This window comes from Nonomuraea sp. NPDC049028, from assembly GCF_043197735.1.
In the GTDB taxonomy this organism is placed as follows: Bacteria; Actinomycetota; Actinomycetes; order Streptosporangiales; family Streptosporangiaceae; genus Nonomuraea.
On record NZ_JBICTR010000012.1, the window covers coordinates 56,086 to 459,662 of the forward strand.

Consider the following 403,577-nt stretch of genomic DNA (forward strand, 5'->3'; position numbering starts at 1 on the left):
CCGGGCCTCGGCACTGAACAACCTCAGGGTCGCGCTGTTGCTGCGGTTCGGGGACACGCTGGAACTGGCGGATCTGGAGGAGGCGGTCGCCGCCGGAAGGCAGGCGGTGCAGGCCGCCACCGCCGACGACCCCGACCGGGTCACGTACCTGATCTACCTCAGTGACACGCTGCAGATGTGGTCCCGGCAGGCCGGGGAACCCGCGCACGCGGAGGAAGCGATCGCCGTCAGGGAGCAGGCGGCGCAGGCCGCCGAGGATGCGGGAGAAAGCGAGTGACGGGCCGCTAAATGGCCAGGGCGGTGCGGACCAGCAGGTCGCGTACCGTCTCCTCGGGCAGGTCCATCGTCTGCACGACGCCCCACTGCAGGGCGCCGATCACGGCCCAGCCACGGATCCTGGCACCGGCGTCGGGGTCAGGACCGGCGAGCCTGGCGAAGATCTCGTCCCTGAACGGCCTGATGGCCTCGCCCCGCGAGCCCGGCAGCGCGTCGTCGGCGCCGACGATGTCCTCCATCAGCAGGCGGATCACCGTGCGGTGCCGTACCACGAAGGTCGCCAGTGCCTCGACGAACGCCTGCCTGTCGCCCGCGAAGTCGGTGTCCAGCAGGACCAGGACGTCGTCGCCGGCGGGCGCGGTGAGCTCGGCGGCCAGCCGGTCCTTGGGATGGAAGTGGTAGGCCACGGCCGTCTTGGTCAGGCCCACGGCGGCGGCGATGTCGGCCAGCGAGGTGGCCGCGTAGCCATGGGTCGCGAACAGCTCCCTGGCGGCGGCCAGAATCCGGGAACGCGTGTCGTCGGGTGTGTTCATCATCTCATTTCCCCGTGATCTACAGCCTTCCGGATATTTCGTGTTTAACGTAGCTCTGTACGACCGTACAGGACGGCCGTCGAGTTGGGGGATCTGGCGATGACGCGCTTTCTTGGACGACTGGGTGGCTGGTGCGCACGGCACGGGCGGATCGTGCTGGCGTTATGGGTGATCGCGGCGGTCGGACTGATGGGCGGCAGCCTGGCGCTCGGCCGCCCGGTGAGCAGCGACGTGACGATCCCCGGCACCGACGCGCAGCGGGCACACGACCTGATGCTCACGGGCTTCGGCCCCGGCTTCGCGCCGGGCGGGACCGTGCAGCTCGTCCTCTACTCGGACAAGGGCACGCTCATCGACCAGCCCAGGAAGCGGGCCGTGGAGCAGGCCGCGGACCGCATCCGCACGATGCCGCACGTGGTGGCGGTCGACACGCCGGGCCGGAGCGGCGGCCTCGCCCCGAACCTGCGCATCGGCCTCATCACCGTACGCATGGAGGGGCACGACAACACCAAGCTCGCCGAGACCACACAGGCGCTGTCGAAGGCCGCGGACCCGGCTCGGGCCGCCGGGCTGGAGGTCGTACCCGCCGACGCCTCGACCCCGGCCGACAAGGAGATCAAGACCGGGCCCAGCGAGATCATCGGCGTGGTGTGCGCGCTGCTGGTGCTGGTGTTCGCGTTCGGGACGCTGACGGCGGCGCTGGTGCCGATCTTCACCGCGCTGGTCAGCGTCACCGCGGGACTGGGCGTGATCGGCCTGCTCGGGTACGTCGTGGACGTGCCGAAGCAGGCGGGCATCATGGCCACGATGATCGGGCTGGGCGTGGGCATCGACTACGCGCTGTTCCTGCTGTCGCGGCATCGCCGGCTGCTGGAGACCGGCGTGGGCGTGGCGGAGTCGGTCCGGCGTACCGTGGCGAGCTCGGGCGGCGCGGTCGTGTTCGCGGGCGGCACGGTGATCATCGCGCTGAGCGCGCTGATGTTCGGCGGCTTCCCGCTGCTCAGCACGCTCGGGTGGATCACCGGTGTCTCCGTGGTGAGCGCCGTGCTCACCTCCGTCACGCTGGTGCCCGCCCTGCTGGGACTGCTCGGGCATCGCGTCAACTCGCTGCGGATCCCGTTCCTCGGCAGGAAGCGGGCCGAAGGGGCCGGGTGGGCCGGTCTGGGGTCGTGGGTGGCGCGGCGGCCGTGGCGGGCGCTGCTGTCGAGCGTGCTCGTGCTGGGCGCCCTCGCCGCGCCCGCCCTGGCGCTCAAGCTCGGACCTCTCGACGCGGGGTACGGCGCGCAGGGGTCGGACTCGCGGCGCGCGTACGAGCTCATGGCCACCGGGTTCGGCCCCGGCGGCAACGGCCCGCTGATCGTCATCGCCACGCTGCCCGGCAAGGTCGCGCAGGCCACCGATCCCGTCGTGGACCGGATCTCACGGGAGATCGACGCGGTGGACGGCATCGCGCACGTGGCCCCCGCCAAGGTGAACACCTCCGGCCGCTCGGTGATGATCCAGGCCATCCCCGACTACTCGCCGAGCGACACCCGCTCCGCCCAGGTGGTGCGGGACGTCCGGGCCATCTCCGTGCCCGGCGTCGGGCTGCACGTGGGTGGGAAGGTGGCCGCCATGGTGGACGCGGGCGACCTCATGGCCGAGCGGACGCCGCTGGTCATCGGTGTGGTCGTGCTGTTCAGCGCGCTGTTGCTGCTGCTGGCCTTCCGCGCGCCGGTGGTCGCGATCAAGGCGGCGCTGATGAACCTGGTCTCCCTGGGGGCCGCCTTCGGCGCGCTGGCGCTGGTCTTCTCCTTCGGCCTGGGGAGCGGGCTGGTCGGCATGGACGCGCCGTCTAACGCTTCGTACCTCCAGACGATCTTCTTCAGTGTGCCGATCGAGAGCTATGTGCCGTTGATGCTGTTCGCGGTGTTGTTCGGGCTCTCGATGGACTATGAGGTCTTTCTGCTGACGTCTGTACGGCAGGCGTACCTCAAGCATGGTGACAACAGTCGCGCGGTCGCCGAGGGGCTGGGTGCGACGGGACGGGTGATCACGTCGGCGGCGCTCATCATGGTGGCGGTGTTCGTCGCGTTCATCGCCTATCCGGATCCGATGGTCAAGACGTTCGGCGTGGGGCTGGCGGTGGCCGTCGCGGTGGACGCCACGATCATCCGGGGCTTTCTCGTCCCGGCCACCATGGTGCTGCTCGGGCGGCTGAACTGGTGGTGTCCGCGGTGGCTGGACCGTCTTCTGCCGAACCTGTCGGTCGAGGGGCATGAGGAAGAGGCTGCCGCCGAGGCGCCGACCAAGGATCTCGTCACCGCTGGTTAACGGATCCACAGGCAGAAGGGGTGGCCGGCTGGGTCGAGGTAGACGCGGACGTCCTCCTGTGGCTGGTAGTCGGCCAAGGTCGCGCCTGCCGCCACCGCGTGGGCGCCGGCCTCGTCGAGGTCGTCCACCTCGAGGTCGAGGTGCATCATCATCTGCTGGTCGCCGGGGCCGGCCGGCCAGACGGGTGGCACGTGCGCCTCGTCGGTGCTGAACGACAGCCCGGCGCCGCCGCCATGCGGGGGGCGAAGGGTCACCCAGCCGGGTTCCTCCTCTCCGATGCGCCAGCCGAGGAGGCGCTGGTAGAAGAGCGCCAGGGCCTTGGCGTCCCTGGACTCCAGGACGGTGGCCGAGAGCGTGAAGTGCGGCGTCACGGGACCATGTACTGGTCGTGGCGCAGGTACAGGTCCGTCCACTCCTCGTCGGTGAGCTGCTTGCCGGTGCTGACGATGTCGGCCAGCTCCTCGAAGTACGCCTCGCGCGGCGCCCCCGGCGTGAACAGGATCAGCATCGAGACGGGCGCGCCGGACTCGTTGCGGAAGCCGTGCACGCCGCCCTCCGGCACATGCAGGAAGTCGCCGGTGTTGCCCTCCGCCCACTCCTTGCCGTTGTAGAGCTTGACGGTGCCGGACAGGACGTAGAACGACTCGGTGATCGTCCGGTGGAAGTGCGGACTGGCGCCACCGGGGCGCGGGCCCATCTCCCAGCGGTACAGGCCGAAGGCGCCGTTGGTCGTCGCGCCGGTGCCCAGGTAGTGGACGTCGGTGCCCCGGGGGTCGGCACCGGGGGCGTACATGCGGAGGTCCGGTGGCGTGTCGGCCGAGCGCAGGACTCCGCTCGCCTCACCGGTGTCGGCCAGGTATCGCGCGTCAGGGTATGACATGTCGTGACTCCTCGCTGTTCCTTATGGAATGCGAGGTTAGAAGACGACCACCGTTCTGGCCACCGCGCCCCGCCGTACCTGCTCGACGGCCTCGTTGATCTGCTCCAACGCCACCCGCTCGGTGATCAGCCCGTTGAGGTCGAGCCGGCCGCGCAGGAACTGACCGGCCAGCATCGGCAGGTCCCGGTGCGGGGCGGCGTCGCCGCCCTGGGTGCCCATCAGGCGGCGCGAGGAGAACAGCAGAGCCGGGTCGATCTCGACGGGCTGACCGGCGGGCGGGCTGCCGACCATGACCGTGGTGCCGCCCGGCGCGGTCGCCGCGAACGCGCTCGCCAGCACGCCGGGGACTCCGGTGACGTCGAAGGCGTAGTCGACGCCGCCTCTGACCAGCTCGCCGACCTGTGCCGGGAGGTCGCCGGGCACCAGGGTGTGGGTGGCGCCGAACCGCTCGGCCAGCTTGAGCTTCTGGTCGGCCACGTCGGCGGCGACGATCGTGGTCGCGCCGGCCAGCACCGCGCCCTGGATGACGTTGAGCCCGACGCCGCCGCAGCCCACCACGAGGACGCTGGAGCCGGGCGCGACCTGGGCGACGTTCATGACGGCGCCGACGCCCGTGACCACGCCGCAGGCCAGCAGGCACATGGCGTCGAAGGGCGCGTCCTTGGGGATCTTCACGCAGGTGGCCTCGCGGACCACGGCGTACTCGGCGAACGAGCCGATGCCGATGAACCGCCGGGTCTCCTGGCCGTCGAGGGTGATCCGCGGCTCGCCACCCATGATCGCGGTCATCCTGGCCGGGCCGGAGCACAGGGGGAAGCGGCCGGCGCCGCAGTTGCGGCACTTGCCGCAGGGCCCGCTCATGGAGATGATCACGTGGTCGCCCGGCTTGACGGCCGTTACGCCGGTGCCGACGCTCTCGACGACGCCGGCGCTCTCGTGACCGAGGACGAACGGCAGCTTGTGGACGACCGGGCTCTTGCCGTCGATGGCCTTGAGGTCGGAGCCGCAGACGCCGGACGCCTTGATCTGTACGCGTACCTCTCCGGGGCCGGGGTCGGCGATCTCCACCTCGTGGATCTCCATGGGCTGGTGGAAATCGGTCAGTACGGCCGCGCGCATCAGCATGTGCCTCACGCTAGCCGGGCGGTTGATTGTGAGCAAGCGATTGCTCGGCACCGTTGACACCCCTCGCGGGCAAATTTACGCTGACCAAAAACCAAGCGAGCGCTAGGCCAAAGCGGCTGCGCGCCTTGCCGTACAAAGGTGAGAACGATGGTGCGACGACATCAACGGCGGGCCGCGGCGGTGATGCTGGCGGTAGCGCTGCTGGCAGGGTGCGCGGCCCAGCAGAAGAGCGCCGGCGGTGGCACGGCGGGCGTGACCGACACGAGCGTGAAGGTCGGCGGGGTGCTCACCAAGACCAGCGCCAGCGGCTACTCCACCAAGGACGCCGAGATCGGGGCGAAGGCCAGGTTCGAACGGGCCAACGCCGAAGGCGGCGTCAACGGGCGGAAGATCGAGTTCGTCGGCGCGGAGGACGACGGGCAGGACGCGGCCAAGGGCGACGCCGCGGCCAAGAAGCTCGTGCAGAAGGACCAGGTGTTCGCGCTGGTGCCGGTGCACGCGCCCAACTTCGGCGGGGCCGCCTTCCTGGAGCAGCAGGGCGTGCCGTGGTTCGGCTGGGCGACCGGGCCGCAGTGGTGCGGCACGAAGACCGGGTTCGGCTACAGCGGCTGCCTGGCGCCCAAGAAGGGCGCGGGCTCGCAGACCTGGTGGGGCAGCCAGATGGCCGACCTGCTCGGCGGTGCGAGCGGCAAGACCGTGTACGTGCAGACCACCGACTCCAGCGGCAGCAAGTACGGCGGCACCACGATCTCGCAGTCGTTCCAGGCGGCGGGGTTCAAGCAGGTCGGGCTCAACTCCGGGCTGCCCGCCGCAGCGCCGCCGCCCGACTGGCTGCCGTACGTCAACAAGATCATGACGTCCAACGGCGGCAAGGCGCCCGACGTCCTGGTGTCGATCATCGCCGGCACCAAGTTCAACGTGGGCCTCTACTCGGCGCTGAAACGGGCCGGCTACAAGGGCGTGCTGACCGACGCCACCAGCTACGACCCGGCCATCCTGAAGGACCCGGCCAGCGCGCAGGCGCTGGAGGGCGTGGTGGCCGCGCCGATGTTCGAGCCGTTCGAGTCGACCGCGCCGGAGATCGCCGCGTTCAAGGCCGACGTCGAGAAGGTGTCGCCCGGCGCCACGCTGACCCAGCACATGGCCATCGGCTACTGGGCGGCCGACATCTTCCTCGACATGCTGAAAAAGACCGGCAAGGACCTGACCAGGGAGAAGTTCTTGGCCATCGGCAACGGCTCGTACACCTACGAGAACGCCGGCTTCGGCCGGGTCCAGTACCCCAAGGACCACAATGAGCCGAACGGCTGTGGCGCCCTGGTCAAGCTGGAGGGCGGCGCCTTCCAGGTGGCCAAGAGCATGAAGTGCTTCGACAACGTGCCGCTCAAATGATCCTTGGCTACCTGCTCAGCGGCCTGGTCACCGGGGCGATCTTCGCCGTCATGGGGTCCGGCCTGACGCTGTCGTACGCGGCGACCGGGGTGTTCAACTTCGCCCACGGCGCCGTCGGGTTTCTGGCCGCGCTGGTGTTCTACCAGCTCAACCTGGCCGCGGGGCTGCCCGCCTGGCTCGCCGGACTGCTGGCCGCCGGGGTGTTCGCGCCCGCGCTGGGCTACCTGCTGCACCTGGCCATGTTCAGGGGGCTGGCCCAGGCGGGGGAGACCGCGCAGATCGTCGGCACGATCGGCCTGACGATCGCGCTGCCCGCGCTCGGCCTGCTCGTCGTGGACCTGCTCGGGCTGCCGAGCGTCGACGGCACGACGCTGCCGCGCGGACTCGGGCCGCATCCGGCGCTCGGCTTCGAGGTGCTCGGCGCGCGACTCGACACCGACCAGCTCATCACGTTCTGCTTCTCGGCGGTGGCGGCTCTCGGGCTGTGGGCGTTCATGCGGCACACGCCGTACGGGCTGCGCATGCGGGCCTCCGTCGACCGGCGGCGGCTGGCCACGCTACGCGGCATCGACGTGGACGCCACCTCGGCCCTGGCCTGGATGCTCGGGTCGGGGCTGGCGGGACTCGCCGGGGTGCTGGCCGTACCGGTGCTCGGGCTGGACGCCACCGCCTACACCGTGCTGCTGTTCGCCTCGGCGACGGCCGCGGTGTTCGGGCGGCTGCGGTCCATCCCGTGGACGTTCGCCGCCGGGCTGGCGCTCGGCGTGGTGCAGAACCTGGTCGCCGGATACACCGACTTCCTCCAGGAGATCACCGGGCTGCGGACGGCGGTGCCGGTCATCCTGCTGTTCGCCGGGCTGGTGCTGCTGAACCGGTCGCGCGAACGGGTGGCCGGGAGCGCGGCCGAGGACGCGCCGCCGCCCGACCACCTGGCGGGCGTGCCGCTGTGGCGACGGCGGCTGCCGTGGGTGGCCGGGCTGGCGGCGCTGCTCGGCTTCACCTTCGCCGGTTCCGAGTATTACGTGGGCCTGGCCGCCCAGGGCCTCGTGCTGGCGCTGATCTTCTGCTCGTTCGTGGTGGTGACCGGAATCGGCGGCATGGTGAACCTGGCCCAGGCCGCCTTCGCCTCCATGGCGGCACTGACCTGCGGGTGGGCGTTCTCGGCCGGGTGGCCGCTGTTCGCGGCGATCGTGGTCGGGGTACTGGCGGCCGGCGCGGTGGGCATGCTGGTGGCGCTGCCCGCGCTCCGGCTCGGCGGGCGGGTCCTCACGCTGGCCACGCTGGCGCTGGCCCTGCTGGCCGACCAGGTGCTGTTCCAGGTGGACGCCTTCAGCAACGGGACGATCGGCTGGGCACTGCCGGCGCTCGGCTTCGGGTTCGCCGACACCTCGGATCCACGCGTGCGGGTGGTGCTGCTGCTCGCGCTGATCGGGCTGGTCGGGCTGCTGGTGCGCAACCTCGAACGATCGGCGTCCGGGCGGGCGATCCTGGCGGTCCGCTCGGCTCCGGCCGCGGCGACCACCTCGGGGCTGTCGGGGCCGCGGGCCAAGATCGTGCTGTTCGCGCTGGCCTCGGCCATCGCGGGGCTGGGCGGCGTGCTGTTCGCCGTGTCCAAGGGGTCCATCACCGCCACCGACCTGCCGGCCTTCTCCGGGTTCGTCTGGCTGGCCGTGGTGGTGCTTCAGGGGGTACGGCGGATCGGCGGGGCCGTGCTGGGCGGGCTCGTGGCCGTGGCGGTGCCTGAGCTGCTGGCCACGTGGGGGGTGTCGGCGCAGGTGGGGGCCATTCTGTTCGGGGCCGGGGGGATGATCCTGGCCAAGCATCCGGACGGGGTGCTGGCCCAGCTCGCCGAGTCCCGTCACCGGCGGCGTCAGGCGCGGGCCACATCCGCCACCGCACTACCCGTGTCCGTCTCTCCGCGCGTGTCTGCCGCGCCGGTCTCTCCGGCCGCGTCCGTCGCCCCGAGCGCGTCCGCCGTGTCCGCCGCGACCGGCGCCCCGAACGCGTCCGCCGCGCCCGTCCCGGAGGCGCTGTTCCGGCTCGACGGGGTGGTGGCGGGGTACGCCGACTGCACGGTCCTGCGGGGCGTGGATCTCGACGTGCGGCCCGGTGAGGTGGTGGCGCTGCTGGGCGCCAACGGCGCGGGCAAGTCGACCACCTGCGCCGTCGCGGCCGGCGATCGGCCGGTGTCCGCCGGACGGGTGCTGCTCGACGGCGTCGACGTCACCGCCTGGCCGGCCCACCGCCGGGCCCGGGCGGGCGTGCTGCTGGCTCCCGAGGGGCGAGGGGTGTTCCCCGGACTCACCGTGGAGGAGAACCTGCGTACCTGGCTGGCCGAGCCCGACGCCGTCTACGAGCGGATGCCCCAGCTCGCGGCCCGTCGTACGGTGCTCGCCGGCGCGCTGTCCGGCGGCGAGCAGCAGCTTCTCACCCTCGCCCCCGCGCTGGCCCGGCCGCCCAGGGTGCTGATCGCCGACGAGCCGTCACTGGGCCTGGCGCCGCTGATCGTACGGCAGGTGTTCGAGGTGTTCGCCGAGCTGCGGGAGCGCGGGGTGGCGCTGCTGCTGGTCGAGGAGAAGGCCACCGAGGCGCTGGCGATCGCCGATCGGGTCGCCTTCATGCGGCTCGGCCACGTCGTGTGGGCCGGGCCGCGCGCCGAGGTGGACGGCGACCGCCTGACCGCCGCCTACCTGGGAGTGACGTGATGTCCGTTTACTTGGGGGTGACGTGATGTCGCCCGCGCGTACCGATTACCTGGGGGTGAGGTGATGTCCGTCGTGCGGGACGCCGAGCGTGCCGACGTGATGCTGGCCGTGCGGGACGTGTCGGTGGCGTTCGGCGGGGTCACGGCGCTGGACGCGGTGACGTTCGAGGTGCCCGCGGGGCAGGTCTGCGGGGTGATCGGGCCGAACGGGGCGGGCAAGACGACGCTGTTCGACGTGGTCTCGGGGCTGCGCCGGCCGAGCGGCGGCCGGGTGCGCGTGGCGGGCGCCGACGTGACCATGATGCCGTCGGTCAGGAGGGCTCGCGCGGGCGTTCGCCGTACCTTCCAGCGGACGCAGGTCTTCGGGCGGCTCACCGTGGCCGACAACGTGCTGGCGGCGCTCGAGTGGCACGGCGGCGGGGGCGGCCTGATGGCCGACCTGACCGGCCTGCCCGCGCGGCGGCGGCTCGAACGCGAGCGGCGGGCGCGCGTGGCCGAGGTGCTGGAGCTGTGCGGGCTGGCCGCGCAGCGCGACGCCTACGCCGCCGCGCTGCCCGTCGGCCAGCGCAGGCTCGTCGAGCTGGCCCGCGCCATCGCCGACCGGCCGCGCCTGCTGCTGCTCGACGAGCCCACCTCGGGACTGGACGCGGACCAGACGGTACGGCTGCGCGCGGTCGTCGCCGCGCTGGACACCACGGTGCTGCTGGTCGAGCACGACATGGGCTTCGTCATGGACACCTGTGACCGGCTCGTCGTCCTGGACCTCGGCCGGGTCATCGCCACCGGCACCCCGGCGCAAGTACGCGACGACCCCGTGGTGCGGGCCGCCTACCTGGGCTGAAATGATTCTCCTCATTGAGAATGAGGACAGCTAAACCGTGCAGGACTGTCGTTCGGCTAGTGTCCTGCGCCTGAAATTCGTCGGCAATATCGGGCGAGGGATTCGAGGATCTCGTCCGCGGTCTTTTTCCACACGAACAGGCGTGGGTTGTCGTTAGAACTGGGCCTCTCTTCGTTCCCCTGACGCCGACTCTCGAACAAGCCTGTCGCGGCTGAAGACCGCTCCTCGGAAGGAGTAGCGGACGCCAACGGACTGAGCCTCGAAGTGGCCGCCTGCAACTTATGCGTTCGCGGGCTGTCGGTGATGCACCGTTAGAGGCTCGATTTCAGTGGTGTCGTCGTCGTCGACGACGAGCTCGACGCGGAACCGAACCCCCATTGCTGCACCGAGGCGCAGCAGTGTCGCTATATCCGGAATGCCGCCACCGCCCTCGATGCGAGACAGGGCGGGCTGGGACATCCCAGAGCGCTCCGCTACGATCTTCTGAGACAAGCCTCGGCGCTTACGGATCTCACGCAGCTGGTCGCCGAGCTCCAGGTCACGGCCCGCCTGCTCGTATTCGGAGTGGGACTGCGCATCCGCTTCCATCTCGCGCAGACGCTTCGCCTTGTAGGTTTCCCAACGGCTGTGACCCATCATGCGCTCCTCTCGAACACGTGCGTGGTGGTTAGGTCGTGCTCTGCCTCACACCGCTTCTTGGCAGCGATCGCTCGGTCGATGTCGGCGGTCTGCGTCCCATCCTGTGTCTTGCGGAAGACCGTCAGGATCACGATCACCTTGCTGGATGGCTTCCAGAAGGTCAACCGCCAGGTCGTGCGGTCAAGAGCAACACGCAACTCGTGCACACCTTCCGCATCCTTCAGCTTCTTTACGTGATCCCCATCAGGGATGCCACCAGTGGCGAGGTAGTCGTCCACGTTTCGCATAACCCGCTGGTAGAGCGGAAAAGAAAGTCCGTCCAGCCAAGACTCCACCTCCGGCTCTAGGTCGATCTCCCACTGAGGCATACCATCAATAGTATATGCACTCGATGGTAACTCGTGGCGTTGATGAGTGCCAGGCCTGGCTCCGCGTCTGCTCTTCGATCTTGGTTGTTATCCTAGGTCGGCCGCTAGGCGCTCAGCTGCGCCCTTGGCCTAGCTGAGGCGATAGTTGGCCCTGCCGATCGTTTGCTAGTGTTCTGCGCCTGAAATTCGTCGGCAATATCGGGCTTCCCGGCTGGCCCCATCATCGGCCGCGGGGGCGTACGGTCCCTGCCCAGGGCGCTCACGCAGAGCGTACGGTGGGCAGTGCTGATGGAACTTCTCCCGAGGTCAGGCCATGTCCCGCTCCAGTGACGACGGAGCGCGGCGCATTGGCGCGAACGTGCGCGCCGCCCGCCGTGCCCGAGGTTCATCGATAGACGCGATCGCCGGTCTCGTCGGCCACTCCAAGGGATGGCTGAGCAAGATCGAGAACGGCAAGATCCGGCTCGAAAAGCGCTCCGACATCGCCGCCCTCGCCGAAGCCCTGGAGGTGTCAGCGGATCACCTGATGGGGGCCCCGGCGCCCGGAGTCCGGCCCGAGGGGCGTGGGTACAACCTCATGCCATTGCAGCGCCTGCTCATGGACTCGGCGCCAGACGATCCACCCGACGTGCCCGCCCGGCCGGTCGAGGACCTGCGCACCATGTTGGAGGAGGTGGATGCCGCCTTCCGGCGAGCCGAGTACGCGACGATGACGAGGCTCCTGCCCGACCTGATCGGGGAGCTGTACGTTCATGTCGCGACCGGTTCCGAACCAGCGAGAAGCGAGGCCCTCAAGCTGCTGATCCTCGCGTGCGGGTCCGAAGCGTCGTGCATGCTGCGGCACTTGGGAGAGGTGAACCTGGCGTATCTGAGCGGTGAGCGCGGCCAGCAGGCGGCCGACCTGCTCGGCGATCCGGTATGGCGGGGAGCCGCCGCCTACGGTCGGGCGCACGCCCGCAGCTCGGCCAGCAAGCCCAAGCCGCTGATGATGGTGTCGCGCATCGCCGATGACGTAGAGCCGCACATCGGCGACGACCCGTTCGCGCACCAGGTACACGGCATGCTCCGGCTCAGCTCCGCCCTTGCCTGCGAAGTGCGGGGAGACCACGACGGCGCGGCCGATCAGGCGGCCGAAGCCGCGCGGCTCGCCGAACCGCTCGGGGACGCGCCTGACGCGTTCGAGCTGTTCGGCGTGGCCAATGTCGGAGTATGGCGGACCACGCTCGCGGTCGAGGCCGGCCGCCCCGGCGAGGCGCTGACTCATGCGGGGAACGTCAACCCGCGCGCCCTGGCGTCCGACAACCGTCGTGCCGCGCTGCTCATGGAGAAGGCTCGCGCGCACGTCATGCTCGACCGCAACATCGACGCCGTGCGCGAGCTGCGAAAGGCGGAACGGCTATCCCCGGCGCAGGTTCACAGTCATCCGCTGCTCAGAGAGCTTGTTCTCGACTTGCTGGAGCGGGATGGGGGGCGTGACCTGCGCGGCCTGGCATGGCGTATGAACCTCATCTGACGTCGGTTTCCGCGAGGAAACACCAGGGCGTGAACGCACCTTAACGTTCCGTGACATGGCCTCCAGTGCTGACTCCCCGTACGTCCCGGGCTGCGACATTGTCGAGCAGGACCGTGGCTGTTTCCCGGTGACGCACCTCGACTCCGGCCGCGTCCTGCCCGACCAGGCGCCGCGCCCCATGTCGAGCGGCGGACTGCTCAACCTGGTCATGGCGTACGTGGACGGCGGCGATGCGGCATGACCACGACCGCCATCCGGGTGCCGTACGTTGTCGCCTACGAGGTCGAAACCGTCGCGCTCAACCTTGCCGTCATCCACGATGTCTGGGCGCTGAACGGGCGTCGGCTGTCATACGCCGACCCGGCGGCGAGCGACTGGGTTATGGGCGTGCTGTGGGCCCGGCAGAAGTGCGCTCGACGCGGGAAGGTCAACTACAAGGAGATGCACACTCTCCGGCAGCGGGAATGCATGCTGCACCGGCTCTGCCAGGTGTGCGAAGGCCCTGCGATGGATCCGGGCACAGGGCGCCTGTCCTGGGTGTTCCACGAGGAGCTACCGGCCACGTCCGGTTGCCTCAGCAAGCCTCCGACATGCCTGCGGTGCATCCCAGAGGCGCGGACCACCTGCCCGTATCTCCAGCGCGAAGCCCATGTCTATACCTCGCCCGACTACGAGCCGTGGGGTGTGAAGGGGCTCGTCTTCTCCGCCTCCGGCTGGCCGACGTTCAAGGACGTCCCACTGACCGATCTCTCCGCGCTGGAGTTCACGTTTGCCAGGGCCCTGATCGTGCACGTATCGAACCTGCTGCCCGAACGGACCTCATAGACAGCCCGGCCCTTGCCCCTTTGCCCCCTCGACAGCAAGGGCCGGGTCTTCATGCCCCTGCGGCCCGCCGTACGTCACTGCGACGGTCTCGCCGGGGTCGCGGGGTCTCCGTCCGGATCTGCAGGGACGGTGGCGGAGGCCCCCTCTGACAACCCCTCTTAGGACCTTCGAATGGACCTGCCGATGCTGTCCGCCCTCGGTCTATCCGTAGGCGTCGGCGCCGTGATCATCGTGTGCGGCCTGCTCGGCTGGGACTGGCTGAGCTGGGTGTGGGGGCGCGCCACCAGACGCTGATCACGAGCGTGCTTCTCGCCCAGGGCGAGAGCCCCGAGGCCGTCGCGGTCGGCCGGTCCTCTTCGCCGAGGTCAGGGCTCCAGGGTGATCCCCTCACGCCGGAGGTCCTCGATGATTCCGTCCACCAGTCGGGTGCTGACCGTGTGGTCCAGCCGCCCGTTCTCGCGCAGCTCCCGTACGGCCGGCACCGGGTCAGGGTCGGCGAACAGGCGCTCGTCCGCGTAGTCGACCGGCCGGCCGGTGGGGTCGATCGTCCACCAGGAGGCTTCCAGCGCGATGCCGTTGGGGTCGCTGAAGTAGATCGACCGCAGGAAGCCGTGGTCGATCACGTCGGTGACCTCGCAGGCGTGCGCCTTGAGCCGGTCACGCAGCCTGACCAGGGCGTCCTCATCGGGCAGGTGCAGCGACAGGTGGTCGAACTGGGCGGCCTTGGCGTAGGGGACGCCGGCGGGCTTGGCGAAGCTGTCGAGCTCCTGCCCGGTGTATTCGAAGAAGGCGACGGTGTTACCCGGCGCCACCTCGAAGAAGTAGTGCTTGAACGCGGGGATCGCCAGCGTGGTGACGAGACGGGCGTCGAGCACGCCGTGCCAGAAGCGCACAGTGGCGTCCATGTCCGCAGTCACCAGGGCGAGGTGGTGCACACCCCGCCAATGCACTGTTTCGGGGTTTTCAGCCATACGTTGACCGTACGCCTTTCAACTATCGCTGGCTATGAGGCCTCGTGTCAGTAAGCGGGGGCTGATTTGAGTGCCGCCAGCAGATGCGCGTGCACCCTGGCGACGGCGGCCCTGGCCAGCCCGCCCGAGCGGACCGCGAGATAACCGGTGTTGATCGGCGCCAGCTCCGGCTGCGCGAGCGTGACCAGCCGGCCCGCCGCCACATCGGCCCGGCACAGGTACGCGGGCAGGACGGAGACGCCCATCCCGGCCCGCACCGCGTTCAGCACTCCCCGCAGGTCTGGGATCACCACCTGCGCGGCCATCGACGGCCGCTTGCCGAAGACCGTCCGCCAGTAGCGGCGCACGATGGGCAGGTCCTCGGCGTAGGCGATCAGCGGCCTGGTCCCGCAAGCCTCCTGCGCGGCCAGTTCGGGACTGGCCACCAGCAGGAACTCCTCGTCGTACGCGGGCTCCGCCTGGACGCCCCGGACGCGCGGCCGGATCGTGGACACCACCAGGTCGAGCCGTCCGGCCGCCAGATCGGCGAGCAGGCCGTCGGACAGCCCGAACGTGGTGCGCAGCCGCAACCCGTCGCGCACCAGCGGCGCGAGTAGCGGGATCACCACCTCCGAGAGGAACTCGGCAGGGCCTCCCAGATGGACCGCCCCGCTGGACGGCAGCTCGCTGTCCACGACCGAGTCCAGCGCGTCCAGCGAGGCGGCCACCCGGCGGGCCAGCTCGTCGGCGGCGGCCGTGGGCGCGACGCCGCGCGGCAGCCGGTCGAACAGCGGCCGGTCCAGCGCCACCTCCAGCGCTTTGACCTGCGCGGTCACCGCGGGCTGCGACAGCCCGAGCGTCTGCGCGGCGGCCGTGATGGAGCCGGTCCTGTGGACCGTGAGAAAGGTCCTGAGCAGGTCGAGCGAGAGGGACATATCAGTATTCTGATGGATTGGGGCGGGTAAAGCTATTTGTGGCTGATGGCGCTTCGAGGAGCGGGTGGTCGTGGACGGCCGCCTGGCCGCCGGGCAGAACCCGGCCAGCGCGGCTCCGCCGGCCGAACGGGTCGTGGAGCTGCTGGGCTGACCGGTTGGCGGGCAGAGGAGGGGGAAACGCCGCCGCTTGGCGGTTGTCCCCCTGTCGCCGCCCTTCCATCATCGAGACGTACGGTGAGATCTCGTGGAGGGAAGCTACATGGCACTTCATCCCAATCTCGACCCGGAGCTGAGGGCGGCGCTCGACCAGTTGGTCATGCCGTCGACGGATCTCAGCGACCCGGCGCTCGATCTCAGCGGGCACCGGGCGCAGATCAACGCCATGCTCGCGGCCGCCCCCAGACCGGACACCGAGGTCGTCATCGAGGACCGGTACGTGCCGGGGCCCGAAGGCGCGCCCGACATACGGCTGCGGATCTACCGGAAGCCGGGGACGGACACCGGCCGGCCCGGCCTGTACTGGATCCACGGCGGCGGCATGATCGTCGGCACGCCGGACATGGACGACCTCATGATGATCGGGTTCGCCGAGCAGCTCGGCGTCGTGATCGTCTCCGTGGACTACCGGCTCGCGCCCGACAACCCGCATCCGGCGCCGGTCGAGGACTGCTACGCCGGACTGGTGTGGACCGCCAAGAACACCGGCGACCTCGGCATCGACCCGGCCCGGCTGGCTGTGGGCGGGGCGAGCGCGGGTGGCGGGCTCGCCGGGGCCACCGTGTTGCTGGCCCGCGACCGGGGCGGCCCTGACATCTCGTTCCAGCTGCTGGTCTGCCCGATGCTCGACGACCGCAACATCACGCCGTCCAGCCACGAGTTCGCGGAGGCGGTGGTCTGGAACCGGGCCGCGAACCTGTTCGGATGGAAGGCCCTGCTCGGTGACAAGGCGGGGACCGAGGATGTCTCTCCCTATGCCGCGCCGGCACGGGCCACGGACCTGTCCGGGCTGCCGCCGACGTTCGTGGACGTGGGCGAGCTGGAGGTGTTCAGGGACGAGTGCATCGACTATGTGCAGCGGTTGGTCCAGGCCGGGGTTTCGACGGAGTTCCACCTCTACCCGGGTGCCTTCCATGGGTCTGACGGACTGATCCCGGACACGGAGTTGAGCAGGCGGGCGCGGGCGGCTCGGCTGGCGGCGCTCCAGCGGGCGTACCGGCAGGACGGCTCGCAGGGTGGCTGATCGCGGCGTGGCGTTCCGTTAGGACGGTTCGCGGCTGGGCGGTGGGCGGTTACGGAGTCGAGGTCGGGCGTCGGTGGAGTTTCAGGTCGGAGGGCAGGCCGTGGCGGGCACGGTAGTCCGCCGCGCCGATCTGGTGCTTGGCCACGGCGTGCGCGGCCAGGCCGCGGGTCCACGTACCGCACTCCAGGCACACGAGCTGGCCGTCTCGTTCGGGTTGCCGGCCGTACGGCACCGCGGCCAGCTCGGCCGCCGACAGCGGTGGATGGGGGCGCGGCGTCCGGGGCACGAAGCCGACCGGCCGCGCCCCCCTCGGTGGGGTGAAGCCGTGCCGGTGGCGCAGCTCACGGGTCTTGCGCTGGGTGACGCCCAGCAGTTCGGCCAGGTCGGTGCCGTTCCAGTCGGCGGTGGCGGTGAGCAGGTCGGTGAGCGAGGCGTACCCGAGCTCACGGGCCCGTGTCTCATGCGGGTCGATTCCGTGCCGGGCCAGGTAGTCGGCCATCTTGACGCCGTGCATCACCGACACGTGCTGGACCAGGGTCTTGAACCAGCGCCCGCACTCCAGGCACAGCAGGTGACCGTTGCGGGTGGGCTGCGTGCCGTGCGGCACGGCCGCGAGCTCGTCGGCCGGGATCGCCGGGAGCAGCGCCGGATTTTTCACGACATAGTCCTTGGCCCAGCGGCCGGGCGCCTCGAATCCCAGCCGCCGTCGCAGCTTGTAGACCCGGCCCTTCGAGATGCCCAGCATGGAGGCGATCTCCTGGTTGGTCAGCTCCGGGTGGCGGGTGAAGAGCTGCTCGATGCTGACGTACCCCGCTGCCCGGCACCGCTCGGCGACCTCGGCCGCGAGCTTGGCCTTGCGCGCCGCGGTCCCCAGATGGCCGTACTTGACCACGGTTCCGCCGGTGCGCCGCGCGGCCCGTACGCCCGCGCGGCTCAAAGAGTCCCGCCCGGCCGCCTTCGACAGCTCGGCCAGCTCTTCCCGGGAGCGTTTGGGGCGCAGCTGGGCCCGGAACTCCGGGTCGGTGTCCCACTTGGCGCGCTGCGCCTGCCTGCGGACCGCCTTGACCGGGGTGGAGTGCAGGCCGAAGCCGCGCGGCAGCTCATGGACGCGCCGGTAGTCATCGGCTGACATGTCGTGTTTCGCCACGACATGCTGGCCGAGCTGCTTGAACCACAGGCCGCATTCCAGGCAGAGGAGCTTGCCTTCGGACTCCGGTTGCACGCCCGGTGGGACGTCGGTGGGCTTGCCGGGCGGGATCCAGTGTCCTGGCCGGCCGTTCTGGTTCTTGGTCACCCGGTCCCACTCCTGAAGATCATCCTGTTTCGCCGTTGGCGCGCAGCCGTACAAGAGCCAGGGCCAGGTGGGCGCGGAGGCGCCCGGCGGAGTCGGCGAGGGAGAAGCCCAGGGCCGACTCCGCCCGTGCGATCCGTACGGCCATCGAGCTGTGGTGCAGGTGCAGGACGGTGGCGGCCCGGCGTACCGAGCCCTCGGCGCAGAGCGCCCGCACGGCCGTGCGGCCCTCGTCGCCGAGCCGCTCCATCGACCGCACGTCGGCCAGCTCGGCGATCGCCGCGTCCGGCACGTCGGCGTAGAGGGCCAGCGCGCCCAGCTCGGTCCAGCGCACCACGCGGTCCTGCGGGCCGGTGAAGCGCAGCGCTGTACGCGCGCCCGCCCATGACTCGGCCACCCGCGAACCGGGCAGTTCGGGACCGATGCCGACCCGGGCCGAGTCGGGCAGGCGTGGCAGCGCGGAGGCCACCAGCACCGCCTCCGTGTCGCCGATCCGGGCCGCGCGTACGTGGCGCCCCATCGTGCGCAGGCCGGGCACCAGGGCGAAGCCCTCGTCCGCGGGGACCGCGATGGCCAGCGCCTGCAGCGGCGTCGCGGGATCGAACCCCAGCAGCCGCAGCGCCCGCGCCCGCTCGGCCTCGCCGGTCTCCGCCGACAGCGCCAGCTCCACCAGCGCCGGGTCCCTGCCCTCCCGGGCCAGCGCGACGGCACGCTCCAGCGTGACCTCCGCCGCGGCCGCGAACCGTTCGAGGACGATCTCGTCCAGCCCGTGCGGGGTGCCCTCGCGCTCCATCCAGACCGTGCCGAGACCGGCGGCCAGTTCCCTGACCGTGCCGGGCTGGTCGATGTGGTCGATGTGGTCGACCTGACCGCCGGGGTGCCTGCGGGTGGCCCTGCCGGTGGCGGCGTCGAGCAGGCCCACGGGGCACTGGGTCAGGTGGGCGGTCGCCGAGAGCAGCACCGGGACGCTCACGTGGTCGCGTACCAGCGAGTCGAAATAGGCGATGACGCGCACGGCGCTCTCCGCGTCGGTGTCCAGAGTCGACAGGCGGAGCAGCAGTCCTTGCACCGCTTCAGCGTATGTCCGAACACCGCTATCTGGCGACGTGACCAAGCGTGCGCTAGGTTGGTCTTTGTGGATCTCGACGTCTCCGCGGCCGAGCAGGAATTCCGTGCCGAGGTTCGCGACTGGCTGGCCCGGCACGTACCCGATGGGCTGCCGTCGATGGACACTCCCGAGGGTTTCGAGGCGCATCGCGCGTGGGAGGCGCTGCTCGCCTCCGCCCGGCTGTCCGCTGTCTCCTGGCCGGAGGAGTACGGCGGGCGGAACGCCTCGCTGATCGAGTGGCTGATCTTCGAGGAGGAGTACTGGGCCGCGGGCGCCCCCGGCCGGGTCACCCAGAACGGGATCTTCCTGCTGGCCCCGACCCTGATGGCGTACGGCACGGAGGAACAGCGACGGCGCTGGCTCCCTGGGATGGCCAGGGCCGACGAGGTCTGGGCGCAGGCGTGGTCCGAGCCGGAGGCGGGCAGCGACCTGGCCGCGCTGAAATCCCGCGCGACTCGGGTGGACGGTGGCTGGCGGCTGTACGGGCAGAAGACGTGGAGCTCCCGCGCCGCCTACGCCTCGCATGGGTTCGGCCTCTTTCGTACCTCGGAGGAGGGTCGGCATCGGGGGCTGACGTACTTCCTGTTCCCGCTCGATGCCGAAGAGGTGACGGTCCGGCCGATCGCGCAGCTCGACGGGCTGCCGGGGTTCGCCGAGCTGTTCTTCGACGGGGTCTTCGTACCTGACTCGATGGTGCTCGGCGCGCCAGGCGAGGGCTGGCGGATCGCGATGGCCACCACGTCGTCCGAACGCGGTCTGGCCCTGCGCAGCCCCGGCCGCTTCCTGGCCACCGCCGACCGGCTCGTCCACCTGGCCCGTGACGCGGGTCCCGAACTCGCCGACCGGGCAGTTCGGTGCTGGACCGATGCCGAGGCGTACCGCCTGCACACCTTCGCCACCGCCCGCAGGCTCATGTCGGGCGCCGAGATCGGGTCCGCGTCCAGCATGGGCAAGGTCTTCTGGTCCGAGCTGGACCTGCGGATGCACACCCTGGCCATGGAGCTGCTCGGCGAGCGGGCGGGGGAGACGCCGTGGCTCGACGGGTTCCTGTTCGCGCTGGCGGGGCCCATCTACGCGGGCACGAACGAGATCCAGCGCAACATCATCGCCGAACGAGTCCTGGGGCTGCCCCGATGAACTCCAGCCCGACGCACTCTGGCTCCACGAACTCTGATCGACGAACGGCGGCTCCATGAACTTCGCCTTCACCGACGAGCAACTGGCCCTGGGAGCGACCGTACGGGATGTGCTGCGCGCCCACTGCCCACCCGCCGCGCTGCGCTCCGAACGCCGCCCGGCCTGGGAGCAGTTGGCCGAAATCGGGTTCTTCGGGCTGCTCCTGCCACCGGACGCCGACGGGCTCGGGCTCAGGCTGGTGGACGCGCTCCCCGCGCTGGAGGAGACCGGTCGGGCCTGCCTGCCGGGACCGGCCGTGGAGACCGCCGTGGCGGCGCCGTACCTGCTGGACGACGTCGCGAAGCTCGCCTCCGGGTCGGTCTGCGTGAGTGTGCTGCTGCCCGGCCAGACGTACGCCCCTGATGCCGACCTGGCCGACCTGCTCGTGGTCGCGCTCGCGGACGGCCTGCACCTGGTCTCCAGGGAGTCCGTACGGCTGGCGCCCCGGCCCGGTGCCGACCCGTGCCGGAGGCTGTTCCACGTCGCCTTCGACGACTCCGTACCGCTGGACCGCTCGTACGTCCCCGCCCTGCGCCGGGCCACCGTGGCGACGGCGGCGCAGCTCATCGGGGTGGGCAGGCAACTGCTGGCCACCGCCGTGGCGCATGCCCAGGTCAGGACCCAGTTCGGGGCGGCCATCGGGTCGTTCCAGGCGGTCAAGCACCAGTTGGCCGACGTGGCCATCGCGCTGGACTTCGCCGCCCCCCTCGTGCACCGCGCGGCGCTGTCGGTGGACGAGCCGGTGGTGCCGAGCGTGGACCGGGACGTCAGTGCCGCCAAGGCCGCGGCGGGTGAGGCGGCCGCGCTGGCGGCCCGGGTGGCGCTGCAGGTGCACGGCGCGATCGGCTACACCGACGAGCTGGACCTGCGGTTCTGGCTGGCGCGGGCCTGGTCGCTGTCGGCCGCGTACGGCGGCTCCGCCGTACACCGAGCTCGTGTGCGAGAATCGGTGATCGGCGGCGGCGATCTGAGGCGGTACCCGTGAGGTACGGCGTCCCGCTCGGCCTCATCCACCCGGCCGCCTGGAAGGACGTGGCGGTGGCCGCCGACGAGCTGGGCTTCGAGTCCGTGTGGCTGCCCGAGCACCTCGTCTTCAGCACCGACCTGTCACTGGCCCTCTACCCGGGCACCTCGGAACCGGGCATCAAGCCGGAAACGCCGCTGTTCGACGCGCCCGCGTACCTGTGCTGGCTGGCCGCGCTGACCTCCCGGATCAGGCTCGGCACGGCCGTACACCTCTTCGCGCTGCGCCACCCGTTCGTCTCGGCCCGCGCCTTCGCCACGCTCGACGTGGTGTCGTCGGGCCGGGCGATCTGCGGGGTAGGGGCGGGCTGGTACCGGGGGGAGTGGGACGCGGCCGGCGTCCCCTTCGCCTCGCGCGGGGCCCGGCTGGACGAGGCGATCGAGGTGGCCAGACGGCTGTGGAGCGAGCCGGTGGTCACGCATTCGGGGCGGTTCTACTCCTTCCCTGAGGTGGCGTTCGAGCCCAAGCCCGTACAGCACCGGCTGCCGATCCTGTGCGGCGGCGAATCACCCGCCGCCCTGCGCCGGGCCGCGTCGCTGTGTGACGGCTGGATCAGCATGCCGCACACCCTGGAGTCGATCAGGCCGCAACTGTCCCGGCTGGCGGCGCTGCGGGGGGAGCGGCGTTGCTCGGTGACGGCGCACGCGTACTCGCTGGCGTCGCCGGAGGAGGTGGCGGACTGGGCGGAGCTGGGGGTGGACCGGCTGATCGTCCGTCCGTGGAAACGCAGCCGCGACGCCGTCTCCAGCCTGGCCACGTTCGCGAGCGAGTACGGCGTCACGTCGCGTTAGCCGTGCTCGTCTCAGGGCGTAAGGAACCGATCATGTCGCGTGGCGTCTAACCGAACATGATCGCCATGAATCCACGAGTGCGGGCGGCCACGGCGCTGATGTGGTCGATACTCCCGTTCGGAGCCATCGTCACGGCCCTGAACATCGCCGTCTGCGCCAGCGTGGAAGCGGTCGCCAGAAAGGCCCTGGCCCAGAGCCGGGACTACCTCGACTACGGCATGACCCACTTCGACACCGTCGCGTGGGGCAGAACGCAAGGGATCGCGGTCTTCTTTGTCCTGGCCGCGCTCGCCATCGGGGCTATCGCCTGGCTGATTCGGCGACAGCGGCGATTCAACCTCGTTGCTCTGCTCGTGGGGCCGTTGAGCCTGACCTATGTGTTCTGGGTGTGGAACATCCACATGAGCAACCCCGTTGCCGACGACGTCCTGTGGAAGATCCAGGAACTCGACCCCGCCCTTCCCCTCACCAGCGACACGTTGCTCCCCGGCTGGTATCAGCCCACCCTGACCGTGACACTCCTGGCGGCGGCCGCCGCCCAGCTGTCGGCTCTGGCGCTGCTGATCTGGTCGCGGGCGCTGAGACGGATTCCGGCGGAGGGCGGTCTGTGGCGCGGCAAGGTTCTGGCGCTCACCGGGCCCGCGTGCGCGGCGGCGTATGCGGCGATCAACTTCACCGGCATTTGGCTGGCCGACCTGTCAGTAGGGCCAGGTGATGGCACCGACTCGACGATCGCGGCCGCGTGGATATGGACCTCGGGGATAGCGCTCGTGTTCGGTGTCCTCGGCACGGTCCTGGCCGCCATCGACCTCTCGCTCCTGCGCGGCCGGGTCAAGGCATACAAAACGCTGCTTTCGCTATCCGTCGCGCTGACTTTGCTCTACTGCCTGATCCTCCTGCTGGCCTGGCAGTACGACCTGTCGGAACCGATGGACGAAACAACCGGCTTCACTGACTACCGGCCCTGGTGGCGTACCCCAGGGGTGATCACGGTCGCGGTGGTGGCCGCGATGGCCCAGCTCGACGTCCTACGGCTCATCGTCAGATCACGGATCACCGGAAAGAGCCTTCACTGACGCCAGGCAACGCGCGGATTTAGGATCACGCCGTATGGCACCGCAGCGTGAACGCGCCGTACCAGGCGACGCACTATGACAAGGTCGGTCGAAGGTTGCCGCGCCTGATCGTGGCGACGGAGCTGGGCAGCCGTTACTCACCCGCAGGTGCGTAACGGGCCTATCAGAAGCATTTCTGCTGTTGTAGCCAAGCACGCCAACGCACCCGATTGGATGAGACAACCATGACCGGCGAGATCCACAACGCAGGTGATGAAACCCAGGCATACGGCAACGCCACTCCTCAGGGCGAAGGAGGCCTGACAGTCTCAAATGAGGCGATGCTCGCCTACGGCTACGACCTAGGCGGCACTGGTGAATGGAAGGTTCGTGAGGCTTTCGAGGACGAAGACGGCTGGCTGATCCTCGATTGGTTCGGTCCCGAAGACGAGGAGAATGGCCACTTTGCCGAAGCCGCCATGGAGCAAATGCTGACCATGGTCGGGTTCACCGAGACGTGGGATACAGAAGCATATTGGGATCGCGCGCATGAGGCGCCAAAGCGTCTCAGTGTGGAAATCGTGCCCCACGGATCTAACGATGAACCGATGTACGTCCTCGCGACCCAGGTAATCCCAGCCCACCAAGACGGCCTCAAGGACGTTGCTGGTCTGCTGGCGGTTGAGCCATGGTGGGATGAAAGGTTGCGAACGGTGCTGTCTGGGCTCGGGCTGACGCCTACACAGCGGGAGGCGCGCTGGTTGCGTGTTCAACGTAGACACGATTCGTAACTACTCCGCTTTCACTTCCTGGCCAACGCTGCCGTCAGTTGGCTCGCCACTTCCGGATGGGGGTCCTGGGGCTTCGGCTCGTGCTGCGTCCCCACAGTTAGCTCAGCCAGTCCCAGCCGAGCATGCCGCTCACGATGATCACGACATGCGGGCACGCGTCCAGCGCCTCGGGGATGCACCGCATGCATGTCGGTGGCTTGCTGAGGCGGCCGGTCGTGGCGTGCGTCTTCTCGTGGAAAACCCAGGACAGGCGCCCTGTGCCGGGGTCCAGCGCGGGACCTTCGCACACCTGGCACAGTCGGTGCAGCATGCATGCCCGCTGCCGGAGTGTGTGCATCTCCTGGTAGTTGACCTTTCCACGCCGATCGCACTTCTGCCGGGCCCACAGCACGGACAGGTTCCAATCGTCTGCCCTGGGGTCGCTGTAGGCCAGCCGCCGCCCGCTCAGCGCCCACACGTCGTGGATGACGACCAGGTCGAGCGCGACGGTCTCGACCTCGTAGGCGACGACGTACGGCACCCGGGCGGCAACCGTGGTCATACCGCCTCCCACGCGTCGGCCGGCGTTGCCCGTCGGCAGACCTGCTCGTGTTGTCAACGCCGGATCTGCCGGGCGGTCGCGTGGGGGTGCGGACCCGTGACTGTCCATGCCCAGGACGCTACGACTTCGGGGTACGCACTCTGAAGCATTGTGCTCCAAGATGCTTCGCTATTCAGAAGGTGGGGCGCGGCGCGCAGCTTGGTGCATCAGCCTTCACTGGTGAGGCTCCAGCCCGTCGGCAACGTTCTCGATCAGGGCGCGGGCTTCCCGGCCGTAGATCGCCACGTCGGCCAGGCGGGCGAAGGTGCGCAGATACGTGCCGACTTCGGGGGCCTGGGTGATAGTGAGCGCCGCGGTGATGGTCTCGACCGACACCCACCGATCATCGAAGATCCAAAACCCGTGCACGGGGGCGACCGGGAAGGCCGCTGTGAAGGGAATGACGCCGAATCGCACAGTGCGCAGCGTGGAGGCGACGGCCAGTTTGTCGAGTTGGCCGGCCAAGACCTCGGGTGGGCACAGCTGCAGCCGAAGCACGGATTCGGTGATGACGAAGTGGAAGCGGCGGCCTGGCGCGTAGAGGATCTGCTGGCGCGCCATCCTGGCGGCGACCGACTCATCAAGGTCATCGTGGGCACCGTCGGAGGTGATCGCCTCCTGGAGGCGGTAACGGGCGTACTCGGGTGTCTGGAGCAGGCCAGGTACGAAGCAGGACTCGAAATTGCGGACGATGGCGGCTTCTGCCTCGGCTTCGGCGAATGTCTGCTGTTGGGCTGCCATGCCACGCCGGAACATGCGGCGGAACTCGACGTACTGGCCTTCAAGGGAGCGCAGCGCGGCGATCAGCTCGGGAGTCTGCTCGGGGACGTGGCAGGTCGCCGCCCACGCCTCCAGGTCGGCGTCCGAGGGCGTCTGCTTTCCCCCCTCGATCTTGTAGATCTTCGTGCGGTGCCAGCCGTGAGCCTCGGCGAGCTGCCGGCCGGTCAGGCGAGCGTCTCGCCGCAGCTCACGTAGGCGGATGCCGAGAGCTTCACGGGCCCTCTCGTAGGTGGACATTCTGCTTGGTGTACTCCTGCCACGGGATGGCGTACTGCTGGGCCACGTCCCGGTAGTAGCAGTGCTTCACGACTACAGCGGGATCGGTGACAAGGTCGGCGCCCAGGAGAACGTCATCGTTCCCGAATCTCAGGATGAGCAGCGTAGTGGAGTCGATCAACCAGAAGTCGTGGTCCGGCAAGTCGAGCCGAGCCGCCCGCGGACGAGACAGATATCGGATGTCCTCGCCCGCTTGGATGTTGAAGCGGGCGAGGGCCAGGCCGAAGCGGGTGTAGTCCGAGTGCGGCTCCGATACGACGCGAACCCGCTCCATGCGCTCGCCGGCCGAGAGCCGGGGTGCCAGTTCGGCGATCCAGTCGTCCATGTAGGACTCATCGATCTCTCCGCTGTCGAGGAAGCGATGGATGATGGGTTCCTCTTCGGGCTCGCTGTAGTTCTCGCGGGTTTCGAGCCGGAACGCGGTGTGCTGGAAGGCGTGCAGGGTCTCGACCCACTCGGATCGCGTCAGGAACCTTCCGCTCACTCCCGCGGTCCTCGCGCGAGCTTCAGGACCTCCGGCGGGACCTCGACATAGAATTCGTCGTCGCGTACGTCGACGAGGTCAGCTATCGCTTCTGGATCATTCAGGAGCTTGCCCTGGACGACGTAGGTGCCACGGTCGGTCTCGTAGAGAGCCGGGCAGCCGGTCTTACCGCTGGACGTGCCGAGGAGTCTGAGACTCACGATCGCGCCTCTCGGGAGAATCGAATCCGAATGCACTTGATGCTCAATGATGCGGAGAAGCGCGTCAAGGTGCGCGTGAGGTAGGTGGGTATAACCCCCTGGTTCCCATCCGGGCACACCGGGTTCATCGACATCAGGAGCGTCCGCGCGGTGGCGGCCTCTTCGGGAGTCTGGCTTGCGGGGCCAATTGCGGGCGGCGGCGGCAGGAGTTCCGCCGCCGCTCGCTCGGTCAGTCGCAGCGGACCGTCGACACGGAATATGTTCCGTTCGCACCGGTCACCGTGACGGTCGTGGTGTAGCAGACAACCTCGCTGGCGAGGCTCTTGAGCTTCATCCAGAAGTCGGAATCACTGTTCCCGCCCCACGGAATGGCTTCGACGCCTCCGGGATATGAGGTCCAGCCGCCGCCACCCCCGTTGGGGACAGGGACATAGCGCGGCATGTCCCTTGGGTCGCACACCGCGCCCTGAGACATCAGCCTCATGCCCTTCTTGGCGCGGTTGCCGACCTGCTTCGCCCATTTCGAGTTCTGCATTTGTATCGAGGCGGCGAGGAAGTTGCCGGACTTCACGGCATTGATCACTCCCGTGAACTGCCCGAAGCGTGTGGGGCCGAGGTTGTACATCATGTCGATCAGTACGACCTGCCTGGCCGACGACAGTGCGTTGAAGTTGTCGATCACCCGGCCGACGTTCGCGACGGCGGCCCGGTAGTCGCCCTTGAACAGGGTGATGATCTGCAGCGGGGTCAGGTCCTGGGTTCCGGCACGCACCGCGGCGTAGTTGGCGCCGACGGCCGTCAGCAGGGCTTGCGCGTCGGAGCGGTCGAGGTTGAAGCCCACACCCACCGTGGGGTGCGGGGGGACGGCGCTGTCCATGTAGACATGCGTGTCTCCGTACAGTCCGTTTCGGCTCTCGTTCTCCGCTACGTACGCCTCCATCTGCTCGGGCGTCAGCTGCGGCTCCTGGCTCGGATCCTGGTCGGGATCGTCCGGGATACCGCCGGGGCCGCTGCCGCCGGGGCCGCCACCGGTGCTGGTGGAGCAGGGACCGTCGGCGAAGGCGGGGGCCGCGGCGACCGTGATCGTGGTGAGGGTGGAGAGGAGGAGGGAGGTGGTGGCGAGTACGGTCGCGAGGAGTTTTCGGCGCGGAACTCTGCGAGGGGTCATGAGACCTCCTGGTCCGGGCGGGGGGTGACCAGCTCATGATCACAGCGCGGTGGAGTTCGTGAATATCCCAGAAGTCTGGGATATTCCGGGCGTCCGGTTAGGCTGCCGCCGTGATCTCGCGCAGGGCAGTGGAGCGCCAGGTGATCTCCGATCTACGGGACCTGGCCGGGGCGGAATTGACCGCGGCGCAGGTGTTCCGGCAGGCCGATCCGGTGCTGCGGGACGCGCTCGGATTCGACGCCGTGTGCTGGCATACGACCGATCCCGCGACGGGCCTGGTCAACTCGGTGCTCACCGAGGACCTGAGGCTGGACGATTTCCACCAGGCGGTACAGCTGGAGATCTGGGGCGATGACACCGCGCGGTTTCCCGAGATCCGGCTCAGCGGCCGTGGCGCCGACACCCTCAGCCGCGCCACCGGCGGGGTCCTGCGGCGCAGCCTGCGCTTCCGGGAGCAGATCGGGCCGGCGGGCTTCGGCGACGAGCTCCGCGCCGTGTTCGACGCCGGAGGCGGGATGTGGGGCTGCGCGGCGTTCATGCGCGCTCCTGACCGGGGTCCGTACCGGCCCGGTGAGCTGGCGCTGGCCCAGCGTGCGGCCCGGTACCTGGGTGTCGCCCTGCAGCGCGGCCAGCTGTTGCGGTCGCCTGCTCCGCCGGCGCCGATGCCGCCCGCCGTGGTGCTGTTGGGGCCGGACAATCACCTGGTCAGCGCCGATGAGCGGGCCGAGCGGTTGCTGGGTGAGTTCACCGATGACTCGGCCTCGATCTTCACCGTGCCGACGTCGTTCGTCATGGTGGCCGAGCAGGCCAGGGGAGCGGTGGCCGGCGGCCGTACTCCTCCTCCGCTTCGGGTACGTGGCCGCGACGGCACCTGGTTCGTGCTGCACGCCTCACTGATGGGCGGCAAGGCGGATGGTGCCTCGGCGGTGGTGATCGCCCCGGCCTCGGCCGCCGACATCATGCCGGTGGTGTTCGCCTCGTACGGACTCACCCCCCGTGAGCGTGAGGTCGCCGTGCGCGTCGTCCAGGGCCGAGCTACCGAGGACATCGCGCAGGCCCTGTGCACCACGGCCCTGACCGTGCAGGACCATCTCAAATCGATCTTCACCAAGGCGGGTGTCCGTAGCCGGCGCGAGTTCGTCGCTCAGCTTCTCACGGCCCATCCCCCGGAAGTGTGGACCTGACGGGCATTTCCGGGGGCCGTCAGGCGCGGTGGCGGCCCCTGCGGGAGCCCGGCTTGCGGGGTGCCGGCGCCTCGACGACGGTGCCGCCTTGCGTGTGTGCGGCCGTCTGCAGCCGGTCGTCCCCGGTACGCCTGGCCGCCCATAGGAGGTCGTTCGCCGCGCGCTCGTCGTCGCCTCCCACAGCCAGGGAGGTGGGTGCCAAGCTCTCGTGGCTTCGGTGGCGGCGGCCATGGAGGGTGGGGTCGAAAGGCTCGGTGCCGAACAGCTCGAGATGGGATGGGGCGGCCAGCGGAGAGCGGTGGCGGCGGCCGTGGGGTGAGGAGTCCTGGGTGAACCCCTCGGTGGGATGAGGGGCGGGGGAGCGGTGGCGTCGGCCGCGCAGCGGGCCCTCGGACGTGAAGGGAGCCGGTTCCTCGATCGGGTGCCCGCTGCGGCGGCGACGGCCGTAGTAGCCGCCCGTCTGAGAGCCGTGCGTCTCGCCCGGGGCGGGCCAGGGCTCGGTCGCCCTTGTGTACGGCGTGCGCCCGCCGGGGTGCTGTGACGCGGCACTGACGCGTCGTGCGGTGGCACTGGAACGAGCCCCGGAGCGGGTCCCGAGATGGTGTGGGGTGGCGGCACGGCGGGTGGAAGGGGTGAAAGCGTCGAACGCCGGCGTCGTCTCCCGAACAGGGGAGAAGGCGTCGAATGCCGTCGTCGCCTCTGGGATGGGGACCGAGGCGAGGGACAACAACGCGGCGATCGGCTCGGTCGGCTCCAGGTGGACCGCTGCCGGCACCGAAAGCTCGGCCGGGACGGTCGATCCCACCAGCTCCAGGCGGGTCGTCGCTGGGATGGTGACGTCGGTGGACGGCGTGGTGAGGTCAATGGACGTGCTGGCGCCCACCAGCGCGTCCGTGGACGGACCGGCGCCTACCAGCACAGGGGCCGCGTCGGTGCGGGGCTTGCGGCGGTGGCGGTGGCGGGTGGCCGGGCCCGTGGAGCGTGCGGCCGGGGCGGCGACAGCGGCCGCGCGGACCGGGCGTACGCGCAGCTGCCGGGTCTTGGCGACGGCGAGGACCGCGAGGGCGGCCACCAGCGCGGAGCCGATCAGCGCGGGAGACGAGAGAGTGGGCACCGGTGCGCTGGACGACGCGTCGACGATGGTGGGAAGGGGCGCGGGGTTGCTGGTGACCGCGTTGGTGTCGGCGGTGGCCGGCTTGGCGTGCTTGCCCTTCTTGGGCGCCTGCTCGGCGGCCTTCGTGGTGGCCGCGGGCGATGACTTGCGGGTGGCCGTGGGGGCTGGGGCGGCGGCCTGCTGGGGAGTGGCCTGCTTGGGGCGGGCGGCCAGCGGGGCCCCTCCCTGGCCGATGCGGGGGATCATGTCGACGAGCGGGGTGCCGTCCGGGAGCTGGAGCTTGCCCACCTCGGTCGTGGAGGTCTCGGAGGTGGACGTCTGCTCGGTCGCCCGGTGCTGCGCGTCCCACTCGCCCTCGACCTGGTTCTTGGCGGCCTCGTTCTCCAGGCGGGTCTTGATCTTCTCCGGGTAGCCGTAGCCGACGACCTTGCTGGTGTCACGTTCCTTGCGCTTGGCGACGCCGCCGTCGATGTTGCCCTCGATCGTGAAGATCTTGTCGCCCTCGACCTTGGTCACCAGGCCGACGTGGTCGATGGCGTCGATGTCGTTCGAGCCGCTCCAGTCGTAGAAGACCAAGGCACCGGGCTTGGGCTTGTGGCCCCAGGCACCCTGCTCCTTGAACCACTCAGCGTGCTGCACGGTCCACGCGAACTGGCCGATCCAGTCCTGGTAACCGAGCTTGTGAGCGGCCCACGACAGGTACATGTCACACCAAGGGGCGGAGGTGTAATCGGCGTCGAACTCGACGTTCTTGCCGTACCAGTGGCCGAACTTGGTGTACTCGTCGGCCTTCTCGGAGTAGCCGAGCTGGCTCTCGAGCAGGTCGATGTACTTCTTCATCTCAGGCGTCATTGACGTGCGAGGGAACCTTCCGGGCAAGACCGGGTTTACCCACACAGCCCTGGTTAGAGGGACAGATGTGGCAAAACCGGCGGCCTGTCGTCTTCCGTGCTGAAGGAGGCTACCGTGACGTAAGGGCAGGTCAGGTACGGGTCAACGGAGCTCCAAGAGGTCATGCGACCCTAAACCGCAGGTCAAAAGCTTGCCAGAAATGTCCCAAAGAAGACTGGTTGATAGTAAAAGATCTACCTTTGGGTGTCTAGAACGTGTTTTGGTAGAACCTGTTCTAAGATGCGGCCATGACGATCGACGTCGCCGCCGGCGAGTCCCGCACCGCCGCCCTGTGCGCCCTGGCGCAGCAGACCAGAGAACTGATGGACGCGGTGATAGGCACTGGCGTTGAGGAGGACGAGCTGGTGGCCGTGGCCGCCGAGCTCACCGCCCTGACCGAACGGCTCGAAGCGACCGTCCGCGTGTCACCGCGGCCCTACGACATCGCGCCCGACGGCACCGTACGCCACCTGGGCAACGCCGCCATCGGCGCCGCGAACCCGTTCGCCGTGCCGCTGGTCGTGGAGAGGCTGGCGAGTGGCGGGGTACGGGCGGAGGTGTCGTTCCGGCCGCTGCACGAGGGGCCGCCCGGCGCCGTGCACGGCGGGATCACCGCGATGGCCCTCGACCACCTGCTGGGGCAGGCGGTGGCCGTCGCCGGGCTGGCGGGCATGACGGGCACGCTGACCATCCGCTACCGGGCGCCCGTGCCGTACGACCGGCCGGTGGTCGTGACGGCGGAGCACACGCGTACGGAGGGGCGCAAGGCGTGGGCGGACGCCCGCGTGGCGCTGCCGGACGGCACGCTGCTGGCCGAGGCGACAGGCATCTTCATCACCCCGACCGCCTGGCTGAACGGCCCCCCGATACCGACGGCCCCCGACAGCGCTGGTCAGTAGCCCGCGCCGGTCAGCAGTCCGCCGTCCACCGTGAACTCGCTGCCCGTGCAGTAGCTGGACCGGTCCGAGGCCAGGAACGCCACCACGTGCGACACCTCCACCGGCTTGGCGAAGCGCTTGATGACCATGCTGCGGAGGAACGCGTCCGCGTCCACCTCGCTCATGATCTCGGGATCCATGGCCATCGAGGTGTTGATCGCCCCGGGGTGTACCGAGTTGACGCGGATCTTGTAGCGGGCCAGCTCGCGGGCGGCCGACTTGGTGACGCCCCGGATGGCGAACTTCGAGGCCGCGTACGCCGACAACCCCTCGGCGCCGACGAAGCCCTCGATCGAGGAGATGTTCACGATCGAGCCGCGCCCGGCGGCCCGCATCGGCGTGATGGCGGACTTGACGCCGAGCCAGGTGCCCCTGAGGTTCACGTTGATCACGCGATCGAACTCTTCGATCGTCATATCGCTGATACGCCGAAATTTCAGGATCCCGGCGTTGTTGACCAGGATGTCTAACCTGTCGTGCAGATCCGTCACGGTCGCGATCGCGCGGTCCCAGTCCTCTGGGGCGGTGACGTCGTGATGGACGAAGGTCGCGCCCGTCTCCTCAGCCAGCGCCTTGCCCTCTTCATCCAGTACGTCACCGAACACCACGCGCGCCCCCTCCGCCAGGAACAGCCGCACATGCGCCTCGCCCATGCCGCGCGCCCCGCCGGTGATCAGTGCCACCTTGCCGTCAAGCAGTCCCATTGCGACCTCCCGCCGCGACGGCCACCGCGGCCGCCTCCATAGTTCGGTAGACGGGGATCCCGGCCGCCGCCACGATCGCCCTGACCTCGTCCTCGACACCGGCAGGCGCGCACTCGCCGTTCCTGGTGACCAGGGTGACCCTGGTCCCCGGGAGGGCGTCCTGCGCGGCCGCCAGCGCCCGCGCGTACTCGAACAGCGGCTCGGCCCGCGTCCCATAGGTGAAGAAGCTCTGTACGTTCACGTGCGCCACCACATCCGGGTACGACCGGTGCCGCACGATCGCCTCGACGGCCCGCTGGACCAGGTCCGGCCCGCTCCGAGGGCCGACGGGCACCTCCAGCGGGTTGGCCAGCGAGGACCCGGCCCCCAGCCCCAGCCCGCGCAACTCCCCGAGCGCCGAGTCCGGCAGCGGCCCGAGCGACACCCCGGCCCGGTCGAAGGCGTCGGCGGCCAGCACACTCGCCCCACCACTCGGCCCGATCACCAGCGCTCCACCACGCGACTCCCCGCTCCGAGAGTCCGGATCTGCCATCCGGGCGCCGTGTGCCTGGAAGAAGGCGAGGACGCCGATCAGGTCGTCCTGGGAGGTCACCAGCGTCGCCCCGGTCTGGTCGGCGAGCGCCTGCCAGATCCGCCCATCGCTCACCAGCCCGCCGGTGTGCGAGGCCGCGGCCCGTTGCCCTTGCACGCTGCGCCCACCGACCAGCAGCACCACGGGCACCGGAGCGGCCGCCAGCGTCTCGTACAGCGCCCGCCCGTCACGCGGGTCCTCCAGATAGAGCCCGACGGCCCGCGTCTCGGCGTCGGCCGACAGCCAGCGGAGCAGCTCGGCCGGGGTGACGTCGGCCGCGTTCCCCACGGTGACCACCCGGCTGAAGGCCAGCCCACGACGCTCGCCGACCTTGATCACCTCTCCGGCCAGCCCGCCGCTCTGCGAGATCAGCGCGACCGTCCCCGCCGGGCCCATCCCCCCGCCGACGAACGTCTGCCGCCCGCGCGGGCAGTACACGCCCATGCAGTTGGGGCCGAGCAGCCGCGTGCCCGCCGCCCGCGCCGCGGCGACGAGCTCCCGCTCCAGTTCCGGCCGTCCCGCCTCGCCGAAGCCGCCGCTCATGACCTGCACGTACGGCACGCCGGACGCCTCACGTACGACCTGGGCACACCGCTCCGCGGGCACCGCCACCAGCGCGTAGTCCACGTCCGCCGCGGCCAGGGACGGCACGGCGGGCACGCCGCCCACCTCCCGCGCCTCGGGGTGCACCGCGACCAGGGGGATGCCGGCGGCCTTGTAGAACTCGAGGAACATGTTCCCGAAGTTCGGCCGCGTGGTGGAGGCCCCGACCACGGCCACCGCCCTGGGCTCGAAGAGCGGCCCGAAGTCCGCGGGCTCGGAGCGCGGTCCGACGTCCGTGGGTTCGGAGTGCGCCCCAAGGCCCGCGGGCTCGCCGAGCACGTCGTCCTGATCGCCGTTCGAGGCGTGACCCGCCGGGAGATACCGAGCGTCCACCGCCACGACGCCCGATTCGGTAGCGATCACCGGATTGATCTCGAACTCGCCCAGTTCCAGCTGCTCCCACAGCCCGCCAGACCCGCCGACCGTCATGAGCAGCTTCACCACCGCGTCCACGTCCACCCCTGGACGCCCGCGCAGCCCGTACAGCACCGGAGACCCGCGCAGCGAGCCCAGCATCCGCCGCGCGTCCCCCTCCGAGATCGGGCAGAGGCCCAGCGCCGTGTCCCGCAGCGTCTCGGTCCACACCCCGCCCAGCCCGGCGAGCAGCACGGGCCCGAAGCCCGGATCGTGGACCAGCCCGACGATCAGCTCAACCCCGCCGGCCGCCTGCTCTTCGACCAGAAACCCCTCGGCCGCCACACCCGAGGCCAGCATCCTGGCGGCTTCGATCGGGACGTCGGCCCGGCTCAGCCCGAGCACCACGGCCCCGGCGTCGGACTTGTGCACGATCTCGGGCCCGTACGCCTTCAGCACCAGCGGCTCGCGCAACTCCGCGACCGGGGCGAAGTCCATGTCGCGCACCACCACGCCTCGCGGCACCGACACCCCGGCCGCGCGCAGCAGTTCCTTGGCCTCGTGTTCCGCGACCACCGCTCAGCTCTCCAGCAGGTGGCCGTGCCGCTCTCTGATCTCTCTGCGTAAGAGCTTGCCGGGCCCGCCGGAGGCGTCCTCGAAGTGCGGCAGCGCGTCGGCCACCAGGATGTGGTCCGGCCGCTGGTGCGGCGCCAGGATGTCGTCCAGGGCCCGCGCGAGCTTGGCCGCGTCGAGCGAGTGCCCGGAACGCGCCACCACGGCCAGCAGGATCCGCTGCTCGGCCGCGTCCTGCCCGTCGACGTGCGCGGGCACCCCGACCGCCCCGGCCTCCGCCACGCCGTCGAGCGCGGCGGCGGCCTCCTCGACCGCGACCGGCTGGGTCCAGACGCCGCCCTTGAGAATCGCGTCCTCGCGCCGCCCGAGCACGCGCAGCACCCCGTCGGGGGAGACGGAGCCGAGGTCGCCGCCGACGTACCACTCGCCTCGCAGCACCTCCGCCGTCTTGTCCGGCAGACCGTCGTAGCCGGACATCCGGTGCGGCCCGGACAGGTTGATCTCGCCGACCTCGTCCACCACGCGGCGGCCCGACGGATCGGTCACCCGGACGGCGTTGCCGGTGCGCGCCCGGCCGGACGAGCCGAGCGGCGTGGAGCCGTCGTCCACCCGGCCCATGCAGGTGTAGGGGGCCTCGGTCTGGCCGTAGTAGGAGTAGACGCCCGCGTCGGGCAGCCGGTCCTTGATCCGGCCGAGCATGGTGGCCGTCAGCGGCTCACCGCCCAGCATGATCACCCGGATGGACGACAGGTCCACCGCCTCGTGCTCCGACGAGCCCAGCAGCGCCGCGTAGAACGACGGGATCTGCGACACGTGCGTGACCCGCTCGCGCGGCACGACGCGCAGGAAGTTCGCCGGGCCCCAGTCCTGCTCCAGCACCAGCCGCATCCCGGCGTACAGGGCGGGCCCGACGATGGCCGGGAAGCCGATGCCCCAGATGATCGCGCCCGTGCCGAACACCGCGTCGGGCCCGCGCGGCACGTCGAGCCAGATCTGCGCGGTCGCCAGTGACGAGGCGTGCGTGTGGACGACGGGCTTGGGCAGCCCGGTCGTCCCCGAGGTGTAGTAGAGCGCGAGCGGATCGTCGTGGAAGCCGCCGAGCGGCGGCTCCTCCTCCGAGCCGTCCGAGAGATCGGACGCGTTGATCCAGGTGGTGATGGCGGGCAGCGACGACCTGATCTCCGCGACCACCCCCTCCACGGTCGAGTCGTACACGAACGCCGTGCACCCCGACTGCTCCACCACCGCGCGCAGCGTGTCGACCGGCCAGTACGGATTCAGCGCCGCCGTCACCGCGCCGATCTTGGCCTGCGCCAGGTACACCTCAGCCACGTGCAGCGTCTCGTTCAGCAGCGCGGCCACCCGCCGGCCCGGGGTAATGCCCGCCGCGAGCAGCGCGTGCGCGCGCCGGTTGACGGTCCTGTTCAGCTCGTCATAGGTGAAGCTCCGCTCGCCGCAGTAGGTGAGCGCCACCTGGTCGGGGGTGCTCATCGCCGCGGCGGTCAGGATCGCGTGGCCATAGTTGCCGTACGGTGATCGCGCCATCAGGGGTGCCTCCGTCGTCAGAGAGGTTTCAGAGAGGTGAGTAGAGGACGAAGACGTTTCCTGAGGGATCGCGCAGCACGGCCCGCGTCTCGTGCGGCCCGTCCTCGGGCTCACGCACCACTTCGGCGCCGCGCGCCACCAGATCGGGTACGGCCTGCCGTACGCTGTCCACCTTGAACGACGGCGCGGCCGAGGCGGTGACATGCTCGGCGGGTCCGGCCAGCGCCACGGTGACGCCACCGCCGTTCAGCGCGGCGAACCTGTCACCGTCACGGAACTTCACCGGCAGCCCGTAGAAGGCGATCGCCTCGTCCAGGTCGGCCACGGGTATGAGCACGTTGCCAACGATCACGCCGGCCTCCAATGCGGTAGGTCGTCCACGAACGTCACCCGCACCGGCATCCCGATGCGGACCTCCTCCGGTGCGCACTCCACGACCTGACCGAACACGCGCGCGCCTTCGGGCAGGTCGACCCAGGCCAGCACGTACGGCTCGCGGCCCCGGTAGCCGGGCGCGAACGAGCGGTGCACCACGGTGTACGTGTGCACCACGCCCGCGCCGGAGACCGGCTCGAAGACGAGGTCGCCACCGCACCGGGGACAGTCGGCCTCGGGGAGGTGGACCCGCCGATCGCAGGCCGTACAGCGCTGAACGACCAGCTCGCCGCGCCTGCAGGCGGCCCAGTAGGCGGAGGTGTCACAGGTCATCGCTAGCCAAGCTAGCGCACGCTTGGTTGCTCGACAACCCTAGTCGGCGGGTTCCTCGGCGAGCGAGGCCATGGGCTCCTCCGAGGTCAGCGAAGCCGAGTCGGGGGCCACCGAATCAGCGCTCGGCCCGGCGAAGGCCGGTACGTCAGAGGTGCGTGGCCGGCCGGAGCTGTGCGGCGGGTCGGAGGGCAGCGCGAAGGGCGGCTGGGACGGCGTCGGAGTGGCGTGCTCCTGGGTCGGAGTGGCCGACGTCGAGGGCGAGGGGCTGGGCGCCGGGCAGGGCGGCCCGTCCACGGTCACCTCACTGACCTGCGGGCCGTTGGCCGCCGCCGGCTCGGTCGATAACAGGAGGCCGAAGTGCGCCTGCTTGCCGCACCCGACGGCGCCCAGGTCACGGGCCACGGGGTCGGTGTAGGTGGTCCGGCCGGTGAGCGTGCGGGTCTCCTGATGTACCGTGCGGGCCTGGCCGTCGCCGTCGCGCCGCGTGTACGTGATGCGCAGCCGCACCGGTCCCCGCCCGTCGGCGGCCACGCGCACCGCGCCCGCCGAGCCGGTCCACTGGACGATGTCGGCCGACCGCACGGCCGGACCGGGCAGCGCCCGGGAAGGCCGGCGGGACACGGTGGGAGGCGGCGGCGTGGGGGCGGTGGCCGACGGTACGGGAACGGCCGTCGACGTCCTGGCCGTGGGACGGCTGGTCTCCGAGGTCCGGCGGACCGGGGTCTTGTCGTCGACGGGGGTGGGATCCAGCTGCTCGGACGTCTTCGGCTGCGGCATGAGTACGGTCCCCGCCGGGCCGGGGGCCAGCCGCCCGTCCGAGAGCACCACCGCGATCAGCACGGCGACGGCCGTCGCGCCCGCGATCCACAGGTGCGGCGGCAGCTTGGGCACGGTGATCCGCCGCCCGCGGACCGCCCCCAGGGTGGCGGTCGGTGTGTCGGTCTTGGCCAGGGGGAAGCGGAGCGCGAGCAGCGTGGCCAGCTCGCCGAGGTGGCGGCGCCCGCGTTTCTCCCAGTCGGGGCCGTAGCCGGCGACCGCGTCCTCCTCCAGCTCCGCCGCGAACTGCCGGGCCGAGGCGTACCTGACCGCCGGGTCCTTGGCCAGCCCGCGCCGGAGCAGGTCGCGCAGCGAGTCGGGGGCGACCTCCAGCGGCACCGGCTCGACCAGGTGCTTGTCCCGCAGCGACGCGACGTCCTCAGCCTTGTACGGCGGGCGTCCCCTGACGGCCTCGAACAGCAGGCACGCCGCCGCGTAGAGGTCAGCGGGCGGCCCCGCGTCCCCCTGCGTCCACAGCTCGGGCGACATGTACGGGGGGCTGCCCGCCGGCACGCCTGGCTCCTCGGCGTGCACCACCACCCCGAAGTCGCTCAGCTTGCTCGTGCCGTCGGCCTGGACCAGTACGTTCTCCGGTTTGACGTCCCGGTGGGCCACGCCCTTGTCGTGGGCGGCGGCCAGGGCCAGGAGCGTGCTCTTCAGCACCGCCAGCGCCGCCTCCGGGCTGGTCCTGCCGTGCTCGGCCAGGATCGTCCGCAGCGACACCCCGTCGACCAGCTCCATGACCACCGCGGCCCTGGTCGGGGTCTCCACGAACTCGTAGAGCTGGACCACGTTCGGGTCGTCGAGCTCGACGAGTGAGGGGGCGTCCACCCGGAAGCGGTCCATGAACTCGGTGTCCCGGCGCAGGGTCGCGTTCAGGTATTTGATCGCGACGTAGGCTCCGGTGGCCTGGTAGGTGGCGAGGAACACGCGGCCCGTGTGCCCCGCGCCGAGCTGGCGTACTTCTCGGTAACCAGGGACCAAGGCGAACCCCCATAGCGCAGCCGTCTCTCGTTCGACGGTCTCATCCGGGGTTCCGGTTGTCACGACTCCAGATATTTCGCCAGATGTCAGGGGATTATGGCCCCGAGGCCCGGGTGATATGTTCGAAGCCAAGCAAGCGCTCGGCTAAATGGAGGCTTCGCATGGATCGTACGGCCGTGCTGGTCATGGAGATGCAGCGGGGCGTCGTCGGCGATCTAACGAAATTTCCGGACCTGGTGGTCGCGTGTCAGCAGCGTGGCGTCGTGCGCAACGCCGTCTCCGTGCTCCAGGCGGCCAGGGCGGCCGGCCTCCCGGTGATCCACTGCACCGCGGCCTTCCGCGCCGACCGGGCCGGCTCCCACACCCACAACAGCCCGTTCATCACCGCCCTGCTCAAGGACCCCGGCCACATGCTGGAGGGCACGCCCGCCGTGGAGGTGCTGCCCGAACTGCTGGCCGACACGGACCTGGAGAGCCGGCGCCACCACGGGTTCTCCCCGTTCACCGGGACCTCGCTCGACATGACGCTGCGCTCGCTGGACGTCGCGCACGTGGTGGCCGTCGGGCTCTCGCTCAACCTGGGCATCCCCGGCCTGGCCCTGGAGGCGGTGAACCTCGGCTACCGGGTCACCGTGGTGACCGACGCCGTCGCGGGCGTACCGGACGGCTACGCGCTGGCCGTACTGAAACACACGATCCCCCTCCTGGCCGCCCGCACCACCGCGGCCGAGCTGGTCGAAGAGTGGGAAGAGTGGAAGGCGGACGGCGAGCGGTGATGGAGGGGATGCGGCTCGACGGGCGCGCGGCCGTCGTGACCGGGGGAGCGGGCGCGATCGGCGCGGCAATCGCCGCGGATCTCGCCGCACTGGGCGCCCGGGTGGTGGTCGCGGACGTGGACCTGCCGGGGGCCGAGAAAGTGGCCGCGGGGCTGCCGGGGGCCACTGCCCTGGCAGTTGATCTCGCCTCACCCCCCTCCATCGAGCGGTTCTGTGGCGCGGCCGGGCCGGTCGACATCCTCGTGCACAACGCCGGGGTGTCGATCGTCGAGTCGTTCACCGCCAGTGACCCGGCGAACTGGGATCTCATGTGGCAGGTCAACCTGCGCGGCCCGATGCTGCTGACCAAGCTGATGCTGCCCGGCATGATCGAGCGGGGGTGGGGGCGGCTGGTGTTCATCTCGTCGGACGGCGCCAGGGCGGGCTCCGGCGGCGAGGGCGCCTACGCGGCCACCAAAGCGGGGCTGTTCGGCCTGGCCAAGACGCTCGCCCGCGAGGCGGCCAGGGCGCACGTCACCGCCAACGTGGTCTGCCCGGGACCCACCGACACCCCGATGCTCCGGCGCGTCTCGGCGGCAGAGCCCGGGCTGGTCGACAAGATCGTCAGGACCGTCCCGCTGCGCCGCCTCGGCACGCCCGCCGACGTGGCGGGCCTGGTCGCCTATCTGTGTACGGAACGCGCCGCCTACATCACCGGCCAGACGCTGTCGGTCAGCGGCGGCGTGACGATGCAGTGACGACGCGACGCATGACGCGAAGCACGACCCCGATGAGGCCGACGCGATCACAGGGATCGGTAGACGGCCTCCATGAGGCGGATCGCCCGCTGGTTGCCGGCGAAGACGTCGGCCATCTTGTTCATGACATATCCGGCGGCCACTCCGTACTTGGGGTCGGCCAGGCCGATGGACCCGCCCACGCCGGTGTGCCCGAACGCGGTCACCGACGGCACGAAGAACGACATGGCGGGCCGCATGAAGCCGAGCCCGAACGCGCTCTCCAACAGCAGGACCTGGTCGGGCCCCGACGCCCGGGGCCGGATGGCGTCCGCCAGCGTCTCCGGCCGCAGCAGGTCGCCGGCGAGCAGCGAGCGGTAGAACGCCGCCAGGGACCTGGCCGTCGTGACGAGGCCCACGGCGGGCCACCCGGCGCGCAGCATCACGGGGTTGTTGGCCCCGCCCTGAAGGTCCTGGATGCGCGGGTTGCCCATGGTGCGGTTCATCAGGCTGTTCGGGTCCCCGGCGGCCAGGGCGATCGCGGCGATCGGATCCTTCGGCGGCCCGATGGGCGCGCGGGGCAGGACACCGGGGGCGCGGCGGGCCGGCCCGCTTCCGGCCCCGGCCGAGGGCATGCTCCCGCTCCCGGTTCCGCTCCCGCTCTCACCCCCGGCCGTGGGCAGGCTCCGGCCGCTCTCGCTGCCGGGTGGCGGCTCCGCGGTCAGCCGGGCGGCCCTGGCGATCACGTCGTCGGGCGCCCCCACCCACAGGTCGAGACCGAGCGGTCCGGAGATCTCCGCCGCCACCAGCTCGCCCACCGACTTGCCCGTCACCCGGCGTACGACCTCGCCCACGAGGAACCCGTACGTCAGAGCGTGATACCCGTGCGCCGACCCGGGCCGCCAGATCGGCCGCTGCCCGGCCAGGCGCGCCGCGATGGCGGGCTGGTCCTCGAACTCCGCCACCGGCACTCGCTCGTCCAGCGCGGGCAGCCCCGCCTGGTGACTGAGCAGGTGCTCGACGGTGACGCGCTGCTTGGCCCGCACCCCGAACTCCGGCCAGACCTCCGCCACCGGCGCGGTCACGTCCACCAGCCCCCGCTCGGCCAGCTGGAGCAGCACGGTCGCGGCGATCGCCTTGGTGCACGAGTAGGCGAAGACGGGGGTGTCCGCCTCCCACGGCCGTTCCGTGCGGCGGTCGGCCACGCCGTCCCACAGGTCCACGACCAGTTCGCCGTCGAGGTAGACGGCGAACGCGGCCCCCAGTTCGAGGCCGTCGGCGAAATGGCGTTCGAAGACCTCGCGCACGCTGGAGAACCGGGGATCGCAGTGCATCAAGACCTCCGACAGGAAGGGAGCACGTACTTGGCTGCCGAGCCTAACAATTGGGGACGTTTCGGCCCAGAGGATCAGCGGGGCACACTCAATCTGCTCACTGGCAACTTGGTACTGGCCGGATTGGCCACCGCGCGGACCGGCCAAGTTCTCAGCCTGTCCATGCCGATCAGGGGCGCCACCTCCTCGCCCGCGCCCGGCACCGTGCCCCATCTGAAGGGGCGCCCGCTGCCGCAGCACTTCATGTCGGTCGACGGCGGTGACTACGCGGCCGGCGCCCGGCCGGTGGGCGCGGGGCTGCGGATGGCCGATGACGCGCTGATCGTCACCCACCACGGCACGACCACGCACATGGACGCGCTCTGCCACATGTGGTCGGGCGACGAGCTCTACAACGGCCACCCCGCCGCGCGCGTACGCTCCTACGGCGCCACCCGGTGCGGCATCGAGCAGGTGGGCGGGGTCGTCGCGAGGGGAGTCATGTTCGACGTACCCCGCCATCTCGGGCTCGACCACCTGCCCGCCGACTTCCGTATCCCGCCGGAACTGCTGGCGGAGATCGCCGTGCCGCGCGCGGGTGACGTCGCGGTGATCCGTACCGGCTGGCCCGCCGTGTGGGAGCGCTCGCGCGAGGAGTACTGGTCGGGACAGCCGGGACTGTCGGCCGAGGCGGGGCGCTGGCTGGCCGAGCGGGACGTCTCGGTGGTGGCCGCCGACAACGCCGCGATCGGCGGCCTGAACGCCCACCAGCTCGCCGACGAGCCGCTCGACGACGATCTCCACCTCATCCTGCTCCACCGCCACGGCATCCACCTGATCGAGCTGCTCTGGCTGGAGGAGCTGAGCGCGGCCGGCCGTACGGAGTTCGTGTTCGTCGCGGCCCCGCTCAGAATCGAGGGCGGGACCGGGAGCCCGCTCAACCCACTGGCGATCCTCTGAGCCCGCTCAGTCCGCAAGCCATCCTCTGAGCCCGGTCACCACGTGACAGGCAGGGACTCCACGCCGTAGACCGCCGCGCGCTCCTTCAGCGGCACCTCGGAGGCGGGCACGGCCAGCCGCAGGCCGGGGAAGCGTTCGAAGAGCCTGCGGTAGCCGATCCGCATCTCGATCCTGGCCAGCTGCTGCCCCAGGCACTGGTGCACGCCGTGCCCGAAGGCCAGGTGCCGCCGCGCCTCGGCCCGGTCGAGCCGCAGCTCGGCCGGATCGGTGAACAGGCTCGGGTCCCGGTTTATCGCCGGCAGCGACAGCGCGACCGTCTCGCCCTTCCTGACCAGCTCGCCCGCCACCTCCACGTCCTCCAGCGCGACCCGGCTCGGCGCGCCCACGTGCAGGATCGACAGCCAGCGCATCAGCTCCTCGACCGCACCCTCGACCGCGCCCCCGCCTCCGACCGTGTCCGTGCTCTCGCCGCTGAACAGGGCCCGCTGCTCCGGGTGCTCCAGCAGCGCGAAGACGCCCAAGGCCAGCATGTTCGCGGTGGTCTCGTGGCCGGCGACGAGCAGGAGGAGCGCGAGGTTCGCCAGCTCCTCGTCGCCGAGGTCGCCGATCAGGCCGCTGATCAGGTCGTCGCCGGGCTCGGCGCGCTTGCGTCGTACCAGCTCGCCCAGATAGCCGGCGAGCTCCGCCAGATCCACCGCGCCCTCCTCGTCAAGGGCGACGAACCGCGCGGTGTGCTCCTGGAAGAAGTCGTGATCCTCGTACGGCACGCCGAGCAGCTCGCAGATGACCAGCGACGGGATCGGCAGCGCGTACGCCCGCACCAGGTCCACGGGCGGCCCCGCGGCGGCCATCGCGTCGAGGTGCTCGGCGGCGACCTGCTCGATCCGCGGTTCGAGCAGCCGCATCCTGCGGACCGTGAACTGGCCGGTGAGCAGGCGGCGGTAGTGGGTGTGCTCAGGCGGGTCGGTCGCCGCGAACATGCCGGGCGCGGCGGGGCGGCCCTGGCCGAACTGTGGCGTCGCGCGTACGGGGCTGTGCTTGAGCTCCTGGCGGGCGCTGAATCGAGGGTCGCTCAGCACGGTCCGCCCGGCCTCGTAGCCCGTCGCGAGCCAGCCCGCGTGCCCATCCGGATAGTCCAGACGCGACATCGGCGGCAGCTTCTCCAGCGCGGGAGGTGGGTCGAAGGGGCAGCCGGGCGTTCTCTCCATGGGGATTCGCATATTTTGAGAGTAGACTCCGATTTGAGAGTTGTATAGCAGATTTTGGGATCTTGTGAGTGGACGGGCCTGTGCCGCAACCCCGACAATCGGAGACATGAGCGATCGACCGGCCCAGGGACTGCGCGAGCGGAAGAAGGCCAAGACGCGGGCGCTGATCCAGAAGGAGGCGCTGCGGCTGTTCCGCGAGCAGGGTTACACCGAGACCACGGTCGAGCAGATCGCCGAGGCGGCGGAGGTCGCGCCCAGCACGGTGTTCCGCTATTTCGCCTCGAAGGAGGAGCTGGTATTCGTCGACCACTTCCCGGCCTTCGCCGAGGCCCTGAACGCCGCTCCGGCCGGTCTGCACCCGATACGCGCGGTCCGCGTCGCCCTGCGGGAGGTGACGGCGGGCCAGACGCCCGAGGAGCTCGCCGAAGGGGTGGAGCGGGAGAAGCTCATGTTCACGGTGCCCGAGCTGTGGGCGGCGAGTCTGACCAACGTCTCCGGGACGCTCAGGTCCATGCAGGAGATCCTGGCCAGGCGGGCGGGGCGGGACGTGTCCGATCCGGAGATCCGCAACATCACGGGGGCGATCACCGGTGTGATGTTCGCGGTCTGGTTCGACTGGGTGAAGGACCCCGAGGTGGACGGGCCCGCCGAGATCGACAAGGCCCTCGCCCATCTGGAGGAGGGCCTGCGCCTGTGAACCGTCTGGTGCGAGCCTTCCTAGACCGGTGAACCGTCAGGCGCCCGGATAGTTGCCGCCGCCGTGAGCGGCGTCCAGGGCGTCGTAGTCCGGGGTGAAGCCGCGCTTGGGGATCGCGTCGACGAACGCCACCTCGCGCGGCTTCTTGTAGGAGGCGAGAGCGCTCTTGACGTGCTCGATGAGGTCGTCGGCCGTGGCCGCCGCACCCTCCTTGAGCGCCACCACCGCCTTGACCGCCTGGTGCCAGGTGGCGTCGGGCACGCCGATCACGGCGGCGTCGGCGACGGCCGGGTGGGCTTTGAGCGCGCGTTCGACCTCGGCCGGGTAGACGTTCTCGGCGCCGGACTTGATCATGCGCAGCCGGGGGCCGATGAAGGTGATCGTGCCGTCGGGCTCGCGACGGCCGAGGTCGCCGGTGTGATGCCAGCCGTACGCCGACTTTGCCGCATTTAAGTCGGGCCGGGCGAAATATCCGGAAAAGAGGGTCTTGCCGCGGGCGCAGATCTCGCCCACCTCGCCCGCCGGCAGTTCGGCACCGTCGGGGGCCAAGATACGGACCTGGACCAGCGGCGACGGCCGACCGGCGAAGCCGGCGGCGCCCGGCGCCAGGCCCAAGAAGGTGAGCATGCCGCCGACCTCCGTCTGCCCGTACCCGCCCATCTTGGACCGGCACCAGGGGGAGTCGTCCACGGTGATCATCGCGTCCCACTCCGCGGAGTGCGAGACGAACCTCAGGGACGACAGGTCGTACTTGCCGCCGGTGTTCGCCTTCGTCACGGCGTCGATCATCGGGCCGAACAGGAACGCCTGCGTGACCCGCTCGGCGTCGATCAGGCGGCACACCTCCTCGGCGTCGAAGGCGGGGGTGAAGACGTTCGTGCCGCCGATCTGGAGGGTGGCCAGGCAGAACATCATCGTGCCGACGTGGAAGAGCGGCCCGTTGTTGAGGAAGGTGAAGCCGGGCTCCATCTGGCGCACCACGAGCAGGGACGCGCCGTGGGCCAGCAGGGCCGCGCTGCTGAGGAGCGCCGCGTTGGGACGGCCGTCGAAGGCGGCGGTATAGAGCGCCAGCACCGGCTCGCTGTCCTCGACGGGCGGGAAGTCCCTGGCGGTGCCGCTCTCGACCAGCCGCTCGTAGCCGGCCCCGGCCTCCACCCAGAGCGCGGTGCCCTCGCTCAGGGCCATGGTGGCGTCGGACGGCTCCCGTACGACCACCCGCGGCGTCAGGTCCTCGACCACGAAGCGCAGCTCGTCCGCCGATTGCCGCCAGTTGGCCGGGCAGAAGATCGCCCCCAGCCGTGAGCACGCCAGCAGCAGCTCCAGCACCGCGTGCGAGTTCTGGCCGAGCCAGAGCACGCGTTCGCCGGCCGTCACGCCCGCCCCGGCGAGGGCGTCGGCGAGGCGGCCGACCCGGTCGTCCAGCTCGGGGTAGGTGAGCCGCACCTCCCCGTCCACCACCGCCGTCACCTGGGGGCGGCTGCGCGCGTGCTCGGCGAGTACGTCGGACAGCGACAGGCTGTGGATCATCGCAGCTCCTGGGAACGTCAGTGGAACGCGGGCATGACCTCGGCGGCGAAGAACCGCATGACCTTCTTCATCTCCTCCAGCGGCATCGGCCGGGTGCTGCCGAAGTCGCACAGGAGGTTGGCGAACCCGGCGTCGCGCAGCAGCGAGATCTGGTCGATGACCCGCGCCGGATCGCCGATCACCTCCAGCTGCTCCCAGCGGAAGTCGGCCGACACGGAGCCGCCCTTGAGGTAGCGGTCCTGGTAGTACTCGAAGCCCTGCGCGGCCTTGCCCGTCTTCGGGTCGATCGGCGCGCTGCGCTCGTTGAAGATCCGCGACCGGTCGAACGACGCCTCGAACCTGGCCTGGTCCTCGCGGGCCTGTTCGACCGTCGGCGCCACGTAGACGCTGCGCGCCACCACAAGCTCGCTCCCGTTCGCGTGCCCCGCCTGGGCGGCCGTCTCCTGCCAGGTCTCGGCCGCCTTGACGACCTTGCGGAACGTCGCCGCCGGGTCGGCCAGGATGGGCAGCCCGCGCTCGCCGTACATGGTGACGGTCTCGGGGGAGACGGCGGCCACGTGGATCGGCGGGTGCGGCGCCTGGAGGGGACGCGGCGTCAGGGACACCTCGGCGCCGGTCTTGTAGAACTTGCCCTCGTGCTGGAACGTCTCCTGGGTCCACAGTCCCAGGATCACCTCCAGCGCCTCGTTGAACCGGTCACGGGCCTCGGCCAGGTCGATCCCGAAGCCCTCGAACTCGAAGCTCTGGTAGCCGCGCCCGATCCCGAGATCCAGCCGGCCGCCCGACAGCACGTCCACCAGCGCGGCCTCCTCGGCCACGTGGATCGGGTTGTGCAGGGGCAGCACCACGATGCCCGTGCCCAGGCGGATGCGCGAGGTGCGGGCTGCCGCGTGGGCGAGCATGGTGAACAGATTCGGCGCGACCCCGTAGTCGCGGAAGTGGTGCTCGGCCAGCCGTACCCCGTCGAACCCCAGTTCCTCGGCCAGCTCGATGAGCTCCAGGTGGTAGTCGTAGACATCCCTGAAGCTCTGCCCGTCGAACCGGTGGAAGAGGTGGAAGGTCGAGAACTTCATGCGGCGGCCCCTCAGTGGTAAACCAAGCGCTCGCTTGGGAGCGTACCACGGGCCCCGTTTCCTAGGCGAGGGCGGTGAGCAGCCCCATCGTCAGGGCGGTGCGCTCGGGAATGTGCTCGATCAGCACGTGCTCGTGCCGCGCGTGCGCGCCGGCGCCGACCGCGCCCATGCCGTCGAGCACCGGGCGGCCCAGCGCGGAGACGAAGTTGCCGTCACTGGCCCCGCCCACCGCCGCCTCCTCCAGCTCCCAGCCGAACCCGGCCGCGACCGCCCGCGCCTCCTTGAACAGCCGTCGCGACGGCGGGTTGGGTGTCATGGGCGGCCGGTTCCAGTCACCGGTGACCGTGACCGTCACGCGCGGGTCGGAGGCGCGCAGGCCGGCGAACACCTCGTTCATGCGCTCCATCTCCGACGCCCGCGCGACCCGGACGTCGATGCCGCAGGTGGCGCGGCCCGCCGCGACGTTGCACCCGGTGCCGCCGCTGATCAGCCCGACGTTCAGGGTGGTCCCGAGCTCCCGCGCGTCGGATCCGGCGAGGCGGGTGACGAGCTCGGCCAGCGCGTGGATGGCGCTCGCGCCCGAGTCGGGGTCGAGCCCGGCATGCGCCTCGACGCCCTTGACCGCCACCTCGAACTTCCCGACGCCCTTGCGGGCCGTCTTGAGCAGGCCGTCCAGCGACGCCTCGAAGACCAGGCTGGCCAGCGCGTCCGCACTGGCGGCCTCGATGTGCCGCCGGGAGAACAGGCTGCCGATCTCCTCGTCGCCGTTGAACAGGTAGGTCAGGCTCGGGTGCGGCAGACCGAGCTCGCGCAGGCCCCTGAGCGCCCAGACCGACTGCACGAGCCCGGTCTTCATGTCGAACACGCCCGGCCCGGTGATCCTTCCGTCCGCCATGGTGAACGGCCAATCCGCGAGCGTCCCCGTGGGCCAGACGGTGTCGTAGTGGGCGAGCATGAGCACGGTGCCGGGGGCGGTGCCCCGATAGGTCAGCTCCAGGACGTCGCCGTACTGGCCGCCGTCGTGGACGACCGCCTGGTCCGGCACGCCGAGCCGCTCCTCCACCAGGGCGCGGACGGTGCTCAGCCCTCGGGTGAGCATGGCCTTGTCGTAGCTGTGGGTCTCCAGCTCGACGACCGTCCTGAGGTCGTCGAGCATCGCGGGCAGGACTTGGCTGGTCCAGCGTGTGATGGGCACATGAATCCCTTTTCCAGGAGACATGACCCTGACACGAGACGCGAATGTGACAGTTCCCACGCCTTTGGTGCCAAGCCTGTGGCACCTTGTGCGGTTTCCTTACGCGGCCGGAGACGCGGCGGCCGAGGCCTCGCGCAGCGGCAGCCGTACCTCGAACCACGTGTCGCCGGGCGTCGACCGCGCCTTGAGCTCGCCGCCGTGCCGGCCGGCCACGATCCGGTACGAGATGTCCAGCCCGAGACCGGTGCCCTGGCCGACGGTCTTCGTGGTGAAGAACGGCTCGAAGATCCGGTCCTTGATCGCGTCCGGTACACCGGGGCCGGTGTCGCCGATCTCGATGATCGCCTCGTCCTCGTCGTGCGCGGTACGGATGGTCAGCGTGCCCTCCTCGCCCATGGCGTCGAGCGCGTTGTGGATGAGGTTCGTCCACACCTGGTTGAGCTCGCCGGCGTAGGCCGGGATCGCCGGCAGCGTCCGGTCGTAGTCGGTGACCACGCTGATGCCGGGCGGGATCTTGCCGCGGAAGATGGCGATCGTACTGTCGAGCAGGTCGTGCACGTCGCAGACCTGGAACGGCGCGCGGTCCATCTGGGAGTACTGCTTGGCCGAGGCGATCAGCGAGGTGATCCGCTCGGTCGCCTCGGTCACCTCACCGAGCATCTGCGAGATCTCGACCGCCTCGGCCAGCCAGTGCACCGCGGCGCCCGCGTGCTCCTGGCCCACCTTCTTGTGCACCTTCTCCAGGTGCGCGCGGCTGAATCCGGCGTTGACCAGCGCCGGGGCCAGCTCCCACGCGTCCTCCACGCCGAGCTCCTCCAGCGCCTCGCCCAGGTCGTCCTCCGCGTCGGAGATCTCCATCGGCGAGCGCGGCGGCAGGTTGCCGACGGCGGCGGTGCACTGCTCCTGCATGTCGATCAGGGCCCGCAGCCGCTCCGGCGGGATGCCGTCCTCGGCGAGCTGGGCCAGCTGCACGCGGGAGGTCCTGATGAGCGTGCGCAGCTCGCTCACCGCCCGTACGGCCGCCGCCGCCGGGTTGTTCAGCTCGTGGGTGAGCCCGGCGGTGATCGTGCCGAGCGCGGTCAGCCGCTGGCGCCGGTCGATGACCTCCCGCTGCATGCGACCGCCCGACATCATGCCGTCGAGCAGGTGCATCGCCATCGGGAACCACTCGGCCACGATGTGCGCGAACTTCCTGGCCGGCAGCAGGAACATCCGGGAGGGCGCCGTGGCCCGCAGGCTGTGCTGGTAGCGCTCCGGGGCCCGGGCGCCGAGGTAGGCGCTGGTGGCCCCGCCGTAGACACCCGGCTGGGAGCTGCGCGGCATGGCGACCGTCCCGGCCGTGACGGTCTCCTGGATCATCTGGATCTCGCCCTCGACCAGCACGGCGAAGCACTCCGCCGGGTCGCCCTGCTGGATGATGATCTCGTCCTGGGCGTAGTTGCGCATCTGGCCGCTGAGAGCCAGCTTGGTGAGCTGGTGGTCCGTCAGGCGCTCGAACAGGAAGAGCTTGCGGAGTTCGTCGATGTCGATCGTCATTGCTTCTCCAGGTAACGATGCACGAGCGCGACTGCCATCGCGCCTTCACCGACGGCGGAGGCCACCCGCTTGATCGACTCGGCCCGCACGTCACCCGCCGCGAGCACTCCCGGCACGTTCGTCTCCAGGAAGTACGGCTCGCGTCTGAGCGTCCAGTTGCGTGGCCGCTTGCCGCCCTGCACCAGGTCCGGCCCGGTCAGCACGAACCCCTTGTCGTCGCGTTCGATCGTCTCGCCGAGCCAGGAGGTGAAGGGCTCGGCGCCGATGAACGCGAACAGCCACTGCGTCTCGGCCACCCACTCCTCGCCCTTGGTCGAGAGCGTGAGGCGCTCCAGGTGCCCGTCACCGGCGGCGCTGGTGATCTGCGTCTGGAAGTGCACCTCGATGTTCGGGAGCGCGTTGATCTGCTCGATGAGGTAGTGCGACATGGACTTCTCCAAACCGTCACCTCTCACCAACAAATGAACCTTGCTCGCAAATCCCGCCAGGTAGACCGCCGCCTGACCGGCCGAGTTGGCCGCGCCGACGATGTAGACCTCGCTGTCCTTGCAGGAGGGCGCCTCGGTCAGTGCCGCGCCGTAGAAGACGCCCCGGCCGACGAAGTCGTCCAGGCCGGGCGCCTCCAGACGGCGATAGGTGACGCCGGTCGCCAGGATCACCGCGTGCGCGGCGATCTCACCGCCCCCCTTGAACCCGACCACCCTGGCCTGGCCGCGCGGCTCCAGATGGCTGACCTTCTGCGCGCTCAGCAGCTCGGCCCCGAACTTCAGCGCCTGCCTGCGCGCCCGGTCGGTCAGCTGCTGGCCGGAGACACCGTCGGGGAAGCCCAGGTAGTTCTCGATCCTGGAGCTCTGACCCGCCTGCCCGCCGGAGGCGTGCGCCTCGATGAGCACGGTGTTGAGCCCCTCGGAGGCGCCGTAGACCGCCGCGCCCAGCCCGGCCGGGCCGCCGCCGATCACGATCAGGTCGTAGAAGTCGGTCGCCGGCGTGGTCGATAGGCCCACCGCCGAGGCGAGCGACGCCTGGTCGGGCGACTGCATCGACACGCCGTCGGCGGTGACCACCAGCGGCAGCCGGCAGTCCGCGCCGACCGCCGCGACGAGCTCCGCGCCCTCCGGGTCCTCGGCCAGCAGCCACTGGTACGGCACGTGGCTGCGGGCCAGGAACTCCCGCACCTTGTACGACGGCGCCGACCACCGGTCGCCCACCACGCGCAGCTCGGCCACCTCAATGCGCTCGGTACGGTGCCAGGCGTCCAGCTGGCCGTCGATCACCGGATAGAACTTCTCCTCCGGCGGATCCCACGGCTTGAGCAGATAGTGGTCGAGGTCGACCACGTTGATCGCCTGGATCGCGGCGTCGGTGTCGGCGTAGGCGGTCAGCAGCACCCGGCGCGCGTACGGATACATGTCCATCGCCGCCTCAAGGAACTGCACCCCGTTCATCTGCGGCATCCGGTAGTCCGCCAAGATCGCGGCCACGTCGTCGCCGCGCAGCCGCATCTCCTTCACCGCCTCCATGCCCTGGTCGGCGGCCTCCGCCCGGACGATTCTGTACTGCTGGCCGTAGCGGCGCCTCAGGTCGCGCGCGACCGCCCGTGATACGCCCGGGTCGTCGTCCACCGTCACGATGACCGGCTTGTCCATGGCCCTACCTTCCCCACGTATGTCCCTTAAGGAAGGATGTCATGTTCTGCCAAGTCAGTGAGCGCTCACTACTAAGATGCGCCCATGAACACGCGCGATCGCATCATCGATGCCGCCGAGCAGGCCATTCACGAATTCGGCATGGCCGGGGCGACCACGAAACGCATCGCGTCGCAGGCGGGCTGCTCCGAGGCGCTGCTCTACAAGCACTTTCCGGGCAAGGAGGCGCTGATCCTGGCGGTGCTGCTCGAACGGCTGCCCGCGCTCGCCCCCGCGCTGGCCACGCTGCGCGAGCGCGTCGGGCAGGGCGACCTGGCGGCCCACCTCACCGAGTTCGCGCTGGCGGCCCTCGACTTCTACGGCCGGGCGGCGGCCATCGGCTCAGGGATGATGTCCGATCCGTCGCTGCTGGATGGGTTCAGGCGCATGCTCGCCACGACGGGCACCGGCCCGCACATGCCGATCGAGGTGCTCGCCGAGATTCTGCGGGCCGAGCAGGAGCTCGGCAGGCTGGACGGCGCGATCGACGCCGGGGCCGCCGCCTCGCTGCTGATGGGCGCCTGCTTCCACCGCGCCCACCTGGCCTTCTTCGCCGACCCGCGGCAGCCGGCCGACGCGTGGGCCGCCGCGATCGTCGCGACGCTCGTCAGGCGATGACGCGGCTCTCCCCGCCGTCGACCAGCATCGAGATCCCGTTCACGAACGAGGCCCGCTCGCTGGCCAGGAACGCCACCACGTCCCCCACCTCCTCGGGGCGCCCGACGCGCCCCACCGGCACCCCGCCGCCCCGCGCGGCCAGGCCCTCGTCGCCGCCCGCCAGCTCCCGCAGCCGCTCGGTGTCGATCGGGCCGGGCAGCACGTTGTTGACCAGGACCCCGTCGCCGCCGACCTCGCGGGCCAGCGTGCGCACGATCCCGGCCACGGCGGAGCGGGTCGCGTTCGACAGGGCCAGGCCGTCGATCGCCTGGCGCACCGACCCGCTGGTGATCGTGATGATGCGGCCCCAGCCGCGGACGCGCATCTCCGGCAGCACGGCGTACATCAGGCGTACCGTGCCGAGCAGGTTGCGCTGCACCGCGACGTCCCAGTCGCCCAGGCCGGCGTCGACGAACCGGCCCGGGGGCGGTCCGCCCGCGTTGGCCACCAGGATGTCCACGGGGCCGAGCACGTCACGCGTCTCGGCGACCACCCGCACCGCGGCGTCGTGGTCCTCCACGTCCGCGAGCACGGCGTGCACCACGCCGCCGAACTCCTGCAGCTCGACCACCGCGTCGGCCAGCCGTTCCGGATTGCGCGCGCTGACGCAGACGGCACAGCCCTCTCGCGCCAGGCTCTTGGCCGCGGCGAGACCGATGCCCGCGCTGCCTCCGGTGACCAACGCGACCTTGCCCTTGATGCCCAGATCCATGAAGGTGACTATAGGTCGTCAGGCACTCCGTATCCGTGAGAGCTTGTCCGGGTTGAGCAGACCGCACAGGCAGGATCGCGCGGGGCTTCCTGATCTCGGCGTGCTCCGTGGCCTGCCAGCCGGGCCGCGGGTAGAAATGCCGGGGCAAGCATGATGAGGTTGGGACGTGGCGAGAAATCTGATTCTTTCGGGAGGCCTGTTCCATGACTTCGAGGCCACGTCGGTGGCACTCGCCGAAGTACTCGCCGGGGTGGGAATCGAATCCGACATCACCGAGGACATCGCGGGCGCGCTGAGCGAGCCGTCGGAGGTCCAGCTCATCACCGTCAACGCGCTGCGCTGGCAGATGGGCCTCGACCGCTTCGCCGACCTGCGTGACGAGTGGCGCTTCGAACTGCCCGCCGAGGCCCGCACCACCCTGCTCGACCACCTCGACCGGGGTGGCGGCCTGCTGTGCATGCACTCGGCGTCCATCTGCTTCGACGACTGGCAGGGGTGGCCGCGCGTGCTGGGCGGCTGCTGGACCTGGCCCAAGTCCCACCACCCGCCGCTGGGCTGGACCGGGGTACGCGTGCACGGCGGCCACCCGATCGTCGAGGGGCTGCGCGACTTCGACCTGGTGGACGAGGTCTACAGCGACCTTGACGTGCTGCCGGACGTAGAGCCGCTCGCGTCGTCGGCCGGCGGGCAGCCCCTGGTGTGGGCGCGGCCGGTGCGGCGGGGACGGGTCGTGTACGACGCGCTGGGGCACGACGTCAGGTCCTACGAGAACGAGATCCACCGCACGCTGCTGCAACGGGCCGCCCTGTGGCTGCTGAAACGCCCGGTGGCCGTGACCGACTGAGGAGCGCTTACGCGCCGGCCACGAAGCAGCGGATGGCCTTGGCCAGTTCGTCCGGGACGTCCTCGGCCAGGTGGTGGCCGCTGTCCAGGGCGTGCCCGCGCACGTCGGACGCCCACTCGCGCCAGACCGCCAGCGGGTCGCCGTACAGATCCTCCATGTCATCCCTTGTCGCCCAGAGGAAGAGCATCGGGCACGCGACGCGCCGCCCGGCGGCCCGGTCCGCGTCGTCGGCCGCCCGGTCGACGCCCAGGCCCGCCCGGTAGTCCTCGCACATCGCGTGTACGGTCTCGGGGTCGTGGATCGCCCGGCGGAAGTCCTCGTACGCCTCCGCGCCCATCTGCTCGGGCCCCGTGCCGTACCAGGCATCCGGGTCGGCGTTGATCACGCGTTCCGCCGGTTTGGCGGTCTGGCCGAGGAAGAACCAGTGCCACCACCTGGCGGCGAAGCCGGCGTCGCAACGGGCGAGGGCCGCACCGATGGGCACGCTGTCGAGCACGACGAGATGCGTGACCGCGTCGGCATGGTCGAACGCCAGCCGCTGGGCCACGTACGCCCCGCGGTCGTGACCGACGACGGCGAACCGCTCGTGGCCGAGCGAGCGCATCAGCGCGACCATGTCCCCGGCCATCGCGCGCTTGGAGTACGGCTCGTGATCGGCGGTCGTCGGCGGCTTGGACGAGCGCCCGTACCCCCTGAGATCGGGGCAGACCACGGTGTGGTCGGGGGCGAGCAGCGGGGCCACCCGGTGCCAGGTGGCGTGGGTACGTGGATGGCCGTGCAGCAGCAGGACGGGCGGGCCGGAGCCGCCGTGCCGGACGAACAGCTCGGCCTGGCCCACGTCGATCCGGTCGGTCACGAAGTCGTCGAACATTCGCCCGCGCCTACCCCGGCTGACCGCTTCCATCCACGCGCCCGCTCAGGTCTTCCGGAACGCTCAGGTCTTCCGGAACGCTCAGGTCTTCCGGAAGATCGTCGCGCCCGCTCGGGCTTTCCTGAATGCCGCCGACCCGGCGCGCCGACTCCGACTCGTGGGCCAGGCGGCGCAGGGCGTCGAAGGCCCTCCCGTACAGGACCGTGCCCAGCACCAGCGCCTCGACGGCGGCCTCGCGCGGCCCGTCGAACGGCACCGTGTCCATCTCCACCTCGGCCACGAGTCGCTGAGCCGTCTGGGCATAAACCGTCAGGTCGGTCGACAGGCCCAGCTGGCCCAGCCTGACGACGGTCTGGGTGAGTTCGTCCCGCGTCGGGGCGGTGGGGGCGACGTCCCAGCCCAGCTCCCTGATGAGCAGGTCGACCTGGCCGCGCGCCGCGTCCCACTCCTCGCCGGGCTCCGGCTCGATGGTGGGGCCCAGGGCGTACTGGGCGGTGCCGAGCATGTGGTGCACCGAGAGCGACTCGTCGTCCACCGCCTCGATGACCTGTTTGATGGCGGCGACGGGCAGCCGGCCCACTTCGAGCAGCGCCCTGATCAGGCGGAGTCTGCGCAGGTGGGAGTCGTCGTAGTCGGCTCTGGTGGCCGCGAGTTGCCGGCCCTGGTGCAGCAGGCCCTCGCGGAGGTAGTACTTGATCGTCGCGATCGCCACACCGGACTCGACACTCAGCTCCGAAACGCGCATCGCTAGATAATAGCGCTATCCAGAGCGCGCGAGATGCCGGGCCGCGTGCACGAGATCGTCCACGTCGGCTTGCCGGTTCCAGAGGAACACCACCTCGAGCGGCGGAATCTCCTCGGCGACGGGGATGAAGGTGAGGCGTTCCGGCACCGGCAGGCCGCCGCGTACGCAGAGCGTGTAGCCGGCGCCGGACTCGACCATGGCGACGGCGGCGTCATGGGTGGGCGCCCCGGGGCCGAGCCGGGGATGCAGGCCGAGCCGGACGAACCCTTCGAGGAACCGGCGCGCACCCGCCACCGCGTCGGACTCCGGCATGACGAGCGGCTCCGTCGCCAGATCGGCCAGCCGCAGCCGCTCGACCGAGGCCAGCCGGTGATCGCGGGGGAGCAGGGCGAGCACCTGAGCCCGCTGGACGAGCATCCGGGCCACGCCTCGGGGCAGCGAGCCGGGGGCGTAGCCGAGCCCGGCCTGAAGGGTTCCGTCCATGAGGGAGATGATCTGCTCGGCCGTGCACATGGGCGCGACCCGCAACCGCGACTCCTGAACCTGCGACAGGAGCCGGGCCACCACATCCCCCAGCCCGTCGGCGACCCCCAGGCGGACCGTCTGCCCCTTGCCCCGAGCGGCCGCCACGGCCCGTTCGAAGGCGTCGACCGCCACCGTGGCCTGGGCCAGGAACACCTCACCCGCCTCGGTGAGCCGCACCCCGCTGGACGAGCGCGTGAACAGCTCGACGCCGATCTCTTTCTCCAGCGCCCTGAGCTGCTCGGAAAGGGTGGGCTGGGCGATGTGGAGCACGGTGGAGGCACGGCGCAGGCTGCCCGCACGGGCGATGGTGATCGCGTAGCGTACGTGGCGTAGATCCATCGCTCACCTCGAGGTGATGGGGATGGGCTATCGTCGCACCTCCGTATTACAGAACGGACTACCCGCTGTGAAGGTTGCCGTGGGGTGACTGTTTCCGCCGCCGGCCGGTGAGTGCCTCTCGCGGCCGACTCGGGGGAGAGACATGCCGAGCAAGCGCTTGTGCGGAAACCGCAGCCGCGTTAGCGTGACGGGCGAGCACCACATGCGTCACCCGCCGGGGTGGATCGCGCCCCGCCCCGGCGAGTGACCCGACGCCCGTCAGCCGGGCAGCCTTCAGCGAGGCAGCCTTCAGCGGGGCAGGAGGTGGGCATGCAGCCCTTCGCCGGCCGGGCGGCCGTGGCCGGTGTCGGCATGACCGCGCTGACGCGCGAGTCCGGCCGCACCGAGCTGGACCTGGCGGTCGAGGCCTGCCGTACGGCGTGCGCCGACGCGGGCATCGCGCCCACGGAGGTGGACGCGGTCCTGAGCTATCACATGAACGACTCGGCCCCCGTCACCCAGGTCGCCCGCGCCCTGCGCATCGACCGGCTGGGCTGGCACAACGACATAGCCGGAGGCGGCACCCAGGCCGCCTCGATCCTGGGCGACGCGGCCATGCTCATACACGCCGGCTTAGCGCGAAATATCCTGATCTATCGGGCGCTTAACGGGCGCTCCGGCAAGCGCATGAACACCGTCTCCACCGGTCCCCAGGAGCGGTTCACCTACGGCATGGCCGGCCCGATCCCGCTCTTCGCCCTGGCCGCGACCCGCTACCTGCACGACACCGGCCTCGGCCCCGAGCACCTGCACGCCGTCGTCGCCCAGTCCAGGGACAACGCCAAGACCAACCCCCGTGCCCTGCGCCGGGAGCCGCTGTCGTTCGAGGAGTACCTGGCCAGACCGTACGTCTGCACGCCACTCCGTACCGTCGACTGCTGCCAGGAGACCGACGGCGCGTGCGCGCTGCTGGTCAGCGGCGTGCTCGGCGGCCCGCGCATCCAGGCCGTCGTGCGCGGCGGCGGCCCCGGCTGCTCATCGATGGACCGCGCGCCGGACGTGAGCGCCGTCTTCTCCGAGTACGTGGCCCCCATGCTGTGGGAGGCGTCGGGCATGCGGCCGTCGGACGTGGACGCGGCACTCCCGTACGACGCCTACTCCTGGCTGGTCCCGCGGCAACTGGCGGACTTCGGCCTGGTCCGTCGCGAAGACCTGGGCCCGTACCTGCTGGAGCGACGCCACGCCTGGATCAACCCGCACGGCGGCCTGCTGTCGGAGGGCTATGTGCACGGCCTGAACAACGTGGCCCAGGCGGTCCGGGAAGTGCGTGGCGGTCGTGAGGTGGCGCTGGCGACGGGCTTCGGCGGCAGTTACGGAAGCGCGGCGCTGCTGGTGGGGTAGCAGGTCAAGAACCGGCCGTGAACGCCGCGTGCGAGGCCCGCCGGTCGGCCTCCGGCAGCAGGTCGCGCGCCGCCAGCCAGGCCGCCGCCCCCGCCGCGTCCCGCGCCGTGGTCACGGTCTCACCGGCCAGCAGCTCGCGTACGGCCTGCCGTACCGGACCGTCGCTCGTCAGCACGCTCCCGGCCAGGACCACCGGCCCCGACCGGTGCACCCGCCGCACCGTGGCGGCCAGGTGCGCGGCGGCCTGGCGGGCGATGCCGAGCGCGAGCGGGTCGCCCGCTTCGGCGGCCTGGCTGACCAGCGCCGACAGGGCGGCCAGGCGCATGTGGTCGGCCTGCGCCAGCCGGACGATCCGATCGGCCACCTTGCGCGGCGTGGGGCCGCGCTCGGCCCCGAGGAAGTGCTCGACGACCAGCTCGACCAGCGGGCCCGCCGAGGAGCCGCGATCCAGCTCGGCGACGACGGCCTTGGCGCCCGCGCGCCCGATCCAGAAGCCCGACCCCGCGTCGCCCAGCAGCCAGCCCAGCCCGTCGGCGATCACGTCCAGCTCGTAGCCGGTGATCCGGGCCGCCACCGCCCCCGTCCCCGAGAGCAGCAGCGAGCCGTCCGGCTCGGGCGACCCCGCGACGTACGCGATCACCGTGTCGCCCATGAGCCGCGGCCCCGAGGCGATGCCGTGCCCCGCCCACACCTTGGCCAGCGCCGGCTCCATCTCGTCGACGAACCCCGAGATCCCGGCCAGCGAGGCGACGACCGACGAGGCGTCCAGCCCGGCCAGAGCCCCGCTGAGCGCGGTCTCGATCGCCGCCACCGCGTTCGCCAGGCCGTGGGCGCTCGGATTGCCCGCGCCCGCCCTGGCGTATCCGACACGGGTGCCGTCGAGCGAGTGCACGGCGACACGGGTGGAGGTGGCGCCGGCATCCACGCCGATGGCGAGTCCGATGGTGAGCGAATTGGTCACGGTCCGATTGTGGGACTTGACTCCGCGGAGAAGCAAGAATAATTTTCGGCGGAAGACCGGGTATCCGGAAGGAATATTCGTGACTTCAGGGGCCCTCGGGCGTGTGGAAACAGAACTCCCCGGTTTGCCGGAGGCGTTGCGCAGAGTCGGCGAGGTGATCCTCGGTGATCCGGCCGAGGCGGCCCGGTCGACCATCATCGCGCTGGCCGAGCGCGCGGGCAGCTCGCCCGCGACCGTGACCAGGTTCTGCCGGGCCTTCGGCTTCTCCGGTTACGCCGAGCTGCGCGTGGCGCTGGCCACCGAGACCGGCCGGGCCGCGCAGGCGGGCTGGGGCGCGGGCGTGGGGCACGAGATCGGGCCTGACGACCCGCTCGACTCGGCGATCGAGGTGATGGCCGCGGCCGACGCCCGGCTCATCCAGGACACCGCCGCCCAGCTCGACTCGGAGATCGTCGCCCAGGTGGCCGACGCCATCGTCGCCGCGCGGCGGGTCCTGCTCGTCGGCGTCTCCACCAGCGGGAACGTCGCCACCATGTTCGAGGGCCGGCTGCGCCGCATCGGCATCCCGGGCTGGAGCGCGGGCGACGCGCACGTCGCGCTGTCGGACGCCGCGCTGCTCGGCGCGGGCGACGTCGCGATCGGCATCAGCCATCGGGGCCGGACCCGCGAGGTCATGGAGGCCCTGGCCGAGGCCGGCAGTCACGAGGCCACCACGGTCGCGGTCACCTCGTTCGCCCGCTCGCCGCTCGCCGAGCTGGCCGACCTGGTGCTCACCACCGCCAGCAGGGAGACCACCTTCCGGCTCGGCGGGCTGGCGGCCGTCCACTCGCAGCTGTTCGTGCTCGACGCCGTCTACGTGGCGGTGGCCCAGCGCACTTACGAGCGCACCAACCAGGCGTTCGGGCTCACGATCAGCGCCGTGGAGAGCCATCGGGTGGAGAGAGGCTGAATGACGTTCGCAACGAAGGCCCTGGAGCTGGCACACCAGGTCGTGGAGACACAGGCGGAGCCGGTACGCCGCGCCGCCGCGCTGCTCGTCGCGTCGCTGCGGGCGGGCGGCGTGGTCAACGCGTTCGGATCCGGACATTCCGAGTCGATCGCGATGGAGATCGCCGGACGGGCCGGGGGACTGGTCCCCAGCAACCGGCTCACCCCGCGTGACCTCGTCCTGTACGGCGGCCAGCCGCCGAGCGTGCTCACTCCCGAGCTCGAACGCGATCCGGAGATCGCCCACCGGATCTACGAACTGGCGCCCGTCGCGCCGCAGGACGTGTTCGTGCTGATCTCCAGCTCGGGCATCAACGGAGCCGTGGTCGAGCTGGCCACGATCGTCAAGGACCGCGGCCATCCCCTGATCGCGCTGACCTCGGTCCAGCACAGCAGCCAGATGACCTCGCGCCACCCGTCGGGCCGCAAGCTGCTCGACCTGGCCGACGTCGTGCTGGACAACGGCGCGCCGTACGGGGACGCGATCCTCGAACTGCCGGGCGGCGGCGGTTACGGCGCGATCTCGACCGTCACCTCGGCGTTGCTCGCGCAGATGGTGGTCACCGAGGCGGTGGCCGAGCTCGTGGCGCTCGGCGAGACGCCGCCCATCTACCTGTCGGTCAACGTGGCCGGTGGCGACGAGCACAACAAGGCCCTGGAGAGCCGCTACGCAGGGCGGATCCGACGTGGAGCATGACTAGTCAGGAGTAGAAATATGCCGGACACCCCCCGTTTCACCAGGCGCGAGCTTCTCCGGAGCGCCGCGCTGGTCCCCGTGGCGGGCGCGCTCGCCGCGTGCGCGACCCCGGCCGCGAAGCCGTCGGCCTCGTCGTCGGCCGCCCCGGTCGCGACCAGCGCGGCCAACCCCTTCGGGGTCTCGGACAGCAAGCCGCTTGAGGTGTGGATCTTCGACGGCGGTTTCGGCCAGGACTACGCCAAGAACATCCACCAGCCGCTGTTCAAGTCGAAGTATCCGAAGGTGGAGATCAAGCACAACGCCACCAAGGAGATCACCAAGGTCCTCCAGCCGAGGTTCGCCGGCGGCAACCCGCCCGACGTGATCGACAACTCGGGTGCCAACGCCATGGACTTCGGCGCGCTCGCCCAGGACGGCCAGCTCCAGGACCTCACCCCGCTGCTCGACGCGCCTTCGTGGGACGACCCGAGCATTAAGGTCAGGGACACCATCGACCCGGCCGTCATCGACATCGGCACCATGGACGGCACGTTCAGCGTGCTCGGCTACGTCAACTACATCTTCGGCATCTGGTATTCGCAGAAGGCGTTCAAGGACAACGGCTGGGCGCCCCCCAAGACGTGGGACGAGTTCCTCAAGCTCAACGAGACGATCAAAAAGTCCGGCAAGATGGCCCCCTTCACCTACGCCGGAAAATTCCCGCAATATCTGTACGAAGTGCTGCTCACCATGGCCGCGAAGATCGGCGGCCCCGAGGTCCTCGTCAACATCGACAACCTCGAGGACGGCGCCTGGACCACGGAGGCCATGAAGACCTCCGCCACGGCCTGGGCCGAGATCGGCGCTAAGTACCTCCTGGAGGGCACCGCCGGCCTCGACCACGTGCAGACCCAGACCGCCCAGAACAAGTACAAGGTGGCCATGCTGCCCTCCGGCTCCTGGCTGGAGAACGAGCAGAAGACCACCACTCCGGCCGACTTCGAGTACGGCATGTTCCCCGTCCCCGACTTCACCAGCTCCGACAAGATGCCCTACGGCACGCTGCACAGCCAGCCGAGCGAGAACTTCATCGTCCCCGCCAAGGGCGCCAACCCGCAGGGCGGCATGGAGTACCTGCGGGCCATGCTGTCGAAGAAGGCGGCCGGCGAGTTCAGCGAGATGGTCAAGACCGTCTCGACGGTCAAGGGCGCGGGTGAGGGCCGCCAGCTGTCCCCGGGCGCCGCGAGCGCGACCAAGGCCTACACCGAGGCCGGCGCGAACATCGTCTACTACCGCTGGCAGACGTGGTACCTCCAGCTCAAGGACGAGGCCGTCGCCGCCACCGGGGAGCTCATGACCGGCGGCCTCACGCCGGACAAGTATCTGGAGCGCATCCAGAAGAAGTCCGACGAGATCAAGAAGGACTCCTCGATCAAGAAGTACAAGCGCTGATGTTGTTCAACAGGTATCGCCGAGGGCTGTTCATCACCGCGTTCCTGGCAGCCCCGGTGACCCTTTACCTGATCTATGTGATCTCTCCATACATCCAGGCGTTCTACATCTCGATGACGGACTGGCGCGGCGTCTCGGCCACGCCGGCCTTCATCGGGCTGGAGAACTTCCGCCGGCTCCTCGAAGACGGGACGTTCTGGAAAGCGGTCACGCACAACGCCGGGCTGCTCGTCCTGCTGCCCCTGATCACGATCATCATCGCCCTGTTCTTCTCCTTCCTCCTCAACGTGGGCGGCGGCGGGCGGGCCGTGGGCGGGATCAGGGGCTCCAAGTTCTACCGCGTGGTGTTCTTCTTCCCGCAGGTGCTGGCCGTCGCGGTGGTGGCGGTGCTGTTCCAGCAGGTGTTCCGGCCGGACGGCAGCGGGATGCTGAACGCGCCGCTGATGGCGCTGGGCGGCAAGCCGATCGGCTTCCTGTCGGACCCGGGTGTCGCGTTCTGGTCGGTGCTCGGCGTCATGGTCTGGCAGGCGGTCGGGTTCTACGTGGTGCTCTTCTCCGCCGGACTCGCCTCCATCCCGAAGGACATGTTCGAGGCGGCGCAGATCGACGGCGCCGGGCGGCTGAGCCTGTTCTTCCGCATCACCCTGCCGCTGCTCTGGGACACCATCCAGGTGGCCTGGGTCTACCTCGGCATCATCGCCCTCGACGTGTTCGCGATCGTGTGGGTGATGACCGACCAGCACGGCGGCCCCGACTGGTCGACCACGGTCATGGCGGCCGAGGTCTACCGCAACGCCTTCCAATACTTCCGCTTCGGATACGCCTCGGCCCTGGGCGTCGTGATGTTCTTCTTCACCGTCGGGTTCGCGATCCTTTCGCTGCGTCTGACGCGGCGCGAACGAATCGAGTACTGATGACGACGACCTCGTGGACGGTGGCGAACTCCCGCAAGCTGGCCCGCCAGGAGAGCCGGAAACGGCTCGGGCCGATGGCGATCCTGTCGCACGTCGCGCTGCTGCTGTGGACCGTGCTCACGGTGGTGCCGATCCTGTGGACGTTCCTGGCGTCGGTCAAGAGCGAGGACGAGATCTTCGGCGACGCCTGGTCCCTGCCGGCCAGCCTGCGCTGGGACAACTTCGCCAGGGCCTGGGAGCAGGCGCACATCGGCCAGTACATGCTCAACAGCGTCATCGTGGTCGCCTTCAGCGTGTTCGGCACGATGCTGGTCGGCTCGATGGCCGCGTACGTGCTGTCGCGCTACCCCTTCCGCGGTAACCGGGCCGTCTACCTGCTGTTCGTGTCGGGCCTGGCCTTCCCGGTCTACCTGGCGCTGTCGCCGCTGTTCTTCGTCGTGCAGAACATGGGCAACGTCCCGCTGATCGGCCCGTTCATCGGCCTGAACACCCACGCCGGCCTCGTGTTGGTCTACATCGCCTACTCGATGCCGTTCACGGTGTTCTTCCTGTCGGCCTTCTTCCGTACGCTGCCCACGGCCGTGGCGGAGGCGGCCATGGTCGACGGCGCCTCGCACACCCGGGTGTTCTTCCAGATCATGCTGCCCATGGCCAGACCGGGCCTGGTCAGCATCACGATCTTCAACATCCTCGGCCAGTGGAACCAGTACCAGCTGCCGCTGGTGCTGCTGCAGGAGCGCGACAAGTGGGTGCTCACGCAGGGCATCGCCGACATCTCGACGGCCGCGGGCTATGACCAGGACTGGTCGGCCCTGTTCGCCGCCCTGACGCTGGCCATCCTGCCCATGCTGGTCGTCTACACGGTCTTCCAGCGCCAGATCCAGTCGGGGCTGACCGCGGGGGCGCTCAAGTAATTATCCTCTCGCGCACCCGACCCGCCGGGCCTAGGCTGCTGGTGTGATCGGCGACATCCGCGCGTTGCTGGCCCGCCACCTCCCCGACGTCGAGGTGCGCTCTCTGACCGAGTCCGGGCAGGGCCTGGACCACGAGGTCTACGAGGTCAACGGTGAGTTGATCGTCCGGGGCGGCAAGGCCACCGATCCGGTGGCCACCCGCCGCGAGGTCGAGCTGCTGGCCGCGGTCCGCGAGCTGGCCACCGTGGCGGTGCCCGAGGTGGTCTTCGCCGACTACGAGCAGGGCGTGATCGCCTACCGGAAGCTGCCGGGCGAGCCGCTCAACCAGCACCCGGTGCCGGACCCCGCGGCGCTGGCCGCCCCGCTCGGCCGCCTGCTGAGCGCCCTGCACAGTGCCCCTGCCGATGACCTGCGCGCGCTGGCGCCGCCCGACCTCTACCCGGCGCCCACCCTGCTGGTGGACGCCGGGCTCGACTATCGCGACGTCGAGGGGCACGTGCCGGCGGAGCGGCGCCCGCTGGTGGAGCGGTTCTTACGCGACACACCGCCCGACGAGCCGCGTGACCTGCGCTTCTGCCACAACGACCTGGGCAGCGAGCACCTCCTGGCCGACGCCGCGACCAGCACGCTGACGGGCGTCATCGACTGGACCGACGCCGCCCTCACCGACCCGGCGCACGACTTCGCGCTCATCTACCGCGACCTGGGCCCCGAGGTCTTCGAGCGGACCCTGGCGCACTACGACCGCGACTTCGACGAGCGCGACCGGGCCAGGGTCGTCTTCTACGCCAGGTGCGCGCTCATCGAGGACCTCGCCTACGGCCTGAGCACCGGCCCACGCCACTACGCCGACGCCGCCCTGGCCCACCTTGAGTGGACCTTCAGCTGATCACCTAGCGCTGAGCTCGTCGCGCAGCCGCTCGGTCGCGCCGACCACGTTCGCCAGCGCCGCCTCTACCTGCTCGTACGTACGCGTCTTCAGCCCGCAGTCCGGATTCACCCAGACCCGCTCGGCGGGCAGCACCTTCAGCGTCTCCCGCAACAACTCCTCAACCTCGGCCTGGCTCGGCACCCTAGGCGAGTGGATGTCGTAGACGCCCGGCCCGAGCCCCCGCCCGAAGGAGCCCACGGCCCCCAGGATCCGGGCCCCGGAGCGGGCCGACTCGATCGTGGTGACGTCGGCGTCCAGGCCGTCGATCGCCGCGAGGATCTGGTCGGCGTCCGAATAACACAGGTGCGTGTGGATCTGAATGCGGTCGCTGGCCCCCGAGGTGGCCCGCCGGTACGCGGCCACGGCCCACTCCAGGTAGTCGGCCTGCGAGGCTCGCCTGAGGGGCAGCAGCTCGCGCAGCGCCGGCTCGTCCACCTGGATGATCGATACACCCGCCGCCTCCAGGTCGCGTACCTCGTCCCGGACCGCGTCGGCCACCTGGAACACCACGTCGCGCAGCGGCAGGTCGTCGCGGACGAACGACCAGGCGACGATCGTGACGGGCCCGGTGAGCATGCCCTTGACCGGCTTGTCCGTCAGCGACTGCGCATGGCGCGCCCACCGTACGGTGATCGGCGCGGCCCGCCCGACGTCGCCGTGCAGGATCGGCGGCCTGGTGCACCGGGAGCCGTAGGACTGGACCCAGCCGTTGGCGGTCACCGCGAAGCCGTCGAGGTGCTCGGCGAAGTACTGGACCATGTCGTTGCGCTCCGGCTCGCCGTGCACGAGGACGTCGAGGCCGAGCCGTTCCTGCAGCCGGATGACCCGCTCGATCTCCGCCTCGACCCGCCGCTCGTAGTCGGCCTCCGGCAGCGTGCCCGCCGCCACGGCCGCGCGGGCCGCGCGCAGCTCGCCGGTCTGCGGGAACGACCCGATCGTGGTGCTCGGCAGCACCGGCAGCCGCAGGTGCGCGGCCTGGGCCGCGGCGCGCTCCGCGTACGGTCCGCGCCCCTCGAACACGATCGGGTCCGCCAGCGCCACCGACGCGGCCGGCGCCTCGGCGCCCCGGAAGTCGGTGCGCGCCAGTTCGACCACCTCCGCCACCTTCTGCTCGGCGAAGGCCAGCCGCGCCCGCAGCGCCGGGTCGAGCCCTTCTTCCCCCGCCACGTCGTAGGGCACGTGCAGGAGCGAGCACGAGGTGCTGACCACCACGTCCGCCGCGTGCTCCCGCACCGCCCGCAGCAGGCTCAGGGCCCGCCCGGGAGCGGTACGCCACACGTCCCGCCCGGACACCACACCCGCCACCACGGTCTTGCCCGCCAGCGCCGGCAGCCGGTCCAGGCCGCCGCGCACCAGGTCCACCCCGATCGCCTCCACCGGCGTCGCGGCCAGGACGGGCAGCGCCTCGCCCAGATCACCGAAGTAGGAGGCGACGAACAGCCCGGGACGCGAAGGCGCGGCCCCCAGCCGCTCGTAGGCGGCCGTGACGGCGGCCAGTTCCTCGGACGTCCGGTCGGCAACCAGCGCGGGCTCGTCGAGCTGCACCCACTCCACGCCCTCGGCCGCCAGGATCGCCAGCAGCTCCTCGTAGCAGCCCAGCACCTCGTCCAGCCGCTCCAGCGCCCCGGCCAGCAGCAGGAACGTCACCGGCCCCACCACCACGGGCCGCGTCTCGAAGCCCAGCTCCCGTGCCTGCCGCAGCTCGGCGAGCGGCTTGGCCGGGTCGAGCTTGAACACGGTCTCGGCGTCGATCTCCGGGACGATGTAGTGGTAGTTCGTGTCGAACCACTTCGTCATCCGCAGCGGCGCCAGCCCGGCGGTGCCTCTGGCCATCGCGAAGTAGGGGTCCTCCGCTTCGAGGTAGCGCCGTGGCACCGCGCCGAGCAGCACGGCCGTGTCGAGCACCTGGTCATAGAGGGAGAAGGTGTTGGACGGCAGTCCGGCCAGGCCCAGCTCGTCGAGCCGCCGCCAGGTCCGTTCCCGGATCTCGGCGCCCGTCTCCTCCAGCTCCGCCCGGGTCGAGCGGCCGTCCCAGTAGGACTCCAGGGCCCGCTTCAGCTCCCTTCGCGGGCCGATCCTCGGATATCCGAGCACGGTGGACCGGGGAAATGACGACATTGACTTGCTCCCTGCGTTGACTTGATCGAACGCGGAGAATTCACCACAGCGGCCCCGTCTGATGCATCCTGTATTCGTGCTGCTTATGCTCAAGGAGGTCCAGTGCTTCGCCCGCGTGGCGGCCCGGCTCAGCTTCTCGATCGCCGCCGCCGACCTGGGAATGTCCCAGCCCGCCATGAGCCAGGCCATCACCAGGCTGGAGCGCGCGGCCGGGACCAGGTTGTTCGACCGGTCCGCCCGCGCGGTGCGGCTGACCGCCGAGGGCAGGGCGCTGCTTCCGCACGCCGACGAGCTGCTGACCGCCGCTGCCGCGTTCGCGGCCGAAGCCGCCCGGCTGGCCCGGCCGACCATTCATCTTGCTTATCCACCGCTTGTCGGCGCGCTGGCCGCCCGGGTAGCCCGCCGGTTGGCGGCCCGCACCCCGGCCATCGGCGTGGAGCTCACGGTCGCCGGTCGTGGGGCGGCCGCCGACGCGCTGGAGCGGGGTGAGGTGTCGGCGGCGATCCTGGCCACCCCCGCGCCCGCGCGGTTCGTCACCGCCGCCAGGTTCCACGTCTCGGTGGACCAGCTCGCGGTGCCGCTGGGGCACGCGCTGGCGCCGAGGGCCAAGGTCGGCGCCGGGGACCTGGCCGGGCAGGTGCTGCTGACCCCCGGCAGCCGGGCGTGGGCCGGGCTGCCGGGGCGTTCGCGCATGGTGGCCGACGACGACTTCGCCGCCGCGCTCGACCTGGTCGCGGCGGGTGCCGGGGTGCTGCCGATCCCGCAGCTGCTGGCCAGGACCATCCGCCGCGACGACCTGAGGTTCGTCCCGCTCGACGCGGGCGAGCTGCGCATCACGTACGCGCTGGCCTGGGCCAGGGAGCGGGTCACGCCCGAGCTGATGGCCCTGGTGCAGGCCGTACAGGATGCCTTGTGGACTAGGTAGTCGGTAAGTTGCGCAGGGCCTCGCGGCGGCTCAGACCGGAGATGCCCTTGGCGCGTACATAGCGGACGACCTCGGCCGGGTTGGTCTTGGCGTACTCGCGCAGCGCCCAGCCGATCGCCTTGCGGGCGAAGAAGTCGTTGTCCGACAGGCTCGGCTCGATGCAGGCGTAGAGCAGGGCCGTGTCGGTGCGGGCCTTGAACCGGTTCTGGCTCAGGATCGCGGTGCGGCGCTTCCACAGATCGCCGTCGCGCGCCCAGTCCAGCATGAGCGGGCGCATCGAGTCGGGGAAGGCGGTCAGCAGGCCGCCGATCCGGTGCGTGGCCAGCTCGTCGACCAGGTCCCACCAGGCCCCGCTGACGATCATCTCCTCGTACATCGGCACCGTGTAGAGGGTCTGGAACTCCCGGTAGTGGTGATAGCCGGTCAGGTCGATCGCCGCGTAGCGCTCCTCGCGGTATTCGGCCTCGCGCCACAGGCCGAGCACCGCCCGGCGCCACTCCGGCGCAGTGCCGATGCGGTGGGCCGAGAAGACCCGCCGCAGCACGGCCCGCCTCCGCACCGCCTGGACACCGAGGAACGGCATGTCGGACTTCATGTACGCGCGCATCGTGGCGGCCTTCTCGGGCTCCGCCGCCTCCCGCAGTGCCTGACGCACCGCCGTACCAAGCGTCATGCCTGCTGGCTGGTCCGCTCACCCGTGGCCAGGCCGTCGAAGAGCACGGTGATGTAGTGCTCGGCCAGACCCGTCGTGTTGAGCCGCCCGCCGGGACGGAACCAGCGCACCGCCACCCAGATCGTGTCGCGGATCATCCGGTAGGTGAGCTTCGGGTCCACGTCGGCGCGGAACTGCCCGGCCGCCTGGCCCGCCTTGATCTGCGCGACCCAGATCTGCTCGACCTCGTCCTCGGCCTTGACCAGGTAGTTGAACCGCTCGAACTGCCGCAGATAGTTCCAGTCGTTCTGCATCACGGTGATCGCGGCCCGGTGCGGCTCCAGCGTGCCGAAGCCGATGCGCACCATCTCCGACAGGATCGTGCGCGGGTCGGAGCCCGAGGCGATCGCCGTGCGGTAGCGGGCGACCAGGTCGTCGAGGAAGGTGGAGAGCACCTCGTCGACGATGGTCTCCTTGGAATCGAAATGGTGATAGAGACTTCCCGAGAGGATGCCCGCCTCGTCGGCGATCTCGCGTACGGTCGTGGCCTGGAAGCCCTTGCGGGCGAAGAGCTCCGCGGCGAGCTTGACGAGGTGGTCACGGCGCTCCGACGCCGGCCCGGACGAGGTCGCGCGCTGGCGCTTCGCCGGGGCGGCCGCGCTCTGCCCGGAGTTCTTTCGCGTTGTCACGCCTCCCATTATGAGCCCTCAGACAATCGCTTGTTCACCGAACCCGCCCAGCTCACCCGGCATTCCGCACGCGACCAAGCGCTTGCTACGATGCGGGAGTGAACGAGGCATACATCGTCGGCGCGGTCAGGACCCCGGTCGGGCGCAGGAACGGCGGCCTCGCCGGCGCCCACCCCGCCGACCTCGGCGCGCACGTGCTCCAAGAGCTGATGACCCGCACGGGCGCCGATCCGGCGGCCGTGGAGGACGTGGTGTTCGGCTGCGTGGACACCATCGGACCGCAGGCCGGCGACATCGCCCGCACCTGCTGGCTCGCCGCGGGGCTGCCGGAGGAGGTGCCCGGCGTCACGGTCGACCGCCAGTGCGGCTCCTCGCAGCAGGCACTGCACTTCGCCGCCCAGGCCGTGCTCTCGGGCACCAGCGACCTCGTGGTGGCCGGCGGCGTACAGAACATGAGCATGATCCCCATCTCCTCGGCGATGCTCGCCGGCCGGCCTCTCGGGCACGACACCCCCTTCGGCGGCTCCAAGGGCTGGCTCTCCCGGTACGGCACGCAGGAGGTCTCCCAGTTCACCGGAGCCGAACAGATCGCCGTCAAGTGGGACATCTCCCGAGAGGACATGGAGGCGTTCGCCTACGAGTCGCACCGCCGGGCCATCGCCGCCATCGACACCGGCCGCTTCGCGGGCCAGATCACCCCCTACGAGGGCGTCACCGCCGACGAGGGTCCGCGCCGCGACACCACTCCCGCCAAGATGGCCGGGCTCCAGCCCCTGGTCGAGGACGGGCGCCTCACCGCCGCCCTGGCCTCGCAGATCTCCGACGGCGCCGCCGCCCTGCTCATCGCGTCGCCGCGGGCCGTACGGGAGCACGGACTGCGCCCGCGCGCCCGCGTGCACCACCTGTCGGTGCGCGGCGGCGACCCCATCATGATGCTCGCGGCGCCGATCCAGGCCACGGAGCACGCGCTGCGCAAGGCCGGGATGACGATCGGCGACATCGACGCCGTGGAGATCAATGAGGCGTTCGCCTCGGTCGTGCTCGCCTGGCTGAAGGAGAGCGGCGCCGACCCCGCCAGGGTCAACCCGAACGGCGGCGCGATCGCGCTCGGCCACCCGCTCGGCGCGACCGGCGCGGTCCTGGCCGTGAAGCTGCTGCACGAGCTGGAGCGGACCGGCGGCCGGTACGGCCTGCAGACGATGTGCGAAGGAGGTGGCCAGGCGAACGTCACCATCATCGAACGCCTATGACGTCCGGCGATGCCACTAGCAAATAGGAAACTTTCCTATTAGATTGCGGGTCATGCTCAAGAGCGGTGACCTGCTGTGCCTTGCCGATGCCGTAATCCTGCCCGGGTTCGGGGGAACGACCCCGCCCGACTGGCTCCGCCGCCGCCTGGGGGAGGGGCTGGCCGGGGTGGTGCTGTTCACCCGCAACATCACGGGAGCGGCCCAGGTGGCCGAACTGACCGCCGCCCTGCGCGCGGAGAACCCCGCCGTCATGATCGGCATCGACGAGGAGTCGGGCGAGGTGACCCGGCTGGAGGTCGCCACCGGCAGCAGCCGTCCCGGCGGCTTCGCGCTCGGCGTCGTGGACGACGTGACGCTGACCGAGGCCGTGGCCAGGAACCTCGGGGCGGACCTGGCGGCCGCGGGCATCACGATCGACTTCGCCCCCTCGGCCGACGTCAACTCCAACCCCGACAACCCGGTCATCGGCCTGCGCTCCTTCGGCGCCGACGCCGCGCTGGTCTCCCGGCACACCAGGGCGTTCGTCCGCGGCCTGCAGTCCGCCGGGGTGGCCGCCTGCGCCAAGCACTTCCCCGGCCACGGTGACACCTCGATCGACTCCCACCACGGCGTGCCCGTGGTCGCCACCGACGGGATCGAGGACGCGCTCGGCCCCTTCCGCGCCGCGATCCAGGAAGGCGTCAAGGCCGTCATGACCGGTCACCTGCTGGTGCCCGCGTACGACGCCGTCCTGCCCGCCACGCTCAGCCCCAAGGTGCTCACCGGGCTGCTCCGCGAGGAGCTGGGCTTCGACGGCCTGATCATCACCGACGGCATCGAGATGGCCGCCGTCTCCGGGCCGTACGGGATCGGCGGCGCCGCCGCCCGCGCCATCGCCGCCGGGGCCGACGCCATCTGCGTCGGCGGCGAGCACTCAGGCGAGGCGACCGCCGTCGAGGTGCGCGACGCGATAGCCGAAGCCGTGCGCGACGGCCTGCTGCCGGAGGAGCGCCTGGCCGACGCCGCGCGCCGGGTCGGCGAGCTGGCCGCCTGGACCGCCGCCTCGGGCATCCCGGATCCCGAGGACGGCTACCTCGGCCTGGTCGCGGCCCGCCGCGCGCTCCGGATCACCCGCCGCACGAGCGACCCCGTCCTGCCGCTCACCTCCGCGGCGCACGTGGTGGAGCTGGCCCCCGAGATGAACCTGGCCATCGACAAGAACACGCCGTGGGGCGTCGGTGAACCCCTGGGCAGACTGCTGCCCGGCACCACCGTGACCCGGCTCGCGGCCGGCGAGGCGACCGGGGCCGTGCTGGAACGGCTCATCGCCGCCGCGGCCGGGCACCCCCTCGTCGTCGTGGTTCGCGACGCGCACCGCCACCCCTGGCAGAGCGAGGCACTGCGGCACCTGCTCAGCGCCCGCCCCGACGCCGTGGTGGTCGAGATGGGCCTGCCCGCCAGGTCCGACCTGGGTGCCGTGCACATCGCCACGTACGGCTCGGCCAGGGTCTGCGGCCAGGCCGCCGCCGAACTGATCACCGGTACCCTTTGACACCGTGAACTTCGACGGCGAGGACCTCTCCCAGACCACGCTCACCGACCGGCTCGCGCCGGACGAGACCCACGTCTTCCGCGACTGCGACCTGACCGAGGCCGACCTCCGGCGGGCCCCGCTGGCCGGCGCCCGCTTCGAGTCGTGTGTGCTCGAACAGACCGACTTCCGGCGGGCCGACCTCGACGGCGCGGTGTTCACGGGCGGCGGCGGGATGCGGATCAGGTTCAACGACGCCGAGCTCATCGACGTTACGTTCACCGACGTGGACCTGTCCTCCGCCCAGTTCGGCGGGGCGCTGGTGACGGACGTGACCTTCACCGGGTGCCGCATGATCGGCGCGTCGCTCACCGCGGCGCGCGGCACCGGCTTCAAGGTCTCCCGGTCCAACCTGACCATGGCCAACCTCGGCGGCTGCTCGCTGCGCGGGGAGCTCATCGAGGGCGTCCGCTTCGACGACGCCGACCTGTCGGGCTGCGACTTCACCGAGGCGACGTTCAGCGACTGCCGGTTGCGCGGCACCAAGCTGCTCAAGACCGTTTTCACCAAGGCCGACCTGCGCGGCGCCGACCTGGGCGAGCCCGACGACACCAAGCTGCGGGCCTTCCAGGGGGCGACGATCAACCCCACCCAGGCGGCGGCCATCCTGGCCGCCCGCGGCATCACGGTGCTCTGAACCGCTCCATCACTGTCTCCGCCTCGGACATGACTCGCTCGATCAGCTCCCGGCAGGACGGCAGGTCGTCGAGCACCCCGACCACCTGCCCGGAGGCCATCACCCCCAGGTCGGCCCGCCCCTCGACCATCGCGGCCCGCAGCAGCACCGGCGTGTTGGCCGCCTGCAGCACCTGCGCCCAGGTCAGCTCGCGGCCGTGCCGCATCCGGCGCCCCTCACGGATCATCTGGGCCCACGTCAGCCCCGACAGCCGCTTGAACCTGGCACCGTTGACCACGGCCCTGAGCAGCCGGGAGCGCTCCAGCGACTCCACGAACGGCGTCCTGAGCACCCGATGCGGCACACCGTCGACCCGGGTGGTGACCAGCGTGTCGGCCGCCGCCAGGTAGACCTTCTTCACCTCGTCCGGCACCGACGAGTCGCTCGTCAGCAGGAACCGGGTGCCCATCGCGATGCCGCACGCCCCGTACGCCAGCGCCGCCACCAGCCCGCGCCCGTCGAAGAACCCGCCCGCCGCGATCACCGGGATGTCCACCGCGTCCACCACCTGGGGGAGCAGCAGCGTCGTCGCGACCGGCCCGGTGTGGCCGCCGCCCTCGCCGCCCTGCACGATCACCGCGTCCACGCCCCAGGCGGCCACCTTCTCGGCGTGCCGCCGCGCGCCCACGGACGGGATCGTCACCACGCCCGCGCCCTTCAGCCGCTCGATCAGCTCCCGCCGCGGGGCCAGCGCGAACGACGCCACGCGCACGCCCTCCCGGATCATCACCTCCACCCGTTCGGCCGCGTCGTCGGCGTCGGAGCGGATGTTCACCCCGAACGGGGCGTCCGTCCGCTCCCGCACACCGTTGATCGCCTCGGTCATCTCGCCGACGGACATCGTGGCGGCCGCGATGATCCCGAGCCCGCCCGCCTCCGAGGTGGCCGCGGCGAGCCGCGCGCCCGCGACGTACCCCATCCCGGTCTGCACGATCGGATACCGGCACCCCACGAGGTCGGTCAGCGCGGTTCTCACGCCGCCCCCTCCAGGCGGTCGCACGCTTTCCTCATGCGGCCACCTCGCGCTCGCGGGACCCGCGCGGGTCGAGCACCTCCTTCAGCAGCCTGCTCTCCTCGGCGGTCGGTTCCCGGGTCTCGGGTACGTCCTCAGGGACCGTCAACTCGAACCCCGTCGCCGCGACCACCTCCGCGACACTCACCCCCGGATGCACCGAGGCCAGCCGCATCGACCCGTCCGGCGTGCGGAAGTCGAGCACGGCCAGGTTCGTCACCACCCGCCGCAGGTCGAAGGCACCCTTGTCGGTCCCGAGACCGCTGACCACGTCCACTCGCGGCACGAACACCTTGGGGGAGTGCCGGGGGATCCAGTAGCTCGTCGGGCCGCAGCGCGTGTTGCCCGGCGCGCCGCGTACGCCGAGGAGCTGCGCCTTGGGCCGCGCCCAGTCGCCGATGCAGGAGATGTTCGTGTTGCCGAAGCGGTCGATCTGGCTCGCGCCGAGCATCACGTGCCGCCGGCCGTTCAGCACCAGCCACAGGTGATCGCGGAACGGCAGCCAGCCCTCCACCACCTCGGGCCGCTCACCCAGCGCCGGTACGTCGCCCGTCAGCAGGCAGACACCGTCATGCGTGAGCAGGTCGGGCTCGAACGTCAGCCTGGCCAGCCGGGCCGCCAGCACGGTGATCGCCCCGCCGATCCCGGCCGCGAGGATCTCCCCATCGCCTCTGAACGCCTCCGCGCAGGCGACCACGCACACATCAGCCCTGCTCACGGAACTCCTCCCATGGCGTGTCCACGTAGCGCCGCTGCTCCTGCTCGTCGCGGCCGTAGTCGGGCTCGCACGCGGTGAACCCCGCGCCGCCCGGCGTCTCGACCACGCCGCTCACCATCGACCGGCTGATCAGCAGCGACTGCACCGGCCCCTCCTTCAGCAGGTCGGCGGTGTCCACCAGCCGCTCGCACGACACGAAGCACCGGGCCGCCGCTTTGGCGTAGAGGTCGTCGAAGTACGGATCCGGGCCCAGGTACTGCGCGTTGCCGCGCCGGTCCGCCCGGTTGAGGTGCACCAGCGCGACGTCCATGGTCAGCGCGGGCACGGCGACCAGCTCCTCCCCGTCCTCGTACGGCGAGCGGACGGTGCGCAGATCGGGGTTGACCCGCATGACGTCGGAGCCGAGACCGGCCCGCGTGGGCAGGAACGGCAGCCGGTGCGCCGCCGCCAGCAACCCGAACATGAACATGCCCTCGTCATACTCGGTGAACTCGACCGTGCCGCCCTGCCTGGCCCGCCTGAAGTGCGGTTCGAGCGGGATGGAGTCCAGCGTCACGAACGGGGCCACCACCCTGCGCACCTTCCCGGCGGCGCAGAGCATGCCGACGTCCGGGCCGCCGTAGGAGATGAGGGTGAGATCCCGGACGTCCGACCGCAGCAGGCCGGCGACCAGCGCCATCGGCTTGCGGCGCGATCCCCAGCCGCCGATGCCGACCGTCATGCCGCTCTCGACCTGGGCCGCGACCTCCTCGACGGACATGACCTTGCTCACGAGCCCTCCACGAAGCGGTCCCGGTGCCTGTCGCCCGCGCCCATCAGGTTCAGCTCGAACGTGAAGCCCTGCTCGAAGCGGTAGGAGCGCTTCACGTCCACCGGGTCGATGCCGTTGAGCGACTCCTTGGCGCGGCGGATCACGTACGGGTCCTTGTCCGCGATCTGGCCCGCCACCTCCAGCGCCGCGTCCCGCAGCTTGTCCCGCGGCACCACCTCCAGCACCGAGCCGAACGCGTGCAGCTCGGCCGCCGTCACGTTCCGGCACGTGTAGACCATGGCGCGCATGAGGTGCTGCGGCACCAGCCGGGACAGGTGGGTGGCGGCGCCGAGCGCGCCCCTGTCCACCTCGGGCAGGCCGAAGTAGGCGTCCTCGCTGGCCAGCACGATGTCCGCGTTGCCCACCAGGCCCACGCCGCCGCCGACGCAGAAGCCGTGCACGGCGACGATCACGGGCACCGGGCAGTCGTACACGGCCGCGAACGCCGCGAAGCACCCCCTGTTCGCGTTTATCAGGGCGGTGTGGCCCTCAGAGGCCTGCATCTCCTTGATGTCCACGCCGGCGTTGAAGCCCCGGCCCTCGGCTCGTAGTACGACGACCCTGGTCTCTTCGTCCTGCCCGGCGGCCGTCACGGCGCCGGCCAGCTCGTGCCAGGCTCGCGCCGGCAGCGCGTTCACCGGTGGGACGTCGACGACGACCTCGGCGATCGGGCCGTCCCGCAGCGTGATTCCCATCCCGCTCCCTGGTTGCACCTAACGCTTGCTTGGTACGGTAGCACCCGTGACGGTGACTTACGACTACATGGGCAAGGTCGTCCTGGTGACCGGTGGGACGCGGGGGATCGGCGCGGGCATCGCCACCGCCTTCGCGACGGCCGGCGCCGAAGTGATCGTCTGCGCCCGCCACGACCCACCACCTGCGCCCCTGGGCACGCCTTCGCTGGGGCCTTCGGCCGTGGATGCGGCGCCGGTCGAAGGGGTGCGGTTCGTGCGGGCCGATGTGCGGGACGCCGACGACCTCGAGCGGCTGTTCTCCGGGCTCGACCGCCTGGACGTGGTGGTCAACAACGCGGGCGGCTCGCCGTACGCACCGCTGGAGGGCACCTCACCGCGCCTGCACGCGCGTGTCGTCGAACTCAATCTGATCGCCCCGATGCTCGTCGCGCAGCGCGCCTACCCGCTGCTCGCCGCCTCGGGCGGCTCCGTCGTGATGATCGGCAGCTCCAGTGGCGTGCGGCCCTCGCCGGGCACCTCGGCGTACGGCGCGGCCAAGGCGGGGCTGCATCACCTGGCGAGCTGCCTGGCCGCCGAATGGGCTCCTGACGTACGCGTCAACACGGTCGTCGTCGGACTGGCCGCCACGGAGGACTCCGCCGACCACTACGGCGGTAAGGACGTGGGGACCGCCATCCCGGCCGGGCGGATGGCGACGCCCGCCGACGTGGCCTCGGTCTGCCTGTGGCTGGCCGCGCCCGGTTATGTGACAGGGGCGCAGGTACACGTGCACGGAGGCGGCGAGATTCCCGCCTGGCAAAACCTGGCTTCAAAAGACATTTCCTGATATCTCTGCCTGATCTTCCTGGGAGGTCCGTGTGGGAATCTGTGACGGCCGCGTCGTGATCGTGACCGGAGCCGGGCGGGGCATCGGGAGGGAGCACGCGCTGGAGTTCGCCAGGCAGGGCGCCCGCGTCGTGGTCAACGACCTGGGCACCGGCCTCGGCGGCGACGGCAGCTCCGGCGGGCCCGCGCTGACCGTGGCCGAGGAGATCCGCGCGCTCGGCGGTCAGGCGGTGGCCAGCAGCGACGACGTGGCCGACTGGAACGGCGCGGCCCGGCTGGTGAAGACCGCCGTCACCGCGTACGACGGGCTCGACGTGCTGGTGAACAACGCCGGATTCGTCCGCGACCGCATGCTGGTCTCCATGGGCGAAGACGACTGGGACGAGGTCATCCGGGTCCACCTCAAGGGCCACTTCCTGATGATGCGGCACGCCGCCGCCTACTGGCGCGAACGAGCCAAGTCCGGCGCACCCGCGGCCGCCCGCGTGATCAACACCTCGTCGGGCGCGGGCCTGCTCGGCAGCGTCGGCCAGTCCAACTACTCCGCCGCCAAGGCCGGGATCGTCGCACTGACCCAGGTGGCCGCCGCCGAACTGGGCCGGTACGGCGTGACGGTGAACGCCATCGCCCCCGCCGCCCGCACCCGCATGACCGAGGAGGTCTTCGCCGAGACCATGGCCGCGCCCGATTCCGGCTTCGACACCATGCACCCGGCGAACGTGTCACCGCTCGTCGTCTGGCTCGGCTCGGCGGCATCGGAGGCGGTGACGGGCCGGGTGTTCGAGGTGGAGGGCGGCGTGATCTCCCTGGCCACGGGCTGGACCCACGGCCCACGCGCGGACCGCGGCGCCCGCTGGTCCCCCGGGGAGGTAGGCGACGCAGTCGCGAAACTCCTCAAAGACGCCCCCGACCCACTGCCCGCCTACGGCGCAGGCCCGCCTCCGTCGTGAGGCCCGTCCATGGTCCGAGGCGGGCTCTGGAAGCGGCTACGGCGTCTTGAGCAGGTAGGCGCCCTCGGACAGTCGGGTGCGGATCTCGGCGGCCGTCTGCTCGGCGGTCAGGCCGCTGGAGTCGAAGGCGTGCGGCTCCAGCTCACCCAGGTCGACGAACTGCTGGTACATCTGCAGCACCGGCTCCGGATCCGTGAGCGCGTCAAGCCCTCGCCCCGTCGCCCTGACCAGGGTCGTCTCCCGGTCGGGCCGGAGCACCACATAGTGCAGCGGAGCGCGCCGTACCTTGGCGAAGGCGCCGACGAACCACGGCCCGACGACGCCATCCACCATCACGTGATAGCCGCCGTCGGCGTACCCGAACGCCGCGTTCGCCAGCACGCTCATGACGGTCTCGTTCTGATGGCGAGATTCCGCCAGGTACGGCGCGATGGCCCCTCGCCGGATGAACGCCCAGAAGTCATCCGTATGCAGATGCACGCTAGGCGTGACGGCATCGGCCAGCAGCCGGGCCACGGTCGACTTCCCCGCCCCCGGCGGCCCGGACACTATCACTACCTCCATGCCCACCATTGTCCGCGCGTTGACCCAACACCCGGACCAACCCGTGGGGCCCGGAGCCTCAGCGAAGCGCTGATCGAGCCGTGGGAACCAGGCGGAGACGCTGCGGGGGAGAGGTCAACCGGGACTCCAGTCCGGGCAGCGCCACCTCACGCTCGTCCGAGGGCCGATCGAACCGGGCGAACCACACGAACACCTGCTCGCCTGTACGTACGGGCAGGGCGGGAAAGGTGTTCTCGGCGGCCTCGGTCTCGAAGCACGCCACCGGCGGCACCCCGGCTTCCCTGAGCACGGGTACGGCCTCCCGAGCGAAGAACTCGGCGAACCCGTCGTCGACGTGGTAGATCATCGCGACGTACAGCGACTCGGGCAGAACGGTGGCGCCGACAGGCGGCCGGGCCGTACCGGAAAAGGGATCGAAAGAGGAACTGGAAGAGGACTGGAGAGTGGGGCCAGGACCGGACTCGGAGGAGAGGTCGGGAGCGGATCCGCTCGGGAGGTCGGGAGCGGACCCGGTCGGGAGGTCGGGAGTGGATCCGCGCGGGAGGCCGGGAGTGGACCCGCTCAGGAGACCGGAAGTAGTAGTCCCGCGCGAGAGGTCGGAGTGGCGGGGAGCGGACCCGTGCGGCACGTCGGCGGAGGGAACGGGCACTGGGCGCAGCAGCAGTACGTTGTCGGAGTCGATCATCGTCGCGTTGGCCGCGTCCCGGTTGGCCTTCCAGATCGGGCCGCCGTAGAAGGCCGTGAGAGCCGCCCGCCGAGCCTCCATATCCGGAAATTTCCGCATCCACGGGTACATATTTGGCTCGTCCAGGTCCCGGAAGTGGCCGACCACCCCGATCCCGGCCGCCTCCTGCCCTTCGATGAACTCACGCTCGAATAACTCGATCAGTGTGTCCCGCTGGCCGGGATGCAGCGTGTAGTTTCGCAACTCGTAAATCATGCGCGGATGCTACGAGCCGACCACTGACACCGCCTGTCAGCGATGCGGTCCTAGAAGAATGTTCTGATTGCTAAGAGTAACACGATCACTACGCTTGGTTATATGATCGCTTTGGCTTTGATCCTCAAAGGTCAAAGAAGGTCAACGGGGATGGCGGTGTGCTCTTGGGCCGGTGCTGTCTCATGCGAGACGCCCACCGGCGAAGGAGCTGAAGTGATCGAGAAGCTGTGTGTCACCGGTGCCGTCGTGGCAGCGTCCGCCGGCGCCATCCTGCTGGCCACACCCGCTCACGCTGACACCTGGACCGACGCCTGGAGCGGCAACACCTACTCCTCCCAGTCCGGAAACAGTCTCGCCGACATCGCAGCGGTCAACGAGGGTGCCGGTCGGTCGACCAACGTCAACAACATCAACGGCATAGCCGCCACCGCTACCAACGGCAGCACCACGGTGACCTACATCTTCTACTGACCCCGATCCCCCTTCCTCGCACCCCGGGCCGCCGTCCGGCGGGGTCCGAAGTCCATGAGAAATCCTCTGGAAGGACATCGACATGATCAAGAAGCTTGGCATCACGGCCATCGTCGCCATCGCCGCGGGCACGGCCCTGCTGGCCGCTCCGGCCCATGCCGACACCGACACCAGTAACAGCAGCTCCAGCACCAACTCCGCGTCCGCGCAGTCGGGCAACACCTTCGGCAACGTCCAGGCCAGCAACAGAGGCGCCGGCTCCAGCACCAACGTCAACAACATCAATGGCAACGCCGCCACGGCCACGCACCGTAGTGGCGTGGGTGTGAGCACCACTTCCAACTAGTGCGGTGACCACCATGGTTCCTCGGATGGTCCGTCACGCGACCGTCTCGATCCATGTGACGGTCTGTCGTGGCTGGGGCCCTGGCGGAGGAATCCCGCTTCGGGGGAAGGCGAAGAAGATGGTCCATCGTGGCAGCGGTCGCACTCCCCATGGTCCAGCCCGACCTCGACGTGGTCGAGTCGGAGGGCGAGACCTGGTTGCTGCACTTCAATCGCCGGTTCAGCCATGCCGTCCGGCGCACCCCCATGCTGTCTCCGGGAAAGACGGGCGCGGACCAGGCTCGGGCCGAACCGCGCACACCGGCCCCGGACCAGGTCGAACTCGCTGAGAAGGTGCTTGCCGCCATCCCCCAGGCCCTTCTGTACGCCAGGATCGACCTGGTCCGGCTCCCCGACGGCACCCCGGTGGTGATCGAGATCGAGCTCACCGAGCCGTACCTGTGCCTGCGCTACGAGCCCCGCGCGGCGGCGAATCTCGCCACCGCGCTCCGCAAGCGCCTCTGAGATCCGCCCGCCCGGCAGGATTCGCGCCCGGCAGGATTCGCGCCGGGCAGGATCGGGATTAGCAGGAGATGCCGCCGTCGACCGGAATGACCGTGCCCGTGAGGTAGGCCCCGGCACGTGAGGACAGGTAGATCGCCGCCCCGGCCATGTCGTCGGGGTGGCCGATCCGGCCCATCGGCACACTCGCCGCGATGCTCTCCCGAATGGCCGGATCATCCAGGGCGAACGCCATCATCTTCGAGTCGAACGGCCCCGGCGCGATGGCGTTCACGGTGATGTGCTCAGGCGCCAGCTGCCTGGCCAGGTGCCGGGTCAGCATGTGCACACCGGACTTCGACGCGGAGTAGGCGAAGTTCTCCACGGACGGCACCCGGATCCCGTCGATGGACCCGATGTTGATCACCCGTGCCGGATCCTCCGCGCTGGCCGCCGCCCGCAGCTGCGGCAGGAAGCGCTGGGTCAGGAAGAAGACCCCTTTGACGTTGATGTTCCAGAGTTTGTCGAAGGCGTGCTCCGGATAGTCCTCCAGCGGCGCGCCCCACGCCGCGCCCGCGTTGTTCACCAGCACGTCCAGCGGCCCGTCCACCGCTTCCACCAGCGCGCCCACCCCCTCGGGTGTGGACAGATCGGCCGGCACGGCCACGCAGCCCAGCTCCTTGGCGGTCTGCTCCACTTCGGCGACCTTGCGCGCGGAGATGTACACGGTCGCCCCGGCCTCGACGAACCCGGTCGCGATCATGCGTCCGATGCCACGGGATCCGCCAGTGACGACGACGGTCTTGCCTTCCACCGAGAACAGCGTCATGTTCCGGAAGCATGCCATACCGACTGGTCGGTAGCCAGCCGGCTGGCCTTGCTGGTCCGCCCTGAAGGCGCGGGCCAGCTGGCATCGCAAGCCAGCCTCCGAAGGCGCGGCGCTCAGCCGGAGTCCTTCACCCACATCCCCAGCAGGCCGCGGAAGTGCTCCACGAAGCGGTCCCGCTCATGCGCGGGATACGTGGCCGTCACCGTGTTGACCAGCAGCCGGTCGAAGTCCGGCCCGGCCACCCAGTCCAGGACGATCTCGTCGAGGTGGCGCAGCCGACTGTCGCAGAAGTCCTGGTAACGGTCGGTCTCGAAGTAGGCGTCGGCCAGCTGCCGATAGGCCGCCAGCCGCTCCTCGTACGACCCGGTCACCGCGAAGTACTCCCGCGTGTCCAGATCGAGCCGCGGCCGCCGCCCGGTGCCCACGCAGAACACGCTCCACCGGACCAGCGCCTTGATCGCCCAGGGGAAGTAGTAGTGCAGGCTCGTCAGCGCCACGTCCGGGCAGGCGTTGGCGTAGTCGATCGGGTGCACATCCGCACCCTTGACCAGGGTTTCGCAGGAGTTGAACTCCCACCGGAAAAACGCGTTCACCAGCCGACCGATCGTGACCACCTCGTCGCCCACGCTCGGGGCAAGGAACTCGTGGTCCACGACGTACCGGGCGTGCATCGGCTCCTCGGGCCGGAACCGCATCACCATCGTCTCCGCCCCGATCGACAGCGAACGGGCGAACGCGTCGTAGCCCTCGACCGCCTTCTGCAGATGCATGAGCATCTCGCCGCTCTGGTCGTAGGCCCGATGGAGCTCGTCGGGGTCCCGTACCAGCGACACCCCGCGCCACGCGCCGCCGTCGTACGGCTTCATGAACAGCGGATACCCGATCCCCTCCGCGACCGCGTCAAGGTCGAACGGCTGGTTGTAGCGGGAGGCCGTGTAGGCGTATTTGGTGTTGTCGGGCGGGTTCTTGTATGGCACGAGCACGGTCTTCGGGACCTTCAGCCCGAGGCGCATCATGGCGCAGTAGGCGGCGTGTTTCTCCATCGACTGGAAGGTGAACGGGCTGTTCAGCAGATAGACGTCGTCCATCATGGCGACCTTCTTGAGCCACTCGCGTGGGTGGTAGTACCAGTACGCCAGCCGGTCGATCACCAGATCGTGCCGGGGCCGGTCGCGCAGGTCGAACGGCTCGATCGTGATGCGCTCCACGTCGAACTCGCCGACCCCCTTGACCGGCCCCAACCGCCTCAGCACCGTCTCGAACGCCGACGGCCAGTCCTCTTCCGTCCCCAGCAGCAACCCCACCAGACGCCTCACGATGCTCCCTCCATGTCCCTGCCCACGTCTCAGCCCACGTCTGCTCGAACCACGTCCGAACGACCGGGCCATGCGCTCAGGACCGTGCCGGGAGAGTCGGCGGCCACACCCACGGGGCGAGGCGGATACACCCGCCCGGGCGAGGCGCCCACACCCGCACCAGGGCGAGGTGGCCACACCCGAACGGGCCGGGGCGGTCACACCCCCGGAAGGCGGCCGTTGCGGAAGAGGTCGACGAACCGTTGGTGGTCTTCCCGGGCCTGTGCCCCATAACGGTGCGCAAAATCCACCAACATCCCGATAAATCCGGGCCTGTCGCCGTTGACCACGGCCATGATGGACTCCTCCGTCGAGAAGTTCACCAGGTCGTGGCTGGACTCGTCGTCCGCCACCGAGTGCATGCGCGCCACCGCCCGCCCCAGATCCCGCATGATCGACCGCAGCTCCGCCGGCTCATTGACGTCGTCCCAGTCCAGGTCGGCGGAGTAGGGCGAGACCTCCGCCACCAACTGCCCCACGCCGTTCAGCGTCGTGTAGCCCAGCCACGGATCGGCGTACGCCTGCAGTGCCCGCTGCGACTCCGCGGTCCGATGGCCCTGGTGGCGGAAGTAACGGGCGACCTTCTCGTCGGGGACGTGCCGGGCCACCGCTGGCACCTGCGCCTGCTTCATGTAGAGGATGACGTCGTTCTCCAGCGCCTGCGACCGCCCCTCCAGCAGCAGGTTGTACGACGGCAGCCCCGCCGACCCGATCCCCACGCCCTTGCGCAGCGCCACGTCCTTGATCACGTGCTCGACCGGGTTCGACTGCGTGGGCAGCGTCGTCAGGTAGTCCGCGAAGGCGGCCGTCACGGAGTCACGGGTCGCCGCGTCGACGGGTTCGCGCCCGTCCATGATCGCGAACCGCCGGTCGTAGTCGTCGATCAAGGTCTCGACGTCCAGCATCGCCACGCGCGTGCTCAGCCTGGCCGTCTGGAGCACCCGGTGCAGCACGCCGGTGGTGGTGTCGAGGGTGAGTGACCCGATCGCGTCGTCCCCGCCGCGCGCGATGCCGCCCAGCTCGGCCAGGTACGCGCCGGCGAAGTCGCTCACGAGCCCGCTGATCGCCTCGTCCGACAGGGCCTTGGCGTACCCGATCAGCGCCACGCTGGCGGCGAACCGCTTGAGGTCCCAGACGTACGGTCCCACGTACGCCTCGTCGAAGTCGTTGACGTTGAAGACCAGCACGCCCGAGGCGTTCATGTAGGTGCCGAAGTTCTCGGCGTGCAGGTCGCCGTGGATCCACACCCGGCTGGTCGGTTCGTCAAGGTATGAGGAGTCCGCGAACCCTTCGGTGAGGTCCGCGTAGAACAGGCAGGCGCTGCCCCGGTAGAACGCAAAAGGGGAGGCCGCCATTTTCCGAAATTTCCGCCTGAATGCCGCAGGGTCTCGCTTGATCGACTCGCCGAACTCCGTCATGAGGACATCTAGCAGGTGGGAAGCGCGTGTGCCCATGTCTCGGACCTTAAGTCGTCCCAGCTCGCGCGCCTACCCTGGTCTTTCCCTGTCAGGGTGGCCGGCCGATGATCGATAGGCTGCGGCCGGTGGGAGACATCTACGAGCTCGTGCTGACCATGGACCTTCGCGCCGACCTCGGCGACGACGAGCTCGCCGAGCTGCGGTGGCATGTGGGGCAAGGGCCGCGACCTGAGCGGCTGCCGATCGGCACCGGCGACTACCTGGAGACCTATCCACTCGGTGACCCCGACGACCCCGACTGCGAGTGGGAGACCGTCGATCCGGAGCCCGTGTTCGCGCGGCGCTTCCCCGCCATGCGCGTGGGCGGGGCACTCGTCGCGGAGCTGCTCGAGCGGAAGCAGGCGGAGGGCTGGGCGCTGACGGTACGCCAAGAACTCCACCCCGACGAGTTCTACCAGGTCCGGGCGCTGCTGGAGTGGCTCGGCCCGCGCTCGGTCAACGCGCAGGCCGCCGGGATCGAGTTCTTCGTCGGCTACATCCGCTTCAGCACCAGCGTTCAGATCACCCCGCTCATTCTGCTGAACGGACGCATCGGCCTGCCGGAGGACATCGAATCGCACACCCCCCACTGGGAGGAGACCTGACCCTAGACCACAGCCCGCCCCTGTCGTACGGACGGCAAACCGCGGAAGCCCGCGACCGCGAGGACCGTCACCATGACGACCAGCGCCACGCACTGGCTCACGCTGGACACCCACAGCGCTCCCGGTCCTAAGCTCAGGTAGCTGTTGTCCATCACCGACAGTCGCGACGGCAGCAGCAATGCCCCGAGGATCGCCAGGGCGAGCGGCACGTACGCGGGCAGGTCGCGCGCGAGGCAGACGATCCCGGCCACCAAGAGCACCGCCGTGGCCAGACCCATCAGGTCCACCCACGGCCACAACAGCGGCACCTTCCCCAACGGCGTCAGCAGAGCAAGGACGACGGCCCGCAACAGCAGCCCGGCGGCCAGCGGTAGGACCGTCAGCCGCCACGCTCGCCGCACCGGCGCGACGCCGTCGTGGAAGCCGATGAGCAGGGCCGCCAGCGGGACCACGACGTTCAGTGCCGGTGGCACCGCGTCCAGAGGCACGAACTGGCTGGCCAAGTTCTGCCAGACGGCGAGCTCGGCCAGGGCTGCCGCGCCGGCCGCGAGCGCCACCGGCTTGGCCGTCCGGACGTGACCGCGCATCAGCAGGACGAACGCCGGCACCCAGAGGGCCGCCGCGAGTACACCGAGTGGCCGCGTCATCGAGTCGGGCGTCATGAAAGCGAGGGAGGCGAGGGTGAAGATGCCGGCCGCCGCGTGGAAGGCGAGCCCCAGTGTCGCCACCAGCCTGACAGCCGCGCCCCAGGCGACGAACCGGGGTGTCGCGCCCGCTCCGCCGACCCGTACGCGCATCGAGAGGGCGAGCACGCTGGCGATCTCGCCCCAGCGCGGCCGAGGGTTCTCCTCATCCGGCACCTCGCCGGAGACCTCCATGAACGCGGCCACCATCTCCTCCTCCCGCTCGGCCCGGTAGGAGCGGGGGAGCAGTCGCAGGACGGTGCGGTAGCGCCGTTCGAGTAATTCGTTCACCAGGCACCTCCGGCGAGCGCGGTGGCCGTTCCGGGGAGCAGGCGGGCGTTCCGGTCCCGGAGACGGGCGGTCGCCGCGCGGGCGTTGGCCGCCAGCCGGGCCGCCTCCTCCTCCAGGGCCCCCGCCCCCGAGTCGGTCAGCCGGTAGTAGCGGCGCAGCCGCCCCTGTGCCACTTCCTCCCGGTCGAGCGCCACCAGCCCCTCCCCGGCCAGCCGGTCCAGCACGCCGTAGAGGGAGCCGATCTTGAGCTGCACCCGCCCCCCGGACAGCCGATCGACCTCCTGGACGATGCCGTAGCCGTGCCGCGGCTCGTCCACCAGCGCGGTGAGCGCCAGGAACATGGGCTCCGTTATATTCACTCACCCACCATATCCTGTTGCTCAGGATATGGTCACGGGTGTTGAGAGGAGACGGAGACGACCTCGCCCGTCATGTACGAGGAGTAGTCGCTGGCCAGGAAGACGATCACGTTCGCCACCTCCCAGGGCTCCGCCGAACGCCCGAACGCCTCGGCGGCCGCCAGCTCCGCCAGCAGCTCCTCGCTGGTCACCTTCGCCAGGAACGGGTGGACGGCCAGCGAAGGCGCCACCGCGTTCACCCGGACGCCGTGCTCGGCGGCCTCCAGGGCGACGCACCTGGTCAGCGCCATCACCCCGGCCTTGGCCGCCGCATAGTGCGACTGCCCCCGCTGCGCCCGCCAGCCGATCACCGAGGCGTTGTTCACGATCACCCCGGAGCCCTGGGCGATCATCTGCTTCAGCGCGGCCCTGGTGCAGCGCATGGTGCCGTTCAGGGTGACGTCGATGACGGTGTGCCACTGCTCGTCGGTCATCTCGGCCAGTGACGCCGTACCACCGAGCCCGGCGTTGTTGACCACCACGTCCAGCCGCCCGTGCGCCTCCACCACCGCGTCGAACAGCGCCAGCACCTGGGCCTCCGACGTCACGTCGCACGGCACCGCCAGCGGTTTGACGCCGGTGAGCTCGGTCAGCGAGTCGGCGGCGGCGGACAGACGGCGCTCGTGCCGGTCGGAGACGACGATCGTGGCCCCCTCCTCGGCGCAGCGCTTGGCCGTCGCGTAGCCGATCCCGGCCCCCGCCGCGGCTGTGACCAGCGTGACCTTGCCGTCGAGCAGCCCGTGCGCTCTGGGGTACGGCGGTGCCATAGTGCTCCGATCAGAGAGGTCCGTCAGCGGGGGAGTCCCAGGGTGCGCTCGGCGATGATGTTCCGCTGGATTTCGCTGGAACCGGCATAGATCGTGTCCGCCCGGCTGAAGAGATACAGCCGCTGGAGGTCGTTGAGCTCGCCGTCGCGGGCGACAAGTCCGGACTTGAGCTGTACGGCCTGGGCCAGCTCGCCCAGCCGGCGATGCCACTCCGACCAGTACAGTTTGGCGATCGACGCCACCGGCCCCGGATCGGCCCGCAGCGCGTTGAGCCGCATGATCTCCAGCTCCAGCCACGACCGCACCAGCCGGTCACGCAGCACCGGGTCGTCGGCCGCGCCGGTGCGCTCGGCGACCTCGATCACCCGGGCCAGCTCCCGCCGGAACCCGATCTGCTGCCCCAGCGTGGAGACGCCGCGCTCGTAGCCGAGCGTGGCCATCGCGACGCGCCATCCGTCGCCGGGCGCGCCGAGCACGTTTTCGGCCGCGGTCCTGGCCCCGTCGAAGAACACCTCGTTGAACTCGGACGTCCCGGTCAGCTGCACGATCGGCCGTACCTCGACGCCGGGCTGGTCCATGGGCACGAGCAGGTACGACAGCCCACGGTGGCGCTGGGAGCCCGCTTCCGTACGGCAGAGCACGAAGCACCAGTCGGACACGTGGGCCAGTGACGTCCACACCTTCTGCCCGGTGATGACCCATTCGTCGCCCGCCAGGTGCGCCTTTGTCTGGACGTTGGCCAGATCGGAGCCCGCCTCCGGCTCGGAGTAGCCCTGGCACCACAGCTCGTCGCCCCGCTGGATCGGGGGAAGGAAACGGGCCTTCTGCGCCTCGGTGCCGAACTCCAGGATCGTCGGCCCGATCAGTCCCTCGCCGATGTGGCCCACGCGGGCGGGGGCGTCCGCGAGGGCGTACTCCTCGTGGAAGGCGACCTGGTCGGCGAGCGAGGCGTCGCGTCCGCCGTACTCGACGGGCCAGCCCAGGCAGGTCCAGCCCGCCTTGCCGAGATGGCGCTCCCAGGCCAGCCGGACCTCGTGACCTTCGTGCTCGCGCCCGGGGCCGCCCAGGCCGCGGGCGTGCGCGAAGTCTCCGGTGAGGTTCGCGGCCAGCCAGGCGCGCGCCTCCTCACGCAGGCTCAACGCGAGCTCCGTCACTGGGGCTCAACGAAGCCGCCGTAACCGCCGCGGAAGAACAGCAGCGGGCCACCGTCCGCGTGCGTGTCGAGCTGGAGCACCCGGGCCACCACGATCACGTGGTCGCCCGCCATGTGCTCGGCCTCGACCGCGCAGTCGATCCAGGCCAGGGTCCCTTCGAGCACCGGGTTGCCGCCGGGCGAGCCGGTCCACCGCAGCCCGGCGAACTTGTCGCCGCCCCGGCTCGCGAGCTGGACGCAGACGTGCTGCTGGTGCTCGGCGAGCACGTTCACGGTGATGACCTTGGCGCCGCGCACCTTGGGCCAGCTCGTGCTCGTGTGCGCCACGCAGAACGCCACCAGCGGCGGGTCCAGCGACACCGAGGTGAAGGAGTTGGCCGCCAGGCCGCATGGCTCGCTGCTGGCCGGGTCGAGGGCGGTGATCGCCACCACGCCGGTGGCGAACCTGCCCAGCACCGACCTGAACCTCCGGCTGTCGAGCTGGCCGTTGCCGCTCGCGTGGGACTGGCCGTTCGGCATCGAGGCTCCGTTGAGAGTCCTGCGCTGGTACGGCACCGGGGGGCCGCCACAGCCGTCCGGCGTGATCAGCCGGGCAGCGTGTGTGCTCATGGTCTCCTCCTCCTCGCCGTCTGCATCGTATCTTACCAAGCGCTTGCTTGGACGGTAGGCGTGCGACGGAAAAGGTGTCAAGCGAAATGCCGGGGCGTACCCCCCGGTTGACATATGTGGACGGTCCGATCTAGCGTTTCAGGATGGCCAAGCGCTTGCTTGAGTTCCGGGACCGTACGGCTGTGGTGGGCGTCGGGTACACGCCCTTCACCAAGGACTCGGGGGTCAGCACACTCACCTTGGCCTGTCGCGCCATCCTGGCCGCCCTCGACGACGCCGGCCTCGGCCCCGGCGACGTCGAGGGCATAGCGACTCATCGCGTGGGCGACTCGGCGGCCCCGTCCCTGGTGGGCCCCGCGCTCGGTCTGGCAGACCCGACCTGGTACCTCGACCAGTTCGGCGGCGGCAGTGTCTCGCACGCGGTCGTGGCCCAGGCGGCGCTGGCCGTGGCGGCCGGCGTGGCGGAGACCGTCGTCTGCTACCGCGCGATCAACGCCCGGTCGGAGTTCCGCATGGGCGGCACCGGCCGTGGCCTTCCGGTGAGTCCCGAGGTGCAGTATCAAGCGCCCTATGGCTATTTCGCGCCGCCCCAGCAGTACGCGATGTACGCCCGCGCCCACATGCAGAAATATGGCACGAAGGCGGAGCATTTCGGGCAGCTGGCCGTCACCCAGCGGGCGAACGCCGTCAAGAACCCCCGCGCCCTCATGCGTACGCCCATCACTCTCGACGACTACCTGGACAGCAGGTGGATCGCCGAGCCGTTCCGCCTGCTCGACTGCTGCCTGGAGACCGACGGCGCCTGCGCCCTGGTCATCACGACCGCCGAGCGCGCCCGCTCCCTGCGCCGCCCGCCGGTGCTGATCTCCGGCGCGGCCTGGGGCGGTGGCGACTCGCACCTGTCCGGCGGCCGGGCCGACCCCACCACCACGGCCGCCGCCGCGCTGGCCCCGCGCCTGTACGCCCAGGCCGGAATCGGCCCGGCCGACATCGACGTGGCGCAGCTGTACGACTGCTTCACCTACTCGGTGATCGTCCAGCTGGAGGACTACGGCTTCTGCGCCAAGGGCGAGGGCGGCCCGTACGTCGCCTCGGGCGCCACGGCCCTCGACGGAGCCCTCCCGGTCAACACGCACGGCGGCTTCCTGTCGGAGGGCTACGTCCACGGCGTCAACCACATAGCGGAGGCCGTCTCCCAGCTACGCGGGGACGCCGGTGACCGGCAGGTCGCGGGCGCCGAAGTGGCCCTGTCCACCGCCCAGCCCGGCTACATCCTCCCCGCCACTTCGGCTCTCCTGCTCAGAAGGGGCTGACCACCCATGCGTGACCTCAGAAAGGGGCTGATCCATGCCCGACCGGTACGGCAGGCCGCCCCAAGGCGTGCGGCCGACGCCTGATCGCGACTCCAAGGACTGGTGGGCCCGGCTGGGCGGCCACGAGTTCGCGGTCCAGCGCTGTGACACCTGCCACACGGCCCGCTTCCCGCCCAGGGCCTTCTGCCCGGCCTGCCGTACCGAGGACTGGCACTGGGAGGCCGTCGAGCCGGCCGGCACGGTGGAGAGCTGGATCGTCAACCGCCGGCCGTTCATGCCCGGAGCGAGCGAGCCGTACGTCGTGGTGCTGGTCCGGCTCGCCGCCGTGCCCGGCTGCCTGATCCACGGCGGGTGGGACGGCGAGCGCGAGCCCGAGTACGGTCAGGCGGTCGAAGGCGTGTACGAGGACATGGGCGATGACCTGGCACTGCTCAATTGGCGGCCGACTGAGTGGCACGCATCCCCGTGAAATCCTTCGCGGCGGCACCAAGTCGGGAACGATAGGTACCAATGGGCCTGAAGGCCAATCCCGGTCCGGCCGCCTCATCCCTGCGGCCGGCCACGCCCGCCGGACGCCTGTCCCTTGGGCGGGGTTCGACCGGGGACGGTCTACGGCGCGGGTATGACTTGGCACGAAAAATGGTGGTAAAAGGCGCGAAGTGCCGTAAATCATGAGAAAAAGGAGGAACGCGCGCCCTGGCGGGCGTGGGGGACCCGCCAGGACGCGCTTCCTGCCCCGTGTGCGGCGACGCCAGGACTCCGGCGAGGGATGGAGTCCTAGGTCGAGTGTTCGCACACGGAGTTCATGGGGGAGCGACCCTCTTGCGAGGACTCCGGATGTCGGTAGTGGTCTGCGATGCGTTGGGCCGCACCGAGGGGGTCATCGATGGGATGTGAGACGGTGGCACCCTCCTCATTCCAGATGAAGGAACCGTCTTTGCTCCACACAGTTACCTCGGTCAACACGGATAAAACGGACATGCCACTGCCGTTGCTCTGGTAGGTGTTGCTGAGTCCCTGGCGAGGCAACGCGTAACGCAGTAAACGTGTTGCTTCACAAGGGTCTTGCCAGGGCAGGTATGGCGTACCCGCGTGGACCGGTAACACCGGGCCCTCACCCCCTCACCGGCCTTTCGATGGATTTGTACCAACGATTGGATGATGCGGCTGTCAATGGCCATCGGTCAAGGGGTTGTGGCCTGTTAGAACCAGATCGTCTAAATTGTTGGAACAAAAGGGGTGAAAGTGGCAAGGTCGGTCCTGTACCAGCTGGTGGCCTCAGAGCTGAGGAGAGCCATCTACTCCGGTGTACTCGGCCCCGGGGCGCAGCTGCCGACCGAGGCGCAGCTCATGGAAGACCATGGGGTGAGCCGCAACACCGTCCGACTCGCCCTAGGGGAGCTGGTCAACGAAGGGTTGGTCACGCGAACCCCACGGCGTGGCACGGTCGTCCGGGACCGCCGGCCGCTGCTGATCTACCCGCAGCGAGAGCTGGAGCCACAACCATCCGGCGAGCTGCGAGAGGCGTTCGCCTTCGCCGTGACGCAGGAAGGTCGTGCCCCCAGCCAGTACATAGAGGTCTTGACCGTCTCACCGGTCGAGGAGATCGCCAGCCGACTCGAGCTGGCCGAAGGCGAACTGGCCGTCGTACGACGGCGTCTGCGGTTCGTCGACGGGCAGCCGTACAACACCAACGATTCCTATTTTCCACGTGACCTGGTGGCCAGCACGGAGATCGCCCGGCCGGGCGACATTCCGCGGGGGGCGAACCGGGTCCTGGAAGAGCTCGGTCACGAGCAGGTGCGGGTGGTGGATGACATCTGGGCGCGGATGCCCAACCAGGAAGAGGTCGAGCGTCTCCAGTTGGAGCTCGGCACCCCGGTCGTGGTCTACGTCCGCGTTGGTTACGACAACGGCGACATGCCAGTGCGTGTCGCGGTGTCGGTGCTCCCCGCCGACAAGCACTTGATCAGATACGAGCTCGATCGCCGCTGAGCGAGCTCGGTTGGGGGTGATCCCACCGGCCGCCTAAGACGAGCCTCCCGCCTCGCTGGGCAGAGGGAGTCCTGCGCACTCCCTTCATGCGCGATTTATCGATAGATGTCGCCTCAAACCCCCCATGCGACCCAGCGCGCGCTCCAACCATTACGTTCTGTGGCTGCATGGACACCCGATGTAATGAAGGGCTGAACCGTGCTTTCCAACACCCTGCTCCACCCGCTCGCTCTCCGCCGGGCCGACGCCTCCGATCTCCCGGGCGTTCTGACCCTGCTCGCCGACACGGCCGAATGGCTGTACTCCCAGGGCGTGCGGCAGTGGCCGCGCGGCGGCTTCGGGCCCGAGCGGATCGAGCCTCTCATCGCCGAGCGGGTGCTCTACCTCGTGGACGACGAGCTCCGGTACCTCGAACTGGATGACGAGGCCCCGCCCGTCGCCACGATCGCTCTCGACGATCACGCCGACCCGGAGTTCTGGCGCCGGTCCGACGACCCGGGCGCCGCCATGTACGTGCACAAGCTCGCCGTCGCTCGGCCCTGGGCGGGCTTCGGCCTCGGAGACGCCCTGCTGGACTGGGCGGGCTCCGCGGCGCACGCCTCCGGGCTGAGCAAGCTCCGGCTCGACTGCGCCAAGAACAACCCGCGGCTGCAGGAGTACTACCGGCGCCGCGGCTTCCGGCACGTGCGGACGGTCGATCTGCCGCACCGCTCCTCGGGCGCCCTGTTCGAGCGGCCCGCGGAGGAGGCCGCCACGACGGCCTTCCGCGACCTCACCGTCGCCGAGCTGATCGGCGTCTGACGCCCTGACCGGCCCCGGCCGGTACGGCCGTGCCCTGCTCCCCGGCGGGGCACGGCCCGCAGTCGCGTTCCCGCCCAGGTGACCTGGCGCTTTCCGGCACAAAGGGACACAGCACCATATAACCTCTCCAGCATGACCGGATCCCTCCTTGAGGTGATCGCGCTGAACGTGCGCGACGCCGTCGCCGCGGAGCAGGGCGGAGCCGACCGTCTGGAGGTCGTCGCCGACATGGGTGCCGACGGGCTCACCCCCGCTCCGGAGACGGTCGCCGCGATCGCCGCGGAGTGCCCGCTGCCCCAGATGGTGATGCTGCGCTGCGCCGCGAACTTCACCGCCGACCCCGAGGTGCTCGACCGGCTCCGTCTCGACGTCAAGGCGCTGGCCCAGGCGGGCGCCGCGGGGTTCGTGTTCGGCTTCCTCGACGAGGCGGGCGTCGTGGACCTGGCGGCCACCGAGGCGCTGATCCACGCCGTGTCACCGCTGCCGTGGACCTTCCACCGGGCCGTCGACCACGCGGCGGACGTACAGGCGTCGTGGCGGGCGGTGCGGCTGCTGCCCAACCTGGCCACGGTGCTCACGGCGGGCTCGCCCGCCGGCGTGCGGTACGGGCTGCCGATGCTCAAGAGCCGGGCCGACGCGGGCGACGGCTCGATCATCCTGGCGGGCGGCGGGCTCAAACCGGCCTATGTGCCGTCGCTGCTGGACTATGGCATCCGGGCGTTCCACGTGGGCTCGGCCGTACGGGAGAGCTGGTCGCTGCCGGTTGACCAGCGGCGCGTCCGTCAGTGGCGCAGCCTGGTCGACCGCGACTGACCCAAGGGCCACCAAGCGGCCTGAGTCCGAGCGGCTTCAGTCCGGGAGGGCGAGCGCCGCGTCGGCGCGGCGGAGTGCGGCTACCAGGGTCTTGATCGTCGCGGGCTCGTCCATGACGCCGCCCCCGGCCGCGCGCCGCTCCTCCCAGGACCGCACCCGATCCCGGTAGGAGTCGTAGCGCGCCAGATGGAAGGCATAGACCGTGGCGAACCGGCTCACCAGGTGTGAGGGGTGCATGTCCCAGCCCTGGTAGAAGCCGTGTCCCAGCGAGTGCCGGACGAGCTCGGCGTGCCGCCGCCACAGCGCGTGCACGTCCGCGGCCGACCCGGAGGCGGGAGAGGCGGCCAGCGAGCCGTCGGAGAGCTCGACCCCCGTGCCCGCGAACGCCGTCTGCATCACGTGCCGGGCGTGGTCACAGGCCGGATGGTCGAGCCGCTGCTCGTGCGGCGGCAGCCCGAGAGCGGCCGTGTAGTCGAACACCCCGAAGTGCGCGGCCGCCAGCCGCCCCCCGAACGACTCGGCCAGTTCGCCGCGCAGGAACAGCACGGTCTGCGGCGCCTCGACCTGGATCTCGAACCTCAGCCGGACGTCCAGCTCCCGTTCGAGCCGCTCCAGAAAGGCGCAGAACTGGCCCAAATACGACTCCATCAGCACCTTCGGAAAGGTGACCACGAACCCCGGCGGCAACTCGCCCACCCGTTCGACGACTCCGGTGACGAACCCGTCGAGCGTCCGCACCGACCGCCCGGGATCCCCGTCGGCGAACGACTTGACCCGCAGCCCCCACCGGCGCGGCAGCGCTCCGGCCGCGTGCATCACGGCCACGGCCACGACGGCCTGCTCGACGTGGCCGTCCTCGTCGCCGGGCCGCCCGCCGTAGCCGTCCTCGAAGTCGATCCGCAGGTCCTCGACCGGCTCGCGGGCGAGCTTGCGCAGCACCCTTTCGTGTACGTCCCGCGCCGGCGCGTCCGGCAGCCCGAACACGTCGGCCAGTTCGGCCGGGCCGCTCAGATGCTCCTTGACCAGGTCGAGCGCCTGCGCGCCCCACCCCGCGACCGTGCTCGGCGACACCCGGTCGGCCGGGACATAGACGGTGTGCACGGGCTGCCAACCGGGCTCGGCGGCCGGATAGCGGGCCCGCTGGATCCGGTGGGCCTCCGCGAAGCCTGGCAGGGACTGGTCCGTCACGGTGACACGCATGCCGTCAGGGCCGGCAGGCCCGCAGCATGGCCTCCAGGCCGGCGAGCTTGACCCGTTCGCCGCGGCCCAGCGACTTGGCCAGAGCGCCTTCGGCCGCCTCGATGGCCAGCCACTCGTCGTACGTCACCGGCCTTACGCCTCTTTCGTGCAGCAGCGCGTCGATGGGCGCCGACCGTAGCCGATCGTGGCCGGTCAGGTCGGACAGGTCGGACAGCAGGGTGCGGACGGTCTCCGCCGCGTCCGACTTGTTGGTGCCGATCACGCCGGTGGGACCGCGCTTGAGCCAGCCCGCCACGTACTCGCGCTCGCGGATCCGGCCGGCCTCGTTGGGCACGGTCATCGACCGCTCGTCGAACGGCACCCCGGGAAGGGGGACGCTCTGGTATCCGACCGAGCGCAGCACCATGCCGACCGGGATCGTCTCGAACTCGCCCGTCCCGACCACCCGGCCCTCCTCGGACAGCCGGGTGCGCTCGAGCCTGAGCCCCTCCACCCGGTCGGTGCCGAGGATCTCCACCGGGCGCAGCCAGAAGCGCACATCGAGGCGGCGCGGGCGGCCGACGGGATCGCGGCCCGCCCACGACTGAAGGACATCGATGTTGCCGCGGATCTGCCGGGGGAAGTCGCCGCCCAGCACCACGGCCTCGTCCTCGCGTACGCAGACGTCGGCGTTCGCCAGCTCGCCGAGCTCCCGCAGCTCCTTCAGCGTGAACTTGGCGTGCTCGGGACCCCGGCGGCCGATCATGTGGATCGCCTTGACCTGGCTTTCCCCGAGTCGTTCGAGCACGTCGTGCGGTACGTCCGTGGAGCTGAGCTCCTCGGCGGTCTTGGCCAGGACGCGGACCACGTCGACGGCCACGTTCCCGACACCGATGACCGCGACCTCGGGGCTGTCGAGGGTGAACATGGAGGCGGAGACGTCGGGGTGGCCGCAGTACCAGTTGACGAAGTCGGTGGCGGCCACGCTGCCCGGCAGGTCCTCGCCCGGGATGCCGAGCTTCCTGTCGACCATCGCGCCCGTGGCGTAGACGACCGCGTTATAGCTGGCCAGCAGGTCCTCGACCGACAGATGCTCGCCGAGCGTGACGCCGCCGAGGAAGCGGACCTCGGGGAGTTCGAGCACCCGGCGCAGGTAGTTGGCGATCGACTTGATCGACGTGTGGTCGGGCGCGACGCCGTATCGGACGAGCCCGTAGGGCGTGGGCAACCGCTCGATGACGTCGACCTGGACGTCCTCCTGCGCCTGTTTGACCAGGGCCTCGGCCGTGTAGATACCGGCAGGGCCCGACCCGATGACCGCCACGCGCAACGTCACGCTGCCTCCTCTATGTGGGCGATTCTGTTACACGGGGCATGCGTCCCACCAGTGCAACCCGGCACTGTGATCGATGTATCCCCGATCGCCGGTACGAATGAACCCATCTTTCGCGAATGGGGCGGCAGCGCCTTCAGGAGGCGGACGCGCGGGCGCGGAGGGCCATCTTGTCGATCTTGCCGTTGGCGTTGGCCGGCAGAGCTTCGACCACGATGACCCGCTTCGGCACCTTGTAGTTGGACATATTGTCCTTCGCCCAGGTGAGCAGCGTGCCCGGATCGACCGTCATCCCCGCTCTGGGCACCACGTACGCCCAGCCGGCCTCGCCGGAGACCGGATCGGGCACGCCGATCACGGCCGCCTGCGCCAGCGAGCCCTCACGTAACAGCAGCGACTCCACCTCGGCGGGCGAGACGTTGAAGCCGTTGACGATGTAGAGCTCCTTCTTGCGATCGACGATGGCCAGATTGCCCGCCGGGTCGAGCACGCCGATGTCGCCCGTGTGCAGCCAGCCGTCTCGATCGACCACCTCGGCGGTCTTGCCGGGTTCGTCCCAGTAGCCGCGCATGACCCCGTACCCGCGCTGCAGAATCTCCCCGCGTTCCCCGGCGGCCACCTCCTTGCCGTCGTCGTCGACGATCCGCACCTCGATGCCCGGCACCGCCCGCCCGGTCGTCGCGGCGATGACCTCGATCGGGTCGCCGGCCCTGGTCATGGAGACGACCGTGCCCTCCATCAGGCCGTACGCGTTGATCATCCGCTCCAGCCCCACCCGTTCGACCAGGCGGGTGATCAGCGCGGCGGGCACGGCGGCGGCCCCGCAGATGGCCACGCGCAGCGACGAGACGTCCCAGTCGGCGCGGTCCAGCTCGTCCAGCAGCCGGTGGAACAGCGTGGGCGGGCCCGCCAGGATGCTCACCCGGCCGGCCGAGATCAGGGACATCAGGGCGTCGGGGGTGAAGACCCTGATCGGCATCATGGTCGCCCGGCGGAGCACACAGGCGATCATCCCGGCGTTGAGGCCGAAGCCGTGGCTGAACGGGGCGATCACCGGGTAGCGGTCGTGCTCGTCCAGGGTGACGATCTCGGACCAGTCCCAGTAGCCGCGCAGGACCTGGGCGTGGTCCAGCATCACGCCCTTGGGGGTGCCGGTGGTGCCGGAGGTGGACATGATCTCGCACAGATCGCCGGGCCGTACGGCCAGCGCCCGCTCCTCGACGTCCGACGGCTCCAGGGGGAGACTTCGCCCGGGGCTCAGGACGTGGCGCGGGGCGGCGCCGGGCGGCAGGAGATCGGCGAGCACCACACCGGGCGGGCCCTCGCCCGTGACCAGCACCTCGGCGCCGGTCTTCTCGATCATCGCCGCCGCCTCCAGGCCCTTGGCGCGCGAGGAGAGCGGCACGATCACCGCACCGGCGTCCCAGACGCCGAAGGCGTGCGTGACCCAGTACGGGTCGTTCACGCCCCACAGGGCCACCCGGTCGCCCGGCCGGACGCCGAGCTCGATCAGCTCGTGCGCCACGCGAGCGGCTCCGGCGCGGAGCTCCGCCATGGTGACGCGCGTGTCGCCGTCGACGATCACCACCGCGTCCGGATGGCGGTCCGCCTGGTCACGGAGCATGCGGGGGAGCGTTCCCCAGTCCGGCATCGGTCCCATCGGTTCGCGCCTCCTGCTCCACAGGCCGAGCGCCCGGCTGTTGTACAGACCTCGGCTACACGATGAGCGCCCGGTCGCGGCCCAGGTGGTGGCCGCGCAGGTCGGTCAGCACGCCGGGGCTCGGCGTCTCGGCGATCTCCGGCGCGATCTCCACGCCGAGCGAGATCGGGGTGAGCCCCTGGATCGCCTGCTGGATCCGGTTGCGCCACATCGGGTTGCGCACAAGGCTCTCCCTCCCGAACGTGACGGTGAGCACCGCCGCGTCGAGCGTGCCCTGCCTGCTGATCGCCAGCTCCCACCTGGACACGCCGTCGATCTTGGCCAGGGCCTTGTCGATCCGCGGCAGCGACAGCCACACGCCCCGCACCAGCACGTGCTCGCCGACCGTGTGGACGGGAGCGGGCAGTCCGGGATCGGCCGCGGCCGAGTCGGTACGCACCACCTGGCCCGTACGCAGGACGGCGTCGCCGAGCGACGAGTGGCTGTGGGGCGTGATCACCAGCTCGGCCACCCCTGACGGCTCCGACGGCCGCAGCACGTCCTTGGTCAGCGAGGCCAGATGCAGCAGGCCGTCCGTCAGCGGGGTGAGCGGGGCGCCCTCCGCCGCCCGCCAGGCCAGGGCGCCACCGCCGAACGGGTCGGCGTACACCTCGGTCACGTGGGCGTCGAACTCGCCCGCCAGGTGGCTGAGTGTCCGCTTCGAGGCGATCTCCCCGGTCAGGACGATGTGCCGCAGCCCCAGGTCAAGGGGGTCCAGCAGGAACTCCAGGTGCAGCCTGGCCAGCAGATCCATCGCGCCCGTGGGGGTGGCGACCAGCGTGGTGGCGCCCAGGGTGGACAGCGTGTGGATCAACCGCATGCGGCCTCGCGGGCCCACCGAGGCGGCCGCCGACGCCACGTCCGCCGCGGCGGCGGCCCAGAGCGCGCCCGCCGGTTCGGCCAGCGCGACCACGACCCGGTCGCGGTCGCCCACTCCGGCCGCCCGCAGCGCCGCCCCGGTCAGCTCCTGCGCCGCCGCGCGGTCGCCGGGCGCCAGCGGGAAGGCGCTGGAGGCGTCGGGGGCGACCTGCAGCAGCCCTGTGGCGGACCGCGCGCCCGTACGGAGGTCGTCCCGCGTCAGCCACCGCGCGCCGACGGCCTCCGCCGACGCGTCCCGGTCGCTCGCGGAGCCGGAGCCGCTCAAGGGGCCAGGGTCCGGGCTGGTCACTTGGTCACCTCGGTCATGAACAGCTTCATCGCCTCGCAGACCCGTTCGTGCGCCAGCCCGCCCACCTGCGCCTGGATGATCAGATCCGTCGCCCCGGCCTCCGCGATCCTGGCCAGCGCCTTGCGCGAACCCGCCACGTCGTCCACCACGACCATCAGGTGCTCCCGCAGCGTCGCCATCGCCTCCTCCGGCGGCATCCCGGCCGCGAGCTGGCCGAGGACGCGATGGGTGGCGTGCCGGGCGTCGTAGTAGTCCGGCGGGGTGACGAGGTTGACCTGCCGGCGGATGTACCAGAGGACGGCGTCGGCGGCCGCCTCGTTGGCCTGGTCGCGGGTGGGCGCGACGAACCAGGGGATCATCAGCGCGACCCGGCGGGAGTCGGGGTCGAACCCGGCGGCGGCCAGACGCTCGCGGTATTGGGCGATGTCGTCCGCCACGTCGTCGATGCCCTTGACCATGGTCATGCCGAGCAGGTTGTAGCCGTGGTCGGCCGCCGCCAGATAGCCCTCCAGCGACGTCGAGGCCACCCAGACCGGCGGATGCGGCTGTTGCACGGGACGCGGGTAGACCGCCACGTCCGGGATCTCGAAGAACTCGTTCGATCGGCTGACCGGCTCCCCGTCGGCCCGCCAGATGGCCAGTGTCGCGTCCAGCGAGTCCTCCCAGATCTGCCGGGACTTCTCGAAGGGCCGCTGGAAGGCCTGGTACTCCAGGGGCGAGGCCCCCCGCCCGGTGCCGAACTCCACCCGGCCGCCGCTCAGCACGTCGAGGGTGGCCACGCGCTCCGCGGTGCGGATCGGCGACTGGAACGGCAGCAGCACCACGCCCAGCCCGAGATGGATCCGCTCGGTCCGCTGGGAGATCGCGGCCAGCACGAGATCGGGCGCGGAGGAGTGGGAGAACCCCCGCGTGAAGTGGTGCTCGACGAACCAGGCGGTGTCGAAACCGAGCCGATCACCGAGCACGACCTGGTCGATCACGTTCTGGAACGCCTGTTGCTCGACCTCGCGGGAGCGCCCGCGCACCTCCAGCTCGTAGCCCAGGCTGATCCGTAGGGACGTCATCGCGCCTCCGGCGAAAGTAGTAAACCAAGCGCTCGCTTGGTAGAGACTATCAGCACCAAAGACTTGCGGGAAGGGCGCGTTCGCGATCAGAGTGATGCACGTGAGGCGAAAGCACGCGCTAAGGCGGCCGAAAGATGGCACGCTCCCCGATATGGGGGCCGATGATTTCTCCCTCACGAGCGGGCGCGGTTACGAGGCGTTCGGCCGGGTGATGGCCGCTCTCGCCACGGAGGCCGAGTTCATCGAGTCCTGCCGGGATCTGACCTGGTGGCGGGGCGCCGACCACAGCTGGCACATCGAGTGGCGCGACGGCCCGTACGCCTCAGAGGTGGCGGCGCTGCTGGCCGAGCAGGTGCGCGCTCCCGCGTACGAGGACGAGCTCGGCGCGCCCGCCGGGCCGGGTGACAGCCGGTCGGCGGTGCTCGACGTGATGGGCGTCCGCTTCGAGTTGCGGGCCATCGATCCGCTGGGCCGCGAGCGCGTACGCGACAAGCCGGGCTTCTGGCGGCTGGCCGAAGCGCTCGACACCACCCGCGCCACGAACGCCCCGCGCCCCTGGGAAACGCTACTGGGCGGCTAGCCCGGCCTGAAAGACGTGCGCGCCCAGGCGCTCGCGGTGCGCCTGCGGCGGGCCGAAGAGCTGGGCGTCGGAGGTGGCCCGCTTGAGGTAGCGATGGGCCGGATGCTCCCAGGTCACGCCGATCCCGCCGTGGACCTGGATGTTCTCGCCCGCCGCCGTGAGATACGCCTCAGTGCAGTAGGACCCGGCGATCGCCGCGAGGGACTCCGACCCGGCCGCCGCCAGCGCCGCCGATCTGGCCGACTCCACGAGCAGCAGCAGGTCGGCCAGCTTGTGCTTGATCGCCTGGAAGGAGCCGATCGGCCTGCCGAACTGATGGCGCAGTTTGGCGTGCTCCGTGGCCATCTCCAGGCAGCGCTCGGCCCCGCCCACCTGCTCGGCCGCCAGCGCCGCGATGCCGAGGTCGCGCACCCGGCTCCACGTCGCGCCGTCGCCGGCCGGCCGCGCCGGGGCGTGGTCGAAGGACAACTCGGCCAGGGGCCGGCTCTCGTCCATGGTCGGGTACGCCACGCGCCGCGTCGGCACTGCCTCGACCAGGAGCCCGTCGGCGTAGGCGAGCACCACGTCGCCCTCCAGCGCGTACGGGACGACGCCCGTGAGCAGGCCGTCCCGGAGGGTCAGGTCGCCGTCGCCGGGTAGGACGACGGTCGCCGTCACCGAGCCGTCGGCCAGCGCGGGCAGCAGCCGGCCCATCGCCGCCTCGTCGCCGCCCGCCTTGAGCGCCTCGACGGCCAGGACGGCGCTCTGCAGGAAGGGGTACGGGGACAGGGTCCGGCCCAGCTCTACCGCCACCACCGCGATCTCGGCCGGGCCGCAGCCCGCTCCGCCGTACTCCTCCGGGACGGCGAGTCCTGCGGTGTCCAGCTCGCGGGCGAACGCCGCCCAGGGCGCGGCGGGGCGGTCGGCGAGATAGGCGCGGACGACGGAGCGCAGCTCGTCTGTGACGGTCACCGAGCCAGTTTAACCAAGCGATTGCTTCGTTGCATTCGGTTGGCCGAAATTTGCCTTTTCTGGACGGCCACATAATCTGGTTGTGGTATTGCGACAAGTTGCGAAGGGAGGGTTGACCAGGCAATGGACGTAAAAGAGAGCACGATCGACTACGCGGAGTTCGCCGCGTACGACCGTGACCAGCGCTGCATCGAACGCCATGTGCTGGGGGCCTTCCTCGGCGGGCTGGTCGTCGGGCTCGTGGGCATACTCGCCGACGGTCGCGGTCCCCAATGGCTCGGCCAGGTCTATGACCCGTACATGTATCTGGGTCTGGCTCTGCTCGTCGGGGCGAGCGCGGCGGGCTTCGGGTGGGCGTTGCTCACCACGTTTCTGGCCTCCCTGTCCATGATCGTCGTGACCCTGGGCGGCAGCATGGTGCGCGGCGGGCCCGACATCGGCGGCGTGGGTGTCGGCGGCTCCGCGGCCGGGCTGAACTGGACGCTCTGCCTGCTGGTCGGGCTGGGCCTGCTCGCCTACGTGACGAGGCGGCCGGATGTCTGGGGCGACCTGGCCGCGGGCCTCATCGGCGCCCTGCTGCTCGCCGACGTGATCGACCGCGCGACGCCCGGCTTCATCCACAGCGACCCCGCGTTCTGGCCCGGCCCCGCGCCCGTGCTCGGCGCCCTGTCCGTCGTGCTGGTGATGGCGCTGCGCCGCGGCAAGGCGGGCCGGGTGCGCGCGCTGGCGCTGACGGCGGTCCTTGTCGGCCTGTTCGCGGTCGCGGTGGCCGGTTCGCTGGGCGGCTGGGTTCCCATCGCGGGATAAGGCCGCGCGGCGAGTCGCTCCTAGTCGATAGCCTGTAGTCCTCATATCCAGGCCGAACAAGGAGTAGCCGTGTCGCTGCGCATGTCGTCGTTGTTTCTTCGCACCCTGCGGGACGACCCGGCAGACGCGGAAGTGCCGAGCCACAAGCTCCTGGTCCGCGCCGGTTATGTCCGGCGGGTGGCGCCCGGCATCTACTCGTGGCTGCCCCTCGGCAAGATGGTGCTGGAAAACGTCGCCAAGGTCGTCCGCGAGGAGATGAACCGGATGGGCGGCCAGGAGGTGCTCTTCCCCGCCCTGCTGCCGCGCGAATACTACGAGGCCACCGGTCGCTGGACCGAATACGGTGACACGCTTTTCCGGCTCAAGGACCGCAAGGGCGTCGACTACCTGCTCGGCCCCACGCACGAGGAGCTCTTCGCCGACATGGTCAAGGGCGAATACTCCTCGTACAAGGACTATCCGGTCACGCTCTACCAGATCCAGACGAAGTACCGCGACGAGGCCAGGCCCCGCGCGGGCATCCTGCGCGGTCGCGAGTTCCTGATGAAGGACGCCTACTCCTTCGACCTCGACGACGAAGGACTCAAGCACTCCTACGAGCAGCACCGCGAGACCTACATCCGGACGTTCGACCGGCTCGGCATCGATTACAAGATCGTGTTCGCCACGTCGGGCGCGATGGGCGGCTCGGCCTCCGAGGAGTTCCTGGCGCCCACGCCCACCGGCGAGGACACCTTCGTGGCCTGCCGCTCCTGCGGCTACGCGGCCAACGCCGAGGCCGTCACCACGACCGCGCCCCCGGCCCGCGCCCTCGACGGGCTGGAGCCGCAGCGCGTCCTCGACACCCCCGACACCCCGACCATCGAGTCGCTGGTGTCCTACGTCAACGAGCGCCACGGCCTGTCGATCACCGCCGCCGAGACCCTGAAGAACGTCGTCGTCAAGGTCACCACGCCCGGCTCCGACAAGGTCGAGACGCTGATCGTCGGCGTGCCCGGCGACCGCGAGGTCGACTTCAAGCGCCTGGAGGCCGCGCTGGCCCCCGGCGAGCCCGCCATCTTCGAGGCCGAGGACTTCGCCAAGCACCCCGGCCTGATCCGCGGCTACATCGGCCCGCAGGTCCTGCGCGACCTCGGCATCCGCTACCTCGTCGACCCCCGCGTGGTCACCGGCACCTCCTGGGTGACCGGCGCCAACGAGCGCGGCAAGCACGCCGCCCACGTGGTCGCGGGCCGTGACTTCGTCCCCGACGGCACGATCGAGGCCGCCGAGGTGCGCGCCGGAGACCCGTGCCCCCGCTGCGGCTCGCCGCTGTCCATCGACCGCGGCATCGAGATCGGGCACATCTTCCAGCTCGGCCGCAAATACGCCGACGCGGCCGGGCTCGACGCCCTGGGCCCCGACGGCAAGCCGATCCGCATCACGATGGGCTCCTACGGCATCGGCGTCTCGCGCGCCGTGGCGGTCATCGCCGAGCAGGCCCACGACGAGCTCGGGCTGGTGTGGCCGCGCGAGATCGCGCCCGCCGACGTGCACATCGTGGGCACGGGCAAGGACAACCAGATCGAGGTGGCCCTCCAGCTGGCCGCCGAGCTGGAGTCCCGCGGGCTGCGGGTGCTCGTCGACGACCGGTCCGGGGTCTCGCCCGGCGTCAAGTTCAAGGACGCCGAGCTGCTCGGCCTGCCCACGATCGTGGTCGTGGGCCGCGGGCTGGCTCAGGGCGTGGTCGAGCTCCGCGACCGGGTCACCGGCGTCAAGGAGGAGATCCCGCTCGACACGGCCGCCGACCGCGTGCTGGCCGCCTGCTCGTAACGCGAAGCACGGCTCTCCCTTCGGTCAAGGGGGAGCCGTGCTGCTCTGCCAGGGGGAGTCGTCAGTCCATGGCCGCGGGCATGGAGATCTTGCCGCGGCGGCGGAGCACCACGGGCCCGATCAGGCAGGCGGCGGCGATCACCAGGATGGCCAGCGACACGGGCCGGGTGAAGAACACCGCCGGGTCCCCCTCACTGAACGCCAGGGCCCGCCTGAACTGCACCTCCATCAGCGGCCCGAGCACCGCCCCGAGGATCAGCGGCGCCACCGGATAGCCGGCCCGCCGCAGGACGAACCCCACCAGCCCGAACCCGTACGCCACCAGGATCTCGAACACGCTCTGCGAGGTGGCGTAGACACCCAGCGTCGCGAACGTCAGGATCGCCGCCGTCAGCAGCGCGGCCGGCACGCTCAGCAGCTTCACCCACAGCCGGATCAGCGGCAGGTTCAGCACCAGCAGCATCACGTTGCCGATGTAGAGGCTGGCGATCAGCGTCCACACGAGCACCGGTTGCTGATCGAACAGCTGCGGTCCCGGCTGCACGTTGTAGATCTGGAAGGCGATCAGCAGCATGCTGGCCGTGGCCGAGGTGGGGATGCCGAGCGTGAGCAGCGGCACCAGCACGCCGGAGAAGGCCGCGTTGTTGGCCGCCTCGGGCCCCGCCACGCCCTCGATGGCGCCGTGGCCGAACTCCTCGGGGTCCTTGGCCAGCCGCTTCTCGACGTTGTAGCTGAGGAAGGTGGGCAACTCGGCGCCGCCCGCCGGCAGCGAGCCGATCGGCAGGCCGAACGCGGTGCCCCGCAGCCACGGCCGCCAGGACCTGCGCCAGTCGTCGCGGGTCATGCCGATGCGCCCGGTCACCTTCACCGGCGGCTGCTCCTGCCGGTTCCGCTGGGCCGCGGTGGCGACCGCCTCGGCCACGGCGAACAGGCCGACGGCCAGCGCCACGACCGGCAGCCCCTCGTACAGGTCGGGTACGCCGAAGGCCAGGCGCGGCTGACCGGTCATCTGGTCGATGCCCACCATGCCGATCGCCAGCCCGAGGAAGAGGCTGGACAGGCCGCGCACGATCGAGTCGCCCATGAGCGAGGTGACGGTGACGAAGGCGAGCACCATGATCGAGAAGTACTCGGCGGGCTGGATCGACTTGGCGATGGCCGACATTCCGGGCGCCAGGAACGTGATCACGACGGTGGAGATCGTGCCCGCCACGAACGAGCCGATGGCCGCCGTGGCCAGCGCGGCCCCGGCCCGGCCCTTCCGCGCCATCGGGTAGCCCTCGAGCGTGGTGGGGATCGACGCCGTCTCGCCGGGGATGTTGAGCAGGATCGCGGTGGTGCTGCCGCCGTACATGCCGCCGTAGTAGATCCCGGCGAACATCACGAACGCGCCCACCGGGTCGAACACCATCGTCAGGGGCAGCAGCAGCGCGATCGTCGTGGCCGGGCCGAGGCCCGGCAGCACGCCGACGAGCGTGCCGACGGTGACGCCGAGCAGGCCGAGCAGCAGGTTCTGCAGGGTGAGCGCGTGCGCGAAGCCGTCGAGCAGGTGGCCCAGTACGCTCATCTCAGATCGCCAATCTGATCAGGCCCGGAGGCAGCGTGATGCCCAGCACCCGGTCGAACAGCACATACGTGGCCAGCGCCAGCAGCAGGCCCACGACCAGGTCGCGCACCAGCTTGCGGCTGCCGAGCACGCGGGCCACCGCGACGAAGAACAGCGTGGTCGCCTGCCAGTAGCCCACGGGCGCGAGCAGGACCGCGTACAGAGCGAGCGCGCCGATGAGGAGCAGCACGGGACGCCAGTGCACGCCCTCGTCCTCGCCGCCCTCGCGGGTCACCGGAGCGCGAAACGCCTGCACCACCCCGATCACGGCCACCACCGCCATGCCGATGCCGACCAGGAGCGGGAAGGCCCGTGGCCCGACGGCCTGGTAACCGCCGCCGTCAGGGATCATGAACGCCTGCGCCAGTACGACCAGCGCGACCGCCAGGAACCCCGCCGAGACGAGCCGGGTGCTCACTTGCCCAGTCCCAACTCGCCGAGGATTGTGGTGATCTGCCCGCGCTGCTCGGTGAGCACCTGCTTGAACGAGTCGCCCGGGGTCCAGGCGTCGACCCAGTTGTTCTGCTTGAGGACCTGCTGCCAGCATGACGTCTGCCGCATCTTGTCGATCATCTTGACGACGTCCTGCTGCTGCTCGGCCGACAGCCCCGCCGGGGCGAGCACGCCGGCCATCGTGGAGATGGCCTGGTCCGACAGCCCCAGTTCCTTCAGCGTCGGGGCGTCGATGCCCTCGATCCGCTTGTCGCCGTCCACCGCGAGCGCCTTGAGCTCTCCGGCCTGGAGTTGCGCGCGAAGCTCGGCGACGGTGTCGATGCCCGCGGTGGCGGCACCGCTGAGCAGCAGGTTCATCGACTCGCCGCCGCCCGCCGTGGGCACGTAGTTGACCTGCTTGGCGTCGATGCCCTGGCCCTTGGCCAGTCCCGCGACCGTCATCTGCCCGGGGCCGCCGAGCGAGCCGCCGGTCCACTTGATGCCGTGCGGGTTCTTCTTCATCGCGGCCAGCAGCGACTTCAGGTCCGCGTACGGCGCGTTCTTCGGCACCACGATCGCGCTAGGACCCCTACTCAGCCCGGCGATCGGGGTGAGCGTGGTCAGGTCGACGGGCGAGTGGTTGTTGACGATGCCACCGAGCATGGTCGCGCTGTCCATGACCATGAGCTGGTAGGGGTCGCCCTTGCTCTTGGCGAACTGGGCCAGCCCGATCGTGCCGCCCGCGCCGGGGACGTTGATGACCGTGGCCTTCGCGGTGGTGATCTTGCACTGGCTGAGCGCGCCGGCGATGCCGCGGGCACGAGTGTCCCAGCCGCCGCCGGGGCTGCCCGGCGCCATGATCGTCAGAGGCTTGCTCGGGTATTCGGCGCCTGCCTCGGCGCTCTCGCCGACCGCGCAACCGGTGGCCAGAACCGTCAGGACGGCGGCGGCAACAATGATCTTCATGAGGTCTCCCGGGGGGTGAGAATCGAGGTGAAGAAGTCCTTGACCGGCTCCAGCACGCTCATCGGCTGGTGCGCCACGCCGGGCACGACGTCGAACCTGACGTTGATGCCGTGCGCGGCGAAGTTGTCACGCAGCGCCGCCAGCCGTTCGACACGGGTGGTTCCGTAGGCGTCGGCGCCGTCCATCCAGTTGGCGTCGCCCTGGTTGTTGATCTCCCAGGTCTCGACGTCCTCGGCACCCACGACCATCTGTACCGGCACCGCCCCGAGCTCCTCGATCCTGGGCGGCTGGCCGAACTCCTCCTCGAACCCCTTGAGCCCGATCCACCACGGGCTGTCCCAATCGATGTACGATATCCGCCCTGGTGCACCAATTGACACTCCGGCCAACCGGTCCGGATGCAGGTAGGCGAACCGATGGGCGAACTGGCCGCCGCCGGAGAAGCCGTGCAGGAGGAACCGCTCGGTGTCGACGTTGAAACGCTCGCCGACCTCCTCGACCATCGCCAGCAGCACGTGGTCGAAGCGGATGCCGCGGTAGTTGATGAACTTGAAGCCGTGCAGGTCGTCCGCGTCCTCGATGCCCGCGGGGAACAGCGGCGCCAGGACCAGGCAGCCCTGCTGCTCACCCCATTCGGCGAGGTTGTCGCGGTACTGCGGCCCGCGCCGTCCCGTCCCGTGCTGCATGACGGCGATCGGGACCGGCGGGCCGTCGGGCGAGTGGGCCGTCGGCACGTAGAGGCAGTAGGAGAAGCGCTGGTCGTATCGGGAGGCGAAGATGGTGGTGGACCCGCTGAAGTAATACTCCCGGGGGTGCTTAACCGCGCCGCCGTTTTCGTGTAGTGGTGCCTTGGCCATGGCGCCACAGCCTGGACATATATCCAGTTTCGGACAAGGAGATTGCCGCCAACGCGGTAATGTGCAACGTGCCCGTCACGCTCCTCCTGTCCTCCACCGACCCGGCCTCGATCACCATGGGCGTCTCCCCGCTGGCCGAGCTCTGCGCCTGCCTGCACGCGCTCGACGAGCCCGGACACCACCCCGCGGCGGCCCGCTGGGTGGCCAGGGTCCACACGGAGGCCGACGAGGACCTGCTGGCCAGGGCGACGGCGTGGGCGCCTCTGTGGAGTGCCTTCCGGGCCCGCTACCTGCTGCCGCTGTCCGCCGGCCGGTCCAGGACGCTCGAAGACGAGCTGGCCGAGATCGAGGCGCTGCCGATCGGCGACTTCACCGCCATGACCCTCCAGGCGCTCATCGGCAAGAACAGCGCCGGCGTCGGCGGCGACGTGCTCCAGCGCCTCAGACTGATCTCCTCCAGCAGGGTGGAGCTGGGCACCCGAGTGCAGAACGACCCCTGGGGCTTCAGGCGCGAACTGACCGGCTTCCTGGCCGACTTCGCCGCCGCGGCCTTCGAGGCGGACTGGCCGGGCCTGCGTACGGCGCTGGCCGCCGAGGCCGCGGTGCGCGAGCGGACGATCGCGGTGCACGGCCCCATGGCGCTGGCCGACTTCCCCACCGCCACGGCCGTCGAGGGCGGGCGTCGAATCGTCCTGGACAAGCTCTACAACGCCACCGCCCGCATCGGCGCCGACCGGCCCTGCCTGCTCGTCCCCAGCCTGTACGGCCGCCCGCACTTCGTGGTCAAGCACTATCCGGGCTACCCCGTGGTCATCCAGTACGGCGTGGGCACCTCCGCCGGGGTCTCCCTGGAGACCGCCCGGCAACGGCTGGCCGTCCTCCAGCACCCGACCCGTCTCAAGCTCTGCTACGCCATCCTGCGCAACCCGGTGGCCACCTCGGAGCTCGCCAACCAACTGGGCATGACCGCCCCCCAGGTCTCAAGACACCTACGCCACCTGAGGGAGGCAGCGCTGGTGCACGTGCACCGGCGCGGCTCGGTGGTCTACTACCAACTCGACGCCGAGGCAATCGAACGCCTGGGCAGCGACCTACTGACGGTGCTCTACCGCTGAACCGCCCGCATCCGATCACTCCCGCTCCCCGGAGGGGACTCCCCTCCTTGGAGGCCTCTGCCACGACGGACGGTCTTCTTCCTCGCCCCCGGAGGGGATGCCCTTCCCAGGGACCCCAGCCACGACGGACGGCCTTCTTTCGCTCCCCCGAAGGGGGTATCTCCACAAGGACCCCAGCCACAACAGACCGTCACAGAGACTGAGACGGTCGTGTGGACGGTGAGCCGCTCTCAGCCGGTAGGCCCCGACATGCCGGGAAAGGCCGTGGTGATCGCGGGACGGAAGGAGTAGGAGCGGGCCACCGACTCCTGCATGGCCAGCGCGGCGTACCGGCGCAGCGACGCGTCGTCCGACGCCACCAGCTCCAGGTAGGCGGCCGTGATGCCGCCCTCCACGTGGACCGCGAGCTGAACCGCCTGCGCCGCCGTGGACGGCACGATCGGCAGGGCGTAGCCCCCCTCGGGCTCGGTCGGCGTGCCGCCCCGGGTGGTGATGGCGGTGCGCAACTGGTCGCGTCTGGCTCGATGGGCGTCGAACGCGGTCGTGACCCGCGACCGCAGCGAGCCCGTGGTGCGCGCGCCGATCAGCCCGTACGCGAAGACGGCGGCATGCTCGGCCGACAGCGCCTTGCGCAGCTTCTCCACATCGGCCGGTGTCACGTCGACCTCGGCAGGGCCAGGGCGTGGGCGGCCTCGCAGGCGCCGATGGCGGCGATGAGCTGGGCCAGCTGCGGCGAGACGCCGGCGAGCTGGCGGACGCGGAGCGCCGCCGCCCGGCGCTCGGCCTCACGCAGCCGCGACACCGACGTCTTCGGCACGGGAGCGGGCGTCTGAGGCGCGGGGGAGGAAGGGGATGGCGTGGGCCCGCCGGGCAGGCGTTTGCGCAACTCGTCGAGGTGAGCCTGATGGCGGTCGCGGAACGGGGTCAGCTTGGTCGCGCCGCCCGCGATCAGCGCGGAGTAGAGGGCGATCGTGTGTTCCTTGTCGGCGATCAGCTGCCGCAGCAGCACCCGCTCAGGATCTTCCGACGGAGTGGGCGACGGCTGGGGGGTGTCGGACGCGTCGCATCCCGACAGGGCCGCGGCGGCCGCTCCGCCCGCCAGCACGGCTCGCCGTGACAGAGAACGCGGGCGCACGGGCAGGGACCTCCTGTAAACGGAACGCAGATAGCATCGTACGGTCTTGCGCTCGCTCCCCGTGTCAGGCGACGCTCGCCATTCGCACGTGCCGAGTGGCGCTCTCTTCGTGCCCTCGTACAGATAGGGTGTCAACTGTCGTAGCTGGCTGAGCGGCCAGGCGACTTGAGAGCCAGAGGCGAGGTCCGCCCGGCTGAGACATGACAATAGGGAGGTCGATATGGGCAGCGCATCACCCCGCGACCACCTGATGAAGCTCCTTGAGCCCGTCGTCGGCGCGGAGGGCCTCGATCTGGAGGACGTCACGGTCACCCAGGCCGGCAAGCGCCGGCTGCTGCGTGTGATCGTCGACCGCGACGGCGGCGTGAGCCTCGACGACGTGGCCGACGTCAGCCAGGCCGTCTCCGCGGCGCTCGACGACGCCGACGCGATGGGCCAGTCGGCCTACACGCTGGAGGTCTCCTCGCCGGGCGTCGACCGCCCGCTGACCGAGCCGCGTCACTGGCGGCGCGCGGCCAAGCGGCTGGTGAAGGCCGAGATGAGAGATGGTTCCGTGGTGGAGGGCCGCGTGCGCTCCGCGGACGAGAGCGGCGTCGAGCTCGACGTCGACGGCGCCGGGCGCCGATTCGACTATCAGGACCTGGCCCGCGGACGGGTGCAGGTGGAGTTCCGCCGGTTCGACGACGAAGACGTCGACGGCGACGAAGGCTAAGGGGAAAGCCTCGTGGACATCGACATGAGCGTCCTGCGCAGCCTGGAGCGGGAGAAGGACATCTCCTTCGACCTGGTCGTCAAGGCGATCGAAGACGCGCTGCTGATCGCCTACTTCCGCACCGAGGGTGCCGCGCCCAAGGCGCGCGCGGAGCTCGACAGGACGAGCGGGCACGTGACCATCTTCGCCGCCGAGATCGACGACGAGGGCGAGATCGTCAGGGAGTTCGACGATACGCCGGGCAACTTCAGCAGAATCGCGGCGACCACCGCCAAGCAGGTCATCCTGCAGCAGCTGCGCGACGCCGAGGACGAGATCAACTTCGGCGAGTTCGCCAGCCGCGAGGGTGAGCTGGTCTCCGGTGTGATCCAGCAGGGCAAGGACCCGCGCGTGGTGCTGGTCGACCTCGGCAAGATCGAGGCCGTCCTGCCGCACAACGAGCAGGTGCCCGGCGAGGACTACGTGCACGGCGAGCGCATCCGCGCCTATGTGGTGCAGGTGAAGAAGGGCCACAAGGGCCCTTCGGTCACGCTGTCGCGTACCCATCCGGGCCTGGTCAAGAAGCTGTTCGCGCTGGAGGTGCCGGAGATCGCCGACGGCACGGTGGAGATCGCCGCCGTGGCCCGCGAGGCCGGTCACCGCACGAAGATCGCGGTCAGGTCGCGCAGGCAGGGCGTCAACGCCAAGGGCGCGTGCATCGGCCCGATGGGCTCGCGCGTGCGCAACGTGATGACCGAGCTGCACGGCGAGAAGATCGACATCATCGACTGGTCCGAGGACCCCGGCGAGTTCGTGGGGAATGCCCTGTCGCCGGCCCGCGTTTCCCACGTTGAGGTCCTCGATCTCGAAGGCCGGGTCGCGCGGGTGACCGTGCCCGACTACCAGCTCTCCCTGGCCATCGGCAAAGAGGGACAGAACGCCCGGCTTGCCGCGAGGCTCACTGGATGGCGGATTGACATCAGGCCTGACACCCAGGCCGAGGATGCTGCCGGTTCCGTAGATGCGTCAACACGGTAAGCTGGAATATGGTGGCCACGCGGCTCCACAGCGCACCTGTGTGGGCTGCAGGGTCCGTACGGCTAAGTCCGACCTGCTCCGCTTGGTGCGGGTCGAGGATCACGTGATCCCTGACCTGCGAGGACGGCTTCCTGGTCGAGGTGCGTCACTGCATCCGTCCGAGAAGTGTCTGGAGCTTGCCGAGCGTCGCCGAGCGTTTCCGCGCGCGTTCCGCGTGCCGGGGCCGCTTGACGTCTCGCGCGTGCGGGTGCACCTGGAGAAGGGGAACCAAGAAATGTCATGTAGGACGCCGAGTTGATGGGCGGAGTCAGATTGCTATGAGCGCCTGATGAGCACGCGGCGATGAAGATGTCAAGGTAGCGACGGTCCGGACGGCACAGCCAGCCTCCCGGGCCGAGTAAGGGAGTGCAGTGGCGAAGGTCCGGGTATACGAGCTCGCTAAGGAGTTCGGCGTAGAGAGCAAGGTCGTCATGGCCAAGCTCCAGGAGATGGGGGAGTTCGTCCGTTCGGCGTCCTCCACCATCGAGGCGCCGGTGGTCCGCAGGCTCACCGAAGCATTGGGCGCATCCAAGGGTGGGTCCTCGAGGGGCGGCGGTTCGTCGTCCAAGCCGCAGCCGCCAAGGGCTGCTCCCCGGCCGGCGGACAGCCTGGCCGGTAACGGCGCCGCGGAGGCGCCGACCCCAACATCAGCTCCGCGTCCTGGTCCGGGCCCCAGGCCCGGTCCGCGTCCGGGTCCGGCAGGTCCCGCGGGCGGCGGTCAGCCGCGCCCGCCGGTGCCGATGCCGCACCAGCCGCAGCCTGAGCCCGAGCGTGCCGACACCTCCGGCGCTCCGCAGGCGCGTTTCGACAGCGGCACCCGTCCCGCGCCCGCTGCGGGCGCCCCCACTCCGGGCCCGCGTCCCGGTCCCGCCGCCCGTCCGGGTCCCAAGCCCGGCCCCGCGGCGCGTCCCGGCGCGCCCTCCGGTGGCGGCGGCCCGGCGGCTCCGCGTCCCGACCGTGGTCCGTCCGATCGTGGCCCGTCCGACCGTTCCCCCTCCGGTGGCGGTCCTCGTCCGGGTCCCGGTCCCAAGCCGGGTCCGCGCGGCCCGCGTCCGGGCAACAACCCGTTCTCGTCCAACGCCAGCGGCATGGGCCAGTCCCGGCCGCCGCGTCCCGGTGCCAACCGCGATGGTGGCGGCACCGGTCCCGGCCAGCGCGAGCGTCGTGACGGTCCGCCGCGCGACGGCGCGGCCCCGCGTCCCCCGCAGGGTCGTGGCGGCGACGGCAGGCCCGGTGCGGCCGGTCCGCGTCCTGGTCCGCCCGGTGCGGCCGGCCCGCGTCCCGGTCCCGGTGCGGGCGGTCCCCGTCCCGGCGGTCCGCGTCCCAACCCGATGATGATGCCCCAGGGTCGTCCCGCCGGTCCCGGCGGTGGCGGCGGCGGTGGCCGTCCCGGTGGTGGCGGCGGTCGTCCCGGCGGCGGTGGCGGCGGTGGCCGTCCCGGTGGCGGTGGCGGCGGCGGTCGTCCCGGTGGTGGCGGCGGTTTCGCCGGTCGCCCCGGTGGCGGCGGTGGCGCCGGTCGTCCGGGCACGAGCACCGGTGGTCCCGGTGGCGGCGGCGGTTTCGCCGGTCGTCCCGGTGGCGGCGGCCGTGGCCGCGGTGGCGGCACGGCGGGCGCGTTCGGGCGTCCCGGTGGCCGTCCCACGCGTGGCCGCAAGTCCAAGCGCCAGAGGCGCCAGGAGTTCGACAACATGTCGGCCCCGGCGATCGGCGGCGTGCAGGTCGCGCGCGGCAACGGTGCGACGATCCGCCTTCCGCGCGGCGCTTCGCTGTCCGACTTCGCCGACCGGATCGGTGCCAATCCCGCCTCGCTGGTGCAGATCATGCTGCACCTCGGCGAGATGGTGACCGCCACCCAGTCGGTCAACGAGGAGACGCTGCAGCTGCTCGGCTCCGAGCTCGACTACAACATCCAGGTCGTCAGCCCGGAGGAGGAGGACCGCGAGCTTCTCGAGGCCTTCGACATCGAGTTCGGCGAGGACGAGGGCGACGAGGCCGACCTGGCCGCGCGTCCGCCGGTCGTGACCGTCATGGGTCACGTCGACCACGGTAAGACCAAGCTGCTCGACGCCATCCGCAAGACCAACGTGGTGGCGCGCGAGGCGGGTGGCATCACCCAGCACATCGGCGCTTACCAGGTCGCCACCGAGCACGAGGGCGAAGAGCGCAAGGTCACCTTCATCGACACCCCGGGTCACGAGGCGTTCACCGCCATGCGTGCCCGTGGTGCCAAGGCGACCGACATCGCGGTGCTGGTGGTCGCGGCCGACGACGGCGTGAAGCCGCAGACGATCGAGGCGCTCAACCACGCCCAGGCGGCCGACGTGCCGATCGTGGTCGCGGTCAACAAGGTCGACAAGGAGGGCGCCGACCCCAACAAGGTCCGTGCCCAGCTCACCGAGTACGGCCTGGTGGCGGAGGAGTTCGGTGGCTCGACGCTGTTCGTCGACATCTCCGCCAAGAACGGGACCGGCATCGAGCAGCTGCTCGAGGCCATCCTGCTCACCGCGGACGCCGAGCTCGACCTGCGCGCCAACCCGGCGATGGACGCTCAGGGCATCGCGATCGAGGCGCACCTCGACAAGGGCCGTGGCCCGACCGCGACCGTCCTGGTCCAGCGCGGCACGCTGCGTGTCGGCGACTCCATCGTCTGTGGCGAGGCCTACGGCCGCGTCCGGGCGATGCTCGACGACAACGGCGACCTGGTCGAAGAGGCCACGCCGTCCCGTCCGGTCCTGGTCATGGGTCTGACGGCGGTGCCGGGCGCGGGTGACAACTTCATCGTCGTCACCGACGACCGGATGGCCCGTCAGATCGCCCAGCAGCGCGCGGCGCGCAAGCGCAGCGCCGATATGGCGAGGTCGAGCCGTCGCCTGACCCTCGAGGAGCTGTTCAGCAACCTCGAGAAGGGTCGCGTCGACGAGCTCAAGCTCATCATCAAGGGTGACGTGTCCGGTTCGGTGGAGGCCCTGGAAGACGCCCTGCTCAAGATCGATGTCGGCGACGAGGTCAGGCTCCGTGTCCTGCACCGCGCCGTCGGTGCGATCACCGAGTACGACGTCAACCTGGCCGTCGCCGACGACAACGCGGTCATCATCGGCTTCAACGTCCGGCCTGAGCCCCGGGCGCGCGACCTGGCCGAGCGCGAGGGCGTCGACATCCGCTACTACTCGGTCATCTACCAGGCGATCGAGGAGATCGAAGCGGCGCTCAAGGGCATGCTCAAGCCCGAGTTCGAAGAGGTCCAGATGGGCACCGCCGAAGTCCGCGAGGTCTTCAAGGTGCCGAGGATCGGCAACGTCGCCGGTTCGCTGGTCCGCTCCGGCACGATCGTGCGCAACAGCAAGGCCCGGATCATCCGCGATGGCGTCGTCATCGCCGACAACCTGACCGTCTCGTCGCTGCGTCGCTTCAAGGACGACGCGACCGAGGTCCGCGAGGGCTTCGAGTGCGGTATCGGGGTCGGCTACAACGACATCCGGATCGACGACGTCATCGAGACGTTCGAGATGCGGGAGAAGCCGCGCGCGTAACACGCGGCCGGGCGCCCGGCGGACCATCCGCCGGGCGCCTCTCGCACGCCTGGGCCCGCTTTCCACCGCAGCGGGGCCGGGGTGCCTTCACACACCAGGACAAGCGGTGGTTGCCAACGATGTATGTGGGTGCTCTGACCCTGGACATCCTGCTCGGCGACGTACATTCGCTGAAGCAGAAGCGTTCCGTCGTGCGACCGCTGGTCGCCGAGCTGCACAGGCGTTTTCCCGGTGTCGCGGTGGCCGAGACCGGTCACCTCGACCTGCACCGCCGGGCGGAGGTCGGCATCGCCGTAGTCTCGGGCTCGGCGGGCAACTGCCAAGAGGTATTGGACGCCTGCGAGCGCATGGTGGCCTTCCGCCCTGAGATCGAGCTGCTGTCGGCGAGACATCGGCTCTACAACGACGAAGACTGAACGACTGCACGGCCTCCGGGCCGTGCGTGAGGGGGAGCGAACATGGTGGATGCAGCACGAGCGCGCAAGCTCGCCGACCGCATCCAGCAGATCGTCGCCGAGATGCTGGAGCGCCGGATCAAGGACCCGCGCCTGGGCTTCGTCACCGTGACCGACACGCGCATCACCGCCGACCTGCGTGAGGCCACGGTCTTCTACACGGTGTTCGGCTCCGATGCCGAGCGGGCCGACACTGCGGCCGCCCTCGACAGCGCGAGAGGCATCATCCGCTCCGAGGTGGGCCGCCAGACCGGTGTCCGCTTCACTCCGACGCTGGAGTTCAAGCACGACCCGCTGCCCGACAGCGCGCGCCAGCTCGACGATCTGATCAACGCCGCCAAGGCGAGGGACGCCGAGGTGGCGCGCAAGGCCGAGGGCGCGACCTATGCCGGCGACCCCGATCCCTACCGCAAGCCGGAGGAGGACGACGAGCCGGACCTCCTCGGCAAGCCTGACGAGGACGGGCAGCCGGCGACGTGACGCCCGACGTGCGCGACAGAACCGATCGCCCGCCCCACCCGGGTCCGGGCACATCGGCTGAGGGCACGTCGGGGCAGGGTCGTGTTCAGGCTCTGCCGCTCACCGGCGCGGACGGCGCGCTGCCGCCGTCCGGCTCGGTGATCCCCGAGCCCGCCTGGCGGCGCGCGCTCGACCTGATCGGCAAGGCCGACGAGATCGCGCTGGCCTGCCACGTGTCACCCGACGGCGACGCGCTCGGCTCGATGCTGGCCACCGGCTCCGTCCTGCGGGCCCAGGGCAAGCGGGTCGTCGCCTCCTTCGGTGACCGGCAGTTCGACGTGCCGCGCCTGCTGCGCTTCCTGCCCGGCCAGGACCTGCTCGTGCCGCCGGCGGACTTTCCGGCGGAGCCGGAGCTGATGATCACCTTCGACTCCTCGACGCCCGACCGGCTGGGCCTGCTGGGCCCCAACACGGCCAAGGCCCATGAGGTCATCGTGGTCGATCATCACCTGTCCAACACCGGGTTCGGCACGCTCAGCCTCATCGACCCGCACGTGGCCGCGACGGCCGTGCTGGCCGAGCAGCTGATCTACCGGCTCGGCGGCAGCCTGGACCGTGACATCGCCACCTGCCTGTACGCCGGGCTGGTGACCGACACCGGTTCGTTCCGCCACGCCTCGACCACGCCAGAGGTGCACCAGATGGCCGCCCGGCTGGTCGCCACCGGGCTGCGTACCGACGAGATCGCCCGCGAGCTGTGGGACCGGTCTCCGTTCGGCTACCTCAAGGTGCTGGCCGCCGCGCTCGAGCGGGTGTCGCTGGAGGACGGCCTGGTCTGGACATACGTGCCCCGGGTCGACCGGGTTGCGTACGGCCTGCCGTACACCGAGCTGGAGGGCCTCATCGACATCGTGCGGCGCACGGACGAGGCCGAGGTGGCGGTGGTGCTCAAGGAGGACGACCAGGGAGCCTGGCAGGTGTCGAGCCGGTCCAAGGGCACGGTCGACGTCGGCGCGATCTGCGCCGTGCTGGGCGGCGGCGGTCATCACAACGCGGCCGGATTCACCTCGCACCTCAGCGTCGAGGACACCATTGCGGCGTTCCGGGCGCTGCTGCCGAGTCGAGACGGAGAGACTTGATGGCCGAGAGCGGCTTGATCATCGTGGACAAGCCGGCCGAGTGGACGTCCCACGACGTGGTGGCCAAGATGCGGCGGCTGGCCGGCACCCGGCGGGTGGGCCACGCGGGCACCCTCGACCCCATGGCGACGGGCGTGCTCGTGGTCGGCGTGGAGAAGGCGACCCGGCTGCTCGGGCACCTGGCGCTGACGGAGAAGGTCTACGAGGCCACGATCCGGCTCGGAGTGACCACCAACACCGACGACGCCGAGGGCGAGGTCATCTCGACGGCCCCGGCGGCCGAGGTGCGCCCCGCCGAGGTCGAGAAGGGCATCGCGGCGCTCACCGGCGAGATCATGCAGATCCCGCCGCAGGTCAGCGCGATCAAGGTCGGGGGGCAGCGGGCGTACAAGCTGGCCAGGGCGGGCGAGGACGTCGAGCTGGCCGCGCGGCCGGTCACCGTGAGCGAGTTCTCCGTGCTGGACATCAGGGCGCACGACGACGTGATGGACATCGACGCGGTGGTGACCTGCTCCAGCGGCACCTACATCCGGGCCCTGGCCCGTGACCTGGGAGCCGGGCTCGGCGTCGGCGGGCACCTGACGGCGCTGCGCCGCACCCGGGTCGGCCCGTACGACCTGTCGCGGGCCAGGACCATCGACCGGCTGGCCGAGGAGTGCGTGGTTCTGCCCATCGGGGAGGCGGTGTCGGCGGCGTTCCCGCGCTGGGACCTCACCGCCGAGGAGGCCAGGGTCGTCAGCCACGGCGGACGGCTGCCCGCCGCGGGGCACGGCAAGGGCCCGATCGGCGTGTTCGGGCCGGAGGGCGAGCTGCTCGCGCTGGTGGAGGAGCAGGGCCGCATCGCCAAGCCCCTGGCCGTGTTCATTTCCTAGACGTCATTTCCTAGACGTCATTTCCTAGACGTCATTTCCTAGACGTCATTTCCTAGACGTCATTTCCTAAGAACCGCCGGTCGTCTGGTGGGCGACGTTCGACGGCGGCCCGTAGCGGAAGGCGCGTACCCGGTAGGACGCGCGGCTCTCCTCGGGCAGCGTGACCAGGCCGAAGGCGTTGACGTCCGGATCGAGGGCGGCGACGACCCGGAAGTCCGGCCGGCCCGACGGGCGGTCCTCCAGCAGGAAGCCCTCCTCGTCGGAGGTCCGGTCGGTCCACCGGAACGCCACGCCGTCGGCCTGCGTCACGATGGCCCGCAGATCCGACGGCGCCGCCCCCTCGCTCCTGACCGGCCGCGCCCCTTTCGGGCCGCCGGGGATCGTCCGCGGCTCCGACCAGCCGGGCTGCGGCTTGGCGTACGGGCCGCCGCCCAGTGCCACGTCCACCGGCGCGGAGGCCTGGCCGTAGTAGGGCCGCAACCGGTAGTAGAACGGCGTGCGCGGGATCAGATCGGGATGCGTGTACGTGCTCTGCTCCGGCGGCAGGAACCCCAGGATCGTGTACGGCCCCTGTGGCTCGGTGGCGAACTCCAGGACGTGCCCGGAGGCGTCCGGCTCGCGGCCCTCCCAGCGCAGCGTGATGTCGGTCGGTGACACGAGGGTGGCCGTCAGGTGGATCGGCGTCTGCGGCGGCGTCGAGCAGGCGGCCGTCAGCAGGAGTAAAGCCACCAGAGCTGCTCTCATCGCGCTACTTGCGCCAGAACTGGATGCCGCTCCACTCGACCGTGGCGGGACCCTTGCCGCTGCCCGTCCGGTAGGCGCCGAACTTGTCGTAGAAGCTGCCGCTCTCACTCGACACGGTGTGCTTCAGCGACCCGTTGATGTAGGTCCGATGGGTGCTGCCGACCACGTGAACGGTGTTGACGCGGACCGTCGTGCCGATCGTGGCGCCGGTGGCGATCGTGTCGCCGCCGTGCACGGAGTAGAGCCGGCCGCCGCGTTCGACGGCGAGCATGAAGAACGGGCCGGTCGTCTTGAAGGTCTGCTTCAGGCTGATGCGGGTGCCTTCCAGACTGGTGATCTTGAAGTAGCCCTCGAACTGGCGGGTGCCGCTGGAGTAGGTGGCGTAGCGCCGCTCGGCCCGCTGGTCGCCGCTACCGGTGGAGCAGCTCAGCTTGAAGGTCAGGTCGTTGACGTCACCGCAACCCCGCTCCTGGACGGTGAACGTCGGCTCGTACGAGGTCCAAGGTCCCGACTCCACAGGGTCGGCCGCGGCGGGCAGGGCTGGGACGAGTAATCCGATCGCTAACGCGCCCGTGGTGACTAATCGCATCGTTCCTCCCGATTAGGAAAGTTTCCTATCAGGATTCATAGGATCACTCGTCACACTCCTCGTCAAGAGTTGTGATGCGAGCTGTCGGAAGCGGGAGAGAGATCCGACCTCTTATGGCTTGCGGGCCACCATGATGTCGCGGACGATCGCCTGATCGACCCAGTGCTCGAAGTCCGGCAGATCGACCACGTCGAGCCCCGCCTTGGCGAGAATCTCGGCCAGGTCGTCGCGGGTGCCGCCATAGGTGTTCCACGAGATGCCGAGGGCGCCGCCGGGCCGCAGCAGCTCCGCCCAGACGGGCGCGGCCTTCCTGATGAGCTCCAGGGGGCTGCGCGACAGCCCACCGCCGCCGCCCCTGCTGCCGTGCTGCACGCCATAGGGGGCGTCGGTCACCACGACGTCGAAGGACCGCGGCTTGAAGAACTCGCGGCTGCGCAGGGTGTCCGCGTTGACCACGGAGACGCGCTGCGTGTCGCCGGACTTGAACTCCTCCTTCGACCGGCTGAAGGAGATGTTCAGTCGCCGGCCGACCAGCGCCCGCTCACGGCGTACGGGCACGGTCTCGGCGGTGTGCTTGAACCGCTTGTTCTTCAGCCAGGTCTTGAGGAAACCGGTGTACGCCTCGAAGTCCTTGCTGTCGACATCAGCCCCATAGGCGTCATATCCGTACATAAGGGCCTGGTTGAGCGTGGTGCCACGCCCGCACAGCGGATCGAACACCGACAACCGCTCGTCCAGCCGCCGGTCGCTGGCCAGCACCGTGACGTTCAGCAGCAGCTTGGTGAAGTGCTCGTTCGTCTTGCCGGCGTATTTCTGGATCGTGATCAGATCGCTGCTGAGCCGGTCGAGCGGCGACACGGTGAGCGGCCGCAGCAGCTCGCCCTCGATCCCGTAGAGCGCGTAGACCGAGGAGAGGTTGGACAGCAGCGCGACGTCACCGGCGCCGAGCGGCGCGGCCGTCTCGAAGGTCACGTACGGCAGGCCGCCGATCACGCTCTCCCCGAGGTCCGACACCTCGGTCTCCAGGGCCCGCCGGCCGAAGAAGGCCAGCTCGGCGAGGGTCAGGCGGACCGCGCTCTCACCGTAGACACGGTTGAAGGCAGGCAGGATCAGAAGTGCGTATCGAGGCATGGTGCGGCCGATGCTACCCCCTCGATTGGAGCTGACGCGGCGCCGCATGGCAGGCTGGTGGGGGATTGATCCGCGACAAGCGAATGGGGCCGGGCGTGCAGGGTTCGGAAAGGTCCGCCGTCACGATCGGCGTATTCGACGGCGTGCACCGCGGGCACCAACAGGTGGTCGAGCGGGCCGTGGCCGCCGCCCGGGAGCGTGGTCTGCGCGGCGTCGCGGTCGTCTTCGAGCCGCACCCCGCCGAGGTCGTCCGGCCCGGGTCCCACCCGGCCCGCCTGACCACGCCGAGGCGCAGGTCGGAGCTGCTGACCGGGCTCGGCGTGGGCGAGGTGTGCGTCGAGGAGTTCACGCTGGAGCTGTCCAGGATGAGCCCCGGCGAGTTCGCCCAGTCGATCCTCGCCGACCGGCTGCGGGCCGCCGTGGTCGTGGTGGGGGCGAACTTCACCTTCGGCCACCGCGCGGCCGGCACCACCGAGACCCTGGTCGCGCTCGGCGAGAAGTACGACTTCGCCGTCGAGGTGGTCCCGCTGCTCGACGGGGTCTCCTCAACCGAGATCCGCGGCCGGCTGACGGCCGGTGACGTCGAGGGCGCCACGGCCGGCCTGGGCCGCCCGCACCGGGTGGAGGGCGTCGTCGTGCGCGGCTACCAGCGCGGCCGCCAGCTCGGCTTCCCCACCGCCAACGTCGAGACGCCGCCCCACACGGCCATCCCCGCCGACGGGGTCTACGCGGGCTGGCTGGAGTGCGTGCCCGTCGCCAACCTGCCCGCCCTCTACGCGGGTGAGCGCTGGCCCGCCGCCATCTCCGTCGGTACCAACCCCACCTTCGAGGGGGTCCCGCGCACGGTCGAGGCGTACGCGCTGGACCGCGACGACCTGGAGCTGTACGGCGTGCACGTGGCGGTAGACTTCGCGGCGAGACTGCGGGGAAACACCCGGTTCGACTCGATCGAAGAGCTCATCGCCCAGATCCACACCGACGTCGACCAGGCCAGGCGGCTGACCTCGGGCTGAGGATAGATGACGCGGCGCTTGACCGCGATGGTAACCTTGCATGTCGGTCCAGTGACGGCGGCGCTGCGCGCTGCTCTGACGGCCTTCGCCGCGGCGACTGTAGGCACGCACGGTCGCTCGCATCATTTATCTATTCGCGCGTGCCTGTAGCTCAAAGGAGAGCCGTGTCCCTCGACACCGCTGCCAAGAAGACCATCATCGCTGAATACGCGACGGCCGACGGCGACACCGGGTCGCCCGAGGTGCAGATCGCGCTGCTCAGCAAGCGCATCAGCGAGCTGACCGAGCACCTGAAGACGCACAAGCACGACCACCACAGCCGTCGTGGCCTGCTCCTGCTCGTCGGGCGTCGGCGCCGCCTGCTGAAGTACCTGCAGAAGGTCGACATCGCGCGTTACCGTGCGCTCATCGAGCGCCTCGGCCTGCGCCGATAGAGTGAGAGGGAGCGGCGTCCGCGTCGCTCCCTTCTCATTGCACCACCGGCGCGTCGAGCGCCGTACAACTGAATATCCGAGACACACTTAAGAGCCCCCGCGTCCGCACAAGCACCAAGCGACCCGCGACGCATGCGGGCCGGTCCTCGGTAGTGGCTTCCGGTAACAGTGACAGTTCTGACCGGGCGCTTCGATCGAAGACCGGCGCTGCACCTAACGAGGGTGCCGGTGAGAAAGAGGGCGCGGGAGACTGACTGACCAAGGAGGTCCCCCGTGGAGGGTGTCCACACCGCTGAAGCCGTCATAGACAACGGCTCATTCGGCACACGCACGATCCGGTTCGAGACCGGTCGTCTGGCGCGCCAGGCGGCGGGTTCCGCCGTCGCCTATCTCGACAACGACACGATGGTCCTGTCCGCGACCACCGCCTCGAAGTCGCCCAAGGAAAACCTCGACTTCTTCCCGCTGACGGTGGACGTCGAGGAGCGCATGTACGCCGCGGGACGCATCCCCGGCTCGTTCTTCCGCCGTGAGGGCCGTCCCTCCGAGGACGCCATCCTCACCTGCCGCCTGATCGACCGGCCGCTGCGCCCGTCGTTCGTCAAGGGGCTGCGCAACGAGGTCCAGGTCGTCGCCACGGTCATGTCCCTCAACCCCGACCACCTCTACGACGTGGTCGCCATCAACGCGGCCTCGCTGTCGACGCAGCTCGCCGGGCTGCCGTTCTCCGGCCCGATCGGCGGCGTCCGCGTCGCGCTGATCGACGGCCAGTGGGTCGCCTTCCCGACGCACCACGAGCTCGAGCGCGCCACGTTCGACATGGTCGTGGCCGGGCGGGTGCTCGCCGACGGCGACGTCGCGATCATGATGGTCGAGGCCGAGTCCACCAAGGACACGCTGAAGCTGATCGCCGAGGGCGCCGTCGCGCCCAACGAGGAGACGATCGCGCAGGGCCTTGAGGCCGCCAAGCCGTTCATCAAGGTGCTGTGCGAGGCGCAGTCGCGGGTCGCGCAGGTCGCGGCGAAGGAGACCGCCGAATACGCCGTCTTCCTCGACTACCAGGAGGACGTCTACGCCGCCCTGGAGAGCGCGGTCAAGACCGAGCTCGCCGCCGCGCTGACCATCGCCGGCAAGAAGGAGCGCGAGACCGAGCTCGACAAGGTCAAGGCGCTGGCCGTCGAGAAGCTGCTCCCCGAGTTCGAGGGCCGCGAGAAGGAGATCTCCGCCGCCTTCCGCTCGGTGATGAAGAAGCTCATGCGCGAGCGGGTCATCAAGGAGGGCCTGCGCATCGACGGCCGCGGCACCAAGGACATCCGCGCGCTGTCCGCCGAGGTCCACGTGGTGCCGCGGGTGCACGGCTCGGCGCTGTTCGAGCGTGGTGAGACCCAGATCCTGGGCATCACGACCCTCAACATGCTGCGCATGGAGCAGGTCATCGACACGCTCAACCCCGAGCGGACCAAGCGCTACATGCACAACTACAACTTCCCGCCTTACTCCACCGGTGAGACCGGCCGCGTGGGCTCGCCCAAGCGCCGGGAGATCGGTCACGGCGCGCTGGCCGAGCGGGCGCTGATCCCCGTCCTGCCGTCGCGCGAGGAGTTCCCCTACGCCATCCGCCAGGTCTCCGAGGCGCTGAGCTCCAACGGCTCCACCTCGATGGGCTCGGTCTGCGCCTCCACGATGGCGCTGCTCGACGCCGGTGTGCCGCTGCGCGAGATGGTCGCGGGCATCGCGATGGGCCTGATCGGCGAGGGCGACCAGTACGTCACGCTGACCGACATCCTCGGCGCCGAGGACGCCATGGGCGACATGGACTTCAAGGTCGCCGGCACCAAGGACGTCATCACCGCGCTCCAGCTCGACACCAAGCTCGACGGCATCCCCGCCTCCGTGCTGGCCGCCGCGCTGAAGCAGGCCAAGGGCGCCCGCCTGGCCATCCTCGACGTGATGCAGGAGGCGATCGACTCTCCGGCGGAGATGAACCCGACCGCGCCGCGCATCATCACCATCAAGGTCCCCGTGGACAAGATCGGCGAAGTCATCGGCCCGAAGGGCAAGATGATCAACCAGATCCAGGACGACACGGGCGCCGAGATCACCATCGAGGACGACGGCACCATCTACATCGGTGCCACCGACGGCCCGTCGGCCGAGGCCGCGCGTACGGTGATCAACGGCATCGCCAACCCGCACATGCCGGAGGTCGGCGAGCGCTACCTGGGCACGGTCGTGAAGATCGCCGCCTTCGGCGCGTTCGTCTCGCTGATGCCCGGCAAGGACGGCCTGCTCCACGTCTCCCAGATCCGCAAGCTGCACGGCGGCAAGCGCATCGAGAACGTGGAAGACGTCATGAGCGTCGGCGAGAAGGTCCAGGTCGAGATCGCCGAGATCGACGGCCGGGGCAAGCTGTCCCTGGTCCCGGTCGAGGTGATCGAGAAGGAGGCCGCCGAGAAGGAGGCCAAGGGCGAGGCCGAGTCCGCCGATGGTGCCGAGGCGCCGGCCGCCGCGTCGGACGACAAGCCGCGCGACGACCGTCCCCGCCGTACCCGCACCCGGGTGCGCGCGCCTCGCGCCGACGGTTCCGATGGAGACGACCGCAACTCGTGAGAACCACCACGCTGCACCCCGGCCGTGACGGGGCCGGGGTGGTAAGGCGCACCGTCCTTCCCGGTGGGCTGCGCGTGGTGACCGAGACCATGCCGACCGTGCGTAGTGTCGCGGTCGGCATGTGGGTCGGCATCGGCTCGCGTGATGAGGACTCCCAGCACATGGGGGCCACCCACTTCCTCGAACACCTGCTCTTCAAGGGCACGCCCACGCGCGACACCATGGAGATCTCGGCGTCCATCGAGGGCATCGGCGGGGAGATCAACGCCTTCACCGCCAAGGAATACACCTGCTACTACGCCCGGGTGCTCGACGAGGACCTGCCGGTCGCGGTTGACGTGCTCGCCGACGTGGTGACCAGCTCGCTGATCACCCCCGACGACGTCGAGTCCGAACGCGGGGTGATCCTCGAAGAGATCGCCATGCACGACGACGACCCGTCCGATGTCGTGCACGAGCAGTTCGCGGCGGCGCTCTACGGAGACTCGCCGATCGGGCGGCCCATCCTCGGCACGGTCGAGTCGATCAACGAGCTCCCCCGCGACCGGATCGCCGACTACTACCAGCACCACTACGAGCCGCGCCGCACGGTCGTCTCCGTCGCCGGCAACATCCGGCACGAGGACGTCGTCGAGCTGGTCGTGCGCGCCTACGAGCGGGCGGGCGCGCTCGGCGGACCGCTGGAGGCCGACCCGCCCCGCACGAGCGGGCCGGGCGCCCGGACGCGGTCGGGAGTCAAGGTGCTCGACCGTCCTACCGAACAGGCCAACCTGGTGCTCGGTACGACCGGCATGTCCCGTACGGACGACCGGCGCTTCGCCCTCGGCGTGCTCAACGCGGCGCTCGGTGGCGGCATGTCGTCCAGGCTCTTCCAGGAGATCAGGGAGAAGCGCGGGCTGGCCTACTCCGCCTACAGCTACACCTCGGCCTACGCTGACACCGGCCAGTTCGGTATCTACGTGGGCTGCCTGCCGTCGAAGATCGACGACGTGCTCAAGATCTGCCGAGACGAGGTCGTCAGGGTGGTCGATGACGGCCTCGACGCCGACGAGATCATGCGCGGCAAGGGGCAGATGCGGGGCGGGCTGGTCCTCGGCCTGGAGGACACCGGCTCACGCATGTCGCGGATCGGGAAGAACGAGCTGGTCTACGACGAGTTGCTGTCCGTGGACGAGGTGCTGGCCAGGATCGAGGCCGTCACTCCGGACGAGATCGCCGAGGTCGCGGCCGACGTTCTCAACCGGCCGCTCACCCTCGCCGTGATCGGTCCGTACGGCGACAAGGACTTCTCCAGCGCCATCGCCTGATGTCTTGCCGAGGCGCGTGCGACCCTCCTCCCTGGAGGGTCCGCGCAGCTCGGCAGGTATAGGGTTGACCTGTGATTAAGGTAGGTGTGCTGGGCGCGCGCGGTCGGGTGGGCGTCGAGGTGTGCAAGGCGGTAGAGGCGGCCCCCGACCTGGAGCTGGTGGCGGCGCTCGACAAGGACGACGCCATCGAAGGGCTCCAAGGCGCCGAAGTGGTCGTCGACTTCACCCATCCCGACGTCGTCATGGGCAACCTCGAATGGGCGATTGCCCACGGGATCCACCCGGTGGTCGGCACCACCGGCTTCGGCGCCGAGCGGCTCGACACCGTGCGCGGGTGGCTGGCCAAGTTCCCCGGCACCAACTGCCTGATCGCCCCCAACTTCGGCATCGCCGCCGTGCTCATGATGCACTTCGCCCAGATGGCGGCCAAGCACTTCGACTCCGTCGAGATCGTCGAGCTGCACCACCCCAACAAGGCCGACGCGCCGTCCGGCACCGCCCGCCGCACGGCCGAGCTGGTCGCGGAAGCGCGCGCCAAGGCCGGGATGAGCCCGATGCCCGACGCCACCTCCGCCGAGCTCGACGGAGCGCGCGGGGCCGACGTCGGCGGCGTCCACGTCCACGCCGTACGCCTGAGCGGGCTCATCGCCCACCAGGAGGTGCTGCTGGGTGGCGACGGGGAGATCCTCACGATCAGGCACGACACCATGAGCCGCTCGTCGTTCACCCCGGGCGTGCTGCTCGGTGTGCGCCGGGTGCGCGAGCTGCCCGGTCTGACCGTCGGCCTGGAGCCGCTGCTCGACCTCTGAACACACGTCATGCCCACGACCTGACCCGGGTCATGGGCACGACGTGAGGAGGGGATCCCGGCTCCGCACAGCCGAGCCTGTGCCCACCACATTAATATCCAGGGGCGCGAGCAGGCCGAACATGAGACCGTGTCGGCATGGCGCGATGGGTCGAGCCGGGGGAACTGCCCGGACTGGTCGAGGTGGAGCTGGCCGCCGACGGGCTGTTCGAGCAGGTGGGGATCGTCTTCCCGCCGGGGACGACCATGATCGAAGAGGTCACGGATCCGTCCGCCGTGCTGGTCGAAGGAGAGCCGCCCGCCGGGTTCGCGCTGATCGGCTGGGTCGACGGCAACCTGCACCTGGACCAGCTGGCCGTACACCCGTCGCGGATGCGGCAGGGGATCGGCGGGCGGCTCGTCGCGGCGGTGCGCGACCACGCGACCGCGAGCGGCGCGCCCGCGGTGACGCTGACGACCTATCGGGACGTGTCGTGGAACGCGCCCTGGTACGCGCGGCACGGCTTCTCCGTGCTGCCCGAGGCGGGGTGGGGGCCGGAGCTGTGGGCGCTGGTCGAGCACGAACGCGAGCTGGGCATCGAGGTGGCGCCGCGCGTGGTCATGCGGATGGTCGTGGCAGGTCGAATGATGGCGGATTAGACGCCGAGCTCGTCGGCCAGTCGCTTCAAGTATGAGGCGAACTGCCGGCGGTCGTAGTCGTCCCACCCCACGGTGAGCTCGTCGAAGGCGCGGCGCTGCCACTGGCGCGAGCCCGCCAGGAGATTCTCGCCATGCGCGGTGAGCTGCAGTGACGCGCGCCGGCGGTCGTATTCCGACGACGCGCGGGCCAGGTAGCCCGCCTTGGTGGCGTCCTTGACGATGCGGCTGGCCCCGGAGTGGTCGAGACCGAGCTGATGGGCCACGGTGCCGACGGTGGCCTCCTCGGTGGCGTCATTGCCGGTGTCGACGGCCTCCACGGCCAGGATGTGCTGCACGTGGCGGGTCTCCCCGGTCTGCTCCTCCGAGGCGCTGTTGATCCACCGGCGCGACCAGAAGCGCACCAGCCGGAAGAGCGCGGGACCGCCGTCGCCGTCAGCGGGGGTAACGCCGTGCGCGTTCATGTTCACACTGTACCCCCAGATGGATGCGATATGCACATATAGTGTGTGCGAATCGCATATATTGTCTCTCGTGAGGGAAGGCGACATGTCCATCGTCCTGAACCACCTGATCGTCCCGGCGGCCGACAAGGCGGCCGCCGCCATGTTCCTCGCCGACCTGCTCGGGCTGCCGGTCTCCGAGCCGTCCGGTCCGTTTGTGCCCGTCAGGGTCAACGACGACCTGGCGTTCGACTTCGACGACCGGCACCAGGTCCAGCCGGGCCACTACGCGTTCCTGATCGACGACGACACCTTCGACGCGGTGCTGCGCCGCCTCCAGGAGTCCCCGTCGATCGCGTACGGCTCCGGCCCGGGCCACGGCTGGGACAGCAGGATCAACCACCTCGGCGGCGGCCGTGGCGTCTACGTGCGCGATCCGAACGGTCATAGCTACGAGCTGTTCACGGCCGTCCCCTAGCGGAGTAGGGTGGGGACCGTGACTGCCGGGTCGGCCAAGTGCCATGACGAGACGGGGCGCCCGGTCACGCCTTGATCACCGAGCGGGCCCGTGGCCCGCCGCCTCTCGCGTTCCCCAAGCGGAGATCGCAGAGGAAGGAGGTGATCGCATGTCCAGTGCTTGGGAAGGCTTCACTACGCGGCACACCGTCGGTGACGTGCTCGACGGGCGCGTGGCCAGTGTCTTTCCGTTCGGCGCCTTCATAGAGGTCGCCGACGGCATCCACGGGCTGCTCGTCGGGCCGGAGCAGCGACAGGTCGGGTCGAGCGTCTCGGTACGGATCGCCGAGGTCGACCATGACAACCGGCGGCTGAGACTCACCGCGAGCTGAGGCTGATGGCGCGTGCGGGGGCCCTCGCTGGCCCCCGCACGTCGGGTAACCGCCTACAGGGTGACCGCTTACCGCGGTGACCGACTACAGGGCTACAGGGTGATCGCGAGGCCGAGGGTGAACAGCAGCCCGTACGCCAGCTGCAGCTTGCCGGTCTGCTGCAGGACGCCGATCAGCGCCGGGCCCACGGCGCCGTTCAGGACCGTCTTGACCGGCGCGATGGCCAGCGGCGCGGCGAGTACGGCCGCCGCGGCCAGCGGGGCGACCACGATCATGGCCAGGGCGATCACGAACGGCACGATCAAACACGTCGCGTACAGCGTACGAGTGCGCGCCGCGCCCAGGACGACCGCCAGCGTCCGCTTGCCGGACTCGCCGTCGGTCGCCACGTCGCGCAGGTTGTTCACGACGAGCATGGAGCACGACAGGAGCCCGACGGGGATCGAGGCCACCAGAGCGGCCCAGGACAGGTGCTCGGTCTGCACGTACGCGGTGCCGACCACGGGCACGATGCCGAAGAAGACGAACACCGCCACCTCGCCGAGCGCGCGGTAGCCGTACGGAGACTTGCCGCCGGTGTAGAACCAGGCGGCGGCGATGGCGGCGGCGCCCACGAGCAGGACCCACCACGCCCGGGTGGCCAGGACCAGGATCAGCCCGAGCACCGCGGCGACGCCGAAGCAGCCGAGCGCGGCCGCGAGCACCTGCGGCGGTGTGGCCACCCGCGAGCCGACCAGGCGCATCGGGCCGACCCGCTGGTCATCGGTGCCGCGGATGCCGTCGCTGTAGTCGTTGGCGTAGTTGACGCCGATCTGCAGCGACAGGGCCACGAGCAGCGCGACGATCGCGCGCCACCAGACGAAGCCGTCCTCGCCGATCGCCACGCCCGTGCCGACCATGACGGGCACGATGGCGTTGGGCAGCGTGCGGGGACGTGCGCCGGCGATCCACTGGCCGGGGGTTGCCATATCGACGAATCCTCTAGCTGATGTCGGTGGTGAGCCTGACCATGCGGATGGGACGCCCCATGTCGAGCACGCGCTCGGCCATGTCCTCGCCCCAGCCGGCCGACTCCAGGAAGCCCAGCACCGCGTAGTTGTCGGCGAACACCCAGGTGACGATCTGCCGGAAACCGTCCTCCCGCAGGTGGTCGACGGTGGCGTTGAGCAGTCGGCTGCCATGCCCGCGCCGGACGAAGTCGGGATCGACCAGCAGGGTCAGCATCTCGGCGACGATGGTCGGGTCGAGGTCGGGGTCTTCGGCGGGGGCGTGTGAGGCCAGGCCGACCACCCGCTCACCGCCGCGCGGCGTGGCCAGGGCGGCGCTGCCGCCCACGCCTAGAGCCGGGAAGCCCTCGGTGTCGAGGATGGTCTCCACCGCCACCAGCACCCGGTGCATGGGTGTGGGCGGGGCGACGATCGCCTCGTCCCACTGCCGCAGCCACATCTTCTCCGCCGCGGCCCCCGTCATCTGCTCGAGCGGCCCCTCGGGGAGGAACTCCCGATAGCCGTAGCGCCAGGCGCGGATCTGAGTATTCGCAACCTGGAGCACATCCTCGCGCCGGGCCGCCCGGACGCCTACGTCTGCCATCTCGGCCCGCTCCTTCGCCTGCCGTCCATGCCACAAGGCACGAGTTACACCGTATCGGTGTTTGAGCCTTGGAGATGACGCGAACCCTGCTTCCTCGCCCGGTAGGCGCGCGTTTTGGTGCGGTTGCCGCATACCCGCATGGAACACCACGAGCGTGATCGGTTCTTCGAGGAGTCGATGAACGCCCACTGGCACATGCTCTCGGCGCAGACCTTCAGCCGGTGCCACGACTGATCTGTCACGGCGGCGGCGATCCTGGCTAGACCGCCCCGGACGCCGTCCTCGACGGGGATCAGATCCGGGGTGGCGCCGACGCGTACCAGCAGCGGAAAGGCCAGCAGTCCGGGCATCTCCGGAGTTTCGCGTCTTAACCCCATCCGCAGGACTTCCCGCAGGGTGAGCGCGGCGGTGAGGTCCTCGTCGGTCGCGCGGTCACGCGGGCCGATCAGACCCCGCTCCCGGAGCCAGATGGCCAGCTCGGCGGGTGAGGCCAGCTCGTCGGCATCGGAATCGAGAGCGTAGGTGTTCACGAAGTCGCGCACGAGCTCCGCGGGCGCCAGCATGTCACCACTGTACGGCAATAGCAGGTTGCGCCATCATGGGTCGCATGATCGTTCGCACCTGGCGGGGCTGGACCCGGGAGTCCGATGCCGCAGCCTATGAGGACTACCTCCTGCGTACCGGATTTCCCGGCTACACCGAGACGCCGGGCAACCGCGGTGCCTACTTCACCAGGCGCGCCAGCGGGGACATGACCGAGTTCTTCCTGATCTCGCTGTGGGAGTCGTGGGAGGCGATCAGGGCGTTCGCCGGCGAGGATCTGGGCGCGGCGGTCTTCTACCCGGAGGACGACGCGTTCCTGGTCGACAGAGAGCGGACCGTGGAGCATTACGAGGTGTTCGCCAGCGCCTGAGCCAGCCGCCGTACCCCCTCGGCCAGCTCCGCCGGATGGGCGGCCGCGATGTGCGTGACGCGCAGGCGGGGTCCCGGCGGCTCCGACGGGTAGTGGATCCTGCCGGGGCTCACCAGCACGCCGTTGCGTTTCGCGGCCTCGACCAGGGCGTTCTCGTCGGTTTCCGGTGGCAGGCGTACCCACAGGTGCATGCCGCCCCTCGGCAGCAGGTGCAGCTCGGCGATGGGCAGCCGCATGGCCAGCTCGGTGGCGAGCGCGTCGCGGCGGACCAGGATCTCGCTCCGTATGTTCGCCAGATGCCGGCGCCAGCCGGGCGACTCGACGAACTCCAGCACGGTCTCCTGCAGCGGACGCGCCACGAAGAACGACTCCACCAGCTGGCTGGCCCGCAGCCTGTGGGAGGCCGGGCCGCGCGCGATGACGGCCGCGATCCGCGCGCTCGGTGACAGGATCTTGGTGAGCGAGCAGATGTAGACGACCGTGCCGTGCGCGTCCATCGACACCATCGGCGGCGGAGTCCGGTCACTGAGATAACGGGCGTAGTCGTCCTCGATCACGAACGCGCCCGCCGCCCTGGCCACCTGGAGCACCTGTTCGCGGCGTTCGTGGGTGAGGGTCGCGCCGGTCGGGTTCTGCAGGGTGGGCTGGCAGAGGAACACCCGCGCGCCGGTGACGGCGAACGCCTCGGCCAGCAGATCGGGCCGTACACCGTCCCGGTCCATCGGTACGGCCGTCGCCCGCAGGCCCGCCGCCCTGGCCGCGGCCAGGGCGCCCGGGTAGGTCGGCGTCTCGACCAGGACTGGCGTCCCCGGGGCGGCCAGTGCCCTGAAGGCGTGCGTGAGCGCGGCCTGGCCGCCGCTGACGATCAGCGCGTCGGCCGCGGTCACGTCGCCCCCGGCCTGCGTCGCGAACCACCTGCGCAGCTCCGCCAGCCCGCTCAGCGGCGGCATCGCCCACGCCCCCGGCCTGCGCACCGCCCGCCCCGCCGCGGCGGCCAGCTGCTTGTCGGGCCTGAGGCCGGGGTTGAGGTAGCCGCCGGTGAGCGGGATGACGCCCTCGGGCGGCGGGGTCAGCAGCCCGGTCACCGGGCTCTCGTCGACCACCCGATCGCCCAGGGCGACGGTCTGCCAGGAGAAGTCCGGCGGCTCGTTGGGTTTTGCGGGCAACTGGGCGATGAACGCCCCGATGCCCGGCTTGGTGACCACCCGGCCTTCGGCCGCCAGCTGCCCGATGGCCCGCGAGACCGTCACGGGGCTGACGTTGTGGCGGCGCATGAGCTCTCTGGAGGAGGGGAGACGGTCTCCCGGCCGCAGCCGGCTGAGCTCTTGGCGCAGGATCGCGGTGATTTGGGCGATACTGCTATCCTGTTCCATGACGGATAAGAATAGCGCTATCGTTGGCGACAGAGTAGCGGTGGTCGCTTCCCCGGGGTCTCCACGAGGTCAGGGGACTCTCCTCGCCTTTCTCGGCGTACTCGCCTTTTCCGGCTCCTTTCCCGCCACCGCCTACGCGATGCGCGGCTTCGACCCGTGGCTGGTCGCCATCGGCCGCGCCGTGATCGCCGGCGTCATAGCGCTCATCTGCCTCAAGGCCGCCCGTCTTCCCCTGCTCCCGCCCCGCCATCAGTGGCGCTCCTACGGGGCGATCTCGCTCGGTGTGGTCTTCGGGTTCCCCGTCTTCAGCGGTCTGGCGCTGGACCTCGGTGCCACCACCGCCCACTCCGCCGTGGTCATCGGCCTGCTCCCGGCCGCCACCGCCGTCTGCGCGGTCGTGCGCGCCGGCGAGCGCCCGCGCCCCCTCTTCTGGCTGGCCTGTGCGGCAGGCGCCATCGCCATCACCGCCTTCACCCTCACCCGTGGGCAGGGCACGGCCGCCTGGCCCGACGTCCTCCTGCTGGGCGCCCTGGTCTCGGCGGCCGTCGGCTACACCGAAGGCGCCCGGCTCTCCCGCGAGACTCCCGGCTGGCAGGTCATCTCCTACGCCCTCGTCCTCTCTCTGCCGCTGACGGTCCCGGTGACGGCCGTGCTCTCCCTCACCACCCCCGTCCACCCGTCGGCCCAGGCGCTCGCCGGGTTCGCGTATGTGGGGGTGATCTCGATGTTCCTCGGGTTCGTCCCTTGGTACGCGGGTTTGGCCAGGGGAGGCATCGCCAGGGCGGGGCAGACGCAGCTCACGCAGCCGCTGTTGACGCTCACCTGGGCTTGGGTGCTGCTGGGGGAGAGGTACGGTCCGGCGACTGTGGCGGCCGCGGTGGCCGTACTCGTGTGTGTGGCTGTCACGCAACGCACGCGTACTTGAGGGCGGTGCGGTGTGTCTGGCCGTCGCCATGACGCGCCAATAGGTGACGGCGGGTGACGTGCGTATGGCCGGGCGCGCGCCTCTGCACCGTCGGCGCGATGCGCCCGTACTTGAGAGGCATGGCGCCACCCGCGGGGCAGGAGGCGGGAGGCTGGAAAGACATGATGTTGCCCCGCAGGACAGGAGGCGGGGGACGTACTTGAAAGCCGTGACGCCGCCCCGCAGGATAGGAGGCGGAGGTGTCACACATGGCAGACCTCACCATTCCCGAAGGCGGCTTCTGGCCGGCCCCGGAGATCCCGCAGCCGAATATCTACCCGATGGAGTGGCGGATCGAGACGGCCAAGCTCGCGGCGATCTACGAGAAATCCAAAAGGACGGTCTGGAACCCGGCCGACCTGCCCTGGGGCGGGCTGAACCCGGACGACTTCACCCGTGAGCAGCGTCTCGGGATCATGTACTGGTTCGCCGTGCTGGCCAACTTCGACGCCTCGGGGCCGGCGGTGTTCGCCCGCGCCACCATCCAGGCGTTCGAGAAGCACGAGGAGGATCCGGTCCGGAAGTGCTTCTTCTCGATCACCCGCGACGAGATGAACCACGAGGAATGCTGCCAGCGGACCATCGCCAAGCTCTGGCCCGGCGGCCCCCTCGACTGGACCCCGTCCGACGACCTGGAGAAGGCCGCCCACAACAACATCGGCTGGCTCTATCACAACGGCGGTCGCTACTGGACCGGCTACAACGTGGCCGTGGGCAAGTACACGCTGCCCGTGCTCTTCACCAGCTTCATGATGGGCGAGATGGCCGCCTCGACCCTGTTCAGGGGTATGGCCTCGGGCACCGAGCATCCCGTCTTCGGTGAGATGTTCCAGCGCATCGGCCGCGACGAGTCCCGACATCTCCAGATTTGCATGGTCATTCTGGAGAACGAGTGGCCCGGCCTGACCGACGAGACCCGCGCCCTCATCACCCGCCAGCTCCGAGCCGGCTTCGTCTTCCTGTCCATGATCCTCTGGGAGCCGCCGGAGGGCTTCTGGGAGCTGCCGCCGTACTTCCTGGCCAATCACCGCGTCCTGATGGACCACGCCAGGCAGGCCGGGCTGGGCGTCCTCTCCTTCGAGGAGCAGGCGGAGAACTGGCGGCTCGCCATGGCCCGCATCCGCGCCATCGTCGAACGCTGGGGCATCGCCTTCCCCGCCATCCCCGAACTCGACCTGGAGGGCGTACAGGTCGACTTCATCGATCCCGAGGAGATCATCCCGGTCTTCTGAGGAGACGGCGCCACCGCAGCGGACGTCGACCGGATCATCGGCGCGGGTTGCGGCGACCGTTACGATCCGTTGCATGTGGGGACGCATCGATGGGCTCCGCGTGCTCGAACTCGGCATGGCCGGCGAGCAACGCACCAGGCTGACCGACCTTGTCCTGTCCGGTGCCAAGACGGCCACGGCGGGCCTGCTGGAGCTCGACTACGAGGCCGAGGACGAGCCACTGGAACACGTGGGGGAGCGCCTCGTGCTCGTGGACGACGAGGGCTCACAGGCGGCTCTGCTTGAGGTGGTGGGGGTGGAGCAGGTGCCGTTCGGGGCGGTGAGCTGGGAGTTCGCACAGGCGGAGGGGGAGGGGTTCCGCTCTGTCGAGCACTGGCGTGAGGTTCACGCACGGTACTGGGCCGGGCTTGGGCGTGAGGTGACCGACTCCTCGACGATCGTCTGCCTGACTTTCCGCCTTGTTACCCCTTAGAGGTCCTAACAGAAAGATCAGCGGACGAGGCGTCGCCAGCAAATGATCGCTGCGGCAAGCTTCATGAACGCTTCGTGGATGTCGTCGCGGACCTCCCAGCGGATGCGCAGGCGGCGGAACCAGTGCAGGAGCGCGATCGTTCGCTCAACCACCCACCGGTGAATGCCCAGGCCGGAGCCGTGGGGTGCCGCGTCGAGCGATGATGGGTTTGATGCCGGTGCGCCAGACCAGGCGGCGGTACATGTCGTGGTCATAGCCACGGTCGGCGTACAGGCAGTCCGGTCGCTTACGCGGTCGGCCGACGCGGCCGCGTACCGGCGGGATGGCCTTGATCAGGGGCATCAGCTGAGTGACGTCGTTGCGATTGCCGCCGGTCAGGCAGACGGCCAGGGGGATGCCTCTTGCCTCGGTGATGACGTGGTGTTTCGAGCCCGGCTTGGCGCGGTCGACCGGGCTCGGACCGGTTTTGGGCCGCCCTTGAGCGCCCGGACGTGCGAGCCGTCGATCACCGCCTTGGACCAGTCGAGCTGGCCGCGGCGTGCAACTCGGCGAGCAGCAACTGGTGCAGCCGGTCCCAGACACCGGCCTCATGCCAGTCGCGCAGCCGCCGCCAGCACGTCATTCCCGAGCCAAAGCCCAGTTCCTGAGGCAGGAACTCCCACGGGATCGCGGTGTGGAGCACGAACAAAATGCCCTGCAACGCCAGTCGGTCATCCAGCCGTTTCCGCTCCGGATGGCGTCGGCGCCGCTCCACCTTCGGCAGCAGCGGCTCGATCCGCTCCCACAAACTGTCCTGCACGATCCACGGCAGCTACTCGCCCTTCTTCACACGAAGATCAACGATCAGCAGCGGCATGAGACACGGCTCTAGATCATTTTGTTAGGACCTCTTAGGCCAGAGCTCTTCTGGTGCGACATAGCTCCCGCGTTGAGGGACCGTGTAGATCCACCCTTGTTCGCGCAGCAATGCCATGGCTCGCCGTATAGTCTCGCGTGCCACATCATGCTGCTGCAGCAGAGCCGTCTCCCCGGGGATCGGCCGTCTCGGGCGTAGCTCTCCGGCCATGATGCGCTGCGCAAGATCAGCAGCTATGTGCTGATATAGCGGGATTTTGCGGGAAACGCGGGGGGCCTCGTTGAGCGCGCCGACGAACGTTCCCCCGCCTTGAACGGTATGAATGAGTCCTTCGTCGCGAAGCACGCGGATCGCCCTGCGCGCGGTAGTGCGCGCCACACCAAACTCGCGCTGAATTTCCGCCTCGCTTGCCACGGGGTCGCCAGGCGAAAGCGTGGCGACGCGCGAGCGGATGATCGCGCTGATCTGCTGATAAGGGTGAGTGTCACCCTCGCGGTCGAGCATGTCGCCAAGGCTATACATCGCCTGGACGAGAGGTGGCGAGTTATTAACCCTCGCTCGGCCATTCCTTCGGATCAGAAACGAAAGTGCCTCGATAAGGAACGGTGAAAACCCAGCCCTGCTCCCTGAGATGCGCCACAGCCTGGCGCGCCGTGACCTTGGCCACGCTGTACTGCTGCATCATGGCCTTCTCGCCGGGAATCGCTTTGTTGGGCGCTATTTCGCCCTGTCGGATTCGTTCGGCGATCTCTTCGGCGATCTTTTGATAAATCGGCATGGTTCGTGATGCGCGTGGGGTGCCAGGCGGCCCAACAAATGTGCCTTCGCCTTGAATTGTGTACGCCATGCCCTGCTCGCGGAGCTCGCGCGCCACGCGCCTGGCCGTGGTCCTCGCTATCGCGTAGTCCTTCTCGAGCTCGGCCTCGCTCGGCACGGGGTCGCCTGCCGCGAGCTCGCCACGCTCGATCTGATCGCAGATAAGGTCCGCGACCTGCTTGTAGATGGGGACGGGCCCGTCGCGATCTAGCATCTTCGGATTATAGACGAAACCATACGTGCTCGCCCAAAATGGACACGCACATTGAGTATTTGGATACGTGCTAGACCAGTAGATACGGCTGGGTTATAGTGGCGTCATGGCGTGGGAAGAGGGTGACCTTCACGGCCGCCATGTGGCAGCGGCCAGTCGCACGTCGGTGTCGATCGAGTGGGGGCAAGAAGGGTTCCGCACTCAACGGACGCGCGTGCGGGATCACACCTGCAACTGCCAGTCGGTGTTTTACGAGCTGTGTCAGGCAGGCGGTCAGCGTTACATCCGCAGAACGACGAGAAAGGGTGGGCGAGTGGTGGTGGAGGAGAGCGTCCGAATGAACGCCTCTCAAATGGACGCTCTGTGGTGTCTGCTCCTGCAAGGAGACGCTCGATGATCGCGAGACGCCGTCGGGGCATCCTCGGCCGTCTTGCCGCCCGGCTACATGGCATCCGCGGCCGGGTGCGCTCAGCCCGTCCGGTCTCCCGGCAGACGTCATCCCAGGAACTCCGCGTTCTGCCGGGGACCCACCCGTTCGCGCAGGTCCCCTTTCCGCGCCTGGGACCTGCGACGACCTTCTGGTGGGCCATTTCGCTGGAGTTGCGGAAGGCGGCGTGTTCGAGGAGCCGCTCGCGGAACGCCGCGGTTTCGGCGTCCAGGCCGGCGCAGCTCCGCGAGACCTTGCATGCGGGAACCCTGCATGTGCAGATACCGCTGTCCGCACTCAGATCGCCGACGGTGCTGGTCGGCAGTCGCTTGCGATGCCCGTAGCGCTGCCGGCTGCACTTCGCTGTGCGCTGATAGGGTGCGGCCGACCGCCGTAGTCGCCCCCGCCTCGATCGGCTCCCGCGGCATTCGCGTCAGCCCCCGGCGGGAGTTCTTCACGCTGCCGGTCGTCCGTAGCGACTCGAGCAGGTCGGTTAGGTCCGACTGGGAAAGAGCCATCATGAACGTGTCCTTCCGGGAGGCTTCAGGCATTTCCCTTTGACCGTCACACGATGGCTCACCCCAGTGACTGATCGTTGCTGCCACTCGGCGGGGCTTCATCGACTAGGAGTGTCCTGAAGATCTTGGTGGGGTGGGTCGGTATGAGCTGGCCCGTCCGCTGACTATGGGGTGGTCGGGGTGAGGGTCCAGGTGTCGTTGAGGTAGGTGAGACCTAGGTTGACCAGGCGGCGGAGGTTGAGGGCGGCGGCGCGGTGGTGGAGCCAGCGGTCGTTGGCGTGGGTGCCGCGGTAGGGCAGGCGGCGGTTGCCGCGGGCCACGAGCCAGGCCACGGCGCGTTCGACCATGGGTCGCCAGCGTGGGTAGTCGTCTTGCCAGGCGGGGTTGGTGGCGGCTTGGTGGCGGGCGGCGGCTTGGAGGTCGTGGTGCGGGCGGATGGTGACCATGCGGCCGGTCTTGGCGGTGGTGCAGCGGTCGTGGAGGGGGCAGGCGGCGCACAGGCCGGTGAAGGTGGCGCGGCGTTGCTGGTAGCGGCCCGAGGGTGCGGCGAGGGGGACGGTGTGGCCGGCGGGGCAGGTGACTGTGCCGGCGCCGGTGTCGATGGCGAAGTCGTCGAGGGTGAATCCGCCGGGGATGGCGGGTTTGAGTGCGGGGGGCTTGATCAGTAGCCGGTGTCCGGCGGTGGTCAGGTCGGCTCGCAGTTCGGCGGAGGCGTAGGCGGCGTCGGCCAGGATCTGCAGCGGGCCGTCTTCGTCGGCGAGCAGGTCCGGGGCGAGGACGGCTTCGTGGTGGGCAGCCCCGGCGCCGGGACGCAAGGCGACGGCGGTGAACAGGCCGGTTTCGGGTTCGACGGCCAGGTGGCCCTTGTAGCCGTCGTCGCGCTGGTGCGCGCTCTTGTGGATGTGGTGGGCCTCGGGATCGACGGTGGAGATGATCCGGTCCGGTGCGGTGCGGAGGGCGATCCGCCACCGGCCGTCGGTGCCGTCGGTGCCGTCGGCGGGTTCGACGTCTTGCCCGGCGATGAGCGCGAGCAGGCCGACCGCACCGGCGGCCGGCTCGTCCAGGTCCTGGCCGGCCAGGTGCTCCAGCAGGGTCAGCGCGTCGGTGACCAGGCCGCTGATCAGGGCGGTCTTGGCCTCCTCATCGTCCCAGGCGATCCTGGGCTTGCCCGGATCGGCGTAATCGCAGGCGTGGCAGTGCGCTGCCACCAGCGCGGCGGCGCCGGGCACCTGGCGGGCCACCCGGCGGATCGCGGCGATCAACTGGGTGATGGTGTCCTGAGTGGCGACCGCATCCAGCAGCACCGTCGAGTCCAGCGCCCGCCGAGTCCGGCCGGTCAGCACCCCGGTCTGTTCGATCACCCGGACGATCTCGAAGATCCGGTCCGGACGCGACGAGCGGGCCAGGCGCCGCCGGAAATACGTCAGCAGTGACGGACCGAACCCCTGGTCGTATAACCCCAGCCCGCAGGCGGCCTTCCACCGCAGATCGAACCGTAGCGCCGCCACCGCCTCCTCATCCGACAGCCCATACAGCGCCTGCAGCACCACCACTGTCGCCAGCAGGCCGGGCGGCACCGACGGACGCCCATTGACCGGCGCGTACATGTCCGCGAACGCCTGCGGCGGGAACAACACCCGCCGCTGTTCGGCCAGAAACGCGAACACGCTCCCGGCCGGGATCATCTCCCGGCACACGACCCACACCTCAGGCCCGGCCGGAACCCTCCGACGACCCATCATGACCCGAGTCTGAATCCCCGATCCCGGTCTGAAAAGGGCACCTAGATCTTCAGGACGCTCCTAGGTCGCGCTGGCCCCGCATCCCGCGTCTGATACGGGGCCAGCGACGAGGCAACCGCCCTCTACAGTCGAGCGGCTGCGATTTCAGAGAGTCTTCGTGCACTACGGGTTCCCTGATCGCCGGTGATCGCAGTTCGCCGACGCTCCGAGAACCCGCGTGGGGGATGCTGAGCCTTTCCCACACGCCCGCTACTGGGTAGACCGCGCAGGGAGTCCGACCGTCCACGGTGTTACTGCGCTGGCGCGCGTCGTGGACGGACCCAGTAGCGGGTAGACGTGGTCCCATGCCCTCCGGGAGGCACGGGACCACGCTGGTACGAGCGGTTGGCCGACTCACGTCAAGTCGACCTGCTCGCAGAGGTAGCGTCTCACGCTCTGCTGAGGGAAGCCTTGCCTTCAGAGCTATCAACGCAAACATGCCTTTCGCTGGGCTTGCGGTGGATCAGCACTCTTAGTGGTGCTCAGAACGCCGCATAAAGGCTCGGCGAGACGCGAGAGCGCGTCGAGCGAATGCGCAGGCGGGGGCGGTCGCCAGAGATGACGCTCCCCAGAGCGGTGTAGTTTCTCGGCCGCTCGATCCTGTTCATCCCTGGTAGAAGCCAGACAGCGAGATCGTGGATCCACCACCCGGTCGGCCGGTCTTGATAACAGTGAGAGGCAGTGGAGTCTTTCAGCGGTGTCGAGGCCCGCGTCGGGCTGGGCCCCTGGCGGGCTGGCCTTGACGATCTGGTGCTTGGCAAGGGGCGGGCGGTTAGGGTTCGGCGGTCTGGAGCGCACCTGGGGTTCGACGGCCGGGCCGCGTTTGAGATCCGGTAGCGCAGGTTTGGCTGTGATTCGGTGGTTGGGTCGCGCTTGAGATCCGGTGGTACGGGTTCGGTGGTCGGCTCGGGGTCGGTGCCCAGCAGGGTGGGCGGAGAGTGGCCCGGTCCCGGACCACTCTCCGTGGCGGTCAGAAGGGCACCCGACGCCACGCCGTTTCCGTGATGATCAAATGATCGAGGAATTGCAGCCCGACCGTCTTAGCAGCCTCGGCGAGACGCGCCGTGGCCAGCAGGTCCGCTTCGCTTGGATCGAGAGAGCCGCTCGGATGGTTGTGCGCGACCCCGAATGCCGCTCCACCAGCCGTCAGCACCGCAGTGATGATGTCCCGAACCGGCACCGTCGTGTGGTCGGAGCCACCCTCGGTCAACACCATACGCCGCAACACGGCCCCCCGAACGTCGCACGCCATCACGACCAGCCGCTCCCGGGAGTGGCCGCGGAGCAGCGGAGCGACGACTGTCGCCAAGTCGGAAGTACTGCTGATCTTGGTCCGCTCAGGATCTGTCTGCGCTCGCCGTACGAGATGGAAAGCCGCCGCCACCCGCGCCGCCTTGGCGGGGCCGACGCCAGGCACGGCGAGCAGGCGGTGCGGCTCGGATCGGGCCAGCCCGTCAAGATCGCCGCAGTGCTCGATCACCTGGGCCGCCAGATCCATCGCGCTCGCCCCTCGAAAACCGGAACCGAGGAGCACGGCCAGCAGCTCCCGGTCGGCCAGCGCCGTAGCCCCGCTCGCCATCAGCCGCTCGCGTGGCCGTTCACGCAAGGGCAGGTCTTTGACTCGCATCCGCAACCTCCAGAACGGTTGTATCAACGAGCACTGACAACCTTGGCCTGGCCAGGAGGGATCGCCTGGAATGTCGCGGGGAACGTCTTTCGAGCTTCGATCGGGCTGACTTAGCGATCTCGCCTGGAGTCTCTCGGGAGTCGACTTTCGGATGCGATGCGATCAGTCCGTGAGGGTGATCGCGACCGCGTACGCCAGCCCCGTCACAAGCCAGGTCGTGACCTGTACGCCGGCCCTTTCACAAGCCAGATCGCGCCCGCGTGCGGACGGTGAGCCAGGCGCGGATTTCGTCCATGAGTGGGACGGGAGCGTCATGGTGGACCAGGTGACCGGCGGCGTCGATCAGCGAAAGCTCGGCCGTGGGGATCAGGCCGTGCAGTCGTCGGGCGATATCGGTGGGGATCCACGCGTCGCTGGTGCCCCACAGGATCCGTACGGGGATATTGATGCGGCCCAACTGTTCCTCGTTCTCTTCGAGGAAGCGTTCGTCATAGTGGGCGATTTGCCGATAGAAGGCGGGCTGGCCTTCCTCCCCCGTCCACGGTTGCGCCAGGGCGTCGAGATCGTCGTCGCGCAGGCCGCGGTGGCTCGCGCCCTGAATATAGGCGCGCACGATGGCGGTATGGATGTAGGCCGGTAGCTGCGGCAGGACGTCGGGATGATCTTGTACGAACTTGAAGAAAGGCGAGCCGCTGGGCGGGATGGCCACGACGTCGACGAGCATGAGGGAGGCGTAATCGACGCCCAGGATCAGGTGCGTGCGCAGGGATACGGCGCCGCCGAAGTCGTGGGCGATCACATGTGGCCGGTCCAGCCCCCAGTGCGCGAGCAGCGCCGCGAACGCATCGGCCTGCGCGCCGAAATCCACGGGATGATCGGCGTGCTTGGAGGACTGGCCATATCCGGGCATGTCCCACAAGTAGACGGTGAAGTTGCGGCTCAAGGCCTCCGCGAACGGCTGCCACAACACTGACGAGAACGGCGTGCCATGACAGAACACCACAGCCGGACCGGCACCCGCGCGTCCCCAGGCGATCTTCCTCCCATGCCACTCGAATCGCTCCGTAAGCTCCATGCCCACTCATGGTAGTAAGCCGTCCTCAGTGGGTCGGTGCATCACATCCGAAAGTCAACCCCCGAGAGACTTCCAGGCGAGGCCACTTAGCTTGATGTTGTTTCGAGCCGAAGCCCATGTGGCGGCGCTGGACAAAGGCGCTCGCCGGTTCGGGTGGTGGTCCGTGAGTGGTTGAGCCTCGATCTAGTGGCAGGCCGCTGACCAGGCCGTATAGGGCCGAGCAGGGGAGGGGGAACGCCGCTGACCAGGCCGTATGCGGCCGATCAGGCGAGGAGGAACGCCGTCCGGGATGACGTCCCAGCGGGTGGACGTCCCAGCGGGTGGACGTCCCAGCGCGTCGTGGAATTGCGTCCCTGGGTGGAAGATCTATGGCGTCGTCCAGATCACGTTCCGTTGGTCTCGATGATCGCCTTATGGGGTTCATCGCCTACTCCGGGGATGGCCAACGTCTCACAGACGCACGACCGGTGGGGCGTCATCGGGTTGCCGGTGCTGGAGCTGATCATCGAGCTGCAGCAGGTGATCATCGCTCGAAGCCCTCGCTGTTCGCGAGGTCATCGGAATTCCACCGCTTTGGGGGCGCGATCAGCCGCGCCGCGCGCCAGGAGCGCGGGCCCCCGGTGGTGAGCCGTCGATGCTGTGTGGACGGGTCGGCCGCTGCCGCCACGAAGGGTGAGCCCCGGTGGTCATCCGGCTGAGCTCCAGGCCGAAGAGGCGGGTATCGGCCCGGAGCTCTCAGATTCGGTCAAACAGGCATGCTGTACATGATCCGGAAGCGGTCTCCCGGAATAACGATGTCGCTGGTCTCCACTGGGCGGTCGCCTGCCCAATGGGTGCGTTCCACGTGCAGGACGTGGATGCCAGCCGGCAGATCGAGGGCGTCGCTCTCCGTGGGGCGGGGTACGCGGGTGTGCACACTTTCGACGATCTCCGTGATCTTTATCCCGTGCGCGTACACCCTGGCGACCAAGCTGCGCCGTTCCTCCTCCGTGTGGGCGGCGAACTCCAGAGGCTCGTACGAGGTGGCGAGCTGGAGCGGCCGGCCATCGCCGCGGAAGACATAGTGCGTCCTCGTCAGGGTGGTCGATTCGTCGAGCCGCAGCCGTCTGGCGATGTCGGGTCCGGCTTCGGCGGGTTCGCTGTGCCAGTCCCAGGTCACACGCCGACCCTGGGACTGCAGGTCGGCGGCGAACGGCGCAGGATGATCGAGGAAGCGCCATCGGTGCAATGGGGAAAGGTCTGGGCGTTCTCTGACGTAATGACCCGATCCCACGCGGCCGATGATGAGACCTTCGCTCGCCAGCACGCGCAGGGCGTGGCGGGCTGCGGTTTCGCCGACCTGGTACTTGCGGGTCAGTTGCGCCCGTGAGGGAATGGGTGCACCGGGGGGAAGGGTGCCGTCGGTGATCTGTCGCCGAATGTCTTCGACGACACGCAGGTAGACCGGATCTGAGGTGGCCACTAGTCCATCCCTGGGGGTTCGTGTGAGGCGTTGCCCTATGTTGCCGTATTCGACAGGTAACCGACCGTCATCGAGGTCACTTGGAGCCCCAACTTTGCGGCGGCAGAAAATTATCAAAGAAACCCTGTAACGCCGATGTAAGAGTGACCGATTCTTCGGTAGAGGTCGTCGATGTGTGTACCCCCGAGCACATATCGGCGGCCTCTTCCCATGCGCGGCGCGAAGTCGCTCGCGCGGGCGGTGCTCCTCGTCGGTGGTGGTTGCCGGATATGTACGACATGTCGGCAGAGGTCATGGTGTCTGTGTGCGGCATGTCGAGCTGCGGTCGTACGGCAGGCACGTGGCTCCGCACGGAATCCAGTGATCGCTGTGAGCGGCGGGTCGGTGATCCGGTGCCGGACCCGCGAACCGGCTCAGAGAGCCATTCGGTGGCCGGGAGGGGCACGCTAGGGACGTGTCGAGTGCGGCCGGACATGCCCTGAGATGCCGGGGAACGGCATGACAATACGCGGCCCCAGGCAGGCAAAGCGGGGTGGCGGCGTCCACCGCTTTTGCGAATCCAGGTAGCGTTCGCACTATGGCTTCGCCAACTGGAACCACCGACGCGCCCTTCGGCCGTATGTTGACCGCCATGGTCACGCCGTTCACACCTGACGGTGCGGTCGATTACGACGCCGTGCGGCGCCTGGCCACCTATTTGGTGGACGAGCAGCGCAACGACGGCCTGATCGTCAGCGGGACGACCGGCGAGTCGCCCACCACCTCTGATGAGGAGAAGGAGCGCATTCTGCGCACCGTTCTCGAGACGGTGGGTGATCGGGCAACGGTGGTGGCCGGGGCGGGCACCAACGACACTCACCACAGCATCTTGCTCGCGAAGGCCGCGGCCCGCGCGGGTGCTCACGGGCTGCTCGTAGTGACGCCGTACTACAGCAAGCCCCCACAAGAGGGCCTGTATCAGCACTTTGCCGCTGTGGCCGACGCAACCGACCTTCCGGTGATGCTCTATGACATCCCCGGGCGCAGCGGCGTGCCGATCAAGATCGAAACCCTGATCCGGCTCGCACAGCACGAACGCATCGTGGCCGTGAAGGACGCCAAGGGCGATCTGTTCCTCGGCAGCCAGATCATGGCGATGACCGATCTCGCCTTCTATTCGGGCGATGATCTGCTCAATCTGCCCTGGCTCTCGGTTGGCGCGGCCGGGTTCGTCAGCGTTGTCGGCCATGTGGTCGGCGCCGACCTGGCGCGCATGATCGACTTGTACAGGAACGGCGACGTCGTTCAAGCACTTGCGGTGCACCGCCAACTGGCGCCCGTGGTCGAAGGGATCATGATGAGCGCTGGCGGCGCGATCATGGCCAAGGCGGCACTGGGCATGGTAGGAGTGCCGGTCGGACCAGTGCGGCTGCCGTTGGTGGCCGCGACAGAGAAGCAGATCGCCGAGCTGCGTGCTTGCCTGGTAGCCGGCGGGGTGAAGTTGACAGACGCATAGGAACGGGGAGGAACCGGGAGTTTTGAGAACACGATTTGACCATGGGGGCCGGCTATGAGCCATCCACATCCGGAGCTTGGCCCCCCGCCGGCGCTGCCGGAGGGCGGCCTGCGCATTGTCGCGCTGGGCGGGCTGGGTGAAATCGGCAGGAACATGGCCGTCTTCGAATACGACGGCCGATTGCTGATCGTCGACTGCGGGGTGCTTTTCCCCGAGCCGGACCAGCCGGGCATCGACCTGATCCTGCCTGACTTCGAATACATCAGGGACCGGCTCGACGATGTCGAGGCCGTGGTCCTGACCCACGCGCACGAAGACCACATCGGGGCCGTGCCATATCTGCTTCGTGAGCGGCGCAACATCCCGCTCATCGGATCCAAGCTGACGCTGGCCTTCATCGAGGCCAAGCTCACCGAGCATCGGATCCAGCCCACCAAGATCGAGGTGGTCGAGGGCGAACGGCACAGGTTCGGGCCGTTCGACTGCGAGTTCTTGGCGGTCAACCACTCGATCCCGGACGCGCTGGCGGTGGCCATCAGGACACCCGCCGGCATCGTGCTGCATACCGGCGACTTCCGCATGGACCAGTTGCCGAGCGACGGCCGCCTCACCGACCTCGGTGGGTTCGCCCGTCTTGGTACCGAGGGCGTCGACCTGCTGATGTCCGACTCGACCAACGCTGAAGTGCCCGGGTTCGTCACCAGCGAACGGGAGATCGGCCCGGTCATCGACGAGGTGATCCGTACCTCGGAGCAGCGGGTCATCGTGGCCAGCTTCGCGTCGCACGTACACCGCATCCAGCAGGTCATGGATGCGGCGGCCAGACACAATCGCAAGGTCGCCATGGTCGGACGCTCGATGCTGCGCAACATGGGCGTGGCCCGCGATCTCGGCTATCTCAAGGTGCCGCCGGGGCTGATCGTCGACTCGCGCGACATCGAGGAATGGCCGCCGGAAGACGTGGTGCTCGTCTGCACGGGTTCGCAGGGCGAGCCGATGGCGGCGCTGTCGAGGATGGCCAACCGGGATCACCCGATTCGCATCGCCGAGGGTGACACCGTCTTGCTGGCGTCGTCGCTGGTGCCGGGCAACGAGACCGCCGTCAACAAGGTGATCAACGGCCTCACCCGCTGGGGTGCCCGGGTCGTGCACAAGGGCAACGCCAAGGTGCACGTCTCCGGACATGCGGCCGCCGGCGAACTGCTCTACGTGCTGAACCTGACCCGCCCGTCGAACTTCATGCCCGTCCACGGCGAATGGCGGCACCTGCGCGCGCACGCCAAGCTCGCCGCGCTCACCGGCGTGCCCGACGATCACATCGTGATCGCGGAGGACGGCGTCGTGGTCGACCTGGTCGACGGCAGAGCCAAGATCGTCGGTGCGGTCCATGCCGGGTACGTCTACGTCGATGGCTCATCCGTCGGCGAGATCACCGACACCTCCTTGAAGGACCGCAGGATTCTCGGCGACGAGGGCTTCATCTCCGTCGTCGTGGTGGTCGACTCCAGCACCGGCAAGCTCACCGGTGGGCCGGAGATCCACGCGCGTGGCTCCGGCATCGACCCGGCGCAGTTCGAGGAGTTCATTCCGCAGATCGAGAAGGCACTCGAGGAGAAGGCCGCAGACGGGGTCGTCGACATGCAGGAGATCCGCCGGGTGGTCCGCCGCACGGTCGGGCGCTGGGTGAGCGACACCTACCGCCGGCGTCCGATGATCATCCCCGTGGTGCTCGAGGTCTGACCTCCGTATGGGTACGGCAGGCATGAGCGCCTGCCGTACCTCCGGGAGTCGCATCGGAGCCTCTCGTGTCGCTGATTCTGCGGCCCCTGCTGACATCCGGCGTCCCGAATCTCGGTTGCACCGACTCTCGGCGGTCCCATGGACTTCCGCCGATTCTCGGTGCCTCGGACATCCGGCAGTCCTGCGACTTCCGCCTACTGTTGGGAGTCGCATCGGAGCCTCTCGTTGTCGCTGATTCTGCGGCCCCTGCCGACATCCGGTGCCCCGAATCCCGGTTGCACCGACTCTCAGCGGTCCCGTGGCCTCTGCCGGTTCTCGGTGCCTCGGACATCCGGCGGTCCCGTGGCCTCTGCCGGTTCTCGGTGCCCCGGACACTCGGCGGTCCAGTTGACTTGCGCCGACTGCTGGGGAGGTTCCCGGCGACACTCGTGTCCTCGCCGACATTTCTCGGCGCCATTAAGACGGTTCGTCCTGCCGACACTTCGCGCCCTTTGCACACTGAGGTGGTGTCCCGCTCAGCGGTGGATCAACGATCTCCTTGTGCGTTTCCTACTTGGGCGAACAGGGCTGAGCGGATGAGAAACCACGCCGCTCTGAGGGACGTCATCCACGCTGAGTGTGTCGGCGGCTCAGGCATCTTTCCGGCGCATTAGCCATGTACCGACGAGCAACGGCAGCACGGCGTAGGCGATCAGCACCATGGCCGCGGCGACAGGAGAAAGCAGCGAGCCGTACACCGAGTGCGTGAGATCGTCGCTGGCAATCTCGCGCGGGAGCGCTCCGATCATCACCGAGCCGAGGCGTTCGCTCCAGGGCTCGGGCAGATTGCCCACGATTATTGGGATCACGTACACGAGACCCACGAGGATCGTGATCGCTCCCGCCGTGGAGCGTAAGGTAGCGCCCAGTCCTAGCCCGAGCAGCGCGAATACCGCCACCGTAAGGCTCGACGTAATGAGCGTTGGCAGTCTGTCGAGGAAGGGAATCGTGTAGGAACCGCCGAAGCGGTCGCCAATCATCCAACGGGCGGCGACGTATGTCCCGAACACCACCATCGGACCGGTGACCAGACCGAGTAGACCGACAATCACTGACTTTCCCGCTAGGACCGGCCAGCGTCTCGGCACTATGGCGAGGCTTGTTCTGATCAGTCCTGTTGTGTATTCGGACGTGATCGTGAGGACGCCGAGGACGCCCATGCAGAGTTGTGGCACCATCAGCACCACTTCCTCCAGATCCGCGATGGCGGCATGAGCCTGCTGCGCAGGGGTGGCGTTGTCGTACGTCCCGACCGCCGCCCAGGCGACCGCAGCGCCCAGCAGAATGCCGCCCAAGCTCAGCCCCAGCATTAGATAGCTGGAGCGAACGGTGCGGACCTTCAGCCACTCCGATGCCAGCACACTCACGCGTCTCTCCTTTTGAACAGGTAGAACCCCGCCGCGAGTGCGATGATCGCGTAGGTGGTGAGCACCACGAGCGCGGCCCAGGGAGGTAGGAAACCGTCGCCCAGCCGCCTGGAAAGCCGCTGGTCGGCGATCTGAGGCACGAGGTTGGGCAACATGAGGGCGGCCACGCGAGTGTTCCACGGGGCTGGCAGGTAATTGGCGATGCCGGGCAGGACGAACAGTAGCGACACGACCGAAACGATCGCCGCCGCGGTGGATCGAGTGGCTACGCCCAAGCCGAGGCCCACCAATGCGAGCACGGTCACCGACAGCCCGGAGGCGAGCAGCATCGGCAGGTCGTTGGCCAGAGAGGACTCGTTGAACTGCAAGTGGCGCTCGCCCGCTATGAGGCGACTCGTCACGTACGTGAGGATAATGATCGAGTTGGCGGCGACGAAGGTAACGGCGGCGACCACCCCGGCCTTGGCCAGCAGTAAGGTCCCTCTCTTGGGAACGACTGTGAGACTTGTGCGGATCATGCCGCTGGCCTGCTCCGCAGTGATGGCCAGCACGCCGAGGACAGCCAGGCTGATTTGGATCAGTGGCAGGAAGCCCTGTTCAGGGGCCGCCGCTCGCAGTGATCCGCGTTCATCCGCCAAGCCGCTGACGTAGAAAGTCCAGATCATGCCGAGGAGCACCGTGAGCGCAGCCACTCCGAGCGCATGATAGGTCGAGGTGACCGAGCGCAGCTTCAACCATTCGGAAGACAGGATTGTCCTCATCGTGCGGCTCCGTATTCCACGCTGCTCGCCGTCAGGGCAAGGTAGGCGTCTTCGAGCGACGGGTAGCGCTCAGTGAGCTCCGCCACGGTGGCTTCCATGATCAGCTTGCCTCGGCCGAGGATGATGATGCGCTCGGCCGTCAGCGCCATCTCGCTCATCAGGTGGCTGGAGAGCAGGATGGTCCTGCCCTCCTTGGCCAAGGAGCGCATTAAGTCGCGAATCCAGCGCACCCCGTCGGGATCGAGTCCATTGACCGGTTCGTCGAACATCAGCGTGCCCGGGTCGCCGAGCAGGGCGGCCGCGATGCCGAGGCGCTGCTTCATGCCGAGTGAGAAGCCGCCCACCCTCTTGCGTGCCACCCCGGCCAGGCCCACCTGTTCGAGAACCTCGGCCACGCGCGTCGGGCCGATGTCATTGGTGAGCGCCAGGCACAACAGATGGTCGTAGGCCCTGCGCCCGCCGTGTACGGCGCTTGCGTCCAGCAGCGCGCCCACCTCACGCATGGGCCTGCTCAGCGAGGTGTATCGTCGCCCGTTGATGAGTGCCTGGCCCGAGGTGGCGGAGTCGAGGCCGAGGATCAGGCGCATCGTGGTGGATTTGCCGGCACCGTTGGGGCCCAGGAATCCGGTCACGTGGCCGGGCTCTATCTTGAAGGACAGATTGTCGACGGCGAGCGTGTCGCCGTAGCGTTTGGTCAGGCGGTTGAGTTCGATCACGCGGTAAAGAATGAGGTACGGCGGGCGTTCGCCACATCGGACCACGGTCCGAACCTCAAGGTCAGACCCCAGTCTGACGTGCAGGCCCACCCTCAACCACTACGGTCAACGCGTGAACGAATCCCCCTCCCTCTTCACCGCTCGCTTGAGCCGACGCCAGCTGATCGGGCTGGACCTGCTGGCAGGGTTGGGCTTCTGTCTCATGTTCCTCACGGCCGCGACGAGTGGGTGGGCGCTGCCGCCGTGGGCGAGGCTGACTCTTATCCTGGGGCTGGGTTTGCCGCTGGCGATGCGCAGAGTGTGGCCGTTGCCCGTCTTCTGCTTCGTGCTGACAGTCTCCATCGTGGTCGCCGCGGTGTTAGGGGTCTCATCCGCTTATATCTCGCCTGCCTACGCGCTCTATGTCGTCGCCCTGGCCGATGCCCGGGGTGCGTGGGTTCCGACCTCGGCGATCGGTGTGCTCACACTGGTCACGCTGGTCGGAATGGTGGTCGCCGGCGGTGCGCCGCAGCCGGCGGGCCCCGCGTGGCTGACGAATCTCGACCAGCCGCTCATCGGCATCGCCGCACTGGGCGGCGCGTGGACGGTCGGGCGAGCCGTACGAGAACGAAGACACTATGCGGCGCGCGATGCCGAGCGCCTGGCTGGACAGGCCGTGGCGGAGGAGCGGTTGCGCATCGCCCGTGAGCTGCACGATGTAGTCGCGCACAGCGTGGGGTTGATCGCGGTCAAGGCGGGCGTGGCCAATCATGTGATGGCCACCAGACCGGAGGAAGCACACGATGCGTTGCGGGTGATCGAGACCGCCAGCCGGAGCGCGCTCGTCGAGATGCGCCACTTGCTCGGCGTCCTCCGCTCAGACGAGACGCCCGACCGTGGCCCCGCACCGGACCTCAGCGGCCTCCCACGGCTGGCCGAGCAGGCCAGATTGGCGGGCGTGGAGGTAGAGCTGGACCTCCGGTTGGCGGCCGAGGGAGGCCGGAACCGTGGAGATGATGTCGCACCGCATTCGCGGGCTGATCACAAGGACGACAAGGGCAATCGCGCGGCTGGGTCTAGTACCAATCGTGCAAACCGGGACAGTGCGCCTATGGAGGGTGCCGACGTTGCGACCAGGGACGGTGGGGGAGGCCAGGAGTGGGTTGGTGGCCGGACTGATGCCCGGGCCGGTACCGGCCAGAGGGCCCGGGGTGGGGCCGGTCAGGGCTTCCAGGATGTGACCGGTCAAACGGCCCAGGACGGCACCGACCAGTGGGTCCATGGTGGTACCGACCAGAGGGACCTGGGTGAGGCTGGCCAGTGGAGTCAGGACGGGGCCGCTCAACGGGCCCAAGAGGGGACAAGTCAACAGGCCCAGGACAGGGCACGCCAACGGGTCCATGACAGAGCCAGCCAGAGAGCTCGGGACGGAGGCGAGGGCGGCCTAGGCATGCGCGAGGGAGAAGATGGCTTACGGCTCGGGGTTGGGCTGCCTGAGGGTGTGGAGTTGTCGGTCTATCGGATCGTCCAGGAGGCGCTCACCAACGTGGTGAAGCATGCGGCACCGGCCCGGTGCCGGATATCGGTGGTGGCCGACGTGATGGAGGTGCGGATCGAGGTGATTGACGACGGTCCGGGCCGTCGCACACTGCCGGTGGAGGGAACGGGACACGGACTGATCGGAATGCGGGAGCGGGTCATGATGTACGACGGAGTGTTCGAGGCCGGGCGTCTACCTGGGCGAGGGTTTCGGGTGTCAGCCCGGTTGCCTTATGGGGGCACTTCGTGATCCGTGTTCTTGTCGCCGATGACCAGGCGCTGCTCAGGGGGAGCTTCAAGGTATTGGTCGACTCGGAGCCCGATCTGACCGTTGTAGGTGAGGCCGCGACGGGAGCCGAGGCGGTGGCCGTTGCTCTGGAGGAGCGGCCTGATGTGGTTCTCATGGACGTGCGCATGCCGGAAATGGATGGCATCGAGGCCACTAGGCGGATAGGAGATGTGGCTCGGGTCCTGATCGTGACCATGTTCGACCTCGACGCCTACGTTTACGACGCACTCCGTGCTGGAGCCAGTGGGTTCCTGCTCAAGGACACCCCGCCGGCCGATCTGGTCGCCGCCATTCGCGTGGTCGCGGCTGGTGAGGCGTTGCTGGCTCCGAGGGTGACGCGCAGGCTGATCGAGGAGTTCACCCGCACGCCTGCGTCGTTACAGGTCAAGGGGCTGCATGGCGTTACGGAGCGGGAGCGGGAGGTTCTCATCCTGATCGCTCGGGGTCTCTCCAACACCGAGATCGCCGCCCATCTTCATCTCAGTCTCGCCACGGTCAAGACCCACATCGGGCGGCTCCTGGCCAAGCTCGATGCTCGGGACCGGGCACAGCTTGTCATCGTGGCGTACGAGAGTGGGCTCGTATCTGCGGTTCGTTGATCAGAGAGTTGGTTCGTTGGTCGGCGGGTTAGGGGCGCCGACGGGGCCGGGGGTGTTGGTTGGCGGGCTAGGGAGTACAGGTGGCATCGGGCTGTTGGGGCCTCGATGAGTGGACGGCGCAGAAGGGTTCGCCGGGTGCTGGATGTTGTCGGTGAGCTAGGGAGTGCGTGGGGTGGGGCTATCGCTGGGTGAGCTGTGGCGGAAGGCTCGGGAGTATTGCTCGGCGGGCTATGGAGTCCGGGTGAGGTCGCGGAGGGGCGCTGGGGTGCGGTCCGGTGAAGGCTGTTGCTTGGGGGTTCGGGAGTGTGGGTGAGGTTGGGGATGGAGGGCTGTGCTGTGGTGCGGTGAAGGCTGTGGTTGGGGGGTTTGGGAGTGCGGGTGAAGTGGTGAGCTGTGATCGGAGCCTTAAGGAAGGGCAGGAGCGTTGGTGGGTGGGAGCACGCGGGCGAGATCGGCATGTCGACGACGCGTGAAGAATTCGGCCGTCGTTGAGGGGATGGAGCGCTGGGATGCGGAGCGGTCGGGGGTCTGTTGGCCGGTGGGGTCGGTGCGGTGAAGGCTGTTGGTTGGTGGGCTAGGGAATGGGGTGCGGGTGGGGGCTGTAGTCAGGGTGCGAGGAAAGAGCGGGATGTTGGTCGGTGAGTTAGGGAACGTGATGCGTCGGGGGATGTTGGTCGGAGGTTTGGGGAGCGCAGGATCTGAGTGATGGTCCGGTAGCGTCCCTGGAGTGACCGATGTGAGGGTTGTCTTCCGGAAGTACGGCGGGGCGTTGCACTGGAACCATTCCGCGAAGGTGCTCGGCGAGGATGAGCACGGCGTGTGGGTCGCGGTGCCGGGCGGGACGGTTGCTCGTAAAGGGGAAGGGCAGCCGATTGTGTGGGAGACCGCGGCCATCATGTTGTTCCCGCGGGACGGGTGGTGGACGGCGTCCTTCAACTCGCCGCCGCATCGGGCTGAGGTGTATGTGGATGTCACTACCGTTCCCGAGTGGCGTGATGGTGAGGTGACCATGCTCGACCTCGACCTCGACGTGATCAGGATGCGTGACGGGCGGTTGATTCTGGACGATGAGGACGAGTTCGCCGATCACCAGGTGCTGCTGGGATATCCGCAACAGATGATCGACCAGGCCGAGGAGACGGCCAGGTGGTTGATGGGCGCAGTGGGCGGACGGCAGGGGCCGTTCGGGGGTGCGCATTCGAGGTGGCTTGATCAAGTGGGTGGCAGTGACACGGCTTGATCAAGGGTGGCAGCCACGCGACTTGACCAAGGGGCGGCGGCCACGCGACTTGACCAAGGGGCGGCGGCCACGCGACTTGACCAAGGGGCGGCGGCCACGCGACTTGACCAAGTGAGTGGCGGCCACTCACTTGATCAAGAGGGTTGCGGCAGGACGAGCGGAGCGGTGGGCGGTCAGCGGATGAGGCGTAGGGCTTCGGCCATGGCGGCCAGACGGCGGGGGGAGGCGAGACCGGCGTGGTAGAGGTGGAAGTCCGTGGCGCCTGCCTTGGCGTACGTTCTGAGTTGCTCGGCGAGTGCCTGGCCGTCGGCGGGGCGTGGAGGAAGAGCCAGGACATATGCGCCCACTCGCTGGCCGGGGCCGCAGAGTTCGCCCAGTCTGGCCAGGCGGGCGGCGTCCGAGGCCGGGTCGCCCCAGCAGTTGCCCACCAGCACCTCCGCTCCGGGCTCGCCGGTGGGGAGGGCGGCGAACGAGCTGGCGGCCCAAGGGTCGGGGTTGGCGTGCAGGGTGATGGGTACGTTCGGCGCGGTCTCGCGGGCCACGGTGATGAGACGAGTGCGCAATGATGCCGACAGTTCTACGCGTACGTTTCGGACATCGTCGGCGAATGGACCGAGGGCGGCTTCCACGGTCTCGGGAGATGATGGCGAGCCAGAAGCCGGCGACGCGGTCGCTGGTGAGGCAGCAGTTGGCGATGCGGCTGCTGATGAGCGAGAAGTCCGTGACGCAGCTGCTTGCGCGGCGGCAGACGGCGATGCAGATTCTGATGAGGAAGCAGACGGTGCGGAAGAGGTCGGCGCCGGAGATGCCTGGTCGTTCCTGCTCGTCGCGGGAGAGGTTACGGCCCTAGCGGGAGGGCCGTCGATGGCCGCGCGTACGTGTTCTCTGGTGCCCTCTGGGTAACGGGGAGCGCAGGCCGTACAGAAGCAGAGCGTCAGCAGGTCACTGTGTACGGACGTCCAGTCGGCGCCGGCCGTCTTCTCGTGCACGCTCTGGTGCCCGAAGCCCATGGGGCCGCACGCCTCGAGGATGAGGCCATCCGGTTCGCCGACGGTCAGGATCTCGCTGACCAGACGCTCGCAGTACTCGATCACGTCCTCGAAAGCCGGACACAGCGCATATGGATAGGGATCACCGAATGCGTTACGTACTACCAGGTCAGGGTGCAGACCGCCCAGGAAGGAGTTGTGTGTCAACACCGTCCATGCGTGTACCTGAAGTCCGACGGCCTTCAGGGCGTCCCGGGCTTGCAGGTAGGCGTCCGTGGGTGTCCAGGTTGGGGAGGCCGGTGTCAGGCGCCCCCAGGAGGAGGGCCGAACTGGCAGGTAGAAAGCCGATTGTGGGACATCCAGCACTCGGTGGGCGGGGTGATACGGCGTTGCCGCGCGGGTGGAGTGATAGCTGGCCGCCAACGCGACGGCCTCGACGCCCAGCTCCGCGAGGCGCGAAGGGGCCGACGGGTCACCGACGATGTCCCAGGGGTAGGCGTAGGCCACGTTCACCAGCGCGGTCTCCTCGCAGAGAAAGCAGGCTCGAAGCGCTGCATATAGGTGGTGTCGTCGCGCTCGGTGATTCCGCACGCGAGATATTGCTCATGCATCATGGCCAGGGCGTCACGGTCCAGTTCGATGCCGAGACCGGGCCCGTCCGGCACGGGTACGGCGCCGTCCACGAACCGCAATGCGCCCGGCGCGACTACGTCCTGCCCGTTCTGCCATGGCGTGTGGGTGTCGCAGGCGTGGGTGAGGTTCGGCGTGGCGGCGGCCAGGTGGGTCATCGCGGCCAGGCTGATCCCAAGGTGCGAGTTGGAGTGCATGGACAGCTCCAGCCCGAACGTGTCACACAGTGCGGCGATATGCGAGGAACGTACGAGTCCGCCCCAGTAATGGTGGTCGAGCAGCAGCACTCCGATTGCCTGGGTGGCGATGGCGGGCGGAAGGTGCTCGGGCGTCACCACGCACATGTTCGTGGCCAGCGGCATCGGGACTTCGCCGGCGACCTTCGACATTCCGGGGATTCCGGGCGTGGGGTCCTCCAGATACTGCAGGCTGCCTTCGAGCGCCTGGCCTACCTGGATCGAGGTCTCGACGGTCCAAGCAGCGTTCGGGTCCAGACGGAGAGGCACGCCCGGGAAGGCCTCCCGCAGGGCTATGATCGCCTCGACTTCTTCCTGAGGTGCGAACACGCCGCCTTTGAGCTTGATCGATGCGAAACCGTACTCCTTGATCAGCATCGATGCCTGCTCGACCAGCCCCGCCGGGTCGAGCGCCGCGCCGAACCTGTCGGGCTCGCCGCCCGGATGCCCCGCCCACTTGTAGAAGAGATAGGCGCTGTACGGCACAGCGTCGCGTACCCGGCCGCCCAGCAGATCGACGACCGGCACGCCGGCTGCCTTGCCGCGAATGTCCAGACAAGCCACCTCGAAGGCCGCGAACACCCGATCGATGCTCTTCTCCTGGGTCGCGACCCCGGTCAAGCCGTGCATATCGGTCACTACATCGCCGACGAGCGCGCTGATCCTGACATACATCTCATTCGTGGCATGCACATCCACGCCGACCAGTGCCTCGGCGCATTCGCGTACCTTGGTGAGGTGCCCCAGGTCACCGTACGTCTCGCCGAGGCCGCTCAGCCCCTCGTCGGTGACCACCTCGACGATCGTCCGCAGCGCCCAGGGTTCGTGTACGCCGGCGGCGTTCAACAGTGGCGGATCCTTGAAAGCTACGGGGGTGACGTGGATCTGCCTGATGATCATATGACCGCCGTCCATATATGTGAACAAGTGCCAGGTTTGTGGACAGGTTGTCGCAACTGTAAGAATCAATATGAAGAAGTGTCAAGACTCCGAAGGGCCATTCGATGATCTACGGACACAACCCCAGGACCGGCGAGACCGTGGGCAGCGCCCTGCCTGAAACCGACCGCGCCGGGGTCGACATGGTTGTTTCCGCCGCGGCCGCCGCAGGTGCGGCCTGGCGGGCGACTCCCGCCGCCGAGCGGGCCGAAGCACTGGAGGCCGTCGCCGACGCTCTCACCGCGAAGGTGGACGAGCTGTGGCAGATCGCTGACAGTGAGACCGCGCTGGGAGAGGTACGACTGCGCGGCGAGGTCGCTCGTACGGCCGGCCAGTTCCGGCTGTTCGCCCAGGTGATCAGAGATGGTGGCTACCTCGACGCCATCGTCGACCACGCCGACCCCTCGGCAACCCCGCCCAGGCCCGACGTACGCCGGATGAAGCAGCCGCTGGCCGGCGTGGTCGCGGTGTTCGCGGCGAGCAACTTCCCGTTCGCGTTCTCCGTGGCGGGTGGCGACACCGCATCGGCGCTGGCCGCCGGTTGCGCGGTCGTGGTGAAGGCGCATCCGGGCCACCCCAACACCTCCGAGCAGGTCGCTCGCATCGTCCGCAAGGCGCTGCCGTACCCCGACCTGCTGGGACTGGTGCAGGGCATGCAGGCGGGCGCCGACCTGGTGCAGCACCCGGGCGTGGTCGCGGCCGGGTTCACCGGGTCGGTCCCGGGTGGCAAGGCTATCCAGGGGCTGATCGACCAGCGAGAGGTGCCGATCCCGTTCTTCGGGGAGCTGGGCAGCGTCAACCCGGTCGTCGTACTGCCGTCCGCGCCCATGGCGGAGGTGGCCACCGGGTTCGCTACATCGTTGACTATGGGGGTCGGGCAGTTCTGTACGAATCCCGGGCTGATGTTCGTGCCCGAGGACGATGAGCTGCGCAAGGCGCTGGCCGCGGCCGTGGAGGGGACCACCGGCGGGCCGATGCTGGGTGAGCGGATCAGGGACGGCTACCTGGGCGGGCTGCAGCGGCTCGGCGAGCTGCCGGTGCTGGCCGAGGGCAAGGCGGGAGAGGGTAGCTTGGCCGTCACGCCCACGGTGTTCACCACGGATCTCGACTCGTTCGCGGCGAAGTTGCCGGGCATCAACGAGGAGTGCTTCGGTCCGGCGTCGATCGTCGTGACTTATCGCGAAATTTCGGACCTGCGGGCCGTGCTGGAGCGGCTGGAAGGGTCGCTGACGGCCACCGTGCACGCCACCGACCCCAGCGAGGCCGGTGAGGTCGCCGAGGTGCTCGGGCGTAAGGCCGGGCGGCTGATCTGGAACGGGTGGCCCACCGGGGTGGCGGTGTGCTGGGCGATGCATCACGGCGGTCCGTGGCCGGCTTCGACGTCGGCAGCGCACACGTCGGTCGGCGCGACGGCCATCGACCGGTGGCTGGTGCCGACGGCGTACCAGGACTGGCCCGGTGAGCTGCTTCCGGAGGAGCTCAGGGACGACAACCCGCTGGGTGTCCCGCGACGGGTGGATGGCGCGCTGGGGCGTTAGTTAGGGATGGGATGCGGCAGAGACGCGCCCTGGTGTTGGGGTGGGAGGGCGCGTCTTGCTGTCTCGTGATGTGGGGAAGACGGGCTTTGGCGTTGGTAGAGGGGCGCGGCTTGTTGCTGCTTGGTGGCGTGGCGGGGGTGTGGGTTGATGGCGGGGTAAGCGGCGTGTGTTGCTGTCTGGTGATGTGAGGGCTTGAGCAGCACGCGAACGGCCAGTGGCGTTAGGGAGCCCGGGCGGGCGAAATTGCCGTCGTCAGTGGTCCGAGGCGGGTGGGGGCGTGGCCGTAGCCGAGGTGGGCGAGGGCGCGGTCGTAGCCGAGGTGGGCCCGGCCGGTGTGCGGGCCAGGCTGGCATTCCCTGCTCCGGTAAGGGTCTATGTGCGCTGGGTGGCGTCTACCAGAGCCTGGAACAGGCGGGCCGGGTTCTCGGCGATGCGGTTGCAGACGTACAGCCACCACTGGGTGCCGAACACGATGTACTCCCTGACCGGATGCCCGCGATCCCGCATCGTCCGCAGCTGATCGATGCCGAGTCCCAGCAGCATCTCGACCTCATAGGCGCCGGAGTCCTGCCGCATGTGCGGCTGCAGTTCGTCGAGGAGGTCGAGGTCGTGGGTGGCGATCGAGCAGAGGTGGCCGCTGTCCAGCAGGCGGGTCGCGTACGCGAGGTAGACCGCCCGCAGCTCGCGGCTGTCACGGTGGTGGGCGATGGACTCGGGTTCGAGGTAGGCGCCCTTCACCAAGCGGATGCGGCCGGGTCGCGTCAGCAGGCGGGGCAGGTCCTCGTCAGTGCGGTGCAGGCGGGCCTGGATGGTGACGCCGACATGGTCGAAACGCCCGCAGAGGCGTTCGTGAGTCCACAGGATGAGGTCCGTACGATCGGTTCCCTCCATCGAGATCATCATCTCCTGGCCCGCGGCGGCGGTGGCCTCGGCCAGCCGGGTGGCGTTGGCCAGCCCCAGCTCGCGGTCCACCACGGAGCCGATGTGGGACAGGTCGAGGGACACCGAGCAGTTCACCCCGCGCGCTGCGGCCTGCCGTGACAGGTCCAGGAACACCTCGGTCTCGGCCATGGCCAGGTCGGCGTCGCGGCAGCTCTCGCCCATGTAGTCAAGGGTGACGGCGCTGCCCTCCGCGTTGAGCAGGGCGGCCCGGGCGAGCGCCTCGCCGACTGTCTGGCCGCCGACGTACCGTTCGGCCACCCGCCAGGCCAGCTCGCGCAGTGCGGGATCTGCAGCGACCCGGTCCTTGAGGTCCTCATCAAGGGCCAGTGCCCGCATTGTCTGGGCCGCCTGCTCCATCACGATCATCGTCTTCCTTTCATCCGGAAGCCAGGACACTATCACCAATCTATATTTTTTTAGAAGGTGTCTGCCTTGCCGGTTGAGCGACCTCTCGATGCATCCGGCAGGAGGTGCGCGAACGCGCTTTGCGGGGTAGCGGCCGCGCCGGAGACACGCGGTGCAGGTGGACGAGCACGTCGAACGCCTCAGGCAGGGAGGGAATGGCGAGGTGCTCGCCGGCGTCGCGAGAGGGTCGTAGCCGCTGCTGATGACGTGTGCTTTCGCGGGTCCGTCGCTGTCCCGCTGTCCGTCGTCCCATCATCCCGCCGGCCAGTCAACGCGTCCGTCCCATCGGTGGTGCAGGTCGTCGGCGCGCACGTTCGCTCGGTGGGTGCAGGTCGCTGGCGCGCACGTCCGTCAGTGGGCGGGACGGTCGGGGGCGGCTGGCCCGCGTCGAGCCAGTCGGGGGACGGCTTCGAGACGGCGGCGACGCCGAGGTCACCGTGGGGGAAGCCGATCGCCGATGGAGGCGTAGCCCGCCCCCTGGTGGTGGCGTAGCACGCTGCCGACGGTCTGGTTGGTCGCGGGGCGGGTGAAGGCAGGGGGGTGGGAGGGGCGGATCGGTTGGAGGGTGAGGCGAAGGCTTGGATCGGTTGTGGGGTGGGTGAGGCAGCTGAGGTAGGGCGGCCTGGCTGCGGTTGGGGGTGAGACGGCCTGGATCGCTCGTGGGATGGCCGAAGGCAGCAGGGGATGGGAAGGGCGGATCGATTGGAGGGTGGGGCGAAGGCCTGGATCGGTTGTGGGGTGGGTGAAGGCAGCCGGTGGAGGTGGAGGTCAGGACCGGTCGCGGGGCTGGGGGAAGCGCCGCGACTCTTGAAAAGCCTTCATAAAGACCGGTCAGGCCCCGGCGATCTCCAAGCCGATGGCCAGGATGCGCTCCAGCTCCCGCAAATCCTCCGCAGAGGGGTCGACCAGGGGAGCCCGTACGCCACCGACCGCCAACCCACGCAACCGGACCCCTGCCTTGACCAGCGAGACCGCGTATCCCGGCACCCGGTCCCGTAGCTCCACCAGCGGCAGGTAGAAGTCGGTGAGCAGTCGTTGCACCAGTACCTCGTCGTCCCCGCTCACCGCCTTGTGGAAGGCCAGTGCGATCTCCGGTGCGAAGGCGAAGACGGCGCTGGAGTACAGCGTCACGCCCAGCCCTCGGTAGGCGGGGACGGTCAGTTCGGCGGTGGGCAGGCCGTTGAAGAAAGTGAACTCCCGGTCCGTAGACCGCCGTACGGTCAGGATGATGCGCTGGAGCAGGTCGAAGTCGCCGAGTCCGTCCTTGAAGCCGATGATCTCGGGCAGTTGGGCCAGCTCGGCCACCGCTGAGGGGGAGAAGCGGGCGGTGGCGCGGTGATAGATGATGACGGGCAGCCCGCCGGCTGAAGCCACCTCACGCACGTAGCGGACCAGGCCGTCCGGGGGAGCGGTCACCAGGTAGGGGGGCATCAGCAGCAGGCCGTCGGCTCCGTTGTCCGCCGCCGCGCGGGCGAACGCCTTGGCGGTGGGCAGCGGGCCGCCCGCGCCCGAGAAGACCGGGACCCGGCCGCCTGTGGCCCGCACCGACGTGGCCACGACCTTGGTGTAGTCGGCGACGTCGAGCGCGTTGAACTCGCCTGTGCCGCACGCGGTGAACACTCCTCCGGCTCCGGCGGCGACCCCATTGGCGACGTGCTCGGCCATCGTCTGCTCGGCTATGTCGCCGTCAGCGCCATAAGGGGTCACGGGAAAGAAGAGAACACCATCTAGCCGCATCAACAATCCTTCCTAGCGGATGAGCGGATAAGCGGAAGCCGATGAGCCCGAAGCGGATTTGCGGGCGAGCCCGAAGCGGATGCGCGTGTGAGCCCGAAGCGGATGTGCGGGCGAGCAGATGTGCGGGTGGGTGGATGCGGATCAGTGAATCCGGCTGGGGGCCAAGCAGATGCGGATGCGCAGGGGCGTGGACGTGGGTCAGCGGATCCAGGTGGGCCCGAAACTGAAGCGGACACGCGGGGAAGGGGATGCGGATCAGCGCATGCGGGTGAGCGCGAAGCTGAAGTGGCTGAGCTCGGAGCGGCAGTGGACGAGCGGGGGAGCGGATACGGATCAGCGGAAGCGGATGACCCGCAGCCGATCAGCGGATGCCCTCCCGGCGAAGCGTGGCAGCCAGCTTCCGCGTGTGTCTGGTCACCGCGTCCGTGACCTTCTCGATCTCGGCCGGTTCCAGGCCCGCCGGCATCGAGCAGCTGATCGCGTCCGTGGCCGGGATCCGATAGTCGACAGCCACCGCCACGCAGGCCACGCCCGGGGTGCCCTGTTCGCGTTCGTAGGCCCAGCCCCGGGTGCGTACCTGGTCGAGCTCCCCGATCAGCTTGGCCGGATCGGTGAAGGTGTGCTCGGTGATCGCCGTCAGCGGGTCCGGCAGCAGGGCCGCCACCTCGTCGTCGGTGAGCTGGGCGAGCAGCACCTGGCCGAGCGCCGTGACGTGGGCGGGCAGTCGCCGGCCCACCCTGGGGATCACGTGGTGTGCCTCCCGCGACTCCCTGGTCGCCAGGTAGAGGACGTGTGCCTCGTCGCGGCGGGCGAAATGTGCGGTCTGGCCGGTCTCCGCGCGCAGGTCCTCCAGCGTCTCCTGGGCCAGGGGCAGGGCGGGGTCCTTGTCGAGGTACGCGGTGCCGGTCAGCAGGGCGTGCGGCCCGATGCCGAAGGCCGATCTGGCGGAGTCGGTCTCGACCCAGTTCAGCTCGACCAGGGTGCGCATCAGGGCGTGCAGGGAGCTGCGTGGAAAGCCCGTGTGCTGCTGGAGCTCCGACAGTGTCAGGGTCTCGTGGGAGGCGGCCAGAGTCTCGAGGATGCGGACCGTCCGCTCGGCGGACTTGACTAGCTGGGGCTCCATACTCATCCCATCTTGACAGAGGCTTCAGAGTGTCAGCATATGGGATTCCATCCAGATACATGGACAGGTACATGGACGCCTAACCCTTGATGGCGCCGCTGGTCAGGCCGCGCATGAACTGCCGTTGGAAAGCCAAGAAAGCGATGATCGACGGCAGCAGCGCGAGCAGTGATGCCGCGAGCAGTACGCCGATGCCGACCTCCTCGTCGGAGCGGAGGGAGCGCAGCGCGATGGGCAGGGTCCACATGCTGGACTCGGGTGCCACGATCAGCGGGAGCAGATACTGATCCCAGATCATGGTGAAGCCGAAGACGCCGATGACGCCGAGCGCGGGCCGGCACAGCGGCAGGATGATGCCGAAGAAGATGCGCAGTTCGCCCGCGCCGTCGATGCGCGCGGCCTCCTCCAGTTCGACCGGCACTTCTTTCATGAACTCGGTCATGACCAGGATGGAGAAGCCCCAGGCGCCCACTGGAAGGATCATGCCCGCGTACGTGCCGATGAGATCGGCGTGGATGATGGGCATGTCGGCGAGCACCAGCGAGAGCGGGATCGCGATGATCTCCTCGGGCAGCATCATCGTCGCCAGCATGATCAGCATCACGAACGCCATGCCCCTGAACCTCTTGCGGGCGAGCGCGTAGGCGGCGAAGACGCTGACGAGCATCTGGAGCAGCAGCCCGAACCCGACCACCACGAACGAGTTGAACAGGTAGTGGTAGACGTTCTTGTTGCCGGCCTGGACGAAGTTCTCCAGGGTGAAGTCGTCGGGCCAGAGCGAGAATCTGGTCGGGTCGAGCGTCTTGCTGAAGGCGCTGACCAGCAGTCCGACCAGCGGCCCGGTGAAGATGATCACCATGAAGGCGTAGACCAGCACCTTGAGGGTCGTGGCAAGAGGGCCCCGCCTGGACTCCAGGCCGAGAGCGCTGTCGAATCTCATCATGCGTTCTGCCTCCTGCGCATGACCTGGGTCAGCACCGTGAGCAGCAGGGTCACCGCGAACAGCACGATCCCGCCGGCCGACGCGGTGCCCAGGTCACCCTTCTGGAACCCGAGCTTGTAGATCAACGTCATCAGTACTTCGGTCGATCCGTTCGGCCCGCCGTTCGTCAGCACGTACACCTCGACGAAGACGCGTATGCCGCGGATGGCGGCGAGGGTGAACAGGATCCAGAACACCGGGCGCAGCGCGGGCAGCGTGATGTGCCGCAGCCGGTGCCAGGTGGTGGCGCCGTCGACGGCGGCGGCCTCGTACAGCGTGCGGTCCACGCCGACCAGCCCGGCCAGGAAGATCATCATGTCGTACGGCGTGCCGCGCCAGATGCTCATGCCCATGATCGACAGCAGCGAGGAGTGCTCGCTGGCCAGGAAGGGCTGCGGATCCAGCGAGATCCAGCCGAGAATGGTGTTGATCATGCCACTGTCGGCGGGGTGGTACATGATCCGCCAGACTTCGGCCACCGCCGCCATCGTGGTCACCACCGGCAGGAACGCCGCGGTCCTGATGAACCACAGGTAGCGTGCCGGACCCTCGATGAGCAGTGCGAACAGCAGGCCGAGGACGAGCGAGCCCGCGGTCGTGCCCAGGGCCAGCACGATGCTGTGCCAGATGGCCGAGACGAAGGCGTCGTCGGTCATGATCGTGGCGTAGTTGGCGAAACCCACCCATCGATCACCGACGTAGCGGACCTCGAAGAAGCTCATCCGCAGGCCCTCGAACATGGGGATGAACTTGAAGAACAGGAACAGCAGCAAGGCCGGCGACAGGAACGCCCACGCGAGGAGGGTCCCCCGCCGCCGCATCCGCTTGGGACGGCGGCGGGGGGTCTCCGTGCGGCTCCGCGCCTGGGTGAGCGTGGGGGTCATGATGCTTTCTGGGTCTGCAGTTCCTGGGTGAGCTTGGTGCTCAGGGTGTCCATCGCCGTCTTGACGTTGGCTGAGCAGTCGGCCCACACCGTGTTGATGGAGTCGGCGGAGTCCTGGCGGATCGGCGCCCAGTTCGGCACCGGCGGTGCGTAGACCGCGTTGGCGTAGGCCTCCTGGAACACCTTCCAGCGCGGATCCTGGCGTTCGGCGGCCATGTCGACCTGGGAGTTGACCGGCAGGCGGACGATGGCGCCGTTGGCGTCCTTGTTCATGCCGATGCGCTGGCCGTCGGGGGAGACCGCGAACTCGGCGAACTTCTTCTGGCCCTCGACGTTGTCGGAGCCGGCCATCATGTAGACGTTCTCGCCCTCACCGAGGGTGCCGGGGCCGCCCGACGGGCCCTTGGGCACCGGTACGACCTCGATCTTGTCGGTCCCGATGCTCTTGACGAACCTGGCGAGCACGTACGGGCCGACCAGGTAGATGCCGCCCTGCCCCTTCTCGAACACCTCGTGGGTGACGGTCGTGTCGTTGCTGACCGCGCCCGGGTTGACGGTCTTGGCCTTGCAGAACTGGTCCTGCAGGTACTGGACCGCCTCCACGGTCTTGGGGTCGCTCACGACGGGGCTGAACTTGCCGCCGCCGTTGGCCTTCACGAAGTCGCCGCCGTTGGCGTAGATCAGCGAGGAGGCGTACCAGGAGGCGTAGCCGCGCTTGGTGCCCGCGGGGATCACGAAACCGGCCGTGTCCTTCTGACCGTTGCCGTCCGGGTCCTTGTCGGTGAAGGCCGCGGCCAGCTTGGCCAGGTCGTCCCAGGTCTTGGGCGGCTCCATGCCGACCTTCTCGCGCCAGTCCTTGCGGATGATCAGGGCGAATGCCTGGGCGGAGAACGGCGTGCCGTAGTACTTGCCGTCGGAGCCCTGAGCGGCCTTCCATGCCTGCTCCGACACCTTGTCGCCGCCGGCCAGCTTGGCCTTGTCGACCTCCTGCAGCCAGCCCTGTGTGTGCATGTTGCCGAGTTGGGCCGTGTCGTTGATGACGATGTCAGGTAGCTTCTTCTGAGCTGCCTGCTGTTGAAGCTTCGTCTCGAAGTCGTCGAAGAGCGCGACGACTTTCGTTTTGATACCGCTGGCCTTCGTGAACGCGTCGGCCAGTTTCACAGCCGTTTTCGCGGAGTCGGAATCGGGCGCCTGCCTGATCCAGATCTCCAACGCGTCGTCCGAACTTGATCCCCCGGAGCCGCAGCCTGTCAGCGTTACGGCCAGGGCCGTCGCAATCGCGGCCCCGAGCAGCTGGCGTGACATCAGACCGCCTCCCGTTCACATATATGGACACCTGTCGCAGACGTGGAGCCTGTCCGTGTGAACGTAACGAGTGACGTAGGTCACGGTCAATATTCAGGAATGTGAATTTGGACCAGAGTTGTGTACAACAATGAGCCATATGCGCATTCTCATGACCGGCGCCGCCGGCAAGGTCGGTACGTTGCTCCGCCCCCGCCTCGCCCGCGACGGGCGTACGCTGCGCCTGTCCGACCTCCACCCGTTGGAGACCGCGCCTGGCGAGGAGATGGTGACGGCCGATCTCGCCGACGAGGCGGCCATGGCCGAGGCGATGAAGGGCGTCGACGCGGTGATCCATCTGGGCGGTCAGAGCCGGGAGCATCCGTGGGCCGACATCGTGCGGGCCAACATGGACGGCATGCACGTCCTGCTCGAGGCCGCCCGGCGGGAGGGCGTCGAGCACCTCGTGCTGATGGGCAGCCACCACGCGGCCGGCTTCCACACCCGCCCGGCCGATGGCGCGGAGCTGCCCGACTACGCCTTCCCCCGGCCCGACACCTTCTACGGTGTGAGCAAGGTCGTCATGGAGGCCCTCGGCAGCCTCTACCACGACAGGTTCGGCATGAACGTGACCGTGATCCGGCTGGGCACCTGCAACGAGGCTTCGGGTGACACGCGCGGCCTGGCCACCTGGATCTCCCCTGACGACCTCGCCCGCCTGGTGGAGGCCGCGCTGACCGCGCCCGGCTACCACGTCGTCTGGGGCGTCTCCGACAACGCGCGCCGCTGGTGGTCGCTGGAGGAGGCCCGGTCGATCGGGTACGTCTCGCGGGACGACTCGGAGGGCCAGGCCGCCGCGCTGATCGCCGAGCAGGGCGAGCCCGATCTGAGCGAGCCGCTGCATGACCGCGCGGGCGGCGTCTTCACGCTGAAGGACCTCGGAGGCAAGTGGTAGGACGTTTCGCCAGCGTGACGTGCCTATAGGGCGCTGTGCAACCGGTTGTATTCAACCACCCAACATTCATCCGACCCTTTGCTCTCGACCATTGATTGAACTGGCAGAACATAGATCACGATATGTCGATAACAGCTATGTAACGTCTGCAAAGGGTTGACGAAACTTTTGGCACACCTATAGGAAGGCGCTATCCCATCCCGCCGAGCCGGGCAAGCCCTGATACGAGGGGTGCATGAATGTCTGTAACCCCGGACAGCGCGGTTGCGACCGTGCCACCACGCGCGCAACCGCCCGGTGGGCGTCGCCGCATCTCACCCGTTAACGCTCACAAACGGCGTGAGGCCCGCACGGCTTACGTCTTCCTCGCCCCATGGTTCATCGGCCTGTTCGTCATCACCATAGGCCCGATCCTGGCGTCGCTCTACCTGTCGTTCACCGACTACAACCTGCTCGAAGCGGCCAAGTGGGTCGGGTGGGACAACTACAGCAAGCTCTTCACCGTCGACACGCGGTTCCTCACCTCGCTGAAGGTGACCACGATCTACGTGGTCGTGTCGGTGCCCTTGCAGCTGGCCTTCGCGCTGGCCCTGGCCTTGGCGCTCGACCGCGGGCTGCGTGGTCTGTCGTTCTACCGTTCGATCTACTACCTGCCGTCCCTGCTCGGTGGCAGCGTGGCGATCGCGATCCTCTGGCGCAAGCTCTTCGGTAGTGACGGCCTGGTCAACGCCGTGCTGGACGTCTTCGGCATCCAGGGCGCCGGTTGGGTATCCGATCCCGACACCGCGCTGGGGACGCTGATCCTCCTGCACGTGTGGACGTTCGGCGCGCCTATGGTGATCTTCCTGGCGGGGCTGCGGCAGATCCCGCAGAGCTACTACGAGGCGGCGGCGGTCGACGGGGCGAGCAAATTGCGGCAGTTCCGCTCGATCACGCTGCCCCTGCTCACGCCGATCATCTTCTTCAACCTCGTACTCGAAGTGATCAAGTCGTTCCAGTCCTTCACCCAGTCGTTCATCGTCAGCAGCGGTACGGGCGGACCGGTCGACTCCACGCTCTTCTACACGCTCTACCTGTATCTGAAGGGCTTCAAGAGCTACGAGATGGGCTACGCGGCCGCCATGGCCTGGGTCCTCCTGCTCATCATCGCCGGCCTGACCGGCGTGAATTTCCTCGCGTCGAAGTATTGGGTCTTCTATGGCGACACGAAGTAAGCCGCTGCCGCTGCTGTTCCGCCCGCTTCCGCGGGGCAGCCGCGTCCTCAAGCACATCCTGCTGATCGGCTTCGGCCTGGTCATGCTCTATCCGCTGCTCTGGATGGTGTCCAGCTCGCTGAAGCCGGAGGACCTGATCTTCCGCGAGCCTGGCCTGTGGCCGAGCAGCTTCACGCTGGAGAATTACAGCGAGGGCTGGACCGCGCTCAAGCACTCCTTCGGCTACTACCTGTGGAACTCGGCCGTCCTTACGGGCTTGACCGTGGTGGCGAATCTGGTCGCCTGCTCGCTGGCCGCCTACGCCTTCGCCCGGCTGGACTTCCCGCTGAAGAAGCTCTGGTTCGCGGTCATGCTCGGCTCGATCATGCTGCCGTACCACGTGACGGTCGTGCCGCAGTACATCGTGTTCTCCAAGCTGGACTGGATCAACACGATCTGGCCGCTGATCGTGCCCAAGTTCCTGGCCACGGACGCGTTCTTCATCTTCCTCATGGTCCAGTTCATCCGGACCCTGCCGAGGGAGCTGGACGAGGCCGCGGCCATCGACGGCGCGGGCTACTGGAGGGTCTTCCTCCAGGTGATTCTCCCGCTCTGCACCCCGGCGCTCGCGACGACCGGCATCTTCACTTTTATCTGGACGTGGAATGACTTCTTCAGTCAGAACCTTTACCTGACAAACTCGGACAATCTCACAGTGGCCGTTGCACTCCGCTCCTTCCTAGACTCCAGTGGCGAGTCGTCGTGGGGCCCCATGTTCGCGATGTCGATCGTGTCATTGGGGCCGATCTTCGGCTTCTTCCTTGCCGGTCAGAAATATCTGATTCGTGGTGTAGCTACCACCGGACTGAAGTAACACCCCCCGCAACTCTTCACCAGGAGGTAGAGCTGTGAAGCCTAGGATGATGTGGACCGTCGCCCTGCTGTCGGCGGCCGTCATGACGGCCGCCGCCGGCTGTGGCGGCGGTAGTGGCGACAAGGCGAGCGGCGACAAGATCCATCTCCGCTTCTCCTACTGGGGCAGCGACGCGCGGCAGAAGCTCACCGAACAGGTGATCAAGAAGTTCGAGGAGAAGAACCCGACCATCGACGTCGAAGGCGACTTCTCCAACTGGGAGAGCTACTACGAGAAGCTGGCCACCAAGGTGGCGGCCAACGACTCGCCCGACGTCATCAGCATCGAGATCCGCGGCCTGAGCGAGTACGCCGGCCGCAACGCCCTGGCCGACCTGGCGGGCAAGGTCAACACCGCCGACCTCGACCAGCAGGTGCTCACCAGCGGCCAGGTCGACGGCAAGCAGTACGCCATCCCGAGCGGTGTCAACACCTTCTCGATGCTCGTCAACAAGTCGGCGCTGGAGAAGGCCAAGCAGAAGCTGCCCGACGACAAGTCCTGGACCTGGGACGACTGGATCAACCTGGCCAAGCAGATCTCCGCGGCCGGTAACGGGGTCAACGGCGCCGAGTACAACTACAACCCCGCCTGGCTGCAGATCTTCGCGGCCCAGCGCGGCGAGAAGTTCTACGACGGCAACAAGATCGGGGTTACGCCCGAAACGCTCAAGGCGTGGTGGGGCATCCACCAGCAGCTCATTCAGACCAAGGGCTCCGCAGACGCCGCCAAGAGCGCCGAACTGATCTCCGTGGGCCCCGAGCAGTCGCTGCTGGCCACCAACGCGGGCGCGATGGGCATGTGGTGGAGCAACCAGCTCAACGCCCTGTCCAAGGCGTCGGGCCAGGAGCTGACCCTGATGCGGATGCCCAAGACCGCGGGCGCGACCACCGGCGGCATGTTCCTGCAGCCGTCGATGTTCTACACGGCCTCCGCCAAGTCCGACCACCCCGCGGAAGCCGGCAAGTTCATCGACTTCCTGGTCAATGACCCGGACGCGGCCTCGATCCTGCTGAGTGACCGTGGCCTGCCGACCAACGCCAAGGTGCTCGCCGCCGTGAAGGGCAAGCTGCCGGCCGTCGACCAGAAGACGCTGACCTTCATCGACGCCGTCAAGGGCGAGCTGAGCCCGATCGTCGCCCCGCCGAAGGGCGCGCTGCAGATGGAGGACATCCTCAAGCGCAACAGCGAAGAGGTCCTCTTCGGCAAGACGACACCGGACGCCGGCGCGCAGAAGTTCCTGACCGAAGCCAACGCGGCCATCGCCGGCTGAGGTCTGATCCAGGCTGGGGGCGCGACGGCCCCCAGCCTCCACTCCACGACTCGGGGAGAGAAGTTGAGCACCAGGTACGCCTTCGTCGGACTCGGCCATCGCGCCCAGATGTACGTCGACGCCCTGCTGGGCGAGTGGCGGGACACCGGTACGATCGTCGGCCTCTGCGACGTCAACCAGACGCGCATGAACTACTACGTCGAGCGCATCGGCCAGCAGGTGCCGTGCTTCGCTCCCGACGAGTTCGGCAAGCTGCTGGAGCTGGCCGACGCGGTCGTGGTGACCACGGTGGACGTGACGCACGCCCGCTATGTCGTCGCCGCCCTCGACGCGGGGCTCGACGTCATCGTGGAGAAGCCGCTCACCATCGACGCCGAAGGCTGCGAGGCCATCGCCGCCGCCGCCGAGCGCAACCCGGGCAAACTGGTGGTCACCTTCAACTACCGCTACTCACCGCGCAACTCGGCGGTCAAGAAGCTGATCAGCGAAGGCGCGATCGGCGACGTCACCTCCGTCCACTTCGACTGGGCACTGGACACCATCCACGGCGCCGACTACTTCCGCCGCTGGCACCGCGACAAGGCCAACTCCGGCAGCCTGCTGGTGCACAAGTCCACCCACCACTTCGACCTGGTCAACTGGTGGCTCGCGGCGGCGCCCGAGCTCGTCTTCGCCCAGACCGACCTGCGCTTCTACGGCCAGGCCCTGCCCCGGGGTCCGCGTCCCGCCCGCGGCCAGGGCGCGCCCGGCCTCGGCACCGACCCGTTCATCCTGGACATCTCCACCGACGAGCGGCTCAAGCGCCTCTACCTGGACGCCGAGCACGAGGACGGCTACATCCGCGACCAGGACGTCTTCGGGCCGGGCGTGACGATCGACGACAACATGTCGGTCCTGGTCCGCTACGCCAACCGGGCCATGCTCACGTACTCCCTCACCGCGCACGCCCCGTACGAGGGCTACCGCGTCGTCTTCAACGGCACGGAGGGCCGGATCGAGCTGGACGTCCTTGAGCGGCCCTGGACCCCGGAGCACGCCGCGATCGACCCGAGCGCCGCGGGCAAGGAGCACATGGCCGGCGCCGGGGAGAAGCTCATCCTGCACCGGCACTGGCAGGAGCCGGAGGAGATCACCATCGAGCAGGGAGAGGGCGGTCACGGCGGCGGCGACCGGCTGCTGCTCGACGACGTCTTCCGCGGCCCGGGTGACGACCCGCTCGGGCGCCCGGCGGGTTACCGCGACGGCATCCGCAGCGTACTGGTCGGCGTGGCCGCCACTCGCTCGGCCAGCACCGGCACGCCCGTCCGCCTGACGGCCGACGGCACCCGCCTCCTCGGCGCCTGACCGATGCGTGAGCTGCGCCATCTCGGGCCGTTCTCCGGTCTGGCCGAGCTCGCGGAGCGCCGGCACGGCCTGTTTCCCGAGGCCGCGCCCGGCCCCGCGCTCAGGAAGGCCGCCCGCGAGGCCATCGGGACGCTCGACCTCGCCGTGCAAGACGTGCGGGTCGAGCGCTCCTGGACGACGAGGGACCTCAGCGGTGAGGAGCTCTCCTGGTCGGTGGGGTTCGGCCCGCGCACCCACGCCTACCTGCTCAAGCCCCGCGACGCGGTAGGACCGCTGCCCGGCGTGCTCGCGCTGCACTGCCACGCGGGCATGAAGTGGGCGGGCAAGGAGAAGATCGCGGACGGCCCCGAGCCGGCCACGCCCGAGGTGCTGCGGCTGCGCGAGCAGATCTACGGCGGCCGGGCCTACGCGAGCGAGCTGGCCAGGCGGGGCTTCGCCGTACTCGTCCCCGACGTGATCGGCTGGGGCAGCCGCCGCTTCGACCCGGCGGACATGCCCGAGCGCGTGCTCGCCCACGCGAACGATCCCGTCATGTCCGAAGCCGACCGCTACGACGTCGCGGCCGGGCACCACGAGCACGTGCTGGAGAAGTACTGCACCCTGCTCGGCACCTCGCTGGCCGGCGTGGTGGCGGGCGAGGACCTGGCCGCCGCGGCCTACCTGCGCTCGCGCCCCGACGTCGGGCGGATGGGCTGCGTGGGGCTGTCAGGGGGCGGCCTGCGGGCGGCGCTGCTCGGCGCGTTCGACCCCGGCGTCGACGCGGTCGCCGTCGCCGCGATGGTCTCCACCTACCGCGAGCTCCTGGACGGCTACGTCGCCGGGCACACCTGGATGTTCTACCCGCCCGGACTGTCACGCGTCTGCGACTGGCCGGCGCTGGTCGCCGCCCGCGCGCCAGAACCGCTCCTGGTCATGTACGGCGAGCGGGACCAGCTGTTCCCGCCGGCCGGGATGCGCGCGGCGCACGAGGCCATCGCGCGCCGCCACCCGGACGGCGGCTACGAGGGGGTCTTCTTCGACGCCCCGCACGCCTTCGACGTCCCCATGCAGGAGCACGCCTTCACCTGGCTAGAGCGCCACCTCGGCGGCTAGCCCGGCCGCCTCGGCGGCGGACAGGCGCCCGTCGGCCACGACCACGGACACGCCCCTGGTCAGCTCGTCGTCGAAGACCAGCGGCGTGTCCCAGGCCAGCGCGGTGCCCACACCGGGATACTGCGCCACCCTGACGAACCACGGATCGTCCCCCGCCCGGACGAACACCAGCGTCCAGTCCTCGCCCGCCAGCGCCAGCCAGGGCGCCCGGGAGCCGTGGACCCGCTCCTCGCCGGCCTCTGACGAGGTGAACGCCCGCAACCCCGGCGACCCCGCCGGCGCCCGCCAGAAGAAGCCGCCATAGCCCGCCCCGGTCCGGCCCTTGGTGGCCGAGCTCTGGATAGTCAGCGGCGCTCCCGTGAGGTTGCGCAGCGTGAAGCCGAAGTCCAGCGCCCAGCCCCGCGACAGCGGGACGGCCCGCACGGTCCGCTCCTCACGCACCACCGGCTCCTCGCCCGGCCGCTGCCACAGCAGGGTCTCGGCGAAGCCCGAGGAGTCGCGCCCGGTGAAGGACACATGCCGCTGGATCCCGTGGTCGTCCAGCCACTGAGGCCCCTGGTCCCTGACGAACGTCCGGCCGCCCCAGAAGTTGCGCCCGCCGACATCGGTCACGGCCACCCCGGCGCCGAGGTGGTGCGGATGGTCGGCCGGCTGCAGCTCGGTCACCACCGTGCCGCCCAGCGTGCGGACCGGGTGGAGATAGGGCCGCGGGGCCGCGGTGATCGGCAGGTCGGGCCGCGTGACGTACTCGGCCACCACCTGGTCGGCCACCATCAGCGGCACGGCCCAGCTCACGCCCAGCTCGGAGAAGAGCTCCAGCCGCTCGGCGCAGGACTCGACCACCTGGGCGATGCCGGGCAGCACCGGCCCCTCACCGGACAGGTCCTGGTGGTCCCGGGAGATCGGCAGCGGATCGGGCGCGACCCTGATGGCCTCCAGAACCTCCATGAACGCCCCGGTCCGGTGGATCGGCACGATCAGCTCGGCTCCGGAGCGTACGTGCTCGGCGAGGTTTTCCAGCAGGTCGGCCCGGGGGAAGCGGCGCACGGGGCCGTCGCCGACGCGGACCTCGTCCACCGTGTACGTGAACGTGATCGTGCCCCGTTCGCCATGAACGACCACGTACGGCTCGTCGCGCCCGGTGGCGCAGAGCGTCACGGCGGCCACGATCGGCGGCCCGTCCGCCAGGTGGACGCGGATGGCGGAAGTGTCGTCCGACTCGATGGCGTTGGCGTGGAACAGCTCCGCCTCGACCGACGTGACCGCGCCGCGCTCCTCGGCGCCCGCCACGGCGAGGGCGGTGGCGACGGCGTGCGCGAACGGGTTGGTCAGCGCGCCGTCCACGATGTCCACGCCGTCGAGCCGGCGCCGCCCCGACCAGGAGCTGCGGGTGAAGTAGGAGGCGGGCCGCGGCCACGCCCCCGCCACCCCGATGCCGGTCACGCGGCCGATCGTGTCCTCGGCGATCAGCCGGCGCACCTCCGGCAGGGCCGCGGACGCGAGGCTCTGGAAGCCCACCTGGCAGGCGAGACCGGCCTCGGCGGCGGCCTGCTCCATGCGCTCGAAGTCGGCGAGCGTGGCCGCCGTCGGCTTCTCCACCAGCACGTGCGCGCCGGCCGCCAGAGCCGCCAGCGTCAGGTCCGCGTGCGTCGGGATCGGGGTCGCCAGGATGGCGATCTGCGCGCCGGTCCGCTTGATCAGCTCGGGCAGGTCGGTGGAGAACTCCGGCGTGCCGAGCCCGTCGAGGTCTTCGGGGGAGACCGGCCGCACGTCGCAGACGCCGGCCAGCTCGATCTGGCCGGCCAGCTTCCGCAGCCGGTTGAGGTAGTGGGCGCCGAACCCGTGTGCTCCGGCGAGTACGACCCGCATGCTCATCTCCAGTGGAGGCCGAGCCCCCGGTGCTCACCGACGCGCACCTTCGCGTCGCTCACGTGGACGGGATACGGCTCGGCCAGCAGCCCCAGCGCGGCGAACGAGGCGTCCTCGACCTCCTCGGCCATGCACGGCAGCGGCAGAGCCAGCGCGAGCTGCGCCGACAGGTCGGGCAGCAGGTGCGGGTAGACGGGTACGTCGAACGTCCGGGCCAGCTCGGTGATGCGCAAGAACGGGGTGATTCCCCCCACCCTGACCACATTGGGCTGCACGATGTCGCAGGCCCCCGCCGTCAGCAGGTCGCGGAAGCCGTAGACGGTGTAGACGTTCTCGCCGACCGCGATGGGCACGTCCACGGACCGCCGCAGCTCCACGTGCGCGGCGACGTCGTCGGCGGGCAGCGGCTCCTCCAGCCAGTGCAGGTCGTACGGGGCCAGCGCCTCGACGGCGCGACGGGCCCGGTGCAGGTCCCAGCGCTGGTTGGCGTCGATCATCAGCAGCGTGCCGGGGCCGACGACCTCGCGGACCGCGGCCACCCGCTCGACGTCCTCGGCGAGGTCGGGCCGGCCCACCTTCATCTTGATCCCGGGATAGCCCGCGGCCTTCCACCGCCCGGCCTGGGCGACCAGCTCCTCCAGCGAGTAGTGCAGGTTCACCCCGCTGCCGTACACCGGCACCGTGTCCCTGCGCCGCCCCAGCACGTCGGCCAGGCCGCGCTCGCCGCAGCGCAGATCCCACAGCGCCAGGTCCACCCCGGCCAGCGCGACGGTGGTGATCCCGCCGGGCCCGGCCTCGCGCAGGTGCCGCCAGAGCCGGTCCCACACCACCTCGGGGTGCGGGTCCAGGCCGATGACGGCCTCGCGGATGTCGTTCTCCAGCAGCGCCTGTACGGCCCGCGCCCCGATCTGCGGCGTCCAGGAGAAACCGGTGCCCGTCCGGCCGTCGTCGAGCGTGAGCTCCACGACCATGACGTGGTTGACGGGCACGTCCGGCCCCCACGGCCTGGACAACTCGGCGGTGTGAGCGCTCACTTTCAGGTCACGGATCATGAGACGCCTGCCAGCGACCGCCCGTGTTCGATCAGGGCCTTCAGCTCGGCCACGTGCTCGGGCGAGGCGTCGACCAGGGGCGGGCGTACCGGGCCCGCGTCCAGGCCGCCGAGTCGTACGCCGGCCTTGACCAGGGAGACGGCGTAGCCGGGAACCTTGGAGCGCAGCCGTACGAGCGGCTCGTAGAACTCCGTGAGCAGGTGGTCGGCGCCGTTCAGGAACGCGGTGGCGATCTCCGGCGCGAAGGCGAAGACGGCGGAGGAGTAGAGCTCCACGCCGATGCCCCGGTAGGCGCCCATCGTCAGCTCGGCCGTCGGCAGCCCGTTGAAGAACCTGAACTCCTCGCCGATCTCCCTGCGCACCGCCAGCACCGTGCGCTGGATGAGGTCGATGTCGCCCAGCCCGTCCTTGAGACCGATCACGCCCGGGATCCTGGCCAGCGCCACGACCTGCTCGGGGGTGGGCGCCACCGCGTCGCGCTGGTAGATGATGACCGGCAGGATGGCGGCGACCGCGCGTACGTAGGCGGTGAAGCCCTCGTTGGGGCCCTTGGCCAGGTAAGGGGGCATGAGCAGCAGGCCGTCGGCGCCCGCCTCGCGGGCCGCGCGGGCCTGGCCCAGCGCCGCGCCGAGCGGGCCGCCGGCGCCCGCGAACACCGGCACCTGGCCGGCCGTGGTCTCGACGGCCACCCGGACGGCGGCGGCGTGCTCCGCCTCCGACAGCGCGGGGAACTCACCCGTGCCGCAGGCCGCGAACACCGCGCCAGGGCGGTGTTGGAGCCCGCGCCTGATGTGCTCGGCCAGCACCTCCTCGGCCAGCCCGTGGTCGGGGTCGAAGGGGGTCACGGGGAAGAAGAGGACTCCGCTGAGGTTCATCCGGTCTCCAGTTCGGTGTGCCACGATCTCTTGGGCGTCCAGCCCAGCATCCGCCCGGCCTTGGCGGAGGTGAAGGCGGGAGAGGTCCCGGTGAGGTTCGCGGCCGCGGCTGCGGTCGAGGGGATGACGGCGGGGAGCAGCTCCGCCAGGGGCTCGCGGGCCAGCGCGTCGGCCGCCCCCGCGAAGAACACCTCGCCGTTGGGCAGGTCGGGCAGGCGTTCGAGGAGCACCGAGATCAGGTCGGAGGCGTCCCTGGCGTCGAGGTAGTTGAACAGCGAGGCCCCGGCGATGTCCGGCCGGTCCAGCCGTTCGACGATCGTGTGGCCCGACTGGGTGGGCGCGCCCGCCCACTCCTCGGGAGCCACCACGAAGCACGGCCGCACCGCCGCGAACCGTGTCTGCGAGCTGCGCGCGAACGACGCCATCGTCTGCTCGGCCACGACCTTGGACAGGTTGTAGGCGTTCCACGGCGCGACGGGGTGCTCCTCGTCGATGGGCAGATAGCTGGGCGTCCAGCCGCCGGGCGCGCCGTAGCCGATGACGGTCGGGCTGCTGGCCACGACCACCTTGCCGACCCCGGTGCTGCTCGCGGCCGCGCACACGTTGAAGGCGAGCTGGGTGTTGGTACGGAAGGTCAGCCCGTCGGTACGGCTGAACGGGGTCGCGATGGCGGCCAGGTGGATCACGGCGTCGGGCCGGAAGCGGGCCATGACGTCATACGCCTCGCCCAGGTTCGTCAGGTCGGCGGGCAGGGTGACCGCGGCCTCGGGGGGAGTGCCCGGTGTGACGTCGATGCCGATCACCTCATGACCGGCCTGCGCCAATGAGGCGACCACGCTGCGCCCTAGCCGGCCGGCGCTGCCGGTCACCAGTGTTCGTGTCATCGGTCGTTCACCACTCCTGCTTGGGATACGGCAACCGGTTGCAGAAAGTATCGATGCGGGGCTGGGAGAACGTCAAGCGGCATGGCCTTCTCTCCCCAGGCGGTCTGGCCATATGAAGAGATATGGTGGGGATTTAGGTGAAAAATCCGGCGGGGATGGCTGATTGACAGTGATACAAACGATTGCACTAAAGTACTAGGTACGGTCGGAGGAGGCCAAGCGTGGCGGTGACGATTCGTGACGTGGCTGAAGCGTCGGGCGTGCATGTTTCCACGGTGTCCCGGGCGTTCTCCGCGCCCCACCTGGTCAACCCCGAGACGCGCACCCGCGTGCTCGCCATCGCCGAGGATCTCGGCTACCGGCCCAACCGCGCCGCGCGGGCGCTGACCACTGGCCGCACCCACAACATCGGCCTCATCGTGGCCGACATCGCCAATCCCTTCTTCCCGCCGCTGATCAAGGCCGCCCAGGCGCAGGCCAGGCTCCGCGACTACCACGTGTTCGTGGCCGACACCGACGAGGACCCGCAGGTCGAGGAGGATCTGATCCAGACCCTCACCAAGCAGGTCGACGGCGTGCTGCTGTGCAGCCCGCGCCTGACGAACCGGACGATAGAGCGGCTGCGCGAGGAGGTGCCGTTCGTCGTGGTCAACCGCCGGGCCAAGGGCATGCCGACCGTGCTCATGGACGTGGGCCGCGGGGCCAGGCAGGCCGTCGAGCACCTCACCGCGCTCGGGCACCGGCGCATCGCGCTGGTCACCGGGCCCAGCGGGTCGTGGACCAGCAAGGAGATGCAGGAGGCGGCCGCCGCGATGAACGACGTGGACGTCGTCTTCCTCGGCCCCAACCCGCCGACGGAGCTGGGCGGCCTGGCGGCGGCCACCGACGTCATCGCCTCGGGCGCGACGGGCGTGCTGGCCTACAACGACCTGGTGGCCATCGGCCTCATCGAGGGGCTCGCCGAGCGGGGCAAGAGCGTCCCCGGAGACGTCAGCGTGATCGGTGTGGACGACATCGTGCCGGGCCGGCTGAGCCGCCCGAAGCTGACCACGATCGCCATGCCCACCGCCGCCGCCGGCCGCATCGCCGTAGACCTGCTGCTCCAGTCGGTCGACTCGGCGGCCACCGCCGCCGCCACGATGCTGGAGACGGCCCTGATCGTCCGCGAGTCCACGGGAAAGGCACACAGATGATGTTCGGAACGCTGCCGTCGGGTGAACAGGTCGAGCGCGTCGAGCTGTCCTCGGGACGGCTGCGCGCGAGCGTGCTCACGTACGGCGCCATCCTGCAGTCGCTGGAGGTGTCCGGCGTCAACGTGGTGCTCGGACTGCCCACGCTGGAGGACTACCTCACCCGCAGCCGCTACTTCGGCGCCGTCGTCGGCAGATACGGCAACCGCATAGCGGGCGGCCGCTTCACCCTCGACGGGGTCGAACACCGCCTGCCGCTCAACAACGGGCCCAACAGCCTGCACGGCGGCAACCGTGGCTTCGACCGCAAGGTGTGGACGGTCTCCGAAGCCACCGACTCCTCCGTGACGCTCACGCTGACCAGCCCCGACGGTGACCAGGGCTATCCCGGCACGCTGACCGCCTCGGTCACCTACACGCTCGAAGACGACGCCCTGCGTCTGGACTACACGGCCGAGACCGACGCGCCGACCGTTGTCAACCTCACCAACCACTCCTACTTCAACCTGGCCGGCAGTGGCGACGTGCTCGGGCACGTGATCCAAATGGACGCCGAGCACTACCTGCCCGTCGACGAGGACAAGATCCCCACGGGCGAGCCGGCGCCGGTCAAGGGCACGGAGTTCGACTTCACCACGCCGCACGCGGTGGGCGAGCGCTACGACGGCGGCTACGACCACTGCTTCGTGCTCGCCGGCGGCATCCGGGTGACCGAGCCGGTCGGCGGCCTGACCATGGAGGTCACGACCACCGAGCCGGGGGTCCAGTTCTACGCGGGCGGCATGCTGGACGGCGTCGCCACGCCGTACGGACCGCACGCGGGTCTGTGCCTGGAGACGCAGCACTTCCCCGACTCGCCCAACCAGCCGCAGTTCCCCTCTACCGTGCTGCGGCCGGGCGAGACCCGCACCTCCACGACCTCCTACCGGTTCACCACCTGACCGCCTGCCCGCAGCGCGGTCGTGGCGCGGAGCACCAGGAGCGCCACGTCGTCGTTCGACGGCTCGGTGGCGAACGACTCGACCGCCTGCCGGATCCGCTCGGCCACGGCGTGCGCGCTCAGCCCCGAGCAGCCCGACAGGATCGCGGTCAGCCCGTCGTCGTCATCGAGCAGCCGGTTGCCGTCACGCCGCTCGGTGACGCCGTCGGTGACGCACAGCAGCAGCTCCTCGGGCAGCAGCTCGAACGTCTCGGTGTAGAACCGCGCGTCGCCGTCGATGCCCAGCAGTAGCTGCGAGGTGGCGACGGGCTGGACCTCGCCGTTCGCGCGCAGCAGCAGGGGCGGGGGATGGCCCGCCGAGGCGAGCGTGCACAGCGCGCCGCCCTGGGGCAGCGGCGTCAGCTCGCCGCAGAGCAGGCTGAGGAAGCGGCCGTCCTCGCCCTCGTCGAGCAGCGTCTGGTTGAGCCGGTCGAGGATGTCGGACACGGTGTAGTTCTCCTTGGCCAGCAGCCGTACGGCGTGGCGGGCCAGCCCGGTCACCGCGGCGGCCTCCGGACCGCTGCCGCAGACGTCGCCGAGGGCGAAGCACCAGTGGTCGCCGACGGTGAACAGGTCGTAGAAGTCGCCGCCGACGTGCGCGCCCTCTCCGGCGGGCTCGTAGACGACCGCCGACTCCAGCCCCGGCATCGGCGCCACCCGCATGGGCAGCAGGCTGCGCTGCAGCACTCGTGACGTGGTCGCCTGCCGCGAGTAGAGCATGGCCGTGTGGAGGTTGAGCGCCACCAGGCGGCACAGGTCGGCGAGCAGGTCGGCCAGCTCCAGCGGAAGCGTCGGCTCGACGCGCCCGATCACCAGCGCGCCGTGCGAGCGGCCCTGGGTGAGCAGCGGGAACGACAGCACGCTCTCCGGCCCGACCGGCCAGGTCACCTCGCCCAGCGCCGAACGCGGGATGACGGGCAGGGCCTGGCGTAGGTCGGCGTTGTGGCGTTCCTCGCTGTGCCACACGTGCGCGAGCCTGGTCATGCCCGCCAGGTCGGTCAGGTAGACCGCCGCCCAGGTGGCGATCTTGGGTACGACCAGCTGGGCCGTCAGAGCCGCGATCAGCTCCTCGTCGTGCACGCCCGCCAGCAGCTCGCCGGCCTCCGCGAGGAACGACAGCCGGCCCCGGTGCGCCCGGTCGCGCTCGGCCAGTCGCTCGCGCTGTACGGTCACCGCCACCTGGTCCGCGATGTGCTGCAGGCTCGCGGTGAGCGCCTGGTCGAACCGGCCGGGCTCGGCGGCGGTCGCCACGAGGTAGCCGGTCACCTCGCCCGCCACCATGAGCGGCGCGCACGCCAGCGACCTGGCCTGGAGCCGCTGGGCCAGCTCGACGTCGGTGGCCAGCAGGTCGTCGAACATCGCCGGCGCCTGCTGCTCCACGCCGAACACGCCCGCGCCCACCACCCCCACCAGCCCCGCCGTCGCCCCGGTGCCCGCCGCGACGCCGAACCGGTTGCCGCCCTCGGCCCGTACCAGCACATAGGCGGCGTCGGCCGCGCTGGACAGCTGCACGATCTGCGCGATGGTGTCGAGCAACTCGTCCAGCGGCATGTCGTGGTCGAGCAGGTCCTTGATGCGGCCGCCCTGCTCCCGCTTGAGCGGGGCGGGCGGGGAGGCCAGGACGTAGCGGTGGTCGCTGGACACCACGATCCAGATCGACCGGCGGTCCTGCGCGCGGCCGTCGGTGCGCAGGTGGGAGATGTAGACCGGGAGCAGGTCCCCGTCGCGGTGCCGCATCCTGGACTCGCCGCGCCAGCGGCCCAGGCCGAGCGTGTCCGACAGCGACAGCGCGCACGGGCCGTGCCTGCGCCAGGCGACCAGATCCGCCAGCGGCTCGCCGGCGACCTGGGCGGCGGACCAGCCGAGCAGTGCCTCCGCCTCGGCGTTCCAGGAGACGATCCGGCCGTCGAGGTCGCTCACGATGACGGCGACGTGCAGGGTCTCCGTGGAGGCCGCGACCGAGGCGGCCTTCGCGGCGGGGATGCCGGAGGCGCTCTCGTGGCCGCACCCCTTGTCGAGCTCCATGCGGACCCAGACCCGCTTGGCCGCACCCGTGTACGTGACGCCCCAGGCGTCGGCGAGCATGCCCGCCAGCGCCAGACCGCGCCCGCTCGTGGCCATGCCCTCAGGCGGCGACTCGGCGGCCGGCACGATCAGGGTCGGGTGATGATCGTCGACCTCGATCTCCAGCCTGGTCGGGACGGCGTTCGGGTCGAGCCGGCAGGTCAGCTCCAGCCCCGTGCCCGCGTGCACCACGGCATTGGTGACGAGTTCGCTGGTCAGCAGCACGGCGTCTTCGGTGAGGTGGCTCAGCTGCCATTCGCCGAGCACCTGACGTACGAAGCGCCGCGCGGCCGCGGGGGCCTGCGGGGTGCCGTCGAAGGCCGTGCTCGACACGCGGGTCGTGTCCACTATGCGTCCTAGAACATCACTCGATGTGGCAGTTCGGTCACTCTCAGAGTGGCAGACTGGACGGCTCCAATACCCCCCAGTTGCAAAGAAGGCCTCCATGGTCGTGCTGTTGGACCCGCTGGAGGTGAGGTATGGACGGGTCTCGGGGGACTCGGGCGGCCTCAGGTGGTCTGGGGGGAGAAGGAAGGATTGTGATGAATCGCCAGGTGAAGATCTTGCTGGTCGACCACAAGGACGAGAGCCTGGTCGCGCTCGAGGCGGTCTTACGCCCGCTTCAGCAGCAGCTGTTCAAGGCCAGATCGGGGCAGGAGGCCATGAAGCTGATGCTCCGCCACGACTTCGCGGTGGTGCTGCTCGACGTGCTCATGCCCGGCATGGACGGTGCGGACGGCGTGGACGGCACGCAAGGCATGGACGGTTTCGAGACGGCGACGCACATCAAGCGGTTCGACCAAGCGGGTGACGTGCCCATCATCTTCCTGACCGGCACCGAGCCGGGATCCGGCGCCGCGTTCCGGGGTTACGCCGTGGGGGCGGTCGACTACATCGCCAAGCCGTTCGATCCGTGGGTGGTGCGGTCCAAGGTCGCGGTCTTCGCCGAGTTGTTCCGCAAGAACGCGGTGCTGCGCGAGCAGACGGCCCTGCTGGGCGACCTCGTGCGGAACGACGTGGCGCAGTCGAGGAACGCGCGGGTGCTGTGCGGATTCTCCGAGCGGCTCGGCGCCGTCGAGGCGCGGCTCGGCGAACTGGCCGGCTCCTGCGCCGGCGACGAGGCAATGAGGGAAGCGATCAGGGACATGGCCGAGCTGGTGGCCGGCATGCAGGCGGCCTTCGACACGGTTCGATTGTGACGGGTCCGGGGTAAGAGAGCTCTCGCACACCGCCTTCTCGCGTGTTCGGCGAGCCTGTGTGCGTTCCGCGGTGTCTCCGTCGTACCTTTGGCATCATGGCCACCCGTACGCCGAAAAGCGCATCGAAGGGGCCGGCGAAGCGGTCGACCTCCGCCCGCTCGACCCCCGCCAAGCGCGCAACCAGCTCGACCGGGCGGCCGAGGGCGAAGGGGGCCGGGTCGGCCCGCAAGCCGGGCATGACCCACCATGACCCGATCACGTGGGTCTTCACGATGATCGGCAAGCTGATCGTCGGGCTCTGGATGCTGCTCGCCAACGGCATCGGCAGCACCGCCCGGGCGCTCGGCAAGAACGCGCGCGACCTCGATCCGGCGCACCGGCGCGACGGGGTGGGCCTGTCCGTGCTCGCCGGCGCCATCGTGCTGGCCGCGATGACCTGGCGCCAGGCCGACAGCACGGTCTCCGGCGTGGTCAACGTCACCGTGCACAGTGTGTTCGGGTCGCTGGCGTGGGCGCTGCCGCTGCTGCTCGGCCTGCTCGCCTGGCGCTACCTGCGCCACCCCGACCAGAACGCCGACACCGGCCGCATGGTGATCGGGTGGAGCGCGCTGCTGGTCGGCGTGCTCGGCGTCATCCACGTCGCCAACGACACGCCCTACCCCGCAGGCACCGCCAACGACGGCATGGAGCGGGTGTCGCAGGCGGGCGGCATCATCGGGTTCATCGTGTCGGCGCCGCCGATGAGCATCCTGCCCGCCTGGATCACGATTCCGCTGCTGCTGATCCTGTCGGGCTTCGGCGTGCTGGTCATCACGGCCACTCCCGTCCACCGCGTTCCGGAGCGGCTGGCCGAGCTCACGCACCTGCTGTTCGAACGGCACGCGCTCGCCGAGCAGGCCGCGCCCGTCAAGAAGCGGCCCAGGGCCAAGAAGGGCGAGACGGGCGAGAAGGCCGATCTGGTCAAGCCGTACGACACGCCGGTGCTCTCCGAGCAGGACAAGCGCGCCGAGCACTCGCCGGAGATCGTGCCGGGGCTGACGGACGAGGAGGAGCCGCCCCCCACGCCGGTCAAGAAGACCGAGCCGCCGGAGCCCACTCCCGCGCCCCGCAAGGTCGAGCAGCTGGTGCTCTCGCCCCAGGCCGGGCCGTACAGTCTGCCTGATCTGCAGTTCCTCAAGCCGGGCAGCGCGCCCAAGCCGCAGACCAAGGCCAACACCGTCGTCGTCAACGCGCTGACCAGCGTCCTTGAGCAGTTCGTCATCGACGCGCAGGTGATCGGGTTCACCCGCGGCCCGACCGTGACCCGCTACGAGATCGAGCTGGGCCCCGCGGTCAAGGTGGAGAAGGTCACGGCGCTCACCAAGAACATCGCGTACGCCGTTAAATCGGCGGATGTCCGGATCTTGTCGCCGATTCCGGGTAAGTCGGCGATCGGGGTGGAGATCCCGAACGCGGACAAGGACCTGGTCTCCCTGGGTGACGTGCTGAAGTCCCAGGTGGCGCAGAGCGACCACCACCCGATGATCGTGGGACTGGGCAAGGACGTCGAGGGCCGCACGATCGTGGCGAACCTCGCCAAGATGCCCCACCTGCTCATCGCGGGCGCCACCGGCGCCGGCAAGTCGGTCTGCGTCAACGGCCTGATCACCTCCATCCTGATGCGTGCCACGCCCGACGAGGTACGCATGGTGCTCGTCGACCCCAAACGGGTGGAGCTGTCGGTCTACGAGGGCATCCCTCACCTGATCACGCCCATCATCACCAACCCGAAGAAGGCCGCGGAGGCCCTCGAATGGGTGGTGGGGGAGATGGACCGTCGCTACGACGACCTGGCCGCCAGCGGGTTCCGGCACGTCGACGAGTTCAACAAGGCCGTGCGGGCCGGCAAGCTGCAGCCGCCGCCGGGCAGTGAGCGGGTCTACCAGCCCTACCCGTACCTCCTGGTGATCGTCGACGAGCTGGCCGACCTGATGATGGTCGCCCCGCGTGACGTCGAGGACTCCATCGTGCGCATCACGCAGCTCGCCCGCGCGGCCGGCATCCACCTGGTCATCGCCACGCAGCGGCCCTCCGTCGACGTGGTCACCGGCCTGATCAAGGCGAACGTGCCCTCGCGGCTGGCCTTCGCCGTGTCGAGCCTCACCGACTCGCGGGTCATCCTCGACCAGCCGGGCGCCGACAAGCTGGTCGGCCAGGGTGACGCGCTGTTCCTGCCGATGGGCGCCAGCAAGCCCATCCGCATCCAGAACGCGTTCGTCTCGGAGAAGGAGATCGCCGAGATCGTCACGCACTGCAAGACGCAGATGCAGGCCGAATACCGCGACGACGTCGCCGCGGCGCCGGTCAAACGGGAGATCGACGGCGACATCGGCGACGACCTCGACCTGCTCGTCCAGGCGGCCGAGCTGATCGTGACCACGCAGTTCGGCTCGACCTCGATGCTGCAGCGCAAGCTCCGCGTCGGCTTCGCCAAGGCGGGCCGGCTCATGGACCTGCTGGAGAGCCGCAACGTGGTCGGCCCCAGCGAGGGTTCCAAGGCTCGCGAAGTGATCGTGAAGCCCGATGATCTGCCCGGTTTGCTAGCTGACTTGCGTGGCGAATGACCCCAATGCACGTTCGCCCCACGACTACTGATTGAATGTGAATCATTACAGAACGTCGTGGGACGGAAGGCGCTAGCCATGCCGGAACAGAGCACAGGGGCCATGCTGGCCGCGGCCCGGCGGTCAGCCGGGCTGACGGTCGCGCAACTGAGCGAGACCACCCGCATTCGTGAGGCGATCATCTACGCGATCGAGCGCGACGACTTCTCGCAGTGCGGTGGTGATTTCTATGCGAGGGGACATGTCAGGGCCGTAGCCAAGGCCGTCGGGCTCGATCCCGTGGCGACCGTCCACCTCTATGACGAAGAACACAGCGGGGCGGTCACACCCATCCGGGCCGCCGCCGTCTTCCAGGCCGAACGCAAGATCAGGATCAACGAGCGGCGCGGTCTCAACTGGACGATGGCGCTGGGCGTGGCCCTGGCCATCACCATGGTCTTCGGGGCGGTCAGGGTGCTCGGCGGCGGCACGTCGGACGAGATGCGCACCGCCGACTCCCACCTCATCCCGCCGAACGTCCCGATCAACGAGCACGCGCCCAAACCGTCGCACGCCAAGGGGAAGGCGTCCAACGCGGCCGCCAAGGACGTCGTCGTCGTCAAGGTCAAGGCCAAGAGCCCGTCCTACCTGAACGTCAGCGACGCCAAGGGACGCAAGCTGTTCTCGGGGACGTTGAAGGCGGGCAAGAGCAAGACCTACCGGTCCGACATCGAGGTCCATCTTCTGATCGGTGACGCGGGCGCCGTGTCGCTGCAGGTCGACGGCAAGGATCTGGGTCATCCGGGGGCCAGCGGGGAGATGGTGACGCGCTCGTTCAAGCCTTCCAAAGCACAACCTAGGTAGCCCGTGCGCCCGGTGGTGGCCAACTGCCGATACCGTAGTGTTCACCATGTCATCCCGCCGAACCGCATCGCTGATCACTCTGGGCTGCGCGCGCAACGAGGTCGACTCCGAGGAGCTGGCCGCGCGACTTGAGGCTGCCGGCTGGCAGCTGGGCGACGACGACCCCGATGTCGTCGTCGTCAACACGTGTGGCTTCATCGACTCGGCGAAGAAGGACTCCATCGACACGCTGCTGGCCGCGGCCGACTCCGGGGCCAAGGTGGTCGCCGCGGGCTGCATGGCCGAGCGCTACGGCAACGAGCTCGCCGACGCTCTGCCCGAGGCCAGCGCGGTCATCTCCTTCGACGACTACACCGAGATCGGCGGCCGACTCGACGACGTGCTCGCCGGTAGGCCGCTCAAGCCGCACACGCCAAGAGACCGCCGCACCCTGCTACCCATCTCGCCCGTGGACCGTGCCAGCGCGGGCAAGACCGCCATCCCCGGCCACGGCGACCTGCCCGACGGGCTGGCGCCCGCCAGCGGGCCGCGCGTGCTGCGCAAACGGCTCGACGAGAGCCCCGTGGCCTCGCTCAAGCTGGCCTCCGGCTGCGACCGGCGCTGCACGTTCTGCGCCATCCCGGCCTTCCGCGGCGCCTACGTCTCCCGCGACCCCGAGGAGCTCCTGGCCGAGGCCGACTGGCTGGGCCACCGGGGCGTCCGTGAGCTCGTCCTCGTCAGTGAGAACTCGACGTCCTACGGCAAGGACCTGGGCGACCTGAGGGCGCTGGAGAAGCTGCTGCCGCGCCTGGCGGCGGTCGAGGGCATCCAGCGGGTGCGGGCCAGCTACCTGCAACCGGCCGAGCTGCGGCCGGGGCTCATCGACGTGCTCGCCGGCACCGAGGGCATCGCCCCCTACTTCGACCTGTCCTTCCAGCACGCCAGTGGCACCGTCCTGCGCCGGATGCGCCGTTTCGGCGACCCTGAGCGCTTCCTGGGACTGCTGGACAGCATCCGTGAGGGCGCGCCCGAGGCGGGTGTGCGCTCCAACTTCATCGTCGGCTTCCCCGGTGAGACCGAGGAGGAGTTCGGCGAGCTGGTCGGGTTTCTGGAGCAGGCCAGGCTCGACGTGATCGGCGTGTTCGGCTACTCCGACGAGGACGGCACAGAGGCGGCCGGCTTCGCCGGCAAGCTCGACCAGGACGTCATCGACGAGCGTGTGCGCGTCCTGACCGAGCTCGCCGAGGAGCTGACCGCGCAGCGCGCGGAGGAGCGCATCGGTACGGAGGTCGACGTGCTCATCGACGACGACCTGGGCGACGGCGGCTATGAGGGACGGGCCGCCCACCAAGGTCCCGAGGTCGACGGGTCCGTCACGGTCCAGGGCATCGGCCTGGTCCGCGGTCAGATCGTGCGCGCGGTGGTGGTCGACGCCGAGGGGGTTGACCTGATCGCGCGCATCAAGGCCGGTCCATGACCAAGGACGAGCGCCGCGTGGTGAGCCCGTGGAACATCGCCAACGTCCTCACGGTCCTCCGGTTGGTGCTCGTCCCCTTCTTCGTCGTCTGTCTCTTCCTGCCGGGCATGGGCTGGCGCCTGGGTGCGCTGGCGGTGTTCGGCGTGGCCTCGTTCACCGACCATCTGGACGGCGAGCTGGCCAGGCGCTACGGGCTGATCACCGATTTCGGGAAGATCGCCGATCCGATCGCCGACAAGGCGCTGACCGGCGCGGCCCTGGTGTCCCTGTCGATCCTCGGCGAGCTGCCGTGGTGGGTGACGGTCACCGTCCTGGGCCGCGAGCTGGGCATCACCGCCCTGCGGTTCGTGTTGCTCAGGCACGCGGTCATCCCGGCCAGCTATGGCGGCAAGGTCAAGACCGTGCTGCAGATCACGGCCATCGTCCTCTACATCCTGCCCCACGTGCCCGACACGATCCGCTGGGTGGTGATGGGCGCGGCCGTGGTCGTCACGGTGGCCACGGGCGTCGACTACGTGGTGCGCGCGATCAAGCTACGGCAGGTGGCCAGACGGGCCCGCGGGGAGTGATCATGGTTGGTGCCGCGGAGGTTCTCACCCTGCTCGTACGCCGGGCCGCCACGCTAGCCGTGGCCGAATCGCTGACCGGCGGGCTCATCGGGGCGACGTTCACCTCGGTCTCGGGGTCCTCCAAGTCGTTCAGGGGCGGGGTCATCTCCTACGCCACCGATCTGAAGCACCGGCTCCTGGAGGTGCCGGACGAGCTGTTGCGGCGGGAAGGGGCCGTGCACCCGGAGGTGGCGGCGGCGATGGCGACGGGGGTCGCCCGGCTGTGCGAGGCGACATACGGCCTCGCGGTGACCGGTGTGGCGGGGCCGGAGCCACAGGACGGAAAGCCCGTCGGCACCGTGCATGTGGCCGTCAGCGGACCCGGCGATCAGATTTGGCAGAGACAGTTGAGGCTTGAGGGGTCTCGCGAACGTATCAGGGTAGAGACGGTGGACGAGGCTATCGATCTACTGGCAAGTGTGCTGAAGGGGAACAATGGGGAACATACCGGGTGATTACCGTGTTACGTCCCCAGCGAACATCCGAGGCACGGTCTCACACGGTGTCGGTCGATACGGGTACGGTGGAGCTGTGAGTGAGGTCCGTGAGCCATCTGCAAGCACCGAGCGCCCGGCAGGCGGGCCTAACGAGTCACGTAACGAACCTTCACGTAATGAGCTGTCACGCACTGAGCCATTGCGCAATGAAGGAAGCGCGGCGGGGCAGGGACGGAGACGTCCGATGATGACGGCGAGGAGCATGTACGAGCCGAAGAAAAAGACCGGACGCCACGATCCGACCGCGCGGGGCGTGGTGGTGAAGCCATCCACGCCGGGGAGGGAGCGACAGATGATTCTGCTGCGTCAGCTGCTCGGCGACGTGCTGAGGCGATTGAGGGTGCGCCAGGGCCGCACTCTTCGTGAGGTGTCCACGCTGGCGCGTGTCTCGCTTGGCTACCTGTCCGAGGTTGAGCGCGGTCAGAAGGAGGCGTCATCGGAGCTGCTGGCGTCGATCTGTGGCGCCCTCGGGGTGCCGCTGTCGCAGGTGTTGCGTGAGGTGTCCGACCAGTTCGCGCTGGCGGAGCTCCAGGCCACCCCTGTGCTCGCCGACGCGCCGGAGCACGAGCGCATCCCCCTTCCCGAGACGGTGCCCGGGTCGATCACCGACTCCGTGTTTCCCGAAGTCAAGGACATGGTGGCCGCCTAACGCGGTTGGCAGTCACCACACCACAGGATGAGACGTTCCTGTGGCTGTGCGCCCATCTCGCCGCGACTGATGCGCGTTCCGCATCGGCGGCAGGGTCGGCCTGCCCTGCCGTAAACCCACGTCTGGCCGGCCGGTCTGCGGTCGCCCGTGGTCACTGTGGCGGCGTGTGTCCTGTTCGCCGCCAGGAGCCGCTGGGCGAGCGTCACGAGCGCGTCCAGGTCCTCGATGTCGCCGACCTTCCGCCACGGCCAGACGCCGCGCAGGAAGAGTGTCTCGGCGCGATAGATGGTGCCGATTCCCGCGAGATTGCGCTGATCGAGCAGCGCCTCCCCGATCGTCCGTTCCGGCGCCTCGCGCAGACGGCGCACGGCCTCGGCCGGATCCCAGTCGTCGCCGAGCAGATCGGGCCCCAGGTGCCCGACGACGCGGTGCTCGTCGGCGGTCTTCAGCAGGTCCACCACCCCCAGCCGCACGCCCACGGCCTGCCACTGCTCGTTGGCCAGCACCAGCCGGACCTGATCGCCGGGGGCCGTGCGACGGCCCGCGGGCAGCACGCGCCAGCTGCCGTCCATGCGCAGGTGCGTGTGTACGGTCAGGCCGCCCTCGACGCGGGTCAGCAGGTGCTTGCCGCGTGAGAGGTTCTCCAGGACCGTCCGGCCGCTGAGATCGGCCGTGGCGTGCCGGGGGACGCGGAAGTCCGAGCGGGTCAGGACCCGGCCGTCGAGCGCGCCGCGCAGCCGCGCGGCCGTACGGTAGACGGCATCTCCTTCGGGCATGCCCCCAGTCTAGAAACCCGGCCGGACCGGCAGGCGCCCCCTTCTGAAGGCGGCGTCCCGGCTGAGCCGCCGGGTAGGGTAACTCCCCGGGCGGCGAGCTGGCCGAGTTGTGTGGAGTCATTCCCAGGGCGGCGAATCGGCCCGGCGGGTGGGGCCGTAGTGGACGGCGAGTCCGCCGCGTCGTGCGGAGAGACTCCCAGGGCACCGGGCGGGTCCGGCGAGTGGGTCAGAGCGGACAGCGAGTTGACCGCGTCGTGGGGAGAAAGCCCAGGGCGGTCGCGGGGAGTGACTCCGAGGGTGCCGGTCGGGCCCGGTGGGTGGGTCAGTCGCAGGCGGCGAGCTGGCCGCGTCGTGCGAGATCAGTCCCAGGCGGCGGGGTCGGCGGCGAGTTGGCGGACGCGGTCGGGGAGGGCGCCGCTGGCCACCTGGTCCAGCGTGACCTCCTCCAGGATGGCGCGTTCGGTCGCCCGCAGTGCGATCCAGACCTGCTGCAGCGACTCCGCCGGCCCTCGGTAGCCCACGTGCTCGGGACGCTCACCTCGTACGTTGGCCAGTGGCCCGTCGACCGCCCTGATGACGTCGGCGAGAGAGATGTCCGCGGCGGCCCGGGCCAGGACGTAGCCGCCTTCCGGACCCCGCTGGCCACGGACCAGTCCGGCACGCCGCATCTGCAGCAGGATGTTTTCCAGGTATTTGGGGGGCATGTCCTGTTCTTTGGCGAGCTCGCCCACGGTGGTCGGCCCGGCGCCGGCCGCGGCGAGTTCGGCGGCAGCACGGAGGGCGTAGTCGACACGAGCGGAAAGGCGCATGTTGTCGATTATCCCTCCTGGTCAACACTGGTTATGCGCAACGTCGCCAGAATGGGCGGCCGATCCGGACGTGGCAGGCGTGGTGCCTGCACGGACACCGCGATCAGTGGGCTGCCGAGGCGGCGCAGGACGGAGGGGATGATCGTGAGACATCCTCGTGTTCACCTGCGGTGATAAGCAAGGTCCAGGGCGCTAAACTTCCAACAACCTTTTCGATTTGACGGTGGGATTCAGCGTGGAGCGACGCCCTGGTGTGCCCAGACTGCTCAGGGAGATCAACGACCGGGCCGCACTGGAGTTGTTGCTGGCCACGGGCCCGATGACGCGGGGGCAGATCGGCGATCGGACCGGGTTGTCCAAGGTCACCGCCTCGCAGACGCTGTCCCGGCTGGAGGAGCGCGGGCTGGTCGAGGTCGTCGGCACGCAGGCCGGCGGGCGCGGCCCCAACGCGGCGCTCTACTCCGTCATCCCCTCCAGCGCCTACGTGGCCGGGCTCGAGGTGGGGCCCGAGCTGATCTCCGCGGCCGTCGCCGACATCCACGGCCGGACGATCGCCGAGGTCTCCGTCGATCCCGCCGACCTCGACGACCCGGTCTCGGTGGTGCACGGCGCGATCATGAAGGCCTGCCGCAGCGCCAAGATCAGCATCGGCCGGCTGCGCGGCGTGGTCATCGGCACTCCCGGCGTGGTCGATCCGCGCAGCGGCGACGTGCGCTTCTCCTTCGACCTGCCCGGCTGGCACGAGGGCATCCACGAGGCGCTCGCCGGTGACCTCAAACGCGAGGTGACGATCGAGAACGACGTCAACCTGGCCGCGATCGCCGAGCGCGCCGACGGCGCCGCCCAGGGGCTCGACGACTTCGTGCTGCTCTGGTCCGCCCGTGGCCTCGGTCTCGCGGTGATGCTCGGCGGCAAGCTGCACCGGGGGCGTTCGGGCAGCGCGGGCGAGATCGGCTACCTGCCGGTGCCCGGCGTACCCCTGCCCGAGGACATCCGCACCGAGCCGGGCCGCCTGCCCTCGCTAGCGGGCGGCCTGCAGTCGCTCGTCAGCGCCGAGGCCGTGGGCGAGCTCGCGGAGGGCTACGGGTTCACGGCCGAGAGCGCCGGGGAGTGCGTGAAGGTCGCCATGGCGGCCGGAGCCGGGGGCGAGCCCTTTCTCGATGAGATCGCGCACCGGCTCGCGCTCGGCGTGGCCTCGGTCTGCGTGATCCTCGATCCGGGCCTGGTCGTGCTGGCGGGCGAGGTGGGCCAGGCCGGTGGCAGCGCGCTCACCGCCCGGGTGGAGGAGGCCGTGGCGCGCATCTGCCCCGTACGCCCCCAGGTCGTCACCACCGCGGTCACCGACAAGAACCCGGTGCTGCGTGGCGCCGTCCTCGCGGCCCTGGACCAGGCCCGCGAGGCACTCCTCAAACCGTGAGCAGTTCCACGGCGGCCTGGGCGTTCGCGCGGGCCGCGCCGTACGTCGCGATGTAGGCCGCGCTGTCCGGCCGCCAGATCGGCAGTCCCATCTCGATCACCGTCGCGTCGGGCCGGGCCGCCACCAGGGCGGAGACCAGCTCGCGGCTGGCCTCGTTGCGGTGCGCGTCCTTGATCACCAGGACCAGCGACCGGTGCGTGGCCTTCGCCAGCAGCACCGGCACGTCCGCGTCGGCCGGCTTCACCCGGATGATCTCGGCCTGGGGCAGCCATGGCCCCACGCCCCAGGGCACGTCGCCGACGGCGATCGTCGGCGGCGTGTCCACCTCGATGACCAGCGGCTCGACCAGCGGCCCCGTCACGCCCGTGAGCCGCACCGCGCGCCTGGCGGCGTGCAGGCCGACCCCGTTCTGCTCGACCGAGGGCGAACCGGGCGAGCCGAACCACTCGCGCAGCGCCGCCAGCCTGGCCGCGGCCTCCTCCAGCCGGGCCGTGGGTAGCCGCCCCTCCCGTACGGCCGTGACGATCTCGTCGACGATGTGTCGCACGTCTTCGTAAGTGGGCAGCGGGCCCAGACAGAGCAGATCGGCGCCCGCGGTCAGCGACAGCACGGCGCCGCCGGCCAGGCCGACGCTCTTGGTGATGGCGTGCATGTCCATCGCGTCGCTGATGACCGCGCCGTCGTACCCGAGCTCGCCCCTGAGCAGTTCGGTCAGTGCGGCGGGCGACAGCGTGGCCGGGGTCGGGCCGGTCAGCGCGGGCACCGCCACGTGCGCGGTCATGATCGACTTGGTCCCCGCGCCGATCGCCGCCCGGAACGGCACCAGTTCGCGCTCGCGCAGTACGTCGAGCGTGACGTCCACGACGGGCACGGACACGTGCGAGTCGACCCGGGTGGCGCCGTGGCCGGGGAAGTGTTTGACGCAGGCGGCCACGTTCACCGATTGCAGGCCCTGGACGGCGGCCACCGTGTGCCTGGCCACCAGCTCGGGGTCGTCGCCGAACGACCTGGTGCCGATCACCGGGTTGTCGGCCTCGGTGTTGACGTCGGCGTCGGGCGCCATGTCCAGGTTGATGCCGCAGGCGGCCAGCTCCGAGCCGATCGCCCGGTAGACCCGGTGGGTGAGCTCGGCGTCGTCCACCGCGCCCAGCGCCGCGTTGCCCGGGTACGGGCTGCCGACGTGGTAGGCCAGGCGGGTGACGTCGCCGCCCTCCTCATCCAGGGAGATGACGGGTTCGCCGGCCGCGCGCAGGGACGCGGTCAGCGCCCGCAACCGGTCCGGGGCGGCGACGTTGAAGCCGAAGAGGGTGACACCACCCAGGCCGTTCTCGAGCTCGCGCAGCACCCAGTCGGGCGCCGTGGTGCCCTGGAAGGCGACGAGCAGCGTGCCGGCCGCGAGGCGGCGCAGCCCCCGATCACTCTGACTCATAGCTCCTCATCAATGGAGTTTCAGGCACGGTCGGGGCACGGCTAAGCCGCACGAAGATCCGTGGATCGGTCAGCCCTTGACGGCCCCGGCCACCAGACCGGAGACCATGCGGCGCTGAACCAGCAGGAAGAAGACGACGACCGGGATGGTCATCATCGTGGAGCTGGCCATGATGGCGCCCCAGTCGGTGCCCTTCTGCCCGAAGAAGTACTGCATGGCGACCGGCATCGTGTAGCCCTCCGAGCCGCTCATCAGGACCAGCGCGAAGATCAGCTCGTTCCACGCGGTGATGAACGAGAAGATGCTGGTGGCCACCAGGCCCGGCGCGACCAGGGGGAAGAGCACCTTCCAGAACGTGGCCATCCGCCCCGCGCCGTCGATCCAGGCCGCCTCCTCCAGCGACTTGGGCACGGCGGCGACGAACGTGCGCAGCATCCAGATGCCGAAGGGCAGCGTGAGCCCCACGTTGACGAGGATCAGGCCGGCCAGCTGGTCGTACAGGCCGAGCCGCTTGACGCTCAGGAACAGCGGGATGAGCAGCGCCTCGGAGGGGATCATCTGCACGATCAGCAGCAGGATCAGGAACGTGTTGCGCCCCTTGAACCTGAAGCGGGCCACCGCGGTCGCCGCCAGCAGCGAGAAGACCGCCCCGATGAGCACGGTGCCCCCCGCCACGATGGCGCTGTTGCGCATGTAGAGCCAGATCGAGTGCCCGGCCACGCCCTCGCTCAGCACCCGGTCGACGTGCTCGAAGGTGAAATGGGTGGGGAACGGGATGAAGTCGGTGGTGAAGATCTGGTCGTTGGCCTTGAACGAGGTCGAGGCCATCCAGTACACGGGGAAGATCGCGATCAGGAACACCAGCAGCCCGGCCGCGTTCAGCGCGATCTTGCCGAGTTGTTTGCGCGCGAGCGGGCTCACATCTCCTCCTGCTTGACGAGCTGCCTGACGTACACCGCGGTGACGACCAGCAGGATCGCGGTCAGCACCAGGGCGATCGCCGCGCCGGAGCCCATCTTGGGCGGCGGCCGGAAAGCCTCGGCGTAGGAGTAGATCGACAGGTTGAACGCCTCACGGTTCGATGGACCGCCCATGAGCACGTACAGCTGGGAGAAGACCTTGAAGTCCCAGATGATCGACAGTACGGTCAGCACCGCGAAGACCGGCTTGAGCAGCGGAAAGGTAATCTTCCTGAACGTCCGCCAGGCCGACGCCCCGTCCACTCGCGCGGCCTCGTACAGCTCGGCCGGGATGCCCTTGAGCCCTGCCAGCACCGACACGGCCACGAACGGGAAGCTCGCCCAGACGACGCAGATGATCAGCACCATGTAGATGGACCACGCGTCGTTGAGCCAGGGCTGGCCGGTCCAGTCGGTCCGGCCGAAGAGCAGGCTCGACAGCCAGTCGGGCAGCAGGTTGAGTGCCCAGTTGATGACCCCCGCCTCCGCGTCGAACAGCCACTTCCAGATGACGCCCTGCGCCACCGGCGGCACGGCCCACGCGAACATGATGCCGACCACCACGAACGTGGACATCTTTCTGCCGAGCTTGTTGAGCAGGACGCCCACCGCCGTGCCGACGATCAGCGTCAGCGACACCGCGACGACGGCGAAGACGAGCGTGTTGCGCAGCGAGGACCAGAAGATCTCGTTGTCGAAGATGCGGGTGAAGTTGTCCCAGCCGACCCAGGTGGCGGGCTTCCTGCCGCTGATCTGGACCAGGCCCACCTTCTGGAAGGCGATGATCCCGACCTGGAACAGCGGGTAGAGCAGCAGCGCCCCGATCACCAGCAGGCCGGGGATCAGCAGCACGTACGGCACCGACCAGGTGGGCAGGCCGCTGGCCCGGGCCGGGCGGTGGGAGTTGGGCCGCCGCGGGGTGGAGGACTGGCCGCCACCCCTGGCGAGCGTCGAGGTGTTCGTCATAAGGCTAGGAGGCGGCGTTGAGGATGTCTTCGAGCTCCTTGTTGGCCTTGGCCAGCGCGTCGTCGGCCGACGACTTGCCCTCGATCACCGTGCGGGCCGCGTTCTGCAGCACCGCCTTGGTCTCGTTGGCCTCGGTCCAGTGCGGGCTGGCCGGGAAGGCCTTGGCCTTGGCGAAGGCGGCGGCGAACGGCGCCTGAGCCGGGTCGCTGGCCAGCGCGGCCAGGGCGTCCGGGTAGACGGGGAGCAGGCCGCCGTCCTTGGCGTACTTGTCGCCCCACTCCTTGCCGGAGGCCAGCTTCACGAACTCCTTGGCCGCGTCCTTCTCCTTGGCGCCACCCCACACGGCGATGTCGTTGCCGCCGAGGAAGGACTGCGCCTCGCCGCCGTCCTTGGACGGGAGCGGGAAGAAGGCCAGCTTGTCGCCCTTGAGCTTGCCCTTGCTGTCCTCGTCGATGCCCGGCAGGTCCCACGACGCGGTGAGGTACATGCCGACCTTGTTGTTGGCGAAGCGGGTGCGGATGTCGGTGGTGTTCTGGGTGAGCCGCGACTTGCTGGACAGGCCGTCGGTGACCAGGCCGGTGTACTGGGCGAAGCCGGACTTGAAGGCGGGGTCGGTCAGCTTGCCGACCCACTTGTCGCCCTCCTTGACGGCGTAGTCGCCGCCGGCGGTCCAGGCGAGGGCGCCCAGCAGGTGGTTGGCGTCGGAGCCGCCGTTGAAGGCGAACCCGTCGACGTCCTTGCCCTTCTTGGACTGGATCTTCTTGGCCGCGGCGACCAGGTCGTCCCAGGTCTTCGGGACCTCGATCTTGAGCTCCTTGAACCAGTCGGCCCGGTACAGGACCGCCCGGCTGCCGCCGCCCCACGGCACGGCGTACGTCTCGCCGTCGATAGTCTCCAGGCCCATCAGGTTCTTCGGGATCTGCGCCTGGTCGCCCGAGGCGACGATGTCGGTGACGGGCTCCAGGGCCTCCTGGCTCTGCCACAGCGGCACCTGGTCGTTGCCGATCTCGGTGACGTCGGGACCGGTGCCACCGGCCGCCGCGGCGGTGAACTTGTCGTTCACCTGCGGCCACGGGATCCACTCGACCTTCACCTTGGCGCCGGTCTGCTGCTCGAAGGCGGCGACCAGCTCGTCGGTGTACTTCTGCGCGGCGGGGTTGCTGTCGCCCAGGCGCCAGAAGGTCAGCTCCTTGCCCGCGTACTTGGGGCCGGACGCGGGGGCGGAGGCCGCCGCGCTCGGCGAAGCCGCGGGCGTCCCGCCGGAACCACAGGCGGCCAGGCCCAGGGCCAGAGCGGCCGTGGTGACCGTAGTGGCGGTGATCTGCGCGATCCTCACAGGGTTCTCCCTTCCCGGGTGCTCGCTTGCGGTCCGCACCAGGCTGATCTGCATGTCCGAACGACTGCTGCTAAACTAACAAGAAACTTTCTTAAAAAAAACGCCCGTTAGCCATTCGTGACGAGAGGGAGCGCGTCGATGAGCCGAAGTCCGGGGATCCCTCGGCTGCTCCGCCGGTTGAACGACCGCACGGCACTCGAACTCCTCCTGGAGGACGGGCCGCTGACCCGTGCGGAGCTCGGTGAGCGGACCGGCTTGTCCAAGGTGACCGCAGGTCAGCTGCTTGCCCGGCTGGAGGAGCGGGGGCTCGTCCGGGTGGCGGGGGAGCGGGCGGGAGGCAGGGGTCCGCACGCGGCCCTGTACGCGGTGAACCCGTCCAGCGCGTACGTCGCCGGGCTCGAAGTGCTGCCCGACAGCCTCACCGTTGGTGTGGCGGACATCACAGGGCAGATCGTGGTCGAGGTCACCGTCAACCCGGCGGACGGGGATCCGGTCAAGGCCGTGCACTCCGCCGTCCAGCGGGCCTGCGCCTCGGCCCGCGTCAGCCTGTCACAGCTGCGCGCCTTCGTGATCGGCACCAGGGGCGTGGTCGATCCGGGCAGCGGCGACGTGCGCTTCTCCTGCGACCTGCCGGCCTGGCACGTCGGCGTGCTGGCCAGCCTGCGCCAGACGCTGGGCGTTCCGGTGATCATCGAGAACGACGTGAACCTGGTCGCGCTGGCCGAGCACCGCTACGGCGCCGCCGCCGGACACGACGACTTCGTGGTCATCTGGGCGGGCGTCGGCCAAGGGCTGGGCGTCATGCTCGGCGGGCGGCTGCACCGGGGCATCACCGGGACGGCGGGTGAGATCGGCTGGCTGCCCGTGCCGGGCGAACCGCTGCCCCTCGATGTGACGCAGCCGACCTCGGGCTCCTTCCAGCGGCTGGTCGGGCACGACGCGCTGAGCGGGCTCGCCACCACGCACGGCGTGCTCGGCGCCACGGTCCCCGACCAGGTACGCAACGGCTGCGACGGGTACCTGGACGAGGTGGCGGCGCGCCTGGCGGTGGGGGCCGCGGCCGTGACGGTCGTCCTCGACCCCGGCCTGATCGTGCTCAGCGGCGACGTCGGCCGGGCGGGCGGCGAACGTCTGGCCGCCAAGGTCGAGGAGGCCGTCGCCCGGTTCTGCCCGACCCGGCCCAAGGTCGTCACGACCGGGGTGGCGGGCAATCCGGTGCTGCGCGGCGCCCTGGTCGCGGCCTTGGCGCAGGCCCGAGATCAGGTTTTCTCCGACACTGTGTGAGAATTTCTGCCTATGTGGCAGCCCACGAGCGACATCGTGCTGATCTCTGATCCCCGCGTCGCCGCGATCCCGGTGCGCGACAACGGCGAGGAACTGGCGGACGTACGCGGCCGCCTGTGTGTGGACGAGCGGATGGCCGACCGCGCGGGTGCCTACGCGCACCTGCGGTCCGGGCTGCTGGCGCGGCTGGAGCGGGCCGAACGGCGACTGCCCGACGGCTTCCACCTGCTGGTCGTCGAGGGCTACCGGCCGATCGACACGCAGCGCCGGATCTTCGATGAGTACCGCGACGGGCTGCGCGCTGCTTTCCCCGAAATGTCGCCTGACGAGGCATATATCGCGGCGAGTCGGTATGTGTCGCCGGTCGAAGTCGCCCCGCACACCGCCGGAGCCGCCGTCGACCTGACGCTCACCGCGCCCGACGGCACGGAGTACGACATGGGCACCCAGGTCAACGACAACCCGGAGGAGAGCGACGGCGCCTGCTACATGGACGCCACGAACATCTCGGCCGACGCCCGCGCCCATCGCAAGATCCTCGCTGACGCCCTGGAGCCTGTCGGCCTGGTCAACTACCCGACGGAGTGGTGGCACTGGTCCTTCGGCGACCGGTATTGGGCGCTCGCCGAGGGAAGGCCGTACGCACTCTATGGCCCACATCGCTTTGCCTAGCGGAAAAGGGGCATAAAAGGGATGTGACTCCTCTTATCGGGATCGAGGAGGAGTACCTCATCGTCGATCCCTGGTCGCGCCACGTGGCTCCCCGGGCGGCAGAGGTGTTGGCCGCCGCGACGGACGTCCTAGACGTCGTTCACGAGATCACCCGTTTCCAGGTCGAGGCCCGTACCGCCCCTTCGGCCGACCTCGGTGAGTTAGGCACGCGGCTGAGGGCCGCGCGCAAGGAGGTGGCCGCGGCGGCCCGCTCGTGCGGGCTGGCCGTGGTCGCCAGCGGCATTCCCGTCCTCGGTGACGTGGTGCCGATTCCGCTCACCGACGACGTCCGCTACGAGCAGGGCCGGATCCTCTACCGCGCGCTGCAGGACGAGCTCACCATCTGCGCCCTGCACGTGCACGTGGACGTCCCCGACGAGGAACAGGCCGTCTACGTCGGCAATCACCTACGCCCATGGCTGCCCACGCTGATCGCGCTGGCCGCGAACTCGCCCTTCTTCGTGGGGCGCGACACCGGCTACGCGTCCTGGCGGGTGATCAGCTGGGGCCGGTGGCCGGTCTCGGGCGCGCCGCCGTACTTCCCGTCGTACGCCGACTACGAGCTGGCGCTGCGCGCGCTGTCGCAGTCGGGCGCGCTGATGGACCCCAAGACGGTGTACTGGGACGCGCGCCCGTCACCCTCGCTGCCGACCATCGAGGTGCGCGTCGCCGACGTACCGCTGGATGTCAGCGACAGCCTTACCATCATCGGGCTGATCCGCAGCCTGGTCGTGACCGCGCTGGCCGCCGTGGCGCACGGTGACCGCGGGCCGCCGATCCCGTCGGAGGTCATACGGGCCGCCTACTGGCGCGCCGCCCGTGACGGCCTGGGCGGCGACAGTCTCGACGTGCGTGAGGGTGCGCTGGTGCCGGCGCGGGTGATGGCGGGCCGTCTTCTGGAGCACGTACGGGACGCCGCGGCCGAGGCCGGTGATCTGCCGGTGGTCGAAGAAGGGCTGGACCGGCTGCTCGGCCGGGGTTCCGGAGCGGAGCGGCAGCGCAGGGCGCACGCCCGCACCGGGCACCTGGCGGCGGTCGTGGACGACCTGATCGAGGCCACGGTCGCCTGACCGGTCAGCGCAGGGCCAGCGTTCAGCGAAGGGCCAGCACGGTCGCTACGCCCAGCCCGAAGACGACCACCACGCCGCGCAGCACCGCGGGCGGCATGAGCCGGGCCAGACGGGTGCCGAGGAAGCCACCCGCCAGGCTCGCCGGCGCGACCACCGCCACCGCCTCCCACCGCACGGGCCCGAACAGCGAGAACGCCACCACCGACACCGTGCTGATCACCAGCGACAGGGTCGCCCGCACGGCGTTGACCCGATGCAGGTCGTCATGCAGGAACAGCCCGAGCACCGCCAGCAGCAGCACCCCCATGCCGCCGTTGAAGTAGGCGCCGTAGCAGCCACCGAGGAACACCCCGACGTGGACCAGCCCGCTGGTGCCCTGCCGCCCGTCACCCTCGAAGCGCTTGCGCAGCCAGGGCTGGGCCAGCAGCGCCAGACTGGCGAAGGCCACCAGCCACGGCACCAGCGAGTCGAACAGCCGCCCCGGTGTGAGCAGCAGCAGCGAGCTGCCCGCGATCGCGCCGAGCACGGTGGTGGCCGCGAGCACCGTCGCCCGGCGCCGCTGCCCGCGCAGCTCGGCCCGGTACCCCAGGACGCCGCCCAGGTAGCCGGGCCACAGCGCCACCGCGTTCGTCACCGAGGCGGTGATGCTCGGATAGCCGAGCGCCAGCAGCGCCGGAAAGGAGATCAGGGTGCCCCCGCCGGCCAGGGCGTTGACCGCCCCGGCCAGCAGGCCCGCCCCGGCCAGGAAGGCCAGCTCGGACAGCTCGATCATCGGCCGGCCGCGTAGCCCTGGGCGCCGCGCGGGTTGGCGGCGGCCTTCAGGAAGCCGCCGTCACGGGCGACCGCGCTGAGCCGGCCGAGCGACCACGGCCCCTGCACCTCCACCTGGTGGCCACGCCGCCGGAGCTCGGCGATCACCGCCGGGTCCAGCCGGTTCTCCACGTGCATGACGCCCGGCCGGGAGCCGCGCGGGAAGAACGAGCTGGGGAAGTGCTCGGAGTGGAACATGGGGGCGTCGACGGCCTGCTGCAGGTTGAGCCGCCCGTGGGCGAGGGAACCGTGGACGAGGGAGAGGAAGAAGTTCAGGCTCCACTGGTCCTGCTGGTCGCCGCCGGGCGTACCGAAGGCGAGCCACGGCTTGCCCTCGCGCAGCGCGAACGACGGCGACAGCGTGGTGCGCGGGCGCGTGCCCGGCCGCAGCGAGGCGGGCAGTCCTTCCTGCAGCCAGAACATCTGCGCCCGCGTGCCGAGACAGAAGCCCAGCTCCGGAATCGTGGGCGAGCTCTGCAGCCAGCCGCCACTCGGCGTGGCGGAGACCATGTTGCCGTGCCGGTCCACGACGTCCACGTGACAGGTGTCGCCACGGGTGGAGCCGTCGGAGCCGACCGTGGGCTCGCCCACAGCGCTGACCGTGGGCTCGCCCACACCGGACCGTACGCCCGAGATGCCCGGCGCGGTGCTGACCGTGCCGGCACCGGGGAACACCGGCAGCCGAGGCGGGCGCCCGCCTGGTGCGCCCGGCCGCAGCTCCATGCTGGCCTCGACGCCGATGATCGCGCGCCGCTTCGCGCTGTACTCGTCGTCGAGCAGGTCGGCCATCGGCACCTCGGCGTCGCCGTACCAGGCTTCGCGATCGGCGAAGGCGAGCTTGGCGCTCTCGATCACCGTGTGCACGTAGTCGGCGCTGAGCTGCCCCATCGCGTCCAGGTCGAACCCCGACAGCAGGGCGAGCTGCTGCAGGAAGACCGGTCCCTGCCCCCACGGGCCCGTCTTGCAGACCGTGTGCCCGTGGTAGTCGAAGGTGACCGGCTCCTCGACCGACGCCGACCAGCCCGCCAGGTCGTCGCCGGTGAGCAGACCGCCGTGGACCTCGCCCGAGCTGTCGCGCCAAGCGGTCTCGGTGCTGAACCGGGCGATGGTCTCGGCGACGAACCCCTGGTACCAGGCGTCGCGGGCGGCCGCGATCTGCCCCTCACGGCTGGGCGACGCGGCCCGCGCCTCGGAGACGAGCCTGCGGTAGGTGGCGGCCAGCACGGGATTGGTCAGCTTGGCTCCCGGCACCTTCCCCTGCGGCAGCCAGGTCGCGGCCGACGTCGGCCAGTCCTCGAGGAAGAGCCGCTCGACCGACGTGACCGTGGCGGCGATCCGGTCGAGCACCGGGACGCCGTGGGTGGCGTAGTGGATGGCGGGTTCGAGCACGTCGGCCAGCGTCCAGGTGCCCCAGCGCTCCAGCATGAGCATCCAGCCGCCGAACGCCCCGGGTACGGTGGCCGCCAGCAGCCCGGTGCCGGGCACCACGTCGAGCCCCAGGCCGGTGAACCGGTCGATCGTGGCGGCGGCGGGGGCGACGCCCTGCCCGCACACGACCGACACCCGCTCCTCGTCCTGGCTCCACAGCAGGATGGGCACCTCGCCGGCGGGCCCGTTCAGGTGCGGCTCCGCCACCTGAAGGACGAATCCGGCGGCGACGGCCGCGTCGAAGGCGTTGCCGCCGCGTTCGAGCACGCTCATGCCGGTAGCGGAGGCCAGCCAGTGCGTGCTGGCCACCATGCCGAAGTCTCCGGTCAGCTCGGGCCTGGTGGTGAACAAAGCGCGTCCCTTCATCGGGTGGCGGCCGCGTCGGGCACGTGGTCCGCCGTGACCAGGTGACAGGCGACCGGGTGGCCGCTCGTACGGGGGTCCGTCAGTGCCGGCTCGCTCGTCCGGCAGGCGTCGTACGCCAGCGGGCACCGGGTGTGGAAGCGGCAGCCGGCGGGCGGGTCGACCGGGCTCGGCACGTCGCCGCCCAGCACGATCCGGCGCCGTTCGCGCTGCCTGACCGGATCGGCCACCGGCGCCGCCGACAGCAGTGCCTGCGTGTAGGGGTGGCGGGGTTCGGCGAAGATCTGCGCCGTCGGCCCCGACTCCACGATCTTGCCCAGGTACATGACCGCGATCCGGTCGGCCAGGAACTCCACCACCGACAGGTCATGGGTGATGAACAGGCAGGAGAAGCCCATCTCCCGCTGCAGGTCGGTGATCAGGTTGAGCACCGACGCCTGCACCGACACGTCCAGCGCGGACACCGGCTCGTCGGCCACCACCAGCTTGGGCTCCAGGATCAGCGCGCGGGCCAGCCCCACCCGCTGCCGCTGCCCGCCGGACAGCTCGTGCGGGAAGCGCGTCCTCATCTCCGGCCGCAGCCCGACCTGCTCCAGCATGGCGGCGACCCGCCCGCCGGCCTCGCGTCGGCTCGCGATCCCGTGGTGCAGCAGCGGCTCGCCGACGATCTGCTCGATCGTGAAGCGCGGGTTGAGCGAGGAGTAGGGGTCCTGGAAGACCATGTGGACGTCCCTGCGCAGCGGGCGCATGGCCCGGCGCGACAGGTGGGTGATGTCGCGGCCGTCGAGCCGGATGCCGCCCGAGGTGGGCTCGGTCAGCCGCAGTACGCACTTGCCGACGGTCGACTTGCCGCTGCCCGATTCGCCGACGAGGCCGAGCACCTCGCCCTGGCCGATGTTCAGCGACAGGCCGTCCACGGCGCGTACCTGGCCGTAGTGCTTGACCAGGTTGTCGATCTCCAGGATCACGACCGCCCTCCCGGGTGGAAGCAGGCCGCCAGATGATCGTCCGGCAGTTGGGGTTCTAGTTGGGGTCTTTTGCTTCGGCAGTCGTCCTGCGCGCGGGTGCAGCGCGCCTGGAAGGCGCACTCGTCCGGGTCCGTCAGCGGCGAGGGCACCATGCCGGGGATCTCGGCGAGCCGGCCGTTCACGGCGGCCGACGGCAGGGCGTTCATCAGGCCGAGCGTGTACGGATGGCGCGGTCGCGCGAACAGCTCGGTGACGGGCGCCTGCTCCACGGCCCGGCCCGCGTACATGACCACGGCCCGGTCGGCGATGTCGGCGACCACGCCCAGGTCATGGGTGATCAGGATGACCGCGGTGCCGAGCCGGTCGCGCAGGTCGCGGAACACGTCGAGCACGCCCGCCTGGATCGTCACGTCCAGCGCGGTCGTGGGCTCGTCGGCGATCAGCACGCGCGGCGAGCAGGCCACCGCGATCGCGATCATCACCCGCTGGCGCATGCCGCCCGAGAGCTGGTGCGGGTACTCCTTGATCCGGCGGGCGGGCAGCGGGATGCCGACCAGTTCGAGCAGCTCCACCGCGCGGTCCCGCGCGGCCCTGCGGGAGAGACCTTCGTGCCTGCGCAGCACCTCGGTGATCTGGTAGCCGACCGTGAACGACGGGTTGAGCGAGGTCATCGGCTCCTGGAAGACGACCGACACGTCCTTGCCCCTGATCTGCCGCATCCGCGACTCGGGCAGCGTGGTCAGCTCGCGGCCGTCGAGCTTGACCGAGCCCGACAGCCTGGTCGTGTTCGGCGGCAGCAGCCTCGGCACGGACATCGCGGTGACCGACTTGCCGCAGCCCGACTCGCCGCAGAGCGCCAGGATCTCGCCCTCGCCCAGTTCGAGCGAGATGCCCCTGACCGCCTGTACCAGGCCGTCCTCGGTGTCGAAGTCGACGGTCAGATCGGTGATCTCGAGTAGGCTCATCGGCCGCTCCTCGGGTCGAGAACGTCACGCAGCCCGTCGCCCAGCAGGTTGAAGCCGAGCGTGGCCAGCGCGATCATCAGTCCCGGCCAGATCGCCAGCCACGGCGCGACGTCCAGGTACTGCTGGGCGGTGGTGAGCATCACGCCCCACGACGGCGTCGGCGGCTGGACCCCCAGGCCCAGGAACGACAGGGTCGACTCACCGATGATCGCCGCCGGGATCGCCACCGTGGCCTGCACAATGAGCGGGCTGGAGCAGTTCGGCAGCACGTAGCGGAGCAGGATGTGGCGGTCGGTCGCGCCGTCGGCGATGGCCGCGGCCACGTAGTCCATCTCCCTGATCGCCAGCACCTCGCCACGGGTGATCCGGATGACCGCCGGCAACTGGGAGAAGCCGAGCGCCAGCACCACACCCTTCAGCGAGGGGCCGATGATCGCCGCCAGCCCCACCGCGAAAACCAGGAACGGGAAGGCCAGCGTCACGTCGACCAGCCGCATCACGACCGGGTCCAGCCAGCGCCGGTAGAACCCGGCCACCAGCCCGATCGGGATGCCGATCACCATGGCCAGCAGTGTGGACAGCACGCCGGCCTGCAGCGAGACCTGCGCCCCGTGCGCGATCCTGGCCAGGGCGTCGCGGCCCAGGTCGTCGGTGCCGAGCGGGTGCGCACCCGACGGCGGCGCCAGCGTGGCGGTGTAGTCCTGCGCCGACGGATCGCCGGTGAGCAGGGGTCCGAGCAGCGCCAGCAGCAGGAACCCGGCAACGAGCACCAGCCCTGCCATCGGCATCGGACGCCGCCTGAAGCGCCGCCACAGCCTGCGGCGGCGATCGGCCCGGCCCGTCGTCACCGGTACGGCCAGTGCCTCAGCCATGCCCGCCTCCCGACAGCCGGATGCGGGGGTTGAGGAAGGCGTAGGCGATGTCGACCAGGAGGTTGACCAGCACGTACCCGATGACCGTGATCAGCACCACGGCCTGGATGACCGGATAGTTGCGGGTGAGCACGGCGTCCACGGTCAGCTTGCCGAAACCGGGGATGACGAAGATCTGCTCCGTCACCACCGCGCCGCTGATCAGCGCGCCCAGTTGCAGGCCCAGGACGGTCACCACGGTCGTGAGGCTGTTGCGCAGCGCGTGCGCGCCCACCACCTTGGCCTCCGACAGGCCCTTGGACCGGGCGGTCCGCACATAGTCGGCCGACAGCGCGCCCAGCATGGCCGAGCGCGTCTGCCGCATCAGGATCGCCGCGAACCCGGTGCCGAGCACCAGGGCGGGCAGGATCATGCGCTGCAGGTTCTGGCCGGCGTCCTGGGTGAACGGGACGTACCCGGAGGCGGGCAGCCAGCGCAGCGTCACCGCGAACAGCAGGATGCCGAGCAGGCCCAGCCAGAAGTGCGGCACGGACAGCCCCGCCAGGCCGAAGCCGGTGGCCACGTAGTCGGGCAGCCGGCCCCGCTTCATCGCGGCCACGATGCCCGCGCCCAGGCCCACGACGATCGCCACCAGCAGGGCCAGCGCCGACAGCTCCAGCGTGACCGGCAGCCGCTCGGCCAGGATGTCGGCCACCGGCAGCTGATCCTGGGTGGAGCGGCCGAGGTTGCCGGACAGGGTCTGGCCCACGTAGTCGAGGTATTGGGCCGGCAGGGGCTTGTCCAGGCCGAACTCGTGGCGGATCGCCTCGACCATCGCGGGCGAGGCCTCCTCACCGGCCATCACCACGGCCGGGTCCCCGGGCAGCGCCCTGATCCCGAGGAAGATCAGGATGCTGGCCAGGAACAGCACGATCACCGCCGAGCCCGCTCTGCGGAGGATGAACCAGACCATCAGGCGGCGAACCCAGCGGTGACGAAGCGGGGCAGGCCATCCTTGAAGTACTGGACACCGGCGACGGTCTTGTTCATGCCCAGGTAGTACTTGTTGTGATACAGGTACACGACGCCGCGCACCTCGGCCGCCCGCTGCAACGCCTTGGCGTACAGCTCGGCGCGCTGGGCCGGCTCCGTGACCGCCGCGGCCTCCTTGATCGGGTCGTCGATGCCGGGGTCGGACATGCCGCTGTAGTTGTTGCTGCCGCGGCTGGTGATCAGGTTCGACAGGTTGCCGTCCGGGTCCACGCGGCCCGACCAGCCGTTGAGCACGGTGTCGAACTTGCCGGCCTTGCCCTGCTCCAGCGTGCTGACGAACTCGGCCGTCTGGACCGTGACGTTGAAGCCCGCCTCCTTGGTCATCTGCTGGATGACCTGGGCCAGACGCTGGTTGGTGGCGTCGTTGGGCGTGGTCAGCGTGACCGGGATGGGCGTCGGCACGCCGGAGGCCTGCACCAGCTGCTTGGCCTTGGCCAGGTCGCGCTTGGCGCACTGGAGCGAGGGCGAGCGGTAAGGGCTGTCGGCGGGCAGCGGGAAGCAGTCGGCCTCGTACAGGCCGTTGTAGACGGTCTTGTTGATCTGGTCGCGGTCCAGCGCCAGCTCGAACGCCTCCCGCAGCTGCGGGCTCTTGGCCAGCGGGGTGCTGACCGTGCCCGGCTTCTCGGTGGAGCCGTTGGCGTTGCCGGTGTTGATCGTCAGGCCGTAGTAGCCGAGCCCGCCGCCGGACACGACGGTGAGGTTCGGGTCGGCCTGCACGCCCTTGACCGTGGTCGTGGCCAGCTGGTCGGCCACCTGGACGTCGCCGGACTTCAGGTTCGCGGCCCGTACGTTCGGGTCGACGATGATTTTGTATACGAGCTTGTCGAGCTTCACCTTGGCGGCGTCGTAGTAGTCGGGCGCCTTGTCCAGCACGATCTGGCTGCCGGAGGTGCGCGCGGCGAACTTGAACGGCCCGACGCACACCGGGCTCGCGCCGAAGTTGTCGCCCGCCGCCTCCAGCGCCTTGGGCGACATGATCATCCCGGCGCGGTCGGCGAGCTGCGCCGTCAGCGGCGTGAACGCGCGCGCCAGCGTGAGCTTGACGGTGGCCGGATCGACCACGCTCACCTTCGACACGGCGGCCAGGTCGGCCTGGCGGGCCGACTTCTCCCACGTACGGTGGCGATCGAGCGACTTCTTGACCGCCTCCGCGTCGAAGGCGGTGCCGTCGTTGAACTTCACGCCCTCGCGCAGCTTGATCGTCACTTCCTTGCCGTCGCCCGAGACCTCGGGCAGGGCGGTGGCGAGCTGCGGGACCAGCGTGGCCTTCGCGTCGATGTCGAAGAGCTTCTCGCACATGCTCGCGAACACCTCGCGGCCCACCAGCGTGGTGGACACGCTCGGGTCGAGCGCGTCGGGGTCGGCGTTGAGCGCGATGTTCAGGGTGCCGCCGCTCTTGACGGCGCGGCTGTCGGACGTGGCGTCGGCCACTGACGGGGCGACGGGGGTGCCGCTCGAACCGCCTCCACCGCAAGCCGTCAGGGCTATGGGAAGTACGGCGAGCGTCAAGACCAGCCTGGGTCTCATGATGCCTCCGGGGGACGAGCTTTAGGAGACTGTATACAAGAACCTGGATTTCAACGGTGTTTCGTCACCACATGTTGTTATCCGACCGTTTTCTCATCTTGCTGGGGCTTCGCCACGGCAGCCAGGAACGACCGCCTGGCCGCGGCGACGTGCGCGACCGCCCTGGCCTGGGCCTCGTCCTCGTCGCCCGCCGCGATGGCCTCGCACAGGCTCAGGTGCTCCGACCAGGAGTGCGGTCCGCGCGCGGCCGCGGTCTGCCGGAACACCCACTGAGCCCGCAGCAGCATCGGCGCCATCATCAGATTGAGGTACGAGTTGCCCGCCACCTCACCCACGGCCAGGTGGAAGGCGGTGTTGAGGTCGGCCACCCGTTCGAGCCGACCCTCCTCGACCGCCTCCTTGGCCGAGTCGAGCACCAGCCGCAACCGCGCGGCCGTCTCCGGGGTCCGCTTGCGCGCCGCCAGCCGGGCCGCCAGCCCCTCGATCGCCATCCGCACGTCGAAGAGCTCCTCGGCCTCGGCCGGCGACAGCCGCGCCACGGTGGCGCCGATCCTGGGGATGACCTGCACGAACCCCTCGGCGGCGAGCACCCGGATCGACTCGCGCACCGGGTTGCGCGACACGCCCAGCCTTGCGGCCAGCCGGTCCTCGACCAGGCGCTCACCTTGGGGGAGCTCGCCGGAGATGATGAGTCGGCGGATCTCCGCGGTCACTTGGTCGCGAAGGGGGAGATGGGCGCCGCCCAGTGTCAGCTCAGTCATTTGAGGGAATCGTATACAAAGTTACGGCCGTTTCCGGTGTTGTCGGGGAATCCGGAGGGTGAGGCCGTACACGTCGTCAGGCCGGGCAGCCCTATCGGTCGGTCAGGCGCGCGGTCTTTGGGTCGGTCAGGGGTGCGGGCCTTTCAGTTGGGCGGGCGCGTGGGCCTTTGGGTCGGTCAGGGGTGCGGCCTTTCGGTCGGAGGGGTCTTTCGGTTGGTCAGGCGCGCAGGCGCAGACCTCGCGGTGTCGGGTGGAAGCCGGCCTCCTCCAGCGCCGCCGCCAGCGGTGACTCGCCGATCGAGGCGCCGTCGGCCCGCTCGACGGTCAGCTTCCCGAGCGCCCCATCCCGTACGGCCAGCGCCAGCGCGTCCACGGCCGGCCGCAGACGCTCGTCGTCGGCGAACGACAGCAGCGTCTTGCCGCCCCGCTCCACGTACAGCACGAGGAACCCGTCCACCAGCACCACCAGCGCGCCCGCCTTCCTGCCGGGCTTGTGCCCCACCTCGCCGGGATGCGCCGGCCACGACAGCGCCGCCCCGTAGGGGTTGGCCGGATCAGCCGCGGCCAGGACGACCGCCCTCCGATCGGTGGCCCGCCCGGATGGGCCCAAGTCGTGGGCGCCGGATGCCGGGGCGACGCTCGGAGCCATGGCGCGCATCCGGTCCACCGCCCCCGGCAGCGCGAACTGCGCACCCCCGAGCCCTTCGACGAAGTAGCCCCGGCGGCACCGCCCGCTCTCCTCGTAGGCCCGTAGCACCTGGTAGACCGGTGTGAACCCGCCCGGCAGCCGCTCCGACGTCACCGCCCCGCGCGTCACCACCCCATGCCGTTCGAGCAGCACCTCGGCCTGGGCCTGCGCCCGCTGGGTGGCGTCCTCGGCGGGCGAGGGAAGCAGCCACCAGCGCCCGCCCACCGTGGGCGGCCCGCTCCTGCTCGGCAGCACGGCCCGCCGCCGGCGCGTGGTGGCCGGCCGGTGTGCGGGCCGGCCCGACCCGAGTGTGGCCCGCAGCGGCGCCAGCGTGTCACCGGACACGCGTCCCGACCACACCAGATCCCACAGCGCCGACACCAACGCCGCGTCGTCGAGCGAGCCGAGCTGGTCGGAGATCCCCCGGAAGAACAGTGCCCCGCCGCCGCCCAGCACGTCGAGCACCTGCTCGTGCACCGGGGTCATGGTGATCTGGCCGGGTTCGGGCAGCAGCAGGGGAGCGGTGTCGGCGAAGTAGAGCGACACCCAGCCGTCGCCGCCGGGCAGCGATCCCTGGCCCACCCACATCACCTCGCCCGACGAGGTCAGCTCGTCGAGCAGCGCCGGGTGGTAGCCGGGCACGCGCGACGGCAGGACCAGCGTCTCCAGCGCCGATGCGGGCACGGCGGCTCCCTGGAGCTGCTCGACGCTGTGGATCAGCGCGTCCATCGCCCGCGCCGCACCGGCCGCGACGCTGCCGCGTGGCGCCGCTCCGCTCCCGTCGGTGCCGCGTGGCGCCGAGCCGGTGATGCCGTGCCAGGCGGGCATGAACAGCGCGAGCGTCTCGGGCGGGACCGGTTCGACCTCTTTGCGCAGCCGCGCCAAGGACCTGCGCCGCAGCATCCGCAGCACACCGGCGTCGCACCACTCCTCGCCCCGGCCGCCCGGCCGGAACTCGCCGTTGACCACCCGCCCGGCCGCCGCCAGCCGCCGCAGGGCGTCGGTCACCACGGCCACGCCCAGGCCGAACCGGGCGGCGGGTGTGCCGGCATGGAAGGGCCCGCGCGTACGGGCATGGCGGGCCACGAGGTCGGCCAGCGGGTCGGCGACCGGCTCCAGGAACGCGTGCGGGATCCCGACCGGCAGCGGCGCGCCCAGCGCGTCACGCAGCCGGGCCGCGTCCTCGATCGCCGCCCACTGCTCCTCGCCCGCGATCCGCACCTTGATCGCCCGGCGGGCTCGTTCGAGCTCCGCCAGCCAGGCCGGATCGCCGCCGCGCAGGCTCACGTCGGGTACGAGCAGCGGCCCGTGCGAGCGCAGCAGGTCGGCCAGGTCCTCGGCGTCGCGCAACGGCCGGTCGAGCCTGGCCAGCTCGCGTTCGGTGTCGGAGATGACGTCGGGGTCGAGCAACTCCCGCAGGTCGGCCTCGCCGAGCAGCTCGGCCAGCAGGGTCATGTCCAGCGCCAGCGCCTGGGCCCGGCGCTCGGCCAGCGGCGCGTCGCCCTCGTACATGAACGCGCCTATGTAGTGGAACAGCAGCGACGTGGCGAACGGCGACGCCTGTGACGTCTCCACCTCCACCACCCGCACCCGGCGCGCGGCGATGTCGCGCATCAGCGTCACCAGGCCGGGCACGTCGAACACGTCCTGGAGGCACTCGCGCATCGTCTCCAGCACGATCGGGAACGACGCGTATTGAGAGGCCACCCCCAGCAGGTGGGCGGCCCGCTGCCGCTGCTGCCAGAGCGGGCTGCGCCGGCCGGGCGTGCGGCGCGGCAGCAGCAGGGCCCGGCCCGCGCACTCCCTGAACCGGGAGGCGAACATCGCCGAGCCGCCCAGCTCCTCGGTGACGATCCGCTCGATCTCCTCGGCGTCGAACGCCGCCACGTCGGTGGGCGGCTCGACCAGCGTGTCGGGGATTCGCAGCACGATGCCGTCGTCGGAGTGCACGGCCTGTACGTCGAGGCCGTAGCGCTCGCGCAGCCGCCGGTTGATCGCCAGGGCCCACGGAGCGTGGATCCGCGCGCCATAGGGGGAGTGGATGACGACGCGCCAGTCGCCGAGTTCGTCGTGGAAGCGTTCGACCAGGAGGGTGCGGTCGTCGGGGACGTAACCGGTGGCGTCACGCTGCTCGTCGAGGTAGGCGCGCAGGTTGCCGGCGGCGTATTCGTCGAGGCCGGCCGCTCGCATGCGGTCGTTGGAGGTGTTCGCCGCGTGTTCGCGGAGGAAGGCGCCGATCGCCTTGCCCAGCTCGGCCGGCCTGCCCGGCGCGTCGCCGTGCCAGAACGGCAACTTGCCCGGCTGGCCGGGCGCGGGGGAGACGAGCACCCGGTCGGCCGTGATGTCCTCGATCCGCCACGAGGTCGCACCCAGGACGAACACATCGCCCACCCGCGACTCGTAGACCATCTCCTCGTCGAGCTCGCCCACCCGGGACGCCTTCTCGCCCACCAGGAAGACGCCGAACAGCCCGCGATCGGGGATCGTGCCACCGTTGGTCACCGCCAGCCGTTGCGCGCCCGGACGGCCCTGCAACGTGCCCGTCACCCGGTCCCAGACGACCCGCGGCCGCAGCTCGGCGAACTCCTCGCTCGGGTAGCGTCCGGCCAGCATGTCGAGCGTGGCCTCCAGCGCGGTGCGCGGCAGCGTCGCGTAGGGAGCGGCCCGCTTGACCACGGCCTCCAGCTCGTCGACCGTCCACTCCTCCAGCGCGGTCATCGCCACGATCTGCTGGGCCAGCACGTCGAGTGGATTGCGCGGGTAGCGCAGTTCCTCGATCTGGCCGCTCATCATGCGTTCGGCCACTACGGCGGTCTGGATCAGGTCGCCGCGGTATTTCGGGAAGATCACTCCCTTGGACACCGCGCCCACCTGGTGACCCGCCCGGCCGATGCGCTGGAGCCCGCTCGCCACGCTCGGCGGCGCCTCCACGCACGCGACCAGGTCGACGGCGCCCATGTCGATGCCCAGCTCCAGGCTGGACGTCGCGACGACGGCGGGCAACCGGCCCGACTTGAGCGCCTCCTCGATCTGCGCCCGCTCCTCCTTCGACACGGAGCCGTGGTGCGCGCGGACGATCTCGGTGACCACGCCCTTGCTCGCCCCGGCCTGCGCCATCATCTCGGCGGGCGCCCGCCGAGGCGGATCTTCCGGCGGCGGCGGCGTGCGCCTGGGCGGATCTCCCGGCAACGGCGTTTCCCAGATCGACAGATCGACGGCCTCGGGCCCTTGCACGCGCTCGTAGGCGAGCTCGTTGAGCCTGGTGCAGAGACGTTCGGCCAGCCGCCTGGAATTGGCGAACACGATCGTCGACGAATGCGCCTCGATCAGCTCGAACAGGTGGTTTTCGACATGCGGCCAGATCGACCGGCTGGACGGCTCGGGCTCCTCGCCGTCGGCGAACCCTACCCCGCTGTCGGCGGACCCCGGCCCGCCGTTCGTGGATCCCGGCCGGCCCTCCATCTCCGTCATGTCCTCGACCGGGACGACCACCTCGACCTCGATGACCTTGTCGGAGGGCGGCTGCACGACCGTCGCGGGGCGAGACCCACCGAGGAACGCCGCGACCTCGCTCACCGGTCGTACGGTCGCCGACAGCCCGATCCGCTGCGCGGGCCGTTGGAGCAGGGCGTCGAGCCGCTCGAGGCTGAGCGCCAGGTGGGCACCGCGCTTGGTGGCGGCCACCGCGTGCACCTCGTCGACGATCACCGTCTCGACGCCCCGCAACGCCTCGCGCGCCTGGCTGGTGAGCAGCAGGAACAGCGACTCCGGCGTGGTGATGAGGATGTCGGACGGGTGGGCGGCGAACCGCCTGCGGTCCTCGGCCGGGGTGTCGCCGGAGCGGATGGCCACCGAGATCTCCGGCACCGGCAGGCCGAGCCGGCGCGCGGTCTGCTTGAGCCCGGCCAACGGGGCACGCAGGTTGCGCTCCACGTCGACGGCCAGTGCCTTGAGCGGCGACACGTACAGGACCTTGGTCTGCTTCTTGACCTGCTTGGAACCGGCGTCGCCCTGCTTCGGCCCCGGCTTCGGACCCGCTTCGCCTTGCTTCGGCCCCGCGTTGACCTGCTTCGGCCCCGCGTTGACCTGCTTGGAACCCGCGTCGACCTGCGTCGGATCCGCCGGAGTGGTGGTGGGGTGGTCGGCGGCGGCCAAGCGGTCGAGGGACCAAAGGAACGCCGCCAGCGTCTTACCCGACCCGGTGGGCGCCACCACGAGCGTGTTGTCGCCGCGCGCGATGGACTCCCATGCGCCTTCCTGCGCACTCGTGGGCGCCTCGAACGCTCCGGCGAACCACTGCCTGGTCGTGTGGGAGAAATGTTCTAGCGAGCTCACCAGCACATACTGCCTCGTCGCACCGACAGAAAACTCATTGTGGCGGCGGTGCGAGATTGAGGCGGGGGCGCTGCGGACATAGAGCGAGCGTGGGCATCGACTACGCAGCCATTGAGACCCGCCGCGAGGACATCAGGGAGCGCTACCTGTTAGCGCATCGGCCGTCCAGCAGCGCGCGCGGCCTGCACCATTTCGCCCTGCTGTCGTCGGACGTGGAGCGGACGGTCAAGTTCTACCAGGAGCTTCTTGAGTTCCCCTTGACGGAGATTTTCGAGAACCGTGACTTCAAGGGCTCCAACCACTTCTTCTTCGACATCGGCAACGGCAACCTCCTCGCCTTCTTCGACTTCCCGGGGCTCGACCTCGGCCCCTACCAGGAGGTGCTCGGCGGGCTGCACCACATCGCGATCTCCGTCGACCCCGCCACCTGGGAGCGGCTGCGCGGCAAGCTCGAGGTGGCCGGCGTGCCGCACCAGATCGAGAGCGGCGCCTCCATCTACTTCAAGGACCCCGACGGCGCCCGGCTGGAGCTGCTCGCCGACCAACTGGGTGAGATGTACGGCTCGCGCGTGATGTGATCTACCGTCGCGACGCTCTACGCCTACGCGGTGTGCCCGCCCGAGGTTCCTGCCTGATGCCTGCGTGCCTTTCGGCTCTTTCCGATTTCTCCTGCTGTACGGCTAAGCGCTGGGCTAACCGGAGCTGGCGGCGCTTCTTTCGGTTGGCTTTGCACTCGGCGGACTTGGGCGGGGAGGACTTGGGGGTCTTTGCCATGGGGGTGTCCTACCCACCCTTCCGGCGGTTCCATACTTGTGTGATGCGGCTGACCGAGTTCTGGAGACGGATGCGCGCCCACTTCGGGGAGTCGTACGCCGACTCGTGGGCCCGCGACTACGTGCTCGCCCCACTCGAAGGGCGGACGGTCGACCAGGCGCTGGCGGACGGCGAGAGCGCCAAGACCGTCTGGCGCGCGGTCTGCCAGGTCGAGAACGTCTCCTCCCGCCTCCGCTGACCTCCCGCCTCCGCTGACCTCACGGCCCCGGCCGACCTCCCTGCCCCGCTAACCTCCCTGCCCCGCTAACCTCCCTGCTCGTCATCCTCCATGCTCGCTTTCAGCGAGCGGGCCGTCAGATGCAGGTCGTCGGCGGTGCCCTGACCGCCGGGTGACCACAGGAACTGCCACCCACGACCGGCGGGAGTGGCGAAAACGAGCGTCTGCTTGCCGGTGCGGGGATGCCACGCCCACAGCACCGGCTCCTCACCGCCGATCATGCGGCTCGCCAGCCCGTGACCGGGCAACAACTTGGCGAGTGCTTCCAGATGGGTGCGCCGTTCCCCGGTATACGTGCTGCTCGTCACGTCGCCGCCTCCAACCCTCTGGTTCAGAGTCTCCCCTGCTCACGGTGCGTGACAACACGTACGGCGTATTGCTGATGAATGTCGGGTGCGTGGAAACGCTGTGGAACCAGAGCGGGGCGTTGTGTGGCGTTCCATGCTGGGTCGTCCCTTTCGACGGCCGGTGTCGTGCGGCAAGCGTCGACCGGTGTCATCTGGTGATGGCTAGACGATGACGTCCCGCAGAGCGGTGTAGTTTCTCACCCGCTTGCCCCAGCTCGCCCACGCAGGAAATGCGGGCTGCCCAGTCATAGGTCGGTTGCAGTTGTGGCCGCTGGTGTCCGGTTGCCCTAACGCTGATGATGGTTGGCATGCGGCGGCGGCTGATCCGGGTATTCGGCGGGGTGACCTTCGTCGTCTCGATGGCCGGGTTAGGCGTTTATCTGGCCGCGACCGGCCTCGATCGTGCGGACAAGCTGGCGAGCGTCGTGAGCTTGTTCGTCAGCCTGGTCGGTCTGGCGCTGGCGATCAATGGGCATGGCACGACGCGAAGGTTGCACGTCCCGGATGATCAGGAGCAACCGACCGAGCGGTCTCGCGTACCCGGGGACGAGGAGACGATCCTGACCGCGAAGTTTCCCCTGGCCGGCCTGCCGGCCAGAACGGAAAGCTTCACGGGCCGGGAGACCGAACTTGAGAGCCTGTTGCGGCTCTTGGACCCCTCGGCCGTCGAACCGGCACGGGTCACGGTGATCGCCGGGCTGGCAGGTGTGGGAAAGACCGAGCTCGTGCTTCAAGCCGCGCATGAGTCACTCGCCCGTGGCTGGTTTCCCGGCGGCGTGCTGATGACCGATCTCCACGGGTACGACGAGGCGCGCCGTGTGGCGGCCCCGCACGCCGCTGATGATTTCCTGCGTTCTCTCGGTCTCGCGCCCGCCTCGATACCGGCCACGGATGAGGCTCGCCTGCGGCTCTACCGCGAGCAGTTGGGCAAACTTGCCGACGACGGCAAGCAGATCCTGCTGATCATCGACAATGCCGTCAGCGCCGGCCAGGTAGAACCGCTCCTGCCAGGAGTGGGCCGAACCGTCGTCACCTCGAGGCACACACTGAACCTGGCTGCCAGGCACCTCACTCTGAACGTGCTGGACGACGAGGCCGGTGTCGACATGCTCGACTTGCGACTCCGGCTGGCCACAGGAAGTCGAGACCTACGGGCGCGGGAGGACCCGCAGGCCGCCGGCGACCTCGTCCGGCTCTGCGGCGGACTGCCGCTGGCCCTGCACATTCTCACCGGTCTGCTGATGGCCGCTCCGGCCAAACCATTGCGCGTGCTGGCTGATGAATTGGCCGCCGAGCTGGGCAGATTGGATCGCCTTCGGTTCGAAGAACGGTCCGTACGAGCGGCCTTCGAACTGTCCTACCGAGGCCTGCAGGCCGAGCAGGCCCGGCTTTTCCGGCTGCTGACCGTCGACCCCAGTCCCGAGTTCTCCAATGAGACTGCCACGCTGATCAGCCGCCTGCCGGCTGAAGCCGCACGTCAGGCGGTAGAGGAACTCCATCGTGCCCATCTGATCGAAAGTGCCGCCAGCTACGGACGCTGGCACATGCACGACCTCGTCCGGCTGTACTCAGAAGAACTGGGCCGAACCCATGCCAAGGGCGACCGCCGCGCCGTGGTACGGCAGCGCCTGCTGCGCCACTACCTCGTGACCATGGAGACGGCTTTCTCACTGATCGACGAGAACAGGGCCACGGCGAACAGCCGCTTCCGCGACGCCGACGAGGCCAGGAATTGGCTGCGTGCAGAACATCAGAACATCACCGCGGCCGTTCTGACCATCGCCAGGGACCGTCCTGGCGAACTGCTGCGGCACGCGCGTCTGCTGGCCCCGCTTCTCCATGATGAGCGGCGGCTCGACAGCTGTATCGCGTTGCTCGTCCCCGCTGAGCGGGCGGCGCGCCTGTTGAACGACACCGGAGCCCAGGCTTGGTCGTCGCGTCTGCTCGGTACTGCGCTGAGCGAGTCCGGCCGCGTCGCGGAAGGCGTCGAATTCCTTGAGACGGCCGTGCGGCTCTATCGCCAGAATGGCGAGCGCGAGCACGAAGCAGCCGGCCTCGTGGCATTGGCCCGTGCGCTGCACGCGGCCGGGCAGCAGGACCGGGTGGCTGAGACCTACAGAAGCGCTGTCGACCTCGCCAAGACACTCGGCGACCGCCGATTTCTGTCCGATGTGCTGGAACGGTTCGGCTCCTGGTTAGTGGTTGAGGGTCGCACGGCGGAAGCCGTCGTCGCTTTCCGCGACCGTCTCCGCCTGGTCCTGGATCTCGGCGAAGATTCCCGTGTGCCAACAAGAGACCTCATCATGGCGCTCTCTGCCAGCGGCGACGACGACGATCCGCATCAACTCGCGACAGTCACCGACGAACTTCTCCAGCTCGCACAGCACGTCGGCGACGACATGAGCCGGCTCGAGACCGTGTACTTCCTGCTACGACTTGCCGAGTCCCTGCGCGAACACGGCTTCATCATGCAAGCCGCCGACGCCTACCATCGGGCCAGTTCGACCTATCAGGAGCTGGACGCCCAACGGTCATGGGTCCAAGAAGACCCGGGGGACTTCATCAGACTGGCGGCCTTTCAGTTGATGATCTGTGCCACCATGCTGGCGAAGGCTCGGGAATTCCAGCAGGCTGCTGATGACGCACGCGAGGCGATCCACCTCCTGAAAGGCGCTTCCTATCAAGACTTCCAGGACAAGCTGCTGCGTCGTTCGGCGCGTATCGTCATCATCCGTGCCTGGGCTCATCTCCGCATAAAGGCAATACGACCACGTAACCTGCTGAGGTGAATCCCCCACGGCTTTCCGCGTGTGTTCAGGGCTGTTGTGCTCGGATGCCAACAGGGTGAGCACGTCGTCGCCTCCGGCGCTCCGAGCTCAGCATCTTCTCGATGTGACCCTTCTCGAACGGCGGGTGCTCGCGCGGGCTGGACGTCGATCCCCAGGAACCGGCGCTCGCCGGCCTCGAACGCCTGCTGCGCCGCTTCGCCGATCTGGTCATCAGCGCGCACGTCGATGACTCGGCCGCGACCGTCTGCCAGTCGGACGAAGTAGTCGGGGTCACCGTACGCCGTTGTGATAGAGGTCCAGCTCAAACACACTAAGAGTCGGATCCTCAAGCTCAACCATGATCGTGCCAGGCAAGGCGAAGGCGACGTGCTCGTTCGTGGGCCGCCTCAGGCTGTCGAAGCTCACCAGATCAGATCGCCCAGGAAACTGCCAAGTGCTGCGTTGACCTCCAGGGGCCGCTCCAGCGGCGGAAGATGTCCTGTTGCCGGCAGATCAAGCCGCCGGGCGCCCTTGATCTGTTCGGTCAGCAGATCCGACACCGCCTGGATGCCGGGCACATCCGACAACCCGTTGATCACCAGAGTAGGTGCGGTGATCTCGTGGAGTCGAGCTTTGGCCGACAGGTGCCGCTCGGTCACTGGCCGACGGCTCCAGGAGCGCTCAAACACCCGGCGCATCATGGCGAAAGACAGCTCCCACACCTCCGGATCGAGGTCGTCCAATCCGCGGTCCGGCCCGGCCACCTGCCACAGAGCATGTGCCCGGGCGAAGGCGTCGAGATCGCCGGCAAGCACCTTCTCCGCCGTCCCGCTCCGATAGCGGGCCAGCCGATCGGCAGGGACAGTGCTGTGCACCCGCTCCCGCGCCTGCGCGATCATGTCCTCGGGCCATGAGTGGCCCGACAGCCCAGAGGAGATCAGCACGAGCCCCGCCACTCGGTGCGGAGCCACCAACGCCGCCTCCACCGCGTAGGAGCCCCCCATCGAATCGCCCACCAGCGCCGCCCGTTCCACGCCGAGTCCGTCCATCACACGCAGCAGGTCTTCGTGGTGAACGAGTTCGCCAGCCGGATCGGCCGACTCACCGTACCCGCGCCAGTCGTAACTGATCACCCGGTAACGATCGGACAGCGAGTCGCGCTGGTGTCGCCACATACGCCGATCGGCGATGCCCGCGTGGATGAGCACCACCGCAGGACCCTCGCCCATATCGTCATAGGCCAGATCATCGATCAACATCACGCCCCAGATCGTATGAGTCGAGTCGGAGCTTCTGGACCGGGTTCGCAGCCGGCGTACCCAGGCCCATGTCCACGGTCTCAACGTCCTGAGTCCGCTCAAGCCTCGATGCCATAGGACAACCGCGTGTACTTAGTGGTGTTCCGCGTGTTCCGGATGTGATCGAACAGCCGTTCGGCTACCATGGAACCTGCCAGGCCAACGCCCTCCCCCCGACGATTTCCAAAACTGTCGGTGGCAGGCCGTAGCTTTCACTCGACTGATCGGACCACAACCCTCCAGGGGGAGTTCCCATGGCTATCAACGACCGCGAGAAGGCCCTCGAGACCGCCCTCGCTCAGATCGAGAGGCAGTTCGGCAAGGGCTCCGTCATGCGCCTCGGCGACGACGCCCGAGCCCCCATCGAGGTGATTCCCACGGGTTCGATCTCCCTGGACGTCGCGCTGGGCATCGGAGGGTTGCCGCGTGGCAGGATCGTCGAGGTCTACGGCCCGGAGTCCTCGGGTAAGACCACGATCGCCCTGCACGCGGTGGCCAACGCCCAGCGGGCGGGCGGCATCGCGGCGTTCATCGACGCCGAGCACGCCCTCGACCCCGAATACGCCAAGAAGCTCGGCGTCGACACCGACGCCCTGCTCGTCTCCCAGCCCGACACGGGTGAGCAGGCGCTCGAGATCGCCGACATGCTGATCAGGTCGGGCGCCGTCGACATCATCGTCATCGACTCGGTGGCCGCCCTGGTCCCCAAGGCCGAAATCGAGGGCGAGATGGGCGACAGCCACGTCGGCCTCCAGGCCCGCCTGATGTCCCAGGCCCTGCGCAAGGTCGCCGGCGCGCTCAGCAACACCGGCACCACCGCCATCTTCATCAACCAGCTCCGCGAGAAGATCGGCGTCATGTTCGGCTCGCCCGAGACCACGACCGGCGGTAAGGCGCTCAAGTTCTACGCCTCGGTCCGCCTCGACATCCGCCGCATCGAGACGCTCAAGGACGGCACGGAGGCGGTCGGCAACCGCACGCGTGTCAAGGTCGTCAAGAACAAGATGGCCCCGCCCTTCCGGGTCGCCGACTTCGACATCCTCTACGGCGTGGGCGTCTCCCGCGAGGGTGGCCTCATCGACATGGGCGTCGAGCACGGCTTCGTCCGCAAGTCCGGCGCCTGGTACACCTACGAGGGCGACCAGCTCGGCCAGGGCAAGGAGAATGCCCGCAACTTCCTGAAGAACCACCCCGACATGTCCAACGAGATCGAGAAGAAGATCAAGGACAAGCTCGGCGTCGGCCCCCGCCTGGACGCCCCCGCCGAGGCACCCGCGGCCCCGGCCGCTCCAGCCGCCGCTCCCTCGGGCCGCGGCGCCAAGGCCGCCGCCACGCCGAAGCCCGGTGACGTCTGATCGGTCGCCGCATGAGTGACTCTGATCGGTCATCGGATGAGTGAAACGGACCCGTCGCAGGCGCCCCACCCCCAAGACTGGGGCGCCTGGCCCGACCTCCCCACCCCATCTCCGGGCCGCCGCCGCAACTCCAGCGCCAACCTCTTTCCGCGGTCATCAACCCCGGAGGACACCTGGCCCTCCGGGCCCTCCTCGGACGACTCGCCCCGAGGCCGGAAACCATCCCGGAGGAAACGGTCCAGCGGGAGGCTGCCCGGCGGCGCCCCGTCCGATGGGAGGCCGCCTGGCGGCGAGCCGTCTAGCGGGAAGCTGCCCGGCACCGAGCCGTCGGGTAGGAAGCTGTCCGGTGAGAGGCAGTCTGGGGGTGAACCGTCGGGTGGGCTACCCCGTAGCGGACCGTCAGGTGGCACGATGACCGGTAGCGAACTGTCCGGTGGGAAGATGTCTGGCGCTGCACTATCCAGTGGGAAGCCGTCCGGCGGGGAGCCGTCGGCAGGGTGGCCGTCGCTCAGCGAATGGCGCCAACGGTCCCGCCCCCCGGCCGGCCCACCCTCGGCCGACCTAGCATCGGCTGACCCACCCCCGGCCCAGCCCGCTCACGCACCTGCCGAGCCGAGCTCTGAGCTAGGCGCAGCGTCGACCGCTGAGTCGTCCGGTGATTCGGGCAGCGAGTCGGGCGGCGGACAGAACGACGAGCGGCTCTCAACCACGCCCCAAGAAGCCGTCTGGCGGCCTGCCCAGGACAACTCACTGTCCACCGCAGGCAGGGCGTCCTCCCGGGGCGACGATGTGCATTCGCCTGCCCAGGACAACTCACTGTCCACCGCAGGCAATGCGTCTCCCCGAGGTCAGGACGTGCCTTCGCCTGCCCAAGGCACTTCATCGTCCACCGCGGACAACCCCTCTCTCCGAGGCGATATGCCGTTCTCCCAGGACGGGTTGTCGTCCGGTACGGGCACCGACAGCGGTCAGTTCGAGGGCGCTTCCTATACCGGTGGCCAGGCCGAGGATGATCCGTACCAGGATGATCCGTACCAGGGTGGCCGACGTGGGGAGAGGCGCTCCGGTAGAGGACGGCGATCAGGTGGGCGGGGTGGGAAGGGGGCACGTTCGGCGGGCTCTCGGGGGCGTGGCGGGTGGCTTCCCGACGGGCCCGATGAGGGGTCGGCCGCCGGGGCCGCTCCCAACGCCGACCCTGAGTCGGTGGCTCGGGCCATCTGCCTCCGTCTGCTCACGATGGCTCCCAAGACGCGAGCCCAACTGGCCGAGGCACTCCGTAAGCGTGACGTGCCGGATGAAGCCGCGGAGGCGGTCCTCGATCGCTTCTCCGAGCTGGGCCTGATCAACGACGAGGCATTCGCCGAAGCCTGGGTCGACTCCCGCCACCACGGTCGTGGGCTCGCCAAACGCGCTCTGGCCGCGGAGCTTCGCCACCGCGGCGTCGACTCCGAGACCGTCAACGAGGCCGTGGACCGCCTCGAGCCCGACCAGGAGCTCGAGACGGCACGCCGCCTCGTCGAACGCAAGCTGTCCTCCACTCGCGGCCTGGACCCTCAGGTCCGTACTCGCCGCCTCGCCGGGATGCTGGCCAGAAAGGGGTACGCCCCGGGACTGGCCTTCCGCGTCATCCGCGAGGCACTGGAGACAGAGGGCGTCGAAATCGAGGACGACTTCTCCTGACCTCCACACGGCCCCCGCCCCCACCGGATCACCTCCCTCACACACACGTTCCACACCGGGGTGCGGACTGTCCGAGGGGTGCCCAGCTCTTCGGGTGAGGTGTTTGGGTCCTGCCGGCAGCGGAGGCGGGCCTCTTTGGTCGGGCTCGAGGTTTGGGGGTAGGGCGTGCGTAGTTGCGTGTGGAGCGGCATTTCGGGGCAGAAGCGGGAAATCTGCCTCAATGAAGAGATGCAAGCCCTTAAGACACGCTTGATGACTCGTTTGCTTGCTCGTGACTTGTTCGACGCATAACCTCGACGGCAGTGAGGAGTTACTCCGCGCAGTGCGGATTGCCATACCGGTGATTGACGGACGAACGAGCTCGGTGGATCGAGGCAGGCGAGGTGTCGGCTATCCCAGTCGACGCCCGGTCAGTCTTGGTTGGATATCGGTCGTGGTGAAGATGCCGATTGGGCGATCAGCGCCGCGCATGTGACCCCTCCCGTTTTGAGGGCGCGTTACGAGTCTTGACGACGCGAGGAGGGCGGGGAGCACATGGGGCCGCTTGTCGTGGTGCTGTCGGTGGCGGTGCTCCTGCTGGCGTTCGGGATGATCGCCGCGTTGCTCATCGTCGTCCGCCGCACATCGGGCAGCGGTTCGCGAGTGCTCAAGCCGAGCCCCGAGCAGTTGCAGGCCGTACACGAGGAGCTTGAGCTGGCTCGTGAAGAGGCCGGGGCGATCCGGGGCAAGGCCGAGTCCGATGCCGAGGAGATCCTGCGCAGGTCGGCGGCCGCCGCCGAGAGCGCGGCGCAGTTGCGGCGCGAGGTCGAGGAGGAGGGGCGGATACTCAAGGCCGAGCTCAAGGAGCTCCGGGCCGACCTCGAACGCAGGGAAGGGCGGCTGGCCGAGCGCGAGCAGCGGCTCGATGAGGAGGCCAGGCGGCAGGCCGAACGTGATCGCAAGCTGGGCGAGACCGAGGTCGAGCTGGCCGACAGGCGCGCGGAGCTGCTGCAGGTCGAGGACGAGCGGCGGGCGATCCTCGAGCGCGTCGCCGGGCTCACCGGAGAGCAGGCCAAGAGCGAGCTGGTACGCGAGATCGAGAACCAGGCCAAACGCGAGGCCGCGCTGATCGTCAGGGAGATCGAGGGCGATGCGCGCAAGGAGGGCGAGAAGCGCGCTACCAAGATCGTGACGCTGGCCGTGCAGCGGATGGCGGCCGAGCAGACGGCCGAGTCCGTGGTGAGCGTGCTGCACCTGCCCGGCGACGAGATGAAGGGCCGGATCATCGGGCGTGAGGGGCGTAACATCCGGGCGTTCGAGTCGACGACCGGCGTGAACCTGATCATCGACGACACACCGGAAGCGGTGTTGCTGTCGTGTTTTGACCCGGTACGCCGGGAAACTGCCCGGCTCACACTGGAGAAACTGGTACTCGACGGCCGCATTCACCCCCAGCGCATCGAGGAGGCGCACGAGCGCAGTCGTGCGGAGGTGCAGGACCTCTGCGCACGGGCGGGAGAGGACGCGCTGGTCGAACTGGGCATCACGGACATGCACCCCGAGCTGACGCTGCTCCTCGGCCAGCTCCGATACCGCACCTCCTACGGGCAGAACGTCCTCAAACACCTCATCGAGTCCGCGCACATCGCCGGAATCATGGCCGCCGAGCTCAAGATGGACCAGTCGCTGATGAAGCGCTGCGCCCTCCTGCACGACATCGGCAAGGCGCTGACGCACGAGGTCGAGGGCAGCCACGCGCTGATCGGGGCGGAGATCGCCCGCCGATACGGCGAGCAGGAGGACGTGGTGCACGCCATCGAGGCGCACCACAACGAGGTCGAGGTCCGCACGGTCGAGGCCGTGCTCACGCAGGCGGCCGACGCGATCAGCGGCAGCCGTCCGGGCGCGCGACGGGAATCGTTGGAGGCGTACGTCAAGCGGCTGGAGCGGCTGGAGGAGATCGCGCAGTCGTACGACGGGGTGGAGAAGGTGTTCGCCATGCAGGCGGGCCGGGAGATCCGGGTGATGGTGAAGCCGGACGCGATCGACGACATCCAGGCGCAGGTGATCGCGCGGGATGTGGCCAAGCAGGTCGAGGAGGAACTGACCTATCCGGGGCAGATCCGCATCACCGTCGTCCGAGAGTCGCGAGCGACCGAGTTCGCGCGCTGAGTGAGGTTCGCGATCCGTGTTTCCCTGCTGAAAGTCATAATCAGTTTTGTACGGCGTGGGGTGAGGGACGAGCTGTCTGCCCGACCTGGCGGTTAGAGGCTCTTTTGGGAACCCCCTCGGGCTGGTCGCCGCACTGCGTGCCGTTGGCCCGCTGGGCTCGCCGTAGGCCGATGCAGGCCAGTGCGGATATGACCCGCCTCCGGCAGGGGCCCAGACTCCGAGATGGCCGTGATCACCTTGTGCGGGTGGCTGGTGGGTGCCGAGCGGCCCGCCTTCCCGTCCGCCGTCCCCAAGGCGAGCGGCGGGCGCCGACGCGCGCCGTGGCGGTCGAGGACGCCCACGGGCTTCTGGGACTCTCGGCCCTCATCGAGGGTGGACCTGAGTTCTGGGGCTGGTCGCGCGATCCGAGCGGGGTCGTGGAGGCCGCCGTGATTGACCATACTTCATTGAACAGAGTATTGTTGCCGGGCATGTCAGAGAGATCCACATTGGCGCTGATCGTGATAGTCGCGTCCACGGCCTCCGACCGGGGCACAGGGGGCGGGCCGCAGCACGTGCAGGCGGGCGACTGTTGCGGCAGTGCTCGGCGCTAGCCGCAAGGGTCGCTTGCGCCCGATCCGCATGACCTGCCAGATCGGACGGTAGCCGGCTCGTACGCGAGCCACGGAAGAAGCAGATCACGCGCGCCGGCGGGAGCGCCGGACGCCATCACGAGCCGTACAGATGCCTTGGCGGTCGCGTGCGCGCGTGACGTTGACATACGGGGAGACCGACCATGAACACCATCAGAAAGACCGTCTTAGCCCTGGCCGTGACGGCCGTGCTCGGCGGCTGCGGGGGCAACGCCGAGCCGGCTGGGAAGAGCGCTTCACCTCCCTCGAAATCGGCCGCGACGGCACAGGAGAAGAGGCGCCAGTTCGAATCCGCCAAGGCGGACTGCATGAAGCAGAGGGGCTTCAAATACATCGCCTACGTGCCGCAGGAAGATCCCGACACCGACGAGGCGCGCAAGCGCAAAGCTGGTGACTATGAGGCGTTGAGGGCTCAGCGGGCGAAGTACGGCTTCGGGGTCTTCTCGTTATACGTCCACCCGACGGGCCCAGACGCTCCCGACGGCATGCCCGACCTCTCAGGGGCCGACCCCAACGGCAAAATCTGGACGAAGCTCTCCCCGGCTCAGAACAAGAGCTACTGGAAGACCGTGGGCGACTGCGTCGTCGTCGCGGCCAAGCAGGCCCTCGGCAAGAAGGTGAGTTCCGAGATGGATCTGTACGAACAGGCCGAAGCCGTCTCGAACAGGGCGGTTGAGCGCGAGATCGACGGCGACGCCGAACTGGTCAAGCTGGCATCGAGCATGGCCACGTGCCTGACGGGCAAGGGATACAAGGTCTCCGACACCAGGCCGTCGCAACTGTCGCAGCGCGGCCGCCTCGCCTTCCTCGATCAGGAGGACGAGGTCGGCCGCAAGCAGCGCGAGGACGTTCCCGACGTGCCGTCGCCTCCCAAGAAGGGCGAGGTCAAGCGGAGCTTCGGAGCCACGCTCACGCCCGCCCAGGCCCAGCCGTACCTGGCCAAGGAGGTCAAGGCCGCGCTGGACGATCTGGAGTGCGGCAAGGACTTCTATCGGGTCTACACCCCCAAGTCGGAGGCCATCTATCAGAAGGTCGACCAGGAATTCGGCAGCTGACGCGGCCACGCGTCGGGTTCAGGCCAGGCGGATGCGGGGGTCCAGGAGGCCATAGGTGATGTCCACCAGGAGGTTGGCCACGACGACGGCCGTGGTGGCGAGGACGACGACGCCCATGATGACCGGGAGGTCGCCGCTGACGAACGCCTGTACCACCGCCTGCCCGATGCCGCCGAGGCCGAAGACCGATTCCGTCACCACCACCCCGCCGATCAGCGTGCCCACGTCGACGCCGAGTTGCGTCACCACCGGCGTCAGGGCGGCGCGTAAGCCGTGCCGGTAGATGACCCGGCCCTCGGGGACGCCCTTGGCGCGGGCCGTGCGGATGTAGTCCTCGCCGAGGATGTCCAGCATCGAACCGCGCGTCAGCCGTACGTAGGAGGCCGCCTGGACCATGGCGAGCGTGATCCAGGGCAGGATCAGGTGGCGGGCCCATTCACCGGGGCTGTCGGTGAGCGGCACGTACGAGTCCGGCGGCAGCAGCGGCGCCCCGGCCATGGAGAGCTGGAAGAACAGGAAGTACAACAGCAGCAGGCCGACCACGAAGGTGGGCATGGACACGGCGGCCAGGGCCAGGAACGTCACGACGCGGTCCAGCAGGGAGCGTGCCCGGGTGGCGCTGATGACTCCGGCGCCCACGCCGATGACCACCCAGAGGATCGCGCCGCCGATCACGAGCGAGGCCGTGGGCGGGAAGTCCTGGGAGAGGAGCTTGCCGATGGATTCGCCGGAGAAGTACGACTGGCCGAGGTCGCCGTGGATGAGGCGGTTCAGGTAGTCGAGGTACTGGACGAGGATCGGGCGGTCCAGGCCGAGGTTGTGGCGGATGAGCTCCACCTGCTCGGGGGTGGCCTGGCGACCGGCCAGCGTCCTGGCGGGGTCGCTGGGGGCGACGAAGAACAGCAGGAACGTGCCCAGCGTGACGAGCCATAGGACGAGCACGCCCAGCAGCGCCCGACGGAGGAGGAAACGACGGAGCATCAGGCCCCCTTGCGGCGAGAGCGACGGCGACGGCGGCTGAACAGGCGTTCCATGCGCGGGTCGATGGCGTCCCTGATGCCGTCGCCGACCAGGTTGAAGGCGAGCGTGGTGAGCAGCAGGGTGGCCGCGGGGAAGCCCAGGTACCAGTAGGCGACCCGGTAGAAGCCCTGCGCCTCGCTGAGCAGGTTGCCCCAGGAGGGGGTGGGCGGCACGATGCCGAGTCCGAGGAACGACAGCGTGGACTCGAAGACGATGGCCGCCGGCACGAGCAGCGTGGTCAGGACGATGACCGGGGCGAGCAGGTTCGGCAGGATGTCGACGAACATGATCCGGAGATCGCCGCAGCCGATGGACCGGGCGGCCTCGACGTACTCGCGCTCCTTGAGCGAGAGCGTCTGGCCGCGTACGACTCGCGCGATGGCCGCCCACGAGTAGAAGGCGATCACCCCGATCGTCGCGGTCAGCGACGGCCCGGCGATCGAGACGACCGCGATGGCGAAGATCAGGTACGGGAACGACAGCACCACGTCCATGAGCCGCGACAGCACGGTGTCGATGACGCCGCCGTAGTAGCCGGCCAGCAGGCCGACGACGACGCCGACCAGCGCCGCCAGCCCGGTGGCGACCACGCCGACCAGCAGCGAGACCCGCGCCCCGTACAGAACCCTGATGAACAGGTCGCGGCCGAGCCGGTCGGTGCCGAACCAGAACGTGCCGTTCGGCGCGATCGGCAGCCCCTGCGCGGTGATGCCGGTGTCGCGGAACTGCTCGTCCGGGTCGTGGCCGTTCCAGGCGGCGATGAGCGGGGCCGCCAGCGCCAGCAGGCAGAGCAGGACCACGATCAGACCGGAGACCAGCGCGACCTTGTCGGTCCTGATCCTGGCCCAGGCGAGCTGCCACGGGCTGCGGCCGGCGATCGTCCGGTCGCTGACCGCGTCCGGTCTGATCTCGGTGAGCGTCATGCGGGCCGCCCCCCAAAACGGGAATCGGAAGTGGTCAGGTCCTCGCCCGTCTCGACGGGGAAGTGGCAGGCCACCAGGTGGTCCCGGAGCGCCGGCGGCGGTTCCTCCGCGGAGCAGCGGTCCCGCGCCTTCGGGCACCGGGGATGGAAGCGGCAGCCCGGCGGCGGGTCGATCGGCGAGGGGACGTCGCCCGTGAGGATGATGCGCCGCCGCCGTTCTGCCTCGTCCGGGTCGGCCACCGCCGTGGCGGAAAGGAGGGCGTTCGTGTAGGGATGCCGGGGATGTTCGTGCAGCTCGTCGGCCCCCGCGAGTTCGACGATCTTGCCCAGGTACATGACCGCGATCCGGTCGCTGATGTGCCGCACCACCGACAGGTCGTGCGCGATGAACAGGTACGTCAGCCCGAAGTCGTCCTGCAGATCCTTCAGCAGGTTGAGGATCTGCGCCTGGATGGAGACGTCCAGCGCGGACACCGGCTCGTCGCAGATGATCAGCCGGGGCCGCAGCGCGAGCGCCCTGGCCACCCCGATCCGCTGCCGCTGCCCGCCGGAGAACTCCGCGGGGAACCGGTTGTAGTGCTCGGGATTGAGCCCCACCCGTTCCATCAGCTCCTGGACGGTACGGCGCAGCTCGGCGCCGCGGCTCACCCGGTGGACCACGAGCGGGTCGGCGATGATCGAGCCGACGCGGCGGCGCGGGTTCAGCGAGCCGTAGGGGTCCTGGAAGATGACCTGGATGTCGCGCCGGTAGGCCCGCATCCTGGCCCTGGGCAGGTTCGTGATGTCGTCGCCGTCGAAGCGGACCCGGCCCGAGGTGATGGGATGCAGGCCCGCGACGCAGCGGGCGAGCGTCGACTTGCCGCAGCCGGTCTCGCCGACCAGCCCGAGCGTCTCGCCCGGCGACAGGTCGAAGCTCACCCCGTCGACCGCCCGCACCTGCCCGATCGTGTGCTTGACCAGCAGGCCGGTGGTGATGGGGAAGTGCTTGACGACGTTCTCGACTTCGAGGAGCATCAGACCTCCTTCGCGTGCCGGCGCAGCGCGTCGGCCTCCGGGCCGAGCCCGACCGCCTCGTGGGGCAGCCAGCAGGCCGAGGCGTGCCCGCCGCCGCCCGTGACCCTGGCCAGCGGCGGCCGCTCGGCCGCGCAGACCGGCATGGCGTACGGGCAGCGCGGGTGGAAGGCGCAGCCCGAGGGGAGGTCGATCAGCGACGGCGGGGAGCCGGGGATGGGCCGCAGCCGGTCGCCCCGGGTCCCGGTGCTGCCCGGGATCGACTCCAGCAGGCCCTTGGTGTAGGGGTGGTGCGGGCGGTAGTAGAGGGTACGCCGGTCGGCTCGCTCGGCCACCAGGCCCGCGTACATGACCAGAACCTCGTCGGCGATGCCCGCCACGACGCCGAGATCATGGGTGATGAGGATGAGCGCGATGTCGAACTCGGCCTGGACCCGGCCGATGAGCTCGAGGATCTGCGCCTGGACGGTCGCGTCGAGCGCGGTGGTCGGCTCGTCCGCGACGATGAGCTTCGGGTTCAGCGCCAGTGACATGGCGATCATCGCCCGCTGTCGCATGCCGCCGGAGAACTGGTGCGGGTAGTCGTCCACCCGCCGGTCCGGCCGGGGGATGCCGACCAGGCCGAGCAGCTCGATCGCGCGCTTGCGGGCCTCGGCGCGACTGGTGCCGGGCCGGTGGACGTGGAAGAGCTCCTCGATCTGCCGGCCGACCTTGTAGAGCGGGTGCAGGCTGGTCAGTGGGTCCTGGAAGACGACGCTGATCTCCGCCCCGCGGATGCGGCGTAGCTGCTCGCGGTCCAGTTCGAGCAGGTCCACCCCTTCGAACAGGGCGGTGCCGGATATGTCGGCTCCGGGGGAGAGGCCGAGGATGGCCTGGGTGCTCACGGTCTTGCCGCTTCCTGACTCGCCGACGATCGCCAGCGTCCGGCCGCGGTCGACGGTGAACGACAGTCCCCGCACCGCCTGGACCAGGCCGTCGGAGGTGGGGAAGGCCACCTTCAGGTCCGTCACCTCTAACAGGCTCATGTTCCTCCCTCACAGCGCCCCGCGGGAGTGCCGCGGGGCGCCGCACCGTCATGGCGAGTTGGGGTCAAGCCAGAGGTTGGTGATGTCGTAGAGCTGGAACGCGGGAAGGTACAGCGCGTTGCGCACCCGCTTGCTCTTGTAGATCGGCGTGTTCTGGTTGTTGAACGGCACGATCACCGCGTCGGCCATCACCGTCTGGTCGACCTGGTGCCAGAGCCCGGCCGCCTTGGTCGCGTCGGGCTCGGCCAGCGCCTGCTTGATGAGGGCGTCCACCTTGGGGTTGCTGTAGCAGCCGTAGTTGCTCGTGCCCGGGGTGCAGTTGGTCTGGAACAGCGGCTGGGAGACGGCGCGGCCGTTGTTGCCGTACCAGTCGGGCACCCAGCCGGGCGCCGAGATGTCCCACTTGCTGTCCTTGGCGATGGTCGGGTTCTGCAGGAACGCGCCGTAGTAGTCGCCCTGTCGTACGGGCAGGCCCTTGACGGCGATCCCGCACTTCTGCAGGTCGGCCGAGTAGGACTGGAAGTTGGCCGGGTGGTTGCCCGCGTTGCGGAAGGCGCCGATGAGGGTCATCCCGTTCGGGTAGCCCGCCTCGGCGAGCAGCTGCTTGCACTTGGCCGGGTCGCCCTGGTCGCCGGGCGTCGGGTACGGGTTGTACTCCTGGTAGCCGATGTTGCCCGGTGGGATGGCCGTGTGCAGCGGGGTCGCCACGTCGGCACCGCCGTAGATCTTGGCGATGGCCACCTTGTTGATCGCGTACTCGATGGCCTGGCGGACCTTGACCTTGCCCATGGCGCCGTTCTCGTTCTTGCTCTGCTGGTTGAAGACGAGATACGGGTTCGTCACGGCGCCAGGGAAGATCTTGAAGTCGGGGTCGCCGCTCTTCAGCCGCGGGATCTGGGCGGTCGGCACCGGCAGGTCCCAGGACAGGTCCGCGCTGCCCGCCTCGATCTGCTGCTGCACCGCGTCGGGCTCGGTGACGCCCATCTTGACATCGACGGCGTTGACGTACTGGTGCCTGATCGGGTCGGCCGCCTGCGTCCAGGCGGGGTTCCGCTCCAGCCTGATCGACTTGGTCGCCACGTACTGGGTGATCTTGTACGGGCCGTCGGAGATCACGTGCTGGCGGAAGGTGGCGTCGTCCGGGACGTACTGGTCGTACTCCTGGGGCGCGGCCGAGGAGAAGTTCAGCGACAGGATGTTGAGGAAGTCGCCCGCCGGCTGGACCAGTGTGAACACGATCGTCTTGTCATCCTTGGCCTGAACGCCGGCGATGTCGTGCGAGTTCTGGAAGGCGGCCAGCGCCGCCGCCGTGGGCTTGGCCTTCTCGAACGCCTTGCCGTAGGCCGCGCAGTAGGCGGCCATGCCCTTGATCGTGCTGGTGTAGTAGCCGGGCGCGCCCGCTCCGGCCACCGGGTTGCAGAGCCGCTTGAAGCCCCGGACGAAGTCGACCGCGGTCACCGCCCGCGGCGGCTGGGTGTCCCACTGGACGCCGTCCCGCAGCTTGATCGTGTACGTGAGGTGGTCGGCGCTGAGGCCGCCGTTGGCGGTCGTCGGCAGCTCGGTGGCGACGTCGGGGACGACGGCGAAGCCCTTGGTGGTGTCGGCCTCCTTGGCCACGCCGTTCAGGTTGAACAGCTGGCGCGCGTAACCGCGCATGATGCCGTTGGTGACCGTGTAGTAGGCGCTGGTGGGATCGAGGTGGTCGACGTCGCCACCGCCCACCAGCCTGATCGTGCCGCCCGACAAGGGCTTGCCGGTGTCCTGGGCCGCTGTCGGCGGTGCCGAGCCGTTCGTGCCGGTGTCTGTGGCGCAGGCGGCGGCGAGCAGACTTGCCGCGGCCACCACGGCGATGCTGAGATGGCGCAAGCTGGCCATCTGGCCCTCCCTCGTGCCGAGATGGGGATGTGTGGCTGGCCAGTGGGGCGCGCTTCGTGGCCGCGAGGCGCGCCCCACGTGCTGCTCCTTCGAGCAATCCACTTGGGGAGGGCGGTGTCGAGGACGGTTATTCAACCGTTGGCGAGTAGCGACCGCCGAGTGATACCGGTTCTGTCCAAGAACCGTGATTGATGGCGACGAAAGCGAGAATCAGCTGAAAATCTGCTGGTAGAACGCCAGCTCCGCGGCCAGGGCGGTGGCCCGGGTCTCGGTGCGGCGGAAACCGTGCGATTCGCCCTCGAACGCCAGATAGGTGCACGGGACGCCGCGCTCGGCCAGCGCGTCGGCGAAGGCCGCCGACTGCTCGGGCGGCACCACGGGATCGTCGAGCCCCTGAAGCAGCAGCATCGGGCAGGAGACGCCGTCGACCAGCGCCAGCGGCTCGCGCTCGGCGTAGAGCCGCGGGTCCTCCGGGCCGACCAGCCACTCCACGTAACGCGACTCGAAATCATGGGTGTGGGCATGGAGCGGGGCCAGCGCGCTGACGCCGTAGTAGGACACGCCCCCCGCGAACACCTCCGAACGGCAGCAGGCCGCCATCACGGTCCAGCCGCCCGCGCTGCCGCCGCGCACCGCTATGCGCCCGGGATCGGCCAGCCCCTCGGCCACCAGCCATTCGGCGGCCGCGATCGTGTCCTCGACGTCGACGACGCCCCACTGCCCCTTCAGCCGATCGCGGTAGGCCCGGCCGTAGCCGCTGGACCCGCCGTAGTTGACGTCGAGCACGCCGATGCCGCGTGAGGTGAGGTACGCCTTCTCCAGGTCGAGCGCCGTGCCCTCGTGCGCCGTCGGACCACCGTGCACGAACAGCACGTACGGGGGAGCGTCCGCCGAGTCCTCGGCGGCCGGGTTGGACGGCGGATAGAGGAAGCCGTGCACCCGGTGCCCCATCTCCACCGGCCGGGGTGTGGGCAGGCAGGCGAGGTCGGGCAGCTCGTCGAGGTCGCGCCTGAGGGTCTCGGCCTGGCCGGAGACGGTGTCGACGCGGATGAGCGACTTCGGGAGCGCGGCACCGTACGCGATGCCGGTCACGTGGGTGCCGTCGGTGGCCAGCGCCGGATCCCACCCGTCGCCCGGCAGATCGAGGTCGGTGAGCCGGCCCGTCTCGGGGTCGAGGATGCCGAGCCGCAGGTCACCGCGCCCGTGCAGCACCACGAGCCGTCCGTCGCCGAGCACGGCGTAGGGCAGGCCGCCCAGCGTCCACGGCGGCCAGGCGAACTCCTCCTCCAGGGGATGGAGCGGCTGCGGCGAGAGGTCGTGGAGGCCGGTCTGGTAGAGGTTCCACCAGCCGGAGCGGTCGGAGATCAGGTAGAGGTGGCCGTCGTCCTTCCAGCTGGGCGCGAGCACGGACTCGGACGGGCCGCCGCCCACGGTCCACGATGTGCCGTCGGACAGGCGGGTGACGCGGAGCTCGGTGCCGGTCCATGGCATGCGCGGATGGTTCCAGGTGATGTAGGCGAGATGCCGTCCATCGGGGGAGATGGCGGGGGAGGCGTAGAAGTCGCCGCCGGTGACCCATTCGCGCGTCTCACCGCCGCCGACCGGGATCGAGACGACGGCCCTAGTCGTCTTTCCGTCGTCGGTGTGCCGCTCGCGTACGCACCAGACCTGGTCGTCACGGACCAGCAGGTCGGCGTAGCGGTCACCGTCAGGGGTGAGCGGGACGGGCTCGGCCGCGCGGTCGGTGCGGTCAGCCTGGTTGGTGAGCAGGTAGAGGCGCTGGTCGGCGAGGCAGGCGAAGATCACATCGCCCTCGGGGGTGACCGCGTAGGGCCGCCCGCCGTACTCGTGCACGCGGGTGCGGGCGCTCCACGGCTCGGGCAGCAGCTCGCGGCAGGTGCCGTCGGCGGCGCGGTGCATGATCGTGGTGCGTCCGCCCTCGTCAGGGCGGTCCTCCGTCCACCACACCTGGCCGTCGAGCGCGGTCGGCCAGCCGAGCCGCCGGCCGGACCGGGCGACGTCGGTGGTCGAGATGGGGGAGCGCCAGAAGGGCATAGACGCATCCTGCCGGAAGATCGGCAAGAGTGCGGGGTGATCACCTCACTCCGGTGACCACCCCGCTTCGATCACCGTAGCCCGGTGACCACCCCACTCCTGTCATCGGCAATGCGCGATGATCGCTTGATGACGTGGGCTACTGCGTCATGACGCTGCCGCCCATATCCGGCTGCCCCGGGGGCAGCGGCACCGCGCTCGGCGGCTCGAGCGGCCCGGCCGTGGTCTTGCGGCTGCGGCGGCTGCGCTTCTCCAGCCACGTGGCGAACGCGCTGAGCGCCATGGCCATGATGATGTAGATGACGCCGATGACGATCGCTGACACCAGCTTCGTGCCGGGGTAGACCGACGGAAGGGTCTTGAAGCCCATGTTCAGGAGGTCGACATAGACGATGAAGTAGCCCAGCGCGGTGTCCTTGAGCAGGACCACGAGCTGGCTGACCACCGCGGGCATCATCACCGTGAGGCCCTGCGGCAGCAGGATCAACCGCATCACGCCGCCCTTGCGCAGCCCGATCGCGTACGCCGCCTCCGACTGGCCCTTCGGGATCGAGTTGATGCCCGCCCTGACCACCTCGGCCAGCACCGAGCCGTTGTAGAGGGTGAGCCCGAGCACGATCGCGAACAGCGCGTAGTCCCCGCCGCCGAACAGGTCGGGCGACAGGAACCAGATGAAGAAGATCAGCAGGAGCAGCGGGATCGCCCGGAAGAGCTCCACGATCCAGGCGGCGGGAATCCTGATCCACCGGTGGTCGGAGAGCCTGGCGATGCCGAAGACCGCACCGAACAGCAGCGCGAAGACCGCGCCCAGCGCAGCGGCCGTGAGCGTGCCCACCAGCCCGGGCAGGATGAAGTCCACCCAGACGGTCTCGGTGGTGAACGGCTCCCAGAGCTTGCCGTCGAACTGGCCCTTCTCATTGAACTTCAGCACCACCCAGCCGAGCACCGCCAGCAGGGCAAGCCCGGAGATCCCGGTGATCAGGTGGTTGCGCACCCGGCCGCGCGGGCCGGGAGTGTCGAAGAGGACGGACGTGCTCATCGGGCCACCGCCAATCTCCTGGCCAGCCAGCCGGTGTACCAGCCGATCGGCAGGATGAGTATCAGGAACGACAGCACGATGCCGATGAAGATGGGGATCGAGACGCCGGTGGTGTCGAACGTCTCCCTCATCGTGGCGGCGACGTCCACGGTGTAGCCCGCGGCCGCCACCACAGTCGTGTTCTTGATCATGGCGATCAGGACGCTTCCGAGCGGGGCGATGACCGCCCGGAAGGCCTGCGGGAAGATGACGAGCGTGATCGACTGGCTGAAGGTGAGCCCGATCGCGCGGGCCGCCTCGGCCTGTCCCATCGGCACCGTGTTGATGCCGGACCGCAGCGCCTCGCAGACGAACGCCGCGGTGTAGGCCGACATGCCCAGTACGGCCAGCCAGAACGAGTTCGTCAGCGGCACCTCGGTGGAGAAGATCAGGCCGAGGGTGTCGCTGAGCCCGAGGTAGCAGAAAGCCAGCACCAGCGTCAGCGGGGTGTTGCGCACCACGTTGACGTACGCCGTGCCCGCGGCCCGCAGGACCGGGGTGGGCGAGACCCGCATGGCGGCCAGGATCGTGCCGACGATCAGCGAGAACACCGCGATGATCAGCGAGAGCTTAATGTTGTTCAGGAATCCTACGCCCAGGTCGGGCGCGTACTGAATCAGTTCGTCCATCGTGCTCCACCAGAGAGAATGGCGGCGGCGGCCGGGTCACCGGCCGCCGCGGGCTTGAGGATCAGGCGCAACCCTCGGCCGGTGGGGCCTCCTTGGGCAGGTCCAGGCCGGTCTTGCCGAACCACTTCGTGAGCAGCTGGGTGGCCGTGCCGTCCTGCCACATCTTGGCGACGGCCTTGTTGACGGCCTCGCAGGTCGTCTTGTCGCCCTTCTTCAGGCCGATGCCGTACTTCTCATCCGTGAACGGGTCGTTCAGCAGCTTGTACTTGCCCGGGTCCTGGCTGGCGAAGCCGGCGAGGATCAGGTTGTCGGTGGTGACCGCGTCCAGGTTGCCACCACTGAGCTTCTGCACGCACTCGGAGTAGTTGCTGGCGCCGACGAGCTTGGCGGGCAGGTTGAGCTTGCCGTCCGGCGGCGGGTCGGTGATCCGCTTGTAGGAGTTGGAGCCCTGCGCCTGGCAGATCCGCTTGTCCTTGAGGTCCGTCGCCTTGGTGATGTCCGCGGCGTCGGCACGGACCATGGTGTCCTGGTGGACGACGACGTACGGGCCGCCGAAGGTGACCTTCGGCTTGCGCGCGTCGGTGATGGAGTAAGTGGCGAAGATGATGTCCACGGTGCCGTTGGCGAGCAGCGCCTCGCGGTTGGACGAGGGCGACTCCTTCCACGTGATCTTCACATCCTGGCCGCCGGCCAGTTCCTTCACGATGTACTTGGCGACGTCCACGTCGAAGCCCTCAGGGTCACCGCCACCCTTTTTCAGGCCCAGGCTCGGCTGGTCCCATTTGGTGCCAACGGTGATCTCCTTGGCTCCCTTGAGCTTGTCCACGACGTTGGTGTAGCTGCCGCCACCGCCACACGCGGCAAGACCGACCGCCATGGCCGTGACGGCGAACACGGCCCCAGTTCGACGCATCTGCATAGTGGTTACCTCAATCTTCCTGCTGCGGACTGGGATCAATGCGTGAGGATCTTCGAAAGGAAGTCCTTGGCCCGGTCTGTCTGGGCGTTGGTGAAGAACTCGTCGGGGGTGTTCTCTTCGACGATCTGGCCCTCGGCCATGAACACCACCCGGTTCGCGGCTCTTCTCGCGAACCCCATCTCATGCGTGACGACCATCATCGTCATCCCGTCGCGAGCCAGCCCGATCATGACGTCGAGCACCTCCTGGACCATCTCCGGGTCCAGCGCCGACGTCGGCTCGTCGAACAGGATCATCTTCGGGTCCATGGCCAGCGCCCTGGCGATGGCGACGCGCTGCTGCTGCCCGCCGGAGAGCTGCGCCGGGTATTTGTCCGCCTGCGCGGCGATGCCCACCCGTTCGAGCAGCTCCATGGCGCGCGTCTCGGCGGCGTCGCGGGCCTTCTTGCGCACCTTGATCGGCCCCAGCGTGACGTTCTCGCGAATCGTCTTGTGGGCGAACAGGTTGAACGACTGGAAGACCATGCCCACTTCGGAGCGGAGCTTGGCCAGTGCCTTGCCCTCTTCCGGCAGCGGCTGACCGTCGAAGATGATCTGCCCGCCGTCGATGGTCTCCAGCCGGTTGACGGCCCGGCACAGGGTGGACTTGCCGCCACCCGAAGGGCCGATCACGACCAGGACCTCGCCACGGGAAACGGTCAGGTTGATGTCCTTCAGGACGTGCAGAGCCCCGAAGTGCTTGTTGACGTGCTCCAACTTTACAAGTGGAGTGACGTCCCCGTTCTCCGTCATGTGCAAAACCTAGGGGCCATTAGGACGCTGGTCACTAACCGAGCGGTACCGATCCGATCACATCATGCCATCAAGCTGGTGTTTTAGATCCTACGACCGCCGCAAGCCGGACAAGGACTACCCTTGGACGTGCGATGACTGTGACCCAGGAGAGCCCCCGCACCTATGAAGTGCGCACATACGGGTGCCAGATGAACGTGCACGACTCCGAACGCCTTTCCGGCCTGCTGGAGGACGCCGGCTACGTGGCCGCGGCCGAGGGCGATACCGCCGACGTCGTGGTGTTCAACACGTGCGCCGTACGCGAGAACGCCGACAACCGCCTCTACGGCAACCTCGGCCACCTGCGACCGGCCAAGGTGAGCAACCCCCGGATGCAGATCGCCGTGGGCGGCTGCCTGGCCCAGAAGGACCAGGGCGAGATCGTCCGTAAGGCGCCGTGGGTCGACGTGGTGTTCGGCACCCACAACATCGGGGCGCTGCCGGTGCTGCTGGAGCGGGCCCGCATCCAGGGTGAGGCGCAGGTCGAGCTCAAGGAGTCGCTCGAGGTCTTCCCCTCGACGCTGCCCACCAAGCGGGAGTCCGCCTACGCCGCCTGGGTCGCGATCTCGGTCGGGTGCAACAACACCTGCACGTTCTGCATCGTGCCGTCGCTGCGGGGCAAGGAGAAGGACCGGCGTCCCGGCGACGTTCTCGCCGAAGTCCAGACATTGGTGGATCAGGGCGTTCTCGAGGTCACGCTGCTCGGCCAGAACGTCAACACCTACGGCGTCGAGTTCGGCGACCGGCTGGCGTTCGGCAAGCTCCTGCGCGCCTGCGGTGGCATCGACGGGCTGGAGCGGGTCCGCTTCACCTCGCCGCACCCGGCCGCCTTCACCGACGACGTGATCGCCGCCATGGCCGAGACGCCCAACGTCATGCACCAGCTCCACATGCCGCTGCAGTCGGGCTCCTCGCGCCTGCTGAAGGCGATGCGCCGCTCCTACCGGGCCGAGCGCTACCTCGGCATCATCGAGCGGGTCCGCGCGGCCATGCCCGACGCGGCCATCTCCACCGACATCATCGTCGGCTTCCCCGGCGAGACGGAGGAGGACTTCCAGGCCACCCTCGACGTCGTACGCGAGAGCCGCTTCGCCAACGCCTTCACCTTCCAGTACTCCATCCGCCCCGGCACGCCCGCGGCCACCATGGACGACCAGATCCCCAAGGCGGTCGTCCAGGAGCGTTACGAGCGCCTGGTCGCCCTGCAGGAGGAGATCTCCTGGGCGGAGAACCGCAAGCAGGTGGGACGGACGCTGGAGGTCCTGGTCGCCGAGGGCGAGGGCCGCAAGGACGACGCCACGCGGCGGCTGTCCGGCCGCGCCGCCGACAACCGCCTGGTGCACTTCGCGGTCGGCGACCACACGCCGCGGCCGGGTGACATGGTCACGGTCGAGGTCACGTACGCGGCTCCGCACCACCTGGTGGCCGACGGGCCGGTTTCCGTCCGCCGTACCCGGGCGGGCGACGCCTGGGAGGCGCGGCAGGGCGCCCCGGCCCCGGCCAAGGGCGTCTCGCTCGGCATGCCCACCATCGGCCGCCCACCGTCGGTGCCCGCTGCTGGGGCGTGCTCGGCTTCCTAGGGCATCGGCTTCCCGGCACTGCGTCCCTGGGCGGTCCTCATCCGCCCCCCGAAGGGGGTGTCCCTCCAAAGGCCCCCAGCCACGACGGACCGTCACAGGGATCGAGACGGTCGTGTGCCGGACCGGTCCGTTGTGGCGAGGATATCTGTGAGGCCCTTCGGGGGAGAGTCATCGGCCAAGGAGTCGGTAGCAGTAGTCGCGGCGGAAGTCGAGGAAGGTCGCGCACGGGTCGGTTCCCAGGGGTACGGAAGGCGCCGGTCTTTGCGTGGACGCGCTTGTCCGGGGGGTCTGCGCGGTGGCCAGGGTCGGCTGGGTGGTGGTCACGGTCGCCGGTGCGGCCGGTTCGGGGCCCGTGGTCTTCGGCGGGGGCGGCACGGACCTGGGCGCCCGCGTCCTGCCCGCCGGGCCGCTCGGCGTGGCGCTGTCCCTTCGCGCGGGCGGTGGCAGCGCTTCACCTATTCCCGGGCTTGGCGAGGGCACGGGCCGCGGGCGCGCCTTGATCTGCTTGGGCGCCAGGTCCTTCTCGGGCGCGAGGTCTTTCTCGGGCGTCAGGCCATCCTCGGGCGTCAGACCCTCCTCTGGTGCCAGGCCGTTCTCAGGTGTCAGGCCCTTCTCCGGAGTCGGGCCGTTCTCCGGCGGCGGGCCGCCGTCCGCCGCCAGGCTGTCGGCCGGGGTCGCGTACGAGGGCCATGACGTCGGGAGCGGTGGACGACTCGCCGGCGTAATGCTTGATCCATGGGAAAGCCCGTTTTCCTGATCATTTTCCGGCGCCTTTTCCCGCTCGGGACTTTGCGATCCCATGAACGCCAGGAAAATACCGAGCGCGGCGATGACGATCACCCCGGCCACACCTGCCGCGGCTGCCAGGCGGTCACGACGACCTGGCCGAATGGCATGAAGTGGTGACAAGTCGTGATTCCTTTGTGATTGGTGCGCGAGCATTCCACTCCTGCGGCTAGTGTGGTCCATCACCCGCGGAAGCCGGCGAGCTTTCCCGATACGACCGCAGGGAGTCGCACCACCATGCAAGATCCGATGGAGCCGGATCGCCAGGAGATCCTCACCGGGCCGGGCGATATGCCGAGACCTGCCAGAAAAGCCAGGTCCACCGACAACAAGAAGACCGTCGTCATCGCCGCGTCGGCCCTCGTGGCCGTGCTCGCGGCGGGTGGCATCGGCTTCGCGCTGGCGGGCGGCCCCGCCCAGCCGACGACGCCGGCCGGTCAGGCGGGTCAGTCGAGCCAGGCCGCCACCGCCGACGAACTGCAGCAGGACGAAGAGGCGTCCATGGGCGACGCCAAGACGGACGCCCCCGACGCCGGCACCCCGTCCGACGTGGCCGACGAACCCTTGACCGACACGGGCGCCACCGACACGGGTAACACCGACAACACGGGTAAGGCGGGCAAGGGCCTCGACAAGGGGTCGGCGGGCACCGACTCGCGCACCACGCCTCCGACCCAGAACGGCAAGAAGCCCACGTCAGCGCCGACCAAACCGGCGCAGGAGTCCGCGGGCGAGAGCCCGGCGGACGGCCCGGCGGGCCAGGTCATCGGACAGTGCTCTAAGAGCGGCTGCTGACCGCGCCAAGTGGCTCGGCGGTTCCCCGGGGCATTGGCCCTTTGGTGGGAGGCGCTTCCTTCCTAGGCTGCCCGCATGACCACTGACAAGGCGGCTCTGCTGCGCGCTCTCCACGTGCCCGGCAACCCGCTGGTGCTGCCCAACGTCTGGGACGCGGCGTCCGCGCGAGCCGTACAGGAGGCCGGCTTCCCGGTGATCGCCACGGGAAGCGCGGCCGTCTCCCAGGTGCTGGGTTACGAGGACGGCGAGGGCACCCCCGTCGACGAGATGATGGCCGCCGTGGCCCGCATCACGCGCGTGGTGGACGTGCCCGTGACGGCGGACGTCGAGCGCGGCTACGGCCTGAAGCCGGCCGAGCTGGTCGAACGCCTGGTCGCGGCCGGTGCGGTGGGCTGCAACCTGGAGGACTCCGACCCCCGCACCGACGTGCTCGTCGACGTGGAGGCACAGGCCGAGTTCCTGGCCGGTGTGCGGGCCGCGGCCGGTCCGGCGCTGGTGATCAACGCCAGGGTCGACACCTATCTGCACGGCGACGGGACGCGGGCGGCGGCGGTGGCGCGGGCGCGGCGCTACCTGGAGGCCGGCGCCGACTGCGTCTACCCGATCGTCCTCGGCGACGCGGAGGAGATCCGGGCCGTGGTGAGCGAGGTCGGCGGCCCGGTGAACGTGCTGTTCCGGCCGGGCGTCCCGGATCTCGCCGAGCTGGCCGAGCTGGGGGTGGCCAGGGTCAGCTACGGGGGCGGGCTGCACCGGGCGACGTACGACTACGCTCGCGGGCTGATCCAGGCGATCGACGAGGGCCGCAGCCCGTACGAGTGACCGCGTCCCTGCTCAGTAGGACTGGAACTCCACCAGGTTGCCTTCCGGGTCACGGACGTGAGCGGCTCGCACGCCCCAGCCGGGCCGATCCGCGGGCTCGGTGACGGACCGGCCGCCATGGGCCAGGCAGACGGCGTAGGCCCGGTCGACGTCGGCCACCCGGCTGACGAGCATGACGCGATCCTGGGCGGCGGCGTCCACCGGCAGGGCACCCGCGACCTCGGGCATGAAGCCACGGTCGAGCATCGACAGCACCCCCTCAGAGCCCACGTCCCAGTGCGCGTAGGGACCGTCCGGGCCGCCCTTCATGAGGCTCGCCCCGAGCACCTCTGGCAGGACCGCGTCGTAGAAGGCGAAGCACTCCGCGAACGCCGAGACCAGCAGCCGAGGATGCAGCACGTCCATCCGGAAATCTCCTTAAATAGTGGGTGTAGACCTATTATTGGGGTTGACCCTACAATATTCAGGATGGAAGCGCTGCCGCCGAGCCTGCTCGGACTCACCATGTACCTGCTGTCGAAGACCGGGAAGGCGGCCAGAGGCCGGTTGGCCGCGCGGCTGGCGGCAGATGGGCTGCGCATGTGGCACATGGCCGTGCTGGCGGCGCTGGCGGATTTCGGGCCGCACGCCCAGCGCGACCTGTCGGCCAGGCTCGGCATCGACCCCAGCGACGTGGTCAAGGTCCTGGACGAGCTCTCGGCGCCCGGCTTCGTCGAGCGCGCTCGCGACCCCGGCGACCGCCGCAGGGTCACCGCCACCATCACCGCCCGGGGACGGCGCGAACTCACCCGCCTGACGCGGGAGGCGCGAGCCATCCAGGACGAGCTCCTCGCCCCTCTCGACGCCGCCGAGCGCGACCAGCTGCACGACCTGCTCACTCGGATCCTGGTCTAGCGGCTGTTGTCCGGTCCGGGTGCGGGCGGGTAGGAAAGATCTCATGACTGCTCTCGGTGCCGTGTTCCGGCCTCAGCTACCTCCCGAACGAATGCGCGGCGTGGCCCGTGCCGCGGAGGAGGCGGGGCTGGATGAGCTGTGGCTCTGGGAGGACTGCTTCTCCCAGAGCGGCATCGCCAGCGCGGCCGCGGCCCTGGCCTGGACCGAGCGGCTGCGCGTCGGCGTCGGACTGCTCCCGGTGCCCCTGCGGAACGTCGCCCTGACCGCCATGGAGGTGGCCACGCTCCACCGGCTGTTCCCGGGGCGGGTGGTTCTGGGTGTCGGGCACGGCGTACAGGAGTGGATGGCGCAGGCCGGCGCGCGGGTGGACTCGCCCGTGACCCTGCTGCGCGAGCACCTCGCGGCTCTGCGGGCGCTGCTGCGCGGTGAGCGGGTCACCGTGGAGGGCCGTTACGTGCGGCTCGACGACGTCGGCCTCGACTGGCCGCCGGAGACGGCGCCCCCGGTGCTCGCCGGGGCGATCGGGCCGCGCTCGCTGCGCCTGTCCGGCGAGGCCGCCGACGGGACCATTCTCGTCGCCGGGACTCCGCCCGACGAGGTACGGCGGGCCCGCGGGCTCATCGACGAGGGGCGGGCGGCGGCCGGGCGTAGCGACCGCCATGAGGTGATCGTCCACCTGCACGCGGCGACCGGGCCGGACGGAGCCGGACGGCTCAAGGCCGAACTCGAGCGCTGGGGCGACGCCGGCAAACCGGACTTCGGAGTCGCCGGGGACGCGGGCACGGTGGCCGAGGCCGTACAACGGCTGGCGGACGCCGGGGGTGACACCGTGGTGCTCCAGCCGACGGCGGACGAGCCCGACCTTGAGGGTTTCGTCCGGTTCGTGGCCGAAGAGGTGCGCCCGCTGGTCCCGTGACCTACGGGTGCCGTCGTCGGGGTACGGGGATCTTCATCAGGTCGCGGGCCAGGATGACCTCGCCGTCATAGCTACGCCGTACGTCGCTGAGGAAGGCGGGCTCGTCGGCGAAGCCGTAGCGTTCGGAGAAGTGGGTCAGCACCAGGCGGCGCACACCGGCGTCGGCGGCCACGAGACCGGCCTCGAACGCGGTGAGATGGCCATACTCCTTGGCCAGGGCGCTCTCGGCGGACAGGAACGTCGACTCGATCACCAGCAGGTCGGTGCCGGAGGCGAGTTCGAAGACGGCGTCGCACAGGCGGGTGTCCATGATGAAGGCGGCGCTCTGGCCCGGCTTGGGCACGCTGCACTGGTCGAGGGTGATGCCGCGTACGGACCCGGTGCGCTGGAGCTCGCTGATTTCCGGCCCGCGAATGCCGAAAGATGCCAGCTTGTCGGGCAGCATGCGGCGGCTGGCCGCCTCCTGGAGGCGGTAGCCGTAGGACTCGACGGGGTGGGACAGACGGCGGGCGGTCAGCGGGCCGATGGTGGCCTGCTCGCCGCTGACCGGCCGCTCCTCGATGACTGTGGTGTCGGCGAAGACGGCGGCATGCCGGAGCCGCTGCCAGTAGCCGGCGCCGGAGGCGGGGTAGACCGCTCGCACGGGATGCCGGACCTTGTCACGCGCGATGCGCTGCACCACACCGGGCACGCCCAGGCAGTGATCGCCGTGGAAGTGGGTCAGGCACAGCCAGTGGACGTCGTTGGCGCTGACCCCCGCGTGCACCATCTGCCGCTGCGTGCCCTCACCCGGGTCGAACAGGAACCCCTGGCCGTCCCAGCGCAGCAGGTAACCGTTGTGGTTGCGGTGGCGCGTGGGCACCGCGCTGGAGGTTCCCAGGATGACGAGTTCACGGGAGGACACGAGCGCGATGGTAGACCGTCAGCGCCGGGTGAGGCGTCTGCGGGTCCAGCGGACCGCGCGGTGGACGACGGGACCGACCAGGCTGATCTCCTTGGTGGCCGTCTTCAGCGCCTGGACAGTGGTGCGGGACTCGGCCGCGGTCTTCTTCAGGTCCGCCGCCGTACGCCGGAGCTCGGCGCTGAGCCGGCCCAGCTCGCTCAGCTCACCATCCGGTGCGGGCGGCTTCTTGCGCTGGTTGATGCGGACGAGTTCGCGTTCGCCGAGTATGTCCGTGGTGTGCCAGAGCTCGGGGGTGGCCGCCAGCCATGCGAGCAGGCGCCGCTGGACGGGGACGGGATCGCCCCATGTGGCGTACAACTTCTGTGAGCTGACGCAGATCGGCGACAGTCCGAGCCCGGCGACCGCCTCCCAGACCGCCAGCGCGACGCCCGGCGTGTGCTCGCTGCGGTAGTCGTCGAAGGCGGCGATCCCGTCACCCCGCAGCACCGTCCGCGCCGCCAGGACGTCCTCTTTGACGTGCGCGTAGAGGTGTGAGGCGTCGACGTGGACGAACCGGCAGGAGTCCGCCTTGACGTGGTTCAGGATCACCGAGGTCGGGCCGTGCACGATCTCCGGCAGGCTGTCGTGGACGCTCAGGTAGTTCTGCTCGAAGCGTTGCCGGGTGAGGGTGGAGTAGGAGCCGGTGGTCTCGGCCTCGTTCGCGGCGTCCGGCGCTTCCGACTCGAACAGATCGCAGACCGTGAACGTCTCGCCCGGCCGCAGGTGGTCGCCGATCAGAACCGCGCTCTTCCCGAGGTACGCTCCGAGCTCCAGAAGGTCGCCCGGCGCGTCGGCCGACAGAAACCAGCCGAAAAGGCGCTGGTCGGCGGGCCAGAACCAGCCGGGGATCCGATCGAGTGCGGTGGCGCTCGGTGCTGACATGCTGTGACGGTATCAACACGGATTCCCAGCCCTGAAGAGCCTTTGCCACATGGCCATCCCGGAGTCGCCTAGTGTTTATGCCGGGAGCAATTCCCCCAGGGGAGGACATGATGGGTACGGTCGCGTTCGCCGAGGTGCCGACGCCGGTAGGGCCGTTCGTGCTGGCGGTGACCGAGGTCGGCCTGGCCGCCACGGGATGGGGCTCCCGGACGCATCCGGGGGAGCGGCTCGCGGATCTGACCGAGGTGGACGACCCCGAGCGCACGGCCTTCGCCGTCGCCGAGCTGAACGCCTACTTCGCCGGTGACCTGCGTACGTTCGAGACTCCGATCGACTGGCGCCTGACCTCCGGGTCGCGGCGCCAGGTGCTCAAAACCCTGCACGGCATCCCGTACGGCACCGCCGTCACCTACGGCGAGCTGGCCGAGCGGAGCGGTTCGCGGGTGCCGGCCCGCGGCATCGGCTCGATCATGGGCTCGAACCCGATCCCGATCGTGGTGCCCTGCCACCGCGTCGTCGCGGGCAACGGGCTGGGCGGCTTCAGCGGCGGCGAGGGCGTGGAGACCAAGCGCTGGCTGCTGACCCACGAGGGATACCTGCAGCCGACGCTTCTCGATCTCTAGACGCTCGATCTCTAGTCGGTCTGTCCATACCTGCACAGTTGACACACTTGTCGGTGTGCGTCAGCAACCAGTCATCGCCGTCGTGGGCCCCACGGCCGCCGGAAAGTCCGATCTCGCCGTGGACCTCGCGCTCCGGCTCGGGGGCGAGTGCATCAACGCCGACTCGATGCAGCTCTATCGAGGGATGGACATAGGCACGGCGAAGCTTTCCCCGGCCGAACAGCGGGGGGTGCCGCACCACCTGCTCGACATCTGGGACGTCACCGAGACCGCCAGCGTGGCCGAGTACCAGAAGCTGGTCAGGCCGCTCATCGAGTCACTGGCCGCGCCCGTGCTGGTCGGCGGCAGCGGGCTCTACGTGCGCGCGGCCATCGACGACCTGGACTTCCCCGGCACCGACCCGGAGATCAGGGCCCGGCTGGAGGCCGAGCTGGCCGAACGCGGCCCGGCACCGCTGTACGAGCGGTTGCGCGAGGCCGATCCGGCCGCCGCGTCGGCGATCCTGCCGAGCAACGGCCGCCGCATCGTGCGCGCGCTGGAGGTGATCGAGCATTCGGGCCGCCCGTTCTCGGCCACCATGCCGTCGTTCGAGGCGCTCTACCCGAGCGTGCAGATCGGGCTGGAGGTGCCCAGGCCGGAGCTCGACGAGCGGATCGAGGTCCGGGTCGGGCGCATGTGGGCGGCGGGCCTGGTCGACGAGGTGCGGGCGCTGCTCGGGCAGGGCCTGACCGAGGGGCGTACGGCGAGCCGCGCGCTGGGATACGCCCAGGTGGCGCGCTTCCTCGACGGCGAGTGGACCGAGGAGCAGGCGTTCGCCGAGACAGTCCGGGCGACCAGGCGCTTCGCCCGCCGCCAGGAGTCGTGGTTCCGCCGCGACCCGCGGGTCCACTGGCTGCCCTACGACGCCCCTGACCTGCTGGAGCGGTCCCTGGCGCGGATCGCCGGCCAAGGCTCCGCATAAAATGGTCAAATGCGCTTCCTTAAGGGTCACGGCACCGAGAACGATTTCGTCATCCTCCCTGACCCCGAGGGCGAGCTCGACTTGTCCGCCGTGCTGGTCGCCAAGATCTGCGAACGGCGCGCCGGGATCGGCGCCGACGGCGTCCTGCGCGTGGTCCGCACCAAGCTGAGCCCCGAGGTGGCCGACCAGGCCGCCACGGCCGAATGGTTCATGGACTACCGCAACGCCGACGGCAGCATGGCCGAGATGTGCGGCAACGGCGCGCGCGTCTTCGCCCGCTACCTCGTCGAGACGGGGCTGGTCGGGGAGAGCGACTTCAGCGTGGCGACCAGGGGCGGCGTCAGGAAGATCCGCATCGAGGACAACGGCGACGTCACCGTCGACATGGGCAAGCCCGTCGTCCGCGGCCACAGCGTCACCACCGTCGCCGGTCACGAGTACGAAGGCGTCCACGTCGACATCGGCAACCCGCACCTGGCCTGCCCCATCGGCGACCCCGTCGTCCAGCTCGACCTGACCCACCAGCCCGGCTTCGACCCGGGGGTCTTCCCCAGCGGCGTCAACATCGAGCTGTTCAACGCGGTGGGCCCCAGCCGCGCGGTCATGCGCGTCTACGAGCGCGGCTCGGGCGAGACCCGCTCCTGCGGCACCGGCACGGTCGCCACCGCCGTCGCGGCGGCGCGCCTGAGCGGGGAGACCACCGGTAAGTGGACGATCGAGGTGCCCGGCGGCACCGTCGTCGTCACGCTCACCGAGGAGACCAGCTACCTGACCGGCCCCGCCGTGATCGTCGCGGGCGGGAACCTGATGCTTGCAGAATGATGTTCTCCTGAGGGATGCTGAGTCCACTTGCCGAACTGAGCTTTTGCGAGCGGAGGGAAGGTGGACATGGCGGACCCCAGAACCACGGCGGCGCGCGTCAAGGGCCCCATCGGCCAATACGGCGGCGGCTTCATGGTCTCCAGGGAGGCCAAGGCCCGCTGCGAGGAGTACGGCCTCGGCCCGCGTGAGTTCTACTTCCGCGGGCGCTGCGGGGTCCTCGGCGAGTGCGCGGCCGACGTCGTCACCTCCGTCGCGGTCTTCTTCCCCGCCGCCCACGTCGAGGAGAGCTGGTACGGCGGGCGCAAGCTGAGCGTCGAGCGGGCCGTCGAGGTCTACACCGACGTCTGCCACGAGTGGGGGCGGCGCAGGCTCGGCGACTACGACGGCTGCGCCAGGCTCGCCGAGCTGCTCGAACCGGTCGTCGCCCAGGCCCCGGCCGCCGGGGCGCCGCTGTTCGCCGGGTGGCGGGCCGTACCCCTGCCCGACGACGCGCCCGCGCGGGCCACGCAGCTCATGCACGTCGTACGGGAGTTGCGAGGGGGGCTGCACGCCAACGCGGTGATCGCGGCGGGCCTCGACCCGCTGGAGGCGATGCTGGCGGCCGACCACGACGGCACTCCTTTCGGACACTCCACGGGTGAGGTGATGGCGAGGTTCTTCACGTGGCCGGAGCCGTACCAGAAGCCGAGTCCCGCTGTCGTCGCGAAAAGGGTCGCGGTCGAAGAGGCGACCGATGATCTGCTGGCATCTGTATTTTCGGTACTCAACAATGACGAATCGGACGAGCTCATCGAGCTTCTGCGTTTTGGGCACGGTGATTGACCTGGCAGACTGACTGCTCATGGACGTGGACATCTGGGCCTGGGTCGGTGAAACCCAGCAGCAGCTTTCTGAGGCGGGCAACGTGGGGCTCGCCATGGCGCTGGGAGACCTGCCCGCACAGGCCTACGAGGGGCGATACCCCCAGCTAGACGTGATGGCTCCGGCCATCGCCCAGCAGGCGGAGGCCCTGGAGCTCCCGTGGCTCGAGTTCTACGCCCGCTACTGGCACCTGCTCGGCCGCGTGGGCGACCGTGCGCAGGGTGCCGTCGCGATCGGTGACGCCGAGCACCTGCTGTCGTTCGCTCAGCGCGAAGAGGTGCGTGACTGCCCGGCCACCCCGGCCGCGGTCGAGGCGCTCGCCCTGGCGTGGGCCAACGCCGACGGTCCGGGCTACGCCGGCGAGCGCCTGGAGACGCTCGACGCGGTCATCCAGGACCTGGAGCCGGCCAACCCCGCCTACACCGGGCTGGTGACGCAATACGTCGCCGCGCTCATCGACGCGGGCCGGGCCGGAGAGGCCGTCACCTACGCCGAGACCGCCGTCGAGCGGCTGCGCGCCGCCGACCGCGAGGCCAGCTGGGAGCTCGGCGCCGAGAGCGCCCGCGCGCTGCTGGCCGCCGGGCGCGGTGAGGACGCGCTGGCCGCGCTCCAGGCCGCGGCCGACTTCCAGGCCGACGACCCGGTGTCCAAGGAGCGCAACGACGGCGTACGCCGCGCGCTGATCCTGGCCACGCTGGGCCGCATCGCCGAGGCCGTCGACGCGCTGCCCGACCTCGACGTGGTCGGCGAGCACCCGCGCTCGTGGGTCGAGTGGACGCACGCCGTCGCCAAGCTGGCCGGCTCCTCGCAGATCACCAACACCTGGCAGCTGGGCCGCGTGCTGCGCCAGTGGATCGACTACTACGGCATGATGGGCGGCTACCGCGCCCGCTTCGAGCTCTCGCTGGTCGCGGGCGAGCTGGCCATCGGCAGGCAGAGCGTCTGGCAGGCGAAGTTGCTGGCCGACCTGGCCCAGTCGGCCGCCGCCGAGCTGCGCGACAGCACGGGCGTGGCCGAGCGGATCGCCGCCCTGCGCGCCGCCGCCGACGCGACGACCGAGCCGCCCGCGCCCTGCCCGGTCGAGGAGCGGGTCGCCTACTTCGACGCCGCCGACGGCCACAACGCCGACCCCGAGCGGTGGACCGGCTGGCTGGCCCCGAGGTCCGGCGAGGACCTGGAGACCACCCGCCGCCACACCACCACGCTCGGCTTCCTCGGCTACCCGGCGACGGGCGCCGACATCTACTGGAAGCTGCTGGTCGACTCCGGCGACATCGCCACCGCCGACGCCGACGACGTCTCCACGCTGACCACGCTGCTCATCGAGGCCCGCCAGGACGAGCGGCTGGAGCAGATGGCGGCGCTGCTGCCGCACGACACCCAATACCTCGCGATGGCCCGTCTCCACAGCGCCCGCGAGCGCTGGCCGGAGGCGCTGGAGGCGGCCGAGCACGCCGTGGCCGCCGGGGGCGGCATCGAGGCGCGCCGCCTGGTCGCCACCGCGGCCCAGCAGCTCGACGACAACGCCAAGGGCGCCAGGGCGCTGCTCGAAGTGATCGACGAGATCACCGAAGAGGACACCTGGCGCATGATCGTCATGGCCACCTCGAGCGAGGACTGGGACATCGTCCGCAAGGGCACGGCCAAGATCGGCATGCCGGTCAAGTCGACCGAAGGGCCGATCGAGGAGGAGATGGGCCTGATCCGGGTCATCCTCCCCGCGCCCGACGGCGGCCAGCGCCAGATCCTGTCCATCCGCACCGGCCCGGCCACCGCCCGGCTCGCCCTGCCGCAGCCGCGCGGCATGGACTACAACGCCGGCGACCTGGTCGTGTTCGACCCGCAGCTGCTGGAGCCGGTCCCCGACGACCCCGAAGAGCAGCAGAACTTCGTGCCGCCCTTCGCCGCGGTGCGCATCCTCCGCCCCGGCGGCTACACCAGCTACTTCTTCGACGGCGCCGCGCCGAGCGAGGAGGACTGGGCGGAGTTCACCGAGGTCATGGCCGAGCGCGGCTGGCCGATGTGGGTCTACAGCGACGAGAACTACATGGTCACCCACCCGACCGGTGGCGAGCCGCTGCCCGGCGTGTTCGGCTGGGTCGCGGTGCCGCCGGACGTGTCGGCGACCGAGGTCGACGCCCTGCTCGACGACGCCACCGAGCGCTGGTCGCACCCGCTGGCCTGGCTCGACCTGGCCAAGGAGGTCGACGTGGAGGTCGAGCGTCACGAGCGGATCGTCAAGGAATACGGTCTCTAGGATTCAGCACCGCGTCAACCTCGACAAGGATTACGGTCTCCAGGATGCTGCAACGCTTCAGCCTTGACGGGAAGGTCGCCATCGTCACCGGCGCGTCGTCGGGGCTGGGCGTGGCCTTCGCCCGCGGGCTGGCCGAGGCCGGGGCCGACATCGTGATCGGGGCCCGGCGGCAGGATCGGCTGGACGAGACGCGGCGGCTGGTCGAGGAGACCGGCCGCCGGTGCCTGGCCGTGCGGACCGACGTGGCCAAGGTCGAGGACTGCCAGGCGCTGGTCGACGCGGCCGTGGAGACCATGGGCGCGGTCGACGTGCTGATCAACAACGCCGGGGTCGGCACCGCCGTGCCGGCGCTGCGGGAGACGCCGGAGGAGTTCCGGCAGGTGGTCGACATCAACCTGCACGGCACGTACTGGATGGCGCAGGCGTGCGCACGGGTGATGCGGCCCGGCTCGTCGATCGTCAACATCGGCAGCATCCTGGCGGAGACGACGGCCGGGCTGCCGCAGGCCGCCTACAGCGCGTCGAAGGCGGCGGTGATCGGGCTGACCCGCGACCTGGCGCAGCAATGGACGGGGCGGCGGGGGATCCGGGTCAACTGCCTGGAGCCCGGGTTCTTCGCCTCGGAGATGACGGTGCAGTTCAAGCCCGAGTACATGGAGCGGATGGTCGCGCAGCGGGTGGTCATGGGCCGGGTGGGGGAGGCGGCGGAGCTGGTGGCCGCGGCGGTCTTCCTGGCGAGTGACGCGTCGTCGTACATCACGGGCGTCGTCCTGCCCGTCGACGGCGGCATCCTCATCACCTGACCAACTCGTCTGGCCGCGAGCCGGCCGGTTGCGTATCGCCGGGCTTGTGCGTCGTCTGGCTGCGAGTAGGTCGGTCGTGCGTCTCTGGGCTGTGCGTCGTCTGGCTGCGGCGCCGGACCGCGTACCGCCTGATCAGGGGATGCCTGGTAGTTTGAGCGCGGGTTTATGGCGTGATTTTTCCATGGAGGGGCGATGCAGGACATCGACAGGCTGGCGGCTGTTATCCGTGATGAGCGGCCGTGGGGTGGGTTCGAGCGGTTCACCCTCAACGAGGTGTCCACCGTTAAGATCATCGAGGTCTCGCCGGGGCAGCGGCTGAGCCTGCAGCGTCATGAGCACCGCTCCGAGCTGTGGGTGGCGCTCGACCCGGGGTGCGTGTTCGAGGTGGACGGGAAGCGCATCGAGCCCGCCGTGGGGGATCGGGTGCTGATCCAGCAGGGCCAGACGCACCGGCTCAGCTCGTCCGGGCCCGCGACGCGGATCCTCGAGATCGCCTTCGGTCACTTCGACGAGGACGACATCGAGCGCCTTGAGGACTCGTACGGGCGTTCGTAGCCGCCCGGCTCTCCCATCGTGAGGGGTCCCGCCTTTTCAGGCGGGATCCTCTTTTTTTTACGGCAGAGCACGGTGGGCCCCACCCCCGCACAGGGCCGGGGCCTGTCCAGGGACACGCTCCTCCGGTGGAGCGCGCTGGGCGCCGTGACGTGCGCGTTCTGGGCCTCGTCCGTGGTCCGGCTGAGAGCCGGTGGCGATTCGGTATGCCCCTCCCCGGGCGACATGTGACCTTGCCGGGGCCTTGTCCGAGGCTGCGGCGGGCTCTATGTTCGTTGCGTAGTCCGGTGCTTGTTGCGTATTAGGGAACAACCGGAGGGCGCATGGTGAGCCGGCCTCGTTTGGTGATCATTGGAGCCGGCATCGTGGGCTGTGCCCTGGCCGACGAGCTCACCGGGCGGGGGTGGACCGATGTCACCGTCGTCGATCAGGGGCCCTTGTTCGCCGCCGGTGGGTCGAGCTCGCATGCTCCCGGACTCGTGTTCCAGACGAACCCATCCAAGACCATGACCGAGTTCGCCTCCTATACCGTGCGCAAGTACAGCGAACTGGCCCTCGCCGGGCGGGCCTGCTTCGACCAGGTCGGCGGCCTGGAAGTGGCCACCACCGAGGAGCGGTGGACGGACCTGCACCGCAAGCAGGGATGGGCCGAGTCCTGGGGCGTCGAGGGGCGGCTGGTCGACGCCGACCAGTGCGTGGAGCTCTGGCCGCTGCTCGACAGGGGCAAGGTGCTGGGCGGCTTCCACGTCCCCACCGATGGGCTGGCCGCGGCCGTGAGCTGCGGTGAGGCGCAGGCGCGGCGGGCGGTCGAGCGGGGCGCCAGGTTCCTTCCGCACCACACGGTCGTGGGCGTCGAGCAGGGGGGCGGCCGGGTGACCGGCGTCGCCGTCGAGGTCCGGCGGCCGGAGTCGCGCGAGGTCGAGTATCGGGTGCTGGCCGCCGAGGTGGTCGTGTGCGCCGCCGGGTTCTGGGGGCCGGCGATCGGGCGGCTGGCGGGGCTGACCGTGCCGCTGCTGCCGCTGGCCCACCAGTACGCCAAGGCGCGGACGCCGGGCGTGCCGGACGGGCCCATCCTGCGGCACCAGGATCGCGACCTGTACTTCCGCGGCCACGGCGACCGTATCGGGATCGGCTCCTACGCGCACCGGCCGATGCCGGTCCGGCAGGACGAGATCGGGCCCAAGGGCACGGTGATGCCCTCGGTGCAGGCGTTCACCGAGGAGGACTTCGATCCCGCGTGGCGGGACGCGGTCGAGTTGCTGCCGGCGCTCAAGGAGTCCACGTACGAGGACGGCATCAACGGGATCTTCTCCTTCACCCCCGACGGGTTCCCGCTGATCGGCGAGGCGCCGCACCTGGACGGGTTCTGGCTGGCCGAGGCCGTCTGGGTCACCCACTCGGCGGGCGTGGCCAGGGCGGTGGCAGAGCTGCTCGTCGACGGGCGGTCCAGCTTCGACCTGCATGAATGCGAGCTGAGCCGGTTCGAGCCGGTGCAGCTGTCGCCCGCGTTCGTCGAAGAGCGCGGTAAGCAGAACTTCGTCGAGGTCTACGACGTCATCCACCCGCTCCAGCCGATGGAGTCGCCGCGGCCGATGCGGACCAGCCCGTTCTATGTCAGGCAGCTCGAGCTGGGCGGCTACTTCCTGGAGGCGGCCGGTTGGGAGCGTCCGCACTGGTTCGAGGCGAATCTGCCGCTGCTGGAGGACCTGGTGCTGAGGCACCACAGCCAGGCGGCCGAGCAGCCAGAAGCCGAGCAGCCAGAAGCCGAGCAGCCAGAAGCCGAGTTGCCCGAAGAGGCGCGCGGCATGGCGGTCGAGCGACTGCTCGGCGTGGCCCAGCGGGACCAGTGGGCCAGCCGCTACTGGTCGCCGGTCGCCGCCGCGGAGTCGTACGCGACCCGGGAGAACGTGGCGCTGTACGACATGACCTCGCTCAAGCGGATCGAGGTCGGCGGCCCTGGCTCGGTGGCGTTCCTGCAGTACCTGACCACGAACAACGTCGACAAGAAGCCCGGCTCGGTCACCTACTCGCTGCTCCTGGACGCGAGCGGCGGTGTGCGCTCCGATCTCACGGTGGCGCGGCTGGCGGAGGACCGGTTCCAGATCGGCGCCAACGGCAACCTCGACCTCGACTGGCTGACCCGCCACGCCCCCGGCGGCGTGTACGTCCGGGACATCACGCCCGGCACCTGCTGCGTCGGCGTGTGGGGGCCGCAGACCAGGGAGCTCCTTCAGCCCCTCACGGACATGGACCTGTCCCATGAGGGCTTCCGCTACTTCAGCCTCAAGACCGGATACGTCGGGCACGTCCCGGTGACCGCGATGCGCGTCTCCTACGTCGGCGAGCTCGGCTGGGAGCTCTACACCAGCGCCGACCTGGGCCTCAAGCTCTGGGACACACTCTGGGCGACGGGCCTGCCGATCGCCGGGGGCCGGGCCGCGTTCAACAGCCTCCGGCTGGAGAAGGGCTATCGGCTCTGGGGCGTCGACATGACCCCGGAGCACAGCCCGTACGAGGCGGGGCTGGCCTTCGCCGTCAAGGACGGCAAGGACTTCCTCGGCCGGGACGCGCTGTCCACCGAGCTCACCCGCAAGCTGGTCCCGCTGCTCAGCGCGGAGGTCGTGATGGGCAAGGAGCCGGTACGGCACGCGGGCCGCACGGTCGGTTACGTGACGAGCGCCGCCTACGGGCACACGATCCAGCGGCCGATCGCGTACGCCTGGCTGCCGATCGAGCTGACCACCCCCGGGACGCATGTCGAGATTTCGTATTTCGGGCGGCGAGTCCCGGCCGAAGTCGCCACCGAGCCCCTGTTCGACCCCAAGATGGAGAAGATCAGAAGGTGACCCACCCGGACTTTCTCTGGCGCAACCCCGACCCCGGGCCCGCCTATGACGTGGTCATCGTCGGCGGCGGCGGGCACGGCCTGGCCACCGCCTACTACCTGGCCAAGAACCACGGGATCACGAACGTCGCCGTACTGGAGAAGGGCTGGCTGGCCGGCGGCAACATGGCGCGCAACACCACGATCATCCGCTCCAACTACCTGTGGGACGAGAGCGCCGCCATCTACGAGCACTCGCTCAAGCTGTGGGAGGGCCTCAGCCAGGAGCTGGACTACGACCTGCAGTTCAGCCAGCGCGGCGTGCTCAACCTGGCGCACAACCTGGGCGACGTGCGTGAGGGCAGGCGGCGGGTCAACGCCAACCGGCTCAACGGCGTCGACGCCGAGTGGCTGGACGCCGACGAGGTCAAGAAATTCTGCCCGGTCATCAACGTCTCCGAGCGCGCCCGCTACCCCGTCATGGGCGCCACGCTGCAACGGCGGGGCGGCATCGCCAAGCACGACCACGTCGCCTGGGCCCTGGCCCGCAAGGCCGACGCCTATGGCATCGACCTGATCCAGGGCTGTGAGGTCACCGGCTTCGAGATCACCGGGAACCGGGCGGTGGCCGTACAGACCTCCCGGGGGCGGATCGCGGCCGGGAAGATCGCGCTCGCGTCCGCCGGGCACACCTCGGTGCTCGCGGCCGAGGCCGGGATCCGGCTGCCGCTCCAGTCGCATCCCCTGCAGGCGCTGGTGTCGGAGCTGCTGGAACCGGTGCTCGACTGCGTGGTGATGTCGAACGCCGTGCACGTCTACGTGAGCCAGGCGCACAAAGGCGAGCTGGTCATGGGCGCGGGCATCGACTCCTACAACTCCTACGGTCAGCGGGGCGCCTTCCACGTCATCGAGGCGCAGATGGCGGCGGCCTTGGAGCTGTTCCCGATCTTCAGCCGGGTGCGGGTGCTGCGAACCTGGGCCGGCATCGTGGACGTCTCGCCCGACGCCTCGCCGATCATCGGGCGTACCCCGGTGGACGGGCTGTTCGTCAACGCGGGCTGGGGCACCGGCGGCTTCAAGGCCACGCCGGGCTCCGGGTGGGTGTACGCGCACACGATCGCGCACGGTGAGCCGCATCCGCTCGCCGAGCCGTTCGCGCTGGAGCGGTTCACCACCGGGGCGCTCATCGACGAGCACGGCGCGGCGGCGGTGGCGCACTGATGCTGCTCATCGACTGCCCCCACTGCGGGCCCCGCGACGAGAACGAGTTCCGCTACGGCGGGCAGGCCGGCATCGCCTACCCCGAGACGCCCGCCACCGTCACGGACGCGGAGTGGGCCGAGTACGTGTTCCGGCGGGACAACCCCAAGGGCTGGTTCGACGAGCGCTGGTTCCACGTGCATGGCTGCCGGACCTGGTTCACGCTCCGGCGGCACACCGTCACCCACGAATTCTGGAAGGCCCCATGAACCGTCTGGACAGGGGCGGTCTGGTGGACCGCTCCGTCGTGCTGTCGTTCAGCTTCGACGGTCGCCGCATGGAGGGGCATCCCGGCGACACGCTCGCCTCCGCGCTGCTGGCCAACGGCGTGCGCGTGGTCGGCCACAGCGTCGAGCTGGGCCGCCCGCGCGGCGTCTTCTCCGCCGGCCCCGAGGAGCCGAACGCCCTGGTCCGCGTGGGTGCCGACCCGATGCTGGCGGCCACTACCGTGGAGTTGTACGAGGGACTGGCGGCGTGGAGCCTGCGCGGCAAGGGCCGGGTGAACCCGCACGCGACCGATGATCGCCGCCGCGACAAGGGCTACCTGCACTGTGACGTCCTGGTGGTCGGCGGCGGCCCCGCCGGGCTGGCCGCCGCGCTCAGCGCCGGGGTGGCGGGCGCCCGGGTGATCCTCGTCGACGACCAGCCCCGGCTTGGCGGCGACCTGCTCAACAGCCGGGTCCGCCTGGACGGCGCCCGCGCGCTCGACTGGGTGGCCCTGGTACGGGCCCGGCTGGCGTCCATGCCCGACGTCCGGGTGCTCACCAGGACCACGGCGATCGGCTACTACGACCACAACTACGTGGTGGCCGTCGAGCGCCGCCCCCGGGGTGAGCGGCTGTGGCATCTGCGCGCTGCCCAGGTCGTCCTGGCGACCGGCGCGCAGGAGCGCTCGATCGCCTTCCCCGGCAACGACCGGCCCGGCGTGATGCTCGCCTCGGCCGCCCGTACCTACGTCAACCGGTATGGCGTACGGCCCGGCCGCCGGGCGGTCGTCTTCGCCTGTACGGACTCGGGTTACGAGGCGGCCCGCGACCTGCGGGCGGCCGGGGTCGAGATCGCCGCCATCATCGACCCGCGCCCACAAGCCGGTGCCGAAGCGCTCGCCGGGCAGGTCGTCACGGGGACCGTGGCGGATGCCGACGGGTTGCTCACCGAGGTCCTGGTCGGCGACCGGCGCTTCGAGGCCGACCTGCTGGCCGTCGCCGGCGGCTGGAACCCGGTCGTCCACTTGTTCAGCCAGTCGCAGGGCCGGACCGTGTTCGACGAGGAGGCGCAGGCGTTCGTGCCCGGCGTCTCCGCTCAGGCCGAACGCTCCGCCGGTGCCTGCCGGGGCCGTTACGGCACCGCTGAGGCCATCCAGGACGGCTACGCGGCGGGCTGCCAGGCGGCCCGGCCGACGGGCAAGAGGCAGGGAGGCGGCTTCCGCGTACCGGAGACCGACGAGCTCCCCCTGCGGCCCCCGGCGGCGCTCTGGGCGGTGGACCCGCAGTCGACCGACGCATTCGCCGATCTGCAGCGAGATGTCACCGTGGCCGATCTCGCCAGGGCCGCGGGGACCGGCATGCGGTCCGTGGAGCACGTCAAGCGCTACACCACCGCCGGAACCGGCGCCGACCAGGGCAAGACGTCGGGCGCCGTGGTGGCGGGGGTGATGTCCGCGCTGCTCGGTGCCGCTCCCGGACAGGTGGGTACGACCACGTTCCGCCCGCCGTACACACCTGTGTCCTTCGCCACGCTCGCCGGACGTGACCGGGGCGCGCTCTCCGACCCGATCAGGACGACCGCGCCACACGCCTCGCACGTCGCGTGGGGCGCCGTGTTCGAGGACGTCGGGCAGTGGAAGCGGCCCCGCTACTTCCCGCTCGACGGCGAGACGATGGAGCAGGCGGTGCTGCGCGAGTGCCGGGCGGCCCGTACGGCTGTCGCCGCCATGGACGCCTCCACACTCGGGAAGATCGACGTCAGGGGCGCCGACGCGGGGGAGTTCCTCGACCGGATCTACACGAACATGTACTCCACGCTGCGCGTTGGCTCGTGCCGCTATGGGGTGATGTGCACCGCCGACGGGATGGTGTTCGACGACGGTACGACCACGCGGCTGGCCGATGACCACTATCTGATGACCACGACCACCGGCAACGCGGCGGCCGTGCTCGACTGGCTGGAGGAGTGGCGGCAGACCGAGTGGCCGGGGCTCGAGGTGTCGTTCACGTCCGTGACGGACCACTGGGCAACGGTCGCGGTGGTGGGACCCAAGGCGCGGGAGATCATCGGACTGATCGCGCCGGGGGCCGAGGAGCTGGCGTTCATGACGTACGCGGCCACGAGCGTGCTGGGCGTCGACGGGCGGGTGTTCAGGATCAGCTTCTCCGGCGAACTGGCCTACGAGGTCAACGTGCCCTGGTGGTACGGCAGGTCGCTCTGGGAGAGCGTGCTGGACCTGGGCGCGGTGCCGTACGGGACCGAGACCATGCACGTGCTGCGGGCCGAGAAGGGGTTCGCCATCGTCGGCCAGGAGACCGACGGCACGGTCACCCCGCAGGACCTCGGCATGTCGTGGCTGGTGTCGAAGCGCAAGCCCGACTTCGTGGGCAAGCGCTCGCACGCGCGGCCCGACACCGCCCGCGACGGGCGCAAGCGGCTGGTGGGGCTGCTCAGCGATGATCCGGCCGCGTTCGTGGCGGAGGGCGCCCAGCTCGTGGGCCAGACTGGGCCGATGCTGGGGCATGTGACGTCCAGCTACCTGAGCGCGGCGCTCGGGCGGAGCTTCAGCCTCGCCATGGTCCGTGACGTGGCCGTCGGCGACCGGCTGTCGGCGGTGTCGGGAGAGGCGGCCGTGCCCGTGACGGTGGTCGAGCCGGTCTTCTACGATCCCGGCAACACCCGGCGCGACGGTGATCCGGCTGCGCGGGCGGTCGCCGGGCGAGTGGCGGACTGCCGCAAGGAGAGCCCGGCGGCGGCCTTCACCGACCGCTTCGAGGCCGCCGGTTCCGAGCGGGTACGCCTGCGCGAGGTGCCCTTCGTGCGGATGTGGGAGGTTCGCGGGGCTGATCCGGGAGTGGGGCTGCGGCTGGGACCCGACTGGTGGCTCGTGACAGAGGACGCCGAAGAGCAGCCCGGGAGGGTGGACGCGTCGGGGGGTGCGGAGGAGCGGCCCGGGTGGGTGGATGTGTCGGGGCAGCGGACCGTGCTGGAGCTCACGGGGCCGGGCGCGCTGGACGTCCTGATCACCGGCTGCCCGATCGACCTGCACCCGGCGGTGTTCCCGGGGCACGCCCAGACGCTGCTGGGCAAGGCGGCCGTCCTGCTCGAACGGTTCTCCGATCCGGAAGGTCCGGAAGGGGAGGGCGGCTACCGGATCTACGTGCGTTCGTCCTACGCCTCTTACCTCGCCGAATGGTTGCTTGACGCACTTGAGGGATAAATAGGCGCTTAGGGGTAATTGCTCTACCTAGACTTTACGAAAACTTGAGTCTGGGGGTGGAGCGTGCGGCTTCGGGTGGGTTTGGCCGGTTTGGCCACAGTGGGATTGCTCGCGGGATGCGGGCAACTGGATGCGCAGACACCTAAAGCCGACACGGGCAAGGCTTCGTCGGCCGACGTCGGGGACGCCCGCAAGAAGCTGGCCAAGCTCGCCGTCAAAGGACGCGCGCCGCGTACCGGCTTCGAGCGCGAGAAGTTCGGCCCGGCCTGGGCGGACGTCGACCACAACGGCTGCGACACGCGTAACGACATTCTGAAGCGCGACCTGAAGGACGAGACGTTCAAGTCGGGCACGCACGACTGCATCGTCCTCACCGGCGTGCTGGACGACCCCTACAGCGGCAAGACCATCACGTTCAAGCGCGGCCAGGACACCAGCACCGCCGTGCAGATCGACCACCTGATCCCGCTGTCGGACGCCTGGCAGAAGGGCGCGCAGCAGTGGACGGCGGACAAGCGCAAGGAGTTCGCCAACGACCCGATGAACCTGATGGCCGTGGACGGGCCGCTCAACGGCCAGAAGAGCGACTCCGACGCCGCGACCTGGCTGCCGCCGCGCAAGGCCTACCGCTGCACCTACATCGCCAAGCAGATCGACGTGAAAGCGAAGTACGACCTGTGGCTTACCACCGGTGAGAAGGACGCGATGACCGGCATTCTCGACTCTTGCTGAGTCAGGTCTCCGCGCTGAGCGCAGCCTTAGTGAGCTCGGCCTGCCGTCTGATCTGTCCCATGACGATGGGGTTGACGCCCTTGGCCTGGAACAGCGCGACCATCTTGTCCATCACCGCGTTCGCCCGATCGAGGTCGCCCTGCCGGGCTTCGGCCCTGGCCAGGCGGCGCAGCACCATGTTCAGGGTGATGTTGTCGACGCTGGCGTCACGGGCCACCGCGGTGAGCTGCTCGATGCCCTGCTTGAGGTCCGGCGGCCGGACCCGTACCTGCTTGGCGGCGGTGATCGCCTTGAACTCCCGCTCGGCGTTGAGCCCCTTGACCATCCGGGCGTAGACGGCCAGCGGGTGGCCGCCGTACCTGTCGATCACCTCGTCCAGCGCCCGGTTGCCCGAGCTCAGCGTCGGCGAGTCGGAGCCGAGCAGCGAGAACAGCTTGCCCTGCTCGTCGCCGAGCATCAGCTCGGCCACCCGGTGGTCGTCCGCGCCGACCGGGTAGCGCACCTTGATCAGGCAGGCGGGGGAGACGATGCGGGATCCGTCGGCGGCGATGTACTGGCCGCGCACCTGGTACTCGCCGGGCTGCTGGAAGTAGTGCCCGTCGCGGCCGTGCCCGATGTAGGCGCTCCGGTACATGGCCGGGTTGCCCGAGTCGAGCCGGATGTCGGGTGAGGTGTCGACGCAGTGCCGCATCATCGGCCGGTAGAGCACGGTCCTGCCGGTCGGCTGGGTGATGGTGACCTGGGTGAACTCGGTGTCGGGGTGGAGGTGGCCGTGCGTGGTGCGCGGCTCCCCGGCCGTGGACAGCTTCAGCTCCACCACGACGGGCTCGCCGAAGCCGAACGACTCCTTGGCCCGCAGTTCGAGCCGCAGCCCTGACTGGTCCACGACCGGCTGCTCGAAGGGCGCGATGTCGGCGGCGCCGGTGCCGAAGGCGTTCGCGCCCATGGCCACATCCCGGTAGAAACCATGGCGAAGGTGGACGAGCTCGGGGTCGGTGAACTGGAAGGGGAAGGCGGCCCAGTAGCCCTGCTCGCCGCCGGGTTGGTAGTTCTGGACATAGTTCATCCAGGACAGGTCGCCGAAGCCGCCGTTCGGGCCGAGCGGCTGGGGTGGGTTGCCCAGGTTCTTCTGCCACGAGTGCAGCAGGTTGAAGGCGTGGCCGAGCTCGTGCACGTACGTGCGCAGCTGCGCGCGCTGCGCCTGCGGGGTCCGGCCTTTGATCGCGTCGTAGAAGACCGCGGACCCCTGCCGCTGATGCGCGTCGTCGTAGTCGAACATGATGCCCCGGTAGCCGCCCACGTGCTTGCTGGCCACCAGCAGCCACACCCGCCAGGCCGGTACGTCCCCGAACGCGCTGAACTGCTGCGTCATCGCGTGATGCAGCTCGGCGTCGTCCCACGCCAGGTCCGCGCCCGACCCGTCGACCGGGATCACCCCGGGCGGGTTGACGGTCAGGCGGATCCCCGCCTCGTCGTAGGCGGCGGCCACGCTCAGCTCCCTCGCCGGCGAGCCGGTCGGGCCGGGCAGGGTCCCGGTGTGGTACTTCTCGAACGGTTCGGTGCCCGCCACCGAGTCCTGCTCCAGAAGCACGGTCCGGAAGTGGCGGCCGGAGAACGTCAGCTGATAGGTCTGACCGGCGACCTGGGCGGTGCCCACGGTGCCGCTGATCGCGACCGTCACGTCCTTGGCCGGGGTGTCGAACGAGAAGGTCCCGCGCCCGGCGATCTTCGTCCCCGCGCCCTCGGCCACCGCCGCCGCCGTGTTCACCACGAACGAGCCGGCGTAGGACGTGGTCGCGCCGGCCGTGGTGAACAGGTCCCCGCTCACCCGCCCGGTGGGCCGCGCCCCGTCCACGTCCACCCGGAGTTCGAGGCGCGAGTCTCCGTCCGTACCCTGATACAGCCCACTGATCACGGGGTGCCCCCTGGCGAGATGGATGCGGTTACAGGGGAGACTTCTCCCACCAGGGGATCGTGTCAACGCCCTCCGCGCACCTGTAGCGCCGCGAGCAACTCCTCCGACGCCTTGGTGATCGTCTCGACCGCCCGGTCGAACGCCTCCGCGTTGTGCGCGGCGGGTGCGCGGAACCCGGAGATCTTGCGTACGTACTGGAGCGCCGCCGCCCGTACGTCGTCTTCCGTCACGTCCTCGGTGTACGGCGGGCGCAGGGTCTTGATGCTTCTACACATGCCGTCAACGGTAATAGCCGATGCGCTGGCTTATCTCCCTCGCGCCCTCGGCCAGGAGCGCCCCGACTTCGGGCAGCCGCTCGGGCGTGAGCCGGTAGGACGGCCCCGAGACGCTCACCGCGGCCACGACCGAGCCGTCGCTGCCCCTGATCGGCGCGGCCACCGCGTTCAGGCCCACCTCCAGCTCCTCCACCGTGGTGGCCCAGCCGCGCTCCCTGATCTCGGCCAGCCCCAGCCGCCCGGCCTCGGTGAGCGTCGAGGGCGTGTAACGGGCCGGCTCGGCGGGCAGCCGCAGCGCCCCGAACGCCAGCAGCACCTTGCCGCTGGAGGTGGCGTGCGAGGGGGTGCGCTGGCCCACCCAGTTGTGCCCGCTGATCGCGGCGGGGCCGCGGACCTGGCTGATGTTCACCGCGTCGCCGTCCTGGGGCACCGCGATGTTGACGGTCTCGCCGACGGCCTCGGCCAGGCGCAGGCACACCGGGCGGCTCTCCTTCGACAGGTCCAGCTGCGCGGTGGCCGCGCCCGCCAGCCGTACGACGCCGAATCCCAGGCGGTAGCGGCCGCGGTCACCGCTCTGCTCCACCAGCCCGCCCTGCTCCAGCGCGGCCAGCAGCCGGAAGGCCGTGGACTTGTGCACATCGAGCTGGACGGCGAGGTCCGTCACCCGCGTCGCGCCCTCGCGCGCCAGGATCTCCAGGATGGCGATGGCCCGATCGACCGACTGAACGGACGTGTTGCTCATAGCGCAACAGACTAATGCTTCAGCTCCCGCCGGCCATCGGGCTGAGCTCGGCGCCGAAGTCGAGCGCGAGCTTCCGCATGGCCCCGGCCAGCTCCTCCCGGTCGAGGGCGTCGATCCGCTCCGCCGGGCCCGAGACCGACATGGCCGCCACCACCCGGTTGCCGTCGTGCACGGGCACGGCCAGGCAGTGCACGCCGAGCTCCTCCTCGCCCAGGTCCATGGCGTAACCGCGGTCCCGGACCAGGCCGAGTTCGGTGAGCATGCCCTCGGTGTCGGTGATCGTGTTGGGGGTGCGGCGCGGCATGCCGGTCCGTACGAACACCGCGACCGCCTCCTCCGCCGGCCGCCCGGCCAGCAGCACCTTGCCCACGGCCGTGCTGTGCGGCAGCACCCGCCGCCCGACCTCCGCGAACATCCGCAGCCTGCGCGGCGACGGCACCTGCGCCACATAGACGATGAAGTCGCCCTCCAGCACCGCCAGGTTCGCCGTCTCACCCGACAGCGACACCAGCTTCGACAGGTACGGCCGCGCCCACACCCCGACCATGCTCTCGGCGATGCCGCCCAGCCGCACCAGCCCGCCGCCCAGCGCGTAGCGCCGGTCCGACTCCTGGCGTACGTAGCCGCGGGCCAGGAGCGTCTGCAGCAGCCGGTGGATCGTCCCGAACGGCAGCCCGGTCTTGGCCGCGATCTCCGACAGCCCCGCCTCGCCACCGTGTTCGGCCAGCGCCTCCAGCACGTCGAGCGCCCGCTCGACAGACTGCACGCTCACCCGCCCAACCCCCGTCCGGTCAAAGGGACACCCCGCGCAGCGACGCGTCCAGCACCTCGGCCGTGTGCGCCACCCTGATCCGCGCGCCACCGCGCCGCATCGCGGCGGCGATCTGCATCGTGCAGCCCGGATTCGCCGACACCAGCAGCTCCGCGCCCGTCGAGGCCACCGACTTGGCCTTCCGGTCGCCCAGGTCGCGGGCCGCCTCGGGCTGGAAGATGTTGTACGTCCCCGCCGAGCCGCAGCAGATGGCCGACTCCGGCACCTCTCGCAGGTCCAGCCCCGGGATCGCCTTCAGCAGCTCGCGCGGCTGGGCCCGGATCCCCTGCGCGTGGGCCAGGTGGCAGGCGTCGTGATAGGCCACCGTGACGGGCAGGGGATGCCGGTCCGCCACCGGTCCCAGCTCGACGAGGAATTCCGACAGGTCCAGCACGCGGAACCCCGGCTCGCTGCCCAGCAGCTGGCCGTACTCCTTCATGGACGACCCGCACCCGGCCGCGTTGACCACGACCGTGTCCACACCGGCCCTGGTGAAGGTCCTTACCGTGCGCCGCGCGAGCCGCCTGGCCTGCTCCTCGCGCCCCGAGTGCACGCTGAGCGCCCCGCAGCAGCCCTGGCCGGGCGGGATGATCACGTCGCAGCCCTCCAGCGCGAGCACCCGCGCGGTGGCCGCGTTGACCTGGGGGAAGAACTCGCCCTGCACGCACCCGGTCAGCATGCCGACCACGGCCCGGCGCGGCCCTCTGGCCCGGACCAGCCGCGGGATCCGCTGCCTGCGCCCGACCCGGGGTGCCAGCCCCGCCATCGCCCCGAGGCTGGGATGCACCCGCTCCAGGAACGGCGCCATCCGCTCGGCCAGCGCCATCCCGGGGCGCAGCAGCCGCAGCCGGCGCGGGTAGGGGAACAGGCTGAACACGATCTCCCTGACCGCCCGTTCGCGCGGCTCGCGCACGTGAACCCGCTCGACCTCGGCCCGCGTCTGCTCGATCAGCCGGTCGTACTGGACGCCCGACGGGCAGGCGGTGACGCACGCCATGCAGCCGAGGCAGGCGTCGAAGTGCCCGGCCATCTCCGGCGTCACCGGGGTGCCCTCGACGTGCTGTTTCATCAGGTGGATCCGGCCGCGCGGCGAGTCCATCTCCTCGCCCCACAGCGTGTACGTCGGACAGGTCGGCAGGCAGAACCCGCAGTGCACGCAGTCGTTGATCAGCTTGGGGTCGATACCGCCGGACGTCATGCCAGATGCCTCCTGGTTACCGCTCACTCAGATGCCGCCGATGAACCGGCCGGGAGACATCCGGCGCTCCGGATCGAACCGCTCCTTGACCCGCCGCATCAGCGGCAGCGCGCTCACCGGCCCCCAGCGGTCCACGCCCTCGTACGGCGCGGCCAGCACGGTCACCCGGCCGCCCAGCGGCGTCAAGCGCTCCCGCAGGCCGGACACGACCTCCGCGAAGTCCGCAGGCGGTTCGGCCGTGGGCTGGAGCCAGACCCGGCCTGCGACGGGCGAGCCGCGGAGCGAGAGCCCGGTATCGCGTACCTCCGCCAGGACGTCGCTCGTCCGCGCGGGCGGGAACCGCAGCTCGATCAGGAGCTCGTCGTCGCTGATCAGCCCCCACCAGGCGGGTGCCTCGTCCGTGACGGCGCCCGCGCCGATCGCCTTGCGCAGCGCCTCGGCCCGTTGCCCGGCGGCCGAGCCCTCGACCAGCACGGCCAGCGTGATCGGCGCGTCCCCGCCGGGCCAGTCGAGCTCGACCGCGCTCGGCTCGGCCTGGGAGGCGGCCAGCATCGCGGTCACCTCCTGAACGTGCCGCTGGGCGAGCTCGGTCACGACATAGCGGTGGTCGGCGGGCAGCGGGTGCAGCCGGAACGTGGCCTCGGCGATGACGCCCAGGGTGCCGTACGAGCCGGTGAACAGCTTGCCCAGGTCGTAGCCCGCGACGTTCTTGACCACCCGGCCGCCCGACTTGGCCACGGTCCCGTCCGGCAGCACGACGGTGATGCCGATGAGCAGGTCGCGGGCCGTACCGTAGCGGAAGGCGCGCGGCCCGGCCGTCGCGGCGGCCAGCGTGCCGCCGACCGTGGCGCCCTCGGCGAACGGCACGTCCAGCGCCAGCTCCTGCCCCTGCTCGGCGAGCGCTTCCGCCAGCGCGTCCATCGTCACCCCGGCCTGGGTCTTCACCACCAGGTCGCCCGCGGCGTGCTCGACGACCTCGTTCAGGCAGCACAGGTCGAGCAGGACGTCACACCGCTCGGGCGGGTGGCCCCAGTGCAGCTTGGTGCCGCCGCCCACGGGCACGACCGCCAGGCCGGCCTCGGCGCAGGCGCGCAGCACGGCCGAGATCTCCTCGACCGACTCGGGCAGGGCCACCACCCCCGCTCGCACGCCGCCCACGACGTCGTCCGGCCCGGCCTCCCTGACCGTCACGCCGGTCCGCTCCAACTCGTCCATCAGAACTGCTCCGCCTGCCCCGAGGCGACCAGCGGATGGACGCCCTTGCGCACCCCCGGCACCTCCCCGCACAGCCGCGGCGTGGGGAACACCTTGCCCGGGTTCGACAGGCCCTTCGGGTCGAAGGCGCAGCGGACGAGCTGCATGGTGTCGAGATCGTCCGCGGAGAACATCCTCGGCATGTACTTCGCCTTGTCCACGCCCACCCCGTGCTCACCGGTGATCGACCCGCCGTGCTCGATGCACAGGTCGAGGATGGCGCCCGAGACCGTCTCGGCCCGTTCGCCCGCCCCCGGCTCCGCGTCGTCGAACAGCACCAGCGGGTGCAGGTTACCGTCGCCCGCGTGGAAGACGTTGGCCACCCTGATCCCGTACTCCTCCGACAGCCGGTCGATGGCGGCCAGCACCTTCGGCAGCGAGGTGCGGGGCACCACGCCGTCCTGCACGATGTAGGCGGGGCTGATGCGGCCGACGGCCGCGAACGCCGACTTGCGGCCCTTCCAGATCGCCGCCCGCTCGGCCGGGTCGTCGGCCGTGCGCAGCTCGAACGCCCCCGAGCAGATCTCCTGCAGCCGGGCGAACTGCCGGGCGACCTCCCGCTCCGGCCCGTCGAGCTCCACGATCAGCACCGCGCCCGCGCCCTCGGGATAGGAGCAGGACACCGCCGCCTCGGCCGCCTCGATGGCCAGCGCGTCCATCATCTCGATCGCCGCCGGCACGATGCCGGCGCCGACGATGGCCGACACCGCCCGCCCGCCCTGCTCGATGCTCTCGAACGCGGCCAGCACTGTGGTGACGGCCTCGGGGGCGCGGCTCAGTCGTACCGTGATCTTGGTGGCGATGCCCAGCGTGCCCTCCGAGCCGATGAACGCCCCGAGCAGGTCGTAGCCGGGATCCATCCGGTCGAGCGTCACCAGGTCGCCGTCGGGGGTGACGATCTCGCAGGCTTCGATGTGGTTGACCGTGAAGCCGTATTTGAGGCAGTGGGCGCCGCCGGAGTTCTCCGCCACGTTGCCGCCGATCGAGCAGACCTGCTGGCTGGAGGGGTCGGGGGCGTAGTAATAGCCCTGGTCGCGGACCGCCTCGGTGATCGCCAGGTTGGTGACGCCCGGCTCGACGACGGCCCGGCGGTTGGGCAGGTCGATCTCCAGGACGCGGCGCATCTTGGAGGTGACGATCAGCACGCCGTCCTGGCGGGGGAGCGCCCCGCCGGACAGGCCGGTGCCGGAGCCGCGGGCCACGAACGGGACTCCGAAGTCGTTGCAGGCGCGGACCACCCCGGCGATCTGCTCGGCCGTCTCGGGCAGTACGACGACGCCCGGGGTGGCTCGGTGGTAGGTCAGGCCGTCGCACTCGTAGGTGCGCAGGCGTACCGGGTCCGTGATCACCGAGTCGGCGGGCAGCAGCGCGCGCAGCGCGGCCGTCAGCTCGTCGAGCGGCTTGTCGACCATGGCGCCCCCCTTCTGTCGGCCATCCTTGGTCCTACCGGGCTCTCGGTCACCCTCGGTCATACCCGGCTCTCCGCCATCCTTGGTCATACCCGGTCAATCGCACTACCTTTCCGGATATATCCGGCGCTGGCCCGCCGGATATATCCGGAAATTTCGTGATTACGGCATGCGGGCATATGCGGGAAGCGTCAGGAACTCGGCGAAGTCGTCGTCCAGCGCGACCTCCTTGAACAGCGCCGTGGCCTGCGCGTACAGCAGTTCGTCGTAGCCCGGCTCGGCCGCGATCTTCGCCAGCTCCTCCGCGATGATCCGTTCGACCAGCTCCTTCGTCACCGTCGCGCCCGTGTCGGCGAGCGTGATGTCGTTGTGGATCCACTGCCAGATCTGCGAGCGGGAGATCTCCGCCGTGGCCGCGTCCTCCATGAGGTTGTGGATCGCCACCGCGCCGAGCCCGCCCATCCAGGCGGCCAGGTAGCGCAGCGCCACGTCCACGTTGGCGCGCAGCCCGGCCTCGGTGATGTCACCCGGCGTCTCGGAGACCGCCAGCAGATCGGCGGCCGAGACCGAGACCTCCTCGCGCGTCCTGTCGAGCTGGTTGGGCCGCGACCCCAGCACGCCGTCGAACACCTCGCGGCAGATCGGCACCAGGTCGGGGTGCGCGACCCAGGAGCCGTCGAAGCCGTCGCCCGACTCGCGCGTCTTGTCGGCCCGCACCTTCTCCAGAGCCGTCGCGTTGACCTCGGCGTCGCGCCGCGAGGGGATGAACGCCGCCATCCCCCCGATCGCGTGCGCGCCCCGCTTGTGGCAGGTCCGGACGAGCAGCTCGGTGTACGCGCGCATGAACGGCGCGGTCATGGTGACCGCGTTGCGCTCGGGCAGCAGGAACTCCCGGCCCCGGGTGCGGAACTTCTTGATCACGCTGAACAGGTAGTCCCAGCGGCCCGCGTTGAGCCCGGCCGAGTGGTCGCGCAGCTCGTAGAGGATCTCCTCCATCTCGAACGCGGCCGGGTACGTCTCGATCAGCACGGTCGCCCTGATCGTCCCCTGGGGGATGCCCAGCAGGTCCTGGGCGCGGACGAACACCTGGTTCCAGAGCCGCGCCTCCAGGTGCGACTCCATCTTCGGCAGGTAGAAGTACGGGCCGCGCCCCTTGTCCAGCTGCCGCTGGGCGCAGTGGAAGAAGTAGAGCCCGAAGTCGAACAGCGAGGCCGACACCGGCCGCCCGTCCACCAGGGCGTGCTTCTCGTCCAGGTGCCAGCCGCGCGGCCGGACCACGATGGTGGCCAGCTCGGCGTCGGGTTTGAGCGCGTACGTCTTGCCGCCGGTCTCGAAGTCGATCGTCCGGTCGAGCGCGGCGCGCAGGTTGAGGTGGCCGCTGACGCAGTTGGCCCAGAGCGGGGAGTTGGCGTCCTCGAAGTCGGCGAGCCAGACCTTGGCCCCTGAGTTGAGCGCGTTGATCGTCATCTTGCGGTCGACCGGGCCGGTGATCTCGACCCGGCGGTCCTCCAGCCCCGGGGCCGGCGGCGCGACGCTCCAGTCGCTCTCCCTGACCTCCTTGGTCTCCGGCAGGAAGTCGAGCCGGCCGCCCGCCGACAGCTCCGCCTGCCGTACGCGCCGGGCTTCCAGCAGCTCCTGGCGGGTCGCGTCGAACTCCCGCTGCAGGCTCTCCACGAAGGCGAGCGCCTCCGGCGTGAGGACCTCGTCGAAGCGGTCGAGCATCGGGCCGGTGATCTCCATACGCCCCTTCTTCCATGATGTGGAAAATTGGTTCTGGATTATGGAAGTGAAGCTACTTCATGGGCGGTCCCCGGTTCAAGGTGGGGGTCCCCTGGGGGAGGGTCAGGGGGAAACCCCGATGTACGGCATCCCCTGTGCACGCGAGGATCTGTCTCATGAAGACGATCGTGATCGCGGGTGGCCTTCTCGCCTCGGCATTACTGCTGACGGGCTGCGGGCTGAAGGACCTGGCCGGCCCGACCAACCAGGACACCGTCACGTACCAGGTCACGGACAAGGTCGCCAAGCTGCAGCTCAAGAGCGGCTCCGGCGACACCGTGCTCACCGAGTACGACGGCACCGCCGTGCGGGTCACCGAGACCCTCCAGTGGCGCAACGAGAAGCCGAAGGCCGAGCACAAGGTCGACGGGGACACGCTCTCCGTGTTCTACAGCTGCCCCAAGGGGTGGGACAGTTGCACCGTCAACTACAAGATCGAGGTCCCCAAGGGCCTTCAGATCGACGCCGACACGGGTTCGGGCGACATCACCATGAGGCAGCTGACCGGGCAGATCGAGGCCAACGCCGGCTCGGGGGACGTGGACGCCAGTGGTCTCGGGAGCAAGAAGATCTACGCCGAGGCCGGCTCCGGCAGCATCGACCTGAAGTTCGCCGTCGTGCCCGACAGCGTCGAGCTGGAGTGCGGCTCCGGTGACGCCACCCTGCGGGTTCCGGCCGGTGCCTATGATGTGAAGACCCAGGTCGGATCGGGCGACGTGCAGGTGTCGGTCGACAAGGACGCGGCCTCTCCGCACAAGGTGTCGCTGACCACGGGCTCGGGAGACATCAGCGTGTTGCCGGGATAACCAGGTGATGGCATGAGGGATGTCATGTCACCATCGGGGAAGACACTCCGGTGTTCAGACGTTGCCTATTAGAGATGACACGAATGCACGAATACTCCGCGCTTGACGAGTTCGAGACCGGCGAGATGGACCTTGAGGAGCGCCAGGCACTGCGCCGCGTGGCGGGCCTCTCCACCGAACTCCAGGATGTCTCCGAGGTCGAATACCGGCAGCTGCGGCTCGAGCGGGTCGTCCTGGTCGGCGTCTGGACCTCAGGCACGGCGGAGGACGCCGAGAACTCCCTTCTTGAGCTGAAGCTCCTGGCCGAAACGGCCGGTTCGGAGGTCCTCGAGGGCCTCATCCAGCGCCGTCAGAAGCCCGACCCCGCCACGTACATCGGATCGGGCAAGGCGCTCGAGCTTCGCGACGTGGTCGAGTCGACCGGCGCCGACACCGTGATCTGCGACGGCGAACTGGCCCCTGGCCAGCTCCGCCAGCTGGAGGAGACGGTCAAGGTGAAGGTCATCGACCGCACCGCGCTGATCCTCGACATCTTCGCGCAGCACGCCAAGAGCCGTGAGGGCAAGGCTCAGGTCGAACTGGCCCAGCTCAGCTACCTGCTGCCCCGCCTGCGTGGCTGGGGTGGCAACCTGTCCCGGCAGGTCGGCGGACGCGCCGCGGGCGGCGTCGGCATCGGCGGCCGTGGCCCCGGTGAGACCAAGATCGAGCTCGACCGGCGCCGCATCCGCGAGCGCATGGCCAAGCTGCGTCGCCAGATCAGCGGCATGTCCACCTCGCGCGACACCATGCGCCACCGGCGCAGTCGCAGGGAGGTCCCGGCCGTCGCGATCGCGGGTTACACCAACGCCGGCAAGTCCTCGCTGCTCAACCGCGTCACCGGCGCGGGTGTGCTGGTGGAGGACGCCCTGTTCGCCACCTTGGACCCGACCGTACGCCGGGCGCACACGCCCGACGGCAGGCTGTTCACGATCGCCGACACGGTCGGCTTCGTCCGCCACCTGCCGCACCAGCTGGTCGAGGCGTTCCGCTCCACGCTGGAGGAGGTGGCCGACGCCGACCTCATCCTGCACGTGGTCGACGGCGCTCACCCCGACCCCGAAGGCCAGCTCGCCGCCGTACGCGAGGTCTTCGCGGACATCGAGGGCGCCTTGGACATCCCCGAGATCGTAGTGATCAACAAGGCCGACGCCGCCGACCAGGAGGTGCTGGACCGCATCGCCAGGCGCGAGCGCGACAGCATCGTGGTCTCGGCGCGCACCGGTGCCGGCATCGCCGAGCTGATGGCACTCATCGAGCGTGAGCTGCCCAGGCTCGACCACGAGGTCGTGCTGCTCGTGCCGTACGACAGGGGTGACCTGATCTCGCGGGCCCACAAGGAGGGCGAGGTGCTCTCGGTGGACCACGTCGCGGAGGGCACGGTCCTGCACGCGCGCGTGCTCCCGAGCCTGTTCCAGGAGCTGGAGCGGGCCGGCAAGCCGGTCGAACGCGTCTCCTAGAGGTCGCATCGGGCAGCTCTTGGTGGTTGTGAGGGGCCGGAACCCCCAAAATCACTGCGGAGCTGCCCAAAGGCGGCAGTGGTCCCTGAACGCTGGGATTGCTAGGATAAGCCGAGTCTTACGACACTAATGGCACGGGTTTCAGATGATCGCTGCTGCGAGTCAGGTCGCGTGCGGGGGCCACAGGGGATCGATGGGGCTGAGTGGCGGTTGGGATGAGTGGGCTTCTTTCCGAATAACCCTGTACAGCAAGCCCAGCTGTGAAATAACGTAACTGAACTGAAATCGCCGGATCATGAGTCTGGCGATACGGTCACCGCACAGCCATAAGCGGATGAGATCAGGAGACCCCCCATGTCGTCCGGACCCGGAGCCGACTCAGTGGGCGCGGCGGCAGCCGTGCGCTGCTGTGCACTGTGCTCAGCTGGGGGATCCCGCGGGGCGGTGATGCGGTGACCGTTCGGCTCCTGACCAACATCGGCCGCCTCTGGACCGGCAACGAGGTCCTCAGCAACGCGGCCATCCTTGTGCACAACGACCGGATCGCGTGGGTCGGGCGAGCGCCCGACCTGCCGCAGAGCGTGCCCGGCGTTGTCGACGACATCGTCGACGTGGACCACGTCGAAAACCTGGGCGGGGCGCTCGTCACGCCCGGCCTCATCGACGCGCACACCCACCCCGTCTACGCGGGCAACCGCTACGCCGAGCTGGAGATCCGCACCGGCGGCTCCACCTCCTCGGCGATCACCGCGGCGGGTGGCGGCGTGGGCTCGACCGTCACCGTGACCCGCGGCACCGACCCGTGGACCCTGTGCAACGGCGTCCGCGAGCGGCTGCGCGGCTGGCTGCTCAGCGGCACCACGACCGTCGAGGCCAAGACCGGCTACCACCTCACCCGCGACGGCGAGCTCGCCGACGTGCGGCTCCTGCGCGAGCTGGAGAAGGAGCCGATGATGCCGCGGGTGCACGTCACCTTCCTCGCGGCGCAGGTGGTGCCGCCGGAATACTTCGGCCGGCAGCGCGAATACGTCGAGGCCGTGGGCGCCTGGTGCGCCGACGCGGCCGCCGCCGGCGCTGACAGCGTGGACGTCTACTGCGACGAGGGCCACTTCACCACCGAGGAGTCCCGCTGGGTGCTCGCCTCGGGCCGCAACGTCGGCCTGCTGCCGCGTATCCACGCCGGTCTCTACAGCCGCCGCGGCGCCGTTCAGCTGGCCGCCGAGCTCGGCTGCGCCTCCGCCGACGGGCTGCACCACATGTCCGAAGAGGACATCGCGATCATGTCCCGCTACGGCGTGCCCGCCGTGGTCTGCCCCGCGACGGCGCTTCAGCGCGGCCACCTGCCGCCGGTCCGCCAGATGATCAAGCACGGTGTGCAGATCGCGCTCGGCAGCGACCACAACCCCGGCTACTGCGGCATCACCTCGATGTCCCTGGTCATCGCGATGGCGGTGTCGGCGTTCGGGATGAGCGTCAACGACGCGCTGCGGGCGGCCACGCTCGGCGGCGCCACCGTGCTGGGCGCGCCCGACCGCGGCGTGCTGGCTCCCGGTCGCCTCGCCGACATCGTCCAGTGGGACGCCGACCACGAGGGCGCCTTCGCCTGGTCCTTCGGTCTCAAGCCGCGCCGGGTCTGGCGGGGTGGCACTCCGGTCCAGTAGTTGATCTCGGACTATGCCGTCATCGGTGTTCGTGGTCACGGATTCAACCGCTTACCTGCCTCCGGTGCCTGGTGTCGCTGTCGTACCCGTACAGGTGACTTCCGGCGGTCTTTCGTACGACGAGGACTCCTTCACCGGTGACCTGTCGTCGGCGACCACGTCCAGACCCGCACCCGCGCGCTTCGCCGCGTGCTACTCATCGCTGGCGGCGGGCGGCGCTTCGGCCGTGGTCTCAATACACCTTTCCGGCGATTTTTCCGGCACAGCCTCCGCCGCCCTGCTGGCCGCCAAGGAGTCCCCGGTACCGGTGGAGGTCATCGACAGCCGCTCGATCGCCATGGGCCTCGGCTACCCGGTGCTCGCCGCCGCCCGTACGGCCGCGGACGGGGGATCGCCGGCGGACGTGGCGACGGCGGCCCGGCGGTGCGCCTTACGGACCCGGACGTACTTCTACGCCGACACGCTGGAGTACCTGTGGCGAGGCGGCCGAGTCGGGACGGCGGCCTCGCTGGTGGGCTCGGCACTGCTGATCAAGCCGTTGCTGCACCTGGTGGATGGGCGGGTCTCGCTGCTGGAGAAGGTACGGACCGCGACCAGGGCCATCGCCCGGCTGGAGGACCTGGCGGTGGCGGCCGCGGCGGGCAAGGCGGAGGTACGGGTCGCCGTACAGCACCTTGGGGCGCTGGGACGGGCGGAAGGGCTGGCCGAACGACTGGTTAAGCGCCTGCCTGGGGCGGTGGAGATGCGGGTGGTGGAGGTGGGAGCGGTTATCGGGGTTCATGTGGGTCCCGGGATGCTGGGACTGACGGTCACCTCGGCCGACTAACGCGCTGCGGCCTCGCCTCCTGCCGCACACACCGCCTGGCAGTGGCGTATCACGAGCGGGCCGGCCGGCCGCGCCTCCCACGGTCGCGGGCCCTTCCCTTCCGCGCTCGCGGCACGGCACGCGGCCGAGTGCGCGATCACGGCACTCGCCGCCGGGAGATGCAGCCTGTAAGAGACGTCGGGCACGCGGAGCCATGCCGACACCCACGCCTCACTCCCGTCACTGTGGCACCTCCTGCTGGGCGAGACCAGCTTCAGGTATGGCAAGCCGGGCAGGATCGGGCCTGCCACCGTTTCCGCCGTGGACAACCTGTCTCGTCCACAGGGCAGGCTGATCGTGGCTCGGTTGTCCCCAGAACCTCGTTCACCGGCCTGCGGGCCCCTGCCGCTCTCGTACGTTCGCTGGCGTGCGCAACCACGATGCGACAGCCGAGCGGACCATCGCCGAGTCCCGCCTACGGTCGCTCACCAATCCCAGTCTGCCCGGCGGCGCACTCCAACACCCGCACGACCCGACTCCGCAGCCCGGCCGAGCCCTGCACGAAGGGCCCGTCCGGCCAGGCCCAGCCCTGCGCGAAGCGGCCGTGAGACCAGGCCCAGCCCGGCAGGAGACGCCCGTGAGGCCGGACCGAGCCTCACCTGGGACGCCCGTGCGGTCAGGCCGCGCTTCCACCCCGCACGAGCCGACTCAAAGGTCTGGCCGAGCGGCGGTCTCTCACGAGCCGACTCAGAGGTCTGGCCGAGCGGCGGTCTCTCACGAGCCGACTCAGAGGCCGAGCCGAATGACGGCCCCGATCCCGCCCTCGTTCGAGGCCTTTCGCCAGGCCGTCACCACCAAGCCGCCCGCCTCGCTCGACCCCGGCAGGCCGGGCCTGCGCATCCTGATAGCCCTGGCCGTCCTGACCGCGGTGGTGGCGGGCGTGATCGCGTGGCGCTCCCAACCCACCCCAGAACCCTTCCCCGCCCCACCCCCCAGCCCGCCGGGACCCGCCGCCCCATCTCCCACGGCCAAGGTGACCGTCCACATCACCGGCAAGGTCCGCAAGCCGGGCCTCTACACCCTCGCCATGGGCGCCAGGGTGGCCGACGCGGTGACGGCCGCAGGAGGTCCCGTCCGCAGCACCGCCATGTCCTCGGTCAACCTGGCCCGACGCCTGGTGGACGGCGAACAGATCGTCGTAGGTGCCCCACCAGGCTTCGCACCCGGCCTCGCCTCAGCCGACCCCGCCACCACGACCCTCGACCTCAATTCGGCCACTCCCGACCAACTCGAACAACTCCCCGGCGTGGGCGAGGTCCTGGCGGCCCGCATCGCCGACTTCCGTACCGCACACGGCGGCTTCACCAGCGTCGACCAGTTGCGCGAGGTCAGCGGCATCGGCGCGAAGAAATACGAGGAGATCAAGGGAAAGGTCCGCGTCTGACATGTCCCACAGCCTCCCCTCCCCATCTCACTCCTGGTCCCTGGCCCTGCCCGCCCTCGCCACCTGGGCCGCCACCCTCACCCTCCTGAACTTCTCCCCGACCACAAGCTTGATCGTCTCCGCTGCGGCCATCGCGGCCGTGCTCCTGACCGTCCTGAACTTCTCGCCGACCACGAGCCTGATGGTCTCCGCCGTAGCCACCGTGTCCGCACTCGTGACCCTCCCCAGGCGTTCCCGTGTTCTCCAAGCGGGCTCAGTCACTGGGATCGTGTCCGGTCGCACTTCCTCGAGAGCGGTTGTTCAGGGGGCTGTCCGGCGGTTGTGGCGCAACGTGGCCATCGCGACTCTTATCTGCGTCGCCGCGACCTCAGCCTCAGTGGCCCTGCGCGTCCACGCCGTGAACACAGGCCCGGTGGCTGACCTGGCAACCCGCGGAGCGCAGGTCACCGCCCAGATCACCCTCACCGACGATCCGAAGATCAGACGCCACCGAGGCGGCCGCTTCACCCAGGACCGCATCGTCGTCCCCGCCACCCTGACCGTCCTCCAAACCCCAGCCAGCCTTGGATCGCCGCTTCGGCGGGGTGCGGCCGGCAGAGCGATCGCGGTGAACACCCCTGTCGTCGTCTTCGCCCAGGGCCCCGAGTGGAGCAGCCTCCTCCCGAGCCAGAGCCTGGAAGTAACCGCTCGCCTGGCACCGGCAACCCCGGGTGACCTGATCGGCGCCGTCCTCCTCGTACGAGGGTCACCACGCGTCCTCACGTCCCCGTCGTGGATCCAGGCCGCGGCAGGCACCCTCAGGGCGGGTCTACGGACGGCCGCAGACGTACTCCCGGCAGACCAGCGCGGCCTCCTCCCAGGCTTGGTCGTGGGCGACGTCTCCCGCATGGACCCACAACTCACCGCCGACCTCAACGAAGCAGGCCTGAGCCACCTGAACGCGGTTAGTGGCGCGAACCTCGCGATCGTGGCCAGCGCCGTCCTGGCCCTCTCCCGCCTGGCCGGTTTCCCGCTCGCCCTGAGAGCCGTCCTCGCCGCCATCGCGATGATCGCCTTCGCCGTGGTGGCCAGACCCTCGCCCAGCGTCCTCCGAGCCCTGCTCATGGGTATGACCGCCGCCATAGCCCTGGGCACCGGCCGGACCAAGGACGGCGTGGCGGCCCTGTCCGCGTCGATCCTGCTGCTCATCCTGTTCGACCCCGAACTGGCTCGTTCGTACGGCTTCGCCCTGTCCGTCTTCGCGACCGCCGGCATCCTCCTCCTGGCTCCCCGCTGGCGAGCCCACCTCACTGGCCCCGACCCGGAAGAAACCCCCGCCCACGCTGACACCCACGACCACTCCGCTGCCGAGAACCCCACTCCCACCTGGGCCGACGCTGCCAGCCGGCTCCGCGACTCGGCACCATACGGCGCCGTCGCGTCCGATCCAGCGGGCCGTGGTGCCGGCGGGTCGGGTTCGGCGGGTCGTGGTGTGGTCGGGTCCGATTGGGTCGTTGGTGGTGCGGCCACGTCCGATTCAGCGGGCCGTGGGGCCATCGGGTCCGATTCGGTGCTTCGCGATGGCGTCGCGTCTAATTCAGCCGCTGACTCGGCAGCGTTTGGTGCCTTCACCTCCGACTCGGCACCTCACAGCGACGACGCCGACACACCTGATGTCGTCCTCGAGTCCCAGGAGCCGCCCTCTGCCCCGATTCGCTCATCGCCAGGACGAGGTCGGCGCCGTCTGCGGCTGCCTCGGTGGGCGGCGGAGGCGGTGGCCGTGTCCGCTGCGGCGCAGGCCGCTGTGACACCGGTTCTCGTGCTGATGTCCGGCCAACTGACCCTGGTGGCCATACCCGCCAACCTCCTGGCGGGCCCGGCAGTGGCGCCGGCGACCATCCTCGGGTTCGTCGCCGCGTTGGTGGCTCCCCTCTGGCCGCAGGCAGCTCAGTGGCTGGTCATCCCGGCAGGGTACGCCGTGGGCTGGATCATCCTGGTCGCCCAGTGGGCCGTGAGCATGCCACTCGCCACGCTCCCATGGCCGGGCGGTCTTCCGGGACTCGGGCTTCTGATGGTCGCCGTGGCTGTGATGATCCCCGTGCTCAGACGCCGTACCTGGAGAACGGCGGCCCTCACGATGGCCGCCGCGGCTCTCGTGGTCGGGCTCGTGGTCCGCCCCATGGCCAAGCCCTGGCCGCCCCCGAACTGGCTCATGGTCGTCTGCGACGTCGGTCAGGGCGACGGCATGGTGCTGGCGGCCGGTCCCGGTCGTGGCATCGTCGTCGACACCGGCCCGGACCCCGTCGTCATGGACCGCTGCCTGCGCAGGCTGGACGTACGCGACGTACCCCTGCTACTCCTCACCCACCCGCACGCAGACCACGTGGACGGCCTCCCCGGCGTACTCAGGAACAGGCGTGTCGGCGCGGTCATCGTCAGCCCGCAACGCGTCGCCCCGCAGGAGAGCAACCGCATCGCGACCATCCTCGCCCGCCACCGGATTCCCGAATGGACACCTTCCTCGGGCAGTCGCTGGCAACTGGGCCCGTCCGAGATGACCATCCTCGCCCCCGACCCGGCCCAGGGTGACGCCGAGGGGCAGGGGGAAGGCAGCTTGATCAACAACTCCAGCGTCGTGGCGCGCGTACGCTGGCGAGCGGGCTCGGCCCTCCTGAGCGGCGACATCGAAACCGAGGCTCAAGACGCGCTGCTGCGGCGCCTCGCCCCGCGAGCGGACGTACTCAAGGTCCCGCACCACGGCTCGCGGCGACTGGACCCGGCCTTCTTCGCGTCCGTAGGCGCTCGCGCGGCGCTGATCAGCGTAGGAGCCGACAACGACTACGGCCATCCCGCTCCGTCCACGATCGCGCTCCTGCACCGCCTCGGCGCCCGCGTCTACCGCACCGACCGCGCGGGCGACCTGGCGGTCATCGACCAGGACGGACAACTGGCGGTGGTCGCCCGCGGCCCGTAGCCGGCACCGGCCGTGGATCAGTTACCGGTTACCGGTCCGGCTACCGGCTACCGGTTACCGGTCCGACTACTGGCTACGGCCGGTAGTCGGCACCGGTCCGTTCCAGCATGCCGTTCTGCGGGGCGCCGGACAGGAAGGAGACGAAGGAGGGGTGAGAGCTGACTGCGATCCGATCAATGGCTGTGTCGACGGAGGCCTTTTGATGGATGCGGCAGTGAAAGGCATCGGAATGAAGTTAGGCATCGGATCTCGCGGACGAGTACCGAGCGTGAAGGCGGCGGCCGTCGCGTCCACGAAGGCGGTGCGTCTATGAAGGCGGTCGTCTGCGGAAGTGGTGCGTCTGCGGAAGTGGTGCGTCCACGAAGGCAGTGCGTCTGCGGGGGCGGTGCGTCTGCGGAGGCCGCGACAGCAATGACGCCTGCTAAAGCAAGGCGCCCGCCCAGGCGAAGGGCGCTCGCCCCCCTCCCGGCGAGCGCCCCTTGTCTGGGCGGGCGCCTCCGGCGCGGGCTCAGGCGGGAAATTGGCTCAGCACGTAAAACGGCTTAGCAGGTACCCGGAGCATTTGCAGCTCACCGCATACAGGGCTCGGCACGTCGGTGCCTCGGCAGGTGAATGGCTCGGCGTGTCAGTGACTCACGAGCTCAGCGGCTTGGCAAGTGAACGGCTCAACACGCAGTGGATCACTACGTCGGTCGCCCGGCAGGTCAGTGGATCGGCGCGTCACAGTGATTGCCGGTACGCGAGCCACGTCCTCCCCGCGCCCGCCATCCTGGCCCGGAACTCGCGCCTCTCCTCCGGCCCGTACCGAGCCTTGTAGGTGCGAAAGCGCGTCCACAGTGCGGCCAGCCCGATCACCGCGTCCGGGGGTGCGGACGACCACGACGGTACGCGGGACAGCAGTTCGTCCACCTCCGCTGGGGTGTGTCCGGCTTCGACGAGGTGGGGGGCGAGCATGGCCGCGTCGATCCAGGCCGCGCCCCGAGCGGAGAATGACCAGTCGATCGCGTACACACGGCCCTGTGAGATGAGCATGTTGTTCGAGCCGAGGTCGTAGTGGAGCAGCGTGTTGCCGCGGAGGTCGCGCGGTTCGAAGCGTTCGATCGCGGTGTCGTACAGGTCACGGTCCGCCGGGATGCCCTTGTCGCGCAGGTGGGAGTGCTTGGCCAGGAGCGGCAGGATGTTGTCGATGACCGGCGCCGCTCCCCGGGGACAGGGTGTGAGCAGGGCGCCGAGCAGGGACACCGTGTCCAGGACGGCGGGCAGGTCGGGGGAGCCGGGTGTCAGGTCGACGTGGCGGCTGTTGTCGTTGATGTACTCGAACACGGCCACCAGCCACCCATCCTGCTGCCCTCGCCACAGCAGGTGCGGTGCGGGAGCCTCGTCGGGCAGCACGTTCGCCGTCCAGGACTCCGTACGGTGTGCCTTGGCAGCGGGCCCGGATGCCTCGACGGCCTTGATGAACACGCTGTGATTCTCGGTCTGTAACCGGGCCGAGATGCCGGGCATGGTGCCTTCGCCGGCGGGCTCCGCCTTGATGACCGGGCCGCCGCATTCGAGTTCTACCGTTTCGCGCACGCTCGCCGGGAGGTCTTCCCATTGCTGCCGGGTCATCGTAATCCTCCATTTCCGGAGACGTCGGCGCAGCCCGAGTACCACTGGCCGCGTCTGCCGTCTGAGATCCGCAGTTCGGCGTCGAGCGGGAGAGCGGGGGTGCGCATGGTTTGTGCGGCGGCGGCGGCTCGCTCGGTCGCGGGGCGGAGCGCTGCCCCGGCCAGGTCGTCGGTGCCGTCGTCGCGTACGACTCGCCCGATCGGCTGATCGAGCGGGCCCTGGTTGATGAGGTCGCACGGGCGGGTCAGGGCCGGCGGGTCCAGCAGGGGGATCATTGCCGTGCTCCAGCTATGGGGGGACACGCGGAGATTGTCCGCGGGTAGCGCGGATGGGTGTGCGGTGGCGTCCGCGGGTACCGCGATCGGATATGTGGAGGTGCCTGCGGGTAATGCGGATGGGTGCGTGGTGATGTCCGCAGATAGCGCGATCGGACGTGCGGTGGTGTCCGCGGGTGACGCGATCGGACGTGCGGAGATGTTCACCGGTAATGCGGGCCGGTGTGCGGAGGTGTCCGCAGGTGAGGCGGTGGGGGACACAGCGACTTCCTCACGGAGGTGGTGCTTGCTTGCGGCGGCCGGGGTTTGGAAGTCCGGAGCCTTCCGGCCGCCGCGAAGTGGTCCGCCTCGAAGGTACGAATCAGCGTTGTGGCCGCTCAAGTAAGTTTCGAAAAGTTTCTTAAAGATCTGGGCGAGCCGCGTCGATACAAGACAGCGCGAGCGGCCCGTAGACGGCCACTTCTGCCAGTGCGGTGAACGCCTTTTCGTAGACGGCGACGTCGTCCGGTTTCTTGATCCGGAACTGCGCGGCGACACCGTCGACCCGGACCTCGGTGGCGTCGTACAGCCAGAAGTTCTCCGGCGGCATGACGGGCGGTTTGCGGCTGTACGGGAGGATGCCGAGGCTGACGTAGGGATTGTCCCGGGTGTAGGTGGCCAGCCGGTCGAGCTGGGCGTTCATCCCGGCGGGGTTCACCATGGGGGTGCGCAGCGTCTGCTCGCCGAGTACGAACACGAAGCGCCGTACACCCCCGAGCGACTGCTGCTGCGCCATGCGCGCCGCCACGGCTCGGTCCAGGTCATCGGTTATGCCGCGGAAGGAGATGATCGTGGACAGGTGGGCGCGGGCGTACGCCTCGGTCTGCAGCAGGCCGGGCACGGTGGAGTGCTGCCACACGCGTAATCGGGTGGTGCGCTCGTACAGCGGGATGAACGCCTCCTGGACCTGGCCCAGTCCATTCCGCTCCAGGCGCCGCCATTCGGTGTAGAGCGTGTCGATATGGCGGGCGGCGGCGAGCAGGTCGGGTATTTCGTGTTCGGCTCCGCAGGCGGTGGCCCAGGCGCGGATATCGTCGTCGCTCGGGACCTGCTGGCCGTTCTCGATTTTGGAGATGCGGGACTTGCGTCCGCGCCACCCCATGGCCTCGGCCAGGCGGTCGCCGGTCATTCGCCGACCGTCCGCGGTGTGGGCGGTGCGTAAATCCTTGAGCCGGATAGCGAGCGACATTCGCGCTTCCATGATTGTGCTGTGACTTGTCACGGGCCACCTCGGCTTGGGTGATGGAGTTTGCTTCGAAGCTACGCCCGGGTTCGGCCCTCCGTCTGTAGGGTTTCTTGAAAATCATGAAGAAACCATTGAGCACGGTTCGGCCGGATGTGACCGCTGCTTTCGGCGAAACAGCAGCGACTCAGGCCAATTCGGCGGCCCGCGAGTCTCACCGCGCGCGGAGCAGGTCGAGGAAGGCGGTGAAGGCCGCATCGGTGCGGGCGGTGTCGCCGGTGGCGTCGGTGTCCATGAGGAGCCCGCGGACAACGGCGAGCGCGACGGTGGCCAGTGCGGGTGCCGCCGCGCCATGGTGGGCGCGCAGCCCTTGTTCCAGGACCGCGAGCCAGTCGGTGGTTGCGGCTCTGCGGAAGTCGGGCCACAGGGCCTGCCCGTCGGGCGTGTTGTGGACGGCGCCGAACAGGCGCAGGTAGGGCGCGCCCTCAGGGCCGGTCAGCACCCGCCAGGCTCGGGCGAGGGTCTCCTCGTACGGTTCGTCCCTTGGTGCGAGCGCTTTTCCGAAGAAGCCGAGCTGCCGTCGCCGGGCCTCGTCGAGCACTTCACGTAGGAGCCGTTCGCGAGTGCCGAAGTGGTAGATCAGCATGCGCGCCGTGGTGCCGGCGGCTTCGGCGAGCGGGGTCAGGCTGGTGGGCAAGCCGCGAGCCAGCACGTGGTCGGTGCAGGCGTCGAGGAGCGACCTTCTGATGTCGGGCTGTGGCTTGCGTCCCATGACCTTCCTTTGACGTAATGCGCGTTACGCATATTATCGTGCCCAACCGACAGGGAAGATCCGGGAGGTCATGGTGCGGGTGGTGTTCGTCCACGGGGCGTGTGTACGCGACGGGACATGGTGGTGGCACCGGGCCGCCGGCGAGCTGGGGGCGCGCGGCGTTCCGAGTTCCGCTCCGCCGCTGCCGAGTTGCGGGGAGACGGGGCGCGCGCCCAGCGGGAAAGGGCCGACCCTGGAGGACGACGTGGCGGCCGTGCGCGAATGGCTGGCGGCGGACAAGCAGCCGACGATCGTGGTCAGCCACAGTTATGGCGGTGTTGTGGCGAGCGCCGCGGCGATAGGGCTGCCCCAGGTGCGCCATCTGGTGTACATCGCAAGTTTCCTCCCGGAGGTGGGCGAGAGCCTGGCATCGTTCGGCGACGGGACGCCCGCGCCGTACCTGGACTTCGGCCCTGACGGCACCTTCGGCGTGCGCGCCGAGCTCGCCACGCAGACTTTCCTGCAAGACTGCGACCAGGAGACGGTGGAGCAGGCGCACGCGCGCTTGGTACGGCAGAGCGCTGCCGTCATCACCGCCCCGGTCCAGGCCGCGGCTTGGAAACAGATCCCGTCCACCTACGTCGTGTGCGCGCAGGACAACGGCACTCCTCCGGCGTCGCAGCGCGCCCAGGCCAAGCGGGCCACGCGCGTGGTCGAGGTGGCCACGGGGCATCACCCCTTCCTGGCCCAGCCGGATGTCGTCGCCGGGCTCGTCCTCGATCTGACCTGAGCCGGGCTCGCTGTCACGGCGTAGGGTGGGTGGTGCGCGCTCAGGGCGCCACCGGTCCGCGGACAGGGCTAAGCCCACCTGATGCTCATCGAACGACCCGGCCCGACCTCTTTTCCGGCCTGATCATGCGGACGCCAGGCCAGACGGAAAGGAGGCCCTCGTGCCCATCCATCGCCTGCCCGACAACCCCAGCCTCGAACGGCTCCGCAAGCAGGCCAAGACGCTCCTCCAGGATGCGAAGGCGGGAGTTCCTGAGGCGCTCGGGCTCGTCGCCGAGTTCCATCCCCGAACGCCGGAGGCGCTCAAGCTGGCCGACGCGCAACTCGTCACCGCCCGCATGTACGGCTTCGCGAGCTGGCCCAAGCTCAAAGAACACCTCGGCACCGTCGAGCGCTACTCCCGCTCGCCGCACCGGGTCGCGCCGAGCCAGGAGTTGCCGGAGGAGTTCCTGCGGCTCGCCTGCCTCACCTATGGCACGGACTACCCGGGCCGGACCGCCGACGCCGACCTGCTGCTGGCCCGGCATCCGCAGTTGTCCACCGCGAACGTCTTCACCATGGCGGCCACCGGCTCGGCCGATGCGCTGGCCGACGTGCTGGCCGAAAATCCGGGGCTCGCGCGCGAGCAGGGCGGCCCCTTCGGGTGGGAGCCGCTGCTGTACCTGGCCTACGCGCGGCTCGACGCTCCCGGCCGGTACGTGCCCGCCGCCCGGCTCCTCCTCGACCATGGCGCCGATCCGAACGCCGGATTCCTGTGGGACGGGCTGACCTCGCCGTTCACCGTACTCACCGGCGCATTCGGTGGGGGAGAGGGCCACCAGCCACCGCATCCGCAGGGCCTGGCGCTGGCCAGGCTGCTGCTGGAGGCCGGGGCGGACCCCAACGACAGCCAGACCCTCTACAACCTCGGGCTCGGCGGCGCCCGCTCCGATGACACCGCCCACCTTCAGCTGCTGCTGGAGTTCGGCCTGGGCCGGGGCGCGGGCGGTCCGTGGCATGCCCGGTTGGGGCCCACGCTGCAGTCTCCACAGCAGATGCTGCGCGACGAACTGGCCACTGCCGCGCTGCGCGGCTGCCCGCGGCGGGCCCGGCTGCTCCTGGCACACGGCGCGGAGGTGGACGGCCTGGGCGGGCATCCGGCGTACGGCGGGCGCACCCCCTACGAGCTCGCCCTGCTGAACGGGCACACCGAGATCGCGGAGTTGCTCGCCGGGGCAGGCGCCTCGGCGGTACTGGACGAGATGGAGACCTTCACCGCCGCCTGCATGCGCGCCGACGCCGACGCGGTGGCCGGATTCGGCCCGGAACCGCTGGCGCGGGCGCTCGAACGATTCCCCGGGCTGATCATCAGGGCCGCCGAGCAGCGCAAGCCCGCGGCGGTACGGCTGCTGGCCGGTCTCGGCTTCGGCGTGAACCACCTGCATCGATCCACCCCGCTGCACGCGGCGGCCTGGAACGACGACGTCGAGACGGCCGAGACACTGATCGAGCTCGGCGCCGACCCGGCGATCAAGGACACGGCGTACGACTCGACCCCGCTCGGCTGGGCCGAACACGGCGGCATGCACCGCGCGGCGGCGTACTTGCGAAGTCTGGAGTGAAGGTCCGGTAACCGTCGTCGTCGAGTACCGGCTTGTCGGTGCCGCATGGCATGCTGCACGACATGGCGGCAACAGATCCAGCACTCGTGACCTTGGTCGTCGGCGACGAGGAGCTGCTGGCCGAGCGGGCGGTCAGCGAGGTGATCGCGGCGGCGCGGGCGGCCGCCGGCGGCGCGGAGGTGCACGATCTCATCGGCGGGAAGGTGGCGCTGGGGGAGCTGACCCAGCTGACCTCGCCGTCGCTCTTCGGTGATCGTTCCGTGGTGGTGATCCGGTCCGCGCAGGATCTCGTCAAGGACGTCATCGCCGAGGTCGTGAAGTACGTGGCGCAGCCCTCCGACGACACCGTGCTCATCCTGGTCCACCCGGGCGGGGTGAAGGGCAAGGCGCTGGTCGACGGGGTCAAGAAGGCGGGGGCGCGAGTCGTCACCGTCAACAAGGTCACCAAGGCCGGGGAGCGGCTCGACTTCGTCAAGGGCGAGATCAAGCGGGCTGGGCGCGGCATTTCGAGCGATGCCGCGCAGGCGCTGCTCGAGGCGGTGGGCAACGATCTGCGGGAGCTGGCTGCGGCCTGCAACCAGCTGGTGTTCGACACGGAAGACAAGACGATCAACGCGGCGGCCGTGGCCCGCTATCACAAGGGGCGGGCCGAGGTCACCGGATTCAACGTGGCCGACTCGGCGCTCGAGGGGCGGCTGGCCGAGGCGCTGGAGCAGCTCCGCTGGGCGCTCGGCACCGGGGTGGCCCCTGTGCTGCTGGTGAGCGCGCTGGCGGGCGGGCTGAGGGGCCTGGCCAAGGTCGGCGGAGCGCCGCGCAACCTCAGGGGTGGGCAGTTGGCGAGCCATCTGGGCATGCCGCCTTGGAAGATCGACCGCGTCAAGCGGCAGCTGAACGGCTGGGGTCCGGAGGGCCTGTCACGTGCCATCCAGGCGGTGGCCGACGCCGACGAGCAGGTCAAGGGCGGCGGCGCCGACCCGGCGTACGCGCTCGAACACACGGTGCAAGTGATCGTCGCCAACCGTACGGGCCGGTAGCCGCCCGTGCGGGAGAGTGAGTGCCACCCGCCCCGATAACCGATAGTCCGGTAGCCGGCGCCCCGGTAAGGTCGCGAAGCGTCGGAGGGCGATGCGCGCCTTCTGTCGGTTGCTGGAGGTTATGTGAGCTGGTCGCCGTTTCGTATTGAGGTGCCGGAGGACGTGCTGGACGACCTGCGGAGTCGGCTGCGTAACACGCGGTTCGGCGACCCCACGCGGCCAGGGGAGCAGGCGTGGCAGGGCGGCGCGGACCCCGGCTACCTACGTGACCTGGTCGGCTACTGGGCCGAGGGATTCGACTTCCGGGCACGTGAGGCCGAGCTGAACGCTCTGCCGCACGGCATCGCGCACATCGACGGCGCGCGTACGCACTTCCTGAAGATCCCCGGCAACGGGCCCGCGCCCATGCCGTTGCTGCTGAGCCACGGGTGGCCGAGCAGCTTCATGGAGATGCTGCCGCTGGCGGCCCGGCTGGCCGATCCGGGACGGTTCGGGGGTGATCCGGATGACGCGTTCGACGTGGTGATCCCGTCCATGCCCGGCTTCCTCTATTCGGAGCTGCCCGCTGAGCCGCTGACCAGGGCGGCGATGGCGCGGATCCTGCACGCGCTGATGACCGAGATGCTGGGCTACGAGCGTTACGGCGCGTTCGGTGGTGACATCGGCGGGGCGGCGACCGGGTGGCTGGGGGCGCTCTATCCGGAGCAGGTGATCGGGATCCACCTGATCCATCCGCCGTTCCCGGCGTCGCTGGAGGTTCCGCCGCTGTCGGCGGAGGAGCAGGCGTTCCTCGACGCGGAAGCCGTCTATGACGAGGGTGACGCCGGCTACAGCGCCATCATGGGCACGCGGCCCGACACCATCGCCGCCGCGCTGCTGGACTCGCCGGTCGGGCTGGCCGCGTGGATCGTGGACAAATACCGGGACTGGAGCGACTGTCACGGCGAGGTGGAGACGCGGTTCGACCGGGACACCCTGCTGACGATCCTCACCCTCTACTGGGCCACGGGCTCGATCGGCACCTCGTTCAGGCAATACTTCGACTTCGAGCACAACTACGCCCGGCCGCCCATCACTGTGCCGGCGGCGGTCACGCTGAGCCACGAGCCGTTGATGGCCGACTTTCCGCGGGCGCTCGCCGAGCGGGCCCTCACGGACATCCGGCACTGGAGCGAGCCCGGCAGGGGCGGCCACTTCCTGCCCCTGGAGGAGCCCGCTCTCCTCCAGGACGAGCTGACGAGCTTCTTCCGCGAGCTCCGCCGTACCTGACCGGCACCTGACCAGGGTCAGCGGGTGGATTCCACGTTCACCAGGAGACGTTTGAGCAGGCCGTCCAGGGTCGCCCGCTCCGCCGGATCCAGTGCGTAGACCATCGCGGCCTCCACCTCCCCCCGGATCCGCATGGCCTCCATCCACAGCTCATGCCCCCGGTCCGTGAGCTCCACGTCGACCCGGCGGCGGTCGTCCGTGCTGCGCAGGCGGCGTACCAGGCCTGACTTCTCCAGCGTGTCGAGGCGGCCGGTCATGCCGGCGGGCGACAGCATCAGCTCCGCGGCCAGCTCCGAAGGCGTCGCGGAGCCCGCCCTGGCCACCAGCCGATGCAGCGTCTCGAACTCGAAGTCCTGCATCCCCACCTCCGCCAGCGCCGCCTCCTTCGTCTGATGCAGGTGCTTGACGAGGAACTGCATCCGCGTCACGACCGCCTCCACCCGCTCGTCGTACGGCGCCTTGCCCCGCCACCGCGCCAGATGCCGATCGACAGAGTCACTGGAGCCGGAGCCTGCGTTCATCGAGTCCACCCACCAATCTTAAGCCAGCAAGTATTTAGTTGACGAATCATTAGCCAGCGAATTAATGTCGAACCCCATGAGACTTCTGCTCGGGCGAGCCATCTCCGCCTTGGCCACCGCCTTGATCCCCACCACCCTCACCCTCGCCGTCCTCCGCACCACAGGCTCGGCCGAGGCCCTTGGTCTCGTCCTGGCCTGCGAATTGATCCCCCTCCTCCTGCTCCTCCCGGTCGGCGGGGTGCTGGCCGACCGGTTCCGGCCCGAGCGGGTGGCGCTGGTGGCCGACCTGGTCCGCGGCCTCTCCCAGGCCGCCATCGGGATCGAGCTGCTGATGGGCGTCGGCCGCGTGCTCGACCTGGCCGTGTTGTCCGCGGTGGCGGGGGTGGCGATCGCGTTCGGCATGCCTGCTGTGCCGAGGCTGGTCGCGGCCGTGGTGCCGGGCCCGGATCGGTTGCGTGTGAACGCGCGCATCGGCGTGGCCACCAGCACCTCCAGCGTGCTCGCGCCCGCCCTGTCGGGCGGCGTGGTGCTGGTGGCGGGCCCGGGGTGGGCGGCGCTGCTCACCGCCGCGCTGTTCGCCTGCTCGGCGCTCACCCTTGGCGGAGTCCGTACGGCCAAGCAGCCCGAGAGAGCCCGGAACACCTTCGCCAAGGACCTGGCCGAGGGATGGCGCGAGGTCAGGACGCGGCCGTGGTTCCTCAAGTCAGTGCTCGGCCACGGCGTATGGCACTTCATGGCCGGGTTGTTCCTCACCCTCGGCCCGCTGACCGCCGTCAAGCAGCTCGGCGGCGAGGCCAGCTGGGTGCTCATCGTGCAGTGCGGTACGGTCGGCCTGGTCGCGGGGGTGTTCCTGGTGCCGAGGCTGCCCGTCCGCCGGCCGCTGGTCGTCGTCCAGGTGGCCGCCGCGCTGTACCTGCTGCCGTTGGTGGCGCTGGCGGTGACCGCGAACGTGGTGCTGATCGCGGCGGCGTACTTCGTGGCGATGTTCGGGCTCGGGCTGCTCAGCCCACTGTGGGAGACCGTCGTCGCCGAGGAGATCCCCGAGGGCGCGCTGGGGCGGGTGCGGGCCTTCGATCAGCTCATCTCGTTCGCGTCGCGGCCGTTTGGGCTGGCCGTGGCGGCGCCGCTCGCGGGCTTCGTGGGCATGACCGGGCTGCTGCTGGCGGGAGCGGTCGCCGTGGCCGTGGCGAATCTGGCCGCGATCACGTCCGTCAAGCCTCCGAAGACCGGCTCTCTAGAGGCGCAGCCTCCCGCAGGACTCCGTCGCTGATCTCCAGCACCCGGTCGGCCAGCGTGATGAGGCTCGGATCGTGGGTGGCGACGAGCGCGGTGACGCCCTCGCTGCGGACCAGGGCGCGCAGCAACTCCATGATCTGCCGCCCGGTCTGTGAATCGAGTTGTCCGGTGGGCTCGTCGGCGACGAGCAGCCGGGGCCGGTTGGCCAGCGACCTGGCGATCGCCACCCGCTGCCGCTGACCGCCCGACAGCTCGTACGGCCGCTGGTTGACGTGCTGTTCCAGCCCGACGAGGGAGAGCAGCACGCGCACGCGCGCCTCCCGTTCCGTGACCGGCGTGCGGGCCAGCCGCATCGGCACGCCGACGTTCTCGGCCGCCGACAGCACCGGGATCAGCCCGAACGACTGGAACACGAACCCCACCACGTCGCGGCGCAGCGCCAGCAGGTCGTCCTCGGACATCGAGGTCACCTCGGTCCCCGCCACGACGACGCGCCCGGCGTCGGGCCGGTCGAGTCCGCCGATCTGGTTCAGCAGGGTCGTCTTGCCGGACCCCGACCGGCCGCGGATGGCGATCAGCTCGCCGGGATAGGCCGAGAACGACACCTCCCGCAGCGCCACGACCTCCTTCGGCCCGGTGCGATAGGTCTTGCGCACCCCCTCTACGACAACCAGGGGCTCGCCGGCGACCAGGGGCTCACTGCTCATTGGAGGGCTCCTCTCGGGCCGGCCACACGCCGATGTGGTCGGATTCGAGTTCGAGGCGCACCCGGCGTTCCATGTCCAGGGCGTTCATGAAGTCGCGGGGCAGCTGCAGCCGCCCCACGCGGTCGAGCACGGCGTACTCCTCGGCGACGCCCTCGCGGCGGAGCGTCTCGCTGCTGGTACGCCCGTCGCGGATGCCGATCGTACGATCGACGCGCTCTGACACCAGCGGGTCGTGGGTCACGATGACCACGGTCACGCCCAGCTCGCCGTTGGCCTTGCGCAGCGCCCCGAACACCTCCTCCGAGGTCTCGCTGTCCAGCTCGCCGGTGGGTTCGTCGGCCAGGACGAGCTGCGGGGAGTTGGCCAGGGCGACGGCGATGGCGACCCGCTGCTGCTCGCCGCCGGACATCTCGGGCACCTTGCGGTCCGCGCAGGAGGCGACGCCCATCAGGTCCAGCAGTTCGGCGGCGCGTCCCCTGCGTGCCCTACCGGCCAGCTTCATCGGCAGCTCGACGTTCTCGCGGGCGGTCAGGTACGGGAGCAGGTTGCGCGCGGTCTGCTGCCAGACGAACCCGACGATGTCGCGCCGGTACCGCAGCCGGTCCTTCGCGGTCATCGACAGCAGGTCTGTGCCCGCCACCCTGGCCACGCCCGCCGTGGGCACGTCCAGGCCGGACAGTACGTTCAGGAGCGTCGACTTGCCCGACCCGGAGGCGCCGACGACGGCGACCAGTTCGCCCTCCTGGATGAGCAGGTCGAGGCCCTGCAGGGCGACCACCTCGACGCCCTCGGTCTTGTAGATGCGCACCAGGTTGTCGCAGACGATGTGCGCGTCCCCGCCGAACGCGGCCTTCTTCTCGGCGGCCTTGGCTTCCAGCTCGGACAACGTTGGACTCATATGAGGTCACCCACTCGGAGTACGGCGCCGAGGCTGCGGCGGCGGCTGATGGCGGTGTGCGCGTACGTTCCGAGCACGGCGACGGCGGCCAGCCCGGCCGCCAGGACGACCGGCATGACCGGGTCGGCGGCGTAGTCGCCGACGGCCAGATCCCCGGCGTAGGCGGACAGGTCGATGCCGGGCCCGAGCGCCGCGGGCAGGCCGAGGCCGAGCGCGAGCCCGGTGAGCGAGGTGATGAGGATGAGCGGGAGGATCTCCAGCACGGTCAGGCCCCGCGCCTGCCGGTCCGACAGTCCCAGCGTGCGCAGGAACGACAGCGCCCTGGCCCGGTCGGCCGCGCCGATCACCAGCGTCACCAGCACGGCGATGAACGCGTAGACCGCGAGCGCGATGGTGGTGATGCGCAGGATGTTCTGGACGGTTCCGGTCATCGGGTCGTCCTCGATCGTGGCGAGGGCCTGTTCCTGCGAGGTCAGCTCGGCCTTGGGCTGTCCGGTGGCCGCCAGCAGCGCCGCGTGATCCGCCTCGCCCTTGATCAGCAGGGTGTTGACGCCGGGCCGCTTGTTCGTCGCGAAGGGCAGCACGATGAACTTGCCGCGCGGGTAGAAGCCGGGCAGCGAGGCGATCTCGCCGGCCGTGGTGACCTTCATCCGCTCGTACCAGGCGATCTCGAAGGTGCCGCGTCCGCGCAGCTCGCTGGAGACCAGCACCGGGATCCCTGAGGCTCCCGAGGCGGTGAGGGGCACGCTGATCGGCGCGCCGTCCAGCAGCCGCTGCCATGGGGCCAGGTCGACGGCGATGATCTCGGCCCGTTCGCCGCCGTAGCCGATCTGCGCGGTGGCGGTCTGCGCGGGCACGAGCAGCCGCACACCGGGCACCTTGCGCACCCGCTCGATGGCGTCAGGAGGCAACTCCACGGGGGAGGTCAGCTTGATCGGCGCGCCGACGCTCTGCCAGGACGCCAGGCGCTGCGTGGTGGACAGCCCGCCGGAGATCACCGTCCCGAACACCGACACGGCCAGCGCGGGCAGCAGGATCAGCACCGGCAGCACGCTGGCGGATCGGGCCCGGGCCGCCCTGGTCAGGCCCAGGAAGGGCACGGCGAGGCGGCCGCGCGCGGCCAGCCGTACGAGCAGCTTGAGGGGGAGGGGATAGCAGCGGATGGTGATCAGCGCGGCGGCGACCGTCAGCGCGACCGGCACGAGCAGCAGGAACGGGTCCTGGCCGCCGGTCGTCAGGCCGCGGGCACGCAGCAGGTACGCGCCGGCCAGCGCCAGACCGACGACCAGCACCTCCAGGGTGATCCGCCGGGCCGACGGGCGGGCGGCGGCCACGTCGTCGCGGCGCTCGTGCAGGGGCGTCCGGTGCGTCACGGCCAGCCGCGCGGCCGCGTAGCCGACGGCGGTGAGGGGCACGAGGGCGGGCCCCGCGTGGGCGAGCCACGGCACCGGCCCCGGCACCAGGAAGGCCAGCCCCCACCCGGCCAGCGCCGCGGGCACCACCGCGATCGCCACGAGCGCCGTGCCGGCACCCGCCACCTGCCGCAGCGACCCGCCGCGCGCCCGCGCCAGCGCGAGCGGGTGATCGATCCGCTCGGCCAGCAGTTGCACGGCCAGCACGAGCACCCCCAGCGCCACGACCAGCAGGCCGCCGAGCACCAGGAACATCACGGTCTGCGCGGTGCCCAGCGCGGTCCCGAACTTGTCCAGCAGGCCCGGCAGCTCCGTCTCCAGCCGGTACTGGCTGTCGGCGCCCGCCGGTTGCAGGGTGACCACGTGCCCGTAGTCCTCGATGGCGGCACGCAACTCGGGCAGGTCGAGAGAGGCGGCCGCGGTGGGATCGACCGGCAGGATCCAGCTGTAGAGCAGGTTGCGGTCGGCGCCGCTCAGGGCGGCCAGGCCGGCGGCCGGGATCAGCGCGGTCGTGCGCCGCTCCAGCTCCAGCTTGCCGGGCGGCTGGACCTGCGTGACGTGCAGGACGTCGGTGTCGTGGCTCCAGTAGCGGGCGCCGGGGTCCTTCGCCCGGAACACGCCCACGATCTTGACGGCGGCGTAGTCGCTCTCACCGAGGATCCGCACGTCGCCGATCTTCAGCGGCATCGTGGTGCGGGCCTCCTCCACGATGCCCACCTCGAACAGCGGGATCTCCGTCCCGCTCCAGCGCATGGTCGTCGGCTTGCCCGGCGCCCGGCCGTCGACCCACTCGACCCGCCGCTCACTGTCCGACAGCCAGGCGAGGTTGATGTAGGTCTGCCCGCCCGACAGGTGGACCGGCGTGTCGTACGTCTTCGCGCTCATCTGGCCGGTGGCCGAGACGAGCGGCCGCAGCTGCGGCGGCACGAGCGAGCGCAGCCGGGCGTCCCTGGAGGCGAACTGGCCGGGCTCGTGCAGGTCGTCCGGCCCGCCGCGCGTCCTGGTCTGTACGGTCAGGTCGGCCTGCTGCGCGGGCGCGTCCTGAAGGGCCTGGTGGAGGGCTTCGTCGTACGAGCCCTGCAGCACCCGCGGCAGCCCCGCCACGAGCAGGCAGGCGCTCAACGTCAGCAGGGACAGCATGGCCATCGCGCCCAGATACGCCTGGGCCAGCCGCAGGATCCTCACAAGTCCTCCTGACGCTGCCCACGCAGGTTACGGGCCAATACGGCGACGATGCCGAGCAGCACCGCGGCCACCAGCGCCAGCATGGCCGCGGTCGCCGCCCACGGGATGTCGAGCAGCACGTCCGGCGTGACGGCGGCGGCCTGCCCGGTGAGCACGATGTGCGGCACGACCAGGACGCCCACGACGACCGCCAGTGCCGTCCCCGCAACCAGCGACAGCCCGATGACGAACGCCTGCTCGACCGCCAGCAGCCCGAACACCTGCCGGTGGCTCACCCCGAGCGCCCGCAGGATCGTGAACTCGGCCATCCGCTCCCGCGCCGCGACGGTGGCGTTCACCACGAAGCCGAGCGCGGCGAACGCCAGCGCCGCCGCGAAGCCCAGGATCAACGCCCCCTGCAGCCCGCTGGCCAGCGGGTCGTCCCGCAGCCGCTCGGCGAGCTCGCGCTGGTCGACCGCGGTGACGTCCCACTCCGGCCGCTTCTTCAGCGCCGCGAGCGCGGGCCCGGCGTCGCCGTCGTGGGCGGCGAGCCACCATTCGGTGGCCGGTCTGGGGATCTCTCCCGCCGCCAGGCCGTACGCCTGCAGGGTGGCCCAGTCGGCCAGTACGGCGGGCTGGTCAGCGGCGGTCGTCGGCATCCGGTCGACCAGGCCCGCGACCTTGACCTCGACGATCCGCCGATCCAGGTTGACCCGGCCCACCTGGCCCGCCGAGAGCTTGAGCGAGGCGGCCAGATCGGTGGTGAGCACCACGGGCAGCGGGCCCGACAACTCGCCGAAGGCGACCGCGACCGGCTGTGATCCGGTCGCCTTGAGCGAGATCGGGCGATCCGCGCTCAGACCGGTCACCGTGACCTGCGCACTGCCGCTCTCGGGCGGATTGGCGACCAGGCCGCGGACCGACAGCGGATAGGTGATCTTCCCGGTCCGTCCCACGATCTCCGAAAGGTCGAGGTCGATCCGGTTGTCGCCCGGATGGAGCAGGCCCAGGGGCAGCTCGCGCCAGACGCCGAGCGCGTCCGAGACCATGATCCGCAGTGACACCGCGGCGTCGGCGCGGGCGTGCAACGTGAGCGTCGTGGGCCGGCCCGGCAGCTCCAGCGGGGCACCTCGCGGCCGGCCCGAGCCGAGCACCCGTGCCATCTCCGCGACCGATCGCGCCGACAGGTCGGGCCGCAACTGGAAGAGCCGGTCGAGCTTGCCGGCGTCGAGGCCGAGCAGGACCGCGCCCTCGCCGCTGAGCTGGACCGGGCCGCGGAAGGCGGGCGAGGCCGCCGTGACGCCCGGCAGCGCGGCGAACGCGGTGCCGCGCCCGAACGTGCCCAGCTCGGGACCGTCCGGCGGCCCGGAGATCCGCAGGTCGGCCCCGGCCTGATGGCGGGCCTGGTCCTGCTGCGAACCACGCCAGGTGGCGGCCGTGGCCATGGACACGATGCCGATCGCGATGGCCATGGTCAGCAGCAGCGCGGGCCCGGCGTACTTGAGCGGCCGCCGGCTGACCTGCCAGACGCCGAGCGCCGGGGCGAGCGTGGGCCGCCTGGCGGTGATCCGCTCGGCCAGCTTCGAGACGCGGGGGACCAGGCGCAGGCCCAGCATGCCGCCGGTGAGCAGCGCCAGGGCCGGTCCCGAGACGATGAGCGGGTCGATGCCGAGGTCACCGGCGGCGGTCGCGGTCACGGGCGCGCCGTAGCGCCGCAGCTGCCAGATGGCCAGCCCCGCGACCACCAGCAGCGCCAGGTCCGCCCCGGCCCGCTCGATGAGCCCGCGCCCGCCGCCGCGGCCGCGCGCCGACTGCTCCTCCACGTAGGTACGCCGGGCGCCGGCGAGGGCCGGGAGCATGAGGAGTACGGCCGAGGCCAGGGCCACGCCGATCGAGACCGCGAACGTGCCCAGGTCGGGCGAGGGCGCCAGCCGTACACCGGAGGCCCTGATCCAGGGCAGCGCGTTGACCAGGGCCAGCAGCGGCGGGCCGAGGAAGGGCGCGACGATCGCGCATGGCAGGGCCACCAGCAGCGCCTCGCCGCCCGCCAGCGCGGCCAGCCGCAGCGTGCCCGCGCCGCGCGAGCGCAGCAGCGCCACCTCCATGCGGCGGTGGTCGGCGAGCAGGCGGGCGGTGAGCATGAGCGCGTACGCGGCCAGCAGCAGCAACTGCAGGACCGGGATCAGCATGGTGGAGCGGGCGACCAGGGCGGCGGTGCCGAGCTGAGCGAGCATCTCCGGCAGGCGGCTGGTGGCGGTGCAGCTCGCGCAGCCGTTCGCGTAAAGTCGGTCGCGCAGCTCGGTCACCCGGGCGGCGAACGGCCGCAGCTGCTCCGGTGACAGAGCGCGCAGGTCGGGGACGGCGGTCCAGGTGGCGTTGACGTTCGTGGCGAAGCGGCTCAGGAACGTCTCGCGGGAGACCATCAGCGGGCCGTAGGTGGTGAACTCGCCCGTCTCGACGCCCCTGGTGAGCAGCTGCTCGCCGGTCCAGCGGTCGCCGAACGGGTCGTTGAGCTGGAAGACGCCGGTGATGCGGACGTTGACCGCCTTGTGGTCGAGGCGGCCTTCTGTGGTGATCTCCTGACCCGCCTTGACGCCGAGCGCCGTGGCCGCCGACAGGGAGATCGCGGCCTCGACCGTCTTGCGTTCGGTGGCGTTCGGCCAGGTGCCGGAGACCAGCTTGGCGTGGGCGTCGAGGCCGTCATAGCTGCCGAACCTGAGCAGTTCGGGGGTCTTGCGGCTCTCCTGGCCCGGCCGGACGTACGAGTCGGAGCGGAAGGCGGTCGTGATGGCGGCGGGCGCGCCCGCGTAGGCCCTGGCGAGCTCGGCGCGGATCGCCCGGTCGAGCGCCGGGAACGTCTCGCCGGTGACGGGCGCGGCGATGGTCGCGGCCACCTGGCCCAGCGGCGCGGTCTCCATCGTGCGGCGCACGCCCACCTCGGCGATGGTGGAGGCGTACATGGTCAGCGCGACCAGAGTCGTGGTGGCCAGCAGGATCGACCCGAACGCGGCCAGCAACAGCAACGGCTCGCTGAACGCCCGTTTGACGACCAACGGCCCCCGCATGTGCCCCCCTTGCCCCGTTTAGTGAACCTTTGAGCATTCCGCCGGGGGAGGGCAAGGCGATCTTCGCAACGGTGACAGACCCGAGATGGCGGTGTGATATCGAAATCGTGACACAAAAAACGCCGCACCCCTTGACGGAGGTGCGGCGCTCTGGCGCCCTGCTCTTTGATCGAGCCTGGCTGGGCCTTACTTGGCTGCCAGGGAGGCGGCCTGCTTGGCGATCGCCGACTTGCGGTTGGCGGCCTGGTTCTTGTGGATGACGCCCTTGCTGACGGCCTTGTCGAGCTGACGGGCGGCGGCCCGCTGCAGCTCGGCGGCCTGCTGGGCGTCGCCCTGCTCGGCGGCCTCGCGGAACTTGCGCACGGCCGTCTTCAGCGAGGACTTGACCGCCTTGTTGCGCAGGCGAGCCTTCTCGTTCTGCTTGTTGCGCTTGATCTGGGACTTGATGTTCGCCACGAAGAAGCCTCGGTAAAGTCTGAGTGATGGATGGGGCGCGCGGGCTCGTGAGAGGGGCGCGCCACACGCAGTTGAACAGGTTACCAATAACCCAGAGGACAGCTCAAATCAACACTCTGGGAATTGGAGTCTCGGTCCAGTGTACGGCCTCAGGAGAACCACTCGGTGGTGTATTCGCGCCAATCCTCCTCCGTGGCGGCGAAATCGACGTACAGGGCCAGGCCGAACCGCTCCCGCCTGCCGTGCTCCGTCAGGGCCAGCTTGGCGCCCTGGGCGGCCATGGCCACGCTCTCGGCGGCGTCGCTCCATCCGACGCCGTGGTCGTGGTAGGCGGGGGCGCCCACGAGGATCTGCTTCGTCTCCGGGACCAGGTCCAGGGCGAGCGTGGCCTGCCGTACGACATAGCCCCCGTAAAGGGACTGCAGAGGGGTGAAGGAGTCGTACGTCATGATGGCCACCTGGTCGACGCGCTCGGCGGCCTCCCTGAAGTAGCCGCTCGACCAGTATTTGTCGTGGCCGAGGATCGCCCGGGCGGGCAGGCGTATCAGGGGGTACGGCTCGATCTGGGGTGTCGAGATCGACAGCAGCTTGGTGTACTGGCGGGTTCTGTCGAGGAGGTCGAGGAACTCGCGGTCGCCGTCGCCGATCGGCTCGAAGTTGTAGTGGATGCCGTCGAAGCCGGTCTTCATGATGGCGGCGACTCCGGCCAGGACGTTCTCACGGGACTTGGCGTCGTCGAGGTCGAGGAAGCCGTCGACCTTCTGGCCGAGCCAGGCGGAGACACGGAGGCCGGGGAGGTACTGTCGTGCCCATCGAACGAAATTTCCGGCGCTGGGGTATTTATCGGGTTTTAGCTGGCCGTCCTTCTCGAACGGGCCCGCGTGGACGTACAGGTCCTTGATGCCCGTGGCGCGCAGGCGTACCGCGAGCCGCTCCACGTCCTGCTCCGTACGGCGGCCGTCGACCCACGCGTGGCCGAGCCAGAGGGCGTCGTTGCCCGTGCTCTTCGCCCAGGCCGCCGGGTCACCGGTAAACTGAACGCGGAGCGCGCCGGCGAGGAGGCCGAGCAGCGCGACGACGACGGCCAGGGCCAGCGCGACAAGGCGCAGGCCACGGCGAATGGCGGTTCGGGCAATCACCCGGGCATGTCACCATGAAAGACGCTTGACCTCAACCCTGTCGAAACGGACTTCGGTGCGCACTCAGCCTGGCCAGACCGACCCCGCGTTGATCCGCAACTTCTGCATCATCGCGCATATCGACCATGGCAAGTCGACCCTTGCCGATCGGATGCTGCAGATCACCGGCGTGGTAGACGACCGGTCCATGCGCGCCCAATACCTCGACAGGATGGACATCGAGCGGGAGCGCGGCATCACGATCAAGTCGCAGGCCGTGCGGCTGCCCTGGGACGGCCACGTCCTCAACATGATCGACACGCCGGGCCACGTCGACTTCACCTACGAGGTGTCCCGGTCGCTGCAGGCGTGCGAGGGCGCGGTCCTGCTGGTCGACGCCGCCCAGGGCATCGAGGCGCAGACGCTGGCCAACCTCTACCTGGCCATGAACGCCGACCTGCACATCATCCCGGTGCTCAACAAGATCGACCTGCCCGCCGCGCAGCCGGAGAAGTTCGCCGAGGAGCTCGCGGGCCTGATCGGCTGCGACCCGTCCGACGTGCTCAGGGTCTCGGGGAAGACCGGCGTGGGCGTACGCGAGCTGCTCGACCACGTGGTGCAGACCATCCCCGCGCCGGTGGGCGAGGCCGACGCGGCCGCCCGCGCGCTGATCTTCGACTCGGTCTATGACACCTACCGGGGCGTCGTCACCTATGTCCGGGTCTTCGACGGCCACCTGGGAAAGCGCGAGCGCATCCTGATGATGTCGACCCAGGCCGCCCACGAGACGCTGGAGATCGGCGTCATCTCGCCCGAGCCCAAGGTGTCGGATCTGGGGCTGGGCGTCGGCGAGGTGGGCTACCTGATCACCGGCGTCAAGGATGTGCGCCAGTCGCGCGTCGGTGACACCGTCACCTCGGTAACCAAGGGCGCCACCGAGATGCTGGCGGGCTACGAGCACCCCAAGCCGATGGTGTTCTCCGGCCTCTATCCCATCGACGGCGACCAATATCCCGAGCTGCGCGAGGCCCTCGACAAGCTCCAGCTCAACGACGCCGCGCTGATCTACGAGCCGGAGACCTCGGCCGCGCTCGGCTTCGGCTTCCGGGTCGGCTTCCTCGGCCTGCTCCACATGGAGATCGTCCGCGAACGGCTGGAGCGCGAGTTCGGCCTGTCGCTGATCTCCACCGCGCCCAACGTCGTCTACCGGGTGGTCATGGAGGACGGCTCCGAGCTGACCGTCACCAACCCGTCGGAGTTCCCCACCGGCGGCAAGATCTCGCAGGTCTTCGAGCCGGTGACCAAGTCGACCATCCTGGCCCCGGCCGAGTTCATCGGCGTGATCATGGAGATCTGCCAGGGGCGGCGCGGTCAGCTCCGCGGCATGGACTACCTGTCGGAAGACCGGGTCGAGATCCGCTACACGCTGCCGCTCGGCGAGATCATCTTCGACTTCTTCGACCAGCTCAAGTCGCGCACCCGTGGCTACGCCTCGCTCGACTACGAGCCCGACGGGGAGCAGGAGTCGGAGCTGGTCAAGGTCGACATCCTGCTCCAGGGCGAGGCCGTCGACGCCTTCAGCGCCATCGTCCACAAGGACAAGGCCTACGCCTATGGCGTCGACATGGCCAAGAAGCTGCGCGAGCTGATCCCCAGGCAGCAGTTCGAGGTGCCGATCCAGGCGGCCATCGGCGCCCGCGTCATCGCCCGCGAGAACATCCGCGCCATCCGCAAGGACGTCCTCGCCAAGTGCTACGGCGGCGACATCACGCGTAAGCGCAAGCTGCTGGAGAAGCAGAAGGAAGGCAAGAAGCGGATGAAGATGGTCGGGCGGGTCGAGGTGCCGCAGGAGGCGTTCGTCGCGGCGCTGTCGACGGACTCGAGCGCCGACAAGGCCAAGAAGTAGCCCTTTCGGCGGCGTTTGCCAGCTTTTCGGAAGCCCCGCACCCGTTGGTAGGTGCGGGGCTTCCTCATGTCCGCTTGCCCAGCGACTGAACGGCTGTTTATAGTACTAAACATGTGTTCAGCCTCTTCGGATCTGACCGCCCAGGCGAAGATCCGCAATGCGGCCATCGCCCACTTCGCCCGCGACGGCTTCCAGAAGACCAACCTGCGGGCCGTCGCCGCCACGGCGGGGGTGAGCGCCGGCCTGGTCATCCACCACTTCGGCAGCAAGGACAAGCTGCGTGCCGTCTGCGACGAGCATGTCCTGCGGACGCTGGCCCGCAAGGGACGCGCCGGCCTGCCGAATCTGGCGAACGAATACCTGGCGGACCCGGCGGAGTACCACCTGTACGTGCAGTACATGGGCCGCGCCGTGGAGGATGACTCGCCCGCGGGCGCCACGTTCGTGACCACGATGGTGGAGGAGACGGAGGCGACTCTGCGGGCCGGGATCGCCGACGGCTCCATGCGCCCATCGTCGGACGTGCGGGCGCTGGCCGTGTTGAGCGTGCTGACCAGCCTCGCCACGCTCACCATGGCGCCGTCGCTGGCGCGCGCCCTCGGCTACGAGGCCTTCGGCCCGGAGGCCCTGCGGCGGCTCGCGCTGCCGACGCTCGAGGTCTACACGCACGGCCTGTACGCCGATGACTCCCTGCTCAAGGCGGCCAGTGACGCACTGACCGACCCCCGCTGGGCAGGCGCACCGAGCGACACCTTGAAAGACCGTCCGGCCGACAACCGATCAGAAGAAGCACCGACCAATACCCGATGGGAAGAGGACTGACGACCCATGCCCCCAGATACCCTTCCGGCTCTCACGCCGCTGCAGGAGACCCTGTGGCTGACGCTGTGCGGCCGGGCCCTCGACAACCGCTTGCTCCGCCCCATCCTCGGTGACGAGATGGCCGACGAGATCGTGCGCGAGGCCGGCTACGACTACAAGAAGTTCGGCCTCATCCCGAGCGCCGCGATCAACATCGCGCACCGGGCCAAGAAGCTGGACGAGGTGGCCCAGCGGTTCTTCGCCCGCCACCCCGACGGGGTCGGCCTCGACCTCGGAGCCGGTCTGGACAGCCGGGTGCTGCGCATCTCCCCACCGCCCACGGCCGACTGGTACGACATCGACTTCCTCGAGGTCATGGCTGCCCGGCGGCAACTGCTGCCCGCCCGCGCCACCCCACATGGCATCGCCGCCGACCTGACCGACCCCGCGTGGCTGGACACCCTGCCCACCGACCGGCCCGCAGTGATCGTCGCCGACGGGCTGATCGCGTTCCTCTCCATGGAGGAGATGATCGCCTTGGTGGACCGCCTCATCGGTCACTTCCCAAGCGGGGAGATAGCCTTCAACGGGTACGGAAGCTTCCACGTCTGGGCCCAGCAGCACCTTCCCATGGCCGCCACCCAAGCCGTCAGGGACATCACCAAGTTCCCCGGCCTCGACGATCCCCGGGACGCCGAACGCTGGCACCCCAAGCTGAAGCTGGTCAGGGAGATCCTGTGCACCCGGGAGCCTGAGGTCGCCCTGTTCCCGCCGGTCCTTCGCTGGTGGACCCGCCTAGGCGCGCTGAGCGCGGCCCTATCCCGCCGGGGCAACGTCGTACTCCACTACCGTTTTTAGCGAACTCGAACGTCAACAGCCCCGAGCACGTCCTCGACCCGCGCCTTCTGCGGCCCGAGCACGTCCTCTGCGACCTGTGCGCGTCCTCTACAGCGAGCGTGTCCTACTCGCGCCGAGCACATCCTCTACAGTCCGAGCAGATCCGGGGAGTCGGCCAGGACGCGCCAGCGGGCCGCCGGGTCGTCCACCAGGCGGCGGGCCGCCAGATCGAGCAGCCCGCCCACGCTGGTCATCTCAGCAGCCAGCCGCCCGTCAGCGTGCCTGAATTCCTGCGCGATCCTGAACGTCTTCCCCTCGCCCCACAGGAACGCGCACGTCACCTCCACCTCGTCGCCGCCGCGCAGCTCGCCGAGGTAGCGGATGGTGTTCTCCAGGGTCACGGGGCCGATGCCCGAGCCCAGCATGTCGTCGACCGAGATGCCCGCCGCACGCAGGCACTCCCAGCGAGCGTGGTCGCCGTACTGGTGATAGACGGCGCTGTTGACATGCCCTTGCGAGTCAAGCTCATAGCCGCGTACGGCGATGCGCACGGAAAAGGTCACCTGGACACCATCCTTCTGGTGGGCATCGTTACGGTGCCCGCTGTCATGCCCGACCTTCCAGCCAGGTGTGCGACTTCGCGGTGAGGTAACGCAGGCCGTCGTCGCGGATCTCGACCCAGTCGCCCCGAGCCCACCCGCCGGTCGTCTGCGGGGCGAACCCATGCCGCTGAAACAGCACCGACGCCTCCTTCTGCGTCAGCCCCCGCCGCCCCCACTCCTCGATGACCCGAGCCGTCCGCTCGTCCTCCCCTGCCTCCTCCGCCTCACCGAGGGCGGCGGCGAGCTCCTCGAACCCGCGAGCGATCAGCCGGAGCGCGGCCTGCGTACGTGCGAGATCCATCTCACATCGCCTACCAATCGATTGCGATTGCTAACCGATCCTACCCATGCCGAGCGCCCCTCGCCAAAGGGCCTTCGCTTCGCTCCGGGTGTTCTTTCTTCCCGCCCGTCACCCAATTCGGTGGTTGGCCGTTTGATCCCCGCCCGCCTACAACGGGCCTCCGCTTCGCTCCGGGCGTCCTCCCAGGCGGGCTGACGCCCGCCCCCTGAAGGACCTCGCTGCGCGAGGACCGCCTTCCCAAGAACGCTTCGCCTGGTCGGCTGATTAAACTGACCTAGGCGGCAACATCATCGAGAGACCTTCAACGGTAAGCGCGTGGCTGTGCGAGACAGCAAGGACCCTATTGGGGCGGTATTGATCTTCACGCAGTGGTTGGCTGGGGTGGGCCTGATCATTTCGTCTGCCTCGCTCCGCGTGAGGCGAGTAAGCCGCGCCCAGCCTGCGGTTCAGAGCAGGTCCCCGATGCGGCTGCCCGGATGCTGCTTGGGTGCACGGTCCTTTCGGCAGTCTTCAGCCGATCTGCTCCGCCAGTCCGACGATGATGCCCTCGGGGCCGCGGACGTAACAGAGCTGATAGGTGTCCTCGTACTGCTCCAGCGTGCCGACGAGTTCGGCGCCGTGGGTGCGCAGGCGGGCAATGACGTCGTTGATGTCGTCGACGGCGAACATGATGCGGCGAATGCCCAGCGTGTTCGCCGGCGCGTCTTTCGGCTCGGGGGTGATGGCCTTCGGCCGGTGGAACTTCGCCAGCTCTACTCGGCCATGGCCGTCCGGAACCCGCAACATGGCGATGTCCTGCCGGACGTCGTCGAGCCCGATGACGCGCTCCGCCTGCTCCGCCCAACGTCCCTCAAGGGGCCCCTTGCCCTCCAGTTCCATGCCAAGTTCGACGAAGAACGCAATAACGGCGTCCAGGTCGTCGACAACGATGAGGACATTGTCCATCCGCTGAATCGCCATGTTGGGTCTCCCTTGGTGTGCTGTGGCCACGGTGGCCGCATGTGCCCCTGAGACGGAGCCGAGAAGCCATTATCGACATCCTTTGCTCCATCCCCTTCGAGGGCTGCGGGGTCTGTCAGGACCATGGACTCTCAGCGAGGGGCCTGCACCACTCGAAATTCGATGGCCGCACTCAAGGTTCGGCGGCGCAGGACGCGCAGCCCTGGATCCCCGTGCATGCCGAGGTTTCTGTCGGTGACGACCGCTACCTTCTTGTCCGAACACCTGTGCGATAGGAGGGTGACATGATTGCCGCTGAGCAATTCGAGCGTGCTGCTGTGCTGGGGGTCGCCGTGGCGGAAGAAATGCGGCGGTTGCTGAGACTTCACGCGGTCCCGGCCGAGGGAGCGGGTGACGGCACCGTCCTGGTCGACGTGCCCTACCCTGACGCGGCCGTGGTGGTGGCCGTGCTCGACGTGGCCGCCGACTGTTTCGGCGAACGTGGCGATTCGGTCGAGGAAACCCGCCAGGCCGCCCTGGAGACGGTCTTACAGCTGGCGGGCTTCGATGATGATTCCCAGCTCAACCACGTGGAGGTCACGGGTTCGGGCGGACGAGACCGTGGCGGTACGCGTATGTGACGGCTTGCGCGCGGTCTCTCAGGCGGGCCTTGGCGAAGAGGTTGTTGATGTGGGTCTTGACGGTGGCCTCACTGATGAAGAGCCGGGCGGCGATCTCGGTGTTCGACAGGCCGTCGGCGATGAGCCGCAGCACCTCGACCTCGCGCCGCGTCAGGCCGTCACGCGCGCCGGCGAGCGCTTCGTCGTCGGTGCTTGTCGCGGCGTCTCCGCTGCCGGGAGTGCGCCGTTCGATTGTCGCATCCGGCCTGCCAAGGACCGGCTCCGGCTGCTGCCGGGGAGCGGTCTGGCCGACGGAGAGATCGTCGCCGAACACGCTCCGGCCGGTGGAGGCGGCACCCTCGTCGAGAGTCGTCGGACCGGTTTGGTCAGGTTGTGTGCGCGTGTCGCGGTCGGGCTGCTCGGGTGGGTTGCGGTCATGCTGCTCGCGCGGATCGCGCGGATCGCGGTCAGGTCGCGCGCCCTGGGGCCGACCGCCGTCGGGAGCCGTCATGGTGTCGAGGAGACGGCGCTGGACGGAGGGATCGAGCTGGGCGTTACCGCTGACGACGACGGCGATGGCCTTGGCGATCTCGTCCGAGTCCGCGCTCTTGGTCAGGAAGCCTCGCGCTCCCGCCCTGAGCGCGGCGAACACCGATTCGTCGTCCGAATACGTGGTGAGCACCACGACCTGGGTGTCCGGGTGCTCGGCGCGGATGCGGCGGGTCGCCTCGACGCCGTCCATGCGCGGCATCCGGAGGTCCATCAGTGCCACGTCTGGCCGCCGCTCCGCGACCAGGCGGAGCGCCGCCTCACCGTCCCCTGCCGAGCCGACCACCTCGATCCCCGGCAGGAGTCCGAGCAGCAGGACCAGCCCTTCCCGAACGACCGCCTGGTCATCGACGACCACGACCGTGACGCTCATGATCCGGCCACCGTGACCCACCGGGCGAGAGTGGCGGGGCCGCCGGACGTGAGGGGGAGTAAACGGGAATCTCGCGACTCCGTGCTGGAGGCGGCCGGCTGGGTCTCGGTGGGGCCGGCGGAGATGGGGGAGGTAATGCGGGGACTCCTCGACTCCATGCTGGAACCGGCCGCCCGGATCCCGGCGGGGCTGCCGGACGTGAGGGAGGTCATGCGGGACTCCCCAGGTGGACGCGGAAGCCCAGGAGACTGGCGGATTGGCGGAAGCCGCCGTTCGTCTCACCCGTGCACTGGTTCACGCCGGGACCCGCAAATGGACGCGGAAACCGTCCGTCGTCTCGCCCGCTGACAGGGTGCCGCCGAGAAGTTCGGCTCGTTCGCGCATACCCATGAGGCCATATCCTCCCCCAGGTGTGCCTCGCTCGGCTCCGGCGGGGTTGGTGATGTGGAGGTCGCATGAGCCGGGCTCGTACACCAGTCTGATCGTGGCCGGAGAGCCGGGAGCGTGCCGCCGTACGTTCGTCAGCGCCTCCTGGGCGGTACGCAGCAGGGCGAGCTCCGTCTCCGGGGGCAGGCGGTGCTCCGTGCCCGAGACGTGCAGCGTGCACGCCCGGTCGGTGGCCGCCTGAAAATCCTCCGCCAGCGTCCGAAGTGCCTGCGGAAGGGCGGGCGTGTTCTCGCGCAGGGCCGACACCGCGCGCCGGGCTTCCTCGAGCCCGGATTTGGCCAGGTCGCGCGCGCGGACGACGCGGTCGAGCGCTTCCTCGGTCTTGTCCGCGCGGAGCAGGAGCTTGGCGCCCTCCAGATGCACGAGCTGCGCCGACAGCGAGTGGGCGAGGATGTCGTGGATCTCTCTGGCGATCCGTGCCCTCTCGGCGAGTACGGCCTCGCGGGCCTCGGCGGCTCTGGCCGCCCGGCGTTCCTTGACCGAGTAGGCCACCAGGAACACCAGGCAGAGGCTGAGGATGAGGCTGAGATCGCGACTCAGCCGACCGGCGATGGCCCCCTCCACGAGCAGCGCGCAAATCGCCAGCGCCCCGATCGGCACCGACTGGCGCAACGGCAGCCGGATGGCCGCCATGCCGAGGCTGTAGAACAGCACGGCGAACGCGGGGCCGCCGTCGGCCACCGCGTCGAGAGCGATCGCGAAGGCGGTCGATGCGCCGAGCGCGATCGCCAGGAGAGGCACCCGGGATGTGATCGCCAGCGCGGACAGCCGGGAGGTGGCCGCTGTGGCAGACACTTGGGAGGTGCTCGCTGTGGCAGGCGCTTGGGACTTGGTCGCTCTGGTGGATCGGCGGAACACGGTCGTCACGCGGGATGTGTGGGACATGATCGTCCTGGCCAGTGCGCTGATTGTGACCCCCTTGCGCGCCACACTGACGGGCTCGGACAGGCGCGACGTCATTTGATCTGGCCGGGGCAGCGGGGACCGGGAGGGCGCGCGATCTGGCAGTGCCGGGGACGCCGCTCGGGCCAGCCGGGGCGAGGTCGGTGGCTGGTCCGGCTGGGGTTCGGGTGTCCTGCTGGGCTGGGGGAGTCCTGACGTCCTTCGAGTGAAGGGGAGTTGGGCGACGACCAGCAGGAGCACTATGGCTGTGGTCAATCCGGTGATCGCCAGGCCGGAGCCGGTCAGACCGAGTGCCGGCTTGGACCGTACCTGCGCCCATACGAACACGACGATCACCCCCAGTCGCAGGACGAAGGGGGCGATCTTTGACGGGTCCGGCGTCACTCCACGAAGTTATCCGCCCGCACGGTCGTATCGGAAAGGGCGCGGCCGCGACGGGCGACGAGCAGGGCCTGGGTGCCGATGGTCAGGCCGACGAAGAACAGGACGCCGGAGGTTGAGAGGGTCAGGCCCAGGGCTGTGCCGGCGAAGTACAGGCCCACGCGGCTCGCGATCGAGGCCAGCCAGGCCAGAAGGGTTAAGGGGGTGGCTTTCGACCAGGTCACCCCGGCCTCGTCCATCCAGACGCGTACGGTCGCGGCGCGGACGGCGCCGAAGACCACGGCGGCGATGGCCTCCACGATCCCCAGGGCCAGGCTGAGGGCCAGATGGCCACTGTCGATGAGGCCACCGGTGAACAGGCCCAGGGCGACCAGAGCGGCCGAGACATAGACGATGCCGTTTCTTGCCGTGGGGCGGGTCATCATCTGCCGGTAGACGACGAAGATGACGACGGCGGGGATGAGCAGTGCGCTCAGCAGGGGATCCATGGGTCTGACGGTAAGGAAGAGCGGGGTTGTCGCGGATCGGACTGGGGGTTGAGTCCTGGATCTCCACCCTGGGGTGGAGAGCTCGGCAGTGGTTCAGTCCCGGGGCTTCGTTCACCGTCAGAGGTGAAGGCGGTGTGCGGGCGCGGCAGGAAGCACGCCCGCACACCACGATTGTCCGCACCTCACGAGTGGCGCCGCGATCGTCCGCTTCTCATGAGTGGCGCCACGATCGTCCGCACGTCACGAGCAGCGTCGTGATCACCGCAGCACCGAGTACAGCGCCGAAGTCAGCGAGGCGCGCGAGTCGTCCTGGTCGATTGACCACATCATCGACCCGCCCAGCCCCTTGAGCCGGATGTACGCCGCCTTCTGCAGCATGACCGCCGGATCGTCGTACGACCAGAACTCGTTCCCGTCATACAGCCACAACGTCCCCGTCCGCACGTCCCGGTACCGCTTGCCGGGCTTGGTCGCCAGGTCCTTGTAGTCCTCCGTCCCCGGCCCCCACTTGCCGGGCGCCGGGCCGGTGGCGGGCTTGTACAGGCCGTCGCCGCTGGCGGTCACCCCGGTCCAGCCCTGGCCGTACGCGGGGACGCCGACCACGATCTTGCTCGCAGGAGCGCCGCGTGACAGGTAGTCGCGTACGGTCTGGTCGACGCTGTACCGGATCGGGTTCGGGTCGCGGCGGTCCGTCAGCAGGTTGCCGTTGTGGCCTGTCTGAGGCTCCCAGTTGCCCCGCAGGTCGTACCCCTGGACGGTGGCGAAGTCGAGCTGCCTGAACACCTGCCGCACCTCGTACCCGGCGTCGATCTTGGCCGTCGCGGCCGGCAGGAAGGCCGTCAGCTGCGACGACGCGGAGAACGCCCGCAGCCGCGACCGTAGTTCCGCCGCGAAGAGGGTGAAGTTGCGCTTGTCCTCGGGCCTGATGACGTTGCCGTCGGCGCCGGACGAACCCGGCCACTCCCAGTCGAGGTCGATGCCGTCGAACACCCCGGCTCCCGCGCCCGCCGCCAGTCCCGGCAGATCGCCGCGCAGCCACAGGTCGACGCACGACTGTGCCAGCTTCGCCCGGGACTCGGGGGTGAGGACGGCGTCGGAGAAGTAGCGGGACCCGGTCCAGCCGCCGAGCGAGATCAACACCTTCAGTCCCGGGTGCTTGGCTTTGAGCTTGCGCAGCTGGTTGAGGTTGCCGTTCAGGGCCTGTCCGGGCGCGTCGGCCACGCCGTCCACGCTCTGCTCGGCGGGTACGGGGCGCTGCCAGTCCGCCCAGGGATCGGCCGAGTAGCAGGTCCCCTCCGCGTTGACGAAGCCGAAGGCGTAGTTGAGGTGGGTCAGCTTGGCGGCGGCGCCGCTGGCCTCGACGTCCTTGACGTGGTAGTTGCGGCCGTAGACGCCCCACTGGATGAAGTAGGCGACGCGTTTGAAGCCGGTATGGGCCTCGGCGGGCACCGCGACCGCTGAGAGACCGAGGAGGAGCGAGAGCGCGATCAGGATCTTCGTCTTCACCAGGCGATCCCCAATTAGGAAACTTTCCTATAAGTTTCACGGATCGTAGAGCCGCTGGATCAGGCAGTCAATGGCAACGGGCACACTGGAGTCGTGCCATCCACCTTGCCTGACGGCGACCCTGCGCCCCCGTCCGGCGACCTGCCCGAGAGCGCGCTGCGCGGCCTCGGCGAGCGTCCGTTCGGCTTCTACGTGCACGTCCCGTTCTGCGTGACGCGCTGCGGCTACTGCGACTTCAACACCTACACCGCCGCCGAGCTGGGCCCCGGTGCCTCGCACCGCGACTACGCCGACACGGCCATCGAGGAGGTACGGCTGGCCCGACGCGTCCTCGGTGACGTGGAGCTCCCGGTCGAGACCGTGTTCTTCGGCGGCGGCACGCCCACCCTGCTGCCCGCCGAAGACCTGGGCCGGATCCTCGGCGCGATCGACGCGGAGTTCGGGCTCAAGGCGGGCGCCGAGGTGACCACGGAGGCCAACCCCGAGTCGGTCGACCCGGCCTACCTCGGCCGCCTGCTGGACGGCGGCTTCAACCGGGTCAGCTTCGGCATGCAGAGCGCCAGGGAGCACGTGCTCAAGGTGCTCGACCGGCAGCACACGCCCGGCCGGGCGGCGCAGGCCGTACACGAAGCCAAGAAGGCCGGGTTCGAGCACGTCAACCTGGACCTGATCTACAGCACGCCCGGCGAGTCCGACGACGACTGGCGGGCGTCGCTGGAGGCGGCGATCGCCGCCGAGCCCGACCACGTCTCCGCCTACTCGCTGATCGTGGAGGAGGGCACGCGGCTGGCCGCCAGGATCAGGCGCGGCGAGCTGCCGATGCCCGACGACGACGTGGCCGCCGACCGCTACCAGATCGCCGACACGCTGCTGGCGGAGGCGGGCTTGCGCTGGTACGAGGTGTCCAACTGGGCCACGGACGACGACGCGCGGTGCCGGCACAACCTGCTCTACTGGACCGGTGGCGACTGGTGGGCCGTCGGCCCCGGCGCGCACAGCCACGTGGGCGGCACCCGCTGGTGGAACGTCAAGCATCCGGCCGCCTACGCGCAGCGCCTGGCCGCGGGCACTTCGCCCGCGCACGCGCGCGAAGTGCTCGCCGACGACGACCGCGAGGCCGAGCGCCTGATGCTGGAGCTCCGGCTGGCCTCCGGCTACCCGGTCGCCGACGTGGCTCCGGGCGCGCGTACGGCCGTCGCGGTGGCGCTGGGCGACGGTCTGCTGGAGCCGGAGCCGTTCAAGGCGGGGCTGCTGGTCCTCACCCTGCGCGGCCGGCTCCTGGCCGATGCCCTGGTGCGGGATCTGCTCGGCTGAGCATTGCCCTGGTACGGGCTCAGCTCAGCCGACTATTGGCCTGGTATGCGGTCTGCTCAGCTGACCATGCGGATGGCGATCGGGTAGCGGTAGTTCTCGCCCTTGTTGGCGGCGATGGCGGCCTGGATGTGGAAGATCAGCGACACGATCCAGATGATGGGGAACAGGATGATCCCGATCAGGACGACCGTCAGCAGGCCCGCGACGACGTAGCCGATGAACATCGTGATCTGGAAGTTCAGCGCCTCGGCCGACTGGTCGCGGACATAGGGTGACTCGTCCCGCTTCATCAGGTAGATGATCAGCGGGCCGATCCAGGAGACGAGCAGGCCGAGCAGGTGGGCCAGCATGGCCATCGTGGTGTCGTCGCTGCCCGGCCGCGGACCGTAGACGCCGGGGACGTGCGGCGGACGCTGCTGCGGGGCCGCGTAGCCGTAGCCGGGCTGCTCGTAGCCGGGCGGCGGCGTGGGCGGCTGCCCGTAACCGTAACCGGGCGACTGCCCGTAGCCGCCAGAACCAGGCTGCCCGTAGCCGCCGGAACCAGGCTGCCCGTAGCCGCCGGAACCAGGCTGCCCGTAACCGTAACCAGGCTGTGGCCCCGACCCAGGACCGCTCTGAGGCCCGGAACCGTAAGCGGGCTGGCCACCATACCCAGGCGCGGGCCCCGAGCCGGGCTGACCGCCATACTCGGGCGCGGGACCGGACCCTGGCTGGGCGCCGTATCCGGGCGCGGGACCCGACCCAGGCTGGGCTCCGTATCCGGGCGTCGGTCCGGAGCCAGGCTGGGCGCCGTACTCCGGTTGCCGAGGGGTTTCGGGGTTGATGTCCGACTGCGAGATGCGTCGCGTCGCATCATCGTCCGGCGGCGGCTGCGGGGGATCCTGGCTCATGGTGCCTCCGTAACGAAGTCGATCAGTTCCTCGACCCGGCCGAGCAGCTCGGGCTCCAGGTCCGTGAATGCCGAGACGGCGCCGAGGATCCGCCGCCACGCGTCGGCCGGTTCCATCCGCCAGCCCAGGGCGGCGATCACGCCCTCCTTCCACGGCACCCCGCGCGGCACGTCCGGCCAGGCCGGGATCCGCAGCACGGAGGGCTTGACCGCCTGCCAGATGTCCACGTAGGGATGGCCCACGACGAGCACGTGGGGTGAGGTCACCTGAGCGGCGATCCGGCTCTCCTTGGAGCCCGGCACGAGATGGTCGACCAGCACGCCCAGCCTACGCTCCGGCGACGGGCCGAACTCGGCGACGATCGCGGGCAGGTCGTCCACGCCCTCCAGGTACTCGACCACGACGCCCTCCACCCGGAGGTCGTGGCCCCAGATCTTCTCCACGAGGGCGGCGTCGTGCACGCCTTCCACGTAGATGCGGCTCTCCTTTGCCACCCTGGCCCGCAGGCCCTCGACGGCTATCGAGCCGGACGCGCTCCGCCTGGGGCTCGACACCCCCGGTGCGGCCGGCCGTACGAGCGTCACGACCTTGCCGTCCAGCAGGAACGCGGCGGGCGCGAACGGGAACAGGCGGCGCTTGCCGAAGCGGTCCTCCAGCGTGACGGCCTCCTTGTCGCAGGCCACCACGGCGCCGCAGAAGCCGCTCTCGGCGTCCTCCACGACCAGATCGAGTTCGGCGGGCACCTGGGGGATCTTGCCCTTGCCCGGCCGCCGCCAATTTCCCGCTAGAACATCGCCGTCGTACACACGGGGACCGTAGCAAATCACCCGCCCGCCGCAAGGCGCTTGCGATGAGAGCTGCGCCGGGTTACCACCATGATCGTCGTGATGACGGCGGCCAGCACGCCCAGACCCGGGATCACCAGCAGCGCCGCCACACCGCCCACCAGCCCGCCCGCGGCGGCGGCGAAGTCGCGGCCGACGCCGAAGCGCACGTTGGTCGGCTCCTGGGTCGTGCAGGTGAACTGGTAGTCGCCCTTGGCAGGCGCGTTGACCACGAGGATGAGCTGCCACTGCGTGCCGTTGACGGTGACCCGCTCGGTGCCGGACGTCTTGGCGAGCCTGGCCTGGCCGGGACCGCCGTCGATCCGGCACATGTAATGGACCTGGCTCTCACTGGCGAGGTACACCACCGGCTTCTCCGCCGGGTCCAGCGGCACGGTGACGCTCTGGCCCGCCGTGAACGTCTTGGCCGGGGCCACCGCGCCCACCGTGTTCAGGATGCCGCTCACGAACACTCCCACCCCGACCAGCCCGGCGAGCAGCGCCAGGCCCCAGGCGACCGCGATCCACCGCAACCGCGGTCTGATCAACTTCGGGTCAACCTGAGGGCCGAACCGCTGCGGCGTGCCGTAAGGTCCGGGCTGGTACGGCTGCTGCTGCCCGTAGGGGCCGGGCTGGTAGTGCTGCTGGCCGTATTGCGGCGGACCATATTGGGGCGGCGGCGGGCCGTACTGGGGAGGTTGCCCCTGGTACGGACCCTGTCCCGGCGGTGGACCGTAGGAGGGGGGCTGGGAGTCGTCGGTCATATCGGCCAGTGTGCGCCCTATTGGCGGCCACTCGCTAGCTCCGGTGTTATCGCACCTTGTGGGCGGGAGCCGTACACTTGGCACTCGGGAACACAGAGTGCTAGACCTGTCGTTTCCTGAAAGGCAGAGGTAGGAGGTGAGCGCGTGCTCGACGATCGGAAGCTGGCGGTGCTCCGCGCCATTGTCGAAGACTACGTGTCCACCAATGAGCCGGTGGGCTCCAGGGCGCTCGCCGAACGCCACAACCTGAAGGTCTCCCCAGCGACGGTCAGGAACGACATGGCCGCCCTGGAGGAGGAGGGCTACATCACCCAGCCGCACACCAGCGCGGGCCGCGTGCCGACGGACAAGGGCTATCGCCTGTTCGTCGACCGGCTCTCGCAGGTCAAGCCGCTCTCCGGGGCGGAGCGCCGGGCGATCGAGACGTTCCTCGCCGGCGCGGTCGACCTCGACGACGTGGTCACCCGCACGGTGCGGCTGCTCGCGCAGCTCACCCGGCAGGTCGCGGTCGTGCAATACCCGACGCTGACCCGCTCGACGGTCAGGCACGTCGAGCTCGTGCCCCTGCACGACCGGCGGATCATGCTCGTGCTGATCACCAACACGGGCCGCGTCGAGCAGCGGGTGGTCGAGCTGCCCGAAGTGGTGGAGGACACCCGCATCGCGCACCTGCGCGCGGTGCTCAACGCCTCCCTCGACGGCTGCGGCCTGCTCAACGTCCCCGATCAGGTCGCCGACCTGCCGGAGCGGCTGCCCGTCGAAGACCGTCCCGTGGTGGCCACTATCCTGTCGGTGCTCCTCGAGACGCTGGTCGAGCGCCATGATGAGAAGATCGTGTTCGCCGGTGCGGCCAACCTCGCCGGGGCCGACTTCTCGACCGGGCTGCGCGATGTGCTCGAAGCACTGGAGGAGCAGGTCGTGCTCATGCGGCTGCTCGGCGAGACTTCCACAGACACCCCGTCCACGCTCACCGTGCGCATCGGCTCGGAGAACCCGTTCCTCCGTGGCACGTCGATCGTCGCAACCGGGTACGGTTCTGGCGACAACGAACTGGCCCGGCTAGGCGTGCTAGGCCCCACGAGGATGGACTATCCCGTGACGATGGGCGCCGTGCGCGCGGTGGCACGCTACGTCAGCCAAATCCTGGCTGCATCATAAGAGGTCGATAAGTGGCAAACAGCGACTACTACGCCACCCTCGGGGTGCGCCGTGACGCCAGTCAGGAAGAGATCAAGAAGGCCTACCGCAGGCTTGCCCGCGAACTCCATCCCGACGTCAATCCGGACCCCGCGACCCAGGAGCGGTTCAAGGAGATCACGCAGGCCTACGAGGTGCTGTCCGACGCCAACAAGCGTCAGATGTACGACCTGGGCGGCGACCCCTTCGGCGGCGCCGGCGCGGGCCAGGGAGCGGCCGGCTTCGGCGCGGGCTTCCCGTTCAGCGACATCATGGACGCCTTCTTCGGCACGGCCGGGGGCGCGCGCGGGCCCCGTTCGCGGGCCAGGAGAGGTCGCAACGCGACCATCCGCGTCGAGCTCGACCTGCGCGAGACCGCCTTCGGCACCACCCGCGAGCTGGTCGTCGACACGGCCGTGCTCTGTGAGATCTGCCAGGGCGCGGGCGCCGCGTCCGGCACCCACCCCGACACCTGTGACATGTGCAACGGGCGCGGCGAGATCTCCCAGGTCACCCGGTCGTTCCTGGGCCAGGTCATGACCTCCAGGCCGTGCCCCCAGTGCGGCGGCTTCGGGACGATCATCCGCCACCCGTGCCAGGAGTGCTCGGGTGACGGCCGCGTGCGCACCCGCCGTACGATCAAGGTCCGTATCCCCGCGGGCGTCGAGGACGGCACGCACATCCAGCTCGCCGGCGAGGGCGAGGTCGGCCCCGGCGGCGGCCCGCCCGGAGACCTCTTCCTGGAGATCGTCGAGCGCCCGCACGAGATCTTCGAGCGGCGCGGCGACGACCTGCACTGCACGGTCCAGATCCCGATGACGGCCGCCGCGCTCGGCACCAACCTCGCCGTGGAGACGCTCGACGGCTCCGAGGAGGTCGACGTGCGGCCGGGCACGCAGTCGGGCCAGGTCATCACGATGTACGGCAGGGGCGTGCAGCGGCTCAACGAGACGGGCCGCGGCGACCTGCTCATCCACGTCAACGTGGAGACCCCGCTGCGCCTCGACCCGGCGCAGGAGGAGCTGCTGCGCGAGCTGGCCAAGCAGCGTGGCGAGGAGCGGCCGCCCGGGAAGTTCGCCCCCGGGCAGCAGGGGTTCTTCTCGCGGCTGCGGGACGCGTTCAACGGCCGCTGAACAGGACACATTCAACGGCCGGTGACCCGTAAGGGCACCAGGAGTTCGCCCGGGAGGGCCACCCGGGCGGTGATGCCGTGTGGCGGCGACTCGTCCAGCCACACGCGCACACCGAGCCGCTCGGCCAGCCTGCCCACCACGTAGTGGCCGAGGTAGCGGGTGGGGGCGGCGAAGAAGCGCCGTTCGCCACGGAGCCGGGCGTTCGCGGCGGCGCGCTCTCCCTCGGTCATCCCCACGCCCTGGTCGACGATCGCGATATGGCACTCGCCCTCGCGGGTGCTGGCCCGGATCTCCACCTCGGTGTCGGGCGCCGAGCAGGTCAGCGCGTTGTCGACCAGCTCGGTCACCAGGTGCGCGATCTCGGCGACGGCCGTGCCCCTGAGCAGGGCGTCGTCCACTTCGCCCAGCACCGCGCGGCCGGACCCGGCCGCGCTCAGGGCCGAGCGGAGCACGTCGCGTACGGCCACGGGATCGGGCGGGCGGCGCGGGCGGCCGGTGGCGGGCCGGTGGGGCTCCTCGGCCGCGGGCCCCGTCGTGTCCGGGGCCTTTCCGGCGAGTCGGCGCGGTGCCGCGCGGGCGATCCTGGCAGGGACGGTGAGCAGGACGGTCAGCCGGGTCTTCAGCGCGCACGGCCAGCGCCGCGCGCGACGGGTGTTCCTGGACGGAACGGTCATCGCTATGGACCCCTCGTAGAGTGACCTCAGGAAGGTGCGATCGCGGCCAACCTTAATCGTTTCGTGATCCTATGGCTACTGAACGTGAAAATCTTTGGGGTGATCGCCGGTGACCGTGCCGGTATTCCTGGCCGACGGCCTCGCCGACCGCACCGGGCCGGAGCTGGTCCTCGACGGTCCTGAAGGGCGCCACGCGGCCTCGGTCCGGCGCCTGCGCGCCGGAGAGCGGATCGACCTGACGGACGGCGCCGGTACGGTCGCCGAGTGCGTGGTACGTGAGGCGTTGAAGGACACGCTCAGACTCGACGTGCTGGGCCGCTACGAGGTGCCGCCGCCCGAGCCCAGGCTGGTCGTCGTCCAGGGGCTGCCCAAGGGCGACAGGGGCGAGCTGGCCGTCGAGATGATGACCGAGGCGGGCGTCGACGTGATCGTGCCCTGGGCGGCGGCTCGCAGCGTCACCCAGTGGAAGGGCGACAGGGCGGCCAAGTCGCTGGCCAAATGGCGTTCGACGGCCCGGGAGGCGGGCAAGCAGGCGCGCAGGTTCCACCTGCCCGAGGTGGCCGCGCCGGCGTCCACGGCCGGGGTCGAGGCGCTGCTCGGCGGCGCGGCGCTCGGTCTGGTGCTGCACGAGGAGGCCGCCGAGCCGCTGTCGGGCGTGACGCTGCCCGCGGGGGGCGACATCGTCGTCGTGGTGGGGCCCGAGGGGGGCGTCTCGGACGCGGAGCTGGCCGGGTTCAGGGCGGCGAAGGCGGTGCCGGTGCTGCTCGGCCCTACGGTGCTGCGTACCTCGACGGCGGGGGTGGCGGCGGCGGCCGTACTCCTGGCGCGTACCGGACGCTGGTGAGCTCTCAGCCGCTCATGGTGTGGTGGCGAGAGGGGTGCCGCCGAGCGGGCTGGCGAAGGTGCCGGACGTCGTGTCGATGTCGGTCGGTGGGCACTCCTCGAGCGGACAGGGCCCGCCGGGCATGCTCGTGTCCGACGGCGTGGGAGTCGGCGTAGGCGTCGGTGTGGGCGTCGCCTCGTCCGTGGGGCAGTCCTCCGGCGGCTGCTCCTCGGTGGGCGTCGTGGGAGTCGGGCACTTGGGGGTCGGTGTCGCCTTGGGCGTCGGCTTGCTGGTGGACTTGGCGGTCTCCGAGGCGGGCAACGGCGCGGAGGTGATCGGGGCGGGCACCACGGCGGGCGGATCGTCCGGTGGCGGGGTCGGCTTGGGCGAGGCGGGCCGACTGGTCGAGGAGTTGGATGGCGGCTTGGACCTGGTGTCTCTCACCTGCTCCACGGTCTCCTGCTGGATGACCTTGTGGCGCAGCTCGGGGACGACCATCACGATCGTGCCCGCCACCAGCAGCGCGCTGGCGGCGGCGGCGCCCGCTCGCCACCAGAACAGGTTGCGCACTCCGCGCCGCTCGATGCGGGCGCGGATGATCTCCAGTCCTTCCGGCGAGGGCACGACCGTGTCCGCCTCCGCACGGAGCACACGGCGCAGGACGTCGCCATACTCGTCGGGGGACTGGGTCATGACATTTTCTCCAGGACGGATCGCAAGGCGGCCATGCCACGAGCTGTGTGGCTCTTGACCGCACCCTTGCTGATGCCCATGGCGTGGGCGATCTCAGCCTCGGACAGATCACCGTAGTAGCGAAGGACGAGTGCCTCTCTCTGACGTGTTGGCAGGGACCTTAGCGCTTCGATGACGGCGGTGCGTTCGAGCTCGCCGATCGCGCCGTTCTCGGCGCTCGGAGCATCGGGCAGGCCCTTGGGCGCGTACTTCTCGACGACCGCGCGGTGACGCAGCACGGAACGGGACCGGTTGACGACGGATTGCCGCAGGTAGGCAAGTGCTTTGTCGGGATCGCGCAGTCTACGCCAGGCGCCATGGATGGCGACGAACGTGTCCTGCACGACTTCTTCCGCGGTTGCCATGTCTCGCACCAGCAACACAGCGAGACGCACTAATGACCGAAAGTGCGCACTGTAAAGCGCGGTCACGGCCATGTCGGCGTCCCACCCGACCGGCACCGCCCCCAGCGACCTGTCGGCCAAGAGGGTTTCGGTGGTCACATCATTGGGACGCGCGGCCTTCCCGGAGGGTTTACGCTCTTGCGGTTCCTTAGAGGGCATTAGCCAGTCGTGTCCTCGCCAGGTGGCTTCGCCCGACCCTGAATCGTCTTATTTTTCGGCAGTCTCGCACACTAACCCTAACCGCGAGGATCTTCGGACGCACGGCACGGCGGATTACCGATTCGCAACGGAGACAGCGGATTCCGTCCGATCTAGGATCGAGGGAGAATGCGGCGCCCCCAGTCACCCCGCAGAGCCGCCCCGGCCGCTCGGAGTGAGCGGTTGAAGGACGTGGCTGCCATCGTGACGCCACTATGGGCCTTCCTGGGGGCGGTGGCGGCGCCACTGCTGGGCGGCGGCGCGGGCGGGCGCGTGGTGTTCACCGTGGCCTCCCTGGTGATCCTGGTCCTGACCGTCCTCGTGGTGGTGGTCATGCTCGGCGCCCGGCTCGGCCCCGTCGGGACGGCCGTCGCGTGGCTCGGCACCCTGCTGCGGGCGTTCTTCGGCGGGGTGTGGCGGCTGATCGTGTTCGTCGCCCTGCTGGTCAGGGCCGCCGTCGAGTGGGTGAGCCGGCGCACCGGGCCGCTGACGGCCGGGGCGCTCGGGTTCGTCGCCGGGATGCTCGCGGTGGTGCTCGTCCTGCAGGGCGGGCCGCTCGTACGGATCGGACTGGGCTGGGCGCTCTCCACCCCCTGTGACCAGCCGCTGGAGCTGCGGGTGCTCACCTCCGCCGAGAACGTGGCCGCCCTCCAGGCGGCCGGCCGCCGTTACGCCGACGAGAGCGCCGACCTGCGCGGCTGCCCGCGCGTCCGGTTCTCCGTGACCCCCCAGCCGCCGCTCGCCACCATGTCCCAGGCCGCCAACAAGGAGTGGAACGACCCCGCCTCCTGGAACAGCAGCACCTACCGCGCGCTGATCGCGGTCCACCCCGACATCTGGATCCCCTCCAGCACCGCCACCGAGGAATATCTCCGCCAGGCGTTCGCCAACCTGGGCCAGGTCACCTTCGATCGGATGACCCCGGTGGCCACCTCCGCGCTGCTGGTGGCGTTCACGCCCGCGCTGGAGGCGCGGCTGGGCACGCAGTCCCCGCCAACGGACCTGCCCGGGATGCGGGCCTGGCTGGAGAGCGTCGGGGCACCCCTGGCCAGGCCGCGCGCCGACCTGTCGGAGATCGGGCTCATCGCCAGCGCCGGGCTCTACAGCTCCGACACCTCCAAGGACATCTCCGACGAGATGGCCTACACCCCGCCGAACCTCCCGCTCTCCGACGCCGCCAGCCTCCTCTGCTACGCCCGCGACCGCTTCGACACCGTCAAGGAATCGCTTGCCATGATCGTGCCGGAGCACCTCGTCTACGCGGTCAACAACCACCAGGACCTGGGTGCCTGCGCTCCGGGGCGGCAGACGGCCGGCCTGTCCTGGCACCGGCTCGATGGACTGCCCACCCTCAGTTACCGCTACGTCCGGCTGAAGTGGGCCGATCAGTGGAACGACGCGCGCGAGCGGGCGGTGATCGACTTTCACGACTGGCTCGCCCAGGACAAGCTCGCCCCCTACGGCTACCGCGACTCGGCGGGCGTGTCCGACCGCAAGGAACCCATGCCGCTCGGCAAAGAGCTCGACTCGGGACAGGCCGACAGCGCCGAACCGGCCATCGTCGAACCGGCCCGACTGATCGACCGCCTCGGCAAGGCGCATCCGGAGACGTCGTTCCTGCTGCTGGTCGACGCGTCGGGCTCGATGGGCAATCCGATCACGGGCGGCACCGCGCTGCAGCGGGCCAGCTCAGGGGCCAGCACCTTGCTCAGGCGGCTGCGCGAGGGCCGCGACACGGTCCGGCTGGCCACCTTCTCCGATTCCGGCGGGATCGGCGAGACCCTGGTGACAGGCTCGGCTCAGGTGGCCGGACGGCTGGGGACGCTGGCCGTACACGGGCGCGACGCCCCGCTCGGGGACGTGCTGGCGCAGGCGGCGCCCCTGCTCGCGGACACCCCCAACCCGGTCGTGGTCATGCTGACCGACGGCGGTCACCAAGCGGGCGACCTCGGCCGTACGGTGGCCGCCCTGCGGAAGGTGAAGGGGCTCAGGGTACGGCTGCTGCTCACCGGGGAGCAGCGGTGCGACGCCGACCACATCGCGCGGTTGGTCAAGGCCGCCGGCGAGGTCGTCAAGTGCGCGCCCATCAGCCGGGCCGAGGCCGCGACGCCGTACCAGGACCAGGTCGACGAGGTCGACAAGGAGTTGACGGAGCTGTGGCGGGAGAGCCCGTGACCGTGCGGCGATGGCGGGCCGCGGCCGTGGGCGCGGCGGCGGGGGTGCTGCTCACGCTCGGCGTGGTCGGCGTCAAGGAGCGGCCGGCGCCCGCGGAGCAGTGCGTGGACGACGACGTGATCAGGGTCGCCACCGGCGATGACGTGAGCGTCGGCGGCGCGCGCAGGGAGCTGATCCGCCGCTGGAAGGGCCCGCTCGTCCAGATGATCGAGATCTCCAGGGTGGCCGACCTCAAGCGCGACGAGATGCTGGCCGCCGCCCAGGCCGACCCGTGCCAGGCGTACGACCTGCTGATCATCGACATGGCCTCGACGGCCGAGTTCGCCGCCGCCGGCCTGCTCAGCGAGATCCGGCCCGAGGACGTCCCCTCGGGTCTGGTACGCCAGGCGCGCGAGAGCGGCCAGTGGGACGGCAAGCAGTACGCGCTGCCGTTCGCGGTGGACGTGGGGCTGCTGTACCGCAGGGCCGACCTGCCCGAGCCGACGAGCTGGGACCAGCTCTGGCCCGCCGCCCGCCAGGCCGGGGCCAGCTTCCCACACGGCGGGTACCTGGCGCAGCTCGCCGACTTCGAAGGCAGGACCGTGGGGCTGCTCGAACTGCTCCGCGCCTATGGCGCCACCGTGGTGGACGACGACGGCGAGATCGTGCTCGACCAGGCGCCCAACGACCGGCGGGCGCTCGCCGCGCTGCGGTGGATGCGGCAGTGGCAGAGCGACCAGACGCTGGGGGACTCCTGGAAGGACAAGGAAGCCGAGAGCCTGGCCGCCTTCGCCGACGGGGGTGCCGGATACCTTCGGCACTGGCCGTACGCGGATCTGCAGCTGATCACCGACGGCAGGACGCCGGTCAAGCTGTCGAAGCTCCCCGGCCCGGCGACCCTCGGCGGCTCGAACCTCGCCATCACCGCCAGATCCACCAAATACGACAGCGTCCTCAAGTTCGTGAAATACCTCCTCCAGCCGGACAACCAGCGGCAGCTGTTCGCCTGCGGCGGCTACGCCCCGGTCGTCGAGGTCGCCTACGAGGACGTGGCCGTCTGCCCCGAGGCCGACGCGCGCGAGACGGGCACCCCGCCGACGCGCGAGGACCTCCGGCGACTGGCCTCCGCGATCAAGGACTCGCTGCCGACGGCCACGCGGCCCAAGCTGGAGCACTACACCCGGTTCAGCGAGGTGTTCAGGGCCTGCGTGACGAAGTACGTCTTCGCCGCGGAGGAGCCGACCCTTGACGACATCGGGATCATCGCCGACGAACTGGAGGCGGCCAAGCTGGGCAGGACCGAGGAGGGCGAGCCCTGTGGGTAGGGTGCTGCCTGTGACCGACTGCCTCTTCTGCAAGATCGTGGCCAAGGAGATCCCGGCCGAGATCGTTCTCGAGAACGACCGGGCGCTGGCCTTCCGCGACATCAACCCGCAGGCGCCCACGCACGTGCTGGTCATCCCCAAGGAGCACCACGCCGACGCGGCCGCCCTGGCCCAGGCCGACGATGGTCTGGCCGACGACGTGCTCAAGACCGCGCATGCCGTGGCCGTGCAGGAGGGCGTGGCCGAGCGCGGCTACCGGGTGGTCTTCAACACCGGGCCGGGCGCCGGGCAGACGGTCTTCCACGTGCACGCCCACGTGCTCGGCGGGCGTGATCTGCGGTGGCCGCCCGGCTGATCTGGCGCGGTGATATTGGCGCGAGCAATCAGCCTGGTCCCGGCTACGATGGGCGGAGAAGTACATCCGAACAGACCGGGAGGCATCAGGCCGCTGGCCTGCCCATGTCCGAACTACATGAATCCCGAAGAACGGCACCTCCCTCGCGCACTCAAGCCAAGGTGCTGATACCGGACGAATACCCAATGGTCAGCCTCCTGGGCTCCCGTGACGAGCTGCTGCGCGTCATCGAGGGTGCGTTCAGGGCCGACATCCACGTGCGTGGCAACGAGATCACCGTCACCGGCAGCCCTGACGAGAGCGGCGCCGTGGTGCGCCTGTTCGAGGAGCTGGTCGAGGTGCTGCGCAATGGCGGCGAGCTGACCGCCGACGCGGTCGAGCGGAGCATCGCCATGCTGCGCATGACGTCCGACCGCCCGGCCGAGGTGTTGTCGCTCGACATTCTGTCCTCACGCGGCCGGACGATCCGGCCCAAGACCGTCAACCAGAAGCGCTACGTCGACGCCATCGACCAGTACACGGTCGTGTTCGGCATCGGTCCCGCGGGCACCGGAAAGACCTATCTCGCGATGGCCAAGGCCGTACGCGCGCTGCAGGAGAAGCGGGTCAACCGCATCATCCTGACGCGGCCCGCCGTCGAGGCGGGGGAGCGGCTCGGCTTCCTGCCGGGCACGCTCTACGAGAAGATCGACCCCTACCTGCGCCCCCTGTACGACGCGCTGCACGACATGCTGGACCCCGAGTCGATCCCCAAGCTGATGGCGGCGGGCACGATCGAGGTGGCACCGCTCGCCTATATGCGCGGCCGCACCCTCAACGACGCCTTCATCATCCTCGACGAGGCACAAAACTCCTCGGCCGAGCAGATGAAGATGTTCCTGACCAGGCTCGGCTTCAATTCCAAGATCGTGGTGACCGGTGACGTCACGCAGGTCGACCTGCCCTCGGGCACGGTCAGCGGCCTGCGGGTGGTCCAGGAGATCCTCGATGGCATCAACGACATCCACTTCTCCCGGCTGACCAGCGCCGACGTGGTCCGCCACAAGCTGGTGAGCGAGATCGTCGACGCCTACGGTCGCTACGACGCGCTTCAGGAGCCGAAGCAGATCCAGCATCGGGGGAAGAGACGTTGAGGAATCGACGATGAGTATCGAGATCAATAACGAGTCGGGCGCTGAGGTCGGCGAGCAGGGCCTGGTCGAGCTGGCCACGCACGTGCTCGGCGAGATGGGCATCAACCCGCTCGCCGAGCTGTCGATCGTGGTGATCGACGAGCGCACGATGGCCGAGCTGCACGAGAAGTGGATGGGCGAGCCGGGGCCGACCGATGTGCTCGCCTTCCCCATGGACGAGTTGCGACCGGGAGGCGGGGCGCGCGGCGACGCCGACACCGCCGCCGACCCGGCGCTGCTCGGCGACGTGGTGCTCTGCCCGCCGGTGGCCGCCCGGCAGGCGGAGGAGGCCGGTCACAGCGCGCAGGAGGAGCTGGAGCTGCTGTGCACGCACGGCATCCTCCACCTGCTCGGCTACGACCACGCCGAGCCTGAGGAGCACAAGGAGATGTTCGGCCTGCAGGCCCGGCTCCTCGAGTCGTGGCGGGAGGTGCGCAGCCCGCGGTGAACGCCTGGTTGCCTCTGGCCATCGCCCTCGTGGTGATCGGTGGCCTGATCGCCAGTGCGGAAACGGCACTGACGCGCATCTCCAGGGTGCGCGCGGAGGAGTTCGTGCGCGAGGGGCGGCGTGGCGCCCCGCGGCTGCGGGCCATCGTCAACGACCCGCCGCGCTATCTCAACCTGCTGCTCCTGCTCCGGCTGAGCTGCGAGCTGGTCGCCACGGTGATCGCGACGCTGCTGTTCATCGACCTGATGCACGACCAGGGCTGGGCGTACGTGTGCGCGGCCGCCGTCATGATCGTGGTCAGCTACGTGATCGTCGGCGTCTCGCCCCGCACCCTCGGCCGCCAGCACGCCGAGCCGATCGCGCTGGCCAGCGCCCCCATCGTCTACGGCCTGACCCGGATCTTCGGCCCGCTGCCCAAGCTGCTCATCCTGCTCGGCAACGCGCTGACCCCCGGCAAGGGGTTCCGCGACGGCCCGTTCACCTCCGAGGCGGAGCTGCGCGACCTGGTCGACCTGGCCGAGGAACGACGGATGATCGAGCCCGACGAGCGGGAGATGATCCACTCGGTCTTCGAGCTGGGTGACACGCTCGTACGCGAGGTCATGGTGCCGCGCACCGACATGGTCTTCATCGAGCGGGGCAAGACGCTCAGCCAGGCGCTCTCGCTGGCGCTGCGCAGCGGCTTCTCCCGCATCCCCGTCGTGGGCGAGAACGAGGACGACGTCATCGGCATCGCCTACCTCAAGGACGTCACCCGCAGGGTGCACGAGTCGGACTCGGGGGAGGACGGCGGCGAGGAGAAGGTCGAGTCGATCATGCGCCCGGCCACTTACGTCCCAGAGAGCAAGCCGATCGACCAGCTCCTGCGCGAGATGCAGGCCAGGCAGATCCACCTGGCCATCGTCATCGACGAATACGGCGGGACGGCCGGCCTGGTCACGATCGAGGACGTGCTCGAGGAGATCGTGGGCGAGATCGCCGACGAATACGATCGGGAGGCGCCCCGCGTCGAGACCATGCCCGACGGCGGGCTCCGGGTGACGGCCCGGATGCCGGTCGACGAGCTCGCCGAGCTGTTCCACACCGAGATCGAGGTCGACGACGTCGAGACCGTCGGCGGGCTGCTCGCCCACGCGCTGGGCCGGGTGCCGATCGCGGGCTCCGAGGCGGAGATGGCCGGGCTGCGGCTGACGGCCGAGAGCCTCGCCGGGCGCCGTAACCGGATCAGCACCGTGGTCGTCCGCAGGGTGGCTCCGCATGAGGGTGATGTCGTACCCGCCGCCGCCGAGCACGACTGACAGCGCGCTGACCCTTTTGCGATGGATGTGGCAAGTGTTCTACAAGTCTGTTGCAAGCGGCGTACGACAGCCTTAATCCCGACACCCCAGTGCGGTGGGTGTCACTGGGGAAGCATCCGAACGCCGGGTGGGGTTCGCGGCGGGAGGATGTCCCTGGGGGGGACGACAACGTCTCGGTCTGCTAGCCGATCGTGACGTTGCTCGGCGTAAAGGGGGTTCACGTCCGGTAAGCCGGACGAGAACCCCCTTTTAGCGTTTGGGGCTTTGTTGGTGACTCTGGTGGATTGCCGTATTCGTCGCCCGGGGACGTTGCGAACCGGGGGGAATCATGGAACGCGGGATCATCATCCTGGCCATCATGAGCGGGCTGCTCGCCGGCTGCGGCGGCGGGCCGGCCGAGAGTTACGTCGACGTCCAGGCCATGGCCCGGCTGCGCGAGGTGCTGAACAAGGATCCGCAGCTGCCTGACGGCTTCTCCGCCCGGTCCGAGGAGCCGTGGCGGGTGCCGTTCGCGGCGGCGGACCACAACTGCCGGGCCGCGCTGGATCCGGCCGCGGGGCGGGCGCCCGCGCTGGCGCTGACGGCGCAGGCGGCGGCCAGCTTCGAGGGGGACGAGCTGGGCGAGGTGGCCGGGGTGGGCCTGGCGCGCTACGCGGGCTCGGAGGCGGAGGGGCGCATCGAGGAGCTGACCGAGGCACTGGAGGCGTGCCGGGCGGTGCGGGCGGGTGGGGGCACCCGGTTGCGGCTGACGATGCTGCCGGTCGAGGACGTGGGCGACGAGGTGGTGGGCGCGGAGCTGCGCGGGCGGCTGAACGGCTACCCGTACGCGCTGGACGTGATGCTCGCCCGCTCGGGGGACACGCTGGTGTCCGTCGTGCACACGGGCATCGCCAAGGTGGACCCGGAGCGTACCCGGCAGGTGCTCAGCGCCGCTGTGGGGATGGTCAGTGCTTAACCTGTGGGGATGGTCAGCGCCTAACCTAGAGTTCGTGACTCTCGATCCAGAAGACAGCAAGATCATTACGCTCGCGCGGGCGGCAAGGGCGCGCAACGGCTCGGCCGAAGGCGCCGCCGTACGCGATGAGACCGGGCGCACCTACTCCGCCACGAACGTCGCGCTCTCCTCCCTCACGCTGTCCGCGGTGCAGGTGGCGGTCGCCACGGCCGTCTCCAGCGGCGCGCAGACGCTGGAGGCGGCGGCGCTGGTCACGGCGGGCGACGGGCCGAGCGCCGAGGACGAGGCGGTGGCCGCCGAGCTGGGCGTCAAGGCGCTGCTGGTGGCCGGGCCCGACGGCACGCTGAAGGGCTCCGGGCCCGACGGCACAGTGAGAGGCTGACGTGGCGATTTCGCCGTATTTGGCCGGGGTACGGGCCAAGGTCGGCTCCGATCTGCTGATGCTTCCGTCGGTCTGCGGCTTCGTGTTCGACTCCGCGGGAAGGGCGCTCATGGCGCGTCACGGAGACGTGGGCCTCTGGGCCGCGCCCGGCGGCGGCGTCGACCCCGACGAACGCCCCGAGGACGCCCTGGTCAGAGAGCTCCAGGAAGAACTCCGCATTGACGTCGCGCCGCGCGGCCTGATCGGTGTGTACGGCGGGCCCGAATTCCGTACTGTCTACCCCAACGGGCACCTGTGCGCGTACGTCATCGCCGTGTACGGCTGCGTCATCGAGTCGGGCACGCCCACCCCCGACGGCGACGAGATCACCGACGCCCGATGGGCGACCGAGCCGGAGATCGCCGGCCTGACCACGACCACCTGGATGCCGTTGGTGCTGCCCGACGCGTTTGCCTGGTGGCGTCGACAGGGCGTTTGATAGGCCACAATGCACTATGTGACTTCGCCAGACAGCCATCGCGCCGGATTCGCCTGCTTCGTTGGGAGGCCGAACGTCGGCAAGTCCACGCTGATGAACGCCCTGGTCGGCACGAAGGTGGCGATCACCTCGTCCAAGCCGCAGACCACCCGCCGCGTCATCAGGGGCATCGTGCACCGGCCCGAGGCCCAGATCGTCATCGTCGACACTCCCGGCCTGCACCGCCCCCGCACCCTGCTCGGCGAGCGGCTCGACAGCCTCGTGCTGTCCACGCTGACCGAGGTCGACGTGATCGGCTTCTGCGTACCCGCCAACGAGCCCATCGGCAAGGGCGACCGCTTCATCGCCGACAAGCTCTCGGCCGTGAAGAAGACGCCGGTCGTCGCCGTACTCACCAAGTGCGACCTGGCCTCCAAGGAGCAGATCGCGCAGCAGCTCCTGGCGTTGTCGCAGGTGGCGGAGTTCGCGGCGATCGTCCCGGTGTCGGCGCAGTCGGGTGACCAGCTCGACGTGCTGGCCGAGGTGCTGATCGAGCACCTGCCGGAGTCGCCGCCGCTCTACCCGGGCGGGCAGCTCACCGATGAGCCCGAGCAGGTGCTGGTGGGGGAGCTGATCAGGGAGGCGGCGCTGGAAGGGGTACGCGACGAGCTGCCGCACTCGATCGCCGTGGTGGTCGACGAGATGATGCCACGCGAAGGGCGGGATGATCTGCTCGACATCTACGCGCACATGTTCGTCGAACGGCCGTCGCAGAAGGCGATCGTGATCGGCCACAAGGGCGAACGCCTGCGCGACGTCGGGACGCGGGCACGCGCCCAGATCGAGGGGCTGCTGGGCACTCGGGTCTATCTCGACCTGCGGATCAGCGTGGCCAAGGACTGGCAGCGCGACCCCAAGCAGCTGCGCCGCCTGGGCTTCTACGACTGACGGCTTTCGCACGGGACACCCGCCTGCAAGCCGGTGGGGATTCCCCATCATCGCGCTGCGATACCTTTCACGATTCGCCCTAGATCATGTGCGGGGGCGGTGACCACGATGGCCAGGCCGAACTCTGGAGTCCAGGCGAACTTCCGGCTGGCTCTGGAGGCCCCCATACCGAGCAGCATCCCATGCACCCCGGCGATGGTCGTCGGCTTCGGCTCGCCTCGGGAGACGCTGCTCCACCAAGTGGCGCTCGGCACCGCCGCGCCACGCTGGACGGAGACGGTGACGCTGCCTTCGCCGTCCGGGCCGATCCATCGCCGGATGGTGGAACGCCAGCGTGGTGTGATGACGGTCCCCACAGGACCCGGCCGCAGAGCTGGGCCGGCGAGGTAGGTGGCGATGCCGTCGACGGACTCGCCCTGGCCTTCGGAGGGCGACTGGATGCCCTCGGCGATCCGTACCAGGTCTGCCTCCGGCAGGTGGTCCCCCCTGATCCGTACGCCGATTCCTGGCTCGACCAGCCACAGCAGCACCCGGCCTGCCTGTCCGGTGGCGCCGGCGTAGGCCGGCCGGCCGTATACCGAGGCCGGACGCACATCGGTCAGCACCTCCTGCGGCGGTCCGGCGGCACGCAACTCCTCCAGCGTCGTCCCAGCCTGGCCGTATACGACCTCGATGGAGACCTGCCGGCCGGACTCACCCTGCCAGAGCCGGGTCAGCGCGTCGAGATTCGCGCCGACCGTTCCCGAGACCCACATGCCCGCCGGCATGTACGTGACGCGGAGCCCGGCGAAGGCGGGATTCCAGCCGGTCACGCGCAGACCGCCGACGATTCGGTCGCGCTCTCCCTTCAGAGCCGCCGAGACCGTGACTTCCAGCACAAGGCGGTGGTCAGCGACCCACATCGCGCTGGTGCCGTCACCGGACAGCACCGGATCATCGATGGATCGCGGCTCGACCGGTGCGTCGACAACGTTCATGGCCATGATGTCCATCGCGTCGCGCATGACGCCGTCCACCCGGTAAACCGAGACCTGGACGAAATCGCCGCCGGCCTGCCATCTCAGCGCCTTACCGCGCAGCCGGATCTGCCCTCCGACGTTTTTCTCCTCCTCCCGCAGGCGTTGCGGGGCACCCAGGCCCTCCGGGATGTAGCCGATCCGCACACCTTCCAGTTCCGGGGGAGCGGCGACCGGGTCCGGCCGGGTGACGATGTACGGCGACACGATGCCGATCGCCACCAGCACGACAGCGGCAGCCGCGGCGACACTCGCCGCCAGCCTGCGCCGCCTCCTGCGCAGCGCCACCCGGGCCATCACCCGTACGGCCAGCTCCGGCGCCCCCCGCACCGGCCGGGTCGCGTCGGTCATTCCCTGGCGTAGTCGTTCCTCAATACCGCGCACTGTTCGCCACCTCCTCACCCAGCAGCGCCCGCAGGCGTTTCAGCGCCTTGGACGTCTGGCTCTTGACCGTGCCGATGGAGCAGCCGAGCATCTTCGCGGTCTGGGCCTCAGTCAGGTCATCCCAGAACCTGAGCACCACCACAGCCCGCTGACGGGGCGGCAACGCCCGCAACCCGTCCATGACGACGTGCCGTAACTCGATGTCCTCCCGCGCGGCGGGCAGTTCGGGAGGGGTGTGCGTCGGAATCAATCGCACGATCGCCAGACGCCGCGCCCGGCTGATCGCCAGATTGACGATGATCCGCCGAATGTAGGGCTCAGGGTCGCCGCCACGGCACAGCCTGTCCCAATGCAGGCACGCCCGCTCCAGCGCGGTCTGCAGTAAGTCTTCGGCTTCCCCGAGCGAACCGCAGGTCAGGTACGCCGTGCGTAACAGGCTGGTACTGCGGGCGGCCACGAACTCCGTGAACCCGCCCGCATGTGGCGTCACTGAACGCCCTTTGAAATCATGACCCCATACACGCACAGCACGCCGCGAAGGTTGCCTTGGTCTCCCCGCCGGGGGGCACGTTCGGGAGCGGACCCCCGCTGGGCGGCTATGCCCGGCGGCCGCGTACTAGCGACAGGACGGCGAGGGCGATCACGGCCAGCGCGCAGGCCAGTGCGGCGAACCACCCGTAGCGGATCCCCGGCTCGATCGACAGGAACCCGAGATCGACGGAGACCCCGTTGCCGACACCGGGCGGATCGACCACGAACATCACCAGCCAGATCGTCGCCAGCGCCCCCGGGATGACCGCCAACGCGGCCGTCCGCGGCCGGGCGAACAGACCCGCGACCCCGAGCGCCAGCGTGGCGAGCCCGGCGATGAGCGCGTAGACGCCAAGACTGTCGTCAATGCCCCGTAGGTCGTTGGACACGCCGCCGATGGCACCGATCCTGGCCTCGACCCCCGTCCACGGCAGGAACGCGCAGAACACCAGCAGCGCCCCCGCCACCGCGATGACGAACGCGTAGCCGCGCCGCGCCTTGGGCTTCGCGGGGCTCGGTGAGAGAGAGTCGGCCACCCGATCACCTTAGGTCGGGCGCGCGGCTCCTGCCAGGTTACCGAGGGCCACACCCTCACCCCACTCCAGACGCCGGCGCAACGCGACGGCGTCGGCGGCCAGCGCGGACACCAGCACACCCGGTCCGGCCAGCGGTAACACGGCTACACCTTCCGCGACCACAGCCCCTGAGGCGGCTTGCGACGAGATGGCGCGGGGCGGGGCGGAGGCCAGGGAGGGGGTGATCAGGGTGGTGCCGATGCAGCGGGCGTCGCCGTAGACGGCAGGCGAGGCGTCGATGGCGGGGTCGCCGACCGTGTACTCCTGCCTGAGCAGCGGGCGGCCGTCGTACGTGGCGTCGAAGCGGGCGTGGCAGCGGCCCGGCGTCTCGCCGTACCGGCCGAAGACGATCTCCTCGCGCCAGAACACCCGCGCGCCCGCCGAAAGCGTCAGCCGTACCACCAGGCGATGAGCGCAGCCGGCGGCGAGCACTGTCGGCTGGGGCGCGAAGCGGAGTGCGGCGCCCGCCCCGACGCGTGCGGAGATCACCATGACGGACTCACCGTCGCCCGGCAGTACCAGCGTGCCGGCCACCGAGCCGACCTCGAGGCTGGTGCCGGGTGCGACGTCGAGGTCGAGTTCGAGCCGGTCGCCACCGAGCGGCCCGGCCGCCGTGGAGACCAGGTGCACGGTCCGCGGACCCGTCTGCCGCAAGGTCAGGGGCGGCATCGAGCTCAGCCTGCTGATGACCGTCCGGCCATCGGCCAGGGAGGTCGCGACAGCCGCCCGAGCCCGCATCGCCCGCCGCCCGACGGCGCTGATGGCGCTCGCCGACGTGTCCTCCTGGGCGTCTGACGACGTCTCTGCCGCTGTCTGCGGCAAGCCCGTGTCAGTCATAGGGCGACGCCCGTCAAGCCGCTGAGACGGGCTCGTGGGGCCAGGAAAGGGCCTGTTCGGAGACCCAGGCCGCCACATCCGCCGCCGAGGGGTCCTGGCGGATCGAGGTGAACAGTACGGGTTTGTCGCCGCGTACCGCCGCCGCGTCGCGGGCCATCACGGTCAGGTCGGCGTCCACCAGCGGCGCCAGGTCGGTTTTGTTGATCACCAGCAGGTCGGCGGAGGTCACTCCCGGGCCGCCCTTGCGGGGCACCTTATCGCCGCCGGACACGTCGAGGACGAAGATCTGCCGGTCGGCCAGCCCACGGCTGAACGTCGCCGTCAGGTTGTCTCCGCCGCTCTCCACGATCACCAGGTCCAGCGGGCCGAACCGGTCCTCCAGGGTCTCCACGGCGTCGAGGTTGGCGGCGATGTCGTCGCGGATGGCCGTGTGGGGGCAGCAGCCGGTCTCGACGGCGAGGATGCGTTCCTGGTCGAGTACCCCGGCCCGGCGCAGGAAGTCGGCGTCCTCGGTCGTGTAGATGTCGTTGGTGACCACACCCAGCCGCAGGGAGCCGCCGAGCGTGCGGCACAGGGCGGCGACCAGGGCCGTCTTGCCGCTGCCCACCGGCCCGCCCACCCCGAGGCGAAGTGCTCTGCCGTGGTGGGCGGGCGCGTGGTGATGGTCGTCGTGGTTGGCGCCCATGGTGTGTCCTTCCTAGGAGACGAACAGTCTGACCGTGGCCTCCGCATGCCGCTCGGCCAGCAGGTCCAGCGCGGGGGCGGACCGGGCGGGCAGTTCGGCCCAGCTCCCGCCGTACGGCGAGGTGTCGCAAGCCGAGGTGGCGAGGTCGGATGACGTGGCGTCGGAAGCCGTGGTGGCGAGGTCCGGGGTCAGGTCGGCGAGCAGGCCGTGAACCGCTACCGGGTCCAGGCCGAGCAGGCGGACCGCCGCCGTGGCCGGGCCGGTGATCGCGTGGTAGGCCGCCGCCAGAGCGGCGTCCTCGGGCGACGCTCCCGCCGCGTGCGCCGCCGCGCCGAGCGCGATGGGGTGATGGGGATTCGGTACGGCCTGCGCCAGGCCGTCGAGCGCGACGGAGCGTCGGGGACTCGGTACGCCCGGCGCCAGGTCGTCGAGCGTGGGCGGCGGCCACAGGCGGCGGGCCACCCGCAAGAGCAGTCTGCCCTGAGTCCTGGAGGCGGCCCGCTGGGCTGGGGAGGCGGTCCGGGCGTCGGCCTCCGCGTCCAGCAGATCCCATGAGGTGTCGGAGGAGCGGTCGGCGCCCAACGCGCAGGCGGCGGCGGCGAGGGCGGCGGCGACATGCCCGGAGGTGTGCAGGCGGCCCCTCAGGAAGGCGGCCAGGGACGTCAGGTCGTGGACCGCGCCCGTGGCGATCGCCTGTTCGGTGCCGCCCGAGTGGGCGTGGCCCCCGGCCGGGAGGCGGGAGTCCGTGAGGAGCAGGAGTGCGGGGTTCATGGTCATCAGAACAGGAAGTAGCGCTGGGTCATCGGGAGTGTCTCGGCGGGCGCGGGTTCGATCAGGTCGCCGTCCACGCGTACCTCGAACGTGTCCGGAGCCACGTCGATCCGGGGCAGCGCGTCGTTGAGCGGCATCGCGTCCTTGCCCCGCCCCCGTACGTCCGCCACGGGGACCAGGCGGCGGCGGACCGCGAGGCGGTCGGCGAGGCCCGCGTCGAGGGCGAGGGGTGAGACGAAGTGCAGTGACGTCGCGGCGGCCGTGGCCGGGGCGGCGCCGAACATCGGGCGGGGCAGCACCGGCTGCGGCGTGGGGATGGAGGCGTTCGCGTCGCCCATCTGGGCCCAGGCCACCACGCCGCCCTTGAGCACCAGCGTGGGCTTGACGCCGAAGAACGCCGGGTCCCAGAGGACGAGGTCGGCGAGCTTGCCGCGTTCGACGGAGCCGAGTTCGGCGTCGAGGCCGTGGGCGATGGCCGGGCAGATCGTATATTTCGCGATGTAGCGGCGGGCGCGGAGGTTGTCCGCGGGGCCGCCCAGAGCGCCGCGGCGGCGTTTCATGACGTGCGCCGTCTGCCACGTACGGATGATCGTCTCGCCGACGCGGCCCATCGCCTGCGAGTCGGAGCCGATCATCGAGATCGCCCCCAGGTCGTGCAGGACGTCCTCGGCGGCCATCGTGGTGGGCCGGATCCGGGACTCGGCGAAGGCCAGGTCCTCGGGGATCGACGGGTTCAGGTGGTGGCAGACCATCAGCATGTCGAGGTGTTCGTCGAGGGTGTTGATGGTGTGGGGCCGGGTGGGGTTCGTGGAGGAGGGCAGGACGTTGGCGAACGACGCCATCCTGATGATGTCGGGCGCGTGCCCGCCCCCCGCCCCTTCTGTGTGGTAGGCGTGGATCGTCCGGTCGCCGATGGCGGCCAGCGTCGACTCGACGAACCCGGCCTCGTTGAGCGTGTCGGTGTGGATCGTCACCTGTACGCCGTGCGCGTCGGCCACGGTCAGGCAGGCGTCGATCGCGGCCGGCGTGGAGCCCCAGTCCTCGTGCAGCTTGAACCCCGAGGCGCCCGCTTCGAGCTGTTCGACCAGGCCCTCGGCGCTCACCGTGTTGCCCTTGCCGAGCAGCGCGAAGTTGAGCGGGTAGGAGTCGAGCGACTCCAGCATCCTGGAGAGGTACCAGGTGCCGGTGACCGTGGTGGCCTTGGTGCCCTCGACCGGCCCGGTGCCGCCGCCGACGATCGTGGTGACGCCCGCGCCGATCGCCTCCTCGAGGATCTGGGGGCAGATGAGGTGTACGTGGGAGTCGACGGCGCCCGCGGTGAGGATCTTGCCGTTGCCGCTGAGGATCTCGGTGGACGGCCCGATGACGATGTCGACCCCGTCCATGGTGTCCGGATTGCCGGCCTTGCCGATGGCGGAGATCCGGCCGTCGGTGACGCCGACGTCGGCCTTGACCACGCCCCAGTGGTCGAGGATCACCGCACCTGTGATGACCAGGTCGGGCGCGCCCTCGGCCCGGGTCGTCCTGGCCTGGCCCATCGACTCGCGGATCACCTTGCCGCCGCCGAACACCGCCTCGTCCCCGGCCCCCGCCGGCCCCACGGACAGGTCCTCGGTGACCTCGACGAACAGGTCGGTGTCGGCCAGCCTGATGCGGTCGCCCGTGGTGGGGCCGTACAGGGCGGCGTATCGAGCACGGGAGATCTCAGCCATCGAGGGGGCCCGCCCATTCCGGTCGCAGGCCGGGCACCACGCGGCGCCCGGCGATCGGTACCAGGGTCACGTCGCGCTCGACACCCGGCTCGAACCTGATCGCGGTGCCCGCGGGCACGTCGAGCCGCATCCCCCAGGCGGCGTCGCGGTCGAAGGCCAGCCCGGGGTTGGCGGCGGCGAAGTGGTAGTGCGAGCCGACCTGGACCGGCCGGTCGGCGGTGTTGACGACCCGGACCGTGACCCTCGGCCGTCCCGGATTGAGTGAAATGTCGTCGGTGGGGTGCCGATATTCGCCCGGGACCATCGGCTGGCCCTGCACGCGGCGATCGGCCTCGACTTCGGCCTCGACGTCAGCCTCGGCAGCGGTCTCGGGACCGGCCTCGTCAGTGGCCACGGGGTCGGCTTCGTCAGTGGTCATGGGATCGGCCGATGCACGGTGACCAGCTTGGTGCCGTCGGGGAAGGTCGCCTCGATCTGGACGGAGTCCAGCATCTCGGGCACCCCCTCCATGACGTCGTCCCGCCCGAGCACCGAGCGTCCGGCGTCCATCAGATCGGCCACGGTCCGCCCGTCCCTGGCCCCCTCCATCAGGAACGACGCGATGATCGCGGTAGCCTCTGGGTGGTTGAGGCGCAGGCCCCTGGACTGACGCTGCCGGGCCACCCCGGCGGCGACGTGGATGAGCAGGCGCTCTTGCTCGTGTGGGGTAAGCCGCATGGCCCGGACCTTAAGAACCGGCCGTTTCCGCGATGTTGCCGGAGGATGTCGAGTCGGTTTCCGGTCGGCCCACCAGTTTCACCCCACCACGTTTCACCCCACCATGGGCAGCGCTTGGGAGCGGCCCAGATCGTCCTCCAGCGCCTCGAAGACCGCCAGCGCCGACCCCGCCAGCTCCCTGGCCCGCTCCGCCGCGCCCTCCGCCTGGTTCACCCGGGCCAGGGCCAGCAGGGCGTACGCGTCGAGCAGCTGGTCGCCGAGTCGTATGGCGATCCCTCTGGCCGTCTCGGCGGCCGTTCTGGCGTCGGGGACCGCGTGCTGCGCCAGCCGTACCGAGCACAGATCCAGGAGCGTGTCGGCCTGCCGGTAGCGGTCGCCGAGCGCGGCGAGGTGGGCGGCGGCGGTCTGGAGGCGGTCCGCGGCCTCGTCGAGCCGGCCCGCGCGGTGCAGGACCACGCCAAGCACGCGCAGCGCTTCGGCGGCGTCGCGATCGTTCTCCGCCGCCTTCAGGCAGCCGAGCAGGGCGCGCTCGGCCTCGGGCAGCCGGTCGCGTTCGAGGTGGACGCGGCCGAGGCGCCGCCTGGTCTGGTTGACGTCGCGGGTGCGTCCCTCGCGCAGGAACATGCCGAGCGCCAGCCTGAGCCGGTCGTGCGCCAGGTCCCACTCCCGTTCGGCCAGGTGCAGGTCGCCCAGGTCACGCAGGATCAGCGCCTCGCCTATGGCGTCGCCCGCGCGCCGCGCCGACTCCAGCGCCGCCGCCGTGACGTGGCGCCAGTCGTCGAGGAAGCGGTGGCGTTCGAGGTACGGTCCGAGCAGGTGGGCGAGCCGCCGGCAGCCGTCGTCGAGGCCGGCCTGATGGAGGTCGGAGACCAGGCTGACCAGGAAGGCCCGCTCGGCGGCGAGCCACTCGACCGACTCCCTGATGTCCCTGGTCGCCACGAGGGTGCCCGGATCGCCGGAGACCAGCGAGAAGCGCGAGGACCGTACCCTGGCCAGGACCACGTCCATCAGCCGTACGAGCGCGTCCGGCGCGCCCTGGCTCGTTTGCTCGCGGGCGAACAGGCGGGTCAGGTCGTGCAGCCGGTAGCGCACCTGCCCGGCCACGTCGACCACGTGCGTCTCCAGCAGCCCGGCGTCGACGAGCGCCTCGGCCTGCCCGCCGAACAGCTCCGCCACCCAGTCCGCGAAGTCCGGCGCCGACAGCGCGCCGAGCCCGCGCAGTGTGGCCTTGGCGGGATCGGGCAGGCCGTCGTAGCCGATGGCGAGGACGCTGCGTACGGCCTGGTCGCCGGAGCGCAGCCCGTCGAGCCGCTCGTGCTCGTCCTCCAGCAGGCCGACCAGGTAGTCGACGGTCCAGCCCGGCCGGGCGGCCAGCCGGGACCCGGCGATGCGCAGCGCGATCGGCAGCCCGCCGCAGAACCTGGCCAGCCTGCCCAGCGCCTCGTCGGCCACCCGGCCGGAGGTGCGGACGAGCAGGTCGAGCGCGTCGTCCTCGCCGAGCACGCTCACGGACACGCGGGTCGCGCCGGACAGGCCGCCGAGGGAGGAGCGGCTGGTGACGACCGTGGGGCAGGACGTCAGCAGCGGCCGCACCTGGTTCTCGGCCGACGCGTTGTCCAGCAGCACCAGCAGCCGGCGGTTGGCCGCGTACGTACGGAAAAGTCGCTCTCGTCCGTCGAGCGAGGCGGGGACGGCCTGAGCCGGGCAGCCCAGCCAGCGCAGGAAGTCCTCGAGCACCGCCGCGGGCGCCGTCGTCTCGCGCAGGTCGGTGTAGAGGATCCCGTCGGGAAAGCGCTCGCGCTCGCGCCAGGCTGCGTGCACGGCCAGCGCCGACTTGCCGGCGCCCGCCTGCCCGTGCACCACGACCTGCCCGCCTACCACCAGATCGAGGAGGTCGGCGCGGCCGGTGAACCCGGGCACGTCGTGCGGCAGCAGCACCGGCGGCCCCGCCGAGACGTGCAGCGACACGTCGTCGTGCAGCATGCGGTGATAGAGCAGCTGCAGGTCGGAGTCGGGCTCGATCGCGTGGCCGTCGTCGAGCGCCTCACGTAACGCCGCGTACGCGTCGAGGGCCTCCGCCCGCCGCCCGCTCCGGTAGAGCGCGAGCATGTACTGGCCGCGGAAGCGCTGCCAGAGCGGATGCTGCCCGGCCAGCCGCCGCAGCTCCGACAGCAGCTCGCGGTGACGGCCGGCGTCGAGGTCGAGCTGCACCCGGCGTTCCAGGGCGAACAGCCGCAGCTCCTCCAGCTCCTCGCGCAGCCGCCGCGTCTCCACCCAGCGCTCCCCGTCGGGGTCGAGGTCCTCGAGCGCCGGTCCGCGCCACAGGGCCAGCGCCTCCTGGTACGAGCCCCGCTCCACCAGCGACCTGAAGCGGTCGACGTCGAGTTGTTCCTCATCGATGGCCAGCGTGTACGTGCCGGACACCGTGGTGATCACGTCCTTGCCGATGAGCTGGCGCAGCTGCCCGACATAGCCCCGGACCAGGGAGTCGGACCGGTCGCCGCCCTCGCGCGGCCACAGCAGCCCGCGCAGCCGTCCGACGGTGAGCGGGCGGCGCGCGTTGAGCACGAACATCGCCAGCAGGTCGCGGTGCTTGGGCGCGGTCGGTGTGCGGTCGTCGTCGCCGTCGAGCACTTCCAGCGGACCCATGATGCGAAATTCCACGCGGCCTTCCTCAGCAGAGCGAACTCGACCACAATTACACACTTGATGATCCCTCTGACTCCCTCAGACCCGCACCGGTTGGGCCGCTACTGGCTCGCCGGGCGGCTGGGCGCCGGGGGCCAGGGTGTCGTCTATGAGGCGTACGGCGAGGAGGGGGAGCGCGTCGCCGTCAAGGTGCCCAGGTTCGATGATCCAGAGTCGCGGGCCAGATTGGCCAGGGAGGCGGCGGCGGCCGCGCGGGTGGCCTCGTTCTGCACGGCCAGAATCATCGAGGTGGCCGAGCCGTACATCGTCAGCGAGTTCGTGCCCGGCCCCAACCTGCGGCAGGTGATCGCCGAGCACGGCCCCTACGAGGGTGACACGCTGCGGCGCCTGGCGATCGGCGTGGCCACCGCGCTGACGGCCATCCACCAGGCCGGCGTCGTGCACCGCGACCTCAAGCCCGACAACATCATCCTCGGCCCCGACGGTCCCCGGGTGATCGACTTCGGCGTGGCACGCGAGGCCGGGCCGACGACCACGGGTCCGGTCATGGGCACGCCCAACTACATGGCGCCGGAGGTCCTGGCCGGGCGGGGCGCGACGGCCGCGGCGGACCTGTGGGCGTGGGGGCTGGTGGTGCTGTTCGCCGCGCGGGGCGAGGACGCGATCGAGGTACGCGAGCCGGTCGCGGTCATCGGCGAGGTCATGGACTTCCGGCCCGACACGGCCGACCTGGCCGACCCGCTCGGACGACTCGTGGCGAGCGCGCTCACGAAGGACCCGGCCGCGCGGCCCTCGGCGCGCGCGGCCCTGCTGGACCTGATCGGCGCCGACGGCGACCCGCTTTCTCGTGGCGGGGCGCTGGCCGGCCCGCTCAGGAGCCCGGCCGAGCCCGACCTGGGCGCGATCGCCGAGGAGCTGTACGACGAGCTGTCCGAGGCCGAGCGGGCGGCCGTCCCCGAGGTGCTGCTGCGCATGCTCGACGGCGACGGCTCGCTCAGGCCGGTGACCCGCGACGAGCTGCCCGAGACCGAGGCCGTGTCCGCCCTGCTCGCCCTCTTCGAGGCGGCGGGCCTGGTGACGAGCACCGGCACCACGTACGAGCTGGCCAAGCCCGCCCTGATCCAGGCATGGCCCCGGCTGCGGACCTGGGTGGCCGACAACCGCGAGGGGCTGCCGGTCCACCGGCGCCTGGTCGAGGCGGCCGGCCTCTGGGACGGCCACGGCCGGAAACCCGGCGACCTGCTGCACGGCTCCAGCCTCGACCGGACACTCCAGTGGGCCGCCGCCGAACGCAAGGACCTCACGCTGGCCAGGAGGGAACGCGAGTTCCTCGACGCCGCGGCCAAGCAGACCAGAAGCCAGTCCAGGAGGCGCGGCCTGTTGGCGACGGCGCTGGCCGTACTGCTGGTGGCGGCCCTGGGCGGCCTGGGGACGGCCGAGTACCTGCGCAGGGAGTCCGGCAGACAGCGTGACGACGCGCTGGCCAAGTCGCTCGCGTTGCAGGCCGCTGATCTGCGGGAGAGCGACCCGCAACTGGCGAGGCTGTTGACCGTCGCGGGCTGGCGGCTGAGCCCTGACCTGGTCGAGACGCGGGGCGCGCTGTACGAGTCGCTGTCCAGGCCGGCGAGCGACGTCTTCACCGACCCGTACGCCAGTCCGAGCAGTGTCTACGGACTGGACGACACCGGACGCACGCTGGCGGCCGTCCAGGAGGGCCGGGTGCGGCTCTGGGACGTACGCGCGCACCGCCTGCTCCGCGAGTTCTCCGGCGTGGGCTCGGCCGTGCGCCAGGTCGCGCTCAGTCCCGACGGGCGGACGCTCGCCGTGCTGGAGGACAAGGATGTGCGCCTCTGGGACGTTATGGCGGGCACGGCGATCGGCGCCACGTTCGGCGGTGGGTTCGTGGTGCCGGAGGGAGGGGGGAGGCTCGCCTTCGACCGCGCTGGTCGCACCCTCCTTGTACCCGAGGGGACCGGCGGCGCCGAGCGCGCCTGGGACGTGGCCACCCGGAAGCGGCTGACCGCCGGATCGGGAGCGGGGCTCGACATGGTGGACCCGGCACGCCACGTCGGCGTGGTGTCCACAGGTGGGCACGGCAAGGTCGAGCTCTGGAACCTGCGCACCGGCAAGCGGCTGCCCGCGCCCTGGCTGCCCGCCAAGACTGACGTCACGTACGTGCGTCTCAGCGACGACGGGCGCGCGCTCACGGTCAGCGAGAATCCGCCACCGCCGGGCGAGCGACGGATGCGTGTCTGGACCGTCCCGGGCGGAGGCGTGATCGGGGGACGTTACGGTGGCGAATCGGACCGAGATACCGCCTTCGGCTTCGGCGACCGCTACGTCGCGGGCTGGACCTACCTGGGGGAGCTCATAGTGTGGCGGCGCGCCGGATGGTCGGTCGTTCTGGAGCGCGACATGCGCGGGGGCATCAACGACGTTCACTTCGACGAAGCCGACCGTGTGCTGCGCTACCAGGCCGATAATGGCGAGATCGACACCGTGGACATATCCATGTTGTTCGACCAACCGCTGACCACGGGAACCTCCGAAGGGCACGCGCTGCTGGGGCCGGGTGGGCACACAGTGGCCATCACGAGGCCCGGGGAGACCCGGCTGTGGGACGTGGCGACCAAGCGCCCACTCGGGCCGCCGATCGGCGTCATCGGCCGCGAGCCCGCGCTGGCCTTCAGCCGGGACGGCGGGCGGCTGGCCGTCGGCGACGAGTCGGGCACCCGGATCGTGGATGCGCACACGGGCCGCGTGCTCGACGCGATAAAGGTCGCGGACGTGGACGACATAGCCTTCAGCCCCGATGGTCGAACGCTGGCCGTCTCCCCCACCAGGCCCGACCGCACCGGCGCTCCGCTCGAGCTGTGGAACCTGGCGAAGGGCACCGTCACTCGCGCCGCCGTGCCCGGCCCCGGCACGCTCGCCTTCCGTCCTGACGGCAGGCTGCTGGTGGCCGGAACGGAGCCCCAACCCATCGACCCGGTGACCGGCGCCCGGTTACCGCTCGCCGAGGGGCTTGGCCGGTTGAACGGTACTCACGCCTTCAGCCCCGACGGCCGGCTCATCGCCTTCTCGGGGCCCGACCGGATGGCGTTGTGGGACGCGGACCTGAAGGCGCCCGTCGGAGCGTTCCCCGCCGTGCCGGACAGCCCGATCCAGGGGATCGCCTGGTCGCCTGACGGCCGTACCATCGCCACGTACGAGAACGGCGACCGGGTCAGGCTTTGGGACGTGCCCAGCAGGCAGCCGCTCGGTCTGATCTTCGACGGCCAGAAGAAGATCCCGCTGGGCGACGGGTCACTGGCCTTCAGCGCCGACGGCGGCACCCTCTACAGCGCCATGCCAGACGGCGTGGTGCGGACGTTCCCACTCGACGGTGGCAAGGTGGCGGCCGCCGTCTGCCGCCGCGCCGGTCGGTCGCTGACCGAGCGGGAGTGGCAGCGCTACCTGCCCGAGGCCGACAGGTTCGACCCCTGCGTCAGCCCGTAGCCGCCCACTGCCGTGCCGTCGCCACGATCTCCTCCAGGTGGCCGCTGTGGGCGCCGTGCCAGTACACGTGCCCGCACTCCTGGCACCGCCCGTACGCGTCGTAAGCGTGCCGGGTGCCCGCTTCAAGGACCGGCAGCACCTCGCGCTTCTCCACCGGGGTCAGCTCGCCGTTGCAGGCCGTGCATCTCGTCCACGGGCGCAGCGGCGGGGTGAAGCGTTCGAGCAGGTCGCGGAGTTGGTCGTGGGGGCGGGAGCCGCGCACGTACGCGCCGAGCCACAGCGCGCGGCGGCGCAGCAGGCCGCGGTCCTGGGTGAGCAGCACCCGGCGCTCCTCGTTGGCCTGCACGACCAGCGCCGGGTCGTCCATGTCGTTGTGGTAGGCCGTGTCGAGGCCGAGCAGGCGCAGCCGCCGGGCGAGCGTGCCCAGGTGCACGTCCAGCAGGAAGCGGGGCTCGCGGGGCAGCGGCTGGGGTCTGGGTATCGGCCGTACCTCGATGAGGTCGCCGGCCGCGGGCTGGTAGGAGGGGCCGACGCCGCGGCCGTCGACGGTCATCGGCCCGACCTCCGTCAGCGGGATGCCGGCCGACTCCACGTGGTGGCCCAGGGTCGAGCTGCCGCCGATGGCGATCCGGTGGCGTTCGCGGCGCCGGCTCACGGGCAGGAACATCATCAGGTCTGCGGAGATTCGAAGGTGCGCGTCCCGTTCGGTCACATTGTCCATTCTGCTTGATTCGATAACGTGAGCCTGTGCCGATGTCCCGCCGTGTCTTTCTCGCGCTCGCCGCGCTGAACGCTGCGGGCTGCTCGGTCACCGCCTCGGAGCAACGCTCGCTGCGGCTGGCGACCGGGTTGGCCGGTGGGCCGTACGGGGCGCTCGGTGATCGGTTCGCGGCCGAGTTGCGGCGCGACGGGTTCACCGTTGAGGTGATCGAGACCGCGGCCAGCGTCCAGAATCTCACCATGCTCACCGACGGCCGGGCGGACCTCGGGTTCTCGCTCGCCGACAGCGCCGACGACGCCGTACGCGTGCGCCACCAGCCCGTCGCCGCGCTGGCCAGGATGTACATGAACTACGTCCATCTGGTGGTACGCGCCAACTCGGACATCTTCGCCCCCAAGGACCTGGCCTGGCGGCAGGTCTCCATCGGCGCCGACGGATCGGGCACCGCCGTGACCGCCGAACGGGTGCTCGACGCCGCCGGGGTACGTAATCACATCACCGCCAGGCTTGGCCTCGACGGGTCGATCAAGGCGCTCGTCGACGGCGTGATCGACGCGTTCTTCTGGTCGGGCGGTGTGCCCACCCCCGCGCTCGCCTCACTCGGCGGCATCAGGATCGTCTCGTTGGAGCCGTTCGTGCCGATGCTGCGCCGCATCTATGGCCCGGTCTACGAGCACGCCACCATCCCCGCGGGCGTGTACGGCAGCTCGAAACCGGTCCCCACCGTCGGCACACCCAGCTACCTGGTCTGCCGTCAGGCCCTGTCCGACGACGTGGCCTACACCGTCACCGGGACGCTCTTCAGCGCCCGCGACCGCCTGCGGGCCCCCTCGGCGCCGGGCGGCCTCCTCGACAAGCGCTACGCCATCGGCACCGGCATCGTCCCCCTGCACCCCGGCGCCGCCCGCTACTACAGGTCTGTGTACGGGTAAACAAGCGCTAGAGCTCCGTGTACGGCTCAGCCAGCCGCAACTCCACGACCAGCCCATGGGGTACGGCGGGCAGCAGGCTCAACGTCGCCCCGCACGACTTGGCCAGCTCGGTGGCGATGGCCAGCCCCAGCCCGCTGCCCGGCACGTTCGCGTGCGCGCCCGACCGCCAGAACCGGCCCAGCGCGTCACCCCGCTCCTCCTCGGCCAGCCCCGGACCGTCGTCGGCGACCCGCAGGACGCCGTCGGAGAGCGTGACCGTCACCGTGCCGCCCGCGGGCACGAACTTCTGGGCGTTGTCGAGCGCGATGTCCGCCACCCTGGCCGCCGCCTCCGGCACCAGCGACATCTCCGGCACATCCACCCGCAGGGTGAGGTCCTTGGCCGGGTAGACCTCCCGCCACACCGCCAGCCGGGGCCGCAGCTCGATCTCCTTGGCCTCGGTGCCCGCGCCCGCCTCGACCCTGGCCAGCGCCAGCAGGTCCTCCACCAGCAGGGCCAGCCGGTCGAGCTCGGCCATCGCCTCCTCGAACTCGGTGGTGCCGTCGGAGCGCAGGTGCGGCTCCAGGTTCTCCAGCCGCAGCCCGAGCACGGTCAGCGGGGTGCGCAGCTCGTGCGAGGCGTCGGCCACGAACGCCCGCTGCCGCTCCATCGCCCCCGACACCGCGTCGGCCATCGCGTTGAACCGCTCCTCCAGCCGTTGCAGCTCCGAGGGCCCTCCGCCGGGATTGGCCCGGGCGTCGAGATGGCCTTCCGCGATGGCCCGGGTGGTGCGGTCGAGCTCGGTCACCGGGCGCAGGATCCAGCGGGCCAGCTGTCTGGCCGCCAGGACCGAGTAGCCCAGCGCGATCAGCGCGCCCAGCGCCAGCGCGCCCCAGACGAGCGAGACGTCGAGCCGCGACTGGTCGGTGCGGGCCTGGAGCAGCACCACGCCGGACAGCTGCGCGTCCCGGCCGGCCGGCTCGGCCAGCAGGACCTTCGCGGGGCCGAAGGGGCTGATCGTGGGCAGGTCCTCGGTCGTGCGGCCGCTCAGCGCCAGCCGGGTCTCCGCCTGGTCGTCGCCCTCGAAGCGGCCAGCCGTGACCACGATCATGCCGTCCCTGTCGCGGACGCGGATGGCCGCGCCGTACAGGTCGGCGTAACGGACGACCTCGGCCGTCAGCGCCGTACGGTCGTCGTCGCGCGCGGCCTGGTCGGCCAGTTCCGCGAAGCGGGTGGCGTCGGCGCGGCGGTCGAGCAGCAGCCGGTTCGTCCGGTGCGAGGCGTAGGCGAAGCCGAGCGGCACCGCCAGCGCCGCGATGAGGAACACGATCAGCGTGGTGAACGTGACCACCAGGCGGGAGTTCACGCCGTGGACCCCAGGCGGTAGCCGGTGCCGCGCAGCGTCTCGACCAGGTGCGGGCGGCCGGTCTTCGACCGCAGCCCGGCCACGTGCACGTCGAGCGAGCGGGAGGCGGACAGCAGCGGGTCGCCCCAGACCTCGTCCAGGATCTCCTCGCGGCTGCGCACCACGCCAGGCTCGCGGGCCAGCAGGGCCAGCACGTCGAACTCGCGCCTGGTCAGCGTCACCTGCTCACCCGACACGGTGACCTGCCTGGCCTCCAGGTCGATGCGCACATCGCCGACGCTCACCACGTGGTCCCGCGTCGGCATCGGGCGGGTGCCCCTGCGCATCACGGCCTCCATGCGCGCCATCAACTCGACCGTACGGAACGGCTTGACCAGGTAGTCGTCGGCCCCGGACCGCAGGCCGCGGAGCACCTCGCGCTCCTCCGTGCGGGCGGTCACCACGATGACCGGCACGGCCGACACCCGGCGCAGGCGGCGCAGCACCTCAAGGCCATCCATGTCGGGCAGGCCCAGGTCCAGCAGGACGAAGTCGACGCCCCCCGCCAGACGGAGGGCGTCGACTGCCAGCCCGGCGCGCGCGACCTGGTGGCCATGGCGCGCGAGGGCCGTGGTGAGCGCGGAGGCGAGTCGATCGTCGTCTTCGACCAGGAGAACTCGCATCAGGCCAGATTAGGCCCGGACGGAGACCGACTCCGCCGCTCCCTCTCGCTCCGAGCGGGAGAGCGCCACGTCGCGCGTCTCGCGCATGGTCAGGTAGACCACCAGCGACACGGCGGCGCAGCCCGAGACGTACCAGTAGAAGCCGGACTCGATGCCCGCCGACTTGAACCACAGCGCGACGTACTCCGCCGTGCCGCCGAACAGGGCGTTCGCGATGGCGTACGGCAGGGCCACGCCGAGCGCCCGGACGTGCGTCGGGAACAGCTCCGCCTTGACCACCGCGTTGATCGAGGTGTAGCCGGTGATGATGATCAGGCCGACCAGCGACAGGATGAACGCGCCGACGAAGCCGGAGACGCTGGACAGCGCGGTCATGAGCGGTACGGTGCCGAGCATCGACCCGATGCCGAACGTGATCAGCAGCGGCCGCCGGCCGATCCGGTCGGACAGCCCGCCGGCGAGCGGCTGGATCAACATGAAGATGAACAGCGCCGAGAAGCTGACCAGCGACGCGGTCTCCTTCGGCAGGTTCGCGGTGTTGACCAGGTACTTGGTGAGGTAGGTCGTGTAGGTGTAGTACGCGACCGTGCCGCCCATGGTCAGGGCGATGACGAGCAGCGCTTCCTTCTTGTGGGCCATCAGCGCCTTGATGGTGCCGCGCTCGCTCTTCTCGCCGTCCTTGACCTGCTCCTCCTCGTCGTAAGCCTCGGTCTCCAGGAGGTTGCGCCGCAGGTAGAACACGACCGCCGCGCCGAGGGCGCCGATGATGAACGGGATGCGCCAGCCGTAGGAGTTGAGCGCTTCCTTGGTCATCGTGTTCTGCAGGATGATCTGCAGGCCCAGGCCGACGAGCTGACCGGCGGTCATCGACACGTACTGGAAGCTTGAGGCGAAGCCGCGCTTGCCCGCCGGAGTGGCCTCGGTCAGGTATGTGGCGCTGGCCGCGTACTCACCGCCCACGGAGATGCCCTGCAGGAGGCGGGCGATCAGCAGGACCACGGCGCCGAAGTAGCCGACCGACGCGTACGTCGGGGCGATGGCGATCAGCAGCGCGCTCAGCGACATCAGCGTGACCGTCATGGTCAGCGCCGCCTTGCGGCCCTTCGTGTCGGCGTAGCGGCCGAGCAGCCAGCCGCCGATCGGGCGCATGAAGAAGCCCACGGCGAAGATGCCCGCGGTGTTGAGCAATTGTGCGGTGGAGTTGCCATTGGGGAAGAAGGAGGCGGCGAAATAAACGGCGAAACTGCTGTAGACAAACCAGTCGTACCACTCGACCAGATTGCCGACGGAACCGCCGATCACTGCCTTCCACGGCACGCGGGGTTGGCTCACTGGAATACCTCCTGTGCGGGGCCTGGGGGGAGTAGGTGCAGGCCAGAGCCTCTCCGCAGAAGGTTGTTCCGACAAGGGGAGACGGGCTAGATCTAACGTCCGCTTAACATCAAGGAAACGGAGTGGTGAGATCAGGCCCGTTTTCCCGTCATTGCCGGTAGTTCTCCACCTCGCCGGCCGGCCGGGCCTTGGCGCCGTCCGGGTTCTCGCCCGCGTCCCTCCTCGCCCTGCGCTGCCTGAGCAGGTCCCAGCACTGGTCGAGAGCCGTCTCCAGCTCCTTGACCCGCGCGTGCTCCTCGTCCGAGCTGACCTCGCCCGCCGACAGCCTGCTCCGCAGCTCGTGCTCTTCGGTGACCAGATCGCTGATCTTGCTGAGAATCTCGTTGTCACGCATGTCCAAGACTTTAGTTACTACGTGATAGAACACGGCCTATGCCTGGTATCGCGCTGGTAAGAAAGCCCGGCCCACGGATCTCCGAGGGCATCGTCACGCATGTGGAGCGCGAGCCGGTCGACCCCGGACGGGCCCTTGACCAGCACGAACGCTACGTCGCCGCGCTGGAGGGGGCCGGGTGGCAGGTACGCCACGTGGAGGCGGCCGACGACCTGCCCGACGGGCCCTTCGTCGAGGACATGGTCGTCGTCTGCGACCGGCTGGCCGTACTGACCAGACCGGGGGCGATCGAGCGACGGCCTGAGGTGGACACCGTGGCGGCCCTCGTACGGGAGCTCGGGGTCAAGTCCGTCAGGATCGCGCGGCCCGGCACGCTCGACGGCGGTGACGTCCTTCAGGTCGGCAGGACCGTGTACGTCGGCAGGTCGGGCAGGACCAACGACGAGGGGATCACCCAGCTCTCCGCGTTGCTGCCGGAGCGGCAGGTGGTGCCCGTGGACCTGACCGGCGTCCTGCACCTGAAGTCGGCCGTCACGGCGCTGCCGGACGGCACGCTCATCGGCGACCCCGACCGCGCGGACCTGCCGGGCCTGCTCGTGCCCGCCGAGGAGTCGGGGGCGCACGTGGTGCCGCTGGGCGGCGACCGGGTGCTGATGGCCGCCTCCGCGCCGCGGACCTGCAAGATGCTGCAGGAACGCGGGCTGGAGGTGACGCTGGTGGACATCTCGGAGTTCGAGAAGCTGGAAGGCTGCGTCACCTGCCTGTCGGTTCTCATCATGTGAGATCAAGGACGGTTTACCGCGAGACGTCTGGTAGCGTGCAAGGCATGCTGCGTGGCCTCCTTCTTAGCTGCCGCGGCGGGGGCCACTGAGGCCGGCTCCCTCGCCGCGGAGCGAGCCATGCGCGTCGGCCGCTTTTCTTTCGACCGACGAGGAGCTCCCGACATGACCGCTCAGCAGCCCAGCCCGATGCCTTTCCAGCGTTATCAGCCGTTCGAGCCGATCCGGCTGACCGATCGCACCTGGCCTGATCGGGTCATCACCGAAGCGCCGCGATGGTGCGCGGTGGACCTGCGTGACGGCAACCAGGCATTGATCGACCCGATGGACGCCCATCGCAAGCTGCAGATGTTCGAGCTGCTGGTGAAGATGGGCTACAAGGAGATCGAGGTCGGCTTCCCCGCGGCCAGCCAGACCGACTTCGACTTCATCCGGCAGATCATCGAAGAGGACCGGATCCCCGGCGACGTGGTGATCCAGGTGCTGACCCAGGCCCGGCCCGAGCTGATCGAGCGCACCTTCGAGTCGATCGAGGGCGCCAAGCAGGCCATCGTGCACCTGTACAATTCCACCTCCACGCTGCAGCGCCGGGTGGTGTTCGGACAGGACCGCGACGGCATCACCGCCATCGCCGTCGAGGGCGCCAAGCTGGTCAAGAAGCTCGCCGACGCGACCGACGTGGACGTACGTTTCCAATACTCGCCCGAGTCCTTCACCGGCACCGAGCTGGACTACGCCGTCGAGGTCTGCGACGCGGTCAACGACGTGTGGCAGCCGACGCCCGACCGCAAGGTCATCGTCAACCTGCCGGCCACGGTCGAGATGGCCACGCCCAACATCTACGCCGACCAGATCGAGTGGATGCACCGCCACCTGAAGTACCGCGACTCGATCGTCCTGTCCCTGCACCCGCACAACGACCGCGGCAGCGCCGTGGCCGCCGCCGAGCTGGGCTACATGGCCGGGGCCGACCGCATCGAGGGCTGCCTGTTCGGCAACGGCGAGCGCACCGGCAACGTCTGCCTGGTCACCCTGGGCATGAACCTGTTCTCCCAGGGCATCGACCCGCAGATCGACTTCGGCGACATCGACGAGATCCGCCGCGTCGTCGAATACTGCAACCAGCTGCCGGTGCACCCGCGCCACCCGTGGGGCGGCGAGCTGGTCTACACCGCCTTCTCCGGCTCCCACCAGGACGCCATCAAGAAGGGCTTCGACCACCTGGAGGCCGACGCGGCCGCGGCCGGGGTGCCGGTCGACCAGTTCACCTGGGCCGTCCCCTACCTGCCGATCGACCCCAAGGACATCGGCCGCACCTACGAGGCGGTCATCCGGGTCAACAGCCAGTCGGGCAAGGGCGGCGTCTCCTACATCATGAAGGCCGACCACCAGCTGGACCTGCCGCGACGGCTGCAGATCGAGTTCTCCAAGGTCGTCCAGGCACGCACCGACGCCGAGGGCGGCGAGATCGGCTCGGCCGAGATGTACTCCATCTTCCGCGACGAATACCTGCCCAACCCGGCCAACCGCTGGGGCCGCCTCAGCCTGATGGCCCACCGCCACGAGTCGGCCGGGGACGACAAGGACCGCATCGGCGCCGACGTACGGCTCGACGGCGAGATCCGCGAGATCGAAGGCGTCGGCAACGGCCCGATCTCGGCCTTCATCGACGCGATCGCCAAGGTCGGCATCCGGGTGCGGGTGCTCGACTACGTGGAGCACGCGATGAGCGCGGGCAGCGACGCGAAGGCGGCCTCCTACCTGGAGTGCGACGTCGACGGCCGGGTGCTGTGGGGGGTGGGCGTCGACGCCAACACCACGACGGCCTCGCTCAAGGCGATCATCTCGGCGGTCAACCGCGCGTCGCGCTGACCGTTGTCAGTCGACCGCGCCCCCTGAGCATGGTGCGGCGCGGTCGACTTACTGGTCCATTTCCCGAAGGATCTGGTCGATTCGGCTCTCTCGATTGTTCATGGCGTGGTTGAAGGAGTGCATGACCTCCTCGAACTGTTCCATGGCCGCGTCAGGGGACGGTGGCGTCCGGCCGACGGCGTCGCGTAGCAGTTCCTCGTGGTTCCTCTCGCAGTCGTCCTGTGCGCGCCGCACCGCGAGGGTGATCTCCTCGCCGAGGTCCTGGCTGCTCAGTTTCATGGCGCGGGGGTCGAGGCGCACCTCGGTGATGCGGCCGCCGGAGTCGGTGCGGGCCCTGATCTTGCCGTCGGCGCTCTCGCCGGTGCCGTAGACGTCGTTGAAGCCGCCACCGGCTTTCTTCAGGCGGCTGTGTGCCCGTTCGGCTTGTTCTGAGATTCGGTGGAGTTCGTCCTGGTAGATATTTTTGGAGTCGTCGGAACTCATGTTCTCCCTTTGACGGCTTATCCGGTCGGGTTGGTCCGGTCGTAGTTCTTTCCGGTCTGGTTCAGAGTCAGGCCCGCGTTGTTCAGGTTCCACATCAGGGAGTCCACCCAGTCGATGGTGTTGGTGTAGAACTTCAGATAGTCGTCGGCCAGCTCCTGGGATCCCTCGGGGAGCAGGCCGAAGCAGGTGGACGTCGGCCTGGCCGCCTCGGCGAAAGCGTTTCGGGGAGCGGACAGCAGGCTCATCGATTCGTCGGTGGCCTTTCCTCCCTTCTTCAGGTCGTCCGTGGAATATCCGACTTCCTTGCTCTTTCCGGTCATCGCACTCTCCAGTCGGTCACTTCAGTTTCGGGAGTTTCAGCGGCGTGCCCGGTTTCAGGACCCCGGGGTCAGGGCCGATGACGTCGCGGTTGGCCTCGTAGAGTTGGGGCCAGTACCTTTCGCTGCCGTAGACCCGTTTGGCGATGCCTGCCAGCGTCTCCTCCCCTCCGACCTGGTGCGACGATGCCTGGGGGGCGGTCGTGGTGGGGTCCTGCGGCCGGTAGTCCATCAATGGGGGAGTATCAGGCTCCGGGTACTTCTTATGGTCGATGTGCGCCGGCGGCTCCGTCTGTTTGAAGGGGACGCCGATGGGTGGGGGAAGGTTGCGCAGGGCGGTGCCGGGGATGATCGCGCCGGTGGAGTTGAAGAGCTGGACCTGGAAGTCGCCGGTGATGCCGATCTTTTTGAGTGCGGCACCGTTCAGGGCGCCCCAGCCGCCGTTCAGCACCGCCACCTTCCCGATGTCCTTGACCATTTGCCCCAGCGTCTTGCCTTCGAGCCTGTCGTTGATGATCGTGTAGCCCGTTCCGGTCATGGCTCCTGCCGCGAAGAGGGCCTTGGCGCCGTACGCCTTTTTCGCCTTGTCCCAGCCGACGCGGCCCCAGGGGAAGGCCGACGATATCGCCGCGGAATTCACCATCTGCGCGTATTGGAGGCCGAAGGGCGCGAAGAACGACTGGCCCTTGAGCTCCCGGCCCAGGCCCACGAACATGAACTGGCCGGCGCCCAGCTGGAGGCCGAACATCTTGGCGTAGCTCTTGAAGGACGTCAGGGCCGTCTTGCCGAAACTCATGCCCTGCGTGCCGTTCAGCACCCAGTTCTGCGACTTGAAGACCGTCAGGCCCCTCCTGAGCGCCTTGCTCCTCTTCATCAGCTCGGCCAGCTTGCGCAGGGGTACGGCGACCTTTTTGAGAAACCAGATCAGCCGCGCCAGGATGGTGGCCGCGAGGCCGGCGCCCTGGGCGGCGATCTTGGCTCTGGCGACCCACGCGGCGTACCTGCCCATCACGCCCGTGAACATGGAGAGGGCCACGCTGATCGCCAACGCCTGGAGGATGGATTTCAGCAGCTCCCGGAACGCCCGTTTGGTCTCGTGGGTGGCCTCCTTGGCCATGAGGAGCACTTCCGACACGTGGCCGAGGCTCTTGACCAGCGCCTTCCGTTCGGCCGGGTCGAAGTAGGTGTCGACCATCTCCTGGTAGTGCGTGGCCGCGTCGCCGGTCCACTGCTTGCGGCCCTTCTGCACGGCCGGGTCGATGTTCTTGTCGCCCACGGAATCCAGACTGGCGGCCAGCTGCTTGCACGCCTCGGACATCTGCGCCAGCTGGCGTTCGTCGTTGTCGTTGCCCGCGGCCCTCATGGCGTTCATGATCGTCGTGATGAGCTGCGACAGCGCGTCGCCCTCAGCGGCTAGGTCCATGTACTCCCCTTCATGCGTCGCGCTGTCCTCAATTCGCCAAAGCTGCGATCCGCAGACGCAGGGAAGCGCTCGAGGTCCCCCTCCCATGCGGCTCCCGGTAGGGCAGGCGGCATCAGGTCATGTGGTCATGATCGCTGCGGTGCCCCGCATTGTGGCATGCGGGCGGATGTTCGGCCAGAGATCCGGAGATCAAGGACGTCCGGCGTCGAGTATGGCCCCGCGCATCACATCCGAACCTTAAGTGTTTGTTAGATCGGAGATGTGGATCTTGACGGTGTCGATCAAGGATACATACGTTCGGTGACGTTTCGCGACTGTTCGCAGCGCCGTGACCCATCGACGCCGTGACAGGCGAGGCGACCCCCCACAGCCGAGACACCGTCTACAGACGGGAGAACGGATCATGGAACCCACCTACCTCATCTGCCTGCCCTTCGCCGGGGCCGGCGCCTCCTTCTTCAAGGGCTGGCAGCGCTACCTGGCCGAGGGCCTGAGCATCCTGCCGGTGCAACTGCCCGGCCGTGAGGAGCGCTTCGTCGAGCCTCCGCACACCGATGCCGCCCGCGCCGCGGACGAGGCGTGCTCGCAGGTGCTGCAGCGAATCGGCCCCGGTTCCCGGGTGGCCGTCTTCGGTCACAGCCTCGGGGCGGTGCTGGCGTACGAGCTGGCGCACCGGCTCAGCGGCGTGACCGGATTGCGGCTCGCCCGCCTGTACGTCAGCGGTTCCCCCGGGCCGTGGAGCGGGCGGGAGAGCCGCGCCACCGGCCTGGATGACGAGGCGTTCCTGGCACGGATCCGTTCCTTCGCCGGATACTCGCACCCGGCCCTGGAGGACCCCGAGATGCGGGCGCTGCTCTTACCCATGCTGCGCGCCGACGTCGAACTGCACGAGAGCTACCGTCCCCAGTCCGACAAGCCGCTGTCCACACCGATCACCGCCGTGCACGGCCTCGACGACGAGCTGGTGGACATGGCGATGATCGCCCAGTGGGAGCGGGCCACCAGCGCCGGGTTCAACACCGTGGAGCTCGACGGGGGCCACATGTACCTGGCCGATGATCCCGCTCCCCTGCTGCGCGTGATCGGCGCCGAGCTCGCGACGCCGGATGAGCGGTGACGATGCGCCTGTCCGGGAAGACGGCCGTCATCACCGGTGCGGCCCGCGGGCTGGGCCGGGCCAGTGCCCGGATGTTCGCGCGGGAGGGCGCCGACCTGGTGCTGCTCGACGTCGCGCGCGATCTGCCGGGTGTGCCGTACGCGCTCGGCTCGGCCAGTCAGCTCGAATACACGGCCGAACTCTGCCGGGAGTTCGGCGTCTCCGTCCTGACCAGGCAGGCCGACGTACGGGAGACGCACGAAGTCGAGGCCGCGGTGTCCATGGCAATCGGGCGCTTCGGCCGCATCGACGTCCTCGTCAACAACGCCGGCATCGCCGCGCCTTCCGGCAAGGTGGCGCACGAGATCGACGAGCACGAGTGGCAGTTGATGATCGACGTCGATCTCTCCGGTGCGTGGCGCGCCATCCGCGCGGTCGGCAAACTGATGGTCGAGCAGCGATCCGGCAGCATCGTCAACATCGCCTCGACCGCCGGGCTGGTGGGATATCGGCACTTCGCCGGATACGTGGCCGCCAAGCACGGTCTCATCGGCCTGACCAAGGCCGTCGCCCTCGACTACGCCCCCCGCAAGGTGCGGGTCAACGCCCTGTGCCCTGGTTCCGTCCGCGATGACTCGCAGGTCGAGGGCCGGATGCTGGCGGAGATCGCGCGTTCGCTCGACGTGCCGGCGGACGAGCACGAGGAGGCCTTCGTGCAGGCCCAGCCCATGAACGCCCTCATCGAGCCGGACGACGTCGCCTCGGCCGCCGTATGGCTGGCCTCCGACGAATCCCGGCAGGTCACCGGCAGCGTACTCACCGTCGACGGCGGCTTCACCGCACGCTGACGCCCGCTCTTTCACCACGACCACGCTCTGGAGATCACCGCGTGCCCCGAACCGATCTCATCCCCCCAGACCGCTCGCCCTCCGCACACTGCCATGCCCGGCGCGTCAGGCTGCCCGATGGCGTTGGTGCCACCTGGCTGGCCGGACTCTTCGAACGCGCGGTCCGCACCTGGTGGGGGGACACACCTGATCGGCTGCCCCGGCTCTGGGACGAGCGGGTTCCGGCCGCCTGCGACTCCGCGGTGGCTGGCCGCCGCGTCGAGGCCGAACTGCACCGTCCTTTGGACGCGGAGGGCGCCTTGCTGCGCGCGGTGCTGCTGCGGTACGCGGACGGACCCGCCGACCTCGTGCTCGTCGCCCATCGCGCCAATCTCGACGCGCTGTCGCTGCGCGCCGTGGCCGACGTGCTCACCGGGCGGGCTCGGTATGAGGGATTCACCGACAAGACGGCGAGTCAAACCATCGCCGCCGCGGACGCCGAGACGCTCAAAAGATGGCGGGAAGCGGATTTTTCCGGACGTATTGCGTGGGCCAGCGGCGACGACGCGGCGGGTGACCGTACCGGCCTGGTCACCGTGGCGATCCGGGAGGCCGGGGCAGACGTGCCGGCCACGATGGCGGCGGCGGTCGGGCTGGTGCTCGGACGGTATGAGAACCAGGAGAACCCGGTCGTCGGCGTGCTCGGCCCCGTGCCCGAGCGGCCGGAAGGAGCGCTGGGCGCGTTCGACGCCGGGCTCCTGCTGGCACTGGACCTTTCGGGCGCGCGCACCGCGGGGGAGCTGGTGGCCGAGACCGCCCAAGCCCTGGCCGACGGCGGGCGGTGCGACGGGCGGCAGTACGCCGAACTCCTCGCGGAGACCGGCGGCCGGGTCGTGGCCGGTCTGCTCGCCGACGAGCCGGCGGAGAGCGGGTCCGGTACGCACGTTCCCTGCCAGACAGCTCCGTTCCCGCTCACGATCGTGCCCGGTCACACCCCGGACGGCGGCCTTCAGCTGGTGGTACACCACCGGCTGGAAGACGTGGACGCCGACTCGGCCAGGCGCTTCGCCCGCCATGTCGCCCGCGCCTATGAGCAGTTGGCCAACGCGCCCGCCGGTCTGGTCCCCGCCGACGTCGAGCTGCTGGACGAGGCGGAGACACGGCAGGTGGTCGCCCTCGGCCGTCCGTTACGGCGGCTGGACTGGCGGCCGGAGCGGATCGACGACGTGTTCGCCGCCCGCGTGGCGGAGTGTCCCGACGCGGTGGCGCTCACCTGCGAGGGCCGCTCCCTGACGTACGCGGAACTGGACGCGCGCGCCGGCCGCTTCGCCGCCGCCCTCCTCGACCGGGGCGTGCGTCCGGGGGAGCGCGTCGGCGTCTGCCTCGGACGCACGCCCGATCTCGTGGTCGCCATGCTGGCCGTGCTCAAGGCGGACGCGGTGTACGTGCCCATGGATCCGGCCTATCCGGCCGATCGGCTGGCGTTCACGGCTCAGGACGCGGCCTTGCGCGTCGTCATCGCGGACCAGGACTTTCCCGGCGGCGGGTCGGCGAGCGTGGTCAGGCCCGAGGAGCTGGAGACCCACGGCGGCGAGGCAGGTCGTGCCCGTCCAGAGCGGCGGGGGCCGGGTGAGGCCGCGTACGTCATCTACACCTCGGGCTCGACCGGGCGCCCGAAAGGCGTCGTGGTGCCGCATCGCAACGTCGTCGCCCTGCTGTCGGCCACCCGTGACGATTTCGGGCTCGGTCCCGGTGACACCTGGACGCTCTTCCACTCCAGCGCGTTCGACTTCTCCGTCTGGGAGATCTGGGGAGCGCTGCTCACCGGCGCCCGGCTGGTCGTGGTGCCGTACTGGGTCTCTCGCTCGCCCGAGGAGTTCCGCGAGCTGCTGGCGCGCGAGCGCGTCACCGTGCTGAACCAGACGCCGTCGGCGTTCGCCCAGCTCATGGAGGCCGACCGGCGGCAGGACGAGCGGCTGGCGGTCCGGCTGGTGATCTTCGGCGGTGAGCCGCTGGACGCCCGGCCCTTGCGGGCCTGGTTCGACCGGTATCCGGAGGATCGGTGCCGGCTGGTCAACATGTACGGCATCACGGAGACGACGGTGCACGTGACGGCGCAGAACGTGACCCGTCGTGAGGCGATGACCGGGTCGCGGTCCGTGGGGCACGCCCTGCCCGGCTGGCATCTGTACGTCCTCGACGAGCGCGGCCGTCCCGTGCCGTGCGGTGTCCCCGGAGAGATCCACGTCGGGGGAGACGGGGTCGCCCTGGAGTACCTGGACCGTCCCGAGCTGACCGCGCAGCGCTTCCTGCCCGATCCCTTCACCATGGGCCGCGTCTACCGCAGCGGCGACCGGGGCAGGCTGCTGCCCGATGGCCGGCTGGAGCACCTCGGCCGTCTCGACACCCAGGTCAAGCTGCGCGGATTCCGCGTCGAGCTGGACGAGATCCGCAACGTCCTGCTGGACGACCCCGCCGTCACGGCGGCCGCCGTGGTGCTGAACGGCGAGCGGGACGCCGCGGGAGCGCGCATCGACGCGTATGTGGTGCCGGCCGGCGGCGATCCGGCGGCGATCCGGCAACGGGCCGCCAAGGTGCTGCCGGAGCACATGCTGCCCGCCACCATCACGCCCCTCGACACGCTGCCACTCACCGCCAACGGCAAGCTCGACGTTCGCGGGCTGCCTGTGCCGGTCGTCGCGCCCGCCGCGCCGATCCGGGCTCCGTCAGGTGAGCTGGCGGGCGCGCTCGCCGCGGTGTGGGAGGCGGTGCTGGGCGTGCCCGTCGGTCCCGACGACAACTTCTTCGAGCTCGGCGGCAACTCCCTGTACGCCATGCGGGTGGCGGCGGCCATGCGTGACCGTGGCCTGCCCGCCTTTCCGATGCGCGAGCTGTACCTGCACCCGACGGTGAACGGCCTCGCGGGGGTGATCTCCCATGGGTGATCGGCTGCTGGACGGCTGCGACGGCACGGCCACGGACTATCCCCGAGACAGCCGCGTCGAGCGGCTCTTCGCCGAGCAGGTCGAGGCGGCGCCCGGCCACCCGGCCGTGGTGTACGGAGATACCACGCTCACCTATGCCGAACTGCACCACCGCAGCACTCTGCTGGCCCAGAGGTTACGCCGCGATGGGCTGCGTCCCGCGGAACCGGTGGCGCTGCTGCTGCCGCGTACCCCCGACCTGATCGTCGCGGCGCTCGCCGTGCTGAAGGCCGGCGGGTTCTACGTGCCGATGGACCCCGCCCATCCGGCGGATCGGATCTCCCAGCTGATCGAGGACAGCGGCGCCGGCCTCCTGCTGACCACACGAGAGCTGACCACACGAGAGCTGACCACACGAGAGCTGACCACGCGAGAGCCGGCCCGCGGGCCGGCCATCGCGGTGGACGCCCAGGACTGGTCGGCCGAACCCGAGGCCGACCTCCCCGCGCTGAGCGACGCGTCGGACGTCGCGTACCTGATGTTCACCTCGGGGACCACCGGACGGCCCAAGGGCGTCCTGGTCCCGCATCGCGGCATCGTCCGGCTGGTGCGGGGCGTCGGCTATGTACGGCTCGACTCCACGGCCAGGGTGGCGCAGATCGGGGCGACCGGTTTCGACGCTTCCGTCTGGGAGACCTGGGCCGCCCTGCTCTGCGGTGGGACCGTGCACATCCTCGACCGGGAGACGTTCCTCGACGGCGCGCAGCTGAGGCGGGCGCTGGCGGACGGGGGTATCACCACGGCGCTCTTCACCTCCGCGCTGTTCAGCCAGCTCGCGGGCGAGGACCCGACCGTGTTCGGGCCGCTGCGGGACCTGCTGGTCGGAGGTGACGTGCTCTCGGCCAAGCACGCCAGGTCCGTGCTGCGGGCCAATCCGGGTCTGCGGCTGGTCAACGCGTACGGGCCGACCGAGAACGCGGTCATCTCCACCTGCCACGAGGTTCGCGAGCCGATCGGCGAACGCGTGCCCATCGGCCGCCCGGTGCCCAATACCACCGCGTACGTGCTCGACCAGGACCGGCAACAGCTTCCAGCGGGCGTCGCCGGAGAGCTGTACGTCGGCGGCGACGGGCTGGCGCTCGGCTACCACGGGCGCCCCGACCTGACCGCGCGCGCCTTCGTCCCCCACCCTTTCCGGCCAGGAGAGCTTCTCTACCGGACCGGCGACCGGGCGCGCAGGCTGCCCGACGGGTCGATCGACTTCCTCGGCAGGACGGATCACCAGGTCAAGGTGCGCGGTCTGCGCGTCGAGCCGGGCGAGGTCGAGGCCGCGCTGCTGGCCCGCCCCGGAGTGCGCGAAGCGGTGGTCGTGGAGCGGCGCGCTCCGGATTCGTCCGACGGTCACCTACGCGCGTACGTCTCGGGTGAGCGGTCCCTGGAACCGGAGCGGCTGCGGACGGAGATCGAGCGCGTGCTGCCCGCTCACATGGTGCCCGCCCAGATCGTGGTGCTGCCCGCGCTGCCGCTCAACGTCAACGGGAAGGTGGACCGGGCCGCGCTGCCCGAGCCGATCCTCGCCGGCGGCGGCAGGGCTGGGGACGAGCTCGAGCGAGAGCTCGTCGAGCTGTGGGAGGACGTCCTCGGCGTGCGCGGGATCGGCGTCGACGACCCGCTCGACCGGCTGGGCGGCAGCTCACTCACCGCGACCCGGCTGGCCGCCAGGGTGCGGAAGAGGTTCGGGGTGGCCTGCCCGGTCTCGGCCGTGCTGGCGGTCCGTACGGTGTCGGCGCTGGCCGACCTGGTCCGTGCCGCGGACAGCGCCGACGTGGTGGGGCCGCGTCCGTGCCAGGCCGGCGAGCGGACCCCGCTGTCACCCCAGCAGAAGGGCGTCTATGTCGAGCAGATCAAGGACCCGTCCAGCACCCAGTACAACCTGCCGATCGTCGTCGACCTCCCCGGCCGGATCGACGCCGGACGGGTGCGCGCCGCTCTCGCGACCCTCGTCGAGCGGCACGAGATCCTGCGCACCGACGTGGCCGTGGGCGACGACGGGCAGCCGTACCAGCGCGTTCACGAGGTGCTATGTACGGCGCTGGACGAGGTCGGCCTGTTTCGCGGTGCGAATCTCGACGGCTGGACCGAGAGGTGGATCCGCGCCTTCGACGTCCATCAGGCCCCCCTGTGGCGGGCGGCCCTGGCGCGGCATGACCATGGGACCCGGCTGGTGCTGGACATTCACCACCTCCTCACCGACGGCCGCTCGCTCGCCCTCCTGATGGCCGAGTGGGCGGCGCTGCTCAGGGGCGAACCGCTCCCTGAGGTGGAGCTGCGTTACCGGGACTTCGCGCAGTGGGCGAACGGGCCGGAGCGGCGCGCGCTGTCCGAGACCCAGCGTGGCTTCTGGGCCGAGACGTTCGCGCGGCCGGTCAAACCTCTCGATCTACCCATCGACCTGCCCCGGCCGGCGGTCCGCCGGACGGAGGGGGACCACCTGCCGTTCGCGTTCGGCGCGGAGCGCAGCCACGCGGTCAGGGAGCTGGCCCGCGCCCAAGGGGTGACGGCGTTCCAGGTGATCCTGGCCGTGTACACCGTCTTCCTCGGACAGGTGAGCGGGGGCGACGACGTGACGGTCGGGACGCCCTTTTCCGGACGGCACCTGCCGGGCGTGGACCGGGTTCAGGGGATGTTCGTCAACACCCTGTGCCTGCGGGCCTACCCGGCCCCCGAGCTGCCGTTCCGCGCGTATCTGCGAGCCGTGGCCCGGCACGCGGTGGCCGCCGGCGACCACCAGGATCACGCGTTCGACGCTCTGGTGGCGATGCGGGGCGAGCATGACTTCAGCCGCCACCCGCTCTTCGACGCGTTCTTCGCGATGCAGGACACGGGGCTGCACCAGGTGGACTTCCTCGGCGGCCGGCCCCGGTGGCTGCCGGAGGCCACCCGGCGCACGATCTTCGACCTGGACCTGCAGGTCGAGGACTCACCCGAAGGGTACGAGGCCCGGCTGGCGTACGCCACGAACCTCTTCCTGCGCCCCACCGTGGAGACGTTCCGGGACGAGTTCCTGTCCTTGCTCGACGCGGCACTCGCCGAGCCGGACACGCCGCTCGGCGAGCTCGGCCGGGCGCCTTCGGCCCGGCCCGGCCCGCCCGCGCTCGCGTTCGACTTCGACTTCTGAACTGGAGGGGCCATGCAGTCCATCGAGACCCTGGGCAGGCTCAAGGTCGCGGCCGCGAAGCGTCGCCGCGAGGGGGTGTTCTGGCGCGCCCAGCTCGCGGCGCTGCCCGAGCGCACCGGCTTCCCGTCCGACACGCACGGTGGCCCGGCAGGGGAGGCGGCGCGCGCGGTGACCGCGCTCGACCTCGGCGCCGAGCTGACCGCCAGACTCGGCAAGCTGGCCCGAGGCCAGGACATCGCCCTGCGTTCCGTGCTGATCGCCGTGACAGGCGCGTTGCTCCAGCGTTACGGCGGCGGCGCGGAATCCGTGCTGGCCACACCTCCCGCCCCCGTGCCCGCCGGACCCACGCCGCTGGCCTCCTCACTGGTGCTGCGGCTGCCGGTCACGCGCGACACCACGCTGCGCGGGCTGCTGGGCGAGGTCGGGGACCGGCTGCGGGCCGCGATCGAACACCAGGACTACCCGATCGAGCTGCTCGCCGACGAGTTCGGGACCGCAGCGCGGGAGGGGGACGATCCGTTCGCCGACGTGCTCGTGGACGCGGTACGCGACGAGGCGGATCCCGCCGGACGGCCCGGCTTCCCACTCGCCTTCGCCTTCGTACGCGGGCCGGCCGGGCTGGCTCTGGAACTGCGGCACCGGACCGGCACGCACGGCCCCGACACCGCCCGGCGGCTTCTCACGCACTGCGTGATGCTGCTCGACCAGGCCACCGCCTCGCCCGACACGGCGATGGCCGCCTTCGACCTGCGATCCGACGACGATCTGGCGCTGATCGACAAGGCGAACGACACGGACGCCGCCTTCGAGGACACGGTGCGGCTCGACGAGCTCTTCAGCCGCCAGGTCACCGCGACCCCTGACGCCGTGGCCGTGGTGGGCGACGGCTTCCTGCTCACGTACGCCGAGCTGAACGCCCGTGCCAATCGCCTGGCGCACACGCTGCGCGCCCGCGGCGTGGGCCGCGACGACCTCGTGGCCGTGCTGGCGGACCGCTCGCCGGAGATGCTCGTCGCCGTCTACGCCGTGCTGAAGGCGGGGGGCGCGTACCTGCCGATCGACCCGGGCAACCCGCGCGACCGCATCGCGTACATCCTCCATGACAGCGCCGCCCGCCTCGTCCTCACCCAGCCCCGCCACCGGGAGCTGGTCGGCGACGGCGTCGCCGTCCTGGACCTCATGGACGAGGGGTCCTACGCGCAGGAGGTGAGCACGCCGCCGGTCGAGGGCGGCGCCCGCGACCTCGCGTATGTCATCTACACCTCGGGTTCGACCGGTGCTCCCAAGGGCGTGCGGATCGAGCACCGGTCGGTCGTCAACCGCATCGGCTGGATGCAGAAGGCGTACCCGATCAACTCCACGGACGTCATCATGCAGAAGACGCCCACGTCGTTCGACGTCTCGGTGTGGGAGCTGTTCTGGTGGACGTTCGCGGGGGCGTCGGTGTGCCTGCCCGAGCCCGGCGCGGAGCGGGAGCCGGAGGCGCTGACCGCCGCGGTCGAGCGGCACCGCGTCACCACGATGCACTTCGTGCCGTCCATGCTCGGGGCCTTCCTCGACTTCGTCTCGGGAACGGGCGAGCAATGGAGGCTGGGCACCTTGCGGCAGGTGTTCGCCAGCGGCGAGGCGCTGCCGGCGCACCACGTGCGACGCTTCCACGAGGTGGTCACGGGTTGCCGGCTGATCAACCTGTACGGGCCCACCGAGGCGGCCGTCGACGTCACCCACTACGCCTGCCACGGCGGCGAGACCATGGTGCCGATCGGGCGGCCGGTCGACAACACGCGTATCCACGTGCTCGACGCGGACCTGCGACCCCAGCCCGTCGGCGTCCCGGGGGAGCTGTGCGTCGCGGGGGTCCAGCTGGCTCGCGGGTACCTGGGTCGCCCCGAACTGACGGCCGAACGCTTCGTCGCCGCGCCCCAAGCGGGCGAGGAGCGCGTCTACCGTACTGGGGATCTGGCCCGCAGGCTGGCCGACGGCGGCATCGAGTACCTGGGCCGCATCGACCACCAGGTCAAGCTGCGGGGATACCGCATCGAACCGGGTGAGATCGAGGAGCGGCTGCGGCAGCACGCCGCCGTGAGGGACGCCGTCGTCATCCCTCGCGGACAGGATCATCTGTGCGGTTACGTCGTGGCCGCCGAGCCCCTGCCCGAAGATGAGCTCAAGGAGCACCTGAGGCGCACGCTACCGGAGTACATGGTCCCCGCGCGCCTCGTCACGCTCGCCTCGTTCCCGCTCAGTCCGAGTGGCAAGCTGGACCGCCGCGCGCTGCCCGACCCCGGCGAACCGGCCCGCGCGGTGGACCACGTCGCCCCGAGCACGCCGCAGGAGGCGGACCTGGCCCGGGTCTGGGCCGAGGTGCTCGGCGTCGAATCGGTCGGGGTGCACGACAACTTCTTCGCGCTCGGCGGCAACTCGATCCACTTCGTCACCGTGCTGGCCAGGGCGCGCGCGTGCGGCCTCGACTTCACCTTCCAGCAGCTCTTCGAGAATCCGACCATCGCGAGTCTGGTCGCTCTCGCGCGGGACGCGGATCCGGCGACGCGCCCGCTCCGGCCGTTCGAGCTGCTGACGCCTGAGGACCGGGCGAAGATCCCGGCCGGGGTGGCCGACGCCTACCCGATGACGCAGCTCCAGGCGGGACTGGTCTTTCAGAGCGAACTGTCACACAACACAGTCGAATATCACGACATAATCAGCTACACGATCCAGAGTTCGTTCGACGCCGGATGCTTCGAGCGGGCGGTCCGGCACATCGTCGCCGCGAACCCGATCTTCCGTACCAGCTACCACCTCACCGGCTACAGCGAGTACCTGCAACTCGTCCACGAGGACGCGCCGTCACCGCTGTACATCGCCGACCTGCGCGGTATGCACGAGGACGAACAGGACGCCTGGTACCACGTATGGGCGGAGCGGGAGAAGGCTCATCGCTTCACCTGGACCGAGCCCGGCCTCGTCCGGTTGCACGTGCACGTGCTCGGCGACGACCTGTTCCGCTACACGCTCAGCCAGCACAACTCCGCACTGGACGGCTGGAGCATCACCCTGGTGCACACCACGCTGTTCGACACCTACTACCGGCTGCTCGACGGACGGCCGCTGCCGGACGTGGAGCCGGACGGGTACGCGCGCGACTACGTCTCACTGGAGCGCCGGTCCCTCGCCGACGAGGGCCACCGTTCCTACTGGGCGGGCGTGCTCGAAGGCAGCACCTTCGCCGAGGTGCCCCGCACGAGGGAATCGGCGTCGCCGGACGTCTTCCCCGTCGTGTTCCACGAGGTGGAGTTCCCGCGCGGCCTGTCCGACCGGATCGTGGCGCTGGCCGGGGCGCTGTCCGTGCCGGTCAAGAACGTCGCGATGGCCGCGCACGTCAAGGTCCTCTCCCTGATCACCGGCGAGCGCGACGTCATGACCGGGTACGAGCACAGCGGCCGGCCCGAGGCGGAGGGCGCCACCCGTTCGATCGGCCTGTTCCTCAACACGGTGCCCTTCCGGGTGCGTACGGGCGAGGGCTCCTGGGAGAGCCTCGTGCGCGACGTCTACCGGGCCGAGGTCGAACTGCTCCCCGCGCGGCGATACCCGATGGCGCGGATGAAGCACGACCTGGGGACGCAACAGGCGCTGTTCGAGACGGCCTTCAACTTCACGCACTTCTATCTGCTCAGGCAACTGGAGGCGCTCGACGGCTTCTCCCTGCTCGACGTGCGGGCCAACTCGGAGACGGAGTTCGTGCTGCGCGCCGAGTTCTCCCGGCACTTCATCACCGACGAGGTACGGCTCAGCCTGCACTACCACGCCCACCTCTTCGAGCCCTGGCAGGTGGCGCGGATGGGGGCGTACTACATCGCCGCGTTCGAGCAGATGACAGCCGATCCGGCCGCCCTCCATCACCTCGCCGATCTGCTGCCCGGCGAGGAGAGCGCGGCGCTGATCACGATGGAACAGAGCGAGAGCGTCCTGCCGAAGCTGGCAGACCATTATCGGGCGCGGGTCGTCGACGAACACGGCCTGCGGGTGCCCTTCGCCACGCCGGGGCGGATCGTGCTGATCGCCAACGGGGTCACGATCCCCACCACAGGTGTGTACGGACGCCGCATGCCCGGCGGCCTTGAGCTGTTCCAGGCACCCCGACGCCTGACGTTTCACCGTTCCGAAGAGCGGAGTGCCGCCGGAGAGACGGGCCGTCGTCCCACTGGAGCGGTGGGACCGCGCATCGCGGAGGCGTGGTCCAGGGTGCTCGACGTGCCGCTGGAGCAGATCACCCTCGACGGCAACTTCTTCGAGCTCGGCGGCAGCTCGCTGTCGGCCATGCGGGTGGTCATGGAGTTGGAGGGGCTCGTGTCGCTCACCGACCTGATGCGCAACTCCACCCTGGGACCGCTGTGTGAGGTGGCCGAGGCTCGTCTGAACGATGGCGCGTCCACGTCCCGCTCGCCGCTGCTTCGCTCGCTGTCGGCCGACCCCGGCCGGGCCCGGGCCGCCCTCGTGTGCTTTCCCTACGCGGCCGGCAACGCCGTCAACTTCGAGCCGCTGGCCACCGCCCTCGACAAGGCGGGCGCCGACGTGGCCGTCTATGGCGTGGAGCTGCCGGGCCACGACCCCGGCCATCCGGACGAACCCTTCCTGCCCATCGAGGAGGCGGCGCGGCGGGTGGTGGAGGAGATCCGCGGCCTCGCCGATCGGCCCGTGGTGCTCTGGGGCCACTGCGTCGGCTCGGCTCTGGCCATCGAGACCGCACGCCTGATGGAGGCGGGCGGAAACGCGCCGCTCCACGTCTTCGTGGCCGGAAAGCTGCTGCACGACGCCCGGACCACCCGCGAGTCCATGGAGCGGGTGGACGCGATGACGGATGAGGACATCGTGCGCTGGCTCGTCGAGGCGACCGGGTACTCCGGGCTCGACGTGCTCTCACCCGAGCAGGCGGCCTTCGTCACCAGGACGTTCCGGCACGACTCCGGCTCGGCCAACGGCTATCTGCTGGCGGCGGCCGAGCGGGGGCCCGTGGCCAGGCTGCGCGCGCCGCTCACGGTCGTCCATGCCTCGGACGATCCGCTGACCCCTGACCATCGGCGGAGGTACGAGGACTGGTCGCTGTTCGCCGATCGGCCGCGGCTCGCGGAGCTCGGGCCGTTCGGCCACTACTTCTGCCGGACGGCCCCGGACGCCGTGGCCACACTGCTGCACGGGTTGGTGCCGTGTTCGGAGGATCAGCCGGGACCACGTACGGAAGACCAGCCGGCACCCCCTACGGAAGACCCGCCGGTTTCACTTACGCAAGATCAACGGAGCGAAGCGCACTGACATGACCACCACGAACACCCCCCAGGCGGTCACACCGCTGACCCCCGGCCAGCAGTACCTCGCCGGAGCGAGGAGCATGGTGCCGTTCCTCGCCTCGGCCATTCCCATGGGCATCGCCGGAGGCGTACTCGGACTGTCGAGCGGGCTCTCCGGCTGGGCGACCCTGGGCCTGGCGATGGCCGTGAACTCCGGCACCGCCCAGTTCGTCGGCTTCGCCCTCATCGCCAGCGGCACGGGCTGGGCCGCGATCATCCTCACCACGCTCATCCTGGGGCTCCGGATGCTCCTCTACTCCACCATCCTGATCCCGTACATCAAGGAAGTGCCCCAGCGGTGGCGGGTGCTGCTCGGGTTCGGGCTGATCGACGAAGTCTTCTTCGTGGCGATCGAACGGCTGAGGAAGGGCGAACTCACCCACAACAAGCACATGTTCTTCCTCGGGGCGTCCTCGCTGCTGTACGTCACCTGGATGCTGTGCACGGCGGTCGGCATGTCCCTCGGCTCGGCCGTCCCGGACGTGCGGGGGCTCGGATTGGACTTCCCGGTGACCGCCATGTTCATCGCCATGCTCGCGATCGGGCTGGCGAACTGGCGCGTGACCGCGGCCATCTGCGCCGCGGGAGTGACCGTGATGCTGGCGCGGGGCCTGCCGTACAACCTCGGCGTCGTGCTGGCCGCGGTGGTGGGAGCGGTGGTGGGGGCCGCGTGCGAGTACGCGGCGAAGTCGAGGACGAAGGAGATCGCCCGATGAGCATGGCGCTGCTGATCCTCGGCATGGGGTTGTGCAGTTTCCTGCCGCGCTACCTGCCGCTGGCCCTCTTCGCCGACAGGGAGATGCCGCCGCTGGCGGAGACGCTGCTCAGGTACACGCCGCCGGCCGTGCTGGCCGCACTGGTGTTCCCGGCCGTTCTCGCGCCCTCGGGTAACGGCGTCGAGCTGACCCTGACGAACCCTTACCTGATAGGCGGCGCGGTCACCTTCGCCGTGGGTCTGGTGTCGAAAAGGTTCCTGCTTGTGACAGCAGTCGGAATTGTCGCTTTCTATCTCAGTCGCTGGCTTGTCGGCTGAATGTTATAGGCGTCTTAAGTTTGTCGAAATTCATTTGACACCCGACATTGCGCGGGCGATTTCGCATGCCCGCATAGCGGCTCTCAACTGGTGAGACATCCTTGACAAATAGCTATTGCGAGATGATCCGGTCGCCCGTTAAAGTATGGCCCGCAGGTGCGGACTCGCAATAAAGAGACGGGGCATCTTTCGCGTTCGGTCTGTGCCTCAGGCGAAACGACCAAGAAAGGATGACCGGGTCTCCATGACGACCGTGTCCGCTGAGAAAGAATCACGTGCCTTAAACGTGACCATGCGCGTGCTGAACAGCGTCGAACGCGCCGGTAATAAACTGCCTCATCCGTTCTGGCTCTTCATCATCCTGAGCGTCGTGCTCATGGCGCTGAGCTGGATCCTGTCGGCGGCCGGAGTGTCGGCGGTCAACCCCGCCGACAAGACGACCGTCGCGGTGAAGAACCTGTTGTCGAGCGAGGGCGTCACGCTGATGCTCGGCGACGCCATCAAGAGCTTCACCACCTTCCCCCCGCTGGGCACGATCCTGGTGGTCATGCTCGGCGTCGCGGTGGCCGACAGGGCGGGGCTGCTCTCGGCGGTCCTGCGCCGGGGCGTCTCCCGCGTGCCGGCCCGGTGGGTCACGTTCGCGCTCGCCTTCACCGGCATGGTATCCCACGTGGCCGCCGACTCGGCGTACATCGTGCTGATCCCGCTGGGCGGGCTGGCCTTCTACGCGGTCGGCCGCAGCCCGATCGTCGGCGTCGTGGTCGCGTTCGTCTCGGTCGCGGCCGGCTTCGACGCCAGCCCGGTGGTCACCCCGCTCGACGTCATCCTGGGCGGCATCACCACCGACGCCGCGCACACCATCGACCCGAGCTACACCGTCACCCCGCTCGCCAACTACTTCTTCTCCATCGGCTCGTCGGTCGTGCTGTCCATCGTCATCACCGTGGTGACGGAGACGATCCTCACCAAGCGGGCGGCGAGCATGCCGATCGACGAGGACGCCGAAGTGGGCGACCTCGGCGCGCTGGAGCTGACCGACAAGGAGCGGCGCGGGCTGCGCTGGTCCGGCGTCGCGCTGCTGGTGATCGCCGCGCTGATCGCGCTGTCCATCATCCCGGCCGACTCACCGCTACGCGGCGAGGGCGGCAGCCTGGTCACCGGCCCGCTGCTGAACGCGATCTCCGTCATGCTCGGCGTCGCCTTCTGCCTCGTCGGCATCGTGTACGGCCGCGTCGCCGGCACCATCAAGAGCGGCAACGACGTGCCCACGTTCATGGCCGAGGGCATGCGCGAGATGGCGCCGGTCCTCGTGCTGTTCTTCGCCATCTCCCAGTTCCTGGCCTACTTCAAGTGGACCGGCATCGGCACGATCGTCGCCATCAACGGCGCGGACCTGCTGAAGTCCGCCGGGATCAACGGCCCGATGATCTTTGTCGGCATCCTGATCATCGTCACCTTCATCAACCTGCTGATCACCAGCGGCTCCGCCCAGTGGGCGCTGGTCGGCCCGGTCTTCGTACCGATGCTGATGCTGCTGAAGATCTCGCCGGAAGCCACCCAGGCGGTGTACCGCATCGCCGACTCCTGCACCAACGCCCTGAGCCCGATGAGCCCCTACTTCGTGCTGGTCCTCGGCTTCATCCAGCGCTACCGCAAATCCGCCGGCATCGGCACGCTGATCGCCCTCACCATGCCGTTGTGCCTGATCATGCTCGTGGTCTGGACACTGTTCTTCCTGGCATGGTGGGCGCTCGGCATCCCGCTGGGCCCCGGCGTCCCCTCCTAACTCTCCTCACTCTTAGCGAAAGGATCCTTTAGTGACACCGGCTCCCACGTGGACCCGCCAGGCGCTCCCCTCCATGCTCGACGACCTGCGTATGCTCGTCGAGCTGGAAAGCCCGAGCAACGACAAACAGCTCCTGGACGGGGCACTCGACGCGATCTTCCGCTGGGCGGTGGACCGCGCCGGGGAGCCGGACGAGTTCACCCGGCACGACGGCGGCCAGTACGGCGACGTGCTGGAACTGACCTACCAGGGCACCGCCCCCGGCTTCGTCCTGCTGGTCGGCCACTACGACACCGTGTGGCCGGTCGGCACCCTCGCCGACTGGCCGTGGCAGGTCACCGACGGCGTCATCAGCGCACCTGGCGTCTTCGACATGAAGACCGGCCTCGTCCAGGCGGTCTGGGCGGTACGCGGGCTGCGTGAGCTGGGCCTGCCGCATCCCACGGTCCGCCTGCTGTTCAACGGCGACGAGGAGATCGGCAGCCCGGCCTCCCGCGCCCGCATCGAGGCGGCCAGCGCCGGGGCGCTGGCCAGCCTGGTCTTCGAGGGCGCCATAGACGGCGCGGTCAAAACCTCCCGCAAGGGCGTCGGCATCTTCCAGGTGTCCGTCACCGGGATCGAGGCCCATGCCGGCCTCGACCCCACCGCCGGTGCCAGCGCCATCCACGCCATGGCCGACCTGATCACCCAGATCGCCGCCCTGGGCGCCCCCGCGCTCGGCACGACGGTCAACGTCGGCCTGGTCAGCGGCGGCACCGGCACCAACGTCACCGCAGGCCAGGCAACCTGCGGCATCGACGTACGCGTGTCCGACCCAGCCGAGATGGCCCGGGTGGACGCCGCACTCACCTCGCTGCGCGCCCCCGACCCTCGGGTCTCCGTGGCGCTCTCCGGCGAATGGAACCGGCCGCCCATGACGCCCAACCCCGCCTCCCAGGACCTGTACGCCAGGACGTACAAGGTGGCGATCGAGCACGGCTGGGACCTCCGCGAGGCGGGCGTCGGCGGTGCCAGCGACGCCAACTTCATCTCAGCCCTGGGCCGGCCTGTCCTCGACGGACTCGGTCCAGTCGGAGCGGGATCCCACTCGCGGGGGGAGCATGCCATCATCGAATACATCCCCGAGCGCACCGCCCTGACCATCGGGCTCATCGCGGGCTTCGCCAGCTAGTCGGCCCGTCACGCGACCTTGGCCGGGTAGCTGGGGCGGCTTGCGCTGTGGGACGCCGTCACCACGACGGCCTCGCTCATGGCCTCCGCGCTTCGCGCTGACCCGCGGGTCCTGGGGCCGGTGACTCGGTCTCGCGCACTTGTGGCGCTGGTCCGATCCACGGTGAATGGCCGAGCCAGTCGTCGATTGTCCTGTGCAGGTCAGTGATCAGGGTGTTGAGGTCTATCTGATTCTCAACACCCTTTGTCATTCCCGCGCTCCGGACCTATTCGTCGCTAGGCGCCGTCCTTGTCCAGCAGCCGATCGAGTGTGCGTCCCACGTCGGCCATTGTGCGCTGCAGGTAGTCGAGTCTGTCCAGCATCTCGTGCTGAGCGGATGTGAGCTGCTCGTGGGTGTGCCGGCGAAGGCCGCCTATCTCGTCTCCGAGAGCTGCGAAGTCCTGGGACGTCTCCGCCTTGATGCTGGCGATTTCAACTCTTATCTGGGCAACGGCGACCGCTGTTGAGGCAATGGCGGTGTGTATGCCTTCCAGGCATGGGCAGCCGTTTGTCGGGAGGCTCGCATGTTGACGCCGCGCGCGAGGGCCGCGATAGGCCCCATTACGGGAACGCGCTGTCGCTTCGACGGCTGCCGCGCGAAGTTTCGCGTCGCGAGTCTCCGCCTCTTCGTTCATGTACCCCTACCTTTTCGGTAGCTGGAAGGATCTCGGCCTTGGCGGCTGGGATCACTGTGTGTGAGTACATCGTCGCAAGAAGTTGTTGTCGATGACGCAGGGTCATCGGAATTCGGGTGTGGTTTTATTCGTCGCGGTGTGGCAGAGATGCATCTGAGTTCGATTTTGGGCTGGAGCGAATGTGTTGCGAGGGGGACAATCTGGGGCGCTACGGGCTGGTTAGGTTTTGATGGCGGGAGGGTGACGTTTGCTAGGTGCCGGGAGTGCAGTTGTACAGGTGGCCGTAGCGGGTTTGGGCGATGCGCATGAGTTCGGTCAGGTCTTTGATCGCGTCCCTGCCTTTGGCGATCTGGGGCAGGAAGATGTCGATCATTCGTTCTATGCCGCTGCAGCGGAACTTGGCGCTCACTCGGTACGGTTGGTTGGCGAACGGGGCACTCCGCACGTATGCGGCCATGCCATCACCGAGGTCGGGAGAAAGGGTGACTCCGCCGTATCTGCTGTAAAGCGGGCGTCTGTCCTGATCCATAAGAAAGTCCATGTGCTCTCGAGGCATTCCGGAGCCCTCCCGTGACCACCACACCTCCATGGGCCGAGCCGTATCAGGAGCTCGGCAATCACCATTGCCTCCTGTTCCGTTGGTTCTCTCGACGAGAGGCCCGCTCACGCCAGTGACGAGGCGAAACGCCTGCTGGGGGATGAGCTTGCAGACGTATGGCGAGGAATCCACGACAGACTGCGGAGCCGGGGCCGGTGTGGAGACGATCTGCTCCTCCGGGGTGCAGGCTGCGGCGAGCAATGCGAGAGCAGTCAGAGCGACGGAAAAGCGAGAATGCTTCATTTCCCCCCTCCGGAGGAGGGGGAATCAAGGTCGAGATAGTCGTCCACTTCGCTAGTGCTGCGAAAGGTGGTGCTAAAGTCATTAATTAGTTCGCTACTGCCTCCCCTTGCGCGAGTCCACTCTAGGAACTGGCTGTATTCCTGCGAAGTCATCTCGGCGAAAGGCTTGATCGTACGCGAATTTCCGGCCGCGAATGGCTGCTTTCTTAGCTCTAGGCCGTCGAGCAAGCCCTTGTTCAGCATGGTTGTGGCGATCATCTGCTCCGCCAGTCTCTCCACGGCCAGTCGGTTATCCGCCAGCGTGTGGTAGGTCTCGTCCAGGCCCCGCCCAGGTTTGGACATCAGCTGAGCGACCTGTGTGGCGATCTCGTCATACCCGGCTCCAGCAAGCTTGTCGTATTCCGTGCTGACCAGCTTGCCGAAGACTCCGGTTGCCAGCTCGCCGACCTGTCTGGCTCCCGGTACTGGGAGCAGCCCGATTGCGTCCCCTACCATCGTCTTCAGCGACTCGTCCGTCTTCTTGTCGTCCAGCCCTTGAGCAATCAGCACTTGGCGGCGGGTCTCTACGATGTGGGTGAAAGGACGCGCCTCCTCCACGGTCCGGTTAACCAGGAAGTGCTTGATGTCGGCCGTGTCGACCCGTCCATCCTTGTCGAAGTCGAACTGCCTGACGTCGGCCGTCGTGAAACCGAGCCGCTCGGCGTTGGAAGCGTTGAGACCGACCGGAGGCACGGTGTTCAGCGCCGCACGCATATGTTCGGTTTGCGCTCTCACCAGTGCCTCAAACCCAGCATCGTGGGAGGTGGCCAGTGTCAGCGCGTAGTCCATGTCCGTGGCCGCGACCTGGTGGAAGACTGCACGGTTCAGGAGGAGCTTGGAGACCTGGTCGATATTGGCCGCGATCGCGCGGGCCAGAGGATAGCTCAGGGGAGCGAAACGATCGAACGTCCCTCTGTTCTTTATCTCCAGATTGCCGCTCTCCCCTTTGCCAAAGGCAGGGCGGACCTCGTCGGCGACGGTCTTCATCATCTCGGCCGCCAGCTTCTGGGAGGTCTCATCCCGGCCGGTCGTCGCCGTCACCAGCAGGTCATTGAACGGCGCGTAGTCGCCCAGATAGCGAGAGGCACCCCACCGTGTCGTCAGCAGATAGTGCAGCACGGATTCCTTCCACCCGGCCGGGGTCTGGTCCAGCAGAGCATGGGACGCCTCCCGGCTAGACTTTGCTGCATGGAAAAGATCGTCCACCAACGATGAGGCCCTCGCGCCTGGATTGCCCACATGCGTTCCCGGTCTCAGCATGGTGCCAAGGCCGAGCGCGCCCGCCAGGTCGACTATGGGAATCTGGGCTCCCGCGAACATCCGGCCCAGCAGGTCCTTACTCGCTGCCCATTCATCCTTACGCTGCTCGTATTCGTAGACGATCACGTCACGCCCGACGATTTCCATGAACTCCTTCGAGTACGGCGGCTTCCCGTCGTGGGCACGCCAGATGAGCGCCTGAGCCTGGTAGCCCGTGTACTTCGTGTCGCCGGCCTTCTGCTGGGCCCGGCCCTCCCTCACCAAGTCTTTGAGGAATTCGGCGCCCATGTACGCGGGATTCTTCGGATCGGTTCCCCTGGCCAGAGCCGCGCTCAGCATGCGCAGAGCGTCCTTGCCCTGGCTGGAGACCTGGGCCAGGCGATCGGAGTCCCCGTGAGTCCCGGCGTCGCGCAGTCGCGCGGCCAGCGAGCCAGGCAGCCGCGTCACGCCCTGGGTGCCCAGCGTGCCCAGGAATGCCTTCACGAACTCCGCGTCCCCCGTCCGCGCCGCGTATTTCTTCAGCTCGGCAAGCGCCTTGGCATCCCCATCTGCGGCGTTCAGCGCGGCGCGACCGGCCAGCGTTCCGTCTAGTAGCCCCTTGGCGGCCTCCAGGCCGTCGGGCATCTCGAGGAAGCTCCCGGCTGCCGTGCTCATGCCGAAGGTGACCTTCTGCCGCTGCAACTCGTGGACCAGTTTCTGCCGCCGCCGCAGGTCCTCAGCCTGCGTGGTAACACGTCCGGCCAACTGCCGCAGCCGAGCCGCCGGAGAAGTGTCGAGCCCGGCGCCCTGCAATTCGCTGTGCAGGGCCTGCGCCAGCTCTTCCAGTCGCCTGGCGGCCTCGGTGTGCTTGCCCGCCATCGCGTCGAATTCGGACGGCTTCACTCCGGTGAACTCCGTCATGGCTTGTCCGGAAGGGAAGCCAATTTCTGGTTCGCGCTGTGTACGGCCTGCGTGAGCATGTCCTGCAACTCCCTCCGGTCCGCGTGGACCTGGGAGTCGAACCGGGCGCCCGTGGGACCCACCCACGCGTCGTTCTCCATCAGGCGGCAGGAGGGATCGAGCGCCCACCAGTGCTCGTCCGAGAGTCGCTGGATCCGCTCCGCCACGGCCCGCATCGCCTCGCGATCGAGGTTGGCCAAGATGATCCCCTTGTACGGCTCGCTGCACCAGAACAGATCAGGAGGCGGCGTCCCTCACGTGGTCTCACGGTAATCAACATCACATCAACAAAACAAGTTTAAGCGCAGTGAAAGGTATGGCGCGTTGGAATTTTGTTATGCAATGAGCTTCTTTGTCCGACCTCGATCTTGTCAGGTGGGAACTGGCTGTGACCTGCGGGGCTTTCCGCCGGTGAGAGTGAAACTCATTGAGGATTCGCTGAAACGGTCGAGATGAGGCCAGCGCGAGATGGTTGACGAGTGCACCGTCACGGGTGGGAAGATCGTGGCCACCGGGGCAGGCCAGGGCGGGGAACGCAGCTACGCGCCGATTACGCGCTCAAACTCCCGTCGGGGACTGCCTATCGTGGTGGTGGAGTTAAGACAGACGCCCACCAGCGAGGACGAGGGCATTGAGCAGGCCAAGCGATACGCCAGCAAGCTCCAGGCACCCTTCGCCAACGCGACGAACGGGCTCAGGCTCATGAGATCGGCCTCGACGCGGGGCTCAGCACAGAGACCGACGGCCACTCTTCGGCGGACGAATTGTGGGCGATGCCACCAGTCAAAGGGAGCTCGGCGCGCGGCTCACCATCGCGGAATGCTTGCGAGCATCGCTGCTAACCGCTGCGCCCAGCAGGATGCTCTAAAATCCTCGTGGCGGAGTCTGGTCGCTTTACAGATCAAGGGAAGACTCTCCGCATGAGCGGAGAGTCCTCCCTTTCTGCGAACATATTTACAAGTCGAACTCGCCGTCCTTCACGCCGCTGATGAAGGCGCTCCATTCGCCAGGAGTGAAGATGAGGGCCGGACCGCTGGGGTTTTTGCTGTCGCGGACACCTCGGCGTCCTCCGGACAGTTCAGCAACCTCAACGCAGTTGCCGCCGTCGGGCCCCGACCGGGTGGACTTGCGCCAGGTAGCTGTGTCGAGTTCGCGGGTCAGCTCGTCCATCGCTGCAGCGTCTCCTTGATCAGCTCTAGGGATTCGCGTTGGGACAGCGCTTCTGAGCGAATCCCCTCATATCTATATATTAGGACGCGGACGTCCTCTGGTCGCTCGGTTACTCGACTCATGACGCCAGCGGATTCGACATACGCTGTGTCGAAGACGCCATGTGCCTGCGCGATGGCGAACCCGCCGGCAAGACCGGTCGTGGAGTAGGCCTTGAGGGGAAGAACCTGGATGGTAATCCGGGGAGCTTCGCCCTCTTCGAGAAGGCGAGTGAGCTGCGCCGACATCACGGCGGGGCTGCCGATCGGGCGGTGCAGAACTGCCTCGTCGATCACAATCCACAACAATGGCGGTTTGGGACGCCTAAGGATGCTTTGGCGTTCCATTCGAGCGATCACATGTTCCTCGACCTGTTCGGACGTCACGCCGACATCACCGCTCAGGACCGCCCTGGCGTAGTCCTCGGTCTGCAGCAGGCCGGGCACGACCAGCGGTTCCCAGGTCCGGATCGCCTCCGCCGTGGCCTCCACCTCGAGCCAGGGCCGAAACCAAGGAGGAGCCTGCGCGTGACTGACCATCGGCCAGAGCCGCATCAGCGCCCCTTCCGCCTCCAGCGCCTCGTCGCAGTGGCGGGCGAACTCCTCCGTTGGTGACCGTCTGGCTGTCTCGATCATGCTGATCGTGCCGACGGAGTAGGAAACCGCTTTCGACAGACGGATCTGGGACCAGCCTCGGGCTTTGCGGTGTCGCCGCAACTCAAAGCCGAACAGTGCGGTCGGTGAATCAGTAGGGCATAGCTCGCTTTCCCTAGGCATCTGACCTCCAGGGGGATGGCCACCGTTTCAACACGACTTTCAGCGAAACGGTTGATGGCTTATCGAAGTCAATTGACTACTCAATGTAGCCGAGTCTTGGGATGGTTGGAAGGCCGATCGAGGCCGACTTCTTCGGGTGGGTGAAGTAATGAAAGCAGCGAGTGCGGAGCCGAGGGTCATCGGCTCGATCCAGCTCGTGGGCATTCGCGAGTCCGTCTCGCACGCCCGCTCCGAAGTGCGCAGATGGCTCGGAGGCGATCATCCTGCTGTCGACGACGCGGTGCTGGTGGCGTCCGAGCTCGTGACGAACGCGCTCCGCCACTCCGACGCCAAACCGTACGACTTCATCGGCCTCACCGTCACCGCGACGGACGAGATGGTCTATGTGGAGGTGCGTGACCCCGGTTCCGCCTTCTCCGGCCCGCACATCCGGCAGGAGCCGGAGGCGGAGGACGGTCGTGGGCTGCTGATAGTCCGTGAGATCTCCCAAGACTGGGGAACCCGAGAGCACGGTCGTGGGCTTGGCCGCACCGTCTGGTGCGCCATCCGGGCCGTCCCATCTTCCCCTGACCCGTCCGCTCCCGAATCGGTCTCCGAATCCGTCTCCGGATCGGTTGGCGGGTTGGCCCTGGCTGAACGCGCAGCCAGCCCAGGTCAGGCGGCTCCTCTTTCTCGAGGAGGGGGAGTGGGGGAGCCGCCGCAGAACGTCCGGCAGGGATCTTCCCCCCGTGGCTCCAGGCCGGGCGGGCCCCCGATGAGTGCACCCGCTTCGGCCCTCATCGGGGGCCATCCACAGAATGCAAGGAAGGTCTGTGAGCGGGCGCGGCAAGTGGCAGACAACCCGGCATCGACGCCTCGCCGGCGAGATGAACGACCCCGAGTACGCCAGGCTTTACGAAGAGGCGGAAGCCGAGCAGCGACTCGGCCAGCTTGTCTACGACCGGCGCGTTGCTCTTGGCCTGTCGCAGGCGGAGCTGGCTGAGCTGGCTGAGCGTGCGGGGATGACTCAACCGCAGGTGTCCTGTTTGGAGACGGGTGGTGGCAACATCACCGTGGCGTCCCTGAGGCGGCTGGCCGCCGCGCTGGACGCGGACCTGGCCATCGGCTTCCTTCCTCGCCAAGCTGCATGAGTCGGGCCCGCCTGACGCGCACGCGGCCGGGCCGCCCGCATAGCAGCCGCTCTTGGCGGGCAACGCAGGGCGAGGAAGACCACCCAATGGCTGCCGTGCCGGGACATCGTCAGGCGGGTCCGTCCTGGCCGGTTGCGTGGCGCAGGAGATGGGCGACCGCCTCGGTGATGGGTGTGTCGCCGGTGGTGAGTTCGACGATGGCGCGGTTCAAGGCCGGTTCGTGCAGGGCCGCGTCGATGAAGGCGGCCACGTCGTCGCGGGGCACCTTGCCGTACTCGATCGCCGGTCCAGCCGTGACCCGGCCGGTGCCGGGCTCGTCGAGGAGGGTGCCGGGGCGGATGATGAGCCAGTCGAGGCCGGTACGGGCGAGATAGACGTCGGCTGTCTTCTTGACCTTGATGTAGTGCTCGAAGCCCTCGTTGGGCTCGCCGCCACGCAGCGCGTCGGGAAACACCGACACGAGGACGAAGCGCGACACACCGGCGCGGGCGGCTGCGTCCGCTGCCTTCTCCAGGCCCTTGCCGTCGATCGCGGTAGTGAGGTCCCTCCCGGTGCCGTGTGCGCCGGCCGAGAACACGATCGCGTCATGTGCGCTCATCCTGGTCGCCAGGTCGTCCACGGTGTCGGCGATGAGGTCGCCGGTCAGCGGGGTGGCGCCCGAAGCGCGCACGGTATCGGCCTGGGCAGGGTCGCGGAACATCCCCGTCACCGTGTCGCCGCGGGCGGTCAGCAGGCGGGCCAGCCGGTTCCCCACGCCGCCGGCGGCGCCGATCAGGAACACCTTCATGATCATCCTTTCGAGAGGTGCTTTCTTTCGGGTGGATGGCAGTGCGGTGAAACACCCGCCGAGGGGCGTGCTGGCGGCAGGCGGGCAGTACGTACGGTCAGGCAGCGAAGACCTGGGCGTCGTCGGCGAACGCCTTGAACTCCAGGGCGTTGCCGGCCGGGTCGAGCAAGAACATCGTCCACTGCTCGCCGGCCTGCCCGGCGAAGCGCACATAGGGCTCGATGACGAACGGGACGCCTGCCGTACGGAGCCGGTCGGCCAGCGTGTGGAAGTCCTCGATCGTGAGGATCAGGCCGAAGTGCGGCACCGGGACGTCGTGGCCGTCGACCGGGTTGTGGATCTGCTGGGTCCGGGCCGGCGTCAGGTGGGTGACGAACTGGTGGCCGTACATGTTCCAGTCGATCCAGGTTTCGGCGCTGCGGCCGTGCCGCAGGCCGAGTACCTCGCCGTAGAAGCGGCGGGCGGCCGTCAGGTCGTCGACCGGCATGGCCAGGTGGAAGCGCGGGATCGGGGAGTTCAACACGCTCATGACGGGTGGGCCTTTCTGTCAAAGGAGGAGATGTCCTAATGTTGACATTACGCCACTGCGCGAAAGTTGTTAACATTGAGACAATCAGCGGAGGGCAAAGGGTCATGGGGGAACAGGGCACAGTGGCTCCCGCTCGTCGTCGAGGGCTGGCCGACGAGGTCGCCGATCGCGTACGGGAGGCCATCTTCGGTGGCGTGTACGCCCCTGGAGCCCAGTTGCGCGAGGTCGAACTGTCCCAGGCGCTGGACGTGAGCCGTGGCCCGGTCCGCGAGGCGCTGCTCCTGCTGGAGCGCGAGGGTCTGGTCCGCAGCCAGTGGCATCGCGGCGCCACAGTGATCACCCTGTCCCCGCAGGACATCGCCGAACTGGACAGCCTGCGCGGCGCGCTTGAGCACCTGGCCGTGCGGCGGGTGGTCGGCCACGCTTCCGAAGAGGACCTTGCCAAGATCGACAAGGTGGTCGACGGCATGAGGCGCGCAGCGGACGCGCACGCGATGGTCCGCTGCGACCTCGCCTTCCACGACGCCGTCTACGACGCCGCCCACCACCGGCGCCTGAGTGAAGCCTGGCAGGCGATCCGCTCACAGATCCACCTGTTCCTGCTGACCCGGATCGGCCGCAGCTCCGACGGGTACCTCGAGCACATCGCGGACGAACACCGCCTGCTCGCGGACGCCCTGCGTGCCGGCGACGCCGACGCCGCCTTGGAGTTGTTCGCCGCCCACCGTCACCATGCGGCCCAAGTGCTCACCGCTCACGACCTCCCGCCGGGGCAGGAGGATCAGGGCGTCGTGGGGTCCACGGCGAAGCGGTAGCGCACATCGCTCTTCAGTACGCGCTCGCGGTTGTTAGTGAACGTTGCGTTTCTATGAGGTGAATCGTATTCTCCTTAGAGAACGTTTCGTTCTCTAAGGAGCTTGCCATGGGCCTCGTGCTGCCGGGTCTGCTGCTGGCGATGCTGCTGGGCGCGCTCGACCAGACGATCATGGCGCCCGCTCTGCCCGCTGTGGCGGGGAGTCTCGGCGGGCTGGATCAGATGCCGGCGGTGATCAGCGCCTACCTGGTCGCCGCGACCGTCGTGATGCCCCTGTACGGCAAGCTCGGCGACCGGTACGGGCGCAAGCCGATGATGCAGGCGGCGATCGTCATCTTCGTCACCGGTGCCGTGCTGTGTTCGGTGGCCGCATCGATGCCGCAGTTCATCGCGTTCCGTGCGGTGCAGGGCATCGGTGGTGGCGGGCTGATGATCGGGGCACAGGCGATCATCGGCGAGGTCGTCAGTCCGCGTGAGCGCGGTCGCTATCTGGGTCTGATCGGTGCCGCGTACGTGGTCGCCGCGGTCGGTGGACCGCTGCTGGGCGGGTTCTTCATCGACCGGCTCAGCTGGCGGTGGATCTTCGCGATCTACCCGCCGCTCGGGCTGCTCGCCCTTGTCGTGCTGACGGCGACCTTGCGGCTTCCCAAGCCCGAGCTCACGGTCGAGAATCGCGCGCCGATCGACTTCGCCGGTGCGGTCACGTTGGCGGTCGCCGTGGTCGGCGTGGTCATGCTGGGACAGACCAGGAACCTGGCCTTCCTCGCCCTGGCCGTCACGGGCGGGGCGGCGTGGCTGGTGAGCGCCCGGTACGCCGCCGATCCGATCCTGCCGCTGCGTCTGTTCCGCGACCGCGCCTTCGCCGTGCCCGTGGCGATCAGCCTGCTCATCGGATTCACCCTGTTCGGGACCATCGCGTACATGCCCGCCTACCTGCAGATCGCCCTGCGCTCCACCGCCACCCAGGCGGGCCTGCTGGTGACCGCGCTCATGGGGGGCGTGCTGACCACCACCATCGTCTCCGGCAGGCTCATCACCAGGACGGGGCGCTACAAGCCGTACCCGGTGGCGGGCACGGCGCTGACGGCGGCCGGGCTGGCGCTGCTCGGGATCGTGGGCGACCGCGGGGGAGCGGTGGCGATCGCCGCCGTGATGCTGCTGATGGGGCTCGGCGTCGGGCTGGTCATGCAGGTCATGGTGCTGGCCACGCAGAACGCCGTCGACTATGCCGACCTCGGCACCGCGACCTCGGCGGTGACGTTCACGCGGCAGATCGGCGCCTCGGCCGGGGTCGCGCTGGTAGGGGCGCTGATCACCTGGAGGTCCGGCATCACCGCCACGGAGGCGGCCGACCTGCCCGGCAGCGTGCGGGACGCCTTCGCCACGGCCGTGCCACCGGTGTTCGCGGCCATGGCGCCGCTGCTCGCGGTGGCGTTCGTCCTCGCGTTTGCGCTGCCGGCGCGACCGCTCCGCACCACCGCCTACGCCGAGGAGAACCAGTGACAGTCGAGGAGAGCCGGTGAACAGCCGAGGCGGACCGAGCGACGGTCGAGGAGAGCCGGTGAACAGCCGAAGAGAACCAAGTGAAAGACGGCCAGGAGCAAGTGAAAGGCGGCGAGTACCGAGTGAAAGCCGGGGAGGGCCAGTGAAACTCGTAGCACCCCTGAACGCCTTCGGCCGCGGCGACCTGGCTCTGGCCGGCGGCAAAGGCGCCAACCTGGGCGAGCTCGTCAAGAACGGTTTTCCCGTCCCGGGCGGCTTCGTCGTGACCACCGCCGCCTACGACCTGGTCGCCGACGGGCACGACACCCGTACGTACTTCGAGAACGTGGAGATCCCCCCAGACCTGCGCGAGGCGATCACCGGCGCCTACGCCGAGCTCGGCGGCGGGCCCGTGGCGGTACGGTCCAGCGCCACCGCGGAGGACCTGCCGGGGGCGGCGTTCGCCGGGCAGCAGGACACCTACCTCAACATCGTGGGCGCGGAGGCGGTGGTCGACGCGGTCCGCCGGTGCTGGGGCTCGCTCTGGACCGAGCGGGCCGTCGCCTACCGCGAGAAGCGGGGTGTCGACGCGGCCGAGGTGCGCATCGCGGTCGTCGTGCAGCGCATGGTCCAGTCGGAGGCGGCCGGCGTGCTGTTCACCGCGAACCCGGTCACCGGCGACCGTACGCAGATCGTCGTGGACGCGAGCAGCGGGCTCGGCGAGGCCGTCGTCTCGGGACTCGTCACGCCCGACCACTACGTGCTCGACGCCTCGGGGCGAGTCGCCTCCTTCACACCGGGCCGTCGCGAGGTGGTCATCCGCGGTACGGCCGGCGGCGGCGTCGTACACGAGACCGGAGACCCCGCCACCGGCGAGGCGCTGCCCCGCGCGGCGCTCGCTGAGCTGGCCCGGCTGGCGAGCGAGGTCGCGGCTCGGTTCGGCCGCCCGCAGGACATCGAGTGGGCGTACGCGGGCGGCCGGGTGAGCCTGGTCCAGGCCCGTCCCATGACCGCGCTCCCGCCGGCGCCGGTGGGGCCGCTCAACCCTGTCCAGCGCAAGGTCGGCAGCGTTCTGCTGGAGTATCTGCCCGTACGCCCCTATCCGATCGATATGACGACCTGGCTGCCGTACGGTCCGGCGGGCATGATGGCCGAGGTCGCGGCGGCCTTTGGCATCAAGGGGGTGTTCGAGGACTTCCTGCAGGAGGAGGACGGTGTCGTCTACCGGTTGGTGCCCCGCTCTCCGCGTGTGACAGCCGGTCTGCTGGCAATCCCGTTCCGGCTCGTTCGGCGGGCCAGGCGCTACGATCCCGCCCGGTGGACGGAGGATCCGCGCTTCCAGACCTTCCTTGCCGCGAACCGCGAGCTGGCGGCCCGTGACCTGGCCTCGATGTCTTGGCCGGAGCTGATTCGGGTGCCCAGACAGGCACTGGACCTGGTCCGGCCGGTGACGGACCTGCGCACCGACTACCTGCCTGGCACGGGGCTCGCCCTGTTGCGGCTGCTGGTGGCGGTCAAGTTGTTGCGGCGTGGCGCGCTGTTCGGCGAGCTGATGACCGGCGCGCGTACTCGTACCTCCGATGCCAACCAGGCGCTGGAGGAGCTGGCCGAGGAGGCCTGGGCGACCGGAGCGCTCGACGCGGATCCGATGCCCTCCGGCTTCGCCGCGAAGCTACGCGACTTCCTCGCCGAATACGGGCACCGGGAGACGGTGTCTCCGATTCTGGTCACCCCGCCGACCTGGGGCGAGGCCCCGGAAATCGTCCTCGGAACGATCAGGGTGCTCGCGGCCAAGCCGCCCACTCCCGTGACCGCCGCGACCACCGCAGACGGGGCGGCCACGGACAGGGCGGCGGCGGAAGCGAGCGGGGCGTTCGAGCGGCTGCTCCGGCATCCCCTGCTGGGGGCCGGGCGCCGGAGGGCCCGGGTCGTGCGCTGGGTCGAGGCGGCTCGCGCGGGTCACGCGTTCCGCGAGGACAGCCACTTCTACTTCACGCTGCCGCTGCCCATTCTGCGCCGGTCGCTGTTGGAGATCGGGGCCCGGCTGCGCGACGCGGCCGTGCTCCAGCGGCCCGAGGACGTCTTCCACCTACGGCTGGAGGAGCTGGAGTCGATCAAGGACCTGGCCAGATCCGACGAGTGCCTCGATGGTCTGCGGGCGGCCGTGCGGCAGCGGGCGGCCAAGCGGGAGGAGCTCTCGGGTGTGCGGCTCATCGACCCGCGGGCGATCTTCCCCGTCCGCGACGCGGGCGACGCGATCGTGACCGGGACGCCCGCGGGCGGCGGCAGTGCCACCGGGCCGGTCAAGGTCATCCGGGATCCGGCCGAGTTCGGCAGCCTGACGAGCGGGGACGTGCTCGTCTGCCCCTACACCAACCCGTCGTGGACCCCGCTGTTCCAGCGTGCGGCGGCCGTCGTCGTCGACACCGGGAGCGCCGCCTCGCACGCCGCGATCGTCGCCAGGGAGTACGGCATCCCGGCCGTCATGGGTACGGCCGGAGGCACGTCCACGCTGGTCGACGGGCAGGTGGTGACCGTCGACGGGGACGCGGGCACCGTCGTCATCGCCCACTTGAGCGGGGACGCGGACCCCGCGGGCTCGGGCGGGGATGCGGTCGCCCCGGTCTCAGATGACGGCGTGGGCACGGTCACCGCGGCCTCATAGGATGCCTGTCATGGTCACCGACCACCGTAAGCTGCCCCGTCGGCGCGGCGAGGCGCTCAACGTCGCCATCTATCAGGCGACCCTCGCCGAACTCGCCGAGGTCGGCTACGCCCGGCTGACCATGGAGCGCGTCGCCGAGCGGGCCAAGGCCAGTAAGGCCTCGCTCTACCGGCGCTGGCCCACCCGCATCGAGCTGGTCATGGACGCCGTCTATCACGTACTGCCCGACGCGCTGTCCGTCCCCGACACGGGCAGCCTGCGCGGCGACATACTGGCGGCGTTGCGGCGGACGGCCGAGGCGCTGGCCGGTCCCGCGGGTGAGGCGATGCGCGGGCTGCTCAGCGAGGCGCTGGGCGACGAGTCGCGGGCCGCGACGTTCCGGGAGCACTCGCAGGGCACCGGCAGACGGCTGATGCGGGAGATCGTCCGCCGGGCGGTCGAGCGCGGCGAGGTCGCCCCCGAGGACGTGACCCCGCGCCGGCTCGACGCCGGTCAGGCGCTGCTCCGGCAGCATTTCCTCTTCCAGGGCCTGCCCATCCCGGACGAGCTTCTCGTGCAGATCGCTGACGAGGTCATGGTCCCGCTCTTCACCCGAGCCTGAACCCGGCGGGTGGGCGGGCGGACAGGCGGGCAGGCAAAGCGTTCACGCGGGCTTGAGGCCCAGCAGCGCGCCCAACGTCCGCACCGATTGCTCGAAGCTCCCACGCCTGTCGTCGATCGTGTTCTCGAACTGGCCGAACACCTCGAAGTTGACCCAGCCGTACAGGCCGGTCCACGCGGTGAGGCCACGGAAGATCAGGTCGTCGGGGACCCCGGGCATGATCTGGCGCAGGTTCGCCGCGTCCGCCGACAGCGCGGCGGGGGCGGGCCGGGCGAGGTCGGGTGGGGTCAGCGCGCCCGCGTCGTACGCCTGCGCGGTGATCCGGCCGAACACCGCCACATCGCGCAGCCTGGCCGTGATCGTCTCCTCCGGCGCCTGGTAGCCGGGCACGGGGGAGCCGTACAACAGCGTGTACTCGTGCGGATGGGCCAGCGCCCAGTCACGTACGGCATGGCAGACGGCCAGCCAGCGCCCCGCGAAGTCGCCGGGCGGGCTGTCCTCGTCGGCGCGCTCCACCGCCGCGCCGAGCGCGTTGTAGCCGTCGATGATCAGGGCGGTCAGCAGGTCATCGCGGCTGGGGAAATAGCGGTAGATGGCCGACGAGACCATGCCCATCTCGCGGGCCACCGCGCGCAGCGAGAGGCCGCCCGCGCCCTCGGTGGCCAGCTGGCGACGGGCGATGTCGGTGATCTCCTTGGTCAGCTCGGCCCTGACACGTTCTCTCGCGGTACGGCTCGCAGTCATGTCCCGACCATATCAGAGCACTGAGAAAAAACGAGAGCACCGCTCTTGACGACTGTCGCTCTCATGAGAGAGCATTGCTCTCGTAAGCGAACGGTAGTCACGCGGAGGTTGAGATGCTGAGCATCGCCAAGGGAGCCAACCTGGCTCTGATGTTCTTCCTGGAGCTGGGTGTCCTGGTCTCCGTGGGGTACTGGGGCTTCACGGTGAGCCCCAACTGGGCGATCAAGCTCCTCGCCGGGCTCGGCGGGATGGCGCTGTTCATCGGCGCCTGGGCCCTGTTCGGTGCGGGCGGCGGCGCCAACGCCACGTTCCCGCTGACCGGCCTGGCCAGGGTCGCCCTGGAGATCCTCTGGTTCGGCGGCGGCGCCCTGGCGCTCTACGCCGCGGGCCGGGTCGCGCCGGCCGCCGTCTTCGCGGCGCTCTTCGTCCTCAACGCCGTCCTCCGCATCGTCTGGAAGCAGGTCTGATCATGGGTAAGCACGTCGTCGTGGGTTCCGGCCAGGTCGGTACGCATCTGGCCACCAAGCTCCTGGCTCAGGGGCACGAGGTCACTGTGGTGACCCGTTCGGGCAGCGGTCCCGCCGGGGTTCACAAGGTGGCGGCCGACGTCGCCGACGTGGCCCGGCTGACGGAGGTCGCCAAGGGCGCCGATGTCCTCTACAACTGCGTCAACCCGCAATACCACCGCTGGCTGACAGACTGGCCGCCGATGGCCGAGTCGTTCCTCGGCGCCGCGGAGGCCACGGGCGCGGTGCTGGTCATCCTGGGCAATCTCTACCCCTACGGCCCGGTCAAGGGCCCGATGACCGAGGACCTGCCGCTCGCCTCGGCCACCCCGAAGGCTCAGGTGCGGGCGAAGATCTGGAACGACGCGCTGGCCGCGCACAAGGCGGGCCGGATCCGGACGACCGAGGTGCGCGGCTCCGACTACTTCGGCCCCGGCGCCACCGACCAGTCGCATCTGGGCGGGCGGTTCCTCGTGCCGTTCAGGGCGGGCAAGACCATCCAGCTGGTGTTCCCGGCCGACGTTCCGCACAGCTGGACGTACCTGCCCGATGTGGCCGACGCGCTGATCGTCGCGGGCACCGACGAGCGGGCCTGGGGGCGGCCGTGGCACGTGCCCACCAGCGACCCGCTCAGCTTCCGCCAGGTCGGTGAGCGGATGGCGGCCATCGAGGGGCGGCCCGCGCCCAAGCTGGCCACGCTGCCGTGGCCGCTGGTCCAGGCGATGGGTCTGTTCTCGCCGATGGTCAGGGAGTTGAAGCACGTCCGCTACCAGTTCACCGCGCCGTACGTGCTCGACTCCTCGGCCTTCCAGCGGACGTTCGGTGTCGCGCCCACGCCGATCGACGAGGCGCTCGCGGCTACGCTCGAGGCGTGAAAACAGCCATGATCGGCCTGGGCGACATCGCGGAGAAGGCGTACCTGCCCGTACTCGCCGCCCAGCCGGGCCTCGACCTGCACCTCTGCACGCGCAACAGCAAGACCCTGGACCGGCTCGGCGATACCTACCGGATCGCCGCCCGGTCCACGTCGGTGGACGACGTGATCAAGAGCGGGGTCGAGGTCGCGTTCGTGCACGCCGCCACCGGGGCTCACCGCGAGATCGTCGAGCCGCTGCTCGACGCCGGGGCGCACGTCTACGTGGACAAGCCGATCGCCGACAACCTGGCCGACTGCGAGGCTCTCGTACGGCTGGCGAAGGCGAAGAGACGCTCGCTGATGGTCGGCTTCAACCGCCGGTACGCCCCCGGATACACCGGACTTCTCGCCCTCCCTCGGCACCTCATTGTGCTGGCGAAGAACCGCGAAACATACCCCGACGTGCCCCGGCGGGCGATATTTGATGACTTCATTCATGTGGTCGACACGCTCCGCTTCCTCGCGCCCGGCGAGGTCACCGGCACCCGGATCAGGACCCGCGTCCAGGACGGACTGATCGAGCACATCGTGCTGGAGCTGTCCGGCGACGGCTTCACCGCCATCGGCCTGATGAACCGGGTCAGCGGGGCCACGGAGGAGACCTGCGAGGTCATGGGCGACGGCGTCAAGCGCCGGGTGGTCAACCTGGGTGACGTGATCGACTACGCGGGCGGCGAGACGCTCACCAGGCGGCCCGACTGGGTTCCGGTCGCCCGGCAGCGCGGCATCGAGCGCATCTGCCTGGAGTTCCTCGCCGCAGTCCGCGACGGCCGCACGATCAGCGCGGACGACGCGCTGATCAGCCACGCGATCTGCGAGGACATCGTCGCGAACGCCTCATGAACGGTCCCCGCCGTCACGAGCTCTGCCTGTGGCGCATCCAGGTGTCGGCGCCGGCCAGCAGCCGGCTGAACGGCCGGCCGCCGAGCCGGGCCAGCACGGTGAACCCGCCCGCGTCGCTCATCGGGCTGGAGGACGACACGACCCCCGCCACCTCCTCCCCGTACACGGCCGGACCGCCGCTGCCGCCCGACGGGGCGTGACAGTTCTGGGTCACCAGCACACCCGGCCCCTGTGCGGTGGCCTCTTTGGCGTCCCCCACGCAGTGGTACATCCGGGTGCCGGGATACCGCCGCCCCGCCGGGTAACCGAGCAGGTCGAGCCCGCGCAGCGACGTACCCCTGCGGGTGGCCAGTGTGCGCAGCCCGGGCCCGGTCGTGTCCTCCAGCGTGCCGCCGCGCCGCATCACCCCGACCAGCCCGACGTCGTACGGCAGCAGCTCGGCGGAGTACGGCCGGCCCCGCCACTGATCGGGCACCCAGGTCCGCACGGCCGGCCAGACGCCGAACGGCGGCCGCCCCTGGTCGAAGCCCGGCAGGAAGACCACCTGCCGCAGCGGCCGGCCATCGTGGTAGAGGCAGTGCGCGGCCGTCAGCACCAGGCTGCGGCTGCGGGACCTGATCACGGTGCCCCCGCACAGCACGGTCGTACGAGTGGCCGGATCACGCCCGAGCAGCACCCCGATGAGCCGTTGGACGCCGGTGTAGGGGCGGGGGACCAGTGCGTACCCCAGGCGGTCGCCGTCCGGTGTCAGCACCCTGCGCGGGGGCACCGATCGCTGGGGCACCTCCGCGAGGCCGGTTGGATCGAGCAGGGCCAGAGAGAGCACCATCCTGAGCACCCGTACACTCTAGGCCGATGATCATCAGTGCTCTGACCTGCGACATGAAGGTTTACCTAACCGTGTACTGGGCGCCTAGGGCGCGCAGCCGCGAGTGCGCCGAATCGTAGGCGGCCGGGGTGCCGAGGTAGGACTTGGGAAGTTTGGCGACCATCGTGTAGTTGGTGTCGCACACGTTTCCCACCGGTGCCTGCCCGCCCTGGCTGACCAGCTGGTAGGCGTCGAGCGTGTCGAGCCCGGTCAGCGCCGACGTCCAGGTGACCAGGTCGTGCTGGCTGATGCGGTAGGCGTCCTCCAGCGGCCGGGCCGATCCGGTGGACATCAGATGCAGATCATCCTCCAGCCGCGGCCAGGGCGTCGCCACCCCCTTGATCAGCTCGACCGCCACGACCGTGTTCATGGCGGCCTCGACCGCGGTGCCGCACACCTCGCCGTGGCCCTGCCGGCCGTGGCCGTCGCCGATGGAGAACAGGCCGCCCGCCACGTTGACGCCCAGGTAGACGGTGACGCCGGCGCGCAGCTCGGGGGTGTCCATGTTGCCGCCGTGCGCGTCGGGTGTGATCGTCATCCGCGACTCGTTCGCGGCGGGCGCGACGCCGACCGTGCCGTGCATCGGGTCGAGCGGCAGCTCCACGCTGTAGTCGCTGTTGCGGGCGTGGTAGACGGCGACGCCCTTGGCGGTGTCGAGGTCGTAGCGCCAGACCCGCTCCTCCAGCGGCGGCTGCAGCATGGCGGTGGTGTGTGTGCCGGTCAGCGCGCCGAAGTGCGGGAACGTGGTGGAGACCGCCCAGTCCCTCGCCGGAGTGATCGAGACGAAGTGCAACGCCAGCGTGTCGCCGGGTTCGGCGCCCGTCACGTGGAAGGGGCCGGTGACGGGGTTCAGGTAGGGGAACTCGCACACTCGCGACGGCAGGTCGTCGACCGTGCGGACCCGGCCGCCGAAGCAGTCCTCGGTGAACAGTTCGAGGATCGTGCCCGGCGTCACCTTGCCCACTGGGGCGCGCCCGCCGAAGGTGTAACCGAACTCCTCCGGAGAGGGACGATAGGAGACGACGTTCACGAGACCTCCGAGGGCAGGACGGGCTTGCGGCCCAGGACATAGAGCGCGATCGTGGCGAGCAGCCCGATGCCGAGCCAGATGAAGCCGAGCCGCTGGGCCGCGACGTTGGCATTGATGACGACGAGGACCAGCACGGCGAAGCCGGCCACCGGCACGACGAGGTGCGCCAGCCAGCGGCGGCTGCGCCGCCGCACCACGTAGTGCACCACGACGGCCACGTGCAGCAGCAGGAACGCGGTCATCGCGCCGAAGTTGACCATGGTGCTGAGCAGGTCGATGCCCTTGTCGTAGAGGCTCATGCCGACACCGAGCAGCAGCGAGACGACCGCGACCGCGAGCGTGGCGTTCACCGGCACCTTGTGCTTGGGGTCGATACGGGCCAGGAACGACGGTAACTGGCGGTCCCGCGCCATCGCGAACAGCAGCCGCGAGGTGGCCGCCTGCGCGACCAGCGAGTTGGCGAAACCCCAGGCGATGGCCGTCGCGACCGCGCACACCACACCCAGCCAGGCGCCACCGGCGTACGAGGCCAGGTCGTAGAAGGCATTGCCCAGCTGGGCCCCCGGGGCCAGGAGGGCGGCCCGGTCGGGCACGAGCAGGGCCGCGACCCAGGTCTGCACCACGAACAGCACCGCGGCCAGCGCCAGCGCGGCCACCATGGACCGGCCCAGCCGCCGCGCGTCCTCGCGGTTCTCCTCGGCCAGCGTCGAGATGCCGTCGAAGCCGAGGAACGACAGCACCGCCACCGAGGCCGCCCCGAACACCAGCGTCCAGGAGAAGCTCGAGGAGTCGTAAAGAGGAGTCAGTGCGCCCGTCGTGGCCTTGCCCTGCGCCAGCGCGATGCCGCCGACGACCAGGAAGATCGCCAGCACGAGCAGCTCGGCCACCAGCATGATCCGGGTGATGCGCGCCGTCATCTGGATGCCGAAATAGTTCACCACGGTGTTGAGCAGCACGAAGGCGACGAGCCACAGCCACACCGGCACCGCCGGCACGAACGAGTTCATGGCCGTGCTCGCCACCAGGTAGAGCAGTGCCGGGACCAGCAGGTAGTCGAGCAGGATCGCCCACCCGGCCATGAACCCGACGGGCGGCGCGATGCCGCGGCCCGCATAGGTGTAGACCGAGCCGGCCATCGGGAAGGCCCTGGCCATCTGCGCGTACGACAGCCCGCTGAACGCCATCGCGACCAGCCCGATCATGTAGGCGAGAGCCACCATCCCACCGGACAGGGCGAAGACGTTGCCGAAGATGCCGAACGGCGCGATCGGCACCATGAAGATCAAGCCGTAGATCATCAGATCCGCGAAGCCCAGGGAACGCTGAAGCTCCTGGCGGTAGCCGAACTGCTCGACGCTGCTCATGGACGGCTCCTTGACGCAGGGGGCAATTCGCACGGTAGATCCAAAACCTCCTGCTGAACAGGCTTCGCCGCGGGCGGCCCGGTCAGGGTGTGATCGCGCGGGCGAACAGGGCGGCGTGCGCCGTCATCCGCCGCCGGGCCAGCTCGCGCTGCTCCGGCGTGGCCCCGTCGTGCAGCCACAGCACGCGGGCGTGCGCTATCGGGCCCAGCAGCGAGTACGCGAGATCGTCCGGCGACCCCAGATCGTCGCGCACCCGCCCCTCGGCCAGCCACCGGGCGAACACCTCCGCCAGCCCGGCCAGCGCCCGCTCGATGCCCAGGCCGAGCATCTCGTCGTGGATCAGCCCGTCGCGGGAGACCAGGCTGATGCTCTGCCTGGCCTGAGGTGTGTCCCAGGCGGCCAGCACGCGGTCGGCGAACGCGCGGACGAACTCCGCCGGGTCGTCGCCAGGGCCCTCGTCGCCCAGGGCGACCAGTGCCACCTGCGGCCCGGCCAGGGACATCGCCGCCTCGTAGATCGCCTGCTTGCCGGGGAAGTGCGCGTACAGGACGCTCTCGCTGAGCCCCACCTCGCGGGCGATCGCCCTGATCGAGGTGCCCGCGTAGCCGTGCCGCGCGAACAGCCGCAACGCGGCGTCGAGCAGGGCGGCCTTGGTGTCTCCGGCCTCGGCCTTGGGCGGGCGGCCCGGACCGCGCCGGCCTGTCGTCGTCTCCACAAGGGCCATCCAATCACTTGCAAAATAATCGAGTGTTCTATTATTTTAGCAGCAGCCGAGAGGAGCAGAAGATGTCCAAGTCCAGAATTCCGGAACGCGAGATCGCCGAGCGGCCCGAGGGATACGGCGGGCCCAACCTGTCACCGGTCGGCCTGGAACTGGTCCCGCACGCCTTCGCCGACGGGGTGTACGCGCTGATGGCCGGCATCCCGCCCAAGGACAACAACGGCCTCATCGCCGGCCGCGACGCCGCGCTGGTGGTCGACGCGGGCATCACACCCGCGATCTCCCACCAGATCCAGCGGCTCGCCGCCGAGCTGACGGCCAAGCCCGTGCGCTACCTGGTCAACACCACGTATCACGGCGACCACACGTTCGGGAACGCGGCGTTCCCCGCCGAGGTGGTCATCCTCTCGTCGCGGCGGAACAAGAGCGAGATGTCCGACCTCGAGTACGAGAAGGAGATCAGGTCCGCCAACATGTACGGCGACGGCGGGCTGCTCGACGAGGTGAGCCGGTGGCGCACCCCGGACGTGGTGTTCGACTCCTACGCCGAGATCGATCTGGGCGGACGGCTGGTCCAGCTCCACCACTTCGGCCCGGGCAACGGCCCCGGCGACACCGTCGTGTACGTCCCCGACACCCGCACCGCGTGGACCGGCAACTTCCTCTGCCACGCGGGCACCGCTCACATGCTGTTGCAGGGCGGACCCGAGCCCTACCTGGCCTCACTGCGCCGGATGCGCGAGGCGCTGCCCGACCTGGACACGATCGTGCCGGGTCACGGGCCGATGGGTGACGGGCACGCGGCCATCGACGCGCTCGTCGGCTACCTGGAGGTGCTCCACGACGAGGTCGCCGCGAGCGTGGCGGCCGGGCGGAGCCTGGAGGAGACGTTCGCCGCCTGCTCGAACCCGTGGGCGGAGCGGCTGGACCCGGCGCTGTCGGCGGCGCTCACGGCCTACGCGGTGCCACGGGAACTGGCCCAGGCCGGCATGCTTCAGCTCTGCCGTGACCTGCACCGGCTGAACATCCTGGCCACCTACCGCCTCTATGAGGGTCGGTGACCGCCCTGGTATCGATCTCTGTGATGGTCTGTGGTGGCTGATGTCCTTATGGGAGGTACCCCGTTATGGCTGGGGTTCCTTCGGGGGTGAGGGAGAAGGTCCGTTGTCGCTGGTGTCCCTCTGAGGGGTTTGGTCCTGATCGCTCCAGATGAGCAGGGCGACGCCGGCTGCCGCGACCGCGAGGTACACGGGGGTCGGGATGTCGAACAACCTGTGCAGCAGGCCCCATTCGGTGTCGAAGAAGACTCGCGCCACGAATCCGCCCAACCCCTGAATGACCGCGATCACGCCCAGAAATCCCCTCATGCCTCCACCATGGCGAGTCGGTGGAGGCACGGGCATCGAACCTAGGGCTACGGCAGGGGGCTACTAAAGTTCAGGCCGTCACGGGTAGAGGCCGCGCATCTGGTGTGCCTCCGCCACCCGGCCGACGCCGATGACGTGCGCCGCCTGCCGCAGGGTGAGGTCGCGGGCCGTGGCCAGCGAACGCACCTCGGCGTAGGCGCCCTCCATCAGGTCGCGCAGCTTCAGCTCCACCTCGCCGCCGCTCCAGGAGTAGGCCTGCATGTTCTGCACCCACTCCAGGTACGACACGATCACCCCGCCCGCGTTGGCCAGGATGTCGGGCACCACGATCGTGCCGTTGGCGGCCAGGATCTCGTCCGCCTCCGGCGTGGTGGGCCCGTTGGCGCCCTCCACGATCAGGCGGGCGCGGATCCGCGGTGCGTTCTCGGCGGTGATCGCCCCCTCCAGGGCCGCGGGCACCAGCACGTCCACGTCCAGCTCGAACAGCTCGGCGTGGTCCAGGGCGTCCGCGTGGCGGTAGCCGGACACGCCGCCCGACTCGGCGGCCCAGGCGCGCAGGTCGGCGATGTCGAGCCCGCCGGGGGCGTACACCGCGCCCGTCGCGTCGGACACGGCGACCACCGTGCAGCCGGCGTCGGCGAGGTATTGCGCGGCCGGGGCGCCCACCTTGCCGAACCCCTGTACGGCCACCGTCACGCCCTCGGGCGAGCGGCCGAGCGCGCACATGGCGGCGATCTGGACGCCGCGCGAGGTCGACCCGGTCCGGCCGAGCGAGCCGCCCAGCGTCAGCGGCTTACCGGTGACCACGCCGGGCACCGAGTAGCCGGTGTTGACGCTGTAGGTGTCCATGATCCAGGCCATGGTCTGCTCGTCGGTGCCGACGTCAGGGGCCGGGATGTCCTTCTCCGGGCCGATCATCGGCAGGATCTCGTTGACGTAGCGGCGGGTCACGCGCTCCAGCTCGCGCTGGGTGAGCTCGGTCGGGTCCACGGCCACGCCGCCCTTGGCGCCGCCGTACGGGATGCCGACCAGCGCGCACTTCCACGTCATCCACATCGCCAGCGCGGTGACCTCATGGATGTCGGTGCTCGGGTGGAAGCGGAGGCCGCCCTTGGCGGGCCCGCGTGAGACGTTGTGCTGGACCCGGAAGCCCTGGACGACGTCCATGTGCCCGTCCTCGCGGCGCACGGGGACCGAGACGGTCAGCGAGCGGCGCGGTGTGGCGAGCATCGTGCGGAGCCCGGCGTCGAGCCGGAGATGTTCGGCGGCTTGGTCCAGCTGGTGGAGAGCCGAATCGAGGGCCTGGCGGCCAGGTGTGATCAGGGCCGGCGTCCTTGACGGCACCATGACGGTCATGGAAGGGAGTCCTCCTGTTGTCTACGCCCGGTACGTAAGACAGGCGCCATTGCCTGCCTTGTTTGGGCGTTCGTGTCACGATCATCCTAGAGCGCGGCGTTTATCGCCGCCTACGGTTTTCGGATTGCCGTATCCAAGGCGATCTGCTGTCATCAATTACATGCGCTGAGCGGGATGCTGCAAACGCGCCACTCTGGCAGGCTTGCCCCGGCAAGTGTGCCGAACTGTCGAATCTGGGGGACTGATGCCCGCACTGGTCGTCGGGCCCATGCTGCGTTACGTCGATTCAGCCAGCGCCTCGATCTGGGTGGAGGTCGGCGAACCCGGCGTGGTCACCGTGGAGGCCGCGGGCCGGGTCTTCACCTCGTCCACGTTCACCGTCCACGGACACCACTACGCGATCGTCGATCTGCTCGGCCTGACCGAGGACGTCGACTCGTACGTGGTCAAGATAGGGGAAGAGCGGGTCTGGCCGCTGGAAGGCTGGCCACCCAGCCGGATCAGGTTGTTCCCCGCGGAGGGGCCGAGCCGGCTGGCGTTCGGTTCCTGCCGCACGAGCGTGCCTCACGACGGCACGTACGTCCTGACCCACGGCGAGGACGTGCTGCGCACCTATGGCTCGCACCTCAAGGACGCCGGCCCCGAGGAGTGGCCGGACCTGCTGCTGCTCCTCGGCGACCAGGTCTACGCCGACAACCCGTCGCCGGAGATGCTGGAGTTCATCGCCGCGCGCAGGAACAGCGAGCCGCAGAAGGAGATCGCCGACTTCGAGGAGTACGCCGAGCTCTACCGCCAGGCGTGGACCGAGCCGGAGATCCGGTGGGCGCTGTCCACCGTGCCCACTGCGATGATCTTCGATGACCACGACCTGCGCGACGACTGGAACACCTCACAGACGTGGCGCGAGCAGATGGCCGCGACCTCCTGGTGGAAGCGCCGGGTGATCGCCGGGCTCGGCGCCTACTGGGTCTACCAGCACCTCGGCAACCTGTCGCCGGCCGAGCGGGCGGACGACGCGCTGCTGGCGAGCCTGCTGAAGGGCGAGGGCGGCGACGCGCTCGACGCCTTCGCCGAGCGGGCCGACGCCGATCCGAGCAGCAACCGGTGGAGCTACTCCCGCGAACTCGGCGACACCCGCCTGATCATGGTCGACACCCGGTGCGCCAGGCAGCTGACTCCGGGCGACCGGCGGATGCTCGACCCGGTCGAGTGGGCCTGGCTGCGGGAGGAGGTCGCCAAGCCCGCCGAGCGGCTGGTCATCGGCTCGTCGATCCCGTTCCTGCTGCCCGAGGGCGTCCACTTCGTCCAGAACTGGAATGAGGCGCTCTGCGACGGCAAGTGGGGCCGGTTAGTCGCGCGGCTCTCGGAGCGGTTCCGGCAGGCGATCGACCTGGAGCACTGGGCGGCCTTCCGCCGCTCGTTCGAGGACCTGGCCCGGCTGCTGGTCGAGGTCGGCAAGCCGGTGCTGCTCCTGTCCGGCGACGTGCACTACTCCTACCTGGCCAAGGTCAACGGCCGGCCGATCTACCAGGTCGTCTGCTCGCCGATCCGCAACCCGCTCAGCCCGGTGCTGCGCTGGGCCAACGTGTTCAGCCAGTTCGGCCTGGCCACGCTGGTCGGCGGGCTGCTGGCGCGGCTGGCCCGCATTCCGCGCCCGCCGTTCCGCTGGGAGGTCATCGCCGGGCCGTGGTTCCAGAACGCCGTGGCCACGCTGACGCTGCCCGGCGAACTGGACTGGTACGAATCATCCGGTGACGCGGTCAAGCACATCGATTCTGTACGGATTCCGTGAAAACGGTTATCGTTGGCTTTTGTGTACCATGACCAGTACTCCGTCGCCGTGCCCTTCTACGACCTGTGGCACGAGGACGGGCACGTCCCGGAAGTACGCCGGCTCCTCCCGCCGCTGCTCAGCGGCATCGGTCGGAGCATCATGGAGATCGGGGCCGGCACCGGCCTGATCACCGAGCTGATCGCGTGGGAGACGCCGGCGGAGATCTACGCCGTCGAACCGTCGCTCGGCATGCGCTCGGTCCTGGTCTCCCGCCTGGCCGAGCGCGCCGACCTGCTGTCCCGCGTGACCGTCCTGCCGTGCGGCGCGCTCGACGTGGAGGTCGACGAGCCGGTCGAGGCCATCGTGATGATCTCGGTCCTGCACGGGTTCGACGCCGCCGAGCGGGAGCGGCTCTGGGAGGTCCTGGCCAGGCAGCTCGAACCCGGCGGGCTGCTGGTGTTCAACCACCGCGAACCGCCTCCCGCCGTCCCGGGCGAGCTCGAGCGCATGGGGTCGTACCAGGTCGGCAGGCACACGTACGAGATCTGGGGACAGGTGCTGGAGGCGGCCGGGGAGACCGTCAGGTGGCGCTTCCTGTACCAGATCAGGCAGCGCGGGGTGCTGATCAGCGAGGACGAGGTGGTGAGCGTCAGCCATCGGCCCGGCAGGGAGCGGCTCGACGCCGAGCTCGACGCGGCCGGCTTCACGGCCCAGCGGGCTTCGGAGGGCCTCCTGGCGTGGCGCCTCAATGGCGGATCAGCGTGGAAATAGCGTGAAATAGGTGGAACCGAGGTCCCGCGTGCGGTCAACAACAGGGTGACCGCATGAGAGAGGACCGGCACGTGGTGGGTGTTCAGGAGAAACCTGAAACGCTGGACGACTCGGCGCTGATCGCGCAGTCGGTGATTGATCCGGAACGTTTCGCGGTGCTGTTCGACCGGCATGCCGACGAGATCCACCGGTACGCGGCCAGGCGCCTCGGTCCCGAAGCGGCCGAGGACGTGACGGGCGAGGTGTTCCTGGTCGCCTTCCGCGTCCGGGCGCGCTATGACCGTACGTGGCCGGACGCCAGGCCCTGGCTGTACGGCATCGCCACCAAGGTCGTCGCCCAGCATCGCAGGGCGGAGCGACGGCGCATTCACGCGATGTCGAAGGTGAGCGCGGAGCGGCCGGGCTCGTTCGACGACCGCAGCGCGGACCGGGTCACCGCCGAGCAGCTCCAGCCCAGGCTGGCGCGGGCGCTGACCAGGCTCAGCGCGGCGGAGCGCGACCTGCTGCTGCTGGTGGCGTGGGCGGACCTGACGTACGAGGACGCGGCGCTCGCGCTCGGCGTGCCGGTGGGCACGGTCCGGTCCAGGCTGCACCGGCTCCGCGTCAAGGTACGCAGAGCTCTCGGCGGCATCGACCCCTTCGCAGAGGAGCCCCAGCATGGATGACGAGATCCGGATGTTCGCGGACGGGAGGCCGGCCGCTCCGTCGTACCCGGAGGAGGCCCGCGCGAAGGCGCGTGAACGGTTGCTACGAGAGGCCCGCGAGGGGCGCGGGTTTCGCTTGCCGAAGCTGGGCTGGCAGGCCGCGGCCGCGTTCGGGGTGACGGTCGCTCTTGTCGGGGGCGTGGCCGTGGCTCTGTCGGCGCAGCAGCCGAAGATCGGGGTGGCCACGTCGGCCGCCACCCAGTCGGCGGCCGTGTCGGACGGTGAGCTGCAGCCCAAGCCGGGGCAGTTCATCATGGTCGCGTCCAACACGATGTACAGCTCGTTCACGCAGGCCAACGGCAAGATGATCCGCTATCTCTACCGGACGCACCGCGAGATCTGGCAGTCGGCCGATGCCAGCGCGGACGGCGTGCTGCTCATCGCGGGGCTCTCGCCCAAGCCGTGGCCGGGCGAGCCGCTGCCCAAGGAGGCACAGAAGTGGAAGGGGGAGAGTTGGATGCAACTCGCTTCCTGCCCGGACCGGCTCGCGGCCTTCCGGACCGACTACGCCTACCTCAGCACGCTGCCGAACGACCCGGCGGCGATGCGGGACTTCCTCTACAAGCGGCAGCCCGCGCAGTCCGGCGGCAAGGAGGCCGCCGGCAAGGGGGAGGCCGACCGGGAGGCGTTCGTCGCGGCGGGGGACCTGCTCAGGGAGACGTACATGCCCAAGGCGCAGCGTGACGCGCTGTTCGAGGCGGCCAAGGAGATCCCGGGGGTGCAGGTGGCCGAGGGGGTCGAGGACTCCGACGGGCGCCAGGGGGTGGCCCTGGGCAGGGAATCGCACGGGATCCTGGAGCAGCTGATCTTCGATCGGGACACGCACATGCTGCTGGGGGAGCGGCACACGGTCGTGGACGCCAAGGCCGCCGGCGCGCCGGTGGGCAGCGTGCTCGCCCTGACGGCCCAGCTGAAGGTGAGTGTCGCGGACCGGCTGCCGGAGCAGGCGAGTAAGGCGGAGAAGGACTCCTCCTGCCTGCCCCAACCCGGCGCGACGGCGGACTCCACCGGACAGCCGACCGCTCCGCCCACTGTCGAGGTGACCGTCACGGCCACCGCTCCGGCTCCTGTCGAGACGACCGTCCCGCCCACCGCTGAGCCGACGACCGACTCGGCCACAGCCGAGGCCACCGTTGAGCCGACGGCCCCTGTCCCTACGAAGACCGGCTGAACCAGTACGGCCCGCGCCCCGGAGTAGATGCGCGGGCCGTACCTGTTTCCGGATGTGGTCTCTAGCTCTGGCGGAAGGAGGCCAGGGCGTCGGCGAGCTGGTCGACCGCCCAGACGAGGTCCTCCTCCGAGATCACGATCGGCGGCGCCAGCCGGATCGTGGAGCCGTGCGTGTCCTTGGCCAGCACGCCGCGCGCCATCAGTGCCTTGGAGAGCTCGCGCCCGCTGGCCAGCGACGGGTCGATGTCGACGCCCGCCCACAGCCCGCGCCCGCGTACCGTCACCACGCCGTGGCCGATCAGCTCGCGCAGCCGCGCGTGCAGCACCTCGCCGAGCTCGCTCGCCCTGGCCTGGAACTCGCCGGTGTTGAGGATCTCGATCACCGCGTTGCCGACCGCGCAGGCCAGCGGGTTGCCGCCGAAGGTGGAGCCGTGCTGGCCCGGCTTGATCACGCCGAGGATGTCCGCGTTCGCGGCGATCGCCGAGACCGGTACGACGCCGCCGCCGAGAGCCTTGCCCAGGACGTACATGTCGGGCACGACGCCCTCGTGGTCACAGGCGAACGTCTTGCCGGTGCGCCCGAGACCCGACTGGATCTCGTCGGCGATCATCAGGATCCCCTCGGCGGTGCACAGCTCCCGCACCTGCGTGAGGTAGCCGTCCGGCGGCACCAGCACCCCGGCCTCGCCCTGGATGGGCTCCAGCAGCACCGCCACCGTGTCGGCGTCGATCGCCTCCCTGATCGCCTCGACCGAGCCGTACTTCACGATCCGGAAACCCGGGGTGTAGGGGCCGAAATTGTCGCGGGCGTCGGGGTCGGTGGAGAAGCTGACGATCGTGGTCGTCCGGCCGTGGAAGTTGTCCTCCATCACGATGATGTTGGCCTGCTCCGGCCGGACGCCCTTGACCTCGTAGCCCCACTTGCGGGCGACCTTGACGGCGGTCTCGACGGCCTCGGCGCCGGTGTTCATCGGCAGGATCATGTCCTTGCCGGTGAGGTCACCGAGCCCGGCACAGAACGTGGCGAACTGGTCGTGATAGAACGCCCGGCTGGTCAGCGTCAGGTTCTTCAGCTGCTCCTGAGCCGCCTGGATGATCTTCGGGTTGCCGTGCCCGAAGTTGAGCGAGGAGTAGCCGGACAGGCAGTCCAGGTACCGCTTGCCCTCGACGTCGGTCACCCACGCGCCGTGTGCCTCGTGGATGACCACGGGCAGCGGGTGGTAATTGTGCGCGCTACGGCGCTCGCTTACGTCGATCAGCTCTTGGGTGGTGCTCATCTCAGTTCTCCCCCCGGATCTCCAGCGTGCAGCACTTGGGGCCGCCGCCTGCCTTGCGCAGCTCTGACAGGTCGACGGGGATCGGCTCGTAGCCGCGCCGCTTGAGCTCCAGCTGGAGGTCGCCCGCCTCGGCGTTGATCACTACGTGGGTGCCGTCGCTGACCGCGTTCAGCCCGAGGACCTCGGCGTCGGTGTCGGTCGCGAGCACCGCGTCCGGGAACAGCCGGGCCAGCACCGCGCGGCTGCCCTCGGAGAAGGCGGCGGGGTAGTAGGCGACGTTGCGGCCGTCGATCGGGAACAGCGCCGTGTCGAGGTGGTAGAAGCGCGGGTCCACCAGCGTCAGCGAGATCACCGGACGGCCGGTGAACTCCTGAGCCTCCTGGTGCGCCGCCAGGTTCGTACGGAAGCCGGTGCCGGCCAGGATGACGTCGTCGAGCGTGAGGAAGTCGCCCTCGCCCTCGTTGACGTGCACCGGCTCCTTGACCGGGAAGCCGTTCTCGGCGAACCAGCGCAGGTAGGCCGGACCCTCGGCGGCCCGCTCCGGGAAGGCGAACCTGGCGCCGTAGACGCGCCCGCCGACGACCAGGGCGCCGTTCGCGGCGAACACCATGTCGGGCAGTCCTTCGACGGGATCGATGAGGCTGACCTGGTGCCCGAGGCTCTCGTAAGCCGACTTGAGGCCCTCCCACTGCCGGATCGCGAGATCGCGGTCGGTGTCGGCCTCGGGATGCATCCACGGGTTGATCGCGTACTCGACCGTGAAGTATTCCGGGCGGCACATGAGGAAGTGCTTGGGCATGCAGGTCTCCGTCGGGGTCGTCGGGAAATGTCCCCTGCGGGGACGAAGACAGCCTAGAAATTTATGTTTGCGCAGGCCAAGGGGTTGACATTGCGTGTACGCGCGGGTCTGTTGCGAGTCTCAACCACCGACCTGCGTTCTGTTGCGCTCATCCGGTACGGAACCCCCGAACGGGTCCGACTCCGGCAGGGCACCGCCGGTGGGCGGCACCTCGGGGATGGCTCCCGGCGGCAGGTCGACGAGCCGCGACAGCACGATCGAGCTCTTGGTCCGCACCACGAACGCCTCGGCGGCCAGCCGCTCGATCACCCGCTCGACGTGCCGCACGTCCGTGGCCCGGATGTGCACCAGCGCGTCGGCCTCCCCCGTGATCGTGGCCGCCGCGACGACCTCCGGGCACTTGGCCACGGCCAGCGCGATGTCGGACGGCTTGGTCTTGCCCTGGCAGAACAGCTCGACGTACGCCTCGGTGGTCCAGCCGAGCGCCTGCGGCGCCACCCTGGCGCTGAACCCGGTGATCGCCCCGGCATCGCGCAGCCGGTCGACCCGGCGCTTCACGGCCGACGCGCTCAGGGCGACCCGCTGCCCGATCTCCGCATAGGTCTGGCGGGCGTCGTCGACGAGCGCCGCGATGATGTCACGATCCAGCCGGTCCAGTTCCACGCGCCCTGTATACAGCCTGTCCCGGCTGGCGCGCGACGAGCGCGCCGGGGGAGACTGGGCGCTCGATCTTTCACCGGAGGATACTGGGCAAGTGAGCAGCGCAGCCTTTCCCGAGAATTTCGTCTGGGGCGTCTCGACGTCCGCCTATCAAATTGAGGGCGCCAATGTGGCCGACGGCCGGGGACCGTCCATCTGGGACACCTTTTCCGATTCGCAGGCCGCCTGCGACCATTACCACAGATATGTCGAGGACATCGGCCTGCTGAAAGACCTGGACGTGACCGCCTATCGTTTCTCGGTGAGCTGGCCGCGGGTGGTCCCCGATGGCTCGGGGCGGATCAACGCCGCCGGGCTGGATTTCTACGAGAAGCTGGTCGACGAATTACTCGGCGCGGGCATAAAGCCGTACGCGACGCTTTACCACTGGGATCTGCCGCAGGCGCTGGAGGACAAGGGCGGCTGGGCGGTCCGCGACACGGCCGCTCATTTCGCCGACTACGCGCGGGTCGTGCGTGATCGGCTGGGCGACCGCGTCGACACCTGGTTCACGGTCAACGAGCCGTGGGTGGCGGCCTTTCTCGGTTACGGCTCCGGCATTCACGCGCCGGGCCGCACCTCGGCGGGCGACGCCTTCAGGAGCGCGCACCACCTGCTGCTGGCGCACGGGCTCGCGACCCAGGCGCTGCGCCCGTCCAAGGTGGGGCTGGTGCTCAACTTCGGCCCCGTCATGACGCCGGGCCAGGTCGGCGACCTGTCGATGGAGCTGCCGGAGGAGGACGCGGAGGCGGTGGCCAGGATCGACACGCTGCTGCACCGGCAGTTCCTGGAGCCGGTGCTGCGCGGCGCCTATCCCGCCGAGCTGCTTCCGGTCATCGAGCGGGCCGCGGGCCTCGACCACATCCAGGACGGCGACCTGGCCACCATTTCCCAGCCGATCGACCTGCTCGGCGTCAATTACTATGCGCCGACCGTCGTACAGGCCCAGCCGAGTCAGCCCGCCGACCCGGCCTATCCGGGAAGCGCGGGAATTCTCTTCTGCACCGTGCCGACAGCGGTGACCGCGATGGGCTGGCCGATCGTCCCGGACGCACTCCCGCTGCTGCTCCGCCGCCTTTCCCGGGAATATCCAGAAACCCAGTTGATGCTCACCGAGAACGGCGCCGATTTCGTCGACGTGATATCGGGCGACGGCATTCACGACGTCGACAGGATCAATTTCATCGAGGAGCACCTGCGGGCACTCCGGGTGTCGATCGAGGAGGGTGCGCGGGTCGGCGGATATCTGCTCTGGTCATTGCTGGACTGCTTGGAATGGGCCGACGGGTACCAGCGCAAGTTCGGCGTCTACCACGTCGACTTCGCCACTCAGCGGCGGCGGCCGAAGGACAGCGCCCACTGGTACCGCGACGTCATCAAGCGCAACGGCCTGGGCGAGAGCCGTCCGAAACGGCCCACGCTGGAGACCGTCGCCGCCCGCGCCTCGGTCTCCAGGGCCACGGCGTCCCGCGTGATGAACGGCGAGGCGTCGGTCAGCTCCGAGGCCCGCGCCAGCGTGCTGCGCGCCGTACAGGAGTTGGGCTACGTCCCCAACGCGGCGGCCCGCAGCCTGGTCACGCGCCGCACGGAGTCGATCGCGCTGGTCCTGTCCGCGCCCAGACCCGGCGGCGAGGCGCTGACCGCGGCCGTCGTCCAGTACGTCACGAGCGTCCTGGAAGGGGCGGGCAAGCGGATCACGCTCATGCTCGCCGACACGGCGGAGAGCCACCGGCGCATCGTCCAGCACGTCGAGGCCCGGCTGGTGGACGGTGTCATCCTCGCCATGCCGGACCGGACCGGCCCGCTGACCGAGAGCCTGGCCCGCACGGGCCTGCCGCTGGTCCTGCTCGGCAAGCCGCCGGTCGCCTCTCTGGTCCCTTACGTGGACGTGGACAACATCGGCGGCGCGGCGGCGGCGACGAACCACCTCCTGGCCGCCGGCCGCCGCCAGCTGGGCATCATCTGCGGCCCCCTGGACCTGGTCTCGGTCCAGGACCGCCTGACCGGCCACCGGAACGCGCTCGAACGGGCGGGTATGCACCCCTTGATCGCCACCGCCGACCCCACCCTGGAATCGGGCGCGGCGGCGGCGCGGCGCCTGCTCGCGGACAACCCCCGGCTGGACGCCGTCTTCGCCACCTCCGACCACCTGGCGATCGGCGCGCTGCGCGCGGCCCGTCAGGCGGGCCGCCGGGTGCCCGACGACCTGGCGATCGCGGGCTTCGACGACATAGACGCGGCCGCCTGCACCACGCCGTCCCTCACCACGGTTCAGGCGCCGGTCGCGGAGCAGGCCATGGCGCTGGCCAGGCTGCTGCTGTCGAGGCTGGAAGGCAGACACACCACGTCGGTCATCGTCCCGACCCGCCTCGTGGCGCGGGAGTCCACTTAGCTCAGGCTTTCGCCTGGGCAGCGAGGGATTTGCTCGTTTATATGGGAAAAGCGCCCTCTGACCTGCGAGGGTAGGGCTTGTCGAAGGTCCTGCCCGCGCCAGTTCTGGAGCACTTTGAGTGAGGACTATCGGTTCCGGACGGGCCGGGGGCGTCTGTCAGGCCGGCGGCCTGCTGCTGGTGGAGACCCTGCGGGTCAGCGGCCTGGGACGAGAACAGTCCCAGGCCCTGTCGGGGTGGCGGCGACCTCGAGCGACACACGATCCCGGGAAGATCGTCACCGATCCGGTGGTGACGCTCGCGCTGGGCGGCGACTGTCTGGCGGACGTGGCCGGTGCTGCGGCTGTCACCAGAGTTGTTCGGGCCAGTAGCTCCTGATCCGACGGTGTCGCGGCTGATCGACACGCTGGCGCAGGCCGGTCCGCCGGCGCTGCGGCTGATCCGCAAGTCCTGGGCGGCAGCGCGTGAGCAGGTGTGGCAGCTGGCGGCCGAGCGTGCTCCAGGCGCGGGCCCGGCGCTGCTCCTCGTGGATCCGGGCGCACCATCGTGCTCACCCACTCGAAGAAGGAACCGGCGGCGCCGACCTGGAAGAAGACCTTAGGGTTCCGCTCGATGACCGCGATCATCGGCCACGGCGGCCAGGGCAGCGGTGAGGTAGCCGCGCTGCTGCTGCGGCCAGGCAACGCCAGCTTCAACACCGCGGCCGATCACGTCACCACCGGGCGGCTGCCCTGGCCCAGATCCCCGCCCACCTGCACAAGCAGGTGCTGATCCGCAACGATGTCGGTGGCGGCACGCACGAGTTCCTCACCTGGCCGCCCGCAGGCTGAAGTACCCCATCGGGTTCAACCTGGCCGATGACATCCGCCAGACAATCTTGGCATTGCCCAACGATGTGTGAGAGGTCGCCTACGACGCTGACGGCCAGTTCAGGGACTGGGCATGGGAAGCTGGCGTTCCCCCCGGGGCGTGGACACCCGGTTTCATGCAGCCAGTGCGGTCATTCTAGCAAGCTGATCTTCATAGACGGCTGGGGGTAGGTTGCCGATCGCCGAGTGCCGTCGGCGGTGGTTGTAGCGGGCGATCCAGCGGAAGATCTCCGTGCGAGCCTCGGTCTCGTCGTTCCAGCGGCGTTTGCCCTTGCCGTGCAGCAGTTCGCGCTTGAGGGTGGCGTTGAACGCTTCGGCGAGCGCGTTGTCCAGGCACGTCCCCGTCCGTCCGCTCGATCGGCGGATGCCGTTGGCGGCGCACAGCGCGGCGAACTCGGCCGAGGTGTACTGACTCGGATTCAATCGGTCGTCGCAACACGGCTGCTCAGCAGCAAGTTTAGATGCTCGCTGAAGGCTTCTGCCGGTGTCTTCCATCCGAGGGTCTTTCGGGGCCTGGTGTTGAGCGCAAACGCAACAGCCGCCAACTCCTCGGCATCCCAGCGTGACAGGTCGGTGCCCTTGGGAAAGTACTGCCGCAGCAGGCCGTTAGTGTTTTCGTTGGTGCCACGCTGCCAAGGGCTATGAGGATCGGCGAAATAGACCAGCAAGCCGGTGTCGATGCGCAGTTGAGCATGCTGCGCCAGCTCCGTTCCCCGGTCCCAGGTCAGCGAGCGACGTAGCTGATCGGGCAACCCGGTGATCTCTTTGGTGATCGCGTCCCGCACGGCTTCAGCGCCACGGCCGGCCAGCGCCGGGCCGTTCTTCACACGTTCCTGCGTGCCGAAGCCCTCCATCCGGGGCAGGTGCAACAGCAGGGTGAACCGCGTCGTGCGCTCCACGAGGGTGCCGATCGCCGACCGGCCGGTGCCGATAATGTTCGAGGTCACCCTCCCAGTGGCCCGGAACCGCGCGATCGTCGGCCTCGGCGGGCCGTTCGCTGATCAGCACCTCGGGGGTCACATGACCGCCGGCCTTCTTCCGGGCGCGGGCTCGTGGCACCCGCAGCGCACGCCCGGTGCGCAGGCAGGCGACCAACTCTCGCTTGAGCGCTCCACGCCCCTGGATGAACAGGGCCTGGTAGATCGCCTCGTGTGAGATCCGCATGGTGTCGTCCTCGGGGAAATCGACCTTCAGCCGGTGGGAGATCTGCTCTGGGCTCCACGATGTCGTCCAGCGGCGGTCCTGACGGTGGGGTTTGTTCCGCCCCTTCCAGGGCGCTGTCTGAGGCCCCGCCACCGGCGTGCCGTCCGGGTGGCGGACCTGTCCGGCCAGCCGCTGCTGCACATACTCGCGCAGTTGCTGGTTAGCCGCCAGTTTGGCGGTCTTCGGCCGACGGGCTCGGCGCTCGGCGTGCCATTGCGCGACCGTCGCTCGATAATCCACGTCATACGTCCGCGTCGAGGCGTTGCGCCGGATCTCGCGTGAAATCGTCGACGGCGAGCGCCCCAGGCGCCGGGCGATCTCGCGCACGCCGAGCTTCCGGGCACGGCATAACGCGATCTCTTCTCGCTCTGCGAACGACAGGTAACGGCCCGACACCGTCGGGGCAAGGCATGGTCCCACCCCGCCAGCCTGGCGAAACCAGCGCGTCCCGACCACCGGTGACACGCCGATCTCCGCTGCGGCGTTCTCCGAGCTCACCCCTCGAGCGATCGCTTGCCAGAACCGGACACGATCCTGTCGCCAGGCGACAGTCGGCCGTCCCGGCGAGGGGATCTGACCGCGATACAACCGGACAGCCTGCTGTTTCTTGCCCACGCCCATGCACCAACACCTCCAACGACGAAGTGTTGCGAGCACCGATTGAATCCGCCCTGACAGCCGCGGTCGGTGTGGAAGATCACGCCGGCGACGTGCCCGCCGCGGGCCCGCATCGCCGCCGTCAGTGCGTCGCTGATCAGCTCGGTACGCAGATGGCCGGCGATCGACCAGCCGATCAGCCGGCGTGATCCGATGTCGATGACCGTAGCCAGGTACAGCCAGGAGTCATCAACCGGCAAATAGGGGATATCGCCGCACCACCGCTCGTCGGTCGCGCCCGGGCTGACGTCGCGCTGGAGCAGGTCGGGGACGGACGCAGCCGCCTGATCAGGGATGGTGGTCCGCCTGCCCTTGCGCAGGTGCAGGCCGACGATGCCCGCGGCGCGCATCAGCCGGGCGACCCGCTTGACATTGACGATCTCCCCATCGTCGCGCAGGTCAGCGGTGATCCGAGGCGAGCCGTTGGTCCCACCCGAGTCGGCGTGAAACGACCGGATCTTCGCCACGATCCGCGCCTCCTCGACCGCCCTGGCCTGACGGACCGGCTCGCGCTTGCGCCAGGCATAGAAGGCGCTGCGGCCAACGTTCAACACCCTGCACAGCCGCGCGATGCCGTAGGTGGTGTGGGCGGAGATGAACCTGAAGCGGCTGGTCAACACGGCCCGCACCCAACGATGGAATCCCGAGGAGTTCCTGCGCACCCTGCTGGAGGCCGAACTGGCCGCCCGTGATGCGTCCAACGCCCGCGCCC

Annotated in this window: 369 protein-coding genes and 5 pseudogenes (1 of these 374 running past the window's edge); 177 read left to right on the forward strand and 197 right to left on the reverse strand. The window is 69.8% G+C overall.

The annotated features are described in order from the left end of the window. A protein-coding gene (locus ACGFJ2_RS41675) for a hypothetical protein (protein WP_357946501.1) crosses the window boundary here: on the forward strand, nt 1-277 show its 3' portion. The gene continues 428 nt to the left of window position 1, outside the view; 277 of the gene's 705 nt are visible here — the last part of the coding sequence; its start codon lies beyond the left edge, outside the window; its stop codon occupies nt 275-277. Nucleotides 278-284: 7 nt separating this feature from the next. Here ACGFJ2_RS41675 and ACGFJ2_RS41680 read toward each other — a convergent pair whose 3' ends face one another. Continuing rightward, nucleotides 285-812 (reverse strand): helix-turn-helix domain-containing protein, encoded by a 528-nt coding sequence (locus tag ACGFJ2_RS41680; protein ID WP_357654574.1) that lies wholly within the window; start codon nt 810-812, stop codon nt 285-287. Between the two features lie 96 nt (nt 813-908). Here ACGFJ2_RS41680 and ACGFJ2_RS41685 point away from each other — a divergent pair, with 96 nt between their 5' ends. After that, complete coding sequence (locus ACGFJ2_RS41685) at nt 909-3,122, forward strand: MMPL family transporter (RefSeq protein WP_393477960.1); 2,214 nt, start codon at nt 909-911, stop codon at nt 3,120-3,122. Here the strand turns inward: ACGFJ2_RS41685 and ACGFJ2_RS41690 are convergent. From ACGFJ2_RS41690 to ACGFJ2_RS41700, 3 genes are read right to left on the reverse strand one after another with little or no spacing between them, the layout of a single operon-like run. Further along, entirely contained in the window at nt 3,119-3,493 is a 375-nt protein-coding gene (locus ACGFJ2_RS41690; protein ID WP_393477963.1) for a VOC family protein, read from the reverse strand. The genes ACGFJ2_RS41685 and ACGFJ2_RS41690 overlap by 4 nt on opposite strands. Continuing rightward, nucleotides 3,490-4,002, reverse strand: coding sequence for a cupin domain-containing protein (locus ACGFJ2_RS41695; protein WP_357946511.1), 513 nt, complete (start codon nt 4,000-4,002; stop codon nt 3,490-3,492). Before ACGFJ2_RS41695 ends, ACGFJ2_RS41690 begins: the two co-directional genes overlap by 4 nt. Before the next feature lie 36 nt (nt 4,003-4,038). Then, nucleotides 4,039-5,127: an alcohol dehydrogenase catalytic domain-containing protein gene (locus tag ACGFJ2_RS41700; protein ID WP_357946513.1), complete on the reverse strand. Its 1,089-nt coding sequence runs from the start codon at nt 5,125-5,127 to the stop codon at nt 4,039-4,041. A gap of 147 nt (nt 5,128-5,274) precedes the next feature. On the opposite strand from ACGFJ2_RS41700, the gene ACGFJ2_RS41705 reads away from it, so the two are divergent. The 3 genes from ACGFJ2_RS41705 (at nt 5,275) to ACGFJ2_RS41715 (ending at nt 10,064) form a co-directional block, all read left to right on the forward strand. Then, a complete protein-coding gene (locus tag ACGFJ2_RS41705) occupies nt 5,275-6,519 on the forward strand; it encodes an ABC transporter substrate-binding protein (protein WP_393477967.1) in 1,245 nt (414 codons plus the stop codon). After that, nucleotides 6,516-9,224, forward strand: a complete 2,709-nt coding sequence (locus ACGFJ2_RS41710) for an ATP-binding cassette domain-containing protein (RefSeq protein WP_393477969.1) — start codon at nt 6,516-6,518, stop codon at nt 9,222-9,224. Before ACGFJ2_RS41705 ends, ACGFJ2_RS41710 begins: the two co-directional genes overlap by 4 nt. Nucleotides 9,225-9,287: 63 nt before the next feature. Further along, nucleotides 9,288-10,064 (forward strand): ABC transporter ATP-binding protein, encoded by a 777-nt coding sequence (locus tag ACGFJ2_RS41715; RefSeq protein ID WP_393477971.1) that lies wholly within the window; start codon nt 9,288-9,290, stop codon nt 10,062-10,064. 279 nt (nt 10,065-10,343) lie between these two features. On the opposite strand, the gene ACGFJ2_RS41720 is transcribed toward ACGFJ2_RS41715, so the two are convergent. Both ACGFJ2_RS41720 and ACGFJ2_RS41725 read right to left on the reverse strand, forming a co-directional pair. Then, on the reverse strand, nt 10,344-10,703 hold the full coding sequence (locus tag ACGFJ2_RS41720; RefSeq protein WP_393477974.1) for a helix-turn-helix domain-containing protein: 360 nt from the start codon (nt 10,701-10,703) through the stop codon (nt 10,344-10,346). After that, nucleotides 10,700-11,071: a type II toxin-antitoxin system RelE/ParE family toxin gene (locus ACGFJ2_RS41725; protein ID WP_393477976.1), complete on the reverse strand. Its 372-nt coding sequence runs from the start codon at nt 11,069-11,071 to the stop codon at nt 10,700-10,702. The genes ACGFJ2_RS41720 and ACGFJ2_RS41725 overlap by 4 nt, the downstream gene beginning before the upstream one ends. A gap of 313 nt (nt 11,072-11,384) precedes the next feature. Here ACGFJ2_RS41725 and ACGFJ2_RS41730 point away from each other — a divergent pair, with 313 nt between their 5' ends. The 4 genes from ACGFJ2_RS41730 (at nt 11,385) to ACGFJ2_RS41745 (ending at nt 13,703) form a co-directional block, all read left to right on the forward strand. After that, the gene (locus tag ACGFJ2_RS41730; RefSeq protein ID WP_393477979.1) at nt 11,385-12,584 is read left to right on the forward strand and encodes a helix-turn-helix transcriptional regulator; all 1,200 of its coding nucleotides are present in this window, start codon (nt 11,385-11,387) and stop codon (nt 12,582-12,584) included. Nucleotides 12,585-12,639: 55 nt separating this feature from the next. Further along, on the forward strand, nt 12,640-12,825 hold the full coding sequence (locus tag ACGFJ2_RS41735) for a hypothetical protein (protein ID WP_393477981.1): 186 nt from the start codon (nt 12,640-12,642) through the stop codon (nt 12,823-12,825). Further along, nucleotides 12,822-13,409, forward strand: coding sequence for a hypothetical protein (locus ACGFJ2_RS41740; RefSeq protein WP_393477984.1), 588 nt, complete (start codon nt 12,822-12,824; stop codon nt 13,407-13,409). The genes ACGFJ2_RS41735 and ACGFJ2_RS41740 overlap by 4 nt, the downstream gene beginning before the upstream one ends. Nucleotides 13,410-13,580: 171 nt before the next feature. Further along, nucleotides 13,581-13,703, forward strand: a complete 123-nt coding sequence (locus ACGFJ2_RS41745) for a hypothetical protein (protein WP_393477986.1) — start codon at nt 13,581-13,583, stop codon at nt 13,701-13,703. A gap of 71 nt (nt 13,704-13,774) precedes the next feature. On the opposite strand, the gene ACGFJ2_RS41750 is transcribed toward ACGFJ2_RS41745, so the two are convergent. Together ACGFJ2_RS41750 and ACGFJ2_RS41755 are read right to left on the reverse strand one after the other, a co-directional pair. After that, nucleotides 13,775-14,380 carry a VOC family protein gene (locus ACGFJ2_RS41750; protein ID WP_357946531.1) on the reverse strand — a complete coding sequence of 202 codons (606 nt, stop codon included), beginning with the start codon at nt 14,378-14,380 and terminating at the stop codon, nt 13,775-13,777. A 47-nt stretch (nt 14,381-14,427) separates the two neighbouring features. Then, nucleotides 14,428-15,294: a LysR family transcriptional regulator gene (locus ACGFJ2_RS41755; RefSeq protein WP_393477989.1), complete on the reverse strand. Its 867-nt coding sequence runs from the start codon at nt 15,292-15,294 to the stop codon at nt 14,428-14,430. A gap of 259 nt (nt 15,295-15,553) precedes the next feature. Between ACGFJ2_RS41755 and ACGFJ2_RS41760 the strand changes: the two genes are divergently transcribed. Beyond that, entirely contained in the window at nt 15,554-16,534 is a 981-nt protein-coding gene (locus ACGFJ2_RS41760) for an alpha/beta hydrolase (RefSeq protein ID WP_358174669.1), read from the forward strand. Nucleotides 16,535-16,583: 49 nt separating this feature from the next. On the opposite strand, the gene ACGFJ2_RS41765 is transcribed toward ACGFJ2_RS41760, so the two are convergent. Together ACGFJ2_RS41765 and ACGFJ2_RS41770 are read right to left on the reverse strand one after the other, a co-directional pair. After that, nucleotides 16,584-17,828, reverse strand: a complete 1,245-nt coding sequence (locus tag ACGFJ2_RS41765; RefSeq protein WP_393477993.1) for a MucR family transcriptional regulator — start codon at nt 17,826-17,828, stop codon at nt 16,584-16,586. A 19-nt stretch (nt 17,829-17,847) separates the two neighbouring features. Beyond that, nucleotides 17,848-18,894: a helix-turn-helix domain-containing protein gene (locus ACGFJ2_RS41770; RefSeq protein ID WP_393477995.1), complete on the reverse strand. Its 1,047-nt coding sequence runs from the start codon at nt 18,892-18,894 to the stop codon at nt 17,848-17,850. A 66-nt stretch (nt 18,895-18,960) separates the two neighbouring features. Between ACGFJ2_RS41770 and ACGFJ2_RS41775 the strand changes: the two genes are divergently transcribed. From ACGFJ2_RS41775 to ACGFJ2_RS41795, 5 genes are all read left to right on the forward strand, one after another. Then, entirely contained in the window at nt 18,961-20,070 is a 1,110-nt protein-coding gene (locus ACGFJ2_RS41775; protein ID WP_393477998.1) for an acyl-CoA dehydrogenase family protein, read from the forward strand. Between the two features lie 55 nt (nt 20,071-20,125). Further along, nucleotides 20,126-21,094, forward strand: a complete 969-nt coding sequence (locus ACGFJ2_RS41780) for an acyl-CoA dehydrogenase family protein (protein WP_393478000.1) — start codon at nt 20,126-20,128, stop codon at nt 21,092-21,094. Continuing rightward, nucleotides 21,091-21,924, forward strand: a complete 834-nt coding sequence (locus tag ACGFJ2_RS41785) for a TIGR03619 family F420-dependent LLM class oxidoreductase (RefSeq protein WP_393478003.1) — start codon at nt 21,091-21,093, stop codon at nt 21,922-21,924. The genes ACGFJ2_RS41780 and ACGFJ2_RS41785 overlap by 4 nt, the downstream gene beginning before the upstream one ends. A 65-nt stretch (nt 21,925-21,989) precedes the next feature. Beyond that, nucleotides 21,990-23,000, forward strand: a complete 1,011-nt coding sequence (locus ACGFJ2_RS41790) for a hypothetical protein (RefSeq protein ID WP_393478006.1) — start codon at nt 21,990-21,992, stop codon at nt 22,998-23,000. A gap of 224 nt (nt 23,001-23,224) precedes the next feature. Beyond that, nucleotides 23,225-23,770 (forward strand): hypothetical protein, encoded by a 546-nt coding sequence (locus tag ACGFJ2_RS41795; protein WP_393478008.1) that lies wholly within the window; start codon nt 23,225-23,227, stop codon nt 23,768-23,770. Nucleotides 23,771-23,867: 97 nt separating this feature from the next. Here ACGFJ2_RS41795 and ACGFJ2_RS41800 read toward each other — a convergent pair whose 3' ends face one another. The 5 genes from ACGFJ2_RS41800 to ACGFJ2_RS41820 all read right to left on the reverse strand — a co-directional run bounded on the left by ACGFJ2_RS41800 (nt 23,868) and on the right by ACGFJ2_RS41820 (nt 27,258). Next, a complete protein-coding gene (locus tag ACGFJ2_RS41800) occupies nt 23,868-24,311 on the reverse strand; it encodes a hypothetical protein (protein WP_393478011.1) in 444 nt (147 codons plus the stop codon). 213 nt (nt 24,312-24,524) lie between these two features. Further along, nucleotides 24,525-25,367: a helix-turn-helix transcriptional regulator gene (locus ACGFJ2_RS41805; protein ID WP_357946556.1), complete on the reverse strand. Its 843-nt coding sequence runs from the start codon at nt 25,365-25,367 to the stop codon at nt 24,525-24,527. Further along, nucleotides 25,342-25,890 carry a DUF6879 family protein gene (locus tag ACGFJ2_RS41810; RefSeq protein ID WP_357946559.1) on the reverse strand — a complete coding sequence of 183 codons (549 nt, stop codon included), beginning with the start codon at nt 25,888-25,890 and terminating at the stop codon, nt 25,342-25,344. Before ACGFJ2_RS41810 ends, ACGFJ2_RS41805 begins: the two co-directional genes overlap by 26 nt. Then, entirely contained in the window at nt 25,887-26,090 is a 204-nt protein-coding gene (locus tag ACGFJ2_RS41815; protein WP_393478014.1) for a hypothetical protein, read from the reverse strand. Before ACGFJ2_RS41815 ends, ACGFJ2_RS41810 begins: the two co-directional genes overlap by 4 nt. Nucleotides 26,091-26,319: 229 nt before the next feature. Continuing rightward, nucleotides 26,320-27,258, reverse strand: a complete 939-nt coding sequence (locus ACGFJ2_RS41820) for a hypothetical protein (protein WP_357946565.1) — start codon at nt 27,256-27,258, stop codon at nt 26,320-26,322. Nucleotides 27,259-27,368: 110 nt separating this feature from the next. Here ACGFJ2_RS41820 and ACGFJ2_RS41825 point away from each other — a divergent pair, with 110 nt between their 5' ends. Continuing rightward, nucleotides 27,369-28,442, forward strand: a complete 1,074-nt coding sequence (locus ACGFJ2_RS41825) for a helix-turn-helix transcriptional regulator (protein WP_357946568.1) — start codon at nt 27,369-27,371, stop codon at nt 28,440-28,442. Nucleotides 28,443-28,461: 19 nt separating this feature from the next. On the opposite strand, the gene ACGFJ2_RS41830 is transcribed toward ACGFJ2_RS41825, so the two are convergent. Beyond that, on the reverse strand, nt 28,462-30,408 hold the full coding sequence (locus ACGFJ2_RS41830; RefSeq protein WP_393478017.1) for a CHAP domain-containing protein: 1,947 nt from the start codon (nt 30,406-30,408) through the stop codon (nt 28,462-28,464). Nucleotides 30,409-30,695: 287 nt separating this feature from the next. Between ACGFJ2_RS41830 and ACGFJ2_RS41835 the strand changes: the two genes are divergently transcribed. Continuing rightward, nucleotides 30,696-31,346, forward strand: coding sequence for a PaaI family thioesterase (locus ACGFJ2_RS41835; protein WP_393478020.1), 651 nt, complete (start codon nt 30,696-30,698; stop codon nt 31,344-31,346). Here the strand turns inward: ACGFJ2_RS41835 and ACGFJ2_RS41840 are convergent. From ACGFJ2_RS41840 to ACGFJ2_RS41865, 6 genes are read right to left on the reverse strand one after another with little or no spacing between them, the layout of a single operon-like run. Beyond that, the gene (locus ACGFJ2_RS41840; protein WP_358174639.1) at nt 31,340-32,089 is read right to left on the reverse strand and encodes a glucose 1-dehydrogenase; all 750 of its coding nucleotides are present in this window, start codon (nt 32,087-32,089) and stop codon (nt 31,340-31,342) included. The genes ACGFJ2_RS41835 and ACGFJ2_RS41840 overlap by 7 nt on opposite strands. Beyond that, entirely contained in the window at nt 32,076-34,193 is a 2,118-nt protein-coding gene (locus ACGFJ2_RS41845; RefSeq protein ID WP_393478022.1) for an acetate--CoA ligase family protein, read from the reverse strand. Before ACGFJ2_RS41845 ends, ACGFJ2_RS41840 begins: the two co-directional genes overlap by 14 nt. A gap of 3 nt (nt 34,194-34,196) precedes the next feature. Then, a complete protein-coding gene (locus ACGFJ2_RS41850) occupies nt 34,197-35,735 on the reverse strand; it encodes a class I adenylate-forming enzyme family protein (protein WP_393478025.1) in 1,539 nt (512 codons plus the stop codon). Nucleotides 35,736-35,763: 28 nt separating this feature from the next. Further along, nucleotides 35,764-36,087 (reverse strand): VOC family protein, encoded by a 324-nt coding sequence (locus ACGFJ2_RS41855; protein ID WP_225299260.1) that lies wholly within the window; start codon nt 36,085-36,087, stop codon nt 35,764-35,766. Next, nucleotides 36,084-36,443 (reverse strand): Zn-ribbon domain-containing OB-fold protein, encoded by a 360-nt coding sequence (locus ACGFJ2_RS41860; RefSeq protein WP_225299262.1) that lies wholly within the window; start codon nt 36,441-36,443, stop codon nt 36,084-36,086. Before ACGFJ2_RS41860 ends, ACGFJ2_RS41855 begins: the two co-directional genes overlap by 4 nt. A 39-nt stretch (nt 36,444-36,482) precedes the next feature. Then, nucleotides 36,483-38,306, reverse strand: coding sequence for a serine/threonine-protein kinase (locus ACGFJ2_RS41865; RefSeq protein WP_393478029.1), 1,824 nt, complete (start codon nt 38,304-38,306; stop codon nt 36,483-36,485). Between the two features lie 98 nt (nt 38,307-38,404). On the opposite strand from ACGFJ2_RS41865, the gene ACGFJ2_RS41870 reads away from it, so the two are divergent. Together ACGFJ2_RS41870 and ACGFJ2_RS41875 are read left to right on the forward strand one after the other, a co-directional pair. Beyond that, complete coding sequence (locus ACGFJ2_RS41870) at nt 38,405-39,019, forward strand: isochorismatase family cysteine hydrolase (protein ID WP_393478031.1); 615 nt, start codon at nt 38,405-38,407, stop codon at nt 39,017-39,019. Beyond that, complete coding sequence (locus ACGFJ2_RS41875) at nt 39,019-39,756, forward strand: SDR family NAD(P)-dependent oxidoreductase (protein ID WP_393478516.1); 738 nt, start codon at nt 39,019-39,021, stop codon at nt 39,754-39,756. Before ACGFJ2_RS41870 ends, ACGFJ2_RS41875 begins: the two co-directional genes overlap by 1 nt. Before the next feature lie 47 nt (nt 39,757-39,803). On the opposite strand, the gene ACGFJ2_RS41880 is transcribed toward ACGFJ2_RS41875, so the two are convergent. Then, nucleotides 39,804-41,069, reverse strand: a complete 1,266-nt coding sequence (locus tag ACGFJ2_RS41880; RefSeq protein ID WP_393478034.1) for a serine hydrolase domain-containing protein — start codon at nt 41,067-41,069, stop codon at nt 39,804-39,806. A 30-nt stretch (nt 41,070-41,099) separates the two neighbouring features. On the opposite strand from ACGFJ2_RS41880, the gene ACGFJ2_RS41885 reads away from it, so the two are divergent. Then, entirely contained in the window at nt 41,100-42,008 is a 909-nt protein-coding gene (locus ACGFJ2_RS41885; protein WP_393478036.1) for a cyclase family protein, read from the forward strand. A gap of 35 nt (nt 42,009-42,043) precedes the next feature. On the opposite strand, the gene ACGFJ2_RS41890 is transcribed toward ACGFJ2_RS41885, so the two are convergent. Beyond that, the gene (locus ACGFJ2_RS41890; RefSeq protein WP_393478039.1) at nt 42,044-43,228 is read right to left on the reverse strand and encodes a cytochrome P450; all 1,185 of its coding nucleotides are present in this window, start codon (nt 43,226-43,228) and stop codon (nt 42,044-42,046) included. A 94-nt stretch (nt 43,229-43,322) separates the two neighbouring features. On the opposite strand from ACGFJ2_RS41890, the gene ACGFJ2_RS41895 reads away from it, so the two are divergent. Next, nucleotides 43,323-43,913, forward strand: coding sequence for a TetR/AcrR family transcriptional regulator (locus ACGFJ2_RS41895; protein ID WP_393478041.1), 591 nt, complete (start codon nt 43,323-43,325; stop codon nt 43,911-43,913). Between the two features lie 36 nt (nt 43,914-43,949). On the opposite strand, the gene ACGFJ2_RS41900 is transcribed toward ACGFJ2_RS41895, so the two are convergent. The 5 genes from ACGFJ2_RS41900 to ACGFJ2_RS41920 all read right to left on the reverse strand — a co-directional run bounded on the left by ACGFJ2_RS41900 (nt 43,950) and on the right by ACGFJ2_RS41920 (nt 50,890). Further along, nucleotides 43,950-45,440 (reverse strand): AMP-binding protein, encoded by a 1,491-nt coding sequence (locus ACGFJ2_RS41900; RefSeq protein ID WP_393478044.1) that lies wholly within the window; start codon nt 45,438-45,440, stop codon nt 43,950-43,952. A 17-nt stretch (nt 45,441-45,457) separates the two neighbouring features. Continuing rightward, on the reverse strand, nt 45,458-46,513 hold the full coding sequence (locus tag ACGFJ2_RS41905) for an LLM class flavin-dependent oxidoreductase (RefSeq protein ID WP_393478046.1): 1,056 nt from the start codon (nt 46,511-46,513) through the stop codon (nt 45,458-45,460). 61 nt (nt 46,514-46,574) lie between these two features. Next, nucleotides 46,575-47,708 carry a M20 family metallopeptidase gene (locus ACGFJ2_RS41910; protein WP_393478049.1) on the reverse strand — a complete coding sequence of 378 codons (1,134 nt, stop codon included), beginning with the start codon at nt 47,706-47,708 and terminating at the stop codon, nt 46,575-46,577. 99 nt (nt 47,709-47,807) lie between these two features. Next, nucleotides 47,808-49,244: an ATP-binding protein gene (locus tag ACGFJ2_RS41915; protein WP_393478051.1), complete on the reverse strand. Its 1,437-nt coding sequence runs from the start codon at nt 49,242-49,244 to the stop codon at nt 47,808-47,810. Then, the gene (locus ACGFJ2_RS41920) at nt 49,241-50,890 is read right to left on the reverse strand and encodes an FAD-dependent oxidoreductase (RefSeq protein WP_357946615.1); all 1,650 of its coding nucleotides are present in this window, start codon (nt 50,888-50,890) and stop codon (nt 49,241-49,243) included. The genes ACGFJ2_RS41915 and ACGFJ2_RS41920 overlap by 4 nt, the downstream gene beginning before the upstream one ends. An 84-nt stretch (nt 50,891-50,974) precedes the next feature. On the opposite strand from ACGFJ2_RS41920, the gene ACGFJ2_RS41925 reads away from it, so the two are divergent. Further along, nucleotides 50,975-51,547, forward strand: a complete 573-nt coding sequence (locus tag ACGFJ2_RS41925; protein ID WP_357946618.1) for a helix-turn-helix domain-containing protein — start codon at nt 50,975-50,977, stop codon at nt 51,545-51,547. Here ACGFJ2_RS41925 and ACGFJ2_RS41930 read toward each other — a convergent pair. Continuing rightward, nucleotides 51,537-52,298, reverse strand: coding sequence for an SDR family oxidoreductase (locus ACGFJ2_RS41930; RefSeq protein WP_393478054.1), 762 nt, complete (start codon nt 52,296-52,298; stop codon nt 51,537-51,539). The genes ACGFJ2_RS41925 and ACGFJ2_RS41930 overlap by 11 nt on opposite strands. A gap of 166 nt (nt 52,299-52,464) precedes the next feature. Between ACGFJ2_RS41930 and ACGFJ2_RS41935 the strand changes: the two genes are divergently transcribed. Beyond that, nucleotides 52,465-53,142, forward strand: a complete 678-nt coding sequence (locus tag ACGFJ2_RS41935; RefSeq protein WP_357946624.1) for a ThuA domain-containing protein — start codon at nt 52,465-52,467, stop codon at nt 53,140-53,142. Between the two features lie 7 nt (nt 53,143-53,149). On the opposite strand, the gene ACGFJ2_RS41940 is transcribed toward ACGFJ2_RS41935, so the two are convergent. The 3 genes from ACGFJ2_RS41940 to ACGFJ2_RS41950 are packed head-to-tail and all read right to left on the reverse strand — an operon-like array spanning nt 53,150 to nt 55,622. Beyond that, nucleotides 53,150-54,013 carry an alpha/beta hydrolase gene (locus ACGFJ2_RS41940; RefSeq protein ID WP_358174602.1) on the reverse strand — a complete coding sequence of 288 codons (864 nt, stop codon included), beginning with the start codon at nt 54,011-54,013 and terminating at the stop codon, nt 53,150-53,152. 10 nt (nt 54,014-54,023) lie between these two features. Next, nucleotides 54,024-54,758: a MerR family transcriptional regulator gene (locus ACGFJ2_RS41945; RefSeq protein WP_357946629.1), complete on the reverse strand. Its 735-nt coding sequence runs from the start codon at nt 54,756-54,758 to the stop codon at nt 54,024-54,026. A 15-nt stretch (nt 54,759-54,773) separates the two neighbouring features. Beyond that, nucleotides 54,774-55,622 (reverse strand): LysR family transcriptional regulator, encoded by an 849-nt coding sequence (locus tag ACGFJ2_RS41950; protein ID WP_357946632.1) that lies wholly within the window; start codon nt 55,620-55,622, stop codon nt 54,774-54,776. A 303-nt stretch (nt 55,623-55,925) separates the two neighbouring features. Here ACGFJ2_RS41950 and ACGFJ2_RS41955 point away from each other — a divergent pair, with 303 nt between their 5' ends. Further along, nucleotides 55,926-57,002: an acetyl-CoA acetyltransferase gene (locus tag ACGFJ2_RS41955; RefSeq protein ID WP_393478058.1), complete on the forward strand. Its 1,077-nt coding sequence runs from the start codon at nt 55,926-55,928 to the stop codon at nt 57,000-57,002. Nucleotides 57,003-57,006: 4 nt separating this feature from the next. On the opposite strand, the gene ACGFJ2_RS41960 is transcribed toward ACGFJ2_RS41955, so the two are convergent. Continuing rightward, nucleotides 57,007-57,963, reverse strand: coding sequence for an N-acetylglucosamine kinase (locus ACGFJ2_RS41960; RefSeq protein WP_393478060.1), 957 nt, complete (start codon nt 57,961-57,963; stop codon nt 57,007-57,009). Nucleotides 57,964-58,042: 79 nt separating this feature from the next. Here ACGFJ2_RS41960 and ACGFJ2_RS41965 point away from each other — a divergent pair, with 79 nt between their 5' ends. Genes ACGFJ2_RS41965 through ACGFJ2_RS41990 form a run of 6 tightly spaced genes read left to right on the forward strand, consistent with a single transcriptional unit; the run spans nt 58,043 to nt 63,795 of the window. Further along, nucleotides 58,043-58,912, forward strand: a complete 870-nt coding sequence (locus ACGFJ2_RS41965; RefSeq protein WP_357946641.1) for a MurR/RpiR family transcriptional regulator — start codon at nt 58,043-58,045, stop codon at nt 58,910-58,912. Continuing rightward, nucleotides 58,913-59,647 carry an SIS domain-containing protein gene (locus ACGFJ2_RS41970; protein WP_357946644.1) on the forward strand — a complete coding sequence of 245 codons (735 nt, stop codon included), beginning with the start codon at nt 58,913-58,915 and terminating at the stop codon, nt 59,645-59,647. An 18-nt stretch (nt 59,648-59,665) separates the two neighbouring features. Continuing rightward, a complete protein-coding gene (gene ngcE, locus ACGFJ2_RS41975) occupies nt 59,666-61,078 on the forward strand; it encodes an N-acetylglucosamine/diacetylchitobiose ABC transporter substrate-binding protein (protein WP_357946646.1) in 1,413 nt (470 codons plus the stop codon). Then, nucleotides 61,078-61,992: a sugar ABC transporter permease gene (locus ACGFJ2_RS41980; protein ID WP_357946649.1), complete on the forward strand. Its 915-nt coding sequence runs from the start codon at nt 61,078-61,080 to the stop codon at nt 61,990-61,992. The genes ngcE and ACGFJ2_RS41980 overlap by 1 nt, the downstream gene beginning before the upstream one ends. Further along, complete coding sequence (locus ACGFJ2_RS41985; RefSeq protein ID WP_358174593.1) at nt 61,992-62,906, forward strand: carbohydrate ABC transporter permease; 915 nt, start codon at nt 61,992-61,994, stop codon at nt 62,904-62,906. The genes ACGFJ2_RS41980 and ACGFJ2_RS41985 overlap by 1 nt, the downstream gene beginning before the upstream one ends. A gap of 43 nt (nt 62,907-62,949) precedes the next feature. Further along, nucleotides 62,950-63,795, forward strand: a complete 846-nt coding sequence (locus tag ACGFJ2_RS41990) for a phosphotransferase (protein WP_358174590.1) — start codon at nt 62,950-62,952, stop codon at nt 63,793-63,795. Here the strand turns inward: ACGFJ2_RS41990 and metE are convergent, their stop codons facing one another. Beyond that, nucleotides 63,796-65,955, reverse strand: coding sequence for a 5-methyltetrahydropteroyltriglutamate--homocysteine S-methyltransferase (metE, locus tag ACGFJ2_RS41995; protein ID WP_393478065.1), 2,160 nt, complete (start codon nt 65,953-65,955; stop codon nt 63,796-63,798). It lies immediately after the preceding gene. An 85-nt stretch (nt 65,956-66,040) separates the two neighbouring features. Here metE and ACGFJ2_RS42000 point away from each other — a divergent pair, with 85 nt between their 5' ends. Next, the gene (locus tag ACGFJ2_RS42000; protein ID WP_357948108.1) at nt 66,041-66,880 is read left to right on the forward strand and encodes a LysR family transcriptional regulator; all 840 of its coding nucleotides are present in this window, start codon (nt 66,041-66,043) and stop codon (nt 66,878-66,880) included. Here ACGFJ2_RS42000 and ACGFJ2_RS42005 read toward each other — a convergent pair. After that, nucleotides 66,873-67,553, reverse strand: a complete 681-nt coding sequence (locus ACGFJ2_RS42005) for a DNA alkylation repair protein (protein WP_393478067.1) — start codon at nt 67,551-67,553, stop codon at nt 66,873-66,875. The genes ACGFJ2_RS42000 and ACGFJ2_RS42005 overlap by 8 nt on opposite strands. After that, nucleotides 67,550-68,230, reverse strand: a complete 681-nt coding sequence (locus tag ACGFJ2_RS42010; RefSeq protein ID WP_393478070.1) for a TetR/AcrR family transcriptional regulator — start codon at nt 68,228-68,230, stop codon at nt 67,550-67,552. Before ACGFJ2_RS42010 ends, ACGFJ2_RS42005 begins: the two co-directional genes overlap by 4 nt. An 89-nt stretch (nt 68,231-68,319) precedes the next feature. On the opposite strand from ACGFJ2_RS42010, the gene ACGFJ2_RS42015 reads away from it, so the two are divergent. From ACGFJ2_RS42015 to ACGFJ2_RS42025, 3 genes are read left to right on the forward strand one after another with little or no spacing between them, the layout of a single operon-like run. Beyond that, complete coding sequence (locus ACGFJ2_RS42015; RefSeq protein ID WP_393478072.1) at nt 68,320-69,471, forward strand: acetyl-CoA C-acetyltransferase; 1,152 nt, start codon at nt 68,320-68,322, stop codon at nt 69,469-69,471. A 52-nt stretch (nt 69,472-69,523) separates the two neighbouring features. Next, on the forward strand, nt 69,524-71,002 hold the full coding sequence (locus ACGFJ2_RS42020) for a glycoside hydrolase family 3 N-terminal domain-containing protein (RefSeq protein ID WP_358174579.1): 1,479 nt from the start codon (nt 69,524-69,526) through the stop codon (nt 71,000-71,002). Nucleotides 71,003-71,006: 4 nt separating this feature from the next. Continuing rightward, entirely contained in the window at nt 71,007-71,678 is a 672-nt protein-coding gene (locus ACGFJ2_RS42025; RefSeq protein WP_357946668.1) for a pentapeptide repeat-containing protein, read from the forward strand. Here ACGFJ2_RS42025 and ACGFJ2_RS42030 read toward each other — a convergent pair. The 4 genes from ACGFJ2_RS42030 to ACGFJ2_RS42045 are packed head-to-tail and all read right to left on the reverse strand — an operon-like array spanning nt 71,665 to nt 74,953. Further along, nucleotides 71,665-72,693: a nitronate monooxygenase gene (locus ACGFJ2_RS42030; RefSeq protein WP_357946671.1), complete on the reverse strand. Its 1,029-nt coding sequence runs from the start codon at nt 72,691-72,693 to the stop codon at nt 71,665-71,667. The two genes, ACGFJ2_RS42025 and ACGFJ2_RS42030, sit on opposite strands and share 14 nt — an antisense overlap. A 31-nt stretch (nt 72,694-72,724) precedes the next feature. Continuing rightward, the gene (locus ACGFJ2_RS42035; RefSeq protein WP_357946674.1) at nt 72,725-73,447 is read right to left on the reverse strand and encodes a CoA-transferase; all 723 of its coding nucleotides are present in this window, start codon (nt 73,445-73,447) and stop codon (nt 72,725-72,727) included. Continuing rightward, a complete protein-coding gene (locus ACGFJ2_RS42040; RefSeq protein ID WP_357948111.1) occupies nt 73,434-74,207 on the reverse strand; it encodes a CoA-transferase in 774 nt (257 codons plus the stop codon). Before ACGFJ2_RS42040 ends, ACGFJ2_RS42035 begins: the two co-directional genes overlap by 14 nt. Before the next feature lie 8 nt (nt 74,208-74,215). Next, a complete protein-coding gene (locus tag ACGFJ2_RS42045; protein WP_393478076.1) occupies nt 74,216-74,953 on the reverse strand; it encodes an enoyl-CoA hydratase family protein in 738 nt (245 codons plus the stop codon). Nucleotides 74,954-74,999: 46 nt separating this feature from the next. Between ACGFJ2_RS42045 and ACGFJ2_RS42050 the strand changes: the two genes are divergently transcribed. Next, the gene (locus ACGFJ2_RS42050; protein WP_393478079.1) at nt 75,000-75,779 is read left to right on the forward strand and encodes an SDR family oxidoreductase; all 780 of its coding nucleotides are present in this window, start codon (nt 75,000-75,002) and stop codon (nt 75,777-75,779) included. A gap of 31 nt (nt 75,780-75,810) precedes the next feature. Next, a complete protein-coding gene (locus ACGFJ2_RS42055; RefSeq protein ID WP_393478081.1) occupies nt 75,811-76,728 on the forward strand; it encodes an SDR family oxidoreductase in 918 nt (305 codons plus the stop codon). A 36-nt stretch (nt 76,729-76,764) separates the two neighbouring features. Here ACGFJ2_RS42055 and ACGFJ2_RS42060 read toward each other — a convergent pair whose 3' ends face one another. Both ACGFJ2_RS42060 and ACGFJ2_RS42065 read right to left on the reverse strand, forming a co-directional pair. After that, complete coding sequence (locus tag ACGFJ2_RS42060) at nt 76,765-77,292, reverse strand: AAA family ATPase (protein WP_357946684.1); 528 nt, start codon at nt 77,290-77,292, stop codon at nt 76,765-76,767. A 58-nt stretch (nt 77,293-77,350) separates the two neighbouring features. Then, the gene (locus tag ACGFJ2_RS42065; protein WP_358174561.1) at nt 77,351-78,232 is read right to left on the reverse strand and encodes an NIPSNAP family protein; all 882 of its coding nucleotides are present in this window, start codon (nt 78,230-78,232) and stop codon (nt 77,351-77,353) included. 213 nt (nt 78,233-78,445) lie between these two features. Here ACGFJ2_RS42065 and ACGFJ2_RS42070 point away from each other — a divergent pair, with 213 nt between their 5' ends. The 3 genes from ACGFJ2_RS42070 (at nt 78,446) to ACGFJ2_RS42080 (ending at nt 79,552) form a co-directional block, all read left to right on the forward strand. Then, entirely contained in the window at nt 78,446-78,703 is a 258-nt protein-coding gene (locus tag ACGFJ2_RS42070) for a hypothetical protein (protein ID WP_357946688.1), read from the forward strand. Nucleotides 78,704-78,785: 82 nt separating this feature from the next. Next, a complete protein-coding gene (locus ACGFJ2_RS42075; protein WP_358174558.1) occupies nt 78,786-79,049 on the forward strand; it encodes a hypothetical protein in 264 nt (87 codons plus the stop codon). Nucleotides 79,050-79,177: 128 nt separating this feature from the next. Further along, complete coding sequence (locus tag ACGFJ2_RS42080) at nt 79,178-79,552, forward strand: hypothetical protein (protein ID WP_393478085.1); 375 nt, start codon at nt 79,178-79,180, stop codon at nt 79,550-79,552. Between the two features lie 58 nt (nt 79,553-79,610). Here ACGFJ2_RS42080 and ACGFJ2_RS42085 read toward each other — a convergent pair whose 3' ends face one another. The 3 genes from ACGFJ2_RS42085 to ACGFJ2_RS42095 all read right to left on the reverse strand — a co-directional run bounded on the left by ACGFJ2_RS42085 (nt 79,611) and on the right by ACGFJ2_RS42095 (nt 83,166). After that, entirely contained in the window at nt 79,611-80,357 is a 747-nt protein-coding gene (locus ACGFJ2_RS42085; protein ID WP_357946696.1) for an SDR family oxidoreductase, read from the reverse strand. A 113-nt stretch (nt 80,358-80,470) separates the two neighbouring features. Then, nucleotides 80,471-81,673 carry a hypothetical protein gene (locus tag ACGFJ2_RS42090; RefSeq protein ID WP_393478088.1) on the reverse strand — a complete coding sequence of 401 codons (1,203 nt, stop codon included), beginning with the start codon at nt 81,671-81,673 and terminating at the stop codon, nt 80,471-80,473. Nucleotides 81,674-81,870: 197 nt separating this feature from the next. After that, nucleotides 81,871-83,166, reverse strand: coding sequence for a DUF2252 domain-containing protein (locus tag ACGFJ2_RS42095; RefSeq protein WP_357946702.1), 1,296 nt, complete (start codon nt 83,164-83,166; stop codon nt 81,871-81,873). A gap of 68 nt (nt 83,167-83,234) precedes the next feature. Here ACGFJ2_RS42095 and ACGFJ2_RS42100 point away from each other — a divergent pair, with 68 nt between their 5' ends. Then, complete coding sequence (locus ACGFJ2_RS42100) at nt 83,235-83,774, forward strand: hypothetical protein (RefSeq protein ID WP_357946705.1); 540 nt, start codon at nt 83,235-83,237, stop codon at nt 83,772-83,774. Between the two features lie 2 nt (nt 83,775-83,776). Here ACGFJ2_RS42100 and ACGFJ2_RS42105 read toward each other — a convergent pair whose 3' ends face one another. The 5 genes from ACGFJ2_RS42105 to ACGFJ2_RS42125 are packed head-to-tail and all read right to left on the reverse strand — an operon-like array spanning nt 83,777 to nt 87,585. Beyond that, a complete protein-coding gene (locus tag ACGFJ2_RS42105) occupies nt 83,777-84,748 on the reverse strand; it encodes a hypothetical protein (protein ID WP_393478092.1) in 972 nt (323 codons plus the stop codon). After that, the gene (locus ACGFJ2_RS42110) at nt 84,745-85,107 is read right to left on the reverse strand and encodes a PadR family transcriptional regulator (protein WP_393478094.1); all 363 of its coding nucleotides are present in this window, start codon (nt 85,105-85,107) and stop codon (nt 84,745-84,747) included. The genes ACGFJ2_RS42105 and ACGFJ2_RS42110 overlap by 4 nt, the downstream gene beginning before the upstream one ends. Nucleotides 85,108-85,139: 32 nt before the next feature. Continuing rightward, entirely contained in the window at nt 85,140-85,913 is a 774-nt protein-coding gene (locus ACGFJ2_RS42115; RefSeq protein ID WP_225299357.1) for an SDR family oxidoreductase, read from the reverse strand. A gap of 23 nt (nt 85,914-85,936) precedes the next feature. Beyond that, the gene (locus ACGFJ2_RS42120; protein WP_393478097.1) at nt 85,937-87,052 is read right to left on the reverse strand and encodes an acyl-CoA dehydrogenase family protein; all 1,116 of its coding nucleotides are present in this window, start codon (nt 87,050-87,052) and stop codon (nt 85,937-85,939) included. Between the two features lie 11 nt (nt 87,053-87,063). Continuing rightward, entirely contained in the window at nt 87,064-87,585 is a 522-nt protein-coding gene (locus tag ACGFJ2_RS42125; RefSeq protein ID WP_358174792.1) for a flavin reductase family protein, read from the reverse strand. Between the two features lie 233 nt (nt 87,586-87,818). Here ACGFJ2_RS42125 and ACGFJ2_RS42130 point away from each other — a divergent pair, with 233 nt between their 5' ends. The 5 genes from ACGFJ2_RS42130 to ACGFJ2_RS42150 all read left to right on the forward strand — a co-directional run bounded on the left by ACGFJ2_RS42130 (nt 87,819) and on the right by ACGFJ2_RS42150 (nt 92,597). Beyond that, on the forward strand, nt 87,819-88,988 hold the full coding sequence (locus tag ACGFJ2_RS42130; RefSeq protein WP_393478099.1) for an acetyl-CoA acetyltransferase: 1,170 nt from the start codon (nt 87,819-87,821) through the stop codon (nt 88,986-88,988). Between the two features lie 34 nt (nt 88,989-89,022). Continuing rightward, nucleotides 89,023-89,457 (forward strand): OB-fold domain-containing protein, encoded by a 435-nt coding sequence (locus tag ACGFJ2_RS42135; protein ID WP_357946719.1) that lies wholly within the window; start codon nt 89,023-89,025, stop codon nt 89,455-89,457. A gap of 776 nt (nt 89,458-90,233) precedes the next feature. Next, the gene (locus tag ACGFJ2_RS42140; RefSeq protein WP_225299366.1) at nt 90,234-90,983 is read left to right on the forward strand and encodes a GntR family transcriptional regulator; all 750 of its coding nucleotides are present in this window, start codon (nt 90,234-90,236) and stop codon (nt 90,981-90,983) included. 198 nt (nt 90,984-91,181) lie between these two features. Beyond that, nucleotides 91,182-91,784 carry a GNAT family N-acetyltransferase gene (locus tag ACGFJ2_RS42145; RefSeq protein WP_357946722.1) on the forward strand — a complete coding sequence of 201 codons (603 nt, stop codon included), beginning with the start codon at nt 91,182-91,184 and terminating at the stop codon, nt 91,782-91,784. Nucleotides 91,785-91,916: 132 nt separating this feature from the next. Then, nucleotides 91,917-92,597, forward strand: coding sequence for a copper homeostasis protein CutC (locus ACGFJ2_RS42150; RefSeq protein WP_357946725.1), 681 nt, complete (start codon nt 91,917-91,919; stop codon nt 92,595-92,597). Nucleotides 92,598-92,633: 36 nt separating this feature from the next. On the opposite strand, the gene ACGFJ2_RS42155 is transcribed toward ACGFJ2_RS42150, so the two are convergent. The 5 genes from ACGFJ2_RS42155 to ACGFJ2_RS42175 form a co-directional block, all read right to left on the reverse strand. After that, a complete protein-coding gene (locus tag ACGFJ2_RS42155) occupies nt 92,634-93,797 on the reverse strand; it encodes a DUF6986 family protein (protein WP_393478104.1) in 1,164 nt (387 codons plus the stop codon). A 4-nt stretch (nt 93,798-93,801) separates the two neighbouring features. Further along, a complete protein-coding gene (locus ACGFJ2_RS42160) occupies nt 93,802-95,112 on the reverse strand; it encodes an FAD-dependent oxidoreductase (RefSeq protein ID WP_393478106.1) in 1,311 nt (436 codons plus the stop codon). 133 nt (nt 95,113-95,245) lie between these two features. Further along, entirely contained in the window at nt 95,246-96,733 is a 1,488-nt protein-coding gene (locus tag ACGFJ2_RS42165; RefSeq protein WP_393478109.1) for an AMP-binding protein, read from the reverse strand. A 91-nt stretch (nt 96,734-96,824) separates the two neighbouring features. Next, the gene (locus tag ACGFJ2_RS42170; protein ID WP_393478111.1) at nt 96,825-97,976 is read right to left on the reverse strand and encodes a hypothetical protein; all 1,152 of its coding nucleotides are present in this window, start codon (nt 97,974-97,976) and stop codon (nt 96,825-96,827) included. After that, a complete protein-coding gene (locus ACGFJ2_RS42175; protein WP_393478114.1) occupies nt 97,973-99,040 on the reverse strand; it encodes an LLM class flavin-dependent oxidoreductase in 1,068 nt (355 codons plus the stop codon). Before ACGFJ2_RS42175 ends, ACGFJ2_RS42170 begins: the two co-directional genes overlap by 4 nt. A gap of 151 nt (nt 99,041-99,191) precedes the next feature. On the opposite strand from ACGFJ2_RS42175, the gene ACGFJ2_RS42180 reads away from it, so the two are divergent. Next, nucleotides 99,192-99,620 (forward strand): hypothetical protein, encoded by a 429-nt coding sequence (locus tag ACGFJ2_RS42180; RefSeq protein ID WP_357946738.1) that lies wholly within the window; start codon nt 99,192-99,194, stop codon nt 99,618-99,620. Here ACGFJ2_RS42180 and ACGFJ2_RS42185 read toward each other — a convergent pair. Continuing rightward, nucleotides 99,606-100,571, reverse strand: coding sequence for an acyl-CoA dehydrogenase family protein (locus ACGFJ2_RS42185; protein WP_393478116.1), 966 nt, complete (start codon nt 100,569-100,571; stop codon nt 99,606-99,608). The two genes, ACGFJ2_RS42180 and ACGFJ2_RS42185, sit on opposite strands and share 15 nt — an antisense overlap. A gap of 123 nt (nt 100,572-100,694) precedes the next feature. Here ACGFJ2_RS42185 and ACGFJ2_RS42190 point away from each other — a divergent pair, with 123 nt between their 5' ends. Together ACGFJ2_RS42190 and ACGFJ2_RS42195 are read left to right on the forward strand one after the other, a co-directional pair. Then, nucleotides 100,695-101,378, forward strand: a complete 684-nt coding sequence (locus ACGFJ2_RS42190) for a hypothetical protein (protein ID WP_357946744.1) — start codon at nt 100,695-100,697, stop codon at nt 101,376-101,378. Nucleotides 101,379-101,447: 69 nt separating this feature from the next. Next, a complete protein-coding gene (locus ACGFJ2_RS42195; protein WP_393478120.1) occupies nt 101,448-103,190 on the forward strand; it encodes a proline--tRNA ligase in 1,743 nt (580 codons plus the stop codon). Nucleotides 103,191-103,251: 61 nt separating this feature from the next. Here ACGFJ2_RS42195 and ACGFJ2_RS42200 read toward each other — a convergent pair whose 3' ends face one another. The 4 genes from ACGFJ2_RS42200 to ACGFJ2_RS42215 are packed head-to-tail and all read right to left on the reverse strand — an operon-like array spanning nt 103,252 to nt 107,051. Further along, entirely contained in the window at nt 103,252-104,757 is a 1,506-nt protein-coding gene (locus ACGFJ2_RS42200) for a tripartite tricarboxylate transporter permease (RefSeq protein ID WP_357946748.1), read from the reverse strand. 1 nt (nt 104,758) lies between these two features. Then, the gene (locus ACGFJ2_RS42205; RefSeq protein ID WP_358174517.1) at nt 104,759-105,214 is read right to left on the reverse strand and encodes a tripartite tricarboxylate transporter TctB family protein; all 456 of its coding nucleotides are present in this window, start codon (nt 105,212-105,214) and stop codon (nt 104,759-104,761) included. Further along, nucleotides 105,211-106,194: a tripartite tricarboxylate transporter substrate binding protein gene (locus ACGFJ2_RS42210; RefSeq protein ID WP_357946753.1), complete on the reverse strand. Its 984-nt coding sequence runs from the start codon at nt 106,192-106,194 to the stop codon at nt 105,211-105,213. The genes ACGFJ2_RS42205 and ACGFJ2_RS42210 overlap by 4 nt, the downstream gene beginning before the upstream one ends. Next, nucleotides 106,191-107,051 (reverse strand): PHB depolymerase family esterase, encoded by an 861-nt coding sequence (locus tag ACGFJ2_RS42215; protein ID WP_357946755.1) that lies wholly within the window; start codon nt 107,049-107,051, stop codon nt 106,191-106,193. Before ACGFJ2_RS42215 ends, ACGFJ2_RS42210 begins: the two co-directional genes overlap by 4 nt. 68 nt (nt 107,052-107,119) lie before the next feature. Between ACGFJ2_RS42215 and ACGFJ2_RS42220 the strand changes: the two genes are divergently transcribed. Beyond that, complete coding sequence (locus ACGFJ2_RS42220) at nt 107,120-108,166, forward strand: DUF5937 family protein (RefSeq protein ID WP_358174511.1); 1,047 nt, start codon at nt 107,120-107,122, stop codon at nt 108,164-108,166. A gap of 230 nt (nt 108,167-108,396) precedes the next feature. Here ACGFJ2_RS42220 and ACGFJ2_RS42225 read toward each other — a convergent pair whose 3' ends face one another. Beyond that, nucleotides 108,397-108,825 (reverse strand): ferritin-like domain-containing protein, encoded by a 429-nt coding sequence (locus tag ACGFJ2_RS42225; RefSeq protein ID WP_358174508.1) that lies wholly within the window; start codon nt 108,823-108,825, stop codon nt 108,397-108,399. After that, nucleotides 108,822-109,301 carry a hypothetical protein gene (locus ACGFJ2_RS42230; protein WP_393478126.1) on the reverse strand — a complete coding sequence of 160 codons (480 nt, stop codon included), beginning with the start codon at nt 109,299-109,301 and terminating at the stop codon, nt 108,822-108,824. Before ACGFJ2_RS42230 ends, ACGFJ2_RS42225 begins: the two co-directional genes overlap by 4 nt. Before the next feature lie 220 nt (nt 109,302-109,521). Here ACGFJ2_RS42230 and rimP point away from each other — a divergent pair, with 220 nt between their 5' ends. The 8 genes from rimP to truB all read left to right on the forward strand — a co-directional run bounded on the left by rimP (nt 109,522) and on the right by truB (nt 117,524). Then, nucleotides 109,522-110,013 carry a ribosome maturation factor RimP gene (gene rimP, locus ACGFJ2_RS42235; RefSeq protein ID WP_225299403.1) on the forward strand — a complete coding sequence of 164 codons (492 nt, stop codon included), beginning with the start codon at nt 109,522-109,524 and terminating at the stop codon, nt 110,011-110,013. 12 nt (nt 110,014-110,025) lie between these two features. Next, nucleotides 110,026-111,030 carry a transcription termination factor NusA gene (nusA, locus tag ACGFJ2_RS42240; protein ID WP_357654416.1) on the forward strand — a complete coding sequence of 335 codons (1,005 nt, stop codon included), beginning with the start codon at nt 110,026-110,028 and terminating at the stop codon, nt 111,028-111,030. Then, nucleotides 111,014-111,328 carry a YlxR family protein gene (locus ACGFJ2_RS42245; protein WP_357946766.1) on the forward strand — a complete coding sequence of 105 codons (315 nt, stop codon included), beginning with the start codon at nt 111,014-111,016 and terminating at the stop codon, nt 111,326-111,328. The genes nusA and ACGFJ2_RS42245 overlap by 17 nt, the downstream gene beginning before the upstream one ends. A 112-nt stretch (nt 111,329-111,440) precedes the next feature. Next, nucleotides 111,441-114,599 carry a translation initiation factor IF-2 gene (gene infB, locus ACGFJ2_RS42250; RefSeq protein ID WP_393478131.1) on the forward strand — a complete coding sequence of 1,053 codons (3,159 nt, stop codon included), beginning with the start codon at nt 111,441-111,443 and terminating at the stop codon, nt 114,597-114,599. 119 nt (nt 114,600-114,718) lie between these two features. After that, entirely contained in the window at nt 114,719-115,015 is a 297-nt protein-coding gene (locus ACGFJ2_RS42255; RefSeq protein WP_225299410.1) for a DUF503 domain-containing protein, read from the forward strand. A 42-nt stretch (nt 115,016-115,057) separates the two neighbouring features. Next, nucleotides 115,058-115,534, forward strand: a complete 477-nt coding sequence (gene rbfA / locus ACGFJ2_RS42260) for a 30S ribosome-binding factor RbfA (protein ID WP_357946772.1) — start codon at nt 115,058-115,060, stop codon at nt 115,532-115,534. A gap of 8 nt (nt 115,535-115,542) precedes the next feature. After that, nucleotides 115,543-116,652 (forward strand): bifunctional oligoribonuclease/PAP phosphatase NrnA, encoded by a 1,110-nt coding sequence (locus tag ACGFJ2_RS42265; RefSeq protein ID WP_357946774.1) that lies wholly within the window; start codon nt 115,543-115,545, stop codon nt 116,650-116,652. Then, complete coding sequence (gene truB, locus ACGFJ2_RS42270; protein ID WP_357946776.1) at nt 116,652-117,524, forward strand: tRNA pseudouridine(55) synthase TruB; 873 nt, start codon at nt 116,652-116,654, stop codon at nt 117,522-117,524. The genes ACGFJ2_RS42265 and truB overlap by 1 nt, the downstream gene beginning before the upstream one ends. A 66-nt stretch (nt 117,525-117,590) precedes the next feature. On the opposite strand, the gene ACGFJ2_RS42275 is transcribed toward truB, so the two are convergent. From ACGFJ2_RS42275 to ACGFJ2_RS42285, 3 genes are all read right to left on the reverse strand, one after another. Next, on the reverse strand, nt 117,591-118,253 hold the full coding sequence (locus tag ACGFJ2_RS42275; protein ID WP_393478137.1) for a fibronectin type III domain-containing protein: 663 nt from the start codon (nt 118,251-118,253) through the stop codon (nt 117,591-117,593). A gap of 19 nt (nt 118,254-118,272) precedes the next feature. Next, nucleotides 118,273-118,857, reverse strand: coding sequence for a hypothetical protein (locus tag ACGFJ2_RS42280; protein WP_357946781.1), 585 nt, complete (start codon nt 118,855-118,857; stop codon nt 118,273-118,275). Between the two features lie 111 nt (nt 118,858-118,968). Continuing rightward, on the reverse strand, nt 118,969-119,988 hold the full coding sequence (locus tag ACGFJ2_RS42285; protein WP_358174493.1) for an SAM-dependent methyltransferase: 1,020 nt from the start codon (nt 119,986-119,988) through the stop codon (nt 118,969-118,971). 83 nt (nt 119,989-120,071) lie between these two features. Here ACGFJ2_RS42285 and ACGFJ2_RS42290 point away from each other — a divergent pair, with 83 nt between their 5' ends. From ACGFJ2_RS42290 to ACGFJ2_RS42315, 6 genes are all read left to right on the forward strand, one after another. After that, the gene (locus ACGFJ2_RS42290; protein WP_357948116.1) at nt 120,072-121,001 is read left to right on the forward strand and encodes a bifunctional riboflavin kinase/FAD synthetase; all 930 of its coding nucleotides are present in this window, start codon (nt 120,072-120,074) and stop codon (nt 120,999-121,001) included. Nucleotides 121,002-121,165: 164 nt separating this feature from the next. Beyond that, nucleotides 121,166-121,435: a 30S ribosomal protein S15 gene (gene rpsO, locus ACGFJ2_RS42295; RefSeq protein ID WP_214642971.1), complete on the forward strand. Its 270-nt coding sequence runs from the start codon at nt 121,166-121,168 to the stop codon at nt 121,433-121,435. 273 nt (nt 121,436-121,708) lie between these two features. Then, nucleotides 121,709-124,045: a polyribonucleotide nucleotidyltransferase gene (locus tag ACGFJ2_RS42300; RefSeq protein ID WP_357946786.1), complete on the forward strand. Its 2,337-nt coding sequence runs from the start codon at nt 121,709-121,711 to the stop codon at nt 124,043-124,045. Continuing rightward, nucleotides 124,042-125,352 (forward strand): pitrilysin family protein, encoded by a 1,311-nt coding sequence (locus ACGFJ2_RS42305; protein WP_357946789.1) that lies wholly within the window; start codon nt 124,042-124,044, stop codon nt 125,350-125,352. Before ACGFJ2_RS42300 ends, ACGFJ2_RS42305 begins: the two co-directional genes overlap by 4 nt. 71 nt (nt 125,353-125,423) lie before the next feature. Then, complete coding sequence (gene dapB, locus ACGFJ2_RS42310) at nt 125,424-126,161, forward strand: 4-hydroxy-tetrahydrodipicolinate reductase (protein WP_357946791.1); 738 nt, start codon at nt 125,424-125,426, stop codon at nt 126,159-126,161. A 137-nt stretch (nt 126,162-126,298) separates the two neighbouring features. After that, nucleotides 126,299-126,799 carry a GNAT family N-acetyltransferase gene (locus ACGFJ2_RS42315; protein ID WP_393478142.1) on the forward strand — a complete coding sequence of 167 codons (501 nt, stop codon included), beginning with the start codon at nt 126,299-126,301 and terminating at the stop codon, nt 126,797-126,799. On the opposite strand, the gene ACGFJ2_RS42320 is transcribed toward ACGFJ2_RS42315, so the two are convergent. Continuing rightward, a complete protein-coding gene (locus ACGFJ2_RS42320; protein ID WP_357946797.1) occupies nt 126,796-127,260 on the reverse strand; it encodes a MarR family winged helix-turn-helix transcriptional regulator in 465 nt (154 codons plus the stop codon). The two genes, ACGFJ2_RS42315 and ACGFJ2_RS42320, sit on opposite strands and share 4 nt — an antisense overlap. An 85-nt stretch (nt 127,261-127,345) precedes the next feature. Here ACGFJ2_RS42320 and ACGFJ2_RS42325 point away from each other — a divergent pair, with 85 nt between their 5' ends. Both ACGFJ2_RS42325 and ACGFJ2_RS42330 read left to right on the forward strand, forming a co-directional pair. Further along, nucleotides 127,346-127,717, forward strand: a complete 372-nt coding sequence (locus ACGFJ2_RS42325; protein WP_393478146.1) for a VOC family protein — start codon at nt 127,346-127,348, stop codon at nt 127,715-127,717. A 148-nt stretch (nt 127,718-127,865) separates the two neighbouring features. After that, nucleotides 127,866-128,087, forward strand: coding sequence for a S1 RNA-binding domain-containing protein (locus ACGFJ2_RS42330; protein WP_357946801.1), 222 nt, complete (start codon nt 127,866-127,868; stop codon nt 128,085-128,087). A gap of 92 nt (nt 128,088-128,179) precedes the next feature. Here ACGFJ2_RS42330 and ACGFJ2_RS42335 read toward each other — a convergent pair whose 3' ends face one another. The 3 genes from ACGFJ2_RS42335 to ACGFJ2_RS42345 are packed head-to-tail and all read right to left on the reverse strand — an operon-like array spanning nt 128,180 to nt 130,240. After that, nucleotides 128,180-129,055, reverse strand: coding sequence for a 1,4-dihydroxy-2-naphthoate polyprenyltransferase (locus ACGFJ2_RS42335; protein WP_357946804.1), 876 nt, complete (start codon nt 129,053-129,055; stop codon nt 128,180-128,182). 13 nt (nt 129,056-129,068) lie between these two features. Continuing rightward, on the reverse strand, nt 129,069-129,677 hold the full coding sequence (locus ACGFJ2_RS42340) for a GNAT family N-acetyltransferase (RefSeq protein WP_357946807.1): 609 nt from the start codon (nt 129,675-129,677) through the stop codon (nt 129,069-129,071). 44 nt (nt 129,678-129,721) lie between these two features. Further along, complete coding sequence (locus ACGFJ2_RS42345; protein WP_357946810.1) at nt 129,722-130,240, reverse strand: CGNR zinc finger domain-containing protein; 519 nt, start codon at nt 130,238-130,240, stop codon at nt 129,722-129,724. Between the two features lie 44 nt (nt 130,241-130,284). Between ACGFJ2_RS42345 and ACGFJ2_RS42350 the strand changes: the two genes are divergently transcribed. Then, nucleotides 130,285-130,590, forward strand: a complete 306-nt coding sequence (locus tag ACGFJ2_RS42350; protein WP_357946813.1) for a hypothetical protein — start codon at nt 130,285-130,287, stop codon at nt 130,588-130,590. Here ACGFJ2_RS42350 and ACGFJ2_RS42355 read toward each other — a convergent pair. Continuing rightward, nucleotides 130,566-131,963 carry a PLP-dependent aminotransferase family protein gene (locus ACGFJ2_RS42355; protein ID WP_393478152.1) on the reverse strand — a complete coding sequence of 466 codons (1,398 nt, stop codon included), beginning with the start codon at nt 131,961-131,963 and terminating at the stop codon, nt 130,566-130,568. The two genes, ACGFJ2_RS42350 and ACGFJ2_RS42355, sit on opposite strands and share 25 nt — an antisense overlap. A 40-nt stretch (nt 131,964-132,003) precedes the next feature. On the opposite strand from ACGFJ2_RS42355, the gene ACGFJ2_RS42360 reads away from it, so the two are divergent. The 3 genes from ACGFJ2_RS42360 (at nt 132,004) to ACGFJ2_RS42370 (ending at nt 134,631) form a co-directional block, all read left to right on the forward strand. Then, nucleotides 132,004-132,888, forward strand: a complete 885-nt coding sequence (locus ACGFJ2_RS42360; protein WP_393478155.1) for a DMT family transporter — start codon at nt 132,004-132,006, stop codon at nt 132,886-132,888. A 248-nt stretch (nt 132,889-133,136) separates the two neighbouring features. Beyond that, entirely contained in the window at nt 133,137-134,159 is a 1,023-nt protein-coding gene (locus ACGFJ2_RS42365; protein WP_393478158.1) for a hypothetical protein, read from the forward strand. 73 nt (nt 134,160-134,232) lie between these two features. Then, a complete protein-coding gene (locus ACGFJ2_RS42370) occupies nt 134,233-134,631 on the forward strand; it encodes an ASCH domain-containing protein (RefSeq protein WP_357946821.1) in 399 nt (132 codons plus the stop codon). Nucleotides 134,632-134,648: 17 nt separating this feature from the next. Here the strand turns inward: ACGFJ2_RS42370 and ACGFJ2_RS42375 are convergent. The 7 genes and pseudogenes from ACGFJ2_RS42375 to ACGFJ2_RS42405 all read right to left on the reverse strand — a co-directional run bounded on the left by ACGFJ2_RS42375 (nt 134,649) and on the right by ACGFJ2_RS42405 (nt 143,407). Continuing rightward, nucleotides 134,649-135,442 (reverse strand): annotated as a pseudogene (locus tag ACGFJ2_RS42375) (IS5 family transposase). A 69-nt stretch (nt 135,443-135,511) separates the two neighbouring features. After that, entirely contained in the window at nt 135,512-135,991 is a 480-nt protein-coding gene (locus ACGFJ2_RS42380) for a GntR family transcriptional regulator (protein ID WP_393478161.1), read from the reverse strand. 43 nt (nt 135,992-136,034) lie between these two features. Then, a complete protein-coding gene (locus ACGFJ2_RS42385; RefSeq protein ID WP_393478164.1) occupies nt 136,035-136,517 on the reverse strand; it encodes a GntR family transcriptional regulator in 483 nt (160 codons plus the stop codon). A 1,109-nt stretch (nt 136,518-137,626) separates the two neighbouring features. Further along, entirely contained in the window at nt 137,627-139,204 is a 1,578-nt protein-coding gene (locus ACGFJ2_RS42390; protein ID WP_393478166.1) for an IS1182 family transposase, read from the reverse strand. Nucleotides 139,205-140,213: 1,009 nt separating this feature from the next. After that, on the reverse strand, nt 140,214-140,870 hold the full coding sequence (locus ACGFJ2_RS42395; protein ID WP_393478169.1) for a RadC family protein: 657 nt from the start codon (nt 140,868-140,870) through the stop codon (nt 140,214-140,216). 238 nt (nt 140,871-141,108) lie between these two features. After that, a complete protein-coding gene (locus ACGFJ2_RS42400) occupies nt 141,109-141,945 on the reverse strand; it encodes an alpha/beta fold hydrolase (protein ID WP_393478172.1) in 837 nt (278 codons plus the stop codon). A gap of 745 nt (nt 141,946-142,690) precedes the next feature. Beyond that, nucleotides 142,691-143,407, reverse strand: coding sequence for a GntR family transcriptional regulator (locus tag ACGFJ2_RS42405; protein WP_358174477.1), 717 nt, complete (start codon nt 143,405-143,407; stop codon nt 142,691-142,693). Between the two features lie 577 nt (nt 143,408-143,984). Here ACGFJ2_RS42405 and dapA point away from each other — a divergent pair. Both dapA and ACGFJ2_RS42415 read left to right on the forward strand, forming a co-directional pair. Beyond that, nucleotides 143,985-144,902, forward strand: coding sequence for a 4-hydroxy-tetrahydrodipicolinate synthase (gene dapA, locus ACGFJ2_RS42410; RefSeq protein ID WP_358174474.1), 918 nt, complete (start codon nt 143,985-143,987; stop codon nt 144,900-144,902). Between the two features lie 54 nt (nt 144,903-144,956). Beyond that, nucleotides 144,957-146,642 carry a ribonuclease J gene (locus ACGFJ2_RS42415; RefSeq protein WP_357946854.1) on the forward strand — a complete coding sequence of 562 codons (1,686 nt, stop codon included), beginning with the start codon at nt 144,957-144,959 and terminating at the stop codon, nt 146,640-146,642. A 629-nt stretch (nt 146,643-147,271) separates the two neighbouring features. Here ACGFJ2_RS42415 and ACGFJ2_RS42420 read toward each other — a convergent pair. From ACGFJ2_RS42420 to ACGFJ2_RS42430, 3 genes and pseudogenes are all read right to left on the reverse strand, one after another. Then, nucleotides 147,272-148,048, reverse strand: coding sequence for an ABC transporter permease subunit (locus ACGFJ2_RS42420; protein WP_393478176.1), 777 nt, complete (start codon nt 148,046-148,048; stop codon nt 147,272-147,274). Beyond that, nucleotides 148,045-148,809 carry an ABC transporter permease subunit gene (locus ACGFJ2_RS42425; protein ID WP_393478178.1) on the reverse strand — a complete coding sequence of 255 codons (765 nt, stop codon included), beginning with the start codon at nt 148,807-148,809 and terminating at the stop codon, nt 148,045-148,047. The genes ACGFJ2_RS42420 and ACGFJ2_RS42425 overlap by 4 nt, the downstream gene beginning before the upstream one ends. 62 nt (nt 148,810-148,871) lie before the next feature. Beyond that, nucleotides 148,872-149,525: pseudogene (locus tag ACGFJ2_RS42430) on the reverse strand (ABC transporter ATP-binding protein); the annotation flags it as partial. 112 nt (nt 149,526-149,637) lie between these two features. On the opposite strand from ACGFJ2_RS42430, the gene ACGFJ2_RS42435 reads away from it, so the two are divergent. The 3 genes from ACGFJ2_RS42435 to ACGFJ2_RS42445 all read left to right on the forward strand — a co-directional run bounded on the left by ACGFJ2_RS42435 (nt 149,638) and on the right by ACGFJ2_RS42445 (nt 153,171). After that, a complete protein-coding gene (locus tag ACGFJ2_RS42435) occupies nt 149,638-151,293 on the forward strand; it encodes a histidine kinase (RefSeq protein WP_393478181.1) in 1,656 nt (551 codons plus the stop codon). Next, the gene (locus ACGFJ2_RS42440; RefSeq protein WP_357946867.1) at nt 151,290-151,931 is read left to right on the forward strand and encodes a response regulator transcription factor; all 642 of its coding nucleotides are present in this window, start codon (nt 151,290-151,292) and stop codon (nt 151,929-151,931) included. The genes ACGFJ2_RS42435 and ACGFJ2_RS42440 overlap by 4 nt, the downstream gene beginning before the upstream one ends. 727 nt (nt 151,932-152,658) lie before the next feature. Continuing rightward, on the forward strand, nt 152,659-153,171 hold the full coding sequence (locus tag ACGFJ2_RS42445) for a DUF402 domain-containing protein (protein ID WP_357946869.1): 513 nt from the start codon (nt 152,659-152,661) through the stop codon (nt 153,169-153,171). Between the two features lie 173 nt (nt 153,172-153,344). Here ACGFJ2_RS42445 and ACGFJ2_RS42450 read toward each other — a convergent pair whose 3' ends face one another. Beyond that, complete coding sequence (locus ACGFJ2_RS42450) at nt 153,345-153,734, reverse strand: hypothetical protein (RefSeq protein WP_358174466.1); 390 nt, start codon at nt 153,732-153,734, stop codon at nt 153,345-153,347. A 935-nt stretch (nt 153,735-154,669) separates the two neighbouring features. Further along, nucleotides 154,670-155,821, reverse strand: coding sequence for an enolase C-terminal domain-like protein (locus ACGFJ2_RS42455; RefSeq protein WP_393478185.1), 1,152 nt, complete (start codon nt 155,819-155,821; stop codon nt 154,670-154,672). Between the two features lie 209 nt (nt 155,822-156,030). On the opposite strand from ACGFJ2_RS42455, the gene ACGFJ2_RS42460 reads away from it, so the two are divergent. Next, entirely contained in the window at nt 156,031-157,503 is a 1,473-nt protein-coding gene (locus tag ACGFJ2_RS42460) for an aldehyde dehydrogenase (NADP(+)) (protein WP_357946876.1), read from the forward strand. A gap of 372 nt (nt 157,504-157,875) precedes the next feature. On the opposite strand, the gene ACGFJ2_RS42465 is transcribed toward ACGFJ2_RS42460, so the two are convergent. The 6 genes from ACGFJ2_RS42465 to ACGFJ2_RS42490 all read right to left on the reverse strand — a co-directional run bounded on the left by ACGFJ2_RS42465 (nt 157,876) and on the right by ACGFJ2_RS42490 (nt 164,880). Beyond that, the gene (locus ACGFJ2_RS42465) at nt 157,876-158,811 is read right to left on the reverse strand and encodes a proline dehydrogenase family protein (protein ID WP_393478187.1); all 936 of its coding nucleotides are present in this window, start codon (nt 158,809-158,811) and stop codon (nt 157,876-157,878) included. Nucleotides 158,812-159,681: 870 nt separating this feature from the next. Beyond that, on the reverse strand, nt 159,682-160,587 hold the full coding sequence (locus tag ACGFJ2_RS42470; protein WP_357946882.1) for a 5-dehydro-4-deoxyglucarate dehydratase: 906 nt from the start codon (nt 160,585-160,587) through the stop codon (nt 159,682-159,684). Nucleotides 160,588-160,948: 361 nt separating this feature from the next. Then, nucleotides 160,949-161,710 carry an IclR family transcriptional regulator gene (locus ACGFJ2_RS42475; protein WP_357946885.1) on the reverse strand — a complete coding sequence of 254 codons (762 nt, stop codon included), beginning with the start codon at nt 161,708-161,710 and terminating at the stop codon, nt 160,949-160,951. Nucleotides 161,711-161,789: 79 nt separating this feature from the next. Continuing rightward, nucleotides 161,790-162,653, reverse strand: a complete 864-nt coding sequence (locus tag ACGFJ2_RS42480) for a carbohydrate ABC transporter permease (RefSeq protein WP_358174463.1) — start codon at nt 162,651-162,653, stop codon at nt 161,790-161,792. Further along, nucleotides 162,650-163,576, reverse strand: a complete 927-nt coding sequence (locus ACGFJ2_RS42485; RefSeq protein WP_358174460.1) for a sugar ABC transporter permease — start codon at nt 163,574-163,576, stop codon at nt 162,650-162,652. The genes ACGFJ2_RS42480 and ACGFJ2_RS42485 overlap by 4 nt, the downstream gene beginning before the upstream one ends. After that, nucleotides 163,573-164,880, reverse strand: a complete 1,308-nt coding sequence (locus ACGFJ2_RS42490) for a sugar ABC transporter substrate-binding protein (RefSeq protein ID WP_357946893.1) — start codon at nt 164,878-164,880, stop codon at nt 163,573-163,575. Before ACGFJ2_RS42490 ends, ACGFJ2_RS42485 begins: the two co-directional genes overlap by 4 nt. A gap of 139 nt (nt 164,881-165,019) precedes the next feature. Between ACGFJ2_RS42490 and ACGFJ2_RS42495 the strand changes: the two genes are divergently transcribed. The 6 genes from ACGFJ2_RS42495 (at nt 165,020) to ACGFJ2_RS42520 (ending at nt 171,626) form a co-directional block, all read left to right on the forward strand. Beyond that, entirely contained in the window at nt 165,020-165,814 is a 795-nt protein-coding gene (locus ACGFJ2_RS42495; RefSeq protein WP_357946896.1) for an NAD(P)-dependent oxidoreductase, read from the forward strand. Between the two features lie 239 nt (nt 165,815-166,053). Then, nucleotides 166,054-167,028: a carbohydrate ABC transporter permease gene (locus ACGFJ2_RS42500; protein WP_393478193.1), complete on the forward strand. Its 975-nt coding sequence runs from the start codon at nt 166,054-166,056 to the stop codon at nt 167,026-167,028. Then, on the forward strand, nt 167,012-167,881 hold the full coding sequence (locus ACGFJ2_RS42505) for a carbohydrate ABC transporter permease (RefSeq protein ID WP_358174457.1): 870 nt from the start codon (nt 167,012-167,014) through the stop codon (nt 167,879-167,881). The genes ACGFJ2_RS42500 and ACGFJ2_RS42505 overlap by 17 nt, the downstream gene beginning before the upstream one ends. 34 nt (nt 167,882-167,915) lie before the next feature. Continuing rightward, nucleotides 167,916-169,190: an extracellular solute-binding protein gene (locus tag ACGFJ2_RS42510; RefSeq protein ID WP_357946904.1), complete on the forward strand. Its 1,275-nt coding sequence runs from the start codon at nt 167,916-167,918 to the stop codon at nt 169,188-169,190. Nucleotides 169,191-169,253: 63 nt separating this feature from the next. Then, the gene (locus ACGFJ2_RS42515; protein WP_393478196.1) at nt 169,254-170,534 is read left to right on the forward strand and encodes a Gfo/Idh/MocA family protein; all 1,281 of its coding nucleotides are present in this window, start codon (nt 169,254-169,256) and stop codon (nt 170,532-170,534) included. A gap of 3 nt (nt 170,535-170,537) precedes the next feature. Continuing rightward, nucleotides 170,538-171,626 (forward strand): dienelactone hydrolase family protein, encoded by a 1,089-nt coding sequence (locus tag ACGFJ2_RS42520; RefSeq protein WP_393478198.1) that lies wholly within the window; start codon nt 170,538-170,540, stop codon nt 171,624-171,626. On the opposite strand, the gene ACGFJ2_RS42525 is transcribed toward ACGFJ2_RS42520, so the two are convergent. From ACGFJ2_RS42525 to ACGFJ2_RS42540, 4 genes are read right to left on the reverse strand one after another with little or no spacing between them, the layout of a single operon-like run. Beyond that, complete coding sequence (locus tag ACGFJ2_RS42525) at nt 171,603-173,495, reverse strand: DUF6807 family protein (protein ID WP_393478201.1); 1,893 nt, start codon at nt 173,493-173,495, stop codon at nt 171,603-171,605. The two genes, ACGFJ2_RS42520 and ACGFJ2_RS42525, sit on opposite strands and share 24 nt — an antisense overlap. Before the next feature lie 2 nt (nt 173,496-173,497). Continuing rightward, nucleotides 173,498-174,547: a mandelate racemase/muconate lactonizing enzyme family protein gene (locus ACGFJ2_RS42530; RefSeq protein WP_357946916.1), complete on the reverse strand. Its 1,050-nt coding sequence runs from the start codon at nt 174,545-174,547 to the stop codon at nt 173,498-173,500. Beyond that, on the reverse strand, nt 174,544-175,422 hold the full coding sequence (locus tag ACGFJ2_RS42535) for a 5-dehydro-4-deoxyglucarate dehydratase (protein ID WP_358174452.1): 879 nt from the start codon (nt 175,420-175,422) through the stop codon (nt 174,544-174,546). The genes ACGFJ2_RS42530 and ACGFJ2_RS42535 overlap by 4 nt, the downstream gene beginning before the upstream one ends. Then, a complete protein-coding gene (locus ACGFJ2_RS42540) occupies nt 175,419-176,306 on the reverse strand; it encodes an NAD-dependent epimerase/dehydratase family protein (RefSeq protein WP_393478204.1) in 888 nt (295 codons plus the stop codon). Before ACGFJ2_RS42540 ends, ACGFJ2_RS42535 begins: the two co-directional genes overlap by 4 nt. A gap of 221 nt (nt 176,307-176,527) precedes the next feature. On the opposite strand from ACGFJ2_RS42540, the gene ACGFJ2_RS42545 reads away from it, so the two are divergent. Together ACGFJ2_RS42545 and ACGFJ2_RS42550 are read left to right on the forward strand one after the other, a co-directional pair. Next, the gene (locus tag ACGFJ2_RS42545) at nt 176,528-177,499 is read left to right on the forward strand and encodes a LacI family DNA-binding transcriptional regulator (RefSeq protein ID WP_357656179.1); all 972 of its coding nucleotides are present in this window, start codon (nt 176,528-176,530) and stop codon (nt 177,497-177,499) included. Then, nucleotides 177,496-178,437 carry an aldose epimerase family protein gene (locus tag ACGFJ2_RS42550; protein ID WP_393478207.1) on the forward strand — a complete coding sequence of 314 codons (942 nt, stop codon included), beginning with the start codon at nt 177,496-177,498 and terminating at the stop codon, nt 178,435-178,437. The genes ACGFJ2_RS42545 and ACGFJ2_RS42550 overlap by 4 nt, the downstream gene beginning before the upstream one ends. Here ACGFJ2_RS42550 and ACGFJ2_RS42555 read toward each other — a convergent pair. Next, entirely contained in the window at nt 178,419-180,887 is a 2,469-nt protein-coding gene (locus tag ACGFJ2_RS42555; protein WP_357946927.1) for a SpoIIE family protein phosphatase, read from the reverse strand. The genes ACGFJ2_RS42550 and ACGFJ2_RS42555 overlap by 19 nt on opposite strands. A gap of 194 nt (nt 180,888-181,081) precedes the next feature. Here ACGFJ2_RS42555 and ACGFJ2_RS42560 point away from each other — a divergent pair, with 194 nt between their 5' ends. From ACGFJ2_RS42560 to ACGFJ2_RS42590, 7 genes are all read left to right on the forward strand, one after another. Further along, nucleotides 181,082-181,738 carry a two-component system response regulator gene (locus tag ACGFJ2_RS42560; protein ID WP_393478210.1) on the forward strand — a complete coding sequence of 219 codons (657 nt, stop codon included), beginning with the start codon at nt 181,082-181,084 and terminating at the stop codon, nt 181,736-181,738. Nucleotides 181,739-181,833: 95 nt separating this feature from the next. Further along, nucleotides 181,834-184,341, forward strand: coding sequence for a DNA translocase FtsK (locus ACGFJ2_RS42565; RefSeq protein WP_393478212.1), 2,508 nt, complete (start codon nt 181,834-181,836; stop codon nt 184,339-184,341). A gap of 78 nt (nt 184,342-184,419) precedes the next feature. Beyond that, entirely contained in the window at nt 184,420-185,184 is a 765-nt protein-coding gene (locus ACGFJ2_RS42570; protein ID WP_357946934.1) for a helix-turn-helix domain-containing protein, read from the forward strand. Nucleotides 185,185-185,230: 46 nt separating this feature from the next. Beyond that, complete coding sequence (rimO, locus tag ACGFJ2_RS42575) at nt 185,231-186,640, forward strand: 30S ribosomal protein S12 methylthiotransferase RimO (RefSeq protein WP_357946937.1); 1,410 nt, start codon at nt 185,231-185,233, stop codon at nt 186,638-186,640. After that, on the forward strand, nt 186,637-187,209 hold the full coding sequence (gene pgsA / locus ACGFJ2_RS42580) for a CDP-diacylglycerol--glycerol-3-phosphate 3-phosphatidyltransferase (protein WP_357946939.1): 573 nt from the start codon (nt 186,637-186,639) through the stop codon (nt 187,207-187,209). Before rimO ends, pgsA begins: the two co-directional genes overlap by 4 nt. 2 nt (nt 187,210-187,211) lie before the next feature. Then, a complete protein-coding gene (locus ACGFJ2_RS42585) occupies nt 187,212-187,703 on the forward strand; it encodes a CinA family protein (RefSeq protein ID WP_357946942.1) in 492 nt (163 codons plus the stop codon). 334 nt (nt 187,704-188,037) lie between these two features. Beyond that, nucleotides 188,038-188,394: a helix-turn-helix transcriptional regulator gene (locus ACGFJ2_RS42590; RefSeq protein WP_357948119.1), complete on the forward strand. Its 357-nt coding sequence runs from the start codon at nt 188,038-188,040 to the stop codon at nt 188,392-188,394. Here the strand turns inward: ACGFJ2_RS42590 and ACGFJ2_RS42595 are convergent. Both ACGFJ2_RS42595 and ACGFJ2_RS42600 read right to left on the reverse strand, forming a co-directional pair. Beyond that, nucleotides 188,391-189,170, reverse strand: a complete 780-nt coding sequence (locus ACGFJ2_RS42595; RefSeq protein ID WP_358174440.1) for a DNA-formamidopyrimidine glycosylase family protein — start codon at nt 189,168-189,170, stop codon at nt 188,391-188,393. The genes ACGFJ2_RS42590 and ACGFJ2_RS42595 overlap by 4 nt on opposite strands. A 359-nt stretch (nt 189,171-189,529) precedes the next feature. After that, entirely contained in the window at nt 189,530-189,979 is a 450-nt protein-coding gene (locus tag ACGFJ2_RS42600) for an Rrf2 family transcriptional regulator (RefSeq protein ID WP_357946947.1), read from the reverse strand. A gap of 235 nt (nt 189,980-190,214) precedes the next feature. On the opposite strand from ACGFJ2_RS42600, the gene ACGFJ2_RS42605 reads away from it, so the two are divergent. Then, nucleotides 190,215-191,396, forward strand: coding sequence for an ROK family protein (locus ACGFJ2_RS42605; protein ID WP_393478218.1), 1,182 nt, complete (start codon nt 190,215-190,217; stop codon nt 191,394-191,396). Here ACGFJ2_RS42605 and ACGFJ2_RS42610 read toward each other — a convergent pair. The 4 genes from ACGFJ2_RS42610 to ACGFJ2_RS42625 all read right to left on the reverse strand — a co-directional run bounded on the left by ACGFJ2_RS42610 (nt 191,386) and on the right by ACGFJ2_RS42625 (nt 196,086). After that, the gene (locus ACGFJ2_RS42610) at nt 191,386-192,825 is read right to left on the reverse strand and encodes a glycoside hydrolase family 3 protein (RefSeq protein ID WP_393478220.1); all 1,440 of its coding nucleotides are present in this window, start codon (nt 192,823-192,825) and stop codon (nt 191,386-191,388) included. The genes ACGFJ2_RS42605 and ACGFJ2_RS42610 overlap by 11 nt on opposite strands. Before the next feature lie 69 nt (nt 192,826-192,894). After that, nucleotides 192,895-193,746, reverse strand: a complete 852-nt coding sequence (locus ACGFJ2_RS42615) for a carbohydrate ABC transporter permease (RefSeq protein ID WP_357946955.1) — start codon at nt 193,744-193,746, stop codon at nt 192,895-192,897. Next, a complete protein-coding gene (locus tag ACGFJ2_RS42620; protein WP_393478223.1) occupies nt 193,743-194,750 on the reverse strand; it encodes a carbohydrate ABC transporter permease in 1,008 nt (335 codons plus the stop codon). The genes ACGFJ2_RS42615 and ACGFJ2_RS42620 overlap by 4 nt, the downstream gene beginning before the upstream one ends. Nucleotides 194,751-194,754: 4 nt before the next feature. Next, a complete protein-coding gene (locus tag ACGFJ2_RS42625; protein ID WP_357946961.1) occupies nt 194,755-196,086 on the reverse strand; it encodes an extracellular solute-binding protein in 1,332 nt (443 codons plus the stop codon). 138 nt (nt 196,087-196,224) lie between these two features. Between ACGFJ2_RS42625 and ACGFJ2_RS42630 the strand changes: the two genes are divergently transcribed. Genes ACGFJ2_RS42630 through ACGFJ2_RS42640 form a run of 3 tightly spaced genes read left to right on the forward strand, consistent with a single transcriptional unit; the run spans nt 196,225 to nt 199,151 of the window. Continuing rightward, nucleotides 196,225-197,370 carry an ROK family protein gene (locus ACGFJ2_RS42630; RefSeq protein WP_393478226.1) on the forward strand — a complete coding sequence of 382 codons (1,146 nt, stop codon included), beginning with the start codon at nt 196,225-196,227 and terminating at the stop codon, nt 197,368-197,370. Between the two features lie 12 nt (nt 197,371-197,382). Beyond that, nucleotides 197,383-198,042: a M15 family metallopeptidase gene (locus tag ACGFJ2_RS42635; protein ID WP_393478228.1), complete on the forward strand. Its 660-nt coding sequence runs from the start codon at nt 197,383-197,385 to the stop codon at nt 198,040-198,042. Nucleotides 198,043-198,065: 23 nt separating this feature from the next. Further along, nucleotides 198,066-199,151: a glutamate--cysteine ligase gene (locus ACGFJ2_RS42640; protein WP_357946968.1), complete on the forward strand. Its 1,086-nt coding sequence runs from the start codon at nt 198,066-198,068 to the stop codon at nt 199,149-199,151. Nucleotides 199,152-199,173: 22 nt separating this feature from the next. Here ACGFJ2_RS42640 and ACGFJ2_RS42645 read toward each other — a convergent pair whose 3' ends face one another. From ACGFJ2_RS42645 to ACGFJ2_RS42685, 9 genes are all read right to left on the reverse strand, one after another. Next, nucleotides 199,174-199,923 carry a sulfite exporter TauE/SafE family protein gene (locus ACGFJ2_RS42645; protein WP_357946970.1) on the reverse strand — a complete coding sequence of 250 codons (750 nt, stop codon included), beginning with the start codon at nt 199,921-199,923 and terminating at the stop codon, nt 199,174-199,176. After that, a complete protein-coding gene (locus ACGFJ2_RS42650) occupies nt 199,920-201,755 on the reverse strand; it encodes a gamma-glutamyltransferase family protein (RefSeq protein WP_393478233.1) in 1,836 nt (611 codons plus the stop codon). The genes ACGFJ2_RS42645 and ACGFJ2_RS42650 overlap by 4 nt, the downstream gene beginning before the upstream one ends. Then, nucleotides 201,752-202,720: an ABC transporter ATP-binding protein gene (locus tag ACGFJ2_RS42655; protein WP_393478235.1), complete on the reverse strand. Its 969-nt coding sequence runs from the start codon at nt 202,718-202,720 to the stop codon at nt 201,752-201,754. Before ACGFJ2_RS42655 ends, ACGFJ2_RS42650 begins: the two co-directional genes overlap by 4 nt. Then, nucleotides 202,717-203,685 (reverse strand): ABC transporter ATP-binding protein, encoded by a 969-nt coding sequence (locus tag ACGFJ2_RS42660; RefSeq protein ID WP_393478238.1) that lies wholly within the window; start codon nt 203,683-203,685, stop codon nt 202,717-202,719. Before ACGFJ2_RS42660 ends, ACGFJ2_RS42655 begins: the two co-directional genes overlap by 4 nt. After that, complete coding sequence (locus ACGFJ2_RS42665; protein ID WP_364006290.1) at nt 203,682-204,557, reverse strand: ABC transporter permease; 876 nt, start codon at nt 204,555-204,557, stop codon at nt 203,682-203,684. The genes ACGFJ2_RS42660 and ACGFJ2_RS42665 overlap by 4 nt, the downstream gene beginning before the upstream one ends. Continuing rightward, a complete protein-coding gene (locus ACGFJ2_RS42670; RefSeq protein ID WP_358535375.1) occupies nt 204,550-205,509 on the reverse strand; it encodes an ABC transporter permease in 960 nt (319 codons plus the stop codon). The genes ACGFJ2_RS42665 and ACGFJ2_RS42670 overlap by 8 nt, the downstream gene beginning before the upstream one ends. Next, entirely contained in the window at nt 205,509-207,116 is a 1,608-nt protein-coding gene (locus tag ACGFJ2_RS42675) for an ABC transporter substrate-binding protein (RefSeq protein ID WP_357946986.1), read from the reverse strand. The genes ACGFJ2_RS42670 and ACGFJ2_RS42675 overlap by 1 nt, the downstream gene beginning before the upstream one ends. Nucleotides 207,117-207,193: 77 nt before the next feature. Next, complete coding sequence (locus tag ACGFJ2_RS42680; RefSeq protein WP_357946989.1) at nt 207,194-207,877, reverse strand: GntR family transcriptional regulator; 684 nt, start codon at nt 207,875-207,877, stop codon at nt 207,194-207,196. Nucleotides 207,878-208,094: 217 nt separating this feature from the next. Next, nucleotides 208,095-212,906 (reverse strand): ATP-dependent helicase, encoded by a 4,812-nt coding sequence (locus ACGFJ2_RS42685; RefSeq protein WP_393478242.1) that lies wholly within the window; start codon nt 212,904-212,906, stop codon nt 208,095-208,097. An 83-nt stretch (nt 212,907-212,989) separates the two neighbouring features. On the opposite strand from ACGFJ2_RS42685, the gene ACGFJ2_RS42690 reads away from it, so the two are divergent. Both ACGFJ2_RS42690 and ACGFJ2_RS42695 read left to right on the forward strand, forming a co-directional pair. Beyond that, nucleotides 212,990-213,478, forward strand: coding sequence for a VOC family protein (locus ACGFJ2_RS42690; RefSeq protein ID WP_357946994.1), 489 nt, complete (start codon nt 212,990-212,992; stop codon nt 213,476-213,478). A 239-nt stretch (nt 213,479-213,717) separates the two neighbouring features. Further along, entirely contained in the window at nt 213,718-213,912 is a 195-nt protein-coding gene (locus ACGFJ2_RS42695) for a DUF3046 domain-containing protein (protein ID WP_225290661.1), read from the forward strand. 65 nt (nt 213,913-213,977) lie between these two features. Here the strand turns inward: ACGFJ2_RS42695 and ACGFJ2_RS42700 are convergent, their stop codons facing one another. Then, the gene (locus ACGFJ2_RS42700) at nt 213,978-214,259 is read right to left on the reverse strand and encodes a hypothetical protein (protein ID WP_393478244.1); all 282 of its coding nucleotides are present in this window, start codon (nt 214,257-214,259) and stop codon (nt 213,978-213,980) included. 347 nt (nt 214,260-214,606) lie between these two features. Here ACGFJ2_RS42700 and ACGFJ2_RS42705 point away from each other — a divergent pair, with 347 nt between their 5' ends. Beyond that, complete coding sequence (locus ACGFJ2_RS42705) at nt 214,607-217,087, forward strand: AAA family ATPase (protein ID WP_393478247.1); 2,481 nt, start codon at nt 214,607-214,609, stop codon at nt 217,085-217,087. A gap of 401 nt (nt 217,088-217,488) precedes the next feature. On the opposite strand, the gene ACGFJ2_RS42710 is transcribed toward ACGFJ2_RS42705, so the two are convergent. After that, nucleotides 217,489-218,325 (reverse strand): alpha/beta fold hydrolase, encoded by an 837-nt coding sequence (locus ACGFJ2_RS42710; RefSeq protein ID WP_393478522.1) that lies wholly within the window; start codon nt 218,323-218,325, stop codon nt 217,489-217,491. Nucleotides 218,326-218,618: 293 nt separating this feature from the next. Between ACGFJ2_RS42710 and recA the strand changes: the two genes are divergently transcribed. The 4 genes from recA (at nt 218,619) to ACGFJ2_RS42730 (ending at nt 225,237) form a co-directional block, all read left to right on the forward strand. Next, nucleotides 218,619-219,719 (forward strand): recombinase RecA, encoded by a 1,101-nt coding sequence (gene recA / locus ACGFJ2_RS42715; protein WP_357947004.1) that lies wholly within the window; start codon nt 218,619-218,621, stop codon nt 219,717-219,719. 918 nt (nt 219,720-220,637) lie between these two features. Beyond that, entirely contained in the window at nt 220,638-221,399 is a 762-nt protein-coding gene (recX, locus tag ACGFJ2_RS42720; protein ID WP_357947007.1) for a recombination regulator RecX, read from the forward strand. A gap of 534 nt (nt 221,400-221,933) precedes the next feature. Then, nucleotides 221,934-223,550: a ribonuclease Y gene (gene rny, locus ACGFJ2_RS42725; protein WP_357947010.1), complete on the forward strand. Its 1,617-nt coding sequence runs from the start codon at nt 221,934-221,936 to the stop codon at nt 223,548-223,550. A 775-nt stretch (nt 223,551-224,325) separates the two neighbouring features. Continuing rightward, complete coding sequence (locus tag ACGFJ2_RS42730; protein ID WP_393478251.1) at nt 224,326-225,237, forward strand: hypothetical protein; 912 nt, start codon at nt 224,326-224,328, stop codon at nt 225,235-225,237. A gap of 18 nt (nt 225,238-225,255) precedes the next feature. Here ACGFJ2_RS42730 and ACGFJ2_RS42735 read toward each other — a convergent pair whose 3' ends face one another. From ACGFJ2_RS42735 to ACGFJ2_RS42780, 10 genes are all read right to left on the reverse strand, one after another. Further along, the gene (locus tag ACGFJ2_RS42735; RefSeq protein ID WP_393478254.1) at nt 225,256-226,218 is read right to left on the reverse strand and encodes an ABC transporter permease; all 963 of its coding nucleotides are present in this window, start codon (nt 226,216-226,218) and stop codon (nt 225,256-225,258) included. Beyond that, nucleotides 226,218-227,180, reverse strand: coding sequence for an ABC transporter permease (locus tag ACGFJ2_RS42740; protein WP_393478256.1), 963 nt, complete (start codon nt 227,178-227,180; stop codon nt 226,218-226,220). The genes ACGFJ2_RS42735 and ACGFJ2_RS42740 overlap by 1 nt, the downstream gene beginning before the upstream one ends. Then, nucleotides 227,177-228,193, reverse strand: coding sequence for an ABC transporter ATP-binding protein (locus ACGFJ2_RS42745; protein WP_393478259.1), 1,017 nt, complete (start codon nt 228,191-228,193; stop codon nt 227,177-227,179). The genes ACGFJ2_RS42740 and ACGFJ2_RS42745 overlap by 4 nt, the downstream gene beginning before the upstream one ends. Further along, nucleotides 228,193-229,215, reverse strand: a complete 1,023-nt coding sequence (locus ACGFJ2_RS42750; protein ID WP_358174402.1) for an ABC transporter ATP-binding protein — start codon at nt 229,213-229,215, stop codon at nt 228,193-228,195. The genes ACGFJ2_RS42745 and ACGFJ2_RS42750 overlap by 1 nt, the downstream gene beginning before the upstream one ends. Nucleotides 229,216-229,263: 48 nt before the next feature. Next, entirely contained in the window at nt 229,264-231,090 is a 1,827-nt protein-coding gene (locus tag ACGFJ2_RS42755; protein WP_393478262.1) for an ABC transporter substrate-binding protein, read from the reverse strand. A 210-nt stretch (nt 231,091-231,300) separates the two neighbouring features. Beyond that, entirely contained in the window at nt 231,301-233,145 is a 1,845-nt protein-coding gene (locus ACGFJ2_RS42760) for a S9 family peptidase (protein ID WP_393478264.1), read from the reverse strand. Nucleotides 233,146-233,284: 139 nt separating this feature from the next. Beyond that, nucleotides 233,285-234,184, reverse strand: a complete 900-nt coding sequence (locus ACGFJ2_RS42765; RefSeq protein ID WP_393478267.1) for an amino acid ABC transporter permease — start codon at nt 234,182-234,184, stop codon at nt 233,285-233,287. Continuing rightward, the gene (locus ACGFJ2_RS42770) at nt 234,181-234,852 is read right to left on the reverse strand and encodes an amino acid ABC transporter permease (RefSeq protein ID WP_357947036.1); all 672 of its coding nucleotides are present in this window, start codon (nt 234,850-234,852) and stop codon (nt 234,181-234,183) included. The genes ACGFJ2_RS42765 and ACGFJ2_RS42770 overlap by 4 nt, the downstream gene beginning before the upstream one ends. A 61-nt stretch (nt 234,853-234,913) precedes the next feature. Then, on the reverse strand, nt 234,914-235,771 hold the full coding sequence (locus ACGFJ2_RS42775) for a glutamate ABC transporter substrate-binding protein (protein WP_357947038.1): 858 nt from the start codon (nt 235,769-235,771) through the stop codon (nt 234,914-234,916). Between the two features lie 35 nt (nt 235,772-235,806). Beyond that, nucleotides 235,807-236,562: an amino acid ABC transporter ATP-binding protein gene (locus ACGFJ2_RS42780; RefSeq protein ID WP_357947041.1), complete on the reverse strand. Its 756-nt coding sequence runs from the start codon at nt 236,560-236,562 to the stop codon at nt 235,807-235,809. A gap of 134 nt (nt 236,563-236,696) precedes the next feature. On the opposite strand from ACGFJ2_RS42780, the gene miaB reads away from it, so the two are divergent. Beyond that, the gene (miaB, locus tag ACGFJ2_RS42785) at nt 236,697-238,184 is read left to right on the forward strand and encodes a tRNA (N6-isopentenyl adenosine(37)-C2)-methylthiotransferase MiaB (protein ID WP_393478271.1); all 1,488 of its coding nucleotides are present in this window, start codon (nt 236,697-236,699) and stop codon (nt 238,182-238,184) included. 168 nt (nt 238,185-238,352) lie between these two features. Here miaB and ACGFJ2_RS42790 read toward each other — a convergent pair whose 3' ends face one another. Beyond that, nucleotides 238,353-239,024: a hypothetical protein gene (locus tag ACGFJ2_RS42790; RefSeq protein WP_393478273.1), complete on the reverse strand. Its 672-nt coding sequence runs from the start codon at nt 239,022-239,024 to the stop codon at nt 238,353-238,355. Nucleotides 239,025-239,207: 183 nt separating this feature from the next. On the opposite strand from ACGFJ2_RS42790, the gene ACGFJ2_RS42795 reads away from it, so the two are divergent. Both ACGFJ2_RS42795 and ACGFJ2_RS42800 read left to right on the forward strand, forming a co-directional pair. Beyond that, nucleotides 239,208-239,765, forward strand: a complete 558-nt coding sequence (locus tag ACGFJ2_RS42795) for a hypothetical protein (RefSeq protein ID WP_393478276.1) — start codon at nt 239,208-239,210, stop codon at nt 239,763-239,765. Between the two features lie 75 nt (nt 239,766-239,840). Continuing rightward, nucleotides 239,841-240,584, forward strand: coding sequence for an isocitrate lyase/phosphoenolpyruvate mutase family protein (locus ACGFJ2_RS42800; protein ID WP_357947053.1), 744 nt, complete (start codon nt 239,841-239,843; stop codon nt 240,582-240,584). A 12-nt stretch (nt 240,585-240,596) separates the two neighbouring features. Here the strand turns inward: ACGFJ2_RS42800 and ACGFJ2_RS42805 are convergent, their stop codons facing one another. Next, entirely contained in the window at nt 240,597-240,989 is a 393-nt protein-coding gene (locus tag ACGFJ2_RS42805; RefSeq protein WP_357947056.1) for a VOC family protein, read from the reverse strand. 63 nt (nt 240,990-241,052) lie between these two features. Here ACGFJ2_RS42805 and ACGFJ2_RS42810 point away from each other — a divergent pair, with 63 nt between their 5' ends. Together ACGFJ2_RS42810 and ACGFJ2_RS42815 are read left to right on the forward strand one after the other, a co-directional pair. Next, the gene (locus ACGFJ2_RS42810; protein ID WP_393478279.1) at nt 241,053-241,478 is read left to right on the forward strand and encodes a MarR family winged helix-turn-helix transcriptional regulator; all 426 of its coding nucleotides are present in this window, start codon (nt 241,053-241,055) and stop codon (nt 241,476-241,478) included. 43 nt (nt 241,479-241,521) lie between these two features. Continuing rightward, the gene (locus tag ACGFJ2_RS42815) at nt 241,522-242,394 is read left to right on the forward strand and encodes an LLM class flavin-dependent oxidoreductase (protein ID WP_393478281.1); all 873 of its coding nucleotides are present in this window, start codon (nt 241,522-241,524) and stop codon (nt 242,392-242,394) included. A 1-nt stretch (nt 242,395) separates the two neighbouring features. Here the strand turns inward: ACGFJ2_RS42815 and ACGFJ2_RS42820 are convergent, their stop codons facing one another. Next, entirely contained in the window at nt 242,396-243,298 is a 903-nt protein-coding gene (locus tag ACGFJ2_RS42820) for a ribonuclease Z (RefSeq protein WP_357947065.1), read from the reverse strand. 18 nt (nt 243,299-243,316) lie between these two features. After that, entirely contained in the window at nt 243,317-244,219 is a 903-nt protein-coding gene (locus ACGFJ2_RS42825) for a class I SAM-dependent methyltransferase (RefSeq protein WP_357947067.1), read from the reverse strand. 107 nt (nt 244,220-244,326) lie between these two features. On the opposite strand from ACGFJ2_RS42825, the gene ACGFJ2_RS42830 reads away from it, so the two are divergent. The 12 genes from ACGFJ2_RS42830 (at nt 244,327) to ACGFJ2_RS42885 (ending at nt 259,341) form a co-directional block, all read left to right on the forward strand. Further along, complete coding sequence (locus tag ACGFJ2_RS42830) at nt 244,327-244,842, forward strand: methylated-DNA--[protein]-cysteine S-methyltransferase (protein ID WP_358535431.1); 516 nt, start codon at nt 244,327-244,329, stop codon at nt 244,840-244,842. A 55-nt stretch (nt 244,843-244,897) separates the two neighbouring features. After that, the gene (gene miaA / locus ACGFJ2_RS42835) at nt 244,898-245,803 is read left to right on the forward strand and encodes a tRNA (adenosine(37)-N6)-dimethylallyltransferase MiaA (protein WP_393478285.1); all 906 of its coding nucleotides are present in this window, start codon (nt 244,898-244,900) and stop codon (nt 245,801-245,803) included. A 9-nt stretch (nt 245,804-245,812) separates the two neighbouring features. Next, nucleotides 245,813-246,625 (forward strand): diaminopimelate epimerase, encoded by an 813-nt coding sequence (dapF, locus tag ACGFJ2_RS42840; protein WP_393478287.1) that lies wholly within the window; start codon nt 245,813-245,815, stop codon nt 246,623-246,625. 66 nt (nt 246,626-246,691) lie between these two features. Further along, nucleotides 246,692-247,447, forward strand: a complete 756-nt coding sequence (locus tag ACGFJ2_RS42845; RefSeq protein WP_393478288.1) for a hypothetical protein — start codon at nt 246,692-246,694, stop codon at nt 247,445-247,447. A 19-nt stretch (nt 247,448-247,466) separates the two neighbouring features. Continuing rightward, nucleotides 247,467-249,743 carry a tetratricopeptide repeat protein gene (locus ACGFJ2_RS42850; RefSeq protein ID WP_357947081.1) on the forward strand — a complete coding sequence of 759 codons (2,277 nt, stop codon included), beginning with the start codon at nt 247,467-247,469 and terminating at the stop codon, nt 249,741-249,743. 44 nt (nt 249,744-249,787) lie between these two features. Beyond that, nucleotides 249,788-250,546, forward strand: a complete 759-nt coding sequence (locus ACGFJ2_RS42855; RefSeq protein ID WP_357947083.1) for a glucose 1-dehydrogenase — start codon at nt 249,788-249,790, stop codon at nt 250,544-250,546. A 192-nt stretch (nt 250,547-250,738) separates the two neighbouring features. After that, the gene (locus ACGFJ2_RS42860; RefSeq protein ID WP_214638474.1) at nt 250,739-251,101 is read left to right on the forward strand and encodes a phosphomannose isomerase type II C-terminal cupin domain; all 363 of its coding nucleotides are present in this window, start codon (nt 250,739-250,741) and stop codon (nt 251,099-251,101) included. Nucleotides 251,102-251,421: 320 nt separating this feature from the next. Then, nucleotides 251,422-253,944 (forward strand): FAD-dependent oxidoreductase, encoded by a 2,523-nt coding sequence (locus tag ACGFJ2_RS42865; protein ID WP_393478292.1) that lies wholly within the window; start codon nt 251,422-251,424, stop codon nt 253,942-253,944. Continuing rightward, nucleotides 253,941-255,143: a sarcosine oxidase subunit beta family protein gene (locus tag ACGFJ2_RS42870; protein ID WP_357947089.1), complete on the forward strand. Its 1,203-nt coding sequence runs from the start codon at nt 253,941-253,943 to the stop codon at nt 255,141-255,143. Before ACGFJ2_RS42865 ends, ACGFJ2_RS42870 begins: the two co-directional genes overlap by 4 nt. Then, nucleotides 255,143-255,391, forward strand: coding sequence for a sarcosine oxidase subunit delta (locus tag ACGFJ2_RS42875; RefSeq protein WP_393478295.1), 249 nt, complete (start codon nt 255,143-255,145; stop codon nt 255,389-255,391). Before ACGFJ2_RS42870 ends, ACGFJ2_RS42875 begins: the two co-directional genes overlap by 1 nt. Beyond that, on the forward strand, nt 255,388-258,609 hold the full coding sequence (locus tag ACGFJ2_RS42880) for a 2Fe-2S iron-sulfur cluster-binding protein (RefSeq protein WP_393478297.1): 3,222 nt from the start codon (nt 255,388-255,390) through the stop codon (nt 258,607-258,609). The genes ACGFJ2_RS42875 and ACGFJ2_RS42880 overlap by 4 nt, the downstream gene beginning before the upstream one ends. Nucleotides 258,610-258,672: 63 nt before the next feature. After that, on the forward strand, nt 258,673-259,341 hold the full coding sequence (locus tag ACGFJ2_RS42885) for an HNH endonuclease family protein (protein ID WP_357947097.1): 669 nt from the start codon (nt 258,673-258,675) through the stop codon (nt 259,339-259,341). Nucleotide 259,342: 1 nt separating this feature from the next. Here ACGFJ2_RS42885 and ACGFJ2_RS42890 read toward each other — a convergent pair whose 3' ends face one another. From ACGFJ2_RS42890 to aceB, 8 genes are all read right to left on the reverse strand, one after another. Next, entirely contained in the window at nt 259,343-261,256 is a 1,914-nt protein-coding gene (locus ACGFJ2_RS42890) for a hypothetical protein (RefSeq protein ID WP_393478300.1), read from the reverse strand. A 62-nt stretch (nt 261,257-261,318) separates the two neighbouring features. Next, a complete protein-coding gene (locus ACGFJ2_RS42895) occupies nt 261,319-261,531 on the reverse strand; it encodes a DUF2277 domain-containing protein (RefSeq protein WP_225290696.1) in 213 nt (70 codons plus the stop codon). Between the two features lie 4 nt (nt 261,532-261,535). Next, a complete protein-coding gene (locus ACGFJ2_RS42900; RefSeq protein ID WP_393478303.1) occupies nt 261,536-262,273 on the reverse strand; it encodes an IclR family transcriptional regulator in 738 nt (245 codons plus the stop codon). 19 nt (nt 262,274-262,292) lie between these two features. Next, nucleotides 262,293-263,039 (reverse strand): IclR family transcriptional regulator, encoded by a 747-nt coding sequence (locus tag ACGFJ2_RS42905; protein WP_393478523.1) that lies wholly within the window; start codon nt 263,037-263,039, stop codon nt 262,293-262,295. A 25-nt stretch (nt 263,040-263,064) separates the two neighbouring features. Then, nucleotides 263,065-264,282 (reverse strand): heterodisulfide reductase-related iron-sulfur binding cluster, encoded by a 1,218-nt coding sequence (locus ACGFJ2_RS42910; RefSeq protein ID WP_358174350.1) that lies wholly within the window; start codon nt 264,280-264,282, stop codon nt 263,065-263,067. A 27-nt stretch (nt 264,283-264,309) separates the two neighbouring features. Further along, the gene (locus tag ACGFJ2_RS42915) at nt 264,310-265,497 is read right to left on the reverse strand and encodes an FAD-binding oxidoreductase (RefSeq protein WP_393478307.1); all 1,188 of its coding nucleotides are present in this window, start codon (nt 265,495-265,497) and stop codon (nt 264,310-264,312) included. Next, nucleotides 265,497-266,948: an FAD-linked oxidase C-terminal domain-containing protein gene (locus tag ACGFJ2_RS42920; protein WP_393478310.1), complete on the reverse strand. Its 1,452-nt coding sequence runs from the start codon at nt 266,946-266,948 to the stop codon at nt 265,497-265,499. The genes ACGFJ2_RS42915 and ACGFJ2_RS42920 overlap by 1 nt, the downstream gene beginning before the upstream one ends. A 159-nt stretch (nt 266,949-267,107) precedes the next feature. After that, nucleotides 267,108-268,685, reverse strand: coding sequence for a malate synthase A (gene aceB, locus ACGFJ2_RS42925; RefSeq protein WP_357947130.1), 1,578 nt, complete (start codon nt 268,683-268,685; stop codon nt 267,108-267,110). Between the two features lie 155 nt (nt 268,686-268,840). On the opposite strand from aceB, the gene ACGFJ2_RS42930 reads away from it, so the two are divergent. The 5 genes from ACGFJ2_RS42930 to ACGFJ2_RS42950 all read left to right on the forward strand — a co-directional run bounded on the left by ACGFJ2_RS42930 (nt 268,841) and on the right by ACGFJ2_RS42950 (nt 274,936). Further along, complete coding sequence (locus ACGFJ2_RS42930; RefSeq protein ID WP_393478312.1) at nt 268,841-269,530, forward strand: DUF4097 domain-containing protein; 690 nt, start codon at nt 268,841-268,843, stop codon at nt 269,528-269,530. An 83-nt stretch (nt 269,531-269,613) separates the two neighbouring features. Next, entirely contained in the window at nt 269,614-271,026 is a 1,413-nt protein-coding gene (gene hflX, locus ACGFJ2_RS42935; RefSeq protein WP_357948121.1) for a GTPase HflX, read from the forward strand. A gap of 452 nt (nt 271,027-271,478) precedes the next feature. Further along, nucleotides 271,479-272,687 carry an amidohydrolase family protein gene (locus ACGFJ2_RS42940; RefSeq protein ID WP_393478315.1) on the forward strand — a complete coding sequence of 403 codons (1,209 nt, stop codon included), beginning with the start codon at nt 271,479-271,481 and terminating at the stop codon, nt 272,685-272,687. A gap of 13 nt (nt 272,688-272,700) precedes the next feature. Continuing rightward, entirely contained in the window at nt 272,701-273,513 is an 813-nt protein-coding gene (locus tag ACGFJ2_RS42945) for a DegV family protein (protein WP_393478318.1), read from the forward strand. Nucleotides 273,514-274,294: 781 nt separating this feature from the next. Continuing rightward, a complete protein-coding gene (locus ACGFJ2_RS42950; protein ID WP_393478320.1) occupies nt 274,295-274,936 on the forward strand; it encodes a helix-hairpin-helix domain-containing protein in 642 nt (213 codons plus the stop codon). 27 nt (nt 274,937-274,963) lie between these two features. Here ACGFJ2_RS42950 and ACGFJ2_RS42955 read toward each other — a convergent pair whose 3' ends face one another. Next, nucleotides 274,964-275,137, reverse strand: a complete 174-nt coding sequence (locus ACGFJ2_RS42955) for a hypothetical protein (RefSeq protein ID WP_393478323.1) — start codon at nt 275,135-275,137, stop codon at nt 274,964-274,966. 211 nt (nt 275,138-275,348) lie between these two features. On the opposite strand from ACGFJ2_RS42955, the gene ACGFJ2_RS42960 reads away from it, so the two are divergent. Beyond that, nucleotides 275,349-277,889 carry a ComEC/Rec2 family competence protein gene (locus ACGFJ2_RS42960; RefSeq protein WP_393478326.1) on the forward strand — a complete coding sequence of 847 codons (2,541 nt, stop codon included), beginning with the start codon at nt 275,349-275,351 and terminating at the stop codon, nt 277,887-277,889. A gap of 720 nt (nt 277,890-278,609) precedes the next feature. On the opposite strand, the gene ACGFJ2_RS42965 is transcribed toward ACGFJ2_RS42960, so the two are convergent. The 4 genes from ACGFJ2_RS42965 to ACGFJ2_RS42980 form a co-directional block, all read right to left on the reverse strand. Further along, the gene (locus tag ACGFJ2_RS42965) at nt 278,610-279,500 is read right to left on the reverse strand and encodes a hypothetical protein (RefSeq protein WP_357947147.1); all 891 of its coding nucleotides are present in this window, start codon (nt 279,498-279,500) and stop codon (nt 278,610-278,612) included. Further along, entirely contained in the window at nt 279,497-279,775 is a 279-nt protein-coding gene (locus ACGFJ2_RS42970; protein WP_393478330.1) for a hypothetical protein, read from the reverse strand. The genes ACGFJ2_RS42965 and ACGFJ2_RS42970 overlap by 4 nt, the downstream gene beginning before the upstream one ends. Before the next feature lie 400 nt (nt 279,776-280,175). Then, the gene (locus ACGFJ2_RS42975) at nt 280,176-281,003 is read right to left on the reverse strand and encodes a helix-turn-helix transcriptional regulator (RefSeq protein WP_357947153.1); all 828 of its coding nucleotides are present in this window, start codon (nt 281,001-281,003) and stop codon (nt 280,176-280,178) included. Nucleotides 281,004-281,211: 208 nt separating this feature from the next. Continuing rightward, entirely contained in the window at nt 281,212-281,769 is a 558-nt protein-coding gene (locus tag ACGFJ2_RS42980; protein WP_357947156.1) for a TetR/AcrR family transcriptional regulator, read from the reverse strand. Nucleotides 281,770-281,839: 70 nt separating this feature from the next. Between ACGFJ2_RS42980 and ACGFJ2_RS42985 the strand changes: the two genes are divergently transcribed. The 4 genes from ACGFJ2_RS42985 to ACGFJ2_RS43000 all read left to right on the forward strand — a co-directional run bounded on the left by ACGFJ2_RS42985 (nt 281,840) and on the right by ACGFJ2_RS43000 (nt 286,441). Next, the gene (locus tag ACGFJ2_RS42985; RefSeq protein WP_393478333.1) at nt 281,840-282,538 is read left to right on the forward strand and encodes an alpha/beta fold hydrolase; all 699 of its coding nucleotides are present in this window, start codon (nt 281,840-281,842) and stop codon (nt 282,536-282,538) included. Between the two features lie 160 nt (nt 282,539-282,698). After that, on the forward strand, nt 282,699-284,138 hold the full coding sequence (locus tag ACGFJ2_RS42990; protein ID WP_393478336.1) for an ankyrin repeat domain-containing protein: 1,440 nt from the start codon (nt 282,699-282,701) through the stop codon (nt 284,136-284,138). 62 nt (nt 284,139-284,200) lie between these two features. Next, entirely contained in the window at nt 284,201-285,172 is a 972-nt protein-coding gene (holA, locus tag ACGFJ2_RS42995; RefSeq protein WP_357947163.1) for a DNA polymerase III subunit delta, read from the forward strand. A 123-nt stretch (nt 285,173-285,295) separates the two neighbouring features. Then, nucleotides 285,296-286,441: an epoxide hydrolase family protein gene (locus ACGFJ2_RS43000; RefSeq protein ID WP_393478340.1), complete on the forward strand. Its 1,146-nt coding sequence runs from the start codon at nt 285,296-285,298 to the stop codon at nt 286,439-286,441. Nucleotides 286,442-286,458: 17 nt separating this feature from the next. On the opposite strand, the gene ACGFJ2_RS43005 is transcribed toward ACGFJ2_RS43000, so the two are convergent. After that, on the reverse strand, nt 286,459-286,962 hold the full coding sequence (locus tag ACGFJ2_RS43005; RefSeq protein WP_357948123.1) for a MarR family transcriptional regulator: 504 nt from the start codon (nt 286,960-286,962) through the stop codon (nt 286,459-286,461). A gap of 76 nt (nt 286,963-287,038) precedes the next feature. Here ACGFJ2_RS43005 and ACGFJ2_RS43010 point away from each other — a divergent pair, with 76 nt between their 5' ends. Continuing rightward, nucleotides 287,039-288,232, forward strand: coding sequence for an MFS transporter (locus ACGFJ2_RS43010; protein WP_357947169.1), 1,194 nt, complete (start codon nt 287,039-287,041; stop codon nt 288,230-288,232). Here the strand turns inward: ACGFJ2_RS43010 and ACGFJ2_RS43015 are convergent. The 6 genes from ACGFJ2_RS43015 to ACGFJ2_RS43040 form a co-directional block, all read right to left on the reverse strand. Then, complete coding sequence (locus tag ACGFJ2_RS43015; protein WP_357947172.1) at nt 288,174-288,905, reverse strand: ABC transporter ATP-binding protein; 732 nt, start codon at nt 288,903-288,905, stop codon at nt 288,174-288,176. The two genes, ACGFJ2_RS43010 and ACGFJ2_RS43015, sit on opposite strands and share 59 nt — an antisense overlap. After that, nucleotides 288,895-289,803, reverse strand: coding sequence for an ABC transporter ATP-binding protein (locus ACGFJ2_RS43020; RefSeq protein WP_358174325.1), 909 nt, complete (start codon nt 289,801-289,803; stop codon nt 288,895-288,897). The genes ACGFJ2_RS43015 and ACGFJ2_RS43020 overlap by 11 nt, the downstream gene beginning before the upstream one ends. Then, the gene (locus tag ACGFJ2_RS43025) at nt 289,800-292,400 is read right to left on the reverse strand and encodes an FtsX-like permease family protein (protein ID WP_393478345.1); all 2,601 of its coding nucleotides are present in this window, start codon (nt 292,398-292,400) and stop codon (nt 289,800-289,802) included. The genes ACGFJ2_RS43020 and ACGFJ2_RS43025 overlap by 4 nt, the downstream gene beginning before the upstream one ends. Then, nucleotides 292,397-295,444 carry an FtsX-like permease family protein gene (locus ACGFJ2_RS43030; RefSeq protein WP_393478347.1) on the reverse strand — a complete coding sequence of 1,016 codons (3,048 nt, stop codon included), beginning with the start codon at nt 295,442-295,444 and terminating at the stop codon, nt 292,397-292,399. The genes ACGFJ2_RS43025 and ACGFJ2_RS43030 overlap by 4 nt, the downstream gene beginning before the upstream one ends. Nucleotides 295,445-295,630: 186 nt before the next feature. Then, nucleotides 295,631-295,900: a 30S ribosomal protein S20 gene (gene rpsT, locus ACGFJ2_RS43035; protein ID WP_219527587.1), complete on the reverse strand. Its 270-nt coding sequence runs from the start codon at nt 295,898-295,900 to the stop codon at nt 295,631-295,633. 149 nt (nt 295,901-296,049) lie between these two features. Next, the gene (locus ACGFJ2_RS43040) at nt 296,050-297,039 is read right to left on the reverse strand and encodes a glycosyl hydrolase family 18 protein (protein ID WP_393478350.1); all 990 of its coding nucleotides are present in this window, start codon (nt 297,037-297,039) and stop codon (nt 296,050-296,052) included. A gap of 55 nt (nt 297,040-297,094) precedes the next feature. Between ACGFJ2_RS43040 and lepA the strand changes: the two genes are divergently transcribed. From lepA to ACGFJ2_RS43055, 3 genes are all read left to right on the forward strand, one after another. Beyond that, entirely contained in the window at nt 297,095-298,924 is a 1,830-nt protein-coding gene (gene lepA / locus ACGFJ2_RS43045) for a translation elongation factor 4 (RefSeq protein WP_393478353.1), read from the forward strand. 111 nt (nt 298,925-299,035) lie between these two features. Beyond that, on the forward strand, nt 299,036-299,746 hold the full coding sequence (locus ACGFJ2_RS43050; protein ID WP_393478356.1) for a TetR family transcriptional regulator: 711 nt from the start codon (nt 299,036-299,038) through the stop codon (nt 299,744-299,746). 6 nt (nt 299,747-299,752) lie between these two features. Beyond that, on the forward strand, nt 299,753-300,583 hold the full coding sequence (locus ACGFJ2_RS43055; protein WP_393478359.1) for a class I SAM-dependent methyltransferase: 831 nt from the start codon (nt 299,753-299,755) through the stop codon (nt 300,581-300,583). A 125-nt stretch (nt 300,584-300,708) separates the two neighbouring features. On the opposite strand, the gene ACGFJ2_RS43060 is transcribed toward ACGFJ2_RS43055, so the two are convergent. The 3 genes from ACGFJ2_RS43060 to ACGFJ2_RS43070 all read right to left on the reverse strand — a co-directional run bounded on the left by ACGFJ2_RS43060 (nt 300,709) and on the right by ACGFJ2_RS43070 (nt 302,425). Then, a complete protein-coding gene (locus tag ACGFJ2_RS43060) occupies nt 300,709-301,125 on the reverse strand; it encodes an acyl-CoA thioesterase (protein WP_357947195.1) in 417 nt (138 codons plus the stop codon). A gap of 43 nt (nt 301,126-301,168) precedes the next feature. Next, nucleotides 301,169-301,465, reverse strand: coding sequence for a hypothetical protein (locus tag ACGFJ2_RS43065; RefSeq protein ID WP_358174308.1), 297 nt, complete (start codon nt 301,463-301,465; stop codon nt 301,169-301,171). A gap of 510 nt (nt 301,466-301,975) precedes the next feature. Continuing rightward, the gene (locus ACGFJ2_RS43070) at nt 301,976-302,425 is read right to left on the reverse strand and encodes a VOC family protein (protein ID WP_393478363.1); all 450 of its coding nucleotides are present in this window, start codon (nt 302,423-302,425) and stop codon (nt 301,976-301,978) included. Between the two features lie 284 nt (nt 302,426-302,709). Here ACGFJ2_RS43070 and ACGFJ2_RS43075 point away from each other — a divergent pair, with 284 nt between their 5' ends. After that, nucleotides 302,710-303,045 (forward strand): hypothetical protein, encoded by a 336-nt coding sequence (locus ACGFJ2_RS43075; RefSeq protein ID WP_357947213.1) that lies wholly within the window; start codon nt 302,710-302,712, stop codon nt 303,043-303,045. Here the strand turns inward: ACGFJ2_RS43075 and ACGFJ2_RS43080 are convergent. The 4 genes from ACGFJ2_RS43080 to ACGFJ2_RS43095 form a co-directional block, all read right to left on the reverse strand. After that, nucleotides 303,002-303,946 (reverse strand): response regulator, encoded by a 945-nt coding sequence (locus tag ACGFJ2_RS43080; protein WP_393478367.1) that lies wholly within the window; start codon nt 303,944-303,946, stop codon nt 303,002-303,004. The two genes, ACGFJ2_RS43075 and ACGFJ2_RS43080, sit on opposite strands and share 44 nt — an antisense overlap. 294 nt (nt 303,947-304,240) lie before the next feature. Beyond that, nucleotides 304,241-305,188, reverse strand: a complete 948-nt coding sequence (locus tag ACGFJ2_RS43085) for a sensor histidine kinase (protein ID WP_393478370.1) — start codon at nt 305,186-305,188, stop codon at nt 304,241-304,243. A gap of 488 nt (nt 305,189-305,676) precedes the next feature. Next, complete coding sequence (locus tag ACGFJ2_RS43090) at nt 305,677-306,165, reverse strand: hypothetical protein (RefSeq protein WP_393478373.1); 489 nt, start codon at nt 306,163-306,165, stop codon at nt 305,677-305,679. Between the two features lie 258 nt (nt 306,166-306,423). After that, nucleotides 306,424-307,671, reverse strand: a complete 1,248-nt coding sequence (locus ACGFJ2_RS43095) for a glycoside hydrolase family 18 protein (RefSeq protein ID WP_393478376.1) — start codon at nt 307,669-307,671, stop codon at nt 306,424-306,426. A 93-nt stretch (nt 307,672-307,764) separates the two neighbouring features. On the opposite strand from ACGFJ2_RS43095, the gene hemW reads away from it, so the two are divergent. Then, nucleotides 307,765-308,985: a radical SAM family heme chaperone HemW gene (hemW, locus tag ACGFJ2_RS43100; protein ID WP_393478379.1), complete on the forward strand. Its 1,221-nt coding sequence runs from the start codon at nt 307,765-307,767 to the stop codon at nt 308,983-308,985. Between the two features lie 56 nt (nt 308,986-309,041). On the opposite strand, the gene ACGFJ2_RS43105 is transcribed toward hemW, so the two are convergent. The 3 genes from ACGFJ2_RS43105 to ACGFJ2_RS43115 are packed head-to-tail and all read right to left on the reverse strand — an operon-like array spanning nt 309,042 to nt 311,463. After that, nucleotides 309,042-309,875, reverse strand: coding sequence for a DUF4870 domain-containing protein (locus ACGFJ2_RS43105; RefSeq protein WP_393478382.1), 834 nt, complete (start codon nt 309,873-309,875; stop codon nt 309,042-309,044). Continuing rightward, the gene (locus ACGFJ2_RS43110; RefSeq protein WP_357947231.1) at nt 309,872-310,681 is read right to left on the reverse strand and encodes a DUF3097 domain-containing protein; all 810 of its coding nucleotides are present in this window, start codon (nt 310,679-310,681) and stop codon (nt 309,872-309,874) included. Before ACGFJ2_RS43110 ends, ACGFJ2_RS43105 begins: the two co-directional genes overlap by 4 nt. A gap of 17 nt (nt 310,682-310,698) precedes the next feature. Next, entirely contained in the window at nt 310,699-311,463 is a 765-nt protein-coding gene (locus ACGFJ2_RS43115) for a hypothetical protein (protein ID WP_393478385.1), read from the reverse strand. Nucleotides 311,464-311,607: 144 nt separating this feature from the next. On the opposite strand from ACGFJ2_RS43115, the gene hrcA reads away from it, so the two are divergent. Together hrcA and dnaJ are read left to right on the forward strand one after the other, a co-directional pair. Beyond that, the gene (gene hrcA / locus ACGFJ2_RS43120) at nt 311,608-312,621 is read left to right on the forward strand and encodes a heat-inducible transcriptional repressor HrcA (protein ID WP_357947237.1); all 1,014 of its coding nucleotides are present in this window, start codon (nt 311,608-311,610) and stop codon (nt 312,619-312,621) included. Nucleotides 312,622-312,632: 11 nt separating this feature from the next. Further along, the gene (gene dnaJ / locus ACGFJ2_RS43125; protein ID WP_393478389.1) at nt 312,633-313,772 is read left to right on the forward strand and encodes a molecular chaperone DnaJ; all 1,140 of its coding nucleotides are present in this window, start codon (nt 312,633-312,635) and stop codon (nt 313,770-313,772) included. An 11-nt stretch (nt 313,773-313,783) separates the two neighbouring features. Here dnaJ and ACGFJ2_RS43130 read toward each other — a convergent pair whose 3' ends face one another. Further along, nucleotides 313,784-314,446, reverse strand: coding sequence for a sensor histidine kinase (locus tag ACGFJ2_RS43130; RefSeq protein WP_393478391.1), 663 nt, complete (start codon nt 314,444-314,446; stop codon nt 313,784-313,786). A gap of 109 nt (nt 314,447-314,555) precedes the next feature. Between ACGFJ2_RS43130 and ACGFJ2_RS43135 the strand changes: the two genes are divergently transcribed. Further along, nucleotides 314,556-315,290, forward strand: a complete 735-nt coding sequence (locus ACGFJ2_RS43135) for a 16S rRNA (uracil(1498)-N(3))-methyltransferase (protein WP_393478394.1) — start codon at nt 314,556-314,558, stop codon at nt 315,288-315,290. Between the two features lie 12 nt (nt 315,291-315,302). On the opposite strand, the gene ACGFJ2_RS43140 is transcribed toward ACGFJ2_RS43135, so the two are convergent. Together ACGFJ2_RS43140 and ACGFJ2_RS43145 are read right to left on the reverse strand one after the other, a co-directional pair. Beyond that, nucleotides 315,303-315,962, reverse strand: a complete 660-nt coding sequence (locus ACGFJ2_RS43140) for a hypothetical protein (RefSeq protein ID WP_357947252.1) — start codon at nt 315,960-315,962, stop codon at nt 315,303-315,305. Further along, nucleotides 315,959-316,438: a SigE family RNA polymerase sigma factor gene (locus ACGFJ2_RS43145; protein ID WP_214638568.1), complete on the reverse strand. Its 480-nt coding sequence runs from the start codon at nt 316,436-316,438 to the stop codon at nt 315,959-315,961. Before ACGFJ2_RS43145 ends, ACGFJ2_RS43140 begins: the two co-directional genes overlap by 4 nt. 357 nt (nt 316,439-316,795) lie before the next feature. Here ACGFJ2_RS43145 and ACGFJ2_RS43150 point away from each other — a divergent pair, with 357 nt between their 5' ends. The 10 genes from ACGFJ2_RS43150 (at nt 316,796) to era (ending at nt 326,097) form a co-directional block, all read left to right on the forward strand. Further along, on the forward strand, nt 316,796-318,778 hold the full coding sequence (locus ACGFJ2_RS43150) for a VWA domain-containing protein (RefSeq protein ID WP_393478396.1): 1,983 nt from the start codon (nt 316,796-316,798) through the stop codon (nt 318,776-318,778). After that, entirely contained in the window at nt 318,775-320,082 is a 1,308-nt protein-coding gene (locus ACGFJ2_RS43155; RefSeq protein WP_357947258.1) for an extracellular solute-binding protein, read from the forward strand. The genes ACGFJ2_RS43150 and ACGFJ2_RS43155 overlap by 4 nt, the downstream gene beginning before the upstream one ends. A 4-nt stretch (nt 320,083-320,086) precedes the next feature. Continuing rightward, a complete protein-coding gene (locus ACGFJ2_RS43160; protein ID WP_225291013.1) occupies nt 320,087-320,437 on the forward strand; it encodes a histidine triad nucleotide-binding protein in 351 nt (116 codons plus the stop codon). Between the two features lie 104 nt (nt 320,438-320,541). Next, entirely contained in the window at nt 320,542-321,570 is a 1,029-nt protein-coding gene (locus ACGFJ2_RS43165; RefSeq protein ID WP_357947261.1) for a PhoH family protein, read from the forward strand. 10 nt (nt 321,571-321,580) lie between these two features. Then, nucleotides 321,581-322,057, forward strand: a complete 477-nt coding sequence (gene ybeY / locus ACGFJ2_RS43170) for an rRNA maturation RNase YbeY (protein WP_358535552.1) — start codon at nt 321,581-321,583, stop codon at nt 322,055-322,057. Further along, the gene (locus tag ACGFJ2_RS43175; protein ID WP_357947265.1) at nt 322,054-323,355 is read left to right on the forward strand and encodes a hemolysin family protein; all 1,302 of its coding nucleotides are present in this window, start codon (nt 322,054-322,056) and stop codon (nt 323,353-323,355) included. The genes ybeY and ACGFJ2_RS43175 overlap by 4 nt, the downstream gene beginning before the upstream one ends. A 328-nt stretch (nt 323,356-323,683) precedes the next feature. Continuing rightward, entirely contained in the window at nt 323,684-324,310 is a 627-nt protein-coding gene (locus ACGFJ2_RS43180; protein ID WP_357947268.1) for a hypothetical protein, read from the forward strand. 34 nt (nt 324,311-324,344) lie between these two features. Further along, nucleotides 324,345-324,692: a cytidine deaminase gene (locus tag ACGFJ2_RS43185; RefSeq protein WP_357947271.1), complete on the forward strand. Its 348-nt coding sequence runs from the start codon at nt 324,345-324,347 to the stop codon at nt 324,690-324,692. A 1-nt stretch (nt 324,693) separates the two neighbouring features. After that, complete coding sequence (locus tag ACGFJ2_RS43190; RefSeq protein ID WP_357947274.1) at nt 324,694-325,170, forward strand: NUDIX domain-containing protein; 477 nt, start codon at nt 324,694-324,696, stop codon at nt 325,168-325,170. Between the two features lie 18 nt (nt 325,171-325,188). Then, complete coding sequence (gene era, locus ACGFJ2_RS43195; protein ID WP_357947277.1) at nt 325,189-326,097, forward strand: GTPase Era; 909 nt, start codon at nt 325,189-325,191, stop codon at nt 326,095-326,097. A gap of 47 nt (nt 326,098-326,144) precedes the next feature. Here era and ACGFJ2_RS43200 read toward each other — a convergent pair whose 3' ends face one another. The 10 genes from ACGFJ2_RS43200 to ACGFJ2_RS43245 form a co-directional block, all read right to left on the reverse strand. Next, nucleotides 326,145-327,497 (reverse strand): hypothetical protein, encoded by a 1,353-nt coding sequence (locus ACGFJ2_RS43200; protein ID WP_393478403.1) that lies wholly within the window; start codon nt 327,495-327,497, stop codon nt 326,145-326,147. Further along, entirely contained in the window at nt 327,484-327,987 is a 504-nt protein-coding gene (locus ACGFJ2_RS43205; protein ID WP_357947283.1) for a SigE family RNA polymerase sigma factor, read from the reverse strand. The genes ACGFJ2_RS43200 and ACGFJ2_RS43205 overlap by 14 nt, the downstream gene beginning before the upstream one ends. A 106-nt stretch (nt 327,988-328,093) precedes the next feature. Then, nucleotides 328,094-328,564: a hypothetical protein gene (locus tag ACGFJ2_RS43210; protein ID WP_357947286.1), complete on the reverse strand. Its 471-nt coding sequence runs from the start codon at nt 328,562-328,564 to the stop codon at nt 328,094-328,096. 9 nt (nt 328,565-328,573) lie between these two features. Beyond that, complete coding sequence (locus tag ACGFJ2_RS43215) at nt 328,574-329,440, reverse strand: urease accessory protein UreD (RefSeq protein ID WP_357947289.1); 867 nt, start codon at nt 329,438-329,440, stop codon at nt 328,574-328,576. A 13-nt stretch (nt 329,441-329,453) separates the two neighbouring features. Then, nucleotides 329,454-330,125 carry an urease accessory protein UreG gene (ureG, locus tag ACGFJ2_RS43220; RefSeq protein ID WP_393478407.1) on the reverse strand — a complete coding sequence of 224 codons (672 nt, stop codon included), beginning with the start codon at nt 330,123-330,125 and terminating at the stop codon, nt 329,454-329,456. A 12-nt stretch (nt 330,126-330,137) separates the two neighbouring features. Further along, complete coding sequence (locus ACGFJ2_RS43225; protein WP_393478410.1) at nt 330,138-330,896, reverse strand: urease accessory protein UreF; 759 nt, start codon at nt 330,894-330,896, stop codon at nt 330,138-330,140. Between the two features lie 5 nt (nt 330,897-330,901). Further along, entirely contained in the window at nt 330,902-332,608 is a 1,707-nt protein-coding gene (locus ACGFJ2_RS43230; protein WP_357947298.1) for an urease subunit alpha, read from the reverse strand. Continuing rightward, nucleotides 332,601-332,912 carry an urease subunit beta gene (locus tag ACGFJ2_RS43235; RefSeq protein WP_393478527.1) on the reverse strand — a complete coding sequence of 104 codons (312 nt, stop codon included), beginning with the start codon at nt 332,910-332,912 and terminating at the stop codon, nt 332,601-332,603. The genes ACGFJ2_RS43230 and ACGFJ2_RS43235 overlap by 8 nt, the downstream gene beginning before the upstream one ends. A gap of 110 nt (nt 332,913-333,022) precedes the next feature. Beyond that, nucleotides 333,023-333,325 (reverse strand): urease subunit gamma, encoded by a 303-nt coding sequence (locus ACGFJ2_RS43240; protein WP_357947302.1) that lies wholly within the window; start codon nt 333,323-333,325, stop codon nt 333,023-333,025. Nucleotides 333,326-333,418: 93 nt separating this feature from the next. Continuing rightward, nucleotides 333,419-335,989 carry a BTAD domain-containing putative transcriptional regulator gene (locus ACGFJ2_RS43245; protein WP_393478414.1) on the reverse strand — a complete coding sequence of 857 codons (2,571 nt, stop codon included), beginning with the start codon at nt 335,987-335,989 and terminating at the stop codon, nt 333,419-333,421. Nucleotides 335,990-336,034: 45 nt separating this feature from the next. Between ACGFJ2_RS43245 and ACGFJ2_RS43250 the strand changes: the two genes are divergently transcribed. Continuing rightward, nucleotides 336,035-339,472, forward strand: coding sequence for a protein kinase (locus ACGFJ2_RS43250; protein ID WP_393478530.1), 3,438 nt, complete (start codon nt 336,035-336,037; stop codon nt 339,470-339,472). Here the strand turns inward: ACGFJ2_RS43250 and ACGFJ2_RS43255 are convergent. Continuing rightward, nucleotides 339,462-340,193 carry a Mut7-C RNAse domain-containing protein gene (locus ACGFJ2_RS43255; protein ID WP_357947309.1) on the reverse strand — a complete coding sequence of 244 codons (732 nt, stop codon included), beginning with the start codon at nt 340,191-340,193 and terminating at the stop codon, nt 339,462-339,464. The genes ACGFJ2_RS43250 and ACGFJ2_RS43255 overlap by 11 nt on opposite strands. Nucleotides 340,194-340,225: 32 nt before the next feature. Between ACGFJ2_RS43255 and ACGFJ2_RS43260 the strand changes: the two genes are divergently transcribed. Then, on the forward strand, nt 340,226-341,125 hold the full coding sequence (locus ACGFJ2_RS43260; protein WP_357947312.1) for a TAXI family TRAP transporter solute-binding subunit: 900 nt from the start codon (nt 340,226-340,228) through the stop codon (nt 341,123-341,125). 7 nt (nt 341,126-341,132) lie between these two features. Here ACGFJ2_RS43260 and ACGFJ2_RS43265 read toward each other — a convergent pair whose 3' ends face one another. From ACGFJ2_RS43265 to ACGFJ2_RS43280, 4 genes are all read right to left on the reverse strand, one after another. Continuing rightward, nucleotides 341,133-342,470: a HAMP domain-containing sensor histidine kinase gene (locus tag ACGFJ2_RS43265; protein ID WP_357947315.1), complete on the reverse strand. Its 1,338-nt coding sequence runs from the start codon at nt 342,468-342,470 to the stop codon at nt 341,133-341,135. Further along, on the reverse strand, nt 342,467-343,132 hold the full coding sequence (locus tag ACGFJ2_RS43270) for a response regulator transcription factor (protein ID WP_357947318.1): 666 nt from the start codon (nt 343,130-343,132) through the stop codon (nt 342,467-342,469). Before ACGFJ2_RS43270 ends, ACGFJ2_RS43265 begins: the two co-directional genes overlap by 4 nt. A 9-nt stretch (nt 343,133-343,141) precedes the next feature. Further along, nucleotides 343,142-344,464, reverse strand: a complete 1,323-nt coding sequence (locus ACGFJ2_RS43275) for an MFS transporter (RefSeq protein WP_357947320.1) — start codon at nt 344,462-344,464, stop codon at nt 343,142-343,144. A 148-nt stretch (nt 344,465-344,612) separates the two neighbouring features. Beyond that, nucleotides 344,613-344,858, reverse strand: a complete 246-nt coding sequence (locus ACGFJ2_RS43280; RefSeq protein ID WP_393478420.1) for a DUF2630 family protein — start codon at nt 344,856-344,858, stop codon at nt 344,613-344,615. 38 nt (nt 344,859-344,896) lie between these two features. On the opposite strand from ACGFJ2_RS43280, the gene ddaH (ACGFJ2_RS43285) reads away from it, so the two are divergent. After that, nucleotides 344,897-345,640, forward strand: coding sequence for a dimethylargininase (gene ddaH / locus ACGFJ2_RS43285; RefSeq protein ID WP_393478422.1), 744 nt, complete (start codon nt 344,897-344,899; stop codon nt 345,638-345,640). A 162-nt stretch (nt 345,641-345,802) separates the two neighbouring features. Then, complete coding sequence (leuA, locus tag ACGFJ2_RS43290) at nt 345,803-347,509, forward strand: 2-isopropylmalate synthase (RefSeq protein ID WP_357947329.1); 1,707 nt, start codon at nt 345,803-345,805, stop codon at nt 347,507-347,509. 48 nt (nt 347,510-347,557) lie between these two features. Here leuA and ACGFJ2_RS43295 read toward each other — a convergent pair whose 3' ends face one another. The 3 genes from ACGFJ2_RS43295 to ACGFJ2_RS43305 are packed head-to-tail and all read right to left on the reverse strand — an operon-like array spanning nt 347,558 to nt 349,732. Continuing rightward, on the reverse strand, nt 347,558-347,992 hold the full coding sequence (locus ACGFJ2_RS43295; RefSeq protein WP_357947332.1) for a YbaB/EbfC family nucleoid-associated protein: 435 nt from the start codon (nt 347,990-347,992) through the stop codon (nt 347,558-347,560). 17 nt (nt 347,993-348,009) lie between these two features. Continuing rightward, nucleotides 348,010-348,312, reverse strand: coding sequence for a hypothetical protein (locus ACGFJ2_RS43300; RefSeq protein WP_393478425.1), 303 nt, complete (start codon nt 348,310-348,312; stop codon nt 348,010-348,012). A 16-nt stretch (nt 348,313-348,328) separates the two neighbouring features. Next, complete coding sequence (locus ACGFJ2_RS43305; protein ID WP_358174257.1) at nt 348,329-349,732, reverse strand: hypothetical protein; 1,404 nt, start codon at nt 349,730-349,732, stop codon at nt 348,329-348,331. 403 nt (nt 349,733-350,135) lie between these two features. On the opposite strand from ACGFJ2_RS43305, the gene ACGFJ2_RS43310 reads away from it, so the two are divergent. From ACGFJ2_RS43310 to ACGFJ2_RS43350, 9 genes are all read left to right on the forward strand, one after another. Beyond that, nucleotides 350,136-350,849, forward strand: a complete 714-nt coding sequence (locus tag ACGFJ2_RS43310; protein WP_357947341.1) for an alpha/beta fold hydrolase — start codon at nt 350,136-350,138, stop codon at nt 350,847-350,849. Nucleotides 350,850-350,851: 2 nt separating this feature from the next. Further along, entirely contained in the window at nt 350,852-351,676 is an 825-nt protein-coding gene (locus tag ACGFJ2_RS43315) for an SDR family oxidoreductase (RefSeq protein ID WP_357948128.1), read from the forward strand. 41 nt (nt 351,677-351,717) lie between these two features. Then, complete coding sequence (locus ACGFJ2_RS43320) at nt 351,718-354,600, forward strand: amino acid adenylation domain-containing protein (protein ID WP_393478429.1); 2,883 nt, start codon at nt 351,718-351,720, stop codon at nt 354,598-354,600. Then, entirely contained in the window at nt 354,593-357,757 is a 3,165-nt protein-coding gene (locus ACGFJ2_RS43325; protein ID WP_393478432.1) for an amino acid adenylation domain-containing protein, read from the forward strand. The genes ACGFJ2_RS43320 and ACGFJ2_RS43325 overlap by 8 nt, the downstream gene beginning before the upstream one ends. Nucleotides 357,758-357,769: 12 nt before the next feature. Continuing rightward, nucleotides 357,770-363,067 carry an amino acid adenylation domain-containing protein gene (locus ACGFJ2_RS43330; RefSeq protein WP_393478434.1) on the forward strand — a complete coding sequence of 1,766 codons (5,298 nt, stop codon included), beginning with the start codon at nt 357,770-357,772 and terminating at the stop codon, nt 363,065-363,067. 1 nt (nt 363,068) lies between these two features. Further along, entirely contained in the window at nt 363,069-363,818 is a 750-nt protein-coding gene (locus tag ACGFJ2_RS43335) for an AzlC family ABC transporter permease (protein WP_393478437.1), read from the forward strand. Further along, entirely contained in the window at nt 363,815-364,135 is a 321-nt protein-coding gene (locus ACGFJ2_RS43340; RefSeq protein WP_358174246.1) for an AzlD domain-containing protein, read from the forward strand. Before ACGFJ2_RS43335 ends, ACGFJ2_RS43340 begins: the two co-directional genes overlap by 4 nt. A 244-nt stretch (nt 364,136-364,379) precedes the next feature. After that, nucleotides 364,380-365,921: an AbgT family transporter gene (locus ACGFJ2_RS43345; protein WP_393478439.1), complete on the forward strand. Its 1,542-nt coding sequence runs from the start codon at nt 364,380-364,382 to the stop codon at nt 365,919-365,921. Between the two features lie 31 nt (nt 365,922-365,952). Continuing rightward, nucleotides 365,953-367,092, forward strand: a complete 1,140-nt coding sequence (locus tag ACGFJ2_RS43350; protein ID WP_357947359.1) for a M20 family metallopeptidase — start codon at nt 365,953-365,955, stop codon at nt 367,090-367,092. A 275-nt stretch (nt 367,093-367,367) separates the two neighbouring features. Here the strand turns inward: ACGFJ2_RS43350 and ACGFJ2_RS43355 are convergent, their stop codons facing one another. The 6 genes from ACGFJ2_RS43355 to ACGFJ2_RS43380 all read right to left on the reverse strand — a co-directional run bounded on the left by ACGFJ2_RS43355 (nt 367,368) and on the right by ACGFJ2_RS43380 (nt 372,829). Beyond that, the gene (locus ACGFJ2_RS43355) at nt 367,368-367,766 is read right to left on the reverse strand and encodes a hypothetical protein (RefSeq protein ID WP_393478442.1); all 399 of its coding nucleotides are present in this window, start codon (nt 367,764-367,766) and stop codon (nt 367,368-367,370) included. Between the two features lie 250 nt (nt 367,767-368,016). Then, the gene (locus ACGFJ2_RS43360; RefSeq protein WP_393478443.1) at nt 368,017-368,223 is read right to left on the reverse strand and encodes a hypothetical protein; all 207 of its coding nucleotides are present in this window, start codon (nt 368,221-368,223) and stop codon (nt 368,017-368,019) included. 380 nt (nt 368,224-368,603) lie between these two features. Continuing rightward, nucleotides 368,604-370,805, reverse strand: coding sequence for a hypothetical protein (locus ACGFJ2_RS43365; protein ID WP_393478446.1), 2,202 nt, complete (start codon nt 370,803-370,805; stop codon nt 368,604-368,606). Continuing rightward, complete coding sequence (locus ACGFJ2_RS43370) at nt 370,802-371,044, reverse strand: hypothetical protein (protein ID WP_393478448.1); 243 nt, start codon at nt 371,042-371,044, stop codon at nt 370,802-370,804. Before ACGFJ2_RS43370 ends, ACGFJ2_RS43365 begins: the two co-directional genes overlap by 4 nt. A gap of 754 nt (nt 371,045-371,798) precedes the next feature. Further along, on the reverse strand, nt 371,799-372,014 hold the full coding sequence (locus ACGFJ2_RS43375; protein ID WP_358429499.1) for a DUF397 domain-containing protein: 216 nt from the start codon (nt 372,012-372,014) through the stop codon (nt 371,799-371,801). Continuing rightward, entirely contained in the window at nt 372,002-372,829 is an 828-nt protein-coding gene (locus ACGFJ2_RS43380) for a helix-turn-helix domain-containing protein (protein ID WP_393478451.1), read from the reverse strand. The genes ACGFJ2_RS43375 and ACGFJ2_RS43380 overlap by 13 nt, the downstream gene beginning before the upstream one ends. Before the next feature lie 148 nt (nt 372,830-372,977). Between ACGFJ2_RS43380 and ACGFJ2_RS43385 the strand changes: the two genes are divergently transcribed. Together ACGFJ2_RS43385 and ACGFJ2_RS43390 are read left to right on the forward strand one after the other, a co-directional pair. Further along, complete coding sequence (locus ACGFJ2_RS43385) at nt 372,978-373,811, forward strand: ATP-binding protein (protein WP_393478453.1); 834 nt, start codon at nt 372,978-372,980, stop codon at nt 373,809-373,811. Beyond that, on the forward strand, nt 373,696-373,959 hold the full coding sequence (locus ACGFJ2_RS43390; protein ID WP_393478456.1) for a helix-turn-helix domain-containing protein: 264 nt from the start codon (nt 373,696-373,698) through the stop codon (nt 373,957-373,959). The genes ACGFJ2_RS43385 and ACGFJ2_RS43390 overlap by 116 nt, the downstream gene beginning before the upstream one ends. 109 nt (nt 373,960-374,068) lie before the next feature. Here the strand turns inward: ACGFJ2_RS43390 and ACGFJ2_RS43395 are convergent, their stop codons facing one another. Next, nucleotides 374,069-374,746, reverse strand: coding sequence for an NAD(P)H-binding protein (locus ACGFJ2_RS43395; protein ID WP_393478458.1), 678 nt, complete (start codon nt 374,744-374,746; stop codon nt 374,069-374,071). 97 nt (nt 374,747-374,843) lie between these two features. Then, the gene (locus ACGFJ2_RS43400) at nt 374,844-375,275 is read right to left on the reverse strand and encodes a VOC family protein (RefSeq protein WP_393478461.1); all 432 of its coding nucleotides are present in this window, start codon (nt 375,273-375,275) and stop codon (nt 374,844-374,846) included. 104 nt (nt 375,276-375,379) lie between these two features. Here ACGFJ2_RS43400 and ACGFJ2_RS43405 point away from each other — a divergent pair, with 104 nt between their 5' ends. From ACGFJ2_RS43405 to ACGFJ2_RS43420, 4 genes are all read left to right on the forward strand, one after another. Next, the gene (locus tag ACGFJ2_RS43405) at nt 375,380-376,090 is read left to right on the forward strand and encodes a GntR family transcriptional regulator (protein ID WP_393478464.1); all 711 of its coding nucleotides are present in this window, start codon (nt 375,380-375,382) and stop codon (nt 376,088-376,090) included. A gap of 107 nt (nt 376,091-376,197) precedes the next feature. Beyond that, entirely contained in the window at nt 376,198-377,592 is a 1,395-nt protein-coding gene (locus ACGFJ2_RS43410; protein ID WP_393478466.1) for an MFS transporter, read from the forward strand. Nucleotides 377,593-377,734: 142 nt separating this feature from the next. After that, on the forward strand, nt 377,735-380,236 hold the full coding sequence (locus ACGFJ2_RS43415; protein WP_393478469.1) for a PEP/pyruvate-binding domain-containing protein: 2,502 nt from the start codon (nt 377,735-377,737) through the stop codon (nt 380,234-380,236). Nucleotides 380,237-380,246: 10 nt separating this feature from the next. Then, nucleotides 380,247-380,837, forward strand: a complete 591-nt coding sequence (locus ACGFJ2_RS43420; RefSeq protein WP_393478471.1) for a TetR/AcrR family transcriptional regulator — start codon at nt 380,247-380,249, stop codon at nt 380,835-380,837. Nucleotides 380,838-380,879: 42 nt separating this feature from the next. Here the strand turns inward: ACGFJ2_RS43420 and ACGFJ2_RS43425 are convergent, their stop codons facing one another. Beyond that, entirely contained in the window at nt 380,880-381,581 is a 702-nt protein-coding gene (locus ACGFJ2_RS43425) for a TetR/AcrR family transcriptional regulator (RefSeq protein WP_363990548.1), read from the reverse strand. Between the two features lie 113 nt (nt 381,582-381,694). Between ACGFJ2_RS43425 and ACGFJ2_RS43430 the strand changes: the two genes are divergently transcribed. From ACGFJ2_RS43430 to ACGFJ2_RS43440, 3 genes are read left to right on the forward strand one after another with little or no spacing between them, the layout of a single operon-like run. Then, complete coding sequence (locus tag ACGFJ2_RS43430; RefSeq protein WP_357947417.1) at nt 381,695-382,048, forward strand: YrdB family protein; 354 nt, start codon at nt 381,695-381,697, stop codon at nt 382,046-382,048. A 2-nt stretch (nt 382,049-382,050) separates the two neighbouring features. Further along, nucleotides 382,051-382,962, forward strand: coding sequence for an NAD-dependent epimerase/dehydratase family protein (locus ACGFJ2_RS43435; RefSeq protein WP_393478475.1), 912 nt, complete (start codon nt 382,051-382,053; stop codon nt 382,960-382,962). Next, a complete protein-coding gene (locus ACGFJ2_RS43440) occupies nt 382,959-383,846 on the forward strand; it encodes a Gfo/Idh/MocA family protein (protein WP_393478478.1) in 888 nt (295 codons plus the stop codon). Before ACGFJ2_RS43435 ends, ACGFJ2_RS43440 begins: the two co-directional genes overlap by 4 nt. Before the next feature lie 13 nt (nt 383,847-383,859). Here the strand turns inward: ACGFJ2_RS43440 and ACGFJ2_RS43445 are convergent, their stop codons facing one another. From ACGFJ2_RS43445 to ACGFJ2_RS43460, 4 genes are all read right to left on the reverse strand, one after another. Beyond that, nucleotides 383,860-384,684: a trypsin-like serine peptidase gene (locus tag ACGFJ2_RS43445; RefSeq protein WP_393478480.1), complete on the reverse strand. Its 825-nt coding sequence runs from the start codon at nt 384,682-384,684 to the stop codon at nt 383,860-383,862. Nucleotides 384,685-384,736: 52 nt separating this feature from the next. Next, a complete protein-coding gene (locus tag ACGFJ2_RS43450) occupies nt 384,737-385,744 on the reverse strand; it encodes an acetamidase/formamidase family protein (protein ID WP_393478483.1) in 1,008 nt (335 codons plus the stop codon). After that, nucleotides 385,741-387,108 carry an APC family permease gene (locus tag ACGFJ2_RS43455; RefSeq protein ID WP_393478485.1) on the reverse strand — a complete coding sequence of 456 codons (1,368 nt, stop codon included), beginning with the start codon at nt 387,106-387,108 and terminating at the stop codon, nt 385,741-385,743. Before ACGFJ2_RS43455 ends, ACGFJ2_RS43450 begins: the two co-directional genes overlap by 4 nt. Before the next feature lie 82 nt (nt 387,109-387,190). Further along, nucleotides 387,191-387,823: a TetR/AcrR family transcriptional regulator gene (locus tag ACGFJ2_RS43460; RefSeq protein ID WP_393478488.1), complete on the reverse strand. Its 633-nt coding sequence runs from the start codon at nt 387,821-387,823 to the stop codon at nt 387,191-387,193. A gap of 71 nt (nt 387,824-387,894) precedes the next feature. Here ACGFJ2_RS43460 and ACGFJ2_RS43465 point away from each other — a divergent pair, with 71 nt between their 5' ends. Continuing rightward, on the forward strand, nt 387,895-388,890 hold the full coding sequence (locus ACGFJ2_RS43465; protein ID WP_393478490.1) for an MBL fold metallo-hydrolase: 996 nt from the start codon (nt 387,895-387,897) through the stop codon (nt 388,888-388,890). Between the two features lie 63 nt (nt 388,891-388,953). Here ACGFJ2_RS43465 and ACGFJ2_RS43470 read toward each other — a convergent pair whose 3' ends face one another. Further along, nucleotides 388,954-389,196, reverse strand: coding sequence for a hypothetical protein (locus ACGFJ2_RS43470; RefSeq protein WP_357947440.1), 243 nt, complete (start codon nt 389,194-389,196; stop codon nt 388,954-388,956). A gap of 78 nt (nt 389,197-389,274) precedes the next feature. Continuing rightward, complete coding sequence (locus ACGFJ2_RS43475; protein ID WP_393478493.1) at nt 389,275-390,552, reverse strand: Glu/Leu/Phe/Val dehydrogenase; 1,278 nt, start codon at nt 390,550-390,552, stop codon at nt 389,275-389,277. A gap of 244 nt (nt 390,553-390,796) precedes the next feature. Between ACGFJ2_RS43475 and ACGFJ2_RS43480 the strand changes: the two genes are divergently transcribed. The 4 genes from ACGFJ2_RS43480 to ACGFJ2_RS43495 are packed head-to-tail and all read left to right on the forward strand — an operon-like array spanning nt 390,797 to nt 394,972. Next, on the forward strand, nt 390,797-392,344 hold the full coding sequence (locus ACGFJ2_RS43480; protein WP_357947446.1) for an alkaline phosphatase D family protein: 1,548 nt from the start codon (nt 390,797-390,799) through the stop codon (nt 392,342-392,344). Nucleotides 392,345-392,365: 21 nt separating this feature from the next. Further along, nucleotides 392,366-393,097: a class I SAM-dependent methyltransferase gene (locus ACGFJ2_RS43485; protein ID WP_393478496.1), complete on the forward strand. Its 732-nt coding sequence runs from the start codon at nt 392,366-392,368 to the stop codon at nt 393,095-393,097. 53 nt (nt 393,098-393,150) lie between these two features. Continuing rightward, nucleotides 393,151-393,762 (forward strand): RNA polymerase sigma factor, encoded by a 612-nt coding sequence (locus ACGFJ2_RS43490; RefSeq protein ID WP_357947452.1) that lies wholly within the window; start codon nt 393,151-393,153, stop codon nt 393,760-393,762. Next, the gene (locus ACGFJ2_RS43495) at nt 393,755-394,972 is read left to right on the forward strand and encodes a CU044_5270 family protein (protein ID WP_357947455.1); all 1,218 of its coding nucleotides are present in this window, start codon (nt 393,755-393,757) and stop codon (nt 394,970-394,972) included. The genes ACGFJ2_RS43490 and ACGFJ2_RS43495 overlap by 8 nt, the downstream gene beginning before the upstream one ends. A 61-nt stretch (nt 394,973-395,033) precedes the next feature. Here the strand turns inward: ACGFJ2_RS43495 and rocD are convergent, their stop codons facing one another. The 3 genes and pseudogenes from rocD to ACGFJ2_RS43510 form a co-directional block, all read right to left on the reverse strand. Continuing rightward, nucleotides 395,034-396,248, reverse strand: coding sequence for an ornithine--oxo-acid transaminase (gene rocD, locus ACGFJ2_RS43500; RefSeq protein WP_393478499.1), 1,215 nt, complete (start codon nt 396,246-396,248; stop codon nt 395,034-395,036). A gap of 1 nt (nt 396,249) precedes the next feature. Beyond that, nucleotides 396,250-397,053, reverse strand: a pseudogene (gene ddaH / locus ACGFJ2_RS43505) (dimethylargininase); the annotation flags it as partial. Between the two features lie 222 nt (nt 397,054-397,275). Next, nucleotides 397,276-397,710 (reverse strand): annotated as a pseudogene (locus ACGFJ2_RS43510) (Lrp/AsnC family transcriptional regulator); the annotation flags it as partial. 91 nt (nt 397,711-397,801) lie between these two features. Here ACGFJ2_RS43510 and ACGFJ2_RS43515 point away from each other — a divergent pair. The 3 genes from ACGFJ2_RS43515 (at nt 397,802) to ACGFJ2_RS43525 (ending at nt 400,907) form a co-directional block, all read left to right on the forward strand. Continuing rightward, on the forward strand, nt 397,802-400,138 hold the full coding sequence (locus tag ACGFJ2_RS43515) for a GH1 family beta-glucosidase (RefSeq protein ID WP_393478501.1): 2,337 nt from the start codon (nt 397,802-397,804) through the stop codon (nt 400,136-400,138). 118 nt (nt 400,139-400,256) lie between these two features. Further along, the gene (locus ACGFJ2_RS43520; RefSeq protein WP_393478504.1) at nt 400,257-400,514 is read left to right on the forward strand and encodes a hypothetical protein; all 258 of its coding nucleotides are present in this window, start codon (nt 400,257-400,259) and stop codon (nt 400,512-400,514) included. Between the two features lie 234 nt (nt 400,515-400,748). After that, nucleotides 400,749-400,907, forward strand: coding sequence for a hypothetical protein (locus tag ACGFJ2_RS43525; RefSeq protein WP_393478506.1), 159 nt, complete (start codon nt 400,749-400,751; stop codon nt 400,905-400,907). Between the two features lie 212 nt (nt 400,908-401,119). Here ACGFJ2_RS43525 and ACGFJ2_RS43530 read toward each other — a convergent pair whose 3' ends face one another. The 3 genes and pseudogenes from ACGFJ2_RS43530 to ACGFJ2_RS43540 all read right to left on the reverse strand — a co-directional run bounded on the left by ACGFJ2_RS43530 (nt 401,120) and on the right by ACGFJ2_RS43540 (nt 403,482). Then, complete coding sequence (locus ACGFJ2_RS43530) at nt 401,120-401,428, reverse strand: transposase (protein ID WP_393478509.1); 309 nt, start codon at nt 401,426-401,428, stop codon at nt 401,120-401,122. Then, nucleotides 401,425-402,706, reverse strand: a pseudogene (locus tag ACGFJ2_RS43535) (IS30 family transposase). Before ACGFJ2_RS43535 ends, ACGFJ2_RS43530 begins: the two are co-directional and overlap by 4 nt. After that, entirely contained in the window at nt 402,703-403,482 is a 780-nt protein-coding gene (locus ACGFJ2_RS43540; protein WP_393478511.1) for an IS3 family transposase, read from the reverse strand. The pseudogene ACGFJ2_RS43535 and the gene ACGFJ2_RS43540 overlap by 4 nt, the downstream one beginning before the upstream one ends. Nucleotides 403,483-403,577: the final 95 nt, after the last annotated feature.

Bases quoted from the DNA above. Each gene is read 5' to 3' on its own strand.
- ACGFJ2_RS41680 (WP_357654574.1), bottom strand. From the start codon at position 812: ATGATGAACACACCCGACGACACGCGTTCCCGGATTCTGGCCGCCGCC.
- ACGFJ2_RS41685 (WP_393477960.1), top strand. From the start codon at position 909: ATGACGCGCTTTCTTGGACGACTGGGTGGCTGGTGCGCACGGCACGGG.
- ACGFJ2_RS41695 (WP_357946511.1), bottom strand. From the start codon at position 4,002: ATGTCATACCCTGACGCGCGATACCTGGCCGACACCGGTGAGGCGAGC.
- ACGFJ2_RS41700 (WP_357946513.1), bottom strand. From the start codon at position 5,127: ATGCTGATGCGCGCGGCCGTACTGACCGATTTCCACCAGCCCATGGAG.
- ACGFJ2_RS41705 (WP_393477967.1), top strand. From the start codon at position 5,275: ATGGTGCGACGACATCAACGGCGGGCCGCGGCGGTGATGCTGGCGGTA.
- ACGFJ2_RS41710 (WP_393477969.1), top strand. From the start codon at position 6,516: ATGATCCTTGGCTACCTGCTCAGCGGCCTGGTCACCGGGGCGATCTTC.
- ACGFJ2_RS41715 (WP_393477971.1), top strand. From the start codon at position 9,288: ATGTCCGTCGTGCGGGACGCCGAGCGTGCCGACGTGATGCTGGCCGTG.
- ACGFJ2_RS41720 (WP_393477974.1), bottom strand. From the start codon at position 10,703: ATGATGGGTCACAGCCGTTGGGAAACCTACAAGGCGAAGCGTCTGCGC.
- ACGFJ2_RS41725 (WP_393477976.1), bottom strand. From the start codon at position 11,071: ATGCCTCAGTGGGAGATCGACCTAGAGCCGGAGGTGGAGTCTTGGCTG.
- ACGFJ2_RS41730 (WP_393477979.1), top strand. From the start codon at position 11,385: ATGTCCCGCTCCAGTGACGACGGAGCGCGGCGCATTGGCGCGAACGTG.
- ACGFJ2_RS41735 (WP_393477981.1), top strand. From the start codon at position 12,640: ATGGCCTCCAGTGCTGACTCCCCGTACGTCCCGGGCTGCGACATTGTC.
- ACGFJ2_RS41740 (WP_393477984.1), top strand. From the start codon at position 12,822: ATGACCACGACCGCCATCCGGGTGCCGTACGTTGTCGCCTACGAGGTC.
- ACGFJ2_RS41745 (WP_393477986.1), top strand. From the start codon at position 13,581: ATGGACCTGCCGATGCTGTCCGCCCTCGGTCTATCCGTAGGCGTCGGC.
- ACGFJ2_RS41750 (WP_357946531.1), bottom strand. From the start codon at position 14,380: ATGGCTGAAAACCCCGAAACAGTGCATTGGCGGGGTGTGCACCACCTC.
- ACGFJ2_RS41755 (WP_393477989.1), bottom strand. From the start codon at position 15,294: ATGTCCCTCTCGCTCGACCTGCTCAGGACCTTTCTCACGGTCCACAGG.
- ACGFJ2_RS41760 (WP_358174669.1), top strand. From the start codon at position 15,554: ATGGCACTTCATCCCAATCTCGACCCGGAGCTGAGGGCGGCGCTCGAC.
- ACGFJ2_RS41780 (WP_393478000.1), top strand. From the start codon at position 20,126: ATGAACTTCGCCTTCACCGACGAGCAACTGGCCCTGGGAGCGACCGTA.
- ACGFJ2_RS41790 (WP_393478006.1), top strand. From the start codon at position 21,990: ATGAATCCACGAGTGCGGGCGGCCACGGCGCTGATGTGGTCGATACTC.
- ACGFJ2_RS41795 (WP_393478008.1), top strand. From the start codon at position 23,225: ATGACCGGCGAGATCCACAACGCAGGTGATGAAACCCAGGCATACGGC.
- ACGFJ2_RS41800 (WP_393478011.1), bottom strand. From the start codon at position 24,311: ATGACCACGGTTGCCGCCCGGGTGCCGTACGTCGTCGCCTACGAGGTC.
- ACGFJ2_RS41805 (WP_357946556.1), bottom strand. From the start codon at position 25,367: ATGTCCACCTACGAGAGGGCCCGTGAAGCTCTCGGCATCCGCCTACGT.
- ACGFJ2_RS41820 (WP_357946565.1), bottom strand. From the start codon at position 27,258: ATGACCCCTCGCAGAGTTCCGCGCCGAAAACTCCTCGCGACCGTACTC.
- ACGFJ2_RS41830 (WP_393478017.1), bottom strand. From the start codon at position 30,408: ATGACGCCTGAGATGAAGAAGTACATCGACCTGCTCGAGAGCCAGCTC.
- ACGFJ2_RS41835 (WP_393478020.1), top strand. From the start codon at position 30,696: ATGACGATCGACGTCGCCGCCGGCGAGTCCCGCACCGCCGCCCTGTGC.
- ACGFJ2_RS41840 (WP_358174639.1), bottom strand. From the start codon at position 32,089: ATGGGACTGCTTGACGGCAAGGTGGCACTGATCACCGGCGGGGCGCGC.
- ACGFJ2_RS41850 (WP_393478025.1), bottom strand. From the start codon at position 35,735: ATGGCGCGATCACCGTACGGCAACTATGGCCACGCGATCCTGACCGCC.
- ACGFJ2_RS41860 (WP_225299262.1), bottom strand. From the start codon at position 36,443: ATGACCTGTGACACCTCCGCCTACTGGGCCGCCTGCAGGCGCGGCGAG.
- ACGFJ2_RS41870 (WP_393478031.1), top strand. From the start codon at position 38,405: ATGGATCGTACGGCCGTGCTGGTCATGGAGATGCAGCGGGGCGTCGTC.
- ACGFJ2_RS41875 (WP_393478516.1), top strand. From the start codon at position 39,019: ATGGAGGGGATGCGGCTCGACGGGCGCGCGGCCGTCGTGACCGGGGGA.
- ACGFJ2_RS41880 (WP_393478034.1), bottom strand. From the start codon at position 41,069: ATGCACTGCGATCCCCGGTTCTCCAGCGTGCGCGAGGTCTTCGAACGC.
- ACGFJ2_RS41890 (WP_393478039.1), bottom strand. From the start codon at position 43,228: ATGCGAATCCCCATGGAGAGAACGCCCGGCTGCCCCTTCGACCCACCT.
- ACGFJ2_RS41895 (WP_393478041.1), top strand. From the start codon at position 43,323: ATGAGCGATCGACCGGCCCAGGGACTGCGCGAGCGGAAGAAGGCCAAG.
- ACGFJ2_RS41900 (WP_393478044.1), bottom strand. From the start codon at position 45,440: ATGATCCACAGCCTGTCGCTGTCCGACGTACTCGCCGAGCACGCGCGC.
- ACGFJ2_RS41905 (WP_393478046.1), bottom strand. From the start codon at position 46,513: ATGAAGTTCTCGACCTTCCACCTCTTCCACCGGTTCGACGGGCAGAGC.
- ACGFJ2_RS41915 (WP_393478051.1), bottom strand. From the start codon at position 49,244: ATGACGATCGACATCGACGAACTCCGCAAGCTCTTCCTGTTCGAGCGC.
- ACGFJ2_RS41920 (WP_357946615.1), bottom strand. From the start codon at position 50,890: ATGGACAAGCCGGTCATCGTGACGGTGGACGACGACCCGGGCGTATCA.
- ACGFJ2_RS41925 (WP_357946618.1), top strand. From the start codon at position 50,975: ATGAACACGCGCGATCGCATCATCGATGCCGCCGAGCAGGCCATTCAC.
- ACGFJ2_RS41930 (WP_393478054.1), bottom strand. From the start codon at position 52,298: ATGGATCTGGGCATCAAGGGCAAGGTCGCGTTGGTCACCGGAGGCAGC.
- ACGFJ2_RS41940 (WP_358174602.1), bottom strand. From the start codon at position 54,013: ATGTTCGACGACTTCGTGACCGACCGGATCGACGTGGGCCAGGCCGAG.
- ACGFJ2_RS41945 (WP_357946629.1), bottom strand. From the start codon at position 54,758: ATGCGCGTTTCGGAGCTGAGTGTCGAGTCCGGTGTGGCGATCGCGACG.
- ACGFJ2_RS41950 (WP_357946632.1), bottom strand. From the start codon at position 55,622: ATGGATCTACGCCACGTACGCTACGCGATCACCATCGCCCGTGCGGGC.
- ACGFJ2_RS41970 (WP_357946644.1), top strand. From the start codon at position 58,913: ATGACGTTCGCAACGAAGGCCCTGGAGCTGGCACACCAGGTCGTGGAG.
- ngcE (WP_357946646.1), top strand. From the start codon at position 59,666: ATGCCGGACACCCCCCGTTTCACCAGGCGCGAGCTTCTCCGGAGCGCC.
- ACGFJ2_RS41980 (WP_357946649.1), top strand. From the start codon at position 61,078: ATGTTGTTCAACAGGTATCGCCGAGGGCTGTTCATCACCGCGTTCCTG.
- ACGFJ2_RS41985 (WP_358174593.1), top strand. From the start codon at position 61,992: ATGACGACGACCTCGTGGACGGTGGCGAACTCCCGCAAGCTGGCCCGC.
- metE (WP_393478065.1), bottom strand. From the start codon at position 65,955: ATGTCGTCATTTCCCCGGTCCACCGTGCTCGGATATCCGAGGATCGGC.
- ACGFJ2_RS42000 (WP_357948108.1), top strand. From the start codon at position 66,041: ATGCTCAAGGAGGTCCAGTGCTTCGCCCGCGTGGCGGCCCGGCTCAGC.
- ACGFJ2_RS42005 (WP_393478067.1), bottom strand. From the start codon at position 67,553: ATGACGCTTGGTACGGCGGTGCGTCAGGCACTGCGGGAGGCGGCGGAG.
- ACGFJ2_RS42010 (WP_393478070.1), bottom strand. From the start codon at position 68,230: ATGGGAGGCGTGACAACGCGAAAGAACTCCGGGCAGAGCGCGGCCGCC.
- ACGFJ2_RS42020 (WP_358174579.1), top strand. From the start codon at position 69,524: ATGCTCAAGAGCGGTGACCTGCTGTGCCTTGCCGATGCCGTAATCCTG.
- ACGFJ2_RS42040 (WP_357948111.1), bottom strand. From the start codon at position 74,207: ATGTCCGTCGAGGAGGTCGCGGCCCAGGTCGAGAGCGGCATGACGGTC.
- ACGFJ2_RS42045 (WP_393478076.1), bottom strand. From the start codon at position 74,953: ATGGGAATCACGCTGCGGGACGGCCCGATCGCCGAGGTCGTCGTCGAC.
- ACGFJ2_RS42060 (WP_357946684.1), bottom strand. From the start codon at position 77,292: ATGGAGGTAGTGATAGTGTCCGGGCCGCCGGGGGCGGGGAAGTCGACC.
- ACGFJ2_RS42065 (WP_358174561.1), bottom strand. From the start codon at position 78,232: ATGATTTACGAGTTGCGAAACTACACGCTGCATCCCGGCCAGCGGGAC.
- ACGFJ2_RS42075 (WP_358174558.1), top strand. From the start codon at position 78,786: ATGATCAAGAAGCTTGGCATCACGGCCATCGTCGCCATCGCCGCGGGC.
- ACGFJ2_RS42085 (WP_357946696.1), bottom strand. From the start codon at position 80,357: ATGACGCTGTTCTCGGTGGAAGGCAAGACCGTCGTCGTCACTGGCGGA.
- ACGFJ2_RS42095 (WP_357946702.1), bottom strand. From the start codon at position 83,166: ATGGGCACACGCGCTTCCCACCTGCTAGATGTCCTCATGACGGAGTTC.
- ACGFJ2_RS42100 (WP_357946705.1), top strand. From the start codon at position 83,235: ATGATCGATAGGCTGCGGCCGGTGGGAGACATCTACGAGCTCGTGCTG.
- ACGFJ2_RS42115 (WP_225299357.1), bottom strand. From the start codon at position 85,913: ATGGCACCGCCGTACCCCAGAGCGCACGGGCTGCTCGACGGCAAGGTC.
- ACGFJ2_RS42125 (WP_358174792.1), bottom strand. From the start codon at position 87,585: ATGCCGAACGGCCAGTCCCACGCGAGCGGCAACGGCCAGCTCGACAGC.
- ACGFJ2_RS42130 (WP_393478099.1), top strand. From the start codon at position 87,819: ATGGCCAAGCGCTTGCTTGAGTTCCGGGACCGTACGGCTGTGGTGGGC.
- ACGFJ2_RS42135 (WP_357946719.1), top strand. From the start codon at position 89,023: ATGCCCGACCGGTACGGCAGGCCGCCCCAAGGCGTGCGGCCGACGCCT.
- ACGFJ2_RS42150 (WP_357946725.1), top strand. From the start codon at position 91,917: ATGACCGGATCCCTCCTTGAGGTGATCGCGCTGAACGTGCGCGACGCC.
- ACGFJ2_RS42155 (WP_393478104.1), bottom strand. From the start codon at position 93,797: ATGCGTGTCACCGTGACGGACCAGTCCCTGCCAGGCTTCGCGGAGGCC.
- ACGFJ2_RS42165 (WP_393478109.1), bottom strand. From the start codon at position 96,733: ATGCTCCGTGACCAGGCGGACCGCCATCCGGACGCGGTGGTGATCGTC.
- ACGFJ2_RS42175 (WP_393478114.1), bottom strand. From the start codon at position 99,040: ATGACGTCCCTACGGATCAGCCTGGGCTACGAGCTGGAGGTGCGCGGG.
- ACGFJ2_RS42180 (WP_357946738.1), top strand. From the start codon at position 99,192: ATGGGGGCCGATGATTTCTCCCTCACGAGCGGGCGCGGTTACGAGGCG.
- ACGFJ2_RS42190 (WP_357946744.1), top strand. From the start codon at position 100,695: ATGGACGTAAAAGAGAGCACGATCGACTACGCGGAGTTCGCCGCGTAC.
- ACGFJ2_RS42200 (WP_357946748.1), bottom strand. From the start codon at position 104,757: ATGAGCGTACTGGGCCACCTGCTCGACGGCTTCGCGCACGCGCTCACC.
- ACGFJ2_RS42210 (WP_357946753.1), bottom strand. From the start codon at position 106,194: ATGAAGATCATTGTTGCCGCCGCCGTCCTGACGGTTCTGGCCACCGGT.
- ACGFJ2_RS42215 (WP_357946755.1), bottom strand. From the start codon at position 107,051: ATGGCCAAGGCACCACTACACGAAAACGGCGGCGCGGTTAAGCACCCC.
- rimP (WP_225299403.1), top strand. From the start codon at position 109,522: ATGGGCAGCGCATCACCCCGCGACCACCTGATGAAGCTCCTTGAGCCC.
- ACGFJ2_RS42245 (WP_357946766.1), top strand. From the start codon at position 111,014: ATGCGTCAACACGGTAAGCTGGAATATGGTGGCCACGCGGCTCCACAG.
- ACGFJ2_RS42255 (WP_225299410.1), top strand. From the start codon at position 114,719: ATGTATGTGGGTGCTCTGACCCTGGACATCCTGCTCGGCGACGTACAT.
- rbfA (WP_357946772.1), top strand. From the start codon at position 115,058: ATGGTGGATGCAGCACGAGCGCGCAAGCTCGCCGACCGCATCCAGCAG.
- truB (WP_357946776.1), top strand. From the start codon at position 116,652: ATGGCCGAGAGCGGCTTGATCATCGTGGACAAGCCGGCCGAGTGGACG.
- ACGFJ2_RS42280 (WP_357946781.1), bottom strand. From the start codon at position 118,857: ATGCGATTAGTCACCACGGGCGCGTTAGCGATCGGATTACTCGTCCCA.
- ACGFJ2_RS42285 (WP_358174493.1), bottom strand. From the start codon at position 119,988: ATGCCTCGATACGCACTTCTGATCCTGCCTGCCTTCAACCGTGTCTAC.
- ACGFJ2_RS42290 (WP_357948116.1), top strand. From the start codon at position 120,072: ATGGGGCCGGGCGTGCAGGGTTCGGAAAGGTCCGCCGTCACGATCGGC.
- ACGFJ2_RS42315 (WP_393478142.1), top strand. From the start codon at position 126,299: ATGGCGCGATGGGTCGAGCCGGGGGAACTGCCCGGACTGGTCGAGGTG.
- ACGFJ2_RS42320 (WP_357946797.1), bottom strand. From the start codon at position 127,260: ATGAACGCGCACGGCGTTACCCCCGCTGACGGCGACGGCGGTCCCGCG.
- ACGFJ2_RS42325 (WP_393478146.1), top strand. From the start codon at position 127,346: ATGTCCATCGTCCTGAACCACCTGATCGTCCCGGCGGCCGACAAGGCG.
- ACGFJ2_RS42330 (WP_357946801.1), top strand. From the start codon at position 127,866: ATGTCCAGTGCTTGGGAAGGCTTCACTACGCGGCACACCGTCGGTGAC.
- ACGFJ2_RS42335 (WP_357946804.1), bottom strand. From the start codon at position 129,055: ATGGCAACCCCCGGCCAGTGGATCGCCGGCGCACGTCCCCGCACGCTG.
- ACGFJ2_RS42340 (WP_357946807.1), bottom strand. From the start codon at position 129,677: ATGGCAGACGTAGGCGTCCGGGCGGCCCGGCGCGAGGATGTGCTCCAG.
- ACGFJ2_RS42345 (WP_357946810.1), bottom strand. From the start codon at position 130,240: ATGCTGGCGCCCGCGGAGCTCGTGCGCGACTTCGTGAACACCTACGCT.
- ACGFJ2_RS42350 (WP_357946813.1), top strand. From the start codon at position 130,285: ATGATCGTTCGCACCTGGCGGGGCTGGACCCGGGAGTCCGATGCCGCA.
- ACGFJ2_RS42355 (WP_393478152.1), bottom strand. From the start codon at position 131,963: ATGGAACAGGATAGCAGTATCGCCCAAATCACCGCGATCCTGCGCCAA.
- ACGFJ2_RS42365 (WP_393478158.1), top strand. From the start codon at position 133,137: ATGGCAGACCTCACCATTCCCGAAGGCGGCTTCTGGCCGGCCCCGGAG.
- ACGFJ2_RS42370 (WP_357946821.1), top strand. From the start codon at position 134,233: ATGTGGGGACGCATCGATGGGCTCCGCGTGCTCGAACTCGGCATGGCC.
- ACGFJ2_RS42380 (WP_393478161.1), bottom strand. From the start codon at position 135,991: ATGCTCGACCGCGAGGGTGACACTCACCCTTATCAGCAGATCAGCGCG.
- ACGFJ2_RS42385 (WP_393478164.1), bottom strand. From the start codon at position 136,517: ATGCTAGATCGCGACGGGCCCGTCCCCATCTACAAGCAGGTCGCGGAC.
- ACGFJ2_RS42390 (WP_393478166.1), bottom strand. From the start codon at position 139,204: ATGATGGGTCGTCGGAGGGTTCCGGCCGGGCCTGAGGTGTGGGTCGTG.
- ACGFJ2_RS42395 (WP_393478169.1), bottom strand. From the start codon at position 140,870: ATGCGAGTCAAAGACCTGCCCTTGCGTGAACGGCCACGCGAGCGGCTG.
- ACGFJ2_RS42400 (WP_393478172.1), bottom strand. From the start codon at position 141,945: ATGGAGCTTACGGAGCGATTCGAGTGGCATGGGAGGAAGATCGCCTGG.
- dapA (WP_358174474.1), top strand. From the start codon at position 143,985: ATGGCTTCGCCAACTGGAACCACCGACGCGCCCTTCGGCCGTATGTTG.
- ACGFJ2_RS42415 (WP_357946854.1), top strand. From the start codon at position 144,957: ATGAGCCATCCACATCCGGAGCTTGGCCCCCCGCCGGCGCTGCCGGAG.
- ACGFJ2_RS42425 (WP_393478178.1), bottom strand. From the start codon at position 148,809: ATGAGGACAATCCTGTCTTCCGAATGGTTGAAGCTGCGCTCGGTCACC.
- ACGFJ2_RS42460 (WP_357946876.1), top strand. From the start codon at position 156,031: ATGATCTACGGACACAACCCCAGGACCGGCGAGACCGTGGGCAGCGCC.
- ACGFJ2_RS42465 (WP_393478187.1), bottom strand. From the start codon at position 158,811: ATGATCGTGATGGAGCAGGCGGCCCAGACAATGCGGGCACTGGCCCTT.
- ACGFJ2_RS42470 (WP_357946882.1), bottom strand. From the start codon at position 160,587: ATGCGGCTAGATGGTGTTCTCTTCTTTCCCGTGACCCCTTATGGCGCT.
- ACGFJ2_RS42475 (WP_357946885.1), bottom strand. From the start codon at position 161,710: ATGGAGCCCCAGCTAGTCAAGTCCGCCGAGCGGACGGTCCGCATCCTC.
- ACGFJ2_RS42480 (WP_358174463.1), bottom strand. From the start codon at position 162,653: ATGATGAGATTCGACAGCGCTCTCGGCCTGGAGTCCAGGCGGGGCCCT.
- ACGFJ2_RS42485 (WP_358174460.1), bottom strand. From the start codon at position 163,576: ATGACCCCCACGCTCACCCAGGCGCGGAGCCGCACGGAGACCCCCCGC.
- ACGFJ2_RS42490 (WP_357946893.1), bottom strand. From the start codon at position 164,880: ATGTCACGCCAGCTGCTCGGGGCCGCGATTGCGACGGCCCTGGCCGTA.
- ACGFJ2_RS42495 (WP_357946896.1), top strand. From the start codon at position 165,020: ATGCGCATTCTCATGACCGGCGCCGCCGGCAAGGTCGGTACGTTGCTC.
- ACGFJ2_RS42500 (WP_393478193.1), top strand. From the start codon at position 166,054: ATGTCTGTAACCCCGGACAGCGCGGTTGCGACCGTGCCACCACGCGCG.
- ACGFJ2_RS42505 (WP_358174457.1), top strand. From the start codon at position 167,012: ATGGCGACACGAAGTAAGCCGCTGCCGCTGCTGTTCCGCCCGCTTCCG.
- ACGFJ2_RS42520 (WP_393478198.1), top strand. From the start codon at position 170,538: ATGCGTGAGCTGCGCCATCTCGGGCCGTTCTCCGGTCTGGCCGAGCTC.
- ACGFJ2_RS42525 (WP_393478201.1), bottom strand. From the start codon at position 173,495: ATGCGGGTCGTACTCGCCGGAGCACACGGGTTCGGCGCCCACTACCTC.
- ACGFJ2_RS42530 (WP_357946916.1), bottom strand. From the start codon at position 174,547: ATGATCCGTGACCTGAAAGTGAGCGCTCACACCGCCGAGTTGTCCAGG.
- ACGFJ2_RS42535 (WP_358174452.1), bottom strand. From the start codon at position 175,422: ATGAACCTCAGCGGAGTCCTCTTCTTCCCCGTGACCCCCTTCGACCCC.
- ACGFJ2_RS42540 (WP_393478204.1), bottom strand. From the start codon at position 176,306: ATGACACGAACACTGGTGACCGGCAGCGCCGGCCGGCTAGGGCGCAGC.
- ACGFJ2_RS42550 (WP_393478207.1), top strand. From the start codon at position 177,496: ATGATGTTCGGAACGCTGCCGTCGGGTGAACAGGTCGAGCGCGTCGAG.
- ACGFJ2_RS42560 (WP_393478210.1), top strand. From the start codon at position 181,082: ATGAATCGCCAGGTGAAGATCTTGCTGGTCGACCACAAGGACGAGAGC.
- ACGFJ2_RS42565 (WP_393478212.1), top strand. From the start codon at position 181,834: ATGGCCACCCGTACGCCGAAAAGCGCATCGAAGGGGCCGGCGAAGCGG.
- ACGFJ2_RS42570 (WP_357946934.1), top strand. From the start codon at position 184,420: ATGCCGGAACAGAGCACAGGGGCCATGCTGGCCGCGGCCCGGCGGTCA.
- rimO (WP_357946937.1), top strand. From the start codon at position 185,231: ATGTCATCCCGCCGAACCGCATCGCTGATCACTCTGGGCTGCGCGCGC.
- pgsA (WP_357946939.1), top strand. From the start codon at position 186,637: ATGACCAAGGACGAGCGCCGCGTGGTGAGCCCGTGGAACATCGCCAAC.
- ACGFJ2_RS42585 (WP_357946942.1), top strand. From the start codon at position 187,212: ATGGTTGGTGCCGCGGAGGTTCTCACCCTGCTCGTACGCCGGGCCGCC.
- ACGFJ2_RS42590 (WP_357948119.1), top strand. From the start codon at position 188,038: ATGATTCTGCTGCGTCAGCTGCTCGGCGACGTGCTGAGGCGATTGAGG.
- ACGFJ2_RS42595 (WP_358174440.1), bottom strand. From the start codon at position 189,170: ATGCCCGAAGGAGATGCCGTCTACCGTACGGCCGCGCGGCTGCGCGGC.
- ACGFJ2_RS42600 (WP_357946947.1), bottom strand. From the start codon at position 189,979: ATGCGCCTTTCCGCTCGTGTCGACTACGCCCTCCGTGCTGCCGCCGAA.
- ACGFJ2_RS42610 (WP_393478220.1), bottom strand. From the start codon at position 192,825: ATGAGTCAGAGTGATCGGGGGCTGCGCCGCCTCGCGGCCGGCACGCTG.
- ACGFJ2_RS42620 (WP_393478223.1), bottom strand. From the start codon at position 194,750: ATGACGAACACCTCGACGCTCGCCAGGGGTGGCGGCCAGTCCTCCACC.
- ACGFJ2_RS42630 (WP_393478226.1), top strand. From the start codon at position 196,225: ATGAGCCGAAGTCCGGGGATCCCTCGGCTGCTCCGCCGGTTGAACGAC.
- ACGFJ2_RS42635 (WP_393478228.1), top strand. From the start codon at position 197,383: ATGTGGCAGCCCACGAGCGACATCGTGCTGATCTCTGATCCCCGCGTC.
- ACGFJ2_RS42645 (WP_357946970.1), bottom strand. From the start codon at position 199,923: ATGATCGAGCTGTCCGAGCTGGCCTTCCTGGCCGGGGCGGGCCTGCTG.
- ACGFJ2_RS42650 (WP_393478233.1), bottom strand. From the start codon at position 201,755: ATGAAGGGACGCGCTTTGTTCACCACCAGGCCCGAGCTGACCGGAGAC.
- ACGFJ2_RS42660 (WP_393478238.1), bottom strand. From the start codon at position 203,685: ATGAGCCTACTCGAGATCACCGATCTGACCGTCGACTTCGACACCGAG.
- ACGFJ2_RS42665 (WP_364006290.1), bottom strand. From the start codon at position 204,557: ATGGCTGAGGCACTGGCCGTACCGGTGACGACGGGCCGGGCCGATCGC.
- ACGFJ2_RS42670 (WP_358535375.1), bottom strand. From the start codon at position 205,509: ATGGTCTGGTTCATCCTCCGCAGAGCGGGCTCGGCGGTGATCGTGCTG.
- ACGFJ2_RS42675 (WP_357946986.1), bottom strand. From the start codon at position 207,116: ATGAGACCCAGGCTGGTCTTGACGCTCGCCGTACTTCCCATAGCCCTG.
- ACGFJ2_RS42680 (WP_357946989.1), bottom strand. From the start codon at position 207,877: ATGACTGAGCTGACACTGGGCGGCGCCCATCTCCCCCTTCGCGACCAA.
- ACGFJ2_RS42695 (WP_225290661.1), top strand. From the start codon at position 213,718: ATGCGGCTGACCGAGTTCTGGAGACGGATGCGCGCCCACTTCGGGGAG.
- ACGFJ2_RS42705 (WP_393478247.1), top strand. From the start codon at position 214,607: ATGCGGCGGCGGCTGATCCGGGTATTCGGCGGGGTGACCTTCGTCGTC.
- ACGFJ2_RS42710 (WP_393478522.1), bottom strand. From the start codon at position 218,325: ATGTTGATCGATGATCTGGCCTATGACGATATGGGCGAGGGTCCTGCG.
- recA (WP_357947004.1), top strand. From the start codon at position 218,619: ATGGCTATCAACGACCGCGAGAAGGCCCTCGAGACCGCCCTCGCTCAG.
- recX (WP_357947007.1), top strand. From the start codon at position 220,638: ATGCCGTTCTCCCAGGACGGGTTGTCGTCCGGTACGGGCACCGACAGC.
- rny (WP_357947010.1), top strand. From the start codon at position 221,934: ATGGGGCCGCTTGTCGTGGTGCTGTCGGTGGCGGTGCTCCTGCTGGCG.
- ACGFJ2_RS42730 (WP_393478251.1), top strand. From the start codon at position 224,326: ATGAACACCATCAGAAAGACCGTCTTAGCCCTGGCCGTGACGGCCGTG.
- ACGFJ2_RS42735 (WP_393478254.1), bottom strand. From the start codon at position 226,218: ATGCTCCGTCGTTTCCTCCTCCGTCGGGCGCTGCTGGGCGTGCTCGTC.
- ACGFJ2_RS42740 (WP_393478256.1), bottom strand. From the start codon at position 227,180: ATGACGCTCACCGAGATCAGACCGGACGCGGTCAGCGACCGGACGATC.
- ACGFJ2_RS42745 (WP_393478259.1), bottom strand. From the start codon at position 228,193: ATGCTCCTCGAAGTCGAGAACGTCGTCAAGCACTTCCCCATCACCACC.
- ACGFJ2_RS42750 (WP_358174402.1), bottom strand. From the start codon at position 229,215: ATGAGCCTGTTAGAGGTGACGGACCTGAAGGTGGCCTTCCCCACCTCC.
- ACGFJ2_RS42755 (WP_393478262.1), bottom strand. From the start codon at position 231,090: ATGGCCAGCTTGCGCCATCTCAGCATCGCCGTGGTGGCCGCGGCAAGT.
- ACGFJ2_RS42760 (WP_393478264.1), bottom strand. From the start codon at position 233,145: ATGCCCTTCTGGCGCTCCCCCATCTCGACCACCGACGTCGCCCGGTCC.
- ACGFJ2_RS42765 (WP_393478267.1), bottom strand. From the start codon at position 234,184: ATGAGCACGTCCGTCCTCTTCGACACTCCCGGCCCGCGCGGCCGGGTG.
- ACGFJ2_RS42770 (WP_357947036.1), bottom strand. From the start codon at position 234,852: ATGGACGAACTGATTCAGTACGCGCCCGACCTGGGCGTAGGATTCCTG.
- ACGFJ2_RS42775 (WP_357947038.1), bottom strand. From the start codon at position 235,771: ATGCAGATGCGTCGAACTGGGGCCGTGTTCGCCGTCACGGCCATGGCG.
- ACGFJ2_RS42780 (WP_357947041.1), bottom strand. From the start codon at position 236,562: ATGACGGAGAACGGGGACGTCACTCCACTTGTAAAGTTGGAGCACGTC.
- miaB (WP_393478271.1), top strand. From the start codon at position 236,697: ATGACTGTGACCCAGGAGAGCCCCCGCACCTATGAAGTGCGCACATAC.
- ACGFJ2_RS42795 (WP_393478276.1), top strand. From the start codon at position 239,208: ATGCAAGATCCGATGGAGCCGGATCGCCAGGAGATCCTCACCGGGCCG.
- ACGFJ2_RS42800 (WP_357947053.1), top strand. From the start codon at position 239,841: ATGACCACTGACAAGGCGGCTCTGCTGCGCGCTCTCCACGTGCCCGGC.
- ACGFJ2_RS42805 (WP_357947056.1), bottom strand. From the start codon at position 240,989: ATGGACGTGCTGCATCCTCGGCTGCTGGTCTCGGCGTTCGCGGAGTGC.
- ACGFJ2_RS42810 (WP_393478279.1), top strand. From the start codon at position 241,053: ATGGAAGCGCTGCCGCCGAGCCTGCTCGGACTCACCATGTACCTGCTG.
- ACGFJ2_RS42815 (WP_393478281.1), top strand. From the start codon at position 241,522: ATGACTGCTCTCGGTGCCGTGTTCCGGCCTCAGCTACCTCCCGAACGA.
- ACGFJ2_RS42825 (WP_357947067.1), bottom strand. From the start codon at position 244,219: ATGTCAGCACCGAGCGCCACCGCACTCGATCGGATCCCCGGCTGGTTC.
- ACGFJ2_RS42830 (WP_358535431.1), top strand. From the start codon at position 244,327: ATGATGGGTACGGTCGCGTTCGCCGAGGTGCCGACGCCGGTAGGGCCG.
- dapF (WP_393478287.1), top strand. From the start codon at position 245,813: ATGCGCTTCCTTAAGGGTCACGGCACCGAGAACGATTTCGTCATCCTC.
- ACGFJ2_RS42845 (WP_393478288.1), top strand. From the start codon at position 246,692: ATGGCGGACCCCAGAACCACGGCGGCGCGCGTCAAGGGCCCCATCGGC.
- ACGFJ2_RS42850 (WP_357947081.1), top strand. From the start codon at position 247,467: ATGGACGTGGACATCTGGGCCTGGGTCGGTGAAACCCAGCAGCAGCTT.
- ACGFJ2_RS42855 (WP_357947083.1), top strand. From the start codon at position 249,788: ATGCTGCAACGCTTCAGCCTTGACGGGAAGGTCGCCATCGTCACCGGC.
- ACGFJ2_RS42860 (WP_214638474.1), top strand. From the start codon at position 250,739: ATGCAGGACATCGACAGGCTGGCGGCTGTTATCCGTGATGAGCGGCCG.
- ACGFJ2_RS42865 (WP_393478292.1), top strand. From the start codon at position 251,422: ATGGTGAGCCGGCCTCGTTTGGTGATCATTGGAGCCGGCATCGTGGGC.
- ACGFJ2_RS42875 (WP_393478295.1), top strand. From the start codon at position 255,143: ATGCTGCTCATCGACTGCCCCCACTGCGGGCCCCGCGACGAGAACGAG.
- ACGFJ2_RS42880 (WP_393478297.1), top strand. From the start codon at position 255,388: ATGAACCGTCTGGACAGGGGCGGTCTGGTGGACCGCTCCGTCGTGCTG.
- ACGFJ2_RS42895 (WP_225290696.1), bottom strand. From the start codon at position 261,531: ATGTGTAGAAGCATCAAGACCCTGCGCCCGCCGTACACCGAGGACGTG.
- ACGFJ2_RS42900 (WP_393478303.1), bottom strand. From the start codon at position 262,273: ATGAGCAACACGTCCGTTCAGTCGGTCGATCGGGCCATCGCCATCCTG.
- ACGFJ2_RS42910 (WP_358174350.1), bottom strand. From the start codon at position 264,282: ATGACGTCCGGCGGTATCGACCCCAAGCTGATCAACGACTGCGTGCAC.
- ACGFJ2_RS42915 (WP_393478307.1), bottom strand. From the start codon at position 265,497: ATGGACGAGTTGGAGCGGACCGGCGTGACGGTCAGGGAGGCCGGGCCG.
- ACGFJ2_RS42920 (WP_393478310.1), bottom strand. From the start codon at position 266,948: ATGGTCGACAAGCCGCTCGACGAGCTGACGGCCGCGCTGCGCGCGCTG.
- aceB (WP_357947130.1), bottom strand. From the start codon at position 268,685: ATGGAGATCACCGGCCCGATGCTCGACCGCTTCGACGAGGTCCTCACG.
- ACGFJ2_RS42930 (WP_393478312.1), top strand. From the start codon at position 268,841: ATGAAGACGATCGTGATCGCGGGTGGCCTTCTCGCCTCGGCATTACTG.
- hflX (WP_357948121.1), top strand. From the start codon at position 269,614: ATGCACGAATACTCCGCGCTTGACGAGTTCGAGACCGGCGAGATGGAC.
- ACGFJ2_RS42945 (WP_393478318.1), top strand. From the start codon at position 272,701: ATGCCGTCATCGGTGTTCGTGGTCACGGATTCAACCGCTTACCTGCCT.
- ACGFJ2_RS42950 (WP_393478320.1), top strand. From the start codon at position 274,295: ATGACGGCCCCGATCCCGCCCTCGTTCGAGGCCTTTCGCCAGGCCGTC.
- ACGFJ2_RS42965 (WP_357947147.1), bottom strand. From the start codon at position 279,500: ATGACCCGGCAGCAATGGGAAGACCTCCCGGCGAGCGTGCGCGAAACG.
- ACGFJ2_RS42970 (WP_393478330.1), bottom strand. From the start codon at position 279,775: ATGATCCCCCTGCTGGACCCGCCGGCCCTGACCCGCCCGTGCGACCTC.
- ACGFJ2_RS42975 (WP_357947153.1), bottom strand. From the start codon at position 281,003: ATGTCGCTCGCTATCCGGCTCAAGGATTTACGCACCGCCCACACCGCG.
- ACGFJ2_RS42980 (WP_357947156.1), bottom strand. From the start codon at position 281,769: ATGGGACGCAAGCCACAGCCCGACATCAGAAGGTCGCTCCTCGACGCC.
- ACGFJ2_RS42985 (WP_393478333.1), top strand. From the start codon at position 281,840: ATGGTGCGGGTGGTGTTCGTCCACGGGGCGTGTGTACGCGACGGGACA.
- holA (WP_357947163.1), top strand. From the start codon at position 284,201: ATGGCGGCAACAGATCCAGCACTCGTGACCTTGGTCGTCGGCGACGAG.
- ACGFJ2_RS43005 (WP_357948123.1), bottom strand. From the start codon at position 286,962: ATGAACGCAGGCTCCGGCTCCAGTGACTCTGTCGATCGGCATCTGGCG.
- ACGFJ2_RS43010 (WP_357947169.1), top strand. From the start codon at position 287,039: ATGAGACTTCTGCTCGGGCGAGCCATCTCCGCCTTGGCCACCGCCTTG.
- ACGFJ2_RS43015 (WP_357947172.1), bottom strand. From the start codon at position 288,905: ATGAGCAGTGAGCCCCTGGTCGCCGGCGAGCCCCTGGTTGTCGTAGAG.
- ACGFJ2_RS43020 (WP_358174325.1), bottom strand. From the start codon at position 289,803: ATGAGTCCAACGTTGTCCGAGCTGGAAGCCAAGGCCGCCGAGAAGAAG.
- ACGFJ2_RS43030 (WP_393478347.1), bottom strand. From the start codon at position 295,444: ATGCGGGGGCCGTTGGTCGTCAAACGGGCGTTCAGCGAGCCGTTGCTG.
- ACGFJ2_RS43050 (WP_393478356.1), top strand. From the start codon at position 299,036: ATGTGTTCAGCCTCTTCGGATCTGACCGCCCAGGCGAAGATCCGCAAT.
- ACGFJ2_RS43055 (WP_393478359.1), top strand. From the start codon at position 299,753: ATGCCCCCAGATACCCTTCCGGCTCTCACGCCGCTGCAGGAGACCCTG.
- ACGFJ2_RS43065 (WP_358174308.1), bottom strand. From the start codon at position 301,465: ATGGATCTCGCACGTACGCAGGCCGCGCTCCGGCTGATCGCTCGCGGG.
- ACGFJ2_RS43070 (WP_393478363.1), bottom strand. From the start codon at position 302,425: ATGGCGATTCAGCGGATGGACAATGTCCTCATCGTTGTCGACGACCTG.
- ACGFJ2_RS43075 (WP_357947213.1), top strand. From the start codon at position 302,710: ATGATTGCCGCTGAGCAATTCGAGCGTGCTGCTGTGCTGGGGGTCGCC.
- ACGFJ2_RS43080 (WP_393478367.1), bottom strand. From the start codon at position 303,946: ATGAGCGTCACGGTCGTGGTCGTCGATGACCAGGCGGTCGTTCGGGAA.
- ACGFJ2_RS43090 (WP_393478373.1), bottom strand. From the start codon at position 306,165: ATGGATCCCCTGCTGAGCGCACTGCTCATCCCCGCCGTCGTCATCTTC.
- ACGFJ2_RS43105 (WP_393478382.1), bottom strand. From the start codon at position 309,875: ATGAGCCAGGATCCCCCGCAGCCGCCGCCGGACGATGATGCGACGCGA.
- ACGFJ2_RS43115 (WP_393478385.1), bottom strand. From the start codon at position 311,463: ATGACCGACGACTCCCAGCCCCCCTCCTACGGTCCACCGCCGGGACAG.
- ACGFJ2_RS43130 (WP_393478391.1), bottom strand. From the start codon at position 314,446: ATGACCGTTCCGTCCAGGAACACCCGTCGCGCGCGGCGCTGGCCGTGC.
- ACGFJ2_RS43140 (WP_357947252.1), bottom strand. From the start codon at position 315,962: ATGACCCAGTCCCCCGACGAGTATGGCGACGTCCTGCGCCGTGTGCTC.
- ACGFJ2_RS43145 (WP_214638568.1), bottom strand. From the start codon at position 316,438: ATGGCCGTGACCGCGCTTTACAGTGCGCACTTTCGGTCATTAGTGCGT.
- ACGFJ2_RS43165 (WP_357947261.1), top strand. From the start codon at position 320,542: ATGTCCGAACTACATGAATCCCGAAGAACGGCACCTCCCTCGCGCACT.
- ybeY (WP_358535552.1), top strand. From the start codon at position 321,581: ATGAGTATCGAGATCAATAACGAGTCGGGCGCTGAGGTCGGCGAGCAG.
- ACGFJ2_RS43180 (WP_357947268.1), top strand. From the start codon at position 323,684: ATGGAACGCGGGATCATCATCCTGGCCATCATGAGCGGGCTGCTCGCC.
- ACGFJ2_RS43215 (WP_357947289.1), bottom strand. From the start codon at position 329,440: ATGACTGACACGGGCTTGCCGCAGACAGCGGCAGAGACGTCGTCAGAC.
- ureG (WP_393478407.1), bottom strand. From the start codon at position 330,125: ATGGGCGCCAACCACGACGACCATCACCACGCGCCCGCCCACCACGGC.
- ACGFJ2_RS43225 (WP_393478410.1), bottom strand. From the start codon at position 330,896: ATGAACCCCGCACTCCTGCTCCTCACGGACTCCCGCCTCCCGGCCGGG.
- ACGFJ2_RS43230 (WP_357947298.1), bottom strand. From the start codon at position 332,608: ATGGCTGAGATCTCCCGTGCTCGATACGCCGCCCTGTACGGCCCCACC.
- ACGFJ2_RS43235 (WP_393478527.1), bottom strand. From the start codon at position 332,912: ATGGTCCCGGGCGAATATCGGCACCCCACCGACGACATTTCACTCAAT.
- ACGFJ2_RS43240 (WP_357947302.1), bottom strand. From the start codon at position 333,325: ATGCGGCTTACCCCACACGAGCAAGAGCGCCTGCTCATCCACGTCGCC.
- ACGFJ2_RS43250 (WP_393478530.1), top strand. From the start codon at position 336,035: ATGATCCCTCTGACTCCCTCAGACCCGCACCGGTTGGGCCGCTACTGG.
- ACGFJ2_RS43255 (WP_357947309.1), bottom strand. From the start codon at position 340,193: ATGGACAATGTGACCGAACGGGACGCGCACCTTCGAATCTCCGCAGAC.
- ACGFJ2_RS43260 (WP_357947312.1), top strand. From the start codon at position 340,226: ATGTCCCGCCGTGTCTTTCTCGCGCTCGCCGCGCTGAACGCTGCGGGC.
- ACGFJ2_RS43270 (WP_357947318.1), bottom strand. From the start codon at position 343,132: ATGCGAGTTCTCCTGGTCGAAGACGACGATCGACTCGCCTCCGCGCTC.
- ACGFJ2_RS43280 (WP_393478420.1), bottom strand. From the start codon at position 344,858: ATGCGTGACAACGAGATTCTCAGCAAGATCAGCGATCTGGTCACCGAA.
- ddaH (WP_393478422.1), top strand. From the start codon at position 344,897: ATGCCTGGTATCGCGCTGGTAAGAAAGCCCGGCCCACGGATCTCCGAG.
- leuA (WP_357947329.1), top strand. From the start codon at position 345,803: ATGACCGCTCAGCAGCCCAGCCCGATGCCTTTCCAGCGTTATCAGCCG.
- ACGFJ2_RS43295 (WP_357947332.1), bottom strand. From the start codon at position 347,992: ATGAGTTCCGACGACTCCAAAAATATCTACCAGGACGAACTCCACCGA.
- ACGFJ2_RS43300 (WP_393478425.1), bottom strand. From the start codon at position 348,312: ATGACCGGAAAGAGCAAGGAAGTCGGATATTCCACGGACGACCTGAAG.
- ACGFJ2_RS43305 (WP_358174257.1), bottom strand. From the start codon at position 349,732: ATGGACCTAGCCGCTGAGGGCGACGCGCTGTCGCAGCTCATCACGACG.
- ACGFJ2_RS43310 (WP_357947341.1), top strand. From the start codon at position 350,136: ATGGAACCCACCTACCTCATCTGCCTGCCCTTCGCCGGGGCCGGCGCC.
- ACGFJ2_RS43315 (WP_357948128.1), top strand. From the start codon at position 350,852: ATGCGCCTGTCCGGGAAGACGGCCGTCATCACCGGTGCGGCCCGCGGG.
- ACGFJ2_RS43325 (WP_393478432.1), top strand. From the start codon at position 354,593: ATGGGTGATCGGCTGCTGGACGGCTGCGACGGCACGGCCACGGACTAT.
- ACGFJ2_RS43330 (WP_393478434.1), top strand. From the start codon at position 357,770: ATGCAGTCCATCGAGACCCTGGGCAGGCTCAAGGTCGCGGCCGCGAAG.
- ACGFJ2_RS43335 (WP_393478437.1), top strand. From the start codon at position 363,069: ATGACCACCACGAACACCCCCCAGGCGGTCACACCGCTGACCCCCGGC.
- ACGFJ2_RS43340 (WP_358174246.1), top strand. From the start codon at position 363,815: ATGAGCATGGCGCTGCTGATCCTCGGCATGGGGTTGTGCAGTTTCCTG.
- ACGFJ2_RS43345 (WP_393478439.1), top strand. From the start codon at position 364,380: ATGACGACCGTGTCCGCTGAGAAAGAATCACGTGCCTTAAACGTGACC.
- ACGFJ2_RS43355 (WP_393478442.1), bottom strand. From the start codon at position 367,766: ATGAACGAAGAGGCGGAGACTCGCGACGCGAAACTTCGCGCGGCAGCC.
- ACGFJ2_RS43360 (WP_393478443.1), bottom strand. From the start codon at position 368,223: ATGGCCGCATACGTGCGGAGTGCCCCGTTCGCCAACCAACCGTACCGA.
- ACGFJ2_RS43365 (WP_393478446.1), bottom strand. From the start codon at position 370,805: ATGACGGAGTTCACCGGAGTGAAGCCGTCCGAATTCGACGCGATGGCG.
- ACGFJ2_RS43375 (WP_358429499.1), bottom strand. From the start codon at position 372,014: ATGGACGAGCTGACCCGCGAACTCGACACAGCTACCTGGCGCAAGTCC.
- ACGFJ2_RS43380 (WP_393478451.1), bottom strand. From the start codon at position 372,829: ATGCCTAGGGAAAGCGAGCTATGCCCTACTGATTCACCGACCGCACTG.
- ACGFJ2_RS43385 (WP_393478453.1), top strand. From the start codon at position 372,978: ATGAAAGCAGCGAGTGCGGAGCCGAGGGTCATCGGCTCGATCCAGCTC.
- ACGFJ2_RS43390 (WP_393478456.1), top strand. From the start codon at position 373,696: ATGAACGACCCCGAGTACGCCAGGCTTTACGAAGAGGCGGAAGCCGAG.
- ACGFJ2_RS43395 (WP_393478458.1), bottom strand. From the start codon at position 374,746: ATGAAGGTGTTCCTGATCGGCGCCGCCGGCGGCGTGGGGAACCGGCTG.
- ACGFJ2_RS43400 (WP_393478461.1), bottom strand. From the start codon at position 375,275: ATGAGCGTGTTGAACTCCCCGATCCCGCGCTTCCACCTGGCCATGCCG.
- ACGFJ2_RS43405 (WP_393478464.1), top strand. From the start codon at position 375,380: ATGGGGGAACAGGGCACAGTGGCTCCCGCTCGTCGTCGAGGGCTGGCC.
- ACGFJ2_RS43410 (WP_393478466.1), top strand. From the start codon at position 376,198: ATGGGCCTCGTGCTGCCGGGTCTGCTGCTGGCGATGCTGCTGGGCGCG.
- ACGFJ2_RS43420 (WP_393478471.1), top strand. From the start codon at position 380,247: ATGGTCACCGACCACCGTAAGCTGCCCCGTCGGCGCGGCGAGGCGCTC.
- ACGFJ2_RS43425 (WP_363990548.1), bottom strand. From the start codon at position 381,581: ATGACTGCGAGCCGTACCGCGAGAGAACGTGTCAGGGCCGAGCTGACC.
- ACGFJ2_RS43430 (WP_357947417.1), top strand. From the start codon at position 381,695: ATGCTGAGCATCGCCAAGGGAGCCAACCTGGCTCTGATGTTCTTCCTG.
- ACGFJ2_RS43435 (WP_393478475.1), top strand. From the start codon at position 382,051: ATGGGTAAGCACGTCGTCGTGGGTTCCGGCCAGGTCGGTACGCATCTG.
- ACGFJ2_RS43455 (WP_393478485.1), bottom strand. From the start codon at position 387,108: ATGAGCAGCGTCGAGCAGTTCGGCTACCGCCAGGAGCTTCAGCGTTCC.
- ACGFJ2_RS43465 (WP_393478490.1), top strand. From the start codon at position 387,895: ATGTCCAAGTCCAGAATTCCGGAACGCGAGATCGCCGAGCGGCCCGAG.
- ACGFJ2_RS43470 (WP_357947440.1), bottom strand. From the start codon at position 389,196: ATGAGGGGATTTCTGGGCGTGATCGCGGTCATTCAGGGGTTGGGCGGA.
- ACGFJ2_RS43475 (WP_393478493.1), bottom strand. From the start codon at position 390,552: ATGACCGTCATGGTGCCGTCAAGGACGCCGGCCCTGATCACACCTGGC.
- ACGFJ2_RS43480 (WP_357947446.1), top strand. From the start codon at position 390,797: ATGCCCGCACTGGTCGTCGGGCCCATGCTGCGTTACGTCGATTCAGCC.
- ACGFJ2_RS43490 (WP_357947452.1), top strand. From the start codon at position 393,151: ATGAGAGAGGACCGGCACGTGGTGGGTGTTCAGGAGAAACCTGAAACG.
- ACGFJ2_RS43495 (WP_357947455.1), top strand. From the start codon at position 393,755: ATGGATGACGAGATCCGGATGTTCGCGGACGGGAGGCCGGCCGCTCCG.
- rocD (WP_393478499.1), bottom strand. From the start codon at position 396,248: ATGAGCACCACCCAAGAGCTGATCGACGTAAGCGAGCGCCGTAGCGCG.
- ACGFJ2_RS43525 (WP_393478506.1), top strand. From the start codon at position 400,749: ATGACCGCGATCATCGGCCACGGCGGCCAGGGCAGCGGTGAGGTAGCC.